Below are 455,653 nucleotides of genomic sequence, written 5' to 3' on the forward strand. Positions count from 1 at the left end.
CCGGAAGTGGATGTCCTCGAAGACGACCCCGGAACGGTGGTGGGCGCTGGAGCTGACGGCCACGACGCGGGCGCCGCCGTCCCTGGCCAGGGCCGGGTGCAGGCCGAGGGCCAGCGCGAAGTGCCCGAAGTGGTTGGTGGCGAACTGGAGCTCCCAGCCTTCCGGCGTGCGCAGTTCCGGTGAGGCCATCACACCGGCGTTGTTGACCAGGATGTGCAGGGGCCCGTCCCACGCCGAGACGAACGCGGCGACCGAGTCCTGGTCGGCCAGATCCAGATGCGCGACCCGCACGTCCTCGTTGCCGGTCGTGGCGGTGATGTGCTGGGACGTGCGCGCACCGGCGTCGACGTCCCTGACAGCGAGGGTCACCTGCGCGCCGGCCGAGGCGAGGGCGCGGGCGGTCTCGACGCCGATGCCGGAGGCGCCACCGGTGACGACGGCGCGGCGGCCGGTCAGGTCGACACCCGAGACGACCTCGGCGGCGGTGGTCTCCGCGCCGAAGGGGGTGGTGAGGCGTGGGGTGGGAGCGCTGGCGTTCATGGTCGTTCCCGTCTGGCCAGAGGCATGAGCTCGGGGTGCGGAGGCGGCCGCGGCCGATAGGGTAGGAACCGGAGGAGGCTCCGCATAATGCGAGATCAAACGGAGGAGGCTCCGTTTGCAACAGGAGGAGGACCAGGTGACCGCCCCCGCCCCCCGGCCGCTGCGCGCCGACGCGCGCCGCAACCGCGACCGACTGATCGAGGTGGCCGCGCGCGCCTTCGCCCAGGACGGGCCGGACGTGACCCTCGACGCGATCGCCAAGGAAGCGGGAGTGGGCATCGGCACGCTCTACCGCCACTTCGCCACCCGCGAGGAGCTCGTCGAGGCGGCCTACCGCAGCGAACTCGCCACGCTCTGCGACTCCGCCTCGGAACTTCTGGAGGCCGGACCACCGGACGCCGCCCTGCGCGCCTGGATGGACGGCTTCGTCCGCTACATGACCACCAAACGCGGGATGTCCGACGCGCTGCGCGCCCTCATCGCGACCGGGGGTGATCCGTTCTCCCGCAGCCGGACCATGCTCACCGGCGCGATCACGGAGCTGTTCCGGGCCGGCACGGCAGCGGGCCTGCTGCGCGCGGACATCGAACCGGAAGACGTGCTCTTCAGCCTCAGCGGCCTGTCCCTCGCCGCCACGACCCCCGAGCACCACGCGCGGATGGCACGCCTCCTGGACCTCCTGATGGACGGGCTCCGCTACCAGGCCCCCTCCGGCAGCCGCGCGCCCGATGCGGACACACCGGCCGTCTGACCTCCGGCACGGCGGAGGCGCACGCGTGAGAACCCCCGGAGCGATGCCGCCTCGGGGACGTGGCGCAGGCGGCCGGGCGCGTTCGTCGGGCCGGGAGCCCGCCGGGTTCCTATGCTCGAAGAAGAACGGTCATCCGCACCGTGCCGACGAGGGAGGCGGATTCCATGACCGCAACGGCGGACGCGCGTGAGGCCGACCGCGCGCTCAAGGCGAAGCACCGGACGATGTGGGCGCTCGGCGACTACCCTGCGGTCGCCACGCGTGTCGTGTCGGCTCTCGGCCCCGCACTGGTGGAGGCCTGCGCGATCAAGGACGGGGACCGGGTGCTGGACATCGCCGCCGGATCGGGGAACGCCTCGATCCCCGCCGCCCTGGCCGGCGGCGACGTGGTGGCCTCCGACCTCACTCCCGAGCTGCTGGCCGTGGGACGCGGGGAGGCGGAGGCGCGCGGCGCGGCACTGCGCTGGCAGGAGGCGGACGCCGAGGCGCTGCCGTTCGAGGACGGTGCCTTCGACACCGTGATGTCCTGCGTGGGGGTCATGTTCGCCCCGCACCACCAGGCCGCCGCCGACGAACTGGTACGGGTCTGCCGGCCCGGCGGCACGATCGGGCTGCTGAGCTGGACCCCCGAGGGATTCATCGGGCAGATGTTCGCCGTCATGAAGCCGTACGCACCGCCCCCTCCCCCGGGAACCCAGCCGCCACCGCTGTGGGGGCAGGAGGAGCACGTACGAGCCCTGCTCGGCGAGCGTGTCACCGACGTCGTGGCACACCGACGGAAGATCAGCGTGGACACGTTCAGCGAGCCGGAGGAATTCCGGGAGTTCTTCAAGACGGCTTACGGACCGACGATCACCGTCTACCGCAACATCGCCGACGACCCCGAGCGGACCGCCGCCCTGGACGCGGCCCTCGCCGACCTGGCGGGCGGCGCGCTGCGGGACGGGGCCATCGAAGCGGAGTACCTGCTGCTCACCGCCCGCCGGAGCGGCTAGGCGGATTCGTTCGCGTGGATTCGCCCACCGTCGGGCCGAAGGCGGGCAGGGCCTGCACACGCTCCGCCCGGCCCGCACGCGGGGCAGCACAGCGGAGAGCTCCCGAAGGCCGGTGATGCCTTCGGGAGCTCCCCGTCGTCAATGGGCCTGAGCCCACCGCTCGTCACCTGTCAGCGATCAGCGCGCCTGCGCGCCGAAGCGGGTGCCGACGGAGGGGAAGCCGCCGGTGCCGGGCTTGTACGTGGTCACCGCGGCGACCGTGCCGCCGTTGACGGTGTTGGACATCGGCAGGGCGTACAGGGCGCCGAGTCCGGGGCCGTAGGGCATGCCGACGTACAGCTTGGTCCCGGTGTAGTGCATGTTGCGGCCCAGGTACTGGTTGGCGCCCGGGGTGCCGGGGATGCCGTCGCCGTCGCCGGCCTCGATCCAGCGGTCGTTGGCACCGGCCGCCGCGACGAGCGAGAAGGTGTGGACGGCACCGGCATGGTCGGCCGTGCCGAGGGCCTCACCCGGGGCGCCGACCGCCAGACGCATGGTCGAGGTGGTGCCGACCGCGCGGGGCGCGGTGTTGACGGCGGTCAGGGTCTCGCCCATCCGGTCGCCGGTCTCGGACGTGCCGGAGACGTCGTCCTCCGCGGTGCCCTGCTTGAGCTCACGCAGCTCGTCCCAGACACCGGCGGCGGTGACCCGGCCCACGACGACACGGCCGGAGTCGGCACGGTTCTCGGTGCCCACCACCACCGCCTCGCCGGGCGAACCGATCGCCAGGATCGAGTCGGTGGCCGTGGCGGCTCCGGAGGGCCGGTACTCGGTCAGGCTGAGGGACCAGCCGAAGTCGTCGTTCGCCTCGGCACCGCCGGAAACCTTCTCGAGGTCCTGGTCCAGGCCGAACAGCGGCTTGGGGTGACCGTCGGCGTGCAGCGTGTGGCTGAAGACGCCCACGTTGCCCGCGGCGTTGTCGCCGCCGATGTTCTCGTTGGGCGCGCCGATGGCGATGTGGTTGGCGTCGGCCGCGACCGAGGCGCCGAAGCCGTCGTTCGCCTCGGCGCTACCAGGTGCATCGGCCTTGTCCTGGTGGATCGCGACGTTGACGGAGCCCCGCAGGTAGAAGGCCGACCCGGCCTTCGCGAGGGTGCCGAGCGACTCGCCGGGCACGCCGATCACGAGGTAGGGCTCACCGGTGACGGTGGTGCCGGCGGCGATCGCGTCGCCCATCCGGTCGCCCGTCTCGTTGCCCGACGCCTTGATCGCGCCGGCTCCGGCCTCCTGCTCGAAGTGGGTGTTCTTCGCCGCGCCGGTACCCAGGCCGCCGGCCGCGCCGTACAGCACGTCGACGAAGCCCGCGTCGGCGACGGTGCCGACGTCCTCCAACGTGGTGCCGACGACGAGGTCGGTGTAACCGTCCTCGTTGTAGTCGACGGTGTCGATCGCGTCGCCGAACGAGTCGCCCTGCTCGGCATCGCCGGCGACCCAGTCGAGGTCCTGGTTGATCTCCGCGATGCCCTTGCCGCCACCGTAGGAGATGCGGACCAGACCGGCGTTGGTCTTGCCGCCGACGGTGCCCGCCGGGTCGGCGATCGCGATGTCCTCGACGCCGTCACCGTTGAAGTCGGTGATGCGGGTGGCCCCGACCTTGGAGCTCACCCAGGAGGCCAGGTCGTCGACGCGTGCGATGACGCCCGCGGTACTCGTCTGCGAAGCGTCGATGCCGTAGCAGCCGCCCTGCGCTGAGCGGGAGGTGAGGCCCGTGAGCTTGCCTGCGCTGATCACCGGACCGCCGGTGTCGCCCATGCACGCGGCGGCGCCGTCCTTGCCGGTCACATTCGCCGACGTGGCGGCGGTGGAGTCGACGGTGTAGGTGCCGGTGTGCAGCTTCAGGGGCGCCCACTCGGTCTTCGTGCGGCCGTACCCGGTGAAGGTCAGCTCCGCACCGGCCGAGGGCGCGGCGCTCGCGAGGGCGATGGGCGTCACGTTGGTGACGGGCCGGTTCAGCCGGGCGAGCACCACATCGCGGTCGGTGCGCGGCACGAGCTCGACGACCCGGCGCTCGGCGCCCTGGGTGCCGGCCAGGTCGGCCCGGCCGATCACGGCGGTGGTCTTCTTCTGCGGGGCGCCGGCCGGGACCGCGAGCGAGGTGGCGGGGTCGGCGGCGAAGCAACTGGCCGCGGTCAGGAGCCACTCGGTGTCCACGAGAACGGCGGAGCAGCCGCGGTCGTGTTCGCCGATGATCACCTGGGCGGTGGCGGCGTACGTGGTGGCCGAGTCGGCGACCGGAGTGCCGGTGACGGCGGACGCGGGCACCGCGCACAGCGCGAGCGACCCGGCGGCCAGGACCGCGCCGATCGCGGCCGGACGGAGACGTCTGGGGGAATGCATGGAAGTGGTGACCTCAATCACAAGGCGGCGCAGGCTACTTGGTGGTGCGGATCTCGACCAGGACGTGCTCCCGGCCGTCGACGGACTCGCCGACGCCCTCCCAGGTGTCTGCGGGGATGTCGTACTCGACGCGGTCGTCCTCGGCGGTCATCTCCAGGTGGGTGTTGCCGGAGTCGTCGGTCCGCACCCCGTGCACCGACTCGAGCTGCAGGGTCAGGAAGCCCTCTTCGCCGGTGACCTTGAAGCACACGTCCTCCCGGTCGCGGGCGAGGAACCTCAGGAGGTTGTCCTCGCTCGCGCAGTCGGCGAGCACGATGCGACCGTCGCCGCGCTTGAGGAGGATGCCCTGTTCGGCCAGGATCTTGTCGGCCTGCGGGTAGTTGTAGTCCTCCACCGCGTATCCGGGCGCCGCGTCGGCGGCAAGTCCGGTGGCGGCGTCGGAGGGCTGGCCCCCGGCCATCACGGCCCATGCCAGGGCACCGGCGGCGGCCGCGGTGCCCAGAATGCGCGCCAGTGTGCTGCGTGGCTTCATCACAGTCCTAGAAGTCGTCCATCGGCAGGAGCCGACGGAGAGATTCTCCACCGCCCCCTGCGGTTCAAGTCCCTTATGGAAGCGGGGCTTGGCGGGTGCGTCCAATTCAGAAATCGGGCAGAAGTCGGGCATCCCCCGGGTGGCTGTCGTGATATGCGTCACCCGCGGGAATGGTTGTAGTGCTCTCGATAAAGAATCGGCATCCAATCTCTCGGGGATTCGCTCGCTCGGTGAGCGATACCGGCTGTCTGGACCGGGTAAGCCGACGGCCGGGCCACGGAAATGATTCCGTGGCCCGGCCGCCACCGGCGGGCACGGTACCGGCAAGCGGGTTCTAGGACGCGTCCGCTCTGGTGAGCTTCAGGGACGGCGGCCCGCCCGGATCGGGACGGAACTCCACCGTCTCACCGCCGCTCGGGTAGAGCTGGATGCCGGAGGTCTCGCCGAGTCCACCGTCATCGACCGTCAGATAGATGAAGTCGCTGGACGCCTGGCTGTCGCGGAACTCCCAGCGGCCACGGAAATCGGCGGGACCCGAGGAACCGTCCGTCGCCACACCGGTGGCGGAGAACGTCCCGTCGGGGTCGAGGCGGAGTTCACCGCCCGTCTTGGCGTCGCGGTACACGCCGGGCAGCTCGTCCGGGTCGTCGGAACCCGTGCATCCCGAGACGAGTGCCGCGGCGGCGGCCAGCAGGGCGACGAGCCGTCTCACGCGCGTCCTCCTGCGCATCACGGCCCCAGCGTGACGTCGAACTCGATCACCTGGGTCTTGGGAGACAGAGGCCCGGAGTCCCCCACGACCTTGTCGACGAACGAACCGACGGTGTCGCTCCACCAGTCCGTGTAGCCGATGACCGGCGGGTGCGTCGCGGACTCGATGTCCGACTCGTTGAACGCGGTGTACCGCCACACCACGGAGCCGTCCGCGTTCTTGCGGATGGGAGTCATCCGGACGTAGTGCGAGCCCAGGAACGTGTACGCCAGGTTTCCGGTGAGCCCGGCCGTGGAGAGTGTCCCGTAGTCCTGGAGGTACTTCCCGGCGCCGTCGAAGCCGCCCAGCTGGTAGTCGTACATGTAGGTGTGGCCCAGCTCGTAGTCCCCTCCCTGGGTGCGGGAGGCGAAGAAGGCGATGACCTCCTTCGTGAACTTGTGGTCACGGTACAGGCTGGTGAACTCGTCGCCCGGACCGAAGCACTGCGACCGGGGGCCCTTCCCGGTCAGCCAACTCCACCCCAGCTCCCACGGATTGGTGCTGTTCCCGGACTCGATGGGGTCGCCGAACGGCGTCAGACAGCTCTCGGCGCCCTCCGGAAGGCCGTTCTTGTCCGGGTCGATGGGAACGGTCGCGTTGTCCAGCGCGTTCTGGATCGCCTCGCGTATCGCCGCCTGAATGACGAGGACCTTGGCCTCGAGCGCGGCCCGGGCGGCGGCGTTGGCGTCCTCACCCGCCGCGAGCGACGCCTTGCGGGCTGCCGTGGCCGAAGCCGCGGCATCGGCGGCGTAGTTGGCGGCGATACCGGCGGACCGGACGGCCCGGGTCGCCGCGTGGCGCGCCACGCTGCTCGCCTTGCGCGCCGCGGCGGCCGCCTGACGCGCGGTTTCCGCGGACCGTGCGGCGTCGGCCTCGGATCCCTCGGCGGCTTCGGCGTTCTTGCGTGCTTCCTCGGCGGACAGCTTGGCGTCGGCCGCGTACCCCTTGGCGCGATCGGCCCATTCGATCGCCTTGTCGGCGGCGTCGCGTGCGAGGGCCGCCGCCTCGGAGGCCCGGGCCGCGTCCTCCAGCGCTTCCTGTGCGATCTTCGCCGCGCCCGCGATCGCGGCACGGATCGCGCTGATGTGCGTGGCGTGATCGTGGTCGATCCGCGCGAACTCGTACTGCGTGGTGCCGATGAACTGGCGCAGCATGTGCGTGTCGCCCTCGAGAGCGATCTTGGCGGCCGCCTTGACGTAGGGGCCTCCGTTCGCCAGGAGCGTGGTGGCCTTCACGCGGTCGTCCTCGCGGACGGCCGTGGCACGTTCGACGTGCAGGAAGACGTGCAGGGCCTCCGCGGTGCCCTTCTCCAGCGCGGCCTCGGCCGCACGGCGGACCGCGGGGCCGGTGGTGTCATCGGCCAGGAGCGTGGTCACCTCGACGCGGTTGTCCTCCTTGGCCGCCTCGATCGCCCCGCCCTCGAGGAAGGTCCTGATCTTCGCGGCGTCCTCGGTCTTCAAGGCCTCCACTGCCGCCAGGGCCACGTCCTTCGTCGAGATGGCCGCCGCTGCCGCGACGTTCTCGACGTTGTCCTGCTGCAGAGCGATGACGCGGTCGGCGTCGATCCAGTGGACGACGTCCTCGTCCGAGCCGGCCAGCGCGAACTCCGCGGCCTCCCGGGTCCACGTACCCGCCCGCTCGATGAGCTGGACCGCCGCCCTGCGCCCGGCTGCCACGGCTTCCGCCGTGTTGCCGTCCCGCAGCGCCGCCTCCGCCGAGCCGATGAGCGCGAGCAGTTCCTCGGACAGGCGCGCTTCCTGCGTCCGCTCCCGGTTGAACCGTTCGAGCTGATCCGCCTCCGCGCTCGCCTCGAGCCGCGCCCGTGCGATCGCCTCGTCGGTCTCCTCGGCCAGCCTGGCGACCTCGGCCTCACGAGCCGTCTGTTCGACCGCACGCGCCTTGTCGACGGCGTCCGCCGCCTTGTTGGCGGCCTCCACGGCCGCGTTGGCGGCTGTCGTCGAGCGGTTGGCGTAGTCGACGGCCTTACCGGCGTGGTTCGCCGCTTCCACGGCGGCCGCAGCCGCCTTCTCGGCGTGGTCGGCGGCGCTGTTGGCCGCGTCGCGGGCCGCGCGTGCGGCGGTGGCCGCCTGACCGGCCAGGGTTCGCGACCTGCTCGCGGCCTGCGTGGCCCGGGCCGCGGCGGCCTCTGCCACGGCGGCCTCCCGCTGCGCGGCGGCGGCCTGGGACTGTGCGGCACCGGAGGCCACGGCCGCGTCGGCCGACGCCCGAGCTGCGGCGGCGGCGTTGACCGCCGAGCCGGCGGCGGCCGCGCCCGCGGCATCGGCCGCGTCGGCGGCCATGGCCGCGAGGTCGGCCTTGAGAGCCACGGTGCGGACGAGCTTGACCATCGCCGTGGCGGCAGCCGCCGCCTGTCGGGCCGCGTCCGCCATCGCCGCGTCCTTGGAGGCGCCGATCGCGGCACGGTACGCACGGGCCGCCGCACGTCCGCCCGCCGCGGCCGCCGCGGCAGCGGCCTGCGCGGCCGCCACCGAGCGCTGCGCGGCGGCCTGCGCCGTCCGCGAGGCCGACACCGCGGTCGCCGCGGCAGCGGCCGCTCCCCGGGCCGCCTGCGCCGCCTTGTTCGCCGCCCTGGCGGAGCGCTGGACGTCCTGTTCGGCGGCCTCGGCCTCGGCCTTGGCCTCCAGCGCCGCCTCCTTCGCCTTCTCGGCGGCCTTGACGGCCTGCTGGGAGAGCTCGACGGCCTCGTCGGTCTTCCGGCCGGCGCGGCGTCCCTCCGCCTCCACGGCCTTGACCAGTTGCTGGATCGTCGCCGTCTCTTCGTCACGCGCCCGGGCGATGTACTGGCCCGTCTCCAGGAACCACCGCATCGCCCGGGGCGACCCGTCGTCCAGCGCCCGCTCCGCGTACTCCCGCACCTGCGGAGACGCCGTCACCAGGATGGAGGTCACCTGCACCCGCTCGTCCTCCTCCTGAGCGGTGAACTGTCCGCCACTGAGGAAGGCGCGCAACGCGAAGTCGGAAGCGGACTCCAGCGCGGCGGTCGCCTCACGCTTCACGGCACGACCACCGTGGGCCATGACCGTGGTCACGGCCACCTCGAGGTCCTCGCGCACCGCGGTCTGGAAACCGCCCTTGAGGAAGGCCTCGACCGCCGCCGTTCCGCCGGACAGCGCCATGCCGATACCGTCGCGCGTCGCCCTCCCCGCCGTGACCAGGGACTGCGTGAGCGTGAACCTGTTGTCCTCGGCCCGGGCCGCGGGCAGCTTCTCGTCGAGGAACGCCCTCACGTCCGCGGCACTGCCCACCAGTGCGGCGGCCGCGGCGGTGCGTACGGCACGGCCGCCCGTCCGGTACGCCCAGACCACCTTGCCGCGGTCGGTGTCCGGCAGCCCGGATCCCTCGGGCACCGAGTCGGTGCCGGCCGCGCTCGCCGCGTACGCGGGGCGGGTGAGGACCGTGCAGTTCGGCAGCGCGCAACCGGCTGCCACCCCGACGAAGGCGGCGAGCATCTGACGTCTGCTGAACTGTCGTGACCGCTGTGCCATCACGATTCCCTTCTCCTGCGCTGATCCCGGCCAGGACGTGCTCCCGGCCGTCGACGGACTGTCGTAGTCGGTGGTCCGCACCCGGTGCACCGAGTCGGACTCCAGGCTCAGGAAGCACTGCGCGGCCGAGGGCAGGCCTTCACCGCCCGCGTCGGGGCACCGGCGGCGGCCGCGGTGCCCGGAACGCGCGCCCAAGTGCCGCGTGGCTTCCTCACAGTCCTAGAAGTCGACAACCGACAGGAGCCGACCGGAGAAGTTCTCCACCGCCCCCTGCGGTTCAAGTCCCTTATGGAAGCGGGGCGCGGCGGGCGCGTCCAATTCAGAAATCGGGCAGAAGTCGGGCATCCCCCGGGCGGCTGTCGTGATGTGTGTCACCCGCGGAAATGGTTGTAGCGATCTCGATAAAGAATCGGTTCCGGTACCGCCCGGCACGATGACTTCGAAGACGGGGGAATGCTTGGCCGGCCCTTTTCAGCGGCAGAGTTCATGGTCGTGGTATCAGATCCGACATCACGTCGAACGGCAGCGAGGAATTGGCCGCTGCCGCCTCCACCACCCGCCAGTCGGCGTCATTGAGCAGTTCTTCGGTGACCGACGGTGGAAGGGCCGCATGGCCTGCCGCCACCGGCCTCGCCCGGGCGTCGGCCAGACAGGCGAGCAACGCCGGTGGCGACGCGTTGCGATGGCCGGCGATCACGCGGAGCGCCCTCGGCACCGGGGGCCCCTGCCGGGTCAGGGCCTCCAGAAGTGCCGGGGTCGCATCCGGATTGGCTGCCACCTGAGCGGCGACCCGGGCTCCGTGCCGTGCGAGCATGGCGCGCAGTCGGCCCTCCGAGAGGCCCGGGTGCGGGGCGATGGACTTGACCACCTTCGCGTCGGAGTCGGCAGCCAGCGCGTCCCGTAGGACGGGCGACAGGTCACGTCGCTGGGCCACGAGCATCCGAGCGGCCGGGTTCGGTGACGCGGCCAGCTTCTCGACCTCGTCGGGGGATGCGGAGGCGATCCGCGGCAGCAGAGTGGCGCCGATCCTGGTGGCGCGGGCCAGGTCGGTCAGTACCTCGAGCGGGACCAGTGGGTTGTGGGCGAGCCTGCGCCGCACTTCGTGGTCACGGTCGCTGGCCAGTACGCGGACCAGGGCCTCGTCGATCGCGGGATTCCCGGCGAGGTCGGCTCGGACACCGGGGTTCGGGTCCGACGCGAGCCGAGCGCACACCTTTGGCGGCAGATCGGGGCGCGCGGCGAGCGCCCAGCGCAGCAGCAGCGAGGGATGTTCCACGAAGCTCAGGACGGCCTGGGTGGGTGTGGCCGGATTCCGAAGGGCCATCCGCTGCGTCTCGTGCGTGCTGGACTCGTGGGAGCCCGCGCAGGAGGCTCCGGACGGCAGGGCGCAGTCGGGGCGCGAGCATTGCGGATCGTGCGTGAACGGGACCTGCTCACGTTCGCAGACAAGACACCGCTGCGCGGGAGGCAGCCCCTCGCCGGTGAGCAGCGCCGCCAGTACGGCCGGTGGCGTCGCCTCGTTGGCCGCCACGGCCCGGCGGACCTCGGCGTGCGGATGCCCGGCGAGTCGAGTGGCCGTCTCCGGTGATGTCCACGACGCCAACTCCGCGACGACCCTGACGTCCGGGTCGGTGGCCAGGATCTCCACCACGTCGGGCGGCAGGCCGGGACAGGCGGCGAGCTTCTCCCGGCGCTCGACGTCCGGGGCCTCCGCGAGGACGCGCGTCCACTCCTCGCGTCCGGCGCACTCGGCCAGCAGGGCGAGCGCGACGTCCGGTCGCGTCGCGGGATCGACGTCGTCGGCGGTCAGCAGGCCCGCGTACGCGAGCGGCACGGCGCTTTCCTCGACGCGTGCGGCGAGGGCCACCGCTTGCGCGCGGCTGAGATCCGTCCGCTGTGCCAGCTCCACGGCGATGTCGGCGTCCGCGACCGCGATCAGCCGGTCGACCAGCTCGGACGGCAGACTCCCGTTGGCGGCCAGCCCGCACAGAACGTGATGCACGACGCCATCCTGCCGCAAGCGGGGCCCGATGCCGCCCGGGTTTTCGACGGATCACCATGCCGGTGCCGCCTCGCGCGTCCGTTGTCAGGTCGCGTCCGCCGTGCTCGTCGTGCGGGAGCGATGAGTTCCGGCGGCGGATCCGGTCTGCACTGCATGACGCGCATCATCGCCGACATCTCCGTCTCCCTCGACGGCTTCGTCACCGGACCCGATCCCGGCCCGGACAACGGTCTGGGCACCGGCGGCGAAGCCCTCCACCTCTGGGCGTTCTCCGGCGACCCCGACGACCGCCGGGTCCTGCGTGAGGCGACGGCCCGCTCGGGCGCCGTCGTCCTCGGGCGCCGGCTCTTCGACGTCGTGGACGGGCCGAAGGGCTGGGACGACACGTCCGGCTACGGCGCGGGCGAGGTCGGCAGACCCGCTTTCGTCGTCGTGACGAGCTCGCCACCGGAGTCGGTGCGGACGGCCGACCTCGACTGGACGTTCGTCACCACCGGTCTCCGCGACGCCGTCACCGCCGCGCGCGAGCGGGCCGAGGCTGCGGCGCGTGTGCGCGGTGAGGACCGCGACGTCATCCTCATGGGCGGCGGCGCCACGGTCGGCTCGGCACTCGAGGCCGGGCTGGTCGACGCGCTGACGCTGCACCTGGCGCCCGTCGTGCTGGGCGGCGGAACCCCGCTGTTCACCGGCGGGACGCCCCGCACGCTGGTGCAGCGGAGCGTGGTGTCGACGTCGACCGTGACGCACCTGACGTACGACGTCCTGCGGTGACCCCAATGACCACGGTGGACGCCAACGGAATCGTGTCGGGCATCGAGTCGTTCGGTGACAGCGACGCGCCACTCGTCCTGCTCGCGGGCGCACCGACCATGCTCTCCTGGCCGGACGCGCTGTGCGAGCGCCTGGCCGCCGGCGGGCGCCGCGTGGTGCGCTACGACCTGCGCGACAGCGGGGCTTCGACGGCGACGGACCCGCAGGCGCCCCCTTACGGCCTGCGAGACCTCGCCGCCGACGCCGCGGCCCTGGCCGACACGCTCGGCGGGGGGCCCGCGCACCTCGCGGGGATCGGCGTCGGCGGGATGGTCGCCCAGGTGGCCGTACTCGACCATCCCGAGGCGTTCTCGGCCCTCACGCTGGTCGGCACCCGCGCGGTCGCCCCGGGCCCGCCCGACGACGACCTGCCCGACCATGACCGGGCGACGATGAACCGGCTGTTCGCGCGTCCGATGCCGGACTGGACCGATCGCGAGGCGGTCGCGGAGTTCGCGGCCGCCGGCGCGGCCATCCTCGGTGATGACCCCGTCACCGCGCGCACGGTCGCCGCGCGCATCTGGGACCGCACGCCCGGCACCGCACCCGCGGTCCACAGGGCGAACCAGATGGGCATGGTGTTCTCACGGCTCGACTGCACACCCCGCTGGCGCGAGCGCCTGCCCGAGATCGACGTTCCCACGCTCGTCGTCCACGGCCGCCGCGACCCGTTCTTCCCCGTGGGCAACGGCGAGGCGATCGCTCGCGAGATTCCGGGGGCACGGCTGCTGGTCCTCCCGGAGGCCGCCACCGCGATCCCCGACGCGGCGGTCGGCGAGGTCACCGAGGTGATGCTCGGGCTCGGCTGAACCGGTGCGCCCCGCACGCCGCCGGGCCCTCGCGCAGGCCACCGCACGCGGGGTGGGTGTCAGGGCAGCGGCTTGTGCGCGAACACCCACCGGTTCCCCTCCAGCGCGTCGTTCGGCTCGGGGAGGGGGCCGCGGCCGTGCCGGTGGGTGAAGTCGAAGGGGGTGTGCACCGAGGCGGACCAGCCCTTGGCCCTCAGGTCGCCCGCGGAGTCGGGGCGCGGCCCTTTGTCGAAGAGGTCGAGCAGGTCGATGCCGATCCGCTCCCGCGTCGCCGTGTAGATCGCGCTGTCCCGGTACGCCAGCAGATCCTTCTCCAGCTTGGCCTCGAAGGCCAGCGCGCTGCCACCGGTGGTCAGCAGGTCCACCGTGTCGATGAGATACGTCTCGGCGCGGCTCGGCAGGTAGAAGAGCAGCCCCTCGGCCAGCCAGACGCTCGGCGCGGACGGGTCGAAGCCTGCGGTGGTCAGCGCGGTGACCCAGTCGGCGCGCAGGTCGACCGGTACGGCGAGGCGCCGTACCCTCGGGACGGCCGACAGGCCGGTGAGTACCCGGTGCTTGAACGCCAGCACGCCCGCCCTGTCGATCTCGAAGAGCACGCAGTCGGGCGGCCACTCCAGCCGGAAGGCACGGGTGTCCAGCCCCGCGCCCAGCAGGACGACCTGCCGGGCGTCGCCGCTGACCGACCGGAGGAGGAAGTCGTCGAGGACCCTGGTCCGCAGGCCGAAGTACCGGGCGAACCGTCCCCACAGCGGATCGGCGTCTCCGTCCGGGACCCCGTCCAGGCGCACCGGCCAGTCCGCGCACACCGGGGCGGCGCGTGTGAAGTGCTCCGCGTAGACGTCCTGCGCCAGGCTGTCGTGGCGGTGGGTCTCGATCGTCCGGGCCGCGGCGACCAGGAGGGCGGTCAGCCCCACTCCCCCGTCCACGCCTTCCCCGTCCGTGTGCCGCGGCGCCGTGCCGGCGCTGCCTCCTCCGTCGGCCGGAGCGGGGACCGTGCGGTGCCCGTTCGTCCGGCGCGGTGAGTCCGCGGTACCGCGTGCCTCTGTCATCGGCTTCTTTCCTCCGGGAGCAGGACGGGTTTCACCACGCGGCCCGCCTCGCAGTCGCGTTCGGCCTCGTTGATGTCGGCCAGCGGGTAGGTGCGGATCAGTTGGTCGAAGGGGAAGAGACCGGCCTGCCACAGTCCGGTCAGCCGGGGTATCAGTACTCCGGGCACGGCGTCGCCTTCGCAGATGTGGCGGATGCCGCGGCCTCGGTCCAGTGTTCCCGGTGCGAGCGGCAGGTCGGTGTGGAGTCGTGCCACCAGGCCGAGAACGCCCCTGGGGCGAAGAGCGCGCAGCGCGTCGTTGACGAGCGGGGGCGAGGCCGTGGTGTCCAGCGCGTACTGCGCTCCCCCGTCGGTCAACCGCCGGATCCGTTCCGGCAGCCCGGTCGTCGCGGCAGACAGCGGGATCGCGCCGAACCGTTCGGCCAGGGCCAGCCGTTCGGGGAGCCGGTCGACGGCGACGGTCAACGTGCCGGTGGCGGTGGCCGCCATCACCGCGGCCAGGCCCACCGCTCCCGCGCCGAAGACCGCGAGGGTGTCGCCGGGGCCGGCGCCGAAGCTGTTGAGGACGGCTCCGGCGCCCGTGAGGAAGCCGCAGCCGAGCGGGCCGAGCAGCTCGAGGGGCAGTGCGGTGTCGACCCGCACGGCGTTGCGCGCCGGGACCAGCGCGTACGCGGCGAACGAGGACTGGCCGAACCAGCGGGGGGCCATGGCCTCTCCGGCCGCGTCGGTGAGGTGCGGCGGATCCTCGCTGCGCCCGCCGAAGAGGTTGAGGGAGGCGAAGGAGTCGCAGTAGGCGGGAGCGGCACTGCGGCAGTTGCGGCAGTGACCGCAGGAGTCGAAACTCAGCACGACGTGGTCGCCGACGCCGATCGCGGCGTCGGGACCGCCGCCCGTGCGCACCACGACCCCGGCGCCCTCGTGGCCGAGCACCGCCGGCAGCGGGCTGCGGCCGGCCGACCGCCGGACCGCGAGATCGGTCCGGCACATTCCGCAGCCGGCGATCTCGACCAGCACCTCGCCGACGGCTGGTTCCGTGCGCAGGGTCATCTCCTCGACGGTGAAGGGGCCCTCGTACGAGCGCAGTACGGCCGCCTGGATCCTCATCCCTGTTCCCCCTGCGGGCGGTGGACGACGAACGGCCGGAGATTGCCGTACAGCCCCCACGGTCCGCCCGCCACGCCGACACCGCTGTGGTGGGCGCCCGCGAAGGGCTGGGCGAGGGACAGTTCGGCGTGGTGGTTGATCCACGCCGTGCCGCACTCGAGCCGGTCGGCCACCGCCTCGGCCCGGTCCAGGTCGGTGCCCCAGACCGATCCGCCCAGTCCGTAGCCGGTGCCGTTGGCCGCGTCGACGGCTTCGTCGAGGCTCCGGTACGGCAGCACCGGCAGGACCGGTCCGAACTGTTCCTCGGTCACCACCGGACTGCCGGGCGGTACGTCGGTGAGGATCGTGGGAGCGAAGAAGTACCCCGGCCCGTCCAGGCGGTGGCCGCCGGCCGCCGCTCGGGCACCGGCCGCCAGCGCCTGCTGCGTGACCAGTTCGACCCTGGCCAGCTGAGGGGCGTTGTTGACCGGGCCCAGCCGGGTCGCCGGGTCGAGGCCGGCCCCGACGGTGACCGTCCTCGCGCGGTGGGCGAGGGCTTCGACGAGCTCGGCGTGGAGCCGGGCCGGTGCGTAGACGCGTTTGACGGCCATGCAGACCTGCCCGCAGTTGCGGAAGGCGGCCCAGAACAGCCGGTCCGCGATCCGGTCCACCTCGACGTCGTCCAGCAGGACGGCGGCGTCGTTGCCGCCCAGTTCCAGGGTGACCCGGGCGAGCGAGGCCGCCGCCGCCCGGGCGACGGCGCGTCCGGTGGGCACCGAACCGGTGAAGGTGACGTGGCGGATGCGCGGGTGTGAGGCGAGGCGGGCGCCGAGGGGCTCGCGGCCGGTGACGACGGTCAGGACGTCCTCGGGCAGGACGGCGGCGAGGACGGAGCCGAGCAGCCGGGTGGCCACCGGGGTGAACGGGGAGGGCTTGAGGACCATGGTGTTGCCCGCCGCGAGCGCGGGCGCGAACTTCGCCGCCGCGAGCTGGACGGGGAAGTTCCACGGCACGATCGCTGCGACGGGTCCGAGCGTGCGCCAGCGGATCTCGCTGTGCACGGGCCGTCCGTCGGTGATGCGCCGCGTCCTGGGAGCCAGGTCCGCGAAGTAGCGCAGGCGGGCGGCCGTACGGGCGATCTCCGCGTGGGACTCGGTCAGGGGTTTGCCCTGCTCGCGGGTGACCAACCGGGCCAACTCGTCGCCGGCCGTTTCCACGGCGTCGGCGGCCCTGTGCAACGCGGCGGTGCGGGCGGCGGGATCGGCGCGCCAGCCGTGCCAGGCGCGGTGTGCCCGGTCGACCACCGTGTCCAACTCGTCCGGCTGTTGGTCGGGGGCCTCCTCGAAGGTCTCCCCCGTGGCCGGGTCGACGACGGGGATGCGCGCTGTCGGGCTTCCGGGGAAGCGGTCTGTGGCGGTGGTCGGCATGCGATGGTCAGTTCGCGGCGGGGACGCCGGCGGCGTGCTTCCGGAACTGGTGGTCCATCTCCGCCCGGAAGGCGGCCACCAGGTGCGGCTGGATCCTTCCGGCGTTGCGGTCACCGCCTTCGCAGACCGCCCCGCGCACGCCCACGATGTCCGTGCCGATGCGGGTGAGCGGACCCAGGTCGCTCCGTCCGACACTGCCCGCGAGGGCGGCGAGCAGGCCGGACGCGTGGGACAGCCGGACGAACTCGGAACAGACGTCCGGAGGAACGTGGTCGAACAGGCGCGTCCCGTCCTTGACGGCGGTGTCCAGCATGGCCGCGTCGGCGCCCGAACGGGCGGCGATGTCGGGCAGGGCCAGGGGGTTGACGCAGCCGATGCGGTGGGCGTCGGCGTATCCGGAGGCGACGACGAGTGCTTCGGGGCGGTGGTCCTTCACCGCCCGGACGACCGCGCGCATGACCTCGATGCCCTGGTCGGGCGTCGTGCACCCGTAGAGGCCGACCTTGATGTACGTGGCGCCGGAGACGACCGCGCCGAGTGCCGCCTGCGCCACCGTGCCCGGCTTGTACGGGACGTCTCCCACCGTGGCGGACACGGGCTTGTCCGCCGGGACCGCGTCGCGTATCTCCCTGATGACCCAGGGGAAGTTGGCGCCGAGCGAGCCTTCGTCGGGCTTCTTGACGTCGACGATGTCGAGGTGTTCCGCCGCCTTCGCACAGTCGAGGGCCTCTTCGACACCGTCCGGGGAGATGAGAAGCAACACCATGAGCTCCTTCCACCACATGTCCGCCTGACCGAGGCACAGGGGGGCGGATCAGCTGGTCCCTGTGCGGTGTGCTCATCATTTCCGCCGCCCATGGCCGCCGGTAGAGCGTGCGGAAAGGGAACGGGGTACGGCCGGCGTGTCCAGTGCGCCGTGCACGCCGGTCCGAATCGGTTCTCCCGAGCCGCAGGCGCGTGTTTCATGCCGCAGGAGAGCCATGTTCATTCGTTCTGCTGAAGAGAACGCCTTCCCCGGAGCCCCGGAATCCACAGCCCGCAGGATGCTGAGCGGCCGTCATGCCCGGCCGTCCCACCCGTGGTCCGACGAAAGGCGAGAGTCCATGCGCGAGGAAGCGATCAACCGGGTCAAGCTCGTGTTCACCCTGTTCGACGCCGACGGGAACGGCGTCCTGGAATCCGACGATTTCGAGCTGATGAGCAGCCGGGTCGCGGCAGCCGTCCCCGGAGCCGACGAGGCCCGGAAGCAGGCCATGCGTGCCGGGTTCACGCGCTACTGGAACACGCTGGCCAGCGAACTCGACACGGATCACGACGGTCGGATCACCTACGACGAGTATCAGGTGTGCGTCCTGTCGCCGGAGCGCTTCAGCGGAGCGATCGACGCGTTCGCGTCCGGCTTCGCGCACTTCGGCGACGTGGACGGGAGCGGTATGGTCAGCCGACCGGTGTTCGTCGGCATGCTGCGAGGGGTCGGCTTCGATCTGCCGAACATCCATGCGCTCTTCGAAGCCTTCGAGCCCGATGCGGAGGACCGGGTCCGGGTGGATCTCTGGGAGACCGAGATCAGGAACTTCTACGCCCCCGACATGGGGGGTATCCCCGCCGACCTGCTGGCACCCGCCGCCGCGGCCTGATCCGGCACCCGCACCGGCCGCACGTCCGGGTCCGGCAGCGGCACGGCGGGTTCGGGTGCGGGTGGGGCGCTCCGGTCTCCGGCGCCCTCCGGAACCGCACGGCCCCGTGAAGCGGGCGGTGGCCCCGCATCCGGAGCCGGGGCCACCGCCGTACGGTCAGCCCCGTACGATGTTCTGCGCCTGGGGGCCCTTCTGGCCCTGTCCGATCTCGAAGGTGACGTGTTCGCCCTCCGTCAGCTCGCGGTAGCCGCTGCCCGCGATCTCGGAGTAGTGGGCGAAGACGTCCGGGCCTCCACCATCCTGCTCGATGAAGCCGAATCCCTTCTCGGAGTTGAACCACTTGACGGTGCCGCTGGCCATGCTGTCGATCCTTCGTTCTACCCGGGAACAGCCCTGTGTGCGTGTTCCAGCTCCTGGCAGCAGGAGCCAGCAACTGTTGTACCCCGCGTCGGCCCGGATACCCGGCTGACGACACCCCGAGCTCGACGTGCCGCGCGTCTGGCCCCGGGCCGCGAGCCCGTCGTGCTCCGGTCGGCCGCGGGTCCGCGGCACCTCCAACGGCTCGGCCCTGGTCCGGTCGGCGGTACCGCGTCCGGCGCCGTGCCGTGCAGGCCTGCTCCGTCCCGCTCAGGGCAGCTCCGCCGGGGACGCGGCCGAGTCCTCGGACCGTGGCGTCTCCTTGTGTACGGAGGTGGCGCCGCGGACGCGCGCGTCCGCGGCGGGGGCCAGGAAGGCGGCCACGACGACGAAGCCCAGCACCAGCGTCATCGCCGGGCGCAGCCCGTAGTGATCCCCGAGGAACCCGAGGCCGGGCGGCCCCACCAGGAAGGCCGTGTACCCGATGGTGGCCACCAGACTGACCCGGGCGGTCGGGTCGGGACCCGAGTCGCCCGCCGCCGACATCGCCACGGGGAAGCCCAGGGACGCGCCCAGCCCCCAGAACAGGACGGCAGCCGACGCCACGACGACGTTGTCGGAGAAGATGACCAGGACCAGACCCAGGGCTCCCGAGACGGCGCTCGCGCGCATCACGGCGCCGCGGCCGAACCGCTCCAGGAAGAATTCTCCGCCGAAGCGTCCTACGGTCATCGCCGCGGCGAAGCCCACGTAGACGAGCGAGCCGGCCGTCGCGTCCAGTCCGTGGCCGTCGACCATGAGCAGCGGCAGCCAGTCGTTCGCGGCGCCCTCGGCGAGAGCCATGGCCAGGATGATGGCCCCGATCAGCAGGAGTCTGCGGTCCTGCCACACCGCGGGCGCCGCGCCCCGCCCCGCGTCGGGGACCTGCCGCACACCGCGCCGGCCGACACCGGAGGGGACACCACTCCACGCGTAGGGGAGGACCACCGCGGCGACCAGGGCGGCGGCGGCCAGGTGCCAGTGCACGGGAAACTCCACGGCGGTGGCGGCCATGCCCAGCAGGGCTCCGATGACCGTGCCGAGGCTGAAGCCGCCGTGCAGCAGCGGCAGGACCGCCTTGCCGGCCGCGCGCTCGACGTCGGCACCGTCCACGTTCAGCGCCACCTCCCCAGCGCCCATGCCGATGCCGAAGACGCACAGTCCCACGGCGACCAGGGGTGGTGACGGGACGGTGGCACCGGCGCCGATGACCAGCATGCTCACGGGGATCAGGAGTGCGCCGAACCCGATGACCGGCCTGGTGCCGAACCGCGACACGAGACGGCCGGAGCACAGCAGGCCGCTCATGGAGCCCGCGGACAGACCGAAGAGGACCAGACCCATCTGCGCGGTGGACACGTCCAGCTGGTCGCGAAGGTCCGGAGTGCGCGTGATCCAGGAGGACATGGCGATGCCGGGAAGGAAGAAGAACAGGAACAAGGCCGTACGGCGTCGGTCCACAGTGCGTTCCGTCAAGAGAGAGCTCCACTGGGTCATGAGGAGAGGGAAGCGGCAGTCACGGGCCCCGGTCCAGGTATGTACAAACGTACACACTACGATGGTGCCGCTGGAGACGGAAGAGAAGGACGGGCCGGGACATGGCAGGCAGCACCCGCGGACCCAACGACCCGCGGCGGCGCGAGCGGATCCTCGCCGCCGCGCTCGACGTCGTCGCCGAGCACGGCGCCATCAAGGTGACCTATCGCAGGATCGCCGAGGCGGCCGGAGTGCCGCTGGGCTCGCTCACCTACTACTTCGACGACATGCAGGACCTGCTCACCTCGGCGTTCACCCGCCTCGCCGACACCGTCTCCTCGCGCTACGGGGCGCTCCTGGACGCGGCCCGGACGCCCGAGGAGGCGCGGGAGGCCGTGGTGGAGATCATCAGCGGCAAGGTCTGGGGAACCGACCGCAACCTGCTGCTGAGTTACGAGCTGTACGCCTTCGCCGCGCGTCACCCGGAGGTGCGTGAGGTCATGCGGTCGTGGATGCGGGCCAGCAGGGAGTCCCTGGCCCGGCACTTCGACCCCCTGACGGCGCGCGCCTTGGACGCGCTGGTCGAAGGCTTCTCCATTCACAACTCCGTCGACACCCGGCCCACCGACCGCGCGGAGGTGGCGGCCATCGTCGACGCCATCGCCGATCGCCGCGTGAGCGGAACCGGCGGGAACACCGGCTGACAGACGACGGGCCCGGGCTGGACACTGATGACGTGTGCCGGTGCGCCAGGCGCGGCGGCTGCGTGATCAGGGTCGAGGGCACGGTGGACGAGTAGCGGGGGTGGCGGGGTTGCCGGGGTCGGGTGCGCGGGGCTTGTCGCGAGGAGCGCTGATCCGGCAGCGCGCGAAGACGCGGTTCGTGGGGCGGCGCGCACAGTTGGCGTTGTTCACGGAGAACCTGTCGAAGGACCCGCTCTCGGAGGAGGATCCGGCGGAGTTCCTGTTCCATGTGCGCGGTGTGGGCGGCGTGGGCAAGTCCACGCTGCTGCGCCAGTGGCAGGAGGCGGCCAGGCGGGCGGACGCGGTGACGGCGGTGGTGGACGAGAACGACGTCCACGGGGTGCAGCAGGCCTTGATCGAACTGGCCCGGCAGCTGGCGGACCAGACGGGTCCGTGCCGGGAGTTCGACAGAGCGGTCGAGCAGTTCAGGCGTGAGCAGGCGGCGCAGGCCGAGCCGGCACCCGTGGAGGGTGAGGTGTCGATGTCGAGCCGTGTGGTGACGCAGGCCGCGCTGGGCGCGGCCTCGTTGATCCCCGGGGCCGGTGTCGTCACGGCGATGGCGAATCCGGACGCCGCGGCGCAGGGGCTGGACCGGCTTCGGTCCGTCTCCCGGTCCCGTGCCCAGCGGCGCGGCGGCCGGGGTGACGAGGCGGGGCTGAGCCGTGCGTTCGTGGCCGAACTGGAACGCCTGTGTCGTCGGCACCGGTGGGTGGTGCTGTTCTTCGACACCTGGGAACAGAGCGCGCGGTACCTGGACGGGTGGCTGCTGAGTCTGCTGGACGAGGAGTTCGGCCCGGTCCCGGTGAACGTCATCGTCGTACTGGCGGGCCGGGACGAGCTGGTGGAGCGGGAGTGGGCGCCGCTGCGGGACCAGGTCACGGACGTGCCGTTGGAGGTCTTCACCGAGGCCGAGACCCGTTCGCTGCTGACGTCCAGGGGGGTGTCCGATCCGGGAGTGGTGGAGGCTGTGCTGCAGCTGTCCATGGGGCTGCCGCTGTTGGTGGAACTCCTCGCTCTGGCCCGTCCCCACACGGTCGAGGAGGTCGACGCGGGCGGCGACCTCGCCGACGTGGCCGTCGAGCGCTTCGTGCAGTGGATCACGGCCCCGGAGCAACGCGAGGCGGTACGGGCGGGGGCGTTGCCTCTCCAGCTGAACGAGGACGTGTTCGCGGCCGCGGCCGGGTCCGAAGCGGAGGGACTGTGGGAGTGGCTGTGCGGGCAGCCGTTCGTCAGCGGTCGCGGCGACTTCAAGCACTACCACGCCGTGGTCCGCGCCAGCATGGTCCGCCAGCAGCGGATCCATTCCCCGCAGAGCTGGGCTGCGGCACATCTGCGGCTTGCCGGCACTCATGCCGCTTGGCGTGCGACGGCCGAGGAGCGGCTCCCCGAGGCGAAACGGTGGAAGGACCCCGAATGGCGTCGGCACCGCCTGGACGAGACGTACCACCGTCTGTGCGCCCACCCGGGGACGCAGCTGACGTCCGCCCTGGAACAGGTGGTGCGTGCTGCGGGCCAGGACACCGCCGTGCTGCGGCAGTGGATCGAGATGCTGGAACAGGCCGCACAGGACGCCGCCGACGCAGACCTGCTCACCTGGTCGGAACGGCTTCGGAACACCCTCGCCGACGACGAGCCGGAGCTCGCCTGCCTCGCCGCGCTGCTCACGCACAGCCGTGTGGGCCCGGAAGGCAAGAGCTGGGCTCATACCTACCGCGGGAACCGCCTCTACCTCGGGGACCGGGACGAAGAGGCGCTCACCGAGTTCGACCGCGCCATCGGGTACGACGCCCGTAACGCCCACGCCTGGGGCAGCCGCGGGGAGACGCATCGCTGGCTCGGCCGCTACGACCAGGCCATCACCGACCTCACGACCGCGCTCGACATCAACCCGGGCGACGACTGGGCGCTCGCCTCCCGCGGCCAGGCGCACCTGCAGGCCGGCCGCTACGACCAGGCCGTCGCCGACCTCACCGCCGCAATCGACAGCAACCCGTCCTACGACTGGGCGCTGAGTCAACGCGGGGAAGCACACCGGCTGGCCGGCCGCTACGACCAGGCCGTCACCGACTTCACCGCCGCACTCGCCATCGACCCCGCCTACGGCTGGGCGCTCGCCTCTCGCGGCCAGGCACACCTGCAGGCCGGCCGCTACGACCAGGCCGTCGCCGACCTCACCGCCGCACTCGACCTCAACCCCACCGATGACTGGGTCCTGGGTCAACGCGGAGCGGCGCACCGGCTGGCCGGCCGCTACGACGACGCCGTCACCGACCTCACCGCCGCACTCGACCTCGCCCCGGCATCTGCCGGGCTGCTGGGTCAACGCGGGGAAGCCCACCTGATGGCGGGCCGCTACGAGCAGGCCGTCGCCGACCTCACCGCCGCACACGACCTCAACCCCACCGATGACTGGGTCCTGGGCCAACGCGGAGCGGCGCACCGGCTGGCCGGCCGCTACGACGACGCCGTCACCGACTTCACCGCCGCACTCGCCATCGACCCCGCCTACGACTGGGCACTCGCCTCCCGCGGTGCCGCGCACCGGCAGGCAGAGCGCTACGACCAGGCCGTCACCGACCTCACCGCCGCACTCGCCATCGACCCAGCGAACGACTGGGCGCTGGCCCAACGCGGCGCGGCACACCGGCTGGCCGGCCGCTACGACCAGGCCGTCACCGACCTCACCGCCGCACTCGCCATCACCCCCGCCTATCCCTGGGCACTGGCGCAACGCGGGGAATCGCACCGGCTGGCCGGCCGCTACGAGCAGGCCGTCACCGACTTCACCGCCGCACTCGACCTCAACCCCACGGACGACTGGGCGCTCGCCTCCCGAGGCCAGGCACACCAGCTGGCCGGTCGCTACGAGCAGGCCGTCACCGACTTCACCGCGGCGGTCGACATCGCTCCCACCCTCGCCTGGCCGCTCGGCATGCGGGGCAGAGCACACCGACAGGCAGGCCATTACGCGAGAGCACGAGCGGACCTGGAGCGGGCTGTGGCATGGGAGCCCGAGGATGTCTTCAGCAGGTTCGAGAAGCTCATGCTCGACACCGTGGAAGGACGACTCGAAGCCGGTGCGGAGCAGTGGAGCGAGCTGCTGGCGGCCCCGACAGGTTCGCTCGACGAAGTCGACGCCCGCTTCCTGGTCCTCCTCCGCGCCCTGCATCTGGAACCGCGCCTCGTGGCAGAGGCGACCGAGGCGCTGCTCGCCGCACTACTGGGACCGGGCGACGTCGCCGAGCTCCTGAACTACCTGGCTGAGCTGTCCGCAGTGGGGGGTGAAGTGGCCGACCGTGCCCGACAGTGCCGTGAGCTGATCGTCGGCACACCCTGAGCGGACTCCGCCGGCCGGCGGAACGCCCGGGCCCCGGGGAGGGCCGCCCGGCTCCTGCGGCGGCAGGGGAAGCAGGACCGGGCAGGGGTACGGGGGGTGGATGGGAGTGACTCGAAGGGCGGGATGTGGGAACCGTAGGAGAGACCCTGACGCACGAGGGGGGCCGGAAGCCCGGTCGCCCGGCTCCGCACCGGAAGGTGGCCACGATGGCGCATGCCGACGACGACGCCCGGCACGTCGTGCCGAACACACCGGGGACGCACACGGACGGCGTCACGCGGCGCCGTCCGCTGCGGGAGCGGCACGTCGAGGAGACGGTCCGGGTTGCGGTGCCGGTGCGGACGGCGTACAACCAGTGGACGCAGTTCAAGACCTTTCCGCGCTTCTCGGACGTGGTGCAGGGCGTCGAGCAGGTCAGGCCCACCGTGACCGTCTGGACCATCGGCTACGGACGCCTGCGCCACCGCTTCGCCATCGAGATCGTGGAGCAGGACCCCGACGCCTACCTGGCCTGGCGCGGTCTGGAGCAGCACCCCTCCCACCAGGGCGAGGTCGAGTTCAGGCCGACGGAGTCCGGCGGCACCGCGCTCACCGTCCGCATGTTCATGGAGCCCCGGGGAGCCGCGAGGATCCTCACCCGTTCTTCCGGGGCCGCCCGGCTGACCGCTCGGCTGGTCCGCGGCGAACTCATGAACTTCAAGCGGTTCATCGAGGGGCTGGGGCAGGAGGGCGGAGCCTGGCGCGGCACCATCCGCAACGGCCGCGTACAGCACGATCACCCTGAGCCGCCCAGGAGCCGCGTGGCCCAGTGGCCCGTCGGCTGACCAGCGTGGCGGACACGGCGAGAGAGAAAGGCGAACCGATGCAGAACCCGCCCGGTGAGGAGCCGGAGAGCACCCTCTCCGTGACGCCGCCGAAGAAGTGGGCGGCCGGGGTCCCCGCGGTCGTGCACGCGCTGGAGTACTCCCTGGAGCAGACCTCCCCGCGCAAGACCGGGGTGGACCTGCTGACCATGAACCAGGTGGGCGGGGTCGACTGCCCCGGCTGCGCGTGGGCGGACCCGGCCCCGGGCCGGCGCCACCGCAACGAGTACTGCGAGAACGGTGCCAAGCACATCAACGACGAGGCCACCACGCGCAGGGTCACCGCCGACTTCTTCCGCGCGCACAGCGTCTCCGACCTCGCCGCCCGCTCCGACATGTGGCTGAACCAGCAGGGGCGGCTCACCGAGCCGATGATCAAGCGGCCCGGCCGTGAGCACTACGAGCCCATCGGCTGGAACGACGCCCTGGGCGTCCTCGCCCGGGAGCTCCAGGAGCTGGCCTCCCCCGACGAGGCCGTCTTCTACACGTCCGGTCGCGCCAGCAACGAGGCCGCGTTCGTCCTGCAGCTCTTCGCCCGCGCCTTCGGCACCAACAACCTGCCCGACTGCAGCAACATGTGTCACGAGTCCAGCGGCTTCGCCCTGAGCGAGACCCTGGGCACCGGCAAGGGGACGGTCAGCCTCGACGACCTGCACCACGCCGACCTGATCTTCCTGGTCGGGCAGAACCCGGGCAGCAACCACCCGCGCCAGCTCTCCGCACTGGAGGAGGCCAAGCGCAACGGCGCCCGGATCGTGGCGGTCAACCCGCTGCCGGAGGCGGGTCTGCGGCGCTTCAAGAACCCGCAGAAGCCGAGCGGGGTCCTCGGGCGCGGCACCCAGATCGCCGACCGCTTCCTGCACATCAAGCCCGGCGGGGACCTCGCCCTCTTCCAGGCCCTCAACCGCCTGCTGCTGGAGGCCGAGGACGCCCGGCCCGGCACCGTCCTGGACCACGACTTCATCGACGCCCACACCTCCGGCTTCGAGAAGTTCGCCCAGCACGCCCGCACCGTCGACTGGGACGACGTGCGGACGGCGACCGGACTGACCCGCGAGGAGATCGAGAAGGTCCGCGACGAGGTCCTGCGGAGCGAACGCGTCGTCGTGTGCTGGGCGATGGGCATCACCCAGCACAAGCACGGCGTGCCCACCATCCGGGAAATCGTCAACTTCCTCCTGCTGCGCGGCAACCTGGGGCGGGCCGGCACCGGCGCCTGCCCGGTGCGCGGCCACAGCAACGTGCAGGGCGACCGCACCATGGGCATCTGGGAACAGATGCCGGACACCTTCCTCGACGCCCTGCAGAGGGAGTTCGGCTTCGATCCGCCGCGCCCGCACGGCTTGGACTCGGTGGACTCGATCAAGGCGATGCGCGAGGGCCGCGTCAAGGTCTTCCTCGCCCTGGCGGGCAACTTCGTCCGCGCCGCTCCCGACAGCGACGTCACCGAGGAGGCGATGCGCTCGTGCCGGCTGACCGCCCACATCTCCACCAAGCTCAACCGCTCGCACACCGTCTGCGGTGACACCGCGCTGATCCTGCCGACCCTCGGGCGCACCGAGCGTGACGTCCAGGCCGACGGTGAGCAGTTCGTCACCGTGGAGAACTCCATGAGCGAGGTGCACACCTCCCAGGGCCGTCTCGAACCGGCCTCCCCGATGCTGCTCAGCGAGGTCGCCATCCTGTGCCGGCTCGCCCGGCGGACCCTGGACGGCAAGGTGGACGTCCCCTGGGACAAGTTCGAGGGCGACTACGGCACCATCCGCGACCGCATCTCCCGCGTCGTGCCGGGCTTCCACGACTTCAACGCCCGGGTGACCCGCCCGGGGGGCTTCCAGTTGCCCAACCCGGTCAACGAGGGCGTCTTCGCCAACAAGGTCGGCAAAGCCCTGTTCACGTGCAACGAGCGCGTGGTCCCCCGGGCACCCGAGGGCCACCTGCTGCTCCAGACGCTGCGTTCGCACGACCAGTGGAACACCGTCCCCTACACCGACAACGACCGCTACCGCGGCATTCACGGCAGCCGCCGTGTCGTGCTCGTCAATCCGGCCGACCTGTCCGGACTCGGCCTCGCCCAGGGTGACCGCGTCGACCTCGTGAGTGTCTGGACGGACGGCAGCGAGCGCCGGGCCGAGAACTTCGAGGTCGTGCCCTACCCGGCCGCCAAGGGCTCGGCCGCCGCCTACTACCCCGAGACGAACGTCCTGGTCCCGCTGGACAGCGTCGCCGACGTCAGCAACCAGCCCACGTCGAAGGGCATCGTCGTCCGCCTCGAACCCGCCCTCGACCGGGCGCGGCGCACCCCCGCGTGACCTGGGGAACGATCCGGACGGGGCCCGCGGCGACGGCGGGCCCCTCAGCGGCGGGTCCGGGCTCGGGCCCGGCCGCGTTCACCGACCGGCGGCCAGCACTGCCGCGAGGCCTTCCCGCAGGTCCTTGACGAAGTACTCGGGGACCTCCAGCGACGGGAAGTGTCCCCCGGCTTCGGGCGACCTCCAGCGGACGATCCGCCGGTACCGCTCCCGCGCCCAGGGCCGCGGACACTTCTCGATGTCGCGGGGGTACATGCTGATCGCCGACGGGACGTCGACCCGGAGTTCGGGGTCGAGCGACTGGTGGCTCTCGTAGTAGATGCGGGCCGACGACGCTCCGGTCCGGGTCAGCCAGTACAGGGTGACGTCGTCGAGGATCCTGTCCCTGGAGATCGTCTCGAAGGGGCTGTCCTCGGTGTCCGTCCACTCGGCGAACTTGTCGAGGATCCAGGCGAGAAGTCCGACCGGTGAGTCGACGAGCGAGTAGCCGATGGTCTGGGGTCGGGTGGCCTGCTGCTGCGCGTACGCCGCTCGGTGGCGCCAGAAATCGCGGGTGTCCTCGGCCCAGGCGCGTTCGGCCGCCGTCAGCCCGTCCGTCGTCAGTCCGGGCGGCGCCTCCGCGAAGGTGCTGTGGATGCCGAGGACATGCGCCGGGAACCTGCCGCCGAGGACCGTAGTGATCACACCTCCCCAGTCGCCGCCGTGGGCCGCGAACCGGCTGTAGCCGAGCCGTCCCATCAGTTCCACCCAGGCGGCCGCGATCTTCTCGATCCCCCACCCGGTGGTGGCCGGCTTGTCGCTGTAGCCGAAGCCCGGCAACGAGGGGACCACGACGTGGAACGCCGGCGCGTCCGCGTCATCCGGATCCGCCAGTTCGTCCACCACGTCGGTGAATTCGGCGATACTGCCCGGCCAGCCGTGCGTCACGATCAGAGGAGTGGCGTCCGCGCGGGATGACCGGCGGTGCAGGAAATGGATACCGACACCGTCGATGGTCGTGCGGAACTGACCGATCCGATGCAGCCGGGCCTCGAACGCCCGCCAGTCGTACCCGGTGCGCCAGTACTCCACCACGTCGGCGAGGTCGGCCAGCGGAACACCCTGTTCCCATCGGCGGGGGCCGGGCTCGGTGCGACAGACCGTCTCGGCTTCCGGCAGCCGCGCCGCGGCCAGTCGCGCACGCAGATCGTCGAGGTCGGTGTCGGTCGCGTGGGCTTCGAATGCTTGCACGTCGCTGGGCACGGGGCCTCCTGGTCGTCGCGGAACCGGCTTGGACCTGTAGCGAACCGGCTGAGGTGGTTCCAGAACCGGCTCAGACGGTTCTAACACCCTGAGCCGCAGGGCGCAACCGGCTAAGGTGGTTCCATGCATGCTCGGTTCCCTGACTTCCGTCTCGGCAAGGTGCTGGCCACCAGCTTCACGGCGACCCTGACGGAGCGGTGCGGCGACCCTGTGGAGCGGATTCCCACACCGCGGCGGCTCGTGGACTGGCTGGCGGTGAGCGGCCTCACCGTGGAGTCCTGCACCACCGCCCAGCTCGAACTCGCCCGGGAACTGAGGGAATCGATCCACGCCGCCTTGACGGCGGCCGCCGTCGGAGACCGCCTCCCCGCGCCTGCCGTCCGCGTCATCAACGACCGCAGCACTCAAGGCCGGGCCGCGGCCGTCCTGACGCCCGAGAACAAACGACAGTGGCGACTCGGCTCGGATTCCTGCGTGGAAGACGCTCTCAGCGTCGTCGCCGCCGACTCGATCAGCATCATCGCAGGCGAGCGGGACGGAAAACTGGCCCTGTGTGCGTCACCGACCTGCCGAGCCGCCTTCTTCGACACCAGCCAGAGCCGCACTCGCAAATGGTGTGACATGAACACCTGCGGAAACCGTCAGAAGAAGGCGCGCTTCCACGCCAACAAGAACCAGAGCGCCGGGTCGGCGAAGTAGTCGTTCCGAGCCCGGCGCACCGGTGATGGTGAGCTCAGTCGCCCTTGCCCTCCTCGGCATTACGCCAGATCTGCAGGTCGAGGGTGACGTACGAGCCGGGGTCGCTCTCGCCGGACTTGCCCCGGTAGGTGGCCACCGCGACATGGCCTGCCTTGCTGAGCACGCAGATCTCCGACCCCGTGGTGAGCTGCTGGAGGTCGATCTTCTCGGTGTAGCGCGTCTCCGTGCGGCACGTCTTCAGCGAGCCCTTCTGTGCGTTGTTCAGCAGGACGAGCTTCCCGTTGTCGGTGCCGATCGAGGCCTCGTCCAGGAAGTTGACGACGCTGAAGTAGAGATCGCCGCCACCGTAGGCCGCGTCCTCGCTCTCCACCGGCCGGGGCGGGCTGTCGGCGAGCATGAGCTGGTAGCCGTCCGTCAGGTCGATCCCCTTGTACGAGACGGGCTGCGGGTCCGTCCTCCCCTGCCCCTCGCCCGCGCCGCCCTCACTGCCCGAACCGCCACTGCTGCTGCTCGTGGGAGTGCCGGCCCCGCTCTTCTCGTCCTTGCCGCCCCCGTCGGACAGCAGGGAGCCGATGACTCCCAGGACGACCAGCGTGCCGACGACCGACGCGGCAACGATCAGCCCCGTCCGCTTGGGCTTCCGGCGTACCGGTGGCCCGTAGGGGCCGTGGGTGACGGGTGGCGGCGTCCGGGGGCCCGGCGCGGGGGTGGGGTGCGCCGGGTAGCCGGGCGGCGGAGTGTGGTGACCTGGAGCAGGGTGTCCCGGGCGCCCGGGAGGCGGCACCGGCCCCGGGGCTCCCGGTGCGCCCGGCGGCGGGGTGGAGGGGGTGGCGATCCCGGTCGGCGCGTACGGGTCCACCGGGCCGGGTGCCGGGTTCGGCGGTGAGACCTGGGTCGGCGTCGGCGCGACGGGGGCCTGCGGGGGCGGGGTCCTGGCCGGTTCGGGCAGCCGCAGACGCTCGGTGATCGATCCGGCGACCGTCTGCGGCAGCCAGTCCTCACCCTGGCGCAGCGCGTCGGGCGACAGTGCGTGGCACATCCCGATGATCTCGGTGAGGCTCGGCCGGCCGGCCGGGTCGCGGCTGAGGCAGCGGGTCACCAGGGGCAGCAGCTCCTCCGGGAGCCGACTGAGGTCGGGATCCTCGTGGACGATCCGGTAGAGCACCGCGTGCGAGGAGCCTTCGCCGTAGGCGGGAGCCCCGATCGCGGCGAAGGCCGCGATCTGCCCCAGGGCGAAGACGTCGGTGGCGGGGGTGACCGTACCGGCCGACGCCTGCTCGGGCGCCATGAACGTCGGCGTGCCCACGCTGACGCCGGTACCGGTCAGCGCGGTCGTGTCGGCCGCGCGCGCGATCCCGAAGTCGATCACGCGGGGACCGTCCGAGGCCAGGAGCACGTTGGCGGGCTTCAGATCGCGGTGCACGACCCCCGCACCGTGGATCACGTTGAGCGCCTCGGCGACCCCCACCGTCAGCAGCAGCACGCTGCGCACGGGCAGTCCACCGTGCTGGGCCACGGCGTGCGCGAGGGAGGGGCCCGGCACGTAGGCGGTGGCGAGCCACGGCTGCGGGCCGTCGGTGTCGAAGTCGATGACCGGGGCGGTGTACAGCCCCTGCACCCGCTGCGCGGCGTGGACCTCCTGTTTGAACCGTCGCCGGAACTCGGGGTCCTCGCTGAACTCGGGGCGGATCACCTTGAGCGCGAGGGGCCGGCCACCGGGCGTGTAGGAGAGGTACACCTTGCCCATGCCTCCCGTGCCGAGGACGGCCGCCAGGCGGTAACCGCCCACGTCGACCGGGTCGCCGTCCTGGAGTGGCTTGAAAAGGTGGGCGGAAGGTGTGCTGCTCATGATGGACCATCCCCTGTTCGCCAGTCCGGCCCCTGCTGAAGCCGCGGAGCCAAGGGGGAGCGTACCGACCGCCCGTCGGCCCCCTCGACGCATCGCACAACGGTTCCGCTACGAACCCCCCGGGCGCCTCGCTCCGCCCGCCCCCCACGGGGCCTGTCAGGGTGAGCGGGGTGCCGATGTCGACGAGGAGGAGGAGCCTGGTCCCTGGTGCCGACGACGCTGCCCGGTGCCGGCGATCACGACGACCAGCGGTGCGGACATCGCCGTCAGAACCGATACTGCGTCAGGTCAAGACCGAAGATCGTCAGCTCGTGGCCGTGGACCGGGTGCGATGCGACGCCTTCCGCCTCCATGCCGAGCTTGTCGACCACAGCCGCGGACGCGCTGTCACCCGTCCTCAGCACGGCGACCACCCGGTCGAGACCGCGGTCCTGCAAGGCGAACTCCAGTGCGGCGTGGGCCGCTTCGGAGGCGTATCCCTGTCCCCAGAACGCCCGTCCCAGCCACCAGGTGATCGCGACCTGGCCGGCCACCTCGGCGGGCGCCTCGGCGACGGACAGGCCGACGGCACCCGCCAGTTCGCCGGAACCCAGGAGCTCGACCGCGAACATCCCGAACCCCTCCTCGTCCCACTCCTCCTCCCAGCCCTCGATGTCCTCGGCGGTCTGCTCCGCCGAGCGCGGCCTGCCGTCCTCGATGTGCCGCATCACCACCGGGTCGGCATGGATCTCGGACAACGGGACGAGGTCGTCGTCCAGCCAACGGCGGAGGACAAGGCGAGGGGTGCGGATCTCGGTCATGCCCCTATCCTGCCGACGCGACGTTCGGATCGCGAACCGGGCAGGGGAAAGCCCCGTGCTCGGGTGGTGACACTCCGGCACGGGGCGAACGCCGTCAGCGCGGGGAGAACGGCCGGCAAGAGGCACCCGGCCGAGGGCCGGAGGCGCCCCCGGCTGAGGGCCAGAGGCGCCGCAGCGTCCCCCGCGGCCCGTCCATGGAGGACGCCACGGAGTGCCCGGCCTGTGAGGGTCAGTGCTCGCAGAGGGAGAACTCCCGCTCGTAGAGCTGCTCGTTGTGTTCGTCGACGAAGAACTTGCGCTCGTGCATGAGGTGTTCGCGGTAGTCGCGGGCCTGTTCCAGCGTCATGGTCGAGGTGTCGGCCCATGGCTGCTGCGGTGGTACGTCGGAGGTCGAGACGATCGTTTCCGACGGGTCGACCAGGAAGAAGGCGAGGATCTTGCGATGCCCCGGGCGCGTGGGGTCCGCAAGGGCGAACGGGCCGACGCGGTGTTGCAGGATGTTGGGAAAGGCCAGGCAGCGACCGGCCGGGGTCGACACCGATCCCAGCACCTGGTTCAGCGGGTCCTCGTCCTCCAGGCCGTAGACCTCGCGCAGGCCGTTGTCGTCGTTCTGTTCGTAGTTCGGGTCGTCGAGCGCGGAGCGGAAACCGAGTCGGCTCTCGGTGATGTTCTCGCTGTCCCAGTAGTAGATGCCGGTCGAGACGATCCGCTCGTTCAGCATCCCCTCGACGTGCCAGGAACCGCCGGCGTACTCGGGCTGGTCCGGGGTGAGATGAATGGTGGCGAGCTTGACGACGACCTGGAGGCGGCGACCGCGCAGGTCGACCCGGGCGGATTCGTCGGGCACCTCGGGCGGGGTGAAGGCCGGGGCGTCCGGAACGACCGGGCGGCGGTTCTCCCACCAGTCGTCCTGGGCCTCTTCCCACGCACGGAGGGCTTCGGTGTAGGCCCCGTCGTCGCTGTAGGAGGACCTGTCGGGATGCTCCGGCTCGGAGTCGTACCATCCGTAGGGATCCGCCTCGATCCGCAGGGGTCGCGGATGGCGCAGATCGGTGAGCACGTTCTCCCACAGCGGTCGCATGCGTGCGAACAGGTCCGGCAGGACGGAGTACAGGGCGCGATGTGTCTCGGGGTGGAGGTTGTTGACGTACGAACGGAAGACGACCTCACCGTCGTCGCTGACGTCGACGTCCGTGGGCAGCCACTGGAACCTCTCCGAGAACTCGTAGGTCGAGTAGCGGTCCGTCGGGTTCCGCCAAGCCCTCTCGGGCCCCCCGCTCACCTCTCTCACCAGGCAGAACAGTGAGGGATGCACCAGATCGAGTACCTGGCCGCCGGATCCGGGGTGCCAGTCCCGTTCGGCTTCGGGAACCTGCTCCAGGACCCGGACCGCTTCACGCAGCCGGGATCTGAGCTGTTCGTCGACCAGCGCGTCCGACTGCCACACCCCGTCGACGGCGGACACCTCGATGCCGGTTCGCCCGTCCCGCAGCGCGGCGTAGTGGGAGAGTTCGGCCTTCCCCGACATCGCCGAGGAGGTCGGACGGCGCGCCGCCACGATGAGCCAGGCCGATGCCGACGCCGCGCACCGTGAGCGCACCGCGCAGATGGTCCGGCTGGCCGAGCTCATGGCCGCGGGTCACTCGGCCGACGCCGATCCGGTCCAGGCCGAGATCGACATCCAGTACCGGGCGCTGACGGAGCTGCGGCCGGTCCCGGCCGAGGAGTACCGGGCCGTCGGCCGCTCCGTCGTCGACAACGCGACATGGCGCGCCGCGTACGAGGCCATCGCCCCGGGCCTCGCCGCGTACCAGCGCGACGCCATCGAGGCGTACGCCGCCGCCCGGCTGGACTGAGACAGGGTGCGGCCGCCATCGAGGGACGACGGCGATGGCGGCCGCGCCCGTCGCGTAGCGCCGACGGTGTGCGCTCCCGAGGACGGGCTGGAGTGGAGCCCGCGGCGGATGTCCTCGACCGCGGAGCGGGCCACGCCGGACCGCACGGTGCTCGGCGGAGCACCGGGTCACCGATCCGCCGCCGGCGCTCGGTGGAAGCCGGCGCTCGGGGCATTCGACCGGCGCACGGTCTCGCCGGGGCTCCCAGGAGTGCGCGCGAGCGCTGTTAGGCAGCCGGTGCGCTTGGACAACCTCTCCTCACTTCTGGAAATGAGAGGGCTCGTATGGCCAGTGAGTTCCAGCGCATCAAGCTCCACGCGATGTTCGACGCCTTCGACGTGAACGGCGACGGGTACTTGCAGGAGGAGGACTTCCATGCTCTGGCGGCCCGCTGGGGCCGTCTGTCCCGTGTCCAGGCGGATGCCGAACTGACCGAACGGGTGCGGAGCGTGATGCTGGGTTGGTGGCAGCAGCTGGCGGCGGCCGTCGACACGGACGAGGACGGCCGGATCGACATGGACGACCTCCTGGCCATGGTCGACCGGCTCGGTGCCCTGCGTGAAGCCGTCACCGCCACCGCCGACACCGTCTTCGACGCGGTGGACGAGGACGCCGACGGCCACATCTCACGCCGTGAGCACCAACGCCTGATCGACGTGTGGCACGGCCGGGAGATCGCGGTGGGAACGACCTTCGACGTCCTCGACCGGGATGCCGACGGCCGCCTGACCCGAGCCGAGTTCGCCGAGCTGTGGGTCCAGTTCTGGATCAGTGACGACCCCACCGAGCCGGGCAACTACATGTGCGGACCGCTGACGGGCATCCCGATCGGCTGAGGAGAGGGCGGCCGGGGTTCCGTCGGCGGACCGGGAGGCTCACAGGCAGCGCGAAGGCCGATCACCACGATCCCCGGCGACCGCGCTGTCGCCCTGAGCCCGGCCACCTCCACCGGACGCCACCGGTCAGTCCACCGTCAGGACGATCTTGCCGGTGGTGCCGCCCTGTTCGCCGATCTCGTGCGCCTTCGCGGCCTGGCCCAGCGGCAGGACCGTCTCGACGACCGGCTTCAGACCGCCGCGCTCCACGAGCGCGGCGATCTCCCGCAGGCCGTGGTGGTCCGGCTCGACCAGCATCCACGAGGCCCGCACCCCTTCCCGGGCGACGGGGACGTCGTCGGGTCCCGGCAGCGTGATCAGCCGGCCCCCGTCGCGCAACACCCGCAGGGACCGTTCGGCCGTACGGCCACCGATGCCGTCCAGCACGACGTCCACGTCGGAGACCGCGTCCTCGAACCGTACCGAGCGGTAGTCGATCACCTCGTCCGCCCCCAGCTCCCGCACCAAGGCGTGCTTGGCCGCGCTGGCCGTACCGATGACGTAGGCACCGCGCGCCTTGGCGATCTGCACCGCGAAGTGCCCGACCCCTCCGGCCGCCGCGTGGACCAGCACGCGCTCCCCCGGACGGACGTCCGCGGTGTCGACGAGCGCCTGCCAGGCGGTCAGCGCGGCGAGCGGCAGCGCCGCCGCCTCCACATGCGTCAGCCCGGCGGGCTTTCGCGCCAGGTGCCGGGCCGGCGCCACCACGTACTCGGCATATCCGCCGGCCTGACGCGGGAACAGCGGCATTCCGAAGACCTCGTCGCCGGGACGGAAGACGCCCACGCCCGGACCGACGGCTTCGACCGTGCCGGACACGTCCCAGCCGACGGCCGGCTGGGTGCCCCATTCGATGAGGGCACCCGTGGCCCGGGTCTTCCAGTCCACCGGATTCACTCCGGCCGCGTGCACCCGCACCAGGACCTCGCTCAGCCCGGGCTCCGGGCGCTCGATCTCGCGCTCGCCGAGCTCCTGCGGTCCGCCCCACCGTTCCACGACCACTGCACGCATGTTCTTGGCCTCGTCCTTCGTCTCCATCGCTACGGTGCCGCCGGAGGCCCGGCGACACCCTCCACGATCGGGCTTCCCGGCCGTCCACGGTGTTGGCCCTCCGGCCACTATGTGACAGGATCTGGCCATGGCCAGCGCACAACGGACTTCGGCACGGACTTCGGCGAGGCAGGACCACGGTCGTACGGGCGGAGCCGGTCGACGGCATCGGATCGCGGTGCTCGCCCTGCCCGGCGTCCCGCCTTTCGAGCTGGGCATCCCCTCCCGGGTCTTCGGCAGTGCGCAGGACCCCGAGGGCCGGTCTCTGTACGAGGTGGTCGTCTGCACCGCCGACGCGGCCCCCGTCCCGAGCGACGCGGGCTTCATGATCCAGCCCGCGGCCGGACCCGAGGCGCTGGCCGAGGCGGACACCGTCATCGTCCCGCCCACCCACGCCATGCCGGAACTGGGCCGCGGCGGCCCTCTCCCGCCCGAGGTCACCGACGCCATCGCCGGAATCCGGCCCGGCACGCGGCTGGTGTCCATCTGTTCCGGGTCGTACGTCCTCGCCGCGGCCGGGCTGCTCGACGGCCGGCCCGCCACCACGCACTGGAACCTGACTCCCGAGTTCCGTCGGGCGTACCCCAAGGTCAAGGTCGACGAGGAGGTCCTCTTCGTCGACGACGGTGACGTGCTCACCTCCGCGGGGGTAGCTGCGGGCGTCGACCTGTGTCTGCACCTGATCCGCCGCGACCACGGAGCGGCCACGGCCAACCGGGCCGCGCGCATGTGCGTCGTACCGCCCTGGCGGGACGGCGGGCAGGCCCAGTACGTCGACCGGCCCATCCCCGACCCCACCGTCGCCGGCACCACGGCCACCCGGGCCTGGGCCCTGGAACACCTCGGCGAGCCGCTGTCCCTGGCCCAGCTCGCCGGGCACGCCCGGATGAGCCTGCGCTCCTTCACCCGCCGGTTCCGTGACGAGGTCGGCATGACCCCCGTGCAGTGGCTCACCGCTCAACGCCTGGAACTGGCCAAGCAACTGCTGGAGACGACGGACCTGCCCATCGACCTGGTCGCCCACCGCGCCGGCTTCGGCTCCGCCAACTCCCTGCGGGCCCACATGAGAACCACCCTCGGCGTCTCCCCCGCCGTCTACCGTCGCGCGTTCGGCGCACGCGACCTCGCCGGTCCGCCGTCACCCTGAACCGGGAGCCGGCCTCCCGACCGTCCGACGCGCACACCGGACGCCCTCCTCGTCCCTGCCGTGAGCCGTCGCCGTCCCGGCCGGACATCTCGGCCGCCGTCGTGGCAAGCGGCTCGGGGGCCGCGACCGCGGCGTGGCCCTGCTCGCCATCGTGACCGGCTGGCTGCTGGTCCTCTGCGGCCTGTTGCTGGTGGTCGCCTATGCCGGTCTGGTGGTGGGACTCGGATTCCTGGTCGGTTCGGCGGACTGAGCGGCGCGAGTGGCCGGGGCCGTGCCCTTCCGTCACCCTGGCGCGGTCAGCCGTCCACTCGGTAGGTGACGTAGTAGAAGGATCCTTCGACCTCCGACGAGGCGACCTGCGCGACGTGTCCCCGGTCCGTGTCCTGCGTGTCGATCCGCACCGTGCCGAGCGGGTCGTCGTCGTCCAGGAAGGAGTCCCTCTCCCAGAGGGTCAGCGACGTGGAGAAGTCGAACGGGAGGGCGACGGAGGGGTGTGCCACCTGGCCCTTGTTCATGTCGCGTGTCTCCCCGCCCCCGGGCCACACGGAGTTGTCCAGGCCGCTCGTGGCGTCGACGGTGAGGTAGACGCTGTCGGGGTCCGCCTGGACCTCGTCCAGCGCCTGGACGAGCCCCGGTATGGCCTGGACGGTGGCGGTGGCCGCCTGACCGGCCTCGTCGATGAAGATCTTCTCGAAGCCCGACAGGAGATTCTTCACGTGCGGCGTCAGGTGGCCGAAGTCCGTACCGGTGGCCGGCTTCAGGCACCAGAGCTCAACGATCGTCGCGGTGGGCATGGCGCTTCTCCTTGCTCATGAGTGTCGTCCCCGTTCAGACCCCGAGCGCCGTGAACCCCGATGTGGAGAGCCGCGCGCTCAGGGCGGCCAGAGCGGCCGGGTCCTCGCAGGAGCCGTTCGGGTCGAGGCCGTTGTCACCTTGGAACGCGCGGACCGCGCCCTGGGTACGCGGCCCGTCGGCGCCGTCCTGGGCCCCCGGGTCGTACCCGAGAGCGAGCAACGCGCCCTGCACGCCGAACACGTCGGACAGGTCGAGGGCGAGCCGGTCGGCAGGCAGGCCCCGGGCCTCCACGGTCCCGGCCAGCAGGAAGTGCTTCCGGTCGAGTATGTTCCGGATCCTGATGGTTCCCTCGTCCGGGGTGAAGTGGCATTCGTCCGCGGCGCCGTTCCACTCCCGCGCCGCCACGTGGCCCTGGAGCCGGGGGAAGCGGAAGGCCGGTCCGAGCGCCCAGCACATGCTCAGCGTCGCGAGCTGTGCGTTGGCCGGCCAGGAGGCGAACCCGGCGAACTCGGGACCCCGCGCCGTGAGGAACGATTCCATCTGGTCCAGCTTGGCGAACACGTGCCGATCGATCTCCTCGTCCGACAGGTGCAGTGAGGTGAACGGCGGCTGGAAGGCCTTGTGCCCCTGGCGGGCGAGGTGCAGGTGTGCCTTCACCTTGTCCCAGTCTCGGGCGACGAGGTCCGCCGTCGCCGGGGAGCCGTCGGCGTCCAGCCACCGCAGTTCCCCCGCCGACGCCAGGGACGCGGACCGCTCCGCGGGATTCGGTGCCGAGTGGGCCGCCACCGTCTGGTCGATCTTGTTGCCGATCCCTGTGCTCACCCACCCCTTCTGGTCCAGGTACATGAAGGGGACTCGGCCCTCCAGCGGGTCGTTGAACGGGATACAATGGTCACGGACGATCTGGTGCATGGTGTCGGCCTCTCCGAGAACCGGCCGGGCGCAACCCACCGGCATACGCGGACGACGGCAGCCGACGACGCCAGGGCGCGGGAGAATCGGATGCCTCGGCCCGCTCGGGCCCGGAACGAGTAGGCCGTAACTCCCCTTCAGGATCAGCCCGTTGCCGACCACCCGCAACTCAGGACAGACACCCTCGGCGATGGCCGACGCCGCCGGTCACACCCGTTCCACCGACGGTCACAGGGGCGGCCACGACCTTCGTCCTGGCTCGGTCCTCGCGTCGCGCGGCGCACCGGACGGTGCCACCCTGGAAGTGGTGCTGCGCGCCGCTCCGCAGCGTTCGGCAGGAGGGATGATCATGTCCGCGCGCCTGATTGTCTGTTGCGACGGAACGTGGAACTTCGCGGACCAGCCGAGCAAGACGAACGTAGCCAAAGTAGCTCTCTCCGTGCGTGCCGGGTCCGCCGCCGGCAAGGAACAACGCGTCTACTACCACAGCGGAGTCGGCACCCACCGGCGTGAGCGCCTGCGCGGCGGCGCGTTCGGCGTGGGACTCTCGCAGAACATCGTGGACGCCTACCGGTTCCTCGTCGAGACGTACGAGCCCGACGACGAACTGTTCCTCTTCGGTTTCAGCCGCGGTGCCTTCACCGTCCGCAGCCTCGCCGGGCTGATACGCAACAGCGGCATCCTGCGCCGGGACCACGCCGACCGCATCCCGGACGCCTGGGCCCTGTACCGCGACCGCATCGAGCAACCGAACGGAGCGGCCGCCACGTTGTTCCGGCGTTCCTACGCGCACGAGACGGACATCGGCTTCGTCGGGGTGTGGGACACCGTCGGCGCCCTGGGCATCCCGGCCCCGAGCACGGCATGGCTGCAGCCGGCGGCACGCCGCTTCAACCGCCGATGGGCGTTCCACAACACCGAGCTGAGCAGTCGGATCAAGGCGGCGTTCCACGCGCTGGCCGCTGACGAGCAGCGCTCGGCGTTCCGGCCGGCGCTGTGGCACCAGCATCCCGAAGCCGCAGCGCAGGGCCAGGAGCTGAAGCAGGTCTGGTTCGCCGGGGTCCACAGTGACGTCGGTGGCGGTTACGAGGAGACCGGGCTGTCGGACATCGCCCTCCTGTGGATGGTGGACCACGCCCGCAGACACGGGCTGGAGTTCGACTCCGAAGCGCTCAGCACGACGGGGCCCCAGGTCATGCGACCTGAGGAAAGCACCGCCTTCCGCGTACGACCGGACGGGGCGGGCCCTCTTCACGTCTCCCGTACGGGCATGTACCGATTGTCCACACCCCTGCACCGGCCACTGGGGCAGGCGGTGAACGACAACGGCGAGCCCGACGGCAACGAATTCCTGGCGGTACCCGCCAAGGAGCGGTACGACCGTGACACGGGTTACCGGCCGCCGGAGCTGGAGCGATACCTGGGCAGGCAGGATCGAGTCCGGCTGGAGCCGGTCCTGATACCGGGCGTCCTCCCGGGACTGCCGCCCATGCATCCGCTCCGGCCCGGCTCACTGTCCAAGTGAGCACCGGCGGCACGCCGGGCCGATCACCAACGCGCCGCGAGCGCGCGGAAGTCCTGCGACTGCGCCCCACCGAGACCTTGGTCTCGGTGGGGCGCAGTCGCAGGACTTCCGCGCAGCCGGGCCGTCTCAGCCCATGGTTACCACGTCGCCCATGGCTACCACGTCGGTGTCACGTCGGAGCCGAAACCGCCACCGGCCGGACGCTTCTCGAAGTGGAGGTGGGGGCCGGTGGAGTTGCCGGTGGAACCCACCTCCCCGATCTTCTGGCCGGCCCTCACCGAACCCCGCTTCACGGTCTGCTCGGAGAGGTGGCAGTACCAGTAGTCGAACCCGCCGGCACGCAGCACCAGGAAGTTGCCGAAACTCCGGTCCTGTCCACTGCGGACCATGGAACCGCTCCGCACCGCGACACACGGGGTGCCGTTCGGGGCGGCGTAGTCCGCGCCGGTGTGGTAACCGAGGCTCCAGTGCGGCCCCTTCACCCGGTAGCGCGTCGAGATGCCGTGCCCCGGTACGGGAGATGCCACGCGCCCGCCGGAGGCCGACGGTGTCGGTGAGGCCGAGGGAACACGGAGCCGGTCCCAGGAGAGCTTGCCCGGGATGCCGTCCGCATCGTCTTCACGGAGGCCGATCTTGCTCTGCCAGGCGGCGTACGATTTCTGGTCGGCTTCCGTCCACACGGGTCCCGGGCCGGTCTTGTACTTGCCGCACCCTTCCGCCACCAGCCGCTTGCCCATCGAGGCGATCACGGCACTGTGCTGCCCCTTGTGGAAGAACGTCGCTCCTGGGAATGGCGCCAACGCAGGCATGGCCCTCTCTCCTTTCCTCATGACCCCCTCAAAGCACCCGGCTCACGACCCGAGTTGCCCTGCGGTACGTGAGGTGCCGGCGCACCGAAATACGCAGGAGAGGTCGGTCCTGTGGCCCTTGGGGACGTCCAGGAGGCCGTCGGCCCGGTGCTTGCGGACCGGCCGGTCATCTTCCCCCACTTCCACCATGCGCCCGGACGGGGACCCGTGCAAACCCAGGAACGTGCTGATGAGCGAGTTCTGACGACCGGTCCGGCAGTGCTCGCGCAGGCCTTCCACGGCGTACCGGACGGCTTCAGGAACGGGGCACTTCGAGCCGCTCCCAGCTGAACCTCCCGGGGATACCGTCGGCCTCGCTGTCCTGGAAGCCAAGCTTCTGCTGCCAGGCGGTGTACGACCTGACGTCGCCCGCGCCCCACACGTCGATCCCGGTACCGCTCGCGTAGCGGTCGCAGTCCACGGCGACCAACCGACCGTGCATGCCCGCGATGACGGGTGATCTGCGTCCCGCCTGGAAGAACGACGCACCGGGGAACGGCTCGAACAGCGGCTCGGACGGGGACGGCTCCCCCGGCCGGGGGGCGAACGAGGGCCAGGAACCGGGATCGACGTGGTTGTTCTCCGGTACCTGGCCGTGGGCGTACCACCCGCCTCGCGTCCGCCAGGTGTCGGCCGGGCAGGTGTTGCGGGACAGGGAGGTCGGGCGGCCCATGGGCCAGACGTCCGGTACGCCCCAGGAGCTGATCCAGGAGTGAAGATCTGCCCAGCCCTTGCAAGGGGTGTCGACCAGCCTCGCGAACACCTCCCCCTCGACGCGGCAGTGCGGGAAGAACAGGGCCTCGATCTGGATGACGACCTTGCCGGCCCGGTTGGTACGCGTGCCGCCGGCCGCGTCGAACAGGGCCTTGCTGCGGGAGGTGGCGGGCAGGAACTGGGCGAACGCTCCGGTGAAGGGATCCCAGAGAACGTGCGGTGCCCGGCTCTTGCCGCCGCCGGTGAAGAAGCCCTTGAGATTGGCGAAGGGGACCAGGTCCAGCGGAGCGGCGGCGGTGGCCTCCCTGTCCGCCGTGATGTGCGCGATCGCCCTGGCCGGGAACTCCGCGTCACACGGCGCGTGGTCCCCTACGTCAGCTCTGAGTGCCTGGGGCATCCATGGAGTGGGCACGGTGGATCCTTCCCTCTTCGCCGCAGGGGATCGTGTCGCCTGCGGAGTGGGACCGGAGGAGGCAGCGAGTGCCGCGGGAACCACTGTCCGCGCGGCCGGTACTCCCCCGTTCTTCCACGATGCGTCCGTCGGCAGGCTCCGGCAAACCGTGGGAGCGTCGCGAGGGGGCGATTGTCGACTGCCCTGCCACATAAAGAAGTTGGCCTCCCGACGGGACCAGTGGAACCGTTCGGGACCGTATCCTGGCGGGCCGGAACAGCTTCCTTTGCGGGGCCCGGTCCGAAGCGCCTTCACGTTTGCCGCCCTCTGGTCGGCGTCGTAGCGTTGTGTGTAAAGGACCTGAAGTTGCCGTGGTCCGTCGTGTCAGCGCGCAGTCGGGGTGCGCGGGAACAGCACGGCGCCAAGCGTGTCTGGAACCATCATGGCCAGAATTTCTCGGCGACACCTCCTTCGCATGGCCGGCGCTTCCGTTGTGGCAGCGACACTCGCCCTGCCCGTAGGGACGGCGGCGGCCGCGGCAGAGCCCCGGAGCCTGCCCGGCGGCAGCGCCGCAGCGCCGCGGAGCACGGATCCGCCGCCCTCCCCCTCGTCGACACCGAGTGAACCGGACGACCCCACGACGCCCCCACCACCGGACACCACGACGCCGTCGGAGCCGAGCGAACCGACGGAGCCGACAGGACCCGATTCCGCCACGCCCGGTGAGACCACCGAGAACTCCCCGCCGCCGGACACCGACGCCACGGACGGACGGACGTCCGCGCCTCCGCCCGAACAGGAAGCCGGCATCGACGAAGCCTCGACGAACCTGGAGCAGGTGAGAGAACACGTCCCCGAGGAACTCAGGTCCACCGTGGACAGGCTCATCACGCTCATCTCCACGGTGCAGAGTCCGGAGACCTCACCGCAGGACAGGCAGGGCGTCATCGAGAGCACGGAGCACCTGACCACCGCGCTGGCAGCGATCAACGACCCGCAGACGCCGCCCGAACTGCGCAAGGAGCTGACCTCCGTCGTGAAGCAGGTGACCTCGACGCTGGGGACGGTCAGCGATCCGGACGCACCGGCCGAGGAACGGTCCATGCTCATCCTGGTGGTCAGACGCTCCACGTCCACACTCCCGCTGATCTGCGCCCCCGGCACGCCACAGGAACTGCGGGCGAAGATGATCGCCGGCATGAAGGAGGGAGCCTTCGCCGCGGAGCACAGCGCGGGTGGCGAATCGGCTCACTCACCGGACAGGAGCGGGGCGTCGTCGCAGGAGACGACCGTGGAACAAACGCTTGCGCGGAAGAGCGGCTCTGACCAGATCACTCAGGACGAGCGGACACCACCGGAGGAACGCGAGCGGCTCGTCACCGTCACCCAGCAGGTCAGCGCCTTGCTGAAGAAGATCAGCGATCCTGAGACCTCGTCGGAGGAGCGGTCCGAAGCGACCAAGGAACTGGATGACAGGACCGCTCGCATGAAGGATCAGCAGGAGCAGTCCGCCTCCGCCCAGGACCGCCCGGAGGAGTCCCTCGGCAAGGCCGCCGCGGTCTGCACCAGTGCCATATTCGAGTCCACCTCCGAGTCCGCTCTCGCTCGGGGGCTGGAGAGGCTGGTTCCCCCGGAGTGGGAAGGAGAGGGCGTCAAGGACTTCTGGAAGGCGCAGGAGAAGACCGACGACAAGCTCGAGGTCCTCGCCCAGTTGCGCAACAACGAGAACACCCGCGGGCCGTTCGAAGTCGTTCCGCTCATCACCGAGCTCGCCGAACTCGTCCCGCACGACGAACTGTTCGGAAGCCTGGGAGGCTCCGCCCTGTCCTGCAAACAGACCGCAACGTACCTCGAGGAGAAGTTCGGCGTCACCGTGGGAACCTGGCTCACCTGACCGGCACGCGACCGGTCAGACCCCGGCGGACTGCAACAGCTCCGCCACGGAGATCTCCGAGTCCACCCGGGCCCTGGCGGCTCCGTACCTCTCCAGCTCCCGCCTCTCCTCCCCGTAGTCGCCCACTCCGGAGAAATTGAACGGAAAGGACGAGATCGAAGAGATGAATCTGCCCCCCGGTGACCAGACGGCTGTCACATAGCGAGGTTTGCGCGTCACATTGATGAGATTGTTGTTGTGCCGCACCCTTCCGCGGTAAATGAGTTGCCCACCGCATACGGCCGGTTCGCAGTAGTAGCGCCTGTCCCGTTCGTTCCACGAAGGGTGAGGCGACCTGAATTCCTCGACGTCGAGCTTCCCGCGGTCCTTCCTCATGTAGGAGATCTGCACTTCCACACTCACGGTGTCGTACCCGACATCCTCGGGAAGCTGGAACACTCGCTTCAGGGAATGCTCCTGGCCGACGTCGAGCGAGTTACCGGACTCGTAGAACCTGCCGCTGCTGACGGTGAAGTACCTGAGCTGGTCGACATACAGTTCAGCCTCCCCCTCGCGTGCTCCCTGTTTTCCCACGCTCTGCCGCCATTCCGTCATCAGCCCCTTCTCCTCCGTCGAATACAGGGCAACCCTGCCGCGTACCGTGTAGAGGTCATTGATGATGTACACCGGGATTCCTCCGGTGTTCTTCATGCGCAAAGTCAGCGGGACGTGCACGAAAGGGAGGTTCTCGTCCTTCCAGGCTTTCCCGAATTCCGCATTCAAGGTGAAGTGCATCGGGGCGGCCGCGGGCTGGTACATGGTCGAGTAGGCGAGGCTGACAGCCGTCAGGAGGGCCGTGGCGACCACCCCGGCCGCGAATCTTTTGGGCTGGGGAACTCCCTGCCACGACTTCTGGCGCACGAGCAGGCAGAGCGCCCACAGGGACCAGCACACGGCGGGCAGATACACCAGCAGATGACGCGTGTACTCCCTCTCCTCGAACCAGAGCAGCAACAGGAGGCCGTCCGTGGCCAGGGCGACGATCGCCCCCAGCAGGACGACCGCCCCCGAGGCCTTGAACTGCCGCCTGCCCCAGTAGTCGACTGCCGCGACGGCCGCAGCTCCCAGCACGACCCCGGAGAGGACGAACAGGACTCCGGTGATGCGTTGCGCGAAGGTCAGCGCACCCGACGCGTCCGGCCAGCCGATGACCACGTTGAGCACCATGGAGACCAGCAGCCCGACCACCATGAGGGCCATGACCGAGCGTCTTCTCCAGGCACGGTCCGGCCAGACGTCGCTGTCACCCCCGCGCCAGCACAGGGAGGACCGGTCCGTCAGATCCATGTCCTTCGGGTAACCGAGGCGCCCGAGCACCGTACGCAGCTCGGACGGGGACCAGGCGCTGCCGACCTCGACGCCACCGACGGTGATACGACGAAGGCCACGGTCGTCCGGCGGTTCCACGACGACCCAGGGACGGATGCTCATGATCACAGAATCGAACCTGCGTGGGTTCCGTGCACGCGGGGCTACCCCGTTCGCCCTCCCCCCTCACGGGCGACAACCACTCACGCAGTGGACTGCGCGGCCTCGTCGATCAGCCGGGCGACGTCGCCGGGACGCGAGACGCCGACCGCGTGGGAGGCCGGCACGCTCACGACGGTGGCCTGCGCGCGCTCGGCCATGAAGACCTGCGCCTGCGGCGGGATGTTCCGGTCCTCGGTGGCCACCAGCACCCACGAGGGGATGGTCCTCCACGCGGGAGCGCCGGACCCCTCGCCCAGCGCCACATCGGTGACGGGCCGCTGGGTCACCGCCATGGCGGCGGCGATGGCCTCGGGGACGTCGGCGGCGAACTGGCGGTGGAACTTCTCGGCCTCGATGTAGAGATCCACGACCTGGTTCCCGTCCGCCAGCGTCACCGGGACCGGACGGAGCGCCTCACCGAGCGTGCTGCCCGGGAACCTGCCGGCCAGTGCGAGCGCGCTCTCGCCCTCGTCCGGCACGAAGGCCGCGACGTAGACGAGTGCTTTGACCTGGTCGAGTCCCCTGGCCGCGTTGCTGATGACCGCGCCGCCGTAGGAGTGACCGGCCAGGACCACCGGACCGTCGACGGAAGCCACGAGCTGCCGGACGTAGTCGGCGTCGGTGGACAGGCCCCGCAAGGGGTTGGCGGCCGCCACCACGGTGTAGCCGTGGGTCCGGAGCTCTTCCACGACACCGTTCCAGCTGGAGGAGTCCGCGAAGGCGCCGTGGACGAGAACGACGGTCGGCTTGTGTGCGTTCATGAGAATGACCTTCTGTTCAGCAGTGTTCTTCGTCCGGGGAGCCTGGACGCTCCCCGGTACTCGTAAGGGATGCGATTGCCTGGTCCCGGCGTGTCAGTCGGTGCCCAGCGCTTGGCGCAGAACGTGGACGGCCTGCTCCACGGCCGCGCTCGATGCCCGGGTCTCGCGGACCGGGTTCAGCATCATGAAGTCGTGCAGCGTGGCGTTGTAGCGAACGCTCATGGTCCCGTGCTCACGACCCACCGGGCGGTGGCGTAGGCCTGTTCGACGGCGACGGGGTACTTCGCCTCCGGAGAGCGGTCGTACTCCACGAACACCAGAGCCGCGTCCGCGCCCACGGCGAGCTCACGCACCAGACGGTCGTGGGTGCCGGCGTTTCCCAGGATCCAGCCGCCGCCGTGGACGTAGAGGATCACGGGCAGGACGCCCGTGCTGCCGGCCGGCCTGACGATGCGCACCGTCACATCGCCGACCTCGGCGGGAACGGTCGTCCACTTCTCGTCGACGGCGAGCTTCTCCACGGGTTGTGCCTGCACGTCGTCGAGCAGTTTGCGGGCGCCGTCGACGCCCAGTTCGTACAGCAGGGGCGGTGTCGCCGTCGCGTCGGCGAAGGACTGGGCGGCGGGCTCGAGAACGATGTCGCTCACGGCGTGTCTCCTCCGGATCGTGCGGGTTTCTCAGGAGCTTGCGCCCCATATGACCGGAGGAGGGGTCTTTGTGTGACACCTACATGGAAAAGAAGGTACGAGGCCTGCCGAGTCGCACGCGCTTCCCGCGCGCCTTCTGCGCGGCAGCCCGGGACCACCGATCCGCCACCGAACCGCCCGTCCGCGGCCCGGGTCAGCGGTTGGTCGAGGCCAGCTGCTGCGGGGTGTAGCGGGCTCCCTGGACGGTTTCGGGCCGGACCGCCGCGTCCAGTGACGCCAGGTCCGCGTCGGTCAGTGCCAGGTCGGCGGAGGCGGCGTTCTCGGTGAGGTAGGCGCGGCGTCTGGTGCCCGGGATGGGGATCGCCCCCTGGGCGGACACCCAGGCCAGAGCCACCTGGGAGGGGGTGGCTCCGTGCCGCTGGGCGACGGCCCGGACGTGGTCGACCAGCTCGAGGTTGGCGGCGATGTTCTCCGCGGAGAAGCGCGGCAGCTCCCGGCGGGAGTCGTCGGGGCCCAGGTCGTCCACGCTGCGGATGGCCCCGGAGAGGAAGCCGCGGCCGATGGGCGAGTAGGCGACCAGTCCGATGCCCAGCTCGTCGAGGGTCTGTTTGACACCGGACGCCAGCGGGTCCCGGCTGAACAGCGACAGTTCCGACTGCACCGCGGTGAGCGGATGCACGGCGTGGGCACGGCGGACGGTGTCCGCGGAGACCTCCGACAGGCCGATGTGGCGGACCTTCCCGGCCGCCACCAGCTCGGCCATGCCGCCGATCGTCTCCTCCACCGGAGTGTCCGGGTCCAGGCGGTGCATGTAGTAGAGGTCGACGCGGTCCGTGTTCAGGCGCCGCAGGGAGCGTTCGACGGCTCGACGGATGTGTTCGGGCCGCCCGTCGAGTGGACCGGGCCGCCCGTCGTCGGAGAAGTCCAGGCCGAACTTGGTCGCCAGGAGAACCTCGTCACGGCGATGGGCCAGGGCGCGGCCCAGCAGCCGTTCGTTCTCGAAGGGGCCGTAGGACTCGGCCGTGTCGAACAGGGTGATACCCAGGTCCGCCGCGTGGTTGAGGGTGGCGACGGCCTCCTTCTCGTCGGCACTGGCTCCGTACGCCCCGCTCAGGCCCATGGCACCGAAACCCAGGGCCGACACCGCGGGGCCGTGCTCGCCCAGGCGAACTTCTCTCATGTGTTGTCCTTCCCTTCTGACCAGGGGCTCGCGCGCAGAGCGAGCGCCTTTGCACGGGTCGTCCGACCCGGCGCACGCGACCTTACACACCGTGTGCAACATTCGAGAAGCGACGAGTGTCGCCGTGTCACAACAACCGGCGGCGTCCGGTCAGGTGTGCAGTCGACACGGTGGTGCGTCGCCCGTTCGCGAGGACGCCGGCGGACCCACCGGCCCCCGGCGGAAGTGGACACCCGTGACCGGCCACCGGGCTGCTTCGCGGCACCGATCGTGTCCGCTTCCGCCGTTCCCACCCCCGAGCAGTGCCAGGAAGGCCGCCATGAATGACCCGTCCCGGTTCGCTGGGTCCTCCGCGCCCAGTGAGCTCGACCAGCTGCCCGACCGTGACCGCGAGGAGACCCTCGAATGCCAGGCCTCCCTGGACGCCGTCGTGCGAAACGCCGGACCCGAGCGAGCGCTGTACCTGATGCGACGGGTGCACGAGTTCGCCGCGCGGTCCGGGATGTCCCTGCCGGGGCTGCTGTCCTCCGACTACATCAACACCGTCCCGGTCGCCGCGCAGCCGAAGTTCGACGGTGACCTGGAGACGGAGACCCGGATCACCGCGCTCAACCGGTGGAACGCCGCGGCGATGGTCAGCAACGGGGCGCCGCTGGGGCTCGGCGGGCACATCTCCACGTACGCGTCGGCGGCCTGGCTCTACGAGATCGGCTTCAACCACTTCTTCCGCGGCAAGGACGGTGACGGGTCGGGCGACCAGCTGTTCCTCCAGGGGCACGCCTCCCCGGGCATCTACGCCCGGGCCTTCCTCGAAGGCCGCCTGGACGAGGGGCAGCTGAACGCCTTCCGCCGTGAGGCCGGCGGCAACGGCCTGCCGTCCTACCCGCACCCCCGGCGGCTGCCGTGGCTGTGGGAGTTCCCGACGGTGTCCATGGGGCTCGGGCCGCTCGGCGCGGTCTACCAGGCACGGTTCAACCGGTATGTGCAGGCCCGCGGTATCAAGGACACCTCCGGCTCGCGGGTGTGGGCGTTCCTGGGCGACGGGGAGACGGACGAGCCGGAATCGATCGCCGCGCTGACCCTGGCCTCCCGCGAGGACCTGGACAACCTCACCTTCGTCGTCAACTGCAACCTCCAGCGCCTGGACGGACCGGTGCGGTCCAACTCGAAGATCGTGCAGGAGTTGGAGGCCCGGTTCCGCGGATCGGGCTGGAACGTGGTCAAGACCCTGTGGGGCGAGGCCTGGGACCCGCTGCTGGCACGGGACGCGACCGGGGACCTGGTGACGCGTCTGGGCGAGGTGCCGGACGCCCAGCTGCAGACCCTGGCCGCACGGGACGCCGCCTACATACGCGAGAAGTTCTTCACCGGCGACGTGCTCGCCGCCCTGTCCGCCTCCCTCAGCGACGCCCAGGTGGTCGAGCTGTTCGAGAACTCCCGCGGCGGCCACGAACCCCTCAAGGTGTACGCCGCCTACCGGGCCGCCGTCGAGCACCGCGGCGCGCCGACCGTGGTGCTCGCCCAGACCGTCAAGGGTCACACGCTGGGCTCGGCGTTCGAGTCCCGCAACGCCAACCATCAGATGAAGAAGCTCACGACGGCACAGTTCCGTGAGCTGCGTGACGTGCTGGAGCTCCCCATTCCCGACAGCGCCCTCGCGGGGGACCGGATCCCTTACTGGCACCCGGGAGAGAACTCGCCCGAGGTGCGCTACCTGCACGAGCGGCGGGCCGCGCTGGGCGGCCCGGTGCCGTCGCGGCGCGTGGTCGCCAAACCGCTGCCCGAGCCGCCCGCCAAGCCCTTCGAGTCACTGGAGAAGGGCTCCGGCCACCGGGAGGTGGCGACCACGACGGCGCTCGTGCGTCTGGTGAAGGACCTGATGCGGGACGAGCGGACGGGAGCACGCTGGGTGCCGATCGTCCCCGACGAGGCCCGCACGTTCGGCATGGAGTCGATGTTCCCGACCGCCGGGATCTACTCCCCGCTGGGGCAGACCTACGACCCGGTCGACGCGGACCAGTTGCTCCACTACAAGGAGAGCAGGACCGGCCAGCTGATCATCGAGGGCATCACGGAGGCCGGTTCCGTGGCCGAGTTCACGGCCGCGGCGACCTCGTACGCCACCCATGGCGAGCCGATGATCCCGTTCTACATCTTCTACGCCATGTTCGGGTTCCAGCGGACCGGCGACCAGTTCTGGGCGCTGGCCGACCAGATGGGCCGCGGTTTCGTCGTCGGCGGTACCGCCGGACGCACCACGATGACGGGTGAGGGCCTGCAGCACGGGGACGGCCACTCGCACCTGCTGGCCTCCACCAACCCGGCGGCGGTCAGCTACGACCCTGCGTTCGCCTTCGAGATCGCGGTGATCGTCCGGGACGGGCTGCGTCGCATGTACGGCGAGCGGCCCGAGGACGTCTTCTACTACCTGACCGTGTACAACGAGCCCAAGCACCAGCCGCCCATGCCCGCGGCACCGGGCGTCGAGGAGGGCATCGTCCGGGGCATCCACCGCTTCCGGCCTGCCGAACCCACGGCGGCCGGCCCCCGCCTCCAGCTGCTCTCCTCGGGTACGGCCGTCCACTGGGCGCTCCTTGCTCAGGAACTCCTGGCCGCCGACTGGAACGTGCACGCCGACGTGTGGTCGGTGACGTCGTGGACGGAGCTGCGCCGCGACGCGATGCGGGCGGACGCCGCACGGATGCGGGGCGAGGAGAGGACGCCGTACGTCACCGCCGCGCTGGCCGGTGCGCCGGGTCCGGTGCTGGCCGTCAGCGACTGGATGCGGCAGGTGCCGGACCAGATCAGCCAGTGGGTGGAGCAGGACTACTACTCCCTGGGCACCGACGGCTTCGGGCTGTCCGACACCCGTGAGGACGTGCGCCGCTACTTCGAGGTGGACGCCGAGTCGATCGTGGTCACGGCGCTGGACCGGCTGGCCCGGGCCGGGCAGGTCGCCCCGTCCTCGGTGGCCCGGGCCCGAGAACGCTACGGCCTCGACCGGTGACCGACGCGGGAGACCGCGACCGGACCGCGTCCCACAGGCGGCGGACGAGGGGCTCCGGGGGCGTGACGCCGACCGGAGCCGCCCCGCCGCCAGTGCCGCCCTCCCCCGCTACGGGCACGCGCTCTCCGACGCGCACCGAGCCGCCCCCCATTGTCATGTGGTGGAACTTCGTGGGCCGCACCCACGAGGACGTCGTCCGGGCCCGGCAGGCGTGGCGGGAGGGCCCCGACCGGTGCGGGCAGGTGTACGGAGACGGCGGCGAACGCCTGCCCGCACCCGAGTCGCCCCACGCCACTCCCACTCCCCGGCGCGCCCCGGCATCCCGCGCCCCCCGGCCGACGGACCGGGGGCTGTCACAACTCCCGCGGTCGTCCGGTCTATGACGGTGACGGCCCGAGCGACGCCGCCCGCGTCCTCGCCTCCAGAAAGGAAGTGACGCCCGTGCTTTCCGGTGCCCCTACGACCCGGAGCCAGGACGAGCCTTCGGACACCGCCGCCGGTGTGTCCCTGGCCGCCCAGGCGGCTCTGCTGGAGACACGCGCGCTGATGCTGCGGGAAGCGCTCGACGCCGTCGACGCGTCCATGCGCGAGACCTCCGAGAGGCTGGCCCGGCTGCGGCAGCAGAGCGGCGACGGCTCACGGCAGGTCCGGTGCGGCGAACCGCCGCCCACGGCCCGGTAGGGGACGTACGCGGCCCCGGGTGCCGACTCACGGGGGATCGAGGGGACACCCGGGGCGCTCACCCGCCCGGCTCTTGTGGCGGGTGCGCACGTGCTCCGGGCCCTTCTCGGGTACCGTCCACCGGTGTCCGGAGCACTGCCATGAACCTAGCACAGTGTGACACCGTTTGGTGACAGTGGCAGAGAAGGAATCTTCCCGAGCGGCGTTCCGGCGCCCGCGAGCGGGTCTCCTGCCGTCATGGCGGGCATCCTCGGTACTCACACGGTGTGCCCGCTGACACGGTTACCGATGCCCGCTTGTAGCATCACCGGTGCCACGTGAGAAGGGACGATCCATGCACGCCGGCGCTCACCCCGCCCCCCTCGACCGGGCGACCGAGGACTTTCTGTCGGTACGCCCCCGGCTCTTCGGCATCGCGTACCGCATCCTCGGCAGCGCGGCCGAGGCCGAAGACGTCGTGCAGGAGGCATGGGTACGGTGGCAGAACACCGACCGCGCCGCCGTTCACGAGCCGGGCGCCTTCCTGACCACTGTCACCACCCGTCTGTCGATCAACCTCGCCCAGTCCGCCCGGGTGCGCCGGGAGACGTACGTGGGCCCGTGGCTGCCCGAACCGGTCGACACCGCGCAGGACCCGCAACTGGGGGCGGAGCGCGCCGAGGCCGTCGAGATGGCGGTGCTGCTCCTGCTGGAGAAGCTGAACCCCGTGGAGCGCACCGCCTACGTGCTGCGGGAGGCGTTCGACTATCCCTACGACCGGATAGCCGAGATCCTGGGGACGAGCCGTGCCAACGCCCGCCAGCTGGTGAGCCGAGCGCGCAGGCACCTGGCCGACGAACGCAGGGAGCGTGTCGACCCCGCGACCCACCGGCGCCTGCTGGAGGTGTTCCTCTCCGCCGCGCGGACCGGCGATCTGGCCGTGCTCGAGGAGGTCCTCAGCGCGGACGTCGTCAGCTACGCGGACGGCGGCGGGATCAGGGGGGCGTCCAAGATCCCCGTGGTCGGCCGCCCGCACGTCTCCCGGTACCTCGCGGCCTTCGCGCCCCGGTTCTGGCCGCAGGCGGACACGCGTTGGGTCGAGGCGAACGGCCGGCCGGCGGTCCTGGTCCTGGCGGGCGGTACGGCCGTGGCCCTGCTCTCCGTCGACGTCTCCACCGACGGCATCGACCGGATCATGTGGGTGATGAACCCGGCCAAGCTGTTTCCCTACGTGGAGTCCCTGACCGGCTGACCCGCCGCGGCCGCTCCCCGCGGGCGTCGGGCAGGTGTCACGGGAACGGCGGCTGATCGGTCACCCGGGAGTCCGCAACCCGGACGAGCGCCACTCCCGGCGCACGTCTCCCCGACCCCGCGCCGGCGACGGTCGCCTTCGGACGCGCCCCCGGGGACGGGGGCTACCTGCTGAGCGTCGACCTCGTGGTGCGGTGGCCCGGCGTCGCCAGGGAGGTGGGGGCCGCGCTGCTGGAGAGGGCCGACGCGCTGTGCCCGTACGCGCGCATGGCCGACAAGGGGACGCCGACGCCCCTCACCCTCGTGTCCTGACGACCCGCCCGTCCGCCCCGCCGGCGACTCAGGTGCGGGGGCCGGGGCGGTTCCACCCGCGCAGCTTGTCGGGGTTGAGGACGACCCAGACCTGCACCACGTGCGCTCCGGCGATGTCGAGGGTGATGACGGCCGCGACCTGGTCGTCGTAGCGGGCGACGAGGCCGGTGCGCCCGTTGACGGAGTGCGTGTCCAAGGTGGTGCGGGGGCGGCGGGAGAGCAGCGTCAGCAGGCTCCGGGCGACCCGTTCGCCACCGTGGACCGGACGGGTCAGGGCGCGGATCTTGCCGCCCCCGTCGAAGATGGCGGTGGCGTCGGGGGCGAGCAGAGACGTCAGCCGGCCGCTGTCCCCGTCGGCGCACGCCTGGCGTACGGCGTTCACGATCTCTCCGTGCCCGCGTGCGGAGGTGGGATGCGCGCCCTGGGCGCGCAGGCTGCGGCGGGCCCGGTCGGCCAGCTCGGCGCATTCCGGCTCCGACTGCCCCACGACGCCCGCGACCGTGCCCGGCGAGACCCCGAAGACGTCATTGAGCACGAAGGCCGCTCGCTCCGTCGGCGTGAGGGACTCCAGCGCCCGCAACAGCACCGCCCCGGCCTCGCCCTCCACCCCTGCTTCCCGGTCGTCGGCGTCCTGCCGGGCGCGCGAGAGGTCCTCGTCCCCGTCGGGCCGGGTCAGCCGGGCCAGACAGATGCCGCCCACCACCTGCGTCAGCCAGGCCCTCGGCGCCTTCACCCGCGCCCGCTGCCCGTCCGAGAGCCCGTACCACCGGCGGTACGCCTCGTCGATGACGCCCTCGGCCGCGACCCGGCTGCTGCCCAGCATCCAGCGGGCGACCTCCAGCAGGTGCCGTCGCTCGTCGAGCAGTTCCGCGATCGGCACCGCCTCACCGGCGTCTTCCATGTCGCATCCTCCCCTCGAACGGGCCTCGGACGCCGCTGCCGCCGCGGCGGCGGCGGACGCACGGGGGAAGCCACCCGCGGTCCACGGGCATGCCACGCCCAGCTCTCAGGCATCGGCGTGGTGCCCTCGGTTCTCTCTGTTCTCTCTGTATGCCAGGTGGACCGAGAAGGGGCACGAGTTGTGACACCGCTCCCACCGCACCCCGCGGGGCCACGGCCGAGGGCTGTCACGGTCGCCTCATTCGGCGACGGCGCTCGTGGCCTCCGGACCGGTCAGCAGCTTCCGGCGCTCGGGACCGCGCGGCAGGATCGCCGCACGGTCGAACGAGGTGAGCAGGCGGTCGCGGATCGCGACCGCCTCCTCGACGTGCTCACGGTGTCCTCTGTTCCTCTCGGCGACCTGGAGAAGGACCGGTCGTCCGTGAGGCGGGACCGGTCGTCCGGGAAGAGGACCGGACAGGCCCGCTCCTTGTGACAGGCGCCGGCCGAACCGGGTCGCCGCAGTCCCCACGAAAACCCGTTGGCGGGCTGCGGCGGGCTGTTGCTAGCCTCCCCGGGGCCGTGCGAGACGACGAGGAGGTGGTACCCGTGAACGCAGTATCGACATGGGTGCTCCCCTCCGGGGTCATGGTCGGGCGATAGGCCGCCCGGGAGCGCCGTTTCACGCGCACTCCCGAAAGGCACGACCATGCACTTCACTTCCGAACAGCGCCTCGACGACGGCGTCCTTGAGCGCGAGTTCACCCTCGGGGAGATCCCCGGTACCCTGTGGACGCCCGGATCCGCGCCGGCTCCGCTGGTCCTGATGGCCCACAACAACGGGCTGCCCAAGGCGGACCCCCGGCTGGTGGCGCGGGCCCGGTACACCGCGGCGCGCGGCTTCGCGGTGGCCACCATCGACGCCGCCGGGTGCGGTGACCGTCCCCGTTCCGCCGCCGACGAGCGGGTCCGGGCCGACCTCCGGCGGGCCATGCGGGCCGGGGAGCCGGTCGACGAGGTCTTCGAGTCCCTCATCAGCCCGCTGGTCGAGAACGCGGTCCCGGAGTGGCGGGCCACCCTGGACGCCCTCCTCGCCCTGCCCGAGACCGGCGGACCGGTCGGCTACTCCGGAGGGTGGACGGCCCTCGGCATTCGGCTGGCGGTGGTCGAGCCGCGCATCGCCGCCGCAGGCTTCTTCGCCGGCGGGTACGTGCCCCGTGCCCAGCGCGAGGAGGCCCGGCAGGTCACCGTTCCGCTGCTGTTCCTGCTGCAGTGGGACGACGAGGGGAACCCCCGGCAACGGGCCTTGGACCTGTTCGACGCCTTCGGCAGCAAGGAGAAGACGCTGCACGCCAATCCGGGAGGGCACACCGGCACGCCGTGGTTCGAGCTGGAGGACGGGTGCCGGTTCCTGGACCGGCACCTGAGGTGAGGCCGGCCGTCGCCGAGGACAGGTTCCCGCCCTCGACGACGGCGGCGTACAGCTGCACGACCGCCCCGGCCCGCCGGCACCGGCGGGCCGGGGTTGTGTCAGTGGCGTACGACCTGCGGAGCGATGTCCTCGGTGACGCCGCCGCCGGCCGAGCGGGTGAGGGCGCTCGCACGGGTGGGGTCCGTGCCGCAGAAGGCGGCCTCGAGCGTCCCGCCGAGGATGGAGTTCACCGTGCCGTTGTTGGAGGTGTTGGCCATCGACGTCATCCTGCGCTTGCCGTCGGCCGTCGTGAACGCGTAGGTGTAGTAACCCTGGACCGTGCCGGTGTGGCCGTAGACGGTCACACCGCAGGAGAGCTCGCGGCCGCGCAGTCCGAGTCCGTAGGACTGGGTCCCGTCCGCGTTCACCGGAACCATGCTCATCATCTCCCGCAGCTGTTCCGGAGCGACAAGCTTGCCGGTGACGACGGCGGCGAAGAAGCGGTTCAGGTCCGAGGAGCTGGAGATCACCGCTCCGGCCGACTGCGCCCAGGAGACGGTCTGTTCGGTGGAGTCCACCAGCGGCAGCGTGGTGTCGTCGTCGCGGACGTAACCCCGCGCGTACGACCCGGTGAGCGTCGTCCGCGGATGCACGTACGAGGTGTTCCGCAGGCCGAGCGGTTTGAAGATCCGCTGCTCGTACTGCGTGGCCATCGGCAGACCCGTGATGTGCTCGATCATCTGCCCCAGCACCACGAAGTTGGTGTTGGAGTAGCTGTAGGCGGCACCGGGCTCGTTGGCCGGGGCGTGAGCGGTCGAGAGGTCGATGAGCTCCTGGTAGGTGAACACCTTGTTCCGTACGGACTCGAAGCCCGGAACCGTGTGGTAGAACATGTCGTTCGTGTAGTCCCACAGCCCACTGCGGTGGCTCAGCAGGTGCCGCACGGTGATGCGGTCGTCCGGCAGGGCCCGGGGAAGGTAGTCGTTCGCCGGCGCGTCCAGGTCGAGGCGGCCCTCGGCGACGAGTTGCATCAGCACGACGGTGGTGAAGCTCTTGCTGACACTGCCGACCCGGAACCTGCGGTCGGCGTCCATGACCGTTCCGGCAGCCCGGTCCGCCTTGCCCATGGAGAGCTTGTGGACGGTGGCGCCGGAGTCGATCCGGGTGAGCGCGCCCGGCGCCCCGGCGGCCATCGCCTGCTTCTGCACGGCGAGTACACCGGTGAGCGACGGGTCGGGGAGGGTGGGGGAGGCGTCCGCGACGGCGGGCGAGGCGGTGACCAGAGCAGCCACCATCGCGGAGCCTGCGAGCGCGAGGCTCACGTTTCTGATACGCATCCGATTCTCTCTACGTGTGATCGGGTGGAAGCCCCGGAACGGATGCACGAGCGGTGAATCCCGTCCGGGCAAGGGGCGTTGTCGATCCTCGCCCTCGCGACGGGCGTGATCCGCAGGGCGCTCAGAACGATAGCTCAGACAGTGGGTCACGACGCCGGGAACATGTGCCGACGCGATGACATCCAAAACCTCGACGACAGGTCGCACGGGATGACCCGAACCACCGCGAGTGCCGACGGTCCGGCGCCGATGACGCCCCGCGCGAGCCGCCGGCCCGCCCCCGGGCTACGCCAGGTCCAGGTCGGCGTACAGCTGGTGGTGGTCGGAGTAACGGGAGGCGTGCACACGGTGCCCGGCGGGGGTGATGCCGCGCAGGAAGACGTAGTCGAACTTGCTCTGCCAGTCGGTGGTCGCCTGACAGCTGCCGGCCGCGGTGCGCGTGGGGTGGCACTGGGGGTCCGCGTCGACGGCCAGTGCCCACAGGCGCGAGAGTTCGGGTGCGTCGGGCACGGCGTTCAGGTCGCCCAGGACGACGGCGCGGTCGTGCCGGGCCACCTCGGTGGCGAGTACGGCCGCCTGCCCGGCCCGGACGGACTCCTGCCGGCGCTGGGCGAGGTGCGTGTTGAAGACCCGGACGTCCTGGCCGCCGACCTCGGTGGTGACCGCCATGTACCCGCGGTCCTCCGAGCCGCCCTCGGGGTACTCCACGCTGACGTGGTCGGTCATCGGCGCCGCGGAGAGGATCGCCTGGCCGAAGCCTCCCGGGTTCCACGGCGCTCCCCCGCAGCGGCTGCGCTTGTTCAGCACCATCCCGTACTCGACGTGGTAGACGAGCCCGTGGAGGTTCTCCAGGTGCTCCCGGATCGCCTCGACGTCGCGCACGCACGCTTCCTGTACGCCGAGGACCTGAGGGGCGAAGGCGGCGATCTCCGCCGCCCGGTGGACGTTGCTCTCCTCGCAGGGGTTGCAGAGGTTCCAGGTCATGACACGGTTCGCCACCACGTCCCGGACGGGGTCCGCGGGCAGTCCGCTGTCGGAGTGGGGGTCGTCGGCGGCGCTGGAGCCGACGAGGACCACGCAGAGCAAGGTCATGGCGCCCACGAACCACCGTGTCCCTCGTGCGAGCACCTTCGCCTCCCCGGTGTCGACGCGCGGAGCATCCGACGTCTTCCCGCACGAGGTTATGGGACGGACGCCCTCCACCGCAGACGGGGGCCCGAGTTGACGCCGGTGCGGCCGGTGTTCCGTGACGCGGTCCGTACCTGAGTAGGAACTGAGTACCTGCGCCCATGCCCGGCCGGGGTGACGGGGAGCACACTCCGGGACATGACGAACCTCCCGCCCCCGGCCGAGGAGTTGCGGCTCCTCGACACCGAGCTGTGGCACCTCGACGCCCGCCGGGCCGTCCTGTTGCGGCGCCGCGCGTGGCTGATCCACACGTTGCAGGCGGCATCCGCGCCCCGGGGCGACCGGGGCGCCGGTTCCGTTCCGCCGTCGCGGCCCGGGCGGGGCGTTGCCTCCGCCCGCCGGCCCGAGACCTCCGCGCCCGGCGTGCAGAACGTGCTCCTGATCCTCGGTGGGGTCCTGCTGACGGTCGCCGCGGTCGCGTTCACCCTGGTCGGCTGGGGTCACATGGGGATCGTCGGACGATCGCTGGTGCTGGGCGCGGTGACCGTGGGGACGCTGGGTGCGCCGGTGGCACTCCTGCGGCGTGGGCTGGCATCGACGGCGGAGGCGACAGCGGGTCTGGGGCTCGCGCTGACCGTGCTCGACGCCTACGCGCTGCACGAGGTGGTGTTCACCGGCACGGGTGCTCTCACGTACACGGCGGCCGCGTCGGCCCTTCTGGCGGCACTGTGGGCCGCCTACGGCCTGGGCGTGGGCGCGTGGGGGCGCGCGGACGACCGGACCGACGAGAGCGACGAGGGCAAGGAGCGCGCGGTACGGAAGGCCGCGCGGCCCGTGCTCTGTCTGCCGCTCCCCGCGGCCACGGCGACGGCGCACCTGCCCCTGCTTCTGTGGGCACTCGCCCTGGGCGCGGGTCCGCACACGTTCACGGCCGTGCTGCTGGTGACCGCGGCGGCCGGCGCCGCCCTGGCGCTGCGGGCGACGGAGGTACCGGTCCGGACGGTCGCGGTCGTCGGTTCACTCGGTACGGGGACCGTAGGGGCCCTGTCGGCCGGCTGGCTCAGCTGGAGTGCTTCGGGCCCGGGTACCGCCGTGCGGGCGGCGGCGCTGCTCTTTCTCGCCGCGGCGATCGCCCTGGTGGCGGCCCGGCGCGTCCCGAAGCCGGACGTCGCCGTGGGCGCGGCGCTGGCGGCGGGGCTGTGCGCGGTCGCCGGGGCCGGCGGAGTGGTGCGGGCCTCGCTGCCCGGAGTGTGGACGGTGCCCGGGTACGTGGCCTGCGGTGTCGCCCTGCTGGCGGCGGTCCGGACGCCACTCCCCCAGTCGTCTCGCCGGGGGCTTGTGCTCGCTTCGCCGGCCGTCCAGGGCCTCGCGGTGCTGTGCGCGGTGCCGCTGGTCGCCGGGACGCTCCTCGGTCCGGTGACCGGGCTGGAGCGGCCCTGGTCCGGTGTGCCGCGCGACTTCCGGGCCGCCGTGTTCAGGGACGTGCCCTGGCCGCCCGACGCGGCCACCGTGCCGCTCGTCCTCGGTGTCGTCGCGGGCGTGCTGGCGGTGGCGGCCCGGCGCCGCCAGGACCGGTGGCCGACGGCGGTGGGGGCGATGCTCCTGGGCTGGGCGGCGCTGCTCGTACTGCCGGGCGTACTCGCACTGCCCTACGGTGCGGGCCTGGTGGCGCAGGGCGCCGTGGCCGTGGCCGCGCTGGGCTGCGCGGAGCGGGCCCGGCGTGCGGCCGGCGGAACGTCGCCGCTGATGCTCACGGCCATGGTGCTGGCCCTGGTCACCTCCGTCGTCCTCGCCCTCGTCTCGCTGGCGTCCGAACCGGTGACGATCGGTGTGCTCGGGGCGACGACCCTCGTGTTCGGCGCCGTGGCCGTGCGCCCGGGATTCGGCCCGTTCGCGGCGCCCGCCGCCCTTGTGCACGCCACGGCTCTGGCCTGCGCGATCGGCGCGGCCGCCGGCTGGCAGGCGCAGCACACCGCACTGCTGGTCCTCGTCGTGCCCGCCGTCGCGGCCCTCGTGGCCGCCCGCCCGGCGGGCTCGTCCACGACCGCGGCCGTCGAAGGGGCGGGCGCGGCGGCGGGGCTGCTCGCCCTCGCTCTGGCCGCGACCGACCCGCCGATGCTGGCCCTGGTGCTCTCCCTCTGCGGGCTCGTGGCGGCCGGGACCGCGCTCCGCCCGGACCGGCGGCCGGCCGCCCATGTCGCCGCCGGGCTCCTCCTGCTGGCCACCTGGGTGCGGTGGGCGGCCTGGGACGTCACCACTCCGGAGGCCTACACCCTGCCGGTGACCGTGCCCGCACTCGTCGTCGGCTTCCTGAGGCGCCGCCGCGACCCGGGCCTCTCCTCCTGGCCGGCGTACGGCGCAGGCCTGGCCGTCACCGCGGTGCCGAGCCTGCTCGTGACGTGGGGCGACCCGCACTGGCTCCGGCCCCTGTTGCTCGGTACCGCGGCCCTTGCCGTCACCCTGGCAGGAGCCCGCAACCGACTCCAGGCACCCCTCGTCCTCGGCGGGACCGTGCTCGCCCTCGTGACCCTGCACGAACTCGCCCCCTACGCCGCCCAGGTCGTCGGCGCCCTGCCCCGGTGGGCGCCGCCCGCCCTGGCCGGACTGGTGCTGCTCGCGCTCGGCGCCACCTACGAGCAACGGCTGCGCGACGCACGGCGCGTACGGGAGGTGTTCGGGCGGCTCGACTAGGCCGGGAGCCCCCGTCGCGCCTCCGCGGACGCGCCGACGGTCGTTCGGCCCGCGCCACCGGCACCGGCTCCGCGAGCCGGTGCCGGCTCCTGTTACGGGGCCATCTCGTAGGCGCCGGACAGCGCCTCGACACGCTCCCAGACACGCGCCGAGCGGGCCTCGTCGACGACGGGCCGCCGGACGGCGCCGAGGGCCCAGCGCTGCTGGGGCTCCGTGGCGGAGTCCTTGCCGTGGAGCTCGACGGCGTGGTTCGAGAAGTCGCGGACGAGGACGGAGAACAGCTCGTCGAGCACGTCCTCGTCGAGGCCGGTCAGCTCGGCCTGCTCCAGGATCAGCTGGCCATGCACGACGAGGGCGAACAGCTGGCCCACGGCGAGCAGCAGGTCGAGGTCGCGGCTCTGCCGCTCGTCGGGTGCCGCGGTGGTGACGAACGTGCACAGGGCGTCGGCCTGCTCCCGGAACCGGGCCACGTTCGGCACCTCGGCGTAGGTGTCGAAGGCGGTGCGCCAGTCGTGGAACCGGATGGAGCCGAGGCCGCGGGCCGGGCCCTGCCGGAAGAGGAAGGTGTCGTCGGCCGCGTCGAGACGGGTCGGCACCCGCGGGTGCTCCACCGGGTCGAGCAGGTGGTTGCGCAGGAACTTCAGGATGAGGGCCAGGTTGACGTGGACCGTGCCCTCGAGCTTCGGCAGGCCCCGGATCTCGACCGCGGCCTGGGCGAAGTAGGTGTCCTTCTCGAATCCCTTGGCGGCGATCACGTCCCACATCAGGTCGATGACCTTCTCGCCCTCGGTGGTGACCTTCATCTTGGTCATCGGGTTGAAGAGCAGGTAGCGGCGGTCGTCCGGGCCGGCGGAACGGAAGTAGTCGACGGCACGGTCGCTGAAGAGCTTCATGCCGACCAGGCGTACGTAGGCGTCGATCAGCTCGCGCCGGACGTGCGGGAAGGCGGTGACGGGACGGCCGTACAGAATGCGGTTGTGGGCGTGGGTGACGGCCTCGTACATGGCGTGCTCGCAGATGCCGATCGAGGCGGTGCACAGGTTGAACTTGCCGACGTTGACGGTGTTCAGAGCGGCGTCGAAGGCGGCGCGCCCGGTGTGCAGGACGTCCTGGGGTCCGACCGGGTAGTTCTCCAGGCGGAACTCGCTGACGTACTTGGAGGAGTCGACGACGTTCTTGACCAGGCGGTAGTCGGGGTGGCGGCTGTCGGCGGCGAAGAAGACGTAGCCCTCCGGCCCGTCGACGTCGGTGCGGCGGCCGAACACCGACACGAGCCCGGCGGCGTTGCCGTTGCCGATGTAGTACTTGGAACCGGTCGCCCGGAAGCCTCCCTCCCCGTCGGGCTCCAGGAGCATGTCGGTGGAGTAGATGTCGGCGCCGTGGCTCTTCTCGGAGAGGCCGAACGCGAACACCTCGCCCTGGGCGAGGAGTTCGGCCGCATGGGCGCGGGCGGCCGCGTTGTCGCTCTGCCAGACGGGGCCCAGGCCGAGGATGGTGACCTGCCAGGCGTACCAGTAGTCGAGGCCGTAGAACCCGAAGATCTCGTTGAGGGCGGCGATACGCGCGGTGTCCCAGCGCTGGTCCGGCCGGTCGCCGTCGGCCGCGGGGGTGAGGAAGGTGGCGAAGAGGCCCTCCTTCGCGGCGAAGGCGAGGAAGTCCTCCAGCCAGACGCGCGAGCGGTAGTCCTCGATCAGCCTTCGCTTGCCGCGCGCCTCGAACCAGTCGACCGTGGCGCGCAGCAGCCTGCGGGTCTCCGGGTCGAAGTGCGCCGGGTCGTAGGTGCGCGGGTTGAACAGGAGCTGGTCGGCCATGAGGGTGCCTTCCGGAGATCGGGTCGGACGGAGCCTGACGGATGCGGGTGGGACGGAGAACGGGTGAGGGCGGGCGGCGCTCGGGGTCAGGGTCGGCCCGCGGATGGCGGGACGCGGAGCCTGTGGAGGGTGTCGAGGACGTCGTCGAGCCAGGCGATGGTCATCCGCTCGAAGGCGATGCCGCCGCGCAGCACGACGTGCTGGAGTTCCTGGCCGACGTCGAGCGACCGTGGGACGTCGGGGGCGCCGAAGTCCCGTGCCTCTCCGGCGAGGTAGCGGCGGAGACGGTCGTCGTGCGCGTCGCGGTGGCGTTCGACCTCGGCGATGAGCGCGGACGGGTCGCCGAAGGCCGCGCCGCGGATCTTCACGGCGAGCTCGTGCCGGATGCTCTCCGGCTGGACCGGCTCGTGCAGCCACGCGGCGAGTGCCGCGCGGCCCGGCGGCGCGACGGAGTACTCCTTCTTGTCCGGCCTGCCCCGCTGCGCCACTTCGTGGACGTCCAGCAGGCCGTCCGCCTCCATGCGCCTCAGCACGCGGTAGATCTGCTGGTGGGTCGCGGTCCAGAAGTACCCGATCGACCGTTCGAAACGGCGAGCGAGCTCGTAGCCCGAGCCCGGCTTCTCCAGCAGGGAGACGAGGATCGCGTGTTCGAGCGCCATGCCCCGAATCCTTCTATGCAACTTGTTGCATAGACAAGGCGCCGAGCCTTGATGAGACGCGCCTCACTCGCCGGTTCGCGCGAATGTCACGTTCTCTTCCCAGCGCGGCCGTGCCCCGGCCCGGTGGTCCGCGCGCCGGCCACGGGCCTTCATGCACGGTTCACAGTGTTTAGGGCACCGTGTGATGTGTCGTGGCGGCTCCGGGCTCAGGAACGCCCGGCGCGGTAGAGGCCCCGGCCGGACCTGCGGATACGGGACGCACCCACGAGGCGGTCGAGTGTGCTGCGGACCGCGTTGATGCTGCCGCTGTCGCCGTCCCGGCCCAGTGCCGCCGCGACGTCCCGGGCGCGCACGTCCACGTCGCCGACACCGGCGAAGTAGTCGAGGATCTGCTCGGTCAGCTTGCCGTAGCTGCGCTGTTCCGGCTCCGCGCCGGTACCGGAAGGGTGTGGCTTCCCCGTGACCTGGCGTCGCGGCCGCCGGTTGCCGGATGCCCGCGCCGCGTCAGAGGCAGGGGCCTGCGCCGGGGTGGTGGTCCGGGCCGCGGCCTTCTCGACAGGTGCCGGTGCCGCCGGCTCGCCGGGACCGGCGGGGGCCTCGGCGGCCTCGGGGGCCGAGGGGGCCCGCATCAGGACCTCGAGTGCGCTGAGAGCCCGCTGCACGGAGCCGAGATGGGCCACCACCGCCGCCAGTTCCCTCTCCAGTGCCTGCTTCTGGAGCTCGAGACGCGCCAGGTCCTCCTGGAGGCTCTCAGCGGTGACCTCGATGTTGTGCGCGGCGCCGGTTGCCGAGACCATGTGTTCCTCTCATCCTCGACTCTTCCCCGGCCATCATAGGCCGCGGCCGATCTCCAGGCAGGCGTCGAGAGGATGCCTCATCAATTGTTGCCACTGTTCGGACGTCAACGCAACGGGTGCGCGGTACATCCTTTGCAACCTTTCGGAGACCGCCCCGATGCGTGTGTCGATCGCGTGGATCGCCTCCTGGAGCATGCGCATCCGCGCCTCCAGCAAGGCCGACTCGGCGGCCAGGGACACACTGACGACAGCGGGATCGGGGGTGTGGCCGGGGTCTGCGGGCATCGTGCGTCCTTTATTGCGGCTGGGCCTGTGTACGCGGCAGAAGCGTAGGCACAGGCGCGGTGGTGCGGCGACACCGGTGCGCCCGGAGGGAACGGTTTCGTCGCCATACGTCACAAGTCGAGCATGTGCCCTGTCATAAGGGCGAAAGCCGCACACGGGCTTTCTGCCGGACAACGGCATCACACGTCGGCCCGGGCACATGAACGGCTCGGCCGATCAACCCCCTGAAGAGGTCTCTCCCATGAACCGTCGTTCCCTCCTTCGGCGTGTCCGTATGCCACTGTCCCTGGCGGTCACGGCCGGCGGCGCCGCGGCAGTGCTCGCCACGTCGGTCGCCCCGGCCGGCGCGGACAGCGGGCCGTCCGCACCGCACCGCAAGCCCACCGTCGTGCTGGTGCACGGCGCTTTCGCCGACTCCTCCAGCTGGGACGGTGTGGTGAAGGAGCTGAAGCGGGACGGCTACCCGGTCGTCGCCGCCGCCAACCCGCTGCGCGGGCTGAGCACCGACGCCGCCTACGTCAGGCAGGTCGTGGCCGCAATCGACGGGCCGGTGATCCTCGTCGGGCACTCCTACGGCGGTGCGGTCATCAGCAACGCGGCCCGGGGTGCCGACAACGTGGAGGCACTGGTCTACGCCGCCGCCTTCATGCCCGACAAGGGGGAGAGCGCACTGCAACTGGCGTCGAAGTATCCCGGCAGCTCGCTGGGGCAGGCCCTGCACCCGGTCCCGATCACGCACCCGGACGGCACCGAGGACGCGGACCTCTACATCCAGCAGCCCAGGTTCCGCGGTCAGTTCGCCGCGGACGTGGCACGGAGCACCGCCGATCTCATGGCGGTGGCCCAGCGGCCCGTGACCAACTCCGCGCTGGAGGAGGCCTCGGGAGAGCCCGCGTGGAAGACGATCCCGTCCTGGGCGCTCGTGGCCACCGAGGACCTCAACATCCCCGCGAAGACGCAGCGCTTCATGGCCGAGCGGGCCGGTGCCCGCACGGAGGAGGTCCGGGCGTCCCACGCGGTGGGCGTGTCCCAGCCCGATGACGTCGCGCGACTCATCGGGAAGGCGGCACGGACGGTCCGCTGACCGGCCGGTGATCCGGGAGGGCGGAGTGGCGCACGGTCGCCGCTCCGCCCTCTCGCGACACCGCCGGCCAGGTCCCGGGGGCGGCCATGGAGGCGGGACAGCGGCAGGAGACAGCAGAAGGAGGTGGCCCCTGCGGACAGGGGCCACCTCACCGTGGAGAGGTCACTGCTGCCGGGCGAGCCAGTCCGCGAACCGGGTCTCGGCGATGTGCGCGTCGGGGCCGGGCAGAAGGGTGGTCTCCTGGAGCTCGGCGCCGAAGTACGGGGCGTGGGGGTCCGTCACCACCGTACGGGGGTCGTTCTGGGCGGCGAGGGTGTCGCGCAGGAGCTCGTCCAACCGGAAGGCCTCGGGGCCCGCCACCTCCACCACGCCGTCGACCGGAGCCCCGATGGCCGCGCGGCCCACGGCGGCGGCCACCTCGTCGGCCGCGATGGGCTGGATCTTCACGGGGGCGAGACGCACCGTGTCACCGTCCGTCGACGACGCCGCGATGCCGTTCATGAACTCGAAGAACTGTGTCGCGTGGACGATGGTGTACGGGATTCCGGACTCCTTGATCAGGTTTTCCTGCGCCACCTTGGCACGGAAGTAGTCGCTGTCGGGGAGCCGTTCGGTACCCACCACGGACAGGGCGACATGGTGGGTGACACCCGCGTCCGCCTCGGCCTTCAGGAGGTTGGTGGTCGAGGTGCGGAAGAACTCCATGACGGCGTCCTTCTCGAAGGAAGGGGAGTTCGAGACGTCGACCACCACGTCGGCACCCTCCAGAACCTCGGCGAGTCCTTCGCCGGTCAGTGTATTGACGCCGGTGTTGGGCGCGGCGGGGACGGCTTCGTGACCGTGCTCTTCGAGCTTGGCGACCAGCTTGGAGCCGATGAGGCCGGTGCCTCCGATGACTACGACCTTCATGATTTCTGTCCTCTCGGAGCTTCTTCTCGTACGGGGTTCGGGGCGCGTCGGGAAGGCGGTCCGCCCGGCCCGGTCGATGCCCGCACCAGGAACGACCGGACGGCGGCCACATGTGTGACACGGGGAGCGGGAACGCAGGACGCGGAACGCGGCGAAGGCCGGACGCGGGCGACGCGGGAACTTCCGCTCACTCGACCAGCTTTCCTTCGGCGGACACCTCCTCCATAAGAGTCGCGATGTCCTCGGGAATCGGCGCGATGCTCTCGCGGGTGATGCCGGCCGTCGGGGACCACACCAGGTTGACCTGCAGTGCGGGGTCCATTCCCGGGTGGTCGCTGCGGTTGTGGCAGCCACGGGTCTCGCGGCGTTCGAGGGCCGCTTCCAGGGTGGCGCGGGCCGCGAGGGCGGCGGACTTCAGGTCGAAGGCGTGCGCGAGGTCCTGGAAGCCGGCGATGTCCGGATGGACGCCGACGTCCTCCATGCGCCTCTCGATCACACCGAGTTCCGCCAGTCCGGCGCGCAGTCCCTGCTCGTCGCGGACGACGCCCGCGTGCTCGGTCATGGTGTTGCGTAGGGCGCGCTGAAGCGCGCGCACGTTCTCCGGTCCGTCCGCCGCGAGCAGGTCGTCGATCTCCGCACGCGCTTGTGCCACCGCTGCCGCCGAGCGCGGCTGGGCGGTCAGCGACTCGGAGTAGGCGGCCGCCGCCCGTCCTGTGATACGTCCGAAGACCAGCAGCTCGATGAGGCTGTTGCCGCCCAGCCGGTTGGCGCCGTGCAGTCCGCTGGACGCCTCGCCGATGGCGTACAGACCGCGTACGTCGGTGCTGTGGTCCTCGTGCCTGACCCAGACCCCGCCCATCGAGTAGTGCGCCGTCGGCGCTATCTCGATCGGCTCGCGGGTGATGTCCAGCATCTGCAGGTCCAGGAGCGTCTGGTACACCCGGGGCAACCGATTCATGATCGTCTGCCGGGGCAGGTGGGAGACGTCGAGCCAGACGCCGCCCTTGGGCGTGCCCCGGCCTTCCTTGATCTCGGTGTAGGAGGCGAGGGCGACGCGGTCGCGCGTGGACAGTTCCATGCGTTCGGCGTCGTAGCGGTTCATGAAGCGTTCGCCGAGGGCGTTGCGCAGGATGCCGCCCTCGCCCCGCGCGGCCTCGCTGACGAGGGTGCCGGCCGCGTTCTCCGGCTCGATGATGCCCGAGGGGTGGAACTGGACCAGCTCCGGGTCGCGCAGCCGGGCTCCGGCCTCCACGGCCAGCCGGAAGGAGTCACCGGTGTTCTCGTCGCGCCGCGAGGAGGTACGCCGCCAGATGCGGGTGTGTCCGCCCGCCGCCAGGATGACGGCGTCGGCGTGGATGAGGTAGCGCCGTCCGTCCGTGAGCCCGAAGCCGTAGGCCCCGAAGACCGCGCCGTCGTGCACCAGGAGCCGGGTGATGTACACACCGTCGAGCACGGGGATCCGGAGCTGGTCGGCCCGCCTGATGAGCGTGCGCTGGATCTCCAGGCCGGTGTAGTCGCCGGCGAAGGCAGTGCGGCGGAACTTGTGCGCGCCGAAGAAGCGCTGGGAGATGCGGCCGTCGTCCTCCCTGGCGAAGGCCATGCCGTAGCGCTCCAGGTCGTCGATGCCCAGGGCGGCGCCCCTGGTGACGATCTCCACGGTCCGCGGGTCGGCGAGCAGGTAACTCTCCTTGAGGGTGTCCGCCGCGTGCTGCTGCCAGCTGTCCTCGGGGTCCATGGTGGCCAGGGCCGCGTTGATGCCGCCCGCGGCCAGGGCCGTGTGGGCGTCCTCCTTGGGACGCTTGCCCACGGCCAGGACGTCCGTCCCCGCCTCGGCGAGCTCGATGGCCGCCCGGAGGCCGGCGCCGCCCGTCCCGATCACGAGCACCGAGGTGGACAGACGTTGTTCGGTGATAGCCATGTTCGTTCCGATCACTTGGGTCGTCTCTCAGTACGACCGGTCGATCGGGCCTTTTGTGACACCGTGTGCACAGATGCGGGCGGTGGGGCCCGGCTGAGGGATCAGCCGCTCAACGACGCCTCGTAGGGCGACAGCTTGTCCGGGTTCATCACCCACATGAGCCGGTCGATGCCCTCCGCCGACGCGTCGATGCAGAGCAGGGCCACGGCCTTTCCCTCGGACCGGACCAGTACGGCCGGGCGATCGTTGGCCTCGACCCAGCGCACATCGGACTGCGGCCAGAAGCGGGGCGCGAAGGCGGCGAGGTACTTGGAGACGTGCGGGCGTCCGACCACCGGGATGCGGGAGGCTCCCCGGACACCTCCCCCGTCCGCGTAGCTGACGACGTCCGCCGCCAGGACCCGCTCGAGGGTGGCGAGGTCGCCGGTCTGCGCCGCGGTGAGGAACACCTCCAGAAGGCGCTGGTGTTCGGTCCGGCTCACCTGCTCGCGGCGTTCGGTGGCGAGGTGTTTGCGGGCCCGGCTCACCAGCTGGCGGGTGTTACCCTCGCTCGTCTCCAGGATGGCGGCCACCTGCTTGTAGGGGTAGTCGAACGCTTCTCGCAGGACGTAGGCGGCCCGTTCCACCGGGTTGAGTCTCTCCAGCAGGAGCAGCACCGCCATCTCGACGGCCTCCGCCCGCTCCGCACCCACCTGCGGGTCCGAGCTGGTGTCGACGGGCTCGGGGAGCCACGGGCCGACGTACGCCTCACGCCGTACCCTGGCGGACTGGGCCGTGTTGATCGCGAGGCGGGTGGTCACGGTGGCCAGGAAGGCGGCCGGCTCGACGATGTCCGTGCGGTCGGCCTTCTGCCACCGCATCCACGCTTCCTGCAGCACGTCCTCGGCCTCGACGGCGCTGCCGAGTACGCGGTAGGCGATCCCGAAGAGCCGCGGACGCGCCTCGACGAACTGCCGTGTCGCCTCTTCGAGAGAGCCGAGGTCCTGGCCTGCGTGCATGGTGCCCCCTTAGGCCCGGCTACCGGCCATGCTACAGCCGGCCCGGTGGGAGCGCCGCGCGAAGCGGGGCAGGTCAGACCGCCCGCGGACCGTGTCGCCGGTTGCCCGTCCGGACCCCCGGCGGCATGCCGCGCCCTGCCGAGCCACGTCGCCCTCCGGGAGCCTCGCTGTCACAGATCGATGCGCTGTCCGGTCCTGGTTCCATCGAAGCGATACGACGCCCCTCCGCGGGTGAGAGAGGTACATCATGATGCTGACCCGCCGCCGGAACCCGTCGGCTCCGTCGTCGTGCACCGGCTCCAGCGAGGGTGAACCGAGAGGCCCGGAGCCGGTGGGCCTGGACGCCCTCCCCCGTCCCGTGGCCGTGGTGGTGGGCGCCGGTGGTGTGCTCGGCGCGGCTCATGTGGGCGTGGGGCACGCCCTTGAACAGCGCGGATTCCGACCGGACATGATCATCGGCACCTCGGTGGGCGCACTGAACGGAGCCATAGCGGCAGCGCATCCCGACCGGGCCGCCCCGTGGCTGGAACACGTGTGGACCGAACTGCGCCGGCGTGACGTGTACCAGCTCGGCTTCCCGTCCTCGCGGGCCAGCATCTTCACGGACCGCGGCCTGCGCCGCCTGATCGCCCGGGCCGGGCTGCCGTCGCGGATCGAGGAGCTGGCGGTGCCGTTCACGGCGGTGGCGATGGACCTGGTCACGGGGGCTCCGGCACTTCTCGACCACGGTGACCTCGAATCCGCCCTGCTCGCGAGCGCGGCCATCCCCGGCATCCTCCCCCCGGTCGACCGCGAGGGCCGCACCCTCGTCGACGGCGGGATGACCGCCTACGTCCCGGTCCTGGCGGCCATGCGGGCGGGGGCGGCCAGCGTGGTGGTGGTGCCGACCGGCCCGGAGAGCTCACCGCTGCCGGCCACCACGCCGCCCCGGCGGGCGGGCGCCATCGCGGCACGGGTCGGCCTGGTGCTGATGCACCGTCAGATCGAACGGGACCTGCGTGAGGTGTCCCGGCGGCTGCCGACCGTCGTCCTGCCGACGGGGACGGACGTCTGGCCCGCCCCGTGGGACTTCCGCCACAGCCGGCGGCTCATCGACGCCGCCGCCACGACGGCCGGGCGCTTCATCGACGGCCTGCGTGTCAGCGGACCGGGCCTGTACCGGGCCGAGGAGGCCCCGGCCGAACCGGCCGCCACCGAACGGGATCCGGGCGCGCCGACCGTGACGCGGTGGCCGTCGAACCTCACCACTGCGAAGGCCGGCCTGTGAGTACCATCGCGTTCCTCAACATCGGCATGCACGGACACGTCAACCCGACGCTGCCGGTGGCGGCCGAACTGGTCCGGCGCGGCCACACCGTCACCTACCACACGTCCCCCGCGTTCCGTAAGGAGATCGAAGCCACCGGCGCGAGCGTGCGCCTCTACCCGGGCGGCGACCAGCCGCTCCCGGACCCTCCGACGCCCATCACGCTGATGGAGGCGCTCGCGCGCACCGCCCTCGGACTGCTGCCCGCCGTCCTCGCCGACCTGCGCGGCGACCGGCCCGACCTGATCGTCCACGACAGCGCCTGCCCGTGGGGCGCGCTCGCCGCCCGTGAGCTCGGCGTACCGGCGGCGTCGTCGTTCACCACGTTCGCCTACAACCGCCATGTGCCCAGCCCCACCCGCGGATCGCGGGAGCTGCTGGCCGCGGCGGCGGCCCGCCCCCGCAGCCTTCTGGGCTACGCGGCGGCGCGACTCGCGCTGCGCCGCCGTTTCGCCACCTCGGGGGTGCCCCTGCTCGACCTGGCCGACATACGGCAGCCGCTGAACCTCGTGTACACCTCCCGGGCCTTCCAGCCCGCCGTCGAGGAGTTCGACCGGTCCTACCGGTTCGTGGGTCCCAGCATCGGCGCCCGGCCGGACGACCCGTCGTTCCCGTCGGACCGGCTCCGGGACCCGGTGCTGTACGCCTCGTTGGGCACGGTGTTCAACGCCGACCCGCGGCTGCTGCGCACCTTCGCCACGGCGCTCGCCCCGTTGGGAGGAACGGTGGTGGTCTCCACCGGGCAGACCGACCCCACCGCGCTGGGCCCCTTGCCCGGCAACGTGCTCACCCGCCGCTCCGTACCGCAACTGGAGGTGCTGGACCGCGCGGCACTGTTCATCACCCACGGCGGGATGAACAGCGTCAACGAGGCGCTGTTCGCCGGTGTCCCCCTGTTGGTCGTCCCGCAGGGCGCCGACCAGCCGATGGTGGCCCGCCGCGTGGTGGAGCTGGGAGCGGGCCTGTCGATCCGCACCGAGAACGTCACCGAGGACTCCGTGCGCGCGGTCGCCCGGCGCCTGCTCGAGGACTCCCGGTTCCGGGCGGCCACGGCAGGACTGCGGGCGACCCAGCGTGAGGCGGGCGGGTACCGGCGGGCCGCCGACGAACTGGAACGGTACCTGCGTCCGGCCGGCCCCGCCGCGCGCCCGACTCCCGTCCCACCGCAGGGGGGTTGAGCGATGTCGCCGATCGTCGTCGCCCTGCTGATGCTCGCCGGGCTGTCGGAGGCACTCGGGCGCGTCACGCCCGTCGCGGTACGCCGGCCAGGCCTGCCCCGTAGCCGGATCGTCCGGCTGATGCTGGCCGGTGCGGTCGTCGAGGGTGCCGTGTTCGCGCTCTGGCCGCTGACGGCCTGGACCCTGGCCGAGCTCCTGCTGTCCTCGCCGCCTCCTGGCGGCGGCCTGGAGTGGACCCCTGGCCTGCTCATCCCGCTGGCCCTCTCGGCCGTCCTCGCGTTCCCGCTGCTCGGCCCCCTGCTCCACCTCCTGCTCTTCCTGGGGGTGGGGGCCGGTCTGACCGGTCCGCTGTCGGCGGAGACCGGTCTGGGCTGGTGGCCCGCCGCCGGCTGCGTGGCCGTGGCCGGAGTGGTCCTCGGGGTCACGGTCGAGGGGGTACGGCGGTCGGTCGTGAGGATCAGCGCCACCTACGCGGTGGAGACGCCATGAACGACTTCGTGCTCTGGGCCGTCGCCCTGGGACCCGCCCTGCTCGCCGAGGGCCTGCTGGCCCGCTACGAGGTGCTGGCCTACGGTGCCGGCTGGCGGGCCCCGACCACCGAGCTGCCGGAAGGCGTGCCCTACGCGCGTGGCGCGGACCCGGACCGCCCCCCGGACGCCTACCTGGTCTACCTCGACGGGATCGGCAAACGCCGGGTCCGGGACAGCCGGGACGGCGGCCAGTTGGTCAGGGCCGTCCTCGACGCGGCACCGGAACTACGGGTGCTGGGACAGGTGCAGCCCTACTCGCCGCTGGCCGACCCCCTGGCCGACCGACCCGTGTGGTCGTGGCTGCGCCGCCGCGTCGGGCTGCTGCTCTTCCTGCACAACGTCATGCAGATCTTCGTGGCCGCCGACCACCGGTACCGGCCTCTGTACAACCGGGCCGTCGGTTCGCAGATCGCCACCCAGCTGCGGCTCGCCGGGTACCGGCCCGGCAGCGGCGTACCCGTCGTCCTGCTGAGCTACAGCGGCGGTGCCCAGGTGGCCACCGGCGCGGTCGACGAACTGCACGAACGGCTGGACTGTCCCCTGCTGCTCATCATGTTCGGCGGCTTCCACAACGGCGCCAACGACCTCACCCGCGCCGCACACGTGCATCGGCTCACCGGGTCCGGCGACCGGATCGAGCGGGTCGGTACCTGGATGTTCCCGCAGCGCTGGCCGCTGTTCCGCGGCAGCGGCTGGAACCGGGCCGCCCGCGAGGGCAAGATCACCGTGCACCGCTTCGAACCCGCCACCCACGTCGGACCGCGGAGCTACATCAGCCGGACGGCTCTGCTGCCCGACGGCCGCAGCCATCTGACCCACACCGCCGACACCGTGGTCGCGCTGATCCGCGCACACTGCCGCGGCCACGCGGAGGAAGGTCCGAGGCCGTGACGGCGACGAGCCCTCGGTGAGGTTCTCTCACCGAGGGCTCGTGCGGGCCAGGGGCCGTGATCCGCGGGCTCGTCGATCCGGTGGCCGGGCGCTCCCGAGCCGCATCGTCCGGGAGGCTGGTCGATTCCCAGCCTCCCGGACGGTGCGGCTCACGGCTGCACGCCGGCCGCCCACCACGGCATCCCGGCGGCCGACGACGGACTCCGTCGGCGTGCCGGAAGCCGACATGACGCCACGCCGACGGGTGGAACACACCCTCGGCGTGGCGAGCGGCGTACCGGCAGCGACCACCGGATTCCGGCGTCAGCCGAACTGACCGGGCTGGTAGTCGCCGGCGGGCTGCTGGTTGATCACGTTGATGCGGTTGTAGGCGTTGATGATGGCGATGAGGGAGACGAGCGCGACGAGCTGCTCCTCGTCGTAGTGCTTGGCGGCGTTCCCCCAGACGTCGTCGGTGACTCCCCCGGCCGCGTCGGCGATCCGGGTGCCCTGCTCGGCCAGCTCCAGCGCCGCGCGCTCCGCTTCGGTGAACACCTTGGCCTCACGCCACGCGGCAACCAGGTTGAGGCGCAGCTGGGTCTCCCCGGCGGCAGCGGCGTCCTTCGTGTGCATGTCGGTGCAGAAGCCGCAGCCGTTGATCTGGCTGGCGCGGATCTTCACCAGTTCCTGCGTCGCCGTGGGCACACCCGACTCCGCAGCGATCTTGCTGGCGGAGTTGAGGTGCCGCAGGATCTTGCCGGCGAGGGCGTTGCCGAAGTAGTTGAGACGCGATTCCATGGCTTCTCCTAGCCGAGTCGTGAGTTACACACTGATGACAGTTCAGCGAGGGCATGTGTGACAGGTTCCGAGAACATCGCAGGTCGGAGCCCTGGGGAGGCGCCGCCGGGAACGGGGGACGCACGGCGCCGCCCCGCGCCCGCGTGGCATCCTCGGCAGCGCCTAGGGAGCGTGCTCCGCTCCCGCGCCGGGTCCCTGGTCGGCGCCCTGGCCCGACGGAAGGACCCCACCGAGTGAACACCCCCGCCCCCACCCGGGACGAGCCTCCCGAGCACGCGCGTTTCGCCGCACACCTCCGCGACCTCGCGCGGGCCACCGGCCCCGAGGAGACGGCCGTGGTGGCGAGGGTCCTCGGCGATCCGGACCGGACGATGGCGCGGTCCGCCGTTCTGCGCCACCTGGACCGTCGGGCCACCGACCTGCATCCCGGCCCGGAATTCGAAGCGTGGGCCGACGCGATGACGGGGGTGGTCGGGGGCGACCCGTTCCTCACCCGTCGTCTGCTGGAATGGTCGTTGATCCGCGTCGTCGTGCTGGAGCGGCCCTGGCGGCCGGGCGACCTGCTGGAGTCGTCCGACTGGCTTCAGCTCAAGGCCGCCGCGACCTCGAACGCCGAGGTGGTCCAGCTCCTCGCGGAACGCGGGCGTACCAAGCGGATACGCCGGACCGCCCGGCTCAACCGTGCGTGGCCCGGCGACCGCTGAGCCGCGACCGGGCGGACGGCGCCGCCCGCACGCCGGCAGCGGACACCGCCGCCCGGCGTCCAGCGTCTCGTCCGGTGCCCGGTGCCCGGTCCCCCATGCCCGGTGCCCGATGCCCGATGCCCGCCGAGTCTGCAGAAGCCCCACACGGGCCAAACCGTTCGTTTCCCCGCCCCGACGAGGGGGCCCTCTCCCCCGGTGACATGACCGGCGGGTGGGCACCCGCAGCGACAGCCCCTAGGAAAGCCAGTCGGTGTACCGGGTGGGAGCCAGGTGGGCGTCCACGTCGGTGAGGACATCGCCCTGGACCGCCGCGAACATCCCGGCGGTCGGGTCGGTGACCACCGAGCGTGTGTCGCCCTTGCGGGAGAGCGTCAGCCGGCCCAGCTCGTCGAGGGCGAAGACCTCGGGTCCGCCGATGCTGTGGATGCCGTTCAAGGGGGCGCCGACGGCGACCTCCGCCACCGCCGCGGCCACGTCCTTCGACGCGATCGGCTGGATCGGCGTGGCGGGCAGGCGGACGTTCTCCTCGTCGGCCGTCCAGGTCAGGACCGCGCCCATGAACTCCATGAACTGGGTGGCGCGCACGATCGAGTACGGAACCGGACCGCCTCGCAGCAGTTCCTCCTGCAGCACCTTGGCGCGGTAGTAGTCCAGCTCGGGCACCTTGTCGACACCGACGATGGAGAGAATGACGAAGTGGCCCACCCCGCTCTTCCGGGCCGCGGCCAGCAGGTTGTTCATCGAGGCCTGGAAGAAGGCCGGGGACGCGTCGTCGAAGGTGGGACTGTTCGTCAGGTTGACGACGACGTCGGCCCCTTGAACCGCCCCGTCCACCCCCTGACCGCCGACGACGTCGACACCGGTGGACAGCGAGTGCGGTACCGCCTCGTGTCCGGCCGCGTTCAGCTTCTCGACGACCTGTGAACCGATCAGCCCGGTACCGCCGATGACCGCGATCCTCATGGCGTGCCTCTCCTCTTCTCGGAAACGTGTGACCCAGGAACCACTGTGTGGGCACGGCGGGTGAACGGCGCTTCGAGCGCCCCGAAGGGAGGAGTGTCAGCGGCCGTCCACGAACGTGACCGTCTCCTCCAGGGCGGCCCGGCCCGTGCGGGTGGTGCTCTCGGCGGGGCCCTCGTACCCGATGGACATGCCGCAGAAGAGGACCAGGTCACGCGGGGGCGCCACGGTCTCCGCGACGGTCCGGTGGAACTTCGCCCAAGCCATCTGTGTGCAACTGTGCAGACCTTCCGCGCGCAGCAGAAGCATCACACTTTGCAGGAACATGCCAACATCGGACCACTGGGGGCGGCCCAGGTCGCGGTCGATGTAGCAGAACAGCGCGGCGGGCGCACCGAAGCACTCCCAGTTCCCGGACGCGGCCCTCTGACGCGCCTCCACGTCCGCGCGCGCGATGCCCAGGGCGCCGTACCGCTGCTCCCCGAAGGCCGCCCGGCGCTCGCGGTACGGCGACTTCAGCCGGGGCGGGTACTGCTCGTACTCCGGTTCGTCCCAGGGGTCACCGGCGGCCAGCCGGGCCCCCGCGCGCTTCTTGAGCGCGGCCAGCGGCCCACCGCTGAGCACGAAGGCGTGCCAGGGCTGGAGGTTCGATCCGGAAGGCGCCCAGGCCGCGGCGGACAGCACACGCTGGAGCACCTCTCGCGGGACGGGCCGGTCGCTGAAGCGGCGCACCGACCGCCGGCTCTCGACCGCCTCGTAGACGTCCATGAAGACGCATCTCCCTAGTCGTTCAAGATCATGGTTGCGATCGCGACAGTATCATTCGCGACTATCTCGTGTATAACTAGGTGTCGAGCATGAACAGCCCCGGCTCCCGCCGGGCACCGCCACCGCTTTTCTGGAGCAGCTCCATGGCCACGCTTCTGCACATCGACTCGTCCGTGTTCCCGGCCGAGGCGTCCGCGTCCCGGTCCGTCACGGCCGCGTTCCGTCGCACCTGGGAGGAACAGCACCCGGAGGGCACGGTGATCTACCGCGACCTCGCCACCGATCCCGTCCCGCACATCACCGCGGACGCCTGGTCCGCCGGTTACGCCGATCCCTCCGAGCGCACCGCGCGACAGTCCGCCGCGTTCGCCGCGCGTCTGGAGCTCATCGAGGAGCTGGAACAGGCGGACGCCATCCTGATCGGCGCTCCCATGTACAACTACACGGTCCCCTCCACCCTCAAGGCATGGCTGGACAGTGTGCTCCTGCTCGGCCGCACGGCAGGCGAAGCGCCCTCCGCGCAGGGCACGCCGACCGTGGTGGTCGCCAGCCGGGGCGGCTCCTACGCGCCGGGGACCCCGCGCGAGAACTTCGAGTTCGTGCAGAACTACCTGGAAGCCGTTCTCCGGAACACCCTCGGCCTGGACCTCGACTTCATCGTCCCGGAACTCACCATGGCCCCGCGCAACCCGGCCATGTCCGAGCTCACGCCCCTCTTCGAGACCTCCCGGGAGCGCGCCCACACCGACGCGGTCACCAAGGCCAAGGAACTCACCGAGCGTCTCGCCGCGAACAGCGGCAGCTGAACGGCACCGCCCCGGCGCACGCGGCCGGGGCGGCACTCGTCCGGGCCGCCCTACTCCTCGCGGCCGCCCGGATGCGCGAGGCGGGTCAGCAGACGCGTCAGCTGCTCGGAGCCGTCGGGCCCCAGGTCGGCGACCAGGCGCTCGGCGAGCGGCTCTGCGGCGACGTGGGCCGCGTCGAAGAGCTCCAGCCCTTCGGCGGTGATCTCCACCGCCCGGGCCCGACGGTCCCCCGGAACGGCTCTGCGCACGGCGAGGTTCTTGCGTTCCAGGTCGTCGACGACCCGCATGACCCCCGCCTTGTCCGTCCCCGTCGCCGCAGCGAGATCCCGCTGCATGGTGGGGCCGCGGTCGACCAGCACGATCAGCACGGCGAAGTGCCGCAGCTCGAGGCCGAGCGGCCGGAGCGCCTCCGACATCAGACCCGCCGCACGCCAGTGCGCGCGCCGCAACAGCAGGCCCAGCGCGAAGGGCGAGGTGTCTCCGGGACGGTCGCTCGCGCGCGGCGCGGCGTCCCGGGAGGAAGCGTGAGCGGCCATGACCGCATCGTACAGCCGCCGATTCACCCGATACCGTCTCACATGAAACAGGCGGTCCCGCCTGCTCCAACGACCTTGCGCGACCGCGTCGACCGGTGAGGACCGGAGAGACCCTTCCGGCCCTCCCGGAGGCTCGTTCCGGCTCGAACGCGCCGTGACGGGGCGTTCCCACGCCATGGCGGATGCCGGCGGAGACGGTCAGCCGGTACGACGACCGCTGCTCGCGCGTATGTCGAGGCGGTGCGGGACCACGATGTCGAGGGGTGCCACCGTGGAGGCCGGGCTGTATATGCGGTCGGCGAGGCACTGCAGCGCGCGTTCGGCGATCTGCCGCTTGTCCGGAACCACGGTCGTCAGCGGCGGGTTGGCGTACTGGCCGTCCTCGATGCCGTCGAAACCCACCACGGCCAGGTCCTCCGGGACGCTCACTCCTCGCTCGTGAGCGACGTGCAACGCGCCGAGTGCGAGTTCGTCGGTGAACGCGAAGACCGCGTCCGGCCGGGCCCCCGCGTCCAGCAGGGCCGTCATCGCCGCCGCCCCGTCCTTGCGGTGCAGCGTCGTCACGGGCTGTTCGAGGGCGGGGTCCGGCTCCAGCCCGGCGCCCCGCAGAGCCTTGCGGTAGCCCTCCAGCCGCTGCCGGGCCGTCTCGTTGCGCAGATGCGGCTGGAGGCCGATCGCCGCGATGCGCCTGCGGCCCGACGCGAGCAGGTGAGCCGTCGCCTCCTCGGCCGCGAGGACGTTGTCCACGGCGACACGATCGGCCAGTCCCTGTGGCTGCCGCTCGCCGAGGAGGACGACGGGAACGTCGCGGGACCGGTCGGTCAGCTCCTCGGGCCCGAGGGCCCACGGGCTGATGATCAGGCCGTCGACGAGGCGGCCACCGTCCCCGTCCAGAAGTCGCCGCTCCGCCTCCGGATCACCGAAGGTCTGGTCGATGACGACGGTCCACGAGCGGTCCCGGGCGGCATGGACGATCAGGCTGGCCAGTTCGCCGAAGTACGGTGAGTACAGCTCCGGGATGGCGAGACCGATGAGGCCGGTGCGTCCGGCCCGCAGGTTGCGGGCGGCGACGTTCGGCCGGTAGCCCAGCTCGTCCAGAGCGGCCTGCACCCGCGCCCTGGTCTCCTCGGCCACCGAGGCCGAACCGCTCACGACGTTGGACACGGTGCGGGTGGAGACGCCCGCCAGGGCGGCGACATCCTTCAGACGACTACTCACAGCCGACATCCTCGCACGCTGCGCTGACAGTCTCCAGAATCTTCCCGCCAGGTATTGCAACGTCGCAATCAACGTCGCAACATGGTCGCCGTCCGCACAGCGCAAGGAGGCGCACATGACCGTGCCCGTTTTCCCCGGTATCGACGTCGACGACCTGGACCTCGACGTGTCCGCACACGTGCGGGCCCTGTACGAGGACGGCATCACCGCGTGCAAGGGCGCCTTCACCCCCCGGTGGGCCGACGAGCTCGGCAAGGACGTCGCCAAGGCCTTCGAGGAGGCCCGCTCCCGCCCCGGCGGCGCGGTCGGCCGCGGACCGAACCGCTACTACGTCGAGATCCACCCCGAACAGATCAGGGGCTTCGTGGAACTGGTCGACCACCCCTGGGTGCGCTCCCTGTGCACCGCGACCCTCGGCCCCGACTACCGCATCGTGGAGCTCGGATTCGACGTCCCGCTGGAAGGCGCCGTCAACCAGCCGTGGCACCGCGACTTCCCCATGCCCGAGGAGACCCGCCGCGAACGGCGCCTCACCTCCCTCGCGTTCAACGTCACCACCGTCGACACCGAGGAGGACATGGGCCCCTTCGAGATCGCTCCCGGCACCCAGTGGGACGACAGCGAGGAGTTCGAGCACGGCATGTTCCCGCCCCGCTCCCACTACGGCCGCTACGCGGAGCGGGCCGTACGCAAGTACCCCAAGCGCGGTGACATCTCGGCCCGTACCGCCCTGACCGTCCACCGGGGAACCACCAACCACTCCACCAAGCCCCGGCCCGTCCTGGTCCTGGGCGTCGACGGACCCGAGGCGACGAACGGCGACCGGCACGACACGGCCGTGACCCGTGCCTACTGGGAGACGCTTCCGGACCGGGTGCGGCGGCATCTGGACTGCCCGGTCGTGGAGGAGCTGACGCCGGTGACGCAGAAGCACACCATCGAGGGTCTGGTCATGGGCGATGCCTGAGACCGCCACGGCCGCCCCCGCCACCGGGGACACCCGGCCGTCCGGCCGTCGGCCCGCCCAGGTCTACGCGGTCGCGGCGGTGTCCGCCCTGGGCGGCCTGCTCTTCGGCTACGACACGGGCATCATCTCCGGTGCCCTGCTCCACCTCCGCGAAGACCTCGGACTGTCCTCGCGGGGGCAGGAGATCGTGGTCAGCGTGATCCTGGTCGGCGCGATGGCCGGCGCACTGTGCTCGGGCCGTCTCGCCGGACGCTTCGGACGCCGCCGGGTGATCCTCTGGGTGGCGGTGGTCTTCGCCGCGGGCGCCCTGGGCGCGGCGCTGGCGCCGGGGACCGGGTCGCTGATCGCCGCTCGCTTCGTACTCGGCCTGGCCGTGGGCGGAGCGTCCAACATGGTTCCGGTCTACATCGCCGAACTGGCGCCGACGGCCATCCGCGGCCGCCTCATGGTGCTCTTCCAGCTGATGGTGGCCATCGGGCAGTTGCTCGCCTATCTGTGCGGGTGGCTGTTCGCCGGCAGCGGCGGGTGGCGGATCATGTTCGGGCTGGCCGTCGTCCCGGCGATGGTTCTGGCCGTCGGCATGCTGCGACTGCCGGAGAGCCCGCGGTGGCTCGTCGAACACGGTCACGAGGACGCGGCGGCGGCCGTCCTGCGGCGCCTTCGGCCCGGTGACGCGGACGTCGCGGCCGAGATCGACAGCATCCGCGAGGTCTCGGCCGCCTCTCCCCGCGCGGACCGCCGCGCCCTCACCAGGCCCTGGGTCCGGCCGGCCCTGGTCGTCGCCCTGGGCGTGGCGGCCTTCTCACAGCTGACCGGGATCAACGCCGTCGTCTACTACGCCCCGACGATGCTGTCCGACGCCGGGTTCGGCGACTCGGTCGCGCTCCTCACCGGCATCGGTATCGGAACGATGCTCGTCGTCGCGGGGGTCACCGGTGCGATCGCCGTGGACGCCCTCGGCCGGCGCCGCACGATGCTCTGCTTCGTACCGCTGTCGGGGCTGGCCATGACCGTCCTGGGAGCCGCCTTCCTGCTGGACGACTCCCCCGCCCAGCGCTGGACCGTGATCGGCGCCCTGTTCGCCTACATCCTGTTCAACGGCATCGGCATGCAGTCGGTCGTCTGGCTCATCGCTCCGGAGATCCTGCCGCTGAGCGTGCGCGGCCCGGCGACGAGCCTGGCCACGCTCACCGTCTGGGGCTTCGACCTGCTGATCGCCGTGACGGCACTGAGCACCGTCAACGCCATAGGACGTTCGGGGACCTTCTTCCTGTACGCCGCCATGAACGTGCTCTGCGTCGTCTTCGTCGTCCTCAAGGTGCCCGAGACGCGCGGCAGGTCGCTGGAGAGCATCGAGAAGGCGCTGAGAGCCCCCGGCGGCCTGCGGCGCAATCTGGACGGCGCGGGCTGAGGGTACGGCTCCTGACGGCGCACCGGGCGCGCACACCGGCCGGTGCGCCCGGGTGCGTCGTCCCGGCGTCAGCCCGCCGCGTGTTCCGCCGCCGCCTGCGGCCGTGTCTCGGTGAACGAGTACGGGGGCCAGGGCCCGAGGAAGCGGATGCGCAGCGCGGGCTGGAGGGCCTGCGCCTCGCTCAGGACGGCGCCGACCGAGTTGATGTCCTCGCGCCGCACGAGCAGGGCGGCGGACAGGACATCGGTCTCTCCAGGATCGCGGTGGGCCGCGCCGCGGTCGCGCAGGTCCTCGGCGACCGCCAGCAGGCGGCGCCGGAGACCGGCGTGCAGCGTGTCCGCGAGCTGCCCGGCCGCGTTCTTCTCCCGCTGCTCCCGCTGCTTGGCGAGCAGCCTGCGCATGCCCGGCGACCGCGCGCCGCCCTCGGTCTCCTCCGTACTCGCGGCGGAACCGCCGGCGGACGCGGCCTGCCGGTCGAGGGTGACCTCCACGCGCAGCTCGCACCGCCCGGACAGAGCGTCCAACTGCCCGGTGATGTCCTCCTCCTGTTCCCTGATCCAGTCGCCCAGCCGCTGCTCGGCACTGCGTCCGGACGCGGTGTCGGCCGCGACGAGGACGTTGAAGGTCATGGGCAGCAGGCTGCCGGCACGTTCCCAGACCGTGGTGACCGCCTCGCTCTGTTCGGCCACCCAGCGCCGTACCCGGTCGTCGTCGCCCTGGAAGGGGGCCGGCGTGGCCTCGTGCACCAGCGCGGCGACGCCGGTGCCCGGAACCGCCACCACGCGCAGGGGCCGCCCGTCGAGACCGGTGACCCCCTCTGCGGCGTCGGCCCGGTCGGGCAGCAGGGCGTACACGTACAGGGCGGTGTTCTCCGTCATCGGCCGGCCTCCTCCGCCCAGCGCTGGGGGTTGATCAGCTTGTCCACGACGTCGTCGACCACGTCGTCCAGCCCGCGGTGCAGGTCGGCGACCGAGCCGACGATGCCGTGGTCCTCCTTGATCTGTTCCATCGCCTCGTCCAGTTCCAGCAGGGCGTCGGCGAGGCGTTCGGCCTCCTCCGGGTCGAGGTCGCCGCCGTCGATGCGCCGCATGGCCTGGCGGTCCAGGGCCTCCTGGATCACCTCGACCAGCGTCACGACGAGGGACAGCACCCCGTGCTTGAGGCTCTTCTCGTCGACGGTCAACGGCATGTCGTCTTCCCTTCTCTTCGCTGCACTGCCCGGTCGGTCCCTGCACCCCTCATGCGGTGGCCGGCACGGGGCTCGCGGACGTCAGCCACCGGAGCCAGCGCTCCGGATCGTCGGCGGCGAGCCGGATCTCGTCGCCGGCCGTGGTGCACAGCACGAGGACACTCCCCTCACCGGCGGGCCCGTACCCGGGCACGCGTTCCACCCCGGCCAGGTCCGTCGTCGCGAGCGCCAGCGCCGGCCGGGCGTCCACGGGCGACTTCCAGGTGAGCCGGCCGGCCGTGAGCCGGGCCCTTCCGCCGCGCCACAACGGGCCGGCCCTGCGCGGTTCCTCGTACCAGAGGTGTCCCTCGGCGATCGGCGGCTCCTCCTCGGTCGCGGCTGCGGCCGGGAGGGCCGGCGCGAGGCGCCCGGCGAGGGCCCGGACGAGCAGGTCGTGCAGGGCCTCCGGTTCCCTGGCGGAGAGCAGGTCCCGCCGGCCGTCGGCCGACGAGACCTCGAGGCGCAGGCGTTCCTCGCCGCCGACCGTCCGCTCCGGCTTCAGCCGGACCGAACCCACGGCGTCCAGCTCGGTCTGCCAGAGCACCTCCCTGGGCTCCTCGCGCAGCACGACGAGACGCTGGTCGGTGAGGTGGACGGTGCCGGGCCGCCAGCCGTGGTAGACGCCCTCGGTCAGCAGGTGGCCGCCGCTCATCCGGCGGACGATGCTCTCCCCCTCCCGCAGGTCGAGGGCGCGGCGGCCGGCGGAGCGCTCGGCCCAGGCGCGGGTGGCCTCGTCCCAGTTGCGCATCATGCCGTACTCCAGCATGGTCTCCATCCCGGCGATCGCCGCCCGCACCGAGACCCCGATCAGGGGGATGTCCGCGACCGCGACGATGAGGTCGAGGTGCAGGACCGCGCCCTTGTTGAGCAGCACCTCCACCAGGTCGTCCAGGGTCACTCTCGGCTCACGCGTGGGCCGCATCGGGGTCCGGTCAGTCACGCCGCTCGGCCTCTCGTTCGGCCTCGTCCCGTTCGCGGGCTCCGTCGCCCTCGACGTCCCCCTCGGCGTGGGCTTCCTGGCGGCCCGTCAGGGCGGCCTGCCCGGAGCCGTCCCGCAACTGGGCCTGCGCACTGCGCCAGCCGCACCACGGGCACCACTGGTCCAGCAACTGCTCGACGGGAACGCGCTTGCCGCACGCCGGGCAGGTCTCCTTCTCCTCCCGGGTCTCACGCCACGCGGCGGTCTCCGTGTCCGTGCCGGAAGGGAACTCGAGTCCGTAGCGGGCGGCCGTCTCGAAGGAGGCGAGGGCCGCACGCAACCGGATGCCCAGCAACTCGACCCCGGCGACCGAGACCATGATGTCCGCGTTGAGCACCAGGCCCTTGTCCAACAGGGTTTCCACCACGTGCGCGAGGCTTCCCTCGCCGTCCCGCCGGGGCTGCATGGGAGCCGCGCTCACAGCCGGCACCGTGCGGGCCGACGGCTCGCGTCCAGGGACGGCCGCGGGGAACCCGCCCTCATTCGGAGACCTTCCGGTAAAGCTGCTCATCCCAGCCGCCTTACCGGTCTTCCGGCATTCATACACCGTAAGGTGCCGGGTCGGTCGAGCTCACGCACCGACGGACCGACCGGCGCCGAGGGGTGAGCCAGGTCCCGCGCGACGACACGGCGGCCGACGGCCGCGCTACTCGATCAGCGCGTCCGCGGCGATGACCACGAGCCCGATCAGCATGTCCATGAACCCCGCCCGGCAGGAGGACAGCCAGCCCAGTCCCGCGGTGCGCGCCGCCGAGACCCCGAGCACGAACAGGGCGACGGTGTTGAACAGCAGAGCCACGTCGACCGCCGTGTCCTCCGTCCACCACTCGGCGACCGCTCCGAGCAGGAGGCACACGGTGGGCAGTACGGCGGCCACCAGCGGCCACTCGGCCAGCACCGCCCGCGCTCTGCTCGGCCTGGCCGTCCCCGCTCCCGACGCGCGCTGGGCGATGACGTGCGCGTACCCGTGGGCGGCACCCGACGCCAGCGCGGTGAGCAGGACCCACAGCGCGTCCTGCCCGGGATCGGCCTCCCCGCCCGGCACATCCAGCGCGGCCACCATGGCGCTGGCCAGCACCAGACCGTAGATGCCCCGGAACAGCCAGCGTTCGGCGAGCCTGGGGTGCAGGGCCCCTCGCGGTGCGGCGGGATCGGGGCGGACGTCAGGGGCACGGTCGGGCATCGCATCGCCTCGGCGCGAAGGGGGACTGGGCCACCCCATGCTCACCCGCACGTCGCCGCCCGGGACGGCGCCACGCGGATCGAGTCGCTCACCGACACCGTCGCGCGTGGGATGGCCCGGGACAGCGCGTCCCCCGGACGTCAGCGGTGGCCCTGGGTCAGGGACACGAGCGCCGCCCGAGCCGCGCCGCACACCGTCGGAGCGGCCGTCAGGAGGCAGACCGTGGTGCGGCGGACCGCGACGGGTCAGCGGCGATGGACGCTGACCGCGTAGCCGCCGCCCTCGTACGGGTCGGCGTCCCAGGTGGCGAAACGGTCCGTGAGGGTCAGGCCGGCCTCGGCGCAGTGCGCGTCGTAGTCCGCCAGGGTGAGACCGGGCGGCACCGGGAGGTGCTCCCGGTCCAGGCCGAAGCCGGCGACGAGGAGGCCGCCCGGGCGCAGGGCCCGGGACAGTGCGGCGGCCACGGCCGCCTCGGTACCCGGGGCGAGGAGGGGGAAGACGTTGCCCGCGGCGACGACGAGGTCGAAACCGGGGGCGATCCCCGCAGCGGCCGGATCGAAGTCCGACAGGTCGGCCTGGACCCAGGTCAGCTGCGGGGCGGCTCGACGCGCCACGGCCAGCATGGAGGCGTCCTGGTCCACGCCCGCACCGTCGTACCCGAGTTCGGCGAGTTGTACCAGGACCCGCCCGGTGCCGCACCCGGCGTCCAGCACGCGCGATCCCGGAGGCACCAGCGTGGCGCACAGGCGCGCCTCGCCGTGTACGTCCTCACCTCGTTCGGCGAGTTCCGCGAAACGAGCGGCGTACCGCTCGCCGGACCCGCCGCCGGTCAGCTGCTCCCATCGGTTCATGGCGGGAAGCCTATGCCCGCCCGGCCGTGGCCCACCCGGCCGTGGCCTATGCGGCCAGTGCCTCGTCCTCGCGGGAGACGCTCGTACGGTCGGCGTACTGCTCGAGCAGGGCATCGGCCGTGCGCAGAGCCTCCTCGGCCGTGCGGGCCCCGGTCATCACGCACAGCGTGTACGTGGTGTCCTCGAGCGTCCTGCTGGTCAGGCCGGTGGGGCACACGTCGTGTTCGATGCGCGCCTGAGCGAACCGGGCCAGGACCGAGCGCAGTTCCTTCTCCGCCGGAATGATCATTGTGGTGCGTCTCCCCTCACAAACCCCGCCAGTAACGGCCTCATGGCGCCCGACGGCCACGATCGGGACCGGTGCGTGTCAGGCAGAACACCGAATGCCCCACGCCGACAGGTCTACACCCCCCGTTCCGTGTACCTGGAGGCGCCGGGTGGCGCGGCGTATGAAAAAGTTCTCCGCACGGCCTTGCATACACCCCGAGACCGGGGGTATTGGCCGAGTCGCTGCTGACGAGCAGGCAGTTCGAACAGGGAGGGCCCATCATGGCGACGATGACCGCAGGGATCACCGAGCACACCACCACGGGCATGCCGGAGGTGGCGGACCCGTCCAAGGTGGCGCCCAAGGACGCGCGGGAGTTGTCGAAGCTCTTCTTCCAGCAGCTGTCGGTCCTCGAAGAGGGCACGCCCGAATACCAGTACGCGCGCAACACGCTGATCGAGATGAACATGTCCCTGGTCCGCTTCGCGGCCGGCCGCTTCCGCAGCCGCGGACCGGAGGAGATGGAGGACATCGTCCAGGTCGGCATGATCGGCCTGATCAAGGCCATCGACCGGTTCGAGCTCACCCGCGAGGTCGAGTTCACCTCCTTCGCCGTGCCCTACATCGTCGGCGAGATCAAGCGGTTCTTCCGTGACACCTCCTGGGCCGTCCACGTGCCCCGCCGCCTCCAGGAGGCCCGCGTCCAGCTGGCCCGGGCCACCGAGGAGCTGCGCAGCCGACTGGGCCGCAACCCCACCACCAAGGAACTGTCCGAGCTGATGAGCCTGCCGGAGGACGAGGTCGTCGAGGCCCGCCTGGCCGCCAACGGCTACAACTCCGCCTCCCTGGACGCGGCCATCAGCGGCAGCGAGGACGGCGAGTCCGCCCTGGCCGACTTCATCGGCGCCGAGGACACCGCACTCGCCCTGGTCGAGGACTTCCACGCGCTCGCCCCGATGATCGCCGAGCTCGACGAGCGCGACCGTCAGATCATCCACTGGCGGTTCGTGGAGGAGCTCACCCAGAAGGACATCGGCGAGCGCCTCGGCGTCTCCCAGATGCACGTCTCCCGGCTGATCTCGCGCCTGCTGGCCCGCCTGCGCGAAGGCATGCTCAGCGCGGCCTGAGGCGAGGGCCCCTCACCGTGGGCACACCGGGGCGGCGGGCACCGCTCCCTCGCCGGGTGAAAGGCAGTGGCCGGCGGAAAGCGGAACTATCGTAGGAGCGGCTAATGTTCCGGCGGCGCGGGAGACGTCGGCGCGCAGCGCATCACGCGGGGGTAACGTGGCGATTGACATGGGTGGGTCCGGGCTGAACGGTCCGTCGATACGGCGGGCGCCGGACGGCGCGGAGGCGGGTCCGCAAGGACTCTCGACGACGTTCCGGCGGGAGACCTTGCGGATCGCCGAGGCCCGTCGCGTCGCGGCCGAGTACCTCGCCGCCTCCCAGCGAGGCCGCGATCACGCCTTGCCCGAAAGGACGGCCGACGCCGTCCAGCTGGTGGTGAGCGAGCTCATCACCAACGCGGTGAAATACGGGCGCGGGCTCATCGAACTGACCCTGGCGCGGACGGACGACACGCTGACCGTCACCGTGCGGGACGGCGGCACCACGCTTCCGGTCACCAGGCCCGCCGATCCCGGCCGGGTGGGCCAGCACGGGCTGGAGATCGTGGCCGCCTTGAGCCAGGCCGTAGAGATCCGGCGCGAGGCGTCGGGCAAGCGCGTCACGGCGCTGATCGCGCTCCGTTGACCCCCGCGGTGGCCGGCCCCCGTCCGCCGGACGGCGCCGGCCCCCTCATCCGAGGCCGACGTGAAGCCGTACGGTCGTGCTGTTCTGACCCGTGTGCACCTCGAGCAGGTCGCACAACTGGCGCACCACCCACATGCCGTGCCCGGACTGACGCTGCGGGTCGGGAGGCAGATATCCCACGTACCAGTCGGAGTCGTTGTCGCCGCTGCTGGTGACGTCGCACACCACACGCCGGCCCGCGCGTCGGACCACCAGTTCACCGGCGCCTCCGCCGTGCTGGACCGCGTTGGTGGCCACCTCGTTGACCGCGAAGACCAGACGCCGGATCCCGTCCTCGGACAGACCCATCCGGGCGGCGGACTCGGCAACCTCGGCCCGCACGGCCGACAGGTCGGTTCCGAAGCGCATGACGATGCCTCCGTCGTCCGTGCCCAAGGGCTGGAGCGGCCGTCGCCAGCCGCCCTCGGCCGTCGGAGCCACGTAATGGTCACTGGGCAGGACGGTCGCCGCCACCTCTATCACCGGGTGGGTCCGGCGGGCGTCGGCCACCACGCCCTCCGGCAGGACGCGCGTGTCGTACGGACAGACGATCCAGGCCGGACAGTCGGCGAAGGCCACGTTGATGGCGGCCTCGTAGCGGGTCCACTCGGCCGTCTCCAGCGCGTCCCTGGAAGTCCAGACGGGCTCACCGATGACGCGTACCCGTCGGTGCCCTCCGGTGCCGGTGAGCCGGTCCACGTACCGGTAGTAGTCGCCCAGCGTGCGACCGGGGGTGCGGTACCACTCGTCGGCGTCCGCGAACTCGATGTGGGCGGACGCCCCGTCGAGGGCCTGGTGCAACAGGTCCGTGTTGCGCAGTGTGGTGACCGCCAGCACGGCGTCGCCCTGCTCCAGTCCGTCCAGGCAGAACGGCACCGTCGCGGCGAGGAACTCGTCGTCACTGCCGTAGACCAACGCCTGGTGGGCGAGGCTGCCGCCGTGCGGGGGCGGCGGGTCCACGGTGAGCGTCTCGGTCACGCGGTGGCCCTCCGCGGGGTGACGACCAGGGCGGGGGTCTCGTCGAAGCCGACCATGGTGATCACCTGGCAGAGCAGAGGTGCCAGTTCCACCACGTGGAGACGTCGGCCCGGCTCCAGCCCGGCCGCGCGCCGGGACAGGACGCGGACCCCGGCGAGGTCGATGAACTCCAGTTCCGTCATGTCCACCCGGATGTCGCCCGGCCAGGTCAGCGCCGCGTCCAGCGCCGCGGCGAGGGCGTGCGTGGTGCGGTGGTCGACACTGCCGGCCACGCGCAGCGCGCGGTGCCCTTCGTGGAACGAGGGGAGCAGTCGGAGCGTGCCGTCGTCATGGAGAGGCTGAGCCTCCACCGCTCCGGGGTGGCACCGGTCGAATCCGTCCAGCTGCGTGCTGGTGAAGCGGCGCGCGTCGTACTGGCAGATGGCGGACGCCTTCTGGCCGGCGAAGACCGAGTTGACCTTGGTCTCGTACTCGCCGAGCCGGTCGGCGCCGGGAACGGCACGCAGGGCCCAGCCCATCTCACCGCTCACCCGGAACCCGGTGTAGCCGCCGGCCAGCGACTCCCTGACCTCGCGCCGCAGCACGGTCACCATGTCGTCGGCGTCGAACGAACCGGCCGCCAGGTAGGTCTCGTCGGCCGTGGTCACCACCAGCTGCCCCGTCTTCAGCGCGGGCCCGGGATCGACACCCGCCTCGCTCAGCCAGCCGAGGACCTCTGCCGGGGTGCACTGGTCGGCGAAGTACATGACCCGCTCGCCGCGCTCGATTCCGGCGGACACGTAGGCCGTGACCACCCGGCGCTGCTCGTCGTCATCGGCGAACGCCAGGCACAGGTGATCACCGTGATCCATGTCCCGGACCCGGCGTTCCGTACGCTCGTGTGTGAGCACTGCGGTCCCCAACCCCTCCCCCACCGCTCCGATCGGCCAAGGCCCCCGCCCCCCACGCCTCGTGCGGCTGGACGTGTGTACCGGCCAGTCTAGTCCGTTCCCGGTCCGCCGGCACCGTCCCCGTCCTGCCGGCGCAGGACCGGGAGGGGCCGGCCCCGGTCACCGTCCCAGGGCGGCGATGGCCGCCGCGGTGGTGGGGTGGAAGGTGAAGACCTGATCGAGCCCAACGACGGTGAAGACCCGCATCTGGTCCGGATTGACCCCGGCCAGGCTGAGCGGAGAGCCGGTCGCCTGAGACCTCTGGTAGGCGCCGATGAGCACGGTGATGCCCGTGGAGTCGCAGTAGGTGAGGGCGGACAGGTCGATGACCACGCCGCCGTCGTCGAAGGGGGCGTCGTTGACCGCGTGGGTCAGGAGCTGGGCGGTGTGGTGGTCCAGCTCCCCCGACACCTCCAGGACGAAGGTTCCCGACGGGGTCGCGTGCGGGGTGACGGTCAACAGGTGTTCGGAGTCGGTCACCGGTTCTCCTGGGGGCGGGGTTCGATGGGTGCGGGTACGGACAGCGCGAGGACGGCGGTGTCGTCACTGACACCCTCGCCCAGGCGCTCCAACAGCGCCTCGACCGACTGCAGCAGTTCCTCGGCGGTGCGCGGGGCCGTCTCGGTCAGATGACGGGTCAGACCGTCCTCGTCGAGCATGGTGCCGTCCGACGTGCGCGCCTCGGTGAGGCCGTCCGTGTACAGCAGGAGGCATTCACCCGGGAGGAGCCGTGTGGTGTTCTGCACGAACTGGGGGTCGGGCAGCATGCCGACGAGCTGGCCCCCTGCCGTCGAGATCGCCTGCACGGTTCCGTCGGCGCGCACGGCGAGGGTGGAGGGGTGTCCGCCGCCGGCCAGCGTGATGGCGTGGGAGCCGTCGGGCAGGGGCTGGAGCACGCCGAAGACCGCGGTGCAGTAGCGCGGGTCACTGCCCTGGTACTCCCCCTTGAGGACGACGTCCAGGTTGGCGAGCGCGGCGCACGGGTCCGGGTCGTAGATGGCGGCCGCGCGCAGCGTGTAGCGGGTCAGCGAGGTCAGCGCCGCGGCGTCCGCCCCCTTGCCGCACACGTCGCCCAGGAAGAACGCCCACCGGCCGTCGTCCAGGGGGAACAGATCGTAGAAGTCGCCGCCCACCTCGTCCGGTGAGGCCGTGTGGTAGGCCGCCGCCACCTGGAGGCCGGGGACGTCGGGCAGGGCGGGCGGCAGGAGCGTGCGTTGCAGGGCTCGCGCGAGACGCTCCGCCTCCGCGCGCCGTTCGCGTTCGGCCGCGACGGTGCGCATGGCCGACAGCCGCAGCTCCAGCTCGTCCATGACGAGCGCGGCCAGGTCCCGCAGGGCCTCGAGCTGGTCGTCGGTGGGTTTGCGGGGCCGGGTGTCCAGGACGTCCACGGTGCCCAGGCGTTGTCCGTCGGCCGTGGTGATCGGTGCGGCGGCGTAGAAGCGGACACCGAGATCACCGCGGACCAGGGGGTGGGCGAACGCGCGGCTGTCGGCGTCGGTGTCGGTCACCACGTAGGGCTCGCCGTGGAGGATGGCGGAGGCGCTCAGCCCGGGCGCGCGGTCGGTCTCGGTGACGCCGCCGAGGCCGTGGGCGGCCTTGAACCACACGCGGTCGGTGTCGACGATCGCCACGGTGGCCATGGGCGCGTCGAAGAGGCGTGCCGCCAGGGACGCGATCCGGTCGAAGGCGCCGTCGGGCGGTGTGTCCAGTACCTGGTAGCGGCGGACGGCGGCCAGCCGCGCCTCCTCGGCGGCCGGTAGCGCCGGGCCGGCCTGTACGGGGCTCGCCGTCATCGTCTCCCCTGCTCGTCGTCTCCGGCCGGCTGTGGCCGTCCGGGCGGTGGGTACCCGGCCGGCTGGCTTATCCTACGAAGTCGTCGCACGTGGTGGGCAGGCCCCCGGGCTTTTCCGCAGGACGCGGCAGTGGCAGTGGCGGTGCAGGTGCCTTCCCCCGGTGTTGCCCTCGGGCGGCGGTGGGCGGTGGGCGGTCGGCAAGGAGTCGGGCGGGAGTCGGCGGGCCGTGGGACCGGCGGGCTCGGCTGCCTGCCGGCGGCGTGAGGGAAGGGTGACCGGTGGAGCGTTCGCAAGACGCCGCCTGTGAGATCGCGTCGGCGATCGGGACGGGCGTGTTCACTGCCGACCAGGAGATCGGCCAGGACCTGGCACGTGTCGACTGGTCGGCGACCGCGCTGGGCCTGCCGGAGCAGTGGCCGCAGAGTCTGCGGACCGCGGTGAGCATCCTGCTGTCCTCCCGGTTCTCGATGTGGATGGCGTGGGGTCCGGACCTCACGTTCTTCTGCAACGCCGCCTACCGGCGGGACACCCTCGGTGCCAAGTACCCCTGGGCCCTGGGCCGGCCGGCGAGCGAGGTGTGGGCGGAGATCTGGGACGACATCGGCCCACGCATCGACACCGTCATGAGCACGGGCGAGGCGACCTGGGACGAGGGCCTGCTGCTGTTCCTGGAACGGTCCGGGTACACGGAGGAGAGCTACCACACCTTCTCCTACAGCCCGCTGCGGGACGACCGGGGCACCGTGGTCGGCATGCTCTGCGTGGTCAGCGAGGACACCGAACGGGTCATCGGCGAACGCCGGATGGCGACACTGCGCGATCTCGGCTCCGACCCCAGCGTGGTCCGCACCGAGCAGGAGTGGCTCGCCTTCGCCAACCAGCAGCTGACCGGCAACCGGCGGGATCTGCCGTTCACCCTGACGTATCTCCTGGAGGCCGACGGCTCCGCCCACCTTGCGGACGCCACCGGACTGACGGGGGGCCACCCCGCCGCGCCCCAGACGCTGCCGGCCGACGGCTCCGGCGTGTGGCCCGTGACGGCGCTCACGCACGGCGAGTCGATGCTGGTGCCGCTCGACGACGCCCCGTTCGCCGAACTGCCGGCCGGTGACTGGCCGCGGTCGCCCTCGCAGGCGCTGGTGCTGCCGCTGCTCCAACAGGGCGGCTCTCCGTACGGGTTCCTGGTGGCCGGCCTGAACCGTTACCGGTCACTGGACGACGCCTACCGCGGGTTCGTCGAGCTGGTCGCGGGTCATCTCGCGGCGGGCATCGCCAGCGCCCGCAGTTACGAGGCCCAGCAGCGGCGGGCCGAGGAACTCGCGGAGCTGGACCGGGCCAAGACGGCCTTCTTCTCCAACATCAGCCATGAGTTCCGCACTCCCCTGACCTTGATCATGGGGCCGGTGGAGGAGCTCCGGACCCAGCTGGCGGGAGCCGACGCCCACATACGGGAGGAGCTGGACGTCGTCCACCGCAACGGGCTGCGCCTGGGCAAGCTGGTCAACTCCCTGCTCGACTTCTCCCGTATCGAGGCAGGCCGGATGCAGGCCCGCTACGAGCCGACCGACCTCTCCCTGGTCACCGCCGACCTGGCCAGCGTGTTCCGCTCCGCCATCGACAAGGCCGGTCTGGGCTTCCACATCGACTGCGCCCCGCTCCCCGAGCCGGTGTACACCGACCGCGGCATGTGGGAGAAGGTGATCCTGAACCTGCTGAGCAACGCTCTGAAGTTCACCTTCGACGGCTCGATCCGCGTGACCGTGCACGCTGAGGACACGCACGCCGTCGTGACCGTCGCCGACACCGGCATCGGCGTGCCGGCGGCGGAGATGCCGCGCCTGTTCGAACGGTTCCACCGGATCGAGAACGCCCGTTCCCGTTCCAACGAGGGCAGCGGTATCGGGCTGGCCCTGGTCAAGGAGCTGGTGGGGCTGCACGGCGGCACGATCACCGCCGACAGCACCGAGGGTGGGGGTACTCGCTTCACCGTCCGTCTGCCCTTCGGATCGGCCCATCTGCCCGCCGACGCCCTCGCGCCGTCCGAGGACGGCCGGGGCTCGTCGACCGCCGACCCCTATGTGCAGGAGGCGCTGCGCTGGCTGCCGGACGAGGTGGCCGCCGGCGCCCGCACGGCGGTGACCGCCGCCGACCCGTCGGGCTACGCCCCCGCCCCCGCCGTCGCCGCGCGGGTGCTCGTCGCCGACGACAACGCCGACATGCGCGAGTACCTCACGCGGCTCCTGGACGGCGCGGGATACCAGGTGGACACCGTCGACGACGGTCTGGCGGCCCTGGAGGCCGTCCGTGCCGACGCTCCGGATCTGGTCATCAGCGATGTCATGATGCCCGGCCTGGACGGTCTCGGCCTGGTGGCCGCTCTGCGCACCGACCCGCGGACCGTGTCGGTGCCCGTGGTGCTGCTGTCCGCCCGCGCCGGGCAGGAGGCGTCGATCGAGGGCCTGCAGGCCGGTGCCGACGACTACCTCGTCAAGCCGTTCGCCGCGGCCGAACTCCTCGCCCGGGTGCGGGCCAACGTCGAACTGGCCCGGCTCCGCAACCACCAGGCGCGCTGGCGCAAGGCTCTGGTGGACTCTCTCCAGGAGGCCTTCTTCGTCTGCGACGAGGAGGGCGCCGTCATCGAGATCAACACGGCGTTCACCGACATCCTCGGCTACGACCCCGAGGGTCTCCCCTACCAGCCGGTGCACCCCTGGTGGCCGGACGCCGACGTCGACCCCGAAGCGCACCGCGAGGTGGGTGAGGCCTTCGCGCAACTGCTGAACAACCCCAAGGGCTCCTACACCATTCCGGTCGCGCACCGCGACGGGCACCGGCTGTGGGTGACCGCCACCTTCAACCAGGCACAGGACCCGGACACCGGCCGGCAGGTGACCGTGGGCACCTTCCGCGACGTCACCGCCGAGCACTACAAGGTGCAGCGCGAGAGTGCGCAGGCCGCCCTGAGCATGCGGCTGACGCAGGCGACCAGTCTGCCGGAGGCCCTCGCGGGCTCGCTGGCGGTGCTGAAGGACCTGTGGCGCGCCGAGTGCGTACTGGCCGCGGTCGCGACCACCGGACAGGAGGTGTCGGTGACGGCGACCGACTCCGACCTGGCCTGGCAGGACCTGTCCCCCGCGCGTCGGGAGCAACTGTCCGCCTGGCTGGACGGACCTCTGCTGACGCCCGTCGACGACACCGCCGGGGCGGGCATCACCGTCAGCCACCCGGAGGGGACGATGGTGCTGTGGATCGACTTCGGCGACCACCGGCCCTTCACCGGTGAGGAGGACCGGCTGCTGCTGTCCCTCCTCGCCGGTCAGCTCGCCCAGGGCCTGGCCCGCGCCTACCAGATCGACCAGCAGCGCGAGACGGCGATCGCCCTGCAGCGCTCCATCCTCGGTCCGTCCAACCTTCCCGAGGGCTTCGCCGTCCGTTACGAGCCGGCCACCCGTCCGCTGGAGGTCGGCGGTGACTGGTACGACACCGTCCGGCTCCAGGACGGCCGCATCGGCATCGTCGTCGGGGACTGCGTCGGCCGCGGTCTCGAGGCGGCCACCGTCATGGGTCAGCTGCGCAGCGCCTGCCGCGCCCTGCTGTTGCAGGACTCCAGCCCGGCGCAGACCTTGATGGCGCTGGACCAGTTCGCCGCAGGCGTTCCCGGTGCGATGTGCACCACCGTGTTCTGCGGCGTCCTCGACCCCGACACCGGCAGCCTCACCTACTCGAGCGCCGGCCATCCGCCGGGCATCCTCAGCCACCCCGACGGCACCACCGTCCTGCTCGACGAGGGCCGCTCCGTGCCGCTGGCGGTGCGCCCGGGCAGGGAACGTCCCGAAGGCACCTGTACCGTGCCCGCCCGCGCCACACTGCTGCTGTACACCGACGGGCTCGTGGAGCGTCGCCGGCGCCCGCTGACGGCGGGCATAGACCAGGCCGGCGAAGCCGTCCAGGCCGGCCGCGACGTGGCGGTCGACGATCTCGCCACCCACGTCATGTCGCAACTGGCGCCGTCCGGCGGCTACGACGACGACGTGGCTCTCCTGCTGTACCGCCACCCGGCCCCCCTGGAGGTGGCTTTCCCGGCCGAGTCCTCGCAGCTGGCGCCGGTCCGCAAGGCGCTGCGCAGTTGGCTCGCCCAGTGTGAACTCCCCCCGCACACGGTGCAGAACGTCCTGGTGGCGGCCGGGGAGGCGTGTGCCAACGCCATCGAGCACGGCCACCGGGACGCTCCCGGCGACACGGTACGGCTGCGCGCCGAGGCACTGGTCGACGACCTACGCCTGACCGTCGCCGACACCGGCCGCTGGAAGACGCCGCAGCCCGGGGCCAACAGCCACCGTGGCCGGGGCGTGGCGCTGATGCGGGCGCTGATGCACCAGGTCACCATCACCTCCGGCACCGCCGGCACCACCGTCGACATGCACACGAGGATTGCCTGATGAGCACGCTCCTGACCCTGACTCCCAGTCGACGGCCCGATGGTGTCCATCAGTTGACAGCCGTCGGTGAGATCGACATGAGCAACACCGACACGCTCGCCAGAGCGATCGAGACCACGGTGGGGCCTCTCGTCCTCGACCTGACCGAGGTGGAGTACCTCGACAGCGCCGGACTGAGTGTCCTCTTCCGCCACGTCGACCGCCTCCAGCTCATCGCCACCCCGCTCCTGGCACCGGTGCTGGAGGTGTCCGGGCTCTCCGACCTGACCACCGTGCGCGGCCCGGGCGACGCCTGACCGTCCTTCCCGCCCGCCCCCGAGCCCCACGTGGCCGGCGCGGGGGCGGGCGGCCCGGCGCAGGGAGACTCGAGCCCGGTCGGTCAGGAGTTCTCCGGTTTCCTGAAGCGGCTGCGCTGGGTCGCCCACAGGGCCTTCTGGGCGACCAGGGTCAGGGTGCCCGCCAGGACGATGCCGAAGAGGTTCAGCAGCAGTTGTTCGCTGGAGCCCACCATCTGGCCGGTGTCACCGAAGCTCAGCGCGACGGCCGCGTTCGCCGCGGCCGGGACCGTGGTGACGGAGATCGCGACGCCCACCAGGGCGCCGGACTTGGCCGAGGTCAGCGACAGCGTGCCCGCGATGCCGGCGAGGATCGCCACCACGAAGGAGAAGGCGTCGGGGGCATAGACGAAGTCGGTGTTCGGACGGTCTCCCTCCAACTTGCTCTCGGTGAACAAGCCGAACCCGGCCATGATCCAGCTGAAGCCCACCGTCACCGCCATCGCCACCGCGAAGCCCACGAGCAGGGCGACCAGTGAGCGCAGTGCCAGGCGCGGGGCGCGCTGCACGATCGCGGTGCAGATGCCCGCCAGCGGACCGAACTCCGGGCCGACCGCCATCGCTCCCACGATGAGGATCGCGTTGTCCAGCACCACGCCGCAGGCCGCGATCATCGTGGCGAGGGTGATGAAGGCGACGTAGGTGATGGAGAGGGTCGACTCCTCGTGTGTCGCCTCCTCCAGTTGTTCCCACAGCACCGCGTCGGCGGGCTCGCCCGGCGCGTCCTTCTCCGCCTTGTCGGCGCGCTCGGACAACGACAGGTCGATGTTCTCGGCGGTGATGGCGCCGCAGCTGTCGATGCCCAGCGCCCTGAGCCCGCCGATGACTTCGTCGCCCGCCTCGCGGGCCACGTCGCACATGACGACGTCGCCCTCGGGGTCCCGAGCGACGCCGGGCAGCACCACCAGATGGGTGGTGCCCACCGTCCGGTCGATGAGACGGACCACCTCGTCGGTGCGGTCGGCCGGGGTGATCACGCGCAGATGCAGCATCCGGTATTTCTACCGGATGCCGCCACCGCCGTCACAGCGCGCACGGTCGGTACCGCGGCCACGCGTGGCCGCCCCCGCGCGGGTTCGGGCGACGCCGTGCCGCCCGCCCCCGCGCGGAACCGACGATCAGTGCTTCAGCAGGGCGAAGACTCCCCAGCCGAGGTACTCACGTGTGTAGCGCGCGTGACGTGCGGGCTCGGTGGCGAGCTCGGCCCGTACCTGGGGCGCCAGTTCGTCGTCCGGGTTCCGGTCCAGCCAGCGGCGCATGGTGAGCCACTGTGCCGCGCTGTACCGGTCCCAGCTGTCCTGGTCGGCCAGCACCATCTCCACCACGTCGTACCCGAGGTCGCCGAACCGCTCGATGAGGTCGGGCAACGGGAGGAAGTCGGAGGGGTGGCCGGCATGGCAGGCTTGCGCGGTCTCCTGGTCCGGCGGAGTACGACGCCAGTAGGGCTCACCGATCAGCATGAGGCCCCCGGGGCGGAGGCTGCGGCTGAGCAACTCGGCCGTTCCGGCGACGCCGTTCCCGATCCAGGTGGCGCCGATGCAGGCGGCGACGTCGACGGGCTCGTCCGCGACATGGCCGGAGGCGTCCGCGTGGACGAACTCCACCCGGTCGGCGACACCGAGTTCGACGGCGCGGGCCCGGGCCCGCTCGGTGAAGACGGTGCTGATGTCCACGCCCGTGCCCGTGAAGCCCAGGTCGCGGGCCCAGGTGCACAGCATCTCGCCCGAGCCGCTGGCCAGGTCGAGCACTCGTGTCCCGGGGGCCAGATGGAGAGCCCGGCCCAGGACGGCGTACTTGTCAGGAGTCAGCGGGTTGTGGATGCGGTGGTTGCTCTCGCGGATGGTGAAGATGCGAGGGAGGTCCATGACCGATTTCCTTGTCGACATGTCGGCGGAAGCGGACCCCTCCGGACGGCACGTGCGGCCAGGACTCCCACGGAAGGGGAGCAAAGGCAGGTGCGGGTCAGGACGAGGTCCGGGAAGCGAGGATGATCCGAGCACTGCACACGGCAGTGGTCTCCACGACAGTCATCAACTCGCCTCCTTCGGTCTCCATGACAGGCACAGCGGAACCGGTCGTCACCGCCGCGTACAAGATAGCAGCCCGGAACGCGATGCGATTGGCCCAGGGATCCCGGCCCTGATTGCACCACGCCTCTGGTCAACTCACCCACCAGAATGGTGAGTACAAGGTTCGCCGAGGCCCGCTACCAGGGGAGAACACAAGATGAGCGGCATGCGTACCGACTTCGCGCCGGTGGTCACTCGGGCCGCCGAGGCGGAGACGACGAGCGACCCCAGCAGCACGATGACGCTGCTGGCGGACTCCGAGGCGACGGGCGGGCTGCTGACCAGCTACCGCTCGACCTTCGCCGAGGGAGCGGTGGGCGCACCGGCGCACTTCCACACCCGGGCCGCGGAGATGTTCTACGTCATCGACGGCTCCCTGCGCGTCCTCGTGGGGGAAGCGGTGACCGTGCTCGGCGCCGGCGACTTCCTGCTCGTGCCGCCGCACACCCCGCATGCCTTCGCGGCGGCCCCGGATGGCACGGCCGACGTGCTGTTCACCTTCACACCGGGGATGGCGCGCTTCGACTACCTGCGGCTCCTGGGCCGGGTGATGCGCGGCGAGGCCGGCTTCGAGGAGATCAAGGCGTCCTCGGAGCGCTTCGACAACCACTACGTCGACAGTCCCGTGTGGAACGCCGCACTGGCCGCTGGCTGAACCCCGGTGGGCGGCGACCGATCCCGGGAAGCGTGGCCGGCCCGCGCCGCCGTCGAGCAGCGAGTCGTGACGCGGCCGCACTGCCCGCTCCGTGCCGGCCATGACCCGGGCCCGCCCCGGTCACCGTGTCGTGGTGGGCGCCTCGGGCACCCTCACGGCCACGGGTCCGTGGGCCGCACCGTGTCGAAGGCGAGTCCGCTGGAGCTCTCCCCCGTGCCGGGGGTCTTCTCCCTGCGGATCCAGCTGTGCCACGAGCCGTCCCACCAGCGGGCCAGCACCGGCCGGCGGACGACCTGCACCCCGTCGCGCGGCACCTCCTCCTCGTGCACCCACAGGTCGGGCGTGATCAGCCGGCCCCCGGGGGGAGCATCCCGGCCCGGGCCGGTGAGCGGGGCGAGCTTGAATCGGATCCGCTCGGTGGAGACCGCCTCCGGAACGAGCGGGAACCAGTAGTCCGGAACGATGCTCTGCACGGCGTACACGGGGAGTTCCCCGGCCACCGCCGGCTCGGGCGGCCGGGCGCGCGCCCAGCGGTCCCGGCGGTCGACCTGCTCGCCACGGCCGTCGGTGCAGTGGTGCTGCACGGCCCACGCCAGGTTGGCCAGTTCGTCGCGGGCCAGCATCACACGCTCCAGCGGCTGCCCCGCCTGGCCGCGTTCGGTGGGCAGCATCAGCAGCCCCGACGTCGCGGGGTGGTCCGGGTCCGGACCGGTCAGGTTGAACATCGACCACCTGGGGTCGTCCCGGCCCGCGCGCCGTACCAGGTGGTGGCGCCCGAAGACGTCCCGTACCAGCAGTTGGTCGAGCACGGTCAGGGAAGCGGTGGGCACTTCCAGCGGGACCAGGAACCAGTCGTTGCCGAAGACCGTGGCGAACGAGATCAGCAGCAGCCGGCCGGTGTCGAGCGTGGACACGTCCGCCGCCCCCAGGTCGACGCGGGCGTCCTCCATCTCCCAGAACCGGTCGGCGGGCAGCCCGCCGTAGCGCACCGTCGAGGGGAGGCTCTCCTCGGTGAAGGAGAGGCGCTGCCCCGGCGGCGCCCCCACCGCGTCGGGGTCCGGGTGCACGTCCAGGGAGTACCAGTCGAGGCCGTCGCCGTGGTACTCCGCGGCGCGCAGCACCGTCCCGCCGGCGGACAGTTCGGCGGCGTACTCGAAGCGGTTGGGGTCGAAGCAGTCGGGGCCGTGCTCGCTCTGCCGGCCGGACCACCAGGTCCGCCATGCGGCGAGCACCTCGCCGAACCGCGGGTCCGGTCCGCTGTCGATGGTCCCCGCGTCGAGGGCCGCCGCCACCGCCACCGCGTCGGGGGTCCGTCCGGCGAGCAGACCGACCAGGCTCGCGTCCGCTTCCTCGGTCCGCAGCAGATGGGGGGCCAGCGCCGTGAGGACCGTGGCGGGCAGGGCGGCCTCGTGGCACATCCTCAGCAGTGCGGCGCCTCCTTCGGCACGGAGCCGCTCGTCGGGCAGTACCGGCTCGTCCTCGATCACGGTGTCCAGCGGGCCGAGGCGCGGGTCGTAGGGCACCCATTCGGCGGCTTCGGCCGGCCGCCAGGCGTCGATGGGAGTGCTGCCACCGGTCATCCGGACCACCGCCGGGGAGCCCGCGTCCTGGGCGGCGAACTCCCCGAACTGCCACTGCCGGGTGAGGAGCCACAGCGGGTCGTGCACCCGGGCGGCCAGCCCCGCCTCGACCTCGGGGGTGCGGTGCGTGGTCTCCAGCCGGAAGGGCCCCTGGGGGTCGGTGTTCCGCCTCTTGGTCTCGACCCTGGACAGCGCCGTGCCGGTCGCGCCCTGCTGGGAGATGCTGATCGCCGGGAGGAGGTCGTCGAGTCGTCTCAGGTCGTCGCGGTCGACGGCGCGCAACTTGGCCAGGTCGAGGGTCTCGCGCACCACCTGCACCAGGGCGTCGGCGGTCCATCCGCGGCCGAGGTCCGGGGGTACCGCGACGAGCACGCTGTGCGGGGCCTTGGCGTCCGGGCGGTCGTAGTGGAAGGCGACTCCGGTGAGTTCGGTCTGCGGAGCAGGTTCGGGCGTCCGCGCGGGCTGTTCGGCGCCGGGCAGGAGCTCGATCCACTCATCGAGGACGACACCGGTGACCTCCGCGTCCGGCAGGAGGTCGGCGGGTGCGTGCCAGACCAGGTGGGTCGTCGCGGGCGGGCGCTGTCCGGCCGGGAAGGTGCCGCCGATCCAGGAGTCGCCGCCGACGGTCGGATGCTGGGCCGCACGCAGGCGTTCGGCTCGTCCGGCCCGCGCTCCGGCCAGCAGCAGGGTCTCGTGCAGGGCGCGTACCGCCGGGCGGACGGCCGCGTTGCGTCTGAGCCAGTCCTCGATCGCGGCTCCGGACAGGTCACCGCGGCCCGGGGGCGGCGGTGTCGGCACGCTGAGGGCGGGCAGGAGCGGCAGGTCCGCGCCGAGCACGTCGGCCAGGGCCGTTCTGGCCCGCGAGAGCCACGCGTCGCTCGTGTCCGGGGTGACCTGCTGCGTGGCCAGGTCGCGCAGTTGCGCGGTGGCGGGGTGGTCGACGGCCTGCGGGCTGTCGGCGAAGGCGGCGAGCCGTGCCCGCAGGGCGGTCGGGTCGGCCGACCGCCCGGCCGGTTCCTCGGGCAGATGGGCGGGCAGCAGTGGCTGGGCGGTGGACAGCAGCGTCCTGATCCGGGTCGCCACGCCGTGCAGCGCGCTCCAGCCGGGCCCGGAGAAGACGACCGGTGTGTCCGCCGCCACGCCCTTGGCCCCGCGCACCGCTCGGTACAGTCCGGCCGGTTCGACGGCCGCCGCGTCCAGGACCGCGCTCAGCGCGCTCAACCCCAGTCCGTCGGCGCCGAGTTCGAACTCCCCGTCGCCCAGCCGGCCGCCGAGCACCCAGCCCGCCGCCGGACCGAGCAGATGGGCGACCCAGCTCTCCAGCGCGGGTTGCAGGTCGGCCACCGGATCGCTCGGCCAGCCGGTCGGTCCGGTGGGCCCGGCGGGCAGCAACACGGCCGTACGGTGCGTCAGGGCGCGTGCCCGGTGCGGAGTGCGCAGCACCCGGAAGGTGTCGGGTACGTCTTCGCCGCGGCCGAGGGTGTCGGCGGTCAGGCCCGCACGGATCGGGTTGCCGCCGACGAGTTGGTGGACGCTCTCGGCCAGCACCAGGTCGCCCACCGCGTCGAGCGCGTCGGCGAGGTCCTCCAGCAGCGGTGTCACCGCCGCCCGGTCCGGGTCCGCCCGGACCAGCGCTTCCCCGTCGATCACGCTGGGCCGGTCGCAGGCGGCCGTCCCGGCCCGCGCCAGGGCCATGCCGTCGACGACGTTGCGCGCGGAGATCGCCTCGGCGCTGCGTTCCCACAGGTCGGCGTCGGGTTCCGGCGCCTGGGTCTCGGGCACCACGGGGAGGGGGAACTGGCGGCGGAACCGCTCGACGAGGTGGTCCAGTTCGGCATCGTGCAAGGCCCGTTCGAAGCGGTAGCCGAGCAACGGCCCGAGGGTCTGGCCCTGGCGTACGCCGCCCAGCAGCCAGCGGGCGACCCGGGCGCGGCGGGAGGTGAGGTCGACGGCGTAGCTCTGCTCGTCGGGGTTGCCCAGGAAGCCGGAGCGCAGGACGGCCGCCGTGGCCGCGTGCTGGAGCGACGGGGCGTGGATGTAGCCGTCCTCGGCCGACACCTCGATGGGGGTGTCCACGTCGTCCAGGACGATGTCGAGCTGTTCCCTCTCCCGCGGTGGGCCCAGGTTCTCCACCCACCCGTACGCCCCGATCCGGGTGCCGTCGACGCCACCCGCCCTCAGGTCGTCCAGCCGGGCCGACGCCAGGGAGGTGATCCAGGCGTCCAGCCGGTGCTCATGGACGTCGACGACCTCCATGAGCAGCTCGGGAAGACGGGTCACGGGCACGGTCGCGAGGGTCCGCAGCGCCTCCTCGAAGCGGGGCAGCGCGGTCGCGGCTCGCCGGGCGGCCTCGAGGCGTGCCGTGCGGTCCTGGTCGTTCGGACCTTCCAGCGCGTCGGCCACCAGTTGGTCCACCTCGCCGGTCACGGCCAGCGCCTGGCGCAGCGGATCGTCCGTGTTCTCGTCGAAGTCGCCGTGGAAGGTCGACCAGTTGGGCAGGAACAGGAGGGCGTCGAGGAGTCCGCGGCCGTCCGGTTCCGGGTCCGGTTCGGTGTCCGGTTCGGTGTCCGGCGCGATCTCGCCCGGTGGCTCTCCGCCGTCGGGCGGCTGCTCCCCGACCGGCGGCTGCTCCCCGGCCGGTGGTTCGCCCTCGGCGCCGGGCTCGGCCTCCGGGGAGGGCAGGTCGAAGAAGGTGCTGCGCCGGGGCGGCGTCTCCCGGCCCGTGGACAGCTCCACCGGCCACGCGAGGTCGTACGCCTGCGCGTCCAGCTCGCCCGCCAGGAAGGCCCGGACGGCGCCGAGGTAGTCCGCGGTCGCGGTGGCCCGGGCCGGGAAGGCCTCCGGGTCCGGGGCGATCCGGTCGACGAACGCCGGGACGCCGGTCTTCTCGTCCAGGCCCCAGCCGAAGAAGGTCGTCCCGTCGCCGCTCGTGGTCCAGCGCAGCGCCCCCTCGGGCGGCATCCCGGGCAGACCCGTGCGGGCCGGGGGCTCGTCGCGCTCGGTGCTCGGCACGGCGAACCGTGGCCCGTTCATCCGACGCATGGCCAGACCGGTCGCCACCGGCAGCCGCTGCAGCGCCTCCACCGCGACCTGGTCCGCCGGCTCGCCCGGCCGGATCCTGGGGACGGGGTCGATGGCGCTCTCGTCGTCCAGCACCCTGCGCCAGCACTCCCGCAGCCGCCGCAGCCACGGTGTGAGCAGCGCGCCCGCGTCGTCGACGCGCTCGGCGCGCCAGTCGTCGAGCGCGGTGACGGGCAGGACTCCGTACGGCTGGCGGCCGACCCGCAGCATGGGCAGCGGACCGCGGCTGCGGACCTGCCGGGCGAGATGGTCGCGGACGGCGCGCCAGGGTCCTTCGGGAGCGAAGGCGGTCCCCTCCTTGGTGCCCAGGTCGAGCGTGGTCAGCGCGGCCTCGGCGAAGCCCTTGCCGAGGGTGGGCCAGGTGAGCATGGTGAGGGCCGCCACGGCCGCGGAGTCGCCGTCGGCCGCGCCTGAACAGCCACGGAGGAAGCCCGCGTCGGGAAGACCGAGTGCCTCGGCCAGCGCGTCCGCGACGGGCCGCTCCCCCGCCTCCGGGTCGGGGTCGGGCCCCGGAAAGGCGGGTGCCGAGGACCAGCCGGAGCGAGTGCGGGGCGTGTTGTTGGTGGAGGTGCCCGGGGGCAGCAGACCGAGCCCGCCGCCGAAGCGGTGCCCGCGCAGCAGCTCGCCCAGCAGCGCCGCGCCGTCCGCCGGAGGGTCCTCACGCACACCGACGACGAGCAGTTGGTCCAGGTGCTCCGTGCTCTCGGGCGGGAAGACCAGCTCGATGCCCATGCCGGCCTTCACGGCTTCGAACCAGTCGGTCTCCCAGCCCTCCTCCTCGCCCCGCAACAGGCCCACGGGCAGCGGGTCGGGCACCGGACGGCCGGGCTTGTCCACCACCACCTGGCCGTCGCGCAGGCCGAGGAAGCGCCACCGCTTCGGCATCCGCACCCCGCGACCGCGGCGCTCCAGCGGTTCCTCGGGGCGCACCACGGGCGGCGGAGCCCCCGGGCGGCAGGCGTGGACCGTCCAGGACGCCCGGGCGGGCCGCAGCCCGGTCAGCACCTTCTGCCAGGCTTCCGGGCCCGGGTTCTGCCAGTAGGCGCTTCCCGCCTGCGCCTCGGCGGGGGTCAGGGCGGGCTCGAACCCGGAGAGCTGGATGTCGTCCGGGTACACCCGCACCCGCAGGGTCCGCGGCTCCCACCAGATGGTCTCCAGCCGTACCGGAAGCAGGGCGATCGGTGCGGTGTTGTCGTCGGGGAACAGCGCCTCCCCCTCGCTCAGGGCCAGCCTCAGCTCCTCCTCGGCCTCGGCGGCCAGGCCGTTCAGCTGCTGGGCACTGCTCTGCAGCTGTGGCAGTGCGGCCTCGGCCTGGGCGAGCAGAACGGCGGAGGGGATCGTGTCGGGAAGGTTGGGATCGGGGAGGCCCGCCGCGATGTGGGCCCGTAGGCGCAGGACCACGGCCGACTGCTCGTCGGCGAGCGCCTGAGCGGCGTCCGCTTCGGTGTGTGCCCGGTCCGCCTGTGCGCGGGCTGCGAACGCGTCGGTCATGTCGGGGCTCCTGTCCTCGTGACGGAGGTCAGCCGCCCAGCAGCCTGGAGGCCCGGAAGGCCAGCTGGAACGGCTGCTGGAAGGCGATGCGCGCCATGTCGGCCGCGTCCGCGGCCCACACGGCGGAGCCGTCCGGGGCCGGGCTGGGCGCGGTCGGGGCGGGGTCCAGCACGACGCTTCCTCGGACGTCCACGCCAAGGCCTTCCCACGTGAGGTCGGACCAGTTCTCCATGGCGAGGGGCGGGGGTCCGGTGTCGAAGCCGAACCGGGTGCCTTGCATCGGTTCACGGAACACGAAGAACCAGTCCTCGGTCCGGGCCCGTTCCTCGTCCAGGCCGGCGAACAGATACAGCACGGTGGACTCGTCCAACACCATCGGGGTGGCCGCCACCCCGTCGAACGCGGGCGGCAGCCTGCCGTCCACCCCCGCTACGGCGACCAGGGAGGTGCCGGGGAAGCGGCTCAACAGCGTGCCGCGCACGAGCAGCGCCAGGTCACCCTCGCGACCGGTGTGCAGCCGGCTGCCCAACGGGGCGTCGGTCGGCCACAGCGCGATCTCCTCGACGTCCGCGTCGTCGCTGGGCCAGAACCTGGCGAACGGGGTGCCGCGCTGGTCGGTGGGGAACTCCCGCCAGAGCAGTTCCCGGTTGAACTCGTGGTTGAGTCCGACCAGCAGCGCGGCGATGAACTCGGGGTTGGTCTCCACCAGGGTCACCGAGTCGGGGGGCAGGGACTCGATGCCCGGGAGGGCCCATTCGGGCCAGCGGGAGAGCAGTTCCGTGGCGATCGGTACGGTGAACCTCGGGTGGGTCATGATCGGCCGCAGCGGCCGCGAGGCGTCCTCGGTGCGCTGCGCCCAGAAGTCGCCGGGGACACGGTCGGCCATGCGCAGGACCTGGAGGCGGGTGGGGCTCAGCCGGTCGCGCAGTTCCGTCGGCAGGCCGGGGCTGCCGGGCGCTTCATCGACGGTGGCTCCCATGGTCCGCAGGCTCTGCACCAGGACCGGTTCGGCAGGTGCGCTCTCCCCGTCGGTGCCGCGGTGGGCGCGGCGGGACAGGGCTCCGTTGGCACGGGTCAGCCGGCTGAAGGACGTACTGGCCGCTCCGGTCGGCACTTCGTCGGCCGAGGCCAGCATGGTGGCCAGCGTGGTGGCGTCGGCGTCCGGCCGGACGGCGGACACGGTCACGCGCTCACCGACCGGCGCCAGCAGGGTGACCAGGTCGGCCAGGCCGAGCGGGCCGAGGTGCTTCTCCTTGGCCCGCTCGGCCGCGGCAGCGGCCAGCTCCCCCGTGGCCAGCAACCGGTTCGCCTGCCGGATCTCGCCCGCCTGCTCCCAGGCCCGGGCCATCAGGAACTCCTGCTCCAGTTGCACGTAGCGGGCGCCGAGTGCGGCGGCCACCCTGCGGCGGACCTCCAGATTGAGTGTGGCCATCCAGCTGTCCGGTGCGGCGGGCACGGTCTGCTCACCGGTGTGGTGGCTGCCGTACAGCGGCGGTCCCACGGCGGCGGCCCGTCGGTCCTCGGCGGCGCCGTCCGGTTCCCCCGCCGGTTCCGGGGCCGGCTCGCGGAGGCCGGCCGGTGCGTTCAGACGTTGCGCGAGCAGGTTCCGGTAGCGCTCCTGGGCGGCGGGGTCGGTCCAGGTCTCGGGCACCGTCGTGCCCGGCGGCCGGAGGGCTCCGTCCATGGCGAGGGTGGCGGGCCCCAGGGAGGGCTCGGCCGGCCAGGGGCGGCCGACGTCGAGGACGCGGCTGCCGAGGCCGGCCTCGGCCGCGGGCCGGAACTCCAGTCGGCGTGCCAGCGCCTCGAAGGTGCCCTCCTTTGCCGTACGGAAGGTCCACCAGTGGTAGACGGGCAGGTCGACGGTACCCGTTCCGGCGACGGGCCAGGCGTCGTCCGTGGCCGCTCCGACGGACGCCGCGCGCAGGCCCACGTCCCGCCCGGCGGCGGTGGCGGGCACGACCGCGGCGATCCAGCCGCGGTCGGGGGCGAGCCGGCGCGGGCACAGCAGCCGTGCGACGACGCCTGGGGAGTGGTCGCGCGCGCCCTGTTCGACGAGTCGCCTCGCGCTCTCCGCCTCGGTGACGGTGTCCGGCAGACGCGCTTCGACGTGGGCCCAGGCCCACCGCTCGGTGAGCCGGGGCAGTGCGGCGACCGGAGCGGTGAGCACGGGCAGCGGGTGCGCGGGTCGCGGTGGGGCCGCCTCGTCGTCGGCCAGCACGATCAGCGTCATCCAGGGCTGCGGTGTGAGCGGGAGGTGCGCCGGTGCCATGGCCGGGGACAGCAGCCAGGGCAGGTCGGCGTGTGCCAGCTCGACCCCGGCCAGCAGGTTCTCGGGGGCGTCGGGCGTCCCGGCGCGCGGCTCCTCCCGCAGGACCGTGGCGCGGTCGAAGCCGAGCACGTCCCCCGGCCCGACCAACGCGAGCTCCGGCCCCTGCACCGACGGCTCCTCGTGGCGGCCCTCGATGTCACGACCGAACCGCACCGAGGTCCGCAGCGCCTGTCCGGTGGCCGAGGCGCCGGCGCCGATCCGCGCCCAGGAGAAGAACCATCGCGTGCTCATGCGTCGCTCCCGACGGGAGAGGGGGCCGGTGGTGTGCGTGCGCCGTCCCGGGTGCTCATCGGTGTTCCCAGGTCTCGACGAACCGCGCGGGTCGCGCGGCTCCGGTGCGGGCCGCCTCCCAGGGGTCCTCGGTGGCGTCGACCGGGCTGAAGTCGTCGAGCAGCGGCTCCAGGGTGTCGGCGGCGACCATGCTCAGCGTCGCCGGACGCACCGTGACGGCCACTTCGGGGGTGCGCCACCTCTCCAGCCGCTCGGAGGCGCTGACGGCCAGGGTGGCTTCGCACGGGAAGAGGCCGGGCCAGAGCGAGGACTCCCGATCTCGCGACGGTTCGTACTTGGTCTCGTAACCGTCGTCGACGCGGTGCCCCTCACCGGTGCGGCTTCCGTCGGTGCGTGCCCGCAGTCCGCCGGCGTGGCCGACGAAGGCGGGCTCGGTGAGCTGCTGGTCCTCGGTGAGGTCGAAGAACTCGCCGGGCACGAAGCGCTCGGGCAGAGAACGGGCCCCGTCCGCGGCCTGGGGCTCGCCGAAGGTCACTTCCTTGATCGTCCAGGTCTGCCCCGGCACCGGCCGCCGCTCGAAGCGGGAGATCGGCACGCCCAGCGGCACGACCTTCTGGGTGACGCGGAGTGTGGCGTCGGGGTGCACCAGGCTCCCCTGGTTCAGTTTCTCGGTCGCCGCGGGGGTGAAGACCAGGGCGGTGCGTTCGGCGGCCGGCCGCTCCGCCGCCCAGGCCGTCGTCCGCCGCAGTGCTTCGGCCAGCACCGGAAGCGGTTCGCGTCCGCGGCGGTCCGAGACGGGCGGGGGCGATCCCCAGCGGATGTCGAAGTCCAGCTCGACGTCCCAGAACAGCACCGAGATGCTGCCGGTGCCGTAGGCGTGCCAGGGGGCCGGCCCCTCCAGGGTGAAGTCCAGTGCGACACCTGCCAGTCGGCGTCCGAACGCACGCACCGCGACACCGGCCCGCACCTGCACGGCGAAGGCGAACACCGGGTCGAAGACGAACAGGGCGTCGAGTCCGAGCCAGCCCGTCACACCGCAGCCCGCGATCGTCGCGTCCAGTTGCACCTGGCCACCGAACATCACCGCGTTGGAGGTGACGGCGAAGTAGGCCTCCATGCGCAGTCCGAAACCGTTGCCGGGGGCCAGGTCGATCTGGAGCCTGCTCAGCGGGGGCACCCCGGCGGGGCGGGTGTAGCGGGGGTGGAAGCCGCCGGCGGACAGGACGAACTCCGGCTGCCGCCCGCCGCGTACCAGGAGGTACATCTCGCCGCGCACGGCGAGGCCGACGATCCACGAGCCGGTCAGCGACACCAGCAGCTCCACCATGGGGACGGCCGGTTCGATGCGTCCGAGCACGCCGGCCTGGAGACGGACCATGGGCAGGGCCGGATCGGGCAGGCCGACCAGCAGACGTCCGAGCAGGATCGCGCGCGGTGGCGCGGGCAGTTCGAGGATGACCGCTCCGGACAGCGACACCATCCGGGCGCCCCAGGTGAGGCGGATCATCGGGCCGACCAGGATCCTCCCGGGGGCGACGGGGAACGCCGCGCCGAGGGAGCCGATGATCTCCTTGGCCCGCTCCACGGCGCGGTCGGGGAACAGCACGTGGTCGGCGTTGCCGTCGCACACCAGCTGTTGCAGGGCGGTGACTTCGACGCGCCGGTTGATGCCGACGAGTCCGCCGACCGCCTCCAGCGCGAATCCCAGACCGAGCTGGATGCCCGGCGGCGGGAACTGGGCGGCGAGCAGTACCAGGAAGCTCGTGGGGGCGTCCCCGTCCGGTGGCCGGAACAGGGCCATGGCCTGGAGGCGCAGTACGCCGAGGTCGATGTCGATCAATCCGCCGTAGCTGTGGTCCTCGTTGCGGCGCACCATGCCGCCGCCCGACACCGGCGGCACCTTGAGTTCCGTTCCGATGGCGTCCGGGAACCGGGGGCGGGGGTCGCTCCCGTCGAGGCCCGGCCGAGTCCCCGAGGACAGCGCCACCGGCAGCTCGATGCCGGCGCCGTCCATGAAGACCTTCAGAGGCAGCCCCGGCAGCCCCGCGGTCGCCGACACGGACACGCCCACGCGGGTGCCGTCCCCGTCCGAGATCAGCTCCAGCGCGGCGTCCCGGGTGGAGACGTGCGGCGCGTTCAACCGCAGGGGGAGGGGGACGCGCAGGGTGCCCGTGCCGGTGAACCGCAGTCCGGCCGGCCGGTCCGCCCGGAGGGTGACGTCGACCGGTCGGGCGCCGCCGCCCGCCGGGCCCGCCCCACCGCCCCCGACCAGCTGGGCCAGCGCCTTCGGCAGGACGGCGGCGGTGAGGCCGCGCAGCTCGATCTCGACGGCGGCGGCGGTGTCGGGTGCGGCGGTCACGGCCAGGGCGATGCCCTCGACGCCGATTCCCGGGCCGTCGGTCATGCCGGCGGCCAGCCTTCCGGTGCGCTGCACCTTGATCGTCGCGGTGCCCCGTGTTGCCGCCGGTTGCAGCCCGGGGCCGAAGGCCACGTCCCAGCCCTTCGGGTCCGCGGCGTCCGTCTCGATGTCCGCTGTCGCGCTCCACGGCTGCGGCGCCGTGGCGGCCAGGGTCAGCAGGGCTCCCGGGGTGACGACCAGGTCGAACACGGGCCCCTCCGGCGTCACCCCCAGGACGGCCCGTCCGGCCGCGGGTCCGGACGGGTCGGTCAGCACCAGGGCCACCCCGAGCGGGGCGCCCGGCGCCCGACGCCATCCGTGCAGGCGCAGCGGCACCGATGAGTCGGCGGCCAGGTCCCCGATCATCTCCCGTACGAGTTCCACCAGTGAGTCGCCCGCGGGGAGCCGGTCGTGCACGGCGAGCAGCCGGCCGGCGAGCACGGTGCCCGCGGCCGAGGGATCCTCACCGAGCTCGGGCAGTTGCCGGACCAGGCCGTCCACCGCGCCCTGCACCAGGGTGCGCAGCTGACGGGCTACGTCGTCGAGGAGCTGATGCGGGTCCATGCCGCCTCATCCTTGCGTGGAGTTGGACTCACCGTTGTCGAGCACCAGCGCGCGGGCGAAGCAACCGACGCCGAGCCAGCGGCCGTCGGGGCTGAACTCCAGGGTGAGCACCTCGTCGGTGGGCGCGGCGTAGAGTTCCTGGCCCGTGAGGCCGAACAGGCGGACGACGTTGTCGATGGAGGCGCTGGCCGCCAGCTTTCCGTTGGGGCTGAACGCCACGTGGGTGACGGCGCCCAGGCCCGGATCGGGCGCCCCGGGCTGCAGCTTGGGCGCGCGGCACTTCTCGACCCCGGTCGCGGCGTCCAGGACCCGGGCGAAGCCGTCGGCACCGCCGACCACCGTCCAGCGGCCCTTCGGGTCATAGGCGAGGCAGTTCGGGGCGGTGATCTGCTCGTCGGTCTCCTCCGGAAGGGGCCACACCTGCCCGCCGCCGACCGACTCGAACATCCGGGTGGTGTCGTCGGCGGCGCAGCAGAGCACCGTGTCCGCGTCGGGGCTGAAGGCGACCGCGTGGACGGCGTCGTCCGGGGTCAGCTTCCCGAGGACCTCGCCGGTGGCCAGTTCCACCACTCGTGCGTCTCCGGTGAACTGGTGGTTCCCGCCGTGGCGGTGGTCGACGGCCAGCGCGACCCGGGTGCCGTCCCCGCTCACGTCCACGTCGGCGATCAGCGGCGGGTCGACGGTGACGCGCCGGGTGATCGCGCCGGTGGCAGGGTCCAGTACGGCGACGAGGACGTCGGTGGTGGCGATGATCTGTCCGTCGCCCGCGAACCGCACGGCGTTCACGGAGTTCCCCGGATCGAGCGGGCCCTGCCAGATGGCCGCGCCGTCCGCTCCGTCACGCAACGACACCTGCTCGAAGTCGGCGACGACGAAGGTGCCGCCGTCGGGTCCGAAGGCGATGCCGGTCACGGACCCGCCGACGGGCACGTCCAGGTCCTCGCCGATGAGGACCGGCCGTACCCGCAGGGTGTTGTCGCTGCCGCCACTGGCGAAGCGGGTGCTGTCGGGGCTGAAGGCGATGGCCTGGACCGAGCCCTGGTGTTCGACGGAGCGGGCCACCGTTCCCGGCTCACTCATGGCAGGCTCCTTCCGAGGTCGACCGCGACTTCGGTGTCCTGAAGGACTTCGGTGTCCTGAAGCATCGGAAGGGGCTGCTCCGGCGCAACGGCGCCGGGCACTCGCGCTGCCCCGAAACCTCAAGGACGGGAGCGCGTCATCCGCGGGGTCCCGCTCGCGAGGGTTTCCGGATGCGTGTGATTGCTGCGACTCACCAACCTAGTCGAAGGCATCGACGCCCGCCACGCGGAGCCGGCGCGCAGAAGCACCGTCCGCACCCGAGGCAGGGGCTCCGGCCGACGAGCCCGCGGAAGGCCGGGAGCACGTACCTGACGCAACGTCATACGTGGTCGGTGGGCGGGGAGAAGACCCGAGGACGCGACGGCGGTCAGGTGCTCCGGCCCCGCGTGGCACGGTCGCCGCGGAGGTGCGACCATGGAGGGGTGCCGACCCGTGGGCCGCGCAGTCATGTCAGCCGCCCTCGACCGGTCCCCCACTCCCGGCGTCCGCTGGTGCTCGCCGACCCGGGAAGCCGCTCCAGGCATCGTGCCTCGGTGAAGGAGTTCCGGCATGCTCACCTCCGCGCTCTTCGCCGGCGATCCACTGCTCGAAGCCGTCGCTCAGGACCAGGACCGGATCTCACGCTCCCGGCACCGGACCGACCCGGCCGTGCGGAAGGTGCAGACCGCCCTGCTCGACCGGGACCCGCACTGCCTCCCCGTGTTCGGCGCGGACGGCGACTACGGGGACGAGACCGCCGGTGCGGTGGCCCGGTTCAAGATCGAGGTGCTCGGCGTCCCCCCGCCCGAGGTGATCGACGACGTCGGCCCCTTGACCGTCCTGAAGCTCGACGAGATGCGGGCGCGTGCCGAACAACCACCCGCCCCGTCCGTCGCCCCCGAGGACTGGCTGCTGACCGACCACGACATGGGCCCTTTCCGCGCCCCCGCCTTCACCCTGGACAACGTGGTCCTGTACTTCGTCGACGCCGAGGGGTACTACGACACGCTGGCCTCGCGGCTGGACGGCCTGCGGAGCGGGGACCAGGTGCTGTTCGCCGGCTGGCGGTTCTCGCCCGAGCAGGTGCTGCGCCCGGCGGTCGCGGGCTCCGCGGGCATCCTCGACCGGCTCCGCGGACTCCGGGCCCAGGGCGTCGTGGTCCGCGCGCTCCTGTACGGTTCGCACTTCTCCACGCTGCCGGTGCGCAGGCCCAGGGTCCCGACCCTGCCGTCCAAGGACAACTTCGACTTCCGCACCGGGCTGGTCGACGCCGGTGCGCAGGCGGTCCTCGACGCCCGGGTGGCGGACTTCGGCTCCCACCACCAGAAGTGTGCGGTGGTGCAAGGCGCCGCCGAGGGCCCGGCCGCGTTCGTCGGCGGGATCGACGTCTGTCTGGACCGGTGGGACAACGCCGCTCACGTCGACCCTCCCGTACGGCAGCGGGAACCCGACTTCCTGGGGCAGAAGATCTCGCTGCCCGGCTGGCACGACGTGCAGTGCGCGGTGTTCGGCCCCGCCGTCGGTCAGATCTGGCAGGCTCTGGTGCAGCGCTGGAACGACCCCACCCGGCCCAGCCGGGTCGACGGCGCACCCGTGCCGATCTCCCCGTCGGAGGCGCCCGGCCCGTCACCGATGTCCGGCACGCAGGCCGTGCAGGTGCTGCGCACCCTCACCTGCAAGGGGATCTACTCCTTCCTGCCGGGCGGCGAGTTCACCGTCACGGCCGCCTACCGCAAGGCCGTGCGCCGGGCGCGGCACTACATCTACGTCGAGGACCAGTACCTGTGGCCCTCGCCCCTGGTCGACGACCTGCGGGACGCCGCCGCCCGGGGCGTCCAGGTCGTCCTGGTCACCGCACGCGACTTCGACGCACCGGGGCTGGCCGACACCCACAAGGCGCTGCGGGCCGAGGCCCTCCGGCGCATCGCCTCGGTGGCGCCCGCGAACGTCCACTGCTTCCACCTGGAGCAGGCGGCGACCGCGCTGCAGGTCTACGTCCACGCGAAGCTGATGATCGTGGACGACCAGTACGTCGCCGCGGGTAGCGCCAACCTCAACTTCCGTTCCCACACCACGGATTCGGAGCTGCATCTCGGCGTCTTCGACACCGACCTCACCGACGGCACCATGGGCGGCGCCCCGCACCGGGTCGGCGTGTCCGTCCGCGCCCTGCGGACGCAGATCTGGGGCGAACACCTCAACGAGGACCCGTCGCTGCACGAGGACGCGCTGGCGGGCCTGGGCCGGATGCCCCCGGCCGGCGGCAAGACCGGTCACCTGGTCGGCTTTCCCGTGCCCTCGCAGGTCCCGGCCGTGGACTGGCGCGAGACGCTGCGGGAACTGCTGCGCTCGATCCAGCACATGGAGCACTGGCAGTTCCTGGCACCGGTGGTGCTCGGCCCCCTCGCGCCCGCCGTCCCGCTGGTCCCGGGCCTGGACCTCGGGACCGTCGCGGACCTGGTCCCCGACCCCGAAGGGTTCCTGCGCGGACTGCTCAATCCCCGTACCGTGTGCTGAGGGCGCCCGGGGCCCAGCAAGGTGTCCGCGCGTCGACGCCTCCCGGCTTACGGTGGCGTCATGACAAGTCACTCGGGGGACGTACCCGTCGGGCCGGTCGGCCCCTATGAACCGCCGTACTACGTAGCTGTCTTCACCACGGTGCGGACCCAGGAGCAGAGCGGCTACGGCGAGACCAACGCACGCATGGAAGAGCTCGTCAGGGACGTCCCCGGCTACCTGGGGATGGACCATGCGCAGACTCCCGGCGGGCTCGGCATCACCGTCGGATACTTCCGTGACGTCGAGGCCCTCACACGGTGGCGGACCAACGCCGAGCACCGCGCGGCGCAGCAGCGCGGGCGAGCCGAGTGGTACCGGAGCTACACGCTGCACGTGGCCAAGGTGGAACGGAGCAGTGGGTTCACGCGCGGGCAGGAGCCGACGACAGGCTGACCGAGCCCGTACCCGGCCCTGAAAGGCCGGGTACGGCGCGTGTGTCCGGCGTGACGCGGCCGGACCGGCCGGTGGAGGCCGGCCCGTCCGGCGGCGCGTCGCCGATGTCAGACGACGGGCTGCTGGGCGCTACTGGGGCGGTCCAGGCCCATCGACTGGCGGCCGAGGAACGGGGCCTTCCAGGCACCCGTGCCCCGGTAGAGGTAGTTGCCCGTCGGGCTGAAGGCGGCGAGGTCGCCGCGGCCGTCGCGGTCGGCGTCACCGACCGCGACGAGGTGGGTGTAGGGACCCCAGCCGGCACCGATCCGCGTGCGGGGCGCCAACGTGCCGTCGCCCTTGCCCAGGTAGAGCCAGAGGACCCCGTCCTTGTCCCGGGCGATCAGGTCTCCGGCGGCAGCGCCGCCGATGTTCCCGACGGCTGTCAGGTCGTTGTAGACGCCCCAGCCGCCGCCGACCTTCTTGCGAGCGGAGAAGGGAGCGGTGGCGTTGCCGGTGCCCGGGTAGAGCCACAGGACACCGGACCGGTCGGTCGCCAGGAGGTCGTTCCGGCCGTCCCCGGTGAGGTCGGAGCCGCCCGCCACCTTGTCGTAGACCTGCCAGCCGCCGCCGACCCTGACGCGGGTGGCGAAGCCACCACGGCCGTCGCCCTGGTAGAGCCACAGGACTCCGGCCGTGTCGCGGGCGACCATGTCGCCGACCGAGGATCCGCCGACATCGCCGGTGGCCTCGATGCGGTCGTACACGTTCCAGCCGCCACCGACGAGGGCCTTGGCCTCTCCCGCGCCGAGCTGCCCGGCAGCGCCGGTGCCCGCGTCGAACGAGGTGTCGCTGCGCCAGAGCTTGCCCGCCGAGTCCCGAGTGAGGACGTCGGGGGTGCCGTTGTCGTTGAAGTCGTGCGGCTGCCCCTTGCGGCTGACCGTGAAGGTGCCGTCGGCGGTGGCGGCCGGGCCGATGCCGTTGAGGGGCTCGGCCACGGCCTCCCAGGTGTAGGCGCCGTTGGGGGCGGCCTCGGACCCGCCCGAGAGGGCACCGGTCCAGTCCAGCGTGACGGACGGGGTGGCGGGGTGCTTCGCGGTGGCGACGACCGTCTTCCCGGTACGGACGTGGCGGAGCGTGATCCGCACGTCCACGTTGCTCCGGGAGAAGTCCCAGCGCAGGGACGCCGACCCACCGTTCTGGTCGAGGTCGACGAGCGCGGGAACGGTGTGGCCGGTGATCTCGACCTGGGTGGGTGCTCCGGCGTTCGCCACCCGGGTGACGACGGGGGCGCCTGCGTCCCCGGCGGTGATCTTGAACAGACCCTCGCCGCCCGCGACGGTGCCCCCGCGCACGTACAGGCCGTCGGGGGCGGTGGCGGACGAGGTCAGGTGGTCGAGCAGCTTCACCGAGACGCCGGTGGCGGGGTTGTACGCGGTGACGGCGTGCAGGGGGTTCGCCGCGCCGGAGGAGATGCCGTCGGCCTCTCCGTACACGACCCAGCCGCCGACCAGACCCACCTGGAGGTCACTCGCGTACGCGGGGGTGACCGGGATCTCCTCGACGGTGTCGGACGCGCGGTCCAGGAGGAACACCGCCGGGGTGCCGGTGCCGTCACCCTCGGTCCAGACGACGTGAGTCCCGGAGACGGCGAAGTCGCCCCCGGTGGAACCGGCGGTCCGGTCGTGCGTCTCGTGGACCGCGCCGGTGGCGAGATCGATCAGTGCCCACTTCTTCAGGGCGCCGTCGGTGAAGGTCAGCAGGGCGTCCTCGGGGGTGCCGGGGGTGATCTCGACGTCCCTCGCACCGGTCGGCAGCCCGGTGACGGTCCTCACGCCCTCGTCCGCGGTGTGCTTGCGCAGCTTGAGGGTCCCGTCGGTCTCGACGGTCGTGAAGATCGCGTTCGCCGCCGAGCCCGCGTACCGCGGTTCACCGGCCAGGTCCCCGACGAAGACGTCGAACGACGACAGGGTCTTGAGGTTCCGCTGCTGGACACCCCAGCGGCCCGCGAAGACGAGGTAGTCCGCCGTGCGCGTCGAGCGGAGGTAGGTCCGGTTCGAGTAGCCCGACCCGGCGGGGTCCCCGTAGCGGGTCCAGCGTTTGTCGAGGGACCCTTCGGCCTGGGTCACGAAGCCGGTCAGACCGGCGTCGACCAGCTTCGCCTTCTTCAGGAAGGGCATGAGAACGGCGTCGGAGGCCGCCGTGTCCGCCGTCACCGCCGCCGGGGCGGCCGAGGCCGGCACGGACAGGGCGCCCACGGCGGGCGTCACGGCGAGGACGGCGGTGACGGCGACTACCAGCCGACGTCGGGTCGATCGGGCCAGGGGCACGTGAGATTCCTTCTGGATGCAACAGGCGCACCATGCGCCTCACAGCCCTATGACTCACCACGGAACGAATGGTTGTACGAACAAGGGCAGGTTTTCTCAGCGGAGGGGCAACTGATCGTCGAGGCCGCCGGAGGAGCCGCGCGGGCGGCTGCTCGGAGTGCGCCCTACAGGTCGAACTCGACGTGTTCGACGTCGGTGAAGCGCACCTCCTCCAGAGCGCCGGCGCGTCGGCCGCCGTCCTGGAAGTAGGTGTCCCTGAGCGCCTCGGCGGCGATCTGCTGCAGCCGCCGGTCACTCTCGCCGGCCTGCTGGGCGTCGAAGAGCCGGGCCGCGTACTGCGGCGGCAGCGCGACGGTCAGGTGCCGGACCCGGTTCTCGTCGGTCGAGCCGACCGGTGCGGTGTAGCCGATCCGGGCCCGGGTGTCGATGACGATGCCGCCCGTGGTCGCCGCCCTCTCCCTGGCCTTCGCCCGGATCTGCGGCTGCCACCGCGCTCTGACCTCGCGCTCCAGGCGGGCCGCAAGGTCGGGTCGGGGCTTTTTGATCTGGTTCTTCACGTACCGCTCGACGGTGCGCTGGGAGACGCGCAGCGTCCGGGCGACCGCCCCGGTGCCCTTGAGCTGCCTGACCAGGTAGCGCATCTGCGCGCCCGCGCTCTTGGGCGCCGGGCGGGTGAACGCCTTCTGTACCGCGCTCTCCAGGCCCTCCCCGAACAGGTTCATCGGCATCGTCCTACTCTCCGTGGTCGGCGTCGGTGACGGTGCCGTCCTTGATGTACCGGGCGAGGTTCAGGTCCGGGGCGTCGAAACGCTCCCGTACGCCCTCGCCCCACAGGACGCTCTGCGTGCCCTCGTGCTTGACCAGGCCCGGGTTGATGCCGAGCTTGAAGCCGCCGGGCAGCGGCCTGCCGTCGCGGTAGGGCAGGACGTCCAGCGGCGAGCTCCCGTCGGCCGCGTAGACGACGCAGTCGGAGAGGACCGCCACCGGGTACCGCCCGGTGAACGCCGCGTGCTTGACGATCTTGCGGTGCAGGTTGACCCGGGTGCGGGAGATGACCGCCGCGCGGATGTCCGGCCGCCACGTCGGACGGGACAGGGCACGCCACGGCTCACCCGGGCGCCATCCCTCCCCGCGAGGGCGCTCACGCAGCTTGCCCAGGCCGCCCTTCACGGTCGCCTTGATCGCCGACACGACGATCGCCAGCTGCGGATCGCGCTTCTCCCAGCCGTCCATCGCCGCGAGGAAGTCGGCCGGGGGCAGGTCGGCGCCCACGCCCAGGTCGGCCATCGTGGTGAGGAAGGCGTCCCTCAGCCGCTGGTACCAGGCGTCCAGGTAACGGCCGTTCTCGGGGCGGACGTACGCCTCGGTCGGGCGCACCTCGTACCCCAGCTCCACCGCGTAGGCGACGGTCGGCGTCGCGTACCAGGCCGGGCCCTCGGGGCGTTCGCCCTTCGGCGTGAACGGGCTGGGCAGCAGCCCGGCGTCCAGGTCGGCCCAGCTGTCCTTGCCGACCTTCACCCGGGAGAGATCGACGTGGGAGAGATCGACCAGCCAGGAGCCGGGCAGCTTCGGGTCGAACGCCGGTGTCCTGACGTGCGTGGGCGCCCCGAGACCCACGGTCAGGCCGTTGGCACCGGCCGCGAAGGCCATGTTCACGTCGATGCCGACGAGGTGGCGGCGCATGCATTCGTCGTCGGTGAGCGGCCTCGCCCAGTCGTACGCCTCCTCGAACAGCTTCTCGTCCGGACCGCGCACGTGGAACCGCGGCAGGTCCGCGAGGAGCGGGTGCCCGTCGGGGGCCTCGCACGGGGCGCAGTCCACGGGATCTCTGCCCAGTGAGCCCGGATTGTGCTCGGAGTGCCGGGTGCCGTCGGCGCCGGGTTCGGAGGCGCGGGTCGGGGGGTGCAGCGCGGTCATCAGTTCCAGGCCGGTCACGGCCGTGGAGCCGCGCGGCGTCATCACCCTGGCCGCGTACACGCCCAGCACGCGGGCGAGTTCCGCCGGCGGCAGGCGGTCGGCCCCACCCCAGTGCCGGGCGTCCAGCGCCTGCCAGGACGGGATGCACAGCTGCACGCAGGCCCGCTCCGCGCCGGTGGCGGGACGGTAGATCCGTGCCCACGGTCCGAACCCGCGCTTCGTCAGCTTCCACTCCGCGCGCTTCAGCTGTCTGACGGCCTTGTGCCCCTCGGGGATCCGTCCGGCCAGGCGCTCCTCATCCGTGAGGGCGGTGGGCAGGCCGTAGCGCTCCAGCGCCGACTCGGTGAGCACCAGCAGCGGATCGGCGTCCTTGCCCGGCCCGGACAGTCTGGGCCCGCCCAGCTTCGCCTCCTTGAGCGTCCAGTCCACCAGAGCCGGGAGCGACTTGGCGGGCACGTCGAGGACGCGACCGCCCGGGCAGTACGCCAGCACCCGCCCGTCGGTACCGGCGTCGACCACGGCGAGCGGTCCGTTCTCGAAGCGCGGGTCGGTGCCGCTCGCCACAACCGCGGCCGGGGCCGCCTTCCCCGTGACCGGGCGGCGTGACGTCGACGACGGCCCGGTGGTGCGCGCCGGCCGCGGCGCGGCCGGTGGGAGGTCCGGAGGGCCGACGGAGCGGTCCCGGGTGCCCACGGTCGCCGCCGGGGACCGGCGCCCGGGCTCCGGACCCGTGAGCGGAGTCCGCGCTTCGGTCGGGGCGGGCGTGCCGGTGGGTGCGGCGGGTGCCGGGGTCGCGGCGGGCGGCTCGGCCTTCGCACCGGGTGCGGGGTAGAGCTGCGCGAGTTGTCCGAGCAGCCGCGCGTACGCCTCACGCTCCGGCCCCCGGGGCTCGGTCGGCTTCTTGCTCGACTCCCAGCCCGAAACCGTCGCCCGCCGTACCTGGAGCGCGGCGGCCACCTGATCCAGCGTCAGGCCGTGCGCGGTCCGCAGCCGCTTGCGCTCCTCCGCCGGCGGCAGCTGGGCGCGGGACGCGACCAGTGCGTCGACCGCGTCGAACAACTCGGACATCCGGCACCTCCTTGGCCGGAATCCTACTGTGACACGTACGGACTCCGTACGTCGGCCGTAAACGACGCGTACGGAGGCCTGATCGGTTCGGTCTCCGGATGGACCGGTGGCGGCCGTGTGCGGCGGGCCTGCCCGGCCCGGCCCGGTGCGCCGGGTCAGGCCGGGGCGGCACGTGTGCGCGGCAGCCCCGCCGGGCCACGACGGCCCGCACCTACCGCACGAGGCAGGGCCGCTTGGCGTCGAACTCCCAGCCGGGGACCAGGTACTGCATGCCGAGGGCGTCGTCCCGGGCGCCGAGAGCCTTCGTCCGGTAGAGCTCGTGGGCGGCGAGCAGCCGGTCCATGTCGAGCCGCACGCCCAGGCCGGGGGCGTCGGGCACCGCGATCTCGCCGTCGACGATGCGGGGCGGCTCGACGGTGAGGCGCTCCAGGCCCTCCTGCCAGATCCAGTGGGTGTCCAGGGCGTTGTACCCGCCGGGTGCGGCGGCCCCGCAGTGCGTGACCATCGCGAGCGAGATGTCGAAGTGGTTGTTGGAGTGACAGCCCCAGGTCAGCCCCATCGCGTTGCACAACTGCGCCACGCGGACGGAACCCTGCATGGTCCAGAAGTGGGGATCGGCCAGCGGGATGGAGACCGACTGCAGGGCGAGGGCATGGGTCAGCTGCCGCCAGTCGGTCGCGATCATGTTGGTCGCGGTGGGCAGCCCGGTCGCGCGGCGGAACTCGGCGAGCACCTCGCGCCCGGAGTAGCCGTTCTCCGCACCGCAGGGGTCCTCGGCGTAGGCGAGCGTGCCCACCAGGGGCGCGCACAGTTCGACGGCTTCCTTCAGGGACCAGGCGCCGTTGGGGTCGAGGGTGACACGGGCCTCGGGGAAGCGGTCCTTGAGCGCGCGTACGGCCTTGACCTCCTCGGCACCGTCGAGGACGCCGCCCTTGAGTTTGAAGTCGCGGAAACCGTAGAGATCGTAGGTGGCTTCGGCCTGGCGGACGATCGCCTCGGGGGTGAGGGCCTCCTCGTGGCGGATCCGGTACCAGTCGGTCTCCGCGTCGTGGCCGCGCACGTACTCCAGATCGGTGCGGTCGGGGTCGCCGACGTAGAAGAGGTAGCCGAGCACCCGTACGGAGTCCCGCTGCCGGCCGTCTCCGAGCAGGGCGGCGACCGGCACGTCGAGGTGCTGGCCCAGGAGGTCGAGGAGCGCCGACTCGACGGCGGTGACGGCGTGGACCGTGGTCCGCAGATCGAAGGTCTGGGCGCCGCGTCCGCCGGAGTCACGGTCGGCGAAGCGGTCACCGATCTCGCGAAGGACGCGCTTGTAGTCACCGACCTTCGCGCCGACCACGAGGGATTCGGCGTCCGCGAGGGTCCGGGTGATCTTCTCGCCGCCCGGCACCTCGCCGAGGCCGGTGCGCCCCTCGGAGTCGGTCAGGACGACGATGTTGCGGGTGAAGTAGGGGCCGTGGGCGCCGGAGAGGTTCAGTTCCATGCAGTCGCGGCCCGCGACGGGATAGACGGAGAACGCGGTGACGGTGGGCTGGTTCTTGGTCATGTCTTCTCAGGTTTCCTCGTATCAGGTGGTGCGACGGCCGGGGGTCACAGGCTGAGGACGTCGAGGGCCCACTCGGCCACCAGGACGCCGCCCAGGCCGAGGATCGACAGCACGGTGGTGTAGGTGGTGCGGACCTTGATCGCTTGGATGACGGAAAGGTTGAAGTACTCCTTGAACAGCCAGAAACCGGGGTCGTTGACGTGCGAGAAGGCGATCGAGCCGCAGGAGACGGCGAGCACCATCATCTCGGGATGCACACCGCTGCCGGCGAGCAGCGGCAGCACCACGCCCGATGCCGTGACGACGGCGACCGTGGCCGACCCCAGGGCCACACGGAGAATGGCGGCGATGAGCCACGCCAGGACCACGGCGGAGATGGACCAGGAATGGGTGACGTCCTTGATGTAGTCGGATATGCCCCCTTCCACCAGAACGTTCTTGAAGGCGCCGCCGGCTCCGATGACCAGCAGGATCATCGCCATGGCCTTGACCGCCGAGGAGCAGGACTCGCTGACCTCCGCCAGGCTCCGCCCGATCCGGGGCCCGAAGGCCCAGACGGCCAGCAGGAGGGCCAGCAGGAGCGCGATCGGTGCCGAACCGACGAACGCGACGGTGTTGAGCAGGGGGCTCTCGCCGGTGGCGGCCATGTCGGTCACCGCGGCGCCGGCGATCAGGACCACGGGGAACAGTGCCACGCACAGCGACCAGCCGAGGCCGGGCATCTCCTCGTCGGTGAACTGGCGTTCGCTGACCAGCCCTTGGGGGATGGACGGGTTCATGGCCCTGATGAACGGCAGCCGCGGCCAGAGCAGCGCGATGAACGCGCCGACCGGCACCGCGATGAACAGGCCGTAGAAGAGCGTCAGTCCCACGGAGGCGTCGAAGGTGGCCGCGACGGCGGTGGGGCCGGGGTGCGGCGGAAGGAAGCTGTGCATGGTGGACAGGGCGATCGACATCGGCAGCCCGACCCACAGCAGGTTCGCGCCGGTGACCCGGACGAGGGTGAACGCGATGGGCACGACGATGATGAAGGCGACCTCGTAGAACATCGTCACGCCGATGAGCATGGAGGTGACGACCATGGCGACCTGGACCCAGCGCGGGCCGAAGGCGTCGAGCAGCTTGTCGGCTATGCGCTGGGCGGCACCGGAGTCACCCATGACGCGGCCGACCATGGCACCGAGCCCGATGGTGAGCATCGTGTCGCCGATCTGGCCCCCGATGCCCTCGGAGAGGACGTCCGGGATGTCCGTCACCGGGATGCCCTGGACCACGGCGACACCGACGGCGACCAGGAGGAGGGCCGCGAAGCCGTTCAGTTTCAGCCTGGTCATGAGGAGTAGCAGAACCAGAACGCTGATTCCCACGACGAGAAGTGGCATGGCAGTTCCCCTTTGAACTGTGATGTGGGTGGCCGGGCCCGAACGCCGCAGGGGGTACGGCACGACTCGGGAGAGGGGCCGGAGCGGGATGCGCGGACGCGGATCTGCGGCCGTCCGAGGAGCCGGGGCGGGGTCCGGCGAGGGGACCCCGCACGGGAGGCGGCGTACCGGGACGGGCGCGGGTGGGACGGTCGGGCGGTTCGGCTTCCTGCCGCCGGCCGCTCTGGGGCCGGACGGCCGCCCCGCGCCTCACCTCACGCGTGACCGTGGTGTCCGGCGGCGACGGCTGCGGGGCGCGGATCCTCGCGGCCGTCGGCGGTGGTGCGCGGGCGGGGTGGTTCCGAGGGCGGCTGTCACCGCCGGCTCGTCCTGCCGGACGAGATCGAGCATGGACGAATCTCCTAGACCTGGGAGGAGAGCGACAGCGGGTGCCGCCTACGGTCCGAGCCACGCGGCCGGTGGCTGAGTTGACCGTAGAGTTGCTTCTGATTCACGTCCATGTCGAATTTTGTTGCTTGCCATACCTTTCCTGGATGACCGTTTCGTGACGGCGACGTGTCAGGGCGGGGTCACAGGTGTCGCAGCAGGGCTTCGAGTGCCGGATTGTCGTTGTCGGGACGCCATACGAGGCTCAGCTCGACGGGCTGCGGGTCCGGCAGGTCCACCGTCCGGAAGACGACGCCGCCATAGCGCATCCGGGCCGCGGCCTCGGGGACGAGGGCGATGCCCCAGCCGCCGTCGACCAGGGCCAGCATGCTGTGCACCTGCGTCAGGTACTGGGTGAACGCGGGGCGAGCCCGCGCGGACCGGAAGATGCTGATCAACAGCTCGTGGAAGTAGCGGGCCTCGATGGGCGAGTACATCAGGAAGTCCTCACCGTCGAAGTCCTCGATCCGCATCGGCCCGTCGACGGCGGCCAGCGGATGAGCGGCGGGGAGGGCGGCCAGCAGCCCCTCGCGCAGTGCCGTGCGGGCGGACAGGCCGGCCCCCGTGGTCGTGGGCCTGATCAGCCCGAGATCGAGCGAGCCTTCACTGAGGGCCTTCAACTGGTCCCGGGTGACCAGTTCCTGAAGCAGGATCTCCACTCCGGGCAGCGCCGTCCTGGCGGTCTCCAGCAGGCCGCCGAGCGCGGAGTGGGCACTGGCCGCCGTGAACCCGACGGCGATGGCCCCCGCCTCGCCGGTGGACACCTGGCGGACGGCGAGGGCCGCCTGCTCCGACTGCCGCAGGATGCGGCGGGCCTCCCCCAGGAAGGCGCGGCCTGCCGGGGTGAGCCGCACGCTCCGGTTCGTGCGGTCCAGCAACTGCACGCGCAGCTCGCTCTCCAGCAGCTGGATCTGCCGGCTCAACGGCGGCTGCGTCATGTTCAGCCGCTCCGCGGCCCGCGTGAAGTGCAGTTCTTCGGCGACGGCCACGAAGCTCGTCAGCTGGGCGAGGGTGAACACTGATGCTCTCCAGGTATCGCGAGATCCAAAAACTGTGTTGGACGTGAATCATTCGCGACCGTAGCGTCGGACGTGGACAGACGGCGACCTTGCGCATGCCTCGGTCGCGGCCCGCGACCGGCGGGGGCGTCGCACTTTGGAGCACGCAACCATGGTTCGAACCCGGCGCCGTCACCGGGGCGCCTCTCCGGGCCCGTCGCTGACGGGCCGGTGCCCGTCGCCCCGCTGAGGAGACCCGGCCGGACGACGGCCGGCGGGGCCCGACGTCCCACGGCCCCCGGCACGGGCGGCGTCGACACCGGACAGCCGCGCCGCTCGCGCCGGCACCACCGTGCGGCGGGCCGTCGGGCGAGGCCCGCCCGCGACACCCCCGCACTCGCGCACCGCCACCTCACCGCCACGACCTTCAGGAGCACGCCATGACGTCCTACACCCCGGAAGCACTCGGCCGCCGGATCGGCTCCGGCCTGCTGTCCTTCCCCGTGACCCACTTCCACGACGACCTGTCCTTCGACGAGGACGCCTACCGGGAGAACATCGCGCGGCTGTCCACGTACGACGTCGGCGGCCTCTTCGCCGCCGGCGGCACGGGCGAGTTCTTCTCCCTCACCCCCACCGAGGTCGAACGGGTCGTGGCCGCCGCCGCCGACACCGCTCCCGGCGACACGCCGATCCTCGCCCCGGCCGGATACGGAACCGCGACCGCGGTCGAGTTCACCGCGGCCGCCGAACGCGCCGGCGCCGACGGCGTCCTGCTCTTCCCGCCCTATCTCACCGAAGCGGGACAGGAGGGACTGGCCCGGCACGTCGAAGCCGTCTGCCGGTCCACCTCACTCGGTGTCGTCATCTACAGCCGCGCCAACGCCGTCTACTCGGCGGACACCGTCGCCCGTCTCGCCGACACCTGCCCCAACCTGGTGGGTTACAAGGACGGCGTGGGCGACATCGACACCATGACCCGCATCCACGCCCGGCTCGGCGAACGCCTCACCTACGTCGGCGGTCTGCCCACCGCCGAGACGTTCGCCCTGCCCTACCTCCAACTGGGCGTGACCACCTACTCCTCGGCGATCTTCAACTTCGCGCCCGAGTTCGCCCTCGCCTTCTACGCCGCCGTCCGCGAGCGCCGGCAGCCGGACGTCACACGCATGCTGACGGACTTCGTGCTGCCCTACACGGAGATCCGCAACCGGCAGGCCGGTTACGCGGTCAGCATCGTCAAGGCGGGCATGACCGCCACCGGTCACGGTGCGGGCCCCGTCCGCCCCCCGCTCACCGACCTGACCCCGCTCGAACTCGACGAGCTGCGGACCCTGATCGCCGCTCTGCCCGCCACCGCGGCCTGACCCGGACACCGGCCACGGCCGGGCGCTACGTCCGCTCAGGGACTGCATCAGGGGACACTCACCTGGTACAACAGGTCAGTGCGGCTCACCGGGGAACAGAGGTCGGTCAGGTGAACGGCGTCGATGCCCGCGGTGGGCAGCACTGCGAGACGACCGCTCTGGGAGTGTTGCTGCGCTCCCAGGGGCTCGACCTGTCCGAACCCATGCTCTTCGGCCTCGGCCGCGGTCTGTCGTTCGTCTACTGGGACAGCAAGCGCCTGGAGTTCCCCTTCCTCGGCGGACGGGTCAAGCCGTTCGAGCTGACCAGGAACCTGGCCACGGGACTCGGGCTGGACCTCCGGGTCCAGGAGACGACCTCGGCCCGCAGGGCATGGGCGAACGTGACGGCCCACCTCGACGCCGGCCGCCCGGTCGGACTGCAGCTCGACAGCTACCACCTGGAGTACTTCGGGTCGAAGGTGCACTTCGGTGGCCATGTCGTCGCCATGTACGGCTACGACGAGCGCGACGCCCACCTGGTGGACACCGAACAGCAGGGCGGCGCGGTGACCACCAGCCTGACCAGCCTCGCCCGGGCCAGGGCCGCCCGCGGCCCGATGAGCGCCAGGCACCGGTCCTTCACCCTCACCGCGCCGCACGACCGGCCCTCTTTGCACCGGCGGATCGTCCCCGCCATCACCGCCTGCGCCGACGCCTTCCTCGACCCGCCCATCGCCAACCTGGGACACCGCGGCGTCGAGAAGGCCGGGAAACTGGTCCCGACATGGCTCCGGCGGACCGACGCCCCGGAGCGGCACCTGCCGCAGGCCGCCCTCCTGATGGAGAAGGCCGGCACCGGCGGCGCCCTGTTCCGCAACCTCTACCGCGACTTCCTCGCCGAGTGCACGCGACTGCTCGACAGCGGCCACCTGCGCACCGGCCACCGGCTGTACACCGAGGCGGCGACCCTGTGGACGGAGACCGCGGCGCTGATCGCGAAGGCCGGTGAGACACACGACGAGCGGTGCCTCGTGCGGGCGGGCGCCACCCTGTGCGAGCTGTCCCGCCTGGAGCGCGAGGCCATGCGGGCGCTGAGCCGCCTGGGGAGCGACACGGCGATCAGGTGACGCGGTGCGTCTTCGCCGGCGCGGCGGCACGCACGCCCCCGCCCGCGGCACGCACGCCCCGGCCGGCACCGCCGGGCCGTCGCACGCTCCACGGCCCGGTCCACGGGATGCCGGTCCTTGCGGCGTCACCGCGCACGCGACCGGTCAGTTCGCCCCGCCCTGACCGGCGCTGCCCATCGGGCCGACCCGCACGGGCGTGCCGCTGCCGTCGGTGACGGGCAGGGTGGCCGCGCCGGGCCATGCGAGGGTGACGGACTTCGTCTCGTCGGGCGGCGTCACGACGAGCCCGGTGATGCCGACGCCCGAGCCGCCCGAGTCGTTGAGCGGGTAGGTGATGCCGAAGGACACCGACTCGCCGTCCTCGAGGACCATGGGGTCGGCCTCCTGACCACTGCGTTCGGCGGACAGCTCGCCCTCGGCGGTCTTCAGGTCGACGCCCGCGTAGCCGGACAGGGCACAGTCCCGGCCGCCGCCGTTCTTGAACGTGACCGCGACCGACCCCTCGGGGTCGCCGTCGATGGTGGTGTCCGACGCGGTGACCTCCAGTTCGTCGGTGCGGCACTTGCCGGCCCCCGCGTCGGCGTCGGAGCCGCTCCCGGTGGCCGTGTCCTGCCCGCCCGAGCCCTCACCGGCGGAGCCCTTGCCGGCGCCCTGGTCCGGACCACCCGAGCCCGAGCCGCCACCCGAGGAGGACGTGGAGGAGGCGGAGGACGCCGAGGACCCGTCGCCCTGTGCCGCGCCGTCGTCGCCGTTGCAGGCCGCGAGCGAGAGACCCGCGGCGACGACCAGGGCAGTGAAGGTGAGCTTGCGAACGCGCATCGGTCTTCCTCAGTCTCGGTGGGAGGCCGCCCGCCCGGCACCGGTCGGTCCGAGCGAGCGCTTCTGATCACCAAGAGCCGCCGGGCCCGCCGGCCCGTTCCGCCCGCCTCCTCCCTAAGACACCTCTGTTACACGTACGGCCCGGCACAGCGCGGCCCACCCCGTGGGAACCGGCCCCTTCCCCGCCCCTGGACCGAGGTCTCAGGACGGGAGAAAAAGGGTGGGAACGCAGTGTCCTTCCGACCCGGGACACGCATCAGGGCGTCGGCCGGGTCACTGGTTTCGGCCGGCGGTGGGCCATGACGCACCGTCACCGACCGCCGGGACAGACCCGTGACCCGACAGATCTTGACCCGGCCGCCGGGGGCCGGTGCACCTGAGGTACTGGGGCGCCGGGTGCCGGGCGCTCGTCGGACGCCCGGTCAGCTCTGGGCCGCGGCGGCGTCCATCCACATGACTTCCCAGGTGTGTCCGTCCACGTCGTCGAAGGCACGGCCGTACATGAACCCGTGGTCCTGGGTCTCACCGGTGACCGAGCCGCCGGCGGCGACGGCCTTGTCCACCAGTTCGTCGACCGCCTCACGGCTGGGCGCGCTCAGCGCGAGCAGCACTTCACTGGACGTCGTCGAGTCCACGATCCGCTTCTTCGTGAACTCGCCGTACTTCCGGTGGCTGTGCAGCATCAGGGTCACGGTGTCGCTCAGCGGGATCGAAGCCGTCGTGTCATCGCTGAACTGGTCGTTCAGGGCATATCCCAGTTCGGTGAAGAACTTCTTCGACGCCTCCAGGTCGTTGGCGGCCAGGTTGACGAAAACCATCTGCTGGTACACGTGCTGGGTCCCTCTCGTGAGTGTCTCGCACGCCGAGTGCCGTCGCGGGCAGGCCCGTGATCGGAGCCTAGGAACCGGCCGCCGCCTCCGGACGTCGATTCGATCAGATTCGAAAACGTCCCGGCACCCCCAGGAGGCCCGCCTTGATCCGCCTGCACATGTCCGCCGAGCGGCTCGTCGGCTTACGGTGGGCGGTGTCCCCGGTGGGCGAGTTGGCCGCCGCGCTGGTCGCGGTCTCCGAGGCCAGGACGGGCGACCCGGTCCTGCGTCGCCTCCGGACCCTGCTGAACTCGGGGCACCTGCCCACACTGGCAGCCGTCACCCGCGGCTACACGGCCTACCTCCCGGAACTGCTCACCCCGCCGCCCCGCACCTTCCTGCCGCCGGTGGAGGAGCAACTGCACGCCGTGGCCTCGACGCCGACGAGCACCGTGAGCGCCCAGTTCACGGCGTTCCTCTCCGGGGGAACGGCGCGCAGGGACCGCTGTCCGTGGCTCGGGGAGTCCGAGCTGAAGCGGGCCGACGCGCGGGTGCGCGGCCGCATCGAAGTGAGCGAGCACGACCTGCGTGAGCGGCTGGCGGGCGAACTGCACTGGTTGTGGGAGCGGTCGATGGCGGCCCGCTGGGAGGCGGTCACCGCGAGCTTCGAAGGCTTCGTCGAGCGGCAGGGCGCCGTCGCCGCACGTGAGGGACTCGGCGGCGCACTGGCGGCCCTGCACTCCTCGATGCGCTGGAAGGAGGGGTCCCTGCAGATCGCCTCCCCCCTCGACGGCGAGGTGAGCGGGGATCACCCCTTCACGCTCGTGCCCAGCGTCTTCCTGACGCGCATCGGCCTGCACGCGCCCCTGGACCGCGACGAAGCCCAGCTCGTGGTCCCCGTGACCGCGTCGCCGGAGACGAAGCCGGTCATGGCCCCGGTCCTCGGGGCCACCCGTCTGGCGATCCTGCGCGGCCTCACCGAACCGTGCACGACCACGGCGTTGGCCGCTCGGCATCACCTCACCGCCGCCACCGTCTCCTTCCACCTCTCCCGTCTCCTCGCCGCCGACCTCGTCCGACGGGAGCGCAACGGGCGGTACGTGCACTACCGCCGCACCGCGAGGGCCCGGACCCTGCTGAGCCCCGCCCCGCCGGCCGGCGCTCCGACCGCACCCGGTCGCCCGGAGGCCGACTCCCCGGAGCGACCCCGCTGAGCTCCCGCCGGTCTCAGGTCGCAGGTCGCAGGTCTCAGCTCTCAGGTCGCTGTCGCCGCGGCCGCCGCCCGCCCGGCCTGGCGGCCGGAGAAGAGGCAACCGCCGAGGAAGGTGCCCTCCAGTGACCGGTACCCGTGGACACCGCCTCCCCCGAACCCCGCCACCTCGCCGGCGGCGTACAGTCCCGGAACGGGTTCGCCCGACGCGTTCAGGACGCGGCCGCCGAGGTCGGTCTGGAGGCCGCCGAGGGTCTTGCGGGTGAGGATGTTGAGGCGCACGGCGATGAGAGGTCCGGCGTCCGGGTCCAGGATCCGGTGGGCGGAAGCCGTCCGGCTCAGCGCGTCCCCGGGGTAGGCGAGCGCGTTGCGGATGCCCATGACCTGCACGTCCTTGGTGTACGGGTTGCCCATCTCCCGGTCACGGGCCTCGATCTGACGCTTGAGGTCGTCGTGCCGGATCAGACCGTCACCGGTAAGCTTGTTCATGCCTCTGACGAGTTCCGGCAGACTCGTCGCCACGACGAAGTCCTCACCGTGCTTCTTGAACTTCTCGATCGGTTCCGGTGTCTGCCAGATCCGGGAGAGGAGTTTCCAGACGTTCTTCTCGGTGAGGTCCGGGTTCTGCTCGGAGCCCGAGAGCGCGAACTCCTTGGCGATGATCTTCTGAGTGGTGACGAACCACGAGTAGTCGTACCCGGTGTCCGTGATCGACTTCAGGGTGTGCAGGGTGTCGTAGCCAGGTATGTCGGGAGTGCCGAACCGTCTGCCGGTGGCGTCGAACCACAGGGACGACGGTCCGGGCAGGATGCGGATGCCGTGGCCGGGCCAGATCGGGTCGTAGTTCCTGAGGCCCTCCGTGTAGTGCCACATGCGGTCCGGGTTGACGATACGACCGCCCGCGGACTCGGCGATCGCCAGCATCCGCCCGTCCACGTGCGCCGGAACACCGGTGATCATCGTCTTGGGCGGTGTGCCGAGGCGGTCGGGCCAGTTCTGCCGGACGAGGTCGTGGTCGGCGCCGATGCCGCCGGACGTCACGACAACCACCGGGGCACGCAGCTCGAACTCGCCGACGACGGTGCGCGAACTCGGTCTGCCCCGGGACACCGCGCTCGGTTCCAGGACGGCGCCCCGCACGCCGGTGACGGTGCCGTTGGTCGTCACGAGGCCGTCGACGCGGTGCCGGAACCTGAAGGCGACCCGGCCGGCGGCCTGAGCCGCCCTGACCTTCTTCTCGAACGGCTCGACGACGGCCGGCCCCGTGCCCCAGGTGACATGGAACCGGGGTACGGAGTTGCCGTGTCCGTCGGCCAGTCCGCCGCCGCGTTCGGCCCAGCCGACGAGGGGGAACCACTGGACGCCGAGGCCCGCGAGCCAGGAACGCTTCTCACCCGCGGCGAAGTCCACGTACGCCTCGGCCCACTTGTAGCCCCAGTGGTCCTGTCCGGTGGGGTCACCGACACCCCGGTCGAAGCCCGCCGTGCCGAGCCAGTCCTGCCAGGCCAGGTCACGTGTGTCCTTGATGCCCATCAGGCGCTGTTCCTCCGAGTCGACGAAGAACAGGCCCCCGAAGGACCAGAAGGCCTGACCGCCCAGCGAGGCCTCCGGTTCCTGGTCGAGGAGCAGTACCTTACGGCCGGCCGCGGCGAGTTCGGCCGTCGCCACCAGGCCGGCGAGGCCGTGGCCGACGACGATCGCGTCCGCCTGCTGCGACTCGGCGGCGAAGGCGGGCGCGGTCTGTGCCAGGGCGGCCGCGGCGAGCGCGCCTCCCGTGGCGGTGAGGGCGTGGCGGCGAGTGATCCCGGCAGGTGCTGACGAGTTCTGCATGGGCTGCCTTCCGATGGCGTACGGAGGGAGAGCGCGCGCGTCACGACTGCGACGGCAGGAGGTTACCGAAGGTGTTACCGACGGTAGCCCAACCGGCCCATCGCGACCAGAGTGCTGCATGAGGCGGCGTCCACCCGGGGGCGCCGGGACCGTCCGGCGCTCACCGGGCCGGCTCCCCCGCCATACGGAGGGGCCCGTCCGGGCGAAGAGTTCGCCCGAGTCACTCGCGAGAACCGCAAGGGAGCCGCCAAGGCGACAGCAGAGGGTAATGTCCCGGTTTGCCAGGGCGTGTCATGTTCCCGCTTCCGGGGAGCGGTCCGTCGCCGCAGCGGCCCTGACGACGTCCGGCCCCACAGGAGGTTCCCCCGTGAGCGATCTGTACATCGACGGTGAGTGGACGCGGGCGGCGGCCGGCGCGCGGCGGGAGGTGCTCAACCCGTTCGACGCCTCCGTCGTCGCCACCGTCGACGAGGCGGACGCCGCCGACGCGGACCGGGCGGTGCGCGCCGCCCGCCGCGCGTTCGCCGAGGAGGAGTGGGCGGACGTGCCCACCCGCCGACGGGCCGACCTCCTGATGCGCGTCCACTCCCTGCTGCTGCGCGACAAAGAGGAGATCGCCCGTACCGAAACCCTCGACACCGGCAAGACGCTCACCGAGGCCCGCATCGACGTGGAGGACGTGGCGAACGCCTTCCGCTACTACGGAGAACTGGCCGACAAGGACGGCGGCCGGGTCGTGGACGTGGGGCCGGACGTCCTCAGCCGCGTCGTCCACCAGCCGGTCGGGGTGTGCGCGCTCATCGCCCCCTGGAACTACCCGCTGCTCCAGGCCTCGTGGAAGGTGGCACCCGCGCTGGCCGCGGGGAACACCATCGTCCTCAAGCCGAGCGAGGTCACCCCGCTCACCACGATCGCCATGGTCCGGCTCATCGAGGAGGCCGGGGCACCGCGCGGCGTCGTCAACCTGCTCCTGGGGGCCGGCGCGACGGTCGGCGCCGCCCTGACCGGCCACCCCGAGGTGGACCTGGTGTCGTTCACCGGCGGCCTCGCCACCGGACGCGCCATCATGGCCGCGGCCGCCGAGGGCCCGAAGAAGGTGGCCCTGGAACTGGGCGGGAAGAATCCCAACGTCGTCTTCGAGGACGCGGACTTCGACACGGCCGTGGACCACGCGCTCAATGCCGCGTTCCTGCACTCCGGGCAGGTCTGCTCCGCCGGTTCACGGCTGCTGGTGCAGGACACCCTGCACGACGCGTTCGTCGAGGCCCTCGCCCGCCGGGCCGCGGCGATCCGGCTCGGCAGCGGCCTGGAGGAGGGCACGGAGAGCGGTCCGCTCAGCTCCGCCGAGCACCGCGCCAAGGTCGAGGCGCACATCGCCGCCGCCCTGGAGGAGGGCGCCCGGCTCGTCACCGGCGGCACACGTCCGGACGATCCCGCGCTGAGCCGCGGCTTCTTCGTCCTGCCGACCGTGTTCGCGGACTGCGACAGGTCCATGCGCATCGTCCAGGAGGAGGTGTTCGGCCCGGTCGTCACCGTCGAGCGCTTCCGTACCGAGGACGAGGCGGTGGAACTGGCCAACGACACCCGCTACGGCCTGGCCGGCGGCGTGTGGACCTCCGACGCGAGCCGCGCCCAGCGCGTCGCCCAGCGGCTGCGGCACGGCACCGTGTGGATCAACGACTTCCACCCGTACGTGCCCCAGGCGGAATGGGGCGGCTTCGGACACTCCGGCGTCGGACGGGAGCTGGGGCCCGCCGGGCTGCGGGAGTACCAGGAGGCCAAGCACATCTACCAGAACCTCTCCCCCGCCCCCTCCGGCTGGTTCAAGGGCTGAACGGGACGCGCTCCCCCGCCCGGCCGCAGGACCGCCGCAGACCGGCCCCGGACGAAAGGCACCTCATGGCCTCCACCACCCCGCACGGCCCGGAGACCTCCTACGACTACGTCATCGTCGGCGGCGGCACCGCCGGTTGCGTGCTCGCGGCGCGCCTGAGCGAGGACCCGGACTGCCGTGTCTGCGTCATCGAGGGCGGCCCCAGCGACGTCGGCGACGACCGGATCCTGCGCCTGCGCAACTGGATCAACCTGCTCGGTTCGGAGTTCGACTACGGCTACACGACCGTCGAGCAGCCACGCGGCAACTCCCACATCCTCCACTCGCGCGCCCGCGTGCTCGGCGGGTGTTCCTCGCACAACACGCTGATCAGCTTCATGCCCCTGCCGCAGGACCTGGACGACTGGGTGGCCCGGGGCTGCGTCGGCTGGGATCCGCAGACCGTCCTCCCCTACCGCGACCGGCTGCGCACGCACATCGTGCCGGTGGCCGAGGCGGACCGCAATCCGATCGCGAGGGACTTCGTCACCGCCGCCGCGCGCGCCACGGGCGTTCCCGTCGTCGAGGACTTCAACGCCGAACCCTTCGCCGACGGCACCGGCTTCTTCTCCCTGGCCTACCAGCCGGAGGGCAACCTGCGCTCCTCCGCCTCGGTCGCCTACCTGCATCCGGTCCTGGACCGCCCCAACCTCACGCTCCGCCTGGAGACCTGGGCCCACCGCCTGCTCACCGACGAGGCGGGCCGGCTCACCCGCGTCGCCGTACGGGGCCCCGACGGCATGCCCGCCGCCGTGCGCGCGGAGCGCGAGCTGCTCCTGTGTGCGGGAGCCGTCGACACTCCGCGGCTGCTGATGCTCTCCGGCTTCGGGCCTGCCGACCAGCTGCGCGCCCTGGGCATCGAGGTGCGGGCCGACCTGCCGGGCGTGGGAGAGAACCTGCTGGACCATCCGGAGTCGGTGATCGTCTGGGAGACGGCCGGCCCGCTGCCGCCGAACTCCGCGATGGATTCCGACGCCGGGCTCTTCCTTCGGCGCGAGCCGGACCAGCCACGCCCGGACCTGATGTTCCACTTCTACCAGGTGCCGTTCACCGTCAACACCGAACGCCTCGGCTACCCGGTTCCGGAGCACGGCGTGTGCATGACGCCGAACGTTCCGCGTGCCCGGTCCACCGGGCGCATGTGGCTGCGCAGCAGCAACCCCGCCGAGCATCCCGCGCTCGACTTCCGGTACTTCACCGACCCCGAGGGACACGACGAGCGCACCATCGTCGACGGCCTGAGGGTCGCCCGCGAGATCGCCGCCACCGACCCGCTGCGCGACTGGCTCGTACGGGAGGTGGCGCCCGGCCCCGACGTGACCTCCGACGCCGCCCTGTCGGAGTACGGGCGCCGTGCCGCGCACACCGTCTACCACCCGGCGGGCACCTGCCGGATGGGTGCCCCGGACGACCCGATGGCCGTGTGCGACCCGCAGTTGAGACTGCGGGGCGTGGACGGCGTACGCATCGTGGACGCGTCGGTCTTCCCGTCCATGCCCACCATCAACCCCATGGTGACCGTTCTGCTGGTCGCCGAGCGTGCCGTGGACCTGCTCGGCGGTGGCCCCGGCGCGGCGGGCCGGGAGGCGGACCGGTGACCGAACAGGCGGCCTCGGACGACCACCCGGCGGGCTCGGGCACGCTCAAGCCCGTGGTCTTCTTCGGCTCGGCCGCGCTGATCCTCTCCCTCTCGTTGTGGGCGATCATCTCGCCCTCCGGAGCCGAGAAGGCCATCGGAGTGGCCGTCGACAGGATCTCGTCCTGGTTCGGGTGGTACTACTTCCTCGCCGCGACGCTGGTCCTGGTGTTCGTCGTCTACATCGGTGTGTCCAAGTACGGCACGGTCAAGCTGGGACCGAAGCACTACAAGCCGGACTACGGACTCTTCGCGTGGGCGGCGATGCTGTTCGCGGCGGGCATCGGCATCGACCTGATGTTCTTCTCCGTGGCGGGTCCGGTGAGCCACTACCTCGCGCCGCCGGAGGGCTCCCCGGAGACGGTCGAGGCGGCGCGACAGGCGGTGGTGTGGACGTTGTTCCACTACGGCATCACCGGCTGGGCGATGTACGCCCTCATGGGCATGGTGCTCGGCTACTTCGCCTTCCGGTACCGGCTCCCGCTCGCGATCCGCTCCGCGCTGTACCCGGTCATCGGCCGCCGCATCCACGGGAGGATCGGTGACACGGTCGACCTGGCGGCCATCATCGGCACCGTCTTCGGCATCTCCGTGTCGCTCGGCATCGGCGTGGTCCAGCTGAACTACGGGCTGAAGGTCCTCTTCGGCGTGCCGGAGGGGCTGCCCGCGCAGATCGGCCTGATCGTGGTGGCGGTGGTGATGGCCACCGTGTCCGCCGTGTCCGGAGTGGACAAGGGCATCCGGCGTCTGTCACAGCTCAACGTCCTGCTCGCCGTCCTCCTCATGCTCTTCGTCCTGGTCGTGGGCGAACCCTTCAGACTGCTCAACGCGCTGGTGCAGAACATCGGCGACTACATCAGCGGCTTCCCCTCGATGACCCTGAACACGTTCGCCTACGACCAGCCCACCGAGTGGCTGAACGCGTGGACGCTGTTCTTCTGGGCCTGGTGGATCGCCTGGGCCCCCTTCGTGGGACTGTTCCTGGCCCGGATCTCCCGCGGCCGCACCCTGCGGCAGTTCGTGGCCGCGACGCTGATCGTCCCGTTCCTCTTCACCGGGCTCTTCCTCTCGATCCTCGGCAACAGTGCCCTGTTCCTCGTACGGGACGGAAACACCGAGTTCGGCCGGACCGCGATGGACTCGCCGGAGCAGGCCTTCTACGGGTTGCTGGAGCAGTACCCGGGCGCGACCTTCAGCGCCGGCCTCGCCACGTTCGTCGGGCTGTTGCTGTACGTCACCTCCGCGGACTCCGGCGCGCTGGTGATGGGCAATCTCAGCTCCGACCTGCCGACCCCGGTGACCGACGCGGCACCGTGGCTGCGCATCTTCTGGGCGGTGGCGACAGGATTGCTCACGCTCGCCATGCTCCTCGTGGGCGGTGTGCAGGCCCTGACCGACGCCACGATCATCATGGGCCTGCCCTTCTCCGTCGTCATGTTCCTGATCATGATCGGTCTCTACCTGGCATTGCGTACCGAACGCATGCGGGAGGAGGCACTGGCCACCTCGCTCCCTGCCTCGCTGTCCGGGCGTACCACCCAGCAGGGCCCACCGGGTACCCGGAACTGGCGGCGGCGGCTCGCACGGGCGACGACCTTCCCCGGCCGTCGGGCGGCCCTGCGGTTCCTCGACGACGTGTGCCGCCCCGCTTTCCAGGACGTCGTCGAGGAACTGCGGGAGCAGGGCACGTCGGCGGAGCTCCTGGAAGGGGAGAGCGAGGAGAGCGCCCTGCCGCACGTGGGGCTCCAGGCGCCGACCGGCCCGAGCGACGTCTTCGTCTACCGGATCTGGCCCGTGGAGTTGCCCACACCCGGCTTCGCGACCCGTTCGGTCAGCACCCACGACAGCTACGTGCGCTGCGAGGTCCAGCTGGCCGAGGGGAACCAGGGCTACGACGTGATGGGCTACACGAGGGAGCAGCTCATCGCGGACGTGCTCGACCACTACGAGCGCCATCTGGAGTTCCTGCGGTTGCATCACGAGGCGGCGGCGCGCTCGGCCCTGCCCGACCACCGCCCCGACGACCCGGAGGCGCACCTGCCGGAATAGCGGACGACCGGCTTCCCGCGCAGACCGCGGCCCTGGGCACGCCGCCACGTGCCGTTGCCGGAAGGCCTCGCTCTGGGCCGAGTGACCGGCTCACCGCGGTCTGGCGAACGGCGCGAGTCGCCGTGGACGAGATCGTGGTGCGGCCCACCGCTCAGCGGTGACGACCCCCTCCCCCGGCCGGTGTGCCGCCCTGCGGTTGTGTCCACCGGTGGTACGGCGGATTCTGTAGGGGACGAACGGGGGCTGGTACGGGCCTATGACTGGATGGACCGCGGACGAAGGCGCCGACTTCCGGGGCCCCCTCGACATCACCAGGGCGGCCACGATGGTCATCGACGCCCAGGACACGGTCATCGGGTGGAGCCCCGCGGCGGAGCGGCTGCTCGGCTATCCGTCTCAGGAGATCGTCGGCCGGCCTCTGTCCACGTTCCTGTCGAGCGGCCCCACGCCCTCGGTTTCCCCGCTCCCCCTGTCTCTGCAGGGGAACGAGATCCGCGCCGCCCGGAGCCGGGAGGGGCGCGAGGTGGTCGTCGCCACCGCGGTGTGCCCCCTCCCCGGCGCCGGCAGGGCGGTGCGCGTCCTGGTCGCCACGGAGCTGAAACAGCTCAGGATGTGGGACGCCCGGATGGCCCTGCTGCACGGTCTGGCCACCCAGTCACCCGTGGGGCTGGCCATCTACGACACCGAACTGCGTCTCACCTGGTGCAACGCGGCCTACGAACGGGAGATCGGCCGGCCCTTCGCCGAGTTCCGCGGCCTTCGGGCCGATGAGCTGTACGCGGAGGGACGGTTCGTGACCAAGGGGCACCCGCCCACCCTGGAGGCGGTCATGCGGCGCGTGCTCGCCACCGGGGAGCCCTTCCTGGACCTGCACTTCCAGGGCCGGCCGCCCAGCGATCCGGAAACGGACCACCTCTGGTCCTGCGCCTACTACCGGCTCCAGGACGCCGACGGCCATGTCTTCGGGGTCTGCGAGGACGCGTTCGACATCTCCGACCGCCAGAGGGCCCAGCAACGGCTGGCCCTGCTCGTCGAGGCCGGCCGCGGGATCGGCACCACGCTCGACGTGATGGTCACCGCACGGAAGATCACCGAGGTGGCGGTTCCGGAGTTCGCCTCCGTCGTCACGGTCGACCTGGCCAGCGAGGTCCTGGAGGGGGAGGTACCGGCCACCGACGGCTCGGCGCCCATGCCTCTGGTGCGGGCCGCCCGCTGCCCGAGCGCGGACCACCACGCCCGGAAGCCCGACGTGGCGTCCCCGTCCTCACGCGTGGCGTACCCGTCCGGTTCGCCGCAGGACCGCTGCCTCTCCTCGGGCGGCCTCGTGCTCGACGACACGACCCTCGTCGTACCGCTCCGGGCCGGTGCCGGCATGCTGGGCCTCGTCACCTTCGTCCGCGGCGCCGGGTCGGCCACCTTCGACGGCGGCGAGGTGGCGCTGGCCGACGAGTTGGTCGCCCGTACCGCCGTGTCCATCGACAACGCCCGCCGCTTCACCCGTGAGCGCAACGCCGCCCTGACGCTCCAGCGCCAGCTGCTGCCGCGGCAGCTGTGCGAGGGGTCGGCGGTGGAACTGGCCTACCGCTATCTGCCCACGGACGACGTGACCGGCGTCGGCGGGGACTGGTTCGACGTGATCCCCCTGTCCGGGACCCGGGTCGGGCTCGTGGTCGGGGACGTGGTCGGCCACGGGTTGCAGGCCGCCGCCACCATGGGGCGGCTGCGTACGACCGTACGCGCGTTCGCCCAGCTGGACATGGACCCCGTCGAGGTCCTGTCACGGCTCGACGACCTCGTCGCCCAGTCGGGAGAGGAGCAGTGGGGCGAGACGGGTGCGCCGGACGGCGGGCACGCCGATGTGACCACGGGGGCGACCTGTCTCTACTCGGTCTACGATCCGGTGTCGCGGCGCTGTGTCATGGCCCGGGCCGGCCACCTGCCACCGGCGGTCGTCGACCCGGACGGCCGGCTCTCCTTCCCGGAGCTCCCGGCCGGGCCGCCCCTCGGTCTCGGTGGCCTCCCCTTCGAGTCCACGGAGATCGAACTGCCCGTGGGCAGCCTGCTGGCCCTCTTCACGGACGGCCTGGTCGAAGCGCGCGACCACGACATCGATCACGGACTGGCCACTCTGGGGCGGGTGCTCAGTGACCGGCACGCGTCCTTGGAGGAACTGTGCGACCGGGCCGTGGCGGAGCTCCTCCCCGGCGGCTCGACGGCGGACGACACCGCACTGCTGCTGGTCCGCACCCGCGAACTGGACACCTCGCAGGTCGCCGAATGGGAGCTTCCCGCCGAGCCGCTCACCGCGGGCCGCTTCCGGGACCTGGCCACCGGGCAACTGGACCGGTGGGGACTGGAGGAGCTGGCGTTCACGACCGAGCTGGTCGTCAGTGAGCTGGTGACCAACGCGGTCAGGTACGCCGCGGGGCCGGTGCGGGTCCGCCTCATCCGGGACCGCACCCTTCTGTGCGAGGTCGCCGACACCGGCCACACGTCACCGCACCTGCGTCACAGCAGCGAGGACGACGAGGGCGGACGAGGCCTGTTCATCGTCGCGCAACTCGTCCAGCGGTGGGGGACCCGCTACTCCGGCACCGGCAAGACCATCTGGACCGAACAGGCCTTCCCCGCCACGGAATAGGAGGCTCGGTCACGCCGGCGCGCGGCGCTGCGGGGTGGTCGGTGTGTGCGGCGGGCCTTTCTGGCGCTTGCGGCTCTTTCGCACCCGCGAGCCGCCGGCGCTTCTCGCGGCACCGGGCTCCGGAGCGCCCATCGCTCCGGAGCCCGGTGAGCGGCCCTTCGCCGGGCGTGTCACGGGGCCTGTCAGGCGGTGGCACCCAACGGTTCGGCCCGCTCGGCGTCGTGCAGGGCCCGCATCAGGGAGGCACGGGCCCTGGCGACGCGGGACCGGACCGTTCCGACCGGGCAGTCGCTGAGCGCGGCCGCCTCCGCGTAGGGAAGGCCGAGGAGCTGGGTGAGCACGAACGCCTCACGGCGTTCGTCGGGCAGCGCCGCCAGCAGCTCCCCGAGCGCGATGCCGTCGTCGAAGCCCGGCAGGCCGCGCTCCTGCGCGCGTTCGGCGACGGTCTGCCAGTCGTCGGTGTCGGCGAGGCGGGGCCGGGCCGAGGCGTGCCGGTAGCTGTCGACGACCGCGCGCCGGGCGATGGACAACAGCCAGGTCCGGGCGGAGGAGCGGCCCTCGAAGCGGTGCAGGCTGCCGAGGGCCCGCAGGAAGGTGTCCTGGGCCAGGTCGTCGGCGGTCTGGGGGTCGGCACCGAGATAGGTGACGAAATGGCGTACGTCGCGGTGGAGGGCGCGTACGAGGTGGTCGACGGCCTCCGTGTCACCGTCGCGGGCGGCGAGCGCCCAGGTCGTCGTCGACACGTCCGCGGACGTCCTCGCGTCGCGGTCGCGTGCGGCTCGTGACGTCATGTCACATGTCTCGGGCAGGGCAGGACTGATCACCTGGTGTCCTTCTCGGGAGGCCGGAGGCCCGGCATGCGGGCGCCCGGCACCCGGATCCGGCCGCGTGGGACACGGGGCGGATCCGGTGACGGTGGGGAGTGGCGGGCGTACCCGCGCACGGCGGTGTACGTCCGTCGCCCGAGCCGCCCGGGCGCGCTGCACCGGGGCGGTGTCGGGGAGCCGGCTGTCTCAGACGACAGCGGTCCCCGTGGGAGGGCCCCGAGAAGTGATCGCGTACACGAGGAAGAGCCGGCGCGGCCTCCGCGCCGAGCGGCCGCGCCGGGTGAGGAGGCGGGGCCGGTGCGGGAGCGCGGGAAGCGCGAGGCTCAGCCGCAGTGGGGCGGCCAGCCGTCCGGCGACGGCCCGCAGGACGCGGAAGGCGGCGCGTTCACCATGCGCGAGCCACAGGCCGCTCAGCAGCGCGGCCAGCAGGTGGGCGGCCAGCATGCCCGAGGAGGACATTCCGCCCATGGCGTGGCCCATGCCCGCCATGGAGTCCGTGACACCCGTCGCGCCCGTGGTGGACGCGCCGTGTGTCATGGAGTGCGCGGCATGCCCCATGTGCGCCATGGACGCCATGTGGTCCATGGAAGGGGTGCCGTCGGCCATGCCCCCCACGGAGGCGGACGGCCGCGGGGCGGCGGGCGGCAGCGACCGCTCCTGCGCGTACGAGAACCAGGCGTGCAAGGCGGTCTGGGCGACCACGGCGACCGAGGGGACGAGCACCAGTCCGCGCTCACGGCCGGCCAGGCACCACGCCGCTCCCGCGGTCACCACCGTCGCCGGGGCCAACGCCCACCAGGGCACCGAGGTGCCCGACATCAGGACGTGTCCCAGGGTGGCGAGCAGCACGCAGACGGCCGCGAACACCGCGGCCCTCGTCGTGCGGGAACACCACCCAGCAGTCATGGCGGCTCATCCTCGCATCCCTGGCTCCGCCCTCACGCGGGGATACGGAGCGCTCCCCCGGCCGACACTCAGCACTGTCCCGGTGATTCACGTCACAGTAAAGACCGGGAGCGCGGATCGGGTTCGGACCGACGCATGGGTGCAGGGGTGCCTCCCCGTCCCGAGACGTGCCTCCTCAGCCCTCTCGCCGCCCAAGGCTCCTCAACTCCTCGGCGAGGGAGCTGATGGCCGCGGGGTTGCGCGGGCTCTCGACGAGGTCGACGTAGTCGAGGACGACGATCCGGTCGTTCCTGATCGCCGAGACGTCGGCGAGCGGCTTGTAGGTCATGAGGAACTTCCGCTTCTGTTCCGCGGTGACGTCCCCGTAGTCGTTGATCACGATGACCTCGGGGTCGCGGTCGACGACCGTCTCCCAGCCCACGGTCGTCCAGCTGTCCTTAAGGTCCTTCATGACGTGGTCACCGCCGGCCTTGGTGATGATGTCGTGGGGCCCCGCGTAGGCGCCGGACGTGAACGGCTTGTCCTCGCCGCCGTCGTAGAGGAACACGCGCGGCCGGTCAGCGCCCCGCAAGGCTCCCGCCTGCGCGTCGGCCACCTGCCGGCGGAACTTCCTGATCAGGGATTCGGCCCTGTCCTCGACGTCGAACACCCGGCCCAGGTTCCTGAGGTCCGTGTACAGCGCGTCGAGTGGCGCCATCACGCCGCGGGCCTCGCCCTGTCCGTTGCGGCACGACTCGGTGAGCAGGTACGAGTCGATGCCGACGCGCCGCAGTGCGTCGGGGGTGAAGCCCTCGCCCTCGTTGAAGCCGTAGTTCCAGCCCGCGAAGACCAGGTCGGCCCGGGCGTCCAGGACCAGTTCCTTGTTGATCCGGTCCTTCGAGAGCCACTCGGTCTTCCGGTAGCCGTCCTTCCACGGCACCGTCGCCAGGTCTCCCTTGTCGTCGGGCATGACGTATCCGGCCATGTGGTCCTCGAGGCCGAGGGCGAACATGATCTCGGTGATGCCGACGTCGTTGGTGACCACGCGTCGGGGAGCGCTGTCGAAGGTCTTCTTCTCCCCGCAGTTCTCGACCGTGACCGGATAGTGGCCGTCGGAGGGGCGGGCTTCGTCCCCCTGGCCCTTCTCCGAGGAGACGTCCGCCCCGCAGCCGGTGAGGGCGAGGGCGAGGGCCAGGGCGAGCGCTAGCGGGCGTGCGAGGTCGGGCATGGTGACGGTGGCTCCTTGGAGGGCGGACCTGGGAGGCGGACTACTGGGCGGGGAGACGGTCGAAGAGCAGTTGGACCGCGCCGGTCTCCGGGTGGGGGACGCGGTGCGCCCGGACGCCGAAGACATCGGCCAGCAGGGCGGGCGTGAGGACGTCGTGGGGGGTGCCGGAGGCGACGGTCCGTCCGCCGTCGACGACGTGCAGGAGGTCGCAGTGGAGCGCGGCGAGGTTGAGGTCGTGCAGCGCCGTGAGCACGGTCAGCCCGCTGGAGCGTACGAGGGAGAGGACCTCCAGCTGTTGTGCGATGTCCAGGTGGTTGGTGGGCTCGTCCAGGACCAGGACCTGCGGCTGCTGAGCGAGCGCGCGGGCGATCAGGACCCGCTGCTTCTCGCCGCCGGAGAGTGTGAGGAAGCCGCGGTCGGTCAGATGGACGGCGCCGACTGCCTCCAGCGCGGCGGCGCACGTCCGCCGGTCCTCGTCGGTGACCCGGGCCATCGCCCCCTGGTGCGGCAGCCTGCCCATGGCCACGACCTCGGCCACCGTGAAGTCGAACTCCGCGCCCGCTTCCTGCGGAAGGGCGGCCAGCCGGCGCGCGCTCTCCCGCGCGTTCATGGCCGACAGGTCCTCGCCATCGATACGTACCGCGCCGGCCGTGGGACGCAGGGCCCGGTACACGCATCGCAACAGGGTCGACTTGCCACTGCCGTTGGGCCCGACGAGGCCCACGACCTGGCCGCTCCCCGCGCGCAGCGAGATGTCCCGTACCAGGAGCGCGCCGGAGATCCCGACGGTGACCGCGTCGATGTCGACCTGCATCACACGCCTCCGAAGGTGTAGCTGCGGCGGCGCATGAGCAGGATGAAGCACGGCACACCGATCGCCGCCGTCAGTACGCCCAGCGGCAGTTCGGCGGGGGCCAGCACCACGCGCGACAGGATGTCGACCCAGATCAGCAGTACGGCGCCCGCCAGGGGTGCCACGGCCAGCAGCCGGCGGTGGTCCGCCCCGACCAGCATCCGGGCGGCGTGCGGCACCATCAGGCCCACGAAGCCGATCGCGCCGCTGACCGCGACCACGGCGCCGGTGACGGCGGCGGTGGTGAGGAAGAGCTCCTTGCGCAGCCTGCCGGGGTCGACGCCCAGTGCGGCAGCGGTCTCGTCGCCCATGGCGAGGGCGTTCAGGCGCCGCGCCGACCAGCCGAGGTGGACGAGGCCGCCGAGCACCGCGCCCGCGGCGATCGGCACGGAGGACCAACTCGCGCCGCCCAGACTGCCGAGCAGCCACATCACCGCGGACCGGGCGGCCTCACCGTGCTCGGCGGCGAACACCATGAAGGTGGTCACGGCGGAGAAGCCGTAGTACAGGGCGGTACCCGTCAGCACGAGCCGGAGCGGCGTCAGCCCTCGCGGGGTCCGGGCGATCGCGTACACCAGGGTCATGGCGGCCAGCGCGGACAGGAACGCGGCCGTGGACAGCGCCCAGACACCGAGTGCTCCGAAGGCGCCGAAGACGAGCACGGCGTTGGCTCCCACGCCCGCACCGGAGCTGATGCCGAGGACGAAGGGGTCGGCGAGCGCGTTGCGGACCATGGCCTGGACGGCGACGCCCACGGATGCCAGACCGGCGCCGACGACCGCGGCGAGCAGGGCGCGGGGGAAGCGGAGTTCCCACACGATGGTGTAGGAGGAGACCTCGTCCGGGGCTATCGACCCTCCGGTCAGACCCGCCCAGAGGTAGGAGAGTGCTTCGCTCCACGCGAGCCCCGACGACCCGAACCCCGCCCCGCAGGCCAGGGAGACGGGGAGCGCGACGCACAGGCCGGTCACGAGCAGGGGCAACGGGATGCGTCGGGGTGGTGGGGGCCGACCGCTGCCGGTACCGCGGTGCGGGGCGGCGGATGTGCGGTCGCGGAGCGTGGCCACAGGCGGATCGCTTTCGCCTCGGGCCGTGCGCCTGCGTGTTCGAAGGAGCGGGCCCGGGCGCCGTGCGCCGTGCGCAGCACCTCTCGCAGTCCACGGCGATTGACAGGAGCTTCACCACCGCGGGTAATCGGGCTTACGGAAACCTGTACGGGATTCCGCCTACCGTTGCGGGTCAGCGCCGGACTTCGACCGGACTTCCCCCACGAGGCCCTTGCAGCTTAGCGCCTGTCCCACGCCGCCCCGCCGGGGGGACGGCGGGACCGGCGGCCGACGTGCGGCCGCCGGTCCCGCACTCCTCAGACCAGCGCCTTCTTGTAGAAGATGCTGGAGCGCCGGTCGCCCTCCACACCGGTGGCGAAGCCGATGAAGAGCCGGGCCTCACCGGCGTCGGTGCGGTAGACCGCCAGGCCCTCGGGCTCGCGGTGGTGGAGGGTGGAGCCGGCCTTGGTGAGGACGGGATCCTGCTTCACCGTGCCCGTGTTGATGTCGATGCTGGTGATGTAGGAGTTGCCGTCACCGGTGGGTGTGCCGTTGCCCGGGTACGCGTCGCCGGTCAGGTAGTACATGTACGAGCCGTAGAGGGTGTAGCCCTGGGGCGTGCCGGGGATCGCCGGCTGCTTGAAGTCGACCAGCGGCGTACCGAAGTCGCGCGTCGTGAAGGCGGAGAGCGGGTACACGGCGATGCGCTTGCCGCCGCTGCTCTGGTAGCGCACGATCATGCGCTGGTGGACCGGATCGACTGAGCAGGTGTACTCCGTGGCGCCCGGGATCGGCCGGTAGGCGGCCGAGCCGGCCGGCGAGCTCAGGGTGGTGCCGCCCACGTAGTCGATGGGGGCGAGGGCGGTGCCGTAGCCGCCGGTGTTGGCGGCGCACTCGATCCACAGCTCGGTGCCGGAACCGCTCGGCAGCGCCGCGAAGGCGACGCCGTGACCGAAGCCGTCGAGGTGCATGTACGAGAGGTAGTTCCCGTCGAAGTCCATCTTGTTGATGCACAGGTCACCGGCCGACTCGGAGCTTCCGGTCCGCTTGGTCGCCACGAAGAGGAACTTGTTCACCCAGTCGAACGCGAAGCTCTGCTGGACCCGTGCACCGTGCGTGTTCTTCGAGCGGAACAGGTCGTACGACGGCTCCGTGAGCTCGAACCGCTGGGTGGCGGGCACGGCGGCGGAGGCGGTCTGCGCGCCGAGCCCGAGCCCGAGCGCGGCGAGCGAGGCGCCGGCGCCGGCGCCGGTGCGTAGGAGGCCGCGGCGGGAGAGGGAGAGGGGGGAGCCGGGAGTGCGGTCCATGGGGGGATTCCAGAGGCATGAGCGGTGGATGGGACAAGTGATGCTATCCACCGCTCGGGTCGCGCGACGGGCGGGTCTCCGGGGGCAGTTGGGGGCCGATCGCCGCTGTCGTCGCGGGCCGCACGTGCTCCCGGCCCGGGGCGTCCGCCCGGGCCGCCTCCTCGGCTACTCGGCCTGAAGGGCCTTCAGCGCGTCCTCGACCCGGTCGAGGGTGTAGTGGGCGTCGGTGGGGCGGGCAGCTGCTTGTTGAGCGAGGTGGCTCGGAGGTCCTTCATAAAGGCGTTCACCTCGCTACGCAGGTTGGAGTCCAGGAAGAGGACGTCGGCGTCGCCGACCGCGGAGGCCAGCTTCTCGTGCGAGAGAACGGCCTCCGGCTCCTGGCGCACTCGGGGGTACGGACGCTGCGGCGCTGACGTACTTCGAGCAGCAGGGGGGCGTCTGCGTGCCCCAGTCGTTGCAGGAAGGACTCGCCGTTGAAGCCATAGACGCCGACTGTCACTATTCTGATCGCCGGCATCACCCACCTGCCTGCTGCTCGTGCCGGTTCAACCGGCACGAGCAGGTGAGACGGCAAGGTCGCATCACGCGACGGCGGTCCCCTCGAGCTCGACCATCTGGCCGGGGATCGCCAGCCGTGTCACCCCGAGCATCGTGGTAGTCGGTGCCACCCCGGCGGCGCCCAATCGCGACGCCAACACGCCGTAGTGCGGGAAGAGCAGATCGACGTCAGTGGTGTAGACGTTGAGCCGGACGAGGTTCGCGAGGGACATGCCTGCCTCGCCGAGCACGGCCTCCAGGTTGTCGAGGCTCAGCGCCAACTGTGCGGCCATGTCGCCGTCATGCTGTGGCTTCCCTTCGCCGCTCATCGCGGTCTGCCCGGAGCAGTACAGAGTCCGGGTGTGCCCAGAGACGATCTCCCCCTGGTTGAATCCCATCTCCACCGACCACGTCACCGGGTTGACTGCCGTTCTTTTCACTGCCACTTCAGCTCCATTCGAATACGGGGAATACGTACGTCCATGGGCGCGGTAGCCGCCATCGTTGACGTCGGTGCTCACGAGCCTTCCAACAAATCACGACACCCTTGGTCATGTATGCGATGAGGTTCTCGTAGCGCGCCGATCGGCTGGTCTCGCTGCTGCGTCAGCATGGTCGGCTGACTGCGGACCCGTCGGCCCGCGAGCTGGAGTTGACCGGTTTCCAGGCTGAGCTCACCGGACAAGCGGTGTGCTTTCCTCCCGCATGGGTTCACTGGTCGACGCGCTCGGCCGCGTTCTTCGGGAGCGCGAGCATCACGAGTCCCGCCACGAGGTAGAGCACCGCGGTGACGACGAGGACGATGGTGAGCGCGTGACCGTAGTCGGCCAGTCCTGGTGCGCCAGTCGTCGATCCGGTGACCGCGGCGAAGAAGATCGTTCCGAGCACGGCGATGCCGATGGAGCCGCCGATCTGGTTGACGGTGGAGAGGACGCCGCCCGCCGCGCCCGCATTGCGTCCGGGGATACCGGCGAGCACGACGTTGACGAGAACGGGTGCGGCGAGGCCGAGTCCGAGGCCGCCGATGAACAGGCCGAGCGCGAGGAGCCAGAATCCGGGGTCGCTGCCGTCCCTGATGACGGCCAAGAGCACGAGCTGAGATGCCGCGATGGTGAGCGAGCCGATGACCAGCAGGGCTCTGCCCGCCTTGGCGGCGAGAGCGACGCCGAGACCTGAGGTGATGATCGAGCCGAGGGCATAGGGCAGGATCACCAAACCGGTCTCCCACGCGGTCCGGCCGGTGCCAAGCTGAAGGTAGACCGACAGGGTGAGGAAGAACGATCCGATACCGCCAAAGAAGAGCACGGATGCGCTCAGACCGATGGCGAAAGCGCGGATTCTGAGCAGGGCCGGGTCGAAGACGGGTTCGCCCCCACGGCCGGCGAGGCTGCGCTCGTATGCGAGGAAGATCGTGAGCAGGATGATTCCGGCCGCCAGGAGAGCGTAGCTGGCCGCGGTCCACCCCCATGTCTCGGTCTGGATGATCGGCAGCATGAGGAGCAGGATGCCCGAGGCCGCCAGTAGGGCACCCACGAGGTCCAGTCGCGCGGCAGAGGCGGAACGGGACTCCGGCAAGACCCTCGCCCCGACGACGAGGGCGAGGATCGAGATGGGGACGTTGATCCAGAAGATGGTGCGCCACCCAAGATCAAACAGGTCGGCCTCGACAAGGAGTCCGCCCAGCAGTGGGCCTGCGACCGAGGCGAGCCCCTGGACGGCCCCGTAGGCGCCGAATGCCTTGGCGCGCTCTGCCGGGGCGAACGATGCTCGAATTACGCCGAACACCTGCGGGACCATGATCCCCGCAGTCAGTCCTTGCGCGGCGCGCATGCCGATGAGCATTCCCGGAGTGACGGCGAGCGCGCAGAGCGCGGAGGTGACCATGAACCCGACCAGGCCGATCATGAACAGCCGCTTGCGGCCGAACTGGTCACCGAACCGTCCGCCAGTGATCAGTCCCGCGCCCAGGGCGAGGGTGTAGGCAGCGATCGTCCATTGGATCTGAGCGTCCCCGGCTCCCATGTCGCGGGCAATCGCAGGGGCCGCGACAGTGACGATCGTCGCGTCGACGAGGTCCATGAAGGAGCCGAACAACACGACCAGGAGCGCCACGTTCGCGCCTGCGCCGGAGATAGGTGCTGGGTGAGCGTCGGGGGCGCGTTTGCCCTCTCGGGATGTCTGTGGAGCGGTCATACCGGCCAGGGTCACAGTTATAGTTGCCATTGAATGACCGCTTTCCCGGAGGGCGGGAGCATGGCTGTGACCTCCGCACGGACGCTCAGGCTGCTGTCGATCCTCGGTATCGGCGCCACCCTGACCGCCGAGGAGCTCGCCGAAAGGCTCGGAGTCTCCCTTCGGACCGTGCGACGCGACATCGACACGCTCAGAGAGCTCGGGTACGAGATCGAGGCCGTGCGCGGGGTGGGCGGAGGCTACCGGCTCGGCCGCGCCACCCGCTTGCCGCCGGTCGTCTTCGACGAGGACCAAGCAGTCGCGGCGGCCGTCGCGCTCCAGACCGTCCCCACGATCCTCTCCGGCATCCGCGAGAACTCGGCACGCGCCCTCGCCACGTTGCAGCAAGCGATGCCAGCCCGCAGCCGCATCCACACCGAGTCGTTCAGCGTCTCCGCAGCGCGCAACTACTGGGAATTCCCCGCAGCACCGATCGATGCCGAGATCATCCGCGTAGTCGGCGGCGCGATCAACCGACAGCACGTCGTTTGCGTGGACTACACCGGCGAGGACGAACCGGCGACGCTCACGCTGGAACCGCACGACCTCGTCGTGTGGGCGGCACGGTGGTACCTCGTCGCGTTCGAACCGGACACGGACCGATGGCGCGCGATGCGCGTCGACCGCCTCGAACCACGCATGCCCACGGGGAGAACCTTCGACCGCCGCGACGTCCCGCACGGCGATCCGGTCGCATTCGTCATGAGCACGCACGACCGCGGCGACACCTTGACGGAATGGCCATGTTGCGGGTCGGCGCTCGTCGCACTACCTGCGCCCATTGTCGCCCGGTTCGCCCCCGGCGGGTCGACGGTCGAGCACGACACCGACTCCAGCTGCCGACTCACGCTCGGTGCCTGGTCATGGGCAGGGCTGGCAGGACTGCTCCTGACTTTCGACGCTGACATCACAGACATCGAACCGGCAGAGCTCAGGCAGGCACTACGCTCCCTGCGCACCCGCATCGACGAAGGACTCAGGCGTGCTACGTGAGTTCACTCGGATGTGCTGAGGCCGGGACCAGGCCCGCAACCGGAGGAAACGCGGCTCGCTCGGCGGCCGGCCGCCGAAGTTCGACCCGATTGACTACCGCGAGCGGTACGCGGTCGAGTGCGGGAATAACCGCCTCAAAGGACACCGGGCCGTAGCCACGCGATATGACAAGCTCGCGGTCCGTTACGAGTCGACCGTCCTCGTCGCCGCCATCACAACGAGTGGCTGTGGCATCCCTCGAAACAGTAGCTTAAAAGCCTTCCTCGGCCAGCGACTTGATGCCGCGAAGGGTGGCTTCCATCCCGGCGCGCAGTTCCCTCAGCCGGAAGGCAATGATCTCCTCCTCCCGGTCCGGCCAGCGCTCGAGGGCCAGGGTGACGCCGCTGCGGCCCGGCCCGATGAGGGCTGACTGCCGCAGCCGGGTGCCACCGCCCTCGGCCTGAAGTTCGTAGCGCCAGGACGCCATGGATTTGGCCGGATCCAGCGTCGGTTCTCCATACCGGCCATCCGCATCCGTGACGGCCCAGGCGAAAACCTGATGCTCATCCAGCTCGACTACATGGGAGACGGTCCGCCACTCGCCGAGTTGCTGGTGATGGTTGTAGCCCTCGAAGCACGCCCCCACCAAGGGCCCGTTCGCACCATCCAGCCATTCGACACGCTGCAACTCCGGGCTGAGACGGGCAGGCAGACGAATGTCGGTCACCAGTTCCCAGACCCGCGGCACGACTGCCTCGACATGAACATCGCAGTGCACGCTCGGACCATCAGCAAATCGCAAGTCGCCCCCCTTTGACGTCAGATTCCCTGATCATTCACGACCTTGATCCACTTTGGCAACAGGCCCTGGTAGGGCTTGGTCAGGTTCGTATGGGTGTGGGTATGTCGCGGTGGCAGGTGGGGCAGGCGCCGACCCAGGTGGCGAGGAACGTCTGGAGCTCGCCGACAACTTGGTCGAGGCTCAGGCCTGCGCCGTGTCTTTTGGGTGACGGGCCAGTCGTTGCAGGGTGCACAAGGCGTGGGCGACGGAGACGAGGGTGGCGTGATGGTGCCAGCCGGCTCAGGTGCGGCCCTCGAAGTGGGCCAGGCCCAGGGCCTGTTGCATCTCGCGGTAGTCGTGTTCGATGCGCCAGCGGAGCTTGGCCAGCCGCACCAGGGTGGCCAGCGGCATGCCGGAGGGCGGGTTTCGACAGCCAGAACTGCACCGGTTCCGGCTCGGTGGCCGGCCATTCGGCCAGCAGCCACCGCTCGGGTAGTCCCGGATCGTCGACGGCCTTGCGGACACCGCGTCCGGCCGGGCGGATGCGCAGGGCGACGAACCGCGAGTACCTGCGCTTGAAGCCACTGCGCCCCTTGCCCGGCCGGGATCCTTCCCGCCAGGACACCGGCCGGGCTGCCGTCCGGCCGGCCGCGATGACCAGGTCCTTCACGGTCCGCGCAGGCTCGGGGTACTGCGTCTTCGGCGGGCGCCGGGTGCCCGCATGGACCGGTTGGACGGGCCGGGCATCGGCCGGATGCGCGGTGTGACGGCCGGAGACACCGACCGCATAAGGCAGGTCCCGTTCCTCCAGACCGAGACGGAAGGCGGCGGCATCGCCGTAGCCGGCGTCCGCGATTACCAGCAGGATGTCGATGCCCCACGAGAGGGTCTCGTCGATCATGTCTGAAGCGAGCTGCCACTTCTCCACGTGCCCGACCTGGTCGGGGATGCCGCAGCGGATGCGGCGGGTGACCTTGGCCGGGTCCGCCTGCGGGGAGGCCGCCTGCGGGGAGGCCGGATCCCAGGAGGCCGGCAGGAACAGTCGCCAGTCGATCGCGGCCGAGGCGTGATCGGTGGCCAGGTGCACGGAGACGCCGACCTGACAGTTGGTGACCTTGTCCGCGGTGCCGGTGTACTGCCGGGCCACGCATGCCGAGGCGTCTCCATCCTTCAGGAACCCGGTGTCGTCGGCGATCAGCGCTTCCGGGCCGATCGCCTCGTGCATCCGCCAGGCCAGCCGGGCCGCACATGCGCCGAATCCCATGGGCTGGAGGTGATGAAGTGGGCCAGCGCCTGCCGGTTGCCGTCCCCTCCGAGGCGGGCCGCCATCGGCTCCGCCGACCTGCGCCGCCCGTCCAGCAGCAGCCCGCGCACATACGCCTGCCCCCCAACCGCCGCTGATCAGCACGGAAGAACCCGTCGAACAACTCTGCAGCGAACGCCTCCAAGTCCTCCCGGACTCCGGCCAACTCCTCAGGTGTCACACCAGCACAACGACCGTCCACGAGCAAACGGACAAATACCTGCCCATCGCCGGTGGGAAGTTCTGCTACCTGGCGACCGTCATCGACCTCGCATCGCGCCGTCTGGCCGGATGGGCGATCGCCGACCACATGCGCGCGGACCTGGTGACCGACGCCCTGGCCGCAGCGATCCGCCCCCGCGGCAGACCTCGCCGGATCGATCATGCACACCGACCACGGAGCTCAGTACACGAGCAGGGCCTTCGCCGAAGCCTACAGGTCAGCGCGGGTTCAGCGAAGCATCAGCGCGGTCGGGTCCAGCGCGGACAACGCACTCGCCGAGTCCTTCGACGCGACCTTCAAACGCGAGACCCCGCAAGGACGAAAGAGCTGGCCAACCGAGCGCGAGGCCCGACTCGACGCCTTCGGACGGCTCCACCGCTACAACACCCGCCGCCGACACTCCCGCCTCGGACAACGATCACCGATCGCCTTCGAGAACGCCCTCCAACTCACACCAACTACGCCGGCCCAAGCCGCATAACCCGTGTCCAAGATTCGGAGTCAAGGCCCGTCCCCACCCGAGACCGCACCAACGACCGAGCCGGCCAGCAGTCACGGCAAGCACCGTTGCAGTACTAGGCTCCGGTCGCATGCAGGTGGTTGCGGTTCTCGCGCTCGACGGGGTGTCGGCCTTCGACTTGGCCATTCCCTGCCAGGTGTTCGCGTTCGCCGCCCGGGACAACGGGACACCGGCCTACGAGGTGCGGGTGTGCGCCGACCGGGCCCTTTCGGCGATGGCCGGCCCGGCACAGCCGTTCAGCATCTCCGCCCCGTACGGCTGGGACGACGTCCTCGACGCGGCCACCGTCGTAGTGCCCGGCATCCCCCACGACAGCGTCCCCGATCCGCGGGCCGTCCGGTTGCTGAGGGAGGCGGCGGCCCGCGGGGCGCGCATCGCCTCCATCTGCACCGGTGCCTTCGCCCTCGGCCACGCCGGACTCCTGGAGGGCCGCCGCGCGACCACCCACTGGCGATTCGCGGACCGCCTGGCCGAACGCTTCCCCGGCGCCCGCGTCGACCCGTCCGTGCTCTACGTCGACGAGGGCCAGGTGCTGACCTCGGCCGGGATCGCCGCCGGCCTCGACCTGTGCCTGCACATGGTCCGCCGCGACCACGGCGCGGCGGCCGCCGCGGCGGTCGCGCGCCTGTTGGTGATGCCGCCACAACGGACCGGCGGCCAGGCCCAGTTCATCGAGTACCGGGCGCCCGAGGACGATTCGGCCGACCTCGGTGACACCTTGCAGTGGATGCGCGGCAAGCTGAACGAGCCGCTCAGCCTCGCCGACATCGCCGCGCACGCGATGATGAGCCGCCGCAGCCTGTCCCGGCACTTCCGCGCCCAGACCGGCACGACCCCGCTGCGCTGGCTGCTCGCCCAGCGCGTGCAGCACGCCAGGGAACTCCTGGAGACGACCGCGCTGCCGCTGACGAGGGTGGCCGACGCGACCGGCTTCGGCTCCGTCGAGGCGCTGCGCCACCACTTCACCCGGCAGGTCGGCACGACCCCGTCCGCGTACCGGGACGCCTTCCGCATGTGAGCCGTGAGGCGAGCCTCGGGGGCTGGCCGCATGTTGCGCATGATCGGCCCGCACGCCGGTGCCGTCGGTCACCGGCCGTCGGAAGACTGAACGCGTTCCCGCTTCCGCCGGCCGCCGGACACCGCGCTGCCACGTCCACCCGGAGACGCCCATGCCCACCCCTGACCCCGTCCCGCTCCCGCGCACCGGCGACCGGACGCGGCGCCCGCTGCGCGTCCACACCGTGCTCTACGACGGCGTCGAGGAGCAGGACTTCGCCGGGCACGTCGAGGTCCTCGGCATCGCCGGCGAGGACCTGGTCGCCCAGTCCTTCGTGCACGCCGAGGGGGTGCGGCGGGTGCGGACGGCAGCCGGCATGGAGATCCTGTGCCGGGACGTCTGGTCGCCCAGCTCGGCCGACGTGATCATTGTGCCCGGAGCGGGGTACGGCGACGGCTCCGGGCTGCAACGGGAGATCCGGCGCGGCATTCTGCCCCGCGCCCTGAAGGCGGCCCCCAGGAAGGGCCTCGTCCTGGGGGCGGTGTGTACGGGCACCATGCTGCTGTCCGCCGCCGGACTGACGACGGGGCGCCGGTGCACCACCCACCACATCGCCCAGGAGGACCTGCGGCGCGAGGGCGGACACGTGGTCGGCGGCCGGGTCGTCGACGACGGCGACCTCGTCACCTGCGGCGGTGTCACCTCGGGCATCGACCTCGGCATCTGGCTGCTCGAACGGTTCCTCGGGCCGGACACGGCCCTCTTCGCCGAGGAGGTGCTGGAGTACCAGCGCCGGGGCACCATCAACACCCGTTGATCCGGGCGCCGTACCGCCGCCCGGCGAACCGGCGGAAGCATGTCCGCCACCTCCGGCACCGCTCCCCCGCGGCAGCCCCGACACCGAACGGCTCAGCGATGACCACCTACGGCATCCTCCTCTTCGACACCGCGGAGGAACTCGACTTCGCGGGCCCCTGGGAAGTCTTCACCACCTCCGCGGCGCTGCGCGACGGCGCCGACACCGCGATCCTCCTCGCCGAACGGCCCGGTCCGGTGCGCTGTGCCAACGGCATGCGTGTGCTGCCGGACCGCACCCTCGACGACCATCCGCCGCTCGACGTCCTGCTCGTTCCCGGTGGCTCCGGGGCCCGGGAGGCCGAGCCGCACAATCCGCGCGTCACCGGATGGCTCGCCGGCCGGGCCGCGCGGGCGCAGTGGGTGGTCGGGGTGTGCACCGGCGCCTTCCTGCTGCACGCTGCCGGACCGGCGCGCGGCCACCGGGTGGCCACCCACTGGCAGTACGAGGTGGCCCTCGCGGCACGCGGGGACGTCACCGTCGTGTCCGACGCCCGGTACGTCGTCGACGGTCGGCTCCTGACCAGCCAGGGCGTCTCCGCCGGGATCGACAGCGCGCTCTGGCTCGTCGGCCGGCTGCACGGCCGTGACCACGCACGCGCCGTACGCCGCGAGCTCCAGTACGACCCCGCGCCCCCCTACCTCGCCGACGAGCCGCTCGCCGGCTGACCCACCGACCGGGCCGCCTGGCCTCCAGGGCCCCCTCTTGCACCTGCCCCCACCCAGCGAAAGGGACGATCCGTGAAACGACGCACCCTCCTGCGCGGCGCGACCGCTCTCGGTGCCGCCGGCCTCGCCGCCGGCGCCGCCCCGCCCACTGCCGCCGCGGCTCCCTCGCCGCGCGGCGACGGCGCCCCCTTCCGCGTGCACGTCGTTCTCTTCGACGGCGTCGAGGAACTGGACCTCTCCGCCCCCTACGAAGTGCTCGCCGCCTCCGACTACTTCACCGACCGCTTGGTCGACGTGCGCTACGTCGCCCTCGGCGGCCCACGCACCGTCAGGGCCGCCTTCGGCACCACCCTGCGCGTCGACCACGCGTGGGCGCCGGAGCAGGCCGATCTCCTCGTGGTCCCGGGCGGTGGCTACGCCCGCCGGGACGACCCCGGCGTCTGGGCCGAGATCCGGCGGGGAGCGCTGCCCCGGGCCCTGGCCCAGTCCCCTCGTCCGGGACTCACCATCAGCGCGCTGTGCACCGGGGTGATGCTGCTCTCCGCGGCCGGCCTGACCCGGGGCCGGCCCTGCACCACCCACCACCGGGCACGGCAGGACCTCGAGGAGCAGGGCGGGCTGCTGAAGAACGCCCGGGTCGTCGACGACGGCGACCTGGTCACCGCCGGAGGCGTCACCTCCGGCCTGGACCTCGCCCTGTGGCTGGCCCGCCGCGAGCTGGGCGTCGACACCGCGCTAGGCCTGGAGGCCATGCTGGAGTACGAGGCGCGCGGCACGGTCTGGACGGCCCGCCCGCGCCCTGCCTGAGGTACGGGCGCGGGCGGACGAGGCACGAGGACGGCACCCTGACGGCCGGCGTCCACGAACTCCGGGACACCGCGCAGGCTGGCCGAGTCACGCTGCGACGGCCGCCTCGTGGACAAGGGGCGGCGTCTCCTGAGCGGACCACCTCAGCAGGCGAGCCGAGGCTGACCGTCATCCGCCTGACACCATGGCGACTGATGGTGCTGGTGCTGGTGTGGTGGTGACCAGCAGGCCGCACGGTGGGGCCGGTCGCGCAGCAGGTTGTCGACCGGGGCCGAGGGTTGCCTGCGGGGCGCCTGCCCCGGCGTCCAACCGCGCGCAGCGCAGCACCTCAGTCTGGCCCGGGACCGAGTCGCCCCTCTAGGCTGGCCCGGTGATTCGACGTCGCCGCACACGCCTTGGCCGCTTCGAAGCGGTATCCGTGGTGGTCGTTGTGTGTTTGGCGACAGTGGGCATTGGGATAGCGGTCTGGTCGGATTCCGATGGGGACGGCGGCACGAGCACCAGAGCCATGCCAACGATCAGGAAACTGCCGGTCGTGGTCGATGCGGAAGAACCGGAGCTCATTGGCATCGGCTCCGAACGTGCAGAAATGGGCCTGCCGCCGGCGTCCGGTGACGCCTCGCTCACCGAGAGGGTGCTGGGCGAGATACAGGAGAAGACGCTCGTCATGACGAGAATCCACTCCAAGGTCAGTGCTGGATGTGAGGGTGGTCAGGTCACGCCGAAGGCTGGGCACAAAACGCTGTGCACTGTCACCTACCAAGATACGAAGCTGACGTGGGACGTGTGGGTCTCAGACATCTCCGGCTCCGGGCCTTCGCAGTTCATCTGGTACGACGTCTACCCTCCTGACTCGGGCGTGCTGCTGGCCAAGGCGGTCTACGGCCTGTTCTGGGAGCAGCACCACAAGACCGCGAAGGAAATGCGCTGCGACCGGATCCCCGCCTTCAAGAAGGCCAAGCTCGGGGACGACACCGGATATGAGTGCCAGTACCTGGACATGGACACGGATGGTGATGCGCCCCGCTGGGTGAGAGAAAAGGTCCTCTTCGACACGGGCGGTCCCGTTTTCCAAGAGATCGAGTAGGCAGGGTGGCCGGCCTCGCTCGCCGGTTTCCCGTTCGGGCAGTGGATCGCCGACAACCGGCGTTTCTACGCCCGCGGGGACATGGGCACCGACCGCCTCGCACAGCTGGACTCTCTGTGGAATCGGCAGCAGCTCGCCGACCAACTCCGGCCCCTGCTGTGTGAGTACTACCCTGCCGCCCTGGCCGCCTGGACCATCGGCCTGTGCCGTCCGAGGCCCGCGAACTCCTCAAGACCGCCCCGCCACAGTCCGGGCCGCGCGACTGACCCGCACCCCGATCCAGGCCGCCCTCAAGCAAGCCGATCGCCAGCGCGGAATCGAAGCAGAGGCCGAACGTCTCCGCGAGGTCTTCCGCGCCGAGTGGGCCCACCAGCCGCCACCGGTCGAGGACTCGCTCGGCAAGCAGATGCTCGCCCTCCTCATCCAGCTGGACGCGGCCTGCACCGCCGCCGACCAGCTCGCCGCAGCGATGGACGAAGCCTTCCCCAGCACCCGGACGCTGAGATCATGCTGAGCTTCCCCGGCCTCGGCATCCAGATCACCGCCAGAGTCCTGGCCGAGATCGGCGACGACCGCACCCGCTTCGCCGACGCCCGCGGCCTCCATGCCTACGCCGGCTCCTCACCCGTCACGTGCCTCCGGCAAGAAGTCCGCCATCACCAGACGCTGGGTGAGAACGACCGGCTCAACCACGCCGACTGCCTATGGGCCTTCGCCGCTCTCCGGCATTCGCGCGGGGCTGGCACTCACTACCGGCGTCGCCGCGAGGCCGGGGACTGGCACGCCGGCGCCCAACGCAATCTCTTCAACCTCATGATCGGACGGCTCTGCCACTGCCCGAAGCAGGGCAGGACATACGACGAGTTGCTCGCCTATGGGGCGCCTCCCGCCGAGGCCGCTGTCACCGCAGCTTGAACCGGTCAACGGGGAGCGAGACAGGCCTCAAGGGTGGCTCGCTGTTGCGGTGGCAGACGAGGCGAAGACACGGTGGACGGCCTTGCCCGGGTAGGACAGGCGGAAGGAGAACAATGACGTTGATCGTTCCTGATGGCACCACCGGCCGGTGCTCGATCATCTTGTGCGTGCCCCAGCCCGCCGAGAAGCGGCGGTGCCGCCACGGATGTCGCCCAGGAAGCGGAGAGCGCCGACCTCCCGCTGTCCGTCGCCGACAGCGGGGCCGTCCGCGCGATGAACCGCAGCAGGCCCGCCTCGTCGTTGCGGCCCTGCAACGAGGTTCGACGGCGCCTCCATCGACCCCACCGGCCGTCGACGTTCGGGGATCCGCACAAGGGATATCCGCCCTCAGGTCGTCTCCGGCCCGAACCGGCGCTTGTACGCCGACGGTGTGATGCCGATCTCCCTGCGCATCAGCGTGCGCAGATTGGCAGCGGTACCAAGCCCGCTGCGTCGCGCGACCACCTCGAAGCGGGACTCACCTCGCTCAATCAACCGGCACGCCAGAGCAAGCCGTTCCCCCGTCAGCCACGCCAGCGGCGTTGTACCCAGTTGCGCCTGGAAGCGGCGATGCAGAGTCGCCGGACTGACCGCCGCACGCGTCGCGAGGCCAGAGACAGTGAGCGGCGCGTCCAACCGCTCCTGAGCCCAGGCCAGAACTGGCGCCAAGGACTCGTCCGGCAGGTCGGGCATGGGACGCTCCACGAACTGCCGCTGCCCACCGTCCCGGTGCGCCGCAAAGACCAGCCGTCGGCTTACAGCGTTGGCGACCTCCGCGCCGTAGTCGCGGCGGACCACATGCAGCCCAAGATCAAGCGCAGCTGCACTCCCTGCCGCGGTGAGGATGTCACCGTCATCCACGAACAGCACGTCTGCTTCGAGCTGGACAGAGGGGAAGCGGACCCGGAAGGAATCCGCCCACTGCCAGTGTGCGGTGGCCCGGCGACCGTCGAGGACTCCGGCCTCGGCCAGTGTGAAGGCGCCGCTGCAGAAGCCGACCAGTCGCGCGCCGCGGGCGTGTGCACGGCGGACGGCGTCCAGCACGGCAGGACGGCGGGGCACTTCGATGTCCGGGCGGTTGGGAACGATCAAGGTGTCCGCCGCGTCGGCAGCTTCCAGGTCGGCGACGCCCGTGAGCGTGAAGAATGCGTCACGCATCAGGGTTCGGGGCTCGGGGGAACAGAGCTTGAAGTCGTAGAGATCACGGCCGATCTCTGGTCTGCGCAGACCGAAGACCTCGGTCGCGCAGCCGAGCTCGAAGGGATTCGAGTTCTCGTCCACGATTACGACGACCCGGTGTAGGCCCGCCGCACGAGCTGCATGCGAGGATTCTTTCGCCATGTGCGATTTCTAGCACTCACGGCGGCCATGCGAAACGGCTCAGGATGAGCCCGTGAGCAGCGAACCCATCTCTCTCGACAAGGCTCTGACCTACTTCGATGCCTTGTGGAGCCCTCGCATCGTCACTCGCGTCAACGACTACGACGTCCGCATCGCCAAAGTCGAGGGCGAACACATCTGGCACGTCCACGACGACACCGACGAGTTCTTCCTGGTACTCCACGGCGAGCTGCGCATCTCCCTGCGCGAGCCCGACGGGGAGCGCACTGTCCTGCTCCCCCAGGGGGCGGTCTTCACCGTTCCCCGAGGCACGGAGCACAAGCCGCACGCTCCGTCCGGCGCCGCAATCCTCATGTTCGAGCCCACCGGGACACCGACCGTGGGCGATCGTCACGACGAGATCCCAGAGCACGTCGACTCGACAACCGGACACGCACTCAACGCCTGACCCGACAGGCTTCGGACACGCCACTGCCCAGGACATCAGCCTGGCACCGGGTCGGCGGTTGGGGCGTGACTCCTGCATCGCCGTTCCGAAAGGGGTGGGTGGGGATTCACTCACCGGCCGCGACGATCGTATGCACGGCCCATGCCGCCTGGGCCGCTATGCCCGCAATGCTTGACGTAATGAACGGACCGCCGCCGGCGAGGTCCCCCACCACGTGCAGGCGTGGGTCAGCCGGAACCAGCCCCCCGGCCGGGTGCAGCTCGGCGGAGCCGTCGGCCAGCAAGGCCGTGACCAACTGCCTGGCCCCCCGTGGGATCGCCCGCGGTGGCGGGTTTACGGCGTTGATGACGGCGTCGAAAATGTGCTCGCCGTTGTCGCGGTGTACCCGGAACACCCCTTGCACCATCTTGATCTTGTGGACACCCCCGGCGAGGGCGAGTTGCCCAGAGTCCAACAGCCGCATCATGGTGGCGGCGTTCACCGGGACCATCGGTGAGGCCACGCTCGTCGCCATGCGGAAGTGGCGCTGCAGCCGCACACGGTCGGGCTCGGGCAGCAGCCGCCACGCGTAGGGGCCGATGCTGTGCGCCGCCTCCTGCAGGACCCGGCGGCCGATCCTGGAGTCGTCGACAGCGTCCAGTTGCGCCCGCAAGCGCCGGACTGGATCTTCGGTTGTGGTCGCCAGCAGGTCGGCCGCGAAACCTTCGAAGTCCTCTCCGGTTGTAGCCAGTTCCGCACGCAGCAGCCCGATGAGGTCCTCGAGAGTGACGGCGCCTTGCTGCCGGTGCAGCGCCGCCACCCGCTCGGCGGTCACATGCTGCGGCCGGTGCTCGACCGGGCGCTGCCAGACGTGGGGCAGCACACCACTGCGGGACAGCAGCGTGATCGGCCCCGTGTGCCCGCGCGCGGCGAGCGACACGGCGACATCGACCGCGGTCAGACCGCTCCCGATGACCGCGACGTTGTTGCCGGCCGCGACCCGATCGAGTGTGCGTGCCAGTGGGTACGGATCGTCCACGAAGCCGGACGCGCCGCCGAGACCGTAGTGGTCCTGCGGCGTCCCCCCGCCCACGCACAAGGCCACGTGGTCGGCCTCGTGCCCACCTCCGTCCTCGGTACGGAGCGACCAGGTGGCCCCGGGTCGGGCTACCCCGACGACACGGGCGGTGACGATCCGCACCCGCCAGCCGGCTTCGCGCAGGGAGGCCAGCGCCGTCTCCGCCGTGTGCGCCAAGTATTCGCCGTAGAGCGCGCGCGGAACCAGCGGCTGGCCCAGCCGTTCGTCGAGGTGAGCCGAGCTGGGCGTGCCCAGCCAGGACGCGTAGTGGCCGAAGTCCAAGTGGCGGATCGACATGATGGTCGGCGGTGCGTTGACCAGCACTGTGTCCAGTTCAGGACCGTACGGGCGGCCTCGCCAAAGATGCGGGGACGGCTCGAACACCGTGATGGCCCCAGGGCTGTCGGCGGTGGCCGCCAGCGTGTCCAGCAAGCCGACCGTGGCTGCACCCGCTCCGACGATTGCGATGTCCATGTTCTTCCCTTCCTATGCCAGGCCGCCGCCGCAAGGAGCCGCGACCTCATCGAGCCTCGCCGTCGCCACTAGCGAGCCCCATCCCCCACGAGCGGTGACTGGCCGGGAATGACCCCCTCAAATGGGGGGTTGGCGCAGGACAGGAGTGCGGGCAGGCTGGCCTGCATCCAGACCACGGGACGGATCTCCATGCCTGATGCGCGCCGCCACGCCGAGATGCTCTCAGATCATGCCAAGGTGCTGTCGGGTGCGGATCGGGTCACCGACACACGCGAACTCTTCAGCCGGACGTCCGCCAAGCTGCGACGGCTCGTGCCGTTCGACTCGGCCGTATGGGCGGCCACCGACCCGGAGACCGGTCTCATCACCGCGCCGATGCTGGTGGAGAACCTCGGCTCCGGCGAGGGCTGCGCCGAATACTGGGAAAGCGAGCTCCTGGAGGAGAACGTCCTCCCGTTCCGAGACCTTGCCCGCGCCACCGTCCCGGCGGCCGGTCTGCGCGCGGCCACCGGCGACCTGCCCGCGCGCAGCGCGCGCTTCCGCCGACTGCTCGGGAGTCAGGGCGTGGACGACGAGCTACGGACCGTGCTGCGGGTCGGTGGCCGGACATGGGCCGTGGTGAGTCTGTTCCGTATGCGCGGTGGCGCCCCCTTCGGTCCTGCCGAGACCACGCTGCTCGCCGGTCTGTCCGGTCCGCTGGCCTCGCGGGTACGCCGGTTCGCCCGCCCGTCCGCGTCCGGCGGCGGAACTGACGCACCCGCGCCCGGACTGGTGCTCTTCGATCCCTCCGGCGAGCCGATGTCGATCAACGAAGAGGCGCGGCAGTTCCTCTTGCAGTTCCCTGAAGGTCCCTCCATCTCCTCGCAGTTGGGCCTGAGGCTGCCGATCTGGGTGGTCGCCACTGCGCTGCAGGCCCGGGCGATCACCCGGGGCCGCGCCCGGGCAGGCGGCGCGAGGACACGTATCCGAACCATCGACGGCCACTGGCTGACCTGCCATGCCTCCTGTCTCAGCGGCCCCGCTGGGCAACCCGGTCCCGTGGCACTCGTCATCGAGCCGACGGCCGCTGCCGACCGGGCGGTCCTCATAGCCGAGGCGTACGGCCTGACGTCACGCGAGCTGGAGATCACCCAGCTCATCACGCGCGGGCTTCCCACCACGGAGATCGCCGCAACGCTGTTCATCTCTCCGCATACCGTGCGCGACCATCTCAAGGCCGTCTTCGGCAAGGCGGGGGTCTCCAGTCGAGGCGAACTCGTCGCGCGATTGTTCACCGAGCATTACCGGCCCGGGTAACTGATCATTTCAGAATGAGGTTCGGAGTCGTCTCAAGCAGATGATGCTGCAGGCGAGTTGGAGCAGTCCGAGGTGGAGGTCGGCTCGTATCTCGTAGCGGGTCCGCAGGCGTTTGAACTGGTGGAGCCAGGCGAAGGTTCGCTCGACGACCCAGCGGGTCTTGCCCAGGCCGGATCCGTGGGCGGTGCCCTTGCGGGCGATCTTCGGCGTGATGCCGCGAGCGCGGAGGAGCCGTCGGTACTTGTCGTAGTCGTAGCCGCGGTCGGCGAACAGCCGCCGTGGTCGGTGACGTGGCCTGCCCACCAGGCCGCGGATGCGGGGAATCGCGTCCAGCAGGGGCATGAGCTGGGTGACATCGTGACGGTTTCCGCTGGTCAACGACACCGCAAGGGGCGTTCCGTGCCGGTCGGTGATCACATGGTGCTTGCTGCCGAGACGGCCGCGGTCGACCGGCGAAGGTCCGGTGTGAGCCCCCCTTTCAGGGCCCGGACGTGCGAGCCGTCGACCGCGGCGTCCTCCATGTCCAACAGTCCGGCCTTGCGGAGTTCCGCCAGGAGGATCTCGTGCAGGCGGGGCCACACGCCGGCCTCGGTCCAGTCCCGCAGCCGCCGCCAGCACGTCACCCCGCTGCAGCCGATCGTCTCGGTCGGCACGTCCGCCCAGGTCACACCCGTGCGCAGCACGTAGATGATCCCGCGCAGAGCCGCACGGTCATCCGCCGGCAGCCGGCCCGGATACCGCCGACGCCGCGGCGGCCGAGGCGGGAGCAGCGGTGCGACACGATCCCACAGATCATCAGGCACAAGATCCTCCGACACCCGGAGAACTCTGCCGCCCACCAGCCCAACTGCCAAGCCAGTGAGCCAAACTCATTCTGAAATGATCAGTTATGGCGCTCTTGCGGTTATCGTGCCGAGGAGCCATCGCTGGGGTTGGGCAAGGGGTGGGGGATCGTGGACGAGGCGTTTAACGCTGCGGGAACGGCGCTGTGTTGCGCCGCAGCCATCCGGCTGGGCGGAGCCGTGCAGGTACTGACCACGCGATCTGCCCTGCTTGACCACTACAACCCGATCATGGCGGGGCTGGAGAACATCACAGCGTTTCTCGACGGTCGAGGGCTCGATGACAACTTGCTCGGCTCTGCGTTCGCCGAGAGTTGGTCCCTGGATGCCAGGTATCCGGCAGATCTCGCCGGCCACGCCTATGTCAAAGGATGGTCATCTCTGGTCTTCGGCACGGTGGTGCTGACCAGGCCGAAGCAACAGAACATTACGTCAGCGAAGACCCTGGAGTTTACCTCGAAGGCGGCGGCATCCTGGCCGACCGCCGTCCGTATCGGCTCCTTCGACAGCCTGCTCCGCTTCGAGGCAGCGTGCCAGCAAGAGGCGGAAGCCCGGATGCGGGAGGGCGGTCTTCCTGCTCTGTGGAAACTGACGGAAGATCGAACAAAGCAGTATCGCCAGACGACGGAACAGTTCATCGGATAACCGGCGTCTCAGCCTGCCAGTCTTCGGAAGCCGATGAGGGCTGCGGCTATGCCGACGAAGGCGAGGAAGTGTTCGGCCTTGCGTTCGTAGCGGCGGTGGAGCCTTCGGCAGCCGGCCAGCCAGTACACGGTTCGCTCGACCACCCAGCGGTGCCGGCCCAGCCGTTGTGAGGACTCGATGCCCTTGCGGGCGATGCGAGGGCGAATGCCCCGCTGGCGCAGCCATCGCCGTAGGTGGCCGTAGTCGTAACCCTTGTCGGCGTGCAGTTTCGCCGGCTTCCGGCGCCGGGGTCCGCGGCGGGAGCGGATGGGCGGGATGCCCCGGACGAGCGGCTCCAGGCCCTGGCTGTCGTGCATGTTCGCGCCGGAGATGCCCAGGGACAGCGGCAGTCCGTTGCGGTCACAGATCAGGTGGATTTTCGATCCCGGTTTGCTGCGGTCGGTCGGATTCGGCCCCGTCAATGGCCCCCTTTTGCGGCCCGCAGACTGACCGAGTCGAACGCGCACCGGGACCAGTCCAGTTCGCCTCGCGCTCCGAGTTCGTCGAGGATCACGCGGTAGAGCCTGGCCCAGACCCGGTCCCGGCTCCACTGAGCGAACCGGCGGTAGACCGTGGGCCAGGCCGGGCCGAACACCGGCGGCAGCTGCCGCCAGGTGCAGCCTGAGGTCGCCACGAAGATGATCGCCGCCAAGGCCTCGCGGTCACCTGCTCGGCGTCGACCGCCGCCCTGCGGACGTATCACTTCAGTCGGTGGTACCACCTGCCTGAACAGCACCCGCAACTCGTCCGGCACCAGTCACTCCACGAGATCCGTCATGCACGGATCAACGAACTGTCACGCCATAAGAAACGACGTCTTAGCCAGCATCGACAGGCCGATCGCGGACTCCTTCGTGACTGTGCAGGCGTCCTCGAGCCACCCAGGGCAGCCCAAGAGGCCGTTGGGGTCGGTGTGATGAGGTTGTAGTACGGATTCCTCTCAGTCGTCACCCAATGCTGCAGCATTCGCGCTGTGACGTGAAATAGGGGCCGTGTCTGCGAAATCGGCACGGCCCCTGCAAGCGGCCTCAGCGGTTTCGCATCGACACGACTTTGTGCGCCACGAGTGCCACGGCAATCACGCCGCCGAGGACCATGGCCACCGTTTGAAGGCCAGTATTTCCGGAATTTCCGGCGAAAATACTAACCCCTACACAGGCCACCAACACGATGACAGCTATGGGGATGTAAAGTCCGTTTGCGTCACGCTGAGACATATCGCTTCCACTTTCCTGTTTCAGCAATTCTCCGAGAAGCCGCAGCCGACTGCCCAGACCAGTCCGGTCTGGGCTACGGCTAGGCCGACTCCACCGAGCACGGTCAAAGAGGCCCCGCCGGTAGGGATGGCGGCAGCGAGACCGATCACTGCGATCGTGGTGTTGATCGTGTCTGCTACGGACCACAACCCCGTGGGGTCAGAGCTATTGATGGGGTCACCGGCGGCGTACAGGTAAGGGTTGGTCTCCTGTCCGCTGGGGTCGGGCTGGGTGAAGCGGCCGAGGGTGGGGTCGTAGTAGCGGTGGCCCATCTTGTACAGGCCGGTCGGGTCGGCATAGGCGCCCGCGTAGCGGTAGGGCTGGGGGACGGACTCCGTGGGTGTGGTGCGGGGGAGGCCGGTGGGGCCGTAGGTGTAGGTGTGGGTGCGCTTGCCGGTGCTGTCGGCGAGGCCGAGGACGTTGCCGGTGGCGTCGGTGAGGTAGTAGTAGGACTTCCCCCCAGTCGTCATGGAGTTCAGCGTGCCCGAAGGCTCGCGGATGAATCCGGTGTCGACACCGTTCGTGGTCGTGGACGCCAGGCCGAGGGCCGTGTGGTGGAACCACGTGTCGCCGAGCTTGGTGCGCTCCGCGTTGCTGGTGCCGGCGTGGACCAGATCGTAGGTCTTGCCGCCGGTGGTGATGCCGGCCAGCTGGCTGTGGTCGGTCCAGGACTCGCCCGTGCGGGGGGTGGTGTCGGCGGCGGCGGTCTCGTTGCCGAGCTTGTCGTAGGACCAGCCGGTGGTGGAGCCGTTCTTGCCGGTCAGCTCGCTGGCGTCGTTGTAGGTGTAGGTGGTGGCGCCGGGGCAGGTGTTCTTGCTGCCATCGCGGCTGGTGAGGTTGCCGGCCTTGTCGAAGCAGTACAGCCACGACGCCTTCCGCGCGCCGGCGGAGTCGGCTTCCAGGGCGTAGGTGAGGCGGTCCTGGGAGTCGTAGGTGTAGGTGGTCTTGTACTGGGTGAGGTTGTCGGTGCGGGTGCGGATCTTGGTGGTGTCCTTGCCCGCGCTGGCGTAGCTGTAGGTGAGGTCGATGAAGGTCTGGGTGCCCGAGGTGGTCTTGATCTTCTCCGGGCGGCCGTTCTTGTCGATCGTCACCGTCTGGGTGGTGCCGCCGGGATAGACGGTCTTGGTGCGCTTGTCGTTGTTGTTGTAGTCGAAGTCGGTCTTCTTGCCGTCCGGCGCCGTCAGGTGATCGAGGCGGCCGGCCGCGTCCCAGGTGTAGTCCGTCTTCCCGGTCGGGTCGGTGTAGAAGTCGACATCCCCGCCCGGGGTGTAGGCCAGGACGGTCTGGGCGCCGTTTTGCAGGGTGCGGCGCTTCTCGCGGTTGAGCTTGTCGTACTCCCAGGTGGTGGTGCCGGAGGCGTCGGTGCGGGTGGTGACGTTGCCGTCACCGTCGTAGGTGTAGGTGACGGTGGAGTTGGTCGAGGAGACCTCGCGCACGCGGTCGCGGTTGTCGTACTCGTAGACGGTTTTGATGCCACGACCGTCGGTGACGGTCTCCACCCGGCCCAGCGCGTCGTAGGTGTAGGTCGTCTCCCCCAGCGGCGCCGGCGGCTTCACCTTCCACAGGTTGCCCCGGTCGTCGTAGGTGAAGGAGGTGACCTTGCCGCCCGCGTCCTTGGCGGTGCAGCGCTGGCCCTCGAAACCGCCGCACTTGGGGGTGGCTTCGTTGTAGGTGTACTCCCGGGTGCCGCCCGCGGTGCCCGACGTGGTCACCGACATCGTGTTGCCGTTGGCGTCGTACTTGAAGGAGTCCTTGCGGCCGTCCGCGGTGGTGAAGTCGTTGGGCAGCTCGGTGCCCGCGATCGTCTGGTACGCCGTCACGGAGGCTGTGGCGCCCATGGGCAGTTTCTGGGAGACGGGGTTGTTGCGGTTGTCCCAGCCGTAGGTGGTGGTGTTGCCGCCGGTGCCGTCCGTGCCGGTGCCCATCGCGTCGATCGCGGTCTGGGTGAGGTGGTTCTTGTACGTGGCGTGGCGTGAGTGGCCGAGGGGGTCGGTGACCTTGGTGACCTCACCGTCCGCGTTGTGCGTGTAGATCGTCTCGTCGCCGTCCGGGTCCGTCACGGTCGTCGTGCCCGCGTCGGAGGGGGTGGCCGCGCTGTAGTCGTAGCGCCACGTCGGGCCCGTGTGCCCGCCGGAGGCGGATTCCGTAGCGCGCTGCATGGACGTGACGCGGTTGTGACTGTCGTAGGTGAACAGGGTGACGGTGCCCTCGGGCGTGGTCACCTTCGTCACCCGGCGCGAGGCGTCGTACTCGTAGGCGGTGGCTTTGCCGGCGGTGTCGGTGACCTTGGCGAGGTTGCCCGCGCTGTCGAGGTCGAGGACGGCGGTGCGGCCGGTGTGGTCCTTGGCCTGCCACTGGTTCGGGTAGGTCTTGACCAGGTCGATCCATCGGCCGGAGCGGGTCTCGGTGAGCTTGAAGCCCTTGTGCTCACCGCCCTCGTCGTGCTGGTCGACGGTGATCGTGCCCTTGTTCTTGTCCGTGACCTTCGTCAGGGTGCCGTGCTCGCTGTAGGTGTCCTTGGTGCCGGACTTGCGGTCGGTGAGGGTGTAGGTGCCGTCCGCGTTCTTCTTCAGGTCCTTCGAGTAGCCGACCGGGGTGGTGTAGCCGCCGTCCGTCCGGGCAGTGAAGCGCAGCAGGTTGCCGGTGGCATCGAAGACCTCGACCTCGCCGTCGTTGATCTGCAGGTAGCGCTCGTATCCCTGCCACCAGTGCTGCGACACCTTCCCCCACGGGGCTTCGAGGGAGTTGTAGGTGCGGGTGAGCTGGAGTTTCTGGCCGACGCCGGCGATGTCGAAGTCGGTGGCGGCGAGCATCAGGTTGCCGTTGGAGATGTTCATGCGCGCGACGAGCGCGTCGTTGAGGCGGGTGTCGAGGATCTGGTGCCAGGGCACCTCGCCCTGGCCTTCGGGCAGGTAGTCGGACGCCGCGGCAGCGGTGGCCGCCGAGCGGGACGCCGAGTCCTTGGCCGGTGCCTCGCCCGTGGCACGGGCCTTCTGCGCTGCCCTCCAGGCTGCGACATCGGCCGGCGGTTTGGCTTCGGCCTCCGACTCCGGCGCCGTGATCGAGCCGGCCGGTGTCGCGGGCGCTTCCACCTTCGTCGGCTTCGTCCACGGGCTCTCCGGCTGCGGTAGCTCGGGCTTCGGTGTCGCCGCCAGGCCGGGAGCCGCGGCGATCACCACGGCGGCCGTGGTGATCGCCGAGACGAGAGCGGTTCTGTGTGTTCTCCGGGCACGCCGAAACGGCGTGCTGTCGGCACGCGGGTGCATGAGCTTCCCCCCACAGGAAGTCAGAACCGGCGACCCCAGCGGTCACCAGTGGCACACAAGCTGTCACGAGAAGCACACAATCCGGCGCGACATCCCCCCGAACGCCCCTGACATGCGGGCCGGAACCAGCCCCACCGCTTCAGCACAGCAAACCGGAACCTAACCACCCCAACCACCCTGCCCACCGGGCGGAATTGATGGTTCTGTTACCACTCCTGGGCGATACCTTGACCGAAACCTTGTGACCTGGCCTTTCTTCATGAAAGGGGAGGTCAGCAGGCATCTTGTTTCGGCCAGGTTCAGGCCCGCCTCCTGCGCTGCCGGACGGCACTCGGTGGCCGTCGTCGCCGGTCATGGACGGAAAGCGCTGTCCAGGCAAGTTGTCTCAGAGCGTGCGGCGGACGTGAGGCACCCCTGCATGCACGGCTTCACGGAATGCACACTTTCCCCGTCCTGCATGCGTGGTCCCCCAGCCCGCGGCAACCACCCCTGCTGTGAAGGACGTTCTTCCCCGATGAACGCACTGGGCAGACGCATGCCCTGCTCCAGCCCAAGCCGCCACCCCTCCCCCGCCACGCACCGGACCACCCGCGCCGTGCAGCGGACCGGACGCCTGCTGTGCTGGAGCCTCGCCGCCGGCATGACCACCGCCGCCGCCGACCTGCTCCTCGAACCCCAGGCACCCTGGTGGGGTGTCGTGTGGCCCCTGCCCTGGTACCTCACCAGCCTGTCCATCCCGGCCTGGGCCATCCTGCGCGCCCGTCAAAAGACCACTCAGCACCCGCCCGACGAAAACCACCTCCCGAACAGCTGGGACCAGGCGGCTTAAAGGTCGTTTCAAAATGGCGGGTCGTCCGCGTAGCCCTCTGCATGCACCTGCATGTCCGTGCCTTGCTGGAAGAGAGTGACGTCTTCCCCCCAGCGAGCGAGTGTTTCGATCGCCCGCCGCCGGTACGGGGAGTCGTCGGCAGCAAGAGCCCGGGCATCCTTGCGTAGAGCTTCGACGTGATGAGCTAGGACGGGTGACGTAAGCAACGGAAGTGCACTGGCCAGGGCGGCCCTGCGGATCTCCGGCTCGCGGTCCGCAAGGAAGGGGTGGATGGCATCAAAGAGGGTGGGTCGAAGGACGCGGAACGCTTCGATGTCGACGGCATATCCGTCAGGTGACTCTTCGTTGGCGTCTTCGGCGGTGCTGCCGAGCCAGTCCAGAAGGCCGACGCGAAGGAAGAATCCAGGCTCCTCAGTGGCATGTGATGCTTCTCCCCGTCTCTTGTCAGTGACGATGGCAAGAGTCCGCGGGTGCCCGAGGTTCGCCGCGACAAATGACGCTGCAGGGGCCGTGGCATTGTAGAAGGTGTTCTGATGGGTGATGGCCTGTTGCAGGTCGCGGAGGGCAGCGCCCTGGTTGCGTGCGTCGTCGTCGAGTAGTTGTCGCAAGATCACGGGCGTCACTGGAGCAACGTTCGGACAGCAGTGCTCCACCGAACTCCAGTCTGTCCGTAGCAGCAGTTCCTCCGGATCAACGGCACGACCGTGCGCACTCTCCAAGGTCATCCGGCGAGTGTGACAGTCCGCCAGTGCATCACTGCCGCCAGGGCCCGACAGCCTGGTCACTGGGCCGGCTCTTGGACAATCGGCGCAGGCAGATGACACAGCACGCAAGTTGCAGAAGCCCTAGATGCAAGTCGGAGCGACGCTCGTAGCGAGTTCGCAGCCGCTTGAACTGATGGAGCCAGCGAAAGTGCGCTCGACCACCCAGCGCGTCTTGCCCAGCCCTGAACCATGGGCGACGCCGCGTCGCGCTATGAAGGGCTTGATGCCGCGCTTCCACAGCAGACGACGGTACTTGTCGAAGTCGTTGCCGCGGTCGGCAAACAACCGCTTGGGCTTGCTCCGAGGCCGGCCTCGCATTCCTCGTATGTGGGGGACAGCGTCGAGTAGAGGGAGCAACTGGGTGACATCGTGCCGATTCCCGCCGGTCAGCGAGACGACGAGCGGAGTGCCGCGGCGATCAACGAGCACATGGTGCTTGGAGCCCGGCCGACCCCGGTCGACCGGCGACGGCCCAACATGGTCCCCCCTTTGAGAGCACGGACGTGTGATCCGTCCACGGAGCAGTCGTCCAGGTCCAACGAGCCCGCGCGGCGCAGTTCTGTGAGCAGGGCGGCGTGCAGACGTGGCCAGACGCCAGCCTCGGTCCAGTCCCTCAGCCGACGCCAGGCCGTCACTCCGGAACAACCCACCGTCTCCGCGGGGACATCGCGCCACGCGACACCAGTCCGCAGCACGTACATGACGCCGGCGAGAGCCGCCCGGTCGGAAACACGCAACCGCCCGGGACACCGTCGGCGCCGTTCGGGAGCGGGCGGCAACAGCGGGGCCACCCGCTCCCACAGGGCGTCAGGAACAAGATCAGCACGCACGCGGCGACCTTGCCGCCCATGATCACCGAGCGCAAGACCTGGGGCTCAACTCATTCTGAAACGAGCAGTAAGTACCTCAGGCTTCGAAGCGGCGGCGGGAGATCTTGATGTGACCGAGGCGCCGGGTGGGCGTGTTGTCGGCCTTCGCCCAACCGAAGCCGAGCCTGACGCGGGTATGCGAACCCGCACCCCAAAGGCCCTGACTGGTCGACGCTGCGGCCGCTTCACCTCCTGCCCGAGGCTCCGTCCTCGCGGGCCGGCGAGCGGGCCCGTGAGAACGCCGTGGCCGTAGGACTGCAGTGCGAGTTGGTCTGGGCCACTACCTGGGAGGAGGAGGCGAACACCGACATAGCACCACGGCTCGGCCTGCCCCCGTTATCTTTTTCGCGGTCCTGCAAGAGGGCCGCTGGCCTCCGGGCCCGGCATGACTGTTGCCCCCTGTCGATGGGATGACCTGGGGGGTGGTGTCACCGGGTCCGAGGGGTGCCGTCGGAGACGCTGATCAGAGGTCCGACCACCGTCCGGCCGGGCGCAATGCCAGGCCGCTCGCGGGCGGCAGGTCTGCATAACGTGGATGCGCGAGAACGGCTCCCGACCTTGAGGCCGGCACGCATCGACACATGTGGGGGCACGGTGATCAGCATCGACGGGGTGGGCGTCTTCCTGGGCCTGGACGTCGGCAAGCAGACGCATCACGGCCACGGCCTGACCCCGGCCGGGAAGAAGGTGTTCGACAAGCAGCTGCCGAACAGCGAACCGAAGCTGCGGGCTGTCTTCGACAAGCTCACGGCCAAGTTCGGCACCGTCCTGGTGATCGTGGACCAGCCCGCCTCCATCGGCGCCCTCCCACTGACCGTCGCCCGGGACGCCGGCTGCCAGGTCGCCTACCTGCCCGGACTGGCGATGCGCCGGATCGCCGACCTCTACCCGGGCGAGGCCAAGACCGACGCGAAGGACGCCGCGGTCATTGCGGACGCTGCCCGCACCATGCCCCACACCCTGCGCACCCTCGACCTGACCGATGAGGTCACCGCGGAGCTGACCATGCTGGTCGGCTTCGACCAGGACCTCGCAGGCGAGGCCAACCGCACCTCCAACCGCATCCGCGGCCTGCTCACCCAGTTCCACCCCAGCCTGGAGCGCGTCCTCGGCCCGCGCCTGGACCATCCGGCAGTGACCTGGCTCCTCGAGCGTTACGGATCCCCGCAAGCACTCCGCAAAGCGGGCCGCCGCAAGCTGGTCGAGGTCGTCCGCCCGAGAGCCCCGCGCATGGCCGAGCGGCTGGTCGACGACACCTTCACCGCACTCGACGAGCAGACCGTCGTCGTCCCGGGCACCGGCACCCTCGACGTGATCGTCCCGTCGCTGGCGAAGTCGCTGGCCGCCGTTCACGAACAACGCCGGGCCCTGGAAACGCGGATTGAGGCACTGCTGGAGGCCCACCCTCTTTCCCAGGTCCTGACCTCGATGCCCGGCATCGGCGTCAGGACCGCCGCAGTCCTCCTGGCCACCGTCGGCGACGGCAGCAGCTTTCCCACCGCCGCCCACCTGGCCTCCTACGCCGGCCTCGCCCCGGTAACCCGGCAGTCCGGCACGTCGATCCACGGCGAGCACGCCCCCAGAGGCGGCAACCGGCAGCTGAAACGAGCGATGTTCCTCTCCGCGTTCGCAGCCCTCCACGACCCCGCCTCCCGCACCTACTACGACCGCTGCCGAGCCCGCGGCAAAACCCACACCCAGGCCCTCCTCCGCCTCGCCCGCCATCGCATCAGCGTCCTGTTCGCCCTGCTCCGCGACGGAACCTTCTACGAGCCGAGGAGCCCTCGACTCGCTTGACGAAGGACATAGAGGCACCCCCCTGCCGGTCCTGACCTGCCCGGAGACCTCCGACGCGCATAAACGCGAGGACCAGTGGATCAGGCTCCACTGGAAGACTCGAACTCTGGTGGAATGGGCGGCTTACCGACCGGCGAGCTCACCGGGATGCGCTCAACCTGGGGCGATGCATCGTGGTCGGGTCAAGGATGGCCTGTTTCCTGTTCGGATGTCGGGCCGCAGGCAGGCACCCTGAGCCTCGCGGCCACCGGCGTCACGGCATGCCCGCATCGTGATGCCCCCGCTGCACACCGCGGACGGGCTACGTCATCAACTCGATGTGGGGATGCTCGGGCTCCGCCGGGCAGACGAACAGGTGCTGCCGGTAGCCGCTGCCTATCTGGACCCCGGTCGCGTTGTAGCCGCGGTGGCCGGGGTACGGTCCAGCACCTGGATGGGGGTGCGGAGACCAGCTGTTGCCGGCGTCGTCCCCTGATCATGCCCAGGACCCTGCTCTTCTGGCGTTCGGCAGCCGCGGTCGCCGACATCCTCGACACGCCCCCCGAGCCGCCCGCAGTGCAGTTCGACGGCTATCTACCGGAACCGTGCGTGCTCGAACCGGAGCAGATCACCGAGTACCCCGACCATCTGGAGCTGAGCGAAGGACTGCGGGAGCAGCTCAAGCAGTGGAGTGTGCCGCAGGCGGCAGAGGAAGACATGGACCCGGACACGTACTACGACTGTGTGCTGTCCAACGCACCCGGCTGGAAGGTCGGCGGCTGGCCCGCTTGGGACTCCAACGACCCCAGCTCGCAGCCCTGCTCCGAGTGCGGCACCGGCATGGAGCTCCTGATGACCGTTGCCACGTTCGAGGAAGATGATCGAAGGGGCACCACAGAACCTGCAGCAGGTCCTTGCCCTCCGGCGGGCTCAGATCGGGCACATCCCGTACGTACAGCTGCGCGACGGGCAGCATCGCTATGGGGCCGTCGTACGCCTGGACCGCCAGCCTCACCGGATACGTCCGAGGGGGCCGGATCCGCTCGAGAGTCTCCCGTTCCTCCGGAGTCAGGTCCCGGCCGTGCGAGGCGGCGAAGATCCGTCGTTCCAGCCACAGATCCGCCGGGGACTGGGCTGAGTTGATGCCATCCACCACATGCGGCTCCTCGCAGTGCGGCCACGGCTCCTCAGCGGGCCACAGCAGCGGCCCGCCGATCGAGCTGTCGTGCCATGTCGGCGCCCCAGTGCGGGGGTGCAGGCGGGTCGCCGTGCGGGCCAGCGGAGCCAGTTGAGGAAAGACCGCGGCAACGTCGATGGGCCGTGGCGGAGTGACAGGAGTGACCTTCATGGCCGCAATCTTGCCAATCGCCACTGCCAACGGCCCTCGTGGCCGCCCCAGAGTTCCGGCTCGGGCACCACCCGGGGTAGCGCTACCGCCGATCCGTTGCCATGCGCAATCCTCGATCAAGGGCTGCGGGCCACTCAAGGCCAACGCCTGCGCCGCTACAACGCCTACACACACGAGGTGCGCGACCATGTGGCGAGTTCTCTACCAGGCAGGGAGCCGACTCGGCTATGCCGCCTCCCTGCGCTGTGACATATCTCATGGGGTCTGTCCGGCCTCGTCGACGATGCCCGAGTCGATGAGGGCGACGGAGGTGACGGCGGTTCCGGCTCGGCCCCAGGCGTTGTCTTCCACGAGGACCGTGCGCTCACCCAGCAGCCGGGCCGTGCTCTTGTCGAAGATCCATTCCGTGCGTTCGCCGTCGTGGGTCCGGGCGACGGCGACCCCGTGCCGGCCCGCCGCGTCCACGGCGTCGGGGACGATGCCGACTCCGGGAATGAGCGCAGCGGCGCGGTAGAGAGCCGCAGTGGTCTTGGGGGGAGTCACCCCGTTGCGCAGCAGGTCGCCGATCGTGACGAAGGCTTCCTGGTCCGGTCCTGTCGTGGAGCCGGATCCGGCTCCGTGGTTCTTCTCGGCGTCGTCGCGGATCTGCTCGAGCAGGGCGTCAGGATCGGCCGGCAGGGCGGCGAGGAAGATGTAGGTCGGCGCGTTCAGGTTCCCTCCACCCGCAGTGCCCGGCAGCAGGCTGTCGCTGCCGCCCTTGCGCTGCATGGTCGGCTTGCTGCCGTCCACCGAGGTCCACCGCTCCATGCTCTCGTCCTCGCGCAGAAGCTCCATTTCGCCGGCTGTGGTCTCGGACAGCACCGACGTGTGACCCACCGTCTTGACGTAGGAGTACTGGCCGGCGCGCACCGTCGTCCGCGGTGTCGTCGCGGCGGCCAGGGCCGCTCTTTCCAGCAGCCGGACCGATGCTGCCGAGGCCGGTGGCACAGTACGCGCGGTGTCAGGAGATCCGGAACCGAGACTGAGGACGACGACGGCAGCTCCGGCAGCCACCGCTGTGCCCAGGAGCAGGCCCCAGCGAACTCTCGGCCGCGAGGCGAGGCGGGAAGGGCGGGATCGCGCGTGCCGGTCGACCTCGCTCAAGAAGTGTGCGCGGCGTGCTGCCACGCGTTCGGGTGCCGGGTCCGGGTAGGGCGCGGGAGGCAGCGTCCGGCTCGCCTGCTCACGCTCGACTTGTTCCCGCTGCTCCAGATTCATCGTGGTCTCCTTCGGTGGGCGTGCGGGCTGCGGTCACCCCGCTGTGCGATGTGTCCGCTGCCGGTCCGCGGTTCCGCACCGTCCGCATTCGGCACCGCCAGTTCCTCCTCGACGAGCCTGCGCAGTTTCCCTCTCGCCCGGGAAAGCCGGGAACGTACGGTGCCCACCGGAACACCCAGTGCCTCAGCGGCCGCCGCGTACCCCAGGCCGGACCAGACGACCAGCGTGAAGACCTCGCGCTCGCCGCGCTTGAGACATTGCAGCGCTCTGGCAGCGGCGGCCAGCCGCTGAGCGTCGGCCATCTGACCGACCACCTCGTCCGAAAAGTCCGGCGAAGCTTCCGGCGGCGGCAGACGGGTCATCGCCTCCCGGTGCCGGCGTGCCGCCCGGGCGGTATTGCGCATCACGTTCGTCGCGATGCCCAAGAGCCACGCCCGGACGCTTCTGACTTCCTCGCGCAGCTTGTCACGCAGCCGCCACGCCTCCAGGAAAGTGAGCGACAGGACGTCCTCGGCCACGGCCCAGTCGCCCGTCGTCCGGATCGCGTGGGCGTAGACGACGCGCGCGTGCTCGTCGAAGATCTCGGCGAACGCCGCCCGATCGCCGGACCGGACCCGTTCATGTAAGAGGAAGTCCACAGCAACAAGTGTCCGCACAGCCACAACGGTTCCTCGCCCGGCAGGAGTCCCTCGACGAGCGGTGACCGCGGCCCCTCCGTCCGCTCACAGCCCGCGCCGTGCCCCCTCGGGGCTGCCGTCCTGTCCGGCGTGGGCCCGCGGGACCGTCGGTCAGCGCCCCCACTGCGTCACGGCGCTGGGTGTGGGCGGCGCCCGGTCATTGCGGGCAGCCGCCGGCGCAGAGCAGACCGACGATCCCGCCGTCGCCGGCCGCCGCGGGGACGACGTGGTGGGTGGTGGCCGCGGAACGCCCGCCGGTCTCCCAGGGCATGGAGGCCGCCACGGCCTGGGGGACGAGGGCGGAGAAGGCTGCGGTGGTCATGAAGACGGCTGCCACCACACCCTTGCACTGACGCATCTGGACTCCTCCATCGATATTCGGCCGACGACGTACGGCGGTCGGCCGTCTCCCCGGCCCGGCCGCCACGGCTGACCGCCAGTCTCACCGTGCGCGGTACGCCGTTCCAGGCCCACCGGACAAGTCACGGCGATTCTTCATACGATCACCGTGAACGGCGGCGTGCGTTCCGGACAGGTGCGGCCACGCGGGCGGCGGTTGCCGCGCCGGGCCCCGCTCCACCGGATTCAGGACGCGGCGTTCTTCCCGCTCGCTGTCACTCGGGGGGCGGCCCTTGCAGCGCCCGCGAGAGCACACTGCGCGCCGACCGTGAGGCCGTGGCCGTACACGGGGTTTGTAAACGGCGACGGCGTCGCCCAGGCGGACGAATCCGGCGGGACGGCGTCCGGCCTCAGCGCAGCGCCCGCGAGCCGATAACCGCGAGGAGGCGCAGTCTGTCGTGGCTCTCGCCGCCCGGTACCGCGGTGTAGACGACGAGGCGGTGTGACTGCTCCGGGTCGAGGAGCATCTGACAGTTCAGTTCGAGGGCACCGACCTCCGGGTGGACGAAGCGCTTGACGTGATGGGGTCGGACGCCGACCTCGTGCTTGTCCCACAGGACACGGAACTCGTCGCTCCGCGCGAGGAGCAGCTCGGCGTACTCGGCGGCTCGGGAGCCCGGCCCTCGTAGCGTGGCCACTTCACGGAGGCCGGACGCGAACATCCGGGAGAGGAACGCGTGATCCGCCGGCGCGTAGAGCTCGCGGGTCTCCGGATCGGTGAACCAGCGGTAGCCGATGCTGCGCGCCGGACCGGTGTGGCGGGTCCCGTCCCCGGTGAGAGCGATGCCGAGCGGGGTCTGCCGCAGCGTCTCCCCGAGTTCGGTGACGACCTCCGCGGGCGTGTCGCCCAGCCGGTCGAGGACGCGCAGCAGGCCGGGGCTGATGTGCTCGCTGACGGTGCCCGTGCCCCGGACGGGCGGGGCGTGACCGGCGAGACGGAACAGGTGGTCCCGCTCTTCGAGGGAGAGGTGCAGCCCCTGCGCCATCGAGGCGATCATGGACTCGGACGGCTGCGGGCCGCGCCCGCGCTCGAGGCGGGCGTAGTAGTCGGTCGACATGTGGCAGAGGTCGGCGACCTCCTCCCGGCGCAGACCGCTCGTTCTGCGCCGCTGTCCGCGCGGGAGACCGACGTCCTCGGGTTGCAGCAGCTCCCTGCGGCGCCGCAGGTACGCCGCGAGCCCGGCCCGGTCGATGTCCATGCGTTTCCCCCTCTCGTACCGGTCCCTTTCTAGCGCGTGGCCCCGCGCTTATCCACGGATCGTCGATCCCCCTCTCCGGCGCGGCCGGCCGACGGTGCCGGGCGGACGGCAGACGTGTCCCCGGCACGGCCCCGCCGGCCTGCCGCGACCCGGTCCGCCGCGGCCCCGGTCCGCCGCGACCCGGCCCGCCCATCAGTGGATCGGGAGGTCCTGGACACGTCCGGTCGCCGGGGACACCTTGGGGACGACGACATCGTGAGGGAGTGCACACATGCCACGCCAGGACACCGACATCAGCGTTCCCGACCTGACCGGGAAGCGTGCCGTCGTCACCGGAGCGAGTGACGGAATCGGACTCGGCATCGCCACGCGTCTGGCCGCCGCCGGCGCGGAGGTCGTCATGCCGGTCCGCAATCCGCGCAAGGGCGAGGGAGCGGTTGCCAGGATCCGTCAGGGGGCGCCCCACGCGAACGTGTCGCTGCGCGCCCTCGACCTCTCCTCGCTCGCCTCCGTCACCGCACTCGGCAAGGCCTTGCTGGACGAGGGCCGCCCCATCCACCTCCTCGTCAACAACGCCGGCGTCATGACCCCGCCCGACCGGCAGACGACCGCCGACGGCTTCGAGCTGCAGTTCGGCACCAACCACCTGGGCCACTTCGCCCTGGTCCACCACCTGTTGCCGCTGCTGCGAGCCGGCCGGGCCCGGGTGACGTCCCAGATCAGCGTCGCCGCGAACCGCAACGCCATCAACTGGGACGACCTGGGCTGGCAGCGTTCCTACAACGGCATGCGCGCCTACAGCCAGTCGAAGATCGCCCTCGGTCTCTTCGGACTCGAACTCGACCGGCGCTCCGAAGCGGCGGGCTGGGGCATCACGAGCAACCTCTCCCACCCGGGAATCGCGCCGACGAGCCTGCTCGCCGCCCGCCCCGAGGTCGGCCGCACCGAGGACACGCTGGGAGTACGCCTGATCCGCGCCCTGTCCACCCGCGGCATCCTTGTCGGCACGGTGCACACGGCGCAGTTGCCTGCCCTGCTCGCCGCCACGTCCCCCCAGGCCGTCGGCGGGGGCTTCTACGGACCGAAGGGGCCCGGGCACATGGGTGGCCCTCCGGGGGAGCAGAAGCTGTACAGCCGTTTGCGCGACACCGGGGAGGCGCAGCGCATCTGGCGGATCTCCGAGGAGCTCGCGGGTGTCGGCTCCTGGGGGTAGGGCCTCCCGGGCCCGACGAGGTCTCGCGGCCCTGAGGAGACCTTGCGGCCCTGAGGAGACCTTGCGGCCCTGACAAGGCATTGCGGGACGGACGACGTCTCGCGGGACGGATGACGTCACCCTTCGACAGGAGCCCGTCGGCCCGACTCCCGCCGGTCGCGCGGGGGGTGACGGAACCGCCGGCACACGGGTGGGGGCATCCGGTGATCCGGCTCGGCAGCCGGAATGACGGATTGGCGGCCGTGCGATGCGGGCAGGGAGGCAGGTGGTGTCATGAACGCGACTACCTTCCCCCCACAAGGAGGTCGACCATGCACGTCCGTACCTTGACCGGCGGCCTGGCCGCGACGCTGCTGATGTCCCTACCCCTGCTCGGTGGCCAGGCCTCGGCCGCCGGCCCGTCCGGAGGCTCCACGCTTCCCGCTGCCGCAGCCGCCCGGATCCTCACCTACGACGCGAGCGGCTCCGCGGAGTTCAAATCCGCGGTCGACCGCGGCGCGGCCATCTGGAACGAGAGCGTCGACAGCGTGGAGCTCCGACCGGCCGCGTCCGGACAGCGCGCCAACATCCGCGTCCTGGCGGACAACGGCTGGCCGCGTGCCCTGCCCGGTTCCCTCGGCAACGGCACCGTCTACATCGGGCGCCAAGCCGTGAACCAGGGTTACAACACGGTGCGCATCTCGTCCCACGAACTCGGGCACATCCTGGGGCTGCCGGACCGCAAGCCCGGCCCCTGCTCCAGTCTGATGTCGGGGTCCAGCGCGGGCGTCCCCTGCACCAACCCCTACCCGAACGCGGCCGAGAAGGCCGAGGTCGAGGGCAACTTCTCCGCGACCTCCCGGGCACCTGCGCCGCGGCCCGTCCTGGTCGGAGACTGACCGAAAGCTCAGGGAAACCGTCCGTGCTCCACCCGTGCACCCCACCCCGCACACGAGGGGTGGGGTCACGCGCTCCCAGCGGGTCGCCTACCCCGGCCGCGCCCCGCCGGCCTCTCGGCGCTCCGGACACCACCCCGTCAGCCCCCGGCGCTCCGGGCACCGCTGATCGGACCCTCCCAGCCCTGTCGGCGGTCAGCCGATCGCCGACCGTTCGGTGCCCGGGTCGGCTTCCTGGGTGGCGGCCCAGGTGGCGAGGAGGCGCAGCCCTTCTTCGGAGGGGGAGCCGGGCTCGGCGGTATAGATGGTGAGGGTGAGTCCGGGGGCGGCGGCCATGTCCAGGCCCTCGAAGGCGAGGGAGAGGTCGCCGACGGCGTGGTGGTGGAAGTGCTTGGTGCCGGTGCCGTGGTGGCGGATGTTGTGCGCACTCCACCGGGTACGGAATTCGTCACTGCGGGTGCACAGCTCGCCGACCAGGTCGTGCAGGCCCTTGTCGTGCGGGTTGCGGCCGGCTTCGGCGCGCACGATGGCGACGGTGATGTCGGCGAAGGCGTCCCAGTCGGGGTAGAAGCGGCGGGCGGCGGGGTCGAGGAAGGTGAAGCGGGCCAGGTTCTGCTGGTTGCCGGGCGTGGTGTAGACGTCGGCGTAGAAGGCGCGGAAGAGCTGGTTGGCGGCGAGGATGTCCATGCGCCCGTTGCGGACGAACGCCGGTCCGGCGGTGATCGCGTCCAGGGTCCATTGCAGGCTGCGGTGCGGCTTCCACTGCCCTTTGGTACGGCGGCGGGGGCGGGTGAGGGCGTCGGAGCCGTCGGCGACCTGGGCCAGGTTCACCAGGTGGGCGCGCTCGGCGTCATCGAGCTGGAGGGCGCGGGCGAGAGCTTCGAGGACGGACGGGGAGACCCCGGCGAGGTTGCCACGCTCCAGTTTCGAGTAGTACTCCACGCTCATGTCGGCCAGGGCCGCGACCTCGCCGCGGCGCAGGCCCGGCACACGGCGCCGGGAACCTTCGGGCAGTCCCGCCTGGCCAGGGGTGATCTTCGCGCGCCGCGAGGTGAGGAACTCGCGGACCTCCTCACGGTTGTCCATGTCTTCGACGGTACGTCCCGCACGCGGCCATAGGGATGTACTGCCGGTGCACCCCTTGTCAGTGCCTCGCTGCGCGCGTGAAGAGGGGGTTACCTGGAAGGTGTGGTGCTTCTCCTTCGGCCGCCAAGGCGGCTGAGGCGCAGCTCCACACCCTGCGGTACGCCGGAGCCCCGGCCACCAGCTGAGCCCGGGCCCTTGGTCCAGGGCGCCGCACAGCACCGCGGACGCATGCCCCGCCGTGAAGCCGCTCGGTGACCACACTGCTCCTTCCTCGGGCGGCCTCTACGGGGCCCGCCCGCACCCACGTTGTTGAGGAGAACTACCGTGACCACCTTCGCCCTCGTCGGCGCCGGCCCCGGCCTGGGGCTCGCAGCCGCCCGTCGCTTCGGCAAAGCGGGCCACAGCGTCGCCCTTCTCTCACGCAGCGCCCAGCATCAGGACCACCTGGTAGCCGACCTGGCGAGGGAGGACATCCACGCCTGCGGCTTCACCGCCGACGTCCTCGACCCCGCCTCCCTCACCGCGGCCCTGCGTGAAGCCGCGGACACGCTGGGACCCGTCGAGATCTTGCAGTTCAGCCCGGTGCCCCGCGGCGACTTCATGAAGCCGGTCCTGGACACCACCGCAGCCGACCTGGATGACCCGCTGGGCTTCTCCGTCAAAGGGCCGCTCACCTGCGTGAACACGGTCCTGCCCGGAATGCGGGAGCTGGGCCGGGGCACGCTGCTGTTCGTCAACGGCGGCAGCGCGGTACGCCCGCACCCGGACCGGGCCGGCACCTCGATCGCGTTCGCCGCTGAGAGCGCCTACGCGGCCATGCTCCACACCGCGCTCGCCCCGGAGAACATCCACGCCGCGCAGCTCATCGTCCCCGGCGCGATCAGCCCCGACTCCGCGACCTCCAGCCCCACGGCGCTGGCCGAGCGGCTGTACGGCCTGCACACCGACCGCAAGGGCTTCCGCCACTACGCCGAGCCCATGCCCGACCTGCTGGACGGCCCTCCGTGACCTTCATCCTTCGCCGGGCCCTGACCGCCACCGCCATCACCGGCGTACTGCTGGTGACCGCGACCGCCTGCTCCGACGACTCGCCCGTCGAGCAGGCGCCGGCCACCGGCTCCGCGTCATCGTCCGTGACCGGGCAGCCGCAGACTTCGGTGTCAGCAAGCGCGTCCGTCTCAGACAGGAGAACTCCGATGGACATCCGCGTCACCATCGACGGCCGGCCCGTCGACGCGACTTTGAACGACAGCCCCGCCGCCCGTGACCTCGCCTCCCTGCTCCCACTCACCCTGGACCTGGAGGACTTCCATGGGACCGAGCGGATCGCCGACCCGCCCAGGAAGCTGACCACCGAAGACGCCCCCGAACCGGCCGCGGCAAAGGTCGGAGACATCGCCTACTTCGCGCCCTGGGGCAACCTCGCCTTCTTCTACAAGAACGGCCCCTCCGCCTCCTCCGACCTGCTGATCCTCGGGCACATCGACGCCGACGCCGACCAGCTGTCCGGGGCCGACCGCATCACCCTTGAGGCCACCTCCTGACCTCGTCCACCCCGCCTCCTCGTACGGGAAGAAGTTTTCGCATGTCCTCCGCCACCGGGTCCGCCCGCGGCAAGCTGCCCTTCGTCGTCTGGGTGCTCGCCGCCGGCACGTTCCTGATGGGCACCACCGAGTTCGTCATCGCCGGACTGCTGCCCGAGATGGCCGCCGACCTGAACGTGAGCCTGTCGCACGCCGGTCTGCTGATCACCGCATTCGCCGTCGGAATGATCGTCGGCGGGCCGACGATGGCCATGGCCACCCTGCGCCTGCCCCAGCGCCACACCCTCGTCGGCGCCCTCGCCGTCTTCGCACTCGGGCACACCGTGGCCGCCCTGAGTACCTCCTTCACCGTCGTGCTGACCGCCCGGGTCGTGACCGCTCTGGCCACCGGAGCGTTCTGGGCGGTCGGCTTCGTCATCGCCACCACCGCCGCCGGGCCCGCACATGCCACGCGGGCGGTCGGCGTCATGATGGGCGGCCTCACGCTGGCGAATGTCGTCGGCGTGCCGATCGGCTCGTTCGTGGGTCAGTACACCGGCTGGCGCGGCCCGTTCTGGGCGCTGGCCGTTCTCGCCGCGCTGGCCGCCGCGTTCGTCGGCCGGTTCATCCCTCGTACCGGACTGCGGGCCGAGGTGTCGGTGCGGGCCGAGGTCCGGGCCCTGGGACAGGGGCGGCTGTGGCTGGCGCTCGGCGCGGCCGTGCTGATCATGGGCGGTGTCCTGGCGACGTACACGTACATCACGCCGCTGCTGACCGACCGGGCGGGCATCCCGGCGGGTGCTGTGCCGCTGGTGCTGATCGCCTTCGGTGTGGGTGCGCTGGGCGGCACCGCCATCGGGGGCCGTCTCGGGGACCGCCGCCCGATGGTGACGACGATCACCGCGTCGGCGGCCACCGCCCTCATCCTGCTGGCCCTGATCCCGGCCTCCAGCAGTCCGGTGGCCGCCGTGGTTCTGGTCTTCGGCATGGCCCTGGCCGGGTTCACCGTCAACCCGGTCGTCACCTCCCTGGCCGTCCGCTTCGCCGGGGATGCTCCCACCCTCACCTCGGCGCTGACCACCTCCGGCTACAACACCGGCATTGCCGCCGGTTCCCTTGTCGCGGGCCGGGCCCTGGACTCCTCGCTCGGTCTGTCCGGTCCGGCCCTGGTCGGTGCGGTCTTCGCCGCGCTCACCCTGCTGCCCCTGATCGCCCTCGCGCTGCGCGGCACCGCCGGCCCCGCGCGGATCGTCGCCCACCACATCACCGACACCGACGAACCTCGGCAGACAGCTGAAGCCGCCACGACGACCGCACGCTGAACTCCACGCCTGTACGCCTTCGTTGGGAGCAACCGCCATGAACCCCACCTACGACTTCACCGGACAGGTCGCCTTCGTCACCGGCGCCTCCTCTGGCATGGGCCTGGCCACCGCCCGCGCCTTCGCCGCCTCGGGAGCCGCCGTCGCCCTCGCCGACATTGATGAGGACGCCGTGAACGCCGCCGCCGAGCGGCTCGCGGACGACGGCCATCAGGTCCTCGCGCTGGTCTGTGACGTCACCGACGAGGACCAGGTCGCCGCCGCCGTTGACCGCACGGTCGAAGCCTTCGGCCGGCTCGACATGGCCTACAACAACGCCGGGATCATGCCCCCGCCCACCGACGCCGCAGACGAGAGCGCCGAGCAGTTCGACCGCGTCCAGGGCATCAACCTGCGGGGCATCTGGGCGAGCGTGAAGCACGAACTGCGCCACATGCGGGAGCAGGGCAGCGGCGCGATCGTCAACTGCTCCTCCCTCGGTGGCCTGGTCGGCAACCCCGGCCGCGCTGCCTACCACGCGACCAAGCACGGCGTGATCGGCCTGACCAAGAGCGCCGCCCTCGAATACGGCTCCCGCGGCGTCCGGATCAACGCCGTATGCCCCGGCACGATCAGCACCCCGATGGTCGACGCCATGGTCGACGGCGGAGAACTCGACCTCAGCCGGGCCGAAGCCGGCCAGGCCATCGACCGGCTCGGCACCGCCGACGAGATCGCCCAGGCCGTGCTGTGGCTCTGCAGCGACGGCGCCGGCTACGTCACCGGCATCGCCCTGCCCGTCGACGGCGGCTACACCGCCCAGTAACCACTCGGGCCGCGTACGACACGACGCCCGCGCCGCTCTCCGACGAACCCGACCCTCGTAAGCCTCCTGGCCACCAGGAGGCCATCGGGCCATGCCCTCCCCCGCGGCGCCACCGCTGCGCTGTTGACCCTGTCCACGACGCGAAGGTCTCCCCTATCCTGTTGACACGATTGCTGAAGCTTGGGCACGTGTCATCGAGGTCCGAGTGAGTACCCCACCCCTACTCCTGTGAGTACGTGCACTCACGTAGAGGCGGCGGCTTGATCGAAGACTTGGCACATGAGAACCCTTGTCTCGACGAGCCCGGTCGCCCGCTCCCCGCGCCGCCTGCGGCTCACGCTCGCGGTAGCAGCTCTCACCACTTTGGCGCTCACCGCCTGCGGCACGGAGAAGACAGACGCCGACGGACCGCAGAGCAAGCACGTTGACACCGCCGGGGCCCGGCCCAACGCGGCCTTCACGGAGATGCTGAGTCAGGTCGCGCAGTCGTGTCCCCCGAGCGCTGCGCCAGAGGCGCCGCCGATCGGTCCGGCGGAGACGTTGTCGCCCGGTTCGGTGGAGACACCGCCGAGCGAGGCGATCGAGCCGATCGCCCCCACGGCGGGGCCGGAAGTGGAGCTGAACGCTCGCGACTGGTGCGCGGGCGTTCGCCATGAACAGCGCATCGCCCAGGAGCTGTGGGATCTGGCGGACCCCACCCCCGCCAAGGTCAGGGCGATCCTGAACGATCTCGGCTACATCGACGAGCGCATCCACGACCTGGAGCAGTCCGGTACGACCACACGGTTCTTCGTCGACCTGCGCGACCGCGGCGGACGACTCTGCTTGGACGGCTCGGCGGCCGGCGAACAGACCGTCGTCGAAATGTGCGTAGCCCCCGCGAGCGGCCCGTTCACGCCTGAAGAACGGTAACCACCAGCTCGCGCCCAACAGCCTCGCCACGGGCCGCTCGCGTGCAGGGCGGTGGACACTCCCGGCTGCGCGGGGGCTTCCGGCACTCATTGTGCAGGCGGCTGCACAACGATGATGGAGGTCCTGCACAGTCGGCGTGCGCGGCGACTGTGCACAGGCGGATGCACAGTCGCCCCTCAGGCGACACTCCAGTCCGGTGCCCACACGTCGTGCGGGGGCCTCGGGCCTGCGGTGCGCAGATGGTCGCGTAGCGCGGTCAGCACGGGGTGTTGGTCTCCGCTGCGAAACAGCAATGCGTGCGGGTAGACCGGGGTCGGGTCGTGCAACGGGATGCGCCGTAGGTCGTGGGCCTGGGGCCACAGGTACCGGTCTCCGCTGCCGACGAGGGTGGCCAGCGAGGCCGAGTCGGCCAGCGCGTCCATCAGGGCCTCGTCACCGAAGTTGGGGCCGAGCGCGTCGATGCTCAGGCCGAAGGCCTTGGACAGCGCCTGGTAGAACGCCGCCCACTCCGTGTCGGACCTGATCCCGGGGATCCAGATGCGGTGGCCGGCCAGGGCCGCGGGACTGACCCAGGGCGCGTCAGCCAGTGGGTGGCCGGGTCCCACCAGGAGCTCCAGGGGTGCGTCCAGGAGTCGTTCGGCGATGATGCCCGCCGGGACCTGGTCGGCCGGCAGGGCGCGGAAGGACGCGTCGACGGTCCCTTCGAGCACCGCCTGGGCGGCCTGGGCGGCGTTCTCCGCGCTCAGCGTGACCGCGTCCAGGTCCGTCTCGGGGTGGGAGCGGTAGAACCGGTAGACAGCCTGGGCCGGGGCGATACGCCGATTGAGGACATCGACGCGCAAGGGACGGCTTCCGGGTCGTACGGCCTGTTCGGCCTGCTCGATGGCCGCCAGGACTTTCTTGGCGTGCGGCAGGAAAACCTGCCCGTCCAGGCTCAGTCGGGAGCCTCGGGAGGTCCGCACCAAGAGCGTGACCTCGATGTGCCTCTCCAGGGCCGCGATCCGCTTGGAGACCGCCTGTTGGCTGATCCCCAGCTGGTCGGCAGCAGCCTGGAACTGGCCGGTCTCGGCGACTGCCACGAATGTCCGTAGCGCTTCAGCATCCACACTTCTACCCTACTTCTACAACTGATGGTTGTGTCTGGCGTGGTGCGGGTTGTTTGATCGATTGTTCTGCGCGGTGGTGGGATAGGCGCATGTCTACTCGCACAGAGCAGGTCATGTACGTCCGGACCCCTGAGTTCACGCGTCATGCGGAGCGGATCGTGGAGGTGACCGATGCGACGTCTCGGCTGAACGTGTTGCCCTTCAGCGACAGCGAAGGGCGCGCGGAACTACTTTCTGTTGTGTTCGGCGGTCCGCTGCCGGAGTCGGTGGTGATCTACCCGCCGTTCTTCACCGAGTACGGGCTCAACACGACGTTCGGGGAGAACGTCTTCGTCAACCAGGGATGCACCTTCATGGACAAGGGAGGCATCCGTATCGGCGACGGCGTCATGATCGCCCCAAGGGTCAGCCTCATCACCGGGGGCCACCCCCTGCGCCTGGCCGAGCGCCGCGAGTACCTCTCGTTCGCCCCGATTGTCATCGAGGACGACGTCTGGATCGGGACGGCTGCCGTGATCACGCAAGGGGTGACCATCGGCGCCGGTGCGGTGGTCGCTGCCGGTGCGGTGGTCACACGTGATGTTCCTGCCGGCACCGTGGTCGCGGGAGTGCCAGCCCGGGTGATCAAGACGATCGACTGAACCCGACCGGGGCTGCCAACGGGGTGCGCAGCGCCTCTGCGGTCTGGTCCTGATGCCTCGTCACACCCCGCTGACCGACCGGCAGTGGGACCGCATCCGACTTCTGCTGTCCTCCAGTACCGTCGGACGTCCCTCCGGGGCGCTCTGCTTCTGCACGCGAGAGGGGACGACCTATCCGCTCACGGTTGGTGGATCACGGGGTGCTCGGTTGGGCGGTCGGGCAGTGGGCCTGGCCTTCGTCGTCTTCATTCCTTGTTGTGGTGGGGCGGCTGTAGGACATGGTCAGACGGTCGGGCTTGACGGTGACGACAGCTTGCGGCCGCGGCGGTCGTGTCGTCAGTTGAAGGTGCGAGCAGTTCTGGAGGATGGTCGCCAGGATGATCTGCAGCTCGGCCCAGGCGAAGTTCTCGCCGATGCATTTGCGTCGTCCGTCGCCGAAGGCGAGAAATGATCCACGGGTGGCCGCGGCCTCTCCGCGCGTCCAGCGGTCCGGGTCGAAACGCTCGGGATCCGGGAAGACCTCCGGGTCGTGCTGGTGGAGGTACGGGCTCCATACGACGTCTGCGCCTGCCGGAATGGCGTGTCCGCCCAACTTGGTGTCTCGGGTCGCGGTGCGCGTCACCATCCAGGCCGGCCCGTACTTGCGCACGGCTTCCTGCAGCACGCTGCGGGCGTAGTGGAGCTGGTCGACGTCGGTATAGCGAAGCGGTCGGTCCTGGCAGACAGAGGTGAGCTCGGCGCGCAGGCGTTGTTCGACGTGCGGGTGCTGGCTGATCTCGTACAGGGACCAGGCGAGGGTGGTACCGGTGGTCTCGATGGCTCCGGTCAGCAGGGTGATGGCTTCGTCCTGGAGCTGCTGACGGCTGAGGGGCTCTGGTGCGGTGAGGAGCGTTTCGAAGAGACCGGTGGGACGGTCGGCGTGGGGGCACCCGGTGGCCTGCGTCGTCGTCGCGGACGTGGTGGACAGTCGGCTGGTGTGGTGGTCGATGGCCTGGTCGATGAGCGTGCGCAGGCGGGCCACCCGGGCCGCGTGGGCACGGTTCGCCGGCAGTGGCAGCCGGTTGGCCCAGGGCGGCAGGATGGTCTGACGGATGGTTCCTTTCATGATGGCCGGCATGAGGGCGGTGAATTCCTCTTGCAGGTGGGGTGGCAGGTCTGTGCCGAACAGTGCGACGAGGAAGGCTGCCAGGGTCAGGTTGTTCATGTCGGCGAAGACGTCACGGTGTTCGCCGTCCTCCCAGGCGTCGACCATGGACTGAACCTGGTTGATCATGGCGTCGCCGCGGGTGGCGATGTGGGCTTTGTTGAACATCGGTTGCATCAGGCGCCGGTTGCGCAGGTGGACGTCTCCGTCCGCCACGGTGGCGAGTCCGTCACCGAAGAACACGCGGAGCGCGTCGATGATCTTGCCGCCCTTGGTGAAGTCCGCGGCGTCGGTGACCAGGACCTTGCGCGTGAGGGCAGGGTCGGTGACCACATAGGCGGGCGCGGTGCCGATACGTATGCGCACGACGCTGCCGTGCTCTCGCAGCGAGGCCATGAAGGGCAGGGGGGTGCGAGCGAGGCGGTGGGCGTGCCCAATCAGAGGAAGGCTGCCCGGCGCAGTCGGTGTGGGCGTGAAGGGGGGCGTGGTCACTGTGCTCGGCTCTCCTCATGGTGGGGTCATTGAGGTGCGGCCGATGCATGCCCAAGATCAATCCCGCGGAAGCCGTCTGCGCGCGATCTTCACATGCCCGAGCTGGAACCAGCCGTCTGGGACGGCCACGTTGTAGTCCGTGGGCGGTGAGGAGAACTGGTCGACCGTCTTCATGCCGCCCCTCCATCAGCGGGAGTCGAGACGTCTCCGGTCAAGAGAGGAGTAATCCGCATGGTCCGAACTGCTTCGTCAGCCAACTCGGTGATCTGTTCTGTGAGAGCGATCTTCTCCCAGGTCACCGTGACAACGATGAGACTCTCCATGCCGGGAGGGAAGACGGCGTACTTGATGAACTCGGTCAGCTTGCGACCGAAGCCGAGTATCCGCTTGATCTTGAGCGTTGCCTGGATACGCACCGCAGGTCCCGCGGCCAACTCGAGGTGAGCGATCTGGGGTGTACCCGTGACCTCCGCGTTACCCCACTGCAGAAGCAGCGGGACGACCTCTCCCCGGTCGGGCCGAGGCACGCCCTCATCGCCGTACGAGTCGACCATGAGGTTTGCGAGGGCCTCCCCCGCCTCCGAGTAGTACGCCGCCGCGAGTGTGGGCGTGCCGTCGTTGAGGTCCACGGCCCGCTCGACCATGTCGTCGAAGACCGCGCTCTTCTCGATCTGGAGGCCGAGTGGATTGAGCCGGTTCACGACCTCCGTTGCCAGTTCCTTGGCCTCGGCCTTGGTCCCGTCGCGCAGCGTGAGATCGATCCACCCCGGCTGGAACTCGAAGGTGCACTCGAAGGTCTCATCCAGCGGAGCTGGATCGTCCGGTGTGGTCATGCTCGGACCTTTCATCAGGGTGCGGACGGCCTTCAGCCGATTCAGACCGTTCTATAGAGTTCCGTCCAGACTCAGACCGCCCAGCGTAATACCGGCTCCGAACCGGGTCCTTCCTCGGTGACGAGGGGGTCTGCCAGGTTGTCGATCTTTCGGTGTACTTGTCTCCGTGCTTTACCTCTGAGCAGAAGATGGCGCGTCGGCCATGGAGGGCGTGCCATGAGAAGCCGAGCGGTGCTGCGTCGGCATAGTCGCCCAGGAGTCTCATCAGGACGTCCAGCAGAACGGACTTGCCGATTGTGCCGGAGTCGAAGAGGAGCGGCGGGACCTGTCCGCCGACGTCTCCGGTGACGGAGTAGCCGAGCAGCAGTTGGAAGTCGCTGACCATGTGCTGGGCTTCGGCGTCTTCGCCGAAGGCGTCTGCCAGGAAGCGTTCCCAGCGTGGAGTCGGCATGGTTCGTGGGTCCGATGGTGGTGGACCGTGAGTGGAAGTCCTTGGCGGGTCCGGTGCTTTCACCAGGCCGGTGCGCAGGTCGACCATGCCGTCGGGGGTGCACAGCGCGTAAGGGTCGGCGTCCAGGAGGGCGGCGTTGATGACCATGCCGGGGGCAGATGTGGCCTGCGTCAGCATGGCGTTGATGCCGGTGGTGGACAGCGCCAGCTGACGGTGGTGGGCCTCGGCACGCCGACCATCGGCCTGATGCCGGCGATGACGGGGTTCCACGTGGTGGACGTCAAGCAGCCGGAATGGGTGAGCGGCGTGATGTCGCGGTACTTCCTGCCGTGGTCGGCCTCCCCGCGGGACCCGCCCCCGGTCGACAGCTCCCACGGAAGGCTCTCCGAGGAGTAGGGCGGCCTCCGCGGGAGCCGACGGGACTTCGCGGCCTGCGAAGGGGGGCTACCGGGCAGCGGCGTCCTCCACCGTCCCGTGCACCTTCAGGACGGCGTCGACTCCGGTGAGCTCCAGGACCCGCCGCAGCTGGGGTGTCGGCGCGGCCACGCGCAGATCAGTGGCCAGGTGGGTGTGGATCAGCAGGTTGAGGAGCGTCGAGTCCGCGAACGCGATCCCGGAAGCGTCCACGACCACCTTCTCGTGCTTCGCCGCCGCCACCCCCATCGCCTCCGCCAGCGGCGTGATGGAGTGCATGTCGTAGGAGCCGCTCGCGACGACGACCCACGCGTCGTGCCACGCGTACTGCACCACCGCTGAACCGTCCGGAACGCGCACGCCGGCCGGGACCGCCGACGCCCCGCTCTCGTCGCCGGCGTCGAGCACGCTCCCGCTTGCCGCGACCTCTGCTTCGGCCTCTGTCTCGGCCCCGTCGATAGACACCCTCGGGTCCCTCCTGTGACTCTCCCGTGGGGGATCGCGTCATCTGTTACGCGAAAAGTATGTCACGTATTCTGCATCCGACAAAGGTGGTCCTACAATGCTGTGCATGGTTGGAGTACCTGAGTCGCACAGCGGATGGACGTTCGTCACCAACCACGCACGTGTACTGGCGGTCATCGCCGACAACCCGAACGTCCGGATCCGCGACATCGCCGCCCACTGCCGGCTCACCGAGCGCGCCGTCCAGCGGATCATCTCCGATCTGGAGCAGGACGGTTACCTCTCCCACACCCGCGACGGGCGCACCAACACGTACCGCATAGACCCGAACAAGGTCCTGCGCCACCCGGCGGAGGCGGGCCTCACCGTGGCCTCCCTGTTGTCCCTGCTCGTCCAGGACGAGACCGACCGCATCGCGACCCAGCCGGGCCCGCAGTCCCTGATGGACGCCGGTAGCGCGCGTTAGCGGGCTGTCCGGCCGGAATCTCGCCGGGCAGGCCCTACGCCTCGTCGCCGGGCGGGCCGTCGAGGACCTCCGTGGGCATCGGCTGCGCCGAGGAGACGAAGAGACAGAACGGGTGTCCCGAGGGATCCGCGAGGACGTACAGCGGCTCCTCCGGATCGTCGAAGCGGTCGAGCAGGAGTTCCGCCCCCAGCGACTCGGCCCTCAGACGCTGGCGCGTCAGCGCCGCGGTGTCGGGCACGGTGAGATCGAGGTGCGCCTGCATCGGAAGGTCGTGCGACGGCCATGTCGTGCGCGGCAGACGGTCCACGAGCTGGAAGGCGAGGCGGTTCGCTCCGCCGGGCGTGCGCAGTACGAGCCAGTCAGGCTCCTCCGGCGCACCGTCGGCCGGGGGCTCGTCCCCCGGCCGGTACGTCAGACCGAGCAGGTTCCTGTAGAACTCGGCCAGTTGCCGGGGGTCGGTGGTGTCCAGCACGGTCTGCAGCAGTCGGGGGTAGTCGCCCATGGATCCTCCGCAAGTAGCCGGTGTCGTCCGCTCCCCTGCCGGTTCCCCTCCCCAGGCGTTGCCCACACGGCCGAACCGTCGAGCTTCCGGGGAGGGCGCGCCCGCAGGGCGGAGGCCGACTGCCCGCGACGCCGCCGGACCCCCGCAGAAGCCCTCTCCGGTCCTCGCGGCCGCCTCACGATGCCCGCGGGTCGGGGGCGGGGCCTCGCCGGGTCCGGGCCTAGGATCGGCGGCGTGGACATTCCTCACGACCTGATCGTTCTTGAACGGGCGGCGGAAGAGCAGCGTGCCCGGCTCGCCGGACTCGAAGGCGAGGAGTTCGACGCGCAGCACCGGGCCTGGCGGGAGGCCGTCCAAGCCGCGCAGGCCGCGTTCGCCGACCACGCCACGGTCAGCGGCCAGACGACGGAAGGAGTCGAGAGGGCGGTCAAGCGCGCCGTCCGGCAGTCGGAGGAGGACCCGGCCGAATAGGACGGCGGGCCGTCGGCACTCGCCTCGATCCGCGCGGTGGCCCGCCGGGGTGCGTCGCCGCACCCGGCGACCCGGCCGGCCCGGCCCACACCCCACACCTGCACCCGCACCCGCACCCGCACCCGCACCCGCACCCGGTGCACTGCCCCACCGCTTTCCGCGTCGCCAGGCAGCCGCCTCATCACTCATGACGAACTTGTGCAGTTCTGCGGTCGGCATCATGGAAGCCAGACGAGGCCAGACATCTCGACCCGTCCAACCCGTCGGCTCCGTGATAACACCAAGTGATCCAACTTGGAAAGGCCACGACTCATGGGTATCTTCAGCCGCCGCCAGACCTCCGTGATCGACCCGCCGTCGGCTGTCGACTCCGACCATCCCCTCGTGCAGACCGCGGCGGCCGACGCCACACTCGACCCGGCACTTCGGGCGCTGACCGGGCACTGGACCATCGACCGCCCGCACAGCCGGATCGGGTTCTCCGTGCGGCACGCCATGGTCACGACCGTCCGCGGGGCCTTCGCCGACTACGACAGCTCGCTCTACTTCGACGGGGCCCGGCCGTCCCAGTCCCGGGCGGAACTGGTCATCCGAGTCGCCAGCGTCGACACGGGCGTGGAGCAACGCGACGGTCACCTCGTGGGCCGGGACTTCTTCGACGCGCGCCGCTATCCGGAGATGACGTTCCGCAGCACCGCCACGGTCCACGAGGCCGGGGAGACCTTCCGCATGACGGGGGACCTCACGATCCGGGACACGACCGGGCCCGTGGAGATCCAGTTGGACTACCTCGGCTCCGTCATGGATCCGTTCGGCTACGAGCGCGCGGGCTTCGACGGCACCACGACCATCGACCGCAGGGACTGGGGACTCGTCTACAACCAGCGGCTCAAAGCGGGCGGCAGCATGGTGAGCGAGAAGGTCCGGCTCCAGTTCGACATCTCCGCGATCCGGGCCACCGCGTAGGGTCCCCGGGACCCTCGACCGCCGTGTGCCGAGGGCGGGCCACGCGGGCCCGGCGGCACGGGCGAACCCGGAGACACCGGCCTCTACCGCCGCCTCGAGGCGGTGTACCGGGACGTGCGCGACCGGACCGACGCCCTGTACCGCCGCACGCACGACATCTTCGGCTGAGAGCGCGGGGGCGGCAGACCATCGGACAGTGTTAGAAATGGTGTATGTCTGGGCGTACTGCTCGATCCGTTCGCGCAGGTCGACCGCCCGTCGACCTGGCCGGTGGCGGAAGGAGTCCGCGCCACTGGTGGGGGCTGCGCGGACGCAGTGTCGCCGGGCAGGTCCTGTTCCTCCAGGTCGTGGTCGCCGTGCTGCTGATCGTGGCGGCAGCCGTCGGAGTCACCGTCCAGACGCGCAGCGACACGGAGCACGACGCGCAGGAGCGGTCGCGGGCCGTCGCGGTGGCCCTCGCCCGGTCACCGGGTTTCGTCACGGCGTTGCGGTCGGACGATCCGACCGCCGCGCTGCAGCCGTACGTGGCCGCGGCCCACGAAGGCACCGGGGTGGACTTCATCGCCGTGATGGAGACGGACGGCACCCGTTACGCCGACACCGATCCGCGGCTGATCGGTGAGCGGGCGGAGGACGTCGGGCGGGCGGCGCGGGGCGAGGCGTACACCGAGATCTACGAGGGCGATCCGTCGGACGCGGCCCGGGCCGTCGTCCCGGTCACGGACGGCCGGGGCGTCGTCGTGGGGCTCGTCGCCGCGGGGGTGACCCTGGGGACGGTCGGGCAGGCGCTGGCGGGCCAGATTCCGCTGATCCTCGTCTCGGGAGGTGTCGCGCTGGTGCTCGCCGTCGGCAGCGCCGCCCTGGTCAGCCGACGACTGAGACGGCAGACACGGGGCATCGGGCCGACCGAGATGACCCGGATGTACGAGCACCACGACGCCGTGCTGCACGCCGTCCGCGAGGGCGTCCTCATCGTGAGCGACGACGGTCACCTGGTGCTGGCCAACGACGAGGCGCGGCGCCTGCTGGAACTGCCGGAGGACTGCGACGGGCGGCACATCACCGGGCTGGGCCTGGACTCCGCCATCGTGGAGCTGCTCTCCTCCGAGCGCTCCGTGACGGACGAGGTGCACCTGGCCGGTGACCGGCTGGTGGCCGTCAACACCAGGCGCACCGCCCCGTACGGCGGCCCCTCGGGCAAGGTGGCGACCCTCCGCGACACCACGGAGCTGCGTTCGCTGGCCGGCACGGCCGAGGTGGCACGCGAGCGGCTGAAGCTGCTCCACGAGGCGGGGATGCGCGTCGGGACGACCCTGAACGTCACCCGCACGGCCGAGGAGCTGGCGGATGTGGCCGTTCCGCGGTTCGCCGACTTCGCCACCGTGGAGCTCCTGGACGCCGTGATGCGCGGTGACGAGCCCTCCGGCGCGTCCACGGAGCTGCGGCGGGCGGCCCTGCGCGGCGTCCGGGAGGACCACCCGTTCCACCCGGTCGGCAGCACGGTCGCACCCTTCGCCGCCCCGGGCGCGCCCTCGGCGCCGGGCCGGGCCGACGGCCACGCGGTGCTGGAGGCCGACCTGACGGCAGCCCACGGCCGGCAGGCCCTCGACCCGGCCGGCGCGGAGCAGGTCCTCGCGTACGGCATCCGCTCGCTCATCTCGGTGCCGCTGCAGGCGCGCGGCATTCCGCTGGGCCTGGCACGTTTCTGGCGTGCGGACGGTTCGGGCCCCTTCGACGGGGACGACGTCACGTTCGCCGAGGAGCTGGCCGCCCGCGCCGCCGTCGCCATCGACAACGCCCGTCGCTTCACGCGCGAGCACACGATGGCGGAGGTTCTCCAGCGCAGCCTGCTGCCGCACGTGCTGCCCCACCAGAGCGCCGTCGACGTCGCCTACCGCTATCTGTCCGCCCAGGCCCGGGTCGGGGGCGACTGGTTCGACGTCATCCCGCTGCCCGGCGCCCGGGTCGCCCTCGTCGTGGGCGACGTGGTCGGGCACGGGATGCACGCCGCGGCCACGATGGGCCGGCTGCGCACCGCCGTGCACAACTTCTCGACCCTCGACCTGCCTCCGGACGAGCTCCTCACCCATCTCGACGAGCTGGTCAGCGGCCTCGACCAGGAGGACCCCGACGGCCGGGGCGGAGAGGGGATCACGGGCGCCACCTGCCTGTACGCGGTCTACGACCCGGTCTCGGGCCTGTGCAGCATGGCGCGCGCGGGGCACCTCGCCCCCGCCCTGGTCCATCCGCACGGCGCCGTGGAGTTCCCCGACGTCCCCGTCGCGCCTCCGCTGGGCCTGGGCGGTCTCCCCTTCGAGACCGCCGAGCTGCACCTGGCCGAGGGCACCGGCATCGTCCTCTACACCGACGGCCTGGTCGAGCAGCGCGACCGCGACATCGACGCGGGTCTGGAGATGCTGCGCAGTACGCTCGCCGACTCCTCGGGCGCCTCTCCGGAGGAGACCTGCGAGGCGGTGTTCGACCGCATGCTGCCCGCACACCGACGCGACGACGTCGCACTGCTCGTCGCCCGTACCAGGCGCCTGGACAGCTCCCGCGTCGCGGACTGGGACGTCCCCCGCGACCCCGCCGCCGTCGGCACCGTCCGCACCGCGTGCAGTCGTCAACTGGCCGCCTGGGGTCTGGACGAGATGGCGTTCGCCACCGAACTGGTGCTCAGCGAACTGATCACGAACGCCATCCGGTACGGGTCCGAGCCGATCCACGTGCGGTTGCTGTACGAGCGCACGCTCATCTGCGAGGTGTCCGACGGGAGCAGCACCTCCCCGCATCTGCGGCAGGCGGCCATCACCGACGAGGGCGGCAGGGGCCTCTTCCTGGTCGCACAGCTCGCCCGGCGCTGGGGAACGCGCTACACCCCCGCGGGGAAGGTCGTCTGGACGGAGCAGTCCCTCGCCGACGGGCGGGTTCCCGACCTGGCGCTGCTCGCGGCGCTGGACGAACCGATCGAGCCGTGACGGCGGCTCCCGGGCGGGTGCGCCGACGGCCCTTTCCGGCCGCGGCCCTCCCCTCGTCCCGCCGAGGCCGGGGCGTCACGCCCCTCCGGTGGTGGGCGCCGGCATGGCCAGGTGGGCGAGGTCCCCGGGAGGTGGGGTGCTCACCGGCCACAACGGAGCGGGCGTGCCGTCGGCGACCGCGGCCGGGGCATCGGTCAGACGCATGCGTTCCCGTAGCCGGCCGTAGAAGTCCACGGGCCCGAGCCGCACCGCGCGCAGCCGGCGGGGAGCCGCGTAGACGCCGAGCCAGTCCCCCGGGTCGAGGACGCCCCGCAGCTGCCCGTCGATGCTGACGGCGGCCTGCCCGGACCGTTCCAGGATCCGCAGGCCGATCGGTTCGTCCGGTGCGGCGACCACCGAGCGGTCGAACGTCATGTGCGGGGCGACGGGCGTGAAGACGAGCGCTTCCGCCCGGGGCGAGACGACGGGCCCGCCCGCGGCGAAGCTGTAGGCGGTGGATCCCGTCGGGGTGGCCACCACCAGGGCGTCGGCGGAGTACGAAGCCAGCAGGCGGCCGGAGACGTAGACGCCGACGGAGATCTGCCGGTCCCGCGACAGCTTTTCGAGCACCACGTCGTTCAGGGCGGACACGTTGAGCGCGATGCCCCACTCGTCGCCGCTCTCGCAGTCGGTGCGGACCCGGGGCGGAGGCAGCAACGGGCCTCGCCCGTAGCGCAGCAGCGCCTCCATGGCCTCGGGCACCTCCAGACGGCGGGACGCGCGCAGGGTGAGCAGCATGCGGCTTTCCGGGTCGACGCCGCCGTCCCGGACGGCATCGAGGGCGGAGCGCACCGCCGGTGCCGGGATCTCGGTCAGGAACCCGACCCGTCCCAGGTCGACGCCGAGGATCAGGGCGTCGTTCTCGGCCGCCAGCCGGGCGCCGCGCAGGAAGGTGCCGTCACCGCCCAGGGTCACGACGAGGTCCGGGTTCCCCGCCGCCTCCACCTCCTCGCGCGCGCTGTGCCGGCCGTCGTCGCTCCACACGTCGATGTCGGTGCACCCCACGCCGTTCTCGCCGCACCAGTCCCGGACGTCCCGCGCGGCCGCCGCGGCGCCCTCGCGACCACCGTGCACCACGAGTCCGACCCGCCCGATCGCCACATCCGTCTCCCTGCCCGTTCCGCAAAAGGTGCCCGGGGGTGCTCTGTTCGCCGAGACCGTCGGTTCCGGATCCCCGGGGCCGCATCCACCGCCCCGGCATCTTCGCCGACTGTCGCGGCGGAGCGGGCCGCGACATGCCGGGGCCGGCGGAGCCGGGCCGGCGGTCCGCGGACGGTGCGGCACCGCCGGTTGCGGACACGGGTCCCGACACCGTGCGAGGGCCCCGCCGTCCGGCGGAGCCCTCGGTCCGTCTCGTGGGCCGCCGTCTCACCGTTCGCCGGCGAACCAGTCCTTCTGCGGGGCCTTGGCCGCGAGCGCACCGCAGTTGGAGCCGTAGTTCCAGGCCTGCAGGGTGTCGATGACCCCGCCCCACTCGACGCAGGCACCGCGCGCGAACGCGTACGCCGGTCCCGCGTACGAGCGGTACTCACCGGCGTCGTACTGGTCCTCGCTGGTGTCGACGTTGCGTACGTAGGCCACCATGTACTTCGGTGCGCCGGCGGTGTTGCGGATCGTCACCGTGCAGTTCTTGCCCGTGGACGAGTTGTAGGTGAGGTACACCGTGCCGGTGCTGCCGATCGGCATGGAGTTCACCACCTTGTACCCGGAGCCGCAGACCCCGTTGTACGCCGCGGTCGTACCGCTGGTCGCCGCGCCGGCGACGGGAGCCGTCGCCAGCAGCCCCGCCCCGATGGCCCCGACGGCGATCAGTGTCGCCCCGACGGCTTGTGTGGAACGCTTCATGGCACCTCGATCCGTGAATCGACTGGCCTCCCCATGGTGTTGCTGAAGCCACCTGTTGAGACCTTTGCACCCCTTCGGTGGTTGTACGCTTTTCACCACTGTTTGAGGTTTCCGGGCCGCGAGCCGCCGGGGTGGGGTCGGGGCGCGCGGGCTCCCCTCACCCGTGCTGCTCCGTGTAGTGCGCGCGGAGCAGGTCGGCGCCCCAGTCGTGCCGGACGTGCCGCCACACGGAGTGGGCGTGGTTGCCGTCGTCCTGGGTGTTGTCGTACTCGATGAGCAGATCCGGGCCCCGAACGCAGTAGTAGTGCCGGTCCCCCGGTTCGCGGCCGCCCGCCCACGCGAACGAGAGGGTGCCCAGCCCGTGCGCCACGACGTCGGACCAGCACTCCCGCGCGTACACCGCGGGTGCCCGGTCGAGGTAGCGGCGCACCAGCCGCTCCACCAGCCGCTGCTGACCGGGCGACATGTCGCCGTGCGCCAGGCCGGCCGGCAGCAGGCCGGGATCGGCGAACGGGTCGTCGCGGGTCAGGATGTCGTCCGGGGGCTCGGCGGCGAAGACGGCCCTCGACCGTCGGCCGAGGTCCAGGTCCGTGACCAGTTCCCGGGCCAGGTCCTCCTCCGGTCCCAGCAGCCGCCGCCCGGCCTGCGGGCCGTGCGCGACGCGGGCGGGCTCCGCACCGACGAAGTGCGGCGTCACCCGCAGCCCGGCCGTCGTCACCAGTACGTGGACGGCGAGGTGGTGGCCGTTCATCCGCCAGCCCCAGGGGGCGTCACCCTCCGGATCCCCGAGCAGTCGCACCCAGTAGCGGTCGGCCCCCGCGGCGCCGACGGTGGCGCGGCGGTGGCGCTCCACCTCGATCGCCCCGCGCGCCAGCTCCGCGCCGGGCGCGCTGTGCGCGGTGGTCAGCAGCGCGTCGACGGCCTCGCGCTGCCGGGCGTCGAGTCCCTCGGTGGACAGACCGGGGCGCGGGCCGGGCAGATAGGTCCACTCCCGCAGTTCGGGCGCGTCCAGCCGGGCGGGCCGCTCCCGCAACTCCTTCACCTGCTCCGGCTCCAGTACGCGCAGCAGCACGCGCACCGCCTCCCGCATCTCCGCGGCCGTCGCCCGCGATCCGTGCACGTCCACGTCTCTCCTCCCCGTCGGCGCCCAGTGCGGCGCTCCCGCGGGGCGGTGGCGCCCCTGGTTGTCCCATGGTGCGTCATCCGGGGGTGGGGGAACGCCGGATCGGGTCCGCCGCCCGAGGACGCTTCCCGGCCGCTCCGGCGTCGGCGCGTGTCCTGCGCCCCGCGTCCGCTCGTCCTGCTCCGTAGCGGTGAACCACCCCCTCCGTTGCGGTGAGGACTCCGCCGGACCGCGAACCCTTTCCGGCGAGGACGTCGTTCGTCGGGGCATGCGACAGATCAAGCGCCTGGCCGCGACCATGGCAACCACCGCCGCCGTCCTCGCCACAGCCGCCACCTCGGCCCACGCCTCACCGCTGCCGGGCGGCGGAGCCGGTCAGACCCTCCCCGCCCTGTACGCCATCCTCGCCTTCGTCCGGCGCACACTCGGCTGACCTCGAAGTCCCTGGCGCACCCGGCCGCAGTGCTCCGGACGCGCGCGGGTCCCGCCGCGTGCCGTCTCGGTGCCCGGGCAACCTCCGCCACCAGCCACCAGGCGCCAGCCACCAGCCACCGGACGCCGGTGGCCCCTCGGCCCGGGTCTCGCGGCCCTGCGTGCGTGGCGCGAACGGTCCCGGCGGTCCCTCAGTGGAGGGTCGGCCGGTAGACGAGCTCCTGGATGTGACCGTCCAGCGTCCGGTTCTCGACCAGTTCCAGGTCGAAGTCGGCCGCCCCCTCGAAGACCGGGTCCAGCCCGGTCCGACCGGTGATGACGGGGAACAGCGTGACCTGTACCCGGTCGACCAGGCCGGCGGCCATCAGGGCCCGGTTCATCGACAGGCTGCCGTGCGAGCGCAACGGCACCTGGGACTCCTCCTTGAGCCGGGCGACGACATCCACGGCGTCGCCCTTCGCGACGGTCGCGTTCGGCCAGTCGAGGGGGCCCTCCAGCGTCGTCGACACCACGGTGGCCGGCAGGTTCCTCATCCGGGTGACCCAGGGATCACGCACGTCGGACCCCTCACTGCTCGCGGCCAGCATCTGCGCGAAGACCCGGTACGTACGGGCCCCGAAGACCATCCGCTGCTCCGGGCCGTACAAGGCGAGGCGGTGGTCGAGCAGTTCGGGGCCCTGCTTGCCCCAGTAGCCGGACCAGTCGCCCCCGGCGGCTCCGTAGCCGTCGAGGCTGGAAAACACGTCGAAGGTGTAGGTGGCGGTCATGTCGTCTCCTCGACAGCGGTTCCGGTGCGGGTGCGGTGCGGCGATCCCCCCGAGTGCGCTTCGGCGACCGTCACCCCCATGAGACCCGGCACGCCGCCGGAACTCATCGCTCTGGCACCCGGGGGCGGTCCCGACCACTCGAACGGCACATGCCCGATGCCCGCTGACGGGCCCGGAGGGGACGGGCCCACGGAGGACCCGACGACGCACGTCACACCGCCGGAGAGAACAACCTCACACCGGCCCACTCTGCTGCTCGTCTGCCGGCCTGACCTAACATCCGAGCATGACGCTCCTGCCTGACGACGGACTCGCCCTGGCGGCCGAGTTCCCCGACGCGACACATGAGCAGTGGCAGCGCCTGGTGGCGGGTGTGCTGCGCAGGTCGGGCCGGGAGGTGCCGGACGACGAGGCGGAGGACGCCCTGTCCACGGCACTGCAGGACGGGCTGCGGGCCCGTCCGCTGTACTCCGCGCGCGACGAGGCGCCCGAGCCCGGCCTTCCGGGCTTCCCGCCCTTCGTGCGCGGCGGCCGCCCCCAGGGCGCCGCCGTCGGCGGCTGGGACGTGCGCCAGCGGCACGCGTCGGCCGACCCGGCCTCGGTCCTGGCCGACCTGGAGAACGGCGTCACGTCCCTGTGGCTGACCGTCGGCGGGTCCGCCGGCATCCCCGTCACCGCACTCGACGGCGCTCTCGACGGCGTCCTCCTCGACCTGGCTCCCGTAGTCCTGGAAGCGGGCGACGCGTTCGAGCCGGCGGCGCGGGAGCTGCTGCGGATCCACGAGGAACGGGGCGTCGCCGCGGACGCCGCCCGCGGCAACCTGGGTGCCGACCCGCTGGGGCACGAGGCCCGCTCCGGAAGGCCGTACGACAGCGGAGCCGTGACCGAGCTGGCCCGGCTGTGCGCCGCGCGCCACCCTGCGCTGCGTGCGCTGACCGTGGACGCGCTGCCGTACCACGAGGCCGGCGCCTCGGCGGCGCAGGAGCTGGGCTGCTCACTGGCGACGGGCCTGGCCTACCTGCGGGAACTGACCGCGGCCGGACTGGACACGGCTCAGGCCCTGGCGCAGTTGGAGTTCCGGTACGCCGCGACCGCCGACCAGTTCCTGACCATCGCCAAGCTGCGCGCGGCGCGCCGCCTGTGGGCTCGGGTGGCCGAGGTCTGCGGTGCGCCCCGGGCGGGGGCCCAGCTCCAGCACGCGGTGACCTCGCCGGTGATGATGACGCGCCGCGACCCGTGGGTGAACATGCTGCGCACCACGGTCGCCGCCCTGGCCGCCGGGGTGGGTGGCGCCGAGGCCGTGACGGTGCTGCCCTTCGACGACGCGCTCGGTCTGCCGGACGCCTTCGCCCGACGTGTCGCCCGCAACACCTCCACCATCCTCATCGAGGAGTCGCATCTGTCCCGGGTGATCGATCCGGCGGGCGGCTCCTGGTACGTGGAGCGTCTGACCGACGAACTGGCGCACGCCGCCTGGCGGTTCTTCCAGGAGATCGAGCGGGCGGGCGGGCAGGCGGCCGCGCTGCGCTCCGGGGCGGTCGGTGAACGGCTGGCCGAGACGTGGGCCGTGCGCAGCGCGCAGCTGGCGAAGCGGCGGGAGCCGGTCACCGGGGTCAGCGAGTTCCCGCACCTGGACGAGAAACCCGTCGCACGCGAGCCCGCACCCCCGCGGCCGTCCGGGGGCCTGCCCCGGGTACGGCGGGACGAGGCCTTCGAGGCGCTGCGCGCCCGCTCCGACGCGCATCTGGCCGCGACGGGCTCCCGGCCGCGCGTCCACCTGGCAGCGCTCGGCCCGGCCGCCGCGCACAGCTCCCGGCTCGCCTTCGCCGCCAACCTCTTCCAGGCGGGCGGCATCGAGGCCGTCACCGAGGGCGGCTTCGAGGAGAGCGGCGCGCGGGAGGTGTGCCTGTGCTCCAGCGACGCGCTCTACGCGGAGCAGGCCGAGGCCACCGCCGCCGCGTTGCGGGAGGCGGGCGCCGAGCACGTGTTCCTGGCCGGCCGTCCCGGACCGTACGCGGGCGTGGACACGTACGTGTTCGCGGGCTGTGACGCGGTCGCCGTGCTCCGCGCAACCCTCGACCGCATGGGAGTGTCCTGATGTCCATCCCCGACTTCTCGGCGATCGAGCTGGGGACCCCCTCCCCCGCCGCCGGCCTCGACGAGTGGCATGCCGCGGTGAAGAAGGCCGCCGACGGCGACGACCTGCTCTGGCAGACGCCGGAGGGGATCACGGTCAAGCCGCTGTACACCGGGCAGGACCTGGAGGGACTGGACTTCCTGGGCACCCGTCCGGGCATCGCCCCGTACCTGCGCGGCCCCTACCCGACGATGTACGTCAACCAGCCCTGGACGATCCGCCAGTACGCGGGGTTCTCCACGGCCGAGGAGTCCAACGCCTTCTACCGCCGCAACCTCGCGGCAGGACAGAAGGGCCTGTCCGTCGCCTTCGACCTGCCCACCCACCGCGGGTACGACAGCGACCACCCGCGGGTGACGGGCGACGTCGGCATGGCGGGCGTCGCCATCGACTCGATCTACGACATGCGGCAGCTCTTCGACGGCATCCCGCTGGACCGGATGAGCGTGTCGATGACGATGAACGGTGCCGTGCTGCCGGTGCTGGCGCTGTACATCGTGGCGGCCGAGGAACAGGGTGTGCCGCCGGAGAAGCTGGCCGGGACCATCCAGAACGACATCCTCAAGGAGTTCATGGTCCGCAACACCTACATCTACCCGCCGAAGCCGTCGATGCGGATCATCTCCGACATCTTCGCGTACACCTCGCAGCGGATGCCCCGCTACAACTCGATCTCCATCTCCGGCTACCACATCCAGGAGGCCGGGGCGACGGCCGACCTGGAGCTGGCGTACACCCTCGCCGACGGTGTGGAGTACATCCGGGCCGGGCGGGAGGCGGGGCTGGACGTGGACGCGTTCGCGCCCCGGCTGTCGTTCTTCTGGGCGATCGGCATGAACTTCTTCATGGAGATCGCCAAACTGCGGGCGGCGCGGCTGCTGTGGGCGAAACTGGTCAGGCAGTTCGACCCGCAGAACGCCAAGTCGCTCTCCCTGCGCACGCATTCGCAGACCTCCGGCTGGTCGCTGACCGCGCAGGACGTCTTCAACAACGTCACGCGCACGTGCGTGGAGGCGATGGCCGCCACCCAGGGGCACACCCAGTCCCTGCACACCAACGCCCTCGACGAGGCGCTGGCCCTGCCCACCGACTTCTCCGCCCGCATCGCCCGCAACACCCAGCTGCTGCTCCAGCAGGAGTCCGGGACGACCCGTGTCATCGATCCCTGGGGCGGCAGCGCCTACGTCGAGCGGCTGACGTACGACCTGGCCCGCCGGGCCTGGCAGCACATCCAGGAGGTGGAGCGGGCCGGCGGCATGGCGCAGGCCATCGACGCGGGCATCCCCAAGCTGCGGGTGGAGGAGGCCGCCGCCCGCACCCAGGCGCGGATCGACTCCGGTCGGCAGCCCGTGATCGGCGTGAACAAGTACCGGGTGGAGTCCGACGAGCAGATCGAGGTGCTCAAGGTCGACAACTCCTCGGTACGCGCGCAGCAGCTCGCCAAGTTGCGGCGGCTGCGCGAGGAGCGGGACGAGAGCGCGTGCCGCCACGCCCTGGACGCGCTCACGCGGGCCGCCGGCGGCGACGGCAACCTGCTGGAGCTGGCGGTGGACGCCGCCCGCGCCAAGGCCACGGTGGGCGAGATCTCGGACGCCCTGGAGAAGGTGTACGGGCGGCACGCCGGGCAGATCCGTACCATCGCCGGTGTGTACCGCAACGAGACGGGCGAGTCGCCGGCGGTGGAGCGCACCCGGGCGGTGGTGGACGCCTTCGCCGAGGGGGAGGGCCGCCGACCGCGCATCCTGGTCGCCAAGATGGGCCAGGACGGTCACGACCGGGGCCAGAAGGTGATCGCCACCGCCTTCGCCGACCTCGGCTTCGACGTGGACGTCGGCCCCCTGTTCCAGACCCCGGCCGAGGTGGCCCGGCAGGCGGTCGAGGCGGACGTGCACATCGTCGGCGTGTCGTCCCTGGCCGCCGGGCACCTCACGCTCGTCCCGGCGCTGCGCGAGGCGCTCGCCGAGGAGGGGCGGGAGGACATCATGGTCGTCGTCGGCGGGGTGATTCCGCCGCAGGACGTGCCGACTCTGCTGGAGATGGGTGCGGCCGCGGTCTTCCCGCCGGGCACGGTGATCCCGGACGCCGCCCGTGACCTGGTGCGACGGCTGGCGTCCGCACTCGGACTCGGCGAGCTGTGAGCCGGTGACGTGATGGCTCTCGATCTCGATGCGTATGTCAAGGGCGTCCTCGACGGCAGGCGCGCGGTCGTCGCCCGGGCGATCACCCTCGTCGAGTCGACCCGTCCCCAGCACCGGGCGCTCGCCCAGCGGTTGCTGACCGAGCTGATGCCGCACGGCGGCCGGGCCCGGCGGATCGGGATCAGTGGCGTGCCGGGCGTGGGCAAGTCGACGTTCATCGACGCCTTCGGCACGATGCTGACCGGGCTCGGGCACCGGGTCGCCGTCCTCGCCGTCGATCCGTCCTCGAGCCGCACCGGTGGCTCGATCCTCGGCGACAAGACGAGGATGGAACGGCTGGCCGTCGACCCGGCGGCGTTCGTCCGCCCCTCCCCCACCGCCGGGACGCTCGGCGGGGTCGCGAAGGCGACCCGCGAGTCGATCGTGGTGATGGAGGCCGCCGGTTACGACGTGGTGCTGGTGGAGACGGTCGGGGTCGGCCAGTCCGAGACGGCCGTCGCCGACATGGTCGACTCCTTCCTGCTGCTCACCCTGGCCCGCACCGGGGACCAGTTGCAGGGCATCAAGAAGGGGGTGCTGGAGCTGGCCGACGTCATCGCCGTCAACAAGGCCGACGGCCCGCACGAACGCGACGCCCGCGCGGCGGCCCGTGAACTGGCGGGCGCCCTGCGGCTCATGCACGGCCAGGACGCCTTCTGGACACCGCCGGTGCTCAGCTGCAGCGCGCGCGAGGCGGCGGGTCTCGACGCCGTCTGGGAGCGCTTGGAGCAGCACCGCTCACTGCTGGACACCACCGGCCGCCTCGCCGCGAAGCGGCGCACCCAGCAGGTCGACTGGGTCTGGGCCATGGTCCGCGAGGAGCTGCTGGGCCGTCTGCACGCCGACCCGGCCGTTCGCACTCTCGCCCCGCGGCTCGAACAGCAGGTCAGGGAGGGGGAGCTGACGGCCACGCTGGCCGCGGAACGCATCCTGGACGCCTTCACGGGCACCGCGACCGCCCCCGCGGCACCCGCCTCCCCCCACTGACGGGCCGCCGCCTCGCGCATCCGCCGGTCCTCACGCTCGCTCGACGACGCCTCCACGGCCGACGGGGCGCGCCTGTCCCAGCAGCCGTGTTCCGGGACCTCCGCGCAGACGTTCACGCTCAGCGGCTGAACCTCCCTCCCGCTGAACGGCCCCCGCCCGGCGGGGTCCGGCGTGTCTGCCGGGCCCCGCTCCCTCCCGCCCGTCGCTCGCGGGGCCGGCGCGGTCTTCTCAGTGAGCCGCCCGGCGAGGAGGGGTGTCGGGCGGTCCCGGGGCTCGGCGGCGGTAGACCTGGCGGGAACCGCCTTCGGGGCCCGGCTCCGCGGCCTCGGCGGGACGGAACCCCAGGCGCTCGTAGAAGACACGGGCGCCGCTCGCCACGGCTCCGGGGTGATCCGCGCCGAAGGTCACCACCTCGATGGTGCCCGGCCCGCGGACGAACCGCCGTACCGCCTGCGTCATCAGTTCCCGGCCGGCCCCCAGCCCGCGCGCCCGCTCGTCCACCACCAGCCAGTGCACGTGATGGACCGGTGCCGCCACCCCGAACAGCAGCCCTCCGAGGAGTTCACCGGACGTCGGGTCGACGGCGACGAGGGCCAGGGAGCGGCGCACATGGTCCTCGACGGCGCGACGGAAGCCCGGCTCGTCCACCATCGGGCCGAACCAGTGTTCCACCTGGGCCGCGAGGCCGAGGAAGCCGGACACATCGGCGTCCCGCCCGAGTCTCACGATCATCGGGTCAGTCTCGCAGACGCTCACCCACCGGCTCCGGTCGTGCTCCGGCTCCTCACCGCCTCCGTCTCGGCCGCGGAGGCAGCGGGGACGGGAGCATCGGCGCTCACCTCCCCGTCGCCGGACCGCCGGAGGGGGCGAGTGGAACACGCGTGCTAACCTGCTCTCTTCGACGGCGCTGCCGACGGAGTCCCTCGGCAGGTCGCCATGTCTCATGTCCCACGCCGGCTCACGGCCGCGCTCGACGCGCTGGACCACGCCTTCGCCTCCGAAGAGCCCTTCCCCGTCACGGGGTGTACGTACTGCTACTCCGAGCAGGACCTCGCCGCGCTGTCCGGTCCGCTGCACCTCGTCCCGGACGACCTGGTGCCCGCCGTCGCCGCGGAGGGGCCCGACCACTGGGACGCCCCCGCACGTCTCTATCGGCGTCTCGTCCCGCGCATCGTCCGGTCCGTCGTCACGGGTGAACTCCACGTCGACGAGGAACTCATCGCCTCCCGCCTGCTCCAGGTGGGCTGGACCACCTGGGAGGCGCCCCTGACCGGCGCTCTGCGCGACGTGTGGTCCGCCTGGTGGGAGGCCACCCTGCACACCCACCCCAGTCCCGTCTCCATCAGGAAGACCCTCAGCCTCGTCAGCGTCGCCACGAACGGCCTGCGCCCCTGGCTGGACACCTGGACCGCCACCCGCCATCCGGCCGCCGACGCGCACCTGGCGGACCTCGTCGACGACGTGCTGTGCGCCTACGAGATCACCGACCTGCACATGGGCTTCTACGGCGAGTACCCCGCCACCGTGGAACTGCTGGGCTGGCTGCTCACCGATGTACGAGACCGCGCCGACGACGCCCGCCTCGACAGCCCGTTCCTGTGGGAACTCCACCGGTCGGCGACGCCGCACGCACGCGACTGAGCCGGCCGGGCCGCGAGGAGGTCCGTCTCCGGGCGTACGGTCGCTTCCGGGCCGTCGCGACGGAGAAGCGGAGGGCTTCGGACCGGTTGCGCCGCTGATCTTTCGCTGCGTAGGGTCCGATGCTCTATCGGGCAACCGTTCGCTGCCCCGGCCGGAGAGTGGGTAGACCATGCAGCCGACGTTCGTACTCGTACACGGCGCCTTCGCGAATTCCTTTTCCTTCGCACCCCTTCAGGCCGAACTCGGCCTGCTGGGGCACCGTTCCGTCGCCGTGGACCTCCCCGGCCACGGCTTCGCGGCGAGCTACTCGCACGCGTACCAGGCGCCGCAGGACGCCGAAGGTCTCGCGACCGCGCCCGGCTCCCTGAAGGGGGTCACCCTCGCCGACAACGCCGCGCACGTCATCGGCGTCCTGGAGCGGGCCAAGGAGCACGGACCGGTGATCCTGGTCGCGCACAGCCGGGGCGGCATCACGGCCACCGCCGTGGCCAACGCGCGCCCGGACCTCATCGACCGCATCGTCTACGTCGCCGCCTGGTGCCCGGTCCGGCTGGACGTGAACGACTACTACGCCGAGCCGGAGATGGCCACGGTCGACGCCGCCTCGGTCGGTCTGGCGATGGCCGGGAATCCGGCGGAACTCGGGCTGCTGCGGGTCAACTTCCGCACCGCGGACCAGGCCGCCCTCGCCGCGCTCAAGGCCGCCTTCCTCGCCGACGGCACCGAGGAGGAGTTCCTCACCTTCCTGAACACCTTCCAGCCCGACGAGAACCTCGACGTCGGCGGCGCCGCCGACCGGGCGCAGGCGGCGACGTGGGGCCGCGTCCCGAAGACCTTCGTGCGTCTGGCGGACGACGCGAGCATGCCTCTGGTCATGCAGGACCGGCTGATCCGCGAGGGCGACGAACTGACACCGGACAACCCGTACGACGTCCGGACCCTCGGGGGCAGCCACCTGAAGTGGCTGGTCGACCCGGCACCGGCGGCCCGCGTGCTCGGGGAGCTCTCCGCGCTCACGGCCGGGGCCTCCTGACCGCGCGAAGAACGAGTGAGCCGGAACCGGAGTCCGGCGGCACCGGTGCGCGCAGGTGTCCGCCGGGTCGGGGAAGATGGTGGGGCCCACCCCGTACCGCCAGCGAGGAGAGTCCGCGCGGATGCCTGCTTCCGCCCCCGGCCCGAGACAGCCGACCATCGCCGACGTCGCTCGCGTCGCAGGGGTCTCGCGCACGACCGTGTCCCACGCCCTCAACGGACTCGGCAAGGTCGACCCCCGGACCCGGGAGCGCGTCAGGCGGGCGGCGACGGAGCTGGGCTACCGCCCCAATCTCCGGGCGCAACGCCTGCGCCGAGGACAGGCGAAGGCGATCGCGCTCGCGTCGTCCATGCCGTTCGCCGTGGCGGGCGGGCCGTCGCGGCTCGGGTTCTACATGGAGGTCGCCGCGGCCGCCGCGGAGAGTGCCCTGTCGCACGGCTTCGCCCTGGTGCTCGTGCCGCCCGTGCAGTCGGGTTCGGCGCTGTACTCCGTGGACATCGACGGGGCCATCGTGGTCGAGCCGGACGTCGAGGACGCGGCTGCGGCGCAACTGCGCGAGCGCGGGCTGCCGTACGTGTCGCTCGGCAGGCCGATGGCGCCGGACGAGGACGCCCCCTACGTCGACCTGCGCGGTGGGCGGGTCGCGGAGCTGCTGCTGCGCCACCTGCACGGACAGGGAGCGGTCCGGCCGGCGCTGCTCGTCGGATCCGGCTCGCGGCACTCGTCCGTCGACGCGCTCGCCGCCTATGAGCGCCTGGCCGAGGAGTACGACTGGACACCGCGCGTGGCACGGGTCGCGGAGGCGGGCGGTGAGCAGGCGGGGTACGAGGCGTGCGCCGCGCTGCTCGCCGGGCATCCGGGCATCGACGCGGTGTGCGCGCTGGTCGACGCGTTCGCGGTGGGCGCGGTCCGGGCCATCCGGGACTCCGGGCGGGCCGTACCGGACGACGTCATGGTCGTCACCCGCTACGACGGTCTGCGGGCCCGCACCTGCGAACCGCCCCTGACGGCGGTCGATCTGCACCTGGACCGGGTGGCGTCCGACGCGGTGGAACTGCTGCTGGGACGGCTGCGCGGGGAGACCGCCACGCCGACGGTGGCGGTCTCCCCGGAGCCGCGCCTGATCGCGCGGGCCTCATCGGTGCGCAGGCCGACCGCCTGACCACCCACCCCGAGCCCCGCCGGCCCCGGCACCGCGCCCCGCCCGGCACAGCACGAGCACGGGCACCGCGAACAGGAGCCGGCGCCCGAGGTCCGCCCCGGGCCGGTTCAGAGTCCGAGCATCAGCACGATCCCGGAGACCAGGGCGAAGACCAGCACGAACAGGCGCATCCTGTGTGCGTCGAGCCGGTGGTGCACCAGGCGGCTGAGCCACGCACCGGCGCCGATCGCGGGCAGCAGGACGACCGCCCGTCCGAGCTCGGCCACCTCTCCCCTGCCCGTCGCGAACAGCAGCGCCAGGGAGGCGACCTCCCCGACGAGGAAGCAGGCGGCGACGGTGGAACGCAGTTCCGCGGGTGTCCGGTGCTGGTAGACCAGCGCGAGCGGCGGCCCGCCGACGCCGGTCGCCGTCTCCGTCAGCCCGGTCACCGCGCCGGCGCCGACGTACGCGGCCCTACCCGGCGTGAACACGGGCGCGGCGAGGCTCACCACGGCCGCGAGGACGGTCGCGACGCCCACGAAGAGGCCGAGACTGCGCTCCGGGATCAGCCACAGCAGGGCCAGCCCCGCCGGGGTGGCGGCGAGCCGCGCCCCGGTGATCCAGCCCGCGCCACGCAGGTCGAGCGACGTCCGTTCACGCCAGGCGACGTACAGGTTGAGCGGGATCATCGACGCCAGGACGAAGACCGGTACGAGGCCGGGGTCGATGATTCCGGCCACGGGCGCGACGATCAACGCGAATCCGAGGCCGCTGCTGCCCTGGACGAACGCGGCGACGGCGACCGTCAGCGCCAGGACCGCCAGTGTCTGCGTACTCACCGGCCCGCGCTCCGTTCCTGAGCCCGGGTCAGCGCCCTCGCCGCCGTGGAGGTGGGGTGCGCCCGGGTCACCCCTGCCTCGGCCACGGCGGCACGGGCCAGCTCGGCCGCGCGTCGCACCAGCGCGGCCCCGTCCCAGTCGGTGGGCCGGCCGCGCCACATGCGCAGGCGGCCGGCGACGAAGACGGCGGTGATCTGGTCGCGGTTGCCGCGCCGGACCAGTTCCCAGGGCAGGTCCCAGGAGAGCGCGAGCTCCGGTGTGCCGATGTCGACCAGGAGGAAGTCGGCCGCACTGCCCGGTGCGACGGTGCCGATCCGGGTGCCGAGCCCGACGGCGTCCGCTCCCCCGCGGGTCGCCTGCTCCAGCCAGGTCCAGCCGGCGCCGCACGACGAGTCCCCGGTGGCCAGTCCGTAGGCCAGCCGCTGGGCGAACTCGGCGGCCTCCGCGAGCCGGAAGCCGTCGCCGCGGGTGCCGTCGGTGCCGAGCCCGACGCGGACTCCGCGTTCGGTCATGGCGGTAGCGGGTGCGACCGCGTTGCCCTTCCAGGCGCTGGCGACCGGGTTGTAGCTGACGGCGGTCCCGGTGTCGGCGAGGAGGGTCAGCTCGCGCGGGGTGAGGAGCGTGGCGTGCGCGGCGAGCAGGTGAGGGCCGAGCGCGCCGACGCGGTGCAGGTGTTCCAGGGGCCGCAGCCCATGGCGTACGAGGGAACGTTCCACGCCAGCCAGGTGCTCGTTGACGTGGATCTGCATGACCGCCCCGGCCTCGGTGGCCAGGCGCGCGGTGTCGCGCAGGGTGCGCTCGGTCGCCGCTTCCGGGATGGAGACGGCGAGGGAGGGATGGACGAGCGGATCACCCTCGTAGCGGGCGAGGTGCTTCTCGGCGGCCTCGAGAACGGTCCGGTGCTCCGCGGCGACACCGGCGTCGACGTCGTTGCAGACCAGGCCGAGGACGCAGCGCACTCCCGCGTCCCGCGCGGCCGACGCGACCACGTCCACGTCGACGTCGGCGCGGATGCCGGCGTCCGCGACGGTGGTGAACCCACCGCGCAGGGCCTCGAGAGCGGCGAGTTTGGCCGCCGTGTAGGCCGCTTCCTCGTCCAGCGCTCCCTCCAGGGGCACCCAGACCCGGCGGAAGATCTCCGAGGGTTCCCCGAAGGCGAGGGCGGCGCCGAAACTCTGGGTGAGGTGGTGGTGGGCGTCGACGAATCCGGGCATCAGCAGGTGGCCGGGCAGGCGGACGGCACGCGCCAGCGGATGCCTGCTCCCCAGCTCGTCCGCCGGCCCGACGTCCTCGAAACGGCCGCCGGCCACCACCACGGCCCACCCGTCGGCGGGGCCCTCGGGCAGCAGTACGGCGTCCGGCGCGAGCAGGAACCTACCGGGGCAGCGGAGAACCTCGCGGTCGAATGCCTTCATCGGTCGCTTCCTGTACGGGTGAGGGTCGCACGCGCTGCGAGACCGGGCCTGACATGGTGGAAGAGCACGTTGAGGACGGCGGCGACGAACGCGCCCACGGCGACGCCGCTTTCGAGAAGGATGCGGACGTCGGGCGGGAAGCCGCCGTAGACACCGGGAACGAGGATGGGCAGCAGTCCCAGGGCGAGCGCGACGGCGCAGACGAAGGTGCTGGTGTGGCGGTCGAGGTCGGACCGGCCGAGCATCTGGATGCCGAGCACGGTGATGACGGCGAAGACCACCATGGCGGTGCCGCCGACGACCGGGGACGGAACGACGCTGATCGCGTGGGTGACGGGTGCCAGCAGCCCGATGACGATGAGGACGACACCGGCCACGGCGGTCACGAACCGGCTGCGTACGCCGGTGACGCGGACGATGCCGATGTTCTCGCCGCTGGTGACCATGAGCGGCAGCCCGAAGAAGCCGCCGAAGAGCGAGGTGAGCGCGTCGCCGCGCACGGTCTTCGGCACGTCGGTGCGCCGGTCGATCCTCTTGCCGACCGCTTCGGCGTTGATGACGGTCTGCCCGGTGGCTTCGGCCATCGAGGCCAGGCTGTAGAGCATCAGGGGCAGTGCGGCGACGAGATGGAACTCGGGTGTGCCGAAGGGCATCAGCTGTGGCAGGTTCACGAGCTGCCCGCCGACGGGGTGGCCGGATTCGAGAGCGCCGGTCGCCGCGGCGAGCACGGTGCCCGCCAGCAGGCCGAGCATCACGGCCAGTTGGCGCAGGACACCGGTGAAGACCAGGTAGAAGACGACGGTGAAGCCGATCGTGGCCATGCCCAGACCGAGGTCGCCCGGATCGGCGAAGCCGGGCGAGCCGGGCGTCCCGGTGACGAGGACCGCGCCGACCTTCACCAGGTTCACACCGACGATGACGATCATCGTGCCGATGACGAGGGCCGGGAAGAAGGCGAGCAACCGGGAGAACACCGGCAGGACGACGAAGCAGAAGACGGCCGTGAGGATCACGGCGCCGCCGGCCGTTCGCAGACCGTGCTGTTCGGCGATCGCGAGGAAGAGGATCAGCGGAGCGCCGCCCGGGAGCATCACGAAGGGCAGCCGCGGGCCGAATTTCCAGGGCCCGAGCGACTGGACGAGGGACCCGGCACCGGAGAGCACGAAGGCCGCGGAGAGCAGGTCGACCGTGAGGTCCGCGTCGAGACCGAGTGTGGCGCTCATCAGGAAGATGGCGGATATCGGCGTGGCGGCCATCACCAGGACGTGCTGGACACCGAAGAGCAGGACGCGGGTGAAGGGCCGGCACTCGTCCACGGGGTGGACCCGGGGCCCGGCCCCGTCCCCGGCCGCGGGCGCGGTGCTCTCGGTGGTCGCTTCCCCGGTGCTCGAGGCATCGCCGGGGCCGACAGGGGCGGTGTCCTCGGGAGGGGCGCCGGGGCCGGTGGCCGGTGGCCCGGTCTCTCCGCGACCGGGGAGCGGGGGTCGGTCGGTGCGTCCGGCCTGTGGCGGCCGGCTCTGGGGGGCATGGGACACGTTCGGTCTCCGTTCGGGCAGGCGACACGCTCGGACTGAAGCCGCGATCCGGCCCTGGACGGAGAGCCAAATCGATTTGGCCAAATCGATTTGGCCGCAAGTATGTGAGGCGCTCGCCCCGGCGTCAAGGGCGGCCGTTCCGGGAGATTTCCGTCCCGGTCCGTGGACGTCACCGCTTCAATCCGCGCACCGGGGGTAATCGCGACGCAGTGAACTCGAGCCGGGATGGGGACCGCCGTGGATGAATCGTCGCTACGGGCAGTGGGGTGGGCGCGTTCGCTGCCGATGCAGACCGGCCCGAAGACGGCCCGTGACTGGGCGCGCAGGCACCTGGACACCCTCGACTGGACGGCCGGCGCCCCCGAGACGGTGGACGCCGTGCTGCTCACGGTGTCCGAACTGGTCACCAACGCGCATGTGCACGCCCAATCGCACGCTCAGTTGGTAATGACCTGGGACGGCCGCTGCCTGCACGTGGCCGTCCACGACGCCTCCAGCACGCTGCCACGAGCACGGCCCCCGAGCGAGGAACGCCTAGGTGGGCGGGGGATGTTCCTCGTCGACGCCTTGGCCGACAGCTGGGAGACCCGTCCCTGCCCCGACGGCAAGACGGTCATCGCCTGCTTCCGTCCGCCGTCGGTGGCCGCGGACGCCCACTGACACCGGTTCCGCGGAGCCGGCGGCGCGAACCCGGCCTGCGCGCACCGGCACCGCGGCGCAGCAGGTGTCCGAGCGACCAGCCGGCCGCCGCGCCGACCGCGTACCAGAACAGGTCCGGTGCGTTGAAGGTGGAACCCAGGACCAGGCGGGCCGCTGTGCTCCGCAGGGACAGCTCGGCCGGGACGTCACTCAGCTGGAGGAACTCGACGCCCCAGCTCAGGGCCAGGGCCACGGCGGCGCCTTTCAGCGGCGTGATGCCCGGAGCCACCAGGACGACGAGGGCGAACAGCAGCAGGGTGTACAGGGCGTCCCCGCCGTACTTGGCCACTCCCCCGTCCGCCACGGCCCTGAGTCCCAGTCCGGCGCCGACGACCGACAAGGCGGCCACCGCGGCCACCGCACGCGTGCGCGGCGAAGCGCCGTCGGCGCACAAGCGGGTTCGGGAAGGGGAGGCCATGCGGTCATTCTGCTGTACGCCCTCGTCCGGGCCGTCCTCGGTGGCCGGCAGGCAGGTGTCCGCATCGGGTGTGCTGCGCCCAAAAGGGTGGCCGGAGGCCGTGTCGAGCGGCGGCCGTGGGACCGGTTGGCCATCCTGGGCCGGTACCGGCGCCCATCCCCACCCTAGGAGCACGGCCATGCCCACGGACTCTGTCGGACGCTTCCTGGCGGCTCTGGACCCGGACCACCGGGAAGCCGTCCGCGCCACGTCACGCGAGGAGCAGGAACGGCTGGCCAAGGAGTGGGAACGGGAGCTCGAGGCGGACACGGACCTCGACACCCTCGACGAGTTGTCCCCGTCGGCGGCGGAGGGCGAGGCGGCCCGACGGGTCATGGGGACGGAAGGCGACTAGGTTCTGTCGGCAGATGCGCCCCGGATCACGGGGTCGTCACCTGCGAGCCGGATCTTGCGGGGTCCGTCTCGGGCACTACGCCACGTCCGCCGCTACGTGACGTCCGCCGGGCGGCTTCAGGCAGCGGCCTGTTCCACCGCGGCCCGCCCACGCACCACGCGCCGTCCGCGCGCCAGCACGGTGGCTCCCGGGTTGCCCACGTTCCAGGCCGCGCCCTTGCAGATGAGCTCCTTGTAGCGCGCCGCCATCCGGCCTGTCAGGACCCGCTCCACCGAGGTGTCGTCAGCGGTCACGAACTGGATCAGGCCGTCACCGCGCCCCAGCGAGATGCACTGGTTGAAGTAGCGCAGCGGCACCTTGGGCTGCTTGCGACCGGTCAGCTCCGACACGATCGCGTCCGCGGCCTGCCAGGCCATCGGGGTGCCGGTGGCGCAGGACATCCGCAGCGGCTTGTCGTTGGCGCCCATCGCGTAGCCCGCGTCGCCGACCGCGTACACGTCCGGGTGCGAGACCGAGCGCATCATCGCGTCGACCACGATCTGGCCGCCCTCGGTGACCTGAAGACCGCTGGCCTCAGCGATCGGGTGGGTGGCGAAGCCGGTGGTCCACACGGTCACGTCGGCCGCGATCGCCTCACCGTCCGCGGTCTTCACCTGGTCCGCCTCGACGCCGGCGATGACGGTGTGCTCGTACGCGGTGACGCCGAGCCGGCCGAAGACCTTGCGCAGGTGCGCGGCGCCCTTGCGGCTCAGCCAGTCACCCAGCTCACCGCGGGCGGCGAGGGCGACGTCGAGGTCGGGGCGGGTCTCGGCGATCTCGGTCACGGCCTCGACGCCGGTGAGCCCGCCGCCGACGACCAGGACCTTCCGGCCGGGCGCGAGCGATGCGAGCCGCGCCCGCAGCCGCAGCGCACCGGTCCGGCTCGCCACCTCGTGGGCGTGCTCGACGGCGCCCTGCACGCCGTGGTCGTTCCAGCGGCTGCCGAGCGCGTAGACGAGCGTGTCGTACCCGAGCTCCTCCTCGCCCGCCGTACCGGTGACGGTCACGGCCTTGCGGTCCACGTCCACCCGGGTCACCCTCGCGATCTTCAGTTCCACGCCGGAGCCGGCGAAGATCGCGTCGAAGGGGCGGTGCTTGAGGTCCTGGCCGACGGCCAGTTGGTGGTTGCGGACTCGCTCGACGAAGTCCGGCTGGTCGTTGACGAGGGTGAGAGCGACATCCTCGCGGTGCAGCCGCTTGACGAGGCGGCCTGCTGCGGCCGCTCCGGCGTAGCCGGCGCCGAGAACGACGATGCGGTGCTTGCGGATACCGGTCATTTTCCTGCCCCTGTCTGTCAGTCCCCGAGCTCTCGGATCGGGGCCCCTCTTCGCGGTTACGCCCCTTGAACCGGGCAGCCCCCGGATTCCTGACAGACAGAGACGGTGACCTACGTCACACCTTTTCGGGTACGGTCACCAGGCCTCCAGGACCAGCGGTTCCCCGTGCTCCGACGCGGCCCAGGCCTCCGTGACCCGCTCCAGCTTGTCCGGGTTGACCTGGCTGCGGACGGCGACGATGCCTTCCTCGGTGCGCTCCAGGCACATGACCCCGAAGACCCGCCCCTCGACCACGATGACGAGGGCCGGGGAGCCGTTGGCCGTGGTGGCGTAGGCCTGTGGTGCGCCGCCGAGCATGCGGCGCTTGCTGTCGGCGGGCCTGAACATCCCGCGCAGGAAGGTGGCCACGGCCAGGGCACCCTCGAACGGCGTGGCCTTCGCCGGGACCTTCCCGCCGCCGTCACCGATCGCGATGGCGTCGGAGGTCAGAAGCTTCACGAGCGGCTCGGTCCGCCCGCTGGTCGCGGCCGCGAGGAACTCCTCGACGATCCGCTTCGCCGCCGCCTTGTCGATCTCGGTGCGCACCTTGCCGGCCTTCTCCTCCGCGAGGCGCCTCTTCGCCCGGCTGAACGTCTGCTGGCTGGCGGCCTCGCTGATCTCGAGGATCTCGGCGATCTCCCGGTGCGCGTACGCGAAGGCCTCCTTGAGCACGTACACCGCGCGCTCGTTGGGGGAAAGCCGCTCCATGAGCGTGAGGACGGCGTACGAGACCGACTCGCGCTGCTCGGCCGTGTCCGCCGGGCCGAGCATCCGATCGCCTTCGAGCAGCGGCTCGGGCAGCCACTGGCCGACGTAGGTCTCGCGCCGGGCGCGGGCCGAGGTCAGCTGGTTGAGGCAGAGGTTGGTGAGCACCTTGGTCAGCCAGGCCTCGGGAACCTCGATCCGCTCGACATCGGCCGCCTGCCAGCGCAGATACGTCTCCTGCACGAGGTCCTCGGCCTCGCCTGCGGAGCCGAGCATGCGGTAGGCGATGGCTTCGAGGCGCGGGCGCGCGGCCTCGAAGCGGTCCACATCGGTCATCGTCAGCGGCATGGCACCGATCCTAACGACGGGGCTGGACACGGGCCTGGGCGCAGGTGCTTGCGCGGGCTGGGCGGTTTCGTTTGCTGACAGCTCCCGCGGCTTCCGTCCCTGCCTGCGAAAAACGCGGCATCGCGCACACCATCCCCGAGAAGACCGACCAGCGACGGCACCGGCTGAGGCGCGGTGGCCACGGCGGCCGACCGCCAAGGTACGAACGGGAGACCTACCGGCGGCGCAACCTGATCGAGCGCTGACCGGACGCCACCGCCGCGACCGGCAGTGACCCGCCGAGCGGGAACCGGCGTCATCACCGGAGGCCGTACGCCCTGTGGGCGCGGCCGAGCCGGCCACGCGGGCGGTTCTCCGCGAGCGCGCCGCCGCGCTCACCGGGCGTCCCGGCCGGCCGCCCCCGTGGTGCCGGAGCCACCGGCGTTGAGGTGCTGCAACGCCTCGACCAGCTCGTGACAGGCCCGCTCGACCGACCGTCTGGTGTTGAGCTGTTCGCTGATGACGGAGGAGAGCAGGAGCGCGGTCAGCCCCAGGGTCCCGTTGAACGCCTGGAGTTTCATCATGGTCTCGACATCGGTGAGTCCACCGAAGGAGCCGGTCTCCTGTCTGGCCGCGACGGTGGCCACCACGGAGGCGAAGAGGGCGCACGGCATGCCTCCCGCCAGCTGGAACCGCAAGGCGGCCCAGACGAGGAGCGGGTACACGAGGAACAGGGCACTGACCGAGCTGTACGTGACCATCGGGACCAGTACGCACACGACGAGGGCGAGCCCCACCGCCTCGGCCCACCGGCCGGACGGGGGCGGCCGGCGGGCCCGGTGCAGCAGGAGCAGCAGGGGGGTGACGAGGACGACGCCCATGGCGTCTCCCACCCACCACGCCAGCCAGACGAGCCAGAAGTCGTCGGGAGCGAGTTTGTCCGTGAGGAGGAGGACACCGGCGCCGGTTCCCGAGCTGATCAGCATGGCCGTCAGCGCTCCCAGGAACACGAGTGCGAGGCCGTCGCGCAGGCGGCTCAGACTCACGCGGAACCCGACCGCGCGCAGCATGAGGAAGGCACACACGGGGGCGACGGTGTTGCCGAGCACGATCCCGGCGGCCGACAGTCCGGGAGTCGACAGCGACGCGACGACCAGCAGGGCGCCGACGGCGATGCCCGGCACGCACCGGAACCCGAAGAGCAGCAGACAGGTCACCGCGACGCCGGTGGGTGGCCAGATGGGGGTGACGACCGCTCCGTCCGCGACCAACTGCTGCGAGAGCCCCAGTCGCCCCGCCGCGTAGTAGCAGACGGCGACGAGCAGCGTCTCGCAGGCGAGGACGGCCGGTCGCGGCCAAGCATGGATACCCACCACAGCAGCCATCAGACACCGAGGCGCCCGGGTCAGCGATCCGAGACGTGTCCCGTCCCGCCCTACGGCGTAACAGCCCGCCCGTCGTGGCCGACGACGAGCACGGCGGCGTCGTCCTCGTGGCCCACCAGCTCGGCGTTCTTCAGTACGGCCGCCGCGAGCGAGTGCGCCTCCATCCCCGCGACGGCAGCGATGCCCGCGAGCCGCACCACCCTCGCGAGTCCCTCGTCGACGCTCAGGGAGGGGCCCTCCACCACTCCGTCGGTGAGCAGGACGAAGACGCCGCCCGTGTCGAGCTGGTACCGGGTCACGGGGTATTCGGTTCCGCCCAGAACGCCGAGCGGCGGTCCTCCCTCGTCCTCGGACACCTCGGCCTTGCCGTCCGCCGTGGCCCAGACGCAGGGAATGTGCCCGGCCCGCGCGCTCTCCAGAACGCCGGTGGCCGGGTCGAAGCGCATGAACGTGCAGGTGGCGAAGAGGTCCTTGTTCAGGGAGAGGAGCAGGTCGTTCGTGCGGGCGAGCAGGTCGCCCGGTTCACCGGTGACGGAGGCGAGCGCCCGCAGTCCGACGCGGACCTGCCCCATGAAGGCCGCCGCGTCGATGGCGTGGCCCTGGACGTCTCCGACGGAGAGCCCGATCCGGCCGTCGGGGAGCACGAAGGCGTCGTACCAGTCGCCGCCCACGTTGAGTCCGGCGTACGCGGGTGAGTAGCAGGCGGCGAGGTGGATGCCGGGCACGACGGGCAGGTCCGCGGGAAGCATGTCGCGCTGCAGTGCGATCGCCAGTTCCATCTGGGACCGCCGCAGCTCGGCGAGCTCCCGCGTCCGGGTGGTCAGCGACGCCAGCCTGGCCAGCAGCTCTTCACCGTCAGGTGCGGGACGTCTTCGGAACATCCGCCACTCCCGAGCCGGACCGCCTCCGTAGGGGCAACCACCGCGCGGTCCGACCAGTGCAAGTCTCTCATTCACCCCCGGAAGGGGCATGCCGAGCCCGGCCGGGTGGCCGCGGCGGACGAGGGCGGCCTCCGGTCGGGCACGGCTCTCGTACCCCCGCCCCGGCGTTCTGGCGTGGAGCCCGCTCTCCTCAGAAGGACCAGCGCGTATGGGTGTACACCCCGTCGTCCCGGCCGAATCCGTACGCCGTGGCCGGGGCGAGCGCGAAGACCATCACGTCTCCCTTCCGGACGAGGTCCCCCATCCCGTGGAAGGTGCCCTCGGGCGCGGTGATGTGCGGCCCGTACTTGGTCTCGTGCGCCTCGATCACCCGTTCCAGCACCGCCGGATCGGTCACCTGCGCCGCCGTGCCCTCGATGACGAGGTCGAGCCCTTCGGTGAGCGAGTTCCTTCCGGTGGTCAGCGCACAGTGCCCGTCATGAGCGAGATTGCGCGCCTTCTGCTCCCCGGGACCGGTCGAGAAGTACAGCACCCCTTGGCACCAGGCGGCGATCACGGGCGTGACGTGCAGCCGACCGTCGGGCCGCACGGTGGACGCCCAGAAGATCTCGGCCTCGTCCAGTTGCCGCAGGGCCTCGGTCCACTGCGTGACGGTGACGTCCTCGGCCCCTGGCCGCGGGTTCTGCGCGGAACTGTAGCGGGCGTCGAGTTCGGCCGTGGGTCGCGTCGTGGGTCGCGTCGCGGATGGCTGTGTGGGCATGACGGACTCCTTCCTCTCCTCTTGTCGACCCGCCGACGGTCCGGAACTCATCGCTCGGTCCCGGATCCGGCGGAGCGGCGGGAGGAGGGGGGTCCGTCCAGGCGCCCTTCGAGCCGTTCTGAAGTTAGGCTAGCCTTGCCTTCATGGCCAAGGTTCGCCGGCTCACGCCGCAGCACCCCCGGATGTTCCGCGCCCGCGTCGTGCGCGCCGAACGCGTCTCCCCCTCCATGCAACGCGTGACGGTCACCGGGGACAGCCTCTCCGAGTTCCCGTGGGCGGGCTACGACCACTGGTTCCGGCTGTTCTTCCCGCTCCCCCGCCAACGGCGGCTCCGCCTGCCGGAGTTCACCGGCTCGCAATGGTGGCAGCCCTACCTGGCGATACCCGAACACGAGCGGCCGCACTGCGCCAACTACTCGGTGGCGGACTTCCGGCGGCAGTCGGCCGAGCTCGACATCGACTTCGTCGTCCACCGCGGTCCGGGAGGCGAGATCGAGGGCAGGGCCGCGATCTGGGCCTGCCACGCCGTTCCGGGAGACGCGCTCGCCCTGCTCGACCAGGGCATCCTGTTCGACTGCCCGCGCGACGCCTCCGAAGTCACCATCGTGGCCGACGAGACCGGCCTGCCCGCCACAGCGAGCATTCTCCGGTCCCTGCCCGCGGCGACCGTCGGACGGCTCATCCAGGAGGTCCCCACCCCGGGCGACCGGCGCACGCTGGACGCCCCGGCCGGCGTGGCCGTCTCCTGGGTGGTGCGCCAGGACGGCACGGCGGTCCCCGGCGCGGCCGCACTCCGCGAACTGCGACGGCTCACCTCCGCCGCCGCGACGGGCTACGCCTTCGTCGTCGGCGAGTCGGCCCTGGCCACCGAGGGCCGCAGGCACCTGCACCGTGCGGGACTGCCGAAGGACCGCATCACCTTCTCGGGTTTCTGGAAGCACGAGAAAATGCAGGCCGCCGCCTGACCGGCGTCCCACCGGCGGCACCGGCCCGGGTCCGGCGGTCCCGGCGGCCTCGGGACCGTCCGGTCGCCGGAATCGGGCGCCCACGTCGATCCCGCACGGCGGCACGCCGGGCCGCGCCCGCCGGCACCCTGGCCCGCCCTCCACGCTTCCTTGCTCCGGAGGGGGCCGGGAACCGCGCGGGGCGCTACTGCGCCTGCGTCGCGATCTGGATCAGGTTTCCGCAGGTGTCGTCGAAGACGGCGGTGGTGACGGGGCCCATCTCCAGCGGCTCCTGGGTGAAGTGGACGCCGTGGCCGCGCAGGCGCTCGAACTCCGCCCGCACGTCGCCGACCGCGAACTGGGCGAGCGGGATGCCGTCCTTGACGAGCGCGTCGCGATAGGTCCGCGCGGCCGGGTGGCCCGCGGGTTCCAGGAGGAGTTCGGTGCCTCCGGGCTCCTCGGGCGAGACGACGGTGAGCCACCGGTCCTTCTCACCCAGCGGGACGTCGTGCTTCTTCACGAAGCCGAGGACCTCCGTGTAGAAGCGCAGGGCCTCGGCCTGGTCGTCGACGAACACGCTGGTCAGATGGATTCTCATGGGGAGCTCTCTTCCGGTCCGTCGGGCAGGGGCCATCGCTCGGTGATCTGCCGCAGCGGGGCCGTGTTCAGGTCGTGGTACTTGTAGCGGCCCTCGCGCCTGACCTCCACGAGGCCGGCGGCCTCCAGCACCGCGAGGTGCTGGGAGATCGCCTGCCGCGAGATGCCGAGCCGATGCTTCATGCTCAGTCGCGAGCAGATCTCGAACAGTGTCTGCCCTGACCGCTCCACGAGCTCGTCGATGATGATCCGGCGCGTCGGGTCGGCCAGGGCTTTGAAGAGGTCATCGGCCACGCGCTCATGATAGGCAAGCACTCACTTGCCTACCAAGTCGGGGCGCGTCGCACCTCGAACCGGAACGCGGATCGCCGAGGAGCGCACCACCCGCCCCCGGGGGAGCCGGACACCTCACGGACCCCGTCACGCCACACCCTTGACACGGTCATGTCGGCCGCTTGTATGGTCTAGTCCAACAGAACTCGTCGTTCCGCTTGGAGAGTTGACCCCTGCCGGGATCACGCTCCCCGACGGGAACGACGAGTGTGTCCACCTTCGCGTCTCTCGACCCCCCACTCACGAGAGGCCGCACCCGACGTGCGCGTCACCCCCCACTCATGACCGCGCGTGCTCCGGGGCCGGCCTGAGCTGAAGGAGTTTCCCATGCACGCAGGCAGGAAGACCGCCGTACTGATCGGCGCGGCCCTCGCCCCCGTCATCGCCGTCAGCCTCCCCGCCGCTTCGGCGAGCGCCCACGGCTACATCTCGAATCCGCCCAGTCGCCAGGCCCAGTGCGCGGCGGGCACCGTGTCCTGCGGGGACATCACCTACGAACCCCAGAGCGTCGAAGGCCCCAAGGGCCTGACCAGCTGCAGCGGCGGCAACAGCCGCTTCGCCGAGCTGGACGACGACAGCAAGGGCTGGGCCGTCACACCGGTGCCCAGGAACGCGACGTTCTCATGGAAGCTCACCGCCCAGCACTCCACCAGCACCTGGGAGTACTACGTCGGCGGTCAGCGGATCGCCCTGTTCGACGACGGCGGCGCCAAGCCCGGCGCGGTGGTCGACCACCAGGTGGACTTCGGCGGCCTCGACGGCCGGCAGAAGGTGCTCGCCGTGTGGAACGTGGCCGACACCGACAACGCGTTCTACGCGTGCATCGACGTGAACGTCGGCGGCTGACGGATCCGGTGGATCAGGTCCGGGGGCGACAGGCCCGCCCCCGGGTGCCCGAAGCCGTCCCGGCCGGGGGCGGGAGCACGCTGGGAGCCCCGCTCCCGCCCCCTCCGTCCCTCACCCGCCGTACCCTCACCCGATCAGGAGCCGATACCGTGCACCGCCGCACCTTCGCCCTACTGGCCGCCACCGGCGCGGCCGCCGCCCTCTGCACCACGACCCTCGCACCGGCCTCCGCCGCCGGGAAGTCCGACGCACGCGCCGCCGCCGAGTTCGTCGTCACCGAGGCGCAGTTCGACGAGATGTTCCCGAACAGGAACTCCTTCTACACCTACGACGGTCTCACCGCCGCGCTCGGCGCCTACCCCGGCTTCTCGAACACCGGCGACGAGACGGTGCGCAAGCAGGAGGCCGCCGCCTTCCTCGCCAACGTCGGTCACGAGACCGGCGGACTCGTGCACGTCGTCGAGCAGAACACCGCCAACTACCCGCACTACTGCGACACGACCCAGCCGTACGGCTGCCCGGCCGGCCACGACAAGTACTACGGGCGCGGTCCCGTGCAGCTCAGCTGGAACTTCAACTACAAGGCCGCCGGGGACGCCCTGGGCATCGATCTGCTGGGCAACCCGGACCTGGTCCAGAACGACGCGGCCGTGGCCTGGAAGACCGGCCTGTGGTACTGGAACACGCAGAGCGGGCCCGGCACCATGACACCGCACGACGCCATGGTCGACGGCGCGGGCTTCGGGGAGACCGTCCGGGCCATCAACGGCAGCCTGGAGTGCGACGGCGGGAACCCCGCCCAGGTCCAGAGCCGGATCGACAACTACCAGCGCTTCACCCAACTGCTCGGCGTGGCCCCCGGGGACAACCTCAGCTGTTAGCTGTACCGACCCGCGGACACCGGTGCCGTTCCCGGCGGAGGGCCTCCGCCGGGAACGACACCCCTGCCCGTCCGGCCCTACTCGAAGTACTTGAGGCTCCAGCCGGTGTCGGTGCGCGGGCCGGGGACGTCGGCGCGGCTGTAGGTCGTGTCGCCCCACCAGCAGAAGGTGCCGGTGTACCAGTACCGGTTCTCCCACGCGTACGGCGTTCCCTTCGCGACCGCGTGGAACATCAGGGGGAACCTGGGACCGGCGGGCGGACTGGTGGCGATGTCGCCGTCCAGCAGGACGAAGCTGTGGTGGCCGGGGCCGTCGACGTGGAGCGTGGGGTCCCAGCCGGGCATCATGGTGGCGCGGTGGGAGCCGAACAGGCAGCCGTTGGACTTGTACCAGTCCCACACGTACGTCGGATCACCGCCGGCCCGCAGCCTCAGGTCGGCGAGACAGTACTGGTCGCTCCAGCTTCCGTTGGCCGAGTACGCGATGTGCAGTTGCCCGTTCGGGTCCTTGACGGGCTCGGGCCCCTCGTTGACGAACGGGTTGCCGACCACCCGCTCCCAGCTCTCCCGCGGTTGCGAGATGACGTACCGCGCGCCGGTCGGCGTGGTCGGGCTGCTCATCCGTGCGATGTAGAGGTTCTGCTCGACGTCGGTGTCCCCCGCCCAGCCCGACCAGACGAACCAGCGCTGCCCGGAGAAGGTGAACAGGGTCCCGTCGATGGCCCACTTGTCGTCGGGCAGCGCCAGGCGGGTCTCGGCGGTGTACCCGCTGTCCGCGGTGGCGGAGCTGATCACGTACATCCGGTGGGCCGCTCCGCGGCCGGCCGAGAAGTAGATGTAGTAGCGGCCGCCGTCCCGCACGATCTCGGGCGCCCACACCTCACCCCGGTCGCGGGTGTCCGACCAGACCTGTCGAGCGGGGGCCGCCGCCAGGGCGGCCGTCGACGCGGCCTGCCGTACGGCGATGCCGCCACCGGCGGACTGCACCGAGACGTAGGTGCCACCGACCCGGATCACGCTGGGGTCGGCGGCCCGCAGGCCGGTCCGGTCCGCATGGGCGGGCCCGCCGGACGACAGGAGGAGCAGAACGGCGAGGACGCCGGACGAGACGGCGGCGACGGCGCGGGAGAGATGACGGAAAGGTTGCATGATCCCCTTCCTCGGTGGGCTCCACGGGGTGTGCGGGTCCGCGGCCGGCTCCTCGTTCCAGCGCCTCTTCCCCGGGCCGCTTTTACATCGATGGAAGCAGACACGCCCAGCATCGCGATCGGTAGGGGACATGTCAATGCAGTGGCCGGAGTCCGGCGCGCGCCGCACGGGGCGAAGGGGCCGAGAGTCGGTCTTGACTGGTGACCCGCCGCCCTCCATATTCACGAACACACCGTCGACAACTCGGACGAGGTGACCAGTGAGAAGCCTCAGACCCTGGGCCGCCCTGTACGCAGCCGTCGCTCTCGTCCTTCTCACCACGGCCCTGGGGCCCCTCCCCTCCCCCACGGCAGCCGCGCCTCCGGGCGAGCCGGCCTTCGCCACCCAGCCCGCCAGGGCGGCGCTCGCCCGGCTGTTGCCGCGCCACGCCTCGCAGTTCACCCTCGTCGCCGTCGACCGCCCGGAGTCCGGCGACTACTTCGACGTCTCCGGCCGCGCCGGCCGGGTGCGCGTGCGGGGCACCAGCCCCGCCGTGCTCCTCAGCGGCGTCAACTGGTACCTCAAGCACACGGCCGAGGTGGACCTCGGATGGCCCGGCCGGAGCACGGCCCGACTGCCCCGTACCCTGCCCGCCCCCGCCGGCCCCGTGCACAGGCAGGCCACGGTCCCGCACCGCTTCGCACTCAACGACACCGACGACGGCTACTCCGGCGCCTACCGCGACTGGGCCTCCTACGAGAAGCAGATCGACCTGCTCGCCCTGCACGGCGTGAACGAGGTCTTCGTGCAGATGGGGGCCGACGCCGTCTACTACGAGACCCTCCAGGAGTTCGGCTACTCCGAGGACGAGCTCAGGTCCTGGATCCCCGGCCCGGCGCACCAGCCCTGGTGGCTGATGCAGAACATGTCCGGCTTCGGCGGCCCCGTCTCCGAGCGCCTGCTCGAGGATCGCGCGGATCTGGGCCGCCGGATCGCGGACCGGCTCCGCCAACTCGGCATGACTCCCGTACTGCCCGGCTACTACGGCACCGTGCCGCCGGGTTTCACGGAGCGCAATCCCGTCGGCCCGGTCGTGCCGCAGGGTGACTGGGTCGGATTCGAGCGGCCCGACTGGCTCGACCCGCGCAGCGCGGTGTTCCCGAGGGTGGCCGCCGCGTTCTACCGCCACCAGCGTGAGCTGTTCGGTACCTCGACGATGTACAAGATGGATCTGCTGCACGAGGGCGGACGGCCCGGGAACGTGCCCGTGAGGGACGCCGCGCAAGCCGTGATGAAGGCTCTCCAGACCGCCCGCCCCGGCGCCGTATGGACGCTGATCGGCTGGCAGAACAACCCGTCGACGCAGATCATCGACGCCATCGACAAACGCAGGCTGCTCATCGTCGACGGTCTGTCCGACCGCTACGACGGCCTGGACCGCGAAGCCACCTGGCACGGAGCGCCCTACGCCTTCGGCACGATCCCGAACTTCGGCGGTCACACCACCATGGGCGCCAACACCGCCGTCTGGGCCGAGCGATTCGACCAGTGGCGCACCAAGGCCGGAAGCGCCCTCGCGGGCATCGCCTACATGCCGGAGGGCACCGGCGGCAACCCCGTCGCCTACGAGCTCTTCACCGAACTGGCCTGGCGTACGGAGCCCGTGGACCAGCGGAAGTGGTTCGCCGAGTACGCGCAACGCCGCTACGGCGGCGCCGACCCGCATGCGGCCTCCGCGTGGGAGCTGCTGCGCAGCGGCCCGTACAGCACACCGTCCGGGACCTGGAGCGAGTCGCAGGACAGCCTGTTCACCGCCCGGCCCCGGCTCACGGCCACCAACGCGGCGAGCTGGAGTCCCGGCGCGATGAGGTACGACCCGGGCACGGTGCGCCGGGCGCTGACCGAGCTGGTGCGGGTCGCACCGGCGCTGCGCGCCACCGACGCCTACCGCTTCGACCTGGTCGACGTCGCCCGCCAGGTCCTGGCCAACCGCAGCCGGACCCTGCTCCCGCAGATCAAGGCCGCCTACGATGCCGAGGACCTGCCCCGCTTCCGGGCACGTGCCGCCGAGTGGAAGAACTGCCTCTCCCTGCTGGACCGGCTGCTCGCCACGGACGCCCGCTTCCTCCTCGGCCCGTGGCTGGAGGACGCGAAGTCCTGGGGCCGTACCGAGGCGGAGAGGGCCGCCGCCGAGTTCGACGCACGCTCGATCCTCACCACCTGGGGGCACCGCTCCGGCAGCGACGCGGGCGGCCTGCGGGACTACGCCAACCGGGAATGGTCCGGACTGGTCTCCGACTTCTACGCGATGCGCTGGACGAAGTACCTCGACTCGCTCGACACCGCCCTGGTGACCGGCAGGCCGCCGGTCGCCATCGACTGGTTCGCGCTGGAGGACGACTGGAACCGGCAGCGGGACGGATATCCCGTCCGGCCGTCCGGCGACCCGGTGGCCCTGGCCATCGCGGTGCTCCACGCCGTCCCCGCGTCTTCCTCCTCCTGACCGGACAGGCTGGCCGGACAGGGGCCGGTGGCGACCCGTTCCGGGACACCACCGGCTGCCGGCCGCCTTTCCCCGCTCCACTCCGCTCCACCGACTGGTCGCACGACACGGGAGGCTGCAGTGAGACAGGTGGGCAACAGACGTACGGGTCTCGTGGTGGCGGTGCTGGGCGGTCTGGCCCTGGCACTGACCTCGACGACCGTCCACGCCGACGAACACACCACCCCCACACCCGACGCCATCGCACACCGCGGCTCCTCGGGCATGGCCCCCGAGAACACCGCCGCCGCCATCGACCTCGCCGTCCGACAACGCGCCGACCACGTCGAAATCGACGTCCAACGCACCAAAGACGGCAAACTCATCAACTTCCACGACTGCACCATGGAACGCACCACCAACATCGAAGACCGCTACCCCGACCGCCCCCGCTACCGCGTCTCCGACTTCACCTGGAACGAACTACGCACCCTCGACGCCGGATCCTGGTTCCACCCCACCTACACCGGCGAACCCCTCATCACCCTCGACGACGTCATCACCCGCATCAACCACACCCGCACCGGACTCCTCGCCGAACTCAGCCCCTGCACCCACCACACCACCATCGCCACCGACCTCGCCAACCACCTCAAAACCAAACCCCGCTACCTCCAACGCGCCCTCACCCGCAACCAACTCGCCGTCCAGTCCTTCCACACCGACGACGCCCACACCTTCCGCACCCAACTCCCCGACATCCCCATCGGCATCCTCAACGCCCAACGCCCCACCGACACCGAACTCCTCCAGCTCAGCCAATGGGCCGACCAGATCAACCCCCAGCACACCGTCACCGACCAGACCCTCGTCGACCGCATCCACCAACTCGGCATGCACATCAACGTCTGGACCGTCGACGAACCCGGCGCCATCCGCAAAATGACCACCCTCGGCGTCGACGGCATCATCACCGACTACCCCCAGACCCTCACCCAGCACTGAACCGAGCCCTCCCCGCTCTCCTCTCTCCGCCGCCCTCGTGCGCTCCCTCGCCGCGGATCCGGGTCCGGTCCGCGGGGTTGCCCGAAGCATGCGCGGGTACCCCGCCGATCTTCGAGAGAGAGGAGAGCCATGTCCGACGAACACGTGAGGAACGTCTTCGTGGTCGGTCTCGACGAGGCCAACCTTCCGACGCTGAAGGCCGTGCCGGGCGCCGATTCCCTGCGCTTCCACGGTCTTCTGACGGTCGAGGAGCTCCAGGGCGGCGAGGTCTCGCTGCCGGCGGTCATCGAGAAGGCGCAGAAGGTACTGGACGCCTTCGACGGAAGCATCGACGCGATCGTCGGCTACTGGGACTTCCCGGTCAGCACGCTGGTGCCGATCCTCGGAGCGCGCTACGGCACCCGCACCACGAGCCTGGAGTCCGTGGTCAAGTGCGAGCACAAGTACTGGAGCAGGCTCGAGCAGCAGAAGGTCACCGACCGGCACCCGCGCTTCGGCCGGGTCGACCTGGAGGCGGACCCGCCGCGTCCGCCGGACGGCATGCGGTTCCCGATGTGGCTCAAGCCCGCCCTGTCCTACTCCTCGGAGCTCGCCTTCGGGGTCGACGACCAGGAGAAGTTCCGCGCGGCCGTCGCCGAGATACGCGAAGGCGTCTCCCGCATCGGCCGGCCGTTCGAGCACATCCTCGACCAGGTCGACCTCCCGGCGGAGATGGACGGGGTCGGCGGCCAGGTGTGTCTCGCCGAGGAGTCGCTGAAGGGCGTCCAGGTCGCCGTGGAGGGCTACGTCCACCAGGGCGAGGTGACCGTGTACGGCACGCTGGACAGCATCGACTACCCGAACTCGCCGTGCTTCCTGCGCCACCAGTACCCCTCCATGCTGCCCCCGCAGGTCATCGCCCGGCTGCACGACGTCACCGAGCGGGTGATGCGGCAGATCGGCTTCGAATCCGCGACGTTCAGCGTGGAGTACTTCTACGATCCGGGAAGCCAGGACATCAGCCTGCTGGAGATCAACCCGCGTCATTCGCAGTCGCACGCCGAGCTGTTCCAGTACGTGGACGGCGTGCCCAACCACCACTGCATGCTCGCCCTCGCCCTCGGCGAGGACCCGCGGATGCCGCACCGCCAGGGCCCCTACGCGATGGCGGCGAAGTGGTACTACCGGTGGTTCACGGACGGTGTCGTGCGTCATGTCCCGACCCCCGAGGAGGTGTCCCGGATCGAGCGGGAGATACCGGGCGTACGGATCGAGGTCCTGCCCGAACGGGGACAGCGGCTCTCCGAACTCTCCCAGCAGGACAGCTACAGCTACGAACTCGCGCACATCTTCACCGGCGGCGACGACGAGGAGGACCTGCGCAGGAAGTACGACCAGTGCGTCGCCGCCCTGGGCCTCACCTTCGACGAGGCCCCCGGGACGGCGTGAGAGCAAGGAGCGGCCGACCATGCGTCATGTGACCAACCTTCCCTTCACGACGAAGGAAGAGGAACACGTCGTCATCCCCATGTCCGACGGCGTGCGCCTGTCGGCGCGTATCTGGCGCCCGACGTCTTCGGACCAGGAGCCGGTGCCCGCGGTGCTGGAGTACATCCCGTACCGCAAGCGGGACCTCACCGCCGTGCGGGACTCCGTCCACCACCCCTACATCGCCGGGCACGGTTACGCCTGCGTCCGCGTCGACCTGCGCGGCACCGGCGAGTCGGAGGGGGTGCTGCGGGACGAGTACCTCGAACTGGAGCAGAGCGACGCCGAGGAGGTGCTAGCCTGGATCGCCGAACAGCCCTGGTGCGACGGCACCACCGGGATGATGGGCCTCTCCTGGGGCGCGTTCGCCGCCCTCCAGGTGGCGGCGCGCCGGCCACCGAGCCTGAAGGCCATCGTCATCGCCTCCTTCACCGACGACCGGCACGCCGACGACATGCACTACATGGGCGGAGCCATGCTCTCGGACAACCTGGCCGAGGCGGGCACCATGTTCGCCTATGCCACCTGTCCGCCCGATCCGGCCGTGGTCGGCGACCGCTGGCGGGACATGTGGCACGAACGTCTGGAGAACTCCCAGCCCTGGGTCCTGGAGTGGTTGCGCCACCAGCGCCGCGACGACTACTGGCGGCACGCCTCGGTCGCCGAGAACTACCAGGACGTACGCTGCCCGGTACTCGCGTCCAGCGGCTGGGCGGACGGCTACTCCAACGCCGTCACTCGGCTCCTCGCCCACCTGGACGTGCCCCGCAAGGGCCTCATCGGTCCGTGGTCGCACAAGTTCCCGCACCTCGGCGAGCCCGGTCCCGCCATCGGCTACCTCCAGGAGGTGGTCCGCTGGTGGGACCACTGGCTCAAGGGCGTGGACAACGGCGTCATGGACGGCCCGATGCTGCAGACGTGGATGCAGGACAGCGTCCCGCCGTCGACGTCGTACGAGGAGCGGCCGGGCCGCTGGGTGGCCGAACCCTGCTGGCCCTCCCCGCACGTCCATCCGGTCACGCATCCGCTCTCCCGGCACCGGATCGGGGCTCCCGACGAGGCGGGCGACCGGTCGGCGGCGAGCGCGCAGGGCGACGCGTCGACCGTGCGGTCCCCCCTGTCCGTCGGGCAGTTCGCGGGGAAGTGGGCCTCGTACAACGCGCCGCCCGACCTGCCCTACGACCAGCGCGAGGAGGACGGCGGCTCACTCGTCTTCGAGACCGAACCCCTCACCGAGCGGGTGGAGATCCTCGGTTCGCCGACCGTCGACCTCGACCTGTCGGCCGACGCACCGGTCGCCATGGTGGCCGCACGCCTCTCGGACGTCAGCCCCGACGGAGCGGCGACCCGGGTCACCTACGGTCTGCTGAACCTCACCCGGCGCGACAGCGCGGAAGAGCCCGAGCCGCTGGAGCCCGGCCGTCGCTACCGCGCCACCGTGCACCTCAACGGAGTGGCGCAGAGTTTCCCGCCGGGCCACCGCATCCGGCTCTCGCTGTCCACGTCGTACTGGCCGCTCGCCTGGCCGCCGCCCAAGCCGGCGATGCTCAGCGTGTACGACCACTCGAGCACACTGACCCTCCCGGTGCGCCCCCCGGAGCGGGCCGACGACACGCAGGCCACGCCGTTCGGCGACCCGGAGGGCACCTCCCCCGTCGCCACCACCACGCTGACGCCTCCGGAGGAACGCTGGGACGTCAAACGCGACCTGGTCGGCTACAACGCCGAACTGGAGACGGTGAAGGACCGGGGCACGGTCCGCTTCGAGGAGATCGGCCTGGACGTCGGCCGCCGCGCCTACGAACGCTATGCCTCCGTCGCCGACGACTTCACGTCCGTCAGCGGCGAGTCCACCTGGACCATGAGCTTCCGGCGCGACGAGTGGGACGTGCGCGTGGTCACGCACACCCGCCTCACCTGTGACGAGAGCAGCTTCTTCGTCGACGCCACGCTGGACGGCTACGACGGCGGTCGCCGGGTGTTCTCCCACACGTGGAACGAGACGGTGCCACGCGATCTCCTCTGAGGCGCCGGGGCGCGGTTCGCGGCGGTGGTGTGGAATGGCCGGGTGAACTTCCCTGCCTCCGGCGCCGAGCGACCCGAGCGCGCCCGTCCCGCCTCCCACAGTCTCACCGGTGTGGGCCTCGCCGTCCTCGATCCCGCCGGCCGCGTCCTGCTCGGCCTCGGCCACGACGGCCGCTGGGAACTCCCGGGCGGCAAGGTCGACACCGGAGAGGACTTCGAAGCGGCCGCCGCCCGTGAGCTGTGGGAGGAGACCGGCCTCACGGTGCCCGCGGCGGAGGTGAGGGTCCTGGCGGTGCTCGTCGACGGCCTGAACGGACTGACCCGTGTGACGGCCGCGGCCGTCACCGAGCGGGCGACGGGTACGCCCCGGGTCACCGAGCCGGACAAGATCGCGCGCTGGGACTGGTTCGCCCGGCCCGCGGTGCCCGCGGCGCTCTTCCCTCCGTCCGCCTCGGTCCTGGACTGTCTGTGGCCCGAAGCGGTACGGCGAGGAGCCGCCGCGGTACGGCACTACCGGGTGCTCGGCGACCCGTCCGCCCGGCCCGGTCGATGACGGGCTCGGAGCAGGGTTCACCCTGGCGCGGCGGCCGGTGACGAGGGGTCCCGCGCGCCGGAGAAGAATTCCGGCGACGATGTCGAGAACGCGTGGCCGGCTCCGTCCCCGGGGTGAACGCGACCACAATGGGCCGCACAGCACCGAGGAGAGTCACCATGGCCAAGTACCTGATGCTCAAGCACTACCGGGGCGCCCCGGCCGCGGCCAACGACGTCCCCATGGACCGGTGGACGCCGGAGGAGATCTCGGCCCACATCCAGTACATGAACGACTTCGCGGCCCGGCTGGAGAAGACCGGCGAGTTCGTCGACGGGCAGGCGCTCGCCCCCGAGGGAACGTGGGTCCGCTACGACGGCGAGGGCCGGCCGCCGGTCACCGACGGCCCCTTCGCCGAGACGAAGGACCTCATCGCCGGGTGGATGGTGATCGACGTCGACAGCTACGAGCGCGCCGTGGAACTGGCCGGGGAACTGTCGGCGGCCCCCGGGGCCGGTGGGAAGCCGATCCACGAGTGGCTCGAACTGCGCCCGTTCCTGGCGGCGCCGCCCACCATCCCGGAATGCCCGCACGGATGAACGAGGCCCTGCTCCGCAGCCTCACGCCGAGCGTCCTCGGCATCCTCGTCCGCCGCGGAGCCGACTTCACGGCGGCCGAGGACGCCGTGCAGGACGCCCTGCTCGAGGCGGTCCGCGTCTGGCCGGCCGACCCTCCGCGTGATGCGAAGGGCTGGCTGGTCACCGTGGCCTGGCGCCGGTTCCTCGACTCGACCCGCTCGGACGCCGCCCGTCGCCGACGTGAGGACCGCGCCGACGAGGAGCCGGCGCCCGGGTCCGCGCCCGCGGTGGACGACACGCTCCAGCTCTACTTCCTGTGCGCCCACCCGTCGCTGACCCCGTCGTCGGCGGTCGCCCTCACCCTGCGTGCCGTCGGCGGGCTGACCACGCGCCAGATCGCCCGGGCCTATCTGGTGCCCGAGGCGACCATGGCGCAGCGGATCAGCCGGGCCAAGCGCACCGTATCCGGTGTGCGGTTCGACCGGCCCGGTGACGTCGCCACCGTGCTGCGCGTCCTCTACCTGGTGTTCAACGAGGGCTACTCGGGCGATGTCGACCTCGCCGCCGAGGCCATCCGGCTCACCCGGCAGCTGGCGGCCGTCATCGACCACCCCGAGGTGAAGGGGCTGCTGGCCCTGATGCTGCTCCACCACGCGCGGCGCGCCGCCCGCACCGCGCCCGACGGCACTCTCGTGCCGCTCGCCGAGCAGGACCGCGGCCGGTGGGACACCGAGGCGATCGCCGAGGGGGTGGCGATCCTGCAGGCGGCGCTCGCCCGCGACCGGCTCGGCGAGTTCCAGGCCCAGGCCGCCGTCGCGGCGCTCCACGCCGACGCGCCCACCGCCGAGGAGACCGACTGGGTGCAGATCGTCGAGTGGTACGACGAGCTCGTGCGCCTGACCGACAGCCCGGTCGTCCGGCTCAACCGCGCGGTGGCCGTCGGCGAGGCGGACGGCCCGCGCGCCGGACTGGCGGCACTGGCCGCACTGGACGCGTCCCTGCCCCGCCACGCCGCGGTGGCGGCACACCTGCACGAGCGCGACGGGGACCTCGCGACGGCGGCCCGGCTGTACGCCGAGGCGGCACACAAGGCGCCCACCCTCGCCGAGCGCGACCACCTGACGCTCCAGGCCGCGCGGCTCCACTCCCGTCGGCCCCGCTGACGGGTCCGCGCCCGGCCGCTCCCCGGCCGTCGGCGGGGCCGGGAGGCCGGACGGCCGTCCCAGGGGGGCGGGTACGGCCGTCGAGCTCGACGTTCCCTGACCGCAGCATTGACATGGACGCGTCTCGGCGCAACGCTGAGAGCGCTCTCAGAATCGGTACGGACCAATTTCCTCCCCCCACACCGCACGGAGGTGGAGAGTGCTCTCAAGCCTCGGACACCGTCTGCTCGCCGCCGCCACGGCCGCGGGCCTGGCCGGCGCCCTGCTCATGTTCGGCGCCTCACCGCCCGCGGACGCGGCGGTACCCGCGACCATTCCATTGAAGATCACCAACAACTCCAGCCGCGGCGAGCCCGTCCACCTCTACACGCTGGGCACCTCGCTGACGACGGGACAGCAGGGCTGGGCCGACGCGAACGGCACGTTCCACGCCTGGCCCGCCGGCGGCAATCCCCCCACCCCCGCACCGGACGCGTCCATCCCCGGGCCGGCCGCCGGGCAGACCAAGACGATCCGGATACCGAAACTCTCGGGACGGATCTACTTCTCGTACGGCCAGAAGCTCGACTTCCGGCTGACCGCGGGCGGCCTGGTGCAACCGGCCGTGCAGAATCCGAGCGACCCGAACCGCAACACCCTGTTCAACTGGTCCGAGTACACCCTCAACGACTCCGGCCTGTGGCTGAACAGCACCCAGGTCGACATGTTCTCCGCGCCGTACACCGTCGGGGTGCAGCGGGCCGACGGCGGTGTGAGCAGTGCCGGACGGCTCAAGGCGGGCGGCTACAAGGCGGTCTTCGACGCGCTGCGGGCGCAGAGCGGCTGGGGCGGGCTGATCCAGACCCGCTCCGACGGCACCGTACTGCGGGCCCTGTCGCCGCTGTACGGAGTGGAGACGGGAGCACTGCCGGCGTCGGTCATGGACGACTACGTCAACCGGGTCTGGCAGAAGTACGCGTCCGCCACGCTCACCGTCACCCCGTTCGCCGACCGGCCGGGCACCAAGTACTTCGGGCGGGTCTCCGGCGGCGTCATGAACTTCACCAACAGCGCGGGGGCGGTGGTCACGAGCTTCCAGAAGCCCGACGCCTCCAGCGTGTTCGGCTGTCACCGGCTCCTGGACGCACCCAACGACCAGGTACGCGGCCCGATCTCCCGCACGCTGTGTGCCGGCTTCAACCGCTCGACGCTGCTGAGCAACCCGAACCAGCCCGACGCCTCGGCGGCGAACTTCTACCGGGAGTCCACGACCAACCACTATGCCCGTGTCATCCACGACCGGATGGCCGACGGCAAGGCCTACGCCTTCGCGTTCGACGACGTCGGCCACCACGAGTCGCTGGTGCACGACGGCGACCCGGCCCAGGCCCAGCTCACGCTCGATCCGCTCGACTGACCCGGCACCGGACAGGAGTCCGCCCCCGGCCCCCGCTGACGCGGAGCCGGGGGCGGACCCGTGGTGCGGCACCCAGCGGGGCGGCCGTGACGTGCCGCACCGGCCTGGTCAGGCGCCGGGCAGGACGCCGGTGCGGGCGACCTCGGAGTACCAGCGGGCGCTGGCCTTCGGGATGCGGGTGCCGGTCGGGTAGTCCACGTAGACGGTGCCGAAGCGCTTGCTGTAGCCGTGGGCCCACTCGAAGTTGTCCAGCAGCGACCACAGGAAGTAGCCGCGCACGTCCGAGCCGTCCACGATGGCCCGGTGGACGGCCGCCAGGTGGTCCCGCACGTAGGCGATCCTGGCGGGGTCGTTGACCTGGCCCGCGGGGTCGGCGTAGTCGTCGAACGCCGCGCCGTTCTCCGTGATGACCAGCGGCAGCCGCGGGAAGTCGGACGACAGCCGGCGCAGCAGGTCGTACAGGCCGGTGGCGTCGACGGCCCAGCCCATGGCCGTGGTGTCGCCGGGAGGCTGGTGGAAGGCGACCCGGTCGGCCGCCGGCCAGGGGCTGTGGGTGCTCCTGCCGTGTCCGTCGGAGGTGTGGGTGCCGCTGCCGTCGGCCTCGGAGACGACGGTCGGCGTGTAGTAGTTGACGCCGAGGAAGTCCAGCGGCTGGTTGATCCGCCGCAGGTCGGCGTCCTGGACGAAGGACCAGTCGGTCAGCGCCGCGGTGTCCTTGAACAGGTCCTCCGGGTAGGCGCCCTCCAGCATCGGGCCGGTGAAGACCCGGTTGGCCAGCGCGTCGATCCGGCGGACCGCGTCGGCGTCGGCGTCGCTCCCGGTGAGCGGGCGGACCTGGTGGATGTTGAGGGTGACCGAGCACCGGGCGCCGGCGCGGACCCGGTCGCGCAGCGCCTGGACGGCCAGACCGTGCGCGAGGTTGAGGTGGTGAGCGGCGCGCAGGGCGGCGACCGGGTCGGTGCGGCCGGGGGCGTGCACACCGGAGCCGTAGCCGAGGAAGGCGCTGCACCAGGGCTCGTTGAGGGTGGTCCAGGTCTTGACCCGGTCGCCGAGGGCGTCCGCGGCGAGGGCCGCGTACTCGGCGAACCGCTCGGCGGTGGCGCGTTCGGGCCAGCCACCCGCGTCCTCGAGTTCCTGCGGCAGGTCCCAGTGGTAGAGGGTGGCGACGGGCTGGATGCCCTTGTCCAGCAGGTCGTCGACGAGGCGCCGGTAGAAGTCCAGCCCCTTCTGCACGGCCGGGCCGCGGCCGGTGGGCTGGATGCGGGGCCAGGCGAGGGAGAACCGGTAGGCCTCCAGGCCGAGTTCGGCCATGAGGGCGACGTCCTCGCGCCAGCGGTGGTAGTGGTCGGTGGCGATGTCACCGGTGTCGCCGTTGCGGACCCGGCCCGGAGTGCGGGCGTAGGTGTCCCAGATGGACGGCGTGCGGCCGTCCTCGGCGGCGGCGCCCTCGATCTGGTACGAGGCGGTCGCGGAACCCCAGAGGAAGCCCTTGGGGAAGGTACGGGCGGCGTCCGGGGCGGACGCGGTCTGCTCTGCTGCGGTGACCACGTAAGTCCTTTCGAGGTGGGGGTGTGCGCGAGCGCGCGAAGGCCGGGAGAGACGGGGAGGCGACGCGGGCCCGGCGGCTCGGTGCCGGGCCCGCAGGACGGCGGATCAACCCTTGACGGCGCCCGCCATGATGCCGCTGACGATCTGACGGCCGAAGACGATGAACATCAACAGCAGCGGCAGCGTGCCGAGCAGCGCGCCCGCCATGATGAGCGACTGGTCGCGGACGTATCCTGCGCTGAGCTGGGTGAGGGCGACGGGGACCGTCGGGTTGGTCATGTCGAGCACCACGAACGGCCAGAAGAAGTCGTTCCACGCGTGCACAAAGGTGATCATGAACAGCACCGCCATCGCGGGCCGTGCCACGGGCAGCACGATGCTCCAGAAGATCCTCAGCGAGTGCGCCCCGTCCACGCGGCCGGCCTCGACGAGTTCGTCCGGCAGCGCCTCGGACAGGTACTGGCGCATGAAGAAGACACCGACGGCGCTCACCAGCGTGGGGAAGATGACGGCGGGCAGCTGCTGCGACCAGCCGAGCTCGGACATCATCATGAACAGCGGTACGACGCCGAGCTGCGGCGGCACCATCATGGTGCCGATCACCAGCATCAGCAGGGCGTTGCGGCCCTTGAACCGCAGTTTGGCGAAGGCGAACCCGGCCAGCGTCGCGAACATCACCGTGGACAGGGCGATCACCCCGGCCACGATCAGGCTGTTGACCATGGCCTTGCCCATCGCCGCCTCGTCCCAGGCCCGGGCGAGGTTGCTGAACAGGTTCGGGCCGGGCAGGAAGGGCGGCGGTGTCTGGCTCACCCGTGTGTTGTCGGTGGAGGCGGCGACCATCGTCCAGTACAGCGGGAAGATCGACAGCAGCGCCATGACGGCGAGCAGGACGTAGGCGAGCGGACCGGCGTGGTGCTGGCGTCCGGCACGCTGGCGCAGCAGCCGGCGGCCACCGCGGCCGGCCGGCTTCTCGGTGGGGGTACGGTCCGGGGCGTCCGTCCGGACCGGGAGGCTGTGGGTGGTCATGGCGACTCCAGGTCAGGACGTACGGGAACGCAGGCGCTTGATCAGGCGCTGCACGACGAAGACGAGGACGAGGAGCATGAACATCGCCCAGGCGACGGTCGCCGAGCGGCCCATCTGGTAGTTCTTCCAGCCCTCCTCGTACAGCAGCAGGCCCAGCGTCTGGTACTGGTTGTCCGCGCCGCCCGTGACGCCGTTGGGCCCCTGGCCGAAGATGAGCGGCTCACCGAACAGCTGGGTGGCACCGATCGTGGAGAGCACGATGGTGAAGACGATCGTGGAGCGGATGCCGGGGATGGTCACGTGGGTGAACTGCTGCCACCGGGAGGCCCCGTCGAGGGAGGCCGCCTCGTACCGGTCGGCGGGGATGGCCTGCATGGCAGCCAGGTAGAGCAGGGCGTTGTAGCCGGTCCAGCGCCAGATGACGATGGTGGAGATCGCCACCTGGGCGGGCCACTTGTCGGCCTCCCAGTTCACCGGGTCGATGCCGACCGTGCCGAGCGCCCAGTTGATCATGCCGAAGTCGCGTTCGAAGATCATGGTGAACACGAGGGCGGCGGCGGCCACCGACGTGGCGTACGGGACCAGCGACGCGACGCGGAAGAACAGTGAGGCGCGCATCCGGTAGTTGAGCAGGTGCGCCAGACCGAGCGCCATCATCAGCTGCGGCACGGTGGAGATGACGCCGATGGTGAGGGTGTTCTGCAGCGCGTTCCAGAAGCGCGAGTCGCCCCACAGTTCGACGTAGTTGTCGAACGCCACCCACTCCATCACGTCGAGGGTGGCCAGTTCCACGTCGTGCAGGGAGATCCACGACGTGTAGACGAGCGGGTAGAAACTGAACGCGGCGAAGACGACGAAGAACGGCGCGACGAAGGCGTACGGGGCGCCCTTGACGTCCAGCCGGTGCAGCAGTGCGCCGCGCGGCCGGGCGGTGCCCTCGCCGCCTGTCCTGCCGGGCCCGCCGGGCGGCTCCTCGCCGGCCAGGGCCTTGGTGGTGGAGGTGGCCACCGGACTTCCTTCCTGAGAGCGGGTGTCTGAGCGGGGCCCCGGGCCCGCCGGCGGGACTGCCGGCGGGCCCGGACGGCCACGGTGGGCGGAAGGTCAGCCGACGGCCTTCTCGATGCGCTCCGCGGTGGTCTGCCACGCCTCGTCACGCGCGGTGCCCTGCTGCTCGATCAGGGTCAGGCCCTGGGAGAAGGTGTCCTTGATCGTGCCGTCCTTGCGGCCGAGGACCTGCTTGTCCGGGATCTCCTGGGCCGCGGCGCCGAAGATCTGGCCGATCGGGGCGTTGCTGAAGTACGCCGACTTGGCGTTCTTCACGTCGGCGTTGTCCAGCGCCGTGCGCGAGGACGGGATGTTGCCGATCTCCTTGAAGATGTGCGCCTGCTGCTCCGGTGCGGTCAGCCAGGCGACGAGCTTCTGGGCCTCCGCCTTCACCGGGCTCTTCTCCACCACACCGAGGAAGGAGCCACCCCAGTTGGCTCCCTTCGGGGCCCTGGCGACGTCCCACTTGCCCTTGTTCGGTTCACCGGCCTTCTCGCTGATGTGGCTGAGCATCCACGCCGGGCACACGGCGGTGGCGAACGTGCCGTTGGCCAGGCCCGGGTCCCAACCCGGCTGGAACTGACGGAGCTTGGCGCTCAGGCCGTCCTCCGCCGCGTCGGCGGCGAGGTTCCAGGCCTCCTTGACGGCGGGGTTCTTGTCGTAGATCAGCTCACCCTTGTCGTTGTAGTACTGCTCGGGGTAGCCGTAGACCATGGCGTTGAACAGACCGCTGGCCGCGTCCATGTAGGCCACGTCGCCGCCCTTGAAGCCCTTCTTGAAGGTGCGGCCCACCTCGACGTACTTCTTCCAGTCGCCCGCCCAGAGCTTGGCGACCTCCTCGCGGTCGGTGGGCAGACCGGCCTTCTCGAAGTAGTCCTTGCGGTAGCAGACGGCCATCGGGCCGATGTCGGTGCCCAGGCCCAGCACCTTGCCGTCCTCGGTGCTGATCTGGGACTCCTTCCAGGGCAGGAAGTGGTCGGTGCCGGCCGTCTTCGAGAAGTCCGCGAACTTGTCCGCCTGGGTCTCCGTGATCTCCTTGGCCCGGCCGATCTCTATGCCCTGGATGTCCTTCAGGCCCTTGCCCGCGGCGAGCCTGGTCTGCAGCGCGGTGTAGTACGTCTGCTCGTCACCGGCGATCTCGGCCTTGATGTCGACATCGGGATTCTCCTTCTCGTACTGCTCGAGAAGGCCCGTCTCCTTGATGCCCATCACGCCGTACAGGCCCATGGTGATGGTGGTCTTGCCGTCCTTCTTGCCACCGCCGGTGGCCGAGTCGTCGCCGCTGCTGCAGCCGACGACCAGTGTCAGCGCGCCGACGGCCGCAGCCGTGGCCACCGCCTTCCTGCGCAACGAACCGAGAGTGCCCATGGATCTCCTCCTAGCGACGGCGCTGACACATCGGAGCGACGAGTTCTGCGATGGCTACAGCGATGACTACAGCGGCTCTGAACGGGGTGGGAACGTGCCCAATTTTGGTGGGCACGTTCCCACCGGCGCATCGAAGACTCGTGGGAGCGGGCCCATCTGTCAATGACTTGAACGCAAGTTGCCGGTGAACTTCGGTCCCGGTGCGGGTTTCCGGAGCTTCGGGGGTGCTGTGCCTACGGCAGTGTCTGCAAGAATTGCCGCAGGTCACCTCCGCGGTAGGTTCGTCGCCGCGGCCGCCGAGGGGGGATTGCATGACCGGCAACCGCCGTCCCACGATCAAAACGGTCGCCGCCCGCGCCGGCGTGGGCCGCACCACGGTCTCCCGTGTCGTCAACGGCTCCGACCTGGTCAGCGCCGACGCACGCGCCCGGGTCCTTGCGGCGATCAAGGAACTCAACTACGTTCCCAACTCGGTCGCCCGCGGCCTGGTGACCAACCGCACCGATGCCGTGGCCCTGGTGATCCCGGAATCGGAGAGCCGGCTCGGCTCGGAGCCGTTCTTCGCCGCACTGATCCGGGGCGTCAGCGGCGCCCTCGCCGAGAGCCGCACCCAGTTGCAGCTGATGCTCGTCCGCGATCAGGCCGAGCGGGACCAGTTGACCGACTCGGTGGCGGCCCGCCGGGTGGACGGCGTCCTGCTGGTCTCGGTGCACTCCGAGGACCGGCTGCCGGGGATGCTGGAGGAGATGGGCCTGCCCACCGTGCTGGCCGGCCGCCGCGACGCGGGCGAGCGGCTGAGCTACGTCAACGCCGACAACGCCGGGGGGGCCGGCGCGGCGGTCCGGCACCTGCTCGACCGCGGGCGCAGGAGGATCGCGACGATCACCGGCCCGCTCGACATGGACGTGGGCCGCAGCCGGCTCGCCGGCTGGCGCACCGCGCACGAGGAGGCGGGGGTGCCCGCGCGGGAGAACCTGGTCGAGGCGGGCGACTTCACCGAGGAGGGGGGCAGGAGGGCCATGCGTTCGCTTCTTGAACGTGCCCCGGATCTGGATGCCGTGTTCGCCGCCTCCGACCTCACCGCGGTCGGCGCCCTGGCCGAACTTCGCCGGTGGAAACGGCAGGTTCCCGGGGATGTCGCCGTCGTCGGCTTCGAGGACTCCGTCCTCGCCCGGCACACCGACCCGCCGTTGACGACGGTGCGTCAGCCGGTGGAGGAACTGGGCCGGTCCATGGCCCGGATCCTCACCGACATCACGCGCCAGGGCGCACCACGGCAGCAGCTGACGCTGCCGACGGAGCTGGTGGTGCGGGAGTCGTCCTGACCCGGACCACCCGTCGCGTGGTCGGGTCCGCCGGGGGCCTGCGCCCCGGCGCCCGGCGCAGCGTGTCGTCCGGGGCGTCCCCTGCTCGCGCACCCACGGACGCGCCCTGCCTACTTCGCCGGCCACACGCTGGCGTCGCGCGTCGCCGGTGCGAACGTCGCCGGGCCGGGGCCCCAGCGGGTCGGGCGGGCCGAAGGGACGGGGGCGGGGAGGCCGTCGCACGCCGCAGGCCACGCTTCTCCGTCATGCGGCGGAACAGCTCTTACTCCTCGCGGAGCCGGCGTACGTCACCGGTGCCCTGCCCGGAGTCCCTCGCGACGACCGCCGTCGTGAGACCGACCACCGCCCCGGCCGACCGACTCGGTGCCTGGCCGGTGCGTCACCGCCAGGTGAACCCGGTGGTCCGCGCCGTCTACGGCAGCCGGTCCCGGACGTCTGCCCCGGAAAGGGGTTCGCGTCGCATGGCCCACAGGAGCGGCCCGCCTCCCGGCAGCGGGAACTTCTCGCGCACGGTGAATCCGAAGTGCTCGTAGAAGGGGAGGTTGGCCGACTTGGAGGACTCCAGACAGACCGGCAGGCTCGCCGCGTCGGCCCGGGCCAGCCCTGAGCGGAGCAGCGCGGCGCCGTGTCCCCCGCCCTGTGCGGCCGGGTCGGCGCCGATCACCGCCAGGTACCAGTGCGGTTCCCGCGGTGTGTGCTCGGCCGCGGCCTCGACGGCGTCGCGGAACAGCGGTGCCCGGTCGCCGAGGATGTCCTGGAGTTCCCGGACGGTCCCGGCGTCCGGGACCGCCTGGGCCTGCGGCGGCACCCAGAAGGCCGCCGCCGAGTCGGTCCGTTCGCACACCCCGTGGTGGGCGTACTGCCGGGTGAGGAGCGTGGTGAAGTAGCGGCCCAGCGACTTCTCCCGCGAGGAGTCGTCGGGGAAGAACCAGCGCATCATCGGGTCGTCGTCGAAGGCACGGGCCAGGGTCCGGCCGATCAGGGCCGCGTCGTCGACCGTCGCCGTCCTCGGGGTACTCGTTATGGCCATGCTGATCATTCTGCACTTCGATGATCTCCGTCCGCGCGTGGGCCTCCTGCTCCTCCACCGCACGGGGTCGAGAGCCTGAGGACTCTCCCGCGCGGGCCGGGGGATCTTCTCACCCGTGGGCCCGTGGGCCCGTGGCGCCTGGCAGACTGGCGGGCGTGACAGCGCACGAGACACCGCACGCGCCCGCGTTCGCGCAGATCACCCGGCCCGAGGACGCGACCGGGGCGGTACGGCGGGATCTCGGGGAGTGCTGGGCGGCGGTGATCAACGCCGGGGGCGCGGTCATCCCCATGGGGTGCCCTCTGCCTCCGGTGTCCCCGGAGGCGGTCGACCCGGCGTTGGACGCGATCGTCCAGAGGCTCGCACCCCGGCGCGGCCGGCTCCTGCTGGCCACCGTCGAGGGCACGTTGGCGGGCTGGGTGCTGCTGAGCCGCGAGCCGCATCCTCTCGAGGCGCACTGCGGGACGGTCAACCACCTGCAGACCCATGTCCGGTTCCGGCGGCGAGGAGTGGGAGCCGCCCTGATGCGCCGGCTGCCGGACATCGCCCGCGACGAGATGGGCATGGAGAGACTCCGGCTCACCGCGCGGGCCGGTCTGGGGCTCGAGGACTTCTACGGCCGGGTGGGCTGGACCGAGGTCGGCCGGTGGCCGGGCGCCCTGCGGGTGGCTCCCGGTGACGACCGTGACGAGATCCTGATGAGTCTCGCCCTCTGATCCCGGCCTCCGTGGGCGGCCGGGATCAGTCGCCCTTGAGCGCCACGAGCACGGCACTGTCGCCGAACTGCCAGACCGGTACGACATGACGGAACCCCGCCCTGCGCAGCAGTTCCGCATGGCGGTCCGCCGACAGGTCCGCACCGCCCGCACCGCCCGCGCGCGCGGCACGGCGCTGCGCACGCTCGGCGACCAGGTCGGCCAGTTCGGGGTCGCGGGCCGCAGCGGTCCACCACGCCTGCCAGTCCTCGTGGGCGTGGCCGCCGGTCCGCTCGGCGCGACGGCGGCCCACGTGCGCGGTGACGCCCGAACAGGACCGCTCGGCCGGCGGGAAGTGGTCCCCGTTGACGAGCACCCCACCGGGGCACAGCAGCGCGGCGAGACGGCGGTACGTGTCCAGGAGCACCGGCTCGGGAAGGTAGTGCAGCGCCGTGGTGGAGACGGCGGCGTCCAGGGGGCGTCGCAGCCCCAGGGCATCGGTCCAGCCGTCGGCGCCGATCACGGTGTCGACGTACCGGGCGGCGTTCGCGTGGTGGGTCCGGCCCAGTTCCAGCAGCAGGGGGTCCATGTCGGCGGCGACGATCTCCGCGTCCGGCAGGCGCTCGGCGAGCCTGGCGGCCAGGGAACCGGGGCCGCAGCCCAGGTCGAGCAGGAGCGGTCGCGGGCGACCGGCCGTGACGTGCTCGACGACGTCCGTGATCACCGTGAACCGCTCCTCGCGGTCCACGGCGTAGCGCTGCTGCTGCCGCTCCCAGCGTTCCACCCACGCCTTGGCCACCGCCATGCTGATGCCCATCTGGTCGCGCCACCTCTCCCGTGTCTCACCCGTCGTGGATGCGACCGAATCTACAAGGTGGAAACGGTTATCACTTGCCGTACGGCTCGTGGTTCACGCCAATGAGGTGAGGACGGCGAGCAGGCGGTCGATCTCCTCGGCCGTGTTGTAGACGTGCAGGCTGACGCGCACCGACCCGTCCTCGGCGGTGGCGCCGGCCTGGCAGAGGCTGTCCGCCCGCACCATGAATCCGTGGCTGTACAGGATGAACCCCAGGTCGTCGGAGGGGATGTCCTGGTGCCGGAAGGTGACGATGCCGTGGCGGCGCTGGGCGTCGGGCAGCGCGGAGTCGGCGGCCAGGCTGGCCGGGCAGCCGAGGATCTCGTACGGGTCGAGACGGCTCAGCCGATCGGTCAGCCGGGTCGTCAGCCCGCCCGTCCAGCGGGCGATCCGGTCCGGGCCGGCCGCGTCGAGCCAGTCGAGTGCCGCCCGCAGCGACACGATGCCCGCCGTGTTGGGCGTGCCCTGCCAGCCCGCGGGCCGGAGCGCGGGGCCTCGCGCGTTGCGCGCCCAGAGGGCTCCCGTGCCGGGCAGGGCCATCGCCTTGTGTCCCGAGAAGACCACGAAGTCGACGTCGAGTCCGGCACCGGCCAGGTCAACGGGCAGGTGGCCGACGCTCTGGGCGGCGTCCACGCAGATCGGCACGTCGGGGCCGACCGCCGCCCGGATGCGGTGCAGGTTCATGTCACCGCCGTAGACGTGGTGCACGTGCGTGGCGGCCACGAACCGGGTCCGCGGACCGACCAGGTCACCGAGGGCGCGGTGGTCGTAGTCCCCCGAGACCGCCTGGTACGGCAGGGCACGCACGTGGACGTCGACGCCGCGTTCGGCCAGCAGCCGCCCGGCCTCCAGCCAAGGGTCGAGATTGGCCCGGTGGTCGGCGAACGGCACGAGGATCTCGTCGCCGTCGGAGAGGTACGGCACGAGCCAGTCGCGGGCGACGGTGCGCAGGCCCTCGGTGGTGCCGCTGGTGAAGTGGACGGTGGAACGGTCCGGTTCCGGGTCGTGGAGGAACTCCTTGACCCGCTCCCGCGCCGCTTCCACCAGCTCCGTCGTGCGGTTGGCCCAAGGATAGGTACCGCGGCCCGCGTTGGCGTTCGAGGTCGTGAGGTAGGTCTGGACGGCGTCCAGTACGGCTCGCGGCTTCTGGGAGGTCGCCGCGCTGTCGAGATACGCCGACTCCGGGTGGGCGGTGACGATGGGGAACTGCTCCCGCAGCTCCCGCTGCCAGGCGGCTTCCCGTCCCGCCTCCCGACGCCGGGCGGCCTCCCTCTCCTCCTGGCGCTGCCGGGCGGCTCCCCGCTCCCTCTCGTCGCCCTCGGTCCCGGCGGGCGGACGGGCCCGGCTCATTCGCGCACCAGCGGTGCGCCCGCGTCCCGCCAGGCGACGATCCCGCCGGCCAGGCTCCGTACCTCGGGGTGTCCCATGCGCGTCAGCAGGGCGGCGTACCGGAGGGACTTCTCGCCGACGGGGCAGGCGAGCAGCACCGGTGTCCGCTTGCCGAAGGGGAGCCCGCCGCGGACGAGTTCCTCGAAGAGCTCGTCCACGATGTTGACCGAACCCTCGATGTGCAGGGCCGCGTACGCGTGCGGGCTGCGCAGGTCGACGACGAGCGGTCCGGGGTCCCCCTCCGCGATCCGACGGCGGGCGGCCTCGACGCCGACCGACAGGGCCTCGGCCCGCACGTCGTCCTCGGTGAGCGACGCGAGCGTGTGCCCGCGCACCGCCCTGCCCAGCAGCTCGGGGCGGCGTGCGCGCACGTAGCTCAGGTAGCTCTCCGCCCGGTCGCACACGATGAACACCGCGGTCTCGCGGCGCCCCGACCCGTCCAACGCCGAGTCGGCGTCCCGCAGGTGACGTACGGCGCCCTGGTAGGCGGCGCCCCCGGTCGGCCCCGACAGGATTCCGCAGCGGCGGACGAGCGTGAGCATCCCGTCGAGGGCCTCGCCGGAGGTGACGGACTCGATGGTGTCGTACGTCGCCGGATCGAACAGGCCGACCTGGTGCACCTCGTCGATGGTGCGGATGCCGGGGATGAAGTCCGACTTGTGGGCGACCAGGCCGAGGACCCGCACGTCGGGGTCGTGCTCGCGCAGCACCCTGGCGACACCGGTCGACGAACCGGCCGTACCCACGCAGGCGACGAACCAGTCCGGCGCCCGCCCGTCCAGGTCCTTGACGATCTCGGGTCCGGTTCCCGCCGCGTGCGCCTCCACGTTGCGCGGGTTGAAGTACTGGTCGGTGTGCAGGTAGGTGCTCCCCGGCTCCGAGAGTGCCTGGTGGAAGTGGGTCAGCGGATCGTCCGTGTCCGTCGGGTCGAGGCATTCGCTGCGCCCCGGGAGCTCCTCGATCTCGGCGCCGAGGAGCAGGAGCAGTTCCTTGATCTCCGGTACGCGCATCCGGTTGGTCACGCTCTTGAACCGCAGCCCGTGCATGCCGGCCAGCAGGGCGAGGGCCTTGGCGGTGTTGCCGCTGGAGAGTTCCACGACCGTCCCCTCCCCCGCGCCCGCGCCCTCGAGATGGGGTCGCGCCATGTGCCAGGCGGGCCGGTCCTTGACGGAGCCGAACGGATTGAGCATCTCCAGCTTCGCGTACAGGTCGATGTTGCGCAGCCCGTGCACGGCGGGGTCGATGCGCACCAGCGGTGTGTTGCCGATGGCCTCCGTGATGCTGTCGTACCTCATACGGGCTTTCCCCCCGGGTGTGTGATCGGCCAGTAGTCCTCGTCCATGCACCAGCGCCAGGAGTCGCCCTCCCCCACCACCGCCACCGTCCGTGCCAGAGGCTGCCGTTGGGCCCGGTGGGCGTGGAAGTCCATCGCGTATCCGGCGGTGTTGACGAAGGCCAGCAGGTCACCGGCGCGGGGCAGCGCGGGGAGGAAGACCAGGCGGCGGGTGATCAGATCGGCCTCCAGGCACAGGTTGCCGACGAGGTGCACTCCGACCGGTCCTTGACCGCCGTCCTCGGGCCCCCCGCGGGGCAGCAGCACGGGATCCACGAGGACGCCGTGCTCCTCCAGGCTCACGTCCCCGGCGTTCATGCCGAGGCGCACCAGGTACTGGTCCGGCCCCTCCCCCGTGGGCCGCACGTCCAGGACCCGTGCCAGGGACAGCCCGCACTGGTCGGCCAGGGCCCGGCCGGGCTCGATGTGGAGGTCGTGCAGGTGCTCCAGGAGGAGCGTGCCCGGCGCCCGGCCCAGCACCGGGGCGGGGAGCGAGAGGAGCTCGTCGAGATAGCCGGGGCCGGCGTGGGGGCGGTGGCCGGGGTACAGCGCGACCGAGCCGCGCACCGTGCCGCCCTCGTTGCGCAGCCCGTAGCCGTGCCCGCGCCAGGTCAGGGGCGGGCGGCCTCCGAGGACCGCCTCGCTGAGCGCGGTCGTCCAGCGCTCCCACTCCTCGGCGTCGGCGACGTAGCCGACGCCGAAGCCACCGCCGATGTCGATGGCGCGCGGCGCCAGGCCCCTGGCCCGGCACTCGTCCATGAGCAGCACGCACCGCTCCAGGGCGCGGCCCTTCTCCGCGAGGCCGGTGGTGTCCAGGTGGTAGGCGAGGCCCGTGAGCGTGACGGCGTCGGCGTGCCGTTCCACGGCGGACAGGACCGTCTCCACCTCACGCACCGGAGTGCCGAACCGGCTGCGGCGGGAGAGCAGTCTGGTGCCCGCTCCCCCGTGGCCGTCGACGGACTCGAATCCGGACAGGCGCACCAGGACGTCGGCCCGGCCGAGTCCGTAGGTGCGCACCAGCTCGGCCAGCTGGTCGAGTTCGCGGAGCGAGTCCAGGTTCACGGTCGCTCCCACGCGGGCGGCCAGCCACAGGAACTCCGGGTCCTTGGGGCCGGTGGCCATGATCCGATCCCCGGTGAAGCCGCATCCCAGGGCGTGCCGCAGTTCCGCCGGCGAGGCGACGTCGACACCTACGTGGGCCGGGTCCTCGGCGGCCAGTCTGCGCAGCAGGGCGCTGGAGCGGTTGGCCTTGTGCGCGAAGTACACCCGTCCGGTGAGGTGATGGCGCCGGTAGACGGCCCGGAAGCGTTCGGCGTTCTCCGCGATGGTCTCAGGGAGCAGTACGTTGAGCGGAGACCCGAGCGCGTCGACGAGCGAGTGCAGGAACGGTGCGGCGCCCAGCAGTGAGGCGAGCGGTGGATCCACCCGCGGCCTCAGATATAAGGGCACATCCACGAAAGACCCCTCCCCGTGTCGAACCGACCATCGGTGCGACAACCGTTCGGGAGTAGTCGTTTCCAGGTACACACGCCGCTAAGCCTCGGGGTCGGTCAGGGGCCGGGAGCCGCCCACCGGCCGCGGCCGGTGCGACCACTGATCACCCCTCGCACGTCACCCGTCACCCGTCACCCGTCACCCGTCACCGAGTGGAACCGTGCGCCGCGCACGCCGTCCCCTCGGCGAGCACGCGCGGCACCCGCTCGCCGGGGACGGCCGCCACCACGACCCCTCGCGTCCGGCGCACACCGCGCCGACGGCCACCCGAGTGGGCCAGCCGGCGGACGCGGAGCGTTTCTCCGCAGACCGTCGTTCGTTAGGGCGGACATGATCAAGAAGCTCGCCTGTGTCTCCGTCATGGCCACCGCGCTCCTCGCGTCCGCTCCCGCCGCCGTGGCCGCTCCCGCGCCCGGCCCGTCCTCCGGCGTCCCCGGTGGACCGCTCCTGGACGGTCTGCTCGGGACCCTCGAAGTGGGCAACCCGGCCACGTCCCCGCAGTCGCTGGTCCCCGAGGGCCTCCTCGGCAGGTGACGCACGGAGCGGCGTCCGACCGCCGGCCGCTCCCCGCATCAGCGCCCCTGACCCCGTCCGCGGACGGGGTCAGGGGCGCTGATGCGCGTAATCAACCCCTTCGGCACCGGATCAGCCGGTTCACCGCTCGGGTCCACTGGCTGATCCCGCCGTCGCCGGCCCGCGGCAGGCTTCCCGTAACCACCGTCCGTCAGCCTCCAGGAAGTCATCGAACGCGGGAGGCTGTAGTGAAGCTTGCGAGCAAGAGGCGTTCCGGTTTCGTGGTGGCGGTGCTGGGCGGTCTGGCCCTGGCACTGACCTCGACGACCGTCCACGCCGACGAACACACCACCCCCACACCCGACGCCATCGCACACCGCGGCTCCTCGGGCATGGCACCCGAGAACACCGCCGCCGCCATCGACCTCGCCGTCCGACAACGCGCCGACCACGTCGAAATCGACGTCCAACGCACCAAAGACGGCAAACTCATCAACTTCCACGACTGCACCATGGAACGCACCACCAACATCGAAGACCGCTACCCCGACCGCCCCCGCTACCGCGTCTCCGACTTCACCTGGAACGAACTACGCACCCTCGACGCCGGATCCTGGTTCCACCCCACCTACACCGGCGAACCCCTCATCACCCTCGACGACGTCATCACCCGCATCAACCACACCCGCACCGGACTCCTCGCCGAACTCAGCCCCTGCACCCACCACACCACCATCGCCACCGACCTCGCCAACCACCTCAAAACCAAACCCCGCTACCTCCAACGCGCCCTCACCCGCAACCAACTCGCCGTCCAGTCCTTCCACACCGACGACGCCCACACCTTCCACACCCAACTCCCCGACATCCCCATCGGCATCCTCAACGCCCAACGCCCCACCGACACCGAACTCCTCCAGCTCAGCCAATGGGCCGACCAGATCAACCCCCAGCACACCGTCACCGACCAGACCCTCGTCGACCGCATCCACCAACTCGGCATGCACATCAACGTCTGGACCGTCGACGAACCCGGCGCCATCCGCAAAATGACCACCCTCGGCGTCGACGGCATCATCACCGACTACCCCCAGACCCTCACCCAGCACTGAACCCACCGCACGGCGTCCCGGCATGCGCGCCGGGGGCACCGGCCGCACGCTGGTGCCATGACGAGTGCGCCGCCGGTGATCGTGTACCCGCCCGACGAGGAGGGCGGGCGGCGGGTCCGCGTGGACGGGGAGCTGCTCGGCCGGGCCTACGGCGTGCAGGACGTCGCCCGTTTCCTGCAGGAGGCGGGCCTGCAGGACTGGGACGAGATGGACGTGGTCCGGTCGGGGTTCATCGAGTGGCGCGGCGGCGGCCCGGACGCGTGGGACCACTGACGGAGCAGCGGTGGGCCCGCCCTCGCATGCCGTCGCCCCGAGACGGGCGTAGTGTCCTCATATGGTTGCTGTTCGGTGCGGTCGGCGGTGCGCGGCCCTGCCGGATCCGGTGAGACGTGCCCGTCGGCCGGCGGACATCTGATGGACACCGCGATGGATGCCGCGATGGATGCCGTAGCGCGCGACAGCGGCGCGTTCGGAGGGATGCTCTACGTGCTTCCCCCGGGCGACGACGCGTTGTGGCTGGTCACGATCGCGGGAGTCCCCCAGGAGATCGCGGTCCCGTGGAGGCGCGTCGCGCCGAACGATCCCACGCCCGTGGCGGACGCCGTGCGGGACCGCCGCCTGGTCTGGGTCGGCGGCAGGGAGGAGATGGCGCGGCAGTACCCGCGGCAGGCACTCGTGCTGCCCTACGACTTCGCGCTGGCCGCCGCCCCGATCACCGCGGGCGGGAGCGTCCGGGGCGGGCTGGTGCTGTTGTGGTCCGGCATGCGGTCGGCGCGCCTGAGCACCGAGGAACAGGACGCCGTCGAGGCCGGCTGCCACCGTCTCGGAGACCTTCTGCGGCAGGCCGCGGACGGCGGCGCCCCGGTGCTGCCCGGGGACCGGCCCCGCACCCTGCGGCCTCCGGCGGGGCGTCTGCCCTCCCCCGGCGAGGCGGCCGCGCTCTCGGGTTTCGTCGACCGGCTGCCGGGCGGGTCCTGCGGCCTGGACGTGAACGGCCGGATCACCTTCATCACCCCGGCCGCGGCCGACCTGGTGGGCGCCGATCCGGCCGACCTGGTGGGTGCGCTGCCCTGGGAGGCGCTGCCCTGGATGGACGTCCCCCAGGTCGAGGACCGCTACCGGGCCGCGCTGGTGAGCCGTCTGCCCCAGGCCTTCACCGTGCTGCGCCCGCCGAAGACGTGGCTGGCCTTCGAGCTGTACCCCGATCCCACGGGCATCAGCGTCCGCATCACGCGGGGCAGTCCGTCCGAGGGGGCGGCCCCGCCGCCGTCCATGCCGACCGCGGGCCCCGGCCGCGCCACCGTGCTGTACCACCTGATGCACCTGGCCTCCACCTTGACCGAGGCCGTCGGGGTGCAGGACGTGATCGCACAGACCGCGGACCAGTTGCTGCCCGCACTGGGCGCGCAGGCCATGGTGCTGATGACCGGCGAGGACGGCCGGCTCAGGATCCTCGGTCACCGGGGCTACCGCACCGAGGTCGTGGCCCGCTTCGACGCCGTCCCCCTGAGCTCGGACGTCCCGGGCGCCGACGTCCTGGCCACGGGCGTCCCGGGCTTCTTCGCCACGTTCGCCGAACTGCGGCACGCCTACCCGGCCACCGTGCACGAGGACGGCATGGCCGCGTGGGCCTTCCTGCCGCTGATCGCGTCCGGCCGCCCCATCGGTTCGCTCCTCCTCGCCTTCGAACGCCCCCACGTCTTCCCGCCCGGCGAGCGGGCCGCCCTCACCTCGCTGGCGGGGCTGGTCGGGCAGGCTCTGGACCGGGCCCGTCTGTACGACGCCAAACACCACCTCGCCCATCGCCTGCAGTCCGCGCTGCTGCCGCACACCCTCCCCCACGTGCCCGGCCTGAGGGTCGCCGCCCGCTACCTCCCGGCCGCCCGGGGCCTGAACGTCGGCGGCGACTTCTACGACCTCATCCGGCTGGACGAGCACACGGTCGGCGCCACCATCGGCGACGTACAGGGCCACAACGTGGACGCCGCGGCCCTCATGGGGCAGGTCCGCACCGCCGTCCACGCCCACGCCACCGTGGGCGCCTCCCCCGACGACGTCCTGGCCCGCACCAACCGCCTGCTCACCGACCTGGATCCGGGCCTGTTCACCAGCTGTGTCTACGTCCACCTGGACCTCGCCACGCGCCGCGCCTGCCTGGCCACCGCCGGACACCCCCCGCCCCTCCTGCGCCATGCCGACGGACGCATCCAGCTCCTGCCCGTGCCGCCCGGTCTCCTGCTCGGCATCGAACCGGACACCCTCTACCCGGCGCTGGAGTTCGCCCTGCCCCTCGGCAGCGTGCTCGCCCTCTACACCGACGGGCTCGTGGAAGCCCCCGGGGTCGACCTCGACGACGCCACCGCGGCCCTCGCCGGACTCCTCGAACACGCGGACCCCACCGACCTCGACGCCATGGCCGACACGCTCATCCGGCACTCGCCCACCCCCGGCGACGACATCGCCCTGCTCCTCATCAGTCCCGGCCCGTGAACGCCCGGGCACTCGCACGGCCGACAGATCGTTTCACCTGGCAAGAAGGACGGACACCGGCCGGCAGCGGCCGGCAGCGGAGGAGAGACCCTCGATGAAGCACCAGAAGGTGTGCGATCTGATGAGCGACGCCGTGGTCCGCGTCCAGCGCGGAACACCGTTCAAGGAGATCGCCCACCTGCTGCTGGAGTACGACATCACCGCGGTACCGGTCGTCGACGAGGAGAACCGGCCCGTGGGGGTGGTGTCGGAGGCGGACCTCCTGCAGAAGATGTGGGGTCAGGACCTGGCCGGTCCCCCCGGGCACGGCGACGGACCCCCGTCGGCCGGTGCCAAGGCGTCCGCGACGGACGCGGCCGGTCTGATGACGTCGCCCGCCCTCTGCGCCCGCGAGGACTGGAGCGTCGTCGACGCCGCCCGTGTGATGGCCCGGCACGGGATCAAACGGCTGCTGGTGGTCGACGAGGGCGGACGGCTGATCGGGGTCGTCAGCAGGAGCGACCTGCTCCGCGTCTTCCTGCGCAAGGACCGGGCGATCCGCACCGAGATCATCGAGGAGGCTCTGGTGCAGTCCCTCGGCCTGGCCCCCTCGTCGCTGCAGGTGGACGTGGAGCACGGCCATGTCGTGGTGAGCGGCCGGCTCCCGGGCGAGGTGGCCGTCTCCGAACTGGAAGAGCTCTGCCGGCGCGTCGACGGCGTCGTCGCCGTGGAGTTCAGACCGGCGGGAGAGGCCGGGGCCGAGGACCCGACGACCGCCGGCCGCTGACCCGCCGGTCCTCCGCGCGACGGGCTCCCCGCGTGCGTGCCCGTGCCCGCCTTCCGGTGAGGGAGGCGGGCACCCGGCGGGTGACCTCGTTCCTGGGCGACCATCAGGCGGAGAACTTCCGCACCTCGAAGCGGATCAAGCTCCAGGACACGCACAGCCGCCTTCCGGGCCCCGCCTCCGGCTGAGAACGGCGTACGCTGCCCCGGCCGCTGTCGCAGGGGGGTCCTCACCCACCCCCTACCGTCGTATCCCCTCGACTTGGCCCCCTGGTGTGACGTCCAACTGTCCACCGTCCTCTTACGTTCTCTCCCTCACGACGCCGAGACGGAGGAAGCATGCCCCGCCCGCACCTGAGGCTCGCGCAGCCCATGGTGGCTCACCTTGCGCCTCTTCGACCGCGTCGCGCGCGCCTAGGCTGGTGCGCATGACCCCAGTGGAGGAGGAACGCCCGCACGCGCTGCTCGCGGGAGCCTCGCGCCGGTGGGTGCGGCTGCTGCCGTGGGCCGTGGCGTTCGTGCTGTGCGTCGCCCTGCTGCCCACGACCATCGTGGTCCTCACCGCCGACTACGGCCTGAACGGCGCGGTCGCCGCCGGGCTGGCCGTCGCGCAGGCCGCGCCGCTGCTGCTCGCCGTCCTACGGCCGTTGCAGGCCTGGTACGTGGTCTTCACCGCGGACGTGGCCGGCGCGCTCGTCCTGCTCACCGTCGACTTCCAGGAGCGACTGCTGTGGCCGTTCCCGCCCATGGAGATCGTCGGGTACGTCGGCCTCTGCCTCGCCCTGGGTCTGCGCGAGCCGCGCCGGACGCTGCTGCTGGTGTGGCTGGCCACAGCGGGAGCGAACGTGGCCCTCGGCTTCGCCGCGCCGCACGGTTTCAGCGCCAAGGGCCTGCTGCTCACCATCCTCGGAGGCGTCGCGCTGCTGCTCGGCGGGGTGCTGCGCGAGCGGTCCGAGGTGCAGCGCAGGCTGGTCGAGCAGGAGACGATCAGCGAGGCCGAGCGGGGCCGTCGGACGCTGCTGGAGGAGCGCGCCCGGATCGCCCGCGAGCTGCATGATGTGGTGGCCCACCACATGTCCGTCATCACGGTGCAGGCGGGCACCGCGGAGTACCGCCTCGGCACGCTGCCGCAGGAGGTGCGGGGGGAGTTCACGTCCATCGCGGCGACCGCGCGCGAGTCGCTCGGCGAGATGCGGCGCCTCCTCGGCGTGCTGCGCAACGAGGAGGCACACGGCGAGCTGGTGCCCCAGCCGGGCCTGGCGCAGATCGGGCAGCTGGTGGAGGCGACGGAGCGGGCCCGCGGGCCGGTGGAGTTCACCCCCTGCGACGTCGAGGTGCCCGAGGCGGTCGGCCTGTCCGCGTACCGGATCGTCCAGGAGGCCCTGGCGAACGTCGTGCGGCACGCGCCCGGTGCCCGCACCCAGGTGTCCCTGTCGGTGACGGAGCCCGGTCCGGAGCGGGGCGCGCGGCTCACCCTCCTGGTCGTCAACGGGGCACCGCCGGAGCCGCCCGCCGGGCCCCTCGAATCCAGCGGCACCGGGCACGGCCTTGTCGGCATGCGCGAGCGGGTACGGATCATCGGCGGCACCCTCGACGCGGGTCCGCTCCCGGACGGCGGCTTCCGGGTCGCCGCCCAGCTTCCCCTGACCGAAAGAGACCTGACGTGACAACGCGAGTCATCATCGTCGACGACCAGGCCATGGTGCGGGCCGGCTTCGCCGCGCTGCTGGCCGCCCAGAGCGACATCGACGTGGTGGGGGAGGCCCCCGACGGCGCCAAGGGTGTCGAACTGAGCCGGCGTACCCGTCCGGACGTCGTGCTGATGGACGTCCGGATGCCGGAGATGGACGGCCTGGAGGCGGCGCGCCGCCTCCTGGACCCGCCGGCGGGCGTCACACACCGGCCGCGCGTCCTGATGCTTACCACCTTCGACGTCGACGACTACGTCTACGAGGCGCTCCGGGCGGGCGCGAGCGGGTTCCTGCTCAAGGACGCGCCGCCGGCCGACCTGATCGCGGCGGTCCGGGTGGTGGCCTCGGGCGACGCGCTGCTCGCTCCCTCGGTGACGCGACGCCTCATCGCCGACTTCGCCAAGCAGCGTCCCACCACACGGGGCAGGCCGGCGCTGCGGCTCAAGGGGCTGACGGAACGCGAGACCGAGGTTCTCACCCTGGTCGCCCGCGGTCAGTCCAACACGGAGATCGCCCAGACCCTCGTGCTGGCCGAGCAGACGGTGAAGACGCACGTCAGTCGCGTCCTCACCAAGCTCGACCTGCGCGACCGCGCACAGGCGGTGGTCTTCGCCTACGAGTCGGGGCTGGTGACCCCGGGCGCGTAGGACCGCCCCGCCCCGGCCCCTCCTTCACCCCCTACCGGGGTAGCACTTCCACTTTGGCTCCCCGGTATGACGCCCGGCGCACGGCCGTCCCCGCACTCTTCACCCGTCACAGAAGGTGCGCGTCAGAGGGAGACGGGACATGAGGCTACGCAAGGGCCAGCGGCAGAAGGCGGACCACGGGCCGGAGGCCGACCACCGGCCCGGGGTGTCGGCGGCCACGCCCGGCCTCGCCGTCGAACTGCGCGACGTCCGGCGGCGGTACGGCCGCGGGGCGGGCACGGTGCACGCCCTCTCGGGCGTCGACCTCGCCCTGCCGCGCGGCACGTTCACGGCGGTCATGGGGCCGTCCGGGTCCGGCAAGTCCACCTTTCTGCAGTGCGCCGCCGGGCTCGACCGGCCGACCGCGGGATCCGTGTTCCTGGGCGGCACGGAGATCACCGGCATGAGCGAGGACGAGCTGACCGAGCTGCGCCGCAGCCGCCTGGGCTTCGTCTTCCAGGCGTTCAACCTGCTGCCGTCGCTGACCGTGGAGCAGAACGTGCTGCTGCCCATGCGTCTCGCCGGGCAGCGCCAGGACCACCGCCGGGCGGCCGCGGTGCTCGCGCAGGTCGGACTGGCCGACAAGGCGGGGCGCCGGCCCGGGGAGCTCTCCGGCGGCCAGCAGCAGCGCGTGGCCGTCGCCCGCGCGCTGGTCGCGTCCCCGGACGTGATCTTCGCGGACGAGCCGACGGGCGCCCTGGACACCGGCACCGCCGCCGAGGTCCTCGGCTTGCTCCGCAACGCCGTCGACCGGCTCGGTGCCACCGTCGTGATGGTCACCCACGACCCGGTCGCGGCCGCCTGGGCCGACCGTGTGCTCTTCCTCGCCGACGGCCGCTTCGCCGACCGTCTCGAGCGCGGCTCCGCGCAGCGGATCGCGGCGCGGATGACGGCACTCACCGCCGGTACCGCTCCCGTGGACGCCATGGCGGGGGCGGCGGCATGAAACCGAAGCCCAACGGGCTCGCCCGCGCGGCCGTCCGCTTCAAGCCCGCCTCCTTCGCGGGGACCTTCGTCGTGCTGATGATCTCCGCACTGATCGTCTCGGCCTGCGGCATCCTGCTGGAGACCGGCCTGCGCGCGTCGGTGCCGGCGGAACGCTACGCGAAGGCTCCGGTCGTCGCGGCGGCCGACCAGTACGAGTACGTCGTCACGGGGAGCGGCGAGGACCGCGAGAAGGAAGCGGTGCCGCTGCCGGACACGGCACGCGTGGACGCCGCTCTCGCGGACAAGGCCGCTCGCGCGGACGGGGTGAGGGCGGCGGTGCCCGACTTCAGCTTCCCGGTGCGGGCGACGGGTGAGCTGCCCGTCGCGGGCGGCGTGCTGACCGGGCACGGGTGGGGCTCGCACGCCTTCACCGGCTCCGCGCTGACCGCGGGAGGCGCGCCGGCCGCGGGCGAGGTCGTGCTCGCCACCGGCACGGCCCGCGCCGCGAAGGCCGGGGTCGGCGACACCGTCGTGCTGCAGACCGCCGCCGGGCAGCGGGACTTCCGCGTCGCGGGCATCGCCGAGGCCGGACCGGCGGACGCCGGCAAGGGGGCCGGGCCCCTCGCCTGGTTCGCCGACAGCCAGGCCTCCGCGCTCGCCGGCCATCCCGGCCGGGCGGACGCCATCGCCGTGCTCGCGGAGCCCGGCACCGATGCCGACGCCATCGCCGGCTCCGTCGAGCAGGCCCTGGCAGGATCCGGCGCCCAGGTGCACACCGGCGACGACCGCGGCGCCCTCGAGGATCCAGGACTCGCCTACGCCAAGGACATCCTCTTCGGTGTCGGCGGCCCGTTCGGCGGGATCGCCGCCATCGTCGCGATCTTCACCGCGGCCGGGACCGTGGCGCTGTCGGTCGGACAGCGCGCCCGCGAATTCGCCCTGCTGCGCGCCATCGGAGCCACCCCGCGGCAGATCCGCCGCGCGGTCGCGTTCGAAGCCCTGCTCGTCGCGCCACTGGCCGGGGCCCTCGGCGCGCTGCCCGGCATCGGGCTCGCGAGCTGGTGGCTGGGGCAGCTGAAGGACCGCGGCGCGGTCCCCGAGGCCGTACCGCTGCACCTCTCCGGCATTCCCCTCCTCGTCGCCGTCGGTGCCGGGCTCCTGACCGCACTCGGCGCCGGCTGGGTCGCCGGTCGCCGGCCGGCGAAGACCAAGCCGGGGCAGGCGCTCGCCGAGGCATCGGTGGAGCGGCTGCGGCCGGGTATCGCCCGTACCGTCCTCGGTGTGGTCGCCCTGGCCGGTGGCGCGACGCTGACCGGCGTCGCGGCCGGTTCCAGCGGTGACGGCGCCGCCGGTGCCGCCCTTGGTGTCGTCATGTCCTTCATGCTCGCCGTCGGACTGCTCGGCCCGCTGATCGCGCGGCTGTGCACGGCCCTGTTCAGCCTGCCGCTGCGCGCCGGCGGGCCCGCCGCCTGGCTCGCGGCCACCAACTCCCGTACCCACTCCCGGCGTCTCGCCTCCGCGATCACCCCGATCGTGCTGGCCGTGGCCTTCGCCTCGACGCTCGTGTTCATGAACACGAGCGAGCGCCACGTCGCCGACGAACAGCTGCGCGCGGGCATCACCGCCGACCACGTGGTCACCGACCCGGCCGGGCTCCCGGTGGACGCGGTGCGGCGGGCGGCCCATGCGCCCGGCGTGGACGCGGCCGTCGGCCTGTTGAACACACAGCTGCTGGTGCCGACCGGCTCCGGCGAGTTCAAGGCACTGCGGGGCGCGGCGGTCCAGGGCGTCGCCGGGTCGGCGGCCGACCTCGCCGAGGTGCAGGACCTGGGCGTGACGCAGGGCAGCCTGGAGCGCATCGGCACCGGCCGCATCGCCATCGGAAAGAACCTGGCGGACACGGCGGACGCCGGCATCGGCGACCGGCTCCCGCTGTACCTTCCCGACGGCACCAGGACTCGCCCGGAGGTCGTCGCGGTCTACGACCGAGGCCTCGGCCTCCCGGCAGTGACCATGGACCGCGCGTCCCTGGCCGGGCACACCACGTCCGGCTTCGACGACACGCTGCTCGTACGGGGCGGCACGCAGGCGGCGCTCGCCGCTCTGGGCGAGGTCACCGACGCCTCCGGCTACGCCGCCGAGCAGAGTCTCGACGCCAGGACGGGCGCCTGGATGAACAACACCATGGCCGCGGTTCTCGGCGGCTTCGCCGCCATCGCCGCCGCCAACACCCTGGTGATGACCGTCCTCGACCGCCGCCGTGAACTGGGCACTTTGCGCCTGGTCGGCTCCACCCGCCGCCAGGTCGTGCGGATGCTCGGCTGGGAGAGCCTGCTGGTGTCGGCCTCCGGCGTGCTCCTCGGCACCGCGATCGCCGCGGCCACGCTGTTCCCGATGATGAGCGGCATGACCGGGGAGGCGCCGTACGCACCCCCGCTGGTGTACGGCTCCTTCGCGGCAGCCGCCGGCGGGCTGACGCTGCTCGCGATCACGCTGCCGGCGCGTAGAGCCCTGCGCCGCTGGTCGTAGCGCGCCTCGAGATCGCACACCCGCCACGGGGCGGGAACCCAGCAGCACGCCGGGCTCTCGCCCCTCGCGAGGCACAGGACGCACGGCTCCTGAAGGGAGCCGCTGCCGCGCCCTCGCACATCCCTACCGACCTCGGCGCGCACTCCCGCCCCAGGCGGCAGCGCCGCGCACGAAGCCGCCTTCGACGACCTGCCATGACGGAGAGGACACCCATGACCACAACCCTGGATCCCCCGGTCCACATCGGGAAGGCCGCTGTCGGGGCCGTGGGCTTGTTGGCGCTCGCCACCGGCGCGCTGGAGTCGGTGGTGACACCGACGCTGCCGCTGCTGCAGCGCGAGCTCGACATGACCCCGGCGCAGGGGGCGCTGCTCAGCATCGTGCTCCTCATCACCGGCGCCCTCGTCACTCCCGTCGCCGGAAAGTTCGGCGACCGCTACGGCGGGAAACGCGTCCTGACCCGACTGATGGCGGTGGTCTCGGCCGGTGGACTGGTGTCCGCCCTGGCGCCGAATCTGCCCGTGCTGCTGCTCGGCCAGGTGCTGCAGGGGGCGATGGTGGGCGCGCTGCCGCTGTCGTTCATCGTCGTCCGCAAACACCTCCCTCAGGGAGCGGCGAAGGTGGCCATCGGGGTGGTCAGCGGCCTGTTCGTCGGGGGCGGGATGGCGGGGACGCTGTCGGCCGGGCCCGTGGCGGAGACGCTGTCCCGGCACTGGATGTTCGCGCTGCCGACCTGCGCCGTCATCGGGTCCACCCTCCTGGTGAGCATGTTGCTGCCGCACGATCCCCCGACCCGGTCCGGCCAGGTCCGCATGGACTGGGCCGGTCTGTTCCTCCTGAGCGGGGCACTGACCACGCTCATGCTCGTGCTCGCGCTGGCTCCCGAGGCAGCCTCGCGGCCACTCGTGCTCGGCGCCCTCGTCGTGGTGACGGCCGCCTTCGTGGCCGGGTGGACGGCCGTGGAACGCCGCGCCGCCTCGCCCATGGTCGATCTGCGCATGCTCGCACGGCCGGCGATCTGGAAGGCGTGCGTGCTGACGTTCGTGATCTGCGTCGGAACGTCCATGGCGGTCTATCTCGTCCCTCAGCTGTTCGCGGCGCCGACCGACGGGTACGGCTTCGGGGCCAGTGCCACCGAGATCGGCTTCTTCCTGCTTCCCGGCGCCGTCGCCGCGTCACTGGCCGGGCCGCTCGGCGGGATCGGGACGCGGCGGTTCGGCTCGCGCCCCGTGGTCACCGTGGGCGTCGTGACCATGGTCGCCGCCCTGACCGCCCTGGCGGCCGTGCACACCGAGCCCTGGCACCTCGTCTTCGGCAAGGCGCTGATCGCGCTGGCCAACGGCCTGTGTGTCACGGCGTTGATGACCAGCACCGCCACCTCCGTCGATCAGAGCGACACCGGCATCGCCACCAGCCTGGTCCTGGTGACGCGCGTGGTCGGCTACGCCGTGGGGGCACAGCTCGGTGGCGCCCTCCTCACCGCCGCGACCCCTGCCGGTTCGGACGTCCCGGCCGAATCGGCCTTCGTCACCGGCTTCGTCATCGCCGGCGCGGTCACCGCGTCGGCCCTGCTGATCACCCGCACCCTGAGCAAAGGAGTCAAGGAATGACCCGTATCGACCCGACAGGCATCCGCACCACGCAACGGCGCACGGTCCTGATCTCCGGGGCCGGCATCGCGGGCCCCGCCCTCGCGTTCTGGCTGAACCGCGCCGGGTTCGCGGTCACCGTCGTCGAGAAGGCGGCCACGCCGCGCCGCGGCGGTTACCCCGTCGACGTGCGCGGCACCGCGCTCGAGGTCGTCAGGAGGATGGGCCTCCTGCCGCACCTGAGGGAGGCGCACATCGACCTGCGGCGGCTGACGTTCCTCGACGGCGAAGGCGACACGGTGGCCTCGCTCCACCCGCACATCATCTCCGGCGGCGTGGCAGGACAAGACCTGGAGGTGCGGCGCGGAGACCTGAGCGACGTCCTGTACGCGGCGGTCCGCGACGATGTGGAGTTCCTGTTCCATGACTCCATCGGCACCCTCGACCAGCCCGGGCACGGAGTCGACGTCACCTTCCGCGGCGGCGGCACGCGCACGTTCGACATGGTGATCGGCGCGGACGGGGCGCACTCCCCCACACGCGAGTCGGTGTTCGGCGCCGAGGATCCGTTCCACCGCCATCTCGGCTACTGCTTCGCCGTCTTCCCCCTGCCCAACACGTTCGGGCTCTCCCACGAGACCGTCATGTGGAACACCCCGGGCAGGGCCGCGGCCCTCTACGCCGTGGGAGAGACCGACGAGGTGCACGCCTTCTTGAACTTCGCCCACCCGCGACCACCGTTCGACGCCTTCCACGACGCGGGAGCCCGACGGCGGCTGCTCAGCGACGTCTTCGCCGACGGCGGATGGGAGGTCCCGGGCCTGCTCGCCGCCCTGCACGAGACCGATGACGTGTTCTTCGACGCGGTCGGCCAGATCCGCATGCCCCGCTGGTCCAGCGGTCGGGTCGCGCTGGTCGGCGACGCCGCGTACGCGCCCTCGTTCCTGACCGGCCAGGGCACCAGCCTCGCACTGGTCGGCGCGTACATGCTCGCCGGCTCCCTGGCCGCCGCCTCCGGAGACCACGCCGCGGGCTTCGCCGCCTACGAACGCGACACCCGGGAGTTCGTGACGCTGAACCAGGACTTGGTCGGCGAGGGCCGCGCCACTCTCTTCCCGACCACGCCAGAGGCCCTGGAACAGCGCAACGAGAGGCTGCGCAGGCTCAGCACCCTGCCCTCCGCGGAGCCCCGACCGGCCCATTCGGCCCTCACCCTGCCCGAAGTCCCGCCCATGGCGTGACACCAGGTCCAAGGCACTCGCCCGGGGCGGAAGTTCAGTCCGCGAACGCGGCCACGTACGACGCCACGCACGGCTCCGGGGTGGCCAGTGAGGTGACGACGTGGCCGTCCACGGTCACCGGCGGGTCGAGCGGTACCTGGTGCAGCCGCTCGGAGCGGGACACGTCGAGCTGCTCGGCCGGCATCAGCGTCCAGCCCTCGGGGTCCCGGCCCACCTCGAACAGCACGTTGAGCATGTCCCCGGCAGGAGGCCGCAGCGGGGCCATGGGCAAGACGGCGAGGATCGCGTCGTGCATCGGCGGGTCACCGTCTCGGGCGGGAAGCCGCAGACCGTACGGGTCGAGATCGTGCAGGCTGACCACGGGCTTGCGCGCGGCGGGGTGTTCACGCGCGAGCACCGCGTGCAGCGGCTCGGACCAGGCACGCACCACCGTCACCGCCGGGGAGGTGAGCGCGCCCCGCACCAGCGCCAGGTCCAGCTCTCCGTCGCGGACGGCGTCGAGTCGCGCGGCCACCGGAAGATCGACCAATCTCGGCTCGGCGGGGCGCTCACTGTCGCTCAGGCGGCCCACCGCCCGGTCGAGCCGTCGGGTGGCGCAGGACGCCACCCCGATCCGCAGGACGGCCGCCGGTTCTCCGGCGACCACCCGCACCCGGGCCGCCGCGGCGAGGGTCCTACGGGCCGCGGCGAGCACGCGTTCGCCGGCCGGGGTGAGCCGGACCCGGCGCGAGGTGCGGTCGAGCAGGCGCACGCCGAGCTCGCGCTCGAGCCGGGCGATCTGCTGGCTGACCGCCGGCTGCACGATGCCCAGCCGTTGCGCCGCGCGCCCGAAGTGCAACTCCTCGGACACGGCCACGAAGTACTGCAACGCTCTCAGTTCCATCGGCCCGATCTATCACATGATGTGATCGCTGCCGGGCGTTTCTGGTCATTGTTCGCGCAGGTCACTCCGGCTGTGATGGATACGAGCCCGCCGGGGCGGCCCTGCCCACCGGATGCCGCGACGCGGGGACATGCGAACGGAGAACAGAGTGAGCACACCAACCCTCGGCGTCATCGGCACCGGCATGGTCGGCCTCGGGGCCGCCCGTCGCGCCGTGGACGCCGGCCTGAACGTCGTCCTGAGCAACTCACGCGGCCCCGAAACGCTGGCCGGCGTCGTTTCGGAGCTCGGCGAGCGGGCCCGCGCGGCCACCCCGGCCGAAGCAGCGAGAGCCGGCAATCCCGTCCTCGCGTCCGTGCCGCTGGCCGCCTACGAGCAGTTGCCCCGGGCGGAGCTTGCCGGCAAGGCCGTGATCGACCCGATGAACTACGCGCCGCACAGCGAGTTCGGCCTGCCGGAACTCGACAGCGACGAGCTGACCTCCAGCCAACTGGTGCAGCGCCACCTCGTGGATGCCCAGGTGGTGAAGGCATTGCACAACATCGGCCCCAAGCAGTTGTTGGAGCTGTTCCGCCCGCCCGGAGCCCCCGACCGCACCGCGCTGCCGCTTTCCGGCGACGACCCGGACGCCAGGAGGCAGGTGGCCGACCTGCTGAACGTCCTCGGCTTCGATGCGGTGGACCTCGGCACACTGGCCGACAGCTGGCGCAGCGAACCGAACACCCCTCTGTACGCCCTCCCGTACGTGGGGCAGCCGCCGTCCGGCCTCACCACCTTGGAATTCGTGGCCTGGGTGCAGCAGGCACCCGGTGTGCCCGTACCCGCCGCCCGGATCGAGGAGCTCGCCGCCGCCGCGGTGCGAGGGCCCGCCGGGTTCCGGATGTGACAGCGGGCGTTCAGCCCCTCGGCCGCCTGCGAACCACAGCCGGGACCAGCGTGAGCCGGCCAGGCGCTCGACGCGCCGCGTGCGCTGCCGAGGGGTACCGGCGCGCCGAGAGCGGAGGTGCCGCCGCGACCGCCGGAGGCGTCACGGCGTTGCCGCGGGGGCCGTCGCCGCGAACGCGTCCGCGTGGTCGGCGGCCCACCGGGCGAAGGTGCGGGCCGGCCGGCCGGTGACCTTCTCGACGGTGTCCAGGACCGTGCGTCCCACCTCGGGGGTGTTGCCGTACACGTCCAGCAGGAAGCCGACGACCTCCTCCGGTTGTCCCGCCGCCCGCCACTGCGCGGCCGCCTGTTCCGCGGTGAGCTCGACCAGCGCGATCTCCCTGCCGCGGGCGGCCGCGATCGCCGCCACCTTGTCCCCGACGGTCAGCGCCTCCGGGCCGGTGATCAGGTATTCCTGGCCCCCGTGGCCGTCCTCGGTGAGCGCCACCGCCGCGACCGCGCCGATGTCGCCCTCGTGGACCATGGCGCTGAGCCGGGAGACGAACGGCTCACGCACTTCGTCGCGGGCCGCGATCCCGTCGGCCCACTCCAGCGCGTTGGCCATGAACTCGACCGGCATGAGGACGGTCCAGAGGGCCTCCTCTTCGGCACGCACGGCGTCCTCGAGCGGTGACGGCCCGCCGCCGTGCAGCACGGTGATCCGGCGCACGCCGGCCTCCCGGGCCAGTTCGAGGATCCTGGGGCCGGTCTCCAGCGGGGCGAAGCCGGCACCGTCGAAGGTGATCAGGTGCAGGCCGGTGACTCCGGCCAGGGCCGGGGCCAGGCTGTCGGGCTCGGTCAGGTCACCCCGGACCACCTCGGCACCGTCCGGCAGGGCGGCACGCGCCGGGTCGCGGGTGAGGGCGCGGACCGCGTGGCCGCGAGCGAGCAGTTCGGCGACGACCTGACGGCCGACGGTTCCGGTGGCGCCGGTGACCAGGACTTTCTGGGGCTGTGTCGGTGTCATGGAAGGACCGTACGAAGCGTTGCGGTCAGGTACCGTCCGCATGTCCGGGCCGACATGCGTCCGGGCCGACATGCGTCCGGGTCGACATGTGCGCGGGCCGACATGTGTGCGGCCCCGCCCACCCGGTCGTCCGGGTGGGCGGGGCCGTACGCGGGGGTGTCAGACTCCGGCGGTCTCGGGCTCGCGCTCGGACTGCGCGGGCGTGCCGCCGTCGCCGAGTTCCTTGTGGAGCTTCTCGCCCTCCACGTCGACGTTCGGCAGCAGGCGGTCCAGCCACTTGGGCAGCCACCACGCCTTGGTGCCGAGCAGGGCGAGCACGGCGGGCACGATGGCCATACGGACCACGAAGGCGTCGAAGAGGACCGCGATGGCGAGGCCGAAGCCCATCATCTTGATCATGTCGTCGTTCTCCATGATGAAGCCGGAGAAGACGCTGATCATGATGATCGCCGCCGCCGCGACGACCCGGCCGCCGTGGGTGAAGCCCGTGGTGACGGACTCGGAGGCGGACGATCCGTGGACGTAGGCCTCACGCATGCGCGTCACGAGGAACACCTCGTAGTCCATGGCCAGGCCGAAGACCACACCGATCATGAAGATGGGCATCATCGACATGATCGGACCCGGCTGGTCGACGCCGAAGACGTCCGCGAGCCAGCCCCACTGGAACACCGCGACCACCGCGCCGAGCGCCGCGGCCACCGAGAGCAGGAAGCCCAGCGCCGCTTTGAGCGGGACGAGGACCGAGCGGAACACGAGCATCAGGAGGAGGAAGGCGAGGCCGACGACCAGGGCCAGGTACGGGACGAGCGCGTCGTCCAGGGTCTGCGAGAAGTCGATGGTCATCGCGGTCGCGCCGGTGACCAGCATGGTCGCGCCCGTCTCGGTCTCGATGCCGCCGGACAGCGCGCGGATGTCCTTCACCAGCGACTCGGTGGCCGCCTCGCTCGGCCCGGTCTTGGGCACGACCGTGAGGACGGCGGTGTCACCGGCCTCGTTGAAGTTGGCCGGGGTGACCGCCGCGGCCTCGCCCAGGCCGGTGATCTCCTTGCCGACGGTGTCGGCGGCGGCCTTCGCGTCGTCCGCGTCGCGGGCGTCGACGGTGACCATGAGCGGGCCGTTGAAGCCGGCGCCGAAGGATTCCGACAGCATGTCGTAGGCCTTGCGCTGCGTGGTGTCGGGCGCGGAGCTGCCCTCGTCGGGCAGGCCCAGCTCCATGCTCGCGGCCGGCACGGCGACGGCGCCGAGGCCGAGCACCGCGGTGAGCAGTACGGTCACCGGACGCCGCAGCACGAAGCGGGCCCAGCGGGTGCCGAGCTTGGGCTTCGCCGGGGCCTGCGCCTGCCCGGCGGGTGCCTTGCGGTCCTTGCGGCTGAGCGCCTTCCTACCGGCGAAGCCGAGCAGCGCCGGGGTGAGGGTGAGCGCGATCAGCACGGCGATGCCGACGGTGCCGGCGGCGGCCAGACCCATCTTGGTGAGGATCGGGATGTTGACCACCGCGAGGCCGGCCAGCGCCACGATGACGGTGAGTCCGGCGAAGACGACGGCGGAGCCGGCGGTGCCGACCGCGCGTCCCGCGGCGTCCTCGGGGGTACGGCCCTCGGCGATCTCCGCCCGGTAGCGCGAGACGATGAACAGGGCGTAGTCGATGGCGACCGCGAGGCCGATCATCATGGCGAGCGTGGAGGTGGTGGCCGAGAGCTCCAGCGTGCTGCCGAGCGCTCCGATGGCGGAGATGCCGATGCCGACGCCGATGATCGCCGACAGCAGCGGCATGCCGGCCGCGACGAGTGAACCGAAGGTCAGCAGCAGCACGATCGCGGCGACACCGATGCCGATCAGCTCGGCGGTGCCTCCCATCTCCTGCTCGGCCATGACCGCGTCGCCGCCGGTCTCGACGGTGTATCCGTCGCCGCGCGCGTCGTCGGTGGCCGCGGTGAGCGCGTCACGGGCCTGGTCGGTCAGCTCCATGGCGTTGACCTTGTACGTCACCGAGGCGTACGCGGTCGTGCCGTCCTCGCTGACGGCGTCCGCCTCGAACGGGTCGGCCACCGAGGCGACCTGCGGGCCGTCGCCGAGTGCCGTCACGAGGTCCTCGACCCGGTCCCTGCCCGCCGGGTCGGAGATCTTCCCGCCGTCGGGGGCGCGAATCACGACGCGCGCCGTGGCGCCCTCGGCGCTCGCGGCCGGGAAGCGCTCGTCGAGCAGGTCGAACGCCTTCTGGGACTCGGTACCGGGCATGGAGAAGGAGTCTTCGGGCGGGGCGGGCGCCGTGGACGCGGCGACGCCGGCGCCCACGAGTATGGCCACCCACAACAGGGCGACGAGGCCGCGACGCCGGAACGCGCGTCGGCCGAGTCGATAGAGGAACGTAGCCACCTGAGACCAATCCGTCGGGTTGCGGGCAGGACGAAACCCGGCACATGGGGACGCAGGGTGCTGACCGGGGTACCCCTTTATGCTCACCTGGGCATTTCGTCATTTGATCCGTCCCTGGGGCTGGACCGGTGTACTGCATCGGGTGTAGTGCACGACCGTGCTCCTCTCCCCCGGGTGTAGGCCACGGCAATGGATGTACGCCGCACCCGCTCCGCGGCGTCCGGGGCCGCCGCGCCGTGGGAGCCCGGGAGGCAGTCCGCTCACCCCGACGACTCGGTGACCCGGACGCCGTCGCTCTCACCGTCGGAGAGGAAGGACGCCAGGGCCTGTCCCTCCTCGGCGACGGTCGTGCGTTCGGCCCGGGAGAAGCGGCGCAGCGGGGTGACGGTCACCGTCCCCGCCTCGACGGTCCAGGTCGCGGCGACCCGCCCGTCGACCAGTGCCACGCGGGCTCCGGCGACCGACAGGCCGCGGTGGGCGTCGTCGACGATCCTGCCGCGGTCCTGGTAGCCGAGGAGGGCGTTGTCGAACGCCGGCAGGAACCGGACGGGGGCGGGGGTCGCGGGGTCCGGACGCGGTGCGTCGGGGAGGTCCAGGAGTTCCCGGCCCCGCTCGTCGCGGAAGGCGACCAGTTCCCCGCGCACCGCGGCGACCGCCGCGGGCAGTCCGGCGAGGCCGCACCAGGCGCGCAGATCCGCCGAGCCGGCGGGACCGAAGGCGGCCAGGTAGCGCCGTACCAGCGTCTGACCGACCGGGTCGGAGCCGGGCGGGGACGGCGGGTCGATGTCCCGGCCGAGCCAGGCGGACAGCGGCAGGTTGCGCACGCCCGCTCTCGTGCGCCAGAGCCCGCGCGGTGGCAGTTGGGCCATCGGGATGAGCGCGGCGACCAGCATCTCCCCCAGGGCACGTGGTGCCGGCCCCGGGCGGCCCCCGGCGACCGCCCGGGCCAGCTCGCTCATCGAGCGGGGCTCGCCGTCCGACATGACCGCCCGGCCCGCCGCGGCGAGCTCGTCGAGGTCCACGCCTTCGAGTTCGCGGCGGTAGGTACCGAGGACCCGTCCGCGCAGCATGGCGTCGTGGCGCGACCGCCAGGCGAGGACGTCGTCGGCGGTGACGAGATGGACGGTGCGGCGCATGAGGTGGGTGCGCACCACGCGTCGCTCCGTGAGCAGGTCCGAGAGCGCCGCCGGTGCGAAGGCACGCAGTCGTGACCAGAGTCCGACGAACGGTTCCTGCGGCTCCTGCGCCTGCAGGCCGCCGAGGTGGGCGACGGCGTCGAGGACCGGGAGGTCGGCACGGTCGAGCAGTGCCTGCCGGGCGAGCGTGGCGCGGTTGAGCGCCCGGGTGTCGAGCACGGTCATGGGATCAGAACCTCCCGGCGCGGCGCGGGGTGGTGGCACCGGCGGGGCGGGGGTGACTGCTCACGGTCGCGTCCTGTCTTCTTTGCGGTGGTCGGCGGGCGGGCGTCGTGGCCCGGCCGGGTGGCGGACGTCCGCCACCCGGCCCCGAGCGGTCAGGACGCGTCGTACCCGCTCACCACGTCCAGGACCCAGGTGACGCCGAACCTGTCGCGCAGCATCCCGTAGAGCGGTGCCCACCGCGCTGCCGCCAGCGGCTGCAGGACGGTCGCGCCGTCGGACAGCTTCTTCCAGTACGTGGTGATCTCCTCGGCGCTCTCGCCGCGGACCGAGACGAAGAAGGCGTTCTCGCCCTGGTTCCACGGCAGGCGGGCGGGCACGTCGTAGGCCATCACGCACAGGCCGCTGTCGGCGGACACCTGGCCCCACATGACCTGTTCGGCCTCGGAGGGGTCCTGGACGTTCCCGGCGTCCCGGTAGGTCACCGCGGCCACGTCGCCGCCGAACACGGACTGGTAGAAGGTGAGCGCCTCGCGGGCGTCACCACGGAAGTTCAGGTGGGTCACGGCTTTGACGGACACGAAGGGCTCCTCGCCTCGGGGCACGGTCGGACGGCCCGCCTCGGCGGGACCGCCGGCGGGGCCGGTCCGGCCCCGCGGTTCCCACGTTGGCGTAGGTAGCGGCCAGGGGGTGTCCTCTTCTTCCGGCAGCATGGGAGGCATGCAGAAGACCTCAGCACGGCTGCTGTCGTTGCTCTCCCTGCTCCAGGCGCGCCGGGACTGGCCCGGAGCGGTGCTCGCCGAGCGGCTGGACGTCAGCCCGCGCACCCTGCGCCGCGACGTCGACCGGCTCCGGGAACTCGGCTATCCCGTCGTGGCCGTCAAGGGCCCGGACGGGGGGTACCGGCTCGACGCCGGGACCCGTCTGCCCCCGCTGCTCTTCGACGACGAACAAGCCGTCGCCCTGGCCGTCGCCCTGCGGACCGCCACCCTGACGGGCGCCGGCATCGAGGACGGAGCGGCGCGCGCGCTGACCACCCTCCGGCAGGTCCTGCCCGCCCGCCTGCGCCATCGCGTCGACGCCCTTCAGGTCACCGCGGTCGAGCGGGCCGCGCCACGGCCGCTGCCGCAGGCCGACAGCGGTGTCCTCATGGCGCTCAGCGCCGCCGTCCAGGCCCACGAGGTCCTGCGCTTCGACCACGCCCGGCCGTATCCGCCGGACACCGACGGCACGGCGGACGCGCCGCCCCGCCGGGTCGAGCCCCACCATCTGGTCACCCAGGGCGGGCGCTGGTACCTCGTCGCCTGGGACCTGGAACGCGCGGACTGGCGCGTCTTCCGCGCGGACCGCATCACTCCGCGCTCCCCCACCGGGCCCCGCTTCACGCCACGGGAGCTGCCGGGCGGGGATGTGGCCGCTTTCGTGACCGGCCGGTTCCGCGGTTCCGACCGGTCGCCCGACTGGCCCTGCCGCGGGGAGGTCGTCCTGCGCCTGCCCGCGGCCGCGGTGTCGGCCCACGCCCCCGCGGGGACCGTCGAGGCGCTCGGCCCGGACCGCTGTCGGCTCAGCCTCGGTTCCTGGTCCTGGCCCGCCCTCGCCGCCGCCGTCGTCGTCTTCGACACGGACGTGGAAGTGGTCGGCCCGCCCGCGCTCAGGGAAGCCTTCGCCCTCCTCGCCCGCCGCTGCACCGCCGCGGCGCGGTCCACGCCCAGCGCGACCGCGACGTCGACGGCGGACCCGGCGCCCGACGGGTGAGCTGTTCGCAGCGGTGCGCGGTGGCGCCCCCTCCCCCCCGGGCACCGGGCCGCCCCGCCACCGGGTGGTCGGCCGGTCCGCGGACCGCCCCGGCCCACCCTCGTCCCCCGTCCTGCCGGTGGCCGCAGGCGCCGCTCGCGCGCTCCGGCGGGTGTCACACCCGCCGGCCGAGGTCCGCGCTCGCGGGCTCGGCCGCCAGGGCGCCCATGACGACGCGCGAGCGGCTGTGCAGCCGCAGGGACACGCCGACGAAGGCGATCGCGACGAGGGTCATCGCCGCGCCGGCCCAGGCGGTGGCCGCGTAGCCGAGGCCCGCGTCGATCACCGTGCCGCCGAGCCAGGGACCACCGGTGTTGCCCAGGTTGAACGCGGCGGTCGTCGTCGCCCCCGCGAGGGTGGGCGCGGCGCCGGCCACGTTGAACATACGGGCGTTGAGCGCCGGTGCCGTGTAGAAGGCCGAGACGCCGAGGAGCAGGGAAAGGGCGATCACGACGGCGGGACTCGACGCGAACAACGCCAGCGCGGCCAGCAGCACGGTGGAGGCGGTGATGCCGGAGAGCAGCACGCCGAAGAGGTGCGCGTCGGCGATCCGGCCGCCGATCGTCGTGCCGATCAGCGCGCCGACACCGAACAGCGCCAGCACGGCGGGCACCCAGCCGTCCGTCAGCCCGGCCACGTCCGTGAGCAGCGGCGCCAGGTACGAGAAGGCGCAGAACACACCGCCGGCCGCGAGCGCGGTCACGACGATGGACAGCCAGACCTGCCGGTCGCGGTAGATCGCCAGCTCGCCCCGGAGCCGGGGCCGCCGCTCGGGCAGCGGGATGCGCGGGATCAGGGTCACCACACCGACGAGCGCGACGGCCGACGCCGCGCCCACGGCCCAGAACGCCGACCGCCATCCCAGGTGCTCGCCGAGGAAGGCACCCGCCGGCACACCGAGGACGTTGGCGATGGACAGTCCGCCGATCATCACCGCCATCGCACGGGCCCGGGCGGTCTTCGGCACCATCGCGATGGCGACGGCGGCGCCCACCGCCCAGAAACCGGCACACGCCAGGGCGCTGACGACCCTGGAGACGAACAGGATCTCGTACGTCGTCGCCAACGCGCCCGCGACCTGGCCGAGGCCGAACACCGAGATCAGCGTGACCAGAGTGGTCTTCCGCGGCAGCCGCAGGGTCGCGGCCGCGAGCAGCGGCGCACCGACCACCATGCCGATCGCGAAGGCGGATATCAGCAGCCCGGCCTGCGGAATGGACACGTCCATGTCGTCGGCGATGGGCGGCAACAGGCCGGAGAGCATGAACTCGCTCGTGCCGAGCGCGAAGACGGAGAGGCCGAGGATGTAGACGGCGAGCGGCATGCGGGCCGCTGCGGGCCGTGGGGAAGGTGCGGGCATGACAGGTGTCAACGACACGTTCCTTCCCGCCATTCCCGCCCGCGGGTCCGTCTCACGATGCGGTGGCAGCCCCGTGACCGGGGCCGTTGTCAGTGGTGGGCGGCAGGATGCGGTCCATGACGACACCTGCAGCAGTGATCGTGGACTCCGCCGCCTACGCACAGGCGGTCGAGGACGCCGCACGCGCGGCCGCCGCCTACTACGCGGGCGGTTCCTCGCCACTGGACGACGCGACGTACGACCGGTTGGCGAGAGGGATCGCCGCCTGGGAGGCCGAGCACCCGGACGAGGTGCTGCCCGACTCTCCCACCGGCAAGGTCGCGGGCGGCGCGGCCGAGGGCGACGTGCCGCACACGGTGCCGATGCTCAGCCTCGACAACGTCTTCTCACCGGAGGAGTTCCTTGCCTGGACGGTGTCGCTCGCCCGGCGTACGGGCCGTGAGGTCGACCGGTTCGTTGTGGGCCCCAAGCTGGACGGGCTCGCCGTCGCCGCCCGCTACCGCGCGGGCCGCCTCACCCGGCTGATCACCCGCGGTGACGGGACGGCCGGGGAGGACGTCTCGCATGCCATCGGCACCGTCGAAGGGCTGCCCGAGACGCTCGCGGAGCCGGTCACCGTGGAGATACGCGGTGAGATCCTCATGACGACGGCCCAGTTCGAGCACGCGAACGAGGTCCGCACGGGACACGGCGGGCAGCCGTTCGCCAACCCGCGCAACGCCGCCGCGGGCACGCTGCGGGCAAGGGAGCGGGCGTACACGGTCCCGATGACGTTCTTCGGGTACGGCATGCTGCCCCTGCCGGAGACCGATGCCGTACTCGCCGGACGGCTGGACGATCTCGCCCAGAGCGACCTGATGTCCATGGCTGCCGGCCTCGGCGTGCACACCAGCGCCGGCACCGCGGTCCCGGACGTGGTCGTCACCACGCCGGAGCAGGTCGTGGCCCGGGTCCGGGAGACAGCGGCCCTGCGTGCCGAACTCCCCTTCGGCATCGACGGGATCGTCGTCAAGGCCGACCTCGCCGCCGACCGGCGGGCCGCCGGATCCGGTTCCCGGGCACCCCGATGGGCGGTCGCGTACAAGCTGCCGGCCGTGGAGAGGATCACGCGGCTGCTGGAGGTGGAGTGGAACGTGGGCCGCACCGGTGTCATCGCCCCGCGCGGCGTCCTGGAGCCGGTGGTGATCGACGGCTCCACGATCACCTACGCCACCCTGCACAATCCGGCCGACATCACCCGGCGCGGCCTGCGTCTGGGCGACCACGTCATGGTCCACCGCGCCGGCGACGTCATCCCCCGGATCGAGGCCCCGGTCGCCCATCTGCGCACGGGGGACGAGCGGCCCATAGCGTTCCCCTCCGTGTGCCCGCGCTGCGGGTCGGACATCGACACGAGCCAGGAACGCTGGCGCTGCGCCCAGGGCCGCAACTGCCACCTGGTCGCCTCGCTCGCCTACGCCGCCGGCCGCGACCAGCTGGACATCGAGGGGCTGGGCGCCACCCGTGTCGTCCAGCTCGTCGAGGCCGGGCTCGTCGCCGATCTCGCCGACCTGTTCACCCTCGGGCGCGAGCAGTTGCTCGGCCTGGACCGGATGGGGCAGACCAGTACCGACAACCTGCTCGCCGCGCTCGCCGCGGCGAAGGAGCAGCCGCTGTCACGGGTGCTCTGCGCCCTGGGGGTCCGGGGCACCGGCCGTTCCATGTCCCGGCGCATCGCCCGGCACTTCGCCACTATGGACCACATCCGCGCCGCCGACGCCGACGCCATGCAGCAGGTCGAGGGCATCGGGCCGGAGAAGGCCCCCTCCATCGTGGCGGAGATCGCCGAACTCGCTCCGCTCATCGACAAGCTCGCCGCCGCGGGCGTGGGGATGACCGAGCCGGGCGCCACCCCGCCCCCGGTCACCGGTGCCGACGCCGAGGAGGAGGACGGGGGGAGCCCGGTCGCGGCGCCGGGAGCGGCCGGCCCGTTGGCCGGGATGAGGGTGGTGGTCACCGGTGCGATGACGGGAAGCCTGGAGAAGCTCTCGCGCAACGAGATGAACGAACTCGTCGAGCGGGCCGGCGGTCACTCCTCCTCCAGCGTCTCCAGGAAGACGACACTCGTCGTCGCGGGCGAGGGCGCCGGCTCCAAGCGGGCCAAGGCGGAACAACTCGGCATCCGCTTGGCGACCCCGGAGGAGTTCGCCGCCCTGGTCGCCGGCCTCCTCGACTGAGCCGCACGAGCACGCCCTCCCCCGGGCCGGCCGGTGGCGCACCGACCAGGAGTGTACGTTCGTACGCTTGAGGCGGTAGGATCGGGCGCATGCCGACGGACCACTTCGCACAGGACCCCCGAACGAACCTCGAACGCATGCTGGCGGGCGACCTCTACATCGCCGACGATCCGGAGATCGCCCGCAGACAGCAGCGGGCCGTGCGGCTGGCCGCCCGCTACCAGGCGGCCTACGTGGACGACGCGGCGGCGGCGCAGCCGGTCCTCGCGGAACTGCTCGGCTCCCTGGGCGCCGAGGCGCACGTGCGGCCACCGCTGTACGTCGACTACGGCAGCAACATCACGATCGGCGCGCGCACCTTCGTCAACTACAACCTGACGGCGCTGGACGTCGCGGCGATCACCATCGGCGAGGACTGCCAGATCGGGCCGAACGTCCAGCTGCTCACCCCCACGCACCCGCTCGAGGCCGAGCCGCGGCGCGACAAGCTGGAGGCCGCCCGGCCCATCACCATCGGCGACAACGTGTGGCTGGGCGGCGGCGCCATCGTGCTGCCCGGCGTGACCATCGGCGACAACTCCGTCATCGGTGCCGGGGCGGTCGTCACCAAGGACGTGCCCGCGGGTGTCGTCGCCGTGGGCAACCCGGCCCGGCCGGTGCGGAACGTGTAAGCCTGCTCCCATGGCAACCGGACACACCGACCCGCAGCGGCGCGAGCGGATCATCGACGCCACCCTCGACCTGATCGCCGAGGAGGGCATCGCGCGCGTCTCCCACCGGAAGATCGCCACCCGGGCCGGGGTCCCCCTGGGCTCGATGACCTACCACTTCAGCGGCATCGACCAGCTGCTGCGGGAGGCTTTCGGCCGCTTCACGGACCACATCGTCGCGGTGTTCGACGAGCACCTCGGTGCCGCGGCCGACCGCGAGCAGGCCCGGGAGGCGGTGGCCGACCTCGTGCACCTGCTGTCCGAGGGGAGCCAGCGGGACCTGGTGCTCACCCAGGAGCTCTACACACTGGCCGCGCGGCAGCCGGCCTACCGGGAACTCACCCACGAGTGGATGCGCCGCAGCCGTGTCCACCTGGAGAAGCACTTCGACCCGGACACGGCCCGCCAGCTGGACGCCCTCATCGAAGGGCTGACGCTGCACCGCGCCCTGGCCCGGGAGCCCCACGGGCGGGCCCTCACCCGGGAGGCCATCGCCCGCGTCACCACCACGGACCGGCGCACCACCACGGACCGGCGCACCACCACGGACCGGCGCGCCCCGTAGCCGCCCGTGCGGCACAGGCCTGACCCCTGTGCCGCACGGGTGCCCCGTCTCAGCAGACGGGGTGCCCCGTCTCAGCAGACGCCGTCGCCCGGCTTGGGGTTGCCGAGACCGAAGAGGGGGCGCAGCTTGAGGCCCACCCAGGTACCGGCCAGGGCGAAGGCGCCCCACAGCCAGCCGCTGAGGCTGCCCGAGGCGATGCCCGCCAGATAGGCGCCGATGTTGCAGCCGCCGGCCAGGCGGGCGCCGATGCCCATCAGCACACCGCCCAGCACCGCCGCGAGCGCCGTGCGCCAGGGGATGCCCCGGTGCAGGGCCCAGGTGCCGCCGACCGCCGCGGCCACGGCGGCGCCGATCATGATGCCGATGTCGGTGAGGCTGGTCTTGTCGGCGAGCACCGGGCCCGCCAGCATCTCGGCGTTGCCGGGCCGCTGCCACCACGTCCAGTTCTCCGGGTGGCCGCCGAGGGCACCCACCAGTTCGGAGCCCCAGAGGCTGAAGGCGCTGGTGACACCCCAGGCGCCGCCCGAGACCCACAGGACGCCCGCGCCCAGCACGGCCAGCACCAGAGCTCCGGCGGCCAGCGGCCAGGAGCCGCGCAGGGCCCGCACGGCCGCGCCGCGCGCCGAGGGCACGGCACCGAGGGGCGGCGGGTTGCGGCGGGCCTGGACGCGCCGCGTGACGAACACCACCAGCAGCAGCGCGGCGATCGTCACCGCCCATGAGCCGAACCAGCCGACGTGGTCGGACAGGACCACGGGCTCCCAGGCCGGGAGGTCCTTCCACAGGTCGAACTGCCAGGCCGCGAGGGTGGCCCCGGCGATGAAGCCGCCCAGGGTGAGGACGATCGACGTCTGTCCCGAGCCGACGGCGAACAGGGTGCCCGAGGCGCACGCGCCACCGAGCTGCATGCCGATCGCGAAGAGCACCGACCCCGCCAGCAGCCCGACGCCGATCGGCCCGGCGGACGGTGCCGGCTGCGAGCCGAACAGTCCGGTGCCCGTGCCGATGAGCAGCGCGAAGAGGGTGGCGGTGGTGCCGAGCAGCAGGGCGTGCGCGCGCAGCCCGGAGCCGTTGCCGACCGCGACCAGTTGCCGCCAGGCGGAGGTGAAGCCGAACCGGGAGTGGAAGAGAGCGACGCCCAGGCCGAGGCCGAGCAGGAGCAGTACGCCCGGCTTGGCACCGTGCGCGGACCAGACGTACGTGGTCAGCGCGACGGCGAGCAGTCCGGACACCACCAGGGGCGTCCGCCGCACCGGGGGCAGGGGCGGCGCCTCGGGCCGGGCCGAGGAGGTGGGGGACGGGGTGAACAGGACGGCGGGCGCGCGCGGCGGGGCGGCCGGGGCCGACCCGGCTGGGGGTGCGGTGGTCACGGAAGATCTCCGGTGGGGTGCACGGGGACGGCGGGCGGAGGCGCTGGGCGACCGACGGCGCGGATCACGCGGCCGGTGCGGGACTCAGCGGCGACAGAGGCCGTCGTCGACGCACCACGCCGAGTTCGCGAAGAGCGCGAGGCACAGCAGCGGAGCCGATGCAGACATGCGTGCGAATATACGGAGTGCGACGCTCCGGATGCCAGGCCGTCTCGCCATGCGGATGGCTCCGTGGACGGGAGCCGGGGCGAGCACCCGGCCACGCGCCGTCCATGTGCCGTCCGCGGGTCGTCGGTCACCGACGACCGGCCGTCGTCCCACCGGCTGAAGCCGGCAGGCCCCAGCCCGCCTCACGGACACGACGAGCTCGCGGTCCGGGGATCCGGACGCCGAGAGGACGCCCGGCGTCGCCGGGCGTCCTCTCGGAAGCGGACCGGTGGGCTACAGCGTGCGCTCCAGGCGGTCCGCCACCAGCTTCACGAACCGGGCCGGCTCCTTGGGCCGGCCGCCCTCGGCGAGTACCGCCAGGGCGTGGAGGAGATCCGCCGTCTCGGTGAGCTCCGCCCGGTCCTGCTGCTGCGTGTAGGCCCGGTTCAGGGACTTCACCAGCTGGTGCTCCGGGTTGAGTTCGAGGATCCGCTTGGCGTGCGGCACCTCCTGGCCCATCGCCCGGTACATGTTCTCCAGCGCGGGCGTGAGCTCGTTCGCGTCGGAGACCACGCAGGCCGGCGAGACGGTGAGCCGGGAGGAGAGGCGGACCTCCTTGACGTCCTCGCCCAGGTGCTCCGTCATCCAGCCGAGCAGTCCGGCGTACTCCTCGCTCTGCTGGGTCTTCTCGGCGTCGCTCTTCTCGTCCTCGTCACCACCGAGGTCGACCTCACCCTTGGCCACCGAGCGCAGCCGCTTGCCCTCGAACTCCGCCACCGCGTCGACCCAGACCTCGTCCACCGCGTCGGTGAGCAGGAGGACCTCGACGCCCTTGGCCCGGAACGCCTCCATGTGCGGGGAGTCCTCGATGGCCTGCCGGGACTCGCCCGTCATGAAGTAGATGTCGCTCTGACCGTCCTTCATGCGCTCCACGTAACCCTGGAGCGTGGTCGGCTCGTCGGCGTCGTGCGTGGTCGCGAACGAGGCGGCGGCGAGGATCGCGTCCCGGTTCTCGGAGTCGGTCACCAGCCCCTCCTTCAGGACGGCACCGAACTCCCGCCAGAACGTGGTGTACCGGTCCGGCGCGGACGACCTCAGGTCCTTGATCGTGGCCAGCACCTTCTTCGTCAGGCGGCGCTGGATCATGCGGATGTGGCGGTCCTGCTGGAGGATCTCGCGGGAGACGTTGAGCGAGAGGTCCTGGGCGTCGACGACGCCCTTGACGAAGCGGAGGTACGGCGGCAGCAGTTCCTCGCAGTCGTCCATGATGAAGACGCGCTTCACGTAGAGCTGAACACCGCGCTGGTAGCCCTGGGTGAACAGGTCGTGCGGGGCGTGCGAGGGCACGAACAGCAGGGCCTGGTACTCGAAGGTGCCCTCCGCCTGGAGCCGGATCGTCTCCAGCGGCTCACGCCAGTCATGGGCGATGTGCTTGTACAGCTCGTGGTACTCGTCGTCGGACACCTCGTCGCGCGGACGCGCCCACAGCGCCTTCATCGAGTTGAGCGTCTCGGCCTCGCGGGCCTCGGCGCCGTCCTCGCCCGGCTCCGGCAGCAGGCGGATCGGCCAGGTGATGAAGTCCGAGTAGCGCTTGACGATCTCCTTGATCTTCCAGGTGGAGGTGTAGTCGTGGAGCTGGTTCTCGGAGTCCGCGGGCTTGAGGTGCAGGGTGACCGAGGTGCCCTGCGGCGCCTCGTCGACCGTCTCCAGCGTGTACGTGCCCTCGCCGCGCGACGTCCAGCGGGTGCCCTTGGCCTCGCCGGCCCGCCGGGTCACCAGGGTGACCTCGTCGGCCACCATGAAGCCCGAGTAGAAGCCGACGCCGAACTGCCCGATGAGTCCGTCGGCCCCGGCGGCGTCCTCGGCCTCGCGCAGCTCCTGGAGGAACTTGGCCGTGCCCGAGTTGGCGATGGTGCCGATGAGGTGGGTGACCTCGTCGTACGACATCCCGATGCCGTTGTCCCGCACGGTGAGGGTGCGGGCCTCCTTGTCGGCCTCGAGCTCGATGTGCAGGTCGGTCACGTCGACGTCGGTGACGTCGTCCCGCAGGGCCGCGAGACGCAGCTTGTCCAACGCGTCGGAGGCGTTGGAGACGAGCTCGCGCAGGAAGACATCCTTGTTCGAGTAGACGGAGTGAATCATCAGCTGAAGAAGCTGACGCGCCTCTACCTGGAACTCAAACGTTTCGGTCGGCATGGCTGGTGAGTACCTCACAGGTCCGCAGTCGTCTGCACTGACGGGATCACTCTAAAACAGCCCGGGTGCCCGTCGCGGCCGGTCGGACCGCGCCGGACGAACGGCCCGCTGCAAGAAGTTCCGTCAGCAGCGTTGACTTCAAGTCAGCACCCCTGCACATTACTTAAAAGTAAAACCGACCAGTAACCTGCGGCCGCACTCCTCCCGAGAAGAGAGAGCACATGCCGAAGCATGCCCTTCGCCGTGTCATGACCGCGACAGCAGCCGCAGTCGGCACGCTGGCCCTCGGTCTCACCGACGCCACCGCGCACGCCACCCCCGCCCCTCCCCTGGACTACGTCGCTCTCGGCGACAGCTACAGCGCCGGCTCGGGCGTCCTGCCCGTGGATCCCACCCAACTGCTCTGCCTGCGTTCCACGGCGAACTACCCCCACGTCATCGCCGCCGCCACCGGCGCCCGGCTCAAGGACGTGACCTGCGGCGCCGCCCAGACCGCCCACTTCACGCAGGCGCAGTACCCGGGCGTCGCCCCCCAGGTGAACGCCCTCACCGCCGAGACGGACCTGGTCACGCTGACCATCGGCGGCAACGACAACAGCACGTTCATCAACGCCATCACGGCCTGCGGCACCGCGGGCATCCTCAGCGGGGGCAAGGGCAGCCCCTGCAAGGACAGACACGGCACGTCCTTCGACGACCAGATCGAGACCAACACCTATCCCGCACTCAAGGCGGCCCTGCTGAGCGTCCGCGCCAAGGCGCCGGGCGCCCGGGTGGCGGCCCTGGGCTACCCGTGGATCACACCCGCCACCGCCGACCCGTCCTGCTTCGCGAAGCTGCCCATCGCCGCCGGCGACGTCCCGTACCTGAGGGGCATCCAGGCCCACCTCAACGACGCGGTCGAGCGCGCCGCCGAGGAGACCGGCGCCACCTTCGTGGACTTCTCCTCGGTGTCGGAGGGCCACGACGCGTGCAAGGCGTCCGGCACCCGGTGGATCGAACCGCTGCTCTTCGGCCAGAGCCTGGTCCCCGTCCACCCCAACGCCCTCGGGGAGCGGCGCATGGCCGAGCGGACCATGGACGTCCTCGGCCTGAGCTGAGCCGCACCCCCGCGTACGCTGTCCACCGTGCCGTCCTCCCGCCTGCGCCGTGTCGCCGTTCTCGTGCTGGAGGGCGCCAAGCCGCTCGATGTCGGCATTCCGGCGCAGGTGTTCACCACGCGCGCCAGCATGCCGTACGAGGTACGGGTGTGCGGCGCGGCACCCGGCCTCGTGACCGGCGGCGACGGCCTGTCGTACCACGTGGCCCACGGTCTCGACGCCTTGACGTGGGCCGACGTGGTCTTCCTGCCCGGGTACCGCTCCCCCGACCTCGACGACCCGCCGCGGCCCGTCCTGGACGCGCTGACGGCGGCCCACCACCGGGGCGCGCGGCTCGCCGCCATCTCCACCGGCGCGTTCGCGCTCGCCGCGACGGGCCTGCTCGACGGGCGGCGGGCCACGACGCACTGGCACTACACACGGGCGCTCGCGGCGAAGCACCCCCGTGTGCGGGTCGACGAGAACGTGCTCTTCGTGGACGAGGGCAGCGTGCTGACGTCGGCGGGCGCCGCCTCCGGCATCGACCTGTGCCTGCACATCCTGCGCGGCGACCTCGGGGTGGCCGCGTCGAACCACGCGGCCCGGCGTCTCGTCGCGGCCCCCTACCGCAGCGGCGGGCAGGCGCAGTACGTACCCCGCAGCGTGCCCGAGCCGCTGGGCGAGCGCTTCGCCGCCACCCGCGAGTGGGCACTGCGCCGGCTCGGCGAACCGCTCACCCTGGAGGCCCTCGCCCGGCACGCGGCGGTGTCGGCGCGCACCTTCTCGCGCCGGTTCGCCGAGGACACGGGGTACACGCCGATGCAGTGGGTCATGCGCGCCCGCGTCGACATGGCCCGTGAGCTGCTCGAGCGCTCCGAGCGCAGCGTCGAGCAGATCGCCGCCGACGTGGGTCTGGGCACCGGCGCGAATCTGCGGCTGCACTTCCAGCGCATCCTCGGCACCACACCGAGCGAGTACCGGCGCACCTTCACCCGAGCGGAGTAACCGAGAGGCGTGGGCGGCCTGGCGTGATCCTTGCGAACCGTGGCTGTCCCGCCGCTCCCGCGGGCCGACTCCGCGCGTGAACCTGGAGGCACCGCACGGCGAAACGGAAAGGCACCGCTCATGACCCGCATCGGCATCAACGGCTTCGGACGCATCGGACGCAACGTGCTGCGCGCGCTCTTGGAGCGCGACGGCAAGCTCGAGGTCGTCGCCGTCAACGACCTCACCGAGCCCGCCGCCCTCGCGCGGCTGCTCGCCTTCGACTCGACCGCCGGCCGGCTGGGCCGCCCGGTGACCGTCGACGGGGACACCCTCGTCGTGGACGGGCGCCGCATCAAGGTCCTCGCCGAGCGGGAGCCGGCGCGGCTGCCGTGGGCCGAGCTGGGCGTCGACCTCGTGCTGGAGGCCACCGGGCGCTTCACCTCGGCCGCGGCCGCCGGTGCCCACCTCGCCGCGGGCGCCAGGAAGGTCCTGGTCAGCGCACCCTCCGACGGTGCCGACGTGACCCTGGCCTACGGCGTCAACACCGACGCGTACGACCCGGCCGCGCACACGATCGTCTCGAACGCGTCCTGCACCACCAACGCGCTCGCGCCGCTGGCCGCGGTGCTGGACGAGCTCGCCGGGATCGAGCACGGCTTCATGACGACGGTGCACGCCTACACGCAGGAGCAGAACCTCCAGGACGGACCGCACCGCGACCCGCGCCGCGCCCGCGCCGCCGGGGTCAACATCGTGCCGACCACGACGGGTGCCGCCAAGGCGATCGGCCTCGTGCTGCCGAACCTGGACGGCAAGCTCTCGGGCGACTCGATCCGCGTCCCGGTCCCGGTCGGCTCGATCGTCGAACTGAACACGACCGTCGCCCGCGACGTGACGCGCGAGGACGTGCTGGCGGCCTACCGCGCCGCCGCCGAGGGTCCGCTCGCCGGCGTGCTGGAGTACTCGGAGGATCCGCTGGTCTCCTCGGACATCACGGGCAACCCGGCCTCGTCGATCTTCGACTCCGCCCTGACCCGCGTCGACGGACGTCACGTCAAGGTGGTCGCCTGGTACGACAACGAGTGGGGCTTCTCGAACCGCGTGATCGACACGCTGGAACTGCTCGCCACGCCCTGAAAGGGCGGCCGGTGCGGCAGCATCGGGGCACGCAGGTCACAATGGTGCGATGAGCAATTCCAAGGTTTACTTCGACATCGACATCGACGGCCAGGATGCGGGCCGCATCGTCTTCGAGCTCTTCGAGGACGTCACCCCCAAGACCGCCAAGAACTTCATCGAGCTGGCGACCGGCGAGCACGGCTTCGGCTACGCGGGTTCCCCGTTCCACCGCGTGATCCCGCAGTTCATGCTCCAGGGCGGTGACTTCACCCGGGGTGACGGCACCGGCGGCAAGAGCATCTACGGCGAGAAGTTCGCGGACGAGAACTTCCAGCTGAAGCACACCGGCCCGTACCTGCTCTCCATGGCGAACGCGGGACCGAACAGCAACGGCTCGCAGTTCTTCATCACCACCGTGCCCACCCCCTGGCTGGACGGCAAGCACGTCGTCTTCGGCAAGGTCGTCGAGGGCACGGAGCTGGTCGACCGGATCGAGGGCTACGGCTCCTCCCCGTCCGGCCGCACCTCCGCGAAGATCACCGTGCGGGAGTCCGGCAAGCTCTGAGGCCGATCGGCCGTACGAGGACCTGACCCGAGGGGCCCGCCGCACATCGTGCGGCGGGCCCCTTTCCGTCCCGTCTGGTGGGGGGCGCCAGGTGGTGCGACGCTGGGGTGGAGACGTGTCCGAGGAAGGCGACCCCGGGAGGACCGATGGGACGGGACGTCCCGGCGCTGGTCTTCACCCGTGAGGACCGCCGCCGGTACCGGATCAAGATGCAGGAGTGCCTCGACGCGTTCGCGCAGATGCTGCGCGAGTCGCGGTTCGAGACCGAGCGGCCCCAGGTGGGGCTGGAGATCGAGCTGAACCTGGTCGACGACCGGGCCGAGCCCGCGATGCGCAACAGCGACGCCCTCGAGGCGATCGCGGACCCCGCCTGGTCCACCGAGCTGGGCCGGTTCAACCTGGAGATCAACATCCCGCCCCGGCAGTTGACGGCCGGCGGCCCCGACGCGTGGGAGACCGAGATCCGTGCCGCCCTGAACCACGCGGAGAAGGGCGCCACCTCGGTCGGTGCGCATCTGATCATGGTGGGCACCCTTCCGACGCTGCGGCAGTCGGACGTGGGCGAGGCCGCCCTGTCGGAGAACCCGCGCTACCGGCTGCTCAACGACCAGGTGTTCGCGGCGCGGGGCGAGGACCTGCACATCGAGGTGGACGGCGTCGACCGGCTGCGGACGTACGCCGACACGATCACGCCCGAGGCCGCCTGCACCAGCACGCAGTTCCACCTCCAGGTCTCTCCCGAGGAGTTCGCCGACTACTGGAACGCGGCCCAGGCCATCGCCGGCGTCCAGGTCGCCCTCGCCGCCAACTCCCCCTTCCTGCTCGGCAAGGAACTCTGGCACGAGAGCCGTATCCCGCTGTTCGAGCAGGCGACCGACACGCGGCCGCAGGAGATCAAGGCGCAGGGTGTGCGGCCCCGGGTGTGGTTCGGGGAGCGGTGGATCAACAGTGTCTTCGACCTCTTCGAGGAGAACCTGCGCTACTTCCCGGCGCTCCTGCCCCTGTGCGACGAACAGGACCCGGTGGAGACGCTGGACCGCGGCGACATCCCCGAACTGGGCGAACTCACCCTGCACAACGGCACCATCTACCGGTGGAACCGGCCCGTCTACGCCGTGGCGAACGACGTACCGCACGTACGGGTGGAGAACCGCGTGCTGCCCGCCGGCCCGACCGTCGCCGACACCCTCGCCAACGGCGCCTTCTACTACGGGCTCACCCGCGCGCTGGTGGAGGAGGAGCGGCCGGTGTGGTCGCGGATGTCCTTCTCCGTCGCCGAGGAGAACCTGCACGCCGCGGCGCGGCACGGCATCGAGGCGCGGCTGTACTGGCCCGGCACGGGTGAGGTGACCGTGCCCGAACTCGTCCTGCGGCGGCTGCTGCCGCTGGCCCACCGGGGCCTGGAGCTCTCCGGCATGGACGCGGCCTGGCGGGAGCCCCTGCTCGGCATCATCGAGCAGCGGTGCGTCACCGGCCGCAACGGTGCGGTGTGGCAGAAGGAGATGTTCCACCACATCGACGCCACCGCCCACCCGGGGCGGCACGAGGCGCTGCGGCGGATGACCCAGCAGTACATGGACTACATGCATCTCAACGCCCCGGTGCACACCTGGCCGGTCGACTGAGGCGCGACGCCCCGCGCGCGGGTGCGGGGACCAGGGAGGCTGCAGACGATGTGCCGATGGCTCGCCTACTCGGGAACGCCGGTGCTGCTCGAGACGATCCTCTACAAGCCCGAGCACTCGCTGATCGACCAGAGCCTGCACGCCCGGATGGGCGTCGAGACGACCAACGGGGACGGGTTCGGGGTCGGGTGGTTCGGTCCGGAGATGCAGACGCCCGCGATCGTCCGGGAGATCGGTCCGGCGTGGAGCAACCGCAATCTGCGGGAGATCGCCGGCCATGTCCGGTCGTCTCTGTTCTTCGCGCACATCCGGGCCTCCACCGGGAGCCCGGTGCAGCAGACCAACTGCCATCCGTTCCGCCACGGCCGCTGGATGTGGATGCACAACGGCGCGATCGCGGAGTTCCACCGGCTGCGCCGGGACCTCGCCCTCGCCGTCGACCCGCGGCTCTTCCTGGACATCGAGGGGTCGACGGACTCGGAGATGATGTTCTACCTGGCTCTCACCTTCGGCCTGGAGGACGATCCGCCGGGGGCCGTGGCGCGGATGGCCGGGCTGGTGGAGGAGATCGGGCACGAGCACCACGTGGAGTACCCGTTGCAGATGACCGTCGCCGTGACCGAGGGGCGACGGCTGTGGGCCTTCCGCTACTCCAGCCAGCAGGACTCCCGGTCGCTCTACTACAGCTCGGCCGTGGAGAGTCTGCGCGCGCTCCATCCCGACCTGCCGTTCCTGCGGGAGGCGTCCGACGACACCCGACTGATCGTGTCGGAACCGCTGGGCGATCTGCCGGGAGTCTGGAACAAGGTGCCCGAGAGCAGCTACGGCGTCGTCCAGCCGGAGGGCGACGCCATGCTCCCCTTCGTTCCCCAGCCCGTCTGACCCCGTTGACATCGGCGGGGGAAGATCACACAATCGGTGCCATGACCACATACCGGTTCGGCACCACCGCGGAGTGTCCCCGCGTGCCCGAGCGAACCGGTTGTGAGCGTTCCGGCCGATAACGGCCGCACACGGACCGAGGGCTCGACGCGTCGTGCGTCGTGGGCGCCCCGGTGTCTCTTCCGGCGAGCAGCCCGGAGCACTTTCTCTCTCCCCGGCCACCCGGCGGTGACGTCGTCCCGCCGTGGCCGGGCGCCACCCGTACCGCCGTACCAAGGGGAGGACTCCCATGACCGTCACGGCTGCCGGCCCGACCGCCGGCCTGCGCGCAGCACACATTCCGGGAGACGGGATGTACGAGGGACGGCGCGTCCTGCGCCGGTTGCCCGAAGGGTGGGAGGAACGGCCCTACGAACTCTTCGACGTCGTCCCGCTGGCCCGCACGATCGGTGCCGAGATCAGGGGGGTCGACCTCTCCCGTCCGCTCGGGGCCGCCCTGCGCGAGGAGTTGAACCGTGCCCTGCTGGAGTGGAAGGTGCTCTTCTTCCGTGCCCAGCACCTCACCTCCGACCAGCAGCGCGCCTTCGCGGGACACTGGGGGCGGCTGGAGACCAACCCCCTGCTCGCGGCCGGTTCCCGCGAGGACGTGGTCCGCTTCGACAAGGCCGACGCCTCCACCCCGACCTACGAGAACGTCTGGCACACCGACGTCACCTTCCGCGAGCGGCCCGCGCTCGGCGCCGTCCTCCAGCTGCGCGAGGTGCCGCCGTTCGGCGGGGACACCCTGTGGGCCGACATGGCGGCCGCCTACGACAACCTCCCCCGGGAGGTGAGGGACCGCGTCGACGGGGCCCGTGCCGTGCACGACTTCATCCCCGGCTTCGCCAGGTTCTACGGGCCGGAGCGCCTGATCCCCCATCAGGACGCCTTCCCGCCCGTGGAGCACCCCGTCGTGCGCACCCATCCGGAGACCGGGCGGCGCATGCTCTTCGTCAACGCCTCCTTCACCACCCACATCACGGGCATGGACCGGGACGAGAGCGACCGCCTGCTGCGCTTCCTGTTCCAGCAGGCGCACGTCCCCGAGTTCCAGGTGCGCTTCCGCTGGCAGCCCGGCGACATCGCGTTCTGGGACAACCGCGCCACGCAGCACTACGCCGTGGGCGACTACGGCTCCGACCGGCGCGTGGCCGAACGCGTCGCGATCGAGGGCGACCGTCCCTTCTGACCCCTGTGGCCCCGTGCGCACGGGGCCGGAGGCGGTGAACGCCTCCGGCCCCCGCCCGCGGTCGCTAGGCCGGGTCCTGCTCCTCGATCGCCGCCGGCCGCAGCTGCGCGGCGCGGACGCGTGCGACGTCGAGCTTGACCCCGCGGTCGAACCGGTAGATGCCGTTCTGCTCCTGGAAGACGTCGGTCAGCTGGGTGTAGCAGTAGCCGAACATGTCGCGGTCGCCCAGCAGCACTCCGGTCAGGCCGGCGAACCGCTCGTGGAACTCCTCCTCGTTGCGGACCCGTTCCCCGTAGCCCCAGGACTCGGTGCGGTCCTCACCGGACCGGTCGGCGGCCGCCTCCGGGTCCCACCAGACGCCGCCGAACTCGCTGACGAAGTACGGCTGACCCCGGTAGGGCAGGGAGTACGGGGCGCCGTTCTCGTAGGCGTTGACGAAGGGGGCGTCCTTAGCGAGGCCGGACATCAGCTGCCGGAAGACCGCCGGGTCCTGCTCGTAGCTGTGCGAGTCGTAGATGTCGGTCTCGGCGACGCGGTGGGCGTAGCCGGACGCGTCGACGACCGGGCGGGTGGTGTCCATGGCCTTGGTGGCCAGGAACATGGCCCGGGTGACGTCGTCGAGCCGGGTGATGCGGTCGTGCAGCTTCTGGTAGGTCTCGTTGAGCGGGCACCAGCCGACGATCGAGGGGTGCGAGTAGTCGCGTTCGAGGGCCTCCAGCCACTGGGCGACGTAGGAGGCGTCGGGCTGCTGGTTGTCGCCGGAGGAACCGCCCGTCTCGCAGCCCCAGTCGCCGAACTCGCCCCAGACCAGGTAGCCGAGACGGTCGGCGTGGTACAGGAAGCGCTCCTCGAACACCTTCTGGTGCAGTCGGGCTCCGTTGAAGCCGGCTTCCATGCCCAGCTCGATGTCCCGGATCAGGGCCGCGTCGGTCGGGGCCGTCATGAGCCCGTCCGGATACCAGCCCTGGTCGAGCACGAGCCGCTGGAACAGCGGACGGCCGTTGAGGGTGACGGCCTTGCCGCGCAGCCCCACGGCGCGCAGGCCCGCGTAGCTCTCCGCGCTGTCGACGACCTGCCCGGTGGCGTCGAGGAGTTCCAGGCGCAGGTCGTACAGGTGCGGGTCGTCCGGGCCCCACTCGCGTCGCCGGTCGTCCGGCACCGGCAGGTGGAGGCGCGGGGCGAGGTCCAGGTCGGCGCGTGCCTCGGCGCGGCTCACCTCGCCGGCGGCGTCGCTGAGGACGGCGCGCACCCGGTGGCCGGGCCGGTTGCCGGACAGGGGCAGTTCCAGGTGGAAGGCGGAGCCGGCCAGGTCCGGGGTGATCCGGGGGCGGCGCAGGTGCAGCTCGGGGACGGGCTCCAGCCAGACGGTCTGCCAGATGCCGGTCACCCGGGTGTAGTTGCAGTCGTGGTTGGCGTACTCGACGGCCTGTTTGCCGCGCGCCTGCGGGCCGGACTTGGGATCGCGGGCCCGGACGGTGATGACGACCTCCTCCTCCGCCCCCGCGATGTCGCCGAGGTCGGCGGTGAAGGGCGTGAAGCCACCGCGGTGCCGGGCGACCTCCTTTCCGTCGGCCCACACGGTGGCGTCGTGGTCGACGGCGCCGAAGTGCAGGAGCACCCGGCGTCCGGCCCAGGCCGCCGGCAGCGAGAGGGTCCGCCGGTACCAGACGGCCTCCAGGAAGTCGGTGTCCCCGATGCCGGACAGCTCGGACTCGGGCGGGAAGGGGACGAGGATCTCGCCTCGCAGCTCGCGGTCGAGGAGGCCGCGTTCGAGTCCGCTGTCGCCGCGGTCGGTCTCGAACTGCCAGGCGCCGTTCAGGTTGAGCCAGTCGCGGCGCACGAACTGCGGGCGCGGGTACTCCGGGCGCGGTACGGAGTGAGTGGGCACACATGCTCCAGTCGATCGGTGGGCCGGCGCGGGAGCGCCGGTCCCGGGTGTACAGCGGGTCGGGCGAGGGTCAGGAACCGCCGAGGCCGGTGGTGGCGACGGAGTTGACGATGCGGCGCTGGAAGAGGAGGAAGACCACGATCAGCGGCAGCGCGGCCAGCAGGGCGGAGGCCATGGACTGCGCGTACTGGATGCCGTAGGCGTCCTTCACGGTGGCCAGGCCCACCGGGAGGGTCATCAGGCCGGGGTCGTTGGTGACGATGAACGGCCACATGAAGTTGTTCCACGCCCCGATGAAGACGAAGATCGCGACCGCGGCCACGATCGGCCGGGAGAGCGGCAGCACGATCGACCGGAAGACCCGGAACTCGGAGGCGCCGTCGATGCGGGCCGCCTCCTCCAGCTCCCGGGGGATGCCGTCGAAGAACCGCTTGAGAATGAACACCATCATCGGCGCGACGACCTGGGGCAGGATGACCGCCGCGTAGGTGTCGACCAGGCCGAAGAGGAGCATCTGCTCGAAGAGCGGCACGACCAGGAGCTGCGGCGGGACCATGATGGCGGCGACCGTGACCGCGAGCAGGGCCCGGCGACCGCGGAAGGTGCCGCGCGAGAAGCCGTACGCCGCGAGGGTGGAGACCACCACGGTGATCAGCGTGACCAGGCCGGCGATCAGGAAGCTGTTGAGGGCCCAGACGGCCACGTTCCCGCGTTCCAGGATCTGCTGGTAGGCGTCCAGGGTGAAGGCGCCCTTGAGCGGGGACAGTCCGGGGGTGGAGACGTCCTGCTCGCTCTGCACCGACGTGGCGATCGCCCACACGAAGGGCACCAGCCACAGGGCCGCCAGGACGGCCAGAGCCGTGCCGGCCAGGACGCGGGGCAGCCGGCCGTGGCCGAGGAGCAGGGGGGAGCCGGCCGCTTCCCGGGGTGGACGGCGCCGTGCGCGGACGGTGGGTGCGGTTGCGGACACGGTCAGTCCTCCTGGCGGAAGAGGCGGAGCTGCACGAGCGAGACGACGATGACGAGCGCGAAGAAGAGGTAGGAGATCGCGGAGGCGTATCCGAGCCGGTAGCCGGTGAAGCCGACGTCGTAGACGTACTCCAGGACCGGGCGGGTGGAGCCGTTGGGTCCGCCCTTGGTGAGGATGTAGATCTGGTCGAACACCTTGAGCGACGCGAGGACCTGCAACATGGCCACCAGCGCGGTCGTCCTGCGCAGCTGCGGCAGGGTGACGGACCACAGGCGCCGCCACGCGCCGGCCCCGTCGAGCGCCGCCGCCTCGTCGAAGGTCGACGGGAGGGACTGGAGCGCCGCGAGGTAGAGCAGGAAGTTGAAGCCGACCGTCCACCACACGGTGAGGGCGGCGATCGACCACATGGCGACGGACTCGTCGGACAGCCAGCCGACGGAGTCGAGGCCGAGGGTGGTGAGGAGTTGGTTGCCGAGGCCGAGGTCGGGCTGGTAGAGCCAGGTCCAGATGAGGGTCACGACGGTCACCGGCAGCAGGTAGGGGGCGAAGAACGCCAGTCGCCACGCCCACTGTCCGGCGAGTCCGCTGTGCACCAGCAGCGCCATCGCCAGCGCGACCAGCACCAGCGGCACGCTGGAGACGGCGGTGAAGAAGACCGTGTTGCCGAGACTGCTCCAGACGTCCGGATCGCCCAAGGCCTCGGTGTAGTTGTCGAAACCGACGAAGGCGGTGTCGCGCAGGGCGAGCGAGGTGTCGGTGAAGCTCATCCACAGCCCTTGCACGACCGGCCACACCATGAAGAGGCCGAAGACGAGCAGGAAGGGCAGGACGAAGACGAACCCGGTACTCGGGGTGGTGCGTATCCGGCGCAGGACGGCTCGGTCGCGCCCGCCGGTCCGGCGGGCGGCGGGTGGGTCGGCCGGTGTCCCGGCGCCGATGGGTGCGGTGGTGGTCACGTCGGTCACTCCTCCGGCCTGGTCAGGCCACCGGGTTGGGCTGCCGCAGCAGCGCGTCCGCCTCGCGGACCATCTGACGCACCGCCTTCTCGGCGGACGTGTTGCCGAGCAGCGCCGACTGGAGCGGCTGGCACATGCGGTTCTGGAAGTTCGAGCCGGCGCCGACGAACCAGTTGGGCGGGTCGAGGACCGCCGCCTTCGCGGCCTCGGCGTAGGAGGACTGCGGGTCGAGGGCGGTGTACTCGGGTTCGGCGAGCACGGGCTGGTAGGCGGGGATGTGTCCGGCGCTCGCCCAGGTGAGGCTCTGCTTGAGCATCTCCGCCACGTACCGGTGGGCCTCGCGGCGCCGTGCCGGGTCGGGGTCCTTCTGGTGCGGCAGGACGAAGCTGTGGCTGTCGGTGTAGACGGCCGGTCGGTCGAAGACCTGGGGGAAGGCGGCGGCGCCCAGCGGGATGCCGGCCTTCTTCAGCGTCGGCAGCTCCCATTCCCCCAGCATGGCCATGCCGCCTCGGCCGCTGGTGAAGGCGGCCAGCGCACCGTTGTAGTCCAGGTCGTTCGGGTTGGTCCGGCCGTCGAAGAGCTGCTTCATGAACGTCACGACGCGTACGGCGGCGTCGACGTCGATCTTCGGGGGCCCGCCGTCGGGCAGCGTGAACGCGGCACCGGTCTGCGCGTAGAGGGCGGCGAACAGGCGCCAGCTCTGCGCCGTGTCGGTGACGTGGCCGAACAGGATGCCCGCTTGCCCGGTCGCCTCGGCGAGGGCCCTGCCCGCCTCCAGGAAGGCCTCGGGCGACCCCATCGGGGCCAGTTCTCCCGAGGAGTCCAGCAGGCCGGCGGTCTCCGCGGCCTCCTTGTCGTAGAACACGATGAACGGGTGGACGTCGAGCGGGATCGCGTAGACCGTGCCCTCGTGCTGCGTCCGCGCCCAGACGGCCGGGGTGAAGTCCTCGTGCGTGACCCCGAACTCGGCGAGCAGGTCCAGGTCGAAGGGGTCCACCAGACCGCCGGGCGCGTATCCCGCCAGCCGGGACAGGTGCATGGCGGCGACGTCGGAGGCGCGGCCGCCCGCGGCGGACATCGCGAGCTTGGTGTAGTACGACGGTCCCCAGTCCAGGATCGTGCGGTCCACGTCGAAGCCCCCGGCCCCCTGGGACACGGCCTCGATCATGTCGTCCATGAGCATGCCGTCGCCGCCCTGGAAGAGGTCCCACACGCTCAGTGAGGACGCCCCGGAGGCGGAGGCCGGTGAAGCACAGCCGGACAGGGGGGCCGCGGCGAGCAGGGCTCCCGCTGTGGCCACGGTGTGACGCAGAAGCCGACGGCGGCTGAGGCGGCGTACGGGATCGGACGCCGCCGACATCTCCTGGGCAGGCGGACGGGAACTCATCGCGGACCTTTCGACGGCCGGACGCTGATGCGGTGGCTAGTTTTTACATCGATGTACATTGGCTGTAAAGAGCTGGGCCGGGGAAGTGCGGCGGCGACCGGGAGATCGGTCTCGCCTCGGCCTCCGCTCGGGCCCGCGGGAGGGCGGGACATAGACTCGGGCGGCGCGGATGAGGCAGGGAGGTCTCGGTGGCACGGCCCAGGATCAAGGACGTCGCACGTCACGCGGGGGTGTCGGAGAAGACGGTGTCCAACGTCATCAACGACTACGCCCATGTCTCCGACCGGACGAGGCGGGTCGTGCGGGAGGCCATCGAACAGCTCGGCTACCGGGTCAACCTGGCCGGCCGCCACCTGCGCAAGGGCCGTACCGGGATCATCGCCCTGGTCGTACCCGAGCTCGACGTCCCGTACTTCGCCGAGCTGGCCCGGCACGTGATCCGCGAGGCGGAGCAGCGCTCCCTGACCGTGCTCATCCACCAGTCGGGGGCCGACCGCGCCCACGAGCTGGCGGCGCTCGCCGGTTTCGGCTCCACCTTCGTGGACGGCATCATCCTGAGCCCGCTCGCCCTGACGGCCGACGACCTGCGCGACCGCGCGGGCGCCCCGCCCACCGTGCTGCTCGGCGAACTGCTGGAGGAGGGCGCCGACCACGTGGCCATCGACAACGAGCGGGCCGCGCGCGAGGCGACCGCGCACCTGATCGGCCTCGGCCGCCGTACCGTCCTCGCCGTCGGCGGGCGGGACGACGCGGGCCTCGGGACGGCCCAGGCCCGGACCCGCGGCTATCGCGCCGCCCTCGAGGAGGCGGGCATCGCCTTCGATCCGGCCGCCCTGCTGCCGGTCGGCTCGTTCAGAATGCCCGACGGCGCGGAGGCCGTGGCGCGGGCGCTGGCGAGCGGGGCCCGGCCCGACGCGCTGCTCTGCCTCAACGACCAGCTGGCGCTGGGCGCCTTGCGCGCCCTGCACGAGCACGGCGTCAGGGTGCCCGAGGACGTGGCCGTCGTCGGCTTCGACGACGTGGAGGGCGGACGGTACTCCGTGCCGACGCTGAGCACGGTGGCCCCCGACAAGGCGGCCGTGGCCAAGGTCGCCGTGCAGTTGCTCCAGCACCGCATCGAGGAGGCGACGGGACCGGACGGCGCGGGTGAGAGCGCCGAGTCCGGCGTGCTCTCGCCCCAGGACCGCATCGTGGCCCACCGGCTCGTCCTGAGGGAGAGCACGGAGGGCCGGCGGCCGCGCTGACGTGCGGGGCGGCCGACGGCGCCGGGGTGCGGGTGGGCCGGCCGGTCGCGTCCGTTCACGTAGACCTCGGCGCGGTCGACGCTCACGAACGACGCCCCGGAGCCGGGGCTGCGCTCTCCCGTCACCCCGACCCGCAGGGTGTGGTTGCCGTACGCGAGCCGCGGACTGGTGTACCGCACCGCTTCCCCGACGCGGATCGGGCCGTGGAAGTCCACCCGCTGCTCGGGGCCGCCGTCGACGTCGACGGCCGCGTAGCCGTTGCCGGTGTCCTTGACGGAGAGCAGGGCGATGCGGGTGCCCGTGAAGGAGAAGGCCGCCGTGGCAGCGGCCCGGTCGGGTGCCGGAGCCGGAGCCGCAGCCGCAGCCGCAGCCGCAGCCGGGGAAAATGGTATTCCATTTTTGGGCTCACCTCTTGACGGTGTCGTTCGGCGAAAACTACGTTCAGTCCGTCGGAACTGCGCTTCCGCTTTGTGGAACTCCCCAACTCCCGTACCTGATCCCAGGAGTCCCGTATGACTGCCCTGGAAGACCGCCGCTCGTCCGCGGAGACCAGCGACACCGTCACCAGCTCCGGCCTCTACACGTACGACCTGGCCCCCACCAAGAGGGAAGGGCGCCGCTGGGGCGCCTACAACGTCTTCACGCTCTGGGCCAACGACGTCCACAGCCTGGGCAATTACGCGTTCGCCATCGGACTGTTCGCGCTCGGGCTGAACGTGTGGGGCATCCTCGCCGCCTTCGCGCTCGCGTCGGTCCTGCTCTTCCTGCTGCTGACGCTGTCCGGCTTCATGGGCCACAAGACGGGCGTGCCGTTCCCGGTCATGAGCCGTATCGCGTTCGGCATCAAAGGGGCGAAGCTTCCGGCCGCCGTGCGGGGCGCCGTGGCCATCGCATGGTTTGGTATCCAGACGTACCTCGCCTCGGCGGTGCTGAGCACCCTGCTGATCGCCCTGTACCCCGGCCTGGCCCGCCTCGACACGAACTCCCTGCTCGGCCAGTCGACGCTGGGCTGGATCACCTTCCTGGTCCTGTGGGCCCTCCAGGTGCTCATCGTCAGCTACGGGATGCAGATGATCCGCCGGTACATGGCCGTCGCGGCGCCCACCACGCTGCTCACCATGTGCGCCCTCGCGGTGTGGATGTTCGTCCGCGCGGACGGATCGATCTCCCTGTCCGACGGCGACCCGCTCACCGGCGGCGCCATGTGGCTCCAGGTGCTCCAGGCCGCCGCCCTGTGGGTCGTGATCTACGGGACCTTCGTGCTGAACTTCTGCGACTTCACCCGGTCCGCGCGCAGCCGGGGCTCCATCGTGCGCGGGAACGTGATCGGCATCCCGGTCAACATGCTCTTCTTCGCCGGCATCGTGGCGGTCCTCAGCGGCGCCCAGTTCTCCCTCGACGGGCACGTCATCACCAGTCCGACGGACATCGTCCGGACCGTCCCCCACATGTTCCTGCTGGCCGTCGCCTCGCTCGCCCTGAGCGCCCTGACGGTGGCGGTGAACCTGCTGGCCAACTTCGTCGCCCCGATCTACGCCCTGGTCGACCTCTTCCCGCACCGGCTCGACTTCCGCCGGGCCGGACTGGTGAGCGCGGTCCTCGGCCTGGTCATCACGCCCTGGAACCTCTACAACAGCCCGGTCGTCGTGAACTACTTCCTCGGCGGGCTCGGCGCCCTGCTCGGGCCGCTCTTCGGCGTGATCATGGCGGACTACTGGCTGCTGCGGAGGTCACGCGTGAACGTGCCCGCCCTCTACACGGAGGACGCGGGCGCCGAATACCACTACCGCCGCGGCTACAACCCGCGGGCCGTCGGCGCGTTCGTCCCCGCCGCGGCGATCGCCGTGGTCGTCGCCCTGGTGCCGTTCTTCCACGCGGTGGCCGGGTTCTCCTGGTTCGTCGGCGCGATCATCGCCGCCGTCCTGTACGCGGCCATCGCCGACCGCGCCTCCCCGATCCGCGACGTGGACGGCGAGGCCATCGCCGTCGCCGCGGAATGACCCCGCCGCCGCGCACCACTCCGTCCGAGCAGAAGGCCCACCCCATGCGCATCCTCGTGGTCAACGTCAACACCACGCAGTCCATCACCGACGCGATCGGCGAGCAGGCGGCCCGCGCGGCCTCCCCGGGCACCGAGATCGTCCCCCTGACACCCGCCTTCGGCGCGGAGTCCGTCGAGGGCAACTACGAGAGCTACCTGGCCGCGATCGCCGTCATGGAGGCCGTCCGCGCCCACCCGGGACCGTTCGACGCGGTGATCCAGGCGGGTTACGGCGAGCACGGCCGGGAGGGGCTGCAGGAACTGCTGGACGTCCCCGTCGTCGACATCACCGAGGCCGCCGCCAGCACCGCCCAGTTCCTGGGCCGCCGGTACTCCGTCGTCACCACCCTGGACCGCACGGTCCCGCTGATCGAGGAACGCCTGGCGGTGGCGGGCCTGAGCGCCCGGTGCGCCTCCGTGCGCGCCAGCGGCCTCGCCGTGCTGGAACTGGAACGGGACGAACAGGCCGCCGTCGAGGCCATCACCGAACAGGCCGCCCGTGCGGTCGAGGACGACCGGGCCGAGGTCGTCTGCCTGGGCTGCGGGGGCATGGCCGGTCTCGCCGAGCGGGTGGTGGAGCGTACCGGTGTCCCCGTGGTCGACGGTGTCGCCGCCGCCGTGACCATCGCCGAGTCGCTGGTCCGTCTGGGTCTGTCCACCTCCAAGGTGCGTACGTACGCGCGTCCGCGCGCCAAGCGGATCGTCAACTGGCCCCCGCAGGCCGGCTGACACGCGCGCGCCGCCCCCGTACCGCTCCCCTGCCCTGTCCCCCGGCAGGCGGCCGTCCCCCGGTCGTTCCCGGTCGCGGGGTATTCTGACGGGCCGCCGACTCCGCTCCGCACCAGCGCGGTCGGGGGCCTCGGAACGGGACGACGGACGAAGGACGGCGATGGCTGCGTCACAGGGCTTCGTGCCCGAGTCCGAGCGGGTCACGCGGCAGTTGCGCGACGAGATCGTCGACGGGGTGCGCCGGCCGGGCAGCCGCCTGGTGGAGCGGGAGCTGGCCGAGTCCCTCGGCGTGAGCCGGCTGCCCGTCCGGGAGGCCCTGAAGACCCTGGTGTCCGAGGGCCTGGTGACGCCGAGACCGCGCACCTGGGCGGTGGTACGGGAGTTCACCGCGAGCGACATCGCCGATCTCGACGAGGTGCGTTCGGGTCTGGAGACCCTGGGGTTCAGGCTCGCCGCCCAGCGGCACACCCGCGCCGGGCTGGAGAAGCTCCGCGCGACGGTGGACGCCGAACTGGAGGCGGCCCGCGCGGGCGACGCGGTGCGGGCCCGCCGGGCGGCGGCCGACTTCCACCAGACGGTCATCTCCCTGGCCGCCAACGAGCTGCTCAACGAACTCGAGCGCGTCCTGCGCAGTCGGTTGAGGTGGCTCATGGGCCAGCACGACGACCTGCTGGGCGTGGCGCTGGAACACGAGGCGCTGTACCGGGCGATCGCGGAACGCGACGTCGAGCGGGTGCAGGGCCTCGTACTGCACCATCTGGCGACGAGCCGCAGCGCGGCCCTGGGGCACCAGGCGCGGGAGCGGGAGCAGGAGCAGGGGCAGGAGCAGGACCGACGAGGCCCCCGGGGGCGGGAACCGGATCCGTCCTAGCGAGGCCAGGTCTGCGGGGCCGGGCGGCGACCCGCGCACGTACGTCGGCGAACAGGGGGCATACGGATGTCCCGAAGGCCCTCTCCGTCGCCGACCAGCGGGAGCTCCCGTGACCCCGAGCCTGCACACCGCACGTGCATGCGGTGCCGCCACCGCCCTGCTTCTCGTCGCCGCCGGGTACGCGGCCACCCACCATCCCTGGCTCGCCCTGCCCGGCCTGTACGCCGCCGCCGTGTTCGCCTGGTGCGCCGCCCGCGCCCGGGCGGAGCACCGGCGCCGCCTCGTACGGGCGCTGCAGGCCGAGCGGCTGGCACGCCCCCGGCCGCCGCGGCCGCTCGGCGCCGTGCTCAAGCCGTGCTGTGCGTTCTGGCGGCACTCCGACGGCATGGTGCACGGCCCGGAGTGCACCCGTCCCGCCGCCGCCCGCGTCCCCCTCGGCGCCGACTGCTGCGAGCGGTGGTGGACCTCGCTGGGCGCGGAGCACGACGCCGCGTGCCCTCGTCACGCCCACGCCTACGACCAGGACCGGACCCGCACGACCCCGCAGTAGTGCCGCACGGCCGGGGCGCCCTCAGTCGAAGGTCTCGACGTACTCCTCGGCCGGTCCGAGTTCGGGCCGGTCCCGAAGGGCGAGGTGGTCACCGAACCGTTCCAGCTCCAGGACGGTGAGGGTGTTGGCTCCGGGTCTCAGGAGGGGCCGGGGCAGGTACAGCGTGGTCTGGGGGCCCACCTCCCAGTAGCGCCCCAGGAGGAACTCGTTGACCCAGACGAAGCCCTTGGCGAAGCCCGGCAGGGCGAGGAAGGTGTCGGCCGGTTCGGCGACGTCCAGGCGCGCGTGCGCGAACCCGGCGGCGCCGCCGGGCTCCCCCGCCGAGACGGCGCGGGCGATGTCGCGCGGTGTCCACTCGTCCAGCGGGAGCCGGTGCATGGTCCAGCCGTGCACCAGTCGGCGCTCCACCCGCACCCCGCCGAGGATGCCCTTGCCCTGGCCCAGCAGCGGCCCGTAGTTGATCCGCCCCTGGTTCTCCACCAGCAGCTCCAGCCGGATCCGGGCCCCGGTGCCGGCCACGGTGAACGAGGACGTCTCGCGGTCGAGCACGCCCGCCGAAGCGCCGTCCACGAACACCTGGGCGCGGTCGTGCAGTCCGGTCACGGTCACCTCCTGCGGTCCCCGGGGCAGGAGGGGGCGGGCGGTGTAGAGCACGAGGCCCGCGGACTGCCCGAGTTCCTCGAAGCTGAGCGGTACGGGAGCGCCCACCGGCTCGGCGGCGGCCCGCAGCGCGTCCAGCAGGGCCGCCCGCCGGGTCACCGGGAGCGTCCGCGGAGGAAGGAGGGGCGGATCGGAGGGCAGGGCCGCGCGGGGCGCCGTCCGGCCGGCGAGGGCGGCGAACCTCTCCCGCAGGGCGTGGAACTTCGGGGTGAGCGCGCCGTGTTCGGACACCGGGGCGTCCGAGTCGTAACTGGTGACGGTCGGGCGCAGGACGCCCCCGTCGTGGTTGGCCCCGGCCCACAGCCCGAAGTTCGTGCCGCCGTGGGCCATGTAGAGGCTGACCGAGCCGCCGGCATCGAGGATCTCCTCCACCTCCTGTGCGGCACCGTCGCGCGAGCGGACGTGGTGCTTCTCGCCCCAGTGGTCGAACCAGCCGTTCCAGAACTCCGCGCAGAGGAAGGGCTCGCCGGGCCGGCGCGAGCGCAGCAGGGCCGCCGCCTCCGCCGCCCGGGAGCCGAAGGTCGCGGCCGCCAGCTCGCCGGGCACGGTGCCGCCGTCGAGCATGAGCGGAGTGGGCCCGTCGGCGGTGTACAGCAGTTCCGTGATGCCCCGGTCCACGAGGGCGTCCCGCACCCAGCGGACGTAGGCGTGGTCGTCGCCGTAACTGCCGTACTCGTTCTCGATCTGCACGGCCACCACCGGACCACCGTGCACCGCCTGCAGTTCGGCGACCCGCGGGACGAGTGCGTCGAACCAGCGGGCGACCGCGTCGAGGTACGGCTGGTGGCCGGCGCGCAGCCGCATGCCCGGGGTGCCGGTGAGCCAGGCCGGCAGTCCGCCGTTGTCCCACTCGGCGCAGATGTACGGACCGGGCCGCACCATCACGTCCAGACCGGCGCGCTGCGCCAGCCGGACGAAGCGCGCGAGGTCGCGCCAGCCGTCGAAGCGCGCTTCCCCGGGGCGGCGTTCGTGGAAGTTCCACGGGACGTAGGTGTCCACGGTGTTGAGCCCGAGGGCCGCCAGCCGGTCCAGGCGGTCGGCCCACTGCTCGGGGTGGACCCGGAAGTAGTGCAGTGAGCCGGACAGGACACGGTGCGGCCGGCCCCGGCGCAGGAACGCGCCGTGGGTGTGCGTCAGGGTGGCCGTCGGGCGCGCGGCGCCGGTCGGGGGCGGGGTGCCGGTCGGGGGCGGGGTGCTGGAGAGGGTCACTCGACGGCTCCGGTGGTCGTGCCCGGCCCGGCCCGCGCTGTTATCGATCTCCTGTAGGGAGCCGGTGTTGACCCGACCGACTATGACAGAGGATGTTATCGATGCCAATCATCGATGCCAATCCTCGTCGTCGGCCGATTCGCGGCCCAGCGCCGTCCACAGGGCCAGCGGGGCGGCGGCCGCCCACGCCTGGGGCGAGCAGGAGTGGGGGTACGGGACCGGTGCGGCGGTCGCGGAGCGGTCGTAGCCGGCGAGGACCTCGGGCAGCCGGTGCCCGTGGTGGGCCGCCGCCGCCACGAGGCCCTCGGCGACGGCGCGCAGCTCGGCCGTCAGGCCCTGGCGGGCCAGCCCCAGGGCGATGACCGCGTTGTCGTGGGGCCAGGCGCTGCCCCGGTGGTAGGAGAGCGGGTGGTAGGGCCGCTGTCCGGCGGCGAGGGTGCGGATCGCCCAGCCGGAGAAGAAGTCCGGCTCCAGCAGCCGCCGCCCCACCCGGCGGGAGCGGTCCGGGTCGAGGATGCCGGACCACAGCAGGTGTCCGGCGTCCGAGGCCAGCGCGTCCACCTGGCGGCCGTCGCCGTCCAGGGCGAGGGCCGGGAAGTCCGCCTCCGGCATCCAGAAGTCGCTCGCGAAGCGGTCCCGCAGCCGGGCGGCCTCCTCGCGGAGCCGGTGCGCGTACGCCTCGTCCCCCCAGACGTCGAGGGCGAGTTCGGCCGTACGCAGGAGTGCGTCGTACGCGTAGCCCTGCGCCTCGCAGACGGCGACGGGGCCTTCGGCCTGGGTACCGTCGCGGAAGCAGATGGCGCCCGCGGAGTCCTTCCAGTTCTGGTTGACCAGTCCGCCCGGATCGGGGGTGTACACCAGGTAGCCGTGCGTCTCCAGGCCGCCGTCGGTGAACATCCAGTCGACGGCCCGCCGGGCGTGCCGTTCCAGGCGTGCGGCCAGGGTGGGGTCGCCGGTCGCCTCGTGATGGGCGTGGAGCAGGACGAGGAAGAGCGGGGTGGCGTCCACGGCGCCGTAGTAGCGGCCGTAGGGGACCTGCCGGAAGTGGGCGAGTTCGCCGTGCCGTGTCTCGTGGACGATGCGGCCGGGCTGCTCGCCGCTGAAGGTGTCGTGGCGCTCTCCCTGGGTGGCGGCGAGCGCGCTGAGCACGGCGGCCGCGGTCGCGGGCCGGTACGGCAGCAGGAAGTACGACGTCAGCAGTGAGTCGCGGCCGAAGAGGGTGAGGAACCACGGGATGCCGGCGGCGGGGACGTGCACCTCGTCGCCGTCGACACCGGTGACCGGGATGGTCAGCAGGTCGATGTCGGCGAGACCACGCTCGACGGTGCGTGCCAGGTCGTCCGGGGCGGCCGCCGCCGCGCCGCCGTGCCGGAACGGACGCCGTTCGGCGCCGGACGCGTCAGAGGCGGAGGCGGAGGCGACAGAAGCGGACGCGGCGGGCCGGGAACTTCCGTGCGGACGTGCGCGGACGGTCAGGTGCAGATCGGCCCGTCCGTGCGCGTCGAGCGGCAGGTGCCAGGTCAGCGTCCGGGCGGTGGCGGACGCCGGCGCCTCCGGTTGCGCAGGTCCGGTGGTGTCCGGCGCGGGACGGCAGGTGAGCTCCGTGAGGGCGTGCCAGTCGTCGCGCCGGTAACCGAAGAGCAGTCCGTCGGCGGTGTCGCGGGTCTCGTACGCCGCGCCGGGCTTGGCGTAGTCGCGGTCGTCGGCGCGGAGTTCGAAGAGGTCGGCGAAGTCGCTGTCGACGGTGAGGGCCAGGCGGGCGGTGACCGGGTCGGGCCGGTTGCTGACCAGGCTCAGGTGCTCGGTGAGCGTGCCGGCGGTGACGCTCTGCCGCCGGAAGACGGTGTACGCGGGCGGGTGGTCCCGGGTGCCTTCGGGGGTCAGCACGCAGGCGGCGGAGTCGTCGGATTCCGCCGTCGCCGGGACCAGGCCGACGGGGCCGGTGCCGTCGACGGTGAGCCGCCAGTGGCTGAGGTGCCGGGCGTCCTGGAAGAACAGCCCGTCGGGAGTCGAGCCGCGGGTGCCGCTGATCTCACCGCCGGCGCCGAGCCGGACGAACGTGGCGTCGCGCACCAGCTGGACGCGGGGGTCGGCCGCGGTCATGGTGTGAATTCCTTCGGGTCGGCGCTCAGCAGGTCGAGGGTGAGGGCGGCGGTCCAGGAGAAGTGCCGGGTGCCGCGGGCCGCTCCGGTGGAGGGGTCGACGTACTCGGCGAAGCCGGAGTGCCCCGCCCGGGCCAGGAAGTCGGCGCGCAGACGTGCGGCGTCCTGCTGGAGGCCGTGGGTGCGCAGCCCGCGCTCGATCAGCCAGGCGGTGTTGAACCAGGCCGGGCCGCGCCAGTACCGGGTGGGGTCGAAGGCGTGGCCGGTCAGGTCGTAGCTGGGGACCAGCCGGGTGGCCGGGGCGCTGAAGCGCGGACCGGTCAGCGTGGTGTGCAGGCGCCGGACGACGTCTGTCGGCAGGTGCGGGACGAGGAGCGGGATCAGGCCGCTGACGCTTCCTTCGTCGACCGGGGTGCCGGTGTGCAGGTCGCGTACCCGGAACAGCCCGGCCTCCTCGTCCCAGAGGCGGTCCACGAGCGCTCGGGTCAGCTCCGCGGCCCGCTCGGTGTGGCCCCGGGCGGGCAGGCCCATCTCGCGTGCCATGGCGGCCAGGGCCAGTTCGCTCACGACCAGCAGCGCGTTGAAGCACGGGTCCTCCACCGCGAAGCGGTGCCGTACGACGCGGTCGTCGTAGCCGGCGTCCCGGTACTCGGTGGCCAGCCGGACGTAGCGGCCGTAGTCGAGGTCGGTGGGCCGGTCGGCGGGGTGGCCGTGGTCGAGGTCGGCGCGGCGGAAGGTGTCGGGCGGGCTGGGCTCGATCCGCTGGAGGGCCCGGTCCCAGCAGGGGCTGTTGTCCATGCCGGGTTCCCAGGGGTGGACGACGGCCGCCAGCCCGCCGCCGCCGAGGTCGCGGCGGGTGAGGAGGTAGTCGTGCCAGGCGGTGAGGCGGGGGTGGACACGGGCGAGGAAACCCCTGCGGCGGGACTCGGCCGGGTCGGCCAGGTGCACGAGCCAGGCCGCCAGCGCGTGCACCGGCGGCTGGACGATGCCCGACGTCTGTGCGGCCGCCGGGGCGCCCGCGGCCCGGCCCGCCCGGGAGGACTGCCAGAAGTCCGGGCTGGGGAAGTACGCGTCGGCGGCCACCGCGGGGTTGAAGACGATGTGCGGGACGCGTCCGTCGGCCCACTGCGCGGCCAGCAGGGACTCCAGTTCCCGCTGGGCGCGGCGCACCGAGAGGTGGCGCAGTCCGATCGCGATGAAGGCGCTGTCCCAGCTCCACTGGTGCGGGTAGAGGGTGCGGGAGGGGACCGTGGAGGCGCCGGTCCAGTTGTCGATGAGGACCCGCGCCGCACCGCGCCGCAGGGTCAGGTCTGCGGGCGCGGTGGGCGCGGGCCGGTCCAGGAGGTTCGGGGCGGCCCTCACGCGCCGGACCTCTTCAGGAAGGCGGGGACGGAGCGCACGGCCTCGGCGGGGTCGCCGGTCAGCCGGCATTCCAGGGCGAGGTGTCCGTCGTAGCCGATGGTGTGCAGGGCGCCGAGCCAGGCGGGCCAGTCGAGGTGTCCGGCGCCGGGCTGGAAGCGGTTGGAGTCGGAGACCTGGGCGTGGCCGATGACGTCGGCGTGGGCGAGGATCGCGGCGGCGGGGTCGGTCTCCTCGATGTTCATGTGGTAGCTGTCGATGCCGATCCGGACCGAGTCCAGGCCGACGGCGCGGATCAGGTCGGCGGCCTGGTCGAGCCGGTTGACCATGTGGTCCTCGTAGCGGTTGAGCGGCTCCAGGAAGAGCGTGACACCCTCCCTGCGGGCGTGCTCGCCCAGTTCGGCCAGTCCGTCAAGGAGCACCTCGCGGTCCTCCGTCTCGGTGCGCGGCGGCTCGAAGGGGGGCAGCCGGCGGGAGAACATGCCGTACGAGGCGGGGGTCTGGGCGCCGACGCCGCCGATCTCGGCGATGACGGTGAGCTGGGACTTCATCTGGGTGATGGCGTCGCGGCGCAGCTCCTCGTCGAAGGCGCCGAGGAAGTGCAGCATGTCCACGCAGACGGTCGGCATGACCACGCCGTCCTTGCGGGCCTGCCGGAGTTCTTCGCGGCGGGAGGCGAAGTGGAGGTCGCCCTTGCCGCGCAGTTCGATCGCGTCGTAGCCGGCCTGCTGGGCGAAGTCCCACTTGGCCTGCAGGGTGTCTCCGGGCAGGAGCTGTTCCTGGACCGCGGTCTTGAGCATGAGGGGCCTTTCGGAAGTGTCGGTCACGGCCGGTCTCCGGGAGCCGGTCTCCGGAATCGGGTCTCAGGAATCGGCTCAGAACTCCAGGACGACCTGAAGCGCCTCCGCGGGCCGCTCGTCCAGCAGTACGTAGGCGTCGGCGGCGTCGGCGACGGGGACGACGTGACTCACCAGCGCGTCGACGTCCACCTGGCCCTCCGCGACCAGGCGCAGGAAGGTCCGCTGGAGGCGTTCGACCGTCCAGCGGTTCGACAGCTGCGGGGGGACGCCGCCGATCTGGGAGCAGATCAGCTGGACCCGGTTGTGGTGGAACTCGTCGCCCAGGCGCAGTCCGATGCCGTCGCCCTGGTAGAAGCCGGAGGCCACCACCCGTCCGCCGGCGGCCACCGAGCGCAGCGCCTCGTGCAGGGCCGGGTAGGCGCCGCTGATCTCGATGGCGAGGTCGGCGCCGAGACCGCCGGTGGCCTCGCGGACGCGTTCGGCGACGGCGTCGGTGCGGGCATTGAGGGTGTGCTGGGCACCGAAGCGCCGAGCGGTCTCGAGCCGGCCGTCGAGGGCGTCGACCGCGGTGACGCGGGCGCCGCTGAGCTGCGCCAGCCGGGTGGTGAGGAGACCGATGACGCCCTGCCCGAACACGGCGACGTCCTCGCCGAGGTGGATGTCCCCGGCGAGGACCGCGTTGTACGCGATGGCCCCGACCCGGGCGAAGGCTCCGGCCAGCGGCTCCAGCCCGGCGGGCAGGGTGTGGCCGATCATGCGTTCGGCGGGGACGATGCCCTCGCTGCGGTGCCCCCAGATGCCCCACACCAGGTCGCCGGCGACCGGCATTCCCGGGGTGCCGGCCAGCTCCGGGGAGACCTCGACGACCTCGCCGACCTCCGAGTAGCCCCAGCCGGCCACCGGGTACTCGATGCCGGGCGCGCCGTCACGGAAGAGCCGTGCCTCGGGGTCCCAGGTCCGGGTCAGGTACGGGTTGGTGCCGCGGTAGGCGGTGAGTTCGGTACCGGCCGAGATGCCCGAGTAGCGGGTGCGCACCCGCAGGTGGCCGGGCGGCAGGTCGGCCCTGACGTGCTCGGCCACCTCCACCTGTCGGGGGCCGGTGAACTGGACGACGCGCTCCGGGGAGGACGCGGGCGACACGGATGACACGGGTGGCTCCGGAAGGGTTGCTGATTGCGGTTGCGTCGACAATATCCGCAACTTATGTCTTGTCAACAAGCAAAAGTGATGCTGTGATGCGTCACGAGCAGACGTAAGCCGGAACGAGGACACTCAATGCGCATCAGGACCCTGCGGTCGAGGACGACCGCGGTCGGCGTCACGGCAGCCCTGGGGATCGGGCTGCTCTCGGGCTGCGCAGGCAGCACCGGGCCCGGCAAGCCGGACCGTGAGATCACGGTCTGGTCCCAGGAGAACCTCCCCGACCGCGTCGCCGCGACGCAGAAGGTCGTCGACGCGTTCGAGAAGAAGACCGGGATCGAGGTCCATCTCGTCGGGGTCGACGAGGGGCAGATGCCCCAGCTGATCATGTCGGCCGCGGCGTCGGGCACGCTGCCCGACGTCATCGGCGCGGCCCCCATGGGCCAGGTGTGGCAGATGTACAGCAACGGGCTGCTGAACACCGACATCCCGCAGCAGATCGTCGGCGAGCTGGGCCGGGACACCTTCAACGCCAACGCGCTGGAGCTGACCTCCGACGGCGGCACCAGTCTCGGGGTGCCGTCCGACGCGTGGCTCCAGCTGCTGGTCTACCGCAAGGACCAGTTCGAGAAGAAGGCGCTGGCCGCCCCCGACACGTACGCGAAGACGCTGGCCGCCGCCGAGGCGCTGACCACCAAGGGCCACGACGGCATCTCGGCGGCCACCGACCCGAGCGACGTCTTCACCTCGCAGAGCTTCGAGAGCCTCGCCCTGGCCAACGACTGCCAACTGGTCGACGACGCGCACGAGGTCGCCCTCGCCTCACCGCGGTGCGAGACCGCCTTCCGCACGTACGACCGCCTCGCCCGGACCTACGGCGCCCCGGGCACCCAGACCGTGGACTCCACCCGCGCCACCTACTTCGCCGGTCAGTCCTCCATGGTCATCTGGTCCTCCTTCCTGCTGGACGAACTCGCCGGCCTGCGCAAGGACGCCCTGCCCAGTTGCCCCCAGTGCGCGAAGGACCCCCGGTTCCTGTCGGACAACAGCGGCATCGTCACCGCGATGCAGGGTCCCGACGCCCGGGAAGCGGCCCAGTTCGGCGAGATCACGTCCTGGGTGACCACCAAGACGGCCGAGACCGCCGCGTCCCGCGAGTTCATCGAGTACATGATGGGCACCGGCTACGAGTCCTGGTTCGGCATGGCTCCCGAGGGCAAGATCCCGGTCCGCAAGGGGACCGCCGCCGATCCCGGCCGCTACCTCGACGCCTGGCGCTCCAGCGACATCGGGGTCGACACCCGCAAGCCCCTCGACGAGGTCTTCCCCGAGAGCCTCCTCGACCAGCTCGCCGACGGCGTCAGCAACATGCGCCGCTGGGGCATCACCCAGGGCGAGGGCGCCCTGGTCGGCGCCACCAACGGCGAACTGCCCGTACCGAAGGCCATCGGCGCCATGACCAGCGGCCAGAGCTCGCCGTCCGAGGCGGCACGCGAGGCCGACGAAGAGGTCGCCGCCCTGAAGAAGTCCCTGCAGTAGCCGCCCGCCTGCACGTCACTAAGGTCCCTCATGACAACAGCCCCAGCCGGCGCGCCGCAGCGCCGGGACACCGACCCCCGGTCCACGGACCGGCCCGCTTCCCCGGGCCGGCGTCCGATGACCGCCAGCCGGCGCGCGAACCGCGCGGGCCTCGCGTTCGTCTCCCCCACCTTCCTCGTGGTCCTCGTGGTGGTCGTCCTGCCCATCGCGTGGACGGTGCTGCTCGCCTTCCAGAAGGCCAAGCTCGTCGACATCCAGGGCATGGGCCTGTTCGGCAACTGGTCCCTGGACAACTTCGCCCAGGTCTTCGACTCGGCCGGTTTCTGGTCCAGCCTGTGGACCACCCTGCTGTACACGGCGGGCTCCACACTCGGCTCCGTCGCCCTCGGCCTGGTCGCGGCTCTCGCGCTGCGCAGGCCCTTCAAGGGGCGCGGACTGCTGCGCGCGGCGATGCTGCTGCCGTACGTCGCGCCCGTCGTGGCCGTGGCCTTCGTCTGGGAGGTCGCGCTCAGCCCGCAGTACGGCGTGGTCAACGACTGGGGCCGGCGCCTGTTCGGCTGGGACGACCCCATCGCCTTCCTGTCGACGCGGGAGTACGAGGTCCATCTGCTGGGCCTGCACTTCGACATCCCGCTGGCCCTGCTGACGGTCATCGTCTTCGAGTGCTGGCGGTACTTCCCCTTCGCGTTCCTCTTCATCCTGGCGCGGCTCCAGGCGGTCCCGGACACCCTTGAGGAGGCCGCGCTGGTCGACGGCGCGACCATGACCCAGCGGTTCCGGCACGTCCTGCTGCCCCAGTTGATGCCGGTGATCGCGCTGCTGTGCGTGCTGCGGTTCATCATGACCTTCAACAAGTTCGACGACGTGTACCTGCTCACCGGGGGTGGCGCGGGCACCGACGTCGCCGCCGTGCGCGTCTACGACTTCCTGACCGCCCGCTACGACGTGGGAGCCGCGGCCGCCCAGGCGCTCACCCTGGCCGTCGTGCTGATGATCCTGCTCGGCCTCTACTTCAAGTTCTTCGGCAACAAGGTCCAGGAGGAAGCGTGACGCGCAAGGCGGCCCTGACCCGGGCCCAGTTCGAGGAGCGGTTCTTCGGCGTGCTGCGCTGGTTCGTCATCGTGTTCCTCGCCCTGATCACCGTGATCCCCTTCTACTACATGGTGCTGCTGTCGCTGAAGCCCATCGACGCGCTCCTGCTCGACCCGGGCTCCCTGTGGATCTCGGCCAAGGACTTCACCTTCTCCACCTACCAGGACGTGCTCCGCTCGACCGACGCGGGCGGCCAGGGCTTCCTGAAGTTCCTGCTCAACTCCGCGCTGGTCTCCCTCGGCACGGTGGTGCTGACCCTGGTGGCCGCCGTGCCCGGCTCGTACGCCGTCAGCCGGCTGAAGTTCTTCGGCCACCGGCAGGTCAGCGCGCTCTTCCTGGCCGTGTACATGTTCCCCGCGACCCTGCTGGCGGTGCCGCTCTTCGTCATCTTCGCGAAGGTCGGTCTCTCCTCCAGCCTGGTCGGTCTGGCCATCGTCTACGTGGCGCAGACGGTGCCGGTGTCGATCTACATGCTGAAGAACTACCTCGTCACCATCCCCGCCTCCATCGAGGAGGCGGCGGCCCTGGACGGGTGCTCCCGGCTGCAGACCGTGCGCAAGGTGATCCTGCCGCTGGCGCTGCCCTCCCTGATGGCGACCGGCCTGTACGTCTTCATGATCGCCTGGAACGAGTTCCTCTTCGCGCTGCTCTTCCTGGCCGCCGACCCCGACAAGTGGACGGTGTCCCTGGGCCTGGCCCAGCTCTCCAACGGCATCGAGGTGCCGAAGACCGTCCTCATGGCCGGTTCCGTGGTGCTGACGATCCCCGTGGTACTTCTGTTCTTCGCCGCCGAACGGCTCCTCACCGAGGGCCTGACCAGCGGTGCCGACAAGAGCTGAGCCGTGGGGGACTCCATGATGACGTCAGGTCAGGCCAGCGCGGGCGCGCTGCTGCAACTGATCCGCAGCGGGCGCGCCAACACCCGCGCCGACCTCCAGCACGCCACCGGGCTCTCCAGGTCGACGGTCGGCCAGCGCCTCGACCTGCTCAACCGCGCCGGGTGGCTGCGGCACAGCACGGGTGAGTCCACCGGTGGCCGCCCGTCCCACCGGATCGCCTTCGACCCGACCCACGCCTCGGTGGTCGCCTTCGACCTGGAGACGCGGCACGCCCGCGCGGCCGTGGTCGACCTGGGGGGCACCATCCTGGCCGAGCACACCGGTCCGATGGACGTCGGCGAGGGACCCGAGCACGTACTGGACGGGCTGGCCGAGTGGTTCCCCGACCTGATCGCGGCGGCCGGGATCCCGGCGTCCCACGTCGCGGGCGTCGGGCTGTCCGTTCCCGGTCCCGTCGACTGGGAGTCGGGGCGGGTGATCGAGCCGCCCATCATGCCGGGCTGGGACCGCTACCCCATCCGGGAGCGGCTCCAGAAGGCGTACGCGGCACGGATGGGGCTGGGAGCGGAGGCCGGCGCCATCCCGGTGCTCGTGGACAACGACGCCAACCTCATGGCTCTGGCCGAGCACCAGGCCGCCCACCGCGACTGCTCGTCCTTCGTCCTGCTGAAGGTCTCCACCGGCATCGGCGCGGGTGTCGTGATCGGCGACAGCCTCTACCGGGGCATCGACGGCGGCGCCGGCGACATCGGCCACATCCGTCTGCACGACCGGTCCGACGCGCTGTGCATGTGCGGTTCCCACGGCTGCCTGGCGGCGGTCGCCAGTGGGCGGGCGATCGCCAAGGAGCTCTCCGCCCTGGGCCTGGACACCGCCTCGGGGCGGGACGTCCGGCGGCTGCTCAACGAGGGCCATCCCGACGCCGTACGTCTGGCCCGGGAGGCCGGACGGCGGGTGGGCGAGGTCCTGGTCACCGTCGTGACCCTGCTGAACCCCGGAGTGCTCATGATCGCCGGTGAGCTCTCCGGGGTGCCCTTCCTCACCGGGGTGCGCGAGCTGGTCTACCAGCGCGCGATGCCCCGTGCCACGGCCAACCTCCAGGTGGTCACCTCACGACTCGGCGACCACGCCGGGCTCATCGGGGCCGCCGCCATGGTCGTGGAGCACCTCTACTCCCCCGCGGGCGCCGACGCCCGGCTCGAACGCCTCGCGCCGTGACGCCGCCGCACCCGCGCGTACGCACCGAGTCCGCACGACGACGCACCAGGACAGGAACACCGTGACCGCTGCCCCCGCCCCCTGGACCGACCGGCCCGTCGAGGTCGGGCTCGTGGGTGCCGGCCCCTGGGCCCGGGCCATGCACGCCCGGGTGCTGGCCGCCGGGCCCGAGACCCGGCTCACCGCGGTCTGGGCCCGCCGCACGGAGGCCGCCCGTGAGACGGCCGCCCCCTACGCGGCCCATGCCGCCGCCGAGTTCGAGGAGTTGCTGGACCACTGCGAGGCCGTGGCCTTCGCCGTGCCGCCCGCCGTCCAGGCCGAGCTGGCACCGCTGGCGGCGAAGCGGGGCAAGGCCCTGCTGCTGGAGAAGCCGCTCGGCCCCGATCTGGCCGCGGCCCGCCGGGTGGCCGACGCGGTCGCCGAGGCCGGTGTGGTCTCGCAGCTCGTGCTGACCAAGCGCTATCACCCGACCACCCGGGCCTTCCTGGAGGCGGCGCGCACCTTCGACGCGGCCGGCGCCCGCTCCTGCTACCTCCACGGCGCCTTCCTGGGCGGGGAGTTCGCCACCGGCTGGCGCCTCGAACACGGCGCCCTGCTGGACCTCGGCCCCCATCTGCTCGATCTGCTGGACGCCTCGGTGGGCCCCATCACCGGCGTCCGTGCCACCGGCGACCCGCGCCGCTGGGTGGAACTCACCTGCGAGCACGAGAACGGAGCCGTGAGCCAGGCCTCCCTGTCGGGGTCCGTGGCCGTCCCGCGCACGCTAACCCGGGTCGAACTCTTCGGCCCGGAGCACCCCCTGGTCTACGACACGGCCGGCATCGACCACGAGGAGTGCTGGCCCGTCCTGCGCCACGACTTCGCGACGGCCGTCCGCACCGGCACGCCCACGGCGGTCGACGCACGGCGCGGCCTGTACCTGCAGAGCCTGATCGACCGGGCGACCCGCGGCTGAGGGACGGCCCGGCCGCGGTCGGGTGGGCGCGTGTCCGACCGGCGGTGCGCCGGAGAGCGGTGCCCCGGAGCGCGGTGCACCGGCGCGCTCGGGGCTTCAGCGCCCTGCGCGACCGGGGGCCCGGAAGACGGCGAGTCGCAGGACGAGGAACCGCACCACGGTGACGGCGACCGACGTGGCGGCGAGGACCGCGGTCTCGGCGGCCGCTGAGGCGCCGGGCTCCGCGTGTGTGAACCACAGCACGGCGCCGGACGTGGCGAGATAGCCGAGCAGGAAGAGCCCGCCGGCTCCCAGGTGGGCGCGGGCCGGCCCCGCGGCGGCGTGCCGGAACGTCAGCCGCCGGTTCGCCTCGGTGTTCAGCACGGTCAGCACCAGCAGCGACACCAGATTGGCGGCGGCCGGGTGCCACCACAGGCGCAGCACCCAGTACAGCCCCGCCTGCCCGGCCGTCGACACGACACCGATCGTGACGAACCAGCCGACCTCCCGGGACCACACCCCGGCGCGCCGGGCGCCCGGAGCACCGGTCGGCTCGGCGGCCGACGACTCCTTCAGCCGAGCCACACGTCCCGCCCCCGCCCAGCTCACCGACCGTCACATCCTGCTGCGGCAGCCTACTACGCCCCCGCCGTGAGACACTTTGCCCTGTCTTTGCCTTGCGGGAACCCTGCGGCTCCCGGGGGCGTTCAAGCTGGTGGCCGCGAGAGTTCGGCGGCCGAGGATCAAGTCGGATACGCAGCAGCAACAGAAGCCGAGGTGGCACGAGTGGCGATGTGGGACAAGATCAAGGACCAGGCCAAGACCTTCCAGCAGTCCCAGGGCACTCGAGGAGCGAGCGGACCCGGGCAGGGACCGCAGGGACACCAGGCACACCAGGGGCACCAGGTGCCCGGCCGGTCGGGCTCGTCCTCGGGCGGCTCCAAGGCTCAGTTGATCGGGCTGTTCAAGACGCAGCTCGCATCGGTCAAGACCGAACTCAAGAGCGGCGCCTACCGGGACGCCAGCATGGCCATGTGCGCACTGGTCGCCGCGGCCGACGGGCAGGTGGAGCCGGCCGAGCGGCAGCGCGTGGAAGAACTGATCGTCTCCAACGAGGTGCTGCAGAACTTCCCCGCGGACCAGCTCCGCCAGCGGTTCAACCAGCACGTGGACCGGCTCGTCGCCAACTTCGAGCTCGGCAAGAGCGAGGCGCTGCAGGTGATCGCCAAGGCCGCCAAGAAGCCCGCGGAGGCCCGCGCGGTCATCCAGACCGGCATGGTCATCGCCGGCGCCGACGGGGTCTTCGAGCCGTCGGAGCAGTACGCGATCCGCGAGGCCTGCACCGCCCTGGGCGTGCCGCCCTCGGAGTTCGGCGTCTGAGCCCGGGCGCCTTCGCGTCCGCCGGACGGGAAAGCGTTTGACGGCCGTCCGCGTCAAGGGATCGGATGAGGCCCATGACTTCTGGGCAGACGCATCCGGACCCGCTCCGCGTGGACGGCCGTCTCGTTCGGCGCCTGCTCGCCGGCCGGTTCCCGCAGTGGTCGCAACTGCCGGTCGAGCGCTTCCCGTCCGGTGGCACGGTCAACGCGATGTACCGGCTCGGCGACGACATGGTCGTCCGGCTGCCGCTCGTCGAGGATGGAGCCGGGGACGTGAGGGCGGAGCGGGAGTGGCTGCCCCGCCTGTCGCCCCTGCTGCCCACCGCCGTTCCCGAGGTGCTCGGGGCCGGTGAGCCCGCCGCGGGGTATCCGTGGCCGTGGTCGGTGTACCGGTGGCTGCCCGGTGAGCTGCCCGAGGCCGGAGCGCTCACCGAGCCCGCGCTGCTGGCCGGGGATCTGGCCCGGTTCGTACGGGCGATGCGGGCCGTCACCCTGCGGGGCGCGCCGGCCGCCTATCGCGGCGGCCCGCTCGCCACGCTCGACGAGGCGACCCGGGCCGCGATCGAGGAACTGCGCGGTCTCCCGGAGGAAGGCGTCGACTGCGACGCCCTGATCGCCGTGTGGGAGGACGCGCTGCGAGCCCCGGAGTGGGCCGGACCGCCGGTCTGGCTGCACGCCGACCTGATGCCGGGCAACCTGCTGGTGACCGACGGCAGGTTGTCCTCGGTGATCGACTTCGGCTGCATGGGCGTGGGCGACCCGGCCTGCGACCTCTTCCCGGCCTGGAACCTGCTGCCGGCCGGGGCGCGGGAGCTCTTCCGTGAGGCCCTCGACGTGGACGAGGCGACCTGGCGGCGCGGCCGGGCACGGGCCCTCTCCCAGGCCGTCATCGCGCTCCCCGACCACCGGGACACCAACCCCGCGATGGCCGGCAACGCACGCCACGTCGTCCGGGCGGTGCTGGCGGAGACCCGCTGAGCAGACGCCTCGTCAGTCGGGAGCGGTTCCTGCGGGGCGTCCCCTGGGAAGCCACTGCCCAGGACGCCCCAGGACGCGATCCCCACACCGTCGATCCCGCCCCGCGCCCGTTCCTGTGCGGTGGTCACGGCGGGCCGACGCAGTCCGCCGGGCCGGCCGTACCCGCGCACCGTGCACGACGCCGTGGTCGACCCGTTGCGCGGACTCTTGACGCCCCATTGGTCTCTACCTATCGTCACCGACCAGTCGAGCGTTCAGAACAGGACGTAACGTTCACATACACGAACGGACGGACCCCCCACATGTCCTCTGCCTCCCGACCTCGCCCCCGCAGATCCCGCGCCGTCCTCCTCGCGAGCCTCACCGCCGCACTGGTCGGCACCCTCCTCGCCGGCCCCGGAGCGACCGCTCCCCGGGCCGAAGCCGCGCCCGCCGCGTTCACCCATCCGGGCGTCACGGTCTCCCGGAACCAACTCGACTTCGTCCGCGCCAAGGTCGCCGTCGGGGCCCAGCCCTGGAAGGGCGCCTTCGACCGGATGACGGCGAGCAGGTACGCCGATCCGAACCGCGTCCCGAAGCCGCGGGCGGTGGTGGAGTGCGGCTCCTACTCGAACCCGAACATCGGCTGCACCGACGAGCGCGAGGACGCGATCGCGGCCTACACCAACGCCCTGGCCTGGTACACGACCCGCGAGGAGCGGTACGCGCGCAAGGCCATCGAGCTGATGGACGCCTGGTCCGCCGTGATCAGGGACCACACCAACAGCAACGCTCCGCTGCAGACCGGATGGGCCGGCTCCTCCTGGTCCAAGGCGGCGGAGATCATCAAGCACACCTACCCGGGCTCATGGGCCGGCGCCGGCCGCTTCGCCACCATGCTCCGGGACGTCTACCTGCCCGAGGTCGCAGGCGGCTCGAACTCCAACGGCAACTGGGAACTCACGATGATGGAGGCCGCCGTGGGCATCTCCGTCTTCCTGGAGGACAAGGCCTCCTACGACAAGGCGATGGCCAAGTTCCGCACCCGCACGGCCGCCTACGTGTACCTGGCCTCCGACGGGCCCCTGCCGAAGACCGTGCCGAGCCAGAACCTCGACACCCGGGACAAGATCGTCAAGTACTGGCAGGGCCAGTCCACCTTCGTCACCGGGCTCACCCAGGAGACCTGCCGGGACTTCACCCACACCGGATACGGCATCTCCTCCCTCTCGCACATCGCCGAGACCAGCCGCATCCAGGGGCAGGACCTGTACGGCACCGACGTGGGCGAGCGGCTGCGGCACGCGCTCGGCTTCCACGCGACGTACGAGCAGGGCGCTGCCGTGCCGGACTGGCTGTGCGGCGGTTCGGTCCACCTCGGCCTGGGGCCGGTCACCGAGGTCGGCTACAACGCCCTGCACAACCGCCTCGGCTTCGCCATGACCAACACCCAGGCCCTGACCGAGCGCACCCGCCCCTCCGGCTCGAACAACCTCTTCGTCGCCTGGGAGACCCTGACCCACGGCGACAACCCCGCCTGAGCCCCGCGGCGCCGTCGCCTCAGCTGTCGTAGTCCACGGTCAGCTTCTCGGAGACCGGATACGACTGGCAGGTCAGGACGTAGCCGGCGTCGACCTCGGCGGCTTCCAGGGCGAAGTTGCGGCGCATGTCCGCACTGCCGTCCGTGACCAGGGCCCGGCAGGTGCCGCAGACGCCGCCCTTGCAGGCGAAGGGGAGGTCGGGCCTGGTCCGCTGCGCACCGTCGAGGATGGTCCGCTCCCGGGACAGGGAGGAGGTCGTGGAGCGGCCGTCCAGGGTGATGACGACCTCGCTGACGGGCCCCTGCGGGCCGGCCTCCTCGTGGCGCACCTCCCGCACGGGCTCGTCCTCGGCGAAGAACAGCTCGCGGTGGACGCGGTCCGCCGGGACTCCGAGGTCGGCCAGGACCCGCTGGGCGTCGGCGACCATGCCCTGGGGGCCGCACAGCCACCAGTGGTCCGCACGCTCCACGTCCACCAGCGCGTCCACGAGCGCCGCGAGCCGTCCGGCGTCGAGGCGGCCGGAGAGCACCTCGGCCTCGCGGGGCTCGCGGGAGAGCACGTGGGCGAGCTGGAAGCGGGCCGGGTGGAGGTCCTTGAGGTCGGCCAGCTCGTCGGCGAACATCACCGTGTCGGTGCGGCGGTTGCCGTAGAACAGCGTGACGCCGGAGCGGTCGTCGGCGGCCAGCACCGACTCGGCGATCGACACCATGGGCGTGATGCCCGAGCCGGCCGCGATCAGCACATGGTGGCCCGGGCCGGTCAGGTCGGGCGTGAAGAAGCCGGTGGGGGCCATCACCTCGACCGTGTCACCCGGACGCACCCCGTTCACCAGCCACGACGAGAACAGGCCCCCCGGCACCACGCGGACACCGATCCGCGGGAGCGAGCCGACCGGTGCGCAGATCGAGTACGAGCGGCGCTCGTCCCGGCCGTCGAACTCGCGCCGCAGGGTGAGCGACTGACCGGGCGCGAAGGCGAACTCCTCGGCCAGTTCGTCCGGGATCTCGAAGCTCACGGCCGCCGCGTCGGCACACAGCCGCTCGACGGCGGCGACCCGCAGACGGTGGAAGGCCGGGCGCCGGCGGACGCGCGCCGGCGGCGCCGAGGCGGGGGCGGTCGGGGCCATCAGATCTCCTTGACGTACTCGAACGGCTCACGGCAGGCCCGGCAGCGCCACAGCGCCTTGCAGGACGTGGCGGCGAAGCGGGAGGTCTCCTCGGTGTCCGCCGAACCGCACCGGGGACAGGGCACCGCGGGCCGGGTGGGCGACAGCACCAGGGGGACCGGGCCGCGGGGTGCGGCACCGGGTGGGGCGATGCCGTGTTCGGTGAGCTTGCGGCGGCCGGACTCGGTGATCCAGTCGCTGGTCCAGGGCGGATCGAGGACCGTACGGATCTCCACGCGCGCGTACCCCGCCTCCCGCAGCCGCGCGGCGACGTCCGCCCGCATCTCGGCCATGGCCGGGCATCCCGAGTAGGTCGGGGTCAGGCTCGCCACCACGGTGCCGTCGCCGGTCACCTCGACGGCGCGCAGCACACCGAGGTCGGCCAGGGTCAGCATGGGCAGCTCCGGGTCCGGCACCTGCTCGGCCACGCGCCGGGCGCGGTGGGCGTCCAGGAGGGCGGTCACCATGTCGCCTCCGGGTGGGCACGGGCGACGCCCTGCAACTCGGCGAGGAGCGGCGCGAGATGTTCGGTGTGCTCACCGGCACGGCCCGATCCGGGCAACGGCCGGTACACCGGCACGGGCAGTCCGGCCGCCTCGGTGACCTGGCGCAGCACCTCGGCGACCTCGTCCCGTGCGTCGTACGCCGCGTGCAGCTCGCCGAGGTACGGGGCGACCCGCTCCAGCGCCTCGCGCGTCCTGCGGTGCGACTCGTCCGTGCCGTCGCCGAGGCGCACGGCCCATTCGGCGGCGTACTGCCGGTGGTACGTCAGTTCCTTGACGCCCTTGGCCGCGACCGCCGCGAGAACCGGATCGGGGTGGGACGCCAGCCGCTGGAAGTGGGCGAGACGCCAGCTGGAGAGGACCAGCAGGCGCACGACGGCGAACGCGAAGTCGTCGTCGGGCAGCTCGGCCAGGGTGACGTTGCGGAAGTCGGCGGCGTCCCTGAAGTAGGCGTAGGCGTCCTCGCCGCGGCCGGTGCCGTCGACCTGGCCCGCGCGCGAGTAGAGCAGGCGGGCCTGGCCGAGGAGGTCGAGGCCGATGTTGGCCAGCGCCACCTCCTCCTCCAGTTCCGGGGCCCGGGTGACCCACTCGGCGAGCCGTTGCGCCGAGACCAGGGCGTCGTCGGCGAGTGCCACGCACTCCGCGGCCAGCTCGACCGCGTCGACACCCTCGGGCACGGTGGTGTCGACGCCGTGCAGCGGATCCTCGAAGCCGGTGCCGTAGGCCCAGCGGCTGTCGTCCTCGTGCCCCTCGGCCAGGCTCAGGTAGACGTGGTCGTCACTCATGCCCTGCTCCTAGATGTGGGGGACGTCTTCGGGGATGTCGTAGAAGGTCGGGTGGCGGTAGACCTTGTCGGCGCTGGGGGCGAAGAACGGGTCCTTCTCGTCGCGGGTGGAGGCGGCGATGTGCTCGGAGCGCACGACCCAGATGCTCACGCCCTCGTTGCGCCGGGTGTAGAGGTCCCGGGCGTGGGTGAGGGCCATGGCGTCGTCGGCGGCGTGCAGCGAGCCGACGTGGACGTGGTTGAGGCCCCGCTTGCCGCGCACGAACACCTCGTAGAGCGGCCAGCCCTGCTGGTCGGAGGTCATGCCGCCGCTCCCTTCCTCGCGCGGGCGGCCTGCTTGGCGGCGTGGGCGGTGGCCGCCTCGCGCACCCAGGCGCCGTCCTCGTGGGCGGTCCGCCGCCGCTCCATCCGCTGGTCGTTGCACGGGCCGTCGCCCTTGATGACGCGCATCAGCTCGTCCCAGTCGGGGGTGCCGAAGTCGTGGTGTCCGGTCTCCTCGTTCCAGCGCAGCTCCGGGTCCGGCAGGGTGACACCGAGCTTCTCGGCCTGCGGGACGGTCATGTCGACGAAGCGTCGGCGCAGTTCGTCGTTGCTGTGCCGCTTGATCTTCCAGGCCATCGACCGCGCGGAGTTGGGCGAGGCGTCGTCGGGCGGGCCGAACATCATGAGGGAGGGCCACCACCAGCGGTTCACGGCGTCCTGGACCATCTCGCGCTGGGCGTCGGTGCCGCGCATCATCGTCATCAGCAGCTCGTAGCCCTGCCGCTGGTGGAAGGACTCCTCCTTGCAGATGCGCACCATCGCGCGCGCGTACGGACCGTAGGAGCTGCGGCACAGCGGGACCTGGTTGCAGATCGCCGCGCCGTCCACGAACCACCCGATCACGCCGACGTCCGCGAAGCTCAGCGTCGGGTAGTTGAAGATCGACGAGTACTTCTGGCGTCCCTCGATCAGCCGCCGGGTGAGGTCGTCGCGGTCCGCGCCGAGCGTCTCGGCCGCCGAGTAGAGGTAGAGCCCGTGGCCGGCCTCGTCCTGGACCTTGGCGAACAGGATCGCCTTGCGGCGCAGGGACGGCGCCCGCGTGATCCACTCGCCCTCCGGCTGCATGCCGATGATCTCCGAGTGCGCGTGCTGGGCGATCTGCCGGATCAGCGTCTTCCGGTAGCCGTCCGGCATCCAGTCGCGCGGCTCGACGCGCTGGTCGTGCGCGATCGTCGCGTCGAAGTGCTCCTGCAGCCCTGCGGGGGGCGGTGCCTCGGCGGCGTGTGTCGTGGTCATCGTCACCAGCTTCCCAACCGACCATTCGTTCGGTATCAGTGTGACGCCTTTCCGGGCGCCGGGCAAGACCCCGGCGCACCCGTCGCACACACTCTTGACAGTGCCGCCCCGCGGCTGGATTACTGGGCCGTGCGAGGAGCTGACCGAATGGTCGGTCGGGAAACGAGGTGGTGGGAAAGGTGTCGCGGACCACGGAGCCGGCGCCCACGGAGGTCATGTTCGCCGCGGACGAGGCGTCCCGGCGGCTGGGTATCGAGCTGGTCGGGCACGGCCCTGGCACGGCCGTGCTCCGTATGACCGTGACCTCGGCGATGGTGAACGGGCACGGCATCGCCCACGGCGGCTACCTGTTCCTGCTGGCCGACACCGCCTTCGCGTGCGCGTGCAACAGCCACGGCCCCGTGACCGTCGCGGCGGGCGCCGACATCGTGTTCGTCGCGCCGGCCCGCGAGGGCGATCTGCTCGTGGCGCACGCCGAGGAACGCGCCCGGTTCGGCCGCAGCGGCGTGTACGACGTGAGCGTACGGCGCGCGGGCGAAGTGATCGCGGAGTTCCGCGGACGCAGTCGCAGCGTCCGGGACGGCCGGCCGCTCGAGACGCCGGACACGACGACGAAGGAGTCGCGATGAGCAGCGAGCCGACGACCGGGACGGCCCCGGCACCCCGCCGGGGAGAGCCCCTCCCCCGCCACCTGCTGGACGACGCCGAGCACCTCTCCCGGGAGCAGCTCCAGGAGCTCCAGCTGGACCGACTGCGCACGACACTGCGGCACGCCTACGAGAACGTGGAGCTCTACCGCAAGAAGTTCGACGCCGCCGGGGTGAAGCCCGACGACTGCCGCAGCCTGGCGGACCTGTCCCGGTTCCCCTTCACCACCAAGGCCGACCTGCGGGACACGTACCCCTTCGGCATGTTCGCCGTCCCGATGGCCGACGTGCGGCGCGTCCACGCCTCCAGCGGCACCACCGGCCGCCCCACCGTGGTCGGGTACACCGACAACGACCTGTCCATGTGGGCGGACGTCGTCGCCCGCTCCCTGCGCGCCGCGGGCGGCCGTCCCGGCCACAAGGTGCACATCTCCTACGGCTACGGCCTGTTCACCGGCGGCCTCGGCGCCCACTACGGCGCCGAACGCGCCGGGTGCACGGTGATCCCGGCCTCCGGCGGCATGACGGCGCGGCAGGTGCAGATCATCCGGGACTTCCGGCCCGAGATCATCATGGTCACCCCGTCCTACATGCTCACCCTGCTCGACGAGTTCGAGCGGCAGGGCGTCGACCCGCGCTCCACCTCCCTGGAGGTCGGCGTCTTCGGGGCCGAGCCGTGGACCGAGGAGATGCGCCGCGAGATCGAGGAGCGCATGGACATCCACGCCGTCGACATATACGGCCTGTCGGAGGTGATCGGCCCGGGCGTGGCGCAGGAGTGCGTGGAGACCAAGGACGGGCTGCACGTGTGGGAGGACCACTTCTACCCGGAGGTGGTCGACCCGCTCACGGACGCCGTGCTGGGCGAGGGCGAGGAGGGCGAGGTCGTCTTCACCTCCCTCACCAAGGAGGCGCTGCCGATCGTCCGCTACCGCACGCGCGACCTGTCCCGGCTGCTGCCGGGCACCGCCCGGCCCGCCTTCCGCCGGATGCAGAAGGTCACCGGCCGCTGCGACGACATGATCATCCTGCGCGGGGTGAACGTCTTCCCCACCCAGATCGAGGAGATCGTGCTGCGCACGCCCGGCGTCTCCCCGCACTTCCAGATCCGGCTCACCGAGCACGGCCGCATGGACCACATGGTGGTGCGGGTCGAGGCTCGCCCCGACGCGGGGCCGGAGCGGCGGGAGGCCGCCGCCAGGGCGATCGGCCAGGGTGTCAAGGACGGTGTGGGGGTCACCGTCGAGGTGGAGATCGTCGACCCGGAGACGCTGGAGCGCTCCCTCGGCAAGCTCCGCCGGGTCACGGACCTGCGCGGGACCTGAGCGCCGCACGGGGCGAAACGTGAGGACGGACACGTCCGTTCACCCCTCGCGCTGGTGTGCGGGGGGACACGGATGGGCAGTGAATGCATGATCGGGGGAGGTTGAGTACGTCCTGGGGGGAAATTCCGTGCGTGTGTGCGTGATCGGTGCCGGCCTGTCCGGACTGGCGGTGGCCCACGCCCTCAAGGAGCGCGGCATCGGCTTCGTCTGCCTGGAGAAGGCGCCCGACGTCGGCGGGATCTGGCGTCGGCCGGGGGCCGGCGAGCGCGGACCCGGATACCTGTCCCTGCACCTCAACACCGCCAAGCAGCTGACGGGTTACACCGGCTGGCCGATGCCGGATTCCTACCCGCTCTACCCCCGGCACGACCAGGTCGCCGCCTACCTGCGGTCCTTCGCCGAACGGGCCGGCGTGCTGGACCACGTCGAGCTGCGGACCGAGGTGGTGTCCGTGCGGCGCGACGCGGACGGCATGTGGTCGGTGGTCAGCCGGGACGCGCACGGCGCGGTGGCGGCCCGGCGGTTCGAGCAGGTGATCGTCGCCTCGGGGCACCACACCGACCCCGCGCTGCCCGACCCGCTTCCGGCGGGCGCCGACTCCTTCACCGGACGGATCCTGCACTCCCTCGACTACCACGACGGGGCCGGCTTCGCTGGACGCCGCGTCGTCGTGGTGGGCCTGGGCGCCTCGGCGGTGGACATCGCCGCGGACCTCTCCCGGCACGCCGCGCAGACCGTGCTGTCGGTGCGCCGAGGGCTGCACATCGTGCCCAAACAGCTGTTCGGCATGTCGGTCGACGAGATCGCCGAAGCCCCCTGGTGGAACGAGATGTCCTTCGCCGAGCGACGCGAGTGGGTGGAGCAGGCGCTGCTCGTCGCGCGCGGCAGACTGGCCGACTACGGGCTGCCCGAGCCCGACCATCCGGTCTTCTCCTCGGCCGTGACCCTCTCGGACGAGATCCTCAGCCGGATACGCCACGGCGCCGTCACCCCCAAGCCCGCGATCGCCTCGTTCGACGGCGACCGCGTCGTGTTCACCGACGGCACCTCCACGGCCGCGGACGCGGTCGTCTACTGCACCGGCTTCCACATGACCTTCCCCTTCCTGCCCGCCGGTTGCCCGGTGGCGGCGGACGGTTCGGTCGAGCTGTACCGGCGGGTGGTCCCCGCCGACCTGCCGGGCCTGTACTTCGTCGGACTGGTCAGGCCCGTGGGCGCGATCACCCGGCTGGTGGAGGCCCAGGCGCGGTGGGTGGCGCGGATCATCGACGGCGCGGCCACACTGCCCCCGGCCGACGAGATGCGCGAGGAGATCGGCACCCACCTCGCCGCCATCGTCCAGCGCTACGGCCGCACCCGGGGCGCCTCCATCCAGGTCGACGTGGGCCCCTACCTGGCGGAGTTCCGGGAGTCGCTGGCCGTGTAGCCGTAGGCCCGGCGCCCTCTCCGGCGCCGGGTCGCCCCCGCGCCCAGGGCTCCCGGTGGGCGCCACCGGGAGCCTGCGGTGTCGGGGCGGTCCGCTCAGCGCACCGCCACCGGGCGGCGGACAGCCGCCACGGCCGGCGCCCTGACCGCGTACGCCTCCGAGGAGAGGTACGCCGTCACCCGCGGCGGCCGGCCCTGCTGATGGGCCAGCGCCAGGTAGGCGATCAGCCCGACCCCGTCCTCCGGCCGCCGCTGGGTGAGGGCGGCGAAGGCCCGGGGCAGCACCGCCTCGTCCATCGCGTGGTGGCGCAACACGCTCGCCGCGCGCTCCAGCGCCTCACCGTCGTGCCGGGCGTAGTCCCTGACCGGGATGTGCAGGGTGAATCCGCTCGGCCGCCCGGACCCGGTGTCGGTGAAGGAGTGACAGGTCAGGCCGGGCCGCCTGTCGAGCCCCGACCGGTCGGGGCCGACGCCCGCGGCCGCCCTGAAGAAACCCTCGACCGCCGCGGGACCGGGGCCCGTCCCCTCGCGCGACAACAGACCCGCCTGGCGGGCCGTGAGGTTGTCGTGGCGCACGTAGACCTTGACCCGGGGGTCCTCCCAGTCCCCCAGGTCCAGGGCGAGGAACGGATGACCGGTGCCGCGCGGCAGGCTGTCGAAGGCTCGCCGGTGGCCCAGCCGGTGCAGGGCCTCGCGCACCGTTGCGGCGGAACGTTCCGCCCCGTTCGCGGCCGGGTTCAGGTAGACCTTGACCTTGGGCACGCCGCCGGGCCTGAGCTCCAGGGCGCACCACAGGGCCAGGGGACCCTGCGGAGCGGGCGGCAGGAACAGGTCCTCGACCTCGTCGAGCGGGGCGGTGGTGAAGTTCCAGCGACGCGCCATCCCCCGGATGGTCTCGAGTCCGGCACGGCCGTTGAGGGCCAGGCTGTCTGCGCCGCAGCCCGGTTCCAGGAGCACCCGCAGGGCGGGGGCCGCGTCCGGCTGTAAGGAGAACGAGAACTCGACGGGGGTGTGGTCGTCGGACAGGAAGGTGCGGGTGGGAGGCGGCAGGTGCAGCGGTCGCGCGGCCACCGGGCCCAGTGCGTCGGTCAGGACTCGGGCGTAGGTCTCGACGTCGGCTTCGGAGAGGCCGGCGACCGCGCCGAGTCTTCGCAACTGGCCGCTCGTGAGGGCGCCGAGGGTCGGTGCGCCCCCCGGTTCCGCGCCGGTCCGTACGGTGGTCACCGGCCCGTCCCTCGCCCGGGCCGCACAAAGAGATACCCGCCTGGGGAGGCGGGTATCGGTGAGAGCGGCGGTGGCAGAGCGGCGTTCGTGGATATGTGGTCCACGACACCTCCTTCTCCTCGTGAGCAACTTGAATGCCGCGTTGCTCACTACCCGTGCCGTTGATCCTTCATGCGAAAGGGACAGGTTGGGAGGATGTTGCGCGTGTCACCGTGTGAGCCAGTTGAGGAACTGACTCCACATGCCTCCTCGTTCGGCCGGTCGGTCCGGGCTCGGCGCCTGTTCCCGTTCAGGTGCCCGGGGGTCCGGCTGCGCTGCGGAGCGGCGTCCGGTCCGCGCCGGCGTGAAGCGGGCCGGCAGGGTGGCCAGAGCCCGGTTGAAGGGGCCCGGCCGCCAGGTCAGGCTGTCCTCGGGGACGGCGAGTTCGACGTCGGGCAGTTCGTTGAACAGGTGCTCGATGGCGGTGACGGTGATGTGCCGGGCCGGCTCCTTGGAGGGGCAGGCGTGCGGGCCCGCGCTCCAGGCGAGGTGCGCGCGGTTGCTGCCGGCCTGGCGCGAGGCCTTGAGGGCCGGACCGGTGTTGGCCGCGGCGAAGCTGACCAGGACCAGGTCACCGGAGTGCAGCTGCTGCCCGGCGAGTTCGGTGTCGGCGGCCGGGTAGTGCGGCGCGTAGTTGGCCATGGGCGGGTTCTCCCACAGCGTATCGTCGAGCGCCTCGTCGATCAGGCCGCCCTCTCGGGCGTACCGCTCGTGGGTGAGGAGCCGGTGGAGGGTGTTGCCGATGAGGTTGCGCAGCGGTTCGGCGCCCGCGCCGAGCAGCAGGGCCAGCTGGTGGACCATCTCCTCGTCGCTGAGGTCCGCCTCGTGCCGCATCAGCCAGGAGGTGACGTCGTCGCCGGGCTTGCTCCGCTTGAGTGCGACCAGCTCCCCCACCGCCTGGAACAGCACGGCGGTGGCCTTGTCGGCGTTGATCCCGTCGAACATGCCGGAGATGCCGAACAGCACCCGGTCGCCGATGTCGGCGGGGCAGCCGAAGAGCTCGTTGAACACGAACAGCGGCAACTGCCGCGCGTAGTCGCCCAGCAGGTCGGCCGAACCCCGCCCGCCGAACTGCGAGATGAGGTAGCCGGAGATCTGCTCGGTGCTCCGGGTCAGCCGGCGGGTGTCCACCCGCGCCATGCTGTCGGTGACCGCCTGCCGCAGCCTGAGGTGGTCGGCGCCGTCGGCGAACATGCAGTTGGGCCGGTAGGCCAGCAGCGGCGCGACCGGACTGTCCGGTCCCACCTTGCCCTCGTTGAAGGCCCGCCACCGACGCGCGTCCTTGCGGAACGAACCGGAGTCCTGGAGCAGCTGGAGGGCCGCCGAGTAGTCCGTCACCAGCGTCGCCTCGACGCCCGGTGCCAACTCGACCGGTGCGGCGACCCCGTAGTGGCGCAGGTACTCGTAGAAGGCCTGCGGATCGGCGGCGAACTCCGGCCCGTGCAACGGCACTCGGGCCCCGGAGCCGTGGGCGGGGCACCCGGGCGGAGGCACCGGGAAGGTGTCGTGGGCGTTCATGTCTGCTCCCAGCTCCTAGCGGGTGCGGTCCAGCAAGTAGCGGACGAGGGTGGTCAGTGCGGCGGCCGACGACTTCTCGTCGCGGGCGTCGCAGGTGACGACGGGGGTGTCGTCGAGCAGGTCCAGGGCCTCGCGCAGCGCCCGCTCGTCCCGCAGCGGGGCCCCGTCGAAGTGATTGACGGCGATGGCGTAGTCGAGGCCGTACTGCTCGATGAGGTCGATGACGGGGAAGGAGTCGGCCAGCCGCTCGGGGTCGACCAGCACCAGGGCGCCGAGCGCGCCGCGGGCCATGTCCTCCCACATCTGGACGAAGCGCTGCTGTCCCGGCGTTCCGAACAGGTAGAGGACGACGCGGTCGCTGATGGTGAGGCGCCCGAAGTCCATGGCGACCGTGGTGGTGGTCTTGCCCTGGACCCCCTTGAGGTCGTCGACCGACTCGGCGGCCTGCGTCATCGTCTCCTCGGTCGACAGCGGCTCGATCTCCGAGATGGACCCGATGAGGGTGGTCTTGCCCACCGCGAAGTGCCCGACGACGAGGATCTTCACCGCGGTCTGGGTCGCTCCACCGCGTACGTAGTCCTGCTCATCCAAACTTGGCGCGGAGGCCATTGAGCACCTCCTCCAGGATCTCCTTGTCCGCGAGGCGGGCGCGGGCCACCGGCGGGCGGGTCATGAGGTGGCCGCCCTCCATCAGGGACGCCAGCAGGATCCGCACCACGCCCAGCGGGAAGTGGGTGTGTCCGGCGATCTCGGCGACCGAGAGGTAGCCGGCGGAGCAGAGGTCCAGCAGGCTCTGCTCCTCGGGGGACAGCCGGGTCGGCCGCTGCGTGTGCCCGGCGGAGGCGGTGACCAGGGTGATGAGGGAGAGGTGCTCCTCGTCGGGCAGGCCACGGCCCTTGGTGATGACGTACGGCCGTACTAACTCGGCGGCTTCCGGCTCCCAGCCGTCGTGGCCGGTCATGAGCGGGTGCCGAGGTTCTCGCGCGGCGGCGTCGTCAGCCGCTTGCCGAGCTGGGCGACGAGCTGCTGCATCCGGAAGGTGATGTCCGCCATGTCGACCTCCGGGGAGGCGGAGACGCCGAGGTAGGCGCCCTCTCCGGCGGAGATCAGGAAGACCCAGCCGCCGTCGAACTCGACCAGGGTCTGCCGCCACGCCTGGTGCGGGTCCTCACAGAAGAAGGCGAGGGTGCGGCTGAGCGACTGCACGCCGCTCATGGCGGCCGCGACCCGGTCCGCGTCGTCCTTGTCGAAGTCCTGCGTCCGGGCCATCAGCAGTCCGTCGGCCGATATCAGGACCGCGTGCAGGGCCCCGGGAATCTCCAGGGCGCTGTCGAGCATCCATGACAGATCGTCGTTCACGAGTCCTCATGTCCTTCTCTGCTTGCACCGGGTGTTCTGCTCGTCCGGTCCGGGTCCTCCGGCCGGGTGACGCGGCCGGTCTGCGTACCCCGCTGGAAGGCGGCCATGATCTGGGCCTGCTCGGAGTCGGAGCGGCCGGCGGAGCGCGGGGTGGCGGCACTGCCGGGCACGATGGCCATCGGCCGCTTGCGGCGCCGCCGGGGCAGGCCGTCACTGGTCCGGGAGGGGGCGATCGCCGCCTCCGGTCCGCCGTCCGGGCCCGGGCGGGCGACGGTGTGGGCTGCCGGGGAGGGTGCCTTCTTCTCCGGCATGGCGGTGAGCAGCTCGTGCGGCAGCAGGACCACCGCGCGCACACCTCCGTACGGGGAGGAGGAGTCCACCGACACCTCGAAGCCGAAGCGCTCGCACAGCAGCCCGATGACCGCGAAGCCGAACTGGGGTGGATTGCCGAGGCCCGCCACGCCCGAGGCACGCTCGGTGGCGAGCAGCTTGTCGGCGCGGGCGCGCTCCTCGTCGCTCATGCCGACACCGGCGTCGTCGACGACGACGCAGATGCCCTTCGGCACGGTCCTGATGTTGATCTCCACGACGGTGTCCGGGCTGGAGTAGCTGGTGGCGTTGTCGAGGAGCTCGGCGAGGGCCAGGGCGACGGGTTCGACGGCGCGGCTGGTGATGCCGAAGTCGACCTGGGAGAGGATCTCCACCCGGCGGAAGTGCCGGATGCGGCCCTGGGCGCTGCGGACCACGTCGTACACCGAGGCGGTGTCGCGCCGGCCGCCCAGCCAGCCGTCGCACAGGACCGCGATCGACTGGGCGCGACGGCCGAACTGCGAGTTGGTGTGGTCGATCTCCAGCAGGTCCTGCAGAAGGGCGGAGTCGCCGTACTTGGTCTGCAGCCGGGTCAGCACCAGCTGCTGTTCGGCGGCGAGGCCCTGCAGGGTTCGCATGGCGGACTTCAGTACGGTCTTCGTCTCGTCCTCGGCCCGTTCCTGAGCGGCCAGCACGGACTTCCCGTAATCGTTCTCCAGCTCCGTGTAGTGGTCCCTGAGCCCCTGGATCTCCTGCCGCAGAGATCGTGCCGCCCGGCGCTGGCGGCCGATGAGCGCGGCGGCGGCGACGAGGGCGACGACAAGGACCCAGAGCAGTGGGTTCCCCAAGTATTCCGTCATAAGACTCTCTTCAGGCGACTGACGGCCGGCTTGCCGCATGTCCGTCTACGCGGGCGGTCCGGTGGACCGCCCGCACCGGGGTTGCTGCCCGGGCTGTCCCTGAAGTCGGGGATGCCGTCTTTCTCCCATCCGCCCGCTCCGCAAACGCGGTGATCGTATCACCGCATGATCAGGTGAATTTACGTCAAGAACCGTTCATCCAGGGTCGGTTGAGACCGGTCTCCGCGTGTGCCAAGGCGGTGGGTACAGTCGGCCCCGTGAACGATGCACAAGACACCTTCCTGCCGGTCGCGCGGCCGGTGCGGGACGGCGCGGCGTGACGCCCGAGGCCATGGCGGCGGTGTTCACCGCGGGGTTCGGGGCCGGCGCCATCAACAGCGTCGTCGGCTCCGGAACGCTGATCACCTTCCCCGTGCTGCTGGCGACGGGGCTGTCCCCCGTCACCGCCACCGTCTCCAACGCCCTCGGACTCATCCCCGGCTCCATCAGCGGGGCCGTCGGCTATCGGAAGGAGCTGAGCGGCCAGCGCCGGCGTGTCCTCAAGCTGAGTGCCGGCGCGCTGCTGGGCGGCCTCGCGGGCGCCACCCTGCTGCTGTCCCTGCCGGCCGACGCGTTCGAGACGATCGTGCCCGTTCTGGTGGGCCTCGCCCTGCTCCTGGTCGCCTTCCAGCCCCGGATCGGCAGGCTGGTGCAGCGGCGCCGCGAACGCACCGGCACCTCCCCGCGCCGCGACGGCGGCCCGCTGCTGTTCACCGGCCTGACGCTCGCCAGCGTCTACGGCGGCTACTTCGCCGCCGCGCAGGGGATCATCTACCTGTCCCTGATGGGCATGCTTCTCGACGAATCCCTGCAACGTCTCAACGCCGTCAAGAACGTCCTCTCGGCCGTCGTCAACTCGGTCGCCGCGCTCTTCTTCCTCTTCGCCGCGGACTTCGACTGGACGGCCGTCGGCCTCATCGCGGCCGGTTCGGCGCTCGGCGGCTACGCGGGGGCCAAGGTGGGCCGTCGTTTCAGCCCGGTGGTGCTGCGAACGCTGGTCGTGACCGTGGGGACGGTCGCCCTGGTGCAGCTGCTGCTCCGCTGACCCGCGGCACCCTGCCGCTACGCGCGTCGGCGCGCGGTTCGTGCGTCCCGGCGGGTGCGCGCCTCGACCTCCTACCCGGCCGGACGGTACGGCCCGTCGCCGCAGCCACCGTCCGTCCCCGGGCCCTGCTGATGACCGTGCGCGACAGGACGGAGCCCCCGGTCCCGTCCGCCGACTGAACCCACGGGCCGGGCCGGTCGGCCGGCTCCACGGCCGGCCCGGTCCGTCGGGCATAACGGCGTGTTATGGGAAGCCGGGATTGGTGGCCCCGCCTCGCCGCCGGACATGCTGAGCGCCCCCACACCCCCACGCGCCGCGACGCGCGTCGTCGGAATCGAGGAGCCTTGCGCATATCCAGACCCCTCCCCACCCTGGTGGCCGCTCTCCTGGCCGCCCTGCTGTCCGCCCTCGCGCTCGCGCCGAGCACCTCCGCGGCGGAGCCCCGGCCCGGTGACGGCGGCCCCCAGCCGATCATCGGCGGCGGCTACGCGCAGAACGCCCCCTGGGCCGCCCGGCTGTTCTCCAACGGCACCCAGACCTGCACCTCGACCATCATCTCCCCCACCTGGATCCTGACCGCGAAGCACTGCGTGACCGGAGGAGGACTCTCCTTCCGCATCGGCAGCCTCGACCAGCAGTCCGGCGGCACCGTGGCCAACGGCGTGCAGACCGTCGCCCACTCCTCGTCCGACCTCGCGCTGGTCCGGCTCGACCGCTCCGTCTCCGCCTCCTACGCTCCGCTCGGACAGCCGGGCACGGTACGGGTCGGCCAGACCGTGCAGGTCTACGGCTGGGGCGCCACCTCCCGGTGCGGCTCGGAGATCAACTGCCAGTCCCGCTACCTGAAGGTCGCGAACGTCAGCGTGACCCAGGGGTGCCGCGACGCCTACAACGGCTCGGCGATCTGCGCCCGTGCCGTGGACGGCATCACGGCGGGCGGCGACTCCGGCGGCCCGATGACGGCCGGCGGCATCCAGGTGGGCGTCGCCTCCACCAGCGACCGGCAGTCCACCACGGCGTACACGAACGTGACCGCCTACCGCTCGTGGATCCAGTCGGTAGCGGGCGTCTGATCCCTCTCCCCCGCCACCGGTCCCGCGCGCGCCCGTCCCCGTCCCGGCGGAGGCGGACGCACGCGGGACCCGACGTGCGCGGGCGTCGGCGGGCAGGAGCGGCCACCGTCCACCACCCGGACCGTCCGGCAAGCGCGTGGTGAATGCACCTACCCTTCACCGTGACCGATCGGCGTCCCGCGCGAAGGAGGTCCGGTATGGCCGGGCAGACAGCCGGATCCCCGGAGAACGAACGTGAGACGGCCGTTCTCCGGCTCCAGGACGTGACCGTCCGTCGCCTGACGACGGACCAGCTGATCCTCGACGGGATCGACTGGACGGTCCTGCCGGGCGAACACTGGGCCCTGCTGGGGGCCAACGGCGCGGGGAAGACCACCGTCCTGCGGCTGCTCGGCGCCCTCATGCACCCCACGACCGGCACGGTGGAGGTCCTCGGCAGCCGGCTCGGCCGGGTGGACGTCCGCGAGCTCAGGGCGCGCATCGGCCACGTCACCTCCGCCCAGCGGGTGCCGCCGGAGCTCACGGCCCACACGGTCGTGCTCACCGGCCACAGCGGCACCGTGCAGCCCCTGTGGCGGACGTACGACGACGAGGTCAGGCTCCGTGCCCACGACCTCCTGACCGAACTCGGCGTCAAGGAGCTGGCCGACCGGCCGTACGGCGTCTGCTCGGGCGGGCAGCGGGCGCGCGTGCTGATCGCCAGGGCGCTGATGGCCGATCCGGCCCTGCTGCTCCTGGACGAGCCGTTCAACGCCCTGGACCTGCCGTCCCGCGAGGACCTCGTCGAGGCCATGCACCACCTGGCGGACAGCCGACCGCGGTTGGCCACGGTGACGGTCACCCACCACCTGGAGGAGCTGTCCCCCGCCGTCAGCCACGCCCTGCTGTTGCGCGAGGGCCGGGTCCTGTCCCGCGGAGCCGTGGACGGCGTCCTCACCGACGCCCTCCTGACGGCCTGCTTCGGCCGGGACATCACGGTGATGCGGCGCGACGGCCGCTGGTCGGCCTACTCGGGACTCCGCGGCCACGGGCGCTGAAACCGACTGCATGACGCCGGCGCCCCTCGCCGGCGCCTTCGGGGTCGGGCGCGGTGGAAGCCGGTGCACCCGGCGTCGGTCAGCAGAGGAGGGACACGGTCCGGCACGCGGCTTCCGCGAGCCGACGGGCGAGCTGGACGCCTGCCGCTGCCAGGGCGTCGATGAGCGAGGCGGGCTGTCATCGGCGTGCAGCTCGACCCACTCCTGGTTCGTGCGGTGGACCAACGCCTCGATCGTCTCGCCCTCGGCGAAGCCGCTCCGACAGCCGTGTCCGAGGCGGACGTGGTGGTCACCGAGGAGACGGGCGGCGACATCGTGCACCGTCCAGCGCCCGGCGGCCGACCCCGACACGTCCAGTGGCCGGCCGGGAGGCGCATGTGCTGTCCGTTGCGGAAGCATGACGTGTTTCCGCAACATGACGCACCGACGAAGGCGTCATTGCAGCACCGGCACAGCCCACCGACGGGCCTTGACCCCCCATTTGGCCCCCCGATAGCGTCCACGGCATGCGGAAATCCCGGCAGTTCACAAAGAGGCGGGCCATCGATCTGATGCGCGTCGCCACCGCGGTGTGTAGCTGAACTCCACCGCCCCACTGCCCTTTCCTCCCATTCCCCGTGAAGGTCGCAATGACCCCTCGCACACGCATGCCCGGACTCCGGCGCATTTCCGTATCGGCCGTATGGGCCCTTCCCCTCCTTCTCACCGCCTGCGTGGCCCCGCCGCAGTCCACCGCGAGCAGCAAGGACGTCTCCGGCGAGAAGATCCCGGCCACCGTCTCCCACGACACCACGCTCACGGTCGGCGCACCGGACCTCAAGGTCGCCCTGGAGCTGTCGGGTCAGATCGACGACCTGCCCTTCAAGGTGAAGTGGGCCAACATGAGCGGCGGCCCGCAGTGCTCCGAGGCCTTCCGGGCCGGCGCCCTCGACGTCTGCTCGGCCGCCGACATCCCGTCGATCAACGCGCACTGGACGGGGCTGGACACGAAGCTCGTGGCGGTGAAGTTCCGCTCGGACCCGATCAGGAACCCCATCTACGAGTTGGGCACAGCCCCCGGCTCCGGCATCCGCAAGCTGTCCGACCTACGCGGCAAGAAGATCGCCTACAGCCCGGGCCAGGCCCAGGGCGCGCTGGTCCTGCGCATCCTGAAGAAGGCGGGCCTCACCCAGCAGGACGTCGAACTCGTGGAACTCGCGAGCACCGGAGACGTCTATCCCACGGCGCTCGGAAATCGGCAGGTGGACGCCGCACCCATCGCGGACGTCAACATCAAGCGTTATCTCGCGCATTACGGAAAGGAGGGCGGCGCCACCGTCAAACACGGCCTCCGGGACGACCCCGCGCATCTGTGGGCGCTGACGGAGAGCGTCGCCGACACGGGAAAGTCGTCCGCCGTCAGGGAACTCGTGAAGTTCTGGGCACGGGCGCAGATATGGATCGACAAGCACCCGAAGGAATGGGTCGCGGGTTACTACGTCGAGGATCAGGGACTCAGTCGCGCGGACGGCGAATACCTCGTCCGGCGCGTGGGCCATCCGGACCTGCCGGCGGACTGGACCGACGCCGTCCGCCGCCAGCAGCAGACCATCGACCTGCTGGCCGAGGAGCAGGACCGGGAGCCGTTCAAGGCGGATCTGCTCTTCGACCGCCGCTACGAGACCGTGGCCGCCGAGGCCGTGGCCGGCGAAGGGACGCCCTCATGAGCACCACCCTCCTCGACGAACAGGCGGCCAGGGCGACGAAGGCCAGGACCCTCGCGGTCCGCCCGCCCCGGCCCCGCCGCAGGCGCCCGGGGCCCGGCCGGCCCCTCCCCTACGGCTGGGCGATCGGCCCGGTGCTGCTCCTCGTGCTCTGGACGGCGGGCACCGGCCTCGGCCTGGTCGACGTCCGCAGCCTGCCCGCGCCGTGGACCATCGCCGACACCGCGGGGCAACTGATCGACAACGGCAAGCTCCCGTCCCACCTGGCCACCTCCGCCCAACGCGCCCTGCTCGGGCTGCTGTTCGGCGTCGCGGCCGGACTGCTCCTCGCGCTCGTCGCCGGCCTCAGCCGTGTCGGCGAGGCGGTGATCGACGGTCCGGTGCAGATCAAACGGGCCATTCCCTCGCTGGCGTTGATCCCGCTGCTCATCCTCTGGTTCGGCATCGGCGAGACCATGAAGGTCATCACGATCGCGCTCGGCGTCTTCGTGCCGGTCTACATCCACACGCACAACGGGCTGCGCGCCATCGACAGCCGCTACGCCGAACTCGCCGAGACCGTGCGCCTCGGCCGGCTCGCCTTCGTCCGGCACGTCGTCCTTCCCGGCGCCCTTCCCGGCTTCCTGCTCGGCATGCGCTTCGCGGTCACCGGCGCCTGGCTCGCCCTGGTCGTCGTGGAACAGGTCAACGCCACCAGCGGCATCGGCTACATGATGGAGCTCGCGCGGACCTACGGGCAGACCGACGTCATCATCGTCGGCCTCGTCGTGTACGGCCTGCTCGGCCTCGTCTCCGACGCCCTGGTACGACTCGTGGAGAGGAGGGCCCTGTCATGGCGACGCACTCTGGCGGGCTGAACACGACCGAGGACCGGACGGCGGTCCGCATCGAGAACCTGGTGCGCTCCTTCGACGGGCGCACGGTGCTGGACGGACTCGACCTGTCGATCGCGCCGGGTGAGTTCGTGGCACTGCTGGGGCGCAGTGGCTCCGGCAAGAGCACCCTGCTGCGGGCGCTGGCCGGACTCGACCACGACGTGGCGGGCAGCGGCGACCTGACCGCGCCCGACCATGTGTCCGTCGTCTTCCAGGACGCACGGCTGCTCCCCTGGAAACGGCTCCTCGACAATGTGATCCTCGGGCTGCCCGGTCCCTTCGCCGAGGAGCGGGGCCGGGCCGCCCTCGCCGAGGTCGGCCTCGCCGGGCGCGAGCGGGGGTGGCCGGTGGAGCTCTCGGGCGGCGAGCAGCAGCGCGTGTCGCTCGCCCGGTCCCTCGTACGCGAGCCGCGACTCCTGCTGGCGGACGAGCCGTTCGGCGCGCTGGACGCGCTGACCCGGCTCAGGATGCACGCCCTGCTGCGACGGCTGTGCGAGCGGCACCGGCCGGCCGTACTGCTGGTCACGCACGACGTCGACGAGGCCATCGCGCTGGCGGACCGGGTCGTCGTGCTGGACCGGGGCCGGATCGCGGCCGACCTTCCCGTGGACGTGCCGGCGCCGCGCCGCCAGGGCAGCGCCGCGCACACGGCCCTGCGCGGCCGGCTGCTCGCCCGGCTGGGGGTGGACACCGACGAGGACCACGGGACCACCGGGGCCGCCGGGGCCGCCGGGATCGGGCGACGTACCCGCACCAACGGCGAGGAGAGCGCGGCATGAGCACCCGGACACTGCACCTGAACCTGTTCGTGTACCCGGGCGGCCATCACGAGGCAGCCTGGCGCCACCACCACACCGACCCCGATCGGCTCCTGGACATCCGCTTCTACCAGGATCTCGCCCGCCGGGCCGAGGCGGCCGCCTTCGACGCCGTGTTCTTCGCCGACGGCCCGTCCCTCGCGGACAACGTCCGCTACGCCAGCCGTTTCCGGCTCGAACCCTTCACCTGGCTGTCCGCCATCGCCGCGGCCACCGAACGCATCGGCCTGATCGCGACCGCCTCGACCACCTACACCGAGCCGTACAACCTCGCCCGCCTCTTCGCCTCGCTGGACCACCTCAGCGGCGGCCGGGCCGGCTGGAACATCGTCACCACCGGCGCCCCCCAGGCGGCCGGGAACTTCGGTCTCGACGAGCACCCCGTGCACGCCGAACGGTACGACCGCGCGCATGAGTTCGTCGACGTCGTGACGAAGCTGTGGGACAGCTGGGAGGACGAGGCACTCGTCGTCGACCAGCAGGCCGGCGTGTTCGCGGACACCGACCGCATCCACGAGATCAACCACACGGGGCGCCACCTGAAGGTGCGCGGTCCGCTGAACCTGCCGCGCTCCCCTCAGGGCCGTCCCGTCCACGTCCAGGCCGGATCGTCCGAGGACGGCCGCGCCTTCGCCGCCGCGTACGCCGAGGCCGTGTTCACCGCGCACCAGACCCTGCGCAGCGCCCAGGAGTTCTACGCCGACCTCAAGAAGCGGGCCGCGGCGCTGGGCCGTGACCCGGACCAGGTCGTCGTCCTGCCGGGCATCAGCCCCTTCATCGGCTCGACCGAGGCGGAGGCCCTGGCCCTGCACCGCGAGTTCGACGAGCTCACCCAGCCCGAGTACTCACTCCACCTGCTCCAGCGCCTGCTGGGACTCGAACTGAGCGCCGACGAGCTGGACGGTCCCGTGCCCCGCCGGCTGATCGAGACGAGGGGCGAGCGCGGCAACGGCAGCCGTTTCCAGCTCGTCCTGGACATCATCGACCGCGAACAGCCCACGGTCCGACAGCTCCTGCACCGCCTCGCGGGCGCCCGCGGTCACCGTGTCGTGGCCGGCACGCCCGAGCAGGTCGCCGACCGGATCCAGGAGTGGTTCGAGCACGGCGCGGCCGACGGGTTCAACATCATGCCGCCCTATCTGTCGGGCGGCTTCGACCTGTTCGCCGACCAGGTGGTGCCGATCCTGCGGGCGAGGGGCCTGTTCCGCACCGCGTACGAGGGCACCACGCTGCGGGAGCACTACGGTCTGCCCCGGCCTGCCGCCGTCCGGCCGGCCGGAGGGAGCGGTCCCTCTCCTGCTGCTAGGTTCGACCCCCGTGCATCCACACGTGTTCGACACCCGGTTCCGTGAACGTGGTCGCCGGACGATGGGCTGGGGCTTCGGCCTGCTGGCCGTCGCGACCCTCCTGTGGGTGTGGTGCGGCGTCCTGCTCACCACCCCCTACGAGATCGACCGTGCCCACTCGGCCCACGCGGTCGAGTGCGAGCCCCGCCTGTTCACCGACGACGGGACGGCGAACGAAGGGCCGTCGAAGGACCCGTGCGGTGACGAACGGGACTGGCCCGAGGCGCTGGCCGTACTCGGTCTCTCGGTCCCCGTGTCCGTGGCGGGCGCGGCGCTCCTCGCCTACGGGCTCCTCGGCGTGCGGGTGAGCGAGCACGCCGCCGAGCTGGCCCGCCTGCACGAACTCGCCACCCGGGACCGGGGACAGGCGACTGCGTAGCTTCGGGCCGACGGGGGCGCGAGGGCGGCCCCGGGCGGGCCGGCGAACGGACCGTCCGGGACCGCCTCTCGGCTCCCCCGCCAGGGACTGCCCACCCGCCCGTCACGGAAAACGGGGCGAGCCGCGCCCGGGCGCAGCTCCCCACCCACGGGGTACCCCGGTCAACACGGCAACGGCGTGCGCGGGCGGCCCGGGGGGCGGCCGTACGGGCCTACACGCGGACAGCGCCCCTCCCCGCGCCGAAAGCCCGTCCCGTCCGCGCTGCCGTCTCGTTCACGGGGCATGCGCACGGGTGGAGGACCTGTCCTCGCCCGCCCCGACACGAGGAGCATCCGCATCGTGGGAACCGCCGTCCACGTTCCGCAGACCCGGGACATGCTCGGAGACGAACTCTCCGGCGACGAAGCCCTGACCGCCCTGCGGCGGTACGGGGGCCTGCGGCTGCTGGTCGACGCCTTCACCCGGTTCCGCTACGCGGACGGCTTCACCAACGCCCGGGCCCTCGCCTTCCAGGTCGTGCTCGGCCTGGTCCCGTTCACCGTCGTGCTCGTGGGCCTCGCCACGTCGGTGCACACCGAGAGTGTGGGCCGGGTCATCGAGCTGACCCTCGGCCGGATCGTGCCGGGCGCCAGCGCGGACGTCGTGGAGAAGGCCTTCGAGGGCACCCGGCGCAGCGCCGGCAGTGACGTGTGGAGCACGGTCGCGCTCTGGCTGGGCCTGGGGTTCGCCGTGCTGAACCTCGCCTCGGCCATGGCGCAGATCGAGCGGGGCGCCAACCGCATCTACGGCATCGAGCGCGACCGCCCCTTCCTCCGCAAGTACGGCCGGGCGCTGGTGCTCGCGTTCACGGCCGGCCTGCCGATGGTCCTGGGCTTCCTCGTGCTCGTCGCGGGTGAGACGGTCGGCGACGCCGTGGCCCGCACCGTCGGCCACGAGGACGGCGGTGCCGCGTGGTGGGGCGTGCTGGACGTACCGGCGGGGCTGCTGCTGGCCTGGGTCGCGTCGGCGGTGATCCTGCGCTGGTCGCCTCGTCGCGACCAGCCCGGCTACACCTGGCTGGCCTTCGGCTCGGCGGTCCACCTGGTGCTGTGGATCTCGGCGACCTGGCTGCTCGCGCTGTACGTCGGCCGGAGCGGGGCCTTCGGTGCCGTGTACGGACCGCTCACCGCCTTCATCGCCCTGCTGCTGTGGGCCAACCTCACCGCCGTGGCGCTCTTCCTCGGCATCGCGTTCGCGGCCCAGCTGGAGGCGGCCCGGGCGGGCATCCGCACGCCGGTGGAGCCGGACCCCGGGCCGGGCTCCTGACCGTCCCGCCCGCGGCGGCCGGCCCGGCGGACGCCGGCGCCGGAATGCCGCGGCCGGACATCGCCGGGCGGACGGGAACCGGCAGGACCGGTGGTCCCTAGGCCGCGTCGCGGGGCGGAGTCATGGCCCAGCGGATCCCGGCGGTCACCGCCACCCCGAGCGGGCGTACGCACACGCCCTCCGCCGGCGGCAGACGCGGCAGCCACAGGGCCCGCGAGGCCCAGACGGGCAGCAGGGAGACCGCGTTGGCGGCGATGGCCCCGTAGGGGAGGCGGGCGAGCAGCGGGAGGGGCGGATCGAGCAGCAGGAACCGCGCGGTGCTCCGCGCCTCGGCCGTCGCCCGCAGTTCGCCGCGGTAGGCGGCGAGGCGGTCCGTGAGTCCGGCGCGGTCCACGGGAGGGTCCGGGACGCCGAGCGCGGTGGCGATGCGCGCCATGTCGGCCACGTAGGCGTCGCACCCCTCGGCGTCCAGGGGGCGGGCGCCGTAGCGCTGGTGGGCGCGCAGGAAGCTGTCGACCTCGGCGACGTGCACCCAGCACAGCAGATGCGGATCCGCGGCGGCGTACGCCTCTCCCTCGGCCGTGGTGCCGCGCACGGTCTCGTGCACGGCGCGTACCCGCTCGCACGCCTGCTGTGCGCTGTCGGCGGGACCGTAGGTGGTGACGGCCAGGAAGGTGCTGGTCCGCTGGAGCCGGCCCCACGGGTCGCCGCGGAAGCCGGAGTGCGCGGCCACCGCGGCCATGGCCAGGGGGTGGAGCGACTGGAGCAGCAGGGCGGACAGGCCCCCGATGAACATGGAGGCGTCCCCGTGCACCCGCCTGATCGGCCGCTCCGGCCCGAACCAGCGTGGACCGGGTGTGTCGTGGATGCGGGCCCGGTTGCCCGGCCCCTCCGGACCCGCCACCCTCGAGAAGATCATCTCGCCGAGCCGGGCGCGGGGGGCGGGACGGTGATCGCCGGGAAAAAGTCTCATGGCTGCCGAGCCCTCCTTCGCCCACTGCGGCCGGGCGGCTCACATGACTACTTCTGCCCGGGTCCGGGGCGCGGGAACATCAGGCGCACCCCCAGGCCGACATCCCCTGCAGCCGGGCGAGGCGCTTGGCGACGGCGATCTGTTCCCCGCGGGTGGCGAGGTCCGCGCGGGAGGCGTACTTGAGGCCACCCGCCGCGGCCCAGCTCGACGGCGCGAACTGCAGGCCGCCGTAGTAGCCGTTGCCGGTGTTCGCCCGCCAGTTGCCGCCGGACTCGCACGCGGCGATGGCGTCCCAGTCGGTGCGCAGCGGGACCGACGGTGAGGCGACGGCTTCGCCGGTCGTGGCCAGTGCGGTCGCGGCGAACAGGACCACCAGGGCGGTACGGACGCCGCGGCCGTGCGAACTGCGCGTCTCGCTCGTATGAGCATTTCGTCTACAGATCATACTGAGACTGCTACACCATGTGACGGAGGGCCGGTGCTCCTGGCCCGCGTTCTTACGCCGGTCGGAGCAGGCGAATCCTCCCCGGCGCGGCCGGGACGGCCGGCTCTCACGTCGCGGACGACGACATCCGCGGCCGCCCGTCCCGGCGCCGGGCGAGCCCCCTCGTTCGTGTGAGGAAGGGCGAGTACGTCGCCCAGTCGGGTGAGAGGCGCGCGGCCACCTCCCGGCGTGCCCTTACGGTTTCGCGGTGACCTCGATCTCGACTGACACACGCCCCCTGCGGACCGCCGACCTCGGCACGCTCGTCATCATGTCCTGGAGCCGTGAGACACCCGACGGCGACGTCCCCTTCCTCCTCGCCTGCTCCCTGGGCGACGGCGAGGGCGGGCCACAGGCGGTCCCGGACGCCGTCGAACGGCTGCTGCGCCACTCCGGGATCTCCGTGGGCGAGGGGGTCCTCGACGCCACAGGCCTGACCGGCCTGCCCGTCACCCTGCTGGTGGTGCCGGGCGCCGCGGCGCTGACCATGCGGGGCGTCAACGCCCAGTTCGTTCCGACGCCCGAGTGGCGCAAGGCGGTCGACGAGCGTGGGTACGCCTGCCTGATCTTCGCCACGCGCCCCTGGTCCGGGGGCGAGCCCGGTGACGGTGAGGCGGTCGCCGCCTTCGCCAACGACGAGGCCACGCTCTCGTCCGCGGCACAGGTCATCCTGCCCGTGCGCAGCCTGCGCAGCTGACGGGGCCGGGCAGCGGCGCGCGCCCCGGTCAGCGGGGGGCGCCGCCGAACTCGATCTCGTTGCCGTCCGGGTCCCGGTACCCCGCCTTGCGCACCCCGTTCGGGTAGGTCTCCCGCGTCACGGGTTCCAGCCCCCGCTCGGCGATCGCGGCCACACGGCTGTCGAAGTCGTCGACGAAGACGGTGTGCATCGCCCGGCCGGCGCGGTCGGGCCGGTGCTCGACGAACAGCGACCGGTGCTCGGCGAGTTCCCACACCGCCTCGGTGTCGCTCGCGACGTAGGTCGGCGGCGAGCCGAGCAGTCGCTCGTACCAGGCCAGGGCTGTCGCGTAGTCCTTGACGGGGATGCCTGCGAAGAGGTCGACGGCCATGCCGTCAGGATAGGCCGGACGCCCCCGGCGCATGCCGTTTCGCGGCGGAGCGCCTCACGTCCACAACTCACCGCTGTCGCACACCCGGGCGCCCATGTTCCGCTCCATCATGCGCAGCGCGGCGTCCGCGAGGTCGGCGTGGATGTGGGCGACCGCGTCGCGCGCCACGATGACCTGCAGGTGGCGGATGTGGGCGTCGAGCGCCGAGTAGAGCACGCACTGCTCGGTCACCTGGCCGCACAGCACCAGCCGGTCGATCCCCTGCTGGTGGAGCAGGTACGTCAGCGGCGTCTCGAAGAAGATCGAATGGCGTGCCTTGACCACGAAGAGGGACGACTCGTCGGGCTTCAGGGGCTCGACGAGCCGTGCGTGCGGTCCCGAGAGTGCCTGGTCGAGGATCTCGCCGTGGTGCGAACGCCACTCGCCGAAGTTGTCGTTGACGTAGATCACGGGCACGTTCTGCCGTCTGGCCCGCTCCAGCAGGCCGGTGAGGTGCGGCAGCGCGGACTCGACGGCGGGAATCAGGGAGTCGGCGTCCTCGTGGTCATAGGTGTTGATCATGTCGATGACGATCAGCGCGGTCTTGCTCATGCACCTCAGGTTGCCACTGTGGCGAGGGAAAACCTCTTTTCCCGGCAGACGGCGGGGCGGCTTTCCCGGCAGACGGCGGGGCGGCGCGGCCGCGAGGTCACCGGACGGCCCGGCCCGGGGGCGGCGCGGCTTCCTCCTCCGCGAAGGGGACCCCCGCCCAGGGTGCCGGTGCCAGGCCCTCGCTCCACTCGCGGAGCCGCTCCTCGTTCACGCAGAGTATTCCGCACTGGGCGGCGTAGTCCGTGGCCGGTTCGGTGAAGTCGCTGGTGGTGACGAGGACCGCGACGTCGGCCTCATGGACGGTGAAGCAGGTGCCGCCGAAGCGCTGGAGGTCCTGGGAGCCGACCTTGTTGTCGTCGCCGTAGCGCTTGCACTGGATGACGACGCGTCGGCCGTCGGGAGCGGTCGCCGTCACGTCGGCGCCGAGATCGCCCGCGCCACCCACCACCTCCACGTCGGCGCAGCCGTCCCGTACGCAGAGTTCGGCTATCGCCTGCTCGAACTCGTCGGGACTGAGTTCCCGGTGGTCGACGACCACCACCGTGACCGCCTCCTCGGCGCCGGGCGCGGGCGCCGCCGGTACGACCGGGGCCCGTTCCTCCTCCAGCACCTCCATGGCCGTCGCCGTGGCCTCCTGCAGGGCACCCGTGGTGCGCCGCGCCAGCCTCCGCGCGGAGAGACCGGAGCGCCCGCTCCGGTGGACGATGCCGGCCAGCACCAGCCCGAGTACCAGGACGACGGCCCAGGCGGGACGCCGCTCCGCGACGTCGAAGGCCATGCGCAGGGCCCAGCCCACGACGCACAGGCCGACGGCGGCCAGCCCGAAGAACATGGCCGTCGCACGGAGGTCGAAGCGACGCCCCGGACGTATCGGGCGAGTACGGCGTGCGGGCACGGTCACGGTGTCATTCCTCCCTGCGGCGGACATCAAGATCACTCACGCCGTCTGCCCAAGAACCACCGGTTCACCGTCCGTTCATGACACGCCGTCGGATGGCTCATCCGACCAGTGCGCGAATCCTTCCGGCATAACGTGCGGAATATGAAGAAATGCCATGTCGTGTACCTGGTGTGCACCGCAGCGATGATCGGAACGGGGCTCGGTGCGGCTCCGGCGTCCGCCGGCCACATGACCCACGTGGTCCACCCCGGGGAATCGATCCAGAAGGCGGTGGACGCCGCCGAGTCGGGCGACACCGTGCTCGTCACTCCCGGCACCTACCGCGAGAGCGTGAACGTGAGCACGCCCGGGCTCACCCTGCGCGGCCTCCGCGGCACGGTGATCAGGCCGAGCACGGAGAAGGCCGCCGGGGACGACACCTGCGCCAAGGCCGGCAACGGGATCTGCGTGACCGGGACGAAGGACGCGAAGGTCAAGGGCGTCACCGTCGCCGGCCTGACGGTCACCGGCTTCACCCGCACCGGCGTGTTCTCCAGGGCCACGGACGGACTGACCGTACGGAACGTCACGGCGGAGAAGAACGGCGTCTGGGGCATCGCCCAGGAGCAGTCGATCCACGGCACCTTCCGGGACAACACGGCTCGCGAGAACGGCGACGCCGGCATCTTCCTCGCCAACACCGTCACGGCCGAGGAAGGCGCCACGGACACCGAGGGCACGGTGGTCGAGCACAACCGCGTCGAGGGCAACCGCATCGGCGTGACCGTCCGTCGCCTGCGCAACCTCGCCGTCGCCGACAACCACATCGCCGACAACTGCGCGGGCGTGTTCGTCGTCGGCGACGAGAACAAGCCCAAGGCCGGTGACCTGGTCGTGCGCGACAACCACATCGTGCGCAACAACAGGTCCTGCCCGAAGACCGAGCGGCTGCCCGCCCTCCAGGGCTCCGGCGTCGTGCTGACCGGAACCGAGAAGGTCCTGGTCGCGGACAACACCGTCGAGGGCCACGCCGGCAAGTCCCCGCTGTCGGGCGGCATCGTCCTGTTCAAGAGCATGGTGGGCGTCACCAGCGAGAACAACGAGGTCAACGGCAACACGCTGCGGGACAACTCCCCCGCCGACCTGGTCAGTACCGAGACCGGGAACGCCGCCAAGAGCAACACCTTCACAGGCAACACCTGCGGCGCCTCCCAGCCCGCCGGTATGTGCTGACCGACCACTCCAGCCACCCGTGGACCGAAGCAGGAAGGAAAGCGGCACATGACGACCGCACAGACTGCCCCACCCCCGCCCATGCGGCTGAGGGAACTCGTGTTCGGGGCGGCATGTGCCGCCGCCCTCCGCGCTGCCGCCCGGCTCGGCGTCGCCGACGCTCTCGGTGACACCCCGATGACCGTGGCCGACCTCGCGGCCGCCGTGAAGACCGAACCCAAGCCACTGCGCCGGCTGCTGCGCGCCCTGACCTGCTACGGCGTCTTCGCCGAACGCAAGGACGGGACGTTCGCGCACACCGACATGTCCCTGCTGCTGCGCGAGGACGACCCGCACAGCCTGCGCTACATCACGCTGTGGTGCACCGAGCCGTGGACCTGGGACGCGTGGCCCCGGCTCGACGAGGCGGTGCGCACCGGCGACAACGTCGTGGAGGGCCTGTACGGCAAGGAGTTCTTCACCTACCTCAACGAGGACGCTCCCGAGTCGGCCGAGATCTTCAACCGCGCCATGACCACGTCCAGCCGCCAGTCCGCCCAGGACGTCGCGGCGCTCCTGGACCTGTCGGGCAGCGCGTCGGTCGCGGACATCGGCGGCGGCCAGGGACACGTGGTGGCGAGCCTGCTGGAGAAGTACCCCACCATGCAGGGCACCCTGCTCGACCTCCCCCGGGTCGTGGAGAACGCCGACCCGCGGCTGCGAGAAGGCGGATCGCTCGCGGACCGGGTGCGCATCGTGCCGGGCGACTGCCGTGAGGCGATCCCCTTCCGGGCCGATGTGTACGTCATCAAGAACATCCTGGAGTGGGACGACGACAGCACCGCCCGTGCCCTGCGGAACGTCATCGAGGCGGGCGGACCCGGGACGCGGGTCGTGGTCATCGAGAACCTCGTCGACGACACGCCCTCCATGCGGTTCAGCACCGCCATGGACCTGCTGCTGCTCCTCAACGTCGGCGGCGCGAAGCACACCACCGACAGCATGGTGGGCCGACTGACCGACGCGGGCCTCGTCATCGACGACATCCGCCCGGTCAACCCCTACCTGCACGCGTTCGACTGCACCGTGCCGGAGTGAGCTGACCGGTGGACGCACGCGCGTCGGCCGCCGTACCCCGCCGGGACGCGGGGTACGGCGGCCGACGCGTTCGCGCCGTGCGGGCGCGGATCAGGCGTCGGGCGCGCGGCGGTCGGTGACGAGGTCCATGCGGGCACCCTGGAGGGCGCGGGCGAGTTCACCGCCGGCCGCAGGAGCGCCGTGCCTGCCGTCGGCGGCGTCGGCGCCGTCGAGGAGTGTCGTCAGTTCGGCCACCTGACCGGGGTCCGGGAGACCGAGGGCCACCGCCGGGTCGCCCTCGGCGTCGATGCCGCCCCGCACGTCGACCAGCCGCACCACGACGTCGTCGCGCTGGAAGATCGTGCTGCACAGGACCGGGCTGCGCGGATCGTCCGCCGCCGCCTCGTCCCGCTCGGCGAGCAGCTGGGCCAGCCGCATGCCGCGGCCCGGCCGCGCCGGATACGACAACGCGTGCCGCTGGGCGGTCGGGTCCTCCTCCCCCGCGGTCACGTGGTGGACGGCGGGCAGCGCCGCCCGTGTGTAGAAGACCCGGGCGGACTCCGGGTCGGCGAGGTCCCGGTCCTGTTCCAGGTAGGGGTTGATGGCCTCCTCGACGGCCCGCACCTCGGGCTGCTCCGCCACGTGGCGCAGGGCCGCGAGCAGGTCGCCGCGCACCTCGATGGCCCGCACCACCCGGTTGCCGTGCAGGAACAGGGACGTGCGGCACAGCCGTGTGGTGTCGTCGACCCTGGGTTCGGGCGAAGCGTAGTCGGCGAGGATCTCGGCGACCGCTGCCTCGCTGCCCGGCTTCACCGTGAAGGTGAGCGCGTGGCGGATCACGCCGTCACCGATCCGCGGGGAGGCCTGGAGACCGCCGCGGGCGGTGCCGGCGCCCGCCGACGCGTGGTTCGTCTCGCGGACGACGTGGAAGCGCAGCGACCGGGTGTCGCGGACGCAGCTGTGCAGCGGCTTCACCATCCGCACGTGCTCCTCGCTGCTCACCCAGTTCAGGAACGGCGGGGCGCTCTCCCACTCGCTGGTGATGAGCCACTGGGAGGGGTTCTCGATGGACTGGCACAACTGCTCGCCGAGGTGCCCGGGCACGGACTCGACGTGGCTGCGCAGTTGCTCGTACGTCTCGAGGAACTGCTGCTGCGCTCCGTCGTAGACCTCCACCAGCAGGACGACCCGGAGTCTGGAGCCGTCGAACACGGACTGGGAGACATGGTGCGACACCTGTCGCGTCAGCGGTTCCGAAGCAGGGGTGGACGTGATGGTCATCCTGCGCACATCTCCTTCGCGGGGGCGGAACTGAACGTCGGCCGCGGTGCTGCGCCGCCAGCGTGCCTCGATCCTGGGCCCGGCCCCGGCGGCGCGCGACCGGTGTGCACTGGGCGGGTGACCTGCGCCGTACCGGGACGGCGTGCGGACTCAGGTGAGATGCGCGAAGACCACCAGGTTGTCCGTGTAGTCCTTGGCCTTGCGGTCGTAGTCGCCCGCGCAGGTGATGAGCCGCACCTCGGCCCGGTCCGTGTCGCCGTACACGCGCTTGCTGGGGAAGGCGTCCTTGTCGAAGGTCTCCAGGTCGTCGACCACGAACGACACCCTGCGTCCGTCGGCTCGCTCGACGTGGAACACGTCGCCCTCGTCCAGTTGGCCGAGGCCCGCGAAGACGGCGGCGGACGTCTTCGTGTCCACGTGCCCGGCGATGATCGAGGTGCCCCGCTCCCCGGGGGAGGCGCCCTTGGCGTACCAGCCGACGAGGTTGGTGTCGTGCGGCGGCGGGGCCTGGAGCTGCCCGTTCGCGCCGATGGCGAGGTCGGTGAACGGAGCGTCGACGGAGATCTCCGGAATGAGCAGGCGCACCGGCTTCGAGCGCGGCAGGCCCGTGTCCGTCGGGCCTGCGGAGGACCGGGCCGTGGGGCCTGCGGAGGACGGGGCCGTCGCACCGGGCTGTGCGGCGATCGGGGGGCGGGAGGTGTCGGCCGACGTGTCGTTGCCGCCGACCAGGCTCACCGCCAGCACCAGCAGGGCCACGGCGCACATCACCGTCAGGCTCGACCGGGACCCCTGTCCGGTCGACGCCGGGTCGTCGTCGGCGGGGGGTGTAGGGGGTACTGCCATCGGGGGACCACCTCACTTGGACACGGCGGCAGGGCGGACGGGATGGGGGTGGGAGCGAGCCGGGCCGCCGCACGGTGCCTGGGCGGCGGCCCGACTGCTATCGCGCCCGGCACGGCTCACGCCACTCCGTGCGCCGACTTCCTGCGCCGGACGGCGTACAGACCGGTACCGGCGACGGCCAGGACGGCCAGCCCGCCCGCGGTCGTGGTCGGGGTGTCCAGCCCGCCGCCGCCGGTGTGCATCCCGCCGCGCGGCTTCTCGTGCTCACCGCTCCAGGACTTGCCGCCCTCGTCCTGCTTGTAGGTCTCCGAGCCCTCCTTGGAGCCGCCCTCCCAGTCGCCCTCGTTGACCGCGGTCAGCGCACCGCCGCCCGTGTGCATCCCGCCATGGGGCTTCTCGTGCTCACCGCCCCGGGACTTCTCGTGGTCACCGCCCCGGGACTTCTCGCCCTCGTCCTTCCCGGAAGTCCCCGAGCCCTGCTTGGAGCCGCCCTCCCAGTCGCCCTCGTTGACCGCGGTCAGCGCACCGCCGCCCGTGTGCATCCCGCCATGGGGCTTCTCGTGCTCACCGCCCCGGGACTTCTCGTGGTCACCGCCCCGGGACTTCTCGCCCTCGTCCTTCCCGGAAGTCCCCGAGTCCTCCTTGGAGCCGCCCTCCCAGTCGCCCTCGTTGACCGCGGTCAGCGCACCGCCGCCCGTGTGCATCCCGCCACGGGGCTCGTCGTGCTTGCCTGCCTTGTCGTGCTCCTTGCTGTAGGAAGAGTCGTCGTGGTCCCAGTCGCCACCGGTCGCCGCGTAGGCGCCGGGAGCACCGAGGACCAGGACGGCCGAGGCCGCCGCTGTGGTCAGGAGCATGTGAGCAGAACGCATCTGAGGTTCCTTCCGTCAGACCGGGCAGCTGGTGCTTCGTCAGCCGAGGGGACCCGGCCCCGACGTGAATCACCGTCAGCCAGCTGTCCGTCTCGCACCACTCAAGGCGCTCAGCCGGGTGAAACGTTCGCCCGTCCGCGCCCCGTGGAAGGGCCGGGGCGTACGGGGGCCTCCCCCGCGGGCCGGGTCCCCCGATGGGTGAACGCCTCCCCCGGTCGGCGGACGCGGGCCGGGGTGCGAGGCCGCGAGCCGGCGCCCGGCGGCTGCCGTCGACCGCCTGGACCGGCAGGCAACGCCCCCTCTGAGCAGCGGAGTTGACGGACTCGGAGCGACAGCGGGCGGCGGGGCGTTCCTGGGAGCGGGGGCCCGGACGCCGGCGCGGAACGCCGGAGGGTGCCGCTCTCACCGCTCGTCCGGGTCGGTCTCCGTCGGGTCCCGCACCTCGGGGTCCTGGCGGCGCGAGCCCGGGGCGGCCCGGTCGGGGGCGGCCTGGCTGTGCGCGGACTGGGTCGGCGGGGGCGGTGAGGTGTCGCCGGGGGCGCCGACCCCCGCGGCGGGCAGGCGCAGGGCGAGCAGGGCGACGTCGTCGCCGCGGGGCGTGAGCCGGGCGAGCAGCTCGTCGCAGAACTCGTCGATGCTCCGCCCCTCCAGCCGGCGGGCCAGGACCCCGGCATGGTGGCGGAGCTTGGCCATGCCCAGGTCGATCGGCCGGTCGCGGCTCTCCACCAGACCGTCGGTGTAGAGCAGGAGGATGCTCTCGGGCGGCATGTCCTCGTGCGCGTCGGGCCAGTCGAGTCCCAGGCGCAGCGTGGCGCTCATGCCGATGAGCGGGCCGTGCCCGGCCTCCAGGAAGCGGGCCTGGCCGTCCGGCGTGATCAGCAGGGGCGGCGGGTGACCGGCGTTGACCCAGTGGAACGTCCAGGGTCCGCCCTCCGGGCCCTCGACGCGGGCGAAGACGAGCGTGGCCATGGGGGCGTCGCTGGTGTTGGTCACGGCCTCGTCGAGGCGCCGCATGATCACGCTGGGCGGTTCCTGGTGGTCCCAGGCCAGGGCGCGCAGCATGTTGCGGACCTCGGCCATGTGCGCGGCGGCCTGCAGGTCGTGCCCGACCACGTCTCCGATGACGAGGGCCAGGACGCCGTCGGCGAGCAGGAACGCGTCGTACCAGTCGCCGCCGATCTCCATGGCGCTCTCGGCGGGCCAGTACCGGGCGGCCATGCGGACGTGGTCGACCTGCGGGAGGGGGGTCAGCAGCTGGCGCTGCATGGTCTCGGCGACGTTCTGCTGCTCGTGGTAGAGGCGGGCGTTGTCCAGGACCAGTCCGACGCGACGGCCGATGTCGGCGAGGAGGGCGGCCTCGGCCTCGGAGTGCGCGGGGTGCTCCCCCGCGCGTGCCACGGTGAGGGTTCCGTACGACCGCTGCCGGGTGCGGAGCGGCACGATCACGGCCGCGTGTCCGCCGAGCCGTTCGAACAGCACCCGGTGGGTCGCGGCGAGGGGGCTGTGCGGGTCGTGGAGCACGTCGTCGGCGGCGATCGGGACGGGCCGGTCGCTGTGGGCCAGCCGGGTCAGCGCGGAGCGCGCCGGGTCCGGCAGGGAGGTCAGCGGCCCCCTCAGCCGGCCCGCCCGGTGCGGGTACGCGCTGCTGCGGACGGCGATCCGCTCGAGGAGGTCGGACTGCCCCGGATAGACGTCGACCGCGGCCCACTGACCCAGTTCCGGCACCAGCAGCCGCAGGAGCCGACGGATCGTGGCGGAGGTGCGCTCGGTGGGGATGAGCACGGTGGAGACCTCGGCGACCAGGTGGAGCTGCGCGGAGAGGGTCTCCAGGGCGGCGGTGCGGGCCTCGGTCTCCTCGGCGGCGCTGCGGTGCAGGCTGAAGTCGTGGAAGACGAGCACCAGGCCCTCCCGCCGGCCGTCCGCGACCAGCGGGGTGGCCGCCCAGATGATCGGGACCGTGGATCCGTCGGCCCGCAGGAAGTACTCCTCGCTGCCCTCCTCGGCGGGCGCCCCGTGCAGGGGGTTGCGCAGCGCGCACCGCTCGCGCGGGACGGGGCTGCCGTCGGCGTGCCGGTGCAGGAGGTCGTGTGCGTCGCGTCCGATCATGTCCCGCGCCGACCGCCCCAGCAGCTGCTCGGCCCAGGGGTTCACCGAGGTGATCCGGGCGGACGGGTCGAGGGTGAGGACGCCGGCGCCGAGGGCGCGCAGGACGGCCCGGGCGAAACCGGGGTCCCCGTGCCCCGGCTCCTCGCCGCTCTCCTGGTGGCCCGCCCAGCGTGACGCCACGACCCTCACAGCCTTCCGATGCCGTCCACCCCGCCAGGTTCCCCCGGAGTCCGGGGGTGAACCGCTCCGGAGGGCCGAAGGGGGCTCGGGTAGGCTCTCGGTGCCGATCTTGCCCAGGGGGACGCGTGCGCACCACGACCACGACCGCCGTACTGACCTGTCTGCTGGCCGGCCTCGTCGCGGGGTGCGGCAGCGGCGACGGGAGCGAGTCCGCCGACGAGATGCTGGAGGACGCCAACGCCGCGATGCGGGCGCTGAAGTCGGTACGGATCGACTCCACCAGCACCGCGGCGAAGGGCGGCACGGTGACGGTCCGGCTGGTGACCGACCTGAAGAGCCGGTGCACCGCGAAGGCCACGTTCTCGCAGGGCGGCAGCCTCGAGCAGATCAGGACGGGCGAGACCGACTACGTCCGCCCCGACCGCGCCTACCTGGAGAGCCGGCGGCCCGGCGGCGTCACCGGCGAGCAGAGGCTGTGGATCAGGACGTCCGCCGACGCGGCGCAGCCCGGTGACGGGCTCTCCTCCTGCACGCGTCCCTTCGCCTCCTTCGGCACCGCCGAGAAGGGGAAGTCCACCCGCGTCGGCGGCCGGGAGGCGGTCGAGCTGACGGTCAGCGACGAGGAGGACCGGGGCGGGAAGTACACCTTCTCCGTCGCCACGCAGGGCGAGCCGCACCTCCTCAAGGTGGTGTACGAGGGCGCCGACTACGACACGTCCACGTCCTTCACCGACTTCGACGAGCCGCTGGACGTGCGGCCGCCGAAGTCCTCCGAGGTGATCGACGGGCAGCACGCCCCGCGGTGACGCCACGGCCCCGTGCGCATCGCCGGCCGTGCCGTGCCACGCTGGTCCCGTCGCCTCGCCGGGGTCAGGACGCGTGGCCGAGGGCCGTACCGCTCAGGTCGTCGGCGAGCCGCACCGCGGCTCTCATCCGCTTGCCCACCGGCTCCCGGTACACCTCGAAGCTCTGGCAGACGGCCATCACGATCTCCAGCCCGTGCCGGCCGATCCGTCCGGGGTCGGCCGTCTCGGCCACCGGCAGCACCGGGTCGGTGTCCCACACGGTGACCTCCACCCGGTCCTCCGCCAGCTCCAGATCGACCAGCGAGGGGCCGGGCGCGTACTTGCACGCGTTCGTGAGGAGCTCGCTGACCACCAGCTGCACCAGGTCCACCGCGCGGTCGGGCACCGGGCGGCCCCGGGCCGCCCGTACCCGCGCCAGGAACCGTCGGGCCAGCTCCCGGCCCCGGGCGATGTCGCCGGGGCTTCCCTCGTACTCCGCCGACTCCCTGACGAGCTCTTCCGCCCGCTGGTCCCTGTTCCGGGCAGCCCCGTCCATGCGATCCGCCCTCTTCCCGAGCCTTGACCGTTACGCCAGGCGTCTACCCCGAAAACGGGGAAACACCGAAAACCGGGAAACACCGGAGGCGGGCGTGACCGCCGGCGGTCGGCGGCCGCTAGGGGTGCGTGGGGCGCAGGACGAGGCAGAGGAAGCCCATCACGTCCCGGTAGGCCCGCAGCCACCCGTCGCGGTGTGCGGTGGCCGCCTCGAGTGCCTGCGCACGGTCCGGGTCGGTGGGGTGGTCCAGGGCCCAGGAGGCCAGCGACCCGGTCCAGGACCACTCGTAGCCGTCGAGTTCCGCACGGGTGCTGATGTGCCCGCCGACCGGGGTCCAGCCGTCCGCGGCGACCCGGTCCAGCGTGGTCGGCAGGTCGGTGAGGTCTCCGAGCATCTCGACGGCCTCGGCGGACGGCGTGTCCGTCCAGAAGCCGTCACCGACCAGGACGCGTCCCCCGGGCGCCAGGTGCTCGCGCGCCGCGGCGAGGGTGGCGGACAGGCCGCCGAAGGCGTGCGTGGAGCCGACGCACAGGACGAGGTCGAAGCGGTGCGGGGCGGTGAAGTCCGCGGCGTCCCGACGGTGCAGGACCAGACGGTCTCCGACTCCCCGTCGGCCCGCCGCCGCGCGGGCCCGTGCCAGCGCACGCTCGGAGACGTCGACGCCCTCGGCCGTCAGCCGCGGATGTCCGGCGAGTGCGCGCAGGAGCCACTCCCCGCCGCCGCAGCCCAGGTCCAGGACGCGCGCGTCGCCGTGCGGGATGCCGCGTTCCAGCAGCCGGTGCACCGAGTCGTCGTCGAGCGGGGCCGCGATCGGGTGATCGGCGTGGGCGAGTTCGGAGATCGTCTGACGGTCCATCGGCGGATGGTGGCACGACGGGTCGAGCGGCGCACTCGATTTCCGGGCCGCTCAGGCGGTGCGCCGACCGGCCCGCGCGCACCTCGGCGTCGTGCGGTGCTCAGCATCCCGTACTCCGCGCGGTTGTGGGGAGGGGCGAACGAGCTTCGCACGACCGGGTCACCACCGGGCGGCTTCCTGTACGCCGCGCCGTGACCCGGCCGTCGGGTCGAGCACGACGGCAAGGGATCAAGCGACCCGTTCGCCCGACACGCACAACGCTCGGTTGTGCTCCTAGGATGGCCGCCGTGGATCTCGTCGCGGTACGCACCTTCGTCGCCGTCGCGGAGGCGGGTCAGTTCCAGCTCGCCGCCGCGCAGCTGGCGATCACCCAGCAGGCCGTCTCCAAGCGGATCGCCGCTCTGGAGAAGGATCTCGGGGTGCCGTTGTTCGCCCGCACGGCGCGCGGCGCGCGGCTGACCATCGACGGGCAGGCGTTCCTCCCGCACGCGCGTGCGCTGCTCGACGCCGAGGAGCGGGCGGCGGCATCGGTGCGGCCCGGACGGCGCCCGCTGAGAGTCGACGTGATCGGGAGACGGCTCGCCACGGCCGCCATGCTGCGCGACTTCCACCGCGCCCATCCCGAGGTCGATCTCGACGTCGTGATCCTCTTCGACTCGGACGCGGGCGCGGCGGCGGCCGCGATCCGCTCCGGGGCGATCGACGCGTCCTTCCGCTGCGTCGTCATGCCGGGTCAGGAGCTCCCCGCCGGGATCGAGGCCACGCCCGTCCACGACGAGCCGCTCCAGCTGTGCACCGGGCCCGGTCACGAGTTCGCGTCGGCACGGGCCGTGACCCCGGCACAGCTCGCCGGCCACCGCATCTGGATGCCGGGGAACCTGCCCGGCACCGAGTGGTCGGCCTACTACGACGCGCTCGCCGCGGAGTTCGGACTGACCATCGACACCCTCGGCCCCGACTTCGGCGTCGAGGGCCTCCTCGACACGATCGCCGGGTCGTCGACGATCGCGACCTTCCTCAGCGAGCACACCCCTCTCGTCTGGCCCGCCGTCCACGATCTGCGGCGCATCCCGTTGCGCGACCCGACACCCGTCTATCCGCACTCCCTGCTCTGGCACGCCGACAACCCGCATCCGGCGCTGGCCGCGCTGCGCGGCTACCTCGCCTCGCGGCCGGCCGGGAACCTCGACACGGAGGTCTGGACACCGCCGTGGGCCCTGCGCTGCCATCCGCGGGCCGATCCCGCCCGGTCGTGACGTCCCCGCCGGTTCGGCGGGTTTTGGGGGCCGGCCGGGGGTGGGCCCGTACCCGATCCTGTGACCAGGTCATCGTGCCGGGTGGTCGACGGGGCCGCTGGGCGACGGACTCGGGGGTGGTCACGTGGGGCACGACGAGCGGCTCTCCGCGCGCAAGGCCGACCGGGGGCGGCCCCGGCCGAAGTGCCCGGTCATCGGCGGCTACGAGATCCGCGGCCTGACCGTGGCGCTCCCCCGGCCCGGCCGTCGCTGACCGGCCCGGGGGCACGGGTACGGCGTCAGCCGCCCAGCGCGCCGAGGACGACGAGCTTGGCCTCGTCCTGCACCTGCCGGAGGTGGTCCGCGCCGCGGAACGACTCCCCGTAGATCTTGTAGACGTCCTCGGTGCCGGACGGCCGGGCCGCGAACCAGGCGTTCTCGGTGGTCACCTTGATGCCGCCGATGGACGCTCCGTTGCCCGGCGCCTCGGTGAGCACGGCGGTGACCGGTTCGCCGGCGAGGGTGTCGGCGCTGACCTGGGCCGGGGACAGCTTGGCCAGGCGCGCCTTCTCCTCCCGGGTCGCCGGCGCGTCGATGCGGGCGTAGGCGGGTGCGCCGAAGCGTGCGGTGAGGGCGGCGTAGTGCTCGGAGGGCGTCTTTCCGGTGACGGCGGTGATCTCGGAGGCGAGCAGCGCCAGGATGATGCCGTCCTTGTCGGTGGTCCACACCGAGCCGTCCCGGCGCAGGAAGGACGCCCCGGCCGACTCCTCGCCGCCGAAGCCGATCGTGCCGCCGGCCAGTCCGTCCACGAACCACTTGAAGCCGACGGGCACTTCGACCAGCCGCCGGCCCAGGTCGGCGGCCACCCGGTCGATCATGCCGGAGGACACCAGCGTCTTGCCCACGCCCGCGTCGGCGGGCCAGTCGGTGCGGTGGGCGTAGAGGTAGGCGATGGCGGTGGCGAGGTAGTGGTTGGGGTTCATCAGGCCGGCGTCCGGGGTGACGATGCCGTGCCGGTCGGCGTCGGCGTCGTTGCCGGTCGCGATGGTGAAGCGCTCGCGCTGCTCGATGAGCGAGGCCATCGCGTGCGGCGACGAGCAGTCCATGCGGATCTTTCCGTCCCAGTCCAGCGTCATGAAGCGCCAGGTGGGGTCGGTCAGCGGGTTGACCACCGTCAGGTCCAGGCGGTGCTGCTCGGCGATCCTTCCCCAGTACGCGACGGAGGCGCCGCCGAGCGGGTCGGCGCCGATCCGCACGCCGGCCGACCGGATCGCGTCGAGGTCCAGGACACTCGGCAGGTCGGAGACGTAGGCGTCGAGGAAGTCGTGACGACCGGTGCCGGGGGCGGCGAGCGCCCGGGCGTAGGGGACGCGCCGTACGTCCTTCAGGCCGGCCGCGATGATCTCGTTGGCGCGGTCCTGGATCCAGGAGGTGGCGTCCGAGCCCGCGGGGCCGCCGCTCGGCGGGTTGTACTTGAAGCCGCCGTCGGCGGGCGGGTTGTGGGACGGGGTGACGACCACGCCGTCGGCGAGGCCCGAGGTGCGCCCGCGGTTGTGGGTGAGGATGGCGTGCGAGACCGCCGGGGTGGGGGTGTAGCCGTCCGCGGTGTCGACGAGGACGGTCACGTCGTTCGCCGCGAACACCTCCAGGGCGGTGATCCTCGCCGGCTCCGACAGGGCGTGCGTGTCGGCACCCAGGAAGAGCGGGCCGTCGGTGCCCTGTGCCGAGCGGTACTCGCAGATGGCCTGGCTGGTGGCGGCGATGTGGTCCTCGTTGAACGCCGCCGCGAGGGACGACCCCCGGTGTCCGGACGTACCGAAGGCCACCCGCTGGCCGGGGTCGGCCGGGTCCGGATGCAGGGCGTAGTACGCCGTCACCAGCCGGGCGACGTCGATCAGGTCCTCGGGGCCGGCCGGCTTCCCGGCTCGGTCATGCTGCATGCGCCCACTCCTCCGCGTCGGTCGGGCATTGGCTCGCGGGACCATCTTCCCCTGCCCGGGCGAGCGCTACCGGGCACCCCGGCCGAGACCGGCCGGAACCGGCATCGAGGGAAGGCACCGCACGCTCACGGCCATCGCGGCCGGCCGGGACGACCGTCGCGCGGGCGCGTGGAGACGGCACACCACGAGCCCGGGCCTGCGGTTCCCCCCTGGGCTCGGGGGGCCGCCGGACCGGGCGCCGTGGTGCGGCCGTGCGGAACGCGTCAGATGCGGCCGCCGGTGAGACGGGTCAGGGGCCCGTGCGTGTGACGTCCCGCCCGGCGGCCCACCGCGTAGGACGCGGCGCTCAGAGCGGTGATGCCGGCACCCACACCCGCGGCGACGAACTTGCGGTGGGCGATGACCGTCCACGCGGTCTTCGCCGTGGCCGCGACGTGCCCCGAGGTGGTGATGACCGCCTGACGGCCGGCCTCGACACCCTTGGCCGCCGTCTGCATGGCGCCGTTCGCCGCATCCGCCGAACGCTGGGCACCGGACTTGGCCGCTGACGCGGCGTCACCGGCCTTGCCCTTGGCGGCCTGCCCGGCGCGCGTGGCCGGGGCGGTCGCCTTGTCCGCGGCGTTGCGGGCCTTGGACTCGGCGGTCCGTGTGGTGGTGGTCTTCTGGTTCGTGTCCTTGTTCGGATCGCTCATGGACACCGCTTTGCCACTCACTCCGACGGCAAACACGTATGTTCCCCGAATGCTCACCGGGCTTCCACCGTCAGGGCCTTGACGTGCCGGGCAGCACGCGCGGCTCGAGGCGCTCCTCCACCGCCGTGTCACCCTCGCGCACGACCACGTAGGCGCCCTTGCCCGCGACCTCCGTCACCGCCTCGACCAGCTCCGTGCCGCGGCAGACGAGCCCCACGCCGTCGTCCGTGCAGTGGGCCGAGGGCAGGGTGCCGTCGGCGACGAGCCGGTGGATCAGCGGGCGGCGCCCCCTCGTCCACGTCGTAGTGCACTCCGTTGCCGTAGGGCAGGAAGCCCAAGGCGTCGGTGAGGGGGCGCAGTTCGGGGCCGAAGGAGTCGGTCGAAGCCGGCGACGCGGGCGGCCTCCGTCATCCGGGCGGTGAAGTGTTCGGCGTCCCCGATGGCCGTGCCCACGTACAGGACGCGGGGGCGCCGCCCGTGGGCGCCCGAGAGGTCCACCGTGTGGTGCACCAGGGAGTCGAAGGCAACCATGGTCCGGCCACCGGTGCGGTGACCTCCCGAGGTGGCGAGAATGGTGGGCTCGGACGCCGTCATGCGGTGATCCTGGTGACGTGCCGCGCGGCTTCCGGGGCCGCCTACGCCGGCGCCGCGGTCGGCGGCAGTTGGGCCGCGCTCACCTGTTCGCCCAGCACCTCCGCCATGAACTGCACCAGCCACCGCTGCGCCGGGCTCCGCGAGGACTCGTGGCGTGCGTACAGGGCGATCTCGATCGGCTGGGTCTCGAAGGGCAGCCGCACCAGGCGGACCCGGTGGGAGGCGGTGAAGACCTCCCCGACGTACTCGGGGACGATGGCGACCAGATCGGTCTGCTCCAGCAGATAGGGCAGCATCGAGAAGCGGGTGGCGTCCACCGCCACCCGTTCCAGGAGCCCGTGCGCGGCCAGCACCGCCCGCGGCGCGACGTGGCCGCTCGGCCCGAAGACCGTGGCGTGGTGCTCGGCGGCCAGGCCCGCCAGCGTCACCTCGTCCCCGCGGACCCGGGGGTGGTCCGCCGCGACCATGAGGACGTAGCGCTCCCGGAAGAGCGGGATGCGCACGGTCAGGTGCGAGGTGATCACGGGGGTGGCCACGAACACGTCGAGGTCGCCGCGGCGCAGCTGGCTCTCGGCGTCCTCCACGTCGAACGGGCGGACCGTGAACGACACCCCCGGCGCCCGCTCCCGCGCCGCCGCGAGGAGCCTCGGCAGGAGGGTGGCCTCGCCGAGGTCGGAGAGGGCGATGGTGAAACGGCCCGACATGGTCCCGGCGTCGAAGGCGTCTCCCTGCCGGACCGTTCCGTCGATCTCCGCCAGCGCGCGTTGCAGCGGTTCGTACAGCCGCCGGGCACCGGCCGTGGGTGTCAGCCCGCGCCCGTTGCGGCGGAACAGCTCGTCGCCGAAGTGCCGTCGGAGCTTGCCCAGGCTGTAGCTGACGGTGGGCTGCGTGACGTGGAGCGTCTCGGCGGTGGCCGTGACGCTGCCGGTCTCGTACAGGAGGACGAAGACACGGGCCAGGTTGAGGTCGAAGGTGCCCATATAGACGGACTCTATATCGAGGTGCCGAAACATCTATTGGTGCCCATGTCGCGGGGTGCCTAGCGTGTCGGACGTCACTTCGAAAGGAACGTACGTGCCATCCGTGCGCCGTGTCTCCCACGCATTCCTGGAGCGCCAGGGGCTCACCACCGTCTTCGGCAACCCCGGCTCCAACGAGCTGCCCTTCCTCGCCGACCTGCCCGACGGATTCCGCTACGTCCTCGGCCTGCACGAAGGCGCGGTCGTCGGCATGGCCGACGGTTACGCCCAGGCGACGGGCCGCCCGGTCCTGGTCAACCTGCACGCGGCCTCCGGTTCGGGCAACGCGATGGGCGCGCTGACGAACGCCGTGGCCTCACGCACCCCGCTCGTGGTGGTGGCGGGGCAGCAGGTCCGGCCCGCCATCGGCCCGGAGGCCAATCTGGCCAGCGTCGACGCGCAGACCCTCATGAAGCCGCTGGTCGGCTGGGCGGCGGAGCCGGCGTGCGCCGAGGACGTGCCGCGCGCGCTGGCCCAGGCCGTCTTCGAGGCCCGGCTCCAGCGGCGGCCCACGTATCTGTCCGTGCCGTACGACGACTGGTCGGCCGAGGTCGACGACAACGCCCTGGCCGTGCTCGACCGGCGGGTGGAGCGGGCCTCGGTGCCCGATGCCGTGCAGAGCCGCCGGCTCGCCGAACGGGTCGCCGCCGCCCGGCGCCCCGCGCTCGTGCTCGGCGGTGACATCGACTCGCCCGGCCTCTTCGACGACGCCGTGCGGCTCGCCGAACGGCTGGGCTGCCCGGTGTGGGCCGCCCCCTCCCTCTTCCGGCTGCCCTTCCCCAACCGGCATCCGCAGTTCCGGGGCGTGCTGCCCGCCGGGATCGCGCCGGTCTGCGAGGCCTTCGAGGGCCATGACCTGGTGCTGGTGCTGGGTGCCCCGGTCTTCCGCTACCACGAGTACCTGCCCGGCCGGTACCTGCCCGAGGGCACCCGGCTGGTCCAGGTGACCGACGACGCCTCGGCGGCCGCCCGGGCCCCGATGGGCGAGGCGCTGGTCGCCGACCCCGGCGCCGTCGTCGGCCTGCTGCTGCGCTCGCTCGACGCGCCCGGCGAGCCCGCGGGCCCGTACCGGCCGGCGCCCGAGCCGCTCACCGCCGGGGGACCGAGCCTCCACCCCGAGCAGGTCTTCGCCGCACTGCGCGAGGGACTGCCCGCGGACACCGCGTACGTCGTCGAGTCGACGTCGACGAACTCCGCCTGGTGGCGCCAGATGGACCTGCGCCGGCCGGGCTCCTACTACTTCCCGGCGGCCGGCGGGCTCGGCTTCGGGCTGCCCGGCGCGGTCGGGGTGGCGATGGCGCAGCCGGACCGCCCGGTCGTCGGCGTGATCGGGGACGGCTCGGCCAACTACGGCATCACCGCCCTGTGGACGGCCGCGCAGCACGGGGTGCCGCTGACGATCGTGCTGCTGCGCAACGGCACGTACGGGGCGCTGCGCTGGTTCGGCGGCCTGCTCGGCGTGCCGGACGCCCCGGGGCTGGACATCCCGGGGCTGGACTTCACCCGTGTCGCGGAGGGCTACGGAGTGCGCGCCCGGCACGTCGGCGGCGTCGAGGAACTGCGCGCCGTACTCGCCGAGCAGCCCGGCCACCCCCGCCTGATCCAGGTGGACACGGCCCTCACCACGCCCTCCTGACACACGAACCGCCGACCGGCCGGGCGTGCGGAGCCGCTGACGCGCCCAGCACCCGAAGATCCCGAGGAAGGGAAAGACGATGACATTCCTGGACAGCGACGTCTGGGGCCGGAAGTTCTTCAGCGACGGCTGGCAGGACTCCCCCGCCGAGCACCCGGTGACCGAGCCGGCGACGGGCGAACGGCTCGGCGCGGTGGGGCTGGTCACGCCCGAGGACGTGGGCCGCGCCGCCGCCCGGGCCGCCGAGGCCCAGCGCGAGTGGGCCGCGACCCCGCCGCAGCGGCGGGCCGCCGTGCTGCGGCGCGCGGGGGAGCTCTTCACCGAGCACGCGGAGGAGATCGAGGAATGGCTGGTGCGCGAGGCCGGCTCGGTGCGGTCCAAGGCGGGCTTCGAGGCGCGGCTCGCCATCGGCGAGTGCTTCGAGTGCGCCGGGCTGCCGACGCACCCGCAGGGCGAGGTCCTCACCTCCGAGGAGGCCCGCTGGTCGCTCACCCGCCGGCGCCCGGCCGGTGTCGTGAGCGTGATCGCGCCCTTCAACTTCCCGCTCATCCTCGGCCTGCGTTCGGTGGCTCCCGCCCTGGCCCTCGGCAACGCCGTGCTGCTGAAGCCGGATCCGCGCACCGCGGTGAGCGGCGGCGTGGTCATCGCCCGGATCTTCGAGGAGGCCGGGCTCCCCGCGGGCGTCCTGCACCTGCTGCCGGGCGACGGCGCGGTCGGGGAGGCGCTCGTCGAGGCTCCCGAGGTCAGGGTGATCTCCTTCACCGGGTCCACTCCGGTCGGCCGGATCATCGGCGAACAGGCAGGGCGGCTGCTCAAGCGGGCCCATCTGGAGCTGGGCGGGAACAACGCGCTGGTCGTGCTGCCCGGCGCGGACGTGGCGAAGGCGGCCTCGGCGGGGGCGTTCGGCTCGTACCTGCACCAGGGGCAGATCTGCATGACGACCGGCCGGCACATCGTGCACGAGTCGCTGGTGGAGGAGTACACCGCCGCGCTCGCCGCGAAGGCGGACTCCCTGCCGGTCGGCGACCCGGCCCGGCAGGACGTGGCGCTCGGGCCGATCATCGACCGCCGGCAGCTGGAGCGGGTGCACGGCATCGTCGAGGCCAGCGTGGCGGCGGGCGCGAAGGTCGCCGCGGGCGGCGAGATCGACGGCGCCTGCTACCGCGCCACCGTGCTGACCGGCGTGACGACCCGTATGCCGGCCTGGCGGGAGGAGATCTTCGGTCCGGTCGCCCCGGTCATCTCCTTCTCCACGCCGGAGGAGGCCGCACGGATCGTCAACGACTGCGAGTACGGGTTGTCGGTCGGCATCCTCGGGGACGTCGGGACGGCCATGAAGCTCGCCGACCGGATCGACTCCGGCAAGGTCCACATCAACGAGCAGACCGTGAGCGACGAGCCCCACGCTCCCTTCGGCGGGGTCAAGGCCTCCGGCACCGGGTCCCGTTTCGGCGGCGCCACGGCCAACGTCGAGGCGTTCACCGAGACCCAGTGGGTCACGGTCCGCCCGGACATCGCCGACTACCCGTTCTGACCTCCCGGCCCCCGCGGCCGCCCGCCACGGCCACCCCGGCCGGCCCCGCCGTTCCGGCTCCGCTCACTCACACCCGTCCCCCGGGGGGAGAGTCACCATGACTTCCGCCACCACGTCCGGCGCGTCCGCGCAGACCGGCCGCGCCGGCAGCAGCACGTGGACGGTGATCCTCTGCTGGATCACCGTCCTGCTGGAGGGCTACGACCTCGTCGTCCTCGGCGCCATCATCCCCACCCTGCTCAAGACCCACCACCTCGGCATGACCGCGGGCGACGCGACCACCATCGCGACGCTCTCGCTCGTGGGCGTGGCCATCGGCGCCGTCTGCGTCGGTCCGCTCGCCGACCGGCTGGGACGCCGCCGCCTGCTCATCGGCTCGGTGGTGCTGTTCTCGCTCTTCACCATCGTGGTGCCGCTGGCGAACTCCGTGACGATGTTCGCCGCGCTCCGCCTCGTCGCCGGGCTCGGCCTGGGCGCGTGCATGCCCGTCTCGCTCACGATGATGGCCGAGAACATGCCCGCCGACCGCCGGGCGCGGGCGAGCACCCTCACCATGACCGGCTACCACACCGGCGCGGTGATCACCTCGCTGCTGGCCCTGCAGGTGACCGACGACTGGGAGATCCTCTTCTACCTGCTCGGTGTGGTCGGCCTCGTCGTCGCCGTCGTCCAGTGGTTCAAGCTGCCGGAGTCGGAGGCCTTCGTCCGGGCCCGGCGGGACGGGGCCCGGCGGGTGCCGTTCACGGAACTGCTCAAGCCGGCGTACCTGCGCGCGGGCATCGGCGTCTGGGTCGCCTCGTTCATGGGCCTGCTGCTGGTCTACGGCCTGAACACCTGGCTGCCGAAGCTGATGAACGACGCCGGCTACCCGGTGCCCACCGCCGTCACTCAGCTCCTCGTGCTCAACGTCGGCGGTGTGGTGGGCCTGGTCCTCGGCGGGTACGTCGCCGACCGCAAGGGCATCAAGGGCACCACGATGGGCTGGTTCGCGGTCTCGGTGGTCATGCTGGCGTGCCTGAGCGTCAGGATGGAGAGCGACCTGATGCTGAACGCCGTCGTCTTCCTCACCGGCGTGTTCGTCTTCTCGGCCCAGGTGCTCGTCTACGCCTACGTGACCAACTTCTACCCGGCCTCGGTGCGCGGCACCGCGCTCGGGTCGGCGTCCGGGATCGGCCGGATCGGCTCGATCGTCGGCCCGTCCATCACGGGTGCCCTGGTCTCCTCGGGGATCGGTCACCCGTGGGGCTTCTACTTCTTCGCGGCGGTGGCGGTCTTCGGGTTCCTGGCCGTACTGACACTGCCGCGCACCTCGGCCGCTGCCCGGGCGGAGGCCGCCGAGCCCGCGGTCTGACGCCTTCGGGCACGCACGACGGGCACGCACGACGGGAGCAGCGGGGTCACTCCACCCGCTGCTCCCGTCGTACTTCTCGCGGTACTTCCGGCGGCGCCTGCCGCGGTGAGGCGTGGTGCTCAGTCGCTGTCCACGTTCTCGCTCAGCACCTTGCCGTTCGTCGCGTCGACGGCCACGGTCGCCTTGTCCCAGTTGTCGGTCGACACGACGTCGACGGACCACATGACCTTCTGGCCGTCACCCTCGTCGAGCTCGACGTGGGTCACGGTGCCCTTGGCGTTGTCGGTGGCGACCTTCACGGCCTGCTGGGGCGTCTGCGTCGCCTTCTTCAGCCAGTCGGCGACCTGCTGCTTGTCGTCCGCGTCCTGGTCCTCGGTCTGGGTGCGGAAGATCTTGCCGGAGACGGCGTCGATGTCCATCCGGGTCACGGTGCCGTCGGGGGCGGCGACCTTGGCCTCCCACTCCGGGGCGCCCTGACTGGGGGCCGGGTTGGGCATGCTCGGGCTGGGCGAGCCGGTCGACGCGGTGGCCTCGGCGGTGGTGCGCTTCAGTTCGAGGTCGACGAGCTTGCCCTCGGGGACCTCCTTGACGGCGGTGTCGGCCGCCTTGTCCCAGGTGACCTTCGCCAACGGGACCAGGGCCTTGCGCTCGGCCTGGTCCTCGGTCAGGGATGCGGAAGGAGAGGGGGAGGCGGTGTTGGTGGCGGACGCGGTGTTGGTGGCAGGGGTGGTCTGAGCCGCCTCGGCGACACTGGAGCGTGTCGTGTCGGCGTTCGTGCAGCCGGTCATCAGCAGCACGGAACTGCCCAGGGCGCAGATGACGGCCATCGAACGAAGAGGCGGGAGACGTCGCACAGAGCTCATGCACCTCTCCGTAACCGTATGACCGTCTTGTCATACCGGTTCGGGCGGGAAACCACCGCAATGGCCGATCCGCTCAGCGGACCGGGGCACACACCGCCCGGTCCTCCTCCGGGACGGCCCCGGGGCGGCACGGGACGGCGGTGCGGGCGCCCGTGTGCTCCAGCCACTCCCGGTACGCGGTGGACTGGCGGGCCACCTCCCAGTACGCCTCCTCCAGCGCCGGGTAGACGGCGTCCACCTCGGTCCGGGTGCGTGCGGCCAGCAGCAGGCGCACTCCGAGGGGGTCGCCGTACAGGCGTCGTACCGCCATGTCGGGGCGGGACTGGGAGCTGGGCTGGCAGACGGTCACGACCTCGCCGGTGGCGACGAGTGACGCGGCGGTGTGGTAATCCCCGTGCAGGACGCGCGGGTCGAGGCCGACGGCGCGCAGCATGCGGTGCACCCCGTCCCACTCGCCGTCGACGGTGAGGTCGACCATCCACCGGTCCTCCGCCAGGTCGGCGAGGCGGACGACGGACCGGGCGGCCGCGGGGTGGTCGGCGGGCAGCATGACGAACTGCGGTTCGCGCTCGACGAGCACCCGCAGCCGCAGCCCCTCGGGGACGTGCAGCGGGCAGCCCTCGACCTCGTGCACGAAGGCGACGTCGAGCTGACCGTCCGCGACCCTGCGCAGCAGGGCGTTGGCGGAGACGTCCATCTGGAGGGAGGGCTCCAGGCCGGGCCGTCTGAGCCGGCGCAGCCAGCCGGCCAGGGCGCGGCTCGCCGTGGAGCCGACGCGCAGCCGGCTGTCGCCGCCGGTCGCGGCGGCGCGGGCCTCGCGGACGAGGGTGCTCATGTCGGCGAGGAGCGGGCGGGCTCGGCCGAGGACCGTCCGGCCGAGCGGGGTGGGACGGCAGCCGGTGCGTTCCCGGACGAACAGGGGCCCTCCCAGGGCCTGTTCGATGCGGCTCAACTGCGTGCTCAAGGTGGGCTGCGCGACGCCGAGTCGGCGTGCCGCCCGATGCAGGCTGCCGGCGTCGGCGATGGCGCACAGTGCGCGTAGGTGCCTCACCTCGAGCTCCATGGAGGGAGAGTAGGGCGGAACGTTTGGTTGCGCCAGGTGAACAAAACGCGGCGGACCAGGGCGAGTTCTGCACAGCGGGAGAAGCTGTCCGCACCGGTGTCCGCCCGGTGACGGACCCGGGCCGCGACGCTTTGGTGGTGCCACCGGTGGTGATAGCCCGGCCCTATCCCCTGTTGCCATCATCACAGCGGCTCAGGTGCGTCCCACACTCACCGATGACGACTTCTCCCCACTCCCCCACACAAGGAGTCATCGATGCGCATCAGTCTGCCCCTGCTGTCCACCGCGGTCGGTCTCGGCCTCACGGCTGCCGTGCTCGGCGCCGGTCCGGCCGCCACCGCCGCCGCCCCCCAGGCGCCGGCCCGGGCCGCGCAGGTCGGCTACCAGCCCGCGGCCGGTTCGGGCGAAGACGCCGCCGCCAACCGGGCGTTCTTCGAGGCGGTCATCAAGTCCGTCGCCGAGAAGCGCGCCGCCGCCCCGTCCTCGGCGGCCGCCGTCACCGTCTACTACAGCGCCACCAACGCGCCCAGCTTCCGCTCGCAGATATCCCGCTCCACCCAGATCTGGAACAGCTCGGTGTCCAACGTACGGCTGGCGGAGAGAAGCTCGGGCGCGGACTTCGCCTACTACGAGGGCAACGACTCGCGTGGGTCGTACGCCTCCACGGACGGACACGGCAACGGCTACATCTTCCTCGACTACCGGCAGAACCAGCAGTACGACTCGACCCGCGTGACCGCCCACGAGACCGGGCACGTGCTCGGCCTCCCCGACCACTACTCCGGCCCGTGCAGCGAACTGATGTCGGGCGGCGGCCCCGGCCCGTCCTGCACCAACGCCTACCCGAACGCCACCGAACGCAGCCGGGTGAACCAGCTGTGGGTGAACGGCTTCAAGGCCGCCCTCGACAAGGCACTGCAGAAGACGTCGCAGCGCTGAGCGTCCGAGGGAGAGGCGCGGGGGTGGCCCGGCCGGGCGCCCCCGCGCACCCCTGTCTCCCGCACCGCATGCGCAACCTCCCCGGGGGTAGGCGGAGTTCACTCCGCACCGACTTCCGAAGGAGCCTGATGTGAACGAGGGGAAGGCGCCCGTCGACGACGGGCTCGGCACTCTGGAACCGGGCACCCGGCAGCGCGGACAGTTGCGCAGCCGCGCCGCCGACATCACGTGGACGGCGCTGTGCGTGGTGCTCGCGCTGTGGGCGGTGTGGAGCGCCGTCGGCGTCGTCCGGGACGGGACGGCCTGGGCGTACTCCGCCGTGGCCTGGGTGTTGCTCGCCGCCGCACTGGCACTGCGGGCACTCGCGGTGCGTCGCAGGACGTCGCTGTAGGGCCCTCGGTCACCGGGCGGTGGGCAGCGCCGCGAGCACGGCCCGGTGGACGGCCCTGGCCAGCCGTGCGCCCCACTCCGAGCGCGGTCCGGCGAAGGCGTAAACCTCGGCGTCCGCCCGTGGGGCGCGGGCGGCGACGCACACGGCGTCCGTCGGGGTGCCGGAACAGTCGAAGCCCGCTTCGAGCAGCGCCTGGACCTTGGCCTCGGTCGCCGTCATCACGGCGTTGACCAGGGCCGCGTCGCTCAGCGCCACGGGCAGGGCGGTGACGATGTTGATCGTTCCCGGAGCGGCGGTCCCGGTGGCCCCCTCGGCGAGCGAGGCCGCCCAGCCGCGCACCGTGACGCCCGCAGTCACCACGGCCTCCGCGCCGCCGTCCCGCGCGCTGCCGGAGGCGGACACGTCGGCGGCCGTCATCAGGCCCACGCCCGGCCCCCGGGCGCCGGCGGCGCGAGCCAGGGCCGCGAGGTGCCGTGCGGGGTCGGTGCGCTGGTAGCCGTGCGCGACCTGGGCGTTGAGCACCCATGCGCGTTCGCCGATCCCGCCGCCCAGCACGGCGCTGCTGGCCGTCCGCCAGCCCGGGCCCGGGCACCACAACAGGGCGTGCAGCCGTTCACCGTCCTCCTGGCGTGTCAGGCGCCGAGGGGTCAGCAGCGGGGGCCCGGTACGGGGCGGTGGCAGGAGGGCGGGCACCGGTGGGAGCTCCTCGGGGCGGTCAGGGACGGACCGGATGATCGTACTCAGGGCCGGCACTCCCGCTCCGGCGCCGGGACGGGCGTATTGCGGACCCGGTCGCGGGCACCTTCACTGGACACAACTTCGCCATCAGGCGTCGGATCGGAGGCCGCGATGTTGTCCCACACCCTGGAGCAGGGGGTCCTGGTCATCACGGTGGACCAGGACCCGGGAATCGACGGGCGGGCCACGCTGACCACGCACATCACCCACTTGGTCGACGCCCACAAGCCGGCCCCCGTCGTCATCGTCCTCACCGACCGGGCGGCCGGTCCCGCCGCGGTCAGTGCCGTGCTCCGGGCCCATCAGTGGTGCGGTCGCCCGGGTGTCCTGATGAGCGTCGTCACCCACAGCGCGCCCGTCCGGCGGCTGCTGGAGAACAACGCCGACACCTCCGGCCCGCGGCTGGTCGTCCATGCCCGGGTCGACACCGCCATCAGCACCGCCTTCACCGCGGCGGCCTAGGCCCAGAGGGAGAGGGGCGTCCGCCGCCCGTCAGGGCCGTCCGAGCCAGAGGTCGGGACCGAACACCTCGTAGTGGACGGCCCGCGCCGGCACACCCCGGCGCAGCAGGTCGCCACGGACGGCGCGCATGAAGGGCACCGGGCCGCACAGGTAGGCCGTGAGGCCCGGGGGCAGATCGACGCCGGCGAGGTCGGCGCGGCCGGCCGACGCGTGCGGTGCCTGGTCGCCGGGCTCCTCGTACCAGAGGTGGAGCCGGGCACCGGGCAGCGCGCGTATCAGGTCCAGCTGCTCCTGGCGGTGGGCGTGGTCGGCGGGGGTGCGGTCGGCGTGGACGACGGTGACCGGGCGGGTGGCGCCGGACGCGGCCAGGTGGTCCAGCACGGACAGCACGGGGGTGATGCCGATGCCGGCCGAGGCCAGCAGCAGGGGGCCGTCGCCGTCCACCGGCGCGAGGTCGCCGAACGGTGCGGACACGGTGAGGACGTCGCCCTCGCGCGCGTGGGCGTGGAGCCAGGACGAGACCTCGCCCTCCGGTCCCGCGCCGCCCCGGACGCGCTTGACGGTGATGCGCCGGTCGGACCGGCCGGGGCCGGCGGACAGGCTGTACTGCCGGATCTGCCGGGAGCCGTCGGGCAGTTCGGACCGTACGCTGACGTACTGGCCCGGGCGGAACGGCGGCGTGGGGTGGCCGTCGACGGGCCGGAGTGCGAGGGAGACCGCGTCGGGGGTCTGCTCGCGCCGTTCGACGATCTCCATGCGGCGCCAGACCTCTCCCTCGGCGACCCCCGCCTCCTGGTAGAGGCGGGTTTCGAGGGCCATGAGCGCGTGGGCCATCAGCCAGTAGACCTCGTCCCAGGCCGCCGCGACCTCGGGGGTGACGGCGTCGCCGAGCACCTCCGCGATGGCGGCGAACAGATGACGGTGGACGATCTTGTACTGCTCGGCCGTGATGCCGAGGGAGGCGTGCTTGTGCGCGATCCTGGAGAGCATCGCGTCCGGACGGACGTCGGGGTGGTCCAGCAGCATGCCGGCGAACCCGGCGATGGAACCGGCCAGCGCCCGCTGCTGCTCCCCGCCGGCCTGGTTGCCGCGGTTGAAGAGGTCCCGCAGCAGCTCGGGGTGGGCGTCAAACAGCTTCCGGTAGAAGAGCGTGGTGATGTCGCCGAGGGCGCCACCCACCGCCGGGAGGGTGGCCCGGACCACGGGGACCGACTGTTCGGAGAGCACGGTGACTCCTTAATTGGTAACTGAAATTCGTGTTTTGACGCCGACTCGCCCCCCGTCCGCGACGGTCACACACCCCGCCCTCCGGTCACACCGAGGAGCGGTCACACCGAGGGGCGGTCCGTCAGGCCGATGAGGACCGGACCGGTCGGCGAGGCCACCAGGTCGGTCACGGTCAGCGGGTCGAGCGCGGCGTAGAACGCCTCCTGCGCTTCCCGCAGCGCGCCCCGCAGGCGGCAGGCCCCGCGCAAGGGGCACGGCGAGTCGCCCTCGCAGGCGACCACCTCACCGTCGCCCTCCAGCTCGCGCACCAGTCGGCCCACCGAGGCGCGCCGCCCCGGGTCGGTCAGCGTGAGCCCGCCGCCGCGCCCGCGCCGCGCCTCGACCACGCCGAGGTGCCGCAGCCGCGTGATGGCCTTCGCCGCATGCGTGTACGGCACGCCGACCGCCTCGGCCACCTCGCGGGTGGTCAAGGGGTCGTCCCCGTCTCTCACGACCGCCAGGCGCATGACGGAGCGCAGCGCCAGGTCGGTGAACTTCGTCAGCCGCACAGCCCGGACGCTATCAAATACGCATGCTAGATTCGTCTTTACCTCGCGCCCTCGGCCTGTGGAGCGCGTCACTCGACCGGCCGTGCCGGGGCCGGCCGCTCGACGGGGCGGCCGGACAGTCCGGTCGGGCATCTCGGACCTTGGGACGGTGGCATCCGATGGCAGCGGCAGACCGCGACTCCCCCGCCCCGGCGGCGGACACCCCTCGCCCCCGGGTCCTCTGCGACCTCGCGGAGCTCCTGCCGCCCGGCGACGACCTGTCCGCCGGCGCCCTGTGGAGGCTCGCGGAGCCCGGACGACAGCTCGACGCCAACGTCGTCCGCATCCCCGCGGCGGGGCGGGTCGACACCCACACGGAGCCGGACCTCGACGTCCTGCTGCTCGTCCTCGACGGCGAGGCCGCCCTCGTCGGTCCCGACGGCCGGCGGCCCCTGCGCGCGGGCGCCCTGACCTGGCTGCCCCACGGCTCGACGCGCGCGGTCCACGCCGGACCGGACGGGGTGACGTACCTGACCGTGCACCGACGGCGTCCCGGCATGCGGATCCAGCCCCCGGAGGCCGCCGACCGGCTCCGGCCCGACGAAACCTGAGGCCGCGGCGGCCGGCCGACGCGGGCGGACACGGACGGCCGGCGCGGCGGTGACCAGGCGCGTGGCGGTGGCGTCGCGGCCGGACCTCTGCGCCTGGAGCGGGAAACGAGACACGGCGGCGTCAGGATCCGTCACTGTTGCGTCGGCCTTGTGTGGGCACCCCGTGAGGGACGAGAGAGGTGGCGACATGGAGGACTGGCGCGGGTTCGCTCAGCAGATGGCGTCGTTGGCGCGCGATCTGCTGGCCCAGGAATCGGTGAACGACACGCTCAAGCGCATCACCGGTTCGGCCACGGAACTGGTGGAGGGCTGCGACGCCGCCGGCATCCTCATCCTGCGCGGCCACCGGGTGCAGTCCCTCGCCCCCACCGACCAGGTGGTGGTGGACAGCGACGATCTGCAAGGACGCGTCGGGGAAGGACCGTGCTTCGACGCCGCGCGCACCTCCGAGGGGCAGCGGCAGTTCCGGATCGCCGACTTCACCGATCAGGCACGGCGCTGGCCCGAGTACGTGCCCGCGGCCCGCAGGCTGGGGCTGGGCAGCATGATGGGGTTCCTGCTCTTCACCGAGGACGAGGACCTCGGTGCCCTGAACCTGTACTCCTACCGCCCGGGGGCGTTCACGGAAGCCAGCGAGCTGGCCGGCTGGCTGCTCGCCTCCCACGCCGCCGTCGCCTTCTCCAGCGCCCGTACGCACGCCCAGATGCAGGAGGCGATCGGTACCCGGCACACGATCGGCGAGGCCATGGGCATCCTCATGGGCAGCCGGCGGCTGACCGAGGACCAGGCCTTCGCGGTGCTGCGCCGGTACTCGCAGGACCACAACGTGAAGCTCCGCGACATCGCCCGCCAGGTGTGCGAGCGGGGCGGCCCGCCCTGAGCCCTCCAGGCGCCCGGACCCCGAACGCGCACCGGATGGCGTACGGCTCGGCCGCAGCGGGCACACGACAGCGATGACCTTGGCCGACTTCCTCTTCGCCGTACTGGGGGCGGGTGCGCTCGCGGCGGCCGTGATACCCCGGCTGGTGGCCGGGCGACCCCTGTCCATGCCGCTCGTCTTCCTGGCCTGCGGCGTCGTCCTGCAACTGCTCCCCACGCCGCTGCCCGAGATCGACCTCGTACGCGACCGGGTGTGGGTGGAGCACCTGACCGAGATCTGCGTGATCGTCTCCCTGATGGGCGCCGGCCTCGCGCTGAACCGTCCCTTCGGCCGGCGCCGCTGGCAGGCTCCCTGGCGGCTGATCGGCATCGCCATGCCCCTGACCATCGCGGCCACGGGACTGCTCGCCTGGTGGCTGCTGGACTGGCCGCCGGCCGCCGCGCTGCTGCTCGCCGCCGTACTGGCACCCACCGACCCGGTCCTCGCCTCCGAGGTGCGGGTGGGTGCGCCCACCGACTCCGAACACGACGAGGACGAGGTGCGGTTCGCGCTCACCGGTGAGGCAGGGCTGAACGACGGCCTGGCCTTCCCGGTCGTCATGGCCGCGATCGCACTGGCAGCGTCCGCGGGCACCGGCATGTCCGGTGACTGGGTCGGGCACTGGCTGCTGGTCGACCTGCTCTACGGGTGCCTGGTCGGCGTCCTGGCGGGCCTGGCCGTCGGCAGACTGCTCGGCTGGCTGTTCTTCCGCGCCGGCCCGGAGTCGTTCCGCCTGTCCGAACACCGCGAGGGCTTCGTCGCCCTGGGCGCCACCTTCCTGTCCTACGGCGTCACCGAACTCGCCCACGGCTACGGCTTCCTGGCCGTCTTCGTCACCGCCTGCAGCATCCGCGCCGCCGAACGCGACCACGGCTACCACGCCGTGCTCCACGACTTCGTCGAGCAGGTGGAACGGCTGCTGACCGCCGGGCTCCTCTTTCTGCTGGGTGCCTGTGTCGCCCAGGGCGCCCTGGCCGACCTGACCTGGCGGGGCGCGGCCGTCGGTCTGCTCGTGCTGCTCGCGGCCCGGCCGGCGGCCGGGTGGATCGCGCAGCTCGGAACGGCCGCGGGACCACGGGAACGGCTCGTCACCGCCTTCTTCGGCATCCGCGGCATCGGCTCGCTGTTCTATCTCGCGCACGCCCTCGGAACGGAGGGCTTCCACGTGCCGGCCGGGGAGTTGTGGGCCGTGGTGGCCTTCACCGTCCTCGCCTCCGTGGCCCTGCACGGGGTGACCGCCTCTCCCGTGATCGCCCGCCTCGACCGGCTGCGGACGCTCAGGGCGCACGGCCGCCGGCACCCCGGGCGGACACCGAGCGAGGCGGACGTGGCCGGCGAGCGTCTGTGACCGCGACGCGAGAAACCGACGGAATCCGCGCGGTAATTGAGCAAGACCCTTCTCCTTCGGATCGCCGACTCTCGTATAGTGATCGCCAGTTGCGTGCCGTGTGAAAGCTGCCTGCCCACACGCGCCCCGAAGCCGACACGAGGGCCGCTCCGGCGGCCTGGCGAGGACCCGATTGATGACCGCGCCCGCCCGCCCCGGCGACCGACCCTCCCCCCGCGCCCTCGTATCCGTGGCCCTGCCCTGCGCGGTGGTCTCGGCGCTCGTCGTCGGCGGCGCCGTCGCCGCGGCACCGCCCTCGGTACGGGTCCCCCTCGGCCTGGGAGCGAGCGCCGCGGCGATCCTGCTCTGCGTGGCGGTGACCGTGGCCGTGCACGCCGTGCGCGAGGGGCGGGCCACCCGCCGCCTGCTGGACACCGCTCGCGCGGACGTCGGCGGACTCACGCGGGACCGGGCGCGCCTCGCCGAGCAGGCGGCACGGGAGCAGGAGCGCCTGCGGGCCGAGGCCGAGCGTGAACGGGCCCTTCTGCTCGGCGAGTTCGACCGGGATCGGGAGCGACTGGCGGACGGTTTCGAGCAGGAGCGCGCACGTCTGGCCGAAGAACGGGCCCAGGAGGTCGCCCGGCTCACCGAGGAGACCGGCCGGCTGCGGACGCGGCTGGACCGGGCGACCGGAGAGCGGGCCGCCGCCGTCTCGGCGACCGCCAACGCGGCCGGCCGGATGCAGGCGTTGGCCACGGGGATGCTCGCCGACCTGCGGGCCATGGAGGAGCGGCACGGCGACGAGGACGTCCTCACCGACCTGTTGCACCTCGACCACCGCACCGCTCAGGCGGGCCGGCTCGCCGACTCCGTCGCCGTCCTCACCGGCGCTCGCTCCGGACGCCGGTGGGCGCGGCCCATCGGCATGGAGTCGATCCTGCGCGGGGCGATGGGACGTATCGCCGGATACCAGCGGGTGCGTGTCCACTCGGCCAGCGATCGCGCGGTCGCCGGGCACGCCGCCGAGGGCGTCATGCACGCGCTCGCCGAGATCCTCGACAACGCGGCGAACTTCTCGCCGCCGACCGCCGAGGTCCACGTGTACGTGGAGGAGGTGCCGGCCGGCGTCATCGTGTCCGTGGAGGACAGCGGGCTGGTGATGGGCGAGGTCCAACTGCGCCGCGCCCAGCAGGCGGTCTCCGGCGACACCGCCGGTATCGGCGGCCTGACCGGCACCCGGCTGGGCCTCGCCGTGGTGGGCCGGCTGTCGGCGAAGTACGGGCTGAAGGTGTCCTTCCGGCCGTCCGCGCGCGGCGGCACCGGCGTGCTGATGCTCATCCCCCAGGACATCCTCAGCGGCCCGGCCGTGTCCGAGGGCCCCGCCTCGCACGCGGCGGCCCCGGACGGGATCACCTCGAACCGGACCGCCACGAGCCCCGCGGTCGCGGTCCCGGCGGACCCGCCGCGCTCAGCGGCGGACCCGGCCGTCGCGCCCGCCCCCGCCGGCGACCTCGCCCCCGGCGGCGCGGACCTCGAACCGCTTCCCGTCCACGAGTCGGCGGAGCGCGGGCCGCACGCTGCGGGCGAGTCCGCCGAGCCGGCCACGGAACTGCCCAAGCGCCGCCGCGGCCGCACCCTCGCCGCGGCCGAGCGCGCCCGGTCCACGACCAGGACCGACGAGCCCCGCCCCGCCCCGCCCGCCGACGACGCGAAGGTGCGCGCGGCCCGCTTCAGCAGCTTCCGCCAGGCGGTACGGCCGGCCGGCCCCTCCGGTGCGCGGGGCAGCGCCCCACAGCCGGACACCGCCGCACCCGAACCCACCGAGACGGCCCCCGACCACCCGTCCCACTCGCACGCGCACCCGGAAGGCGACACCACCTCATGACCGGCTCGACCACCGCCGACGAGAAGCTCACCTGGCTCATCGAGGGCCTCCTGGAGCGCACTCCGGGTGCGCGGCACGCGCTCGTCCTCTCCCGGGACGGACTCAAGCTGTGCCGCACCCCCGAGCTCTCCGTCGACCAGGCCGACCAGCTCGCGGCGATCGCCGCCGGCATCCAGTCGCTCTCCCACGGCGCGTCCGTGGAGTTCGGGGACGGCAGCGGCGGTGTGCGCTCGGCCATGACCGAGTTCTACGGCGGCATCCTGTTCATCGTCGAGGCGGGTGAGGGCGCGCACCTGGCCGTCGTCACCTCGGAGGACGCGGACGCGGGGCTCGTCGGACACAACATGAGCGAGCTCATCGAGCAGCTCGGCGAGCACCTCACCGCGCAGCCCCGTACGTCATGAGCCGCCCCGGCAGGGACGACGCACCCGACCGCCTGTACACCGTCACCCAGGGGCGCAGCCGGTCGGGGCCCGACAGCCCCTTCGACCTCGTCACCCTCATCGTCGCCGAGTGCGAGCCGGGGCCCGGCATGCAGTCGGAGCACACGGCGATCCTGCGGATGACCGAGGCCCCCACGGCGGTGGTGGAGATCGCCGCCGAACTGCGGCTCCCGGTGAGCATCACCAAGATCCTGCTCTCCGACCTGCACGCCGCAGGGCGCGTGAGCGTGCGCCATCCGCGCAAGGCAGCCGTCCCCGATCCCGACATCCTGGAGCAGGTGCTCGTTGGACTCCGCAATCTCTGACGCCTCCACACCAGCGCGTACACCGCTGGGTGCGTCCGCCGACAACGGTCTCAAGATCGTGGTCGTGGGCGGGTTCGGTGTCGGCAAGACGACCATGGTCCGCTCGGTCAGCGAGATACGTCCCCTCAACACCGAGGAGACCATGACGCAGGCCGGCGAGGCGGTCGACGACATCAGCGAGGTGCGCGGGAAGACCGCGACGACCGTGGCCTTCGACTTCGGCCGCATCAGCCTCGACGCGCGCAACGTGCTGTACCTGTTCGGCGCGCCCGGCCAGGAGCGCTTCTGGTTCCTCTGGGACCGGCTGTTCTCCGGCACGCTCGGCGCGGTGGTCCTGGTGGACACCCGCCGCATCGACGACTCCTGGTACGCCATCGACCGTCTGGAGCACCACGGCACGCCGTTCATCGTCGCCTGCAACGACTTCGGCGGCCCCCGGCACTCCCCCGACGCCGTCCGCGAGGCTCTCGACCTGGACCCCCGGGTGCCCCTGGTCTCCTGCGACGCCCGGTCCCGCGAGTCCAGCAAGCAGGTGCTGATCGCGCTGGTCGAGCACCTCCAGGCGTGCTACGCCGCCCAGCCCCGACAGGAGTTCGTGTGAGCACCGACGCCACCGACGCCGTACCGCTCAGCGGTCCCCGCTTCCAGACCGAGCCCGCACTGCTGTACCGGCAGATGCGGCGCGAGCACGGTGCCGTCACCCCGGTGCTGCTGGACGGAGACGTCCCCGCGTGGCTGGTGCTCGGCTACCGGGAACTGCACCAGGTGACCGGCGACCCGGTGCTGTTCAGCCGGGACTCCGACCTGTGGAACCAGTGGGAGAACATCCCCGGCGACTGGCCGCTGCTGCCGATGATCGGCCGCAAGCAGCCGTCGATCCTCTACACGGTCGGCGAGCGGCACCGGGAACGCGCCGCCATGATCAGCGACGCCCTGGAGGCCGTCGACCCGCACGTGCTGCGCGGCCACGCCGAGCGGTTCGCCGACGAGCTGGTGGACCGGCTCTGCGCCAAGGGCGAGGCCGACCTCGTCGGCGACTACGCCATGCTGCTGCCGGTGCGCGTGCTGACGCGCCTGTACGGCTTCTCCGACGAGGAGGGTCCCGCGCTCGTCACCGCCCTCAACGACATGATCGACGGCAGGGAGCGGGCCATCGCCGGCCAGACGCACCTCGGCACGTCGATGGCCCGGCTCCTCGCCGACCGGAAGGCGGCGCCCGCCGACGACGTCGCCTCCCGGATGCTGGCCGACGACAGCGGCTTCAGCGAGGAGGAGATCGCCCAGGACCTGATGGTGATGATGGCCGCCGGGCACCAGCCGACGGCGGACTGGATCGGCAACTCGCTGCGCCTGATGCTGACCGACGAGCGCTTCGCCGCGTCCCTGTTCGGTGGCCGCAACAGCGTCGCCGAGGCCATGAACGAGGTGCTGTGGGAGGACACTCCGACCCAGAACGTGGCCGGCCGGTGGGCGTCCCGCGACACACAGCTCGGCGGCCGTCGCATCCGCGCCGGCGACCTGCTGCTGCTCGGTCTCCAGGGCGCCAACTCCGACCCGCAGGTCCGCACCGACGGCTCGGCCCTCACCGGCGGCAACAACGCGCACTTCTCCTTCGGCCACGGTGAGCACCGCTGCCCGTTCCCCGCGCAGGAGGTCGCCGAGGTCATCGCGCGTACGGGCATCGAGGTCGTCCTCGACCGGCTGCCGGACATCGACCTGGCCGTACCCGCCGGGTCCCTCACCCGTCGTCCCTCGCCCTGGCTGCGGGGGCTGACCGAACTGCCCGTGCGCTTCACCCCGACCACCGCCCTGGGAGGCACGTCAGCATGACGACCGGCACCGAAGAAGCCCGGATACCGCTGGACCCGTTCGTCACCGACCTGGACGGCGAGAGCGCCCGGCTGCGCGCGGCCGGTCCGCTGGCCGCGGTGGAGCTGCCGGGCGGGGTGCCCGTGTGGGCGGTCACCCACCACGCCGAGGCCAAGGCCCTCCTCACCGACCCCCGCCTGGTCAAGGACATCAATGTCTGGGGGGCGTGGCAGCGCGGCGAGATCCCCGCGGACTGGCCGCTGATCGGGCTGGCCAACCCGGGCCGTTCCATGCTCACCGTGGACGGCGCCGAGCACCGGCGGCTGCGGACGCTCGTGGCGCAGGCACTCACGGTGCGCCGCGTGGAGCACATGCGCAAGCGGATCACCGAGCTCACCGACCGGCTGCTGGACGAACTGCCGGCGGACGGCGGCGTCGTCGACCTCAAGGGCGCCTTCGCCTACCCGCTGCCGATGTACGTCGTCGCCGACCTCATGGGCATCGAGGAGGCACGGCTGCCGCGGCTGAAGGTGCTGTTCGAGAAGTTCTTCTCGACCCAGACGCCGCCGGAGGAGGTCGTGGCGACCCTCACCGAGCTGGCCGGGATCATGGCCGACACGGTCGCCGCGAAGCGCGCCGCGCCCGGTGACGACCTGACCAGTGCGCTGATCCTGGCCTCCGAGGACGGCGACCACCTCACCGACGAGGAGATCGTCTCCACGCTGCAGCTGATGGTGGCCGCGGGGCACGAGACCACGATCTCGCTCATCGTGAACGCCGTGGTCAACCTGTCCACGCACCCCGAGCAGCGGGACCTGGTGCTGTCCGGGGAGGCCGACTGGTCCGCGGTCGTCGAGGAGACGCTGCGCTACTCGACCCCCACCTCGCACGTCCTGATCCGCTTCGCGACCGAGGACGTCCCGGTCGGCGACCGGGTGATCCCCGCCGGTGACGCGCTGATCGTGTCGTACGGCGCGCTGGGCCGGGACGAGCGGGCCCACGGTCCCTCGGCGGGCGAGTTCGACATCACCCGCACCTCGCAGAACCGGCACATCTCCTTCGGGCACGGCCCGCACGTGTGCCCCGGCGCCGCCCTGTCCCGGCTGGAGGCCGGCGTGGCCCTCCCGGCGCTCTACGCCCGCTTCCCGCGGCTGGACCTGGCGGTGCCCGCGTCGGAACTGCGCAACAAGCCGGTGGTCACGCAGAACGACCTCTTCGAGCTGCCGGTCAGGCTGGTCTGACCCGGTTCCGGCACACCGCGCCGGACCAGGGGCGCACCCGCGGGGCGTTTGCCCGCCGCCCTGCGGGTAACTCCGGCATTCCGGACGCCGAACCCGAATCGGCACACCGGCGTCGACACTGCTGTGTGGCACCCCGGGAGGCGCCATGTGGAAGCGCAAGGGCAGGAAGAGCCGTCGGGCCGCGAGGCCGGTCCCCGTGGAGCTGTGCGACCTGTGCGCCAGGGTCTTCCCCGCGGACGAGTCCGTGGGCGGCTACGTCCCGGACTCCTCGGCGGCGCACGCCACCGAGGACTGCTTCGACGGGCTGCGCCGCATCACCGCGTGCTGCGACGAACACTTCGACGTGATCAAGGACGGCTACGCGCACCGGCCCTTCGTGACGGAGGAGCTGTGGGCCGCGAAGCTCACCCGCGCCCTGACCAGTGGCCCGACGGCGCTCTCCATGGACCAGCTCGGCTGCCGGACCGGCCTCCAGGAGCCGCAGATACGCGCCGCCATCGCCTGGCACAACGAGCGGATGCGCGAGCAGCAGCGCACGGACCCCTGACCCGGGCCGGGAGACGGGTCCTTTCCGCGCCGCCCGGCCGCGTGAGCGCGATCTGGGCCGCGGGAGGGGGAACGGGGCCGCGTGAGCGCGCCTGGGACCACGAGAGTGGGACCCCGCGGGACCCGGTGAGTGGGGCCGGGGCCCGGTGAGTGGGGTCGGGGCCCGGTGAGTGGGGTCGGGGCCCGGTGAGTGGGGCCGGGGCCCGCGTGGCCCGCTTCAAGGACCGCGCCGGGCCAGCCCCGGACGGCCGCCGCACCCCCGCCGTCCACCCCACGGGCCCACCGATCCCGCGCCGTCCGTCCACGGGCCCACCGCACCCGCACCGGCCACCCCACGGGCCCACCGATCCCGCACCGGCCGTCCCGCAGGCCCAGCGCACCCGCACCGTCCACCCCGCAGGCCACCGATCCCGCTCCGGCCGTCCCGCAGGCCCACCGATCCGGCACCGTCCGTCCCATGGCCCACCGCCCCCGCGCCGACCACCCCACCGCCCACCGATCCCGCGTCGGCGACCTCACCGCCCGGACCCGGGCGAAGGCCGTCCGGGTGGCAGCGACGGGCGTCCGGGGGGCGGCACGTTTGTCCGGTCGCCGCGCGGGTCACTCAGTTGCGCGTCCGCGCGCCATCGAGGGGACCGCCCGAGGAGCTTCCCGTGAACCGGTTCTGGCAGCCGTTCCACCGAGTGTGGGACCGGCTGGCCGCGTCCTCCCTCGTCCGGCGGGGCCGGGACCTGGAGCTGATGCACCGGGCCATGGGATTCGCCACCCTCGCGCTGGTCACACTGGCGCCACTGCTGATCGTGGTGGCCGCCTTCGACCCGCTGGGACGCGGCGGCTTCGCCTCCTGGCTGTCCGACGGCATGGGACTGTCCGGCCGGTCCGCCCGTGTGCTGACCGACATCTTCAGTCCACCGCCCAAAGTGGTCGGCACGACGAGCGTGTGGGGCGGTATCGCGCTCGCGGTCTTCGGCGTGTCCTTCGCGGCGAGCGTGCAGAACGGCTACGAGCGCATCTGGGAGCTCCCCTCCGGCCCGTGGCACCGCGTCTGGCGGCAGCTGACCTGGGTGATCGCGCTGACCGCCTACCTCTACCAGGAGGTGCAGACGCGGACCGCCCTGCACGGGTCGCTGCGGATCGCCCTGTCCACGGCGACGGGAATCCTGTTCTTCTGGTGGGGTCAGCACTTCCTGCTGGGCAGCCAGGTGCGCTGGCGGGACCTGCTGCCCGGGGCGATCGCGACCGTGGTGGGCCTGATCGGCCTGCGTGGCTTCTCCTACCTCGTCTTCACGCCGCTCATCCTCGACAACGCGATCAGCTACGGCACGGTCGGCATCGTCCTGGTGGTGGAGTCCTGGCTGATCGGGGTCGGGTTCGTCGTCTTCGGCGGTGCGATGGTCGGCCACTGGTTCTGCGAGCACCACTGGTGGACCCGGAACATCGACCGCGTCGACCGGGACTGACCCCCCTCGCGAAGGCCGACCGTCCCGGTCACCCCCGCACGGGCGGCGGCGCCGCGCTCGCCCGGGTCACCAGCCGGGTCGGCACCAGCGTCGTGCCCCGCTCCGGCCCCTCCTGACGCATCTTGCGCAGCACCGCCTGCACGCAGAGCCTGCCCACCTCGGCGAAGTCCTGGTGCACCGTGGTCAGCGGCGGCAGGAAGGAGCCCGCCTCCGGGATGTCGTCGAAGCCGATGACGCTGACGTCCCCGGGGACCCGCCGGCCGCGTTCGTGCAGGGCGCGCATCAGGCCGAGGGCCATCTGGTCGTTGGCCGCGAAGACGGCCGTGCACTCCTCGCGGGCGGCGAGCTCCAGACCGGCGCGGTAGCCGGACTCGGCCGACCAGTCGCCCCGGAACAGCGGCGGCGGGGTGCGGCCGGCCTCGGTGAGCGTGCGCCGCCAGGCGTCCGTACGGCGCTGCGCCGCGAAGGAGCCCTCGGGGCCGCCCAGGTGCCACACCGTCTCGTGCCCGAGCTCCAGCAGATGGCGCACCGCGGCGCGGGTGCCGCCGGCCTGGTCGGTGTCGACGACCGTGTAGTGCTCACCGGCGTCGGAGTCGACCACCACGACCTGTACGTGGGGCGGCAGCTGAAGGGTCACCGCGTCCAGCAGGTGGACCTCCATGATGACGATCACCGCGTCGACGGCGAGCTCCTCCAGCCGGGAGAACGCGCCGCGCACCTCGTCCTGGGTCGGGACGGCGACCGGCAGCAGCGTCACCGCGTAGCCCTCGGCCGCCGCCGAGGTCGCGATGGCCTCCAGGGTCCGGACGTTGCCCGTGGTCGCCAGCGAGAAGGTGATGACCCCGATGGTGCGGAACTCGCCGCGCTTGAGGGCCCTGGCCGCGCTGTTGGGCCGGTAGCCCAGCTCCTTCATGGCCGCCAGCACCTGCCGCCGGGTCTCCTCGTTCACTCCCGCATAGCCGTTGGAGACGCGGGAGACGGTCTGCGAGGAGACTCCCGCCAGCCGGGCCACATCCGCCATCGAGGCCGTCCGGCCGACGCCGCCGCGGCTCCGTCTCGTGCCCGCGGCCGGTACCGGCGGGTCCGCCGTGGCCCTCTCTGCCATGCCCACTCGCCGTCCGCCACCTCTCTGTCGCCGCACGGTCCCGGCCCCCTGGGACCCTTGACCGTCGTCATCGGGGCAGTGTAGACATGCCGCCACCGGATGTTTACGTAAACATAGCACTCACCGCCCCCTGTTCAGACGGTCGGTGTTTGCGTAAACATCAAGGGGCGCGGCCCGCGGAGAGCACGGTCCGGCCGACGCCCGTGTTCCAGGACGTGGACGAGCGAGGAACGACATGACGACGCTGCAAGAGCCGGTGGCCGCCGAGCCGCGGCCCGCCCCGCCCCCGACGAGGCGGGACCGCCGCTCCTGGACGGGGTGGGGCTTCCTCGGCCCCTTCGTGGCCGTGTTCGCCCTGGTCTTCCTCGCGCCGATCGCGTACTCGGTGTACCTGAGCCTCTTCCGCGACCAGCTCATCGGCGGGAACACGTTCGTCGGTCTGGACAACTACACCCAGGCGCTCCAGGACGACCGGTTCTGGGCCGCGATCGGCCGGGTGTCGCTCTTCCTGGCGGTACAGGTGCCGATCATGCTCGGCATCGCGCTGCTGGTCGCCCTGGCGCTGGACAGCGGACGGCTGTACGGCCGGGACTTCTTCCGCATCTCCATCTTCCTGCCGTACGCCGTGCCCGCCGTGGTGGCCACCCTGATGTGGGGCTTCATGTACGGCACCCGCTTCGGCCTGGTCGGCGACATCAACGGCGCGCTCGGCGTCTCGCTGCCCGACCCGCTCTCCCCCGATCTGGTGCTCGCCTCCATCGGCAACATCGTGACCTGGGAGTTCGTCGGCTACAACATGCTGATCTTCTACGCGGCGCTGCGCGTGATCCCGCACTCGCTGTACGAGGCGGCCCAGATCGACGGCGCCGGCCAGATCCGCGTGATCACCGCCATCAAGCTCCCGGCCATCCGCGGGGCCCTGGTGATCGCGACGATCTTCTCGATCATCGGCAGCTTCCAGCTCTTCAACGAGCCCAGCATCCTGCAGCCGTTGGCCCCCAACGCCCTCACCACCGACTACACGCCGAACTTCTACACGTACTCGCTGTCCTTCAACGGCCAGCAGCACAACTACTCCGCGACGGTCGCCATCGTCATGGGGCTGATCACCATGGTCATCGCCTACGTCGTCCAGCTGCGCGGCATGCGCAAGGGAGTGTGAAGCAGCGATGACCAGTCCCGTCGTCACCGTCTCCGACCGTTCCGCGACCGCGCCGTCCGGCGCTTCGGGCTCCACCCCCAGGCTGCGCACCCCACGGCGCCGGCACTCCCCCGGCAGGCCCCGGCGCAGCGTCCTGCTGACCGTCCTCACCGGGCTGGTGCTCCTGTACAGCCTGGTGCCGTTGGTCTGGCTCGCCATCAGCGCCACCAAGACGCAGGAGGGCCTGTCCCGCTCCTTCGGCCTGTGGTTCGACAGCGACTTCGCGCTGTGGGAGAACATCAGCGAGACCTTCACCTACAACGACGGCGTCTTCACCCGCTGGCTCCTGAACACCCTGCTGTACGTGGTGCTCGGCGCGGGCGGGGCCACCTTCCTCGCCGTGCTCGGCGGCTACGCGCTCGCCAAGTTCGACTTCCCCGGCCGACGGGCCGTCTTCGCCGTCGTCATCGGCGCGGTGGCGGTGCCCGGTACGGCGCTGGCGGTGCCCACCTTCCTCATGTTCAGCGAGATGGGGCTCACCAACACGCCCTGGGCGGTGATCATCCCGTCCCTGATCTCGCCCTTCGGCCTGTACCTGATGTGGGTGTTCGCGAGCGAGGCCATCCCGACCGAACTGATGGAGGCGGCCCGCATCGACGGCGCGGGCGAGGTGCGTACCTTCTTCCGGGTCGCCCTGCCGCTGCTGGCCCCCGGCATCGTCACCGTCCTGCTGTTCACCATGGTCGCGACCTGGAACAACTACTTCCTGCCGCTGGTCATGCTCAAGGACCCCGACTGGTATCCGCTGACCCTGGGCCTCAACAGCTGGAACGCCCAGGCCGCGACCGCCGGCGGTGAGGCCGTCTTCAACCTGGTCGTCACCGGTTCCCTCATCACCATCCTGCCGCTGATCGCCGCGTTCCTGCTGCTCCAGAAGTACTGGCAGTCCGGACTCGCCGCCGGAAGCGTCAAGGAGTAACCCTCCCCCGCCCCTCCAACCCTCAACGGTGCCGGTCCCGGCCACGAAGAAGTGGAAGCACACCCATGCCCAAGCACTCGCGCCGCCTGCTGCGCGCCCTAGGCCTCGTCTGCACCCTCGCCCTCGGGGCGACCGCCTGCGGCGGCTCCGACGACGGGGACCCGGACCAGAAGGCGGTCTCCCCGGCGGACGTCCAAGCCGCCCTGAAGAAGGGCGGCACCATCACCGTCTGGGCGTGGGAGCCCACACTCGAACAGGTGGCGACCGACTTCGAGAAGGAGCACCCCGGCGTCAAGGTGGAGCTCGTCAACGCGGGCACCAACAACGACCAGTACACCGCGCTGCAGAACGCGATCTCCGCGAAGAAGGGCGTCCCCGACGTCGCCCAGATCGAGTACTACGCCATGGGCCAGTACGCCCTGACCAAGCAGCTCACCGACCTCAAGGCGTTCGGCGCGGGCAAGCTCTCCGCGCAGTACTCCCCCGGCCCGTGGAACGGTGTGCGGGCCGGCGGCGAGGGCGTCTACGCCCTGCCGATGGACTCCGGCCCGATGGCCCTGTTCTACAACAAGACCGTCTTCGACAAGCACGGCATCGAGGTGCCCACCACCTGGGCCGAGTACCTGGACGCCGCCCGCGAGCTGCGCAAGGCCGATCCGAAGGCGTACATCACCGCGGACACCGGTGACGCGGGCTTCGCCACCAGCATGCTCTGGCAGGCCGGTTCGCGCCCCTACACGGTCGACGGCACCGAGGTGAAGATCGACTTCTCGGACCAGGGCGCCAAGACCTTCACCGACACCTGGCAGCAGCTCATCGACGAGAAGCTGCTCGCTCCCGTCACCAGCTGGACCGACGAGTGGTACAAGGGCCTCGGCGACGGCACCATCGCGACCCTGGCCACCGGCGCCTGGATGCCCGCCAACCTCGCCTCGGGAGTGAAGAACGCCGCCGGTGACTGGCGCGTCGCCCCGCTGCCCCAGTGGAAGACGGGCGGGAAGACCAGCGCCGAGAACGGCGGCAGCGCGCTCGCCCTGCCCGAGCTGGGCGACAACGAGGCGCTGGCCTACGCCTTCGTCGAGTACGCCAACGCCGGCAAGGGCGTGCAGACCCGACTCGGCAACGGCGCCTTCCCGGCGACCACCGCGGACCTGCAGTCCACGAAGTTCCAGGAGACCGCGTTCCCCTACTTCGGCGGCCAGAAGGCCAACAAGATCTTCGCCGAGTCGGCCGCGAGCGTCCCCGACGACTGGTCGTACCTGCCCTACCAGGTGTACGCGAACTCGATCTTCAACGACACCGTCGGCAAGGCCTACGTGTCCGGCACCACGCTGACCGAGGGACTGCGGTCCTGGCAGGAGGCGTCCGTCAAGTACGGCAACGAGCAGGGCTTCACCGTAGGCAAGTAGCAGCAACGGCAGCAACGCGACGCGGCCCGCGGGGACGGAGTGATGTACGTGCCGCCCCCGCCCCGCACGCACCCCACCGGAAGGACCGCCATGATCTCCACCCTCCTGTCCCGTCTCCAGGACGGGGCGGACGGTGCGCCCGTCCCCCGTCTGGGCTTCGGCGCCGACTACAACCCCGAGCAGTGGCCGAGGGAGGTGTGGGAGGAGGACGTCCGGCTGATGCGCGAGGCCGGCGTGAACATCGTGTCCGTGGGCATCTTCTCCTGGGCCCGGCTCCAGCCGGGGCCCGACGTCTGGGACTTCGCCTGGCTGGACGACGTCATGGACCTGCTGCACCGCAACGGCGTAGGGGTCGACCTCGCCACCGCCACCGCGTCCCCGCCGCCGTGGCTGACCACGGCGCATCCGGAGATCCTCCCGGTGACCGACCGGGGCGAGACGCTGTGGCCGGGCGCTCGCCAGCACTGGCGCCCCACCTCGCCGGTCTTCCGCGAGCACGCCCTGCGCCTGGTCAGGGAGATGGCGACCCGCTACGCCGGCCATCCGGCCCTGGTCGCCTGGCACGTCAACAACGAGCTGGGCTGCCACAACGTGTACGACTTCTCGGACGACGCGGCCCGCGCCTTCCGCGACTGGCTGCGCGCGCGGTACACCACGCTGGACGCCCTCAACCACGCCTGGGGTACGGCGTTCTGGTCGCAGCGCTACAGCGACTGGGAGCAGATCCTGCCGCCGCGGCTGGCGGCCTCCCACCCGAACCCGACCCAGCAGCTGGACTTCAAGCGCTTCTCGTCGGACGCGTTGAAGGACCACCTGCGCGCGGAGCGCCGGGTGCTGCGGGAGCTGACCCCGGACGTCCCCGTCACCACCAACTTCATGGTGATGCCCGGCACCAAGGGCATGAACTACGCGGACTGGGCGGACGAGGTGGACTTCGTCGCCAACGACCACTACGTCGTGCCGAGCGGCCGGGAACGCGACGAGCTGTCGTTCTCGGCGAACCTCACCAGTGGGATCGCCGGCGGCCGGCCCTGGTTCCTGATGGAGCACTCGACGAGCGCGGTGAACTGGCAGCCGGTCAACCTGGCCAAGCGACCGGGTGAGCTGGCCCGGGACTCGCTGACGCACGTGGCCCACGGCGCGGACGCGGTCTGCTTCTTCCAGTGGCGCCAGTCCGCGGCCGGCGCCGAGAAGTACCACTCGGCGATGGTCCCGCACGCCGGCGCCGACAGCGACCTGTTCCGCGCGGTGACCGCGCTCGGCGACACCCTGAAGGCCCTGGCGCCGGTCGCGGGCAGCGAGCGGGAGCCCGCCGAGGTCGGCATCCTCTTCGACTGGGAGTCGTGGTGGGCGAGCGAGCAGGACTCGCACCCCACGTCGCTGCTCGACTACCACCGGGAGGCGCTCGACTGGTACTCCGCGCTGCTCTCCCTGGGCGTCCGCGCCGACGTCGTCACCACCGGCGCCGACCTGAGCCGCCACCGGATGCTGATCGCGCCCGTACTGCACCTGGTCCCGGCCGAGCTCGCCAAGGACCTCACCCGCTACGCCGAGCAGGGCGGCCACCTGGTCACCACGTACTTCTCCGGTGTCGTCGACGAGAACGACCACATCTGGCTCGGCGGCTACCCGGGCGCCCTGCGGGACCTGCTCGGCATCCGCGTCGAGGAGTTCGGCCCGCTGCCCGCCGGGCAGTCCGTGGAGCTGGACGACGCGAGCACCGGCACCCTGTGGACCGACCACATCACGGTCACCGCACCGCGGACCGAGGTGCTGGCCGGCTACCGCACCGGCCCGCACGCGGGCCGCCCGGCCGTCACCCGGCGCGCGGCCGGCAGCGGTTCGGCCGCCTACGTCTCGACGCGGCTCGGCGCCGAGGGTCTGGCCTCGCTGCTGCCGCGGCTGCTCGAACCGGCCGGGGTGACGAGCGAGCTGCCCGCCGCCGTCCACGGATCGGTGGAGGCCACCGTGCGGCGCGGCCCCGGCGGCCGGTTCCTGTTCCTGGTCAACCGGACCGACGAGGCCGTGACCGTCCCCGGGCTCGCCGGCGAGGTCCTGGTGGGCGCCACCGGAGGCGACGGCTCCGTCGTCCTCGGCCCCAGGGACGTCGCCGTGCTGCGCACGTCCGCCGCCTGAGCGCTCACCCGCGCCTCTCACGACTCCTCGGAGCGCACCGACCGCTCCGAGGCCGCCCCCTGCTGCCCGGACACCGGCGGCAGGGGCCACCGCAGCGACCACACCTTCCCGTTGGGAGCACACGATGGCACGCCGTACCCGCAGCAGACGCCTCCTCGGGGCCGCCGCCCTCACCGCCCTGGCCACGGGGGCCGCCCTGATCAGCGTCCCCGCCCAGGCCGAACCCGCCGCGGCCGCCGCCTCGGTCACCGTACGGCCGGACCCGTCGTACCAGCAGGAGAGGTTCGAGGGCTGGGGCACCAGCCTGGTCTGGTTCGCCAACGCCACCGGCGACTACCCGTCCGAGATCCGGGAGAAGCTGGCCCGGCTCCTCTTCGGCGACGACGGCCTGGGGCTGAACATCGCCCGTTACAACATCGGCGGCGGCAACGCGCCGGACGTCCGGGACTACCTGCGGGCCGGCGGCGCCGTCGAGGGCTGGTGGAAGGCGCCCGCGGGCACCACCCGCGAGGACACCGACTGGTGGAGCGCCGACGACCCGGCCGACTGGAACGAGGACGCCGACGCGACCCAGCGCTGGTGGGTCGAGCGCATCAAGGACGACATCGACCACTGGGAGACGTTCAGCAACTCCCCGCCCTGGTTCATGACCGTCAGCGGCTACGTCTCCGGCGGCTTCGACTCCTCGGCCGACCAGCTGAAGTCCGAGTCGGTCGACGACTTCGCCGCCTACGTGGCCGGGGCGACCCGGCGGCTGGAGAAGGCGGAGGGCATCGAGGTCGACACCGTCGATCCGTTCAACGAGCCCAACACCTCGTACTGGGGCACACGGCTGGGCGCGGACGGCGAGCCCGTCGGCGGTCGGCAGGAGGGCGCCCACATGGGGCCCGAGCTCCAGCGCAAGGTCCTGCGGGCCCTGGCCCCCGCGTTGAGGAAGGCGAAGGTCGGGGCGGACATCTCGGCGATGGACGAGACCAACCCGGGCACCTTCGCGCAGAACTGGAACGCCTACGCGCCGGCCGACCGCGACCTCGTCGACCAGATGAACGTCCACACCTACGGCACCGGGCAGCGCACCACCGTGCGGGACCTGTCCAAGGCCGCGGACAAGCCGCTGTGGATGAGCGAGGTCGGCGGCGACTGGGGCGACGGCCAGGACTTCGAGGACATGCGGCCCGGCCTCGGACTCGCCCAGCAGATCGTCGACGATCTGCGTGAACTGGAGCCGCGCGCCTGGGTGTTCTGGCAGCCCGTCGAGGACTACGACAACATGAAGCCGGGTGGTGAGTCGGCGAAGGGCGGCAACTGGGGCAGCATCCAGCTCCCGTTCGACTGCACCGCCGAGGACACCCTCGAGACGTGCCCGATCCGCACCAACACCAAGTTCGACACCGCGCGCAACTTCACCCACTTCATCAAGCCCGGCGACCGGCTCATCAGGACCGACGACACCTCCAGCGCCGCCGCCGTCACCCGCGACGGCAAGGGCGCCTCGCTCGTCCACGTCAACCGCACCGGCGAGGCCCGCACGGTCACCGTCGACCTGTCGAAGTTCCGCGACGTGAGCCGTGGGGCCACCGTCACCCCGGTCGTGACCAGCGCCGACGGCAAGCTCGTACGGCAGGCCCCGGTCAGGGTGAGCGACCGCACGGCCACCGTCACCGTGCCGGCCCAGTCCGTCACCTCCTTCGCGATCAAGGGTGTCTCGGGCGTCGCGAAGGACGCCGCCCCGCTGCGCAAGGGCCACACCTACACCCTGACCGGCGTCCAGAGCGGCAAGGCCGTCACCGTCGGGGAGAACGGCACGGACCTGGTCCTCGGCACCGAGGCCGGCGCCGGCGCCCAGCGGTGGCGGCTGAGCGCGGTGCGCCAGGACAGCGGCGTCCTCGACCGCCACGTGTTCACCAACCCGCAGGACGGGACGCGGCTGGCCGTGCGCGACGACGTCCCGGTGACCGAACCCGACACCGGCAAGCGCGACCGGGCCGCGGAATGGATCATGTCGACCACCGGTGACGGCACCTGGACCCTGGTCAACGCGGGCACCGGGCGCCTGCTCGAGGTCGGCGGCCAGGCGACGCACGAGGGTGCCGCCGTCACGACGTGGCCGCCCAACTCCGGCGCCAACCAGCGCTGGACGGTGACCGACGTGACCACCCGGCACACCGGCTGACACCCCTCACTCGCCTACGGCTCCGACCGCACCGCTCCTCCCGCCCGGGAGGCGGTGCGGTCGGGGCCGCCCCCCGCACGCACCGCCTGGAGGAGGACACATGACGACCGACCCGCGCGAGACCGAGGTCCGCCGCAGGATGGAGGCGCACGAGCTCTACTCGGACGGCGCGCCGGGCCTGGAGGGGCTGGCGGAGGAGCGTCTGCGCGGCAAGGAGCTGGCCGACGCCTACAACCGGACCGGGGCCCGGGACGAGGAGGGCCGCCGGGCCGTCCTGAAGGAGCTGCTCGCCTCCGTGGGCAGCGGCGTGTGGATCGAGCCGCCGCTGCACGTGGCCTACGGCAACCGAGTGCACCTGGGCGACGACGTGTACGCCAACTTCGGCCTCACCCTCGTCGACGACGTCGAGGTCTTCGTCGGGGACCGGGTGATGTTCGCCCCGCACGTGACCGTCAGCACCACCGGGCACCCCGTCCACCCGGACCTGCGCAGGGACGGAACGCAGTTCTCCGCGCCGGTGCGCATCGAGGACGACGTGTGGATCGGGGCCGGCGCGGTGCTCATGCCCGGCGTCACCGTGGGCCGGGGATCGGTGGTCGGCGCGGGCAGTGTGGTGACAGCCCACGTGCCGCCCATGGTGGTCGTCGCCGGAAGCCCGGCGCGGGTGATACGCGAGATCACGGACGCGGACCGGGAGTGGGTCCACCGCCCGCCCCGCACCGCGCGCCGGGCCGGGGAGTGATCGCGTCACCGCCGTCAACTCCGGCCGTCCGTCGGGCTCATGGCACCCGTCGCGGCGCAGTACGATGATCGAAAATCGCGGCGAAACGTCACCTCCCGGACCACGGAGCCTGCCATGACGACGGACCATTCCCAGCCTCCCCTCATCGACACCAGCCGGGCGCACCCGGCCCGGGTCTACGACTGGCTGCTGGGGGGCAAGGACAACTACCCCGTCGACGAGGCGGTGGGCGAGACGCTGCCTCCCGAGGCGCGGGACGCGGCGCGGCAGAACCGCGCGTTCATGAACCGTGCCGTGGCGCACCTGGCCGCCCGGGGCATCGACCAGTTCCTGGACATCGGCACGGGCATCCCGACCGAGCCCAACCTCCACCAGATCGTCCAGCGGACGGTTCCGGCCGCCAGGGTCGTCTACGCCGACAACGACCCGATCGTGCTGCGGCACGCGGAGGCGTTGCTGGTCAGCAGCCCCGAGGGCGCCACGGACTACATCCAGGGCGACGTGCGCGAGCCGGGGGAGATCGTGCGCCGCGCGCGGGAGATCCTGGACTTCGACCGGCCCGTCGCTCTCTCGCTGATCGCCCTGATGCACTTCGTACCGGACGACCAGGACGCCCACGGCATCGTCCGCGGACTGGTCGAGACCCTCCCGTCAGGAAGCCACCTGATCCTGTCGCACGCGGCGATCGACCTCTTCCCCGAGCTGGCGGAGCAGGTGATCGCCCAGTACGCCAAGGGCGGCATCCGCCTGGGCTTCCGCACCCGGGCGGAGGTGGCCCGCTTCTTCGAGGGACTGGAGCTGTTGCCGCCCGGGCTGGTCACCGCCACCGAGTGGTACGGCGCGGACCAGGAGCGGCCCGCGCCGGAGGAGAGCGGCATCTACGCGGGCGTCGCCCGCATCCCCTGACCGGGGCGTGGCCGGCGGGTCAGCGACGGCGCCCCCGCGCCGCCCAGCCGCTGCCGATCCCGGCGACGTGCAGGGCCAGCAGGGCGAGGCCGACGAGCATGACGTTGGTGGAGGTGAAGACGTCGTTCGTCGACACCTCCGCCGCGTTGATCAGCCAGGCTATGAGGAACAGAACCGCCGCGATGATGGCGAGCACGGTGTACACCCCTTCGGATTCCTCGCACCGTATCGGTGCCGTGCCACGCGTATGCCCCCGACGGGGCGCGTGACACGGCCGTCGTCGCCGCGCGCTTCGTACAGTGGGGGGACGGGGACCGTGACACCGCCGTCCGGTCCTTCCGCACCCTCGCTCCGGAGACCGCATGCACGACCCGTCCACCGCACCGGACGACGGCCCCGGCACCCTGTTCGGCCTGGACGCACTCGTCCCCGGCCCGCCGGCCCCCGCGCCCGCGGGACCGCTCTTCCGGGACTCGGCCACCGCCCGCCGTCTGCTGCCGGTCCGGGAGATGTACGCCGAGCCGGCGGCAGCGGCGTCCGAACGCGGCCGGCAGGTCCTGGCCCGGTTCCCCGAGGCCCGCGTGATCGAGGTCGACTCCCACTGGCGCATCCCCGGCCTGCACGGCAACGAGGGCAACGTGGAACGCTGGGTGCGGGTCAAGGGCGAGACGCTGGTGCTGGGCGAGCGGAAGTCGCCGGCCACCCGGCCCAACGGCCGGTCCGCCGACTGGATCGCCCCCGGCGCCTCCAACGGCTGCGCCATGGCCTGCGCGTACTGCTACGTGCCCCGGCGCAAGGGGTACGCCAACCCCGTCACGGTCTTCACCAACATCGACCGGATCATCGCCCACATCGGGCGGCACATCGCCCGGCAGGGTCCGAAGCCCGAGCCGAACCAGTGCGACCCCGAGGCCTGGGTCTACGACATCGGTGAGAACGGCGACTGCTCGGTGGACGCCCTGATCTGCGACAACACGGCGGACCTCGTCCATGCCTTCCGGCAGTGGCCGACGGCCAAGGCGTCCTTCGCGACCAAGTTCGTCAACCCCGACCTGCTCGCCCTCGACCCGCGCGGCCGGACCCGCGTCCGCTTCTCCGTGATGCCGCCGGACGACTCCCGGCTGCTGGACCTGCGCACCTCGCCGGTGGCCGAGCGCATCGCCGCGGCAGGCGACTTCCTGGACGCCGGGTACGAGGTGCACTTCAACCTCTCCCCCGTCGTGGTGCGGCCGGGCTGGGAGGAGGCCTGGGCGGAGCTGCTGCGGCACCTCGACGACGTGCTGCCGGACCGGGTGAAGCGGCAGGCCGCGGCCGAGGTCATCATGCTGACGCACAACCGGGAGCTGCACGAGGTCAACCTCGGTTGGCATCCCCGTGCCGAGGAGGTGCTGTGGCGCCCGGACCTCCAGCAGGCCAAGCGTTCCGAGAACGGCGCGCTGAACGTGCGGTACCGCAACGGCGTGAAAGCCGACGCGATCGCCCGGCTCCGTGCGCTGGTCGACGCCCACGCGCCCTGGCTGCGCATCCGTTACGCCTTCTGACGGGGAGACGTCCTGACGGGGAGAAGCCTTCGCGTCCCGCGGCATCGCAGCGTCCTCTGCACGCTGCCGGGTTAGGTAGACCTAACGTCAGATAATGTTGCCTGTGCAACCACCCGCCGGAGGAACGCACCCGCGGGACGCACACACCTGGGGAGCCGGCCTTGCCGCACACCATCGACGCGCCCGGAGACCGGCCGGCCGCGGGCACCGACGAGGGCTGGGTCGAACTCGGCTCCCGCGCCGAACTCCGCGAGCTGCTGGGCGAGCCCTGGCCGCTCGTCATCGACAAGGTCCACGACCGCCTGACCGACGACGACCTCGGGATACTCGCCCGCTCCCCCTTCTGTCTGCTGGCCACCTCCGACGCCCGCGGCAACTGCGACGTCTCACCGCGCGGCGACGCCCCGGGCTTCACGCACGTCCTCGGGCCGGGCACCCTCGCCCTCCCCGACCGGCCGGGGAACCGGCGCGGGGACAGCTTCCACAACATCCTCGACAACCCGCGCGCCGGCCTGCTCTACCTGATCCCCGGCGGCAAGGACGTGCTGAGGATCAACGGCCGGGCCCGCATCCTCACCGACGCGCCGTTCTTCGACGCGATGGCCCGCGACGGCCGGCGCCCGGATCTCGCGCTCCTTCTGGAGATCGACGAGATCTATCTGCACTGCCCCCAGTCCCTGAACCGGGCGGGATTGTGGAAACCCGAGTCCTGGCAGGCGAGTTGACACCTGCGCGCCGACCCGGGAACGGACGGCGCGCGGCCCGCCCGCACATGGTGTGACCCCCGTCTCTACCAGCACTTTTTAGGTTAGGCTAACCTTCGCCTCGTGAGATCTGGTGAAGACGCAGCCGGCAGCCCGCGCCTGCGCGGACATGAGCTGTCGGCCACGGGTGTGACCGTCGCGTACGACGGGACCGACGTGGTGCACGACGCGGCGGTCGGGTTGCGGCCCGGTGAAGTGACCGTCCTGGTGGGGCCGAACGGCAGCGGCAAGTCGACACTGCTGCGGACCGTCGCCCGGCTGCAGAAGGCCCGCAGCGCGACGCTCAGGATCGACGGCGACACCGACGGGCTGGCCCTGACGTCCCGTGAGTTCTCGCGGTACGTCGCCCTGCTGACCCAGGCGCGTCCCACCCCGGGCGGCCTGACCGTGCGCGACGTCGTCGAGTTCGGCCGCTACCCGTACCGGGGCCGCTGGGGCCGGCCGGATCCGGACGGGCCGGCCGCCGTCGACCGGGCGCTCTCACTCACCGGCGTCGCCGACCTCGCCGACCGCGGCGCCGACCACCTGTCCGGCGGGCAGTTGCAACGGGTCTGGCTCGCGAGCTGTCTCGCCCAGGAGACCGGCGTCCTGCTCCTGGACGAACCCACGACCTACCTCGACCTGCGCTACCAGGTCGAACTCCTCGACCTCGTCCGCGACCTGGCCGACGACCACGGCATCGCCGTCGGCGTCGTCCTGCACGACCTCGACCAGGCGGCGGCCGTCGCCGACCGGATCACGCTCCTCGAAGCGGGCCGGATCGTCGCCGACGGCCCGCCCGAGGACGTGCTGACGCCGGAACGGCTGAGCGCCGTCTACGGCATCCGGATCGACGTCGACACCGACCCCCTCACCGGCCGACTGCGCACCCGCCCGATCGGCCGCCACCACATACGAACCGAAAGGCTCGGCACCACCTCATGAGACGCCTCCTGCTCACCGCGGCCGCCACCACCGCCGCGGCGCTCACCCTCGCCGCCTGCGGCACCACCGAGCCCGCCGCCGACAAGTCCGAGAAGAAGGCCTCCGAGGCCATCACGCTCAAGGACGGCAAGGGCACCGAGGTGAAGCTCGACGGCCCGGCCACCAAGGTCGTCGCCACCGAGTGGAACGTCGTCGAGAGCCTCGTCTCGCTGGGTGTCGACCCGGTCGGCGTCGCGGACGTCAAGGGCTACAAGACCTGGGACAGCGCCGTTCCGCTGAAGAACGACCCCAAGGACATCGGCACCCGCGGCGAGCCGAGCATGGACACCGTCGCCTCCCTGGCGCCCGACCTCATCGTCGCCACCACGGACCTGCCCCCCGCCGCCGTGAAGCAGCTGCGCGAGGTGGCCCCGGTGCTGGCGGTCACGTCCGCCGACGGCACCGGCCAGATCGAGCAGATGCTCGAGAACGTCGACCTGATCGCCAAGGCCACCGGCACCACGGACAAGGCCGAGTCGCTGCGCGAGGGCTTCGAGGCGAAGGTCGCCGAGGGCAAGAAGGCCCTGACCGACGCCGGGCTGGCCGGCGAGCAGATCGCCTTCGCGGACGGCTACGTCGCCTCCAACCAGGTCTCGGTGCGCCCCTACACCGCGACCTCCCTCATCGGTGAGGTCAACGAGGCGGTCGGCCTCACCAACGCCTGGAAGGTGAAGGGTGACGAGGCCTACGGCCTGGGCACCACCGACGTGGAGGGGCTGACCGCCCTGCCGAAGGACGTGCACTTCGCCTACATCGGCAACGAGGACGACCCGAGCGCCACGCCGTTCACCGGAGCACTGGCCAAGAACTCGGTGTGGAAGTCCCTGCCCTTCGTCAAGGCCGGCGACGTGCACCGGCTGGACGACGGCATCTGGATGTTCGGTGGTCCCGGGTCGATGGAGGCGTACATCGACGCCCTCGTCGGCGCGCTGACGAAGTAGCGAGGCCATGGCCGTCACCGCAACCGAACCCGCTGCCCGTCCCTCGACGAAGGCTCCCACGCCCCGGTCGGGCGCGGCAGCGGTGACGGCCGGGCTCGTCCTGCTGGTCGCCGCCCTGGCCGTCGTCGACATCGCCCAGGGCACCGCCGCCGTCGGCCCGTCCGAAGTGTTCAAGGCCCTGACCGGACGGGCCGACCCCGACGACGCGTCGGTCGTCATCGCCTCGCGCCTGCCGCGGATGACCGCCGGCCTCCTCGTCGGCGCCGCTCTCGGCATGGCCGGCGCGGTGCTCCAGGCGGTCAGCCGCAACGTGCTGGCCTCCCCCGACACCCTGGCCGTGAACGCCGGGTCCTACCTGGCGCTCGGGCTGGCCGGCGCCACCGGCCTCTCACTGCCGATGATCGCCTCCTCCGGGGTGGCGTTCCTCGGCGGCCTGGCGGCGGCGGCCGTGGTGCTGGGGCTGTCCGGCCTCGGCACGGGCACCGTCCGGCTCGTCCTGGCCGGCACCGCCTTGATGCTGGGCCTCAACTCCATGACGGAGGGACTGCTCCTGCTCTTCCCCGAGCAGACCGAGGGCCTCTACCAGTGGAACCAGGGCAGCATCGCCCAGAACGGCTTCGACGGTGTCCTGCAGATGCTGCCGATCGCCCTCGTCGGGCTCGTCGGCCTGATGCTGACGGCCCGTCGGGTGGACGCCCTGGCGCTCGGCGACGACGCGGCGCGCGGACTGGGCGTCCCGGTCCGGGCCACTCGCGTCACCGTCGTGGTCCTGGCGGCGCTGCTGTCGGCGGCCGCGGTCACGCTCGCCGGGCCCATCGGCTTCGTCGGCCTGTGCGCCCCCGCGCTGGTCCGCCCGCTCGCCCGCCGCTTCCGGGGCTTCGCCCGCTCCCGTACGTCGATGCCGGCGGCGGCGCTGACCGGCATGGCCCTGGTGCTGGGCTCGGACGTGCTGCTGCGGTGGCTGATCACGGACGACCTGTCGGTGGCGGTGCCCACGGGCGTGGTCACCAGCCTGGTCGGTGCCGTCTTCCTGGTCGCCATGGCGCTGCGGCTGCGCGACACCGCCGGGTCCGGCGCCCCGGACCGGCTGCGCATCCCGAGCCGGGCGGTGTTCCTGGCCACCCTGGCCGTCCTGGTGACCGTCCTGGTCGGCCTGGTGATCGCCGCCGTGCTGGTGGGCGACAGCAAGCTGCTGCTCGGTGACGTCGTCAACTGGGCGCAGGGCAGGGCCGGGCGGACCGTGTCCTTCGTCCTGGACACCCGGGTGCCCCGGGTGCTCGCCGCGCTCTCGGCCGGTGCGGCGCTCGCCCTGGCCGGCACGCTGGTGCAGGCCGTGACCCGCAACCCGCTGGCGGAACCGAGCGTCCTCGGAGTCACCGGCGGCGGCGCGCTGGGCGCCGTGATCCTGGTGACCACCGCGCCGGTCGCCGGGACCTGGGGGGTCGCCGGTGCCGCGTTCGCGGGGTCCGGCCTCACCGCGGTCCTGGTCTTCGGGCTCGCCGCCCGCGGCGGGTTCCAGCAGAACCGGCTGGTCCTCGTCGGCATCGGCGTCGCCGCCGCGACGACAGCGCTGATCAGTCTGCTGATCGTGCTCACCGACCCGTTCAACGCCACCAAGGCACTGACCTGGCTGTCGGGTTCGACCTACGGGCGGACGATGCCCGACATCGCGCCGGTGGCGCTGGCGCTGGCCGTCGGCATCGTGGTGGCCGTCGTCCGGCGCACCGAGCTGGACCTGGTCTCGCTGGACGAGGACACCCCCCGGCTGCTGGGCCTGCGGCTGGGTCCGGGACGCCTCGGGTTCCTGCTGCTCAGCGTCGTGCTCAGTTCGACGGCCGTGGCCTGCGCGGGCACCATCGCGTTCGTCGGGCTCGTGGCCCCGCACGCGGCGCGTGCCCTCGTGGGACGACGGCACGCGCGGGTCGTGCCGGTCGCGCTCCTGCTCGGCGCCGTCCTCGTGTGCACGGCCGACCTGATCGGCCGCACGGTGATCGCCCCGGCCCAGCTCGGCGCGGGTCTCATGACGGCGGTCATCGGCACGCCGTATTTCCTGTACCTCCTGGTCCGCAGCCGCCGTTAGCCGCACACCGGGCCGCTGCCCGACGCCGCCGCAGGTCCTGCCGAGCCACGCGACGAAGTCGGGCGCGTCCAGGTTCGCTCCGTGGCCGCCGTCCCGGTACATGGAGGTGTCGACGTCGTCGCCGAGGTTCTCCAGGGCGGCCGTGAGGTGGCCGACCACGCTCAGCGGGGGTTGGCGGCCGGAGACGTATCGTCAACAATTTCGTCAACCTTTCCTGGATCACCCCTGTTAGACAGAGCGTCAAGTTACTCAACCGTAATAAGCAGGGTGCTACCCACGGTAACTCCTGGCCGGGTACGGTCCCGTCACCCCACAGGAGCAGCGCGACCACGGCCCTCTCTCCCCCGGACCGCGGACGACCGGTTCCGGCCCTTCCTCAGGAGGTTCGCCATGCCCCCACGCCCCCGCACGCTCGCCGCGGCGGTCACCGTCGCCCTCGCCCTCGGCGCCCAGGCCGTCCCGGCCGCCGCGGCCGACGGGTCGGCCCCCGGCACCACGGAGGTGTCCCGCGGCGTCGAGATCCCCGCCTTCTACACCCCGCCGTCCACGCTGCCCGACGCCGACGGCGCGCTGATCCGCAGCGAGCCGCTGCACCTGGCGCTCAGCCTGCCCAGCCTCGGCGGCCCCCTCCCGGGGCGGGCCACCCGGATGATGTACAAGTCCACCGACGCGAACGGCGAACCGGTCGCCGTGACCGGCGCCTACATCGAGCCGGCCGCGAAGTGGCGCGGCGACGGACCCCGGCCCCTGGTCGCCGTCGCGCCCGGCACCATGGGCCAGGGCGACCAGTGCGCCGCCTCCATGGCCCTGGAGCACCCGTTGCTGCTCAACGGCGAGACGGTCTCGGTGGGCTACGAGGACCTGTCCGTCTACCGGCTGCTGCTGCGCGGTGTCGCGGTCGTCGTCACCGACTACGTCGGCCTCGGCACCACCGACCGGCTGCACACCTACGTCAACCGCGTCGACGGGGCGCACGCCGTGCTCGACGCGGTGCGCGCCGCACGCTCCCTGGACTCGGCGTCGGTCACCCCCGACTCCCGGGTCGGCCTCTTCGGCTACAGCCAGGGCGGCGGGGCGACGGCCGCGGCGGCCGAGCTCCAGCCGTCCTACGCCCCGGACGTCCCGCTGGCGGGCACCTACGCCGGCGCTCCGCCCGCCGATCTGACGAAGGTCACCGAGGCGATCGACGGCGGCGACCTGGCGGGGGCCCTCGGGTGGTCGCTCAACGGCTTCCTGCAGACCGAGCCCGCCCTGCGGCCCATCGCCGACCGGTACGTCAACGCCGCGGGCCAGGAGGCGCTGAAGGACCTGTCGACCATGTGCGTCGGCGACGCGCTCTTCGGGTACGGGGGCGACAGCAGCACGGCATGGACGAAGACCGGACAGTCGCTGGGTGACATCATCCGTGCCGAACCGGCCCTCCAGGCCTTCCTGGCCGAACAGCGGATCGGCTCGCTCAAGCCGGCCGGACCCGTCCGCGTGGCCACGGGCGTCAGCGACGACCTGGTCCCCCACGGACAGTCCCGCCAACTGGCCGTCGACTGGTGCGGCGCGGGCGCGAAGGTCACCTACGACCCGGTCGTGCTGCCGGACGTCGGCAGCGGACTGCTCAACCACTTCGCCCCGCTCCTCGCCGACCAGGGCAAGGCCATCTCCTGGCTCACCGACCGGCTCTCCGGGAAGCCGGCGGGCTCCAACTGCTGGAGCATGTCCGTACAGCCCTGAGCCGTACCGCCCGCACTCGTGGCCCCCGGCGGTCGTCCGCCGGGGGCCACGAGTGCGGGCGGGCGTGAACCCGGGCAGCAGCTCCGGCATGCGCCGAACGATCACTGCGGCGCAGAATTCGCTCGGGCGAACTGTGGTGAGGCAAGAGAGAGGCGACAGCGTGGAGGACGCGAAGCCGGACGGCGGGTCCGGCCCTCCGGGCCGGGCGAAGATTCCGAGTACGGTCGCGAACATGCCGCGACAGGTGCGCGAGGGGCTGACCCGCCGGCTCCTCGCAACGAGCGGTTCGCAGCCCATGGTCGGCTCCCGGCAGGAACGGCAGGAACGGCGGGAACGGCAGGAACGGCGGGAACGGCAGGAACGGCGGGAACTCATCACCACCTCGAAGGACCTCTACAGCCTCTCCAAGGAGCGCTCCGAGGTCCGCTGACACGTCGCCGGCGCACCGCTGCGGCGGGTGGACCGGAGTGACGCGCCCGACCCCGCGGCGACACCGGCGCAGACCAGGGCACTGCCCACGGCCTGCGCGGCGCCGTAGGAGCCCGTGCCGACGAGCGGCGCGGTGCAGGCGGCGGCGACGGGGATCAGGCCGGAGTACAGCGTGGCCCGCTCCGCGCCGATCCGCTGCATGCCCATGTACCAGCAGACGAACCCGACGACGGTGACCACCACCGCCTGCCACAGCAGGGCACCGGTCTCGGCGGTGTCCGGTCGTCGCAGCCAGCCGGCGCCGTCGGCCAGCACACCGACGACCGCCGACTCGGCCGCCGCGACGCCGCACACCACCGTGGACAGCAACCGGGGGCCGAGCGGCCGCAGCACGGGCACCGCGAGGACGGCGAAACCCACCTCCCCGACCAGGGCGCACACGGAGAAGGCGATGCCCGCGCCGTCGGTGCGCCCCCAGCCCTGGACCGTGAAGGCCCCGAGGGCCACGAGCGACGCCCCGTACAGCACGACGCGTTGCGGCCGGCGCCCGTCCAGCAGGGGGACGACGACCGCGACCACCACGGGCGCGCAGCCCACGAAGACCCCGGGGACCGCCGGCTCCGCACTGCGTTCCGCCGCGAGCACGGCCAGGTTGAAGCCGACCATGCCGACGGCCGCGAGCAGCGCGAGGCGCAGCCACCGGCCGGTGCCCAGGGCGCGCAGCCGCGCCGCCGCGCCACGGCCGGCGAACGGGACCAGCAGCAGGAAGGCCAGGCCGTAGCGGAGGAACTGTCCCCCCGCGTACGGATAGTCGCCGAGGAGGCTGTTGGCGGTGAAGGACCCGCCGACGAGGACACAGGCGAGCGCGGCGAGCAGGGCTCCGCGCGTGGTGGTGGCGTTCATGACGACGACGCTAGAGAGCGCGACGGCCCGCCACGGGGTCCACTTCCGGGGCGGCTTCGGGGACCAATCGACGCCCTCACCCTCACACGGTCGTCACCGGTCCTCCCTCGTGTGCATGTCGTGGATATTCGGGGTAGTCGGAACGTCCCGGTGCCAACACATCGGGATACCAAGGGATTTGACGGTCATGAGCAGACATGGGAAGGGGCTGTCAGTGCGCGGCATCAAGGTAGCGACCGCTGTGGCGACCGCGAGCGTCTCCATCGCCTTACTGGCCGGCTGCGGCGGCGATTCCGGTGGCGAGAGCGAACCGTTCGACGGGCAGAGTGCCGACGACATCGCCGCGAAGGCGGTCGAGGCCACCCGGCAGGCGAAGTCCATGCACGTGAAGGGCGACACCCGCCTGGAGGACGGCAGCACGGTCACCATCGACGTCTCGGTCGACCGGGAGAAGAACTGCCAGGGCACCATCGGCGCCGCCGACACCCGCGCGGACGTGCGGCACACCGAGGCGACCCTCTTCCTGCGCGGGGACGAGCAGTACTGGCAGAACGCGCTGAAGCAGCAGCCCGACGCGGCGCGGAAGATGGCGCCGAAGCTCCAGGGCAAGTGGGTGAAGATGCCGGCGAACGACGCCGCGACCGCCGGTGTCTGCGACAAGCAGGGCTTCATCGCCGCCATGGACGAGGACAAGTCCGAGCGCCAGGGCATGAAGCGCGGCGACACGACCGAGGTGAACGGCGAGGAGGCGCTGCGGCTGACGAAGAAGAACGCCTCCGGCGAGACGCTCGCGCTGTACGTCGCCACCGAGGGCGAGCCGTACATCCTCAAGTCCGAGACCGAGGGCGGCAAGAACCCCGGCAGCGTCACCTTCGGCGACTACGGCAAGCCGGTGAGCCCCGAGCAGCCGCCCGCCGACCAGACCGTCGACATGAAGGAACTGGCCGGCGAACAGCAGGCGTGACCCCGCTACCGGCCCTCCTCCACCGCCTTGCCCGCACGGTCCGAGGCCGGCCACACGTACGGCAGGTCGTCCGGGACACCGGGGAACAGCTCGGCGTACACCTCGGGTTCCTTGCGCACCAGCGCCGAGCGGTGGCTGCGGTGGAAGGCCTCGTCCCCGAGCCAGGGCGGCAACTCCCCGGCGCGCGCGAGCTCCGGCTGGTCCCGCACCGGCTCACCCGGACGGCACACGGCGAGACCGGCGACGAGTGAGGCAGCGCAGCTGTCCTGGTGGCCCCGCTCCCGCCAGACCCGGCAGACCTCCAGGCCGTAGCGCACCAGTGCCTCCTCGTAGCCCGTCCACATCCGCACCGCCGGATGACGGCGCCAGCCGTAGCCGGGCACGGTCAGGCCGCGCAGCACCTGGAGCGCCTCGACCCGCTGCTTGCCCAGCCGGCGGCGGTCCAGGGCCAGCGCGGACTCCTCGAAGTCCGGGTGGGGGAGGAAGGTCTGCATGCCGCTCCTGTCCGGTCAGCCGGGGAACCGGCCCTGGTCGCGCAGCTGCCTGCGTCGTTCGGCGTAGGCGAGGTCGTCGCGCCACAGACGGCCGGCGGCGGCGCGCATCAGCGGGCGCAGGACCGGCGCCAGGCGGCGGGCCACCGGGAACCCGGGCCGGTCGGAGGTGGCCAGGACCGCCTCGACGACCGCGGTGCGCGGCCGGCCGTGCTCGTCCGGACCGAGCGGCGTGGCGTGACTCTCCACGACGGACCCGGTGCCCTCGCCGTCGGTGATGTGCATGACGACGGTGCGGGGCTCCGGGGCGGTGAACTCGGCCCGGACGGGCACCACGAGACGTCCGGCGAGCCGGAAGGACACGTCCACGGCGAAGCGGTCGTCGTCGCCCGCGCTGTCGCCCGGCGCCCCGACGACGGTGAGGTCGACGAAGGAGTAGGGGTGGAACCAGGCACCGTGCCACGGGTCGAGCCGGTTGGCCACGACGTCCTCGGGTTCGCAGACCCCCACCCCGCGCCAGACGGAGGTCAGGGACGTCGCCTGCGCCGGCCTCGCCGGCAGGACGGGCGCCGCGGTCGGGGGCTCCTCCCCCACGGCGTCCAGCCGCACCCACACCAGGACGCCGTCGTCGTGCACCGGGAAGGGCTCCCAGCCGGCGAAGGCGGTGCCCTCGAGGGCGAGTCCGTGCCAGTGGCACACGAGCGTGCCGCACCGCACCGGGCTGTCGGCCAGCGGGGCCCCGAGGTGGGGGCACGCGCCGGGGCCGCCCACCAGACGCCCCGTCGCGTCCCGCCAGACGACGACCTCGACGCCCGCGATCGTGCCGGACAGGGGGCGGGTGGGCCGTACGTCGGTGCTCGCGCCCAGGACGTACCAGTTGCCCGAAGGGCGGTCCAGGGCGCGCTTGAGCGCCGCCGCGATGAGGGCGGGGCGGGCCTCGCGCCAGGTCGGCCGCTGGTGCTGCCAGGGCACGGGGCGGCGGCGCAGCCGCAGTGGGTAGCGGCCCCGGCGGGGGCTGGGGTCCTGCCTCATCCGGCCTCCTTCGCGGGGTAGGTGTCGTTCCTGCACGGCACGGGCGGCGTCCGGCGGGCGGCGGCGCCCCGCGCTCCCAGCCGGGCGGCCAGCACCCGGGCGAGCCCGTCGGCGGCGACGACCGCGCGCCGGCGGCGCGGGACCACCGCGCGCCGGTGCAGTACCGCGTACCCGTCCTGCGCGATCGAGTCCAGGATGTTGCGGTACAGCACGTAGGCGGTGCGGATGCAGGGCCGTGCCACCGGGTCCAGCATGCCCAGCCCGGGGGCGGCCTCACGGTAGACGGCGCGGGTGAGGTCCTCGGCGGCGCGCAGCGCGGCGGTGATGCGCCGGTCGCGGCGGCCCGTCAGCCTGCTCCACAGCAGCAGGTCCCGGTGGACGCCGTGCGCCGCCAGCAGGTCCGCCGGCAGGTAGATCCGGCCCCGGTCGAGGTCCTCGCCGACGTCCCGCAGGAAGTTGGTCAGCTGGAAGGCGAGGCCCAGCGCGGCGGCGTGCGGGGCGGCCCGGGCGCGGGGGGTCACGGTGCCGAGCACGGGCAGCATCTGCAGGCCGATGACGGCGGCGGAGCCGTGCATGTAGGCGCGCAGGTCGTCGTAGGTGGCGTAGTCGGTCACCGTGAGGTCGCTGCGCATCGAGGCCATGAAGTCGGTGAAGTGCGCCGGGTCGATGCCGTACCGGGCGGCGGTGTCGGCCAGGGCGACCACCACGGGTTCGTCCACCGGCCGGGCGCCGGTGGGCTCCAACGGCCGGGCGCCGGTGAGCGCCTGCCGGAGTTGAGCCTCGAGCCGGCTGAGGGTGGCCGCGCGCTCGGCCGTCGTCGCCTCGGCGCCCATGTCGTCGACGATGTCGTCGGCCCACCGCGCGAATCCGTACAGCGCGTGCACGGCCGGTCTGCGGTCGGCGGGCAGCAGGCGGGTCGCCAGGAAGTAGGTGCGTCCGTGCCGGGCGTTGAGGAACCGGCACCGGGTGTACGCGGCGCGCAGCGCGGGGTCGGTGATGCCCGCGGCGTCCAGTTCGCGCCGGGTCACCGGGGCCCGCCCCCGGCCGTCCCGCGGCGTGCCGGTGTTCCGGTGATGCGGGCGGCGGCCAGCTTCCCGGAGATCAGCACGGTCGGCACACCGACGCCCGGTGTGGTCCCGCAGCCCGCGAGGACCGCGTTGTCGGTGCCGCGCACCAGGTTGCGGGGGCGGAAGGGGCCCGTCTGCGCGAAGGTGTGGGCCACCGAGAAGGGCGTGCCGGCGGCATGCCCCTGGGCGGTCCAGTCGGCCGGTGTCACCAGGCATTCCTCCTCGATGGCGGCGGCGATGCCGGTCAGCCCCCGGCGTTCGAGGGTGGTCAGCAGGCGGTCGCGGTAGCGGGGAGCGAGGTCGTCCCAGGCCCGGGCGTCCGGTCCGATGTCGGTGTTGGGGCAGGGCGCGAGGACGTAGTGGAGGTGGCGGCCCTCGGGGGCCAGGGAGGCGTCACCGGCGGTGGGCCGGGTGATCAGCAGGGAGGGGTCGGTCATCAGGGTGCCGGTCCTGGTGAGTTCGTCGAAGGTACGCCGCCACGCGGCGCCGAAGGAGAGCGTGTGGTGGGCCAGGTGCGGCCAGGTGCGGGTGGTGCCGGCGTGCAGGACGACGGCGGAGGGGGCGTGCCGCAGCCCGACCGGGCGGCGCGGGCGGCGGCCCAGCAGCCGGTGGACGACGGGCAGGTCGGGGGTGAGGACGACGGCGTCGCACGGGATGCGTTCGTCGGCGGTGACGACCGCGGTGACGCGGCTGCCCGACCGCTCCAGCCGGGTGACCTCCTGCCCGAGGCGGAGGTCCGCGCCCGCGTCGGCGGCCGCGGCGGCCATGCCGCGGGGCAGGGCGTGCATACCGCCGCGGGGGAAGTACACGCCGGCCACCGTGTCCATGTAGGCGATGACGGCGTAGGCGGCGAGCGCCCGGGCCGGCGCGACGCCGGCGTACAGGGCCTGGAAGGAGAAGACCCGCTTGAGCCGCTCGTCCGAGAGGAAGCGGCCGATACGGGCGTCCAGCCGGCCGAAGCCGCCGAGCGCGGCCAGCCGGGCCAGGTCGGGGGTGAGCAGTCCGAGGGGCGAGTCGAAGTTGGCGTCGATGAAGCGGCGCATCTGCACCGCGTGGAGCCGGCTCAGCCAGGTGCGCAGCCGCCGGTACCCGGCGGCCTCCCGTGCCCCGGCGAAGCGCTCGACCTCCGCCTCCATGGCGGCCGCCTCGGTGTGCACGTCCAGCGTCCCGCCGTCGGCGAAGCACGCCCGGTAGGCGGGGTGCAGGGGCAGGAGTTCCACCCGGTCGGCCAGCCGGTCGCCGACGGCCGCGAACGCCTCGTCGGCCAGATGGGGCATCGTCATGACGGTCGGGCCCGTGTCGATCAGGTAGCCGCCCTGCTCGCGCCGTCCGGCACGGCCGCCGGGCAGCGGGTCGCGCTCCACGACCGTCACCCGCCGTCCGGACCCCAGCAGGTGCAGCGCGGCCGACAGCCCCGCGAGACCGGCTCCGACGACCACGACGTGGTCGGTGCGTCCGGTCACCGTCCGGGTCATCGGGGGTCCTCCCCCGCGCACGGCCGCTCACGCGGCCGTCGACCGCCGTCGTCTGCGGTGCTGGGGCGCATCCCGGGTCCTCTCGTCGTCGGCCGCGGCGGTGAGCCGTGCCGGGCACGTCGGCTGTCGCGGCTACTTCGGCCGGGCGGCGCTTCGTGGATGCACCGTCCGGCGGCGGCCACGGGCCGTGGGGTGACTCGGCGTCATGCCTTCCCCCGTCGCCTCGGGACCGACGCCGCCCGGGCCCGTTCCCGCCCGGCAGTCACCCGCCCGGCGGACACCCGCCCCGGAAGGTGCGGCCCGCCCGCCGGGCGGGCCCCCGCCGTCCCGGGCCCCTACGGACCCGACGGGGCGCGCCAGGGGTCGTCCACGGCTCTACGCCCCGGCCCCTTCCGCGTGGTCCGCCCGCCCGCCCGCGCCGAGCGGACCGGTGGGGTCCATGGCACCCTCCGCCTCCAGCCGGGGCAGCTCGCGCCGGGACAGGCGCAGGACCATCGGCGGCAGAGCCGTACGCCCCACCTGCGCCAGACGCAGCCACCCGGGCACGTACACGGCCGTGCGGCGACGCTCCACGGCGCGCACCAGCCGGGCGGCGACGTGGTCCGCCGGGAAGGTGCGGCGGGCCGGAGCCGGCATGTGCGCCCGCAACTCGCGCAGGACCGTGTACCGGTCGGCGTCACGGATCATGTCGGTGTCGATCCAGTTGAGGTAGGCGATGCCCACGGCGACCCCGTGGTGGGCCACCTCGGCGCGCAGTGAGTGGGTGAAGGCCTCCACGCCCGCCTTCGACGCGCAGTAGGCACTCATCATGGGAGCGGCACCGAGCGAGGCGAGCGACGCGATCTGGAGGTGGTAACCCGCGGTGCGGCGCAGGTCCGGCAGGAAGGCGCGGGCCGTGTGGGCGCTGCCGGTCAGGTTCACGTCGACGACGCGGCTCCACTCGGTGGGGTCCGACGTGGCGAACGGTCCGCCCTCGGCGATGCCGGCGTTCGCCACCACCACCGACGGCGTTCCCAGGCGTTCGCGCACCTCACGGGCGGCGGCGTCCAGCGCGACGGGGTCGGTGACATCGGCCTCGACGGCGACGGCCCGCGTCGGCAGCTCGGCCGCCACCTCGTCGAGCCGCGGCTTCTCGTGGCCGAGCAGGGCGATCCGGGCGCCCCGGCGGGCGCATTCCCGGGCCAGGGCCGCGCCCAGCCCGCGCGCGGCGCCGGTCACCACGACGACGCGGTTCTGCAGCGGGCTGTCTGTCACCGGGCCGGCCCTTTCTCGGGGAACACGGGCGTGGTCACGCCCGGGCGTCTCATCTCTTGTCGCCGATGCGGTCGCGGCGGGTGAGGGCGCGTTGGGCGCGGGCGAGGCCCGCGAAGCGGTGCTGGCGCAGGGCGGCGCGCGCGGCGTTGGCGCCCGGCGCACCGTGCACTCCGCCTCCCGGGTGCGCGCCCGCCGAGGCCAGGAAGAGACCGGTCACCGGTGTCTCCGGCCGTCCGGTGCCGGGCACGGGCCGGAAGACGAGCTGCTGGTGCATGGCGGTGGTGCCGCCGTTGATGGCGCCGCCCTCCAGGTTGGCGTTCATGGCCTGGAGCGTGGGCGGAGCCAGCACACGGCGGGCCCGGATCAGGCCCCGGAAGCCGGGCGCGAAACGTTCCACCTGGCGCTCGACGCGGTCGGCCATGAGCTCCTGCTCCCTGGCGTCCCAGCTGCCGGTGATGCCCTCGTCGCCCGCGTCGGCCCGGATGTCGTGGGGGACGTGGGTGTAGGCCCAGGCGGACTCCGTGCCGCTCGGGGAGCGGGACGGGTCCGTGGTGGTCATCTGACCGAACAGCGAGAACGGGCGGTCGGGGACCTGCCGCATGGCGATCTGGGCGGCGAAGCGGGTCAGCTCGTCGAGGCCGTCGGCCAGATGCACGGTCCCGGCCCGCGCCGCGTCCTCGCACCGCCAGGGCACGGGGCCGTCCAGAGCCCAGTCGACCTTGAAGGTGGCGAAGTCCCACTGGAAGCGCCGCAGATCGGCGAGGACCTGGTCCGGCAGGTGCTCCGGGGCGACGAGCCCTCCGTAGAGGGCGGGCACGGACACGTCCGCGAGGACGGCACGCCGGGCGGTGACCGTCTCCCCGCCGGCCGTGCGGACGCCCGTCACGCGTCGGTCCCGGACCAGGACCTGCTCGACGCGCTGCCCGCACCGCAGGGTGCCGCCGCGCGCCCGCAACCGGTGGACCAGTGCCGCGGTGAGGGCGCCCGAGCCGCCGACCGGCACGGGGAAGCCGTAGGTCTGTCCGAGCATCGACATCAGCCAGCCGAAGCCGCCGCTCCCGGCGGCCTCCGGCGCGAGGTCGGCGTGCAGGGCGTTGCCGGCCAGGATCAGTTTCCCGCCCTCGCCGCGGAACTCCTCCTCGCCCATGCGGCGCACCGGCAGTACCAGGGTGCGCGCCAGCCGGAGCCCGCCTCCGCCGCGCAGCCGCAGCGCCAGCCGGGCGCCGGCCCGGACCGGGGGGAAGGGGGTGAACAGGGCGTCCAGGATGTCGGCCCGGTAGCGGTCCCAGACCTCGTGCAGACGGTCCCAGGCGGCCCCGTCCCCGGGCGCGAAGGCGTCGAGGGAGGCGGCGGTGGTGGCGACGTCGCGGTCCAGGACGGCGCAGGTGCCGTCGGTCAGGGGGTGGGCGAGCACGTGGGGGGCGTGCCCCCAGCGCAGTCCGTGGTCCTGCAGGCGCAGCCCGGCGAGGACCGGGGAGGCGGCGGCGAGCGGGTAGAAGGAGCTGAACAGATCGTTGACGAACCCGGGGGCGACCTCGCTGTCGTGGCGTACCGCCCCGCCCGGCTCGGGCTGCTCCTCCAGGACCTCCACGCTCCAGCCGGCGTCCACGAGCAGGTTCGCCGCCACCAGCCCGTTGGGACCCGAGCCGATCACGACCGCATCAGGCATGGCCGGCTCCCGGTCCGAACTCCACGGAGCCGGGGGTGTTCGCCGGGTCAGGCCGGCGCCGCTCCCCGGCCTCGGACTCGCACAGTTTCGCGAGCCTGGCGAGCATCGCTCGGTGCCGCACCTGGATCAGCGCCTCCACCCCCACGTTGTGCAGCAGGCCGCCGGGGCCGCGCAGCGGGTGCTCGTCCATGATCACGAGACACTGCTCCCCCCAGGGGCGCAGTTCGATGGCGATGCGGGCCGTGCCGAGCACGCCGGCCTTGGCCTCGATCTCCAGCACGGACCCCGGCTCGCAGCGCCGCACGACCGACTCGTTCTGCAGCCGCACCGGCCCGATCCTGACCTCGTACTCGATGGTCGCGCCGACCTCCGGCCACCGTCCGGACTTGGGGGTGACCTCCGAGGGGCCCACCACCCACTCCACGTACTCGTTGCCGTCCGCCAGGACGTCCCACACCGCCTGCGGGCTCGCCTGGACCAACCGATGCCGCACCGCCACGCGTGCCTCCCACGCCCAGTAACCGTCACTGCGAGGACGCTGCACTGAGTGCCCCGTTCGCCACCGGCCAACCGGGCGGACTTCCCGGACCCGCCCCGGCCGAGGGCGGCGTCGCCGTCACGGGCACGGCCCCGGACGCCTACGCCGCCCCGCGGAAAGGCCCTGCATTGGCATGGACCTGTCGATGCCGCTCCGGCTACCCTCGGGGCAACCCGATGAGAGCGCTCTCAGACCGCGGTTGTTCCACCCCCACCTAGCTGGAACGACGAAGGGCAACTCCCGTGAGACGCAGCAGACCCAGATACCTCGGCCTGGCCGGCCTCCTCGTGTTCGGCAGCCTCACCGCGGTCGGCACCCTGCCCGCCTCGGCGGCCGACTCCCCCACCGCCCCCGCCAAGCCGCCGGCCGCCTCCGCCGGCCTCCTGGACGCCATGGAGCGGGACTTCGGTCTCACCCGGGCCGAGGCCGAGGGCCGGCTCGCGGCCGAACGCCGCGCCACCGCCCTCGAACCCACGGCACGCCGGGCCGCCGGGGACGCCTTCGGCGGATCCTGGTTCGACGCCGCGAAGGGGCGGCTGACCGTGGCCGTCACCTCGGACGCGCCCGCCACCACGGTCCGGGCCGTCGGTGCCACCGGCGCGCAGGTCCGTACCGTGGAGCACAGCGCACGGCGGCTCGACGCGGCCAAGGCGCGCATCGACCGCCTGGACGCCCCCGCCGGCGTCAGCAGCTGGCGCGTCGACCCGTCCGCGAACACCGTGGTCGTCGACGTGGTCCGCGGCGAGCGCTCCGACAACGATGTCCAGCGGTTCGTGGACCGGGCCCGCGAGGCCGGACCCGTCACGGTGCGCTCGGTGCCGTCGGCACCCCGGACCTTCGCGGCGGGCACCGTCGGCGGCGACCCGTACTACACCGGCAACGTCCGCTGCTCCATCGGCTTCTCGGTGCACGGCGGTTTCGTCACCGCCGGACACTGCGGCGGCGCGGGAGCCGGGGTCAGCGGCTGGGACCGCTCGCACATCGGCACCTTCCAGGGCTCGTCGTTCCCGGAGAACGACTACGCCTGGGTGAGCGTCGGCAGCGGCTGGTGGACGGTACCGGTCGTACTCGGCTGGGGCACGGTCTCCGACCAGCTCGTGCGCGGTTCGAACGAGGCGCCCGTCGGGGCCTCGATCTGCCGCTCCGGCTCGACCACCCGCTGGCACTGCGGCACGGTGCTGGCCAAGAACGAGACGGTCAACTACAGCCAGGGCGCGGTGCGCCAGATGACAAAGACCAGTGTCTGCGCCGAGGGCGGGGACTCGGGCGGCTCGTTCATCAGCGGCGACCAGGCGCAGGGCGTCACCTCGGGCGGCTGGGGGAACTGCTCCAGCGGCGGGGAGACCTGGTTCCAGCCCGTCAACGAGATCCTGAACCGCTACGGGCTGACGCTGCACACGGCCTGATCCGGAACGTCGGGGAGGGCCTCGCCGGACTGCCGGCGGGGCCTCTCCCCCGGCGGGACCCGTACCCGGCCGTCGGCGGCCGGGTACGGGTCAGACGTCGAGCGCTCCGGCGCCCGGCTCCGTCCTCTCGGAGCCGGTCGCCGTGGTCAGCCGGCGGTAGGCGGCCCGTGCGTGGGCCAGGCGGGCCAGTGCCGTGCCGACGAGGGCCGCGCCGAGCAGACAGGCCAGCCAGATCGCGTCCCGCCGGCCCGTCCAGGTCAGCGTGCCGGCGGGCGGGACGGCGAAGCCGTTGAGCGACAGCCAGCACAGGAGGGCCGTTCCGGGGGCGGCCGTGAACCGCGCCCAGATGCCCAGCAGTGCCGCCAGCAGGGAGAGCACGGCCAGCGCGAGTCCCGGACGGCCCACCCCCACGATGCCGTTGAGGAGTGCCACGAGGGCGAGGGCGCCGCTGAAGGCGCCCGCCCACACCAGCGGAGCCCCGACCGGGCGGGGGACGGGTCTCACGCCGTGGCTCAGCGGCACCCACTCGATCATCCTGACGGCTCCCTCCGGTCCCGGACGGCTCCGACCACGGCGTCGGACACCGGTCCTGCGGGAGGATTGTCCCACCGGCGCGCCGAGCGACGTACCGGCCGGGGTGACAACCGGTCACGGCGGGCCACCGCCGCGGCCGTGCGGGCCGGGTGGGCCGTGCGGACCGCGTGGACCGGACGTCCGCCCGGAGCCCTCCGGCGGCTTCGCCCCCGGGCCCTCTCAGCGGCCTCCCTGTCTGTGCCGGCCCGCACCGCGGGCGTCCGGCCCGACCACCGGTTCGCCCGCTCGAGTTGGCCGGCGAGGCGGAGGAGGGAGCTCTGCGGACCGTGTCCGGCAGCGAACGGCGCTCCGATGGGCGGCCCCGTCCCGGCGTCGTCCGCCGCCGGCAGCACGCCCCGGCCCTCCCCCCGGGGCCGGCTGCCTACCGTTCCGCGTCGGCGTGCTTCGGGGAGGACGCCGCGGCGGGAGCCGGCACGGGCGCCGCGCAGTCGTCCTCCCCCGCGTCGTCGCCGTCACCGGAGCGGTTCCCCGGCGCGGCGGCCGGCCCTCCGCTCACACCGGGCAGCAGCCTGCCGGCGGCCCGCAGGGCACCGGCGAGCAGGTACGCCCGTCCCGCGAAGACGGGCCCGAGAACGGCGAGGACGAGGACGTACCCGGCGATGAACGGGGCGAGCCGTCCGTCCAGCCCCGCGCCCGCGGCCATGGCGGCCAGGATGAGCGCGAACTCCCCGCGCGCGACCAGGGTGGTGGCGATCTCGGCGGCGGGTTCCGAGCCGTAGCGGTACACGCGGGCCACGCACAGCCCGGCGACGACGTTCATGACGATGGTCAGCGCCGCGGCGGCCGCGACCGGGCCCGCGACCGACGCGATGTCGCCGGGGTCGATGGCGAGACCGAAGGCGAAGAAGAAGATGGCCGCGAAGGCGTCCCGGAGCGGGTGCACCAGTTCACGGATCTGCGGCCCCGAGGGGGTACCGGCCAGGATGAGGCCGACCATGAAGGCGCCGATGGCGTCGGCGACGCCGAGGACCTCCGAGACACCCGCGACGAGCACCGCCGCCCCGAGGAAGCTGATGACCAGCAGTTCGTTGTCCCGGGTCGCGATCAGACGGCCCACGAGCCGCGTGCCGTAGCGGGCCGCGGCGGCGAGCACCAGCAGGAAGCCGAAGGCCTTGCCGGCCTGCAGGGCCATGTCCGCGAAGCCGTGCGCGCCCGCGATGACCGGCTGGAGGGCGGCCAGGTACAGCGCGAGGAAGATGTCCTCCACCACGATGACGCCGAGGATCAGACGGGTCTCGGGCCGGCCGATCCGGCCCAGGTCGATGAGGATCTTGGTGACGATCGCGGAGGACGATATGCCGAGCACGCCGGCGAGCACCAGCGCCTCCCGCACACCCCAGCCCAGGACGAATCCGAAGCCCAGACCGGCGCCGACGTTCAGCAGCAGATAGATGCCACCGGCGGTCAGCAGCCGCTTGCCGCCGCTCTTGAGGTCGTCGAGGTGGAATTCCAGGCCGAGGTAGAAGAGCAGCAGCACCAGCCCGAGCGCGGAGAGCATCTCGAAGTCATGCGCGTCCTCCACCAGGACGAAGCCCGGCGTGTGGGGACCGAGCAGGATGCCGGCGAGCATGAACAGCGGAATCGTCGGAAGTCCGATCCTGCCGCCGAGGCGGGCGAGGAACGCGGCGGCCAGAAAGGCACCGCCCATGGCGAGCAGGGTGTCAGCGTGTCCCACGGGTCACCGCCTTCGACCGTGCGGAGGGTCGGGAGGGCTTCACTTGACGGGGATGGACTTGACGGGGATGGATGCGCATTCTCCTTCGTCTGTCATCTGTGACGCGTCGTCTGTCGTGCGGTCGGGCGCCGTCGGCCGACCGCGGTGGCGCGACACCGCCCCCGGTCCGGACGGGGCACCGTCTCGTCCGCGGTGTGCACGGACGGCGGGCTCCGGACCCGGGTCACCCCCGGCAGTACGCCACGATGACCACCGGCCGCCTCGGCACTCGGGCGCGCCCGGCGCAGCCGGCTCGGACCGTACGGCGACACCCGCGGACGGGCGGGACGGACCTCGGACCTCCCCCGCGACGCTCCCGGCGCCCGAGAACCCCGGGGCACGGCGTCGCTCAACGGTCACACGCCGGGCCGGTGCTCCGCCATCGGGGACGGCACCCATAACGTCCGGTGGCCGACACCCATCACGGCGAGGCGGGGGCGCCGCTCCGCGAGCCGGAGGAGGGACACACGCGGCCGGTGAGAAGGGTGTGCCGCGGCCGACTCGGGGATCCCGGCCACGGCACGTCCCGTCGCCCCGGCGCGGGAGGACTGCGCACCCGGGCACGGACTGCGACTTCCCCGGGCCCGCGCGCCGACACTGCCCCAGCCGAGTGATCGTCACGAACGGTCACCCGGCGCGGCGTGACGACCCATTCGGCTGACACCCACCACCGGGCGGGCATGGCCGCTCGCCTTTCGATCGGCTCTTTCCCCATGATCGTGCACGAATTACGGTCCCTTTCCGGAAGGTGTGCTCTGCCATGGGGTCTCCCGCGTCCAGCGTGTCCGGCGTCGAATTGCCGCCGGTCTTCTGTCCTTTCGAGTCCGCCATCCATCCCCGGGTCCGGCAGGTCGAGAAACGGGCCGTGCAATGGATCGCCGACAGCGGGATGTGCGCCACGGACCGGGAACGCGCCTGGACCGTGGCGACGCACAGCGCCGACTTCTTCGCCCGGTTCGCACCCGTCGCCGACGACGACCGCCTGCTGGCAGCGGCCCTCTGGGTGTACTGGGGCTTCGCCTTCGATGACGCGCGGTGCGACAGCGGTCCCCTGAGCAGCAGACCCGCGCAGTTCAACGCGCTGGCCGGTCAGGTGCAGCGGGCCTGTGAGACGGACTCGGCCGTGGGCTCGGACCGGTTCATCGGCGCCCTGCAGGACATCATGCGCCGCTTCCGCGGCTTCGCCGCGCCCACGCAGGTGAGCCGGTTCGTGCACGCCCACCGCGCCTGGCTCTCGGGGGTGGCCTGGCAGATCGGCAACCAGGCGGTCGGCCGCATGCCGGGCCTGGACGACTTCCTGGCGATGCGGCTGCTGTCTTCGGGCGGCGAACCCACCTTCGCCCTCCTGGAACTGGCCACGGGCGCGGAGATTCCCGACCGTGAGCTGCACCGTCCGGCCGTCCGCGCGCTCACCGAGATGGCCATCCTCGTGGCCGCCCTGGACAACGACCGGCACTCGCTGCACAAGGAGCTGGCGGGCGGTCAGGCGGACCAGAACCTCTACACCGTGCTGATGCAGGAGCGGTCCTGCCCCCTCCAGGAGGCGGTGACGGCCGGCACCGCGCTGCGGGACCGCGTCCTGCTGCGGTTCACGCACCTGCACGACCGGGTCCGGCCGACCGCGAGCACCGAACTCGCCGGCTACCTCCAGGGACTGCGCCACGGGGTCCGGGGCAACAACGAGTGGGGGCTGCGGGTGCCGCGCTACCTGAGCGACGGACGCTGGCCCGACGAGATGGACGACACGCTGCTGACCTGGGCCGAGGAACCGTCCGACAGCCGCCCCGGGCCGGTGGAGGGAGCCCCCTCCATCGCCTGGTGGTGGGACGCTGACCTCGCCTGAGTACGCGTCGTATACGGACGCGTCACCGCCGCGAGGCCAGGTCCAGCGTCCACCAGGGGCCGCCGGACCCCTTCGCCCTGCCGACGCCCGCGTGGGTGTATGCGCAGGTGAGGAGGATGTCGCGGTGCGGGGCGCTGCGCATCCACACGGCCACGGCGGCCTCCGCGGTGCCGGACCCCGCGGTGACGTTCTCGCCCGCGGAGGCGACCCGGTAGCCGGCGGCCCGCATGCGGTCGGCGGGGCTGCTCCCGTCGGCTCCGGTGTGGGTCAGCCGGTGACCGCGGGCCATCGCGGCACTGTGTGCGCGTGCGGCCCGGCCCAGCGCCGCGTGCAGCCGCACCGGTGAGCAACCGGCCTGCCTCCGCTGGCGGTTGACGGCGGCGACCATGCGGCCGCCAACCGTGCCGGAGCCCCCCGCCTGGTGCCGTGGACCCTGGGTCGAGCCGGAGCCTGAGCCGGTGCCGGCCGGACCGGGCGCCGGCTGCCACCGGCCCGGCTCGGGCACCGGCCACAGCGGCGCCCGGTAGGGGGCGGGGGGCGTCGGCGCGGGCGGCGGTCCGGCCCAGGCGGCCGGTACCGCGACGATCTGCAGGGCCGTGAGGACCGCGCCAAGGGCGAGCATCGTCCGCGGCATGCCGATCATTTCGTTTTTCACCTTTTCTTTTCCGGGCGTTTATCGATGACGTTCATCGCGTTTTCTGCTGGTGTATCCACCGCTTCATTCGGGGTAATTCAGCCTTTCGCTGACGGTGTGCGAGAGGGCTGTTGGATAGGCTTGCGCTCGTTCGTTCCACCCCCCTCTCGTGCATTCTTCCGGAGGTTTTTCATGTCGTTCTCGCTGCGCCGCGTCGCCGTGGTGTCGTTGGCCGCTCTGGCCCTGACGGCGGGTGGGGCCGTCTCGGCGGCCGGTGCCGCCGAGGTGTCGGCTCCGGCCACCGTGACCTCGCCCGGGCCCGGCGGTGGCGGGTTCAACGGCGGCCACGAGCCGCCGATGCACTTCGGCCCGTTCGAGATCCCGAAGTTCGGCAGCGTCTCCGGTGGTTTCTCCTGGGGTCTCGCGCGCTAGCCCGGCCGGGCAGAGGCATGGATGAGGGCCGTCGGTGGACGGCCCTCATCGTCGTTTCAGCGTGGCGGCACTGGCCATGAGCACCAGGACCACGCACCCGAGGATCAGCGCCGCGTCCCGGACGAACACCCCGGTGACGCCGGTGTGCGTGGCCGCCTCGCCCGCGGCCTGCACGGCGTAGGTCATGGGCATCGCCCGGGCCACGGCCGCCAGTGCGCCGTGCATCTCGTCCCGGGGCACGAACAGGCCGCACACCAGGAACTGCGGCAGTACCCCGGCCGGCAGGAACTGCACCGCCTGGAACTCGTTGCGGGCGAAGGCGCTCACCAGCAGGCCGAGGGCGAGGCCGAGCAGGGCACCGAGCATGGCGATGACCATCAGCAGATAAGCGGGACCCTTGATGTCCAGGCCCAGCGGGCCCACCGAGAGCAGGGTGGACAGCACCGCCTGGAGCAGCGCCAGGAACGCGAAGGCCAGGCTGTAGCCCAGGACGATGTCCAGCCGCCGTACCGGCATGGTCAGCAGCCGCTCGGCGGTGCCCGAGGTGCGTTCCCGGAGCGTCGACACGGAGGCCACCAGGTACATCACGATGACCGGGAAGATGCCGAAGACCTGGGGTCCGACCCGTTCGAAGGTCTCCTCGGCGTCGTGGAACATCAGCTTGAGCAGCACCATGAGCATGCAGGGGATGCCCAGGAGCAGGGCGGTGCTGCCGCGGTCGCGGGAGACCTGCTGGAGCACCCGGACGGCGGTCGCCGCGGTGATGTTGGGCGAGAACGGCAGCCGGTCGGTCAGGTGGGTGGCAGTCATGTGAGGGAGTCCGCAGCGAAGAAGGCGCGTTCGGCGTCGGGTGCGCCGGGCTGGCCGAGCAGGTGGGGGGAGAGTCCGTCGACGGTGTCGTGCTGCCGGGCCCGTGCCTCGGCCGCGGCGGCGGCCCGGACGAGGTACAGGAACGCCTCCTCCACCGCGTCGCAGCCGGTGTGTTCGAGGAGGCTGCCCCGGTCCGCGTTGGCCAGGAGCCGTCCCGAGCGCATCAGCAGCAGCCGGTCGCAGCGGTCGGCCTCGTCCATGACGTGGCTGGAGACCAGGAGCGTGGTGCCCTCCTCGGCGAGCCGCTGGAAGACCAGCCACAGCTCCCGGCGGACCATCGGATCGAGTCCGACGGTGGGTTCGTCCATCACCAGCAGGTCGGGCCGGTTCAGCAGCGCGACGGCCAGGGAGACCCGCGAGTACTGGCCGCCCGAGAGCCGGGAGACCGGCTGGTCGGCGTAGGCGGCGAGGTCCACCTCCTTCACGACCCGGACCACGGCGTCCTCGCGCCGCCAGCCGCGCATGCCGAGGGCGGCGGCGAAGTACCGCAGGTTCTCCAGCACCGTCAGGTCCGCGTAGACGGAGGGTGCCTGGGTGACGTAGCCGACGCGGGTGCGCAGCGGCCAGGCGCCCGCCGCGTGACCGAGCACCTGGACGTGGCCGGCGCTGGGCTCCTGGACGCCGACCACACAGCGCAGCAGGGTGGTCTTGCCGCAGCCGCTGGGGCCCAGCAGTCCCACGATGCAGCCGCGGGGGACGGTGAAACTGACGTTGCGCAACACCGGTTGGGTCCCCCGGGCCACCTGCAGCCCGTAGGCGGCCACGGCCGGGAGGTCGCCCGGAGGCGCTGCGCTGTGCTCGGTGTGCTGCACGGCTCCACTGGTTTTCGTCGTATCGGGGCCGCGGCGTCAGGCCGCGGCGCGGCCGGCGCGAGGGGACGGAGCGGTCATCGCCAGGACAACGGCCCGCCGGTCGTGGGGTCACGCACCGGCTGCCGCACCGCTCCGGCCGGTGCACCCGGTCGGGGGAGGGTGGTGGCGGCGCGGTTCAGGACTCGCGGCGGGTCATCGCCCAGGCGATGTCGTGCAGCTGGCGGTAGGCGTCAGCGGTGGGTTGCGCGAGGGACAGGGAGCGCAGCGCGACCGTCATCTGCCGGCGTGCCTCCTCCTCGGCCGCCCGCCGTCCGCCGGCCTCCTCCACCAGGAGCCGCGCCAGGTCGATGTCGCCCCCCGCCAGCGGGTGCGGGCTCCGGTACAGCTCGCGCAGCCGCTCGGCCGCCGGGCCCGGTGCGGCGAGGGCCGCCACGACGGGCAGCGACTTCTTGCGGGCGGCCAGGTCCGCGCCGACCGGCTTGCCGCTGCGCGCGCTCCGGCCCCAGATGCCGAGGATGTCGTCGGCACACTGGAAGGCCACGCCGAGGTGCCGTCCGAACTCCCGCAGCCCGCCCACCCGGACGGCGTCCGCGCCGGCCAGCACGCCGCCCAGCGCGCAGGCGCAGCCGATCAGGGCACCCGTCTTGCCCGCGGCCATGGTCAGGTAGTCCGCGACCGACACGTCGTGGGCCTTCTCGAAAGCGACGTCGTGGCTCTGCCCCTCCACGAGCTCCAGCAGCGCGGCCACGAGTTCCTGAACGGCCGCCCCCGCGCGCCGCGGTGAGGCCTGGGTCAGGGCGCGCAGGGCGGCGACCAGCAGCGCGTCGCCGGTGAGTACGGCCGCGGGGGTTCCGAACAGGGACCAGGCGGCGGGCTGGTGGCGGCGCAGTGCGTCGCCGTCGATGACATCGTCGTGCAGCAGGGTGAAGTCGTGCACCAGCTCGACCGCCACCGCGCCGGGCACCGCGGCCGCCGGGTCGGCGCCGACGGCCACCGCCGACAGCAGGGCGAGGGCCGGACGCACCGCCTTGCCACCGCCGGACACGGACGCGCGGGGCGCGCCGTCGGCCTCGCACCAGCCCCGGTGGTACCTGGCCACCAGACTCTCCGCGGCGGGCAGCGACTCGACCGCCGCCCGCAGCGCGGGTGACAGCACGTCGTCGACCCACTGCAGACGCGGGAAGGCACCTGCTGGGGCCGAGTCGGTGATCTGCGACACGTACTACTCCTCACGAGGTCGGGACCCGAAGACGGACAGCGGGAACCGGCGGTGCCCGCACGGGGCCGCGTCGGCCGCGCCCCAGTCAATCGGCTGCCCTGCCGCGGGGAGCGTGCTCCGCGCACCCACCCGGCGAAAGATCACCGAAGCAGCCCAGCCCTATGACCATGCATCCAGCCGACAATCGGGCCACATCCGGCGGTGGTTGGGACGTCAACCGTCCGCCCCGCCGCGGGATGCGGCGGGGCGGACGGTTGCGGACGGTCCGTCAGCACGGTGTGCTTGCCATCAACTTCTCGAAGGAAGCCATGCAATCCGGGCAGTGGCGTGCCCGTTCACCGTCGGATGCCTCGATACGTTCGCGGAGCCTCTCTCCGCACAGAGTGGCCGCTGCCTGTTTGGCCATCACGTGCCACACCAACGCTCCGCCCGCCTTCTCCGGGCCCACGCACATTTCGTACATGATCGGCCTCCCAGCCTGGACGCCGCTGACACTCCCAAGGAGACACCGGATCGGTCGCCACCAGTAGCGTGCGGGGGCCATTCGGGTGACGGCCGGTTCGCCCCTCCGGGGTGGTGAGACACCCGGACGGATACGGATGATCAGCCGATCGGCCCCATCCGCGTGGGGCCGTGACGTGGCGTCGGCACGTGCGGGGGAGGGTGGGGTGCCCTGGTCGGACGGCGACACAGACCGAACCGATCGCTCCGGTCCCCGCGGCGAAGCGCTCCGGCAGGGGACGGGTGATCGTCTCCTGGCTGGTGACGACCGGCCACAGCGGATCGGCCATCTCTACCAGCAGCTGGGCCAGGCGGAGCACGGGGCAGCGTGACGTGCCGGAACCCGGCGCGGGACACAAGGGGGACCGCGCCTCCTGAGGTCCGCCGGGGGCGCCTACGCGGGTGGCGGCGGAGCGCCGCCGCGGTGGGACGGGCCGGCCGGTGTCCCGGGTCGTGTTCCTCAGCCCGTCGCGTCGCCGGTGCGCGTCCTCACCCGCTCCTCCAGACGGCGCAGGCTGCCCTCGAGGGCGTCGTCCACCACGGACCGCCCCGGGTCGTGGCCCTCGTCGAAGAACGACAGGTGCACCGTCACCTCGCTGGCTCCGCCGTCGAGTCCGGCCACCTGCAGCCAGCCGGCGTAGCCGCCCTGTTCGCGGGTGCCCCATTCGAGGCGCATCTGCTCGGGCCGGGCGCTCAGCAGGGCGGACGTGTCCCGGTCGGTGCGGTCCTCGTGCACGGTGACGGCGGGCGGGTCGTCCGGCTCCACGTGCAGGTCCCGGGGCAGCCAGGTGTCCAGTTGCCCGACGTTCGCGGCCTGGTCGAAGACCTGCTCCGCCTCGGCGGGCATGGTGCGGGAACGCTCGTACTCGGTCATGGGGCACCACTCCTCGGCGCTCGTGGTCGTACGACGTGACGCGTGCCCCGGTCCGCCCGGACCGAAGCACCCCGCGAATGATCGGCTCGGCGGGCGGCGCCGGGTGCGCGGTGCCAGACTGCTGCGCAACGCGCCCCGCCACGGCGGACCTCACGGCGGGCAGGCAGGCGAGGGGAGACGAGGTGCCGACGCCGGAGACGAGCGATGTGCTGTTGCAGGAATTCCTCGCCGACCCCGCTCACCTGACCCTCGACCTGTCCGCCGCCGTGGCCCGCTGCACCCGGGCCCTGGACCTGCAGCACGCGGTGGTCTACCTCGTGGACCTGCAACAACGGCATCTCGTGCCGCAGACCGACGTGGCGTCGAGCATGCCCGTCGACGGCTCGCTCGCGGGCTGGGCCTACCGGACCCAGGCACTGCGGGTGGAGGAGGCCGAGACCGGCGGTGTCACGGCGTGGCTGCCCCTGCTGGACGGTGCGGAGCGCCTGGGGGTGCTGGCGGTGCACGCCTCCGCGCTCACCTCCGCCACCCTGACCCGCGGCCGGGCGCTCGCCTCGCTCCTGGCCATGATGATCACGTCGAAGCGGGCCTTCGAGGACTCCTTCGTCCGGCACACCCGCACCGAGCCGATGCACCTCCCCTCCGAGATGCTCCGCGCGTTCCTGCCGCCCCGCACCATCGGCAACTCGCACGTCGTGTCGACGGCCGTCCTCGAACCCGCCTACGAACTCGGCGGTGACGCCTTCGACCACTCGCTCACCCAGACGACCCTGCACGTCTCGGTGGTCGACGCCATGGGGCACGACCTGGCCTCCGGGCTGACCAGCGCGGTGGCGCTGGCCGCCTGCCGCAACGCCCGGCGCAACGGGGCCGACCTGCCCACCCTCGTGGGCTCCGTCGACGACGCCCTGGCCCGCTGGCTGCCGGACCAGTACTGCACCGCCGTCCTCGCCCAGCTGGACTTCGAGACCGGTCTGCTGCGCTGGAGCAACTGCGGCCACCCGGCGCCCCTCCTGATCAGGGACGAGCAGTTGATCACCGATGCCCTGGAACGGGACGCCGAACCCCCGATGGGCTCACCGGCCCAGCTCTCCGCGAGCCCGCGCCGGACGCACGAGACGATGCTGGAACCCGGTGACCGGGTGCTGGTGTACACCGACGGGATCACCGAGGCCCGCACCCGCGAGGAGAAGCTCTTCGGGCTGGAGCGGTTCGCCGACTACGTCATCCGGGCCACGGCCGGCGGCGAGCTGGCACCCGAGGCGCTGCGCCGTCTGATCCACTCGATCCTGGACTCCCAGTCGGGCGGACAGCTGCGGGACGACGCGACGATTCTGATGTTCGAATGGCGCCCGCCGACCCGCTGACACGCCGTGGGCGCGGGAGCGCGTCTCAGACCGAGTGGCCTCGCGCACGCAGCCAGTCGCGCACGGTCTCCTTGTCGGCGGGCGTGATCCGGACGGGCCCTTCCACGTAGGGCCCCTCGTCCTCGGTGAAACCCGTGTCCGTGATCCTCGCGGTGACCCAGGTGGCCAGGTCCTGGGCGGCCCGCTCCGAGAGGTCACCGCTCTCCCAGCCGGCGCGGGCCTCCCCGGCCGCGGCGCGGTCGTGCTGCTCGGTCTCCGCGAGCCACGCCGTGACCAGCCGTTCCACGGTGCGTCGGTCCTCGGGTCCGGTCGGCTGCTGCTGCTTGTCGTCCATGCCGCCCGAGTGCCCCCGATCCGCCGGACGGCCCACCTCCGGAACAGCGTCCCGTGTCGGCGCTACCGCGCCGGGTACCCGGGTTCCCAGGGGCGGACCGGCAGACCGGTCCACAGAAGGTGACAGTCCGGAAGGGGACAGCAATGACGCAGCCCGCCGACGACAGCGCTCTCGACCAGCGCGCCGGCGTTTCGGAGCTCCGTCTGGCCGCGGGGGACCCCGAGTTCGTCCCCCTGAACGACCCACGCCACGAGGAGCTCCCGCTCGACCGCAACCAGGCGATCCTCCAGGCCGCCAAACAGGTGGGGTCGATCCTGAAGAAGAACGAGCACCCGTTCGCGCTGGCCGGCAGCGTCGCCGTGTACGCGCACGGCGGCACCCAGAACCTCCAGCACGACGTGGACTTCTGCATCCGGCCGGACGACGCGGAGGCCGTCGCCGCGACGCTCAGGGAAGCGGGCCTGGCGGTGTACACGCCGCCCGAGGACTGGCTGCTCAAGGCGAACTGCCTGGGACAGCAGGTCGACCTGATCTTCGAGCTGGCGCACGAGCCCGTCACCTCGGAGCTGCTGGCCCGGGCCCAGGACCTCTCGGTCGACTCCGTGCTCATGCCGGTGCTGTCGCCGACCGACCTGCTGCACGGGCTGCTGGCGGCCTTCTCCGAGCACCACTGCAACTTCGGTGCCGTGCTGCCGATCGCCCGCACCCTGCGGGAGAAGATCGACTGGGAGGCGCTGCGCCGCGACTGCGGCGACGACCCGATGCCCGCGGCGTTCTTCTTCATCCTCGAACGGCTGGACATCATTCCCCCGGCCGACGCCTCGGCCGGCCCTCCGGCAGCCCCCTCCACCGCCCCGGCGGCCACCGTGAAGGAGGAACGGCGATGAGCGACCCCGTCGCACACCAGGGGCCCGCGGCGAGCGGCACCGCCCCCGCGGCCGGGAACGTCGAGTACCGCGTCGCCCACCTGCACGACCGGCTCGCCGCGGAGGAGCTCGGCGAGCTCGGTGTACGGGCCGAGATCCGCGCCGGGGCGATCGCGGTCACGGGCACGGTGCCCTCCGCGCAGTGCCGCGACACGGTGCTGCGCGTCGCCCGCGAGGAGCTGGCCGGCCTCACCGTGCACGCCGACATCGTGGTGGCGGAGACGACCCGTCCCGACCATGCGGAGGAGCTGTGATGATCCGCGTCGCCGCCGTCGGAGACATCCACATGGGCCCGGACAGCCAGGGGCTGCTGCGCCCGGCCTTCGAGACCCTGCCCGACTGTGCCGACCTGTTGCTACTCGCCGGTGACCTGACCCGGCACGGGACCCCGGAGGAGGCGCGGGTGGTCGCCCGGGAGGTACGTGACCTGCCGGTGCCGGTGGTGGCCGTCCTCGGCAACCACGACCACCACGACGAGCAGCCCGAGAAGGTCACCGCCCTGCTCCAGGAGGCAGGGGTGACCGTCCTGGAGGGCGAGGCGACCGTCGTCGAGTGTGCCGGGACGCGGGTGGGCGTCGCCGGGACCAAGGGTTTCGGCGGCGGTTTCGTCGGGCGCAGCGCCGGTGAGTTCGGCGAACCGGTCATGAAGGAGTTCGTCCGCACCACCCGCCGCTCGGCGGACAGCCTGCACGCCGCGCTGAAGGAACTGGACGCCGAGGGCTGCGCCGCCCGGGTGGCGCTCACCCACTTCTCCCCCGTCGCCGACACGCTCGCCGGGGAACCCCCGGAGATCCACCCGTTCCTCGGCAGTTACCTGCTGGCCGAGGCGATCGACACGGCCGGCGCGGACCTGGCCGTGCACGGCCACGCCCACCTGGGCACGGAGCACGGGATGACGGCGGGCGGGGTCCGGGTGCGCAACGTGGCGCAGCCCGTCATCCGCCGGGCCTTCAACGTCTACCGGCTCGGGGCCGCCTGACCGCCGCGCGGCGCGAGGGGCCCGGGCGGTGGTCGGGCGGCCCCGTCCGGCTCGTCAGGTCCCGGTTTCCTCCCGCGTCGTACGCCCGAGACAGGTGACGTCGGCGGGGTCCAGGCCCGCCGCCGCGATCTCGTGGAAGCCCAGTCGGTCGTAGAAGGCCCTGGCGGGTGTGTTGGCGGTCGCCATGACCAGGTGGACGGCGGGCACCCCGCGGGCGCGCAGCGCCCGCCAGAACGTCCGCATCAGCGCACGTCCGTGCCCGCGGCCCTGCCACTCGGGGAGCAGGTCGATGTGCAGGTGGGCCGGGTACGCGGCCAGTTCGGGGACGATCATCCGCTCCGGATCGTGCAGCAGTCCGGCCATGACCTCGTCCGGGGTGCCGGGCGGGCCGTCCGGCGCCGGGTAGCGGTGTGCCACCCGCGGCAGCCACTTGGCGCGGAACTCCTCGGCGAAACGGGGGGTGTCGGCCGTGCCGAGGATGTAGCCGACCGCGCGGCCCCGTCCGTCGTCCAGGACGAACGCCAGGTCCGGGTCGAGGTGGACGTAGGGTGCGGCGAAGATGACGGGCAGCACCGCCGGGTCGGCGTACACCGGCCGGCTGTCCCGGCCGTTGTGCGCGGTGCGGATGCAGATGTCGTCGAGGGCCGGCGCGTCGGCGGGGCGGTACGGGCGTACGGCGGCGGTCGGGGTCACTGCGGCATCCTGCCCGACTGGGAGCGCTCCCACAAGGGGTTTCCCTCGACGCCCTCGGCGCGGTCCCGCGACCCGCCGGACCCCTTCCTCCGGCACCCTCGGCGAGCTGCCGGGGCGCGCCTTCTGCCGTCGGCCGCGGTCACTGCGCCAGATGCGCCGCACTCCACGATGATCGATGAATCGACCTCATCGCCACCGTCCGGACCCGTGACCTGCGGGGGACTCGCGCGCAGCGGTACCCGTGGGCGTCGCCGGCGCTCCGGGCACCGAATGGCGCCGACCGTTGCGGGCACCTGATGATCCCAGTAGGCAGCACGTTCCCGGCAGTGCCTCGGCACCCCTGGAGAAAGCGAGAGAGCACCATGAGTCTTTTGCGTATGGTCGGCCGCCCGATGCTCGCCTCGATGTTCGTGGCCGGCGGCCTGCAGTCCCTGCGCAGCCCCCAGCAGGTGGCCCCCGCTGCCGAGCCGATCGTCCGGCCGGTGACCGACCGCGTGTCGGCGTTGCCGGACAGCACCGAGCAACTCGTACGGCTCAACGGTGCCGTGCAGGTGGTGGGCGGGGTCCTGCTCGGCTTCGGTCGCTGCCCGCGCCTGGCGGCACTGGCCGTCGCGGCGACGCTGGTGCCCACCACGCTGGCGGGGCACCGCTTCTGGGAGGCGGAGGACCCGTCCGAGCGCGCCCAGCAGCGCATCCACTTCCTGAAGAACGTGTCCATGCTGGGCGGCCTGCTGATCGCCGCCGACGACACGGGCAGTTCCCCCTCGCTGTTGTGGCGCGGCCGTCACGCCGCCCATGGCCTGCGGCACGACGCCCACCTGGTGCACCGCTCGGTCCGGGCCACGGCCCGCCCCGCGGCGACGGCGGGCGGGGTACGGGCCAAGCTGGGCGTCTAGCCCCGCCCGGGCCCCGGCGTGCGTCGGCGCCCGGCCGACGGGGGGCCCGGCCGCTCGGGTCGTGGCCCTCGGCGTCGGGCGGCCGGGCCGTAGCCCTCGGCGTCGGGCGGCCGGGCCGCCGGGTGGCCGGGTGGCCGGGTGGCCGGGTGGCCGTCACCCAGTCGGGTCCGGGGCGGGCGAGGAACGCCTTCAGGCCCGCCGCTCCCCCACGCGCTCGGTGGTCACCGCCCCGGTCGGCACCTCGTCAGGACGGTCCCGGAGGGCGGCGACGGTGCGTTCCAGGCCGTCCCGCCAGGTCACCCCCGGCAGCCAGCCGAAGATCTCACGGGCGAAGCCGGTGACCGGCCGGGGCCCCGCGGGCCGGTCCCCCGCCCCGTCGACGAACACGAGCGGCGCGTCCGAGCCGGTCAGGTCGATCACCCGGCGGGCGATCTCCACGGCCGTGGGCGCCTCGTCGCCGCCGATGTCCACGGGCCGTACCGAGCGGCCGACCGCGACCAGGAGCACGCCGTCGACCATGTCGTCCACGTAGCACAGGGGGTGCGTCCGGCTGCCGTCCCCGCCGACCGTGACCGGCCTCCCGGCGAGTGCCTGCTCCAGGAAGGCGGCGGGCGTGCCCCCGTCGTCCGTCCGCATGCCGGGCCCGTAGCCGGCGAACAGGCGGACGATCCCGGCGTTCGAGCCGTGGGCAGCCGCGTGCGCGGCGACCAGCGCCTCGGCGAAGCGGACGGCCTCGGCGCAGGCGCTGTGCGGGCCGACCGGGTCGGCCTCGCTCCCCTGCCGGGCGTCGCGCGGCGGACGGCCGGGGAGCGCCGGCGGCGAGGAGGCGAGCAGGAACCGAGCCCCGTCCCGCTCGGCGACGGCCAGTGCGGCACGGGTGCCGAGGCTGCTCGTGTCGAGGATCTCCACGGGCCGGTCCGGCCAGGCGGCCGGTGACGCCGGGCCCGCCAGATGCAGGACCAGGTCGTAGGGGCCGGTGAGCGCGTCCGCGCAGCCGGGGCCTGAGATGTCCCACTCCAGGAACCGGAAGCCGGGGCGGCCCGCCAGATGGGCCACCTTCTCGGCCCGGCCCGTGGAGAGGTCGTCCAGGCAGTCCACCTCGACGCCCGCGTCGATCAGGCGGGTGCACAGGTGGGAGCCGAGGAATCCCGCACCGCCGGTCACCAGGGCACGGTCCCAGGGCGGCCGGGCCTGCGACCGCGGACCGAACGTCGCCATCGGCATCATGAGGACGACCTTCCTTCCGCCGCGAAGCGCTGACGAGCGGGCCCCGAGTGCCCCGGCGGGTCGCGTTCATTCTCTGGACGTCTGCGACGGCCCACTGCCCCTCGGGCGGGTCGAGCCCTGTGGTGGCCGTCACGCCCATCCGGCCCGACCCCCGGCGCGCAGGAGCCTGTGATCAAGCACACTCGGGGGGCCAAGCGCCCTGTGACGCAGGGGGGTTGTGCCGTCCGAGCCGAGCCCCGGAGCGGGCGCCGGGAGGGACTCGCCGGTCCCTTCTGCCACGATGGTCGGCGCCGTCAACCGGCTCCAGGGAGTGGCCGCGCAGCGCAGCCGGTCTTCTCGCTCCCCTTTCCTTTCCCTCCCGGGTCTCACGACTCGTCTTCGAGTGGCGCACTGTGTCTTCTTCCCCTGTCTCCGCCCCGCCTGCCTCCGCACCGGCGTCCCGTTCGCCGTGGCGGTCCCTGAGGTACCGCAGCATGCGCTGGTGGTCGGTCGCGAACTTCGTCTCGAACGCCGGCACGTGGATGCAGCTCACGGTGCAGAACCTGCTGGTCCTGCAGATCACCGGGTCCGCCGCGGCGACGGGTCTGTCGATGTCCGTCCAGGCCGCGCCCGCGCTGCTGATCAGCGTGTTCGGCGGTGCCGCCGTCGACCGCTGGCCGCGGAAACTGACCGCCGCCGTCAGCCAGGCGCTGCTCGGCGCGGTCGCGTTCGCGACCGCCCTCATGGTGGCGCTGGACCGGCTCGACGTGACCACTCTGATGGTGCTGGCCGCCGTCACCGGTGTCATCGCCACCGTCGACGGCCCGGCGTGTTCGCTGCTGGGCAACGACCTGGTCCCGGCGCAGGACGTGCCGTCCGCGATCGGGGTGGGCGCGCTGGTCCACCAGGCGGGCCGGCTCACGGGCGCCGCGCTGGCCGGGGTGGCGGTCGGCTTCCTCGGGACGGCCGCCGCCTACGCCGCCAACGGACTCTCGTTCCTCTTCGTCGCCTCGGTCATCCCCTTCCTGCGTCCGGCGCGCGGGGCGGCCGAGCGCACCGGCAAGGAGGAGCGCCACGACCGCGCGGACAGTCTCTCGGTGCGGGAAGGGCTGGCCTTCTTCGCACGCCGCCCGCGGCTGCTGGCGCTGGCCGGCGTCACCGGGGTCAGCGCGGTCTTCGGGCGCAACTACCAGCTCACGCTGGCCGTGCTGGTGACCGGGCCGCTCGCGGGCGGCGCCGGGTCGTTCGGCACCGTGTCGACGGTGCTGGCGGCCGGAGGGATCGTCGGCGCGGTCCTCGGCGCCCGGCTGCGCCGTCCCTCCGTGCGGGTCGTCGGCGCGCTGGCGGCGGCGGGCGGGCTGCTGCAGGTGGTGGCCGGGCTGTCACCGTCGCTGGCCGTCCTGCTGGTGATGGTGCTGCCGATGGCCGTCGTGGAGTCCGTCTCCGACACCGCGGGCACGTCGGTGCTGCAGACCGACCCGCCCGCGCACCTGCGGGGCCGGGTGCTCGGCGTGTGGGGCAGCATCGGCACGGTGTGGGGCCTCGGTGGGCCGCCGGCACTGGGCCTGCTGATGGAGTTGGCCGGTGCCCGAGGCGCCCTCGTCGCGGGCGGGTTGATCATCGCCGCGTCCATCACCGCGGGCCACCTCCTGCACGGCCGCCGCTCCAAGGTGCCGGTGCCGTTGCGGACCGGGGACACGGACGTACCGGCACGGGCGGCGCTGGGGACGGCAGCCTGAGCCGGGTGCTCCCGTGGCGGGAGCCGGCCGCGGGCACGGCGTGACGCGAAGGGGAGCCGGACGGCACACGGGCCGCGGCCGAGGGTCCGGTAGTCCGCGGGCCGCGACGCGGAACCCCGCCCTGCTCTCGTCGACGACGTGCCCCGGGCGCCTCCCGGCCCGCCCCCGCCCCTGCCACCCCACCCCGGTCCCGGGCGGCGCCGCACATGAATCCCGTCCTTACCCAGGCGTGCGACCCTGGGCAGCCTTTGCCGGTCACCGGGTGTCCGCCCGGTTCACGCGTGGGGAGAAGAAGCCCTGAGTACCGCCGTCCTCGCCGAGGCCGTCCCCGTCATCCTGCTGCTGGGCGTCCTCGCCTTCGCCGTGCTCCGTCCCCGGGGCCTGCCGGAGGCCGTGGCCGCCGTGCCCGCCGCCGCGCTGGCCGTGGCACTGGGCACGGTCACCCCGCACCAGGCATGGGAGCAGACGCGTACGCTCCTGCCGGTCGTCGCCTTCCTCGCCCTGGTGCTGGTGCTGGCGCACCTGTGCGCCAGGGAGGGACTGTTCGAGGCCGTCGGGGCGGCCGTGGCTCGCCGCTGCGGCGGGAGTCCGTCGCGGCTGCTGGCCGGGGTGTTCGCCATGGCCTGCGCGGTCACGGCGGTGCTCAGCCTGGACGCCACCGTCGTCCTGCTCACCCCAGTGGTCCTGGCCACCGCGTCCCGGGCCGGTGCCCGGTCCCGCCCGCACGTGTACGCCACGGCGCACCTGGCGAACTCCGCCTCGCTGCTCCTGCCGGTCTCCAATCTGACCAACCTGCTGGCGTTCACGGCCAGCGGGTTGTCCTTCACCAGGTTCGCCGCGCTCATGGCGCTGCCGTGGCTGGCGGCGATCGCCGTCGAGTACGTGGTGTTCCGCCGCTTCTTCCGCGCGGACCTGACCGGGCCCGCGGCCGTCGGCCACGCACCCACGCCCACGCCCGACCATGAGCCGCGGCCCGCGCCCTCTGTGCCCCGGTTCACCGTCGTCGTCGTGGCGCTGACCCTGGCCGGGTTCGCCCTGTCCTCGCCCGTCGGTCTGGACCCCGCGTGGGCGGCGCTCGGCGGCGTGCTGGTGCTCGGCGGACGGGCGCTGGCCCGGCGCCAGGTCGGGCCCCGGGAGCTGGTGGGCGCCGCGTCCCCGCTGTTCTGCCTGTTCGTGCTGGCGCTCGGCGTCGTCGTACAGGCCGTGATGGCGGGCGCCCCGGCCACCGGGCTCGGGCGGCTGCTGCCGCAGGGGGACTCGCTGCCGGCGCTGCTCGGGGTGGCGGCGGTGGCCGCGGTGCTGGCCAATGCCGTCAACAACCTGCCGGCCGTCCTGGCCCTGCTCCCCCTGGCCGCACCCGCCGGGCCCGGCCAGGTCCTCGCGGTGCTGATCGGCGTGAACCTGGGTCCGAACCTGACCTACGTCGGCTCGCTGGCGACCCTGCTCTGGCGGCGGATCCTGCACCGGTACGGCGTCGAGGTCGAGCTGGGCCGGTTCACCCGGCTCGGCCTGCTCACCGTTCCCGCCACGGTCGTCGCCTCGACCGTGGCCCTGTGGGGAGCGCTGCACCTCGTCGGCGCCTGACCCCCGGCGGCCCGCCGACGTACCCGCACCCCGGCGCCCGCCGGCGGACCCGCACCCCGGCCGCCGTCGCGTCGGCGTCGCCGCCCTGACCGCCGTACCCGCGCCGCTCCCGTCGCCCACTCGGTGGACCACTCGCCGGGGCGGGCGCCAGGCCGGTCACCGGACGCCGGGCGCCAGGCCGGTCACTGGGTCGCCACCACGAGGCACCGGCGGAGCTCCTCGGCCGCCTCCGGGGCCCCCGCGACCGTCACCCCGCCGTCTCCGTCGCCTTCCCGGTTCCACAGCCGGCGCAGCAGCGCCTCCGGGGAACCGCTCAGCGTCACGTCCGCCGTGCCGTCGCCGGCCCCGTCCGTCACGGAGAACTCGCCGGGGCCCGTCCGCACCCGCCACGCCGTGTCCCCGGCACGCAGCAGGACGGTGCGCCCCGGCGAACCGTCCAGGACGTCGGCGAAGTACTCGCCCCACTCGGCGACGGAGAAGGCGGCGAAGACCTTGAGCAGCTCGTCGATCCCGTCCACGGCGAGGTCGGCCGGGACGGGCGCGACGGGCTGCCCGGTGGCGAGCTCGGCGTCGATGCGGTGGACGACGGTCTCCTGGGCCATGCGCCGGATCCAGAAGCCGACGCTCTGGTCGGGGCCGTACCAGGTGGCGGCCGGGTCCCGGGGGGCGCGGGTGGCGAACTCGCCGCGCAGGGCGGTGTACCCCCGGTCCAGCAGCGCCGTGGGCTCCTCCTGCGCGAACTCCTCCGGCGGCCAGGGCTCGGGCTCGAAGCCCTCGCGCATGGCGACGGTCTTGTGCAGGTAGACCTCCCCCACGTGGCGGGTCAGATCGGCGACGGTCCAGCCGGGGCAGGTGGGCACCGGGGCGTCGGCGCCGGTCGCGACGACGGCCCGCAGCCGGTCGTGGTCGGCGGCGAGGCAGTCGAGGAAGCGGGTGAACTCCATGCCGTGGAGCCAAGCACAGGCTCAGAGCCGGGGCGCGCCCTTTTCCGCCCCGGCGTACGGGCGCGGGCTCACCAGGCCCCGGTGGGGACCGCGGGCCGGCGGACGGCCTCGACGGCGTCCCGCAGGTGCAGGGCGACGGTGATCAGCGCGCGCAGGGCGGAGGGGCGCAGGCTCTGGGCGCTCTCGGCGGCCAGCACCAGCAGGCAGCCCGCGGCCTGCTCGACGACGGGTACCGAGAACGCGAAGTCGTCGCCGTCGGCCCCGCGGAACGCGCGCCACGGCGTCGCGGCTCCGTCGATGGCCTTCTGGACGGCGTGCTCAAGGTGCAGTGCGGCCTGTTCGCACACGGGGGCGGGCAGGATGATGGTGCGATGGAACGCTGAACTGGTCATGGTCCCACTGCTCCCCCGCGTACGGGGTGTTCCAACGGCGCACCGGGCGTCTTTCACCGGGTCGGCCGCAGTCCGGCCCTAGGCTGGTGACCGTGTGTCCCACGATGACGCCCTCGGCGGCCGCGGCCCGGTTCACCGGCCGGACGGTGACCGGTGAGCGCCGGTGGTCCGCTTCCCTCACCGAGGTCTTCCTCGCCGACGGACGTACGGTGATGGTCAAGCGCTGCGACGGCGCGGGCGCGGCGCGGGCCGAGTCCGCCGGGCTGCGCTGGCTGGCCGGCGCCGGCGCGGTGCGGGTTCCGGCGGTGGTCGGCGAGGACGGGCGCCTGCTGGTCACCGACCGCGTGCCCGAGGGTCCGGCGAGTGCGCGGGCGGCGGTCCGGTTCGGCCGCGACCTGGCCGCGCTGCACTCCGCCGGAGCGCCCGCGTTCGGCGCCGCGCCGCCCGGCGGACCCGAGGAGGCGTTCATCGGCCGGGCCCCGATGCGCAACGTCGCCGGGAGCGACTGGCCGCGCTGGTACGCGGAGCACCGGGTGCTGCCGTACCTGCGCCGCGCCGTCGACGCCGGCGTCGTCCGGCCGGGCGAGGCGGCCGACGTCGAGCGGGTCTGCGAGCGGCTGCCCGAACTGGCGGGACCGGCGGAGCCGCCCGCCCGGCTGCACGGCGACCTGTGGAACGGCAATGTGCTGTGGGGCGCCGACGGGCACGTCCGCCTGATCGATCCGGCCGCGCACGGCGGGCACCGGGAGACCGACCTCGCAATGCTCGGCCTCTTCGGCTGCCCGTACCTGGACCGGGTCGTGGCCGGCTACCAGGAGGCCGCGCCGCTCGCCGACGGCTGGGCGGACCGCGTCGGCGTGCACCGGCTCTTCCCGCTGCTGGTGCACGCCGTGCTCTTCGGGCGCGGCTACGCCGAGCAGGCCCTCGCGGCGGCCCGGGGGGCGTGCCCCCCGGGCCGTTGAGCGTCAGCGCGTCACGACGTGCCGCTCGTTGGGCACGCAGTGGGTCATCTTCAGGCCCTCGACGTCGCGCGGCGGGTTCTTGCCGAGGTTGGCCAGCCGCTCGCGGTCCTCGTCGGTGAGGTCCTGACTGGCCAGCGGCTCCAGGTGCCTCACGTCCTGGGGGCTGATGCCGATGCCCTCGCCGACCCGCAGGCCCAGGTCGTTCTCGACCAGCAGGAAGTGCCACACCATGCGTTCCTGCACCGGCCGGTCGCACTGGGAGAGCAGGTTGACGAAGTTCGCCACGAGGTCGTCGCGCTCCCACTCCTCCAGCAGCAGGTAGCGCTGCCCGGCCTGCATGTAGTCGTTGGTGCGCGGGATCCGCTTGCGGGTGAGCCGGCCCTGGATCTCCGGTCCCTGCTCGTCGTGCGTCGGGTACTCGGCCTCCCGCAGGCCGCCGGTGATGGACGGTTCATAGTTGACGATCGGGTTCTCCCCGCCGCCGTCCTGGTGGTAGGCCATCTGGCCGTCGCGCTGGTTGGTGCGCACGTGGGCGTTCTTGGCCTGGTTGACGGGCAGCTGGAGGTAGTTCGGGCCCACCCGGTAGCGCTGGGTGTCGCTGTAGGAGAAGGTGCGGCCGACGAGCATCTTGTCGTCGGAGAAGTCCAGCCCGTCGACGAGGACGCCGGTGCCGAAGGAGATCTGCTCGTTCTCGGCGAAGTAGTTCTCCGGCATCCGGTCGAGCACCATCCGGCCGACCGGCTTCGCCGGGAACTCGTTCTCGGGCCAGGTCTTGGTGTCGTCGAGCGGGTCGAAGTCCAGTTCCGGGTGGTCGTGGTCGTCCATCATCTGGACGAGCAGTTCCCACTCGGGGTGGTCGCCGCGCGTGACGGCGTCGTAGAGGTCCTTGGTGGCGTGGCCGAGGTTCTGCGCCTGGACGTTGGCGGCGTCCTCCTCGGTCATGCTGCGGACACCCTGCTTGGGCATCCAGTGGTACTTGACCAGCTTGGTCTCGCCCGCCGCGTTGACCCACTTGTAGGTGTTGACGCCGAAGCCCTGCTGGTGGCGGTAGTCCGCCGGGATGCCGCGCGGACTGAAGAGGTTGACCAGCATGTGCATGCACTCGGGCGTCTGCGACATGAAGTCGAAGATGCGCCGGGGCTGCTGCTCGAAGGTCACGGGGTCCGGCTTGAGGGCGTGGATGACGTCCGGGAACTTGATCGCGTCACGGATGAAGAAGACGGCCAGGTTGTTGCCGACGAGGTCCCAGTTGCCGTCCTCGGTGTAGAACTTCACCGCGAAGCCGCGGGGGTCGCGCGCCGTCTCGGCGGAGTCGCGTCCGCCGATGACGGTGGAGAACCGGACGGCCAGGTCGGTGCGCTTGCCCCGCTCCTGGAACAGCTTGGCGCGGGTGTAGCGGTCGATCGGTTCGTCGCCCCAGGAGCCGTACGCCTCGAAGTAGCCGTACGCGGTGACCCCGCGGGCGTGCACCACACGCTCGGGGATGCGCTCACGGTCGAAGTGGCTGATCTTCTCCAGGAACTGGTAGTTCTCCAGCGTGGCGGGGCCGCGGGCGCCGACCGTGCGCTGGTTCTGGTTGTCATAGACGGGGTGCCCCTGGCGGTTGGTGAGCACCTTGCGGTCGTCGCCCGGGGCGGGCCCCTGGCTCGATACGTCCGTCATGTTCGTGGGCTCCTTCGACTCGTGGCCGCCCTCGGACGCGGCCCTGAGCTGCGAGGCGGCCGTCGGCCGCGCACGTGGGCGCTCCGGGTACCCCGCCGCGCGAGGTCCGACACATACCGATTTGCTCTCTTTTCCGTACCACGCGCCGAGGTCCCGGACACCCGTCGCGTGGTCCGGGGCCTCAGGGGTCGTGCGGGTACCCGGGGTGCCGGGAGGCACACAGCACAGCCCGGCCGGGACCGCAACCCGTGGCCGGACCGGCACGGCACCCCGCAGGCCGGCCGGCACCGCGACCCCAGGCGATCTCCCCACCACACCTCGCGTCCCAATGGGCCACATGTCTCACCGGGCCACATGTCCCGTTGGGACATTTTCGGGTGTACGCTCGGAGGCATGACGGCGACGAAGCCTCCCCACGCCCCCGAGGACCGGCGGCAGCGCAAGGCGCGGCAAACCCGCGACGCGCTGGCCACCGCCGCCTGCGACCTGATCCTGGAGCGCGGGTCCGCGGCGACCACCGTGGAGGCCATCGCCGAGCGCGCGGACGTCACGCGGCGCACGTTCAGCCGGCACTTCGCCGGCAAGGAGGACGCCGCCCTCGACTTCGTCCGCCGGGACGGCGACCGGATCAACGCGCTGCTGCGCGCACGGCCCGCCGACGAGCCACCCCTCCTCGCCTACCGCCGGGCCGTGCGCGACTGGCTGGCCGACCGGGAGGACCCGGCCTGGCACGTGCGTCCGCGCATGCGCCGGCTGGTGGCCCTGGCCGACAGCGAGCCCGACCTGTTCGCCGCCTACCAGCGCATCCGGGTCGACGCCCAGGAGGAGTCGATCCGCATCGTCGCCCGCCGGCTCGGCACCGACGAGGCCCGGGACGTGCGTCCCGCGGCCGTCGTCGACGCCGCCGCCGGGGTCCTGATCGCCGCCCTGCGCCTGTGGGCACGCGGCGCCGACCGGGACTCGGGAGCCGCAGACCTCGCCGCCCTCGTGGAGCGGGCCTACGACGCCCTGACCTCGGAGGCCGCGGCCGCGACCCCCGACAGCACCACCGAAGAGCGAGAAGCACCATGAGCACCACCGGCACCACCCCCGCCCCCGACCACACCCCCGAGTTCACCGGCCGCACCGCCCTCGTCACCGGGGCCGCCTCCGGCATCGGCCTGGCCACCGCCCGCCGCCTCGGCGCCGGCGGCGCGAACGTCGTCATCGCCGATTTCGACACCGAGGGCGCCGAGAAGGCCGCCGCCGAACTGAGGACGCTGGGCGTCCGAGCCGCCGCCGTCGAGCTGGACGTGACCCGTCCGGACTCCGTCGAGGCGGCCGTGCGGTTCACCGTCGACACCTTCGGCGGCCTGGACCTCGCCGTGAACAACGCGGGCATCGGCGGCCCGAGCGCCCCGACCGGCGCGTACGACGTGGACGCCTACCACCGCGTCGTACGCACCAACCTCGACGGCGTCTTCTACTCGATGCGCTACGAACTGCCCGTCATGGAGGCGGCCGGCCAGGGCGGCGCCATCGTCAACGTCGCCTCCATCCTCGGGTCGGTCGGCTTCGCCGGCTCCCCCGCCTACGTCGCCGCCAAGCACGGTGTGGTCGGCCTGACCAAGGCCGCCGCCGCCGAGTACGCCGCCAAGGGCATCCGCGTCAACGCGGTCGGCCCCGGCTTCATCGACACCCCGCTGCTCCGGACGATGGACCGGGCCGCCTACGACGGGCTGGTCGCCCTGCACCCGGCCGGCCGTCTCGGACGCTCCGAGGAGGTCGCCGAGCTGATCGCCTTCCTGCTGTCCGACCGGGCGTCCTTCGTGGCCGGCAGCTACCACCTGGTCGACGGCGCCTACACCGCCGTCTGACACCACCCGCCCACCAGGGGGGCCACGGACCGGGGGGAGAACGAAGGAGTTCACCATGAAGGCACTGCAGTACCGCACCATCGGCGCCCCGCCCGAGGTGGTGACGGTCCCCGACCCGGAGCCCGGCCCCGGCCAGGTGCTGTTGAAGGTCACCGCCGCCGGCGTCTGCCACTCCGACATCGCGGTGATGAGCTGGCCCGCGGAGGGCTTCCCGTACGAGCTGCCGCTGACCCTCGGCCACGAGGGCGTCGGCACGGTCGCCGCGCTCGGCGCCGGTGTCACCGGCCTGAGCGAGGGCGACGCGGTCGCCGTGTACGGGCCCTGGGGCTGCGGCACGTGCGCCAAGTGCGCGGAGGGCAAGGAGAACTACTGCCTGCGCGCCGACGAGCTGGGCATCCGCCCGCCCGGGCTCGGCCGGCCCGGCTCGATGGCCGAGTACCTGCTCGTCGACGACCCCCGGCACCTGGTCCCGCTGGACGGACTCGACCCGGTCGCGGCGGTACCCCTGACGGACGCCGGGCTGACGCCGTACCACGCCATCAAGCGGTCGCTGCCCAAGCTGGTCCCCGGGTCGACCGCGGTGGTCATCGGCACCGGCGGCCTCGGGCACGTGGCCATCCAGTTGCTCCGCGCCCTGACGTCCGCCCGCGTCGTCGCCCTAGACGTCAGCGAGGACAAGCTGCGCCTCGCCCGCGAGGTGGGCGCGCACGAGGCGGTGCTGTCGGACGCGAAGGCGGCGGACGCGGTGCGCGAACTCACCGGCGGCCTCGGCGCGGAGGCCGTGTTCGACTTCGTCGGTGTGGCGCCGACGGTGAAGACCGCGGGCGCCGTCGCGGCCGTGGAGGCCGATGTCACCCTGGTGGGCATCGGCGGCGGATCGCTCCCCGTCGGCTTCGGGCTGCTGCCCTTCGAGGTGTCGGTCAACGCCCCCTACTGGGGCAGCCGGAGCGAGCTCGTCGAGGTGCTCGCCCTGGCCCGCTCGGGCGCCGTGTCGGTGCACACGGAGACCTACTCCCTGGACGACGCCCCGCTCGCGTACGAGCGACTCCACGAGGGGAGGGTCAACGGCCGCGCGGTGATCCTTGCCCACGGCTGACCGCTGCGCCCCGCCGGCCGGACGGGGGCGACGATCGCGCCAACTCGTCGCCCCCGACCGGCCTTTGCGCTCCCCCGGCAGTACAGTCCCCTGGACCGTCCCGCAGTCCGGAGGAGCCTCCTCGTGACCGTGACCGACCGCATCGCCCTCGACCCGTTCGGCGCCGACATCCCCGGGGAGAGCGCCCGGCTGCGCGCCCTCGGACCGATGGTGCCCGTGGAGCTGCCGGGCGGCATACCGGCCTGGGCGCCCACCCGCCACGACACGCTCCGGGAGTTGATCCTCGACCCCCGGGTCAGCAAGGACCCGCGGCTGCACTGGCGGCTGTGGCCGGAGATCGGCGAACACCCCTCCTGGGCCTGGATCATCGGCTGGGTCGGCGTGGTCAACATGCTCTCCACCTACGGCCCCGACCACACCCGGCTGCGCAGGCTGGTGGCGCCGAGCTTCACGCACCGGCGCACCGAGGCGATGCGGCCGAGGGTGGAGGCGATCACCACCGGACTGCTCGACGCGCTCGAAGCGTCCCGCGGTGACAGGACCGATCTGCGGGAGGCGTTCGCCCATCCGCTGCCGATGCGCATGATCTGCGAGCTGTTCGGAGTGCCCGAGGAGATGTGGGAGGACACCGGGCGCCTCATCGCCGCCGTCATGGACACCTCCGACCCGGGTCCGGAGCACGCCGCGTCCGTGCAGCGGCAGATCGGCACGGTGCTGCCGACGCTGATCGCGCACAAGAGCGAGCATCCCGGCGACGACCTGACCACCGAGCTGATCCGGGTCCGCGACGAGGACGGCGACCGGCTCTCCGACGAGGAGCTGCTCTACACGCTGCTGCTGGTCATCGGGGCGGGTTTCGAGACCACCGTGAACCTCATCGGGAACGCGGTCGTCGCCCTGCTGACGCATCCCGCGCAGCTGGCGGCCGTGCGCTCCGGGCGGATCGGCTGGGACGCGGTCGTCGACGAGACCCTGCGCGTGCACCCGTCGATCGCGTCGCTGCCGCTGCGGTTCGCCGTCACCGACATCGCCGTCGGCGGTGTCACCGTCCCGGCCGGGGACGCCATCGTCACGACGTACGCCGCCGCCGGGCACGATCCCGCGCACCACGGGCCGGACGCGGACGTCTTCGACGCGGCGCGGGGGACCGACGACCACCTGGCGTTCGGCATCGGGGTGCACCGGTGCGTCGGCGCGCCGCTGGCCCGCGCGGAGGCGCTGACGGCGCTGCCCGCCCTCTTCGCGAGGTTCCCGGAGATACGACTGGCCGTGGACCCCGGGGAACTGCGGCAGGTGCCGTCGTTCATCGCCTACGGCTGGCGGGAGATCCCGGTACGGCTGGGCGGCTGAGCCGGCCCCGGGCCGCACGGCGAGAGGGCCGCGGGGGCGCGACCGGTCCCCCGTTCCGGTCGTGCCCCCGCGACCCGTCGAACCTATGTGGACGGCTCGGCCGTTGTGAATCGCGTCGATGCCCGCTGCCGGCCGGAGAGGACTCACCCGTGCACAGGTGAGTCCGGATGGCCCGGTTTCGTCCCGTGCAGGAGGGGCTGGTCGAGGTCGCCCGCCGCGAGGTGGGCGAGCACCACCTCGTACAGGTCGCTGCCGGCGGCGAGCAGCTGGCGTTCGAGGACGGGCTCGGCGCTGCGGACGTGCTCGCGCACGGTCTGGGGATGCACCCCCAGGGTCTGCGCGGCCCGCTCGGCGTTGGCGCCGACGGCGAGCCAGGTGCGCAGGGTGCGCCGCAGCCGCCGGGTGTCCGGCTCCAGACGGCCGAGCAGGTCGCCGGCCCAGCCGCGCAGCGCGGGCCCGGCCAGCAGGTCGGTCAGACGCACGGGGGCGGGGCTCTCGGCGCCGCCGTCGGCGAGGCGCTGGTCCAGTCCCACCTGGGCGTTCAGGGCGAGGTGGACGGTCGCGCGGGCGCTCAGGTCGGTGAAGTCGGTGCGCAGCAGCGCCTCGACCCGCTCCATGCGGGCGCGGACCGTGTTGCGGCTGACCCCGAGGATCTTCGCCGCGGCGACGGCGGTGAACTCCAGGCCCAGGCGGGTGGTGGCGAGCAGTTCGGCACGGGTGTGGTGCGGCAGGGCGTCGAGCGGGCGCAGCACGTGGGCCGTCCAGCCGTGCAGCTCCGCCGGGTCCATCAGGCGCTCGGGGTGGGTCCGCTCGGCGTACACCGCCGCCTTCTCGGGGCGGAACCGGGCGACGGCAAGCGCGCTCACGGCCTGTCCGTAGGCGGTGGCGGTGCGCACGAGGCTCTGCCGTGCGCTGCCGCCCAGGAAGACGCCGGGGGTGCGGCCGACGAGCGAGCGCAGCTGCCGGCCGGCCGCTGCGCGGGGCGTGAGGACGATGACGTGGCCGTCCATGGCCGGGCACCGTACGACCAGCGCCCGGTCCTCCGTCACCGACAGGCACTGCTCGGCGAGGCGGTCGCGCTCCTCGGGGCTGCTCTCCACGACGTACACGCACGCCGTGTCGGTGTCGAGCAGACCCGGCCACAGCCCGGCGGCCACGCGCCGGGCGGAGACGGTGTCCTCGACCATGAGCAGTTGCAGGATGGCCAGGCGGAGGTCGGACGTCGCCCGCCGCAGCCGGTGGCCGGCCGCGGCCGACTCGTGGCCCGCCAGCAGCAGCTCCACCACCTGGGCGGTGTGCGTGACGATGTCGGCGGACCGCCGGTCGAACGGCCTCTCGCGGGCGACCGCGAGGACGGCGGCCGGTGCCGGGTGGACCCGCTCGACACGGACGAGCCGCAGATGCCGGTCCCCATCCTCCAGGGCGGCGGAGGCTATCCGGCCCGAGGTGAGGTCGGCGAGCAGACCGTCGTCCAGCGGAGCCCGGGTGCCGGCCAGCAGGCGGCCGGTGCCGTCCCGCAGCGTCACCGTCGCCTCCGCGGCCCCGGCGAGCCAGGTCACGACCCTGCGTACGTCGCGTCCGGCCGGCCGCAGGTGGTCGAGCAGCTCCGCCGCCCACTCCACCTGCTCACCGGCCCCGGCATCCCGCTGCCGTGTCCCGTCCTCGCGGCCCGCCACCGGCCTTCTCCTCGCCCTCGGCTCGTCTCCCGGCCCAGACCGGGGACGTTACCGCACGGCTCCGCGCCCCCGGCCCCGCCGACGGGAGCCGCGGCCGGGCCCGCGTCGCCGAGCAGGCCTGTCGGGCGGGACGCCCCGGCGGGCATAAGCTCGGTGAATGGCGAAGTACTTCGACGTGCACCCCGAGAACCCCCAGCCGCGCAGCATCGCCCAGGTCGCCGACAGCGTCCGCTCCGATGCGCTGATCGCGTATCCGACGGACTCCTGCTACGCCCTGGGCTGCCGACTGGGCAGCCGCGACGGCATCGACCGCATCCGGTCGATCCGGCAACTGGACAGCCGGCACCACTTCACCCTGGTGTGCCAGGACTTCGCGCAGCTCGGTCAGTTCGTACAGATCGACAACGACGTGTTCCGCGCGATCAAGGCCTCGACCCCCGGCAGCTACACCTTCATCCTCCCGGCGACGAGGGAGGTGCCGCGCATGCTCCAGCATCCGAAGAAGAAGACCGTGGGGGTGCGTATCCCCGACCACGTGGTCACCCAGTCCCTGCTCGCCGAGCTCGGCGAGCCCCTGCTGTCGAGCACCCTGCTGCTGCCCGGCGAGGAGGAGCCGATGACCCAGGGCTGGGAGATCAAGGACCGGCTCGACCACGTGGTGGACGCGGTGATCGACTCCGGGGACTGCGGCACGGAGCCGACCACGGTCGTCGACTTCTCCGGCGGTGGGGCGGAGATCGTGCGGCGGGGCGCGGGCGACACGACCCGGTTCGAGTAGCGGAGCGTGTGCGCACCGCGAGGGGCCGGGCCGTCGTGCCGGCCCCTCGCGGTGCGGTGGGCCCTGTCCGCCGGAACCACCGGCGCACTCGGCCCTCGCGAGCGGGCGTTCTCCACTCCGTCTCCGGAAACGGCGGCCGTGGTGCGGGAGTTGGCGGAGGGTCCCCTCGTGGGTCCGTGCGCGGGGCGTTGTTACCGTGCCCGGGTGTCCAACTCCTCACGTGATACCGCCGAAGGCGCCGGCTGGGGCTCCACCGAGCGCGGCTCCTACCGAGACCTCATGCCGCAGCGCACCGAGAAGCTCTCCTGGCTGAGTCCCAGAACGCTGTGGGCCGCGCGCAACGGCGTGCTGGCCTCCTGGTTCGGGGATCCGACGGGCCGCACCCGCGCCCGCTGGGCGGCGCAGCGGACGGCGGCCGGGGCGCCGGCCGACAGGGTGATCCGGCGTGCGGACCCGGACCGTTTCTCGTTCCTGGTCGTCGGCGACACCGGCGAGGGCGACGATCCCCAGTACGCCGTCGTCCCGGGGCTGCTGAAGGCCGGTCAGGGCACGAGCTTCGCCGTCGTCGCCAGCGATGTGATCTACCCCGTGGGCAGTGCCGACGACTACGGCACGAAGTTCTTCCGCCCGTACCGCGACTACCCGGCGCCGATCTACGCGATACCGGGCAACCACGACTGGTACGAGGACCTCGGCGCCTTCATGCGGGTCTTCTGCGACGACGCCCCGCCTCTGCCGCCGGAGCCCGCTCCGCGCCCCCTCACCCGGGCCTGGCTGCGGAACCTGCTCTGGCACCGGCCCCGTCCGGACGACGGCCGGCATCTGGACGAGGCGCGCGAGATGCGGTCCGCGCCCGTCCAGCAGGCCGCCCAGCCGGGACCGTACTGGGCGATCGACGCCGGCCCGGTGCGGATCGTCGGCATCGACACGGGACTCCTGGGCACGGTCGACGCCGAGCAGGGCGCGTGGCTGCGCGAGGTGTCCCGGGCGCCGGGACCGAAGATCCTCGTCACCGGCTCGCCCCTGTACGTGGACGGCGAGCACCACCCGTGCCCCGTCGAGGGCGGCGGTACGGTCGACGACATCGTCCGCGACCCGGCCCACCACTACGTCGCCGCGATAGGCGGCGACATCCACAACTACCAGCGCTATCCGGTCGACGTGGGGGGCCGCACCGTCCAGTACGTCGTCGCGGGCGGCGGCGGGGCGTTCATGCACGCCACCCACACGATCCCCCGGGTCTCGGTGGCCGGTGTCACGGAGGAGGACTTCCGCTGCTATCCGCTGCGGGGCGACTCCCTCGCCTTCTACAGCCGGCTGTACGGCCGGCGGCTGCGGCTGCGGCGCTTCTTCACCCTGACGGAGGCCGAGGCGACGGCCGTGATCACCGAACGCCTCGGCATCCGCCCGGCGCGTGCCCCGCGGACCGACGCGCGCACCACCCGGCGCACCCGGCTGGTCGCCGGTCTGCTGGGCACCGGACGGCGGCCCGACCGCAAGAAGCGGTTCCGGCTGCCGGTGCGCAAGATCTACACCCAGCTGTTCTCCCCGAGCTCGGCCACGTACAGCCCGCCCTTCTTCAAGTGCTTCCTGCGGCTGGACGTCACCCCGGAGGCGGTCCGGCTGCGCTGCTACGCCGCCACCGGCAACCGGGCTCAGGAGCTGGACCCGCCGGTCGAGGACGAGGTGACGATCCCGCTCGTCTGACGGCGCTCCGCGGCGCCCCCGCGTCCCGGTTCACCAGCGTCCCGGTGCGCTGCCGACGAGCGCCTCCGAGGGGGTGCCGTCCACCCCGGCCGGCACGTCACCGGCGAGCATCACCCGGTGCATGGTCCGCGGGTGGTCCAAGTGGGCGTTGTCGCTCGGGGCGAGGTGGATGGTGGCCCGGTTGTCCCAGAAGGCGACGCTGCCCGGCTGCCAGCGGAAGCGGACCGTGTACTCGGGCCGGGTGGCGTGCTCCAGGAGCAGCTCCAGGACCGCCGCGCTCTCCGGGCGTGAGAGTCCGACGATCTGCTCGACGTAGTAGCCGTTCACGAAGAGCACCCGCTCCCCCGTCTCCGGGTGGACGCGGACCAGCGGGTGCACGGACGCGGTCTGATGGTCCAGCAGGTGCCGGACGTAGGCGTCGTCGCCCGGCCGGGGCTGGTAGCCGACGCCGAGGCGGTGTTCGGCGCGCAGTCCGTCGACGAAGGCGCGCATCGGGGCGGACAGCCCGGCGTAGGCGGCGGCGAGGTTCGACCAGGTGGTGTCGCCGCCGTACGGCGGGACCGTCTCGGCGCGCAGGATCGTGGCGGCCGGCGGGTCGACGCGGGCGCCGTGGTCGCAGTGCCAGCCGCGCAGCAGCGTGTGGCGCCGGCGCCGCAGCCACTCGTCGTGCTCCATCCCGAACCGCCCGCCCAGCTCCAGCCGGTCGGCGGTCGTCTCGATCTCCGGGAAACCGGCCGGGGACGCCTTGCCGCGCCTGGGCAAGGTGACCGGATCGCCGAAGAGGCGGGCGAACGCCACGTGCCCGGCGTGGTCGAGGTGCTGATCGCGGAAGAACACCACCTTCCAGCGCAGCACCGCCGCCCGGACCGCCGCGACCTGGGCCGCGTCGAGACCGCCGGCCAGGTCGACGCCGTGGATCTCGGCGCCGATGTGTCCGGCGGCCGGTTCGACCTCGATCCCCGCCGCCCGCGCCGCCGCACTTTCCGCCGTACGTTCCGCCGTCGTCCTGTCGGTCGTCATGCGCACTCCATTGGTCGGTCGTCTGGTCGTGTGCCCGGTCGGCCGTTCGGGCTCCGGCAGAGATCGTGGCAGACAGCGGCCGGGATCCCCTCCCCCGCCGTCCGGTTGATCATCGGCCGTCCCGTGGGCGACGCTGGACGGGCGGCACCCCGCCGCACACGGTCGAGGGAAGGTCCCACGGTGATCAGCATCCCGGCACACACGCTCAACGACGGCACCACGCTCCCCGCCCTGGGTCTGGGCACCTGGCCGATGACCGACGACGAGGCGCGGCGCGCGGTCCGCGAGGCCCTGGAGACGGGCTACCGCCTGATCGACACGGCCACGAACTACCGCAACGAGACCGGCGTCGGCCGGGGTCTGGCCGACAGCGGGGTCCCTCGCGAGGAGATCGTGGTGACGACCAAGCTGCCCGGCCGGCACCACGGCTACGAGGAGACGCTCGCCTCGTTCGAGGAGTCACGGGCGCGGCTCGGCGTGGAGTACGTCGACCTGTACCTGATCCACTGGCCGCTGCCCCGCCTGGACAGGTACGTCGACTCCTGGAAGGCCATGGTCAAGCTGCGCGACGACGGCCTGGTGCGCTCGGTCGGCGTCTCGAACTTCACGGCCGGGCACATCGAGCGGCTGGAGAAGGAGACCGGCGTCCTGCCCTCCGTCAACCAGATCGAGCTGCACCCGCTCTTCCCGCAGGAGGAGTTGCGCGCCTTCCACGAGCGCAAGGGCATCCGCACCGAGAGCTGGAGCCCGCTCGGCCGCGGCAGCGACCTGCTGGACGATCCGGCCCTCGTCGAGGTCGCCGAGGCCCACGGCGTGACACCCGCCCAGGTGGTCCTGCGCTGGCACACCCAGCTCGGCGCCGTACCCATCCCGAAGTCCTCCGACCCCGCGCGGCAGCGGGCCAACCTCGACGTGTTCGGTTTCGCCCTGGACGCCGGCCGGCTGCGTACGGTCGCGGACCGCGCGCACTGGCGGCTCGGCGGCGATCCGGAGGTGCACGAGGAGTTCTGACCTCGGTACCCGGTACCGGTCGGCGTGGGCACGAGCCGCTGCGCCACGACCGGCGGGGTGGACGGGGCCCCGCCAGGGGCGGTTCACTCCTCGGGCAGTGCCTGTTCGGCCCAGATGGTCTTGCCGCTGCCGGTCTGCCGGCTACCCCAGCGCTGGGTGAGCTGGGCGACCAGGAGCAGGCCGCGGCCGCCCTCGTCGTAGGCGTGGGCACGGCGCAGGTGCGGTGAGGTGGAGCTGCCGTCGGACACCTCGCAGATGAGGGCGCTGTCGCGGATGATGCGGAGCTGGATGGGCGGCTCGCCGTACCGGATGGCGTTCGTGACCAGCTCGCTGACGACCAGCTCGGTGACGAACGCCGCCTCCTCCAGACCCCACCGCGCCAACTGCTCGTTGACCGAGCGCCGGACGGCGGCCACGTGCACGGGGTCCGGGAGGACGTCCCAGGTGCGGATCTGGTCCGCGCCCAGTGCCCGGGTGCGGGCCAGGAGCAGCGCCACGTCGTCGCTGGGCTCCTCGGGCATCACGGCCTTGAGCACGGTGTCGCAGAGTGCGTCGAGCGAGCTGGCGGGCGCGGTCAGCGCACGGCACAGTTCCGCGGTGGCGTGGTCGACGTCGCGGTCGCGGTCCTCGACGAGGCCGTCCGTGTACAGGGCGACCACGGAGCCCTCGGGCAGTTCCAGCTCCGTCGCCTCGAACGGCAGTCCGCCGACCCCGAGCGGCGGCCCCGCGGTCATGCGGACCAGGCGCGTGGTCCCGTCGGGGAGGACGACGGCCGGCGCGGGGTGGCCGGCGGCGGCCAGGGCGAGATGGCGGGTGACCGGGTCGTACACGGCGTACAGGCACGTGGCGCCCAGCTCGGCGACTTCCTCGCCGACGTCACCGGCCGCGAGGTGGCTGACGAGATCGTCGAGGTGGGTGAGGAGTTCGTCGGGGGGCAGGTCGACGTCCGCGAGGGTGCGGACGGCCGTGCAGAGGCGGCCCATGGTCGCCGTGGAGGGGATGCCGTGGCCGACGACGTCGCCGACGACCAGGGCGACCCGGCTGCCGGACAGCGGGATCACGTCGAACCAGTCACCGCCGATGCCGGCCGCCGACACGGAGGGCAGGTACCGGTGGGCCACCTCGACCGCCGCCTGTCCGGGCAGGTCCTTGGGGAGCAGACTGTGCTGGAGGGCGAGGGCGGTGGAACGCTCGCGGGCGAAGCGGCAGGCGTTGTCGACGCAGACGGCGGCCCGGCTGGCGAGTTCCTCGGCCAGGACCACGTCGTCCTCGACGTACGGGGCGTGTTCCCCGGAGCGGACGGCCACCGCGACGCCGAGCGTGGTGCCGCGGGCCCGCAGCGGCACCGCCAGGGTCGAGCGGACGCTCTCGCGGAAGGCGCGGTTGTGCGGGGCCTGCTCGTTGCGGACCCGCATCCACCGGTCGAAGTCCGGGTCGCCCGGGACGCTGAGCACCGCACGCCCCTCCCTCAGCGCCCGCGCGGGCGCCGAGTACGGCGGGTAGACGTCGGTCTCGCCCAGGTGCACGGACGCCCGGGGGAAGCCCTCGGTGGCCGCGCTGTGGGCCACGCGGCGCAGTTCGATGTCCTCGGCCGGGACCGCGAAGGGCTCCACCGAGCCCAGCACCCATTCGAGCAGGTCGACGCTGGCGAAGTCCGCGAAGCGGGGCACGAGGAGGTCGATCAGCTCCTCGGCGGTGCGCACGACGTCCAGGGTGGTGCCGATACCGGTGGCCGCCTCGTTCAGCAGGGCCAGCCGCTGCCGCGTGCGGTGCTGCGCGGTGCTCTCGAAGCCCGCCACTGCCACGGCCACGACCTCGTCGGACGCGTCGCGGACCGGCCACATCTCGATGGTCCAGGCGTGCTCGCCGAGCAGGGAGGAGGCGGGCGTGAAGGTCTCGTAGTGCGCGGGCCGGCCAGTGTCGACCACCTGCCTCAGATGCCGCATGAAACCCGACCCGTCGGCGTCGACCTCTTCCATGACGTCGGACAGCCGTTGTCCGATCAGGTCCTCCTGCGGCAGCCCCAGCATCCGGCGCGCCGTGTCGTTGACTCGCAGGTAGCGCTGCCGGGTGTCGTGGACGGACATCGACAGGGACGCCTGCTGGAAGGTCTCCCCGGTCAGGCGCAGGGCGCGGCCGTCCGGCGGCTCGACGGTCACCGCGTACCCGGACGGGGTGCCGTCCGCCCCCAGCAGCGGCAGCCCGCGAAGGGACAGGGAGCGGACGGAGCCGTCCCGGTGGCGGAGAAGGGCCTCGCCGGACAGCTCGGACAGCGCCCGGGGCGGCGGCTCCTGGGCGAGCAGGTCCCGCGCGGACCGGCCGACGGCCTCCTCGGCCGGGTAGCCGGTCAGCCGCCGGGCGCCCTCGCTCCACCCCGTCACCGTGCCGCGCACGTCCAGGGTCGCCGCAGCGGAGACATGCTCCATAGCGTCCAGGATTGCCCCGTTGTGGCCGGGTTTCAACCGCGCGGGGACGGAGTCCTATCCGCGATGAGCGCGCAGCGCCGCCAGGGCGCGGTCCGCGTGGGCGCTCATCCTCAGTTCGCTGCGGACGACCTCGAGCACCGTGCGGTCCTGTCCGACCACGAAGGTGACCCGCCGGGTGGGAGCCAGGGCGAACCCTCTCCGCACCCCGAACAGCTCGCGTACCGCGCCGTCGGTGTCGGACAGCAGCGGCATGCCGAGGGTGTGGCGTGCGGCGAACTCGCGCTGCCGCTCGACGGCGTCACCGCTGACGCCGACGGGGCGGGCGCCCGCGGCGGCGAACTCGGCGGCGAGGTCGCGGAAGTGGCAGGCCTCGGCGGTGCAGCCGGAGGTCAGGGCCGCGGGGTAGAAGAACAGGACGACCGGGCCGTCGGCGAGCAGCTCGGACAGGCGGCGCGGGGTGCCGGTCTCGTCCGGCAGCGTGAAGTCCTCGACCGTGTCGCCCACGACCGGGCCCCGGCTCACGAGCGGCCCTCGCTGCCCCGGGCGACGCCGCGGGCCCACAGCACCAGCGGCACCTGCACCGGCAGCCGGCCGTAGGCGGCGGCCTTCTGCGGCGCGGGGCGGTGCCGCCAGTCCACGGCCATCTTGACGTTGGCGGGGAACACCCCGACGAAGAAGGCCGCCGTGGCCAGCGCGGCGGCCTTGCGGGTGCGCGGCAGCGCGAGGCCGGCGGCGAGCGCGAGCTCGGCGACACCGCTGGCGTAGGTCCACGCCCGGGGCGAGCCGGGCAGGCTCCGCGGCACGATCGCGTCGAAGGTGCGGGGACGGGCGAAGTGGGCGGCGCCCGCGGTGGCCAACAGGCCGGCGAGCAGCAGGGGTGAACGTTCGGAACGGGACACGGTTCCTCCTCTGGGGGCCTGCCGCGCGATATTACTCGACGGTAAGGAACGGGGCCGCACCGGTGCCGGTGCGGCCCCGGTGGGCGCCGGGCGTGTAGCCGAACGACCGGCGGAACACGTCGATGAACGCGCTGGCGGAGGACCAGCCGCACCGGTGGGCGACCGTGGTGACCGGCAGGTCGTCGGCGAGCATGCGCAGGGCGTGGTAGAGGCGGGACTGGGTGCGCCACTGGGGGAAGGTCATGCCGAACTCGCGGCGGAAGAGACGGCTGAGCGTGCGTTCGCCGGTCCCCGTGGCGGCGCCGAGGCCGGCGAGGGTGCGGACGTCGGCGGGGTCCTCGTGCACCAGCGCGCAGACCGCGGCCAGCCGGGGATCGGTGGCCCTGGGCAGCCGCAGCGGCTGTTGCGGCGAGGCGCGGAGCCGGTCGCACAGGACGGCGAGGAGGCGGCGGCGTTCCGGGCCCGTGTCGCCGGGGTCGAGGGTGTAGGCGATGATCAGCTCGCGCAGCAGGGCGTCCACGGCGAGGACGACGGGGGTGTCCAGGCCGAGCGGGTTGTCGTCGGCGGGCAGACCGACCAGGTGCAGGTCGAGGAGGCCGTGGGCACGGTGGGCGTGCACGGTGCCGGCCGGGACCCAGATGGCCCGGGTGCCGGGCGCGAACCAGGTGCCGGCGTCGGTGGTGACGGCCACGACGCCGGAGCCCGCGTAGACGATCTGGTGGTCATCGTGCCGGTGGGCGTCGATGCGCTGCCCGGCGGTCAGCCGCTGGGCGCGGGTCGGGGCCGCCGGGGTGTGCCGGACGGCCACGGAGGGCCCGGTCACCACCGGGGCCTCGCGTACCGGGGCCTCGCGCACCGCCTCCGGAGCTCCACGGCCCGGACTCGGGGTAACGCCGCCCGGCTTCGGGGCTCGGCGGTCCGGCTTCGGCGTAGCACCACCCGGCCCCGTGGCACCGCGCGCCGCCGCCCGGTCGCGGTCGCCACGGACGGCAGCGGCAGCCGGCGCCGGAGCGGCGGCAGGCTCCGGAGCGGCGACCGGCGCGGGAGCGCCAGAGAGCACGGTGGCGTCAGTCAGCACGGTGGCATCGGCCGCCCTGGGGGTGTCCATCGGCCCGGGGGTGTCAATCGGTCCGGAGCCGACGAGCGGCCCGGAACCGAGGGGCGGCTCGGAGGCGCCGGCGGTGGCTGTCGGCATGTGGCGGGGGTTCGGCATGGACTGGCAGATTATCGGAAGCCCGACAGACGGCGCGGGCGTGACGATCGACGGGTGACCTCGATCCGTGACCGACCCATCGTCCTGCTGTCCCTCGGGCACGCGTGCGTCGACGTCCACCAGGGCGCGGTGGCCGCCCTGGTGCCGTACTTCGTCGCCGAGCGCGCCTACACCTACGCCGCCGCCTCGGGCGTCGTACTGGCCGCCTCGCTGGTGTCATCGCTGGTGCAGCCGTTGTTCGGGGCGCTCACCGACCGGTGGGCGCTGCCCTGGCTGCTGCCGCTGAGCACGCTGACCGCGGGAGCGGGCATCGCCCTCGGCGGCGTCACCGACTCCTACGCGCTCACCCTGGCGGCGGTCGCCGCGGGGGGCGTCGGGGTTGCCGCCTTCCATCCGGAGGCCGCCCGCGCGGCCCGGGACGCCGCCCGGGGCAGCCACACGGCGATGGGATGGTTCTCCCTGGGCGGCAACGTCGGCTTCGCGCTCGCCCCGCCGCTCGTGTGGTCGGTCGTCGCCAACGGCGGGCTCGGCGCCTCCCCGCTGCTGGCCGTGCCCTCGGTCGTGGGCGCCGTCCTGTGCGCGGTGGCGGTGCGTTCGGCGGGGGCGGCCCGGGGGCCGGGAAGTCGTACGACCGTGGCGGACGGGCGCGAGGACCGGCGTTCCTTCCTGCGGCTCACGGGGGCCGTCGTCTGCCGCTCCGTCGTGTTCGTCGCTCTGAGCAGCTTCGTCTCGCTGTACGTCCGGGAGCGGACCGGCGGAGGGAGCCTCGCGGGGACGGTCGCGCTGTTCGTGCTCTACGCGGGCGGCGCGGTGGGCACCGTCGCCGGGGGCCGGCTCGCCGACCGGTACGGGCGGCTGAAGGTCGTACGGCGCTCCTACGTGCTGACGGTTCTCGCGGTGGCCGGGGTCGTCCTCGTCCCGGGACCGGCGGTGTACCTGTTCGTCGCCCTGGCCTCGGCGGGGCTGTACGTGCCGTTCTCCCTGCACATCACGCTGGCCCAGGACTACCTGCCCGGCAGGGTGGGGACGGCGAGCGGGGTCACGCTGGGGCTCACCGTGAGCGTCGGCGGTCTCGCCGCCCCGGCGGTGGGCGCACTCGCCGACGCCACGTCGCTGCAGACCGCCCTGCTCCCGCTGGTCGTCCTTCCGGTCGCGGGCCGGCTGCTCCTGTGCGGTCTGCGCGAACCCGTACCGCCCCCGGTACCGCCGGCCGTCGGGGCGCCGACGGCGCGCGACGCCGACCTGCGGTGAGCATCGGTTCCGGACGGTGGTCCCCCGCGCCGCCCGACCGGGGACGCCGCTCCTCCTGCCGCGCCCGCGCGGCAGGTCCCCCGTCAGGTGCCGGTCTTCGCGGCGGACCGGCCCTGGGGCTCCTCCTCCGCCGCGTGACCGAGGAAGTCGTCCACCATGCGGTGGAAAAGGGTGGCGAGGTGCCGCAGATCCTCGGGGGACCAGTCGGCCAGGGCGAGTTGCATGCCGCGGGCTCCGGCTTCCCGCAGGCGCGCGACGGCCCGGCGGCCGGCGTCGGTGAGCTCGATGCGCTGGGCGCGGCGGTCCTCGGGGTCGGGGACACGGCTGACGTGCCCCGTCCGCTGCAACTGCTGCACCGTCCGGGTGACGTGCGAGGCCTCCACGCCCAGCCGGGCGGCCAGTTCCCCCGGGCGCAGCGGCTCGGAGTCGGCGACCTGGCGCAGCAGCGCCACGGCGGCCCGGTCGAGGGGCACGTCCGCGAGGGCGGTCAGCCGGTCATGCTGCCGCTGCCGGGTGCCCAGGTAGGCGACCCTGGTGAGCGCCCGCTCGATCTCGGCCACTTCCGGTGACACGGGGCCGTCGGGGAGCGGAACGGTGGACATACGGGCACTTTACCATCTCCTTGCCTCACTCAAGTAAGCGACCGCTCACCGATCGCGGCACAGGCGGGGGGCCCGGCCGGACGGGGAGGGGGAATCCGGCGCGTGACGCGCGGGGTCAGCGGCCGAGGATGTCGATCGCCGACGGCACCGCCCACGGAGGTGACGGATCCGGGGCCCGCCCGGCCGAGGACACCGCGGCCCGGGTCCGCCCGGCCCGCCGGCCCCTCACCTTCAGGTACCCCTCACGGCCCGTCCCGGGGAGTGACGGGCGCCAGCCACATGCCCACGATCGCGTCGACGAGACCGTCGGCGGTCTCCTGCCAGGTGGCACGCGGGGTGGGCCGCCCTTCGGCGAGCGCGCGCTCCCGCTCCGCGGCCACGTGCACGATGAGGTGGCGCGCCATGTCACCCCGTTCGGCCCGGACCTCGTCCGGCAGCGCCGGCATGCACCGGGTCCGCCCCTCGATGATCTCGCGCAGCGAGGGGGAGGCACGGGAGTGTTCGACCATGATCTGCCGCAGCGCCGGATCGGTCATCACCTGGGCGCAGAACCGCGCGTACCAGGTGGGGCTGCCGAGCGCGGCCAGGTGGTCGAACTGCGGCCGCACCAGGCAGTCCACCCAGTCGCGCAGGTCCGTCGAGTCGCCGAGGGCGGCCAGCTGCCGGGCCCGCAGGTCCTCGACGCGTTCCGAGTGCCGCTCGGCGATGGCGCGGACGAGGTCGGACTTCGTTCCGAAGTGGTAGCCGACCGCGGCGTTGTTGCCCTGCCCCGCGGCCTCGCTGACCTGGCGGTTGGAGACCGCGTACACGCCGTGCTCGGCGAACAGCCGCTCGGCCGTGGTCAGGATCAGCTGCCGGGTCGCACTGACCTGTTCCGCCCGTACCGCCCTGCCCGCCATGCTCACCACCGCGCCGGGACCTTCCTCGCGCCCCGCGACGGCCAGTCCCTCGAGTCGTCACAGGTCCGCCGCCGCGCGGCGCCTTCGGGGAAGCCTACGCACCCCCGGGTGCGGGACGGTGCGCGGCCCGGGTGCACGGGCGCTCCCCTCTGCCCGTAGAGTACGTCAAGCGACTGATTTAAATTGTGCTCGCGTACCGGTCCTCCGGTCCCATGCCCGTGACCCGAAAGGCATGTCCATGCCCGCTTCTCCCGCCGGACCCCCCGGCGCCGCCGAGACGGCCGCCGCGCCGCGGCCGAACGCCGTGGTGGCGGTACTGGCCCTGGCCGGGATCGTCGTCTCGCTGATGCAGACCCTGGTCATCCCGATCGTTCCGGAGCTGCCGGAACTCCTGGACGCACCGGCCTCGGACGCGGCCTGGGCGGTGACCGCCACCCTCCTCGCGGCGGCGGTGGCCACGCCGGTCGTCGGCCGGCTCGGCGACATGGTCGGCAAGCGGCGGATGCTGCTGTTCAGCCTGGTGCTCCTGATCGCCGGCTCGGCGGTCTGCGGACTGAGCGACTCGCTGGTCCCGATGGTCGTCGGCCGCGCCATGCAGGGGCTGTCCGCCGCCGTGATCCCGCTCGGCATCAGCATCATGCGCGACGAACTGCCCGCCGAACGGCTGGCCGGTGCCACCGCCCTGATGAGCGCCTCGCTCGGGGTCGGCGGCGCGCTCGGCCTGCCCGCGGCCGCGCTGATCGCGGACAACCTCGACTGGCACATGCTGTTCTGGGTCTCCGGCGCACTCGGCGCCGTCGCCCTGGTACTGGTACTGGTGCTGGTGCCCGAGTCGGCGGTGCGCACCGGCGGCCGTTTCGACGTCCCGGGCGGCATCGGCATGGCGGCCGGCCTGGTGTGCCTGCTGCTCGCGATCTCCAAGGGCGCCGACTGGGGCTGGTCCAGCGGCACCACGCTCGGCCTGTTCGCGGCGGCCGTCGTCGTGCTCCTGGTGTGGGGCCGGTGGGAGCTGCGCACCCCGCAGCCGCTGGTGGACCTGCGCACCACCGCCCGTCGTCAGGTGCTGTTCACCAACCTGGCGTCCATAGCGGTCGGTTTCTCGATGTTCGCGATGTCCCTGGTGCTTCCGCAGCTCCTGCAGTTGCCCGAGGCCACCGGTTACGGCCTCGGCCGCTCACTGCTGACCGCGGGCCTGGTCATGGCGCCGTCCGGCCTGGTGATGATGGCGTTCGCCCCGGTCTCGGCCAAGGTCTCCAAGGCCCGCGGCCCCAAGGTGACCCTGATGATCGGCACGGTGATCGTCGCGGCGGGCTACGGTCTGGGCATCGTGCTGATGGCCGAGGTGTGGCAGCTGGTGCTGTTCTCCTGCGTCATCAGCGCGGGCATCGGCTTCACCTACGGCGCCATGCCGGCCCTGATCATGGGTGCGGTGCCCGCGGCCGAGACGGCCGTCGCGAACAGCCTGAACACCCTCATGAGGTCCATCGGTACGTCGGTCGCCAGCGCCGTGGCCGGTGTGATCCTGGCTCAGATGACCATCAGCCTCGGCGGCTTCGCCCTGCCGTCCGAGAACGCGTTCAAGGTGGTCATGGCGATCGGCGCGGGCGCCGCCCTGCTCGCCCTGGTGATCGCGTCCTTCATCCCCCGGCACCGTCCCGCCGCCGGCGGGCCGCACCCGGCACCGGCCGACGGTGCCCAGGCGCGGACCGCTCCCGTCCGCTGACGGCGACGGCGCCGGCTCCCCCGGGAACCGGCGCCGTTCAGGCGAAACTGCCGGACGGCGCGCGTGACGGCGTACGGGGGCGTCGAGAACTGACCCGTGGAGCTGCCGCTGATCCCTCCCATGCTCGCCACGCCCGGCCCCCTGCCACCCGCCGCGCAGGACACGCGCTGGGCGTACGAGACCAAGCAGGACGGCCAGCGGGTGGTGGTCTACCTGCCCGGCGACGGCAGTGTGCTGCTGCGCGCCCGCTCCGGCCAGGACATCACGGCCGCCTACCCCGAGCTGGCACCGCTCGGCACCGCGCTCGGCGACGCCCCCGCGGTCCTGGACGGGGAGGTACTGGCCCTGGACGACGAGGGCCGCGCCGACTTCCAGTTGCTGCAGTCCCGGATGGGCCTGGCGCACGCCCCGGGCCGGGTGGCGCAGCGGGCGGCGAAGGTCCCCGTCCATCTGGTGCTCTTCGACGCCCTGCACCTGGGACGCCACTCCCTGCTGGGGCTGCCGTACACCGCCCGCCGCGAACGGCTGACGGCCCTCGGCCTCGTCGGCCCCTCCTGGTCGACGCCGGGAGCCCTGGTCGGCCACGGCGCACAGGCGCTGCGTGCCACCCGCGAGCACGGGCTGGAGGGCCTGGTGTGCAAACGGCTGGACTCGGTGTACGAGCCCGGCGTCCGCTCCCGGGCCTGGATCAAGATCCGCAACATGCGCAGCGAGGACGTGGTGGTCGGCGGCTGGCTGCCCGGCAAGGGGCGGCTCACGGGCCTGCCCGGCGCCGTCCTGGTCGGCCAGCGCGCCGCGGGCCGGCTGCGCTACGTCGGCGGGGTCGGCACCGGCTGGAGCGCGGCCGAGCGCACGGAGCTGGCCGCACTGCTGCGGGCGGCCGAGACCGACGTGTGTCCCTTCGACCCCGTACCGCCGGTGCGGGGAGCGCGCTGGGCGGTCCCCCGGCTGGTCGGCGAGGTCCGCTACAGCACCCGCACCCGGGAGGGGATGCTGCGCCAGCCGTCGTGGCTGAGGCTCCGTCCGGACCTCGCGCCCGAGGAGTCGGCCGCCGACCTGCCGGACGACATGGTGTGACGCGGGGTCAAGTATTGGGCTCACCTTCACCGCAGGGACGCCCGGGACCTCTTGGCGCGGAAGGGGAAAGACGGCACGCTGAAGTCCCTTTCCCCCCACAGCCGTTGGGCTGCGCCCGACCAAAGGAGGACGCGGTGCCCTCGCGTACACCCCCCGCCCGCCGCAAGAGATGGCTCGCCACGCCGCTCGGCGCCCTCGCCCTCGTCGTCGCCTTCCCCGCCACCGCCTTCGCCGCCCCGCCCCCGGGACTGCCCGGGAACGCCGACGCCGCGGAGCGGACGTACCAGCCCGCCTACGACTACGACACCGACGGCTGCTACCCCACCCCGGCCATCGGCGTGGACGGAGCGGTCAACGGCGGGCTCAACCCGACCGGGGCCCTCAACGGCAACTGCCGCGACGCCGCCGACCTCGACAACACCAACGGCTACGCGCGCGCCAAGTGCCACAACGGCTGGTGCGCCTACATGTACGGCCTCTACTTCGAGAAGGACCAGGCGCTGCCCGGCAGCAGCCTCGGCGGGCACCGCCACGACTGGGAGCACGTGGTGGTGTGGGTGCGGGACGGTGGCGGCGTCGAGTACGTCTCGACCTCCAACCACGGCTCGTTCAGCGTGCACGCGAGGTCGGCGATCCGCTTCGACGGCACCCACCCGAAGATCGTCTACCACAAGGACGGCATCAGCACCCACTGCTTCCGGCCGGCGACCTCGGGCGACGAACCGCCGGAGAACCACAGGGGCGGCTGGCAGTACCCGACGCTGGTCGGCTGGAACGGCTATCCGGCCGGTGTGCGCGAGAAGTTGAGCACCCACGACTTCGGCAGCGCCCACTTCGGTCTGAAGGACGGCAGCTTCGCCTCCCACCTGGCCGCCGCCAAACCCTCCGGCGTCCCCTTCGACCCGTACGCCTGACCCGGCGGCAGGGCCGGTCGGGCGAACCGCACGGCCCGCACGCCCCGAAGAGCACTATCGTGTCCGCATGTCCGTCCCCGAACTGATCCGCATCGTCTCCCGCGACTCCCCCATGGCCCTGGCGCAGGTCGAGCGCGTCCGGGCCGGGCTGGCGGCCCTCCACCCCGGCGTGCGCACCGAGGTCGTGCCGGTGAAGACCACCGGCGACAAGTGGCTCGGTGACCTGTCGCAGGTGGAGGGCAAGGGCGCGTTCACCAAGGAGGTCGACGCCGCGCTGCTGTCGGACGAGGCCGATCTCGCGGTGCACTGCGTCAAGGACGTGCCCGCCGACCGGCCGCTTCCGGCGGGCACGGTCTTCGCCGCGTTCCTGGAGCGGGACGACGTCCGCGACGCCCTGATCCATCCGGACGGGCTCACGCTGGACGAGCTCCCGGCCGGGACCCGCGTCGGCACCTCCTCGGTGCGCCGCGTCGCCCAGCTGGCCGCGACCCATCCCCACCTGCGGTGCGTACCGTTCCGGGGCAACGCCAACCGCCGCCTCGCCAAGCTGGCCGCCGGTGAGGCGGACGCCCTGCTGCTCGCCGTGGCCGGCCTGGAGCGCATCGGCCGCCGGGACGTGATCAGCGAGGTCCTCTCGCCGGAGACGATGATGCCGCCGATCGGCGCGGGCATCCTCGCCCTGCAGTGCCGGGAGGGCGACACGGACCTCATCGAGGCGGTGAGCGGCCTCGGACACCCCGCGACCCACCGGGAGGCGTCGGCGGAGCGCATGTTCCTGCACGTCCTGCAGGGGCACTGCAACAGCCCGATCGCCGGCTACGCCCGGGTGGACCGCGGCGGGGAACTCTCCCTGCGGGCCTGTGTGTTCACCCCGGACGGCAAGACCCGGCTGAACGCCCACGAGTGGGCCGGCCGGCTCGACCCGGCGACCCTCGGCACCTCGGTCGCCGTGGCCCTGCTGCGTCAGGGCGCCCGCGAGATCATCGACGGCATCCCGCACTGAGGCGCCGCGGGGTCAGGCGGTGCCCTTCTCCGCCTGGTCCCGCAGGAAGGCGCTCACCTGACACGCCAGCCCGTCGCCGCGCGCCGCGCCGGAAGGGGGCTCGGCGCCCTCGTCCGGCAGCCCGAGGCCACCGGTCCACACCCGGCGGTCGGCCCAGTCCTCGTCCACCCGGACCTGTACCTGGACGTCCACCTGGGAGAGGTTCGCCTCCGGGCCCGCCGCGTAGAGCACGGCGGTGGCCCGGCGCAGCGGGTAGACGTCGAAGCCCTCGATGAACTGGGAGTTGCGCCAGTCGAGGAAGGCGCTCTCCCCGTCGGGGCCGATCCGCACGTCGATCTGGCCGTCCTCCAGGTGCACGCCGAGATGCCGGGCGCCCCGGTTCTCCACCGTCACCCGGACACAGAAGTACGTCAGCCCCTCGGCCGCGTCGTCCCGTCCACGCGGCGGCTCGGCCGGCTCAAGACGGTGGACGCGGACCCGCAGGCCGTCGTGCTCGTCGTACTCCTGCCAGTCCCCGACCACGTTCGGCTCGTACACGGTGCCCCTCTCGACCTCTCGACGCTGCTTCCTATCTGTGCGCTCAGTGCACTGTCAAATGAGCGGAATGCGCTGTGGCCAGGGACTTCGCCCCTTTTGATCGACGATCAAGCGTTGCGCAGGAACTATCCGCCGGTGTCCGCGCCGGACGGTCACCCGGAGCGTGCCGCACATCACGTCCCCGGGCGCCGCCGTCCCGGTCACCGGTCCGCAGCCGTTCGGGTGGCAGTCCGGGACATTCGCGCTCAGTATCCATATATATGAGGATTTGCCAGCGCCCTTGCTGAGGGAGGTGCGCATGACGCGTATCGCCGGCAGAACCAAGCCCCACCCCCACGACGACGCCCCCGACACCGCCGCGGCCTTCGACCGGCTCGCGGGGCTGCCCGAGGGTCCGGAGCGCAAGGCGCTGCGGGACGAGCTGATCCAGGTCTGGCTGCCGATGTCCGAGCGGATCGCCGTCCGCTTCCGGGGCCGCGGGGAGAACCTGGAGGACCTCTACCAGGTGGCGGCTCTAGGACTGGTCAAGGCCGTCGACCACTACGACCCGCGACGCGGCCACGCCTTCGAGGCGTACGCCGTGCCCACCGTGACGGGCGAGATCAAACGGCACTTCCGCGACCACATGTGGACCCTGCACGTACCGCGCCGCATCCAGGACCTGCGCAACCGGGTCCGCAAGTCCGCGAAGGAGCTGGCGCAGGTCACGCCGGGGCGTGCGCCCACGGTCGAGGAGATCGCCGATCACGCGCATCTGACCACGGTCGAGGTCCGTACCGGCATGGAGGCCCTGGAGTGCTTCTCCGCCCTCTCGCTGGAGGCGGAGATGCCGGGAACCGACGGGTACGCCCTCGGGGACGCGCTCGGCGGCCCGGACCCCGCCTTCGACGCGGTGGTGGACCGGGTGGCGGTCCGGCCCTGTCTGGAGGCGCTGCCCGAACGCGAGCGCACCATCCTCTACCTGCGGTTCTTCGGAGGAATGACGCAGAGCCGCATCGCGCAGCAGCTCGGCATCTCGCAGATGCACGTCTCCCGGCTGCTCAGCGGCTGCTTCGACCGCATCCGCGACGAGATCCTCGCCGAGGCCCGCTGAGGACGCTGAGGACGCGGTCTCAGCCCTGCGGCGGGGCGCCGGGGATCTGCGTCGGGCCGTGCCGGTCGACGGAAGCCTCCAGCGTGGCGCGTATCTCCGGCGGCATCACTCCGGTGCGCCCCCAGATGAGTATCATTTCTGCCACATTGCGCAGTTTGATGTTCGTATGCTGGGAGACTTCCTTCAAGACGATCCACCCCTGGTCCGGTGTCATCCGGCCGAGGACGACGATCATCCCGATCGCCTGGTCGACGACGGCGTGCGAGACGACCGCCTCCTTCAGCTGCCGGACCTGCTCCTGCAGCTGGAAGACCTGGTCCGAGCCCGAGCCCCGGTCCGTGGGCATGGTCACCTCCGGATCCGGCGGATCACCGCCGTCTGTGCCGCGCGGGACGGCTCCGACGCCTCCATCGTGGTCACAAGTGACCCACCGCGCCACTGGGCCGCCAGGGGCGCAGCCACCACCGTTTCGGCGCCACGCCCGGGGTACTCGGCAGGCGCCCGCCGCACTCCCGGCCGGACACTGGCGTGCAGCCGGTGGCTGCCGGTGGACGAGATCAGGACGCGACTGCCATGAACCACGACATGCCCTTTTCCTCCGCCGGCGGGGAGAGCCTGCTGTCCACGCACTCCGTGTACGGCGCCCCCTGCTGGGTGAGCCTGACCAGCCGTGACCTGAAGGCCACCGAGGAGTTCTACTCCGCCGTCCTGGGCTGGCAGTGGCGGCCCGCCCGGCTGGGCGAGCCGTTCCGCATCGCACTGGCCGACGGGGCGCCGGTCGCCGGGATCGCGGCGGTGGCCGCGATGTGGCAGATGGCGGTGGCGTGGACGCCGTACTTCGCCGTGCGCAGCGCGGACGACGCCGTCTCGCGGGCGGCGGAGCGCGGAGGCACGGCAGCGGTCGGCCCCATCTCCCTCCCGCCCGGACGGGCCGCCCTGCTGGCCGACCGGGACGGCGCGACCTTCGGGATCTGGGAGGGCGAGCTCTTCTCGGACTGGGAGACCTGGCGCACCTCGCGCCCCGCCTTCATCCGCCTGCACACGCGCGACGCCTTCGACGCCGCCATCTTCTACGGCGAGGTCTTCGACTGGGCGGGTGCCGACGGCTGCTGCGAGGTCCAGTACGAGGGCGACGAGGTGGTCCTGCGCAGCCAGGGCGACGTGGTGGCGCGCATCGAGTCGGGCGCCCTGGGAGCGGCGCCCGACCCGGCCATCCGGCCGCACTGGCAGGTCCACTTCGCGGTCGGGGACGTCGCGGCCTGCGCCCGGACCGCGGAGCGGCACGGTGGCAGCGTGCTGCACCTCGGCGACGAGGAGGCCGTGCTCCGTGACGCCGACGGCGCGCAGTTCACCGTGACCGCGCGCGGTCTCGTCAGCTGACCTCACGGGTGGCTCACCGGCCGGCGCGGGACGGCCGGGAGAGCAGCACCAGACTGCGCTGCTCGACGGTGACCCGGGTGCCCGCCTTGTGCTCCGCCTCGTCGGGGGTGCCCTCCGGATCGGCGGTGTCGATCAGGGTCGCCCAGCGCTCGCCGTAGGTGACGTCGGGCAGCCGGAAGTCGGTCGGCTCCCAGTGGCTGTTGAGCAGCAGCAGGAAGGAGTCGTCCGTGACGGGCCGGCCGCACGGGTCCGGTTCGGCGATGGCGTCGCCGTTCAGGAAGACGCCGACGGCGTGCGCGTCGGAGCGCTGCCAGTCGTCGTCGGTCATCTCCCGCGCGTCCGGCAGCAGCCAGACCAGGTCGGGCAGCGGCTGGTCCGCGTGGGTGACCGTCTCGCCGCGGAAGTAGCGGCGCCGGCGCAGCACCGGGTGGTCGGCACGCAGCGCGATGAGGCGGCGGACGAAGTCCAGCAGGGCGCGCTGCTCGCCGTCGAGCCGCCAGTCGACCCAGGAGATCTCGTTGTCCTGGCAGTAGGCGTTGTTGTTGCCGCGCTGGGTGCGGCCCAGTTCGTCGCCGTGGCAGAGCATCGGGATGCCCTGCGAGAGCAGGAGGGTGGCCAGGAAGTTGCGCTGCTGCCGGCCGCGCAGCTCCCGCACGGCCGGATCCTTCGTCTCGCCCTCGGCTCCGCAGTTCCAGGAGCGGTTGTGGCTCTCGCCGTCCCGGTTGT

404 protein-coding genes and 9 pseudogenes (2 of these 413 only partly in view) are annotated in these 455,653 nt (G+C 72.2%); 206 read left to right on the forward strand and 207 right to left on the reverse strand.

Features of this window, described 5'->3' with window-relative positions; genetic code table 11:
• A protein-coding gene (locus SAM23877_RS01815; protein ID WP_053126220.1) for an SDR family NAD(P)-dependent oxidoreductase crosses the window boundary here: on the reverse strand, positions 1 to 540 show its 5' portion. 423 nt of this gene lie to the left of the window's left edge; 540 of the gene's 963 nt are visible here — the first part of the coding sequence; the start codon lies at positions 538 to 540; its stop codon lies beyond the left edge, outside the window.
• A gap of 115 nt (positions 541 to 655) precedes the next feature.
• Here SAM23877_RS01815 and SAM23877_RS01820 point away from each other — a divergent pair, with 115 nt between their 5' ends.
• Both SAM23877_RS01820 and SAM23877_RS01825 read left to right on the forward strand, forming a co-directional pair.
• Positions 656 to 1,291 carry a TetR/AcrR family transcriptional regulator gene (locus SAM23877_RS01820; protein ID WP_244902897.1) on the forward strand — a complete coding sequence of 212 codons (636 nt, stop codon included), beginning with the start codon at positions 656 to 658 and terminating at the stop codon, positions 1,289 to 1,291.
• 164 nt (positions 1,292 to 1,455) lie between these two features.
• Complete coding sequence (locus SAM23877_RS01825; protein ID WP_053126222.1) at positions 1,456 to 2,286, forward strand: class I SAM-dependent methyltransferase; 831 nt, start codon at positions 1,456 to 1,458, stop codon at positions 2,284 to 2,286.
• A 177-nt stretch (positions 2,287 to 2,463) separates the two neighbouring features.
• On the opposite strand, the gene SAM23877_RS01830 is transcribed toward SAM23877_RS01825, so the two are convergent.
• The 5 genes from SAM23877_RS01830 to SAM23877_RS01850 all read right to left on the reverse strand — a co-directional run bounded on the left by SAM23877_RS01830 (position 2,464) and on the right by SAM23877_RS01850 (position 11,453).
• Positions 2,464 to 4,662 carry a trypsin-like serine protease gene (locus SAM23877_RS01830; RefSeq protein WP_053126224.1) on the reverse strand — a complete coding sequence of 733 codons (2,199 nt, stop codon included), beginning with the start codon at positions 4,660 to 4,662 and terminating at the stop codon, positions 2,464 to 2,466.
• A gap of 34 nt (positions 4,663 to 4,696) precedes the next feature.
• Complete coding sequence (locus SAM23877_RS01835) at positions 4,697 to 5,194, reverse strand: hypothetical protein (RefSeq protein WP_053126226.1); 498 nt, start codon at positions 5,192 to 5,194, stop codon at positions 4,697 to 4,699.
• Positions 5,195 to 5,528: 334 nt separating this feature from the next.
• The gene (locus SAM23877_RS01840) at positions 5,529 to 5,906 is read right to left on the reverse strand and encodes a hypothetical protein (protein WP_235614494.1); all 378 of its coding nucleotides are present in this window, start codon (positions 5,904 to 5,906) and stop codon (positions 5,529 to 5,531) included.
• Positions 5,907 to 5,923: 17 nt separating this feature from the next.
• Positions 5,924 to 9,646 carry an ALF repeat-containing protein gene (locus SAM23877_RS41725; RefSeq protein WP_280518061.1) on the reverse strand — a complete coding sequence of 1,241 codons (3,723 nt, stop codon included), beginning with the start codon at positions 9,644 to 9,646 and terminating at the stop codon, positions 5,924 to 5,926.
• 289 nt (positions 9,647 to 9,935) lie between these two features.
• On the reverse strand, positions 9,936 to 11,453 hold the full coding sequence (locus SAM23877_RS01850) for a ribonuclease D (protein WP_053126230.1): 1,518 nt from the start codon (positions 11,451 to 11,453) through the stop codon (positions 9,936 to 9,938).
• A 153-nt stretch (positions 11,454 to 11,606) separates the two neighbouring features.
• On the opposite strand from SAM23877_RS01850, the gene SAM23877_RS01855 reads away from it, so the two are divergent.
• On the forward strand, positions 11,607 to 12,224 hold the full coding sequence (locus tag SAM23877_RS01855) for a dihydrofolate reductase family protein (RefSeq protein WP_053142051.1): 618 nt from the start codon (positions 11,607 to 11,609) through the stop codon (positions 12,222 to 12,224).
• A gap of 5 nt (positions 12,225 to 12,229) precedes the next feature.
• Positions 12,230 to 13,072 (forward strand): alpha/beta fold hydrolase, encoded by an 843-nt coding sequence (locus SAM23877_RS01860; RefSeq protein ID WP_053126232.1) that lies wholly within the window; start codon positions 12,230 to 12,232, stop codon positions 13,070 to 13,072.
• A 59-nt stretch (positions 13,073 to 13,131) separates the two neighbouring features.
• On the opposite strand, the gene SAM23877_RS01865 is transcribed toward SAM23877_RS01860, so the two are convergent.
• From SAM23877_RS01865 to SAM23877_RS01880, 4 genes are read right to left on the reverse strand one after another with little or no spacing between them, the layout of a single operon-like run.
• The gene (locus tag SAM23877_RS01865; RefSeq protein WP_079029968.1) at positions 13,132 to 14,121 is read right to left on the reverse strand and encodes a class I SAM-dependent methyltransferase; all 990 of its coding nucleotides are present in this window, start codon (positions 14,119 to 14,121) and stop codon (positions 13,132 to 13,134) included.
• Positions 14,118 to 15,224, reverse strand: a complete 1,107-nt coding sequence (locus SAM23877_RS01870; RefSeq protein WP_053126233.1) for an NAD(P)-dependent alcohol dehydrogenase — start codon at positions 15,222 to 15,224, stop codon at positions 14,118 to 14,120. The genes SAM23877_RS01865 and SAM23877_RS01870 overlap by 4 nt, the downstream gene beginning before the upstream one ends.
• Complete coding sequence (locus tag SAM23877_RS01875) at positions 15,221 to 16,630, reverse strand: aldehyde dehydrogenase family protein (protein WP_053126235.1); 1,410 nt, start codon at positions 16,628 to 16,630, stop codon at positions 15,221 to 15,223. Before SAM23877_RS01875 ends, SAM23877_RS01870 begins: the two co-directional genes overlap by 4 nt.
• A 7-nt stretch (positions 16,631 to 16,637) precedes the next feature.
• The gene (locus SAM23877_RS01880; protein ID WP_053142055.1) at positions 16,638 to 17,393 is read right to left on the reverse strand and encodes a (5-formylfuran-3-yl)methyl phosphate synthase; all 756 of its coding nucleotides are present in this window, start codon (positions 17,391 to 17,393) and stop codon (positions 16,638 to 16,640) included.
• A 340-nt stretch (positions 17,394 to 17,733) separates the two neighbouring features.
• On the opposite strand from SAM23877_RS01880, the gene SAM23877_RS01885 reads away from it, so the two are divergent.
• Complete coding sequence (locus SAM23877_RS01885) at positions 17,734 to 18,267, forward strand: EF-hand domain-containing protein (protein WP_053126237.1); 534 nt, start codon at positions 17,734 to 17,736, stop codon at positions 18,265 to 18,267.
• A gap of 156 nt (positions 18,268 to 18,423) precedes the next feature.
• Here the strand turns inward: SAM23877_RS01885 and SAM23877_RS01890 are convergent, their stop codons facing one another.
• Together SAM23877_RS01890 and SAM23877_RS01895 are read right to left on the reverse strand one after the other, a co-directional pair.
• Entirely contained in the window at positions 18,424 to 18,627 is a 204-nt protein-coding gene (locus SAM23877_RS01890; protein ID WP_053126239.1) for a cold-shock protein, read from the reverse strand.
• A gap of 267 nt (positions 18,628 to 18,894) precedes the next feature.
• A complete protein-coding gene (locus tag SAM23877_RS01895) occupies positions 18,895 to 20,139 on the reverse strand; it encodes an MFS transporter (RefSeq protein ID WP_053126241.1) in 1,245 nt (414 codons plus the stop codon).
• A gap of 122 nt (positions 20,140 to 20,261) precedes the next feature.
• On the opposite strand from SAM23877_RS01895, the gene SAM23877_RS01900 reads away from it, so the two are divergent.
• From SAM23877_RS01900 to SAM23877_RS01915, 4 genes are all read left to right on the forward strand, one after another.
• A complete protein-coding gene (locus SAM23877_RS01900; RefSeq protein ID WP_053126243.1) occupies positions 20,262 to 20,843 on the forward strand; it encodes a TetR/AcrR family transcriptional regulator in 582 nt (193 codons plus the stop codon).
• Positions 20,844 to 20,976: 133 nt separating this feature from the next.
• Positions 20,977 to 24,219, forward strand: a complete 3,243-nt coding sequence (locus tag SAM23877_RS01905) for a tetratricopeptide repeat protein (protein ID WP_244902898.1) — start codon at positions 20,977 to 20,979, stop codon at positions 24,217 to 24,219.
• A 206-nt stretch (positions 24,220 to 24,425) separates the two neighbouring features.
• Positions 24,426 to 25,043 (forward strand): SRPBCC family protein, encoded by a 618-nt coding sequence (locus tag SAM23877_RS01910; RefSeq protein ID WP_053126245.1) that lies wholly within the window; start codon positions 24,426 to 24,428, stop codon positions 25,041 to 25,043.
• Between the two features lie 38 nt (positions 25,044 to 25,081).
• Complete coding sequence (locus SAM23877_RS01915; protein WP_053142060.1) at positions 25,082 to 27,394, forward strand: FdhF/YdeP family oxidoreductase; 2,313 nt, start codon at positions 25,082 to 25,084, stop codon at positions 27,392 to 27,394.
• A 78-nt stretch (positions 27,395 to 27,472) separates the two neighbouring features.
• On the opposite strand, the gene SAM23877_RS01920 is transcribed toward SAM23877_RS01915, so the two are convergent.
• A complete protein-coding gene (locus SAM23877_RS01920; RefSeq protein ID WP_053126246.1) occupies positions 27,473 to 28,636 on the reverse strand; it encodes an epoxide hydrolase family protein in 1,164 nt (387 codons plus the stop codon).
• A gap of 123 nt (positions 28,637 to 28,759) precedes the next feature.
• On the opposite strand from SAM23877_RS01920, the gene SAM23877_RS01925 reads away from it, so the two are divergent.
• A complete protein-coding gene (locus tag SAM23877_RS01925) occupies positions 28,760 to 29,335 on the forward strand; it encodes a CGNR zinc finger domain-containing protein (RefSeq protein WP_053126248.1) in 576 nt (191 codons plus the stop codon).
• Between the two features lie 34 nt (positions 29,336 to 29,369).
• On the opposite strand, the gene SAM23877_RS01930 is transcribed toward SAM23877_RS01925, so the two are convergent.
• From SAM23877_RS01930 to SAM23877_RS01940, 3 genes and pseudogenes are all read right to left on the reverse strand, one after another.
• Positions 29,370 to 31,184 carry a protein kinase domain-containing protein gene (locus SAM23877_RS01930; RefSeq protein WP_053126250.1) on the reverse strand — a complete coding sequence of 605 codons (1,815 nt, stop codon included), beginning with the start codon at positions 31,182 to 31,184 and terminating at the stop codon, positions 29,370 to 29,372.
• Between the two features lie 266 nt (positions 31,185 to 31,450).
• On the reverse strand, positions 31,451 to 31,984 hold the full coding sequence (locus tag SAM23877_RS01935) for a GNAT family N-acetyltransferase (RefSeq protein WP_053126252.1): 534 nt from the start codon (positions 31,982 to 31,984) through the stop codon (positions 31,451 to 31,453).
• A 229-nt stretch (positions 31,985 to 32,213) separates the two neighbouring features.
• A pseudogene (locus SAM23877_RS01940) lies at positions 32,214 to 33,500 on the reverse strand (DUF4246 domain-containing protein); the annotation flags it as partial.
• Position 33,501: 1 nt separating this feature from the next.
• Here SAM23877_RS01940 and SAM23877_RS01945 point away from each other — a divergent pair.
• Positions 33,502 to 33,840 (forward strand): annotated as a pseudogene (locus SAM23877_RS01945) (TipAS antibiotic-recognition domain-containing protein); the annotation flags it as partial.
• Between the two features lie 323 nt (positions 33,841 to 34,163).
• Entirely contained in the window at positions 34,164 to 34,715 is a 552-nt protein-coding gene (locus SAM23877_RS01950; RefSeq protein ID WP_053126257.1) for an EF-hand domain-containing protein, read from the forward strand.
• 126 nt (positions 34,716 to 34,841) lie between these two features.
• Here SAM23877_RS01950 and SAM23877_RS01955 read toward each other — a convergent pair whose 3' ends face one another.
• On the reverse strand, positions 34,842 to 35,792 hold the full coding sequence (locus tag SAM23877_RS01955; protein WP_425314747.1) for an NADP-dependent oxidoreductase: 951 nt from the start codon (positions 35,790 to 35,792) through the stop codon (positions 34,842 to 34,844).
• 94 nt (positions 35,793 to 35,886) lie between these two features.
• On the opposite strand from SAM23877_RS01955, the gene SAM23877_RS01960 reads away from it, so the two are divergent.
• Positions 35,887 to 36,951 (forward strand): GlxA family transcriptional regulator, encoded by a 1,065-nt coding sequence (locus tag SAM23877_RS01960; RefSeq protein ID WP_425314780.1) that lies wholly within the window; start codon positions 35,887 to 35,889, stop codon positions 36,949 to 36,951.
• A gap of 296 nt (positions 36,952 to 37,247) precedes the next feature.
• Here SAM23877_RS01960 and SAM23877_RS01965 read toward each other — a convergent pair whose 3' ends face one another.
• Together SAM23877_RS01965 and SAM23877_RS01970 are read right to left on the reverse strand one after the other, a co-directional pair.
• Positions 37,248 to 37,745 carry a hypothetical protein gene (locus tag SAM23877_RS01965; protein ID WP_053126259.1) on the reverse strand — a complete coding sequence of 166 codons (498 nt, stop codon included), beginning with the start codon at positions 37,743 to 37,745 and terminating at the stop codon, positions 37,248 to 37,250.
• A gap of 34 nt (positions 37,746 to 37,779) precedes the next feature.
• On the reverse strand, positions 37,780 to 38,658 hold the full coding sequence (locus SAM23877_RS01970; protein ID WP_053126262.1) for a peptidoglycan-binding domain-containing protein: 879 nt from the start codon (positions 38,656 to 38,658) through the stop codon (positions 37,780 to 37,782).
• A 349-nt stretch (positions 38,659 to 39,007) separates the two neighbouring features.
• On the opposite strand from SAM23877_RS01970, the gene SAM23877_RS01975 reads away from it, so the two are divergent.
• Complete coding sequence (locus SAM23877_RS01975) at positions 39,008 to 40,183, forward strand: DUF2235 domain-containing protein (protein ID WP_053142066.1); 1,176 nt, start codon at positions 39,008 to 39,010, stop codon at positions 40,181 to 40,183.
• A gap of 155 nt (positions 40,184 to 40,338) precedes the next feature.
• Here the strand turns inward: SAM23877_RS01975 and SAM23877_RS41070 are convergent, their stop codons facing one another.
• The 3 genes and pseudogenes from SAM23877_RS41070 to SAM23877_RS01985 form a co-directional block, all read right to left on the reverse strand.
• A complete protein-coding gene (locus SAM23877_RS41070) occupies positions 40,339 to 40,710 on the reverse strand; it encodes a M23 family metallopeptidase (RefSeq protein ID WP_269465983.1) in 372 nt (123 codons plus the stop codon).
• A 33-nt stretch (positions 40,711 to 40,743) separates the two neighbouring features.
• Positions 40,744 to 40,989, reverse strand: a pseudogene (locus SAM23877_RS41075) (peptidoglycan-binding protein); the annotation flags it as partial.
• Between the two features lie 298 nt (positions 40,990 to 41,287).
• Entirely contained in the window at positions 41,288 to 42,157 is an 870-nt protein-coding gene (locus SAM23877_RS01985; protein ID WP_053126266.1) for a peptidoglycan-binding protein, read from the reverse strand.
• 472 nt (positions 42,158 to 42,629) lie between these two features.
• On the opposite strand from SAM23877_RS01985, the gene SAM23877_RS01995 reads away from it, so the two are divergent.
• Positions 42,630 to 44,030: a hypothetical protein gene (locus SAM23877_RS01995; protein ID WP_159041967.1), complete on the forward strand. Its 1,401-nt coding sequence runs from the start codon at positions 42,630 to 42,632 to the stop codon at positions 44,028 to 44,030.
• Between the two features lie 15 nt (positions 44,031 to 44,045).
• Here SAM23877_RS01995 and SAM23877_RS02000 read toward each other — a convergent pair whose 3' ends face one another.
• The 5 genes and pseudogenes from SAM23877_RS02000 to SAM23877_RS02015 all read right to left on the reverse strand — a co-directional run bounded on the left by SAM23877_RS02000 (position 44,046) and on the right by SAM23877_RS02015 (position 48,127).
• Entirely contained in the window at positions 44,046 to 45,500 is a 1,455-nt protein-coding gene (locus tag SAM23877_RS02000; RefSeq protein WP_159041968.1) for a hypothetical protein, read from the reverse strand.
• A gap of 80 nt (positions 45,501 to 45,580) precedes the next feature.
• Positions 45,581 to 46,300, reverse strand: a complete 720-nt coding sequence (locus SAM23877_RS02005; RefSeq protein ID WP_053126274.1) for an alpha/beta fold hydrolase — start codon at positions 46,298 to 46,300, stop codon at positions 45,581 to 45,583.
• Positions 46,301 to 46,393: 93 nt separating this feature from the next.
• Entirely contained in the window at positions 46,394 to 46,522 is a 129-nt protein-coding gene (locus tag SAM23877_RS42040; RefSeq protein WP_256359353.1) for a hypothetical protein, read from the reverse strand.
• A 2-nt stretch (positions 46,523 to 46,524) separates the two neighbouring features.
• Positions 46,525 to 46,947, reverse strand: a pseudogene (locus tag SAM23877_RS02010) (alpha/beta hydrolase); the annotation flags it as partial.
• A 193-nt stretch (positions 46,948 to 47,140) separates the two neighbouring features.
• The gene (locus tag SAM23877_RS02015; RefSeq protein ID WP_053126276.1) at positions 47,141 to 48,127 is read right to left on the reverse strand and encodes an aldo/keto reductase; all 987 of its coding nucleotides are present in this window, start codon (positions 48,125 to 48,127) and stop codon (positions 47,141 to 47,143) included.
• A 319-nt stretch (positions 48,128 to 48,446) separates the two neighbouring features.
• Here SAM23877_RS02015 and aceE point away from each other — a divergent pair, with 319 nt between their 5' ends.
• From aceE to SAM23877_RS41735, 4 genes are all read left to right on the forward strand, one after another.
• Positions 48,447 to 51,134 carry a pyruvate dehydrogenase (acetyl-transferring), homodimeric type gene (gene aceE, locus SAM23877_RS02020; protein WP_053126278.1) on the forward strand — a complete coding sequence of 896 codons (2,688 nt, stop codon included), beginning with the start codon at positions 48,447 to 48,449 and terminating at the stop codon, positions 51,132 to 51,134.
• Between the two features lie 441 nt (positions 51,135 to 51,575).
• The gene (locus SAM23877_RS02025) at positions 51,576 to 51,815 is read left to right on the forward strand and encodes a hypothetical protein (RefSeq protein ID WP_053126280.1); all 240 of its coding nucleotides are present in this window, start codon (positions 51,576 to 51,578) and stop codon (positions 51,813 to 51,815) included.
• A 334-nt stretch (positions 51,816 to 52,149) separates the two neighbouring features.
• On the forward strand, positions 52,150 to 53,046 hold the full coding sequence (locus SAM23877_RS02030; RefSeq protein WP_053126282.1) for an RNA polymerase sigma-70 factor: 897 nt from the start codon (positions 52,150 to 52,152) through the stop codon (positions 53,044 to 53,046).
• A 185-nt stretch (positions 53,047 to 53,231) separates the two neighbouring features.
• Positions 53,232 to 53,357, forward strand: coding sequence for a hypothetical protein (locus SAM23877_RS41735; RefSeq protein WP_280518062.1), 126 nt, complete (start codon positions 53,232 to 53,234; stop codon positions 53,355 to 53,357).
• 28 nt (positions 53,358 to 53,385) lie between these two features.
• Here the strand turns inward: SAM23877_RS41735 and SAM23877_RS38850 are convergent, their stop codons facing one another.
• Positions 53,386 to 54,258, reverse strand: coding sequence for a sigma-70 family RNA polymerase sigma factor family protein (locus SAM23877_RS38850; protein WP_053126284.1), 873 nt, complete (start codon positions 54,256 to 54,258; stop codon positions 53,386 to 53,388).
• Between the two features lie 687 nt (positions 54,259 to 54,945).
• Here SAM23877_RS38850 and SAM23877_RS02050 point away from each other — a divergent pair.
• Complete coding sequence (locus SAM23877_RS02050; protein WP_053126287.1) at positions 54,946 to 55,668, forward strand: dienelactone hydrolase family protein; 723 nt, start codon at positions 54,946 to 54,948, stop codon at positions 55,666 to 55,668.
• 98 nt (positions 55,669 to 55,766) lie between these two features.
• Here the strand turns inward: SAM23877_RS02050 and SAM23877_RS02055 are convergent, their stop codons facing one another.
• Both SAM23877_RS02055 and SAM23877_RS02060 read right to left on the reverse strand, forming a co-directional pair.
• Positions 55,767 to 56,984 carry a serine hydrolase domain-containing protein gene (locus SAM23877_RS02055; RefSeq protein WP_053126289.1) on the reverse strand — a complete coding sequence of 406 codons (1,218 nt, stop codon included), beginning with the start codon at positions 56,982 to 56,984 and terminating at the stop codon, positions 55,767 to 55,769.
• 285 nt (positions 56,985 to 57,269) lie between these two features.
• Positions 57,270 to 58,076 carry an endonuclease/exonuclease/phosphatase family protein gene (locus tag SAM23877_RS02060; protein ID WP_053126290.1) on the reverse strand — a complete coding sequence of 269 codons (807 nt, stop codon included), beginning with the start codon at positions 58,074 to 58,076 and terminating at the stop codon, positions 57,270 to 57,272.
• A 234-nt stretch (positions 58,077 to 58,310) separates the two neighbouring features.
• Between SAM23877_RS02060 and SAM23877_RS02065 the strand changes: the two genes are divergently transcribed.
• Positions 58,311 to 60,803 carry an SCO7613 C-terminal domain-containing membrane protein gene (locus SAM23877_RS02065; RefSeq protein ID WP_053126292.1) on the forward strand — a complete coding sequence of 831 codons (2,493 nt, stop codon included), beginning with the start codon at positions 58,311 to 58,313 and terminating at the stop codon, positions 60,801 to 60,803.
• A gap of 92 nt (positions 60,804 to 60,895) precedes the next feature.
• Here SAM23877_RS02065 and SAM23877_RS02070 read toward each other — a convergent pair whose 3' ends face one another.
• The 4 genes from SAM23877_RS02070 to SAM23877_RS02085 all read right to left on the reverse strand — a co-directional run bounded on the left by SAM23877_RS02070 (position 60,896) and on the right by SAM23877_RS02085 (position 64,355).
• Positions 60,896 to 62,614 (reverse strand): acyl-CoA dehydrogenase family protein, encoded by a 1,719-nt coding sequence (locus SAM23877_RS02070; protein WP_053126294.1) that lies wholly within the window; start codon positions 62,612 to 62,614, stop codon positions 60,896 to 60,898.
• Between the two features lie 86 nt (positions 62,615 to 62,700).
• Entirely contained in the window at positions 62,701 to 63,273 is a 573-nt protein-coding gene (locus tag SAM23877_RS02075; protein WP_053126296.1) for a PadR family transcriptional regulator, read from the reverse strand.
• Between the two features lie 206 nt (positions 63,274 to 63,479).
• Positions 63,480 to 64,070: a hypothetical protein gene (locus tag SAM23877_RS02080; RefSeq protein ID WP_053126298.1), complete on the reverse strand. Its 591-nt coding sequence runs from the start codon at positions 64,068 to 64,070 to the stop codon at positions 63,480 to 63,482.
• 33 nt (positions 64,071 to 64,103) lie between these two features.
• Positions 64,104 to 64,355 (reverse strand): hypothetical protein, encoded by a 252-nt coding sequence (locus SAM23877_RS02085; protein ID WP_053126300.1) that lies wholly within the window; start codon positions 64,353 to 64,355, stop codon positions 64,104 to 64,106.
• A gap of 241 nt (positions 64,356 to 64,596) precedes the next feature.
• On the opposite strand from SAM23877_RS02085, the gene SAM23877_RS02090 reads away from it, so the two are divergent.
• The gene (locus SAM23877_RS02090) at positions 64,597 to 65,439 is read left to right on the forward strand and encodes an alpha/beta fold hydrolase (RefSeq protein ID WP_079029973.1); all 843 of its coding nucleotides are present in this window, start codon (positions 64,597 to 64,599) and stop codon (positions 65,437 to 65,439) included.
• A 162-nt stretch (positions 65,440 to 65,601) separates the two neighbouring features.
• Here the strand turns inward: SAM23877_RS02090 and SAM23877_RS02095 are convergent, their stop codons facing one another.
• The 3 genes from SAM23877_RS02095 to SAM23877_RS02105 all read right to left on the reverse strand — a co-directional run bounded on the left by SAM23877_RS02095 (position 65,602) and on the right by SAM23877_RS02105 (position 69,264).
• Entirely contained in the window at positions 65,602 to 66,348 is a 747-nt protein-coding gene (locus tag SAM23877_RS02095) for an SDR family oxidoreductase (protein ID WP_053126302.1), read from the reverse strand.
• Between the two features lie 187 nt (positions 66,349 to 66,535).
• On the reverse strand, positions 66,536 to 68,266 hold the full coding sequence (locus SAM23877_RS02100) for an L-aspartate oxidase (protein ID WP_053142070.1): 1,731 nt from the start codon (positions 68,264 to 68,266) through the stop codon (positions 66,536 to 66,538).
• Between the two features lie 101 nt (positions 68,267 to 68,367).
• The gene (locus tag SAM23877_RS02105; protein WP_053126304.1) at positions 68,368 to 69,264 is read right to left on the reverse strand and encodes an RNA polymerase sigma-70 factor; all 897 of its coding nucleotides are present in this window, start codon (positions 69,262 to 69,264) and stop codon (positions 68,368 to 68,370) included.
• Positions 69,265 to 69,511: 247 nt separating this feature from the next.
• On the opposite strand from SAM23877_RS02105, the gene SAM23877_RS02110 reads away from it, so the two are divergent.
• Genes SAM23877_RS02110 through SAM23877_RS02125 form a run of 4 tightly spaced genes read left to right on the forward strand, consistent with a single transcriptional unit; the run spans position 69,512 to position 73,169 of the window.
• On the forward strand, positions 69,512 to 70,531 hold the full coding sequence (locus tag SAM23877_RS02110) for a patatin-like phospholipase family protein (RefSeq protein ID WP_244902901.1): 1,020 nt from the start codon (positions 69,512 to 69,514) through the stop codon (positions 70,529 to 70,531).
• On the forward strand, positions 70,528 to 71,748 hold the full coding sequence (locus SAM23877_RS02115; protein ID WP_053126306.1) for a macrolide family glycosyltransferase: 1,221 nt from the start codon (positions 70,528 to 70,530) through the stop codon (positions 71,746 to 71,748). The genes SAM23877_RS02110 and SAM23877_RS02115 overlap by 4 nt, the downstream gene beginning before the upstream one ends.
• A gap of 3 nt (positions 71,749 to 71,751) precedes the next feature.
• Complete coding sequence (locus tag SAM23877_RS02120; protein WP_053126308.1) at positions 71,752 to 72,237, forward strand: hypothetical protein; 486 nt, start codon at positions 71,752 to 71,754, stop codon at positions 72,235 to 72,237.
• Entirely contained in the window at positions 72,234 to 73,169 is a 936-nt protein-coding gene (locus SAM23877_RS02125) for a hypothetical protein (protein ID WP_053126310.1), read from the forward strand. Before SAM23877_RS02120 ends, SAM23877_RS02125 begins: the two co-directional genes overlap by 4 nt.
• Positions 73,170 to 73,472: 303 nt before the next feature.
• Here SAM23877_RS02125 and SAM23877_RS02130 read toward each other — a convergent pair whose 3' ends face one another.
• Positions 73,473 to 73,946 (reverse strand): carboxymuconolactone decarboxylase family protein, encoded by a 474-nt coding sequence (locus tag SAM23877_RS02130; RefSeq protein ID WP_053126312.1) that lies wholly within the window; start codon positions 73,944 to 73,946, stop codon positions 73,473 to 73,475.
• Between the two features lie 233 nt (positions 73,947 to 74,179).
• Between SAM23877_RS02130 and SAM23877_RS02135 the strand changes: the two genes are divergently transcribed.
• Entirely contained in the window at positions 74,180 to 74,650 is a 471-nt protein-coding gene (locus tag SAM23877_RS02135) for a hypothetical protein (protein ID WP_053126314.1), read from the forward strand.
• Between the two features lie 234 nt (positions 74,651 to 74,884).
• On the opposite strand, the gene SAM23877_RS02140 is transcribed toward SAM23877_RS02135, so the two are convergent.
• Positions 74,885 to 75,613 (reverse strand): SDR family oxidoreductase, encoded by a 729-nt coding sequence (locus SAM23877_RS02140; RefSeq protein WP_053126316.1) that lies wholly within the window; start codon positions 75,611 to 75,613, stop codon positions 74,885 to 74,887.
• 96 nt (positions 75,614 to 75,709) lie between these two features.
• Positions 75,710 to 76,378, reverse strand: a complete 669-nt coding sequence (locus SAM23877_RS02145; RefSeq protein ID WP_053126318.1) for a nitroreductase — start codon at positions 76,376 to 76,378, stop codon at positions 75,710 to 75,712.
• A 143-nt stretch (positions 76,379 to 76,521) separates the two neighbouring features.
• Between SAM23877_RS02145 and SAM23877_RS02150 the strand changes: the two genes are divergently transcribed.
• Positions 76,522 to 77,184 (forward strand): FMN-dependent NADH-azoreductase, encoded by a 663-nt coding sequence (locus SAM23877_RS02150; protein ID WP_053126320.1) that lies wholly within the window; start codon positions 76,522 to 76,524, stop codon positions 77,182 to 77,184.
• A gap of 50 nt (positions 77,185 to 77,234) precedes the next feature.
• Here the strand turns inward: SAM23877_RS02150 and SAM23877_RS02155 are convergent, their stop codons facing one another.
• Positions 77,235 to 77,720 carry a MarR family winged helix-turn-helix transcriptional regulator gene (locus SAM23877_RS02155; RefSeq protein ID WP_053142072.1) on the reverse strand — a complete coding sequence of 162 codons (486 nt, stop codon included), beginning with the start codon at positions 77,718 to 77,720 and terminating at the stop codon, positions 77,235 to 77,237.
• A gap of 198 nt (positions 77,721 to 77,918) precedes the next feature.
• Positions 77,919 to 78,938: a LacI family DNA-binding transcriptional regulator gene (locus SAM23877_RS02160; RefSeq protein ID WP_053126322.1), complete on the reverse strand. Its 1,020-nt coding sequence runs from the start codon at positions 78,936 to 78,938 to the stop codon at positions 77,919 to 77,921.
• 115 nt (positions 78,939 to 79,053) lie between these two features.
• On the opposite strand from SAM23877_RS02160, the gene SAM23877_RS02165 reads away from it, so the two are divergent.
• Positions 79,054 to 79,905, forward strand: coding sequence for a phytanoyl-CoA dioxygenase family protein (locus SAM23877_RS02165; protein WP_053126324.1), 852 nt, complete (start codon positions 79,054 to 79,056; stop codon positions 79,903 to 79,905).
• Positions 79,898 to 81,316, forward strand: a complete 1,419-nt coding sequence (locus tag SAM23877_RS02170) for a sugar porter family MFS transporter (protein ID WP_053126325.1) — start codon at positions 79,898 to 79,900, stop codon at positions 81,314 to 81,316. Before SAM23877_RS02165 ends, SAM23877_RS02170 begins: the two co-directional genes overlap by 8 nt.
• A gap of 68 nt (positions 81,317 to 81,384) precedes the next feature.
• Here the strand turns inward: SAM23877_RS02170 and SAM23877_RS02175 are convergent, their stop codons facing one another.
• The 7 genes from SAM23877_RS02175 to SAM23877_RS02205 form a co-directional block, all read right to left on the reverse strand.
• Positions 81,385 to 82,194 carry a GvpL/GvpF family gas vesicle protein gene (locus SAM23877_RS02175; protein ID WP_053126327.1) on the reverse strand — a complete coding sequence of 270 codons (810 nt, stop codon included), beginning with the start codon at positions 82,192 to 82,194 and terminating at the stop codon, positions 81,385 to 81,387.
• Positions 82,191 to 82,505 carry a gas vesicle protein K gene (locus tag SAM23877_RS02180; protein ID WP_053126329.1) on the reverse strand — a complete coding sequence of 105 codons (315 nt, stop codon included), beginning with the start codon at positions 82,503 to 82,505 and terminating at the stop codon, positions 82,191 to 82,193. Before SAM23877_RS02180 ends, SAM23877_RS02175 begins: the two co-directional genes overlap by 4 nt.
• Before the next feature lie 49 nt (positions 82,506 to 82,554).
• Entirely contained in the window at positions 82,555 to 83,442 is an 888-nt protein-coding gene (locus SAM23877_RS02185) for a gas vesicle protein (protein ID WP_235614500.1), read from the reverse strand.
• A gap of 34 nt (positions 83,443 to 83,476) precedes the next feature.
• Positions 83,477 to 83,944 carry a gas vesicle protein gene (locus SAM23877_RS41740; RefSeq protein ID WP_280518063.1) on the reverse strand — a complete coding sequence of 156 codons (468 nt, stop codon included), beginning with the start codon at positions 83,942 to 83,944 and terminating at the stop codon, positions 83,477 to 83,479.
• A gap of 225 nt (positions 83,945 to 84,169) precedes the next feature.
• Complete coding sequence (locus SAM23877_RS02195) at positions 84,170 to 84,706, reverse strand: hypothetical protein (protein ID WP_053126335.1); 537 nt, start codon at positions 84,704 to 84,706, stop codon at positions 84,170 to 84,172.
• 245 nt (positions 84,707 to 84,951) lie between these two features.
• Entirely contained in the window at positions 84,952 to 85,557 is a 606-nt protein-coding gene (locus SAM23877_RS02200; protein ID WP_053126337.1) for a class I SAM-dependent methyltransferase, read from the reverse strand.
• Positions 85,558 to 85,603: 46 nt separating this feature from the next.
• A complete protein-coding gene (locus SAM23877_RS02205; RefSeq protein ID WP_053126341.1) occupies positions 85,604 to 85,846 on the reverse strand; it encodes a DUF5133 domain-containing protein in 243 nt (80 codons plus the stop codon).
• Between the two features lie 260 nt (positions 85,847 to 86,106).
• Here SAM23877_RS02205 and SAM23877_RS02210 point away from each other — a divergent pair, with 260 nt between their 5' ends.
• Positions 86,107 to 86,952 carry an RNA polymerase sigma factor SigF gene (locus SAM23877_RS02210; protein ID WP_053142075.1) on the forward strand — a complete coding sequence of 282 codons (846 nt, stop codon included), beginning with the start codon at positions 86,107 to 86,109 and terminating at the stop codon, positions 86,950 to 86,952.
• A 169-nt stretch (positions 86,953 to 87,121) separates the two neighbouring features.
• Positions 87,122 to 87,577 (forward strand): ATP-binding protein, encoded by a 456-nt coding sequence (locus SAM23877_RS02215; protein WP_167355222.1) that lies wholly within the window; start codon positions 87,122 to 87,124, stop codon positions 87,575 to 87,577.
• Between the two features lie 45 nt (positions 87,578 to 87,622).
• Here SAM23877_RS02215 and SAM23877_RS02220 read toward each other — a convergent pair whose 3' ends face one another.
• The 4 genes from SAM23877_RS02220 to SAM23877_RS02235 all read right to left on the reverse strand — a co-directional run bounded on the left by SAM23877_RS02220 (position 87,623) and on the right by SAM23877_RS02235 (position 91,316).
• Positions 87,623 to 88,594, reverse strand: a complete 972-nt coding sequence (locus SAM23877_RS02220) for a sensor histidine kinase (RefSeq protein ID WP_053126343.1) — start codon at positions 88,592 to 88,594, stop codon at positions 87,623 to 87,625.
• The gene (locus SAM23877_RS02225) at positions 88,591 to 89,445 is read right to left on the reverse strand and encodes an MEDS domain-containing protein (RefSeq protein WP_053126345.1); all 855 of its coding nucleotides are present in this window, start codon (positions 89,443 to 89,445) and stop codon (positions 88,591 to 88,593) included. Before SAM23877_RS02225 ends, SAM23877_RS02220 begins: the two co-directional genes overlap by 4 nt.
• A gap of 198 nt (positions 89,446 to 89,643) precedes the next feature.
• The gene (locus tag SAM23877_RS02230; protein ID WP_053126348.1) at positions 89,644 to 90,003 is read right to left on the reverse strand and encodes an STAS domain-containing protein; all 360 of its coding nucleotides are present in this window, start codon (positions 90,001 to 90,003) and stop codon (positions 89,644 to 89,646) included.
• Entirely contained in the window at positions 90,000 to 91,316 is a 1,317-nt protein-coding gene (locus SAM23877_RS02235; RefSeq protein WP_053126350.1) for a PP2C family protein-serine/threonine phosphatase, read from the reverse strand. Before SAM23877_RS02235 ends, SAM23877_RS02230 begins: the two co-directional genes overlap by 4 nt.
• A 278-nt stretch (positions 91,317 to 91,594) precedes the next feature.
• On the opposite strand from SAM23877_RS02235, the gene SAM23877_RS02240 reads away from it, so the two are divergent.
• Positions 91,595 to 95,755 carry a SpoIIE family protein phosphatase gene (locus tag SAM23877_RS02240; protein WP_053126352.1) on the forward strand — a complete coding sequence of 1,387 codons (4,161 nt, stop codon included), beginning with the start codon at positions 91,595 to 91,597 and terminating at the stop codon, positions 95,753 to 95,755.
• The gene (locus SAM23877_RS02245) at positions 95,755 to 96,051 is read left to right on the forward strand and encodes an STAS domain-containing protein (RefSeq protein ID WP_053126354.1); all 297 of its coding nucleotides are present in this window, start codon (positions 95,755 to 95,757) and stop codon (positions 96,049 to 96,051) included. The genes SAM23877_RS02240 and SAM23877_RS02245 overlap by 1 nt, the downstream gene beginning before the upstream one ends.
• Positions 96,052 to 96,134: 83 nt before the next feature.
• Here the strand turns inward: SAM23877_RS02245 and SAM23877_RS02250 are convergent, their stop codons facing one another.
• Together SAM23877_RS02250 and SAM23877_RS02255 are read right to left on the reverse strand one after the other, a co-directional pair.
• Positions 96,135 to 97,082: a DUF389 domain-containing protein gene (locus SAM23877_RS02250; protein ID WP_053126356.1), complete on the reverse strand. Its 948-nt coding sequence runs from the start codon at positions 97,080 to 97,082 to the stop codon at positions 96,135 to 96,137.
• A gap of 126 nt (positions 97,083 to 97,208) precedes the next feature.
• Positions 97,209 to 97,955 (reverse strand): SAM-dependent methyltransferase, encoded by a 747-nt coding sequence (locus tag SAM23877_RS02255; RefSeq protein WP_053126358.1) that lies wholly within the window; start codon positions 97,953 to 97,955, stop codon positions 97,209 to 97,211.
• A 361-nt stretch (positions 97,956 to 98,316) separates the two neighbouring features.
• Between SAM23877_RS02255 and SAM23877_RS02260 the strand changes: the two genes are divergently transcribed.
• Positions 98,317 to 98,814, forward strand: coding sequence for a cupin domain-containing protein (locus tag SAM23877_RS02260; RefSeq protein ID WP_053126360.1), 498 nt, complete (start codon positions 98,317 to 98,319; stop codon positions 98,812 to 98,814).
• 152 nt (positions 98,815 to 98,966) lie between these two features.
• Here SAM23877_RS02260 and SAM23877_RS02265 read toward each other — a convergent pair whose 3' ends face one another.
• From SAM23877_RS02265 to SAM23877_RS02280, 4 genes are read right to left on the reverse strand one after another with little or no spacing between them, the layout of a single operon-like run.
• Positions 98,967 to 104,966: a hypothetical protein gene (locus SAM23877_RS02265; RefSeq protein ID WP_053126362.1), complete on the reverse strand. Its 6,000-nt coding sequence runs from the start codon at positions 104,964 to 104,966 to the stop codon at positions 98,967 to 98,969.
• A 28-nt stretch (positions 104,967 to 104,994) separates the two neighbouring features.
• The gene (locus SAM23877_RS02270) at positions 104,995 to 107,526 is read right to left on the reverse strand and encodes a hypothetical protein (protein ID WP_053126364.1); all 2,532 of its coding nucleotides are present in this window, start codon (positions 107,524 to 107,526) and stop codon (positions 104,995 to 104,997) included.
• Between the two features lie 55 nt (positions 107,527 to 107,581).
• On the reverse strand, positions 107,582 to 110,488 hold the full coding sequence (locus SAM23877_RS02275; protein ID WP_053126366.1) for a DUF6603 domain-containing protein: 2,907 nt from the start codon (positions 110,486 to 110,488) through the stop codon (positions 107,582 to 107,584).
• A gap of 6 nt (positions 110,489 to 110,494) precedes the next feature.
• On the reverse strand, positions 110,495 to 111,568 hold the full coding sequence (locus SAM23877_RS02280) for a WD40 repeat domain-containing protein (protein ID WP_053126368.1): 1,074 nt from the start codon (positions 111,566 to 111,568) through the stop codon (positions 110,495 to 110,497).
• A gap of 549 nt (positions 111,569 to 112,117) precedes the next feature.
• Between SAM23877_RS02280 and SAM23877_RS02285 the strand changes: the two genes are divergently transcribed.
• Positions 112,118 to 114,064 (forward strand): phospholipase D-like domain-containing protein, encoded by a 1,947-nt coding sequence (locus SAM23877_RS02285; RefSeq protein WP_053126370.1) that lies wholly within the window; start codon positions 112,118 to 112,120, stop codon positions 114,062 to 114,064.
• A gap of 60 nt (positions 114,065 to 114,124) precedes the next feature.
• On the forward strand, positions 114,125 to 114,499 hold the full coding sequence (locus SAM23877_RS02290) for an antibiotic biosynthesis monooxygenase family protein (RefSeq protein ID WP_053126372.1): 375 nt from the start codon (positions 114,125 to 114,127) through the stop codon (positions 114,497 to 114,499).
• A 107-nt stretch (positions 114,500 to 114,606) separates the two neighbouring features.
• Here SAM23877_RS02290 and SAM23877_RS02295 read toward each other — a convergent pair whose 3' ends face one another.
• The 6 genes from SAM23877_RS02295 to SAM23877_RS02320 all read right to left on the reverse strand — a co-directional run bounded on the left by SAM23877_RS02295 (position 114,607) and on the right by SAM23877_RS02320 (position 124,163).
• Positions 114,607 to 116,805, reverse strand: coding sequence for an FG-GAP-like repeat-containing protein (locus SAM23877_RS02295; protein WP_053126374.1), 2,199 nt, complete (start codon positions 116,803 to 116,805; stop codon positions 114,607 to 114,609).
• A 164-nt stretch (positions 116,806 to 116,969) separates the two neighbouring features.
• On the reverse strand, positions 116,970 to 117,527 hold the full coding sequence (gene tpg, locus SAM23877_RS02300) for a telomere-protecting terminal protein Tpg (protein WP_053142079.1): 558 nt from the start codon (positions 117,525 to 117,527) through the stop codon (positions 116,970 to 116,972).
• A gap of 10 nt (positions 117,528 to 117,537) precedes the next feature.
• Positions 117,538 to 119,790 (reverse strand): telomere-associated protein Tap, encoded by a 2,253-nt coding sequence (gene tap, locus SAM23877_RS02305; protein WP_053126376.1) that lies wholly within the window; start codon positions 119,788 to 119,790, stop codon positions 117,538 to 117,540.
• Between the two features lie 211 nt (positions 119,791 to 120,001).
• A complete protein-coding gene (locus SAM23877_RS02310) occupies positions 120,002 to 121,336 on the reverse strand; it encodes an enolase C-terminal domain-like protein (protein ID WP_053126378.1) in 1,335 nt (444 codons plus the stop codon).
• A 44-nt stretch (positions 121,337 to 121,380) separates the two neighbouring features.
• Positions 121,381 to 122,718, reverse strand: a complete 1,338-nt coding sequence (locus tag SAM23877_RS02315) for a gluconate:H+ symporter (RefSeq protein WP_053126380.1) — start codon at positions 122,716 to 122,718, stop codon at positions 121,381 to 121,383.
• A gap of 569 nt (positions 122,719 to 123,287) precedes the next feature.
• A complete protein-coding gene (locus SAM23877_RS02320) occupies positions 123,288 to 124,163 on the reverse strand; it encodes a LysR substrate-binding domain-containing protein (protein ID WP_053126382.1) in 876 nt (291 codons plus the stop codon).
• A gap of 419 nt (positions 124,164 to 124,582) precedes the next feature.
• Here SAM23877_RS02320 and kdgD point away from each other — a divergent pair, with 419 nt between their 5' ends.
• A complete protein-coding gene (gene kdgD, locus SAM23877_RS02325) occupies positions 124,583 to 125,509 on the forward strand; it encodes a 5-dehydro-4-deoxyglucarate dehydratase (protein WP_053126384.1) in 927 nt (308 codons plus the stop codon).
• Between the two features lie 110 nt (positions 125,510 to 125,619).
• Complete coding sequence (locus tag SAM23877_RS02330; protein ID WP_053126386.1) at positions 125,620 to 126,615, forward strand: BtrH N-terminal domain-containing protein; 996 nt, start codon at positions 125,620 to 125,622, stop codon at positions 126,613 to 126,615.
• 144 nt (positions 126,616 to 126,759) lie between these two features.
• Here SAM23877_RS02330 and SAM23877_RS02335 read toward each other — a convergent pair whose 3' ends face one another.
• Both SAM23877_RS02335 and SAM23877_RS02340 read right to left on the reverse strand, forming a co-directional pair.
• Entirely contained in the window at positions 126,760 to 127,434 is a 675-nt protein-coding gene (locus tag SAM23877_RS02335) for a DUF4232 domain-containing protein (RefSeq protein WP_053126388.1), read from the reverse strand.
• A gap of 422 nt (positions 127,435 to 127,856) precedes the next feature.
• Positions 127,857 to 128,264: a VOC family protein gene (locus SAM23877_RS02340; RefSeq protein WP_053126390.1), complete on the reverse strand. Its 408-nt coding sequence runs from the start codon at positions 128,262 to 128,264 to the stop codon at positions 127,857 to 127,859.
• A gap of 143 nt (positions 128,265 to 128,407) precedes the next feature.
• Between SAM23877_RS02340 and SAM23877_RS02345 the strand changes: the two genes are divergently transcribed.
• The gene (locus SAM23877_RS02345; protein ID WP_053126392.1) at positions 128,408 to 129,457 is read left to right on the forward strand and encodes an ArsR/SmtB family transcription factor; all 1,050 of its coding nucleotides are present in this window, start codon (positions 128,408 to 128,410) and stop codon (positions 129,455 to 129,457) included.
• A gap of 41 nt (positions 129,458 to 129,498) precedes the next feature.
• Here the strand turns inward: SAM23877_RS02345 and SAM23877_RS02350 are convergent, their stop codons facing one another.
• A complete protein-coding gene (locus SAM23877_RS02350; RefSeq protein ID WP_053126394.1) occupies positions 129,499 to 131,283 on the reverse strand; it encodes an FAD-binding dehydrogenase in 1,785 nt (594 codons plus the stop codon).
• Between the two features lie 367 nt (positions 131,284 to 131,650).
• Between SAM23877_RS02350 and SAM23877_RS02355 the strand changes: the two genes are divergently transcribed.
• From SAM23877_RS02355 to SAM23877_RS02370, 4 genes are all read left to right on the forward strand, one after another.
• Positions 131,651 to 133,117 carry an aldehyde dehydrogenase family protein gene (locus SAM23877_RS02355; protein WP_053126396.1) on the forward strand — a complete coding sequence of 489 codons (1,467 nt, stop codon included), beginning with the start codon at positions 131,651 to 131,653 and terminating at the stop codon, positions 133,115 to 133,117.
• A gap of 65 nt (positions 133,118 to 133,182) precedes the next feature.
• Positions 133,183 to 134,754, forward strand: coding sequence for a GMC family oxidoreductase (locus SAM23877_RS02360; RefSeq protein ID WP_053126398.1), 1,572 nt, complete (start codon positions 133,183 to 133,185; stop codon positions 134,752 to 134,754).
• A complete protein-coding gene (gene betT / locus SAM23877_RS02365; RefSeq protein WP_053126400.1) occupies positions 134,751 to 136,841 on the forward strand; it encodes a choline BCCT transporter BetT in 2,091 nt (696 codons plus the stop codon). The genes SAM23877_RS02360 and betT overlap by 4 nt, the downstream gene beginning before the upstream one ends.
• 256 nt (positions 136,842 to 137,097) lie before the next feature.
• On the forward strand, positions 137,098 to 139,482 hold the full coding sequence (locus SAM23877_RS02370; RefSeq protein ID WP_053126403.1) for a SpoIIE family protein phosphatase: 2,385 nt from the start codon (positions 137,098 to 137,100) through the stop codon (positions 139,480 to 139,482).
• 182 nt (positions 139,483 to 139,664) lie between these two features.
• Here the strand turns inward: SAM23877_RS02370 and SAM23877_RS02375 are convergent, their stop codons facing one another.
• From SAM23877_RS02375 to SAM23877_RS02415, 9 genes are all read right to left on the reverse strand, one after another.
• A complete protein-coding gene (locus tag SAM23877_RS02375) occupies positions 139,665 to 140,306 on the reverse strand; it encodes a sigma-70 family RNA polymerase sigma factor (RefSeq protein ID WP_053126405.1) in 642 nt (213 codons plus the stop codon).
• A 189-nt stretch (positions 140,307 to 140,495) separates the two neighbouring features.
• On the reverse strand, positions 140,496 to 141,215 hold the full coding sequence (locus SAM23877_RS02380; protein ID WP_053126408.1) for a hypothetical protein: 720 nt from the start codon (positions 141,213 to 141,215) through the stop codon (positions 140,496 to 140,498).
• A gap of 175 nt (positions 141,216 to 141,390) precedes the next feature.
• On the reverse strand, positions 141,391 to 142,422 hold the full coding sequence (locus tag SAM23877_RS02385) for an ABC transporter substrate-binding protein (protein WP_053126410.1): 1,032 nt from the start codon (positions 142,420 to 142,422) through the stop codon (positions 141,391 to 141,393).
• Positions 142,423 to 142,462: 40 nt separating this feature from the next.
• On the reverse strand, positions 142,463 to 143,236 hold the full coding sequence (locus SAM23877_RS02390) for an ABC transporter ATP-binding protein (RefSeq protein ID WP_053126412.1): 774 nt from the start codon (positions 143,234 to 143,236) through the stop codon (positions 142,463 to 142,465).
• Positions 143,236 to 144,342: a FecCD family ABC transporter permease gene (locus SAM23877_RS02395; RefSeq protein ID WP_053126414.1), complete on the reverse strand. Its 1,107-nt coding sequence runs from the start codon at positions 144,340 to 144,342 to the stop codon at positions 143,236 to 143,238. The genes SAM23877_RS02390 and SAM23877_RS02395 overlap by 1 nt, the downstream gene beginning before the upstream one ends.
• 296 nt (positions 144,343 to 144,638) lie before the next feature.
• Complete coding sequence (locus SAM23877_RS02400) at positions 144,639 to 145,628, reverse strand: phage baseplate protein (protein ID WP_053126416.1); 990 nt, start codon at positions 145,626 to 145,628, stop codon at positions 144,639 to 144,641.
• A gap of 185 nt (positions 145,629 to 145,813) precedes the next feature.
• Positions 145,814 to 146,014, reverse strand: a complete 201-nt coding sequence (locus SAM23877_RS39590) for a hypothetical protein (protein ID WP_053126418.1) — start codon at positions 146,012 to 146,014, stop codon at positions 145,814 to 145,816.
• A gap of 195 nt (positions 146,015 to 146,209) precedes the next feature.
• On the reverse strand, positions 146,210 to 146,605 hold the full coding sequence (locus SAM23877_RS02410) for a RidA family protein (RefSeq protein ID WP_053126420.1): 396 nt from the start codon (positions 146,603 to 146,605) through the stop codon (positions 146,210 to 146,212).
• 271 nt (positions 146,606 to 146,876) lie between these two features.
• Complete coding sequence (locus SAM23877_RS02415; protein ID WP_244902902.1) at positions 146,877 to 148,277, reverse strand: MFS transporter; 1,401 nt, start codon at positions 148,275 to 148,277, stop codon at positions 146,877 to 146,879.
• Between the two features lie 114 nt (positions 148,278 to 148,391).
• Between SAM23877_RS02415 and SAM23877_RS02420 the strand changes: the two genes are divergently transcribed.
• Positions 148,392 to 149,390, forward strand: coding sequence for a helix-turn-helix transcriptional regulator (locus tag SAM23877_RS02420; RefSeq protein ID WP_218922750.1), 999 nt, complete (start codon positions 148,392 to 148,394; stop codon positions 149,388 to 149,390).
• A 250-nt stretch (positions 149,391 to 149,640) separates the two neighbouring features.
• Here the strand turns inward: SAM23877_RS02420 and SAM23877_RS02425 are convergent, their stop codons facing one another.
• Positions 149,641 to 150,147 (reverse strand): SRPBCC family protein, encoded by a 507-nt coding sequence (locus SAM23877_RS02425; protein ID WP_244902903.1) that lies wholly within the window; start codon positions 150,145 to 150,147, stop codon positions 149,641 to 149,643.
• Positions 150,148 to 150,351: 204 nt separating this feature from the next.
• Positions 150,352 to 151,634: pseudogene (locus SAM23877_RS02430) on the reverse strand (IS701 family transposase).
• Between the two features lie 36 nt (positions 151,635 to 151,670).
• On the opposite strand from SAM23877_RS02430, the pseudogene SAM23877_RS37060 reads away from it, so the two are divergent.
• From SAM23877_RS37060 to SAM23877_RS39600, 8 genes and pseudogenes are all read left to right on the forward strand, one after another.
• Positions 151,671 to 152,157 (forward strand): annotated as a pseudogene (locus SAM23877_RS37060) (transposase); the annotation flags it as partial.
• A gap of 109 nt (positions 152,158 to 152,266) precedes the next feature.
• On the forward strand, positions 152,267 to 153,214 hold the full coding sequence (locus SAM23877_RS02435; RefSeq protein WP_053126427.1) for a GlxA family transcriptional regulator: 948 nt from the start codon (positions 152,267 to 152,269) through the stop codon (positions 153,212 to 153,214).
• 151 nt (positions 153,215 to 153,365) lie between these two features.
• Positions 153,366 to 154,010 (forward strand): DJ-1/PfpI family protein, encoded by a 645-nt coding sequence (locus tag SAM23877_RS02440; RefSeq protein WP_053126429.1) that lies wholly within the window; start codon positions 153,366 to 153,368, stop codon positions 154,008 to 154,010.
• A gap of 98 nt (positions 154,011 to 154,108) precedes the next feature.
• Positions 154,109 to 154,717 (forward strand): DJ-1/PfpI family protein, encoded by a 609-nt coding sequence (locus SAM23877_RS02445; RefSeq protein ID WP_053126431.1) that lies wholly within the window; start codon positions 154,109 to 154,111, stop codon positions 154,715 to 154,717.
• A 72-nt stretch (positions 154,718 to 154,789) separates the two neighbouring features.
• Positions 154,790 to 155,524 carry a DJ-1/PfpI family protein gene (locus SAM23877_RS02450; protein ID WP_053126433.1) on the forward strand — a complete coding sequence of 245 codons (735 nt, stop codon included), beginning with the start codon at positions 154,790 to 154,792 and terminating at the stop codon, positions 155,522 to 155,524.
• 370 nt (positions 155,525 to 155,894) lie between these two features.
• Entirely contained in the window at positions 155,895 to 156,611 is a 717-nt protein-coding gene (locus SAM23877_RS40510; RefSeq protein WP_159041969.1) for a hypothetical protein, read from the forward strand.
• A gap of 160 nt (positions 156,612 to 156,771) precedes the next feature.
• A complete protein-coding gene (locus SAM23877_RS39595) occupies positions 156,772 to 157,125 on the forward strand; it encodes a hypothetical protein (protein WP_159041970.1) in 354 nt (117 codons plus the stop codon).
• Positions 157,119 to 157,526 carry a transposase gene (locus SAM23877_RS39600; RefSeq protein WP_159041971.1) on the forward strand — a complete coding sequence of 136 codons (408 nt, stop codon included), beginning with the start codon at positions 157,119 to 157,121 and terminating at the stop codon, positions 157,524 to 157,526. Before SAM23877_RS39595 ends, SAM23877_RS39600 begins: the two co-directional genes overlap by 7 nt.
• Before the next feature lie 387 nt (positions 157,527 to 157,913).
• Here SAM23877_RS39600 and SAM23877_RS02465 read toward each other — a convergent pair whose 3' ends face one another.
• Positions 157,914 to 158,906, reverse strand: a complete 993-nt coding sequence (locus SAM23877_RS02465) for a GlxA family transcriptional regulator (protein ID WP_053126437.1) — start codon at positions 158,904 to 158,906, stop codon at positions 157,914 to 157,916.
• Positions 158,907 to 158,958: 52 nt separating this feature from the next.
• Between SAM23877_RS02465 and SAM23877_RS02470 the strand changes: the two genes are divergently transcribed.
• The gene (locus SAM23877_RS02470; RefSeq protein WP_053126439.1) at positions 158,959 to 159,354 is read left to right on the forward strand and encodes a cupin domain-containing protein; all 396 of its coding nucleotides are present in this window, start codon (positions 158,959 to 158,961) and stop codon (positions 159,352 to 159,354) included.
• Between the two features lie 106 nt (positions 159,355 to 159,460).
• On the opposite strand, the gene SAM23877_RS02475 is transcribed toward SAM23877_RS02470, so the two are convergent.
• On the reverse strand, positions 159,461 to 160,885 hold the full coding sequence (locus SAM23877_RS02475; protein ID WP_053126441.1) for an FAD/NAD(P)-binding protein: 1,425 nt from the start codon (positions 160,883 to 160,885) through the stop codon (positions 159,461 to 159,463).
• A gap of 189 nt (positions 160,886 to 161,074) precedes the next feature.
• Between SAM23877_RS02475 and SAM23877_RS02480 the strand changes: the two genes are divergently transcribed.
• The gene (locus SAM23877_RS02480) at positions 161,075 to 162,181 is read left to right on the forward strand and encodes a response regulator transcription factor (protein ID WP_053142082.1); all 1,107 of its coding nucleotides are present in this window, start codon (positions 161,075 to 161,077) and stop codon (positions 162,179 to 162,181) included.
• A 9-nt stretch (positions 162,182 to 162,190) separates the two neighbouring features.
• Here SAM23877_RS02480 and SAM23877_RS02485 read toward each other — a convergent pair.
• Positions 162,191 to 162,999, reverse strand: a protein-coding gene (locus tag SAM23877_RS02485; protein WP_107408710.1) for an IS5 family transposase whose coding sequence is annotated in 2 segments (ribosomal slippage) — positions 162,191 to 162,660 and positions 162,660 to 162,999 — 810 coding nt in all. Because the reading frame shifts where the segments join, the coding sequence is not laid out codon by codon here.
• Between the two features lie 135 nt (positions 163,000 to 163,134).
• Here SAM23877_RS02485 and SAM23877_RS02490 point away from each other — a divergent pair.
• On the forward strand, positions 163,135 to 163,668 hold the full coding sequence (locus SAM23877_RS02490) for a hypothetical protein (RefSeq protein ID WP_159041972.1): 534 nt from the start codon (positions 163,135 to 163,137) through the stop codon (positions 163,666 to 163,668).
• Between the two features lie 8 nt (positions 163,669 to 163,676).
• On the opposite strand, the gene SAM23877_RS02495 is transcribed toward SAM23877_RS02490, so the two are convergent.
• Positions 163,677 to 164,464, reverse strand: a protein-coding gene (locus SAM23877_RS02495; protein WP_425314781.1) for an IS5 family transposase whose coding sequence is annotated in 2 segments (ribosomal slippage) — positions 163,677 to 164,149 and positions 164,149 to 164,464 — 789 coding nt in all. Because the reading frame shifts where the segments join, the coding sequence is not laid out codon by codon here.
• A gap of 480 nt (positions 164,465 to 164,944) precedes the next feature.
• On the reverse strand, positions 164,945 to 168,142 hold the full coding sequence (locus tag SAM23877_RS02505) for an RHS repeat-associated core domain-containing protein (protein WP_244902904.1): 3,198 nt from the start codon (positions 168,140 to 168,142) through the stop codon (positions 164,945 to 164,947).
• A 601-nt stretch (positions 168,143 to 168,743) separates the two neighbouring features.
• On the opposite strand from SAM23877_RS02505, the gene SAM23877_RS02510 reads away from it, so the two are divergent.
• On the forward strand, positions 168,744 to 169,058 hold the full coding sequence (locus SAM23877_RS02510) for a hypothetical protein (RefSeq protein ID WP_053126449.1): 315 nt from the start codon (positions 168,744 to 168,746) through the stop codon (positions 169,056 to 169,058).
• Positions 169,059 to 169,066: 8 nt separating this feature from the next.
• Here SAM23877_RS02510 and SAM23877_RS02515 read toward each other — a convergent pair whose 3' ends face one another.
• Positions 169,067 to 169,783 (reverse strand): hypothetical protein, encoded by a 717-nt coding sequence (locus SAM23877_RS02515; protein WP_159041973.1) that lies wholly within the window; start codon positions 169,781 to 169,783, stop codon positions 169,067 to 169,069.
• Between the two features lie 28 nt (positions 169,784 to 169,811).
• Positions 169,812 to 170,652, reverse strand: a pseudogene (locus SAM23877_RS37065) (IS5 family transposase).
• A gap of 633 nt (positions 170,653 to 171,285) precedes the next feature.
• On the opposite strand from SAM23877_RS37065, the gene SAM23877_RS02520 reads away from it, so the two are divergent.
• Entirely contained in the window at positions 171,286 to 172,488 is a 1,203-nt protein-coding gene (locus SAM23877_RS02520; protein ID WP_053126455.1) for an IS110-like element ISSam1 family transposase, read from the forward strand.
• 1,582 nt (positions 172,489 to 174,070) lie between these two features.
• On the opposite strand, the gene SAM23877_RS02530 is transcribed toward SAM23877_RS02520, so the two are convergent.
• From SAM23877_RS02530 to SAM23877_RS02545, 4 genes are all read right to left on the reverse strand, one after another.
• Complete coding sequence (locus tag SAM23877_RS02530) at positions 174,071 to 175,072, reverse strand: CU044_5270 family protein (protein ID WP_053126459.1); 1,002 nt, start codon at positions 175,070 to 175,072, stop codon at positions 174,071 to 174,073.
• Positions 175,069 to 175,710 carry an RNA polymerase sigma factor gene (locus SAM23877_RS02535; protein WP_053126461.1) on the reverse strand — a complete coding sequence of 214 codons (642 nt, stop codon included), beginning with the start codon at positions 175,708 to 175,710 and terminating at the stop codon, positions 175,069 to 175,071. The genes SAM23877_RS02530 and SAM23877_RS02535 overlap by 4 nt, the downstream gene beginning before the upstream one ends.
• Before the next feature lie 196 nt (positions 175,711 to 175,906).
• On the reverse strand, positions 175,907 to 176,107 hold the full coding sequence (locus tag SAM23877_RS02540) for a hypothetical protein (RefSeq protein WP_053126463.1): 201 nt from the start codon (positions 176,105 to 176,107) through the stop codon (positions 175,907 to 175,909).
• A gap of 391 nt (positions 176,108 to 176,498) precedes the next feature.
• Positions 176,499 to 177,347 carry a helix-turn-helix transcriptional regulator gene (locus SAM23877_RS02545; protein WP_053126465.1) on the reverse strand — a complete coding sequence of 283 codons (849 nt, stop codon included), beginning with the start codon at positions 177,345 to 177,347 and terminating at the stop codon, positions 176,499 to 176,501.
• Between the two features lie 271 nt (positions 177,348 to 177,618).
• Here SAM23877_RS02545 and SAM23877_RS02550 point away from each other — a divergent pair, with 271 nt between their 5' ends.
• Positions 177,619 to 178,560, forward strand: coding sequence for an SDR family oxidoreductase (locus tag SAM23877_RS02550; RefSeq protein ID WP_053126467.1), 942 nt, complete (start codon positions 177,619 to 177,621; stop codon positions 178,558 to 178,560).
• Positions 178,561 to 178,871: 311 nt separating this feature from the next.
• Positions 178,872 to 179,438, forward strand: a complete 567-nt coding sequence (locus tag SAM23877_RS02555; RefSeq protein WP_053126469.1) for a snapalysin family zinc-dependent metalloprotease — start codon at positions 178,872 to 178,874, stop codon at positions 179,436 to 179,438.
• Between the two features lie 192 nt (positions 179,439 to 179,630).
• On the opposite strand, the gene SAM23877_RS02560 is transcribed toward SAM23877_RS02555, so the two are convergent.
• The gene (locus SAM23877_RS02560) at positions 179,631 to 180,521 is read right to left on the reverse strand and encodes a helix-turn-helix transcriptional regulator (RefSeq protein ID WP_053126471.1); all 891 of its coding nucleotides are present in this window, start codon (positions 180,519 to 180,521) and stop codon (positions 179,631 to 179,633) included.
• A 324-nt stretch (positions 180,522 to 180,845) separates the two neighbouring features.
• Between SAM23877_RS02560 and SAM23877_RS02565 the strand changes: the two genes are divergently transcribed.
• From SAM23877_RS02565 to SAM23877_RS41100, 5 genes are all read left to right on the forward strand, one after another.
• Entirely contained in the window at positions 180,846 to 181,529 is a 684-nt protein-coding gene (locus SAM23877_RS02565; RefSeq protein WP_053126474.1) for an SDR family NAD(P)-dependent oxidoreductase, read from the forward strand.
• The gene (locus SAM23877_RS41095; protein ID WP_053126476.1) at positions 181,526 to 182,065 is read left to right on the forward strand and encodes a cyclophilin-like fold protein; all 540 of its coding nucleotides are present in this window, start codon (positions 181,526 to 181,528) and stop codon (positions 182,063 to 182,065) included. The genes SAM23877_RS02565 and SAM23877_RS41095 overlap by 4 nt, the downstream gene beginning before the upstream one ends.
• Before the next feature lie 41 nt (positions 182,066 to 182,106).
• On the forward strand, positions 182,107 to 183,366 hold the full coding sequence (locus SAM23877_RS02575) for an MFS transporter (protein ID WP_244902905.1): 1,260 nt from the start codon (positions 182,107 to 182,109) through the stop codon (positions 183,364 to 183,366).
• A 37-nt stretch (positions 183,367 to 183,403) separates the two neighbouring features.
• Positions 183,404 to 184,171 (forward strand): SDR family NAD(P)-dependent oxidoreductase, encoded by a 768-nt coding sequence (locus SAM23877_RS02580; protein ID WP_053126478.1) that lies wholly within the window; start codon positions 183,404 to 183,406, stop codon positions 184,169 to 184,171.
• A 279-nt stretch (positions 184,172 to 184,450) separates the two neighbouring features.
• Complete coding sequence (locus tag SAM23877_RS41100; protein ID WP_063796768.1) at positions 184,451 to 185,083, forward strand: hypothetical protein; 633 nt, start codon at positions 184,451 to 184,453, stop codon at positions 185,081 to 185,083.
• Positions 185,084 to 185,259: 176 nt separating this feature from the next.
• Here the strand turns inward: SAM23877_RS41100 and SAM23877_RS02590 are convergent, their stop codons facing one another.
• Positions 185,260 to 186,189: a LysR family transcriptional regulator gene (locus tag SAM23877_RS02590; RefSeq protein WP_053126480.1), complete on the reverse strand. Its 930-nt coding sequence runs from the start codon at positions 186,187 to 186,189 to the stop codon at positions 185,260 to 185,262.
• A gap of 113 nt (positions 186,190 to 186,302) precedes the next feature.
• Here SAM23877_RS02590 and SAM23877_RS02595 point away from each other — a divergent pair, with 113 nt between their 5' ends.
• Positions 186,303 to 186,830 (forward strand): sugar O-acetyltransferase, encoded by a 528-nt coding sequence (locus SAM23877_RS02595; protein ID WP_053142088.1) that lies wholly within the window; start codon positions 186,303 to 186,305, stop codon positions 186,828 to 186,830.
• 193 nt (positions 186,831 to 187,023) lie between these two features.
• Here the strand turns inward: SAM23877_RS02595 and SAM23877_RS02600 are convergent, their stop codons facing one another.
• The 3 genes from SAM23877_RS02600 to SAM23877_RS37075 form a co-directional block, all read right to left on the reverse strand.
• The gene (locus SAM23877_RS02600) at positions 187,024 to 188,466 is read right to left on the reverse strand and encodes a cytochrome P450 (protein ID WP_053126483.1); all 1,443 of its coding nucleotides are present in this window, start codon (positions 188,464 to 188,466) and stop codon (positions 187,024 to 187,026) included.
• 170 nt (positions 188,467 to 188,636) lie between these two features.
• A complete protein-coding gene (locus SAM23877_RS02605; RefSeq protein ID WP_053126485.1) occupies positions 188,637 to 189,299 on the reverse strand; it encodes a hypothetical protein in 663 nt (220 codons plus the stop codon).
• The gene (locus tag SAM23877_RS37075) at positions 189,265 to 189,927 is read right to left on the reverse strand and encodes a hypothetical protein (protein WP_079029979.1); all 663 of its coding nucleotides are present in this window, start codon (positions 189,925 to 189,927) and stop codon (positions 189,265 to 189,267) included. The genes SAM23877_RS02605 and SAM23877_RS37075 overlap by 35 nt, the downstream gene beginning before the upstream one ends.
• Before the next feature lie 69 nt (positions 189,928 to 189,996).
• On the opposite strand from SAM23877_RS37075, the gene SAM23877_RS02610 reads away from it, so the two are divergent.
• Positions 189,997 to 190,146, forward strand: a complete 150-nt coding sequence (locus SAM23877_RS02610; protein WP_159041975.1) for a hypothetical protein — start codon at positions 189,997 to 189,999, stop codon at positions 190,144 to 190,146.
• Between the two features lie 48 nt (positions 190,147 to 190,194).
• On the opposite strand, the gene SAM23877_RS02615 is transcribed toward SAM23877_RS02610, so the two are convergent.
• Complete coding sequence (locus SAM23877_RS02615; RefSeq protein ID WP_342342855.1) at positions 190,195 to 190,629, reverse strand: STAS domain-containing protein; 435 nt, start codon at positions 190,627 to 190,629, stop codon at positions 190,195 to 190,197.
• A 106-nt stretch (positions 190,630 to 190,735) separates the two neighbouring features.
• Here SAM23877_RS02615 and SAM23877_RS02620 point away from each other — a divergent pair, with 106 nt between their 5' ends.
• Positions 190,736 to 191,095 carry a helix-turn-helix transcriptional regulator gene (locus SAM23877_RS02620; RefSeq protein WP_053142090.1) on the forward strand — a complete coding sequence of 120 codons (360 nt, stop codon included), beginning with the start codon at positions 190,736 to 190,738 and terminating at the stop codon, positions 191,093 to 191,095.
• A gap of 34 nt (positions 191,096 to 191,129) precedes the next feature.
• Here the strand turns inward: SAM23877_RS02620 and SAM23877_RS02625 are convergent, their stop codons facing one another.
• Complete coding sequence (locus SAM23877_RS02625; RefSeq protein WP_053126491.1) at positions 191,130 to 191,597, reverse strand: VOC family protein; 468 nt, start codon at positions 191,595 to 191,597, stop codon at positions 191,130 to 191,132.
• A gap of 234 nt (positions 191,598 to 191,831) precedes the next feature.
• Between SAM23877_RS02625 and SAM23877_RS02630 the strand changes: the two genes are divergently transcribed.
• From SAM23877_RS02630 to SAM23877_RS02640, 3 genes are all read left to right on the forward strand, one after another.
• Positions 191,832 to 192,068 carry a hypothetical protein gene (locus SAM23877_RS02630; protein WP_235614503.1) on the forward strand — a complete coding sequence of 79 codons (237 nt, stop codon included), beginning with the start codon at positions 191,832 to 191,834 and terminating at the stop codon, positions 192,066 to 192,068.
• A gap of 312 nt (positions 192,069 to 192,380) precedes the next feature.
• Positions 192,381 to 193,034 carry a YceI family protein gene (locus SAM23877_RS02635; RefSeq protein WP_053126493.1) on the forward strand — a complete coding sequence of 218 codons (654 nt, stop codon included), beginning with the start codon at positions 192,381 to 192,383 and terminating at the stop codon, positions 193,032 to 193,034.
• A 212-nt stretch (positions 193,035 to 193,246) separates the two neighbouring features.
• A complete protein-coding gene (locus SAM23877_RS02640) occupies positions 193,247 to 196,012 on the forward strand; it encodes a SpoIIE family protein phosphatase (protein WP_079029982.1) in 2,766 nt (921 codons plus the stop codon).
• Positions 196,013 to 196,087: 75 nt separating this feature from the next.
• Here SAM23877_RS02640 and SAM23877_RS02645 read toward each other — a convergent pair whose 3' ends face one another.
• The 3 genes from SAM23877_RS02645 to SAM23877_RS02655 form a co-directional block, all read right to left on the reverse strand.
• Complete coding sequence (locus tag SAM23877_RS02645) at positions 196,088 to 197,152, reverse strand: NAD(+)/NADH kinase (protein ID WP_053126495.1); 1,065 nt, start codon at positions 197,150 to 197,152, stop codon at positions 196,088 to 196,090.
• 267 nt (positions 197,153 to 197,419) lie between these two features.
• Positions 197,420 to 197,896 (reverse strand): spore-associated protein A, encoded by a 477-nt coding sequence (locus tag SAM23877_RS02650; RefSeq protein ID WP_053126498.1) that lies wholly within the window; start codon positions 197,894 to 197,896, stop codon positions 197,420 to 197,422.
• Between the two features lie 157 nt (positions 197,897 to 198,053).
• The gene (locus SAM23877_RS02655) at positions 198,054 to 199,022 is read right to left on the reverse strand and encodes a DUF3500 domain-containing protein (RefSeq protein ID WP_244902906.1); all 969 of its coding nucleotides are present in this window, start codon (positions 199,020 to 199,022) and stop codon (positions 198,054 to 198,056) included.
• A 265-nt stretch (positions 199,023 to 199,287) separates the two neighbouring features.
• On the opposite strand from SAM23877_RS02655, the gene SAM23877_RS39610 reads away from it, so the two are divergent.
• Positions 199,288 to 199,452, forward strand: a complete 165-nt coding sequence (locus SAM23877_RS39610; RefSeq protein WP_158520023.1) for a hypothetical protein — start codon at positions 199,288 to 199,290, stop codon at positions 199,450 to 199,452.
• Positions 199,453 to 199,642: 190 nt separating this feature from the next.
• On the opposite strand, the gene SAM23877_RS02660 is transcribed toward SAM23877_RS39610, so the two are convergent.
• The gene (locus tag SAM23877_RS02660; RefSeq protein ID WP_053126500.1) at positions 199,643 to 200,218 is read right to left on the reverse strand and encodes a dihydrofolate reductase family protein; all 576 of its coding nucleotides are present in this window, start codon (positions 200,216 to 200,218) and stop codon (positions 199,643 to 199,645) included.
• Positions 200,219 to 200,504: 286 nt separating this feature from the next.
• Here SAM23877_RS02660 and SAM23877_RS02665 point away from each other — a divergent pair, with 286 nt between their 5' ends.
• From SAM23877_RS02665 to meaB, 3 genes are read left to right on the forward strand one after another with little or no spacing between them, the layout of a single operon-like run.
• Entirely contained in the window at positions 200,505 to 202,316 is a 1,812-nt protein-coding gene (locus SAM23877_RS02665) for a methylmalonyl-CoA mutase family protein (RefSeq protein WP_053126502.1), read from the forward strand.
• Positions 202,316 to 204,493: a methylmalonyl-CoA mutase gene (gene scpA, locus SAM23877_RS02670; protein ID WP_053126504.1), complete on the forward strand. Its 2,178-nt coding sequence runs from the start codon at positions 202,316 to 202,318 to the stop codon at positions 204,491 to 204,493. Before SAM23877_RS02665 ends, scpA begins: the two co-directional genes overlap by 1 nt.
• Before the next feature lie 12 nt (positions 204,494 to 204,505).
• On the forward strand, positions 204,506 to 205,519 hold the full coding sequence (gene meaB, locus SAM23877_RS02675) for a methylmalonyl Co-A mutase-associated GTPase MeaB (protein ID WP_174532184.1): 1,014 nt from the start codon (positions 204,506 to 204,508) through the stop codon (positions 205,517 to 205,519).
• Positions 205,520 to 205,747: 228 nt separating this feature from the next.
• On the opposite strand, the gene SAM23877_RS02680 is transcribed toward meaB, so the two are convergent.
• Complete coding sequence (locus SAM23877_RS02680) at positions 205,748 to 206,251, reverse strand: GNAT family N-acetyltransferase (RefSeq protein WP_053126508.1); 504 nt, start codon at positions 206,249 to 206,251, stop codon at positions 205,748 to 205,750.
• Between the two features lie 204 nt (positions 206,252 to 206,455).
• Between SAM23877_RS02680 and SAM23877_RS02685 the strand changes: the two genes are divergently transcribed.
• The 3 genes from SAM23877_RS02685 to SAM23877_RS02695 all read left to right on the forward strand — a co-directional run bounded on the left by SAM23877_RS02685 (position 206,456) and on the right by SAM23877_RS02695 (position 209,355).
• Complete coding sequence (locus tag SAM23877_RS02685; RefSeq protein WP_053126515.1) at positions 206,456 to 207,160, forward strand: hypothetical protein; 705 nt, start codon at positions 206,456 to 206,458, stop codon at positions 207,158 to 207,160.
• A gap of 169 nt (positions 207,161 to 207,329) precedes the next feature.
• Entirely contained in the window at positions 207,330 to 208,193 is an 864-nt protein-coding gene (locus SAM23877_RS02690; protein ID WP_053126520.1) for an alpha/beta hydrolase, read from the forward strand.
• A gap of 121 nt (positions 208,194 to 208,314) precedes the next feature.
• Positions 208,315 to 209,355 carry a LacI family DNA-binding transcriptional regulator gene (locus SAM23877_RS02695; protein ID WP_053126522.1) on the forward strand — a complete coding sequence of 347 codons (1,041 nt, stop codon included), beginning with the start codon at positions 208,315 to 208,317 and terminating at the stop codon, positions 209,353 to 209,355.
• Positions 209,356 to 209,462: 107 nt separating this feature from the next.
• Here the strand turns inward: SAM23877_RS02695 and SAM23877_RS02700 are convergent, their stop codons facing one another.
• Genes SAM23877_RS02700 through SAM23877_RS02710 form a run of 3 tightly spaced genes read right to left on the reverse strand, consistent with a single transcriptional unit; the run spans position 209,463 to position 212,904 of the window.
• Entirely contained in the window at positions 209,463 to 210,173 is a 711-nt protein-coding gene (locus SAM23877_RS02700) for a sulfite exporter TauE/SafE family protein (RefSeq protein WP_053126524.1), read from the reverse strand.
• On the reverse strand, positions 210,170 to 211,588 hold the full coding sequence (locus SAM23877_RS02705) for an amidohydrolase family protein (protein ID WP_053126526.1): 1,419 nt from the start codon (positions 211,586 to 211,588) through the stop codon (positions 210,170 to 210,172). The genes SAM23877_RS02700 and SAM23877_RS02705 overlap by 4 nt, the downstream gene beginning before the upstream one ends.
• Complete coding sequence (locus SAM23877_RS02710; protein WP_053142097.1) at positions 211,585 to 212,904, reverse strand: uracil-xanthine permease family protein; 1,320 nt, start codon at positions 212,902 to 212,904, stop codon at positions 211,585 to 211,587. The genes SAM23877_RS02705 and SAM23877_RS02710 overlap by 4 nt, the downstream gene beginning before the upstream one ends.
• Positions 212,905 to 213,360: 456 nt before the next feature.
• Here SAM23877_RS02710 and SAM23877_RS02715 point away from each other — a divergent pair, with 456 nt between their 5' ends.
• Entirely contained in the window at positions 213,361 to 213,783 is a 423-nt protein-coding gene (locus SAM23877_RS02715) for an ATP-binding protein (protein WP_053142098.1), read from the forward strand.
• On the opposite strand, the gene SAM23877_RS02720 is transcribed toward SAM23877_RS02715, so the two are convergent.
• Positions 213,737 to 214,240, reverse strand: a complete 504-nt coding sequence (locus SAM23877_RS02720; protein WP_053126528.1) for a ribosomal maturation YjgA family protein — start codon at positions 214,238 to 214,240, stop codon at positions 213,737 to 213,739. The two genes, SAM23877_RS02715 and SAM23877_RS02720, sit on opposite strands and share 47 nt — an antisense overlap.
• A 178-nt stretch (positions 214,241 to 214,418) precedes the next feature.
• On the opposite strand from SAM23877_RS02720, the gene SAM23877_RS02725 reads away from it, so the two are divergent.
• Entirely contained in the window at positions 214,419 to 214,634 is a 216-nt protein-coding gene (locus tag SAM23877_RS02725) for a hypothetical protein (protein WP_053126530.1), read from the forward strand.
• A 116-nt stretch (positions 214,635 to 214,750) separates the two neighbouring features.
• On the opposite strand, the gene SAM23877_RS02730 is transcribed toward SAM23877_RS02725, so the two are convergent.
• From SAM23877_RS02730 to SAM23877_RS02750, 5 genes are all read right to left on the reverse strand, one after another.
• Positions 214,751 to 215,950, reverse strand: coding sequence for an NAD(P)/FAD-dependent oxidoreductase (locus SAM23877_RS02730; RefSeq protein ID WP_053126532.1), 1,200 nt, complete (start codon positions 215,948 to 215,950; stop codon positions 214,751 to 214,753).
• A gap of 135 nt (positions 215,951 to 216,085) precedes the next feature.
• A complete protein-coding gene (gene sigJ, locus SAM23877_RS02735) occupies positions 216,086 to 217,042 on the reverse strand; it encodes an RNA polymerase sigma factor SigJ (protein ID WP_053126535.1) in 957 nt (318 codons plus the stop codon).
• A gap of 374 nt (positions 217,043 to 217,416) precedes the next feature.
• Positions 217,417 to 218,406, reverse strand: coding sequence for an MASE1 domain-containing protein (locus tag SAM23877_RS02740; RefSeq protein ID WP_053126536.1), 990 nt, complete (start codon positions 218,404 to 218,406; stop codon positions 217,417 to 217,419).
• Positions 218,407 to 218,456: 50 nt separating this feature from the next.
• Entirely contained in the window at positions 218,457 to 219,287 is an 831-nt protein-coding gene (locus SAM23877_RS02745; RefSeq protein WP_053126539.1) for a PP2C family protein-serine/threonine phosphatase, read from the reverse strand.
• A gap of 190 nt (positions 219,288 to 219,477) precedes the next feature.
• On the reverse strand, positions 219,478 to 220,047 hold the full coding sequence (locus tag SAM23877_RS02750) for a pyridoxamine 5'-phosphate oxidase family protein (RefSeq protein ID WP_053126541.1): 570 nt from the start codon (positions 220,045 to 220,047) through the stop codon (positions 219,478 to 219,480).
• A gap of 143 nt (positions 220,048 to 220,190) precedes the next feature.
• Here SAM23877_RS02750 and SAM23877_RS02755 point away from each other — a divergent pair, with 143 nt between their 5' ends.
• Positions 220,191 to 221,012 (forward strand): siderophore-interacting protein, encoded by an 822-nt coding sequence (locus SAM23877_RS02755; protein ID WP_053126543.1) that lies wholly within the window; start codon positions 220,191 to 220,193, stop codon positions 221,010 to 221,012.
• A gap of 184 nt (positions 221,013 to 221,196) precedes the next feature.
• On the opposite strand, the gene SAM23877_RS02760 is transcribed toward SAM23877_RS02755, so the two are convergent.
• Both SAM23877_RS02760 and SAM23877_RS02765 read right to left on the reverse strand, forming a co-directional pair.
• Positions 221,197 to 221,589: a VOC family protein gene (locus tag SAM23877_RS02760; protein WP_053126545.1), complete on the reverse strand. Its 393-nt coding sequence runs from the start codon at positions 221,587 to 221,589 to the stop codon at positions 221,197 to 221,199.
• Entirely contained in the window at positions 221,586 to 221,882 is a 297-nt protein-coding gene (locus SAM23877_RS02765) for an ArsR/SmtB family transcription factor (RefSeq protein ID WP_053126547.1), read from the reverse strand. The genes SAM23877_RS02760 and SAM23877_RS02765 overlap by 4 nt, the downstream gene beginning before the upstream one ends.
• A gap of 366 nt (positions 221,883 to 222,248) precedes the next feature.
• Between SAM23877_RS02765 and SAM23877_RS02770 the strand changes: the two genes are divergently transcribed.
• Complete coding sequence (locus tag SAM23877_RS02770; RefSeq protein WP_053126548.1) at positions 222,249 to 222,767, forward strand: lytic polysaccharide monooxygenase auxiliary activity family 9 protein; 519 nt, start codon at positions 222,249 to 222,251, stop codon at positions 222,765 to 222,767.
• Between the two features lie 149 nt (positions 222,768 to 222,916).
• Complete coding sequence (locus SAM23877_RS02775) at positions 222,917 to 223,648, forward strand: chitinase (protein ID WP_053126550.1); 732 nt, start codon at positions 222,917 to 222,919, stop codon at positions 223,646 to 223,648.
• A 77-nt stretch (positions 223,649 to 223,725) separates the two neighbouring features.
• On the opposite strand, the gene SAM23877_RS02780 is transcribed toward SAM23877_RS02775, so the two are convergent.
• Positions 223,726 to 224,796, reverse strand: a complete 1,071-nt coding sequence (locus tag SAM23877_RS02780) for a glycoside hydrolase family 43 protein (RefSeq protein ID WP_053126552.1) — start codon at positions 224,794 to 224,796, stop codon at positions 223,726 to 223,728.
• A 259-nt stretch (positions 224,797 to 225,055) separates the two neighbouring features.
• Here SAM23877_RS02780 and SAM23877_RS02785 point away from each other — a divergent pair, with 259 nt between their 5' ends.
• From SAM23877_RS02785 to SAM23877_RS02820, 8 genes are all read left to right on the forward strand, one after another.
• The gene (locus tag SAM23877_RS02785; RefSeq protein ID WP_053126554.1) at positions 225,056 to 227,278 is read left to right on the forward strand and encodes an alpha-N-acetylglucosaminidase; all 2,223 of its coding nucleotides are present in this window, start codon (positions 225,056 to 225,058) and stop codon (positions 227,276 to 227,278) included.
• A gap of 129 nt (positions 227,279 to 227,407) precedes the next feature.
• A complete protein-coding gene (locus SAM23877_RS02790; RefSeq protein WP_244902907.1) occupies positions 227,408 to 228,262 on the forward strand; it encodes a glycerophosphodiester phosphodiesterase in 855 nt (284 codons plus the stop codon).
• A 129-nt stretch (positions 228,263 to 228,391) separates the two neighbouring features.
• The gene (locus tag SAM23877_RS02795) at positions 228,392 to 229,690 is read left to right on the forward strand and encodes an ATP-grasp domain-containing protein (protein WP_053126558.1); all 1,299 of its coding nucleotides are present in this window, start codon (positions 228,392 to 228,394) and stop codon (positions 229,688 to 229,690) included.
• Between the two features lie 19 nt (positions 229,691 to 229,709).
• On the forward strand, positions 229,710 to 231,755 hold the full coding sequence (locus SAM23877_RS02800) for a CocE/NonD family hydrolase (protein WP_053126560.1): 2,046 nt from the start codon (positions 229,710 to 229,712) through the stop codon (positions 231,753 to 231,755).
• A gap of 42 nt (positions 231,756 to 231,797) precedes the next feature.
• Positions 231,798 to 232,307 (forward strand): nucleotide triphosphate diphosphatase NUDT15, encoded by a 510-nt coding sequence (locus SAM23877_RS02805; RefSeq protein ID WP_053126563.1) that lies wholly within the window; start codon positions 231,798 to 231,800, stop codon positions 232,305 to 232,307.
• 158 nt (positions 232,308 to 232,465) lie between these two features.
• Positions 232,466 to 232,885: a YciI family protein gene (locus tag SAM23877_RS02810; protein ID WP_053126565.1), complete on the forward strand. Its 420-nt coding sequence runs from the start codon at positions 232,466 to 232,468 to the stop codon at positions 232,883 to 232,885.
• Entirely contained in the window at positions 232,882 to 234,027 is a 1,146-nt protein-coding gene (locus SAM23877_RS02815) for an RNA polymerase sigma factor (protein ID WP_053126567.1), read from the forward strand. The genes SAM23877_RS02810 and SAM23877_RS02815 overlap by 4 nt, the downstream gene beginning before the upstream one ends.
• Before the next feature lie 199 nt (positions 234,028 to 234,226).
• Entirely contained in the window at positions 234,227 to 235,423 is a 1,197-nt protein-coding gene (locus SAM23877_RS02820; RefSeq protein ID WP_053126568.1) for a glycoside hydrolase family 64 protein, read from the forward strand.
• A gap of 108 nt (positions 235,424 to 235,531) precedes the next feature.
• Here the strand turns inward: SAM23877_RS02820 and SAM23877_RS02825 are convergent, their stop codons facing one another.
• The 4 genes from SAM23877_RS02825 to SAM23877_RS02840 all read right to left on the reverse strand — a co-directional run bounded on the left by SAM23877_RS02825 (position 235,532) and on the right by SAM23877_RS02840 (position 240,412).
• Positions 235,532 to 236,971, reverse strand: a complete 1,440-nt coding sequence (locus tag SAM23877_RS02825) for a GH1 family beta-glucosidase (protein WP_053126570.1) — start codon at positions 236,969 to 236,971, stop codon at positions 235,532 to 235,534.
• 105 nt (positions 236,972 to 237,076) lie between these two features.
• Entirely contained in the window at positions 237,077 to 238,000 is a 924-nt protein-coding gene (locus tag SAM23877_RS02830; RefSeq protein WP_053126572.1) for a carbohydrate ABC transporter permease, read from the reverse strand.
• 12 nt (positions 238,001 to 238,012) lie between these two features.
• Positions 238,013 to 239,008 (reverse strand): carbohydrate ABC transporter permease, encoded by a 996-nt coding sequence (locus SAM23877_RS02835; protein ID WP_053126574.1) that lies wholly within the window; start codon positions 239,006 to 239,008, stop codon positions 238,013 to 238,015.
• 93 nt (positions 239,009 to 239,101) lie between these two features.
• Positions 239,102 to 240,412, reverse strand: a complete 1,311-nt coding sequence (locus tag SAM23877_RS02840) for an ABC transporter substrate-binding protein (protein ID WP_053126576.1) — start codon at positions 240,410 to 240,412, stop codon at positions 239,102 to 239,104.
• Positions 240,413 to 240,723: 311 nt separating this feature from the next.
• On the opposite strand from SAM23877_RS02840, the gene SAM23877_RS02845 reads away from it, so the two are divergent.
• The gene (locus SAM23877_RS02845; RefSeq protein WP_053126578.1) at positions 240,724 to 241,737 is read left to right on the forward strand and encodes a LacI family DNA-binding transcriptional regulator; all 1,014 of its coding nucleotides are present in this window, start codon (positions 240,724 to 240,726) and stop codon (positions 241,735 to 241,737) included.
• A 412-nt stretch (positions 241,738 to 242,149) separates the two neighbouring features.
• On the opposite strand, the gene SAM23877_RS02850 is transcribed toward SAM23877_RS02845, so the two are convergent.
• Complete coding sequence (locus SAM23877_RS02850) at positions 242,150 to 242,767, reverse strand: GNAT family N-acetyltransferase (protein ID WP_425314748.1); 618 nt, start codon at positions 242,765 to 242,767, stop codon at positions 242,150 to 242,152.
• Between the two features lie 155 nt (positions 242,768 to 242,922).
• On the opposite strand from SAM23877_RS02850, the gene SAM23877_RS02855 reads away from it, so the two are divergent.
• On the forward strand, positions 242,923 to 243,483 hold the full coding sequence (locus SAM23877_RS02855) for a GNAT family N-acetyltransferase (RefSeq protein WP_053126582.1): 561 nt from the start codon (positions 242,923 to 242,925) through the stop codon (positions 243,481 to 243,483).
• Positions 243,484 to 243,508: 25 nt separating this feature from the next.
• On the opposite strand, the gene SAM23877_RS02860 is transcribed toward SAM23877_RS02855, so the two are convergent.
• The 4 genes from SAM23877_RS02860 to SAM23877_RS02875 form a co-directional block, all read right to left on the reverse strand.
• Complete coding sequence (locus SAM23877_RS02860) at positions 243,509 to 244,279, reverse strand: class I SAM-dependent methyltransferase (RefSeq protein ID WP_053126584.1); 771 nt, start codon at positions 244,277 to 244,279, stop codon at positions 243,509 to 243,511.
• Positions 244,280 to 244,372: 93 nt separating this feature from the next.
• On the reverse strand, positions 244,373 to 245,668 hold the full coding sequence (locus SAM23877_RS02865; RefSeq protein WP_079029984.1) for an aminotransferase class V-fold PLP-dependent enzyme: 1,296 nt from the start codon (positions 245,666 to 245,668) through the stop codon (positions 244,373 to 244,375).
• Positions 245,665 to 247,002: a pyridoxal-phosphate dependent enzyme gene (locus SAM23877_RS02870; protein ID WP_053126586.1), complete on the reverse strand. Its 1,338-nt coding sequence runs from the start codon at positions 247,000 to 247,002 to the stop codon at positions 245,665 to 245,667. The genes SAM23877_RS02865 and SAM23877_RS02870 overlap by 4 nt, the downstream gene beginning before the upstream one ends.
• Positions 246,999 to 248,495, reverse strand: a complete 1,497-nt coding sequence (locus SAM23877_RS02875) for a Y4yA family PLP-dependent enzyme (RefSeq protein WP_244902908.1) — start codon at positions 248,493 to 248,495, stop codon at positions 246,999 to 247,001. Before SAM23877_RS02875 ends, SAM23877_RS02870 begins: the two co-directional genes overlap by 4 nt.
• Positions 248,496 to 248,864: 369 nt before the next feature.
• Between SAM23877_RS02875 and SAM23877_RS02880 the strand changes: the two genes are divergently transcribed.
• From SAM23877_RS02880 to SAM23877_RS02930, 12 genes are all read left to right on the forward strand, one after another.
• Entirely contained in the window at positions 248,865 to 249,068 is a 204-nt protein-coding gene (locus SAM23877_RS02880) for a hypothetical protein (protein WP_053126590.1), read from the forward strand.
• 227 nt (positions 249,069 to 249,295) lie between these two features.
• The gene (locus SAM23877_RS02885) at positions 249,296 to 250,159 is read left to right on the forward strand and encodes a glycerophosphodiester phosphodiesterase (protein WP_053126592.1); all 864 of its coding nucleotides are present in this window, start codon (positions 249,296 to 249,298) and stop codon (positions 250,157 to 250,159) included.
• Positions 250,160 to 250,216: 57 nt separating this feature from the next.
• On the forward strand, positions 250,217 to 250,432 hold the full coding sequence (locus tag SAM23877_RS02890) for a hypothetical protein (RefSeq protein WP_053126594.1): 216 nt from the start codon (positions 250,217 to 250,219) through the stop codon (positions 250,430 to 250,432).
• 165 nt (positions 250,433 to 250,597) lie between these two features.
• Positions 250,598 to 252,649: a SpoIIE family protein phosphatase gene (locus SAM23877_RS02895; RefSeq protein ID WP_483316141.1), complete on the forward strand. Its 2,052-nt coding sequence runs from the start codon at positions 250,598 to 250,600 to the stop codon at positions 252,647 to 252,649.
• Between the two features lie 94 nt (positions 252,650 to 252,743).
• A complete protein-coding gene (locus tag SAM23877_RS02900) occupies positions 252,744 to 253,415 on the forward strand; it encodes a CBS domain-containing protein (RefSeq protein ID WP_053126597.1) in 672 nt (223 codons plus the stop codon).
• 32 nt (positions 253,416 to 253,447) lie between these two features.
• The gene (locus tag SAM23877_RS39615; RefSeq protein ID WP_159041976.1) at positions 253,448 to 253,600 is read left to right on the forward strand and encodes a hypothetical protein; all 153 of its coding nucleotides are present in this window, start codon (positions 253,448 to 253,450) and stop codon (positions 253,598 to 253,600) included.
• Positions 253,601 to 253,839: 239 nt separating this feature from the next.
• Complete coding sequence (locus SAM23877_RS02905) at positions 253,840 to 255,078, forward strand: sensor histidine kinase (RefSeq protein ID WP_079029985.1); 1,239 nt, start codon at positions 253,840 to 253,842, stop codon at positions 255,076 to 255,078.
• On the forward strand, positions 255,075 to 255,749 hold the full coding sequence (locus SAM23877_RS02910; RefSeq protein ID WP_053126599.1) for a response regulator: 675 nt from the start codon (positions 255,075 to 255,077) through the stop codon (positions 255,747 to 255,749). Before SAM23877_RS02905 ends, SAM23877_RS02910 begins: the two co-directional genes overlap by 4 nt.
• A 139-nt stretch (positions 255,750 to 255,888) precedes the next feature.
• Positions 255,889 to 256,734 carry an ABC transporter ATP-binding protein gene (locus tag SAM23877_RS02915; RefSeq protein ID WP_053126601.1) on the forward strand — a complete coding sequence of 282 codons (846 nt, stop codon included), beginning with the start codon at positions 255,889 to 255,891 and terminating at the stop codon, positions 256,732 to 256,734.
• Complete coding sequence (locus tag SAM23877_RS02920) at positions 256,731 to 259,244, forward strand: FtsX-like permease family protein (protein ID WP_053126603.1); 2,514 nt, start codon at positions 256,731 to 256,733, stop codon at positions 259,242 to 259,244. Before SAM23877_RS02915 ends, SAM23877_RS02920 begins: the two co-directional genes overlap by 4 nt.
• A gap of 212 nt (positions 259,245 to 259,456) precedes the next feature.
• Positions 259,457 to 260,854: an MFS transporter gene (locus SAM23877_RS02925; protein WP_053126606.1), complete on the forward strand. Its 1,398-nt coding sequence runs from the start codon at positions 259,457 to 259,459 to the stop codon at positions 260,852 to 260,854.
• On the forward strand, positions 260,851 to 262,074 hold the full coding sequence (locus SAM23877_RS02930; protein ID WP_053126608.1) for an FAD-dependent monooxygenase: 1,224 nt from the start codon (positions 260,851 to 260,853) through the stop codon (positions 262,072 to 262,074). The genes SAM23877_RS02925 and SAM23877_RS02930 overlap by 4 nt, the downstream gene beginning before the upstream one ends.
• 34 nt (positions 262,075 to 262,108) lie before the next feature.
• On the opposite strand, the gene SAM23877_RS02935 is transcribed toward SAM23877_RS02930, so the two are convergent.
• Positions 262,109 to 262,957, reverse strand: a complete 849-nt coding sequence (locus SAM23877_RS02935) for a LysR family transcriptional regulator (RefSeq protein ID WP_053126610.1) — start codon at positions 262,955 to 262,957, stop codon at positions 262,109 to 262,111.
• 148 nt (positions 262,958 to 263,105) lie between these two features.
• Here SAM23877_RS02935 and SAM23877_RS02940 point away from each other — a divergent pair, with 148 nt between their 5' ends.
• The gene (locus SAM23877_RS02940) at positions 263,106 to 263,843 is read left to right on the forward strand and encodes an NADPH-dependent F420 reductase (RefSeq protein ID WP_244902909.1); all 738 of its coding nucleotides are present in this window, start codon (positions 263,106 to 263,108) and stop codon (positions 263,841 to 263,843) included.
• A 141-nt stretch (positions 263,844 to 263,984) separates the two neighbouring features.
• On the opposite strand, the gene SAM23877_RS02945 is transcribed toward SAM23877_RS02940, so the two are convergent.
• From SAM23877_RS02945 to SAM23877_RS02960, 4 genes are all read right to left on the reverse strand, one after another.
• Entirely contained in the window at positions 263,985 to 264,848 is an 864-nt protein-coding gene (locus tag SAM23877_RS02945) for an NAD(P)H-binding protein (RefSeq protein ID WP_053126614.1), read from the reverse strand.
• A gap of 159 nt (positions 264,849 to 265,007) precedes the next feature.
• Positions 265,008 to 267,227: an MMPL family transporter gene (locus SAM23877_RS02950; protein WP_053126616.1), complete on the reverse strand. Its 2,220-nt coding sequence runs from the start codon at positions 267,225 to 267,227 to the stop codon at positions 265,008 to 265,010.
• Between the two features lie 260 nt (positions 267,228 to 267,487).
• Entirely contained in the window at positions 267,488 to 268,588 is a 1,101-nt protein-coding gene (locus SAM23877_RS02955; RefSeq protein WP_053126617.1) for a winged helix DNA-binding domain-containing protein, read from the reverse strand.
• A 152-nt stretch (positions 268,589 to 268,740) separates the two neighbouring features.
• On the reverse strand, positions 268,741 to 269,166 hold the full coding sequence (locus SAM23877_RS02960; RefSeq protein WP_053126619.1) for a VOC family protein: 426 nt from the start codon (positions 269,164 to 269,166) through the stop codon (positions 268,741 to 268,743).
• Between the two features lie 139 nt (positions 269,167 to 269,305).
• Here SAM23877_RS02960 and SAM23877_RS02965 point away from each other — a divergent pair, with 139 nt between their 5' ends.
• A complete protein-coding gene (locus tag SAM23877_RS02965; protein ID WP_053126621.1) occupies positions 269,306 to 270,340 on the forward strand; it encodes a helix-turn-helix transcriptional regulator in 1,035 nt (344 codons plus the stop codon).
• 154 nt (positions 270,341 to 270,494) lie between these two features.
• Here the strand turns inward: SAM23877_RS02965 and SAM23877_RS02970 are convergent, their stop codons facing one another.
• Positions 270,495 to 271,703, reverse strand: a complete 1,209-nt coding sequence (locus SAM23877_RS02970) for a Cmx/CmrA family chloramphenicol efflux MFS transporter (RefSeq protein ID WP_053142106.1) — start codon at positions 271,701 to 271,703, stop codon at positions 270,495 to 270,497.
• A 152-nt stretch (positions 271,704 to 271,855) separates the two neighbouring features.
• Between SAM23877_RS02970 and ligA the strand changes: the two genes are divergently transcribed.
• From ligA to SAM23877_RS02985, 3 genes are all read left to right on the forward strand, one after another.
• Positions 271,856 to 273,955 (forward strand): NAD-dependent DNA ligase LigA, encoded by a 2,100-nt coding sequence (gene ligA, locus SAM23877_RS02975; RefSeq protein ID WP_053126624.1) that lies wholly within the window; start codon positions 271,856 to 271,858, stop codon positions 273,953 to 273,955.
• A gap of 89 nt (positions 273,956 to 274,044) precedes the next feature.
• On the forward strand, positions 274,045 to 274,626 hold the full coding sequence (locus SAM23877_RS02980) for a sugar O-acetyltransferase (RefSeq protein WP_053126625.1): 582 nt from the start codon (positions 274,045 to 274,047) through the stop codon (positions 274,624 to 274,626).
• A gap of 10 nt (positions 274,627 to 274,636) precedes the next feature.
• Positions 274,637 to 275,230, forward strand: a complete 594-nt coding sequence (locus SAM23877_RS02985) for a TetR/AcrR family transcriptional regulator (protein WP_053126628.1) — start codon at positions 274,637 to 274,639, stop codon at positions 275,228 to 275,230.
• Between the two features lie 71 nt (positions 275,231 to 275,301).
• Here SAM23877_RS02985 and SAM23877_RS02990 read toward each other — a convergent pair whose 3' ends face one another.
• Both SAM23877_RS02990 and htpG read right to left on the reverse strand, forming a co-directional pair.
• The gene (locus SAM23877_RS02990) at positions 275,302 to 276,600 is read right to left on the reverse strand and encodes a YeeE/YedE family protein (protein WP_053126630.1); all 1,299 of its coding nucleotides are present in this window, start codon (positions 276,598 to 276,600) and stop codon (positions 275,302 to 275,304) included.
• A gap of 441 nt (positions 276,601 to 277,041) precedes the next feature.
• On the reverse strand, positions 277,042 to 278,943 hold the full coding sequence (gene htpG, locus SAM23877_RS02995; RefSeq protein ID WP_053126631.1) for a molecular chaperone HtpG: 1,902 nt from the start codon (positions 278,941 to 278,943) through the stop codon (positions 277,042 to 277,044).
• Between the two features lie 221 nt (positions 278,944 to 279,164).
• On the opposite strand from htpG, the gene SAM23877_RS03000 reads away from it, so the two are divergent.
• From SAM23877_RS03000 to SAM23877_RS03030, 7 genes are all read left to right on the forward strand, one after another.
• Positions 279,165 to 280,043, forward strand: a complete 879-nt coding sequence (locus SAM23877_RS03000) for an SGNH/GDSL hydrolase family protein (protein ID WP_053126633.1) — start codon at positions 279,165 to 279,167, stop codon at positions 280,041 to 280,043.
• A 27-nt stretch (positions 280,044 to 280,070) separates the two neighbouring features.
• Positions 280,071 to 281,027 (forward strand): GlxA family transcriptional regulator, encoded by a 957-nt coding sequence (locus SAM23877_RS03005; RefSeq protein ID WP_053126635.1) that lies wholly within the window; start codon positions 280,071 to 280,073, stop codon positions 281,025 to 281,027.
• A gap of 120 nt (positions 281,028 to 281,147) precedes the next feature.
• Complete coding sequence (gene gap, locus SAM23877_RS03010) at positions 281,148 to 282,146, forward strand: type I glyceraldehyde-3-phosphate dehydrogenase (protein WP_053126637.1); 999 nt, start codon at positions 281,148 to 281,150, stop codon at positions 282,144 to 282,146.
• A gap of 49 nt (positions 282,147 to 282,195) precedes the next feature.
• Entirely contained in the window at positions 282,196 to 282,693 is a 498-nt protein-coding gene (locus tag SAM23877_RS03015) for a peptidylprolyl isomerase (RefSeq protein ID WP_053126639.1), read from the forward strand.
• A gap of 146 nt (positions 282,694 to 282,839) precedes the next feature.
• A complete protein-coding gene (locus SAM23877_RS03020; RefSeq protein WP_053126642.1) occupies positions 282,840 to 284,318 on the forward strand; it encodes a glutamate-cysteine ligase family protein in 1,479 nt (492 codons plus the stop codon).
• Positions 284,319 to 284,366: 48 nt separating this feature from the next.
• On the forward strand, positions 284,367 to 285,200 hold the full coding sequence (locus tag SAM23877_RS03025) for a class II glutamine amidotransferase (protein WP_053126644.1): 834 nt from the start codon (positions 284,367 to 284,369) through the stop codon (positions 285,198 to 285,200).
• Between the two features lie 289 nt (positions 285,201 to 285,489).
• On the forward strand, positions 285,490 to 286,428 hold the full coding sequence (locus tag SAM23877_RS03030; RefSeq protein WP_063481168.1) for a TauD/TfdA dioxygenase family protein: 939 nt from the start codon (positions 285,490 to 285,492) through the stop codon (positions 286,426 to 286,428).
• A 64-nt stretch (positions 286,429 to 286,492) separates the two neighbouring features.
• Here the strand turns inward: SAM23877_RS03030 and SAM23877_RS03035 are convergent, their stop codons facing one another.
• The 4 genes from SAM23877_RS03035 to SAM23877_RS03050 all read right to left on the reverse strand — a co-directional run bounded on the left by SAM23877_RS03035 (position 286,493) and on the right by SAM23877_RS03050 (position 291,629).
• A complete protein-coding gene (locus SAM23877_RS03035) occupies positions 286,493 to 288,316 on the reverse strand; it encodes a glycoside hydrolase family 2 protein (protein WP_053126648.1) in 1,824 nt (607 codons plus the stop codon).
• A 70-nt stretch (positions 288,317 to 288,386) separates the two neighbouring features.
• Positions 288,387 to 289,286, reverse strand: coding sequence for a carbohydrate ABC transporter permease (locus SAM23877_RS03040; RefSeq protein WP_053126650.1), 900 nt, complete (start codon positions 289,284 to 289,286; stop codon positions 288,387 to 288,389).
• Positions 289,287 to 289,288: 2 nt separating this feature from the next.
• Positions 289,289 to 290,242: a carbohydrate ABC transporter permease gene (locus tag SAM23877_RS03045; RefSeq protein ID WP_053142108.1), complete on the reverse strand. Its 954-nt coding sequence runs from the start codon at positions 290,240 to 290,242 to the stop codon at positions 289,289 to 289,291.
• 22 nt (positions 290,243 to 290,264) lie between these two features.
• On the reverse strand, positions 290,265 to 291,629 hold the full coding sequence (locus SAM23877_RS03050) for an extracellular solute-binding protein (RefSeq protein WP_053126652.1): 1,365 nt from the start codon (positions 291,627 to 291,629) through the stop codon (positions 290,265 to 290,267).
• A 188-nt stretch (positions 291,630 to 291,817) separates the two neighbouring features.
• Here SAM23877_RS03050 and SAM23877_RS03055 point away from each other — a divergent pair, with 188 nt between their 5' ends.
• Entirely contained in the window at positions 291,818 to 292,873 is a 1,056-nt protein-coding gene (locus SAM23877_RS03055) for a LacI family DNA-binding transcriptional regulator (protein WP_053126654.1), read from the forward strand.
• Positions 292,874 to 292,926: 53 nt separating this feature from the next.
• Here the strand turns inward: SAM23877_RS03055 and SAM23877_RS41105 are convergent.
• A pseudogene (locus tag SAM23877_RS41105) lies at positions 292,927 to 293,208 on the reverse strand (hydrolase); the annotation flags it as partial.
• A gap of 177 nt (positions 293,209 to 293,385) precedes the next feature.
• Here SAM23877_RS41105 and SAM23877_RS03060 point away from each other — a divergent pair.
• The 4 genes from SAM23877_RS03060 (at position 293,386) to SAM23877_RS03075 (ending at position 297,064) form a co-directional block, all read left to right on the forward strand.
• On the forward strand, positions 293,386 to 294,873 hold the full coding sequence (locus tag SAM23877_RS03060; protein WP_053126656.1) for an NCS1 family nucleobase:cation symporter-1: 1,488 nt from the start codon (positions 293,386 to 293,388) through the stop codon (positions 294,871 to 294,873).
• A gap of 44 nt (positions 294,874 to 294,917) precedes the next feature.
• The gene (locus SAM23877_RS03065) at positions 294,918 to 295,643 is read left to right on the forward strand and encodes an aspartate/glutamate racemase family protein (RefSeq protein WP_053142110.1); all 726 of its coding nucleotides are present in this window, start codon (positions 294,918 to 294,920) and stop codon (positions 295,641 to 295,643) included.
• Positions 295,644 to 295,803: 160 nt separating this feature from the next.
• Positions 295,804 to 296,514 carry a GntR family transcriptional regulator gene (locus tag SAM23877_RS03070; RefSeq protein ID WP_053126658.1) on the forward strand — a complete coding sequence of 237 codons (711 nt, stop codon included), beginning with the start codon at positions 295,804 to 295,806 and terminating at the stop codon, positions 296,512 to 296,514.
• A 109-nt stretch (positions 296,515 to 296,623) separates the two neighbouring features.
• Positions 296,624 to 297,064: a hypothetical protein gene (locus SAM23877_RS03075; RefSeq protein ID WP_053126660.1), complete on the forward strand. Its 441-nt coding sequence runs from the start codon at positions 296,624 to 296,626 to the stop codon at positions 297,062 to 297,064.
• A gap of 21 nt (positions 297,065 to 297,085) precedes the next feature.
• Here the strand turns inward: SAM23877_RS03075 and SAM23877_RS03080 are convergent, their stop codons facing one another.
• The 5 genes from SAM23877_RS03080 to SAM23877_RS03100 form a co-directional block, all read right to left on the reverse strand.
• Positions 297,086 to 298,933, reverse strand: coding sequence for a glycoside hydrolase family 35 protein (locus SAM23877_RS03080; RefSeq protein ID WP_079029989.1), 1,848 nt, complete (start codon positions 298,931 to 298,933; stop codon positions 297,086 to 297,088).
• 108 nt (positions 298,934 to 299,041) lie between these two features.
• Positions 299,042 to 301,036 (reverse strand): amylo-alpha-1,6-glucosidase, encoded by a 1,995-nt coding sequence (locus SAM23877_RS03085; RefSeq protein WP_053126663.1) that lies wholly within the window; start codon positions 301,034 to 301,036, stop codon positions 299,042 to 299,044.
• On the reverse strand, positions 301,033 to 302,397 hold the full coding sequence (locus SAM23877_RS03090; RefSeq protein WP_053126664.1) for an MGH1-like glycoside hydrolase domain-containing protein: 1,365 nt from the start codon (positions 302,395 to 302,397) through the stop codon (positions 301,033 to 301,035). Before SAM23877_RS03090 ends, SAM23877_RS03085 begins: the two co-directional genes overlap by 4 nt.
• A complete protein-coding gene (locus SAM23877_RS03095; protein WP_053126667.1) occupies positions 302,394 to 303,194 on the reverse strand; it encodes a TIM barrel protein in 801 nt (266 codons plus the stop codon). The genes SAM23877_RS03090 and SAM23877_RS03095 overlap by 4 nt, the downstream gene beginning before the upstream one ends.
• 75 nt (positions 303,195 to 303,269) lie before the next feature.
• Positions 303,270 to 304,343, reverse strand: coding sequence for a zinc-dependent alcohol dehydrogenase (locus SAM23877_RS03100; RefSeq protein WP_053126669.1), 1,074 nt, complete (start codon positions 304,341 to 304,343; stop codon positions 303,270 to 303,272).
• Between the two features lie 126 nt (positions 304,344 to 304,469).
• Between SAM23877_RS03100 and SAM23877_RS03105 the strand changes: the two genes are divergently transcribed.
• The 5 genes from SAM23877_RS03105 to SAM23877_RS03125 all read left to right on the forward strand — a co-directional run bounded on the left by SAM23877_RS03105 (position 304,470) and on the right by SAM23877_RS03125 (position 309,977).
• On the forward strand, positions 304,470 to 305,873 hold the full coding sequence (locus SAM23877_RS03105; protein ID WP_053126671.1) for an ABC transporter substrate-binding protein: 1,404 nt from the start codon (positions 304,470 to 304,472) through the stop codon (positions 305,871 to 305,873).
• 30 nt (positions 305,874 to 305,903) lie between these two features.
• Positions 305,904 to 306,923 (forward strand): carbohydrate ABC transporter permease, encoded by a 1,020-nt coding sequence (locus SAM23877_RS03110; protein WP_053126673.1) that lies wholly within the window; start codon positions 305,904 to 305,906, stop codon positions 306,921 to 306,923.
• Entirely contained in the window at positions 306,920 to 307,804 is an 885-nt protein-coding gene (locus SAM23877_RS03115) for a carbohydrate ABC transporter permease (protein ID WP_053126674.1), read from the forward strand. Before SAM23877_RS03110 ends, SAM23877_RS03115 begins: the two co-directional genes overlap by 4 nt.
• Before the next feature lie 18 nt (positions 307,805 to 307,822).
• Entirely contained in the window at positions 307,823 to 309,022 is a 1,200-nt protein-coding gene (locus tag SAM23877_RS03120) for an ROK family transcriptional regulator (RefSeq protein WP_167355254.1), read from the forward strand.
• Positions 309,023 to 309,083: 61 nt separating this feature from the next.
• Positions 309,084 to 309,977 carry a Gfo/Idh/MocA family protein gene (locus tag SAM23877_RS03125; RefSeq protein WP_053126678.1) on the forward strand — a complete coding sequence of 298 codons (894 nt, stop codon included), beginning with the start codon at positions 309,084 to 309,086 and terminating at the stop codon, positions 309,975 to 309,977.
• A gap of 96 nt (positions 309,978 to 310,073) precedes the next feature.
• Here the strand turns inward: SAM23877_RS03125 and SAM23877_RS03130 are convergent, their stop codons facing one another.
• Positions 310,074 to 310,541 (reverse strand): GtrA family protein, encoded by a 468-nt coding sequence (locus SAM23877_RS03130; protein ID WP_244902911.1) that lies wholly within the window; start codon positions 310,539 to 310,541, stop codon positions 310,074 to 310,076.
• A gap of 201 nt (positions 310,542 to 310,742) precedes the next feature.
• Here SAM23877_RS03130 and SAM23877_RS03135 point away from each other — a divergent pair, with 201 nt between their 5' ends.
• The 3 genes from SAM23877_RS03135 to SAM23877_RS03145 all read left to right on the forward strand — a co-directional run bounded on the left by SAM23877_RS03135 (position 310,743) and on the right by SAM23877_RS03145 (position 313,833).
• On the forward strand, positions 310,743 to 311,336 hold the full coding sequence (locus tag SAM23877_RS03135; protein ID WP_053126680.1) for a tellurite resistance TerB family protein: 594 nt from the start codon (positions 310,743 to 310,745) through the stop codon (positions 311,334 to 311,336).
• 74 nt (positions 311,337 to 311,410) lie between these two features.
• The gene (locus tag SAM23877_RS03140; RefSeq protein ID WP_053126682.1) at positions 311,411 to 312,313 is read left to right on the forward strand and encodes an aminoglycoside phosphotransferase family protein; all 903 of its coding nucleotides are present in this window, start codon (positions 311,411 to 311,413) and stop codon (positions 312,311 to 312,313) included.
• A gap of 302 nt (positions 312,314 to 312,615) precedes the next feature.
• Positions 312,616 to 313,833 carry an alginate lyase family protein gene (locus SAM23877_RS03145; RefSeq protein ID WP_053126684.1) on the forward strand — a complete coding sequence of 406 codons (1,218 nt, stop codon included), beginning with the start codon at positions 312,616 to 312,618 and terminating at the stop codon, positions 313,831 to 313,833.
• A 19-nt stretch (positions 313,834 to 313,852) separates the two neighbouring features.
• On the opposite strand, the gene paaE is transcribed toward SAM23877_RS03145, so the two are convergent.
• From paaE to paaA, 5 genes are read right to left on the reverse strand one after another with little or no spacing between them, the layout of a single operon-like run.
• Positions 313,853 to 314,959, reverse strand: coding sequence for a 1,2-phenylacetyl-CoA epoxidase subunit PaaE (gene paaE / locus SAM23877_RS03150; RefSeq protein WP_053126686.1), 1,107 nt, complete (start codon positions 314,957 to 314,959; stop codon positions 313,853 to 313,855).
• Positions 314,959 to 315,465: a 1,2-phenylacetyl-CoA epoxidase subunit PaaD gene (paaD, locus tag SAM23877_RS03155; protein ID WP_053126688.1), complete on the reverse strand. Its 507-nt coding sequence runs from the start codon at positions 315,463 to 315,465 to the stop codon at positions 314,959 to 314,961. The genes paaE and paaD overlap by 1 nt, the downstream gene beginning before the upstream one ends.
• On the reverse strand, positions 315,459 to 316,286 hold the full coding sequence (gene paaC / locus SAM23877_RS03160) for a 1,2-phenylacetyl-CoA epoxidase subunit PaaC (protein ID WP_053126690.1): 828 nt from the start codon (positions 316,284 to 316,286) through the stop codon (positions 315,459 to 315,461). Before paaC ends, paaD begins: the two co-directional genes overlap by 7 nt.
• Positions 316,287 to 316,295: 9 nt before the next feature.
• Positions 316,296 to 316,589: a 1,2-phenylacetyl-CoA epoxidase subunit PaaB gene (paaB, locus tag SAM23877_RS03165; protein ID WP_053126692.1), complete on the reverse strand. Its 294-nt coding sequence runs from the start codon at positions 316,587 to 316,589 to the stop codon at positions 316,296 to 316,298.
• Positions 316,586 to 317,563, reverse strand: a complete 978-nt coding sequence (gene paaA / locus SAM23877_RS03170) for a 1,2-phenylacetyl-CoA epoxidase subunit PaaA (protein WP_053126694.1) — start codon at positions 317,561 to 317,563, stop codon at positions 316,586 to 316,588. Before paaA ends, paaB begins: the two co-directional genes overlap by 4 nt.
• 215 nt (positions 317,564 to 317,778) lie before the next feature.
• Between paaA and paaI the strand changes: the two genes are divergently transcribed.
• From paaI to SAM23877_RS03185, 3 genes are all read left to right on the forward strand, one after another.
• Complete coding sequence (paaI, locus tag SAM23877_RS03175) at positions 317,779 to 318,192, forward strand: hydroxyphenylacetyl-CoA thioesterase PaaI (protein ID WP_053142117.1); 414 nt, start codon at positions 317,779 to 317,781, stop codon at positions 318,190 to 318,192.
• Positions 318,189 to 319,535 (forward strand): phenylacetate--CoA ligase PaaK, encoded by a 1,347-nt coding sequence (gene paaK / locus SAM23877_RS03180; protein WP_053126696.1) that lies wholly within the window; start codon positions 318,189 to 318,191, stop codon positions 319,533 to 319,535. Before paaI ends, paaK begins: the two co-directional genes overlap by 4 nt.
• Positions 319,536 to 319,662: 127 nt before the next feature.
• Complete coding sequence (locus SAM23877_RS03185) at positions 319,663 to 320,961, forward strand: flavin-containing monooxygenase (protein WP_053126698.1); 1,299 nt, start codon at positions 319,663 to 319,665, stop codon at positions 320,959 to 320,961.
• Between the two features lie 95 nt (positions 320,962 to 321,056).
• Here SAM23877_RS03185 and SAM23877_RS03190 read toward each other — a convergent pair whose 3' ends face one another.
• The 6 genes from SAM23877_RS03190 to SAM23877_RS03215 form a co-directional block, all read right to left on the reverse strand.
• Positions 321,057 to 322,184 carry a DMATS family aromatic prenyltransferase gene (locus SAM23877_RS03190; protein WP_053126701.1) on the reverse strand — a complete coding sequence of 376 codons (1,128 nt, stop codon included), beginning with the start codon at positions 322,182 to 322,184 and terminating at the stop codon, positions 321,057 to 321,059.
• A 207-nt stretch (positions 322,185 to 322,391) separates the two neighbouring features.
• Complete coding sequence (locus tag SAM23877_RS03195; RefSeq protein WP_053126703.1) at positions 322,392 to 323,741, reverse strand: cytochrome P450; 1,350 nt, start codon at positions 323,739 to 323,741, stop codon at positions 322,392 to 322,394.
• A gap of 15 nt (positions 323,742 to 323,756) precedes the next feature.
• On the reverse strand, positions 323,757 to 324,350 hold the full coding sequence (locus SAM23877_RS03200; RefSeq protein WP_053126705.1) for a GTP-binding protein: 594 nt from the start codon (positions 324,348 to 324,350) through the stop codon (positions 323,757 to 323,759).
• The gene (locus SAM23877_RS03205) at positions 324,325 to 324,702 is read right to left on the reverse strand and encodes a DUF742 domain-containing protein (protein ID WP_053126706.1); all 378 of its coding nucleotides are present in this window, start codon (positions 324,700 to 324,702) and stop codon (positions 324,325 to 324,327) included. Before SAM23877_RS03205 ends, SAM23877_RS03200 begins: the two co-directional genes overlap by 26 nt.
• Positions 324,699 to 325,100, reverse strand: a complete 402-nt coding sequence (locus SAM23877_RS03210; RefSeq protein WP_053126708.1) for a roadblock/LC7 domain-containing protein — start codon at positions 325,098 to 325,100, stop codon at positions 324,699 to 324,701. The genes SAM23877_RS03205 and SAM23877_RS03210 overlap by 4 nt, the downstream gene beginning before the upstream one ends.
• Entirely contained in the window at positions 325,097 to 326,269 is a 1,173-nt protein-coding gene (locus SAM23877_RS03215) for an ATP-binding protein (RefSeq protein WP_053126709.1), read from the reverse strand. The genes SAM23877_RS03210 and SAM23877_RS03215 overlap by 4 nt, the downstream gene beginning before the upstream one ends.
• Before the next feature lie 331 nt (positions 326,270 to 326,600).
• Here SAM23877_RS03215 and SAM23877_RS03220 point away from each other — a divergent pair, with 331 nt between their 5' ends.
• From SAM23877_RS03220 to SAM23877_RS03260, 10 genes are all read left to right on the forward strand, one after another.
• The gene (locus SAM23877_RS03220) at positions 326,601 to 327,353 is read left to right on the forward strand and encodes a sulfite exporter TauE/SafE family protein (RefSeq protein WP_174532278.1); all 753 of its coding nucleotides are present in this window, start codon (positions 326,601 to 326,603) and stop codon (positions 327,351 to 327,353) included.
• Positions 327,354 to 327,697: 344 nt separating this feature from the next.
• Positions 327,698 to 328,426, forward strand: a complete 729-nt coding sequence (locus tag SAM23877_RS03225) for a S1 family peptidase (RefSeq protein WP_053126713.1) — start codon at positions 327,698 to 327,700, stop codon at positions 328,424 to 328,426.
• A 197-nt stretch (positions 328,427 to 328,623) separates the two neighbouring features.
• The gene (locus SAM23877_RS03230) at positions 328,624 to 329,463 is read left to right on the forward strand and encodes an ABC transporter ATP-binding protein (protein WP_053126715.1); all 840 of its coding nucleotides are present in this window, start codon (positions 328,624 to 328,626) and stop codon (positions 329,461 to 329,463) included.
• A 506-nt stretch (positions 329,464 to 329,969) separates the two neighbouring features.
• Entirely contained in the window at positions 329,970 to 330,044 is a 75-nt protein-coding gene (locus SAM23877_RS42045) for a putative leader peptide (RefSeq protein ID WP_352157278.1), read from the forward strand.
• Between the two features lie 132 nt (positions 330,045 to 330,176).
• Positions 330,177 to 331,169, forward strand: coding sequence for an ABC transporter substrate-binding protein (locus tag SAM23877_RS03235; RefSeq protein ID WP_244902912.1), 993 nt, complete (start codon positions 330,177 to 330,179; stop codon positions 331,167 to 331,169).
• The gene (locus SAM23877_RS03240) at positions 331,166 to 332,023 is read left to right on the forward strand and encodes an ABC transporter permease (protein ID WP_053126718.1); all 858 of its coding nucleotides are present in this window, start codon (positions 331,166 to 331,168) and stop codon (positions 332,021 to 332,023) included. The genes SAM23877_RS03235 and SAM23877_RS03240 overlap by 4 nt, the downstream gene beginning before the upstream one ends.
• Positions 331,999 to 332,820 (forward strand): ABC transporter ATP-binding protein, encoded by an 822-nt coding sequence (locus SAM23877_RS03245; RefSeq protein WP_079029991.1) that lies wholly within the window; start codon positions 331,999 to 332,001, stop codon positions 332,818 to 332,820. Before SAM23877_RS03240 ends, SAM23877_RS03245 begins: the two co-directional genes overlap by 25 nt.
• A complete protein-coding gene (locus SAM23877_RS03250; RefSeq protein WP_053126720.1) occupies positions 332,817 to 334,211 on the forward strand; it encodes an LLM class flavin-dependent oxidoreductase in 1,395 nt (464 codons plus the stop codon). The genes SAM23877_RS03245 and SAM23877_RS03250 overlap by 4 nt, the downstream gene beginning before the upstream one ends.
• Positions 334,189 to 334,584, forward strand: a complete 396-nt coding sequence (locus SAM23877_RS03255; protein WP_244902913.1) for a hypothetical protein — start codon at positions 334,189 to 334,191, stop codon at positions 334,582 to 334,584. Before SAM23877_RS03250 ends, SAM23877_RS03255 begins: the two co-directional genes overlap by 23 nt.
• Positions 334,585 to 334,923: 339 nt before the next feature.
• Complete coding sequence (locus tag SAM23877_RS03260; RefSeq protein WP_053126724.1) at positions 334,924 to 335,889, forward strand: YihY/virulence factor BrkB family protein; 966 nt, start codon at positions 334,924 to 334,926, stop codon at positions 335,887 to 335,889.
• Positions 335,890 to 335,986: 97 nt separating this feature from the next.
• Here the strand turns inward: SAM23877_RS03260 and SAM23877_RS03265 are convergent, their stop codons facing one another.
• Together SAM23877_RS03265 and SAM23877_RS03270 are read right to left on the reverse strand one after the other, a co-directional pair.
• Positions 335,987 to 336,862 (reverse strand): oxygenase MpaB family protein, encoded by an 876-nt coding sequence (locus tag SAM23877_RS03265; RefSeq protein ID WP_053126726.1) that lies wholly within the window; start codon positions 336,860 to 336,862, stop codon positions 335,987 to 335,989.
• Positions 336,863 to 336,941: 79 nt separating this feature from the next.
• Positions 336,942 to 337,307 (reverse strand): transglycosylase family protein, encoded by a 366-nt coding sequence (locus SAM23877_RS03270; RefSeq protein WP_053126728.1) that lies wholly within the window; start codon positions 337,305 to 337,307, stop codon positions 336,942 to 336,944.
• Positions 337,308 to 337,554: 247 nt separating this feature from the next.
• On the opposite strand from SAM23877_RS03270, the gene SAM23877_RS03275 reads away from it, so the two are divergent.
• Complete coding sequence (locus SAM23877_RS03275; RefSeq protein ID WP_053126730.1) at positions 337,555 to 338,043, forward strand: DUF5949 family protein; 489 nt, start codon at positions 337,555 to 337,557, stop codon at positions 338,041 to 338,043.
• A 28-nt stretch (positions 338,044 to 338,071) separates the two neighbouring features.
• On the opposite strand, the gene SAM23877_RS03280 is transcribed toward SAM23877_RS03275, so the two are convergent.
• From SAM23877_RS03280 to SAM23877_RS03290, 3 genes are all read right to left on the reverse strand, one after another.
• On the reverse strand, positions 338,072 to 338,413 hold the full coding sequence (locus SAM23877_RS03280; protein ID WP_053126732.1) for a VOC family protein: 342 nt from the start codon (positions 338,411 to 338,413) through the stop codon (positions 338,072 to 338,074).
• A 54-nt stretch (positions 338,414 to 338,467) separates the two neighbouring features.
• On the reverse strand, positions 338,468 to 339,004 hold the full coding sequence (locus SAM23877_RS03285; RefSeq protein ID WP_053126734.1) for a cysteine hydrolase family protein: 537 nt from the start codon (positions 339,002 to 339,004) through the stop codon (positions 338,468 to 338,470).
• Between the two features lie 97 nt (positions 339,005 to 339,101).
• Positions 339,102 to 339,905 (reverse strand): restriction endonuclease, encoded by an 804-nt coding sequence (locus SAM23877_RS03290; protein ID WP_079029992.1) that lies wholly within the window; start codon positions 339,903 to 339,905, stop codon positions 339,102 to 339,104.
• 141 nt (positions 339,906 to 340,046) lie between these two features.
• Between SAM23877_RS03290 and SAM23877_RS03295 the strand changes: the two genes are divergently transcribed.
• A complete protein-coding gene (locus SAM23877_RS03295; protein WP_053126736.1) occupies positions 340,047 to 341,117 on the forward strand; it encodes a right-handed parallel beta-helix repeat-containing protein in 1,071 nt (356 codons plus the stop codon).
• 48 nt (positions 341,118 to 341,165) lie between these two features.
• Positions 341,166 to 342,194 (forward strand): methyltransferase, encoded by a 1,029-nt coding sequence (locus tag SAM23877_RS03300; RefSeq protein ID WP_053126738.1) that lies wholly within the window; start codon positions 341,166 to 341,168, stop codon positions 342,192 to 342,194.
• Positions 342,195 to 342,284: 90 nt separating this feature from the next.
• On the opposite strand, the gene SAM23877_RS03305 is transcribed toward SAM23877_RS03300, so the two are convergent.
• From SAM23877_RS03305 to SAM23877_RS03320, 4 genes are all read right to left on the reverse strand, one after another.
• Entirely contained in the window at positions 342,285 to 343,454 is a 1,170-nt protein-coding gene (locus SAM23877_RS03305) for a SchA/CurD-like domain-containing protein (protein WP_053126740.1), read from the reverse strand.
• Positions 343,455 to 343,604: 150 nt separating this feature from the next.
• A complete protein-coding gene (locus SAM23877_RS03310) occupies positions 343,605 to 344,297 on the reverse strand; it encodes a class F sortase (protein ID WP_053126743.1) in 693 nt (230 codons plus the stop codon).
• 116 nt (positions 344,298 to 344,413) lie between these two features.
• The gene (locus tag SAM23877_RS03315; protein ID WP_053126745.1) at positions 344,414 to 345,166 is read right to left on the reverse strand and encodes a hypothetical protein; all 753 of its coding nucleotides are present in this window, start codon (positions 345,164 to 345,166) and stop codon (positions 344,414 to 344,416) included.
• A 402-nt stretch (positions 345,167 to 345,568) separates the two neighbouring features.
• On the reverse strand, positions 345,569 to 347,452 hold the full coding sequence (locus SAM23877_RS03320) for a SpoIIE family protein phosphatase (RefSeq protein WP_053142122.1): 1,884 nt from the start codon (positions 347,450 to 347,452) through the stop codon (positions 345,569 to 345,571).
• 125 nt (positions 347,453 to 347,577) lie between these two features.
• Between SAM23877_RS03320 and SAM23877_RS03325 the strand changes: the two genes are divergently transcribed.
• Positions 347,578 to 348,258: a LolA family protein gene (locus SAM23877_RS03325; protein ID WP_053126747.1), complete on the forward strand. Its 681-nt coding sequence runs from the start codon at positions 347,578 to 347,580 to the stop codon at positions 348,256 to 348,258.
• Positions 348,259 to 348,322: 64 nt separating this feature from the next.
• Here the strand turns inward: SAM23877_RS03325 and SAM23877_RS03330 are convergent, their stop codons facing one another.
• Both SAM23877_RS03330 and SAM23877_RS03335 read right to left on the reverse strand, forming a co-directional pair.
• Positions 348,323 to 348,793: an ATP-binding protein gene (locus SAM23877_RS03330; RefSeq protein WP_053126749.1), complete on the reverse strand. Its 471-nt coding sequence runs from the start codon at positions 348,791 to 348,793 to the stop codon at positions 348,323 to 348,325.
• Between the two features lie 118 nt (positions 348,794 to 348,911).
• The gene (locus tag SAM23877_RS03335) at positions 348,912 to 349,649 is read right to left on the reverse strand and encodes an SAM-dependent methyltransferase (protein WP_053126751.1); all 738 of its coding nucleotides are present in this window, start codon (positions 349,647 to 349,649) and stop codon (positions 348,912 to 348,914) included.
• Between the two features lie 287 nt (positions 349,650 to 349,936).
• Between SAM23877_RS03335 and SAM23877_RS03340 the strand changes: the two genes are divergently transcribed.
• Positions 349,937 to 350,905: a LysR family transcriptional regulator gene (locus SAM23877_RS03340; protein WP_053142124.1), complete on the forward strand. Its 969-nt coding sequence runs from the start codon at positions 349,937 to 349,939 to the stop codon at positions 350,903 to 350,905.
• 124 nt (positions 350,906 to 351,029) lie between these two features.
• Positions 351,030 to 351,158 (forward strand): hypothetical protein, encoded by a 129-nt coding sequence (locus tag SAM23877_RS41745; protein ID WP_280518065.1) that lies wholly within the window; start codon positions 351,030 to 351,032, stop codon positions 351,156 to 351,158.
• 25 nt (positions 351,159 to 351,183) lie between these two features.
• Here SAM23877_RS41745 and pgm read toward each other — a convergent pair whose 3' ends face one another.
• The 4 genes and pseudogenes from pgm to SAM23877_RS03360 form a co-directional block, all read right to left on the reverse strand.
• Complete coding sequence (gene pgm / locus SAM23877_RS03345) at positions 351,184 to 352,824, reverse strand: phosphoglucomutase (alpha-D-glucose-1,6-bisphosphate-dependent) (protein WP_053126753.1); 1,641 nt, start codon at positions 352,822 to 352,824, stop codon at positions 351,184 to 351,186.
• Positions 352,825 to 353,087: 263 nt separating this feature from the next.
• The gene (locus SAM23877_RS03350; protein WP_174532187.1) at positions 353,088 to 353,516 is read right to left on the reverse strand and encodes a hypothetical protein; all 429 of its coding nucleotides are present in this window, start codon (positions 353,514 to 353,516) and stop codon (positions 353,088 to 353,090) included.
• 70 nt (positions 353,517 to 353,586) lie between these two features.
• Positions 353,587 to 354,110, reverse strand: a pseudogene (locus SAM23877_RS03355) (hypothetical protein).
• A gap of 41 nt (positions 354,111 to 354,151) precedes the next feature.
• A complete protein-coding gene (locus SAM23877_RS03360) occupies positions 354,152 to 355,090 on the reverse strand; it encodes a LysR family transcriptional regulator (RefSeq protein ID WP_053126757.1) in 939 nt (312 codons plus the stop codon).
• Positions 355,091 to 355,184: 94 nt separating this feature from the next.
• Here SAM23877_RS03360 and mdlC point away from each other — a divergent pair, with 94 nt between their 5' ends.
• The 3 genes from mdlC to SAM23877_RS03375 all read left to right on the forward strand — a co-directional run bounded on the left by mdlC (position 355,185) and on the right by SAM23877_RS03375 (position 359,650).
• Entirely contained in the window at positions 355,185 to 356,765 is a 1,581-nt protein-coding gene (gene mdlC, locus SAM23877_RS03365) for a benzoylformate decarboxylase (RefSeq protein WP_053126758.1), read from the forward strand.
• 79 nt (positions 356,766 to 356,844) lie between these two features.
• Positions 356,845 to 358,299 (forward strand): benzaldehyde dehydrogenase, encoded by a 1,455-nt coding sequence (locus SAM23877_RS03370; RefSeq protein WP_053126760.1) that lies wholly within the window; start codon positions 356,845 to 356,847, stop codon positions 358,297 to 358,299.
• Positions 358,300 to 358,396: 97 nt separating this feature from the next.
• Positions 358,397 to 359,650: an MFS transporter gene (locus SAM23877_RS03375; RefSeq protein WP_053126762.1), complete on the forward strand. Its 1,254-nt coding sequence runs from the start codon at positions 358,397 to 358,399 to the stop codon at positions 359,648 to 359,650.
• A gap of 119 nt (positions 359,651 to 359,769) precedes the next feature.
• Here the strand turns inward: SAM23877_RS03375 and SAM23877_RS03380 are convergent, their stop codons facing one another.
• On the reverse strand, positions 359,770 to 360,513 hold the full coding sequence (locus SAM23877_RS03380) for a PepSY domain-containing protein (RefSeq protein ID WP_053126764.1): 744 nt from the start codon (positions 360,511 to 360,513) through the stop codon (positions 359,770 to 359,772).
• Positions 360,514 to 360,586: 73 nt separating this feature from the next.
• A complete protein-coding gene (locus tag SAM23877_RS03385; protein WP_053126766.1) occupies positions 360,587 to 361,576 on the reverse strand; it encodes a LysR family transcriptional regulator in 990 nt (329 codons plus the stop codon).
• Between the two features lie 255 nt (positions 361,577 to 361,831).
• Here SAM23877_RS03385 and snpA point away from each other — a divergent pair, with 255 nt between their 5' ends.
• Together snpA and SAM23877_RS03395 are read left to right on the forward strand one after the other, a co-directional pair.
• Positions 361,832 to 362,515, forward strand: coding sequence for a snapalysin (snpA, locus tag SAM23877_RS03390; protein WP_053126768.1), 684 nt, complete (start codon positions 361,832 to 361,834; stop codon positions 362,513 to 362,515).
• A gap of 130 nt (positions 362,516 to 362,645) precedes the next feature.
• Positions 362,646 to 362,906, forward strand: coding sequence for a hypothetical protein (locus SAM23877_RS03395; RefSeq protein WP_053126770.1), 261 nt, complete (start codon positions 362,646 to 362,648; stop codon positions 362,904 to 362,906).
• A gap of 9 nt (positions 362,907 to 362,915) precedes the next feature.
• On the opposite strand, the gene SAM23877_RS03400 is transcribed toward SAM23877_RS03395, so the two are convergent.
• Positions 362,916 to 363,599: an adenosylcobinamide amidohydrolase gene (locus SAM23877_RS03400; protein ID WP_053142126.1), complete on the reverse strand. Its 684-nt coding sequence runs from the start codon at positions 363,597 to 363,599 to the stop codon at positions 362,916 to 362,918.
• A 156-nt stretch (positions 363,600 to 363,755) separates the two neighbouring features.
• Here SAM23877_RS03400 and SAM23877_RS03405 point away from each other — a divergent pair, with 156 nt between their 5' ends.
• Positions 363,756 to 364,106, forward strand: coding sequence for a hypothetical protein (locus tag SAM23877_RS03405; RefSeq protein ID WP_053126772.1), 351 nt, complete (start codon positions 363,756 to 363,758; stop codon positions 364,104 to 364,106).
• A gap of 30 nt (positions 364,107 to 364,136) precedes the next feature.
• On the opposite strand, the gene SAM23877_RS03410 is transcribed toward SAM23877_RS03405, so the two are convergent.
• A complete protein-coding gene (locus tag SAM23877_RS03410) occupies positions 364,137 to 365,333 on the reverse strand; it encodes a globin domain-containing protein (protein WP_053126774.1) in 1,197 nt (398 codons plus the stop codon).
• 101 nt (positions 365,334 to 365,434) lie between these two features.
• Positions 365,435 to 365,881, reverse strand: a complete 447-nt coding sequence (gene nsrR / locus SAM23877_RS03415; protein WP_053126775.1) for a nitric oxide-sensing transcriptional repressor NsrR — start codon at positions 365,879 to 365,881, stop codon at positions 365,435 to 365,437.
• A 158-nt stretch (positions 365,882 to 366,039) separates the two neighbouring features.
• Between nsrR and SAM23877_RS03420 the strand changes: the two genes are divergently transcribed.
• The 11 genes from SAM23877_RS03420 to SAM23877_RS03470 all read left to right on the forward strand — a co-directional run bounded on the left by SAM23877_RS03420 (position 366,040) and on the right by SAM23877_RS03470 (position 376,406).
• Complete coding sequence (locus SAM23877_RS03420; RefSeq protein WP_053126777.1) at positions 366,040 to 366,471, forward strand: hypothetical protein; 432 nt, start codon at positions 366,040 to 366,042, stop codon at positions 366,469 to 366,471.
• A 187-nt stretch (positions 366,472 to 366,658) separates the two neighbouring features.
• The gene (locus SAM23877_RS03425; protein ID WP_053126779.1) at positions 366,659 to 367,351 is read left to right on the forward strand and encodes a GAF and ANTAR domain-containing protein; all 693 of its coding nucleotides are present in this window, start codon (positions 366,659 to 366,661) and stop codon (positions 367,349 to 367,351) included.
• 73 nt (positions 367,352 to 367,424) lie between these two features.
• Entirely contained in the window at positions 367,425 to 368,738 is a 1,314-nt protein-coding gene (locus SAM23877_RS03430; RefSeq protein WP_053126781.1) for a cation:proton antiporter, read from the forward strand.
• Between the two features lie 175 nt (positions 368,739 to 368,913).
• Positions 368,914 to 370,602, forward strand: a complete 1,689-nt coding sequence (locus tag SAM23877_RS03435) for an ATP-binding protein (protein ID WP_053126783.1) — start codon at positions 368,914 to 368,916, stop codon at positions 370,600 to 370,602.
• Positions 370,599 to 371,006 carry a roadblock/LC7 domain-containing protein gene (locus SAM23877_RS03440; RefSeq protein WP_053126785.1) on the forward strand — a complete coding sequence of 136 codons (408 nt, stop codon included), beginning with the start codon at positions 370,599 to 370,601 and terminating at the stop codon, positions 371,004 to 371,006. Before SAM23877_RS03435 ends, SAM23877_RS03440 begins: the two co-directional genes overlap by 4 nt.
• Positions 371,003 to 371,350 carry a DUF742 domain-containing protein gene (locus SAM23877_RS03445; protein WP_053126787.1) on the forward strand — a complete coding sequence of 116 codons (348 nt, stop codon included), beginning with the start codon at positions 371,003 to 371,005 and terminating at the stop codon, positions 371,348 to 371,350. The genes SAM23877_RS03440 and SAM23877_RS03445 overlap by 4 nt, the downstream gene beginning before the upstream one ends.
• On the forward strand, positions 371,331 to 371,951 hold the full coding sequence (locus SAM23877_RS03450) for a GTP-binding protein (protein ID WP_174532188.1): 621 nt from the start codon (positions 371,331 to 371,333) through the stop codon (positions 371,949 to 371,951). Before SAM23877_RS03445 ends, SAM23877_RS03450 begins: the two co-directional genes overlap by 20 nt.
• On the forward strand, positions 371,948 to 373,180 hold the full coding sequence (locus SAM23877_RS03455) for a cytochrome P450 (protein ID WP_053126789.1): 1,233 nt from the start codon (positions 371,948 to 371,950) through the stop codon (positions 373,178 to 373,180). Before SAM23877_RS03450 ends, SAM23877_RS03455 begins: the two co-directional genes overlap by 4 nt.
• Positions 373,177 to 374,400: a cytochrome P450 family protein gene (locus SAM23877_RS03460; RefSeq protein ID WP_053126792.1), complete on the forward strand. Its 1,224-nt coding sequence runs from the start codon at positions 373,177 to 373,179 to the stop codon at positions 374,398 to 374,400. The genes SAM23877_RS03455 and SAM23877_RS03460 overlap by 4 nt, the downstream gene beginning before the upstream one ends.
• 145 nt (positions 374,401 to 374,545) lie before the next feature.
• Entirely contained in the window at positions 374,546 to 374,947 is a 402-nt protein-coding gene (locus SAM23877_RS03465; RefSeq protein WP_053126794.1) for a hypothetical protein, read from the forward strand.
• A 652-nt stretch (positions 374,948 to 375,599) separates the two neighbouring features.
• Positions 375,600 to 376,406 carry a ribonuclease BN gene (locus SAM23877_RS03470; RefSeq protein ID WP_053126796.1) on the forward strand — a complete coding sequence of 269 codons (807 nt, stop codon included), beginning with the start codon at positions 375,600 to 375,602 and terminating at the stop codon, positions 376,404 to 376,406.
• A gap of 28 nt (positions 376,407 to 376,434) precedes the next feature.
• On the opposite strand, the gene SAM23877_RS03475 is transcribed toward SAM23877_RS03470, so the two are convergent.
• Positions 376,435 to 377,427 (reverse strand): LacI family DNA-binding transcriptional regulator, encoded by a 993-nt coding sequence (locus SAM23877_RS03475; protein ID WP_053126798.1) that lies wholly within the window; start codon positions 377,425 to 377,427, stop codon positions 376,435 to 376,437.
• 319 nt (positions 377,428 to 377,746) lie between these two features.
• Here SAM23877_RS03475 and SAM23877_RS03480 point away from each other — a divergent pair, with 319 nt between their 5' ends.
• The 7 genes from SAM23877_RS03480 (at position 377,747) to SAM23877_RS03510 (ending at position 386,997) form a co-directional block, all read left to right on the forward strand.
• Positions 377,747 to 378,673 carry a carbohydrate ABC transporter permease gene (locus SAM23877_RS03480; protein ID WP_053126800.1) on the forward strand — a complete coding sequence of 309 codons (927 nt, stop codon included), beginning with the start codon at positions 377,747 to 377,749 and terminating at the stop codon, positions 378,671 to 378,673.
• A gap of 7 nt (positions 378,674 to 378,680) precedes the next feature.
• The gene (locus tag SAM23877_RS03485) at positions 378,681 to 379,631 is read left to right on the forward strand and encodes a carbohydrate ABC transporter permease (protein ID WP_053126802.1); all 951 of its coding nucleotides are present in this window, start codon (positions 378,681 to 378,683) and stop codon (positions 379,629 to 379,631) included.
• Between the two features lie 65 nt (positions 379,632 to 379,696).
• Positions 379,697 to 381,040: an ABC transporter substrate-binding protein gene (locus SAM23877_RS03490; protein ID WP_053126804.1), complete on the forward strand. Its 1,344-nt coding sequence runs from the start codon at positions 379,697 to 379,699 to the stop codon at positions 381,038 to 381,040.
• A gap of 90 nt (positions 381,041 to 381,130) precedes the next feature.
• Positions 381,131 to 383,176, forward strand: a complete 2,046-nt coding sequence (locus tag SAM23877_RS03495; protein WP_053126806.1) for a beta-galactosidase — start codon at positions 381,131 to 381,133, stop codon at positions 383,174 to 383,176.
• Positions 383,177 to 383,300: 124 nt separating this feature from the next.
• Positions 383,301 to 385,349 carry a glycoside hydrolase gene (locus SAM23877_RS03500; protein ID WP_053126808.1) on the forward strand — a complete coding sequence of 683 codons (2,049 nt, stop codon included), beginning with the start codon at positions 383,301 to 383,303 and terminating at the stop codon, positions 385,347 to 385,349.
• 100 nt (positions 385,350 to 385,449) lie between these two features.
• Positions 385,450 to 386,091, forward strand: coding sequence for a sugar O-acetyltransferase (locus SAM23877_RS03505; RefSeq protein ID WP_053126810.1), 642 nt, complete (start codon positions 385,450 to 385,452; stop codon positions 386,089 to 386,091).
• 114 nt (positions 386,092 to 386,205) lie between these two features.
• A complete protein-coding gene (locus tag SAM23877_RS03510; protein WP_053126812.1) occupies positions 386,206 to 386,997 on the forward strand; it encodes an SAM-dependent methyltransferase in 792 nt (263 codons plus the stop codon).
• 19 nt (positions 386,998 to 387,016) lie between these two features.
• Here the strand turns inward: SAM23877_RS03510 and SAM23877_RS03515 are convergent, their stop codons facing one another.
• Entirely contained in the window at positions 387,017 to 387,193 is a 177-nt protein-coding gene (locus SAM23877_RS03515; RefSeq protein WP_174532189.1) for a hypothetical protein, read from the reverse strand.
• 166 nt (positions 387,194 to 387,359) lie between these two features.
• Here SAM23877_RS03515 and SAM23877_RS03520 point away from each other — a divergent pair, with 166 nt between their 5' ends.
• From SAM23877_RS03520 to SAM23877_RS37095, 7 genes are all read left to right on the forward strand, one after another.
• Positions 387,360 to 388,538 carry a spore photoproduct lyase family protein gene (locus SAM23877_RS03520; RefSeq protein ID WP_053126816.1) on the forward strand — a complete coding sequence of 393 codons (1,179 nt, stop codon included), beginning with the start codon at positions 387,360 to 387,362 and terminating at the stop codon, positions 388,536 to 388,538.
• A 161-nt stretch (positions 388,539 to 388,699) separates the two neighbouring features.
• Entirely contained in the window at positions 388,700 to 389,263 is a 564-nt protein-coding gene (locus tag SAM23877_RS03525) for an MSMEG_1061 family FMN-dependent PPOX-type flavoprotein (RefSeq protein WP_053126818.1), read from the forward strand.
• A gap of 102 nt (positions 389,264 to 389,365) precedes the next feature.
• Positions 389,366 to 390,226 carry an ABC transporter ATP-binding protein gene (locus tag SAM23877_RS03530; protein ID WP_053126820.1) on the forward strand — a complete coding sequence of 287 codons (861 nt, stop codon included), beginning with the start codon at positions 389,366 to 389,368 and terminating at the stop codon, positions 390,224 to 390,226.
• Positions 390,223 to 391,206 (forward strand): ABC transporter substrate-binding protein, encoded by a 984-nt coding sequence (locus tag SAM23877_RS03535; protein WP_053126825.1) that lies wholly within the window; start codon positions 390,223 to 390,225, stop codon positions 391,204 to 391,206. Before SAM23877_RS03530 ends, SAM23877_RS03535 begins: the two co-directional genes overlap by 4 nt.
• 7 nt (positions 391,207 to 391,213) lie before the next feature.
• The gene (locus tag SAM23877_RS03540; protein WP_053126826.1) at positions 391,214 to 393,286 is read left to right on the forward strand and encodes an iron ABC transporter permease; all 2,073 of its coding nucleotides are present in this window, start codon (positions 391,214 to 391,216) and stop codon (positions 393,284 to 393,286) included.
• Positions 393,287 to 393,676: 390 nt separating this feature from the next.
• Positions 393,677 to 395,011 (forward strand): lipase family protein, encoded by a 1,335-nt coding sequence (locus SAM23877_RS03545; protein WP_053126828.1) that lies wholly within the window; start codon positions 393,677 to 393,679, stop codon positions 395,009 to 395,011.
• A gap of 232 nt (positions 395,012 to 395,243) precedes the next feature.
• A complete protein-coding gene (locus tag SAM23877_RS37095; RefSeq protein ID WP_162492081.1) occupies positions 395,244 to 395,441 on the forward strand; it encodes a hypothetical protein in 198 nt (65 codons plus the stop codon).
• Here the strand turns inward: SAM23877_RS37095 and SAM23877_RS03550 are convergent.
• Positions 395,405 to 396,343, reverse strand: coding sequence for a DMT family transporter (locus SAM23877_RS03550; protein WP_053126830.1), 939 nt, complete (start codon positions 396,341 to 396,343; stop codon positions 395,405 to 395,407). The two genes, SAM23877_RS37095 and SAM23877_RS03550, sit on opposite strands and share 37 nt — an antisense overlap.
• 214 nt (positions 396,344 to 396,557) lie before the next feature.
• On the opposite strand from SAM23877_RS03550, the gene SAM23877_RS03555 reads away from it, so the two are divergent.
• On the forward strand, positions 396,558 to 397,307 hold the full coding sequence (locus tag SAM23877_RS03555; RefSeq protein ID WP_053126832.1) for a hypothetical protein: 750 nt from the start codon (positions 396,558 to 396,560) through the stop codon (positions 397,305 to 397,307).
• Between the two features lie 5 nt (positions 397,308 to 397,312).
• On the opposite strand, the gene SAM23877_RS03560 is transcribed toward SAM23877_RS03555, so the two are convergent.
• From SAM23877_RS03560 to SAM23877_RS03590, 7 genes are all read right to left on the reverse strand, one after another.
• A complete protein-coding gene (locus SAM23877_RS03560; RefSeq protein ID WP_053126834.1) occupies positions 397,313 to 397,801 on the reverse strand; it encodes an MSMEG_6728 family protein in 489 nt (162 codons plus the stop codon).
• 15 nt (positions 397,802 to 397,816) lie between these two features.
• On the reverse strand, positions 397,817 to 398,830 hold the full coding sequence (locus SAM23877_RS03565) for a Rieske (2Fe-2S) protein (RefSeq protein WP_053126837.1): 1,014 nt from the start codon (positions 398,828 to 398,830) through the stop codon (positions 397,817 to 397,819).
• Positions 398,827 to 399,858, reverse strand: a complete 1,032-nt coding sequence (locus tag SAM23877_RS03570) for a phytoene/squalene synthase family protein (protein ID WP_053126839.1) — start codon at positions 399,856 to 399,858, stop codon at positions 398,827 to 398,829. The genes SAM23877_RS03565 and SAM23877_RS03570 overlap by 4 nt, the downstream gene beginning before the upstream one ends.
• The gene (gene crtI, locus SAM23877_RS03575; RefSeq protein WP_053126841.1) at positions 399,855 to 401,372 is read right to left on the reverse strand and encodes a phytoene desaturase family protein; all 1,518 of its coding nucleotides are present in this window, start codon (positions 401,370 to 401,372) and stop codon (positions 399,855 to 399,857) included. Before crtI ends, SAM23877_RS03570 begins: the two co-directional genes overlap by 4 nt.
• A gap of 375 nt (positions 401,373 to 401,747) precedes the next feature.
• Complete coding sequence (locus SAM23877_RS03580) at positions 401,748 to 402,626, reverse strand: SDR family oxidoreductase (RefSeq protein ID WP_053126843.1); 879 nt, start codon at positions 402,624 to 402,626, stop codon at positions 401,748 to 401,750.
• Positions 402,627 to 402,675: 49 nt separating this feature from the next.
• Positions 402,676 to 404,295, reverse strand: a complete 1,620-nt coding sequence (locus tag SAM23877_RS03585) for a phytoene desaturase family protein (RefSeq protein WP_053126845.1) — start codon at positions 404,293 to 404,295, stop codon at positions 402,676 to 402,678.
• The gene (locus tag SAM23877_RS03590) at positions 404,288 to 404,794 is read right to left on the reverse strand and encodes an SRPBCC family protein (protein WP_053126847.1); all 507 of its coding nucleotides are present in this window, start codon (positions 404,792 to 404,794) and stop codon (positions 404,288 to 404,290) included. The genes SAM23877_RS03585 and SAM23877_RS03590 overlap by 8 nt, the downstream gene beginning before the upstream one ends.
• Before the next feature lie 281 nt (positions 404,795 to 405,075).
• Between SAM23877_RS03590 and SAM23877_RS03595 the strand changes: the two genes are divergently transcribed.
• Entirely contained in the window at positions 405,076 to 406,239 is a 1,164-nt protein-coding gene (locus SAM23877_RS03595) for a S1 family peptidase (RefSeq protein WP_053126849.1), read from the forward strand.
• Between the two features lie 90 nt (positions 406,240 to 406,329).
• On the opposite strand, the gene SAM23877_RS03600 is transcribed toward SAM23877_RS03595, so the two are convergent.
• Both SAM23877_RS03600 and SAM23877_RS03605 read right to left on the reverse strand, forming a co-directional pair.
• Complete coding sequence (locus SAM23877_RS03600; protein WP_053126851.1) at positions 406,330 to 406,773, reverse strand: hypothetical protein; 444 nt, start codon at positions 406,771 to 406,773, stop codon at positions 406,330 to 406,332.
• A gap of 421 nt (positions 406,774 to 407,194) precedes the next feature.
• Positions 407,195 to 408,508, reverse strand: a complete 1,314-nt coding sequence (locus SAM23877_RS03605; protein ID WP_053126855.1) for a cation:proton antiporter — start codon at positions 408,506 to 408,508, stop codon at positions 407,195 to 407,197.
• Positions 408,509 to 409,307: 799 nt separating this feature from the next.
• On the opposite strand from SAM23877_RS03605, the gene SAM23877_RS03610 reads away from it, so the two are divergent.
• Positions 409,308 to 410,390, forward strand: a complete 1,083-nt coding sequence (locus SAM23877_RS03610) for a terpene synthase family protein (protein WP_079029998.1) — start codon at positions 409,308 to 409,310, stop codon at positions 410,388 to 410,390.
• Between the two features lie 22 nt (positions 410,391 to 410,412).
• Here SAM23877_RS03610 and SAM23877_RS03615 read toward each other — a convergent pair whose 3' ends face one another.
• Positions 410,413 to 411,033 carry a CAP domain-containing protein gene (locus SAM23877_RS03615; protein WP_053126857.1) on the reverse strand — a complete coding sequence of 207 codons (621 nt, stop codon included), beginning with the start codon at positions 411,031 to 411,033 and terminating at the stop codon, positions 410,413 to 410,415.
• A 183-nt stretch (positions 411,034 to 411,216) separates the two neighbouring features.
• Between SAM23877_RS03615 and SAM23877_RS03620 the strand changes: the two genes are divergently transcribed.
• Positions 411,217 to 411,456 (forward strand): hypothetical protein, encoded by a 240-nt coding sequence (locus SAM23877_RS03620; RefSeq protein ID WP_053126859.1) that lies wholly within the window; start codon positions 411,217 to 411,219, stop codon positions 411,454 to 411,456.
• Positions 411,457 to 411,501: 45 nt separating this feature from the next.
• Here SAM23877_RS03620 and SAM23877_RS03625 read toward each other — a convergent pair whose 3' ends face one another.
• The 4 genes from SAM23877_RS03625 to SAM23877_RS03640 all read right to left on the reverse strand — a co-directional run bounded on the left by SAM23877_RS03625 (position 411,502) and on the right by SAM23877_RS03640 (position 415,732).
• On the reverse strand, positions 411,502 to 412,266 hold the full coding sequence (locus SAM23877_RS03625) for an ABC transporter permease (protein WP_053126861.1): 765 nt from the start codon (positions 412,264 to 412,266) through the stop codon (positions 411,502 to 411,504).
• Positions 412,263 to 413,138, reverse strand: coding sequence for an ABC transporter ATP-binding protein (locus tag SAM23877_RS03630; RefSeq protein WP_244902914.1), 876 nt, complete (start codon positions 413,136 to 413,138; stop codon positions 412,263 to 412,265). The genes SAM23877_RS03625 and SAM23877_RS03630 overlap by 4 nt, the downstream gene beginning before the upstream one ends.
• Before the next feature lie 175 nt (positions 413,139 to 413,313).
• Entirely contained in the window at positions 413,314 to 414,357 is a 1,044-nt protein-coding gene (locus SAM23877_RS03635) for a polyprenyl synthetase family protein (RefSeq protein ID WP_053126862.1), read from the reverse strand.
• A gap of 961 nt (positions 414,358 to 415,318) precedes the next feature.
• Positions 415,319 to 415,732 (reverse strand): SRPBCC family protein, encoded by a 414-nt coding sequence (locus SAM23877_RS03640; protein ID WP_053126863.1) that lies wholly within the window; start codon positions 415,730 to 415,732, stop codon positions 415,319 to 415,321.
• 182 nt (positions 415,733 to 415,914) lie between these two features.
• Here SAM23877_RS03640 and SAM23877_RS03645 point away from each other — a divergent pair, with 182 nt between their 5' ends.
• Complete coding sequence (locus SAM23877_RS03645) at positions 415,915 to 417,099, forward strand: PP2C family protein-serine/threonine phosphatase (RefSeq protein ID WP_053126864.1); 1,185 nt, start codon at positions 415,915 to 415,917, stop codon at positions 417,097 to 417,099.
• A gap of 25 nt (positions 417,100 to 417,124) precedes the next feature.
• Here the strand turns inward: SAM23877_RS03645 and SAM23877_RS03650 are convergent, their stop codons facing one another.
• The gene (locus SAM23877_RS03650; RefSeq protein ID WP_053126866.1) at positions 417,125 to 417,433 is read right to left on the reverse strand and encodes a hypothetical protein; all 309 of its coding nucleotides are present in this window, start codon (positions 417,431 to 417,433) and stop codon (positions 417,125 to 417,127) included.
• A 143-nt stretch (positions 417,434 to 417,576) separates the two neighbouring features.
• Between SAM23877_RS03650 and SAM23877_RS03655 the strand changes: the two genes are divergently transcribed.
• Genes SAM23877_RS03655 through SAM23877_RS03665 form a run of 3 tightly spaced genes read left to right on the forward strand, consistent with a single transcriptional unit; the run spans position 417,577 to position 419,338 of the window.
• The gene (locus SAM23877_RS03655) at positions 417,577 to 418,320 is read left to right on the forward strand and encodes a nucleotidyltransferase family protein (protein ID WP_053126868.1); all 744 of its coding nucleotides are present in this window, start codon (positions 417,577 to 417,579) and stop codon (positions 418,318 to 418,320) included.
• On the forward strand, positions 418,317 to 418,613 hold the full coding sequence (locus tag SAM23877_RS03660) for a BON domain-containing protein (RefSeq protein WP_053126869.1): 297 nt from the start codon (positions 418,317 to 418,319) through the stop codon (positions 418,611 to 418,613). Before SAM23877_RS03655 ends, SAM23877_RS03660 begins: the two co-directional genes overlap by 4 nt.
• On the forward strand, positions 418,613 to 419,338 hold the full coding sequence (locus SAM23877_RS03665) for a metallophosphoesterase family protein (protein ID WP_053126871.1): 726 nt from the start codon (positions 418,613 to 418,615) through the stop codon (positions 419,336 to 419,338). The genes SAM23877_RS03660 and SAM23877_RS03665 overlap by 1 nt, the downstream gene beginning before the upstream one ends.
• Positions 419,339 to 419,392: 54 nt before the next feature.
• Here SAM23877_RS03665 and SAM23877_RS03670 read toward each other — a convergent pair whose 3' ends face one another.
• On the reverse strand, positions 419,393 to 420,031 hold the full coding sequence (locus tag SAM23877_RS03670) for a GNAT family N-acetyltransferase (protein WP_053126873.1): 639 nt from the start codon (positions 420,029 to 420,031) through the stop codon (positions 419,393 to 419,395).
• A gap of 362 nt (positions 420,032 to 420,393) precedes the next feature.
• On the opposite strand from SAM23877_RS03670, the gene SAM23877_RS03675 reads away from it, so the two are divergent.
• Positions 420,394 to 420,927, forward strand: coding sequence for a DoxX family protein (locus SAM23877_RS03675; RefSeq protein ID WP_053126875.1), 534 nt, complete (start codon positions 420,394 to 420,396; stop codon positions 420,925 to 420,927).
• Between the two features lie 189 nt (positions 420,928 to 421,116).
• On the opposite strand, the gene SAM23877_RS03680 is transcribed toward SAM23877_RS03675, so the two are convergent.
• On the reverse strand, positions 421,117 to 422,154 hold the full coding sequence (locus SAM23877_RS03680; RefSeq protein WP_053126877.1) for an NAD-dependent epimerase/dehydratase family protein: 1,038 nt from the start codon (positions 422,152 to 422,154) through the stop codon (positions 421,117 to 421,119).
• Between the two features lie 473 nt (positions 422,155 to 422,627).
• Between SAM23877_RS03680 and SAM23877_RS03685 the strand changes: the two genes are divergently transcribed.
• Positions 422,628 to 423,872 (forward strand): MFS transporter, encoded by a 1,245-nt coding sequence (locus SAM23877_RS03685; RefSeq protein ID WP_053126879.1) that lies wholly within the window; start codon positions 422,628 to 422,630, stop codon positions 423,870 to 423,872.
• Between the two features lie 297 nt (positions 423,873 to 424,169).
• On the forward strand, positions 424,170 to 425,456 hold the full coding sequence (locus SAM23877_RS03690) for an SLC13 family permease (RefSeq protein ID WP_079030002.1): 1,287 nt from the start codon (positions 424,170 to 424,172) through the stop codon (positions 425,454 to 425,456).
• Positions 425,457 to 425,638: 182 nt separating this feature from the next.
• On the opposite strand, the gene SAM23877_RS03695 is transcribed toward SAM23877_RS03690, so the two are convergent.
• Positions 425,639 to 426,400, reverse strand: a complete 762-nt coding sequence (locus SAM23877_RS03695; protein WP_053126881.1) for a maleylpyruvate isomerase family mycothiol-dependent enzyme — start codon at positions 426,398 to 426,400, stop codon at positions 425,639 to 425,641.
• A gap of 68 nt (positions 426,401 to 426,468) precedes the next feature.
• Positions 426,469 to 426,792: a hypothetical protein gene (locus SAM23877_RS03700; RefSeq protein WP_053126883.1), complete on the reverse strand. Its 324-nt coding sequence runs from the start codon at positions 426,790 to 426,792 to the stop codon at positions 426,469 to 426,471.
• Positions 426,793 to 426,896: 104 nt separating this feature from the next.
• Between SAM23877_RS03700 and SAM23877_RS03705 the strand changes: the two genes are divergently transcribed.
• Entirely contained in the window at positions 426,897 to 427,754 is an 858-nt protein-coding gene (locus SAM23877_RS03705) for a fructosamine kinase family protein (RefSeq protein ID WP_053126885.1), read from the forward strand.
• A gap of 3 nt (positions 427,755 to 427,757) precedes the next feature.
• Here the strand turns inward: SAM23877_RS03705 and SAM23877_RS03710 are convergent, their stop codons facing one another.
• Complete coding sequence (locus SAM23877_RS03710) at positions 427,758 to 429,416, reverse strand: catalase (RefSeq protein ID WP_053126887.1); 1,659 nt, start codon at positions 429,414 to 429,416, stop codon at positions 427,758 to 427,760.
• Between the two features lie 393 nt (positions 429,417 to 429,809).
• Here SAM23877_RS03710 and SAM23877_RS03715 point away from each other — a divergent pair, with 393 nt between their 5' ends.
• The 4 genes from SAM23877_RS03715 to SAM23877_RS03730 all read left to right on the forward strand — a co-directional run bounded on the left by SAM23877_RS03715 (position 429,810) and on the right by SAM23877_RS03730 (position 433,718).
• The gene (locus SAM23877_RS03715; protein ID WP_053126889.1) at positions 429,810 to 430,487 is read left to right on the forward strand and encodes a TetR/AcrR family transcriptional regulator; all 678 of its coding nucleotides are present in this window, start codon (positions 429,810 to 429,812) and stop codon (positions 430,485 to 430,487) included.
• Complete coding sequence (locus tag SAM23877_RS03720; protein WP_053126891.1) at positions 430,484 to 431,272, forward strand: SDR family NAD(P)-dependent oxidoreductase; 789 nt, start codon at positions 430,484 to 430,486, stop codon at positions 431,270 to 431,272. The genes SAM23877_RS03715 and SAM23877_RS03720 overlap by 4 nt, the downstream gene beginning before the upstream one ends.
• Before the next feature lie 55 nt (positions 431,273 to 431,327).
• Positions 431,328 to 432,368, forward strand: a complete 1,041-nt coding sequence (locus SAM23877_RS03725) for an NAD(P)-dependent alcohol dehydrogenase (protein WP_053126893.1) — start codon at positions 431,328 to 431,330, stop codon at positions 432,366 to 432,368.
• Between the two features lie 123 nt (positions 432,369 to 432,491).
• Complete coding sequence (locus tag SAM23877_RS03730; RefSeq protein ID WP_053126895.1) at positions 432,492 to 433,718, forward strand: cytochrome P450 family protein; 1,227 nt, start codon at positions 432,492 to 432,494, stop codon at positions 433,716 to 433,718.
• Between the two features lie 143 nt (positions 433,719 to 433,861).
• Here SAM23877_RS03730 and SAM23877_RS03735 read toward each other — a convergent pair whose 3' ends face one another.
• The gene (locus SAM23877_RS03735; RefSeq protein ID WP_053126897.1) at positions 433,862 to 435,394 is read right to left on the reverse strand and encodes a PucR family transcriptional regulator; all 1,533 of its coding nucleotides are present in this window, start codon (positions 435,392 to 435,394) and stop codon (positions 433,862 to 433,864) included.
• Positions 435,395 to 435,551: 157 nt separating this feature from the next.
• Here SAM23877_RS03735 and SAM23877_RS03740 point away from each other — a divergent pair, with 157 nt between their 5' ends.
• A complete protein-coding gene (locus tag SAM23877_RS03740; protein WP_053126899.1) occupies positions 435,552 to 436,172 on the forward strand; it encodes an L-threonylcarbamoyladenylate synthase in 621 nt (206 codons plus the stop codon).
• Positions 436,173 to 436,376: 204 nt separating this feature from the next.
• A complete protein-coding gene (locus SAM23877_RS03745) occupies positions 436,377 to 437,879 on the forward strand; it encodes a metallophosphoesterase family protein (protein ID WP_053126902.1) in 1,503 nt (500 codons plus the stop codon).
• Between the two features lie 30 nt (positions 437,880 to 437,909).
• Here SAM23877_RS03745 and SAM23877_RS03750 read toward each other — a convergent pair whose 3' ends face one another.
• Positions 437,910 to 438,899 carry a TauD/TfdA dioxygenase family protein gene (locus SAM23877_RS03750; protein ID WP_053126904.1) on the reverse strand — a complete coding sequence of 330 codons (990 nt, stop codon included), beginning with the start codon at positions 438,897 to 438,899 and terminating at the stop codon, positions 437,910 to 437,912.
• Between the two features lie 180 nt (positions 438,900 to 439,079).
• Here SAM23877_RS03750 and SAM23877_RS03755 point away from each other — a divergent pair, with 180 nt between their 5' ends.
• Positions 439,080 to 439,910, forward strand: a complete 831-nt coding sequence (locus SAM23877_RS03755) for an aldo/keto reductase (protein WP_053126906.1) — start codon at positions 439,080 to 439,082, stop codon at positions 439,908 to 439,910.
• Between the two features lie 83 nt (positions 439,911 to 439,993).
• Here the strand turns inward: SAM23877_RS03755 and SAM23877_RS03760 are convergent, their stop codons facing one another.
• The 4 genes from SAM23877_RS03760 to SAM23877_RS03775 are packed head-to-tail and all read right to left on the reverse strand — an operon-like array spanning position 439,994 to position 444,091.
• On the reverse strand, positions 439,994 to 442,336 hold the full coding sequence (locus SAM23877_RS03760; RefSeq protein WP_053126908.1) for a SpoIIE family protein phosphatase: 2,343 nt from the start codon (positions 442,334 to 442,336) through the stop codon (positions 439,994 to 439,996).
• 54 nt (positions 442,337 to 442,390) lie between these two features.
• Positions 442,391 to 442,858 carry a peroxiredoxin gene (locus SAM23877_RS03765; RefSeq protein ID WP_053126910.1) on the reverse strand — a complete coding sequence of 156 codons (468 nt, stop codon included), beginning with the start codon at positions 442,856 to 442,858 and terminating at the stop codon, positions 442,391 to 442,393.
• Complete coding sequence (locus SAM23877_RS03770) at positions 442,855 to 443,235, reverse strand: DoxX family protein (RefSeq protein ID WP_053126912.1); 381 nt, start codon at positions 443,233 to 443,235, stop codon at positions 442,855 to 442,857. Before SAM23877_RS03770 ends, SAM23877_RS03765 begins: the two co-directional genes overlap by 4 nt.
• Positions 443,236 to 443,266: 31 nt before the next feature.
• Positions 443,267 to 444,091, reverse strand: coding sequence for an AraC family transcriptional regulator (locus SAM23877_RS03775; RefSeq protein ID WP_079030004.1), 825 nt, complete (start codon positions 444,089 to 444,091; stop codon positions 443,267 to 443,269).
• Positions 444,092 to 444,502: 411 nt separating this feature from the next.
• Between SAM23877_RS03775 and SAM23877_RS03785 the strand changes: the two genes are divergently transcribed.
• On the forward strand, positions 444,503 to 445,699 hold the full coding sequence (locus SAM23877_RS03785) for an MFS transporter (protein ID WP_053126917.1): 1,197 nt from the start codon (positions 444,503 to 444,505) through the stop codon (positions 445,697 to 445,699).
• Between the two features lie 83 nt (positions 445,700 to 445,782).
• Here SAM23877_RS03785 and SAM23877_RS03790 read toward each other — a convergent pair whose 3' ends face one another.
• Complete coding sequence (locus SAM23877_RS03790) at positions 445,783 to 446,301, reverse strand: MarR family winged helix-turn-helix transcriptional regulator (protein WP_053126919.1); 519 nt, start codon at positions 446,299 to 446,301, stop codon at positions 445,783 to 445,785.
• Between the two features lie 242 nt (positions 446,302 to 446,543).
• Positions 446,544 to 447,200 carry a TetR/AcrR family transcriptional regulator gene (locus tag SAM23877_RS03795; protein WP_053126921.1) on the reverse strand — a complete coding sequence of 219 codons (657 nt, stop codon included), beginning with the start codon at positions 447,198 to 447,200 and terminating at the stop codon, positions 446,544 to 446,546.
• Positions 447,201 to 447,438: 238 nt separating this feature from the next.
• On the opposite strand from SAM23877_RS03795, the gene SAM23877_RS03800 reads away from it, so the two are divergent.
• The 4 genes from SAM23877_RS03800 (at position 447,439) to hemC (ending at position 451,917) form a co-directional block, all read left to right on the forward strand.
• On the forward strand, positions 447,439 to 448,923 hold the full coding sequence (locus SAM23877_RS03800; RefSeq protein WP_053142139.1) for an MFS transporter: 1,485 nt from the start codon (positions 447,439 to 447,441) through the stop codon (positions 448,921 to 448,923).
• Positions 448,924 to 449,019: 96 nt separating this feature from the next.
• Positions 449,020 to 450,000: an ATP-dependent DNA ligase gene (locus SAM23877_RS03805; RefSeq protein WP_053126924.1), complete on the forward strand. Its 981-nt coding sequence runs from the start codon at positions 449,020 to 449,022 to the stop codon at positions 449,998 to 450,000.
• Between the two features lie 134 nt (positions 450,001 to 450,134).
• Complete coding sequence (locus SAM23877_RS03810; protein WP_053126926.1) at positions 450,135 to 450,914, forward strand: NPP1 family protein; 780 nt, start codon at positions 450,135 to 450,137, stop codon at positions 450,912 to 450,914.
• A gap of 67 nt (positions 450,915 to 450,981) precedes the next feature.
• Positions 450,982 to 451,917 (forward strand): hydroxymethylbilane synthase, encoded by a 936-nt coding sequence (gene hemC / locus SAM23877_RS03815; protein ID WP_053126928.1) that lies wholly within the window; start codon positions 450,982 to 450,984, stop codon positions 451,915 to 451,917.
• 12 nt (positions 451,918 to 451,929) lie between these two features.
• Here the strand turns inward: hemC and SAM23877_RS03820 are convergent, their stop codons facing one another.
• Positions 451,930 to 452,454, reverse strand: coding sequence for a hypothetical protein (locus tag SAM23877_RS03820; protein ID WP_053126930.1), 525 nt, complete (start codon positions 452,452 to 452,454; stop codon positions 451,930 to 451,932).
• Between the two features lie 298 nt (positions 452,455 to 452,752).
• On the opposite strand from SAM23877_RS03820, the gene SAM23877_RS03825 reads away from it, so the two are divergent.
• A complete protein-coding gene (locus tag SAM23877_RS03825; protein WP_053126932.1) occupies positions 452,753 to 453,547 on the forward strand; it encodes a SigB/SigF/SigG family RNA polymerase sigma factor in 795 nt (264 codons plus the stop codon).
• A gap of 19 nt (positions 453,548 to 453,566) precedes the next feature.
• On the opposite strand, the gene SAM23877_RS03830 is transcribed toward SAM23877_RS03825, so the two are convergent.
• Positions 453,567 to 453,893 (reverse strand): ANTAR domain-containing protein, encoded by a 327-nt coding sequence (locus tag SAM23877_RS03830; RefSeq protein ID WP_174532190.1) that lies wholly within the window; start codon positions 453,891 to 453,893, stop codon positions 453,567 to 453,569.
• A 227-nt stretch (positions 453,894 to 454,120) separates the two neighbouring features.
• Here SAM23877_RS03830 and SAM23877_RS03835 point away from each other — a divergent pair, with 227 nt between their 5' ends.
• Positions 454,121 to 454,927, forward strand: coding sequence for a VOC family protein (locus SAM23877_RS03835; protein WP_053126936.1), 807 nt, complete (start codon positions 454,121 to 454,123; stop codon positions 454,925 to 454,927).
• Between the two features lie 13 nt (positions 454,928 to 454,940).
• Here the strand turns inward: SAM23877_RS03835 and glgX are convergent, their stop codons facing one another.
• On the reverse strand, positions 454,941 to 455,653 hold the 3' end of the coding sequence (glgX, locus tag SAM23877_RS03840; RefSeq protein ID WP_053126939.1) for a glycogen debranching protein GlgX. It continues 1,435 nt past the right edge of the window; 713 of the gene's 2,148 nt are visible here — the last part of the coding sequence; its start codon lies off the right edge, out of view — the gene reads right to left on this strand; the stop codon is at positions 454,941 to 454,943.

This window comes from Streptomyces ambofaciens ATCC 23877 (assembly GCF_001267885.1).
Classification (GTDB): Bacteria; Actinomycetota; Actinomycetes; order Streptomycetales; family Streptomycetaceae; genus Streptomyces; species Streptomyces ambofaciens.

Coding starts and splice junctions, on each gene's coding strand:
- SAM23877_RS02130 (WP_053126312.1), bottom strand. CDS start 73,946: ATGGAATCGCGTCTCAACTACTTCGGCAACGCCCTCGCCGGCAAGATC.
- SAM23877_RS01910 (WP_053126245.1), top strand. CDS start 24,426: ATGGCGCATGCCGACGACGACGCCCGGCACGTCGTGCCGAACACACCG.
- SAM23877_RS03610 (WP_079029998.1), top strand. CDS start 409,308: ATGGGGTCTCCCGCGTCCAGCGTGTCCGGCGTCGAATTGCCGCCGGTC.
- SAM23877_RS02810 (WP_053126565.1), top strand. CDS start 232,466: ATGGCCAAGTACCTGATGCTCAAGCACTACCGGGGCGCCCCGGCCGCG.
- SAM23877_RS03625 (WP_053126861.1), bottom strand. CDS start 412,266: ATGACTGCCACCCACCTGACCGACCGGCTGCCGTTCTCGCCCAACATC.
- SAM23877_RS02545 (WP_053126465.1), bottom strand. CDS start 177,347: ATGGACATCGACCGGGCCGGGCTCGCGGCGTACCTGCGGCGCCGCAGG.
- paaC (WP_053126690.1), bottom strand. CDS start 316,286: ATGAGTGACGACCACGTCTACCTGAGCCTGGCCGAGGGGCACGAGGAC.
- SAM23877_RS02955 (WP_053126617.1), bottom strand. CDS start 268,588: ATGACCGTGCTCGACACCCGGGCGCTCAACCGCGCCACGCTCGCCCGG.
- SAM23877_RS02080 (WP_053126298.1), bottom strand. CDS start 64,070: ATGGTCTCGGCAACCGGCGCCGCGCACAACATCGAGGTCACCGCTGAG.
- SAM23877_RS03650 (WP_053126866.1), bottom strand. CDS start 417,433: ATGGACGACAAGCAGCAGCAGCCGACCGGACCCGAGGACCGACGCACC.
- SAM23877_RS01865 (WP_079029968.1), bottom strand. CDS start 14,121: ATGACAGAGGCACGCGGTACCGCGGACTCACCGCGCCGGACGAACGGG.
- SAM23877_RS03330 (WP_053126749.1), bottom strand. CDS start 348,793: ATGGACGGGGCTGCCCGGAACAGGGACCAGCGGGCGGAAGAGCTCGTC.
- SAM23877_RS02155 (WP_053142072.1), bottom strand. CDS start 77,720: ATGGCCGCTCACGCTTCCTCCCGGGACGCCGCGCCGCGCGCGAGCGAC.
- SAM23877_RS02380 (WP_053126408.1), bottom strand. CDS start 141,215: ATGACTGCTGGGTGGTGTTCCCGCACGACGAGGGCCGCGGTGTTCGCG.
- SAM23877_RS03535 (WP_053126825.1), top strand. CDS start 390,223: ATGAGACGCCTCCTGCTCACCGCGGCCGCCACCACCGCCGCGGCGCTC.
- SAM23877_RS02140 (WP_053126316.1), bottom strand. CDS start 75,613: ATGAGGATCGCGGTCATCGGCGGTACCGGGCTGATCGGTTCACAGGTC.
- SAM23877_RS03540 (WP_053126826.1), top strand. CDS start 391,214: ATGGCCGTCACCGCAACCGAACCCGCTGCCCGTCCCTCGACGAAGGCT.
- SAM23877_RS02560 (WP_053126471.1), bottom strand. CDS start 180,521: ATGGACAACCGTGAGGAGGTCCGCGAGTTCCTCACCTCGCGGCGCGCG.
- SAM23877_RS03240 (WP_053126718.1), top strand. CDS start 331,166: ATGAGCACCACCCTCCTCGACGAACAGGCGGCCAGGGCGACGAAGGCC.
- SAM23877_RS01925 (WP_053126248.1), top strand. CDS start 28,760: ATGCATGCTCGGTTCCCTGACTTCCGTCTCGGCAAGGTGCTGGCCACC.
- SAM23877_RS03665 (WP_053126871.1), top strand. CDS start 418,613: ATGATCCGCGTCGCCGCCGTCGGAGACATCCACATGGGCCCGGACAGC.
- paaB (WP_053126692.1), bottom strand. CDS start 316,589: ATGACCTCCGACCAGCAGGGCTGGCCGCTCTACGAGGTGTTCGTGCGC.
- SAM23877_RS02090 (WP_079029973.1), top strand. CDS start 64,597: ATGAACCGTCGTTCCCTCCTTCGGCGTGTCCGTATGCCACTGTCCCTG.
- SAM23877_RS02145 (WP_053126318.1), bottom strand. CDS start 76,378: ATGGACGTCTACGAGGCGGTCGAGAGCCGGCGGTCGGTGCGCCGCTTC.
- SAM23877_RS03270 (WP_053126728.1), bottom strand. CDS start 337,307: ATGATCTGTAGACGAAATGCTCATACGAGCGAGACGCGCAGTTCGCAC.
- SAM23877_RS03280 (WP_053126732.1), bottom strand. CDS start 338,413: ATGGCCGTCGACCTCTTCGCAGGCATCCCCGTCAAGGACTACGCGACA.
- SAM23877_RS03015 (WP_053126639.1), top strand. CDS start 282,196: ATGAGCAATTCCAAGGTTTACTTCGACATCGACATCGACGGCCAGGAT.
- aceE (WP_053126278.1), top strand. CDS start 48,447: ATGAATGACCCGTCCCGGTTCGCTGGGTCCTCCGCGCCCAGTGAGCTC.
- SAM23877_RS03680 (WP_053126877.1), bottom strand. CDS start 422,154: ATGATGCCGATGGCGACGTTCGGTCCGCGGTCGCAGGCCCGGCCGCCC.
- SAM23877_RS02270 (WP_053126364.1), bottom strand. CDS start 107,526: ATGAGCACGCGATGGTTCTTCTCCTGGGCGCGGATCGGCGCCGGCGCC.
- SAM23877_RS01935 (WP_053126252.1), bottom strand. CDS start 31,984: ATGACCGAGATCCGCACCCCTCGCCTTGTCCTCCGCCGTTGGCTGGAC.
- SAM23877_RS02625 (WP_053126491.1), bottom strand. CDS start 191,597: ATGGGCGACTACCCCCGACTGCTGCAGACCGTGCTGGACACCACCGAC.
- hemC (WP_053126928.1), top strand. CDS start 450,982: ATGTCCGTCCCCGAACTGATCCGCATCGTCTCCCGCGACTCCCCCATG.
- SAM23877_RS03195 (WP_053126703.1), bottom strand. CDS start 323,741: ATGAACGCCCACGACACCTTCCCGGTGCCTCCGCCCGGGTGCCCCGCC.
- SAM23877_RS03500 (WP_053126808.1), top strand. CDS start 383,301: ATGGCACGCCGTACCCGCAGCAGACGCCTCCTCGGGGCCGCCGCCCTC.
- SAM23877_RS02215 (WP_167355222.1), top strand. CDS start 87,122: ATGGGTGGGTCCGGGCTGAACGGTCCGTCGATACGGCGGGCGCCGGAC.
- SAM23877_RS03715 (WP_053126889.1), top strand. CDS start 429,810: ATGACGGCGACGAAGCCTCCCCACGCCCCCGAGGACCGGCGGCAGCGC.
- SAM23877_RS41100 (WP_063796768.1), top strand. CDS start 184,451: ATGAGAACCCTTGTCTCGACGAGCCCGGTCGCCCGCTCCCCGCGCCGC.
- SAM23877_RS02915 (WP_053126601.1), top strand. CDS start 255,889: ATGAGGCTACGCAAGGGCCAGCGGCAGAAGGCGGACCACGGGCCGGAG.
- SAM23877_RS02030 (WP_053126282.1), top strand. CDS start 52,150: ATGCACGCCGGCGCTCACCCCGCCCCCCTCGACCGGGCGACCGAGGAC.
- SAM23877_RS03295 (WP_053126736.1), top strand. CDS start 340,047: ATGAAGAAATGCCATGTCGTGTACCTGGTGTGCACCGCAGCGATGATC.
- SAM23877_RS03685 (WP_053126879.1), top strand. CDS start 422,628: ATGCGCTGGTGGTCGGTCGCGAACTTCGTCTCGAACGCCGGCACGTGG.
- SAM23877_RS03315 (WP_053126745.1), bottom strand. CDS start 345,166: ATGCGTTCTGCTCACATGCTCCTGACCACAGCGGCGGCCTCGGCCGTC.
- SAM23877_RS03095 (WP_053126667.1), bottom strand. CDS start 303,194: ATGCTCAAGACCGCGGTCCAGGAACAGCTCCTGCCCGGAGACACCCTG.
- SAM23877_RS02280 (WP_053126368.1), bottom strand. CDS start 111,568: ATGAGTGAGCCGGGAACGGTGGCCCGCTCCGTCGAACACCAGGGCTCG.
- SAM23877_RS03835 (WP_053126936.1), top strand. CDS start 454,121: ATGAACCACGACATGCCCTTTTCCTCCGCCGGCGGGGAGAGCCTGCTG.
- SAM23877_RS02515 (WP_159041973.1), bottom strand. CDS start 169,783: ATGACCTTGGAGAGTGCGCACGGTCGTGCCGTTGATCCGGAGGAACTG.
- SAM23877_RS01915 (WP_053142060.1), top strand. CDS start 25,082: ATGCAGAACCCGCCCGGTGAGGAGCCGGAGAGCACCCTCTCCGTGACG.
- SAM23877_RS01975 (WP_053142066.1), top strand. CDS start 39,008: ATGTCCGCGCGCCTGATTGTCTGTTGCGACGGAACGTGGAACTTCGCG.
- SAM23877_RS03000 (WP_053126633.1), top strand. CDS start 279,165: ATGCCGAAGCATGCCCTTCGCCGTGTCATGACCGCGACAGCAGCCGCA.
- SAM23877_RS02725 (WP_053126530.1), top strand. CDS start 214,419: ATGCCCACGGACTCTGTCGGACGCTTCCTGGCGGCTCTGGACCCGGAC.
- SAM23877_RS03655 (WP_053126868.1), top strand. CDS start 417,577: ATGACGCAGCCCGCCGACGACAGCGCTCTCGACCAGCGCGCCGGCGTT.
- SAM23877_RS02265 (WP_053126362.1), bottom strand. CDS start 104,966: ATGACCGACGCGTTCGCAGCCCGCGCACAGGCGGACCGGGCACACACC.
- SAM23877_RS03560 (WP_053126834.1), bottom strand. CDS start 397,801: ATGCAGACCTTCCTCCCCCACCCGGACTTCGAGGAGTCCGCGCTGGCC.
- SAM23877_RS02850 (WP_425314748.1), bottom strand. CDS start 242,767: ATGGCCATAACGAGTACCCCGAGGACGGCGACGGTCGACGACGCGGCC.
- SAM23877_RS02335 (WP_053126388.1), bottom strand. CDS start 127,434: ATGCGCGTTCGCAAGCTCACCTTCACTGCCCTGGTCGTCGCCGCGGGT.
- SAM23877_RS02740 (WP_053126536.1), bottom strand. CDS start 218,406: ATGGCTGCTGTGGTGGGTATCCATGCTTGGCCGCGACCGGCCGTCCTC.
- SAM23877_RS03705 (WP_053126885.1), top strand. CDS start 426,897: ATGACGCCCTCGGCGGCCGCGGCCCGGTTCACCGGCCGGACGGTGACC.
- SAM23877_RS01855 (WP_053142051.1), top strand. CDS start 11,607: ATGACGCGCATCATCGCCGACATCTCCGTCTCCCTCGACGGCTTCGTC.
- SAM23877_RS02200 (WP_053126337.1), bottom strand. CDS start 85,557: ATGAACCGATGGGAGCAGCTGACCGGCGGCGGGTCCGGCGAGCGGTAC.
- SAM23877_RS01825 (WP_053126222.1), top strand. CDS start 1,456: ATGACCGCAACGGCGGACGCGCGTGAGGCCGACCGCGCGCTCAAGGCG.
- SAM23877_RS02920 (WP_053126603.1), top strand. CDS start 256,731: ATGAAACCGAAGCCCAACGGGCTCGCCCGCGCGGCCGTCCGCTTCAAG.
- SAM23877_RS02445 (WP_053126431.1), top strand. CDS start 154,109: ATGACCACCTACGGCATCCTCCTCTTCGACACCGCGGAGGAACTCGAC.
- scpA (WP_053126504.1), top strand. CDS start 202,316: ATGTCCATCCCCGACTTCTCGGCGATCGAGCTGGGGACCCCCTCCCCC.
- paaA (WP_053126694.1), bottom strand. CDS start 317,563: ATGACCACGACACACGCCGCCGAGGCACCGCCCCCCGCAGGGCTGCAG.
- SAM23877_RS02095 (WP_053126302.1), bottom strand. CDS start 66,348: ATGAAGGTCGTAGTCATCGGAGGCACCGGCCTCATCGGCTCCAAGCTG.
- SAM23877_RS02260 (WP_053126360.1), top strand. CDS start 98,317: ATGAGCGGCATGCGTACCGACTTCGCGCCGGTGGTCACTCGGGCCGCC.
- SAM23877_RS03830 (WP_174532190.1), bottom strand. CDS start 453,893: ATGCCCACGGACCGGGGCTCGGGCTCGGACCAGGTCTTCCAGCTGCAG.
- SAM23877_RS39600 (WP_159041971.1), top strand. CDS start 157,119: ATGCTGAGCTTCCCCGGCCTCGGCATCCAGATCACCGCCAGAGTCCTG.
- SAM23877_RS03310 (WP_053126743.1), bottom strand. CDS start 344,297: ATGGCAGTACCCCCTACACCCCCCGCCGACGACGACCCGGCGTCGACC.
- paaE (WP_053126686.1), bottom strand. CDS start 314,959: ATGGCCCCGACCGCCCCCGCCTCGGCGCCGCCGGCGCGCGTCCGCCGG.
- SAM23877_RS03380 (WP_053126764.1), bottom strand. CDS start 360,513: ATGAGCTCTGTGCGACGTCTCCCGCCTCTTCGTTCGATGGCCGTCATC.
- SAM23877_RS02840 (WP_053126576.1), bottom strand. CDS start 240,412: ATGGGCACTCTCGGTTCGTTGCGCAGGAAGGCGGTGGCCACGGCTGCG.
- paaK (WP_053126696.1), top strand. CDS start 318,189: ATGAGCAGCGAGCCGACGACCGGGACGGCCCCGGCACCCCGCCGGGGA.
- SAM23877_RS02060 (WP_053126290.1), bottom strand. CDS start 58,076: ATGACCTTGCTCTGCGTGGTCCTCGTCGGCTCCAGCGCCGCCGACGAC.
- SAM23877_RS02000 (WP_159041968.1), bottom strand. CDS start 45,500: ATGAGCATCCGTCCCTGGGTCGTCGTGGAACCGCCGGACGACCGTGGC.
- SAM23877_RS03510 (WP_053126812.1), top strand. CDS start 386,206: ATGACGACGGACCATTCCCAGCCTCCCCTCATCGACACCAGCCGGGCG.
- SAM23877_RS02660 (WP_053126500.1), bottom strand. CDS start 200,218: ATGACCGCCACCTACACCTTCGACGTGTTTTCCAGCCTCGACGGCTAC.
- SAM23877_RS03565 (WP_053126837.1), bottom strand. CDS start 398,830: ATGAGGCAGGACCCCAGCCCCCGCCGGGGCCGCTACCCACTGCGGCTG.
- SAM23877_RS03750 (WP_053126904.1), bottom strand. CDS start 438,899: ATGACGACCGACAGGACGACGGCGGAACGTACGGCGGAAAGTGCGGCG.
- SAM23877_RS39610 (WP_158520023.1), top strand. CDS start 199,288: ATGCGACAGATCAAGCGCCTGGCCGCGACCATGGCAACCACCGCCGCC.
- SAM23877_RS03760 (WP_053126908.1), bottom strand. CDS start 442,336: ATGGAGCATGTCTCCGCTGCGGCGACCCTGGACGTGCGCGGCACGGTG.
- SAM23877_RS02665 (WP_053126502.1), top strand. CDS start 200,505: ATGACGCTCCTGCCTGACGACGGACTCGCCCTGGCGGCCGAGTTCCCC.
- SAM23877_RS03265 (WP_053126726.1), bottom strand. CDS start 336,862: ATGAGACTTTTTCCCGGCGATCACCGTCCCGCCCCCCGCGCCCGGCTC.
- SAM23877_RS03070 (WP_053126658.1), top strand. CDS start 295,804: ATGGCTGCGTCACAGGGCTTCGTGCCCGAGTCCGAGCGGGTCACGCGG.
- SAM23877_RS02970 (WP_053142106.1), bottom strand. CDS start 271,703: ATGCCGCTCGCCGTCTACATCCTCGGCCTCTCCGTCTTCGCGCTCGGC.
- SAM23877_RS02755 (WP_053126543.1), top strand. CDS start 220,191: ATGGCCAAGGTTCGCCGGCTCACGCCGCAGCACCCCCGGATGTTCCGC.
- SAM23877_RS02770 (WP_053126548.1), top strand. CDS start 222,249: ATGCACGCAGGCAGGAAGACCGCCGTACTGATCGGCGCGGCCCTCGCC.
- meaB (WP_174532184.1), top strand. CDS start 204,506: ATGGCTCTCGATCTCGATGCGTATGTCAAGGGCGTCCTCGACGGCAGG.
- SAM23877_RS01860 (WP_053126232.1), top strand. CDS start 12,230: ATGACCACGGTGGACGCCAACGGAATCGTGTCGGGCATCGAGTCGTTC.
- SAM23877_RS03370 (WP_053126760.1), top strand. CDS start 356,845: ATGACATTCCTGGACAGCGACGTCTGGGGCCGGAAGTTCTTCAGCGAC.
- SAM23877_RS03060 (WP_053126656.1), top strand. CDS start 293,386: ATGACTGCCCTGGAAGACCGCCGCTCGTCCGCGGAGACCAGCGACACC.
- SAM23877_RS03720 (WP_053126891.1), top strand. CDS start 430,484: ATGAGCACCACCGGCACCACCCCCGCCCCCGACCACACCCCCGAGTTC.
- SAM23877_RS03385 (WP_053126766.1), bottom strand. CDS start 361,576: ATGGAGCTCGAGGTGAGGCACCTACGCGCACTGTGCGCCATCGCCGAC.
- SAM23877_RS02290 (WP_053126372.1), top strand. CDS start 114,125: ATGACAAGTCACTCGGGGGACGTACCCGTCGGGCCGGTCGGCCCCTAT.
- SAM23877_RS02465 (WP_053126437.1), bottom strand. CDS start 158,906: ATGGCGAAAGAATCCTCGCATGCAGCTCGTGCGGCGGGCCTACACCGG.
- htpG (WP_053126631.1), bottom strand. CDS start 278,943: ATGCCGACCGAAACGTTTGAGTTCCAGGTAGAGGCGCGTCAGCTTCTT.
- tpg (WP_053142079.1), bottom strand. CDS start 117,527: ATGAACCTGTTCGGGGAGGGCCTGGAGAGCGCGGTACAGAAGGCGTTC.
- SAM23877_RS02015 (WP_053126276.1), bottom strand. CDS start 48,127: ATGAGAGAAGTTCGCCTGGGCGAGCACGGCCCCGCGGTGTCGGCCCTG.
- SAM23877_RS02435 (WP_053126427.1), top strand. CDS start 152,267: ATGCAGGTGGTTGCGGTTCTCGCGCTCGACGGGGTGTCGGCCTTCGAC.
- SAM23877_RS03695 (WP_053126881.1), bottom strand. CDS start 426,400: ATGGAGTTCACCCGCTTCCTCGACTGCCTCGCCGCCGACCACGACCGG.
- SAM23877_RS01955 (WP_425314747.1), bottom strand. CDS start 35,792: ATGGAGACGAAGGACGAGGCCAAGAACATGCGTGCAGTGGTCGTGGAA.
- SAM23877_RS03710 (WP_053126887.1), bottom strand. CDS start 429,416: ATGACGGACGTATCGAGCCAGGGGCCCGCCCCGGGCGACGACCGCAAG.
- SAM23877_RS02690 (WP_053126520.1), top strand. CDS start 207,330: ATGCAGCCGACGTTCGTACTCGTACACGGCGCCTTCGCGAATTCCTTT.
- SAM23877_RS01965 (WP_053126259.1), bottom strand. CDS start 37,745: ATGCCCACCGCGACGATCGTTGAGCTCTGGTGCCTGAAGCCGGCCACC.
- SAM23877_RS02605 (WP_053126485.1), bottom strand. CDS start 189,299: ATGACCACACCGGACGATCCAGCTCCGCTGGATGAGACCTTCGAGTGC.
- SAM23877_RS02650 (WP_053126498.1), bottom strand. CDS start 197,896: ATGAAGCGTTCCACACAAGCCGTCGGGGCGACACTGATCGCCGTCGGG.
- SAM23877_RS03495 (WP_053126806.1), top strand. CDS start 381,131: ATGATCTCCACCCTCCTGTCCCGTCTCCAGGACGGGGCGGACGGTGCG.
- SAM23877_RS03660 (WP_053126869.1), top strand. CDS start 418,317: ATGAGCGACCCCGTCGCACACCAGGGGCCCGCGGCGAGCGGCACCGCC.
- SAM23877_RS02760 (WP_053126545.1), bottom strand. CDS start 221,589: ATGAGAATCCATCTGACCAGCGTGTTCGTCGACGACCAGGCCGAGGCC.
- SAM23877_RS03120 (WP_167355254.1), top strand. CDS start 307,823: ATGACGTCAGGTCAGGCCAGCGCGGGCGCGCTGCTGCAACTGATCCGC.
- SAM23877_RS02070 (WP_053126294.1), bottom strand. CDS start 62,614: ATGGCCGACCAGCTCCTGTTCAACCCGCGCACCTACGACCCGGCGCAC.
- SAM23877_RS03105 (WP_053126671.1), top strand. CDS start 304,470: ATGCGCATCAGGACCCTGCGGTCGAGGACGACCGCGGTCGGCGTCACG.
- SAM23877_RS02730 (WP_053126532.1), bottom strand. CDS start 215,950: ATGACCGGTATCCGCAAGCACCGCATCGTCGTTCTCGGCGCCGGCTAC.
- SAM23877_RS03065 (WP_053142110.1), top strand. CDS start 294,918: ATGCGCATCCTCGTGGTCAACGTCAACACCACGCAGTCCATCACCGAC.
- SAM23877_RS03220 (WP_174532278.1), top strand. CDS start 326,601: ATGGCGGCGGTGTTCACCGCGGGGTTCGGGGCCGGCGCCATCAACAGC.
- SAM23877_RS02620 (WP_053142090.1), top strand. CDS start 190,736: ATGGTTGGAGTACCTGAGTCGCACAGCGGATGGACGTTCGTCACCAAC.
- SAM23877_RS02285 (WP_053126370.1), top strand. CDS start 112,118: ATGCTCACCTCCGCGCTCTTCGCCGGCGATCCACTGCTCGAAGCCGTC.
- SAM23877_RS02860 (WP_053126584.1), bottom strand. CDS start 244,279: ATGGGCATCAGCATGGCGGTGGCCAAGGCGTGGGTGGAACGCTGGGAG.
- SAM23877_RS02175 (WP_053126327.1), bottom strand. CDS start 82,194: ATGACGGAGAACACCGCCCTGTACGTGTACGCCCTGCTGCCCGACCGG.
- SAM23877_RS03200 (WP_053126705.1), bottom strand. CDS start 324,350: ATGGCCTCCGCGCCAAGTTTGGATGAGCAGGACTACGTACGCGGTGGA.
- paaI (WP_053142117.1), top strand. CDS start 317,779: ATGTTCGCCGCGGACGAGGCGTCCCGGCGGCTGGGTATCGAGCTGGTC.
- SAM23877_RS01900 (WP_053126243.1), top strand. CDS start 20,262: ATGGCAGGCAGCACCCGCGGACCCAACGACCCGCGGCGGCGCGAGCGG.
- SAM23877_RS03300 (WP_053126738.1), top strand. CDS start 341,166: ATGACGACCGCACAGACTGCCCCACCCCCGCCCATGCGGCTGAGGGAA.
- SAM23877_RS02310 (WP_053126378.1), bottom strand. CDS start 121,336: ATGACCAAGAACCAGCCCACCGTCACCGCGTTCTCCGTCTATCCCGTC.
- SAM23877_RS03025 (WP_053126644.1), top strand. CDS start 284,367: ATGTGCCGATGGCTCGCCTACTCGGGAACGCCGGTGCTGCTCGAGACG.
- SAM23877_RS02880 (WP_053126590.1), top strand. CDS start 248,865: ATGATCAAGAAGCTCGCCTGTGTCTCCGTCATGGCCACCGCGCTCCTC.
- SAM23877_RS03800 (WP_053142139.1), top strand. CDS start 447,439: ATGCCCGCTTCTCCCGCCGGACCCCCCGGCGCCGCCGAGACGGCCGCC.
- SAM23877_RS03140 (WP_053126682.1), top strand. CDS start 311,411: ATGACTTCTGGGCAGACGCATCCGGACCCGCTCCGCGTGGACGGCCGT.
- SAM23877_RS02360 (WP_053126398.1), top strand. CDS start 133,183: ATGGCCTCCACCACCCCGCACGGCCCGGAGACCTCCTACGACTACGTC.
- SAM23877_RS02255 (WP_053126358.1), bottom strand. CDS start 97,955: ATGGACCTCCCTCGCATCTTCACCATCCGCGAGAGCAACCACCGCATC.
- SAM23877_RS02635 (WP_053126493.1), top strand. CDS start 192,381: ATGGGTATCTTCAGCCGCCGCCAGACCTCCGTGATCGACCCGCCGTCG.
- SAM23877_RS02750 (WP_053126541.1), bottom strand. CDS start 220,047: ATGCCCACACAGCCATCCGCGACGCGACCCACGACGCGACCCACGGCC.
- SAM23877_RS03475 (WP_053126798.1), bottom strand. CDS start 377,427: ATGGCGGATGTGGCCCGGCTGGCGGGAGTCTCCTCGCAGACCGTCTCC.
- SAM23877_RS02065 (WP_053126292.1), top strand. CDS start 58,311: ATGACGAACCTCCCGCCCCCGGCCGAGGAGTTGCGGCTCCTCGACACC.
- SAM23877_RS02895 (WP_483316141.1), top strand. CDS start 250,598: ATGGATGCCGTAGCGCGCGACAGCGGCGCGTTCGGAGGGATGCTCTAC.
- SAM23877_RS02125 (WP_053126310.1), top strand. CDS start 72,234: ATGAACGACTTCGTGCTCTGGGCCGTCGCCCTGGGACCCGCCCTGCTC.
- SAM23877_RS03790 (WP_053126919.1), bottom strand. CDS start 446,301: ATGTCCACCGTTCCGCTCCCCGACGGCCCCGTGTCACCGGAAGTGGCC.
- SAM23877_RS03020 (WP_053126642.1), top strand. CDS start 282,840: ATGGGACGGGACGTCCCGGCGCTGGTCTTCACCCGTGAGGACCGCCGC.
- sigJ (WP_053126535.1), bottom strand. CDS start 217,042: ATGCCGCTGACGATGACCGATGTGGACCGCTTCGAGGCCGCGCGCCCG.
- SAM23877_RS02150 (WP_053126320.1), top strand. CDS start 76,522: ATGGCCACGCTTCTGCACATCGACTCGTCCGTGTTCCCGGCCGAGGCG.
- SAM23877_RS03740 (WP_053126899.1), top strand. CDS start 435,552: ATGGCGAAGTACTTCGACGTGCACCCCGAGAACCCCCAGCCGCGCAGC.
- SAM23877_RS02225 (WP_053126345.1), bottom strand. CDS start 89,445: ATGGATCACGGTGATCACCTGTGCCTGGCGTTCGCCGATGACGACGAG.
- pgm (WP_053126753.1), bottom strand. CDS start 352,824: ATGCAGCATGACCGAGCCGGGAAGCCGGCCGGCCCCGAGGACCTGATC.
- SAM23877_RS02575 (WP_244902905.1), top strand. CDS start 182,107: ATGTCCTCCGCCACCGGGTCCGCCCGCGGCAAGCTGCCCTTCGTCGTC.
- SAM23877_RS02780 (WP_053126552.1), bottom strand. CDS start 224,796: ATGCAACCTTTCCGTCATCTCTCCCGCGCCGTCGCCGCCGTCTCGTCC.
- SAM23877_RS03145 (WP_053126684.1), top strand. CDS start 312,616: ATGTCCTCTGCCTCCCGACCTCGCCCCCGCAGATCCCGCGCCGTCCTC.
- SAM23877_RS03795 (WP_053126921.1), bottom strand. CDS start 447,200: ATGGCGGGCAGGGCGGTACGGGCGGAACAGGTCAGTGCGACCCGGCAG.
- SAM23877_RS02800 (WP_053126560.1), top strand. CDS start 229,710: ATGCGTCATGTGACCAACCTTCCCTTCACGACGAAGGAAGAGGAACAC.
- SAM23877_RS02105 (WP_053126304.1), bottom strand. CDS start 69,264: ATGCACGCAGGCCAGGACCTCGGCTCTCTCGAAGAGGCGACACGGCAG.
- SAM23877_RS02005 (WP_053126274.1), bottom strand. CDS start 46,300: ATGAACGCACACAAGCCGACCGTCGTTCTCGTCCACGGCGCCTTCGCG.
- SAM23877_RS02925 (WP_053126606.1), top strand. CDS start 259,457: ATGACCACAACCCTGGATCCCCCGGTCCACATCGGGAAGGCCGCTGTC.
- SAM23877_RS02845 (WP_053126578.1), top strand. CDS start 240,724: ATGACCGGCAACCGCCGTCCCACGATCAAAACGGTCGCCGCCCGCGCC.
- SAM23877_RS02640 (WP_079029982.1), top strand. CDS start 193,247: ATGTCTGGGCGTACTGCTCGATCCGTTCGCGCAGGTCGACCGCCCGTC.
- SAM23877_RS02530 (WP_053126459.1), bottom strand. CDS start 175,072: ATGAATCTGGAGCAGCGGGAACAAGTCGAGCGTGAGCAGGCGAGCCGG.
- SAM23877_RS02275 (WP_053126366.1), bottom strand. CDS start 110,488: ATGGACCCGCATCAGCTCCTCGACGACGTAGCCCGTCAGCTGCGCACC.
- SAM23877_RS02420 (WP_218922750.1), top strand. CDS start 148,392: ATGACCGCTTTCCCGGAGGGCGGGAGCATGGCTGTGACCTCCGCACGG.
- SAM23877_RS03205 (WP_053126706.1), bottom strand. CDS start 324,702: ATGACCGGCCACGACGGCTGGGAGCCGGAAGCCGCCGAGTTAGTACGG.
- kdgD (WP_053126384.1), top strand. CDS start 124,583: ATGACGTCCTACACCCCGGAAGCACTCGGCCGCCGGATCGGCTCCGGC.
- SAM23877_RS01930 (WP_053126250.1), bottom strand. CDS start 31,184: ATGAGCAGCACACCTTCCGCCCACCTTTTCAAGCCACTCCAGGACGGC.
- SAM23877_RS37075 (WP_079029979.1), bottom strand. CDS start 189,927: ATGCTGACGCAGGCCACATCTGCCCCCGGCATGGTCATCAACGCCGCC.
- SAM23877_RS03825 (WP_053126932.1), top strand. CDS start 452,753: ATGACGCGTATCGCCGGCAGAACCAAGCCCCACCCCCACGACGACGCC.
- SAM23877_RS02510 (WP_053126449.1), top strand. CDS start 168,744: ATGAACGCACTGGGCAGACGCATGCCCTGCTCCAGCCCAAGCCGCCAC.
- SAM23877_RS01885 (WP_053126237.1), top strand. CDS start 17,734: ATGCGCGAGGAAGCGATCAACCGGGTCAAGCTCGTGTTCACCCTGTTC.
- SAM23877_RS03465 (WP_053126794.1), top strand. CDS start 374,546: ATGTGGAAGCGCAAGGGCAGGAAGAGCCGTCGGGCCGCGAGGCCGGTC.
- SAM23877_RS02705 (WP_053126526.1), bottom strand. CDS start 211,588: ATGAAGGCATTCGACCGCGAGGTTCTCCGCTGCCCCGGTAGGTTCCTG.
- SAM23877_RS02865 (WP_079029984.1), bottom strand. CDS start 245,668: ATGAGCCGGGCCCGTCCGCCCGCCGGGACCGAGGGCGACGAGAGGGAG.
- SAM23877_RS03305 (WP_053126740.1), bottom strand. CDS start 343,454: ATGACCATCACGTCCACCCCTGCTTCGGAACCGCTGACGCGACAGGTG.
- SAM23877_RS03675 (WP_053126875.1), top strand. CDS start 420,394: ATGAGTCTTTTGCGTATGGTCGGCCGCCCGATGCTCGCCTCGATGTTC.
- SAM23877_RS02120 (WP_053126308.1), top strand. CDS start 71,752: ATGTCGCCGATCGTCGTCGCCCTGCTGATGCTCGCCGGGCTGTCGGAG.
- SAM23877_RS02680 (WP_053126508.1), bottom strand. CDS start 206,251: ATGATCGTGAGACTCGGGCGGGACGCCGATGTGTCCGGCTTCCTCGGC.
- SAM23877_RS03520 (WP_053126816.1), top strand. CDS start 387,360: ATGCACGACCCGTCCACCGCACCGGACGACGGCCCCGGCACCCTGTTC.
- SAM23877_RS03620 (WP_053126859.1), top strand. CDS start 411,217: ATGTCGTTCTCGCTGCGCCGCGTCGCCGTGGTGTCGTTGGCCGCTCTG.
- SAM23877_RS42040 (WP_256359353.1), bottom strand. CDS start 46,522: ATGAGCGTTCGCTACAACGCCACGCTGCACGACTTCATGATGCTGAAC.
- SAM23877_RS02930 (WP_053126608.1), top strand. CDS start 260,851: ATGACCCGTATCGACCCGACAGGCATCCGCACCACGCAACGGCGCACG.
- SAM23877_RS38850 (WP_053126284.1), bottom strand. CDS start 54,258: ATGGAAGACGCCGGTGAGGCGGTGCCGATCGCGGAACTGCTCGACGAG.
- SAM23877_RS02055 (WP_053126289.1), bottom strand. CDS start 56,984: ATGCGTATCAGAAACGTGAGCCTCGCGCTCGCAGGCTCCGCGATGGTG.
- ligA (WP_053126624.1), top strand. CDS start 271,856: ATGACGACACCTGCAGCAGTGATCGTGGACTCCGCCGCCTACGCACAG.
- snpA (WP_053126768.1), top strand. CDS start 361,832: ATGCGCATCAGTCTGCCCCTGCTGTCCACCGCGGTCGGTCTCGGCCTC.
- SAM23877_RS03585 (WP_053126845.1), bottom strand. CDS start 404,295: ATGCCTGATGCGGTCGTGATCGGCTCGGGTCCCAACGGGCTGGTGGCG.
- SAM23877_RS02180 (WP_053126329.1), bottom strand. CDS start 82,505: ATGCCGTTGACCGTCGACGAGAAGAGCCTCAAGCACGGGGTGCTGTCC.
- SAM23877_RS02905 (WP_079029985.1), top strand. CDS start 253,840: ATGACCCCAGTGGAGGAGGAACGCCCGCACGCGCTGCTCGCGGGAGCC.
- SAM23877_RS02165 (WP_053126324.1), top strand. CDS start 79,054: ATGACCGTGCCCGTTTTCCCCGGTATCGACGTCGACGACCTGGACCTC.
- SAM23877_RS03480 (WP_053126800.1), top strand. CDS start 377,747: ATGACGACGCTGCAAGAGCCGGTGGCCGCCGAGCCGCGGCCCGCCCCG.
- SAM23877_RS02050 (WP_053126287.1), top strand. CDS start 54,946: ATGCACTTCACTTCCGAACAGCGCCTCGACGACGGCGTCCTTGAGCGC.
- SAM23877_RS03425 (WP_053126779.1), top strand. CDS start 366,659: ATGGAGGACTGGCGCGGGTTCGCTCAGCAGATGGCGTCGTTGGCGCGC.
- SAM23877_RS02980 (WP_053126625.1), top strand. CDS start 274,045: ATGCCGACGGACCACTTCGCACAGGACCCCCGAACGAACCTCGAACGC.
- SAM23877_RS03250 (WP_053126720.1), top strand. CDS start 332,817: ATGAGCACCCGGACACTGCACCTGAACCTGTTCGTGTACCCGGGCGGC.
- SAM23877_RS02110 (WP_244902901.1), top strand. CDS start 69,512: ATGATGCTGACCCGCCGCCGGAACCCGTCGGCTCCGTCGTCGTGCACC.
- SAM23877_RS03245 (WP_079029991.1), top strand. CDS start 331,999: ATGGCGACGCACTCTGGCGGGCTGAACACGACCGAGGACCGGACGGCG.
- SAM23877_RS02170 (WP_053126325.1), top strand. CDS start 79,898: ATGCCTGAGACCGCCACGGCCGCCCCCGCCACCGGGGACACCCGGCCG.
- SAM23877_RS01875 (WP_053126235.1), bottom strand. CDS start 16,630: ATGCCGACCACCGCCACAGACCGCTTCCCCGGAAGCCCGACAGCGCGC.
- SAM23877_RS03545 (WP_053126828.1), top strand. CDS start 393,677: ATGCCCCCACGCCCCCGCACGCTCGCCGCGGCGGTCACCGTCGCCCTC.
- SAM23877_RS02945 (WP_053126614.1), bottom strand. CDS start 264,848: ATGACACCGACACAGCCCCAGAAAGTCCTGGTCACCGGCGCCACCGGA.
- paaD (WP_053126688.1), bottom strand. CDS start 315,465: ATGGTGACCGCCCTCCTGGACGCCCACCGCGCCCGGCGCGTGGCCGAG.
- SAM23877_RS01830 (WP_053126224.1), bottom strand. CDS start 4,662: ATGCATTCCCCCAGACGTCTCCGTCCGGCCGCGATCGGCGCGGTCCTG.
- SAM23877_RS03050 (WP_053126652.1), bottom strand. CDS start 291,629: ATGAGTTCCCGTCCGCCTGCCCAGGAGATGTCGGCGGCGTCCGATCCC.
- SAM23877_RS02795 (WP_053126558.1), top strand. CDS start 228,392: ATGTCCGACGAACACGTGAGGAACGTCTTCGTGGTCGGTCTCGACGAG.
- SAM23877_RS03640 (WP_053126863.1), bottom strand. CDS start 415,732: ATGACCGAGTACGAGCGTTCCCGCACCATGCCCGCCGAGGCGGAGCAG.
- SAM23877_RS02205 (WP_053126341.1), bottom strand. CDS start 85,846: ATGATCATTCCGGCGGAGAAGGAACTGCGCTCGGTCCTGGCCCGGTTC.
- SAM23877_RS03725 (WP_053126893.1), top strand. CDS start 431,328: ATGAAGGCACTGCAGTACCGCACCATCGGCGCCCCGCCCGAGGTGGTG.
- SAM23877_RS03030 (WP_063481168.1), top strand. CDS start 285,490: ATGACCGTCACGGCTGCCGGCCCGACCGCCGGCCTGCGCGCAGCACAC.
- SAM23877_RS02245 (WP_053126354.1), top strand. CDS start 95,755: ATGAGCACGCTCCTGACCCTGACTCCCAGTCGACGGCCCGATGGTGTC.
- SAM23877_RS02075 (WP_053126296.1), bottom strand. CDS start 63,273: ATGGCGCTCGAACACGCGATCCTCGTCTCCCTGCTGGAGAAGCCGGGC.
- SAM23877_RS02935 (WP_053126610.1), bottom strand. CDS start 262,957: ATGGAACTGAGAGCGTTGCAGTACTTCGTGGCCGTGTCCGAGGAGTTG.
- SAM23877_RS02440 (WP_053126429.1), top strand. CDS start 153,366: ATGCCCACCCCTGACCCCGTCCCGCTCCCGCGCACCGGCGACCGGACG.
- SAM23877_RS02370 (WP_053126403.1), top strand. CDS start 137,098: ATGACTGGATGGACCGCGGACGAAGGCGCCGACTTCCGGGGCCCCCTC.
- SAM23877_RS03435 (WP_053126783.1), top strand. CDS start 368,914: ATGACCGCGCCCGCCCGCCCCGGCGACCGACCCTCCCCCCGCGCCCTC.
- SAM23877_RS02985 (WP_053126628.1), top strand. CDS start 274,637: ATGGCAACCGGACACACCGACCCGCAGCGGCGCGAGCGGATCATCGAC.
- SAM23877_RS37095 (WP_162492081.1), top strand. CDS start 395,244: ATGCCGCGACAGGTGCGCGAGGGGCTGACCCGCCGGCTCCTCGCAACG.
- SAM23877_RS02965 (WP_053126621.1), top strand. CDS start 269,306: ATGCAGAAGACCTCAGCACGGCTGCTGTCGTTGCTCTCCCTGCTCCAG.
- SAM23877_RS02610 (WP_159041975.1), top strand. CDS start 189,997: ATGCCGGCGATGACGGGGTTCCACGTGGTGGACGTCAAGCAGCCGGAA.
- SAM23877_RS03440 (WP_053126785.1), top strand. CDS start 370,599: ATGACCGGCTCGACCACCGCCGACGAGAAGCTCACCTGGCTCATCGAG.
- SAM23877_RS01890 (WP_053126239.1), bottom strand. CDS start 18,627: ATGGCCAGCGGCACCGTCAAGTGGTTCAACTCCGAGAAGGGATTCGGC.
- SAM23877_RS03600 (WP_053126851.1), bottom strand. CDS start 406,773: ATGATCGAGTGGGTGCCGCTGAGCCACGGCGTGAGACCCGTCCCCCGC.
- SAM23877_RS02475 (WP_053126441.1), bottom strand. CDS start 160,885: ATGGACATCGCAATCGTCGGAGCGGGTGCAGCCACGGTCGGCTTGCTG.
- SAM23877_RS02390 (WP_053126412.1), bottom strand. CDS start 143,236: ATGCAGGTCGACATCGACGCGGTCACCGTCGGGATCTCCGGCGCGCTC.
- SAM23877_RS03405 (WP_053126772.1), top strand. CDS start 363,756: ATGTTGTCCCACACCCTGGAGCAGGGGGTCCTGGTCATCACGGTGGAC.
- SAM23877_RS02385 (WP_053126410.1), bottom strand. CDS start 142,422: ATGCCCGACCTCGCACGCCCGCTAGCGCTCGCCCTGGCCCTCGCCCTC.
- SAM23877_RS03375 (WP_053126762.1), top strand. CDS start 358,397: ATGACTTCCGCCACCACGTCCGGCGCGTCCGCGCAGACCGGCCGCGCC.
- SAM23877_RS03485 (WP_053126802.1), top strand. CDS start 378,681: ATGACCAGTCCCGTCGTCACCGTCTCCGACCGTTCCGCGACCGCGCCG.
- SAM23877_RS03430 (WP_053126781.1), top strand. CDS start 367,425: ATGACCTTGGCCGACTTCCTCTTCGCCGTACTGGGGGCGGGTGCGCTC.
- SAM23877_RS02235 (WP_053126350.1), bottom strand. CDS start 91,316: ATGACGGCGAGCCCCGTACAGGCCGGCCCGGCGCTACCGGCCGCCGAG.
- SAM23877_RS02350 (WP_053126394.1), bottom strand. CDS start 131,283: ATGCAGAACTCGTCAGCACCTGCCGGGATCACTCGCCGCCACGCCCTC.
- SAM23877_RS01950 (WP_053126257.1), top strand. CDS start 34,164: ATGGCCAGTGAGTTCCAGCGCATCAAGCTCCACGCGATGTTCGACGCC.
- SAM23877_RS02100 (WP_053142070.1), bottom strand. CDS start 68,266: ATGGCTATCACCGAACAACGTCTGTCCACCTCGGTGCTCGTGATCGGG.
- SAM23877_RS03285 (WP_053126734.1), bottom strand. CDS start 339,004: ATGAGCAAGACCGCGCTGATCGTCATCGACATGATCAACACCTATGAC.
- SAM23877_RS01835 (WP_053126226.1), bottom strand. CDS start 5,194: ATGAAGCCACGCAGCACACTGGCGCGCATTCTGGGCACCGCGGCCGCC.
- SAM23877_RS02315 (WP_053126380.1), bottom strand. CDS start 122,718: ATGCCACTTCTCGTCGTGGGAATCAGCGTTCTGGTTCTGCTACTCCTC.
- SAM23877_RS03215 (WP_053126709.1), bottom strand. CDS start 326,269: ATGACGGAATACTTGGGGAACCCACTGCTCTGGGTCCTTGTCGTCGCC.
- SAM23877_RS02195 (WP_053126335.1), bottom strand. CDS start 84,706: ATGCCCGACCGTGCCCCTGACGTCCGCCCCGATCCCGCCGCACCGCGA.
- SAM23877_RS03445 (WP_053126787.1), top strand. CDS start 371,003: ATGAGCCGCCCCGGCAGGGACGACGCACCCGACCGCCTGTACACCGTC.
- SAM23877_RS02550 (WP_053126467.1), top strand. CDS start 177,619: ATGCCACGCCAGGACACCGACATCAGCGTTCCCGACCTGACCGGGAAG.
- SAM23877_RS03615 (WP_053126857.1), bottom strand. CDS start 411,033: ATGATCGGCATGCCGCGGACGATGCTCGCCCTTGGCGCGGTCCTCACG.
- SAM23877_RS02555 (WP_053126469.1), top strand. CDS start 178,872: ATGCACGTCCGTACCTTGACCGGCGGCCTGGCCGCGACGCTGCTGATG.
- SAM23877_RS02815 (WP_053126567.1), top strand. CDS start 232,882: ATGAACGAGGCCCTGCTCCGCAGCCTCACGCCGAGCGTCCTCGGCATC.
- SAM23877_RS02870 (WP_053126586.1), bottom strand. CDS start 247,002: ATGAGGTACGACAGCATCACGGAGGCCATCGGCAACACACCGCTGGTG.
- SAM23877_RS02745 (WP_053126539.1), bottom strand. CDS start 219,287: ATGTTCCGAAGACGTCCCGCACCTGACGGTGAAGAGCTGCTGGCCAGG.
- SAM23877_RS03360 (WP_053126757.1), bottom strand. CDS start 355,090: ATGGGCACCTTCGACCTCAACCTGGCCCGTGTCTTCGTCCTCCTGTAC.
- SAM23877_RS01970 (WP_053126262.1), bottom strand. CDS start 38,658: ATGCACCAGATCGTCCGTGACCATTGTATCCCGTTCAACGACCCGCTG.
- SAM23877_RS03505 (WP_053126810.1), top strand. CDS start 385,450: ATGACGACCGACCCGCGCGAGACCGAGGTCCGCCGCAGGATGGAGGCG.
- SAM23877_RS02900 (WP_053126597.1), top strand. CDS start 252,744: ATGAAGCACCAGAAGGTGTGCGATCTGATGAGCGACGCCGTGGTCCGC.
- SAM23877_RS02685 (WP_053126515.1), top strand. CDS start 206,456: ATGTCTCATGTCCCACGCCGGCTCACGGCCGCGCTCGACGCGCTGGAC.
- SAM23877_RS03230 (WP_053126715.1), top strand. CDS start 328,624: ATGGCCGGGCAGACAGCCGGATCCCCGGAGAACGAACGTGAGACGGCC.
- SAM23877_RS02540 (WP_053126463.1), bottom strand. CDS start 176,107: ATGCGTCAGTGCAAGGGTGTGGTGGCAGCCGTCTTCATGACCACCGCA.
- crtI (WP_053126841.1), bottom strand. CDS start 401,372: ATGACCCGGACGGTGACCGGACGCACCGACCACGTCGTGGTCGTCGGA.
- gap (WP_053126637.1), top strand. CDS start 281,148: ATGACCCGCATCGGCATCAACGGCTTCGGACGCATCGGACGCAACGTG.
- SAM23877_RS02210 (WP_053142075.1), top strand. CDS start 86,107: ATGGCGACGATGACCGCAGGGATCACCGAGCACACCACCACGGGCATG.
- SAM23877_RS03700 (WP_053126883.1), bottom strand. CDS start 426,792: ATGACCAGTTCAGCGTTCCATCGCACCATCATCCTGCCCGCCCCCGTG.
- SAM23877_RS03110 (WP_053126673.1), top strand. CDS start 305,904: ATGACAACAGCCCCAGCCGGCGCGCCGCAGCGCCGGGACACCGACCCC.
- SAM23877_RS02890 (WP_053126594.1), top strand. CDS start 250,217: ATGACGAGTGCGCCGCCGGTGATCGTGTACCCGCCCGACGAGGAGGGC.
- SAM23877_RS03550 (WP_053126830.1), bottom strand. CDS start 396,343: ATGAACGCCACCACCACGCGCGGAGCCCTGCTCGCCGCGCTCGCCTGT.
- SAM23877_RS02480 (WP_053142082.1), top strand. CDS start 161,075: ATGCCTGATGCGCGCCGCCACGCCGAGATGCTCTCAGATCATGCCAAG.
- SAM23877_RS03350 (WP_174532187.1), bottom strand. CDS start 353,516: ATGAGCGATCCGAACAAGGACACGAACCAGAAGACCACCACCACACGG.
- SAM23877_RS02400 (WP_053126416.1), bottom strand. CDS start 145,628: ATGGACCGCACTCCCGGCTCCCCCCTCTCCCTCTCCCGCCGCGGCCTC.
- SAM23877_RS03335 (WP_053126751.1), bottom strand. CDS start 349,649: ATGGACCGTCAGACGATCTCCGAACTCGCCCACGCCGATCACCCGATC.
- SAM23877_RS03460 (WP_053126792.1), top strand. CDS start 373,177: ATGACGACCGGCACCGAAGAAGCCCGGATACCGCTGGACCCGTTCGTC.
- SAM23877_RS02830 (WP_053126572.1), bottom strand. CDS start 238,000: ATGACCACCCACAGCCTCCCGGTCCGGACGGACGCCCCGGACCGTACC.
- SAM23877_RS02250 (WP_053126356.1), bottom strand. CDS start 97,082: ATGCTGCATCTGCGCGTGATCACCCCGGCCGACCGCACCGACGAGGTG.
- SAM23877_RS02720 (WP_053126528.1), bottom strand. CDS start 214,240: ATGGCCTCCCCTTCCCGAACCCGCTTGTGCGCCGACGGCGCTTCGCCG.
- SAM23877_RS01870 (WP_053126233.1), bottom strand. CDS start 15,224: ATGAGGATCCAGGCGGCCGTACTGCGCTCGTACGAGGGCCCCTTCACC.
- SAM23877_RS02595 (WP_053142088.1), top strand. CDS start 186,303: ATGTACGTCCGGACCCCTGAGTTCACGCGTCATGCGGAGCGGATCGTG.
- tap (WP_053126376.1), bottom strand. CDS start 119,790: ATGTCCGAGTTGTTCGACGCGGTCGACGCACTGGTCGCGTCCCGCGCC.
- SAM23877_RS02695 (WP_053126522.1), top strand. CDS start 208,315: ATGCCTGCTTCCGCCCCCGGCCCGAGACAGCCGACCATCGCCGACGTC.
- SAM23877_RS03420 (WP_053126777.1), top strand. CDS start 366,040: ATGGCAGCGGCAGACCGCGACTCCCCCGCCCCGGCGGCGGACACCCCT.
- SAM23877_RS03085 (WP_053126663.1), bottom strand. CDS start 301,036: ATGACCGCGGCCGACCCCCGCGTCCAGCTGGTGCGCGACGCCACGTTC.
- SAM23877_RS02085 (WP_053126300.1), bottom strand. CDS start 64,355: ATGCCCGCAGACCCCGGCCACACCCCCGATCCCGCTGTCGTCAGTGTG.
- SAM23877_RS02580 (WP_053126478.1), top strand. CDS start 183,404: ATGAACCCCACCTACGACTTCACCGGACAGGTCGCCTTCGTCACCGGC.
- SAM23877_RS03490 (WP_053126804.1), top strand. CDS start 379,697: ATGCCCAAGCACTCGCGCCGCCTGCTGCGCGCCCTAGGCCTCGTCTGC.